Source organism: Bradyrhizobium australiense (genome assembly GCF_013114825.1).
Lineage (GTDB): Bacteria > Pseudomonadota > Alphaproteobacteria > Rhizobiales > Xanthobacteraceae > Bradyrhizobium > Bradyrhizobium australiense.
The window spans coordinates 623,539-1,014,921 of sequence record NZ_JAAVLX010000003.1; the positions used below are offsets into that span (position 1 = coordinate 623,539).

A 391,383-nucleotide genomic window follows, 5' to 3' on the forward strand; every position below is an offset into this window, starting at 1 on the left:
CTCGGCAAGCCCGGGATAGCGAAGATAGAGCTTTTGCAGCAGCTCGAAATGCAAGGCGGACGAAATCTCGTCGAGCGGCGTGGCAAGCAAGGCCCGCTCGTCGCTGTCGAGCGTGGATACGATCGCATTCGCCCGATCGATCGCGTCCGCCGCTTCCAGCAACAGCATCCGGATCTGGCTGGCGCGCGTCGCGTCCATGATTCACGATCCCTTCGGCTAACGGTCGTAAAAACAACCTTTGATAGGAGAAATTTCGTGGCGTCGCTAGAACAAATTAAGAACACTTTAGCAAGTCGTTGATATATCATTGTGATTCGGCGCAACGCCGACACAACATCTATGGCCATCCGAGTTTGCGAGGACTACATGTCCACCATCGCTTTTGATCAGTTCGCTCTCACCCGCATCGCCGATTTCGCGCGCTCATTGTCGCGCCTGCACCAAGCCTCGCGCCGCCAGCTCGTCGACGACGACGCGATCGACCGCGAATTCAACGCCGTCTGCATGTCGGTGTGGGGCTACACCACGGACGATTTCAGCGACGAACTGTTTTCGGTCGAGGACCACGCCTTTCTCGATTCGCTGGATGAGGCGCAGGCGCGGATTTTTGCCGCCGAGCAAGGCTACGACCTCATCGACGACCAGGGTATGCTGACCGACTGGTGGGGTTATTGCTGGATGATCCTCGCCGACAAGCGGGGCCTGCTGACGCCGGAAAACCGCGCCGCAGCGCGGGCCGCGATCGAGGAAAAATATCTGTCGGCGCCGAACGTGATCGGCGTCATCGTCGGGCGTTGAATTTCACAGACACGCGTAGCCCGGATGGAGCGAAGCGAAATCCGGGACTGATCTAGAAAGTGGCCCCGGATTTCGCTGCACTCCATCCGGGCTACAATACTGTCTAATTCACTTCGGCCCGCTTCGCCGTTTTCGGCGCGACCGTCTTCGGCACCGAAGCGGTCGGCAACTCTACGTCGCGGCTGGCTTCGGGCATCACGGCTTCACGCACCATTTCTGCACTGACTGGTGCGACCTTCATTTCGCCGAGCCGGGCACGGACATCTGCGGTGAGGCCGGGATAGGAGGCAACAGGCGTGAACTCCGCGGTCTGCTCGGCGCCGAGGCGTACGCCCGTGTAGGCGACCAGGCCGTCGGTGGTGGCGACGACGTCGCCGGAGCGCAGCGAGGTGTCGAGCGTGAGATCGACCGGCGCCAGCCCGGACGGGCTTCGGCCGTTGCAGGTGCAATCGGCACTTAGCGCCTTGCGATACGCGTAGGCGTTCTCGCTGTCGGCATAACGCTCGCCGTTACTGGCGGCCGCGCTGTCGATGCTGCTGCCATAAAACACCTTGGTCACGCTGGCCGGGCAGAAGGCCTGGCAGGTCTGCACCGGCGAGGCGTTGCCGCGCATGGTCAGCGGAAAATATTTGCCGTCGCAGCTTCGCACGCAGAAGGCGGGGCCGGAGCCCGCCACGCGCGGCGCCGGGGCGGGCGCTGATTGCTGCTGATTCATTCCGAACGGATCGGCGAAGAAATTGCCTTGCGGCGGCGCTTGCCGCGTCTGCTGCCTCTGCGCGCCGCCGAACAGGAAATCGAACAGGCCTTCGGCGGATACGCTGCCGGGCGCGAGCAGGAGAGAGCCCGACAAGATCGCTGCGGCAACAAACGTCGCGCGGCGCCGCACGCGCGAAAAAGCCAACTCTGTACGCAACGCCAACTCCACCCAACGCAACAAACGCGCTGAAGCGCGACAGGCTTCAGTTCGGGTAACCTTAACGATGGATGGTAAATGAGTGATGAGCGGGGTGGAGAAGGCCGAAAAGAAATGCGAGCTCTTCTCCCTCTCTCGCTTGCGGGCCGCTTGCGGGGGAGGGCCGGGGTGGGGGTGTCGCCGCATAAAGAATGTCAGAAGTCGGGGAGAGGTTTCCCCCACCCGACGCGCTGAACGAGCGCGTCGAGCTAAGAGCGAGCTTCGCTCGCCTCGACCCCGCAAACGGGAGAGGTAAACAAGCGGACAATCACCCCTTCAAAAATTCACCTGCCTTGTATAGCGAACGAAACTCAAGTCCTGCCTCGGCAAACGTTTCGGTCGCACCTTCCTCACGATCGACCATCGTGAGCACCAGCACGATCTCGCCGCCGGCATCGCGCACGGCTTCTACCGCCTTCAACGCCGATCCGCCGGTCGTGGTGACGTCCTCGACGATCACGATGCGCTTGCCTTGCAGGGTCTCGCCCTTGGCGAGCCCCTCGACCGCGAGCCGCGCGCCATGCTCCTTCGGCTTCTTGCGCACGAAAAAGGCGGCGATCGGGTGGCCCTTGATCCAGGAGAGCTGCGCGATCGCGCCCGCCAATGGCACCGCGCCCATCTCCAGTCCGCCGACGAAATCGAGCTTGTCATCCTTCAGCGCCTCATAGGTCAACTCGGCCAACAGCGCGGCGCCTTCGGGGTCGAGCATGGTCGGCTTGAGATTGAAGTAGAAGTCGCTCTTGCGGCCCGAGGCCAGCGTGATCTCACCGCGGCCGAACGAACGCTTGCGAATGATCTCGGCGAGGCGAGCGCGGGAGGCTGATTTGGACAAGGCGGTTTCCCCGGGGTTTTCAGGCGCGGCGCAATCTATCGGCGCTTTCAGCCAGATTCCAGCGCCGATCCGGCGCCGTCAACAGGGCACAATGTCTTCTCCGCCAAAGCGATGACCCAGTATTCCGCAGCGGCTGTTGTAACGCCCCGAAGTTCCGGGGTACTGGATACCGCGCTTTCGCGGGGTATGACAAAATGACGATCGAACTGCACACCTGGAACACGCCGAACGGCCGCAAGATCTCGGTTGCGCTGGAGGAAATGGGGCTGCCGTACAAGGTGATCCCGGTGAACATCACCAAGGGCGAGCAGATGGCGCCCGCCTTCCTCAGGCTCAGTCCGAACAACAAGATTCCTGCGATCGTCGATCCCGACGGCCCCGGCGGCAAGCCGGTCAGCATCTTCGAATCCGGCGCGATCCTGCTTTATCTCGGCGAGAAGACCGGCAAGTTCCTCCCCAAGCCGCTGGCCGAGCGCATTCCGGTCTATGAGTGGCTGATGTGGCAGATGGGCGGTTTTGGGCCGATGCCGGGCCAGGTGCACCATTTCATCGCACTGGAGAACGAAACCGACCGCGCCTACGGCCTTAGGCGCTACATGGCCGAAACCCGCCGGCTCTACAGCGTGCTGGACCGGCGGCTGGAGGGCCGCGATTTCGTCGCCGATGCCTTGTCGGTCGCCGACTTCGCCATCCTCGGCTGGGCCTGGCGCCACCCGCGCCACAAGGTGGAGCTGAAGGATTTTCCAAACGTCGAGCGTTGGTACAACGCGCTGATGGCCCGCCCCGCGACCAAGCGCGGCATGGAAGCGAAGTTGGATTAGGGGAGGCGCGGACTCTTTCTTCTCCCTCTCCCGCTTGCGGGGGAGGGCCGGGGTGGGGGTGCCGCCGCATAACGGATGTCAGAATTAGAGGAGAGATTTCCCCCCCCCCCCGCGTCGACCTCTCCCCGCTAGCGGGGCGAGGTCAAAAAGCTCACGCCCGTTTCGCCTCGAACGCCATCTTCACCGCAAGGCCGGCCAGGACCGTCCCCATCAGCCAGCGCTGCAGCAGCAGCCAGCACGGTCGCATGCCGAGAAAGCGCGCAATCGATCCGGCGGCGAGCGCGATCATCGCATTGACGCTGACGCTGATCACGATCTGGATCGCACCCAGTGCGAGCGACTGCGTCAGCACGCTGCCAACAGTGGGATCGATGAACTGCGGCAGCAGCGCCAGATACAGCATCGCGATCTTCGGATTCAGCAGATTGGTGACGAACCCCATCGCGAACAATTTGCGCGGGCCATCGACAGCGAGCTTTTTCACCTGAAACGGTGAGCGCCCGTTCGGCTTCAGCGCCTGCCACGCCAGCCACAACAAATAGGCCGCGCCGGCAAACCTCAGCGCGTCGTATGCATAGGGCACCGCGAGCAACAGCGCCGTGATGCCGAACGCCGCGCACAGCATGTAGAACACGAACCCGAGCGCGACGCCGCCGAGCGACACGATGCCGGCTGCCGGTCCTTGCGTGATCGAGCGCGAGATCAGGTAAATCATGTTCGGCCCTGGCGTCAGCACCATGCCGAGCGAGACCAGGGCGAAACCGAGCAGGGTTGTGATGTGAGGCATGGGAGACTCGCGGGAGGAATGCGCGCACGCTTCTAACGTGCGACACGCGGCGATTCCATTGCGCAATTGCACCGATGTGGAGCGGCCACCGTTCGGAGCAATGCAGATCGCGTGTCCCGGACGCGGCGCGGCATGAAAATGACGCGACGCAGAGCCGGGACCCAGTGGACCCCGGATCAGCAGCGCATCACCATAGCGCGTCGAGGACGCGCGTGAACGCGCTTTAGGTGCTGCGCAGCATCCGGGGAACGCATCGCCTCAATGCGCCTCGTCCCAATTATTCGCAGCCCTCGCATCGACCTGCAGCGGCACAGACAGCGCCACCGCCGGGAACGGCGCGTCCTGCATGACGTGCTGCACCACCGGCAGCGTCGCCGCCACTTCGTCGTCGGGCACTTCGAAGATCAGTTCGTCATGAACTTGTAGAAGCATCTGCGCCGACAGCTTCTTCTCCGCCAGCGCATCCTCCATCCGGATCATGGCCCGGCGAATGATGTCGGCGGCGGTGCCTTGCAGACGCGCGTTGATCGCGGCGCGCTCGTTGAAGGAGCGGACCGAGGCGTTTGAGGCCTTGATGTCGGGGTAGTGGCACTTCCGCCCGAACAGAGTCAGCACATAGCCGTTGGTGCGGCAGAAATCCCGCGTCTCGTCCATATAGGCGCGAATGCCGGGGAAGCGTTCGAAGTATTTTTTGATGTAGGCGGAGGCTTCTTCGCGGGCGATGCCGAGCTGGTTGGCGAGACCGAACGCCGAGATGCCGTAGATGATGCCGAAATTGATCGCTTTCGCGCGCCGCCGCACCTCGCCCGGCATGTCCTTGATCGGCACGCCGAACATTTCGGATGCCGTCATGGCGTGAATGTCGAGCCCGTCGCGGAACGCCTCCTTCAAAACGGGGATATCGGCGATCTCGGCCAACAGCCGCAATTCGATCTGCGAGTAATCCGCCGATACCAGCTTGTGGCCGGGTGTCGCGATAAAGGCGCGGCGGATCTTGCGGCCGTCCTCGGTGCGAACCGGAATGTTCTGCAGGTTCGGCTCGTTCGACGACAGCCGCCCCGTGGTGGTCGCGGCCAGCGCGTAGGTCGTGTGCACGCGGTGGGTCTGCGGGTGCACGTAATTCGGCAGCGCGTCGGTATAGGTCGATTTCAGTTTCGAGACCTGCCGCCATTCCAGAATCTTCTTCGGAAATTCGTGGCCCTGTTCGGCGAGTTCGTCGAGAATCTGCGCCGAGGTCGACCACGCGCCGGTCTTGGTCTTGCTGCCGCCGGGTATGCCCATCTTGCCGAAGATGATGTCGCCGATCTGCTTGGGGCTGCCGACATTGATCGGCTCGCCGGCGATCTCCTGCAATTCCGCCTCGACGCGTGCGGCAGTCTGGGCGAAATCGCCCGACAGCCGCGACAGCACCTGCCGATCGATCGAAATGCCGCGCCGCTCCATCCGCGCTAGCACACTGACCAGCGGCCGCTCCAGGGTCTCATAGACGGTCGTCATGCGCTCGGCGGCGAGCCGCGGCTTGAGCACGCGATGCAGCCGCAGGATCACGTCGGCGCTTTCGGCCGAATAGGCGGTCGCTCTGTCGATTGCGACCTGGTCGAACGTGAGCCTGCTCTTGCCGTTGCCGATTAGCTCGCTTTCGCCGATCACGGCATGGCCGAACCAGCGTTCGGCGAGCGACCCCAGCGCATGTGAATTGCGTCCGGCGTCGAGCGCGTACGACATCAACTGCGCGTCGTCGATGTTGCGCAAGGTTATGCCGTGCTGCGCCAGCATCACGGCGTTGAACTTGATGTCGAAGCCGATCTTGAGAATGCCTTGTGATTCCAACAGCGGCTGCAGCGCCGCTAGCGCCTCCGCGGCCGTGATCTGGTCCGGCGCGAGGCCAGCGTCGAACAGGCCTGCGCCGCCACCGGATTGCTTGTGGGTGAGCGGAATATAGCAGGCGTCGTTCGGCGCCAGCGCCAGCGCGATGCCGCAGATGTCCGCCTGCATTGGATCGTCGGAGCTCGCCTTGGCGTCGATCGCAAACGTGCCGGCGTCATAGGCGCGCGCGACCCAGGCCTTGAGTTCGTCGAGCTTGCGTATGGTCTGGTACTTGGTCCGATCGACCGGCAGCTTTCGCGCAGCTTCCGCCCGGACCGCCGCCAGCGATATCGGCGTACCCTTGTGGCTCGCAGCCTTGTCCTGCTTGTCGCCGCCCGCCTTGCCCGGTGCGGTGCCGGCTTTACCGGCAGGCGGGCTATCGAACAGCGTCGCGCCTTCAACATATCCCTCCGGCTTCTTGCCCGATGGCGGTACGGCGAACACGCTGGCGCCGCTCTTGTTACCCGCATCCGGCTCGATATCGGCAGGATCGATCTGCGAATATTCGGCGACACGGCGGGTGAGGGTGGAGAACTCCATCGCCTTGAGGAAGGCGATCAGCTTGCGCGCATCCGGCTCGTGCACCGCGAGGTCATCGAGCGGCACTTCGAGATCGACCTTGTCGTCGAGCAGCACCAGTTGCCGTGAGATCCGCGCCTTCTCGGCATTCTCGAGCAGCGCCTCGCGGCGCTTTGGCTGCTTGATTTCCCCGGCGCGCTGCAGCAGCGTTTCCAGATCGCCATATTCGACGATCAGTTGCGCCGCGGTCTTGACGCCGATGCCGGGCACGCCCGGCACGTTGTCGGTGGAGTCGCCGGCCAGCGCCTGCACCTCGACCACCTTTTCCGGCGGAACGCCGAATTTCTCGATCACCTCGGCGACCCCGAGGCGCCGGTCCTTCATGGTGTCGTACATGGTGACGCAATCGGTCACGAGCTGCATCAGGTCCTTGTCCGAGGACACGATGGTGGCGGTGGCGCCGCGCTCGCAGGCGATCCGCACATAGGTCGCGATCAGATCGTCGGCCTCGAAGCCGACTTGCTCCAGGCAGGGCAGGTCGAACGCGCGCACGGCTTCGCGGATCAACGCGAATTGCGGGATCAGATCATCCGGCGCCGGCGGCCGGTGCGCCTTGTAGTCGGGATATAGCTTGTTGCGGAACGTGATTTCCGACTTGTCGAATACGATAGCGAGGTGGGTCGGCCGGTTGTCCTCCGGCATTTCGCGGAGCAGCTTCCACAACATGTTGCAGAAGCCGAGCACGGCATTGACCTGCAACCCGTCGGACTTGCGGTTCAGCGGCGGCAACGCGTGATAGGCGCGGAAAATATAGGAGGAACCATCGACCAGAAAGACATGGTCGCCCCTGCCCGGATTTTTGGCGGGCCTGGCAGGGGGTTTGGCGGCGGGAACGGGTTTCGCGGCGGTTTTGGGGGCTGATTTCGGCATGGCCGAAATTTAGGGATTTTTGCGCGAATTGACAGCCTTGGGGGACGGTTTTTGAGCCCAATACACACCCCGTCGTCACCCGCGAAGGCGGGTGATCCAGTACGCCGCGGCCCTTCATTGGATCACCAGCGCCGCTGAATACTGGATCGCCCAGTCGAGCCGGGCGACGACAGCCGAATAGTTGGATACGAAACCTACTCCGCCGGCTGCAATGCCGGAGCCGCCTTCTTCGGCGCAATCCAGAACGCAGCCGGCCGCTCGAACAGGAAGTTCGCCCGCAGCGCCAGGGCCAGGCGCCAGATCACCACCGCCCCTGCGACGCCCGCAACCGTCACGATCAGGGAAATCATTCCGATATCGGCGATCAGGCCGGTCTTCAAGAGCAGCGTTCGCGTCACCGCCATCGGCAGGAAGAAGGCGAGATAGATGACGATGGAATGCTCGCCGGAATAGCGCAGGAAGTTCAGCCACTGCATGCGCGCCAGCAGCGTGCCCATGACGATGATGGCGCACGCGCCCGCAAAGCCGAGTGCCAGTGAAACGAGCGGCCATTCGCCAACGCCGGATATGACTAGCGCGCCGTTGACGAGCGCCCACAACGCGACGCCCAAGAGTGCGAGGGAGGGGTGTGCGCGCGCGCGGTCCGACAACGCGAACACGTAGTTGGCAAACAAGTAGCCGGAATAGAAATAGACGAAGCGCCCGCAGAATTCGTCGATCACGGTCCAGCCTGTCCCGATGTGTGCCATCTCGAGCGCGGCGGCTGCGAGCCAGATCGCAAGCGGCGGTACGCCGCGTAACAGTTTTGTGACAACGAAGAACACCGGCAGCAAATAAATGAACCACAGCGTGCCGAACGGCTCGACGAAAGATTCCAGATACATGAATCCGACATGCTGCCAACCCGATTCAGCGGCGAACGACGGTGCCTTGAAGCCGAACTGGATCGTTACCCACAGCACATAAAAATAGCCGAAGTGCAGGACCTTGCGGTCGAAATAGGTGCGCCAGTCACGGTCGATCACGACGGCAAGAAACAGGCCCGAAATCAGGAAGAAATCCGGCATCCGGAACGGCTTTGCGAACATCACGAACGCATGCATGAAGCCGCTCTGGCCGGCCGCCGCCTCCACCCCCAGCACGGAATGCATCATCACCACCATGACGATGCAGATGCCCTTGGCGTAGTCCACCCAATCGATGCGGGTGGAGCGTTCAGTGACGGCGGATGTACCGTTTGAAGTCATCGGTGTTCCTTTTCGGCGCGACGTGGCCGCATCTTCGGCCTGATCCGTTGCTTTCTCCTTTATTCATACAAAGCATATGCCGGGATCGGGCGCTTTTTCCGATTTCCCCTTTGATGAAAAATGCTCTAAGACGCCCACAAAATCGGATTGGCGTTAACCATCAAATACAGGTTGTTTTCATGCGAATCGCCATGATTGGCACGGGCTACGTGGGGCTGGTATCCGGCGCTTGCTTTGCCGATTTCGGCCACCAGGTCACTTGCGTTGACAAGGATGCCGGCAAGATCGAAGCTCTGCGCAGAGGCGAGATCCCGATATTCGAGCCCGGCCTTGACGCGCTGGTGGCCTCCAACGTCAAGGCCAGGCGGCTGGATTTCACCACCGACCTGACGGCGCCGGTTGCCGAAGCCGACGCCGTGTTCATCGCCGTCGGCACGCCGTCGCGGCGTGGCGATGGCCATGCCGACTTGAGTTACGTCTACAGCGCCGCGCGCGAGATCGCAGCCGCGCTGTCGGGCTTTACGGTGGTCGTCACCAAATCGACCGTGCCGGTCGGCACTGGCGATGAGGTCGAGCGGTTGATCCGCGAGGCCAATCCGTCGGCTGATGTGGTGGTCGCCTCCAATCCGGAATTTTTGCGCGAGGGCGCCGCGATCCGAGACTTCAAATTCCCTGACCGTATCGTGGTCGGGACTGAAGACGAACGCGGGCGCAAGGTGCTCGGCGACGTCTACCGGCCGCTGTCGCTCAACCAGGCGCCGTTGATGTTCACGGCGCGGCGCACCGCGGAGTTGATCAAGTACGCCGCCAACGCGTTCCTCGCCACCAAGATCACCTTCATCAACGAGATTGCCGATCTCTCGGAAAAGGTCGGCGCCGACGTGCAGCAAGTCGCGCGCGGCATCGGGCTCGACAACCGCATCGGCTCAAAATTCCTGCATGCCGGTCCGGGCTTCGGCGGCTCCTGCTTTCCGAAGGATACCCGCGCGCTGGTCAAGATCGCGCAGGATCATGACGTGCAGCTGCGCATCGTCGAAGCCGTGCTCGGCGTCAACGACATCAGAAAGCGGGCGATGGCGCGCAAGGTTTCCAACGCAACCGGCGGCTTGCGCGGCAAGACGGTGGCGGTGCTCGGCCTCACCTTCAAGCCCGACACCGACGACATGCGCGAGGCGCCGTCAATTCCGCTCGTCACCGGCTTGCTCGACATGGGAGCGAAGGTGCGGGCACATGATCCGGTCGGCATGGAGCAGGCGAAGAAGGAACTGCCCGAGATCGAATATTGCACTGATCCTTACGAATGCGCGCGCGGCGCGGATGCGCTGGTGATCGTCACCGAGTGGGTCCAGTTCCGGGCGCTTGATCTGGAGCGCCTGAAGAGCGAAATGGCGCAGCCCGTCGTTGTCGACCTGCGCAACATCTACCGTCCCGAGGACATGGCCGCGCAGGGCTTCACGTATGAGAGTGTCGGACGGGCACCTGAGCCGAAGGTGTAGCCGCAAGCATAGTTGTCATACCCCGCGCAGGCGGGGTATCCAGTACGCACGGTCTTCGTAATCTGTAGCGTCTGCGTTTACTGGATCACCCGCTTTCGCGGGTGATGACGGATGAGAGATATTGCCTCTTACTTTCGACGCCCCTCTCCCGATCGACGCGGTGCTCGACGAGCTCGGGCGCACGCTCGCGGCCAACAACAGCGCGGTGCTGGTGGCGCCTCCCGGGGCCGGCAAGACCACGCGGGTGCCGCTGGCGCTGCTCGATGCGCCCTGGCTGAAAAACAAGAAGATCATCATGCTGGAGCCGCGGCGGATCGCAGCGCGGGCCAGCGCCGAACGGATGGCGCGGACGCTCGGCGAGCGGGCAGGGGAAACCGTCGGTTACCGCGTCCGCTTCGGCTCCAAGATTTCGCGCGCGACCCGGATCGAGGTCGTCACCGAGGGAATCTTTTCGCGCCAGATTCTCGATGATCCCGAGTTGAACGGCGTTGCCGCCGTGCTGTTCGACGAATTTCACGAGCGTTCGCTCGATGCCGATTTGGGGCTCGCGCTCGCCCGCGATGCGCAGACCGGCCTGCGCGAGGACCTGCGTATCCTCGTGATGTCGGCGACACTGGACGGCGCGCGGGTCGGCAAATTGCTCGGCGACGCGCCGGTGGTCGCCAGCGAGGGCCGCGCCTTTCCGGTGGAGACGCGCTACCTCGGGCGCAAGGCGGACGCGCCGATCGAGCGGCAGATGGCGGATGCGATCGCGACCGCGCTGCGCGCCGATCCCGGCTCGGTGCTGGCGTTTCTGCCGGGCGCGGCCGAAATCCGCCGCACGCAGAATTTTCTCAGCGAACGGGTTCATGATGCGAGCGTCGAGATCGTGCCGCTGTTCGGTGCGCTCGAGGCGAGCGTGCAGGACCGTGCCATCGCGCCGGCACCGAAGGGCCAACGCAAGGTCGTGCTGGCGACCTCGATTGGCGAGACCTCGCTGACCATCGAGGGCGTTCGCATCGTCATCGATTCCGGCCTGGCACGCGTGCCGCGCTACGAGCCAGACATTGGTCTGACCCGGCTGGAGACTGTGCGCGCCTCGCGCGCCGCCGTCGATCAGCGCCGCGGCCGCGCCGGCCGCACCGAGCCCGGCGTGTGCTATCGGCTGTGGGATGAACCGCAAACGGGGTCGCTCGCGGCCTACACCCAGCCAGAAATTCTCTCCGCCGATCTTTCCTCGCTGGTGCTCGATCTCGCGCAATGGGGCGTGCGCGATCCGGCGACGCTGGCGTTTCTCGATGCTCCGCCGGCGCCGGCGTTGAAGGAAGCGGGCAGCCTGCTTCTCGAACTCGGCGCTCTCGATAGCGACGGCCGCATCACCGCAGAGGGCAAGAGCCTTCGGGCGCTGGCGCTGCCGCCACGGCTCGCGCGCATGATCGTGGATTCGCATCGGCTGGGGGCGGGCGAGGAGGCGGCCGAAATCGCCGCCATTCTTACCGAGCGCGGCCTGGGCGGCGACAGCGTCGATCTCTACCATCGGCTCGACCAGTTCCGCCGCGACCGCTCGCCGCGCGCCAGTAGCGCGCGCCGTCTCGCGCAGCGCTGGGTGCAGCAGGTGGCGGCGGAGGAACGAGCCAACGAATCGGCTCTCTCCTCTCCCTCCCCCCTTGCGGGGGAGGGCCGGGGAGAGGGGTCCACACGGGAAGTCCCTCCTGGGCTTACCCCCTTCCCCCACCCCTCCCCGCAAGGGGGAGGGGAGCCCTACCGTTCTCGTCCACCCAACGATGAACTTTCCAGCGGCGTCATGCTCGCACTCGCTTTCCCCGATCGCATCGCGCGCAATCGCGGTAACGGCAGTTTCGTGCTCGCCAACGGCCGCGGCGCCGCCGTCGAGCAAACCTCGTCGCTGGCGCGCGCGCCCTATATTGCCGTTGCCGAGCTGACCGGAACCGCGGCCCAGGGGCGCATTTTGCTGGCGGCGCCGATCGCACAATCCGATATCGAAGCGCGCTTCGCCGATCAGATCGAAAGCATGGAAGAGATTTCATTCGACCGCAGCGCGATGGCGTTGCGCGCGCGCCGCAAGCGGTCGCTGCATGCGATCACGCTGTCGGAAGCGCCGGTCGCGCTGTCGCCCTCTGCAGAGACCGCGCGCATCTTCGCTGCAGGCCTCATCGCGGCCGGGCTCGACAAATTGCCGTGGTCGAAATCCCTGAAGCAGTGGCGCGACCGTGTGATGTTTCTGCGCAAGGCGGAAGGTGATAGCTGGCCCGATCTGTCGGATGCGGCGCTGGCAGCCGAAGCCGAGAACTGGCTGGTGCCGGCGCTTTACCACAAGACTTCGCTGAAGGATTTTTCTCCCGGCGATCTCTCCGATGCGCTGATGACGCTGTTGCCATGGGAGTTGCGCGCACGGCTGGAGCGCGAGGCGCCGACGCATTTCGAAGCGCCGACCGGCACCATGCTCGCGATCGACTACGAAGCCGAGCAGGGCCCGACCATCGCGGTGCGCTTGCAGGAACTGTTCGGGCTCAAGTCCCATCCCTCGATCGCCAAAGGCAAAGTGCCGCTGGTGCTGGAATTGCTGTCGCCGGCGCAACGTCCGGTGCAGGTGACGCGTGACCTGCCAGGCTTCTGGCGCGGCAGCTACGCGGCCGTGCGCTCCGACTTGCGCGGCCGCTACCCCCGCCACCCCTGGCCGGAAGACCCGGCCACCGCGCTGCCGACCCGCCGCGTCAAGCCGCGCGGAACGTGAGGGCTTTAACTCCCTCGCCCCGCTCTTCGCGGGGAGAGGTTAAGCGGGGCGAGGTTCACGAGACGGCGTTAACACTTCACTCATCCTTTTCGTCGAAATGACACGCTCTGCCATCGCCGTTAAGTCGCGGCTTGGCGGCCGGCGTGGTGATATCGGTGGTCCGGCAATCGAGTGTGGCGCATGCGTAACCTGATGATCCTTGCCGCCGTCCTGGTCGGCCTCGGCACCTACATGGCGCAGATGGCGGCCAAGATGTCGCCGGCTTCGGCCTCCGCCAGCACATCGCCGAAAAATGCTCCCGTGCAAACCGTCGCGCAAGCTTCCGGCCGCAGCCTCGACATTGTCGGCGATGCGCGCGGCCATTTCCAGACCGACGGCCGCATCGACGGACAACGCATCAACTTCATGGTCGACACCGGCGCCTCGCTGGTGGCGCTGAACGAAAAGTCGGCGGCCCGCTTCGGCCTGCGCCCCTCACGCAGCGACTACAACGCCACCGTCTCCACCGCCAACGGCACCATCAAGGCCGCGCGGACGCGGCTTGCGGTGATCGAACTAGGCAGTCTCGTGGTGCGCGACGTCGACGCCGTGGTGCTGCCGGACGAGGCATTGTCGGAAAACCTGCTCGGCCTGTCGTTCCTGTCGAAGCTGAAGCGCTTCGAATACGCCAACGGCAGACTGGTGCTGGAACAGTAAGGTTACCTGGCTACCAAACCGCCGCAATTGATCGTCACAAGGCACCGACCCGCCTATCGCCCGGCCTGCGGTTTCGCTATGGCTGCGGTTCCCTCGCATTCACGATAAGGCCATTTCATGTTTCCGAAGCCCAAATCCGCGCTGGTCCCCAACACCCATGAGTTCGAATCCGGGCCTATGGTGAAGGCGACCGGCTTTCGCGAATATGACGCGCGCTGGCTGTTCGAGAAGGAAATCAATTTGATGGGCGTTCAGGCGCTGGGCATGGGGCTCGGTGCGCTGATTGGGGAACTCGGCGTCAAACAGGAAATCGTGACCGGCCACGATTTCCGCGGCTATTCGGCCTCGATCAAATACGCGCTGATTTCTGGCCTGATGGCGGCCGGCTGCAAGGTGCATGATATCGGGCTGGCGGTAACGCCGATGGCCTATTTCGCGCAGTTCGATCTCGACGTGCCCTGCGTCGCGATGGTGACGGCTTCGCATAACGACAATGGCTGGACCGGCGTGAAGATGGGCGCCAACCGCCCGCTCACCTTCGGCCCCGACGAGATGACGCGGCTGAAGGAAATCGTGCTCAATGCCGATTTCAAAAACCAAGCCGGCGGCTCCTATCAGTTCCACGAGAATTTCCCCGCGCGCTACATCGCTGATCTGACAAGCCGTCCCAAGCTGAAGCGCAAGCTGAAAGTCGTGGTCGCCTGCGGCAACGGCACGGCGGGCGCGTTCGCGCCGCAGGTGATGGAGGCGATCGGCTGCGAAGTCATCCCGCTCGACACCGAACTCGATCACACCTTTCCGAAATACAATCCGAACCCCGAAGACATGGAGATGCTGCACGCGATTCGCGATGCGGTGCTCAAGCACAAGGCCGATGTGGGCTTAGGTTTCGACGGCGATGGCGACCGCTGCGGCGTGGTCGACAACACCGGCGAGGAAATCTTCGCCGACAAGGTCGGCGTGATGCTGGCGCGCGACATGTCGGCGATCCACAAGGACGCGCAGTTCGTGGTTGATGTGAAATCGACGGGATTGTTCGTGACGGACCCGGTGCTGCAAAGGCAGGGCGCGAAGACCGCGTATTGGAAAACCGGCCATTCCTACATGAAGCGCCGCACCAACGAGATGGGCGCGCTGGCGGGATTCGAGAAATCTGGCCACTTCTTCTTCAACAAGCCGTTCGGCCGCGGCTACGACGATGGCTTGGTCTCCGCGATTGCGATCTGTGAGATGCTCGACCGCGCGCCGGATAAGTCGATGGCGGACCTGAAAGACGCGATTCCGAAAACCTGGTCGTCGCCGACGATGTCGCCGCATTGCGCCGACGAGGTGAAGTACGCCGTCGCCGACGCCGTGGTGAAGCATTTCGAGGACAAGCAGAAGAACGGCGAAAGGATCGCGGGCCAGAAGATCCGCGATCTCGTCACCGTCAACGGCGTGCGCGTCACGGTAGAAGACGGAAGCTGGGGCCTGGTGCGGGCTTCATCCAACAAGCCGGAGCTGGTGGTAGTGGTTGAAAGCCCGGTGAGCGAGGCGCGCATGCGCGACATGTTCGAGGCGATGGATTCCGTGCTGCGGACGCATTCGGAAGTCGGTGAGTATAATCAGAAGATTTGAAGCGGGCGGCGGCTCAGTCACCCCACCTGCGCTCGTCGTCCCCCGCGAAGGCGGGAGACCCAGCACGCCGCGGCTTCTCGGTTCTGTCGCTGTCGTCTCTGGAATACTGGGTCACCCGCTTTCGCGGGTGACGACAGCCGAGTGATGGTCGCGGGATCGGCCTTTACGCAGCCGGCACCGGCAGTGCGGTCACCGACTTGATCTTCTCCATCGCAAATCGCGAGGTGACGTTCTTCAGCGGCACGGCGCTGATCAGCTTTTTGTAAAACACGTCATAGCTCGCCATATCGGCGACCACGACGCGCAGCATGTAGTCGACGTCGCCGGCCATCCGATAAAACTCCATCACCTCGGGCATGGCGCTGACGGCATCGGCAAACTTTCGCAGCCAGGCTTCCGAGTGGTCGGCGCTCTCGACCGAGACGAATACCGAGATGCCAAGGCCGATCTTGTTCTGGTCGACCAGCGCCACCCGGCGCAGGATCACACCATCGGCTTCCAGCCGCTGGATTCGTTTCCAGCACGGCGTCGACGACAGCCCGACCCGGTCCCCAATCTCGGCGACGGACAGCGAAGCGTCCTCCTGCAGCACGGTCAGGATCTTGCGGTCGATGGCATCCAAGCGGCGGCTGGCTTCAGGGAGCTGAACAGCTAGGTCGGTCATGAGAAGAATGTTCCATATGAAAGGTCTGATCCCCTCATATATAGAAAATTCTTCTATAGCAAGCCCGCTAGTGATCGGTCGACGCCCGGTCCGAAACCTGCCCGTGGCTTAAAAGCTCTTCAACTTCAGCACGTTGCGGGGCTGCGAAGGCGCCGCCAAAGCGGGTGCATTTCAGCGCCGCGGCGGCGGAAGCGAATCGGAGCGCCTCTCGCAATTCCTGCTTCTCGGTGATGGCGAGCGCAAACGCACCGTGGAACACGTCCCCGGCGCCCAGGGTGTCTACCGTATGCACCGGGAAGGCCGGGGTTTCCTGGATGTCGCCGTTCTCGTCGAGCCAGATCGTGCCCCTCGGGCCTCGGGTTCCCGCCAGAAATGACGGGGTCAGTTTGGCGATTTTTCTCAGCGCCTGGGCGTCGTCGGTAACATCTGCGGTCTCCTGCAGCGGCTCGCTCGAGAACACCAGATGCGTGGAGGCGTTCAACAGGCCCTCGCGCAGCGACATCGCCCGATCGACGTCGACGACCACGGGAATGCCGCGCCGGACCGCCTCGGCGCAAAGCTCAGTGCAGAATTCCGCGCAGCGGCTCTCGGTGAGAATAGCGGCGCAGTCGTCCAGCAGCGTGTCGAAGTCTGGCAACTTCACATGCCACAGTTTCGGATCGCGGAAGGTCACGATAGTGCGCTCGCCGGAAGGATCGATCATCACCGCCGAGATCGGCGTCACCAGCCCCGGCATGTGGATGAGATGTTTTGTCTCGATGCCCTCATGCGCCATCTGCTCGAAGATGAAACGGCTCGACGTTTCCTTGGCATCGCCCATCGGCCCGCAAATCGAGGCGCGGCCACCGAGCCGAACGATGCCGATCGCGCCATTGAGCGCGTTGCCGCCGCAGATTTCATCGAACGCGGTGGCGTTCTCCTTGGAACCGCGCCCGGGAACACCCGGCGTATGAAAGGTGAGGTCGCGCACCGGCATGCCGATGCAGAGGACGCGCGGAGGTATTTTCGGCGCCTTGTCCTGAAAGTTCATGGATGGGTCCGTCATGTCCGTTCAAGTCCCCAGTCAATTGAGCAAGCAGGCGCCGGTTCCCTGTTATGCGCCGTTATTCTTTCCGTCATGCAACCATTGGCCGATCAAATGATGCGCGATGGCGAACGGATGCGCTGCAAACAGGCCGTCGGGGTGCTGGCGCTTGTGCATGAGAGCGACTTCCGCGCGTTCGAACCAGCGGGCATCCTCGAGCTCTGCGCGGTCCACCACAATATCCTCGTTAAGCGCGCGGGCGGAGCAACCGATCATCAGCGATGACGGATAGGGCCACGGCTGCGTCATGTAATAGCTCACGTCGGTGCAACGGATGCCGGATTCTTCGAAAATCTCCCGGCAGACCGCGTCCTCGATCGTCTCGGCCGCTTCGACGAAGCCGGCGAGGCACGACCACATCCCAGGCATGAACTGCTTCTGCCGGCCGAGTAGGCATCGATCACCGTGTGTCACCAGCATGATCACGACCGGATCGGTGCGCGGAAAATGCTCGGCCTTGCAGCTCGGGCATTCGCGTTTCCAGCCGCCTTCCTTCATCGCCGTGCGCGTTCCGCAATTGGCGCAATAACCGTGGCGCTGATGCCAGGTCACCATTGATTTCGCCATGGCGATGGCGGAGAGCTGTTCCGGCGGCACCGTGCCCTGCATCGCCATGCCGCGCAGCTCGGTCACGGCGACGTCGTCGCGCGTCATCAGCTTTTCCACAGCCGCGGCCGAAATGCCCATGCCGAAAACAGGCGCGCCGTCGCGCAAGCCCAAAAAGATGGTGCCGGGATTGGCGCCGAGTTTCACCGCCTCCTCGACGCCGAGCAGCACGCGCGGCCCATCCGCCTCCTGCTTCACGAGAAGCGAGTCGCGGTAGATCACATAGGCGCCAGCATTGCGCTGGTTCTCCAGCGCGAACAGCTTTTCGTCATTGGTGCGCCAATGCGCGGCGCGGTCGAGAATATGGGTAACGAAAGCGGGCTTCCCCAGCGGATACTTGTCGAATGCGGACATCTGTTCAACCCAACCAGATCTTGCGGCGAAGCGCGTTGATGAAATTCTGGACTTCCTCAGCGTCGTGCGCCAGCGGCGGCATCACGCCCCAGACCGGGCGCGGCCAGGCCGCATCGTTGGTGCGCCGCGCGATGACATGGACATGCAACTGCGGCACCACGTTACCCAGCGCCGCGACATTGAGCTTGTCGCATTTGGTGATCTCTTTCAGCGCCCGCGAAACCCGGGAGATCTCGGTCATCAATTGCGCCTGCTCGACCTCGTCGAGGTCGATGATTTCCACCGCACCTGCCCTGCGCGGCACCAATAGCAGCCAAGGGTAATGCGCATCCTTGATGACCAGCACCTTGCACAGCGGCAGGTCGCCGATATCGATGGTGTCCTTTTTGAGCTGGGAATGCAGCGACCAGGCGGAGGCGTCAGAGGGCATCAAGAGTTCCCATGCCCGCATGTCGGGCCGATAAAGTGCCTTCTGGGCACCCCCCGTTTCATACCAAGGTGTCATCATCCGCGAAAGCGGATGGTCCAGTACGCCGCGGCTCCGCCGTTTACCGATGGCCGCCGCGTACTGGATACCCCGCCTTCGCGGAGTATGACAGGGAAAGGTCCGCTTGCTTTCCGGCCCTTTTGGCCCCAAATAGGGGCCGGGAGATTGGCGGTGGACGAGCCACTCGCCAACCGGGTCAGGTCCGGAAGGAAGCAGCCCTAACGAGGTCCGGATCGGGTCGCTCGTCAGTCTCCTACCTGTTTTTCGAGCGAATCGCGCATGATAGCGGCCAGTCCGCTTCGTGCGCTCGATTTCGTTCCTTTCCGCAAGCCGGCCCCGAGAGACAATCAATTGCGGATCGACCGATGAGTGATGCTGGCGCTCCCCCCGATCACCCCGAAGGCGCCGGACCGGCCGGCCTCGATCTCGGCGCCAGGCCAGAGACCGCCAAGCCCTACCGGGTGCTGGCGCGGAAATACCGCCCCTCCAGTTTCGACGACCTGATCGGCCAGGAGGCTATGGTCCGCACCGTTTCGAACGCGTTCGAAACCGGGCGGATTCCGCAGGCCTGGATTCTCACCGGAGTCCGCGGCGTCGGCAAAACCACCACGGCGCGGATTCTCGCCCGCGCCCTCAACTACGAAAAGCCTGACGGTTCGGTGAAGGGGCCGACCATCCATATGCCGGATCTCGGCGTGCACTGCCGGGCGATCATGGAAAGCCGGCACATGGACGTGCTGGAAATGGACGCTGCCTCCCATACCGGCGTTGACGACGTCCGTCAGATCAACGACAGCGTGCGCTATGCGCCGGCCAGCGCCCGCTACAAGGTCTACATCATCGACGAAGTCCACATGTTGTCGACGGCGGCCTTCAACGCCTTCCTGAAGACGCTGGAGGAGCCGCCCGAGCACGCCAAATTCGTGTTCGCCACCACCGAAATCCGCAAAGTCCCGGTCACGGTGCTGTCGCGCTGCCAGCGCTTTGACCTGCGCCGGGTCGAGGCCGACGTGCTGATGGGGCATCTCTCCAACATCGCGAAAAAGGAAGGCGTCGAGGTGGAGCCCGAGGCGCTCGGCATCATCGCGCGCGCCGCGGAAGGCTCGGTGCGCGATTCGCTGTCGCTGTTCGATCAGGCAATCGCGCATGCGGCGGGCCTTGTCCGTGCCGACGCCGTGCGGCAGATGCTTGGGCTCGCCGACCGCACCCGGGTGATCGACCTTTTCGAGCACCTGGCGCGCGGCGACATCGCCAGCGCCTTTGGCGAATTCCGCTCGCAATATGACGTCGGCGCCGATCCGGTCGTGGTGCTGTCCGACCTCGCCGAATTCGTCAATTTCGTTACCCGGGTCAAGATCGTTCCCGCCACCGCCGACAATGTCGCGTTCGGCGAAACCGAGCGCGTCCGCGCCCGCGAGTTTGCCGCAAAACTGTCGATGCGGGTGCTGTCGCGGATGTGGCAGATGCTGCTGAAGGGCATCACCGAGGTGCAGACGGCGACGCGGCCGGCGGCCGCCGCGGAAATGGTGCTGGTGCGGATCGCCTATGTCGCCGATCTGCCGACGCCGGACGAAGCGATAAAAATGCTCGACCAGAACGGCGGCGGGTTGCAGGTTACCTCCGGCAGCGCGGCGCCGTCACGAGCCGCGCCAGCCCCGACCATGTCCTCGATGCCCGGTTCGTCTTCGATACCGGGTTCGTCATCGATATCAGCTTCGCCGATGCGGGCGCCTGCCTCGCCAAGATCCGGCGCGGAAGCATCCGCGCGCCCGCAAATGGCGGCGCCGTCGGCACAGACGGAGTCGGCGCCCGTGCTGCGGATCACCACTTTTCCGCAGCTTGTCGCGCTCGCCGGCGAGAAGCGCGATCTCCTGACCAAGGCGGCGCTGGAAGCCGATATGCGCCTGGTCCGGTTTGAGGACGGGCGGCTGGAAGTGGCGCTCGAGCGCAATGCGGCGCGGGGGTTGGTCAATGACCTCTCTCGCAAGCTCGAATTATGGACCGGGCGGCGCTGGACCGTGATCGTCTCCAACGAGCCTGGCCAGCCGACGCTGCGCTCACAGAACGAGCAGGCGAGGAACGAGCACGCCCGCGCCGCGGAGGCCGATCCGCGCGTGCAGGAGGTGCTGGCGCGGTTTCCCGGCGCCAAGGTCGTCGAGGTGCGAAGGCTTGCCGCCGAGCCGCCGGAATCCAATATTATCACTGACGAGTTGAACGAGACTTCCGACGCCGACGACGACTGATCGGACTCTCGAGAGGACGGATGAATGGCTGATTTTCTCGGCATGATGAAGCAGGCCGCGCAACTGCAATCCAAGATGCAGGCGATGCAGGAAGAACTCGGCAATCTCGAGGTCGAGGGCATTTCCGGCGGCGGGCTGGTTGCGGTGCGCATGACCGCAAAGATGGAAGTGAAGGGCGTCACGATCGATCCGTCGCTGATGAAGGCCGAAGAGCGCGAAGTGCTCGAGGATCTGCTGGTGACCGCGCACAACGACGCGCGGCGCAAGGCGGAGACCGCGGCGATGGAAAAGATGCAGGCATTGACCGGCGGGCTCGGCTTGCCGCCCGGACTTGGTCTCACCTAAATGGCCGCAAGCGTTGCCGGCCCTGAGATCGAACGTCTGATCCAGCTCCTGGCCCGCCTGCCGGGGCTCGGCCCGCGCTCGGCGCGGCGTGCGGCGCTGCACCTGATCAAGAAGCGCGAGGCGCTGATGACGCCGCTCGCCGGCGCGCTGCAGGTCGCAATCGACAGGATTCAGGTCTGCAAGAGCTGCGGCAATATCGACACCCAAAACCCCTGCACAGTGTGCACCGACCCGCGGCGCGACTCCTCGACCATCGTCGTCGTCGCCGACGTCGCCGATCTCTGGGCGCTGGAACGAGCGAATGCGACCAACGCCCGCTATCACGTGCTCGGTGCCACGTTGTCGCCACTCGATGGTGTCGGTCCGCAGGATCTCACCATCGACGCGCTGGTGGCACGCGCGCACGAGTCACACGTCAGCGAAATCGTTCTCGCGCTGAACGCAACGGTTGATGGCCAGACCACCGCCCATTACATCACCGATCTACTGCAGGACGCCAACGTCAAGGTGACGCGGCTCGCGCACGGCGTGCCGGTCGGCGGCGAGCTTGATTATCTCGATGAAGGTACGCTATCGGCTGCCATGCGGCAGCGAACGCTGTTCTAACCACATAAACGGAACTGATCGAAATGACGAAACCACGATTCGGCAGGCGCTACTGTTTTGCGGCCATCACGGCAGCGGCGCTGATCGGGCCTTCCGCATGGGCGCAGCAGGCCGAGCCCGCGCCGAAGCCCGGCAAGCCGATCAATGCCGGCGACGTCCTGTCCGGCGAACTCAACGCCATGAAGGGCGGCAAGAAAGGCAAGCGCGCCGCGACCTACCAGATCACCAGCGAGCCGCGCCGGCTGCCGCCGCCGAACGGGCTCTGCAATCTCGAAACCGGGCCCGAGACGTTCCAGCTCGTCACCAATAGCGACGCCCAGACTGCGCAGTTGAAGAATTTCATCGGCAAGGAAATTTCCGTCAAGGTTGACGAAGTCGCCTGCGCGCAGGATGCCGGGCAGATCAGCGAAGCCGTGATCACCAAGTGGAGCGTGGTGACCAAGCACTAGGTAGCGGAGTGCGTAGCCCGGATGCAGCGAAGGGCAGTCCGGAACGATCTCACCGCCTTCGTGCCGGCCCCGAATTTCGCTTCGCTCCATGCGGGCTACGGAGTGAGCTAAACCTTCACTGGCCCCAGCGCCTCGAAATGGCCGCGGCGCTGCAGCCAAGCGAGCAGGAGCAGGCTCGGGATGGCGACGAGCACACAGATCGCGAAGAACATCGGCCACCCCGTCGCCTTCGCGACATAGCCTGCGCCCGACGACAGATAAGTCCGCCCCACCGCTGCGAGGGCCGTCAGCAGCGCGTACTGGGTCGCCGTGTGCAGCGGATTGCGGCACAGGGCCGACAGATAGGCTACGAAGATCACGGTGCCGATGGCGCTGGTAAAATTCTCTGCAGTAATCGCGAATGCCAGCGCCCATTGATTGACGCCGACCAGCGCCAGCCAGGAGAACGACAGGTTGGCGATCGCCTGCAGCACGCCGCCGATCCACAGGCTCGCAGCAAGCGAATAGCGCCGCGCCACGAAGCCGCCGGCGAAGCCCCCGATCAGGGTCGCGGCGAGCCCGACGCCTTTGACGATGGCCGCATAGTCGTTGCGTGTAAATCCGAGGTCGATCACGAACGGCGCGGTCATGGTACCGGAAAACGCGTCGGTGAACTTGAACAATACGACGAAGGCGAGCGCCGCGAAGGCGTCGCGGCAGGTGACGAATTCCGAGAACGCGCCGATCGCCGCATGCAGCACGCGGGTAAAGGCGCTGTCGCTGCGGGTGGCGGCCTCCGCGCGGGCGGATTGTTCGGGCTCGGTCGCGACTAGCGCCGTCACGGTGCCGATCAGCACCAGCGCCGCCATCACCACATAGCCCCACATCCACGCCGCGCCGCGCGTGATGCCGGTGCCCTCGAAACCGGAGACGATGAACAATGCGCCCGCGGTCGAGACCAGCATGCCGATCCGATAGGCCGCAACATACGACGCCATGCCGGCGGCCTGTTCGCTCTCGGGCAGGCTCTCGACGCGAAACGCATCGACCACGATGTCCTGCGTCGATGACATGGTCGCGACCAGAAGCGCGCCCAGCGCCACGAACAGGGGCGAGCGCGCCGGGTCTGTCAGTGCCAATAGCAGGATCGCGCCGATCAACAGCAACTGCGAAAACACCAGCCAGCCACGGCGGCGGCCGAACGCGCGGGTGAAGAACGGCACGTGCAGCGCGTCGACCAGCGGCGCCCAGAGGAATTTCAGGGTGTAGGGCGTGCCGACCAGCGCGAACAATCCGATGGTGCCAAGATCGACGCCGGATTCGCGCATCCACACCAATAGGGTTGATCCCGACAGCGCCAGCGGCAGGCCAGAGGAAAAGCCGAGCAGCAGCACGATCAGCACGCGCGGCTGGAGGTAGACAGCGAGGCTGTCGCGCCAGGAGATGCGTGTAGTTGGGGTCTTGTCGGTCGCTTGGGTAGCGGCTTCAGGTGCGGTCATGGGAGGGTGTTAGCAGAGATTCGGCGCCACTTCCCCTCTCCCATTGTGGGAGAGGGTGGATCGAATGAGCGCCATCTCATTCGAGACGGGTGAGGGGTCTGTCTCCGCGGAAGGAACCCCCTCATCCGCCTTCGATATCGCTAAGGCACCTTCTCCCACAAGGGAAGAAGGGAAGAAACTACTCCCCCGCCTGCAGCTTGCGCGGGGCGGGGAACAGCTCGGGCGTGCTGTTCTTGACAAAGCGCGGTGTTTCCACCGGCGCGTCAGTCTTGCTGAAATCGAGTTCCTCGATCCGGCCGGCGCGCTTTTCGATCTTGTCGGCGGAGATCAGGATCTGCCGGACGTCCTCATTGACGTCGCCAAAATGCTTCTGCAGCTTTAGCACGCGCTCGCGCAGGCGTCCCAGATCGTCGCCGAGATTGAGCACTTCGGTGCGGATCTGGTCGGCGGCGTCGCGCATCCGCGCGTCTTTCAAAATCTGCTGCATCACCTGGATCGCCAGCATCAACAGCGAGGGCGACACCAATACGACGCGGGCGCGGTAGGCTTTTTGGATCACGTCGTCAAAGCCATCGTGGATTTCCGCATAGACCGATTCCGACGGCACAAACATCAGCGCGGTATCCTGCGTTTCGCCCGCGATCAGGTATTTCTCGGCGATATCGTTGACGTGCTTCATCACGTCGCTGCGCAGGCGCTGCGAGGCAAATTTGCGTTCTTCGTCGCTGCGCGCGTCGTGCAACGCGGTCATCGCTTCAAGCGGAAATTTCGCGTCGATGCAGAGCGGGCGCTGGTCGGGCAGGAACACCACGCAATCCGGCCGCTTGCCCGACGAGAGCGTGTACTGGAACTCATAGGAGCCCTGCGGCATGCCGTCCTGCACGATCGCTTCCATCCGCGCCTGGCCGAACGCACCGCGTGACTGCTTGTTAGCAAGTACGTCGCGCAAGGTCGTCACCTGCGAGGTCAGGTCGGTGAGGTTCTTGTGCGCGTTGTCGATGATGCCGAGACGCTCATGCAGCACACGTAGACTATCCATGGTGTGACGCGTGGTCGCTTCCATCGACTGGCCGACACGATGCGTCACCGAATCCAACCGCTCGTTGACGGCGCGCGCCATCTCCGCCTGCCTACCGGCCAGCGATTGCGCCATGGCGTCGACCCGGCCGGTCGATTCGCTCTGCGCCCGCAGCATCTCGCTCAGGCGCTCTTCCAGCTCGTCGGCGCGGATCGCCTGCGCCATCGCCAGTTCCGCGCCGCGGCGGCCAGAGCGGGCGATGACGACGGCAATCGCCAGCAGCAGCACCAATGCGAGTGCGCCGAAGCCCGTCAGCGCCTCGCCCACGTGAATCGGCAGGTCGCCGACGGTGAAGAGAATTTCGTTCATTCCCGACTTGTAGCCCGATTCGCCGGTTCGTGCGAACGAAGAGGGAACATTTATGGTAAATGCCGGGTTAATTTCGTGGTTAACGCCGCCTTAAAAATCATGGTTAAGGCCGCCTTAACGAACTCCCCGGCGCATTGACCCCGGCAGGTCAGCGGCTTAAATCCCGCGCCAGAGAAAAATCATGGCCATCAGAGAAATCATCATCCTGCCGGACAAGCAGTTGCGGCTTGTCTCCAAGCCTGTCGAGAAGGTGACGACGGAAATCCGCAAGCTCGCCGACGACATGTTGGAGACCATGTACGACGCGCCCGGCATCGGGCTTGCGGCGATCCAGGTCGCGCAGCCGTTGCGACTGATCACCATGGACCTCGCCAAGAAGGACGAGAATGGCGAGACCAAGCCGAAGCCGCGGGTGTTCATCAACCCGGAAATCCTCTCCTCGTCGGAGGAAATGTCGGTCTACGAGGAAGGCTGCCTGTCGATCCCCGAATATTACGAGGAGGTCGAGCGCCCGGCCCAGGTCCGCATCCGCTACACCGATCTCGACGGCAAAGTGCACGAGGAGGATGCCGACGGCCTGTTCGCCACCTGCATCCAGCACGAGATCGATCATCTCAACGGCGTGCTGTTCGTGGATTATCTGTCGAAGCTGAAGCGCGACCGGGTGTTGAAGAAGTTCACCAAAGCCGCCAAGCGCGCGGCAGGGTAAGGCTGCCACTCTCAGTCGCGATGCCCGGCCTTGTCCCGGGCGTCCACGCCCTTCTTTTTCGCTGCACCAAAAACGTGGATGGCCGGGACAAGCCCGGTCATGGCGGAGTAAATTGAAGCTCTCAGGGTTATTCAACCACCATGCCGCTTCGCCTGATTTTCATGGGCACGCCTGATTTCGCAGTGCCGACGCTGCTCGAACTCGTGGCCCACGGCCATGAGCTCGTGGCCGTCTACACCCGCGCGCCGAAGCCGGCCGGGCGCGGCATGAAAATGCAGCCCACGCCGATCGAAGAAGAAGCGCGGCGGCTCGGCATTCCGGTGCTGACGCCGAGCACGCTGAAAACGCCAGAAGCGCTTGGCGAATTCCGCGCGCAAAATGCCGATGCGGCGGTCGTCGTCGCCTACGGCATGATCCTGCCGCAGGCCATTCTCGACGCGCCGCGCTACGGCTGCTTCAATCTGCACGCTTCGCTGCTGCCGCGCTGGCGCGGCGCCGCTCCGATCAACCGCGCCATCATGGCGGGCGATGCCGAGACCGGCGTGATGGTGATGAAGATGGATATCGGCCTCGACACTGGCGACATCGCGATGGCGGAGCGGCTGGCGATCACGGACAGCATGACCGCCGCCGACCTGCACGACGCGCTGGCGTCGCTCGGGGCCGATCTGATGGTGCGCGCGATGGGCGGGCTCGAGCGCGGCGGGCTGCAACTCACCAAGCAGAGCGAAGACGGTGTGACCTACGCCGCCAAGATCGACAAGACTGAGGCGCGGATCGATTGGAAGCGGCCGGCGCGCGAGGTGCTGCGGCATATTCACGGGCTGTCGCCGTTTCCCGGCGCCTGGTGCGAGATCGCAACCGATGGCGAGCCGGCGCGTATCAAGATTTTGCGCTGTGAGTTGGCGAACGGTGCGGGTGCGCCCGGCGATGTGCTGGATGATAATCTTGCTATCGCCTGCGGCGATCGCGCCATTCGCATTGTCGAATTGCAGCGCGCCGGCAAGGCCCCGATGAAGGCCGCAGATTTCCTGCGCGGCACGTCGCTGAAGCCTCCTGCGCGGCTAGACTGATGCCCCGCTATAAGCTCATCATCGAATATGACGGCACGCCGTTTTCCGGCTGGCAGATCCAGGACAACGCGCCGACCGTGCAGGGTGCGATGGAAGCCGCGGTGAAGGCGATCTGCGGCGAGGACGTGCGCGTCCATGGCTCGGGCCGCACTGATGCCGGCGTGCACGCGCTGGGGCAGGTCGCTCATTGCGATATAAAAAAGCCGTTTCCGCCGGGCCGCCTGCGCGACGGCTTGAACGCGCATCTGCGGCCGCATCCAATCGGCGTGTTGTCGGCCGACATTGTGGCCGACGATTTCGAAGCGCGCTTCTCCGCCAAGCGGCGGCACTATCGCTACCGCATCACTAACCATCGGGCCAATCTTGCGCTCGACATCAAGCGGAGCTGGCGCGTGCCGCGCCATCTCAATACGGATGCGATGGACGCAGCGGCCAAAAGGCTGCTCGGCAAGCACGATTTCACCACCTTTCGCGACACCGAATGCCAGGCCAAATCGCCGGAGAAGACGCTCGACCAGCTCGACGTGATCAGGGACGGCGATAATGTTTCGATCCTGACCTCGGCGCGCTCGTTCCTGCACAGCCAGGTGCGCTCGATGGTGGGCTCGCTGGTCTGGGTCGGCGAAGGCCGCTGGAGCGCCGATGACATCGCCGCAGCCCTCGCCGCCCGTAACCGCGCCGCCTGCGGCCCCGTCGCGCCGCCGGAGGGGCTCTATCTGGTGCGGGTGGAGTACTAGGTTACGCAGCCTCCGCACACTCAAAGTCATACCCCGCGAAGGCGGGGTATCCAGTACGCCGCGGCTTCAGTGATTGAACCGGGATGTCACGGCGTACTGGATCGTCCGCCTTCGCGGACGATGACAGCTCGTTACCCAAAATACCGCTCCAGCACGCCGCGATAAATCTTCGTCAGCTTCTCCAAATCCGACACCGGCGTGCGCTCGTCGATCTGGTGCATGGTCTGGCCGACCAGACCGAATTCGATCACCGGGCAATAACCTGAGATGAAGCGCGCGTCCGACGTGCCGCCGGAGGTGGAGAGTTCCGGCTTGCGCCCGGTGACTTCCTCGATCGCGCTTACCGCAAGATCGGTGAACGCGCCGGGTTTGGTTACGAACACGTTGGAGTTGGAATATTCCCATACGATGCGGGCGCGTATGCGGTTGCCGCAGGCTTTTGCCAGCCGCTCCTCGACCAGGGCGCGCAAGCTTTCCTGTGTGTGGTTGTCGTTGTAGCGGATGTTGAACTTTGCGCGCGCCTGTCCGGGTATCACGTTGCTTGCGGTGTTACCGACATCTACCGAGGTGAACTCGAGGTTGGAGGCCTGGAATTGCGCGCTGCCGTGGTCGAGCGGCTCGTCGGAGAGCGCCACGATCAGCCGCGAAATGTCCGGCACCGGGTTCGAGGCGCGGTGCGGATAGGCGACATGGCCCTGCACACCGTCGACATAGAGCGTGCCGGATTGCGAGCCGCGGCGGCCGATCTTGATGCAGTCACCGAGCACTTCGACGTTCGAGGGCTCGCCGAGCACGCAATGGTCGAATTTCTCGCCGCGCTCGGCGCACCACTTTAGCAGCTTGATGGTGCCGTTAACGGAAATGTCCTCTTCGTCGCCGGTGATCAAAAACGAGATCGAGCCTTTAGGCTTGCCGCCGTTATCGGCGAGATATTGCAGCACGGCGGCGACGCTGCAGGCGATGCCGCCCTTCATGTCGACCGCGCCGCGGCCATAAAGGAAACCTTCCTTGACCTCACCGGAGAACGCGCCGTGCGTCCACGCGGCCTCGTCGCCGGGTGGCACCACGTCGGTATGGCCGGCAAAGGTGATATGCGGCGCCTCGGTGCCGATCCGGGCGTAGAGATTATCGATATCGGCGGTGCCTGGCTCGCCGAAGGTGACGCGATGCACCTCGAAGCCGGCGTCTTTCAGGAGGCGTTCGAGCACGCCGAGCGCACCGGCATCGGCGGGAGTGACAGAGGGGCAGCGCACGAGGTCGCGGGTGATGGAAACGGCGTCATTCATACCCCGGCTTAACACGCCAAACCGGCGGCGGGCTAGTGCTGCCGATTTGAACTCCTACAGCGCAAGCCGCGAGTTCGGTTGGGGACTTCAAATCGAAAAGCGGCACTAGAATCGTGAATCTGCTAATGCCCATTGCTTTCCGAAGTTCGCGAAAAGATAGTCGCCGCGAGTGAAGGCGAACTTCGGAAGTGGGCATTAGCCTTGTGCGGCACCATTTCGATCTCGCGCCGATGGTCCGAGCGCCGCCCGATGTCGCGCGGCGGCTCCGGCCTCCAGTTCGATCAGTCCCGCAGCAATTCGTTGATGCTGGTCTTGGCGCGGGTGCGCTCGTCGACGCGCTTGACGATCACGGCGCAGGCGGTGGACGGGCCGGGCTGGCCGTTTTTCATGGGCCTGCCGGGCAGTGCGCCGGGAACCACAACCGAATATTCCGGGACCTCGCCGATGAAGGTTTCGCCGGTTTCGCGGTCAACGATCTTGGTGGAGGCGCCGAGGAACACGCCCATCGCGAGCACGGCGCCCTTGCGCACGATCACGCCTTCGGCGACTTCCGAGCGCGCGCCGATGAAGCAATCGTCCTCGACGATGACGGGTTCGGCCTGCAGCGGCTCGAGTACGCCGCCGATGCCGACGCCGCCCGAAACATGCACGCGCTTGCCGATCTGCGCGCAGCTTCCGACCGTCGACCATGTGTCGATCATGGTCGCTTCATCGACATAGGCGCCGAGATTGACGAAGGACGGCATCAGCACGACGTTGCGGGCGATGAACGCGGAGCGGCGCACGATCGCGCCGGGCACTGCGCGAAAACCGGCATCGCGAAACCGGTTCTCGCCCCAGCCCTCGAACTTCGAGGGTACCTTGTCCCACCACGATGCCTTGCCGGGGCCGCCCGGAATCGCGCCCATGTCGTTAAGGCGGAACGACAGCAGCACGGCCTTCTTCAGCCACTGATTGACCTTCCACTTGCCGCTGGCCTCACGCTCGGCAACGCGGGCCTCGCCCTTGTCGAGCAGATCGAGCGCATGATCCACGGCCTCGCGAACCTCGCCCTTGGTTGCCGTCGAAATGCCGTCGCGGGCATGGAAGGCGGAATTGACGGTGGATTCGAGCGCGGACAGGGACATCGGGATTTCCTCGGGAGAGCGGGCAAGGGTGGGCTTTTTCGGGATTTGGCGGGGGAGAGTCAAGGCAAACTCTCCCGTCGTCACCCGCGAAGGCGGGTGACCCAGTACGCCGCGGCCGCTGTAACTGAACGGGACGGCGGTGATTACTGGATACCCCGCTTTCGCGGGGTATGACAGTTGGAGGTGGGGCTACTTCCTGCTCAACCTCTCCAAAAACCCGGTCAAATCATCCGTGACATGATCGACGTAGGCGGCATCGCGGCCTTCCAACTCCCAGTCCTCGCGCACGACTTCCTTGGCGCCGTCGGGCACCACAAGCACCGTGGTCATGCCGAGCTGGTGCGGCACCACGAGGTTGCGGGCGAGATCCTCGAACATCGCGGCTTTCGCGGGATCGACCCCGTGGACGCGCAGGAACCTGTCGTAGGTCTGTGGCGCCGGCTTCGGCTCCAGTTCGGCGGCGATGATGTCGAACACCGCCTCGAAATGCTCGCCGATGCCGAGCCGCGCCAGCACCGCGCCGGCATGGTCGGTCGAGCCGTTGGTCAGGATCAGCTTGCGTCCGGGAAGTCTTGCGATCGCAGCCCCCATCGCCGGATTCGGCTCCAGCGGTGAGTGATCGATCTGGTGAACATAGGCGAGGTAATCGTCGGCGCGCACGCCGTGCTCGGTCATCATGCCGCGCATGCTGGTGCCGTAGCGGCGATAATAGTCCTTCTGGATCACGCGGGCTTCTGCCGCGGAGATCTTTAAGTACGCGCTGATGAACTCACCGATCCGCGTATCGACCTGCTGCCACAGATTGACGTGGTGCGGGTAGAGCGTGTTGTCGAGATCGAACACCCAGGTGTCGATATGCGTGAAGGGGCGGGGGGAATTCATTTTTGTCACTGCCCTATCTACCCGTGGTCCCTGCGAACGCAGGGACCCATACGCCGCGGCGCATTGCCTTTGGTCGCGGGTGGCGTCGTAGCCAAAACTCGGTTCGGTGGTTATGGGTCCCTGCGTTCGCAGGGACGACGATGGAATTAAGAGCGTGCATCACGGCATCGCAAATCGCAGCGTCTTGCCGCCGCTACTCATGTCGACCGGCGCAAATCCGATTGCCGCCAGCCCGCGGGTGCCGCAGTCGCCCTGTTCGGATATCTCGAACTTGCTTTCGCGCGTGCAGAGCTCTTTCGGGCCGCCCCAGTTCAAGGGCTTGTCCCGGTATTTGATAGCGCGGTTTTCGCCGTCGACGGCCTCGGCAAAACTGTAGACCTGTTTGGGCTGGCCGATCACATCGGGATGCAGGCACTTGCCGGGATCGATGCGGTACCAACCGCGGCTGGTCAACGCCTTGCCGTCATCGGTTGCAACCGCCGCCATGACCTTGTGCGGCGTGTCGTTGCACCAGGTCAGCCCGCTGGAGGAGGGCTTTTGCACGGCGTCGATCATGGTGGTGAAGAAATTTTGCGACTGCACGATTTCGGCCGCCAGCCCGCGGCTTTTCAGGAATGCGCTCAAAGCTCCTTGCGTCTTCGGCCCGTCGACGCCGTCGATCGGGGCGGCGTCATAGCCTGCGATCACAAGCAGCCGCTGGATGCCGGCGAGCCGCGCCTGCTCGTCGTCATACTCGGAATCCTCGGCCAGATAGGCGACCAGATTGCCGTCGTCGGTTCGCGTCGGCGTGATCTGGGTGAACGGCGCCGGCGTCTGGTTGCCGCGGCACTGGCGGGCAGCGGCGATAACGAAATTATCCGGCGCGATGCACAGCGTGTCGCTGCCGTTCTGCGGGATAGGCGAGGCGCCGTAGACGCCGAGCGCACGCGCGTTCAACAAAATACGGTCGGCGGTCAGCGCGCCCTGCAGCACCACGCGGCAGGCGGCCGGATCGATCCGGAACCAGCCGCGCGTCGCGGTCGCCGATTTCTCGTCGATGCCGATCGCGGCCTCGACGACATAGCTCATGCGGTTGCAGAGTTTTAGGTCGGCGAAGGCGGGCAGGTAGGAGACGAACAGCGAGATCGCCGCGGCCGGCAGCGACATCAGGAAGCCTGCGAATGACGAGCGCGGTTGTTGCGATGCCCGCCGCTCGTCATGCCCGGCCATGACAGCCTTTCTGCGCTTCGCCGCTGTGCTCATCACTTATGGATCAGCGTGCCGGTGCCCTGATTGGTGAACAACTCCAGGAGCACCGCGTGCCGCATCTTGCCGTCGATGATGACGACGCCCTGCACGCCCTGTTCGAGCGCGTAGATGCAGGTCTCGACTTTCGGGATCATGCCGCCGGAAATCGTGCCGTCGGCGATCAGCTTTCGCGCGTCCTTCACCGACAATTCCGGAATCAGCTTCTTCGACTTGTCGAGCACGCCGGGAACGTCGGTCAACAGCAACAGCCGCTTCGCCTTGAGCGCACCGGCCACCGCGCCGGCAAAGGTGTCGGCGTTGATGTTGAGCGTATGCCCGTCATGTGAGGTCGCCAGCGGTGCCAGCACCGGGATCAGCTCATGGCCGATCAACTGGTTCAACAGCGTCAGGTCGACCTTATCGGGATCGCCGACGAAGCCGAGATCGATCGCCTTCTCGATGTTGGAATCCGGATCGATCATGGTGCGCGAGGTCTTGGTCGCCTTCACCATGTTGCCGTCCTTGCCGGATAGCCCCACAGCCTTGCCGCCGGCTTCATTGATATAGCCGACGAGCTGCTTGTTCACCGAGCCCGCCAGCACCATCTCGACGATCTCGATGGTGGCGGCATCCGTGATGCGAAGCCCGGCGGCAAATTCGGACTGGATGCCGAGCCGCTTGAGCATGGTCGCGATCTGCGGACCGCCCCCATGCACCACCACCGGATTGATCGCGGTCTGCTCCAGAAGAACGATGTCGCGCGCAAACGCCTTGGCGGTTTCCTCCGCGCCCATGGCGTGGCCGCCATATTTGATGACGATGGTTTCCTCGTCATATTGCTGCATATGCGGGAGCGCTTCCGACAGGATGCGGGCCTGATCGAGCGGGCTGATATCTTGCGCTGAGGTCATGAAGCGGATCTCGCCATTCCGGATGTCGGGCCGGGTTCTAACCGATTGGCGCGCAGGGCGCAAAGTGGGGAATTGCGGAGTCCGTCGTGCGTAGCCCGGATGGAGCGAAGCGAAATCCGGGGCCGTTCCGTCCATGGATGCAGCCTTTCCGGATTGCGCTTCGCTCCATCCGGGCTGCGGAATCTACCCCAGCCTCGGCCATGCCGCCGCGACGGCCAGCGCCAGCCAGCTTGCGATCAGCAGTGTCCCCCCGGTCGGCGCGGCCATCGGGAAGAGGCCGTGGTCGGCATAGTGCCGCAGTGTCAAATCGCCGGCGAACAGGACCGCTGCGAGAACAAAGCCGAAAGCGGCCGCGATGCCGATTTTTGCGTGAAGGATGCCGCGCTCGGCCAATGCGACGGCACTTAATACTGCGCTGGCGTGAAACAACAGCATCGACGACGCCGACACCAGCCGCGAGGCGTCAGCGCCATGGGCGGAGGCGGCCGCCAGCATGACGCCGTCGGCACCCATGATCGCAGCGAGGCCGATCAGGATGCGGCAGGCGCGGTTCATCAGCCGCGCTCTTTCAACAGGCGCACCATCGCGGCGCGCAATTCCGGCATGCCGGCACCGGAGCGCGAGGACGTCACCAATACATCCGGAAACGCCGCCGGATGCTTGGCGAGGGCTGCCGTTGTCTCGGTGATATTCTTCTGAAGCTCAGCGGCCTTCACCTGATCCGCTTTCGTCAGCACGACCTGATAGCTTACTGCTGATTTATCCAGCGTCTTCAGCACGTCCTGGTCGAGATCCTTGATGCCGTGGCGCGCGTCGATCAGCACATATACCCTCGCCAGCGTGGCACGTCCCTGCAGGAATTGGTGAATCAGCCTGGTCCACGACGCAACCTGGGTCTTGGGCGCCGAGGCGTAGCCATAGCCGGGCATGTCGACCAGCCGAAGCCCGGCATTGTCGGGGCCGTCGAAGAAGATCAGTTCCTGGGTGCGGCCCGGCGTGTGCGAGGTGCGCGCCAGCGCGTTGCGGCCGGTCAGCGCGTTGATGAGACTCGATTTGCCGACGTTGGAGCGTCCGGCAAATGCAACCTCCACACCTGCCATCGGCGGCAGCGTTTCGATCGAGGGCGATGCCCAGACGAACTTCCATTCGCCAGCGAAGAGTTTTCGGCCCTCTTCGATCAGCTTCGCATCGGTTTCGGCGGTCATGCGAAGGTTTCTCGGTTCTTCACGCCGTCATTGCGAGGGGCGGAGCGACGAAGCAATCCATCTTTCCCCGTGCAGAGGCATGGATTGCTTCGCTTCGCTCGCAATGACGAGGAGGGTGGCTATCACGTCTTCTCGGCGGCCTTCTTTGGCGCGAACGTCGCCTTGAGATTGTCGAACAGCTCCACCTTCACGCCGTTCTTGCGCATGATGTAGCTCTGCTGGATCACCGAGAGCAGGTTGTTCCAGGCCCAGTAGATCACCAGACCCGCGGGGAAGCCCGCCAGCATGAAGGTGAAAATCAGCGGCATCCAGTCGAAGATCATCTTCTGTGTCGGATCGGGCGGCGTCGGGTTCAGCTTCATCTGGAACCACATCGTGATGCCCATGATGATGGGCCAGACGCCGAGCGCGAGGTAGGCGCCGAGCAGCGGCACATGCGTCGGATCGAACGGCAACAGCCCGAACAGGTTGAAGATCGTGGTCGGGTCGGGCGCCGAAAGGTCCTTGATCCAGCCGTAGAACGGCGCGTGGCGCATTTCGATGGTGACGAACAGCACCTTGTAGAGCGAGAAGAATACCGGGATCTGCAACGCGACAGGAAGACAGCCCGCGATCGGGTTGATCTTCTCCTTGCGGTAGATCTCCATCATCTCCTGCTGCTGCTTCTGGCGGTCGTCGGGATAGCGCTCCTTCAGCGCGGCTAGTTGCGGCTGCACCGACTTCATCTTCGCCATCGAGGCATAGGACTTGTTGGCGAGCGGGTAGAACGCCAGCTTCACCAGCACCGTCACCAGCAGAATGGCGATGCCGAAATTGCCGAACAGGTGGAAGAAATAGTCGAGCGCCAGGAACATCGGCTTGGTGATGAAGTAGAACCAGCCCCAGTCGATCAACAGATCGAAATGGTTCAGCCCGAGCTGCTTGTTATAGCCGCCATGGCCGGCCAGCGGGAAATTGATGCCGACGACGCCGGCTTCCTTGGCTCCCGCAAACAGCCGCGCATTGGCGCTGCCGGTGCCGCCGATCGCAATGGTCTGCGGATCCTGCAGGTAATCGGTCTGATAGCGAACCTTGGGGCCCGGTTCTTCGGCGAGGAAGCGAGCCTTGAGGCGCGCTGACGTGTCGGGCAACAGCGCCGCGGCCCAATACTTGTCGGTAATCCCGAGCCAGCCGTTCGTCACATTAAATTCGAAGCCGCGCCCGCCATTGCCCAGAACGGGCGCCTCGGCGACGGCCTTGTAGCCGTGTTCCTGCAGGCCCTTCTCACCGAGATAGCCGATCAGGCCTTCGTGCAGGATGTAGTAGCCCGAGACCTCCGGTGTGCCGTGGCGAGAGATCAGGGCGAATGGATAGAGTGTGACCGGCGCACTGCCGACGTTGGTAACGTCGTCCTTGATGGTGAAGAGATAGCGATCGTCGACCGCAATGGTTCGGCGAAAGGTGAGGCCCTCGCCATTGTCGTATTTGAGCGTGATCGGGTGATCGGGCGTCAGGCTGCCGGAGCCCTCCTGCTGCCAGACTGTTTCGCGGTCGGGAAGCCGCGCTGCCGAGCCCGAGGCTGCGACCCAGCCGAACTCCGCGTAATAGGGGTGCGCGGTGTTCGAGGGCGAGAACAGCACGATCGCGGGCGATTTCGGATCGACGGTAGCGCGGAATTTCTCCAGCGACAGGTCGTCGATACGCGCGCCCTTCAGCGAGATGCTGCCGGAGACCCGCGGCGTCTCGATCTTGATGCGCGGATTGGCTGATATCGCGGTGTCGCGGCTGACGACCGGCTGGGCAGCGCCCGGCTGCTTGGCGGGTGTGCTGGCCGATGGCGTCGAGCCCGGCTGCGGGGCTGCGCCCGGGGTCGCCGGCGGCGACGACTTGTTGAGTTCAGCCTGGGTCTGGCTTTGCGCGCGCTGCCGCTCCATCTGCGGCATGTTGTAGAAATATTGCCAGGCGATCAGCACGAGGCCGGACAGAATGACGGCGAGGATGGTATTGCGGTTGTCGGTCATCGGGTTTGGGGTCTCGCCATTCAATTCGGATGTTTGGTCGGCTGCCGGTCGAGGCGATGCAGCGCCGAGTGGAGATCGTCGAGCATGGTTGCGAAGTCGCGGGTGAGCGCGGCGCGGCGGCCTACCAGCACATAATCATGGTGCGGCCGCATGGATATGACTTCCAGCCGCTTCACCAGTTCGCGAAGCCTGCGCCGGATGCGATTGCGCTCGGTAGCGGTACCGTTCTTTTTGGTAACGGTGAAACCGATCCGGATCGGGCCGTCATCGTCGCGGGCCCGGCCCTGCACCACAAAGGCAGCGCTGTTGGCCCGCGTGCCATTGGCAACGGCGAGAAAGTCCGCCCGCTGCCTCAGCCGATCCATGAATGAAATCTCCGGAACGGATCCGGCTCAGGCGCTCAGACGCTTGCGGCCGCGCGCGCGGCGGGCGGCGAGAACCTTGCGGCCGCCGGCGGTGGCGAGGCGGGCGCGGAAGCCGTGACGGCGCTTGCGCACCAGTTTGCTGGGTTGATAAGTCCGCTTCACGGGTAGTTCTCCGCTGACCGGGCAATTTGCCTGTTGGATTGAGGTTCGTCCGGTGATGCGGGCTGACCCAAAACGGGCCATTTACGGCCCCAATGAGCCGCCCCCGGGGTGAAACCGGGCCATCGCGGACAATTGGCGCGGCTTATACGGGAGCGACCTGTTTTCGTCAATGTCGGGGGTTGCCGCAGCAGCCGTTCTTTGAAACGTCGCAATTGGGGCGAATATATCTGTTTTCGCGGGGTTTTCAGGGGCGAGAAGGCGGCGCGCCCGGACCCTCGGAACCACGGGACATTAGCGATCGGTAATTTGACCGGTCCGGGACCGAACCGCATCCTTTGGAATCACTGTATGGGTCAGGACCAGCGCCGGTCCTGCGTCCGGCGGGGCTCCAAACACAGAGATATCAAGGCGGATATTCGTGTCAGCGACCGACAACCAGCCGACCCCTCAAGCACCGCGGCCCCGGGCCCAGCGGCGCCTCGGCCTGTCCGGCAAGCTGCTGCTGCTGACGATCCCGCTGGTGATGATCGCGCTCTTGATGATCTACGTGCCGTCGATCGCGAATTTCTGGACCAACCGGCTGAACGACCGCCTCGCGGCGGCCAATACCGCTGCGCTGGTGCTGGATGCGGCTCCGTTGGGAATGGTCCCGGATTCGCTGGCGCGGCAGATCCTGACCAGCGTCGGCGCGCGCGCGGTTGCCATCAAGATGGGACAGCAGCGCCGGCTGCTCGCCAGCGCCGATCTGCCGGCGGCGATCGACCGCGATATCGACCTGCGGACCCTGACGGTGTGGTCCGCGATCGTGGAATCTTTCGAGACGATGCTGGACACTGGCAACCAGACCATCCGCGTGGTGGGACCCGCGCCCGGCGGCGCGCAATTCATCGAGGTCGTGGTCGACGAAAAGCCGTTGCGCCTGGCGATGTACCGGTTCTCCCGCAACCTGCTGGTGGTCTCGCTGGGGATTGCGATGCTTGCCGCGGGGCTGGTTTACCTCGCGCTACATTATCTGTTTGTCCGCCCGATGCGGCGGCTGACCGCCAATCTCGTCGGTTTCCACGAGAATCCCGAAAGCGCGGCGCGCATTATCGTGCCGAGCCAGCGCGGTGACGAGATCGGCGTCGCCGAGCGCGAACTATCCGACATGCAGCGCGACCTCGTCTCGATGCTCTCCCAGAAGAGCCGGCTCGCCGCGCTCGGGCTTGCGGTGTCGAAGATCAACCATGATCTGCGCAATCTTCTGGCGTCCTCGCAATTGCTGTCGGATCAATTGGCCAGCGTGCCCGATCCACGGGTGCAGCGCTTTGCGCCGAAACTGATGCGCTCGCTGGAGCGCGCCATCGACTTCTGCCAGTCGACGCTGTCCTATGGCCGCGCCCAGGAAGCCGAGCCCGACCGCCGCATGATCCAGGTCGAACCCGTGGTGACCGAGGTGCGCGAATCCGCCGGACTCGCCGCCGATGCCTCGATCACCTGGATCAACGCCATCGAGCGCGGGCTCTCCATTGACGCCGACCCCGACCAGCTGTTTCGCGTGCTGCTCAACCTGGTGCGTAACGCGGTGCAGGCGCTCGACAGCCGACCCAAGGGCGATGCTGCGACCTTGCAGATCCGGATCACCGGCCGCCGCGAAGGCTCGGTCGCGATCATCGAGGTTTCCGACACCGGTCCGGGCGTGCCGGCAAAGGCGCGCGAGCACCTGTTCGAGGCGTTCCAGACCTCCGGCCGCCCCGGCGGCAGCGGGCTGGGCCTGGCGATCGCCGCCGAGCTGGTCCGCGCCCATGGCGGCGATATCCACCTGGTCGAAGGCACCATTGGCGCCACCTTCCGCGTCTCGATTCCCGACCGCCCGGTGGAACTGCAGAGCGTCCGCAACGAGCGGGCGCGGGCATAAGGTGCTTGCAAATCTGCACTTTTCGTCATTCCGGGGCGATGCATCGAACCCGGAATCCAGAAGTGAGGCGCGAGATTCTCCGATGTGCAGGGCACATCTGAGGTTCGCGCTAACGCGCGCCCCGGAACGACTGCATTTACCACCGCTTTATTAGCCCCCCGATCGCATTTCCCCACCTTGCAAAGCGAAGCCGGAGCGGGTAGCTAAAGCGCTCTTTCGCGACCGTCCGAAGCCTTTGTCGGACGCGCATCCGGGCCCCTTAAAGGCCAAATGCCAAGCGAAAACGCGCCCGTAGCTCAGCTGGATAGAGCACCAGACTACGAATCTGGGGGTCAGGAGTTCGAATCTCTTCGGGCGCGCCAACACTTAGCCACTACTTACCGTGCAAAAGGCTATGGCGTTTTACGGTATTTGCAAGGAAGCTTTCACACCTGGCGCCATCTCCATGGGGCGAAGTTAATCCGTCTGCCTTCCAATTGAGCTCGGGGTAGCCAGAAGCCGTCGACATCTCGCCGCTTGGACCGCCGGTCGTAATCATGGGGCAACGAAGTTCGAGTCCGGTTTCCCCTACTGATGGCTTACCCGGCTTCGGCCCCGATCAAATCTTGCAAGGTGGGCCGTCCGGACGGGCTCGCCGTTATCGAACTGATCCCCCGCCATCGTCGCGGCAAACCCACGAAGTTTGCGCTCAGACTCATCAGGTCTTAAACCCTCGGGTTGCATCATCGGCTTGCCTGACCACATCCGCACATCACCAGATGGGCCCCGATGATCATTGGCTACAAAAAGAAACCGGCTAGCTCTCTCTACTTTTCGGGCCTGATCGCCGTTTGCGCTTTTATCGGCTTCGCGGCCTTTCAAGTCTCGTTGAAGCTTTCCGGCGAACGGAGGGTGTCAATCCCAACCAAATCAGTCGTCCAGGCAGCTACTTCGATGTCGGTGCATGTTATCGATGGTGATACCATCAGCTTGAACGACGGGCGGGCAAACGTCCGTTTAGTGGGTTTCAATGCACCTGAGACGGGGCACCGAGCGCGCTGCGAAGCAGAACGCCGAAAGGGCGAGGCTGCAAAACGGCGACTTACCAAACTCGTCAGCGGCGGCCGTTCGGAGTTGCAACAGGTTGCATGTTCGTGTGCACCTGGAACAGAAGGCACGGAAGCGTGCAACTTCGGCCGCCGCTGCGGTACCCTATGGGTAAACGGCGTGGACGCCGGGTCAACGCTGATCGACGAGGGATTGGCGGTTCGATTTGTTTGCGGCGCAACCAGCTGTCCGTCGCTGCCTCGCCCTTGGTGCTTACCGGAGAGGGCGGGGCGCTTCCATTGAACGCCGGCCTCAAGCGCTTGAGGCGCTATCCGGCGTGACCGCGCACGTAGAGCGCAGCACGCGTGAGGACCGAAGCTCGCGCAGAGTTCTGTAGCTAACCATTCACGGAGGAAGCGCGCGATGATCCACCTTAGTGCAGTTACCGTCGCGTTGCCCGTCAGGCTCATAACCTGAAGGTCGCAAGTTCAAATCTTGCCCCCGCAACCAAACAACGCCGTGAGGTCAAAGACCTGACGGCTTTTCTTTTTCTTTTAGGCCTCTCATCATTGCTCAAGTCAACACTGTGTCAACAAATGTCGCTGGGCGCGATGTTGGCGTATGGCAGCTTATTGACAGCGAAGCGCCGATGATGAGTTCGGCAAGAGTTTGAGCGCGAGCGGCAGCACCAATTCATAAGCTCGTACTGCGAGTTCGAATCTTGCTCGCTCCGCCAGCCAAATTTGGGCGCCGTACTGTCCAGCCCGCGACCCCCCCCGATCCGCGCGGATTTTGCTGATCTTTTCGTGCCGGAGAATCTGGCGAGCGTCTTCAGTTGCTCTCGATAGGCCTGGAGAATGCATTTTCGACCTTCGTACCAGCTCAGGGAGTACGATTCCCTGTTTTCCGGGGATGAAGCGGCTTTGGATGGGGCCATTTTCAAATCCATCTCCCCCAAGCGATAAAATCTTAGACCAATTGGGGAGTCCGAAATTCGGGAATCTGCCGCCTCGACGTATGTGTACCGGGGCCGAGCAGCGACTGTTTCGATATTTGCCGAGATCTGGACGGGGGCCACTGCGATCCCGATCCGCCTTGCAGGTCGTCGGGATACCGGCCTGAAACAGGGTACCTGATTTACGAGAACGCCAACGATTTGGAGTTACAGCAAGCGAGCGCTTTCAAAATATTTCGAAAGCCAAAGCATTTTTGCCGCTCAGAACCACAATACGGATAGTTGCAGCGATTGAAAATTCTGAAAGCGGCTACTGAACCGGTGTGGTCGGCGTCCATTTTTGCGATGGTGGGCCAAAATTATCGTTGGAATAGCAGCTGATACATCATATTGGTTTGTCATCCGAAGGTTGTTGCGGGGACATGATGAAGACGAGGCACTTTCATCTTTGGCAGCGATGCTGGAAGCGGATTGGAGCGAAGTCCGAAGAACTTTCAAGTGATATCCCCGAAGGCGTTTTCCTTTCTGCCCTGCGCGATGTGCCGTGCCTAGTACTTCTGGGCGCTCCGGGGCTTGGCAAAACGAGTGAGATACACCTAGAGGCTCAAAGCAGCATCGCTAGGGGCGAAGCAGCCGACATAATCTCCTTGGGCCGACTTACGAGCATCGCGGAGCTTGAATCTCTCGTGATCTCCAAAGTTAAGCGCTTGGAGCTGCAAGGCAGGATTTGGAATCTCTTCCTTGACGGGTTGGATGAGTCGTTATCGCAAATTACTCAGTCGCACGATGCGCTTTCGTCGATCTTTCGCAAAGTATCTATCCATAAGGAGCTTGGCGAAGTGAAACTAAGGCTAACCTGCCGTTCGGCGGAGTGGCCTTCACTGCTAGAAGCGTCCTTGAAAGACATCTGGGGAGAGGTCGGCACGCAGACGTACGAGCTTCAAGAATTGAGTGAAGCCGACATCAAGGTTGCAGCATCTGAGTTGCCGCCGGAACGTACACAAGCATTTCTATCTCAGATCGAGCGGAGAGAGGTAGAGGCACTCGCAAAGCGTCCAGTCACGCTGAATATGTTGCTGGATGTCTTCGAGCAACATTCCGAATTGCCTGTAAAGCGTGCCCAACTCTATCGCGAAGCCCTGCTTTCATCCATCGATGCTTCCAACAAGAACAGAAGGGACGTTCGGCTAGACGCTCGCTCCCAGTTGATGGTCGCGGCCAGGATTGCCGCAGCCTCAATCTTTTCAAACAGCACCGAAATCGCAATCGACGTGCGATCCGTTCAGGAAGCTGGACGCATTGTCGCCATTTCAGAGATATCGGGTGGGTATGAACCAGCCGATAGCGGGAGCTTTCCGGTCGAGGAAGTTGAACTCCAGCAAGCTCTATTAACGCCCCTCTTCGCGCCGGTCGGAGAAACTCTCTTCGTTTGGAGCCATCAAACTTTCGCAGAGTTTCTTGCGGCATACTATTTGATTGAGCGAAAGCTCACCCCTCAAAGTATACTCGATTTTCTCCGCTCGGCGGAAGGCGATCGAATACCGCCGCAACTATCGGAAGTTTCCGCTTGGCTTGCCAGCATGGACGGAGCGCTCTTCAATGCGCTCACAGAATCTAACCCTGAGATACTTCTTAGTAGTGACGTAGCTTCAGCTTCGCCTGAGGCGCGAGAATCGTTGGTGCGTGGGCTCTTGGAGCGCTTTGACCGCGCAGAACTACATGATTTCAATTTGCTTGACCGATTGAGGTATGATCGGCTGGGGCACCCTCGGTTAGCTGAACAACTTCTCCCCTATATCGTCGGCCGAGGAAAAGACATTGTCGCTCGTCGAGCGGCTATCGACATCGCGGAGGCTAACGGTGGGCTTGGCATTTCGCACACGTTAGCAAGCATAGCGCTCGATCCGACTGAAAATCTTCACATCAGAACTCAGGCTGCCGCTGCTGTAGAAAAAGTCGGGGACGATGCATCCCGCCTACGATTGCGTGAGCTAATTCACGGTAGCCCCGCCGACGAAAATGATGAGCTAAAGGGATGGGCGCTGAAGGCGCTGTGGCCGAAACATCTGTCAGTTAAGGAGCTTGTTGCTTCCTTAACGCCTGAAAAAAACAGTAGCTGGATTGGTTCGTACGCTTCCTTCGTCTCAACACTTGAGCTTCCGGAGTTGAACGATGCCGATGCGCAAGAGGTCTTAGGTTGGATTGCAGTCGTCGCCTCTTACGAGGAGCGGGATTATACATTTGACCGGGCAATCCCGAGGATTTTGAACCGCGTCTGGGATTCTATTGACCGTCCAGCGGTACTCAGTTCGGTGGCGGAGCTATTCCTAGGTCTATTTTCAAGCGCCAAATACACGATTCTACAAAGGTCCGCAGACGACATTTTGTCTCGGATTTCTCGTGAGAGTGGAAGGCGATTGTCTCTTGTTCAAGAGATAGTCAAGCGCAGCACGTCGGAAAGCTGGTCATGGCTCGCATATGCATTTCCCTTTCCGCTGCTCACCCTGGACGATTTGCCGTGGCTGCTAGAACGTATTCGCTCGCCCAGTGAGCAGTTTCCTGAGGCGGCGGCTGCGCAGTTGATTCTTGCGGTCATGCCGAAGGATTCCATAGAAGAGTACGGCGCTGTTTGGGCCGCGGCAGAGGATTCCGAAGTACTTTCCAGCGGACTGCAATCTCTATTCAGCTGTCAAATCGACTCACCCACGTCCAATTGGCAGCGCGACGACTATAAGCGACGGCAGTCTGAGCAAGCGGACGTGAAGAAGAAGCGCTTCGATGCCTTGCAGGCGCTCGAGAACCGATTGCGAACGGTCGAAGCTGAAAATAGCTTTGGCTGGTGGGAGCTGAACTTAGCGTTTCTTGCGAATGAGCAAGGGATTCTCGAGGGAGAGTTCAAGTCGGACCTAACCGAGACGCCTCTCTGGGCAAATATTACGGATTTTCTCAGGGATCGTCTTTTCATAACAGCAGTCCGATATCTAACTGAGAATAAGCTCGTGAGTTCGTCTTGGGTAGGTACGAACACTTTTCATCGTCCGGCTGCGGCGGGTTACCGAGCATTGCGACTGTTGTTGAAACTCGACCGCGCTGCCTTTTTGGGGTTGACCGCAGCTGCTTGGCGAGATTGGTGTGCCAGCATTTTCGTATCATTCAACGAAGATTCCGAAGGAATAGAAGCGCGCAATATCATCGTGCGCAGGGCGTATGAGCTTGCGCCGGATCGTGTGCAGCGACTGTTGGTCAGGCTGTTTCGTAAGGGTTCTGAATTTGATGCAAGGAATGCGGTTCGGCTACTCGACCAGAGTTACGACGAAAGATTGGGAGCTTTCCTTTGGGCGATGTTTAGAAGGCTTGCTCCGGGCAAGGTCCGAGCAATCATTATCGGATGCTTAGCGAGGCAGTCGTACGCACCGGTCGTGAGCCAGCTGTTGCACGACTTAGATCGCAACTCGACTCTACCCAATGATGTGTACTCTATTGAGGAGTTTGTAGCGGGGGCATCGAGTGTCCTGCAGAGCGACCCCGCGACCGTGTGGCCGGTCTTTTCCCGGTACAAAGATAGGAACACGGAGTTAGCTCTACAGATAGTAAGATCGTTTGATTACGAGTCATCGTTCACTTCGAAGATGAGCGAGATGGACCTCGCTGATTTCTTCATCTGGACCTACAGAGAAATTCCACCCCCTTCGGACAAAGAGAGAGGTGGGGCAAGATGGGTCGGGCCGGACGAGGAAATAGATCAGCTACGGCATGGCGTCCTTCGTCGCTTAACAACTCTTGGCACGCCTCTCGCAGTTGCATCTGCTTTACGAATTGCTACCGAAGTTGCTGAAGCCCCTTGGCTGAAGTATCACGTTCTGGACGCCAGAAGAGCGCTTGATGCCACCACGTGGAGGCTCAGGGAGCCCTCTGAGGTGGTAGCGACGATTGCACTGCAAGGGTCCATAGAGCCGCCGCGAAGCACAAAGACGGTACTGGAGAGCAATGCTGCGGCTGGCTTGGATGCGCTTCAAGGTGTGGAGGAGGTTCTACAAGCGTTACCGTCAGAACGGATCGAAGCGGCGATCCAAGATTTCAGAGAACCATCCCGCATCAATCGACGAACAATTCTATCTGTAGCCACCGAATGGCGCTCTGGTCATGGCGGCGTGTCAACCCTAAACAGGGAACTTTGCATTGCGCTCGCCCGATTGGGACACGAGGTCACTTGCATCGTTTTGAATGCCGCCGCACACGAAATAAGCCAAGCAAGGGCCGCAGGCGTGCAAATTGTAACGCCTCGCCCGGACCCCTTCATAGCTGCTGACGATATCATCGCACGGCTTCTACTGTTTTCGAAACGAGGATTGGACGAATATGCGCCTGAGCTGGTGATAGGTCATGACCATATCACGGGCTCGGCGGCGCGACACATTGCTCAAGATGTTTACGGCGTCCCTTACATACATTTCGTTCACACGTTACCTGAGGAAATCGAGCGCCATAAGACGCGAGGATCGCAGTCGGTTCTTAAAGGAGCAATGAAAGCGCAGGTACAGATCGAGCAATGCAAGTCCGCGAACATGGTCGTTGCAATAGGCCCTAGGATCTTTCGTCAAATCAGCGGTCGTTTGAGCCGCGCGGATGTACCCGTTGTCCAAATGTGGCCGGGGCTTAATCCGGCATTAGTCAATCATGTAGTTGATGTTTCCAGTCCAAGAGGAGCCGATTGTCTGCTCATTGCGCGGTTCGAAGATCCGGTTCTAAAAGGCGCGCCAATCGCGTGTCACGCGATCAGCAAGATAAATTCGAATTGGCGCGGTGATCCTTGGACGCGTCCAAAGTTGATTATGCGCGGTTTCACTTTTGAAGGAGTAGACGATGAGATACGAGCAATCGACGGATATAAGGCCGCAGAACCGTACGTGACTTGTCGGCCTTATACGCAAATTGAAGACGAGATTGCGGAGGATATCTGTGGAGCTTCCGTTATTCTAATGCCGTCTGCTTCAGAGGGATTTGGTCTGTCGGCCTTGGAAGCAATCGCGGCAGGAATTCCTGCTCTGATCAGTGCAGAAAGCGGGTTAGCCCAACTGTTGATACAAGAAAAGTTAAGTCCAGCTGTCGCCAGCATCGCAAGGGAATGGGTGGTTGATGTCACTGGCAAGGACACTGACGTTATAACCGCCGATTGGGCTTTGCGAATAGAGCGGATTGTTGCGAATCCGGAGGCAGCATTTGATCAGGCCAGAAGGCTAAAGGCTGATCTATCTTCCGTCTTAAGCTGGGAAAACACCGCTCGAAGGTTTTCGATGCAAATCGAAGAATGTTTGTTTAAGAGCGCCGCGAAGGCAATCTGATCTTCAGTTGTTTTGTTCGAATCGGAAAGGGTGATGCAGAGCCTTAATATCGATCATAGCGTTGTCACGCACCCGCCGTCATGGCCTCCGGGAGCGGCAAGGTGCAGCTGGTCCTGTCATTGTGGAATCTGTTCGAAATCGGATCGGCAGAAGACAAAGCACAGCAGGTGCAGCGCTTAGGGTTTTTAGAGAAGTTCAACCCGCTTTGGATCGAGCGGGTTGAGATTGGGCGGCAAGAGGTCCGTGCGTTTATTTGGAAGAAAGCGCTGCGTATAGCACCGGAGCCGATTCAGGTATTCAACCGATACCTGTCTCAGGTCGATTCATATCTCTCCGGAACTGGAACAAGAATTGGCCTTACACCGCGCCAGTGGATCGACGGTGTCGATTTTGAAAGATTCAAGAGACCCAAAGAACTTGCTCCGACCGCTCTGCGTCAGCTTCAAACTTACGGCGCAAAGAAAATGGCCTTGCGTCAAGACGAAATGTTCCAGAAGTGGATATCGGGCTTGCTTCCAAAGACCGATCCGGAAGGCCGCGCTTTTTCGAGAACGGAATTGGCAGAACTATCGGCGTTCTGCGAAGGAAATAGGCGGCATTCTATGCGGCTTGTCCAGCTATGACCGTGGAAGATGCTTTGAGCGCGAACTAGCAGTGCTACTCGAAACGATGCGGCGGCGCTGGCGCGGGTACTGCAGGTTTTGGAACGTCGGAGATTTTTTCTGCGGGATTCAATCACTTCTGCGTCCGACTCCCACTGGAATCCCATTTCTTGCGAGCGGTTGCCGCCTTTCATCCCAGCCCGGCTACTCCGCAAGCAGCGTGGTTCGGAGTTCCTCCGCGTTCCGATGGAGCGCCGCCAACGTCATTTTCGGTAGCTCTCTGCGGACCTGTTCAGAAAAAAGAAGGGCGCGATCGGCATCACTTCGATTGCGCCTTAGCGTCCGACGAAGGAACCGCGGGTTCCATAACGTTCGATTGGCGGCTTTGAACGTCGGCCAGCTGGCTGAAAGCGGCGGCAGAGAGGCGACGCTCACCGACGGAACAGGTCCGACCTTCCTCTCGGGATAGGAGAGGAAAACGCCCTAAAGACAAGCCAAGCGACCGACGGACGTCTTCATTTTCAAGCCTACGACCACCCCCGTCGACAGGGATAAGCATCGGGATCAGCGGGACAATTAATCCTGTCTTAATGCGGCACGAGCGTCTTTAGATATAACGACGAGACGTTCTTCGTGTTCGTTGGCTATGCTTTTCATCGAGGAATCTATTCGTCCCACTAAAGAGATCTGTCCCCATTGAGGAGGTCAATTTGAATGCCTTGCTCTGCCGCGTCGGCGCGGATCAAACGGTCGCGGGCGGGTCTTGGAACGGGCTCGTTAACAGCGAGTCGGGCGAGTTTGTGTACGTCGCAATCCCGGAGTCGCGTCAAACTCACCCCGGAATGGAAATTCCGTACAGCTCATTGCAACCGTTTGTAGAAAAATTCGGCTGCAGCCTACCGGTACATTTGCACAGTAGACACATGCACCTGGATCCCGACTTCGATCACCTAACCTATGGTGACCGAGGCGAGCGAGCGAAACAGATCAAATCCTTTCTCTCGCGCGGTGACCTACTAGTCTTCTATTCGGGCCTGCGTGATGCCCATGCAGCACAGCTTGTTTACGCGATCATAGGCGTTTTTGTCGTCCAGGACATTAAGCCAGCTATCGATGTGCCGCCGTTTTTGCGCAACATCAATGCACATTCGCGCCGCGTCTTGGATGCTTCTGCTCAAGACGTTGTCGTTGTCGCGAAGCCGGGTGTTTCAGGTAGGCTGAAGCAGTGCTTGCCAATAGGAGAATGGCGAGATCGCGCATATCGCGTTCGTAACGACGTTTTGTCGGATTGGGGTGGATTGTCAGTAAAGGACGGTTATCTGCAGCGCAGCGCGCGACTGCCCAGATTTCGCGATCCGGCGCGCTTCTTAAAATGGCTCGACGCTCGGAAACCGATTTTGCTTCAGAGCAATAACTGAGAATACTCTCGATGCGAATGTTCCTTTATAAGCTGACGGTCGATGCTGGTGTAGCGCCTTGCGTTAGAAGAGGTCTACTCTCTCTCGCGATCTGCAAGCCTTCGATCCGAACAAGCGCCGAAGTCGACGACGTGATTTTTGGTTTTGCTGCAAATTCTCTCAATCCGCTCAATTCATTGATCTATATTGCCCGGGTCACGCAGAAATTGTTCGATGGCGAATACTATAGAGCGAAAAAGTATGCTGCGCGGGCTGATTGCATTTACGAGTACAAGGAAATTGGTCGGCACTTTCATCTTCGTGATGGCGTTACATTCCATACCAGCAAACGTGACTTGCTACGCGATCTCGGTAGGGCGCCCGGCTACTCTCGCGCAGAAGTGCTCCTGAGTGCGGACTTTCGCTATTTCGGGAGCAGAGGCACAGACGAGTACAAATTCCTGTTCCCTGAAATCGGACGCGCGATTGACTTTATCGGGCGAGGCCATCGCGTAAATCACACGGCAGGGCTCCGCGACCAACTTCTCGATATGAAAGACTGGGTTTGGCATTCTAGCAGCCACAAGACTGCGGCAGGTACTAAGTCATCAAAGCGCCAGACTTGTTATCAGCTATCAGCCGTCAGGCTGCCGCATCATCTAATCGAGGTGGCTTCTGAGCCTTCGGACTGACGGCCGAGGTTTGATTGATGGCCCGGTGCTGAACATCCTATTCCGCGAAGGCACGGACCGATTGAGGCACAATCCAAGCTAATTGAGCATCATGATCTTGATCGGGACGCTTGGTTTGGTGGAGAGTGATCGTAGAAACTGATTTGGGGGCAACTCGTGTCGCTGTCCGCACTAACCGAAAGGTCCGCTGTACTCAGCGCCATCGCTGAGTACGATGAACTTGGCCGTGAGGCGTTTCTCGCTCGTTATGGCTACGGCCCCACTCGAACATACTATTTGGAGCACGAGGGAAGGGAGTATGACAGCAAAGCCATTGTGGGAGTCGCTGTTGGTAAGCAGTTCCCAACAGAAGGTCCGCTCCGGTCTGATCAATTCAGTGGGGGCGACGCTACGGTGCGAACCAAGCTCGAGAGCTTGGGATTCAAAGTAAGAGGTCCCTCCGAGCTTCAACGCATTCAAATCCAATCTGGGGATGTCGAACTTCTGCGGTCGAGTCGTGATCGCGCCAGATACGCCGACCTGTCTTCAGAAGAGCGAGCTGCTTACGAGAGGGTACATGCTGCGTTGGGCCGGCTGGGGCGCGCGGTCCAGGAGGAGCTAGGAAGTGCCGATTATGACGTACGTCTCACCTCCGGGTTTCACCTGAAGAGCGGTGTTCGAGGCGCGAATCCCAAGGACCTTTGGTTTGGCGTTTATCGTCGAGAGAACGCTGCGGAGTTTTTGGGCAATCCTCAGCTATTCGCAATTGTATCCGGCAAAGGCGTTGAGCTAGGTTTCTACGTGTCAACGCATCCATCGGATTTCTCTGATGCAAAGCTTAAAGCTAGGCTTCGGGCAGCAGCACCTGCGATTTATCGGCAATTGCCGGATCCCGGCAGTGCAGCCGCGGTTGAACTCGAACGCTCGCTCGGCAACCAGTGGGATTTCCGGCGCAAGTCTCGGCTGGAACCAGGTCGACGTGAGTTCGACGATTTTTCAGCATGGCTCCGCTACTTCAAATCTCCTGCAGGCGCTCAGGAAGGTGGAGGGGGAATAACGCGGTGGTTCGTTGGAGAGGAGCTTGACGCAGCGGACCTCTCAGCTGTCGTGCGTGGCATGGCACACACCTTCCGGCCACTCATATCTTCCATACGAGCGGAGCCTGGTCGCCAGCCTATTCTGGAGCGCGGCGAGTCGGCTACGGTGGGACGGTCCTTCGCATCACTATTCGGCGAGATGGTCCAAAAGCTCGATGTCGCTCGACAGCAGCCCTTTTCCCAGGTCCCTGATCTCTGGAATCTTATGGAGGAAATCCAAACTAGATTAGATAATTTGGCCAGTGTTGCGAAACGTCCGCACGTCACCACACAGTGGAGTCTTGGGAAGGGCATATGGGCTAGCGTACCCTGGATCGCCCTTCTACATCGAGAGGTGACGACCAGTACACAGTCCGGAATCTATGTTGCACTTCTCGTATCTGAAGACCTCTCCATCATCTATGCAACCCTCATGCAGGGTATGACCTCCCTTGCCAATGAACTCGGTCGAAGCGCCGCCGTTCGGACGTTAAGCGAACGATCTGAAGGTTATCAAGCCCAGATCGGCTGGGTGACAGAAAGTGGCCTCAAGCTTGGCAGCGATATCGATCTAAAGTCGGATAAGTGGAGAGTTCGACAGTACAAGGCCGGCACTATAGCGAACGCGCGTTTTGATGTCCGCGACTTTCCGTCTGACGAGCAGTTCGAACACGCTCTGGAAGTGCTCTTGAAAGCGTATGATCAGATCGTCGGTACCCAGCTAGGATCTGCCGCGCAAGATCTCACGTCACCACCGGATCCGGCCCCGCTTCCCATTGAGGAGGAGGTCTATTCAATCCACGACGCCATGTCAGGCCTGTTTATGTCGCAAGAAGAGGTTGAGAGGATCCTTGCGGTCTGGCGATCCAAGAAAAATATCATTCTCCAAGGAGCTCCCGGTGTCGGGAAGTCCTTTGTTGCCAAGCGACTCGCGTTTGCTTTGATGGGGCACAACGCTCCAAGCCGAATAGAAGCTGTGCAGTTTCACCAGGCCTATGCTTATGAGGATTTCGTCCAAGGCTATCGGCCGACTACCGCGGGAGGCTTTGAAATCAGAGACGGCGTCTTCGTGCGGTTTTGCCAGGCAGCAATCGCCGATCCCAGTCGCGACTACGTACTCATCATCGATGAGATTAATCGTGGCAACCTCTCGAAAATTTTCGGAGAGTTGATGCTCCTGATCGAACAGGACAAGAGGGATTTGAGGTGGGCAACTCGGCTGACTTATGCCCGGCCCAACGACAAGAAATTCTATGTACCGGATAACCTCTTCATCATCGGCATGATGAACACGGCGGACCGATCCCTCTCCATGGTTGACTATGCGCTGCGTCGCCGATTTGCGTTCGTAACACTTGCGCCGCAGTTCTCATCACCGCGATTCAGAGAACATTTGTTAGCTATGGAGATTCCGGAGGCCGTTTTAATTCGTATTACGTCGCGGATGATTGAGTTGAACGAAGCGATTGCTAGCGACACCATCAATCTTGGACCTGGATTTCAAATTGGACATAGCTTCTTTGTACCTTACGACGAGAGCTCCTACTCCCAAGAGTGGTACGAACGCATCGTTGAAACCGAGATACGTCCTCTGCTCGAGGAGTATTGGTTTGATGAGCCCAAGAGAGCGGCCGATTGGCGAGAACGTCTGCTCAAGGCTGAGCCGTGACAATCCCCATTCGTAATATCTATTACCTTTTTTGCTACGCTTGGGAACGATTTCCGGAGGGTGGATCTACAGAAGCCGGGGTCGATGATTGCCCGGATCTTCCGAATCTTTTTGCTCGGGTATTAATCAATGGAGCTCGTCGCCTGCTCCGGAGAGGCCTAGACAGAGGTTATATCAGCTTCGAGGAAGAACTCAGATCGCCCCGAGGACGCCTCCTCATTGATCGGACAATCAAAGAGCAAACGCTTCAAAGAGGCGCAATCTCCTGCCAGGTCGATGAACTTAGTCAGGATGTCCTACACAACCAGATCATCAAGTCGACAGCTGTCGTATTGGCTAACCATCGTCTGATCGCACCTTCACTTGCGCACGAGCTGCGTTTGATTTGCGGGAGAATGGGAGCGGTTTCAGTGCTTAGGTTGAGGCCTGGCCTTTTCCGGAACGTCCAACTGTCGCGCAACAACGCTCAATATTCTGCGCTCATGAGACTTTGCGAGTTTGTTTGCCGCGCGATGCTGCCGGATGAGGTTGGTTCCGGCAGTCGCTTTTTCGATATCTTGCGTGATGAGGAGCGGATGTCGCGCGTATTTGAGGATTTCCTGAGGAATTTCTATTTCTATGAACAGAGCGCTTTCACGGTGCGCCGCGAGGACATGCGATGGCGGTTCGACTCGGGCCCAGGCGGCGATCCGACCCTAATGCCTATTATGCGCACCGACATAGTATTGCGATCTCCGCGCAGTACTGTGGTCATGGACGCGAAGTTCTACGCTGATCCGTTCCCGCGATCATCTGGGACACCGAAGATCAGATCTAGTCATCTATATCAGCTCTTCGCCTACATGAAGCATGCGTCAGATAGAGCCCCGCGCCTGCCTGTTCGCGGTGCTCTCGTATATGCCTCGCCAGGTGACGGATGTTTGCACAGGTATCGCCTGGACGGACACGAGATAGCTGTGGCCGCAATCGACTTAAGAAGGCCTTGGATGCAGGTGCATTCTGCGCTGATCGGTTTGCTTGAGGGTTTGGGTACCAAAATGCTTCCACATCACGATGGGGTTGAGCAAGCTTCGAATTAAAATGGGTGCTCATGGCCCTTAAGCGGGCGGAGTGGCTGCTTCTCAACGGTCCACAGCTGGCCGATTCTGTTGCAACAGTCAGTTGAGACAGATCGCGAAGCGCCGTGTGAGTTCTTGAGTCGGAGCTTGACCCTGCGCAGGTTGAGCTCCGAAGATCTGCTGCTTGAGGAGGGTGAACCGGAGCAAGGCCGGGCGAAGCCGCTCAGCAGGCCCCGGAGACCGCTATCATAAGAGGGTAAGCGGAGACGTTCGGCATAATCAACGACTGACACTCATGTAAGCAGCATTTCCACAACTGGAAGCTGTGGTGGATGGGTCGGCTCGTTGCTACCCTCGCCATGGCCGATGAGGTGATCGAATAAGCCGAGTGAATCTATGTCCCATGGCTCCGCAATTGGCCCCGTTTGAGACTTCGCCATGGGCATGGACCATGTCCGTTCGCCGGGGTGACCATAGTCACCACTGAGGCCTGAACCTGACCTCGCACCCGTAACCACAGGCAAACGACCACAGGTGAACGCGAACATCCGTGCTCCTGGCCTCCTTTCAGGCAGCTCGATCCATGGATGGCGCGTGGCCTAGCCGCTGCAGAGAGAATGCGGACACGATCGTTTCTCGGATGGTCAGCATCCGATACCCGTCGTGCTTCACCTCCTGGGACCAGACATTCTGACCCCAATACGGAGCCGAACCTTGTTCGCTTGGTCTGGATTTGGCGGCGCGGGGCATCCAGCCAACCTCGCCGCCCGCGCTTCGGCGGTGTGTTGGCTGGACGAGACAGGCGTCTCCGTGAACTGCATCACTCTCAGCGCCCGGCAGTACGTGCTATAGTAGCTTGCCGGGTCGGCATAAATCAGGCGCAGCAGGAACGCATGAACCCGTTTCGGACGAAACTCAAGATTGCGCCGGCAATCCGACCGCGGTCGGCTTGACCTACAAGCAAGTAGGGGAGTGAAAAAGGCGACGGGAAGCCAATGAGCGACGACGTTCATACGTGGTTGCGAGCGCTCGGCCTGGAGCAATATTCCGTTGCTTTCGCCGGCAGCGACATCGACCTGAAGGTGCTCCCGCACCTCACCGAGGCGGATCTCCGGGAGCTGGGCCTGTCCCTCGGACACCGCAAGACCCTCATGGCTGCGGTGGCAGAGTCCTTCGGGACAGGCTCGTCACTAACAAGTGCTGTTGCTACCAGTGCAAAGCAACAACCGGCCCCACCTTTCGCTTTCTCGGAGCGATCACCAGAGCGACGCGTTCTGAGCATCCTGTTCTGCGATCTGGTTGGCTCCACCGAATTATCTCGGCGGCTTGATCCTGAGGACCTTCGGGAGGTACTTCGTAGTTACCAAGATCGGGTCGCCGAAACTGTGATCCGTTATGGAGGCTACGTCGCCCGCTATATGGGCGATGGGATCATGGCGTATTTCGGGTGGCCCTGCGCCTATGAGGATCATGGCGAGCGTGCAGTTCGAGCCGGGCTCGAGGCTTTGGCTGCCGTGCAAATGTTAGAAGCCAAAGACGCCGAACTCAAGGCGCGTGTGGGCATAGCCACAGGACAAGTCGTTGTAGGGGACCTCTTCGCGGGCTCCGTTCGAGAGGAGGGCGCGGTCGCGGGTGAGACGCCTAATCTCGCGGCCAGGCTCCAGGCGATCGCCCAACCCAATCAACTCGTTGTCGCGGATTCGACCAGAAGATTGATCGGCGACAATTTCGTCACAGAGGATCTCGGCGAGATAACCCTCAAAGGATTCGGGACCGGCACGAGTGCGCATCACGTCAAGTCGGAGCGTGAGATCGAGAGCCGCTTCCACGCCGCTCATGCGGGAGAGCTGTCACCATTCGTTGGTCGCGTTCATGAACTCGCGCTTCTCTTCGAAAGATGGAATCTCGCGCGCAGGGCGAAGGGACAGGCGGTCCTGCTGTCGGGGGACGCCGGCATCGGCAAGTCGCGGCTCGTCCAGGTCTTTACAGAAAAACTCCGTTCAACACCTCACGAGGTCATCTGCCTTCAGTGCTCACCTTACCATAGCAACAGTGCACTGTTCCCAATCGTTCAGAACCTGTCGCGAACGGCCACCTTTCGGCCCGACGATCAAAACGAAAAGCGCCTCGACAAACTCGAGCGCATGCTCACCGATCTGGGCACCGACACCAGCACTGTGGGGTCAGTCTACGCCGAGCTCCTTTCACTTGACTACCATGATCGCTATGGCGAGCTCGAACTCGCGCCACAGCAAAGGAAGAGTCTCATCTTGCAGACTCTGGTCGAGCACTTGCTACACCGGGCGAGACGCGCCACCCTGCTGCTAATCGTTGAGGATGCCCACTGGATCGATCCAACCACGACCGAGTTACTCGACGCCCTGTTGGCGCCGATCAATCGAGCACCTGTCATGTTGCTCGTGACGCATCGGCCGAGCTGGAAATTCGAATGGTCCCGCGCATACGATCATGTGCTGCCGCTTTCCATCGGGGCCCTCGCCCAGCCACTCGTCGCCGACATGGTACGAAACATCGTAGGCCTTAGTGCCAGCGCTGGACTCGTCAATGAAATTGTTGATCGAACCGACGGAATCCCACTGTTCATCGAGGAGATGGCCCGCTTTCTTGCTGAAAGAGATGCGAGCGAGCGCGATATCAAGATGGCATTGCCAGCGACACTGCAGGGCTCTCTCTTAGCGCGCCTCGATCGATGCGAGCCGACCGCAAGGGAGATTGCGCAAATTGCCTCCGTCATCGGCCGTGAGTTTAGCCGAGATCTGCTTACTCGTGTTTGCGGGTTTCCGTCCGCAGATCTTGATGCGGCCGTCGCCGAGCTTATGGCGGCGCACCTCGTTCTGAGGTCGGGCTCGTCCGAAGATGCCCTCGTCTTCAGGCATACCCTAATTCAAGATGCGGCGTACCAATCCCTGCTGATGAGCAGGCGACAGCGATATCACGCCGCGATCGCCCGCGTCCTGGCCGAGTTCCGTGAAATAGCAGAGACGCAACCCGAGCTGATTGCGCGACACTTTTCCGAAGCCGCATTGCCAGAGTTGGCCCTTCCATTCTGGCGACGCGCAGGCGAGCGCGCAACCGCACGCTCGGCAAATTACGAAGCCATAGACCACTACGAGAAGGTCTTGGCTATTGCCCAGAAGTTACCCGACGCGCAAGGTCGCGAAGATGCTGTCCTGGAGACGAAGATTGCGTTGGGCTGGGCGCAAATAGCCGCCGGCGATCTGCGACAGGCGTCTGCTACCTTCGCCGACTCTGCCCGCGAAGCAAAAGCCCGTGGCAAACCTGATGCGCTCGCCAACTGCGCAATTGGATTTGGGCAGGCTCATTTCTACTATCATGATTCCCTCGATTCCTCCATCAAGCTTCTGCTCGAGGCATTGCCCGCGATCGAAACGAAAGACACTCGGCAGCGCTGCCAGATTTTGAGCGCACTCGGCAGAGCGTTTTACATGAACGGCGATCTTGAGCGTGCAGATGCATTCAATTCCAAGGCCATCGAGATTGCACGTCGCCTCGATGACGATCGCACTCTCTGTGAGGCTTTGTTCAATCCGCTCCTAGTCCCGGCTGCCCTTTCCGGGACACAGTCTCAGGACTTACTCAAGCGCCTCGGCGAGCTGCTAGCCATCGCGGAGCGGCTCAACGACGCAGACTTCCGGACCCGAGCCCTTGCCACGCGCATCTATTATTCTGCCGAATTCGGTGACCGCGAAGGAATGATAGGAGCTTTGGACACGTTCTGCTCACTGACTGAGGGTCGGCAAATGACGCACCAGCAGTGGGTTGGACAACATGGGCGTGCCATGCTGGCTTTATTGGTCGGCGACTTTGCCGCCGCGGAGGGGTTTGCTGAAAAAGCCCATGAGCTCGGTCGCCGGAGATATGGTGAGAGCGTCGAAGGTGTCTATGGCACGCAGATGTTCACAATTCGGCGCGAGCAGGGGCGCCTTTCGGAGATCGCTCCGATTGTCCGACATTTCATCGACAAAGGCGATCTAAGCACCTGGAAGCCCGGATTCGCGGTCGTCGCGGCAGAGCTCGGATTCAAGCCGCAGGCGCAAAAGCTGCTTGACGAGTTGAGGAGCACCGGCTTCGCGCTTCCAATGGATGCGATGCGCAGTACTACGCTGTCGTATTTGGCGGATGTCTGTGCAGCACTGGATGATGCAGTCAGCGCACGCGCCCTCTACGATCTGCTCGAGCCCTATCGACACATGACAATTACGGCGGGGGTCGTGACCGTGTGCTACGGGTCGGCCGGCCGCTTTCTCGGAGAGTTGGCCAACGTCCTAGCGGAGTGGAATCGGGCCGAACAGCATTTCGATGAAGCTCTCAGGATGGATCGGGACATGCAGGCATGCCCCTGGCTCGCACACACGCAGCACCGTTTCGCGCGCATGCTGCGCCGTCGTAGCCGGCGTGGCGACCTCGAACATGCCGAGATTCTGCTGAACGAATCATGGACGACTGCACGTCGCCTGAAGATGACAGCTTTGATGGATAAGATCCGGGAGCAACGGCACTGAGACCACATCACACATAGGAGAGGGCCATGCCACGTTTCATGATCGAGCGTAATTTCGCCGAAAGACTCGAGATCACAAAGGAGGGAACGGAAAGAGTTAACCTCGTCAACGACGAGGAGGGCGTGAAGTGGCTGTTGACTTTTCTCAGCGCCGACAAGCGCAAGACTTATTGTCTTTACGAAGCCGAGAGTGTTGAGGCGATTAGAAATGCGGCACGGCGCAATCAAATTCCAGCCGACGTGATCATCCAAGTGGATGAGATAACGCCCGCGATGTTCGCTTGAGAGGTTGCATAGCCAACGTTAGGGTCCACGCATAAACCACGTTGATCACCGGTCCGGATGGACCCGCTCCGGCCCGGCACCGTCGCCATGAATGCTTGCAGATCGCGGTCCTCTACTCATAGAGACGGCCATTCTGCTGTGCTGGAGGCACTCTGTTTCGACCTGATGTCTGTCAACTTCTTGAGCGGACCGACCTGCCAACCAACGTCACACGCAGCCGAGGAAATGGATACCCCGGGGCTCCCCCTCTGAAGGCCGGATACAGAAAACCTATGCTGTATGCGAGACTTTGCGAACTCGAGGCTAACCCTGCGGAGGTTAAGCTCCGTCCGCCAGGATGTCAGCTTTCGGGGGGTGAAGCGGAAGACATTTGCTCGCCGGGCGGCCTTCCGCTTTTGACCGATTGTGTTGAAAAAGTCGAAAATGCCGCGTTAGCAAAATTCGCGCAAAAGCGAGCTGATCGCCGACTTCGGCTGGCGATGCCCTCTCAGTGTATGTGAGAAGGCCGCTGAATGAATCCGCACAAGTCGAAGCGGCCCCCACGTCCCAAAAAGGCAAAGCGGACCAGCGGCCCTTAAGAAAATTGCCCCAACACCGGAGAGGACTTTTCAACACAATCGACCCGAAGCGGTCATTCCGGAATCTTAGTTAGTGCCTCCATGACATTGTCGGCGTCGGCTGGGGCCAGCGTATGGGCACCTCATTTCGCCAGCACGGCCCTGTAGGGCCCTCGGTACAACACATGATCGATATTCCTTTGAGGGTCATAGGGGACGGGTCAGGTGTCTTATCCGCGTTTTTTAGTCCAGTATCCCGCTCGACTGGGGGTCCTCCGCCCGGTTTGCGTTGAAATCTCCCGCAAAGATCACGGCGTCTCTCACAGAAGTGCCTGCACGAGAGCGGTCGCCCGTTGATGAGCGGAAATGTTCTCGCCTTCGTCCCAAGCACTGAAACGCATGCTGAAAAGATGGTACATGCGATTCTCAAAAAAGCGACGTCTGCACAAAGGCTAGCCGGTGGTAGTCCGTTGTGCCTGACCGGATGGGCCGGCACTTCTAGTAGATCGGGGACGTATTTCACGCGCCGGCGAGCGATGCGCGGAACTTATCGCCCGGAACTTCACAGACAATCAGGATCTCGCTGGGGCCATTCCCCCCATCTGGTGCTGGCGGCACTAGCGGCGCTCCTCGCCCTACCTTAACACCAGAGCCAGGAAGGGACTGAACACTTGGCCGCGATCCTAACGCCGCACGAGTGATAGATCGCCGGCCCCGCAAGACCCCGTTGGCACGCCTAACCAGATTCTCTATGATGTGCAGCAGATCGCGGCAGTTCGGCTCCTGGCGATGCGTAGCGACAGGTCGCCTGTGCGATCTGTGACAGGCCCTTTGGTGAAAGGGGCAGCACGTCTCGGGGATTCCTATGAGGCTGTTGCTGGTCGCGTTGACCTTCTTCGCACTTCTAGCTGCCGTAGCCCCGCACGCTAAGTCGCAGCCTGGAGAGCGCGGAGTTGGTGTTCCTGGGCGGCCGACTCCCACAACTGTTCTATCTGCCGCGACTGAACGACTATGGCGTCGCATTGAGGCATCTGACCGGACGGCCGTAATTGGACCCAAAGCACCGAGTCAGTCCAGGGGCCTTTTGAAGGGCAAAATCCACATCGGGCCCGAGTTACGAAAGGACGCCGAGAGGATGATCCTCTCTCGGCCAGGCGTGAGTCTCGTCTCTGCCGACAAGCTCCTTCCGGTTATTACCGTCAAGTTGGATGGCCCCACGGCTCTGGTGGCAATCCAAGGCTTGTCGGTGATCGACTACATCGAGCCGGTACGAAGCGAAGGCACGCTGCATCAAGCCGTTGGATGCCAATATAAGCTATGGGGGGAGCTGGCTGTCCCATTCTCGCTCGAAGAGATGACAATGCCAGGCAGTTTCCCAGACGTGCTGCCGTGGAATTTCGCTGAGCATCAGATCCCACAAGCGTGGGCCAGAGGGGCAACGGGTGCTGGTATCAAGATTGCCGTCATCGACACGGGCGTTTATCAGAAGCAAACCCAGCTCCAACGGCCAGTATTTTCATCACCCCAGGCGTTGGGTGTTGACCGGACCGTCTCGAATTTGTTTACGGCTGGAGGCGATCCCTGGGACGAGTGTGGTCACGGCACCCGTATGGCTGCCACCATAGCTGCCCCACACGATGGAAAGAACATTGTTGGGGTCGCCTGGAAGGCCGATCTTGTCACCATAAAGACTTTGCCCGGCGTCTGGGTAACGGCTTTCTCAGTAAACGATGTCGCGCGGGCGATCCGCACCGCTGTGTCCGACTATGGCGCCAAGATTGTTGCGATGGCCTTTGGGGATGCTTTCGCCTCCCGCCGCATCGCAGATGAGATAAGCTACCAATACCACCTCAAAGACGTGCTGTTTTTTGTTGCCGCAGGCACCATCATATGCCCTGAGGACTTTGTTGCTTTTCCCGCAAGGATGGAAGAAGTCATCGCGGTCGCGGGAATGGAAGCGAACGGCAATGTACATCCTATTTCATGTGCAGGACCGGAGGTAGATCTCGCCGCAGTTATCGGAGAGGCACCTACTGCTGGAGAGGTGCCGGAAGATATAATTCATTTTGGAGGGAGTTCGAACGCAACCGCGATTGCCGCTGGCGTGGCGGCGCTTGTTTGGTCTGATCACAAAGGATGGAGCCGCGACGAGGTGCGCGAACGCATGTTCCGAACGGCGGACCACGGCCGTGCGGGTCTGGGATGGGGACGCATCAACGCCTACCGAGCCGTCGGTGGCTTTCACGCCATAACCGTTATGGGTCCCCGCGCGGTGTCGCCCAATCAGTCGTACCGCCTGATTGCGAACCCCCTCGGCGACGGCCCCGATTGGACCTATCAATGGAAACAGGAAGGCGGGTCAGTGACGGCCACGACGCCTCATCTCGACGCAGTGTCAGGGGCGGAGGGCAGCTCGCAGTCATGGACGGTGGAAGTGACGGACAGGCGCGAGGGAAAGAGTCTATCGCAGTCCGTCGTAGTGACTGTGCCGACGGGTGCCTATGAGCAGTGCTTAGAACGATGTGACGCCAAATTCAAAGTGTGTAAGACGGAGCTCGAGAGAGAGTTGGGGCGCGTGTCGGCGAGATGTCCGAACCGACTTCATCTATGTAAGCAAGATTGTGGCTCTCCGACCATCAGCGCATTCCGCGCTGTGTCCATTATTGGCCCGAGCACAGTAGCGCCAAGCAAGTCTTACCGACTGACCGCCAAGCCAGAAGGCGGGGGACCCGATTTTACGTATGGGTGGAAAGAAAATGGTTCAACCGCCGCGACGACGGCATATCTTGACGCGGTGTCTGGTGCGGAGGGTAGCACACAATCCTGGACCGTGGAGGTGACCGACACACGTGCGGGAAAGACGTTATCGCAGTCCGTCGCAGTAAGGTCTCAGACGCCGCCCGCCCACCCTCCGGCTGCATGCGCAAGTGGCAAAAAATGCTGCGATTGGGACGGCGGTCGGTGTAGGCAATGTATCCCGCAAAATAATCATTGTCCCTGACGCACTCCAAGGGAGTATCGGCTCCTTTGAATGTCCTGGGCTCTGACTCTGGGGGCCGATCTGGCGGCCGCCGACCGTAACGCGGCGGTGCGCGGGCGTGCAATCTGCTTCGACCGGAAGTGAAGTCGCTCGATAGAAGGTGCAAGGCTAGGTAGCTGACGACCCTGCATAACACTGAGGGACAATTACATACAGAGAGGAGACGCTCATGCGTATGCTTGGAGGTCTTCTTGAACAGTTGCCGCAAAGCAGCGACGCATTCTGGTGCGCATTCTCGATGCGATCAATAAAGATGCGCCGCATTCATCTTGTACTTCTGCTTACATGTTTTTGTTACCCGGCAATGACTGCAGCTCCGTCGGCTTTCGCTGGCGAATTCTGGATCGGAACGGCTCCATTTTGTAGCGCATCTCCGCAAGATTGCACCCAGCGAGGATTTGACTTCGTGCGATCCGACAAGAAAGGTGATGGAAAGCGGTGCGTGACTGGAAAAAAGGTGTTGTGTGCATGCACGGCACCCGTGCTGCGGCAGTTCTATATCATTGCCCATCGTACGAACGCTCTGGACAAGGTACGGGCGGCTCTGCGGCAAGGCGCTAACGGTATAGAAATTGACGTTCGATACCGGCGGAGGGAGCAAGGATTTTGCGCGAACCATGATTCGTTTGATCCATCCTGTAACAGGTTGGTTCCCTTCTTGCGGGAACTGAATGCCATAGCTTCAAACAGCAAGCAGCTCGCACTAATAGTGCTCGATTTCAAAAATCATGATGGCAATCAGAACGCCTTTCGAGAGCTTCTGGACATTGTACGACGCGAGCTCACCTCAAACCTGGGTCTAAAAATGATCTTATCGACTGGCAGTTTGGCGCTTGCGCGTCGCGTGATGCCCAATGCCGGAGCCCTCAGACGCGGCGAAGCATTCTCAATTGACGAGGAAGACGACCCGGATGCGGTCGCAAACTTTCTTGCGGGCACGGTGAGCGGAGAAGGTAGCAAAGCGTACGGAAATGGAACGTTTGAGCCGGGCATTGAGGTGCATATACAAAATTCAATCCAAAGAGCGGTCTCCCTTCGAAGGCAGGGACAGTTTCAGTTCGTGTATGTTTGGACCCTCGCTCGCACCGCTTCTATGCGCGATTACCTCCGCATCGGGGTTGATGGAATTTTAGTCAACGATCCCCGGAAGCTGAGAGACGTGATCACTTTGGCCGAGCACGATCCATCCTCGTGTTTTAATGTTAGATTGGAAACTCGAGCTGATTCCGTTCCAGCGCCGGCGCCAGCAACAACACCAACGCCAATACCAACGCCAGAGCCACCTTCTTCTTGTGGTCCGGGTAGACCATGCGGGCAAGGTCGTGCTTGCTGTGAAGTTGGCGATCGCATGGTGTGTCAGCCTCCAGGAACGTCGTGTCGATAGCAGTTCGTCTGGCTGGCGGAATGGCGCACCAAGCTTCCCGCTGCACGGCAGGGCCAGCTGGTGAAGGCGGCCGGTAACGGGCGAGGACTCGTAGCACGATAACGGGCTGTCTGCGGTCAGGCCGTTGCAGATCCAGTGGGTCCCAGAGTCCTCTCACATTGGCCAAGTCGTCAGGAGTCGCGACCGGGTCGCTATATGATCGAGTAATTACACAAGGGAGCGCGAACATGTCGCCAAGTGAAGGTGTACTGCGTGACGAGATTCCGATGTCTCGAACCTTGCAGACGAACAATTGGGAGACACTCGACAGTATGTGGGGCATAAACATGCCCAAGCGGTACATATTCGTGCAGTCTTTTGGTTTCCGGGCTCGTAAGAAGACCGCCTTTCTCGGAGGAAACGGCACCCCAACCCCGGTCTGCATTGACTACGGCGGCTGGGGTGCTGTCGGCGTTCAGACAGTTCAAGTGAAGGGGCAAGCTGGAGAAACAGTGCACTTTGTACAAGGAGTGGGTGAGTGCCAACGGGTGCCGCCCGTGTAGGGGATCGTCCTTCTGTCGCCACTTATAACAGGAGCCTAGTCGCTAGAATGTTGCGGGATGCGCATCTATTAGTGCTGCGTCCCGGGGGATGGCAACGCCCGCGCCGGACACTATTTAAACGCTGAAGATCGTGCCAGAGACGACCCCATTCTTTCTGACAATTGAATCGATTGAAGATTGATTAGATCAGGTCGAAGCCATTCCAGATGTTTTTTGAGGTGCGTGTTCCCAAGACCGTCTTGAGCCGCGGTCCAACGGCGGCATGATTGTGCAGATCGCTTACGTGATCTACATCTGCTTCGCGGCTTCGGTTTCAACTTTCCTTTGGTTCAGCATCCTTGCAAATACTGTGGCTGTAGTTGTCGTCCGGCGCGCGCTGCGATCTCGATATCTCATATAGGTTTCGCTCATGGCACGTGATCTATTGGCCCCAAGCCGACCAACTTCGCTTGCGGATAGTCTGGTAGCGAGGGCAGTCCAGACTTCGCATCAGCGATCCTTCGGCCGCCGTTTTTGAGCAAAGCAGAAGAACGCGAGGCTAACCATAATGTCCTAATGTCCGCTGTTGGGAGTAGATCCGTCTACTGTAGGCGTGCTGCGACTTCAAAGGAGGAGCTGCGGCCGTCCGCGCCGGCCCGCCTTGGCGGCTCCCCCACTGCTCCCCGCCCCGGTGCATGATCAATCAATGTAAGCTGCTTGTGGCGATTGTTGCTTCGACCCTAACCTTCACAGGGTTGAGGCCCAGGCACGATGATTGCGATGACGCTGCGGGAGACGATGGCCGAGATTCTGGGTTATCCTGCATGGTTCAAGAAATTGGGCACCGCGCGCTTACATCTAGCCACAGGTCGCCGACGAGGTGATCTTAGGACAAGTTGTCGCGCGGTGCGTCAGTCCGCGGCAGTTTCGAAGGGCAACATTGGGCTTGTTGCCGATCGACGTCAAGGTTACGCTTGTAGCCTGTTCGGCTCGGGACTTGCTCACTATGAAATGTCCAAGCTGCGAACACGAGAACACTGTTGACGCGAAGTTCTGCGATCAGTGTGCAGCTCCGCTGGCGCGAGCTTGCGGCAGCTGTGGATGCGCGTTGCCAACAACCGCCAAGTTCTGTCCCGAATGTGGCGATCCGGTAAAGTCGTTTGGGGACGATCGCCGCTTTGTCTCGCCCAGGAGTTACACTCCTCAGCACCTGGCCGATCAGATCCTGGGCGCACGGGCCGCCATCGAGGGTGAACGCAAACAGGTCACCGTACTCTTCGCCGATATCAAGGACTCGATGAAGGTCTTTTCGGACCGCGACGCGGAGGCTGCACAGAAGTTCTTCGATCCTGTGCTCGACTGCATGATTGAGGCAGTTCACCGCTACGAAGGTACCGTTAACAGGGTCATGGGCGACGGCATCTTGGCCCTCTTCGGCGCGCCGATCGCCCATGAGGATCATGCCGTGCGCGCTTGTTACGCGGGGCTCAGGATGCAAGAGATGGTCGCGCGGTATGCGGGCCAGCTTCATCGGTCTCATGGGCCGGTAATAGAGATTCGGGTCGGGATCGACTCAGGGGAGATCGTCATCCGTGCAATAGGTAACGATCTGCACATGGATTATACCGTCGTCGGCCAGACAGCGCATTTAGCCTCTCGGATGCAGCAGATGGCAAAGGCCGGTTCGGTACTTACTACGGCTGCCACGTTCCAATTGGCGGAAGGCTATGTCGCGATGAAGCGACTTGGCCCCATGGAGGTGAAGGGCGTAACTGGGCCGGTGCAAGTCTACGAAGTGACTGGCGCGGGCGCGGCGCGGACTCGCCTCCAGGTCGCCGCTGGTCGGGGGCTGACGCGCTTCGTCGGGCGCGAGGTCGAACTGGAGCAACTCTACCGCGTGCAGAAACTTGCCGGCCGTGGTCGAGGCCAGGTGGTAGCGATCGTCGGCGAAGCCGGCGTGGGCAAGTCGCGCTTGGTGCGCGAATTCGTTCGTTCGCACCACACAGCCGAATGGCTTGTTTTGGAATCCAAGTCTGCTCCTTATGGTCGCGCATCTCCCTACCTGCCGGTCATCGAACTGCTTAGGGATTACTTCGAGATCAGCGCCGAGGACAGCACCCACTCCATCCGCGAGAAAGTAACAGGAAAGGTACTGGGGCTTGATCAAACGCTGCAGGACGCCATTCCGCCGCTGCTGGATCTTCTCGATTCGTTGGAAGAGAGTCATCCGTTCCGGTCTCTCGATTTGGTCCGGCATCGGCAATGCACGTGTCAGGCAGTCGTTCGCCTGTTGTTGAGCGAGAGCCGTGTGCGCCCGGTCGTTGCGGTCTTTGAAGAACTTCACTGGAACGACCCACTCTCCCTCAGTTTGTTGAATGAGGTGGTCGTCGCCGCGCAGGATAGTCGCTTGCTCCTGGTGGTTTGTTACCGACCCGAATACAGGGACCAGTGGAGGAACAGGCCAAATTATCACCAGTTACATTTGGAACCCCTTGCTAGCGAGAGCCTCGCGGAATTCCTTCAAGCCCTGTTAGGCTCCGATCCTGGTTTGGACAGCGTGAAGCGCTTCCTGGCGGAGCGCGCCAACGGAAATCCTTTTTTTGTCGAAGAGATGGTTCGATCGTTGATCGATACCAGTGCGATCGAGGGCAGCTACCGACTTGCAAGGCCGTTCTCGACCAATGAGGTTCCGCCGACCGTGCAGGCGGTCCTTGCTGCGCGCATCGACGCGTTGCCGGCCACTGAAAAGCACCTGCTGGAGGAGGCATCCGTAATTGGGCCCACTGTTCCGTTCGAGCTCCTGCGCGCAATCAGCGCGCTGAAGGAGAACGAGCTTCGCATTCGACTCGATAATCTCCAGGCAGCTGAATTCCTCTATTCGACGCGGCTATTTCCCGACCTGGAGTATACGTTCAAGCACGCCCTTACCCATGATGTCGCCTACAGCGGCGTGCTCCACGAACGTTGCCGCGAAATTCACGCGCGCGTCGCGGATGCCATGGAAAAGATTTACGGCGATCGACTGAGCGAGCAGGTCGAGCGGCTTGCGCATCATGCCGTCCGAGGCGAGCAGCGAGAAAGAGCCGTGCACTATCTCCGGCGGGCCGGAGCAAAGGCAATTGGAAAGTCAGCGCTTTTGGAAGCTCGGGCTTGCTTCGAGCAGGCGCTCGGCGTTCTCAAGACGCTGCCAGAGAGCGAGGCTACGCTGGAGAATGCCTTCGAGACCCGCCTTGAGCTGCGGCCAGTGCTGCGCCAACTTGGTGAAGTCCGGCCGATGCTTGAGCACCTCCGCGAGGCCGAGGCTCTCGCCGAACGGTTGAAGGACGATCGCCGGCGTTGTCAGGTCTGCAGTTTCATGACAACCGTCCTGTCAACGCTAGACGAGCTTGACGATGCCCTCGTGACCGGCACCCGCGCCGTGGAGATCGCAGGGCGCAGTGGCGACGTGAGGCTTGGCGCCGTAGCGACGAGCTGCCTGGAGGAGGCGTACTATTACCGCGGCGAGTATGAGCATGTCGTCGAGATCGCAACCGCCAGCCTCCCCGCGATGCCCGTCGAATGGGGCAACGAGTATTTGGGTTTGGCTGTGCCGGCATCAGTCTTCGGTCGCTCCTGGCTTATTATGGGCCTAGCCGAGCTCGGCAGATTCGCCGAGGCCGCCAAGTACGAGACGGAGGCGATACAACTCGCCGAGCAAACTCAGAACGCGCACACCATCGGTTGGGCTCATTTGGCCGCAAGCATGCTTCACCTTTTCGAAGCTGACTGGTCGAAGGCGCGCTCGCTACTCGACCATTGGATGAACGTACCTGGGACAGAAGTTGCCATGCTTTTCCCTTGGGCGGTCACTTCATCCGCTTGGGCGCTGGCGCAGGTCGGCGAGGTTGGCGAGGCGTTGAAGCGGGTTCGAGAGGGTGAGCGGCTCCTCGAGCTTCAGACGGCGAAGGGGATTGTTGGTCATCGTGCTTGGGGCTATCACGCGGCTAGTCGCGCCTGTCTGCTGCTCGGGCAGCTCGACGAGGCGCGGGACCTGGGCTGTCGCGCGGTTGAGTCCGCTCAACGTCAGCCCGGCTTCACAGCCCATGCGCTGCGACTTCTTGGTGATTTGGTAACCCATCCAGACGAGTTCGATGCTGAAAGCGGCGAAGCGCACTACCAGCAGGCCCTGGCACTCGCCCAGCTGCACGGTATGCGTCCGCTTGTTGCTCACTGTCGGCTCGGCTTGGGTAAGCTCTACGACCGCGTCGGCCAGCCGGAGCAGGCCCGGGAGAATATGACCGCCGCGACAAAGCTATACCGAGAAATGGACATGCATTTCTGGCTCGAGGCAGGAGAGGAGAGAGGATCTCTGGCGATATAGGCCCGCAGGCTTAACCTGCCGTCATAATCCTCAGTCCCAGCTTAGGTGTCATTCCAACGCGGATTGAGAAACATGCTAGCCGAACGTTCCAAACACCCACGGCTCTCTGCTCCGTTTTCGTGCGTGGCCCACCTTCTTGAGCATCAGGCCAGGCGTATTCCCGAGGCACCGGCGATTCTCGCTCCGGGCCGCGCTCCGCTGACCTACGGCCGTCTTTATCAGCACATCGACGAGGTGGGGCGTGCGCTAAGGGCTATGGGGATTGGCCATCGTGATCGAATCGTCGTGGTGCTGCCAAATGGTCCGGAGATGGCGGTGGCGGTATTCGCCGTCGCAATGATCGCGGCGTGCGCCCCGTTGAACCCGGTCTACGGAAGCGAGGAACTGGACAGGTATCTCGCCGATCTGCGGCCTCACGCGTTGATCGCGCTAGCTGGAATCGACTCGCCGGCCCGCAGAGCAGCGTTATCGCGCGGTATCCGTGTCATCGAGCTATCGACCGCATTCGATTCTGAGGCTGGTCTCTTCGCGCTCACGGGAGACCACGGGAGTGTGCAGTGCGACGAGCCCGTCAGCAGCGCCGGCGATGTGGCGCTCCTGCTGCCTACGTCAGGTACAACATCGCGCCCCAAGATTGTCCCGCTGACGCACGCCAACATCTGTGCGTCAGCGTACGCGTCCGGTGCGGCGTTGGCGCTAACAGAAACTGATCGATGCTTGAATATCGTGCCCCTGTTTCACAGTTATGGTTTGAATGCGACCGTGCTGAACTCGCTGGCGATCGGTGCGAGTGTCGTGTGTGTCCCCGGGTGCGACGTCAACAGTTTCTTTGCGTGGTTAACCAGGTTTCGGCCGACGTGGTACTCGGGGGTGCCAACCATGCATCAAGCCATTCTCGCCCACGCTCGGCACAACGGCCTGCGAGCGCCTGACAGTGGGCTACGGTTCATCCGTTCCGCGACAGCTCCTCTGCCACAGCGTATCCTTGACGAACTGGAGTGGACTTTCGGGACCTCAGTGATCGAGTTCTACGGCATGACAGAAACGGCTTCCTCGCCCATAGCATGCAGTAAGCCGCACCGGCGCAAGTCGGGGTCGGTGGGTGTAAAGGTGGCTTTAGACGTCGCTATCATGGACGAAGGAGGGGCCCTCATGCCGCCCAGTCGCACGGGTCAAGTCGTCGTCCGTGGAGAGAGCGTCATGTCAGGTTACGACGGCAACGAAATCGCGACCCAGGCCGCATTTGCGGGCGATTGGTTCAAGACAGGGGATATCGGTTTCTTTGATGACGACGGGTACCTGTTTCTCGCTGGCCGCATTAGCGAGATCATCAACCGCGGTGGGGAGAAAGTCGCCCCGCGGGAAGTTGACGAACTGCTTCTGAAACATCCAGCGGTGGAAGAGGCCGTGACCTTTCCCGTCCCACATGCCACGTTGGGGGAGGATGTCGCGTCGGCAGTCGTGCTGCGGCCCGACGCTGTGGCAACGGCGAAAGACATTCGTCAGTTTGCCATCGGGCGCATCGCCGAATTCAAGATTCCGCGCCAGATCCTCATCGTCAGGGAAATCCCAAAAGGCCCGACCGGCAAGGTGCAGCGCATCGGCTTGGCGGCAAAACTGGGTTTTGAGGCTAGCACTGACACATCGCGGGCCTTCGTTGCGCCGAGGACGGAGCTTGAGAAGGTGCTGGCCAAGCACTGGGCAGAGATCCTCCAGGTCGAGCAGATCGGTATTCACGATGACTTCTTCGCGGCGGGCGGAGACTCACTTTTGGCCACCGACGTTCTCAGCCACGTTTTCGACATCACGCAAGTCGAGCTCGAGGTTTCGCGATTTTTCGAGGCCCCGACTGTTGCGGAGGTAGCGCACCATCTAGAACAATTGATCGACGCCGGCCAAGCGTTCGAACCTTCCTCGGCCATTGTTCACGCGCCCCGAGAAAATGGAATGGTGACAACGTCCATAGGCCAGGAGCAGTTTTGTAAGCTGCAGCACGCTCTGCCTGACTTACCCTTTTTCAATATTCTCCATGCGCTCCGACTGACGTCGCCCTGCGACATTGCGGTCCTGGAGCGGAGCATCAACGAAATCGTACGACGCCACGAAATTCTGCGCACAACCTTCGCCCATATCGATGGTCAATACGTGCAGGTCATTGCGCCTCAGTCGGCTGTGCCGCTGGCGTTCGACGATTTGCGGGGGCTGCCGTCTTCGAAGAAGGAGACTATCGGACATCAACTAATTCAAGAAGAGGTTCTTCATTCCTTTGATCTCGCGAAGGGTCCCCTCATTCGGGCTCGCTTGGTGCACCTCGCGAAGCAGGAACACCTCTTCCTTATCTCCATGCACCAGGTCGTGTGCGATGGCTGGTCGCTCGGCGTGTTCGTCGAGGAACTCGTCGCTTTATACGACGCGTTCTTGGGCCAGGGGGAATCGCCGCTGGCACCGCTCTCTATCCAGTATGCGGACTTTGCGCACTGGCAGCGGCGCTGGCGGCTACATTCGGAGATCATTGCGCAGCTTGAATATTGGCAAGAGCAGCTGCGAGAGCCTTCGTCCGTGGTCCCGCTCGCTAGGTCCGGTCCGAGACGGGCAATCGATGATCTCCGCACAGCGCGGCGGGCGTGGACATTGCCGGCGAGCCTAGCGGAAGCCGCCAAACGCTTCAGCCGACAAGAAGGTGGCACGTTGTACATGGCGCTCGTCGCGGCCCTGAAGACGCTGTTGCATCGTTACCTGGGCGAGGACGACGTTCGGGTGGCCACGAATGTTGCTAATCGCAATCGTCCAGGGACCGAGGCCCTTATTGGCCCTCTGGTCAACACGGTGATTCTCCGCACGAATCTTGGTGGCGATCCCAGTGCTCGAGAGGTGATGCGTCGGGTTCGTTCGACCGTCCTTGCAGCCGTCGCCCGTCAGGATCTTCCCTTCGAAGAGCTCGTTCAGACGCTCGAGCGCGAGCGTCGACTCGCGCCGCTGGCTAACGCCATGATCATATTTCAGAACTCCGCATTGCGCCCGACTGTAAACTCAGGACACAAGCTCACTTTCGAGGAGGCCAATCCGAACGTGCTGGTACCTCTAGTGACGATAACATCATTTGATGTTATCTTGATGCTGAGGGAAAGTCCTCATGGCTTGGCAGGGACCTGCGTTTACAAGCCGCACCTCTTCCAAGCTGCGACGATCGATCGCCTGCTTCGCGATTTCCAGGAGGTGCTCGCACGCATGACAGCGCATCCTGAGCAGCCAATTTCGACCATCTGTGTTGCGCTGAATGAACAAACATCGAATGGTTGAGCGCGTCCTAGGCGTATCCTTTGATCTAACGGCCGTTAGGAAGCCAAGGAGGGGAGTTGCTATGGGAAACACTCAGGGAATGCCAATATTCAATGACGATGAACTTGCAGGTCTCAGCCAGGAAGAACGCGCGAAACTCAAGGCGGAGGCTTTACATGAGATAAAGACCAATAGAGACATCGCGGATTTATTGAAGACTAAGCCGGAAGTGTTCGCGAACCGTCGAGAAGTTAGAGAAATAGTGAGAAAGGTGTTGAAGCCAAAATTCAACATTCCTCGGTAGCCCGGCGTGTGGTGGAAGGTGAGGAGCCGTAGCGGCTGATGCGCGATCCAGAGAAGACTCTGGCATAGTACTGACGAAGCTGACGAATAAAGTCGGACGACCGGCGGCGGAGCCAAGGCCCGGGCGAGGGGTAACTTTCCGGGCGCAGGCGAGATGCGAGTTGGCATCTAGCGTGCCGATCCGCGCGGTAGCGAGCGTGCGCCGGTGTTTGGTTCGAGTTAACGGCGATGGAGATGGGAATGAAAATGATCATGGCCATCTTTTCTGCCGCTCTGTTGATGCTGGTGGACGAAGCGAGCGCGCAGACCACGTACTCAGTGAGCGTCAGTGTTCACGCTAGCGTTCGAGCACTGAGCAAAGAGCAGGTCCGTCAAATCCTGAAAAAGGCATCAAGGATTTTACGGAAAAATTCCGTAAGTAACGGCGACGCCGACGTTGCATGTGATGTGACCTTCACACTAAAAGGTCCAATTCGCACCTTCGGATCAGCCAATACGCCTCCAATAATTATGGATGAGCAGCAAAGAGACGCGGTACATGAGGTAGATTCCGATGTCGCTGACGTCGACTTTCACGTCAAGGTTGTCGACGAAATCCAGTTCTGCAGGCCGGAGCTAACTGATCCATCCTTCAATGGATGCGCATTTCCGATTGAATCTCGCTCGATAATTGTTGTTCGTCCCCGCAGGAATTTCCCCGACCATATCCTATGGGCTCACGAGTTTGGACACCTGACAGGTTTGGGACATCGAGATTCGCAGTGCGCGCTCATGACATCGTGTAGTGTTGCCGAACTTAAGTCCGTTACTCGCCCTCGGGTCAACAAGCAAGAATGCAGTTGCTTGCGCGGGGGACCAGGATTTTGTCAGTTACCAGCCGCAGTCCGTTGCCCGCCCCAGCCAGTCAGTTGCCAGTAAAAGCGCGTTGACTGACGGCTTGCGGACTTCCGCGATAGTGCGAAAGGGTGTAATTCCTTGCTCGATCTCCATCTAGACGCGCCGAAGCCACGATGGTGCAAGGCGTGGGTGCCATAGGCAGGCCGTCCAACGTCATTGCTCACATGTTGAGCTGAGTGAGCCTGTGGGCACTGCGCGGAGTGAAGTCAATGAAACTTCCTCGCAGAGAGTTTCTGCAGTTGGCAGCCAGCGCAGCTGCCTTAACGGCAACGTCGCGGACGGTATCGGCGTTCGCATATCCGACGCGTCCGGTTCGCATTTTCGTCGGCTTCCCTCCCGGTGGCACGTCGGACATCGCTGCCCGCCTCATTGCTCAGTGGCTTTCGGAACGCCTCGGCCAACAGTTTGTTGTCGAGAACCGGTCCGGCGCCGCCGGCAATATAGCGGCCGAGGCAGTCGTTCGCGCGCCTGCGGATGGCTATACGCTGCTTGCGGCTACCGCCAGCAACATCGTGAATGCCGCAGTGTACCAGAATCTTAGTTTCAATTTTGTTCGCGACATCACGATGATCGCCGGTATCATCAATCAGCCGTTTGTTCTTGAGGTCAATCCAGCCTTTGCAGTGAATTCCGTTACCGAACTCATCTCATATGCCAAGGCCAATCCTGGCAAGATCAGCCTAGCTTCTTTCGGGGCCGGCACACCCTCCCATGTCGTCGGCGCGATGTTCAAAATGAAGGCTGGCGTCAACATGATCCACGTTCCCTACCGCGGTTCGGCGCCGATGGTCACTGATCTCCTCGGCGGTCAGGTACAGGCTGCATTCGATTCCCTGCCTTCATCCATCGAGCATATCAGGGCAGGCAAGCTGCGTGCGCTCGCGGTCACCACAGTGACGCGCTTGCAAGCGCTGCCAGACATTCCGACCATGGACGAATTCCTGCCGGGCTTTGAAGCTACCGGGTGGGTTGGCATCGGCGCTCCGAGTGGCACACCGCGCGAAATAATCGACAAGCTTAACCAAGAGATCAATGCCGGTCTTGCCCATTCGATGATCAATGAGCGGCTTGCGGATCTAGGCGGCGAGGCGTTTGTAAGCTCGCCTGCCGGCCTCGCGAAGTTCGTCGCCGAAAAAGCCGAGGTATGGGGCAAGGTAGCGCGAGCAGCCAACATCAGGGCGGAATAAGCACCGATCCACGTGTCGTGCCGGAAGCGGACGTATCTGCGATGGTATGCTCACGCACACCAAGGCAAGCTGCGCGGGGCCAACCTGACCAGCACTAGAGCCGCCACCGCCCACGTCGAGTCCAAACCGCAAACGGCTCTGGTCTCCAAATCTCCCATGGCTCTTCTCTCCGATCCCCTGACACTCCCCCATACAAAATCAAATGGTAATTTGGACGTCGATCCAACAACCATCTGGGATCGCCCTGACCTTGAGAAGGTTAAGCTCTCAAGATCTTGCGTGTCCGCTTATTGAGATAGGCCAGACGTAAAGCAGGCAGGGTCAGAGCGTCCGCGTGGACCCACAGCGGACATGGAAGACATTGGACGATCAGGTAAGTCCTTCCGAAAACGTCTGGGCCGGCTGCCCCGTCAATGGGTCGCTGATCCAGTTTGTGCTCTCGCTCGCGCAATTCCAAACCGATGGCGAAGGCGCGGTGCTCTGTTCTCGCTTGATCGACCCGCGCAAGGTCCTGACCTTCGCGGGCTGAGAGAGGCGTTCTCTGGAACTGCGTTCTTACGGCCCGGCTGCAGAAACCAGCTGCACTTACCGCAATCTCTTGAAGAGTAGTAGGTGGGCGTCCCTTTGGCTCCAAAAGTCGAGCAACTTCTCGATACAGGCAGTCTTCGCGGGCGCTGGCTTCTGCCGTGTCAATCGTGGGCGTGGTGTTGATTGGACCAAGCCGCGAGTCAGTCCGACACGACGCACAAAGGGTGGCTACAATGATGAGCAACGACGCGCGGATCATCTCTCAATATCCGAGGGCTTTTCAACTTTCGTCGCGACACGTTTACCGAACTAGCCGGACTTGACTATGCAAATCCGGACCAGCGCCTTTCCACGATCGCGTGTCCGTTTTCGCATAGTCGGAAGATGCCTGGCCTGACTAGAATTGAACCCGAGCCAAATAGGACCCGTTCCTCGACAACGGGGCCAATGCCCGGAGGCTAAAAATGCCTATCTCAATCTCAATGATAGTCGTGAGTTCGCAGCTGGTTGTCGCTGTGGCCGATGGCGTGCCTAAGTTCGACATTGCTCGGAATTGCAAGCTCGATATGGCCGCTACGGCCCGACTCTCCGTCAGACAATCGACGAAAAGCTGTGTCAACGATGAACAGCAGGCGCGTCATCAGCTGGCCAGCCAATGGTCTAAATTCCCCGCGCCAAGCAGAGCAAGCTGCACGACCAACGAAAGCGTTGGTGCTACGCCGAGCTATGTCAGTCTATTGACATGCCTCCAGCTGGGTCAGTGGGCTCGGTAGCCGCCCTGCTAGTGTTCCGCCGATGGTTTGGCGGCGACTGCGACAACGCAAGCCTACATTGGGCGAACGGATTAATTGCGTCAGCCGTAGTGATCAAACTCGCTCAGCGCAATTCGGACCTCACGTGCAAAATCAATCAGCGACGTTGTGAAGGCCGCAAGCGAGAGAATAAAGAGAACGGCAACGCCCCTTTCATGCTGAATATGAAAGAACGCACTCACGAACGCGACGACGATCAGTAGGCTGATTGAAATGCTGGCGGCGATAGACCAGAAGATCGCTCTGTTCATCATGGCTGCGCGCCTGATGAGGCGAGGCAGATCAATTTTGAGCCGACACCTGGCCGCGTCGTCGTCGGGAATTCCGTTCAGGTAAATTGTTCGATCGATAATTCTGTTCAGGCGATTTATCAGCACTGCGATAAACGCGGCCAGTGCACCGAGGAGGAACGCCGGGGCGGCTGCCTGCGAGATCACGTGCGAGAGCTGACTGACTGTCGGAGTATCAGGTAACATTGGGCTTAACCGTACAAGATTCGCCGAGTTAAAATGCAGTTCACTAGCGATACCGTGATCGTACACACGGGACGGCGTCCTCGGATAAATTATCTCTGCAGGAGCCGGCGCGAGCAGGAGCAAAACTACCACGGCAGGAGTAGCTGCAGGTTTTATTTGATCGGTCTCCGATATTCCCGTCCGGGCATGGGATATTTGAGACGTCGTTTGGTCGATGTCATGGGATGTTTTTTCCCGCGCCAGATCTTTCAGCGCGACTGACAGTTCGCGCGATTGAACCCTAAGAAACGAGTTTGCGGTCGGCTATGCAAAAACGGCGCGACGGCAAAATGGCGATCAATAAAGAGAAGGACGCCGATATTGCATAGCGGCGACTATTTCGGTTTGCATTGATGCATTGAGCCAAGTCCTCAATGCCAATCGGACAACGTACATGTCGACGTCGCCTCGAACATCATCGATCAGCTTGGCACCCAATCAATGGCCTCGGTGGTTCAGGATTGCGCTTGTGGGCGTAGTCACATGCGCAGTGATAACGGGTGGTTGGCTTACCTACCGCTACCTGGCAAAGCCCGTTGTGTTGACGGTTGCCACCGGATCTGCCGATGGCGAGGCTCTCTCCCTGATATCGGCAATTTCAGCGCGTTTGGCGTCAACGAAGTCGCACATACGATTGAAGGTGGTTGATAGCGGCACGTCCTTGCGCGCTTCAGACATGTTAGCTTCCGGCAAGTCGCAGCTCGCCATTGTCCGGGGGGATACCGGCAATCTGTCCGACGCAAGAAGCGTGCTCTTGTTGACGCACGGCGTGGTGCTCATCCTGGCGCCGTCAAACGAAAGCGCCGATGGTCTCGGTGACCTGCGCAATTCGACGGTTGGGATCATTGGCGGAGAGGTCAACCGGCCGGTCGTGGCGGCTTTACAACAGGTCTATCCGTTCGACCGCGACAAGGTCCGCTTCCAGGACATTGCGCTCAGCGATAGCGCGGCGGCCCTGCGTTCGGGGCAGGTTAATGCAGTTCTTGTCGTTGCACCCCTTACCGAGAAATACCTTGCAAAGGTCAGGCAATATTTTCAGCAGGGAGCCAAGGGGAACGCGCCGAAGCTGATCGAAATCGGATCGGCAGGGGCGGTTGCAAACGTGGCCCAGTACTACGAGAGCTATGACATTCCGAAGGGCACCCTACGAGGTGCTCCGCCTGTTCCCTCGGATGATCTGACATCCTTGCGGGTCTCATTCATTCTGGCGGCTGACAAGTCTGTGGATGCCGGAACGATTACCGACCTGACACAGGCGCTGATCGACGTCCGGCGGGATCTGTTGTCAGAATATCCAATATTGGCGCAAGCCGGCGCGCCGAGCATGGATGCTGGCGCACTCATTCCCATTCACCCGGGAGCGGCCACCTATTACAACGGAAATCAGCAGAGCTTCCTCGATAAGTATGATGACAAGCTATACTACGCCTCGTTGCTACTGGGGTCGCTCGTGTCTATCATTCTTGCGGCATGGCGCTTTGCCGGCTCAAAGGGCGAACCTGCAAACATGCTCCAACCGCTCTACGAACTCGGAAGCGAAATAAGGAATGCCAAGACCGAAAGCGAACTAGAACTAACTGAAAAGAAAATCGACAGCATTCTGAAGAGCGAGCTTGCCAGGAATGCTGCTGGTGATGGCCCCGAAGGCGCTGATATCGCGGCGCTCACCCTTGCTGCGCACAGACTTCAGTATCTGATGAGCCATCACAGGGCACGGCTTGGCCAACCGCCGGCCGCTCCTACGTAAGACTATAGTTTTGCTCGCGAGGATCGCCCGGGCCTATTGAGCGGACTTCGTGCTTACCTTGGCACGAAGCGGTTCCGGGGTACTTATCGCCGGACTCGCGAAGTGTCTTGGCTCGCCGTCGCGGTGTCTATCATCCTGTTGAAGCAGACGCTCGAGTTCAGCGAAATAGCGCCGCCGCCAATCGGCCGATAGGCAAGCTAGGTATTCAAGGTCGCGCTCTGTCAGCATTGACATGACGGGAATTAGCCAGAATTACCTGTCGCATTTGCGTCATAAAAGAAGCACCCGCGAACGTGATTACCAGATCTTAATTATCAATAACGCCGCCCGTGATGCTGACCGCATCCGGGAAGCAGAAAAGCGCAGAGCATTGGTCCAGTTTACTTCGTGACCATGCGCCGAATGGGCGCACCGGCGCTGGGCGCCATTGGCGAGATCGAGAACGTCAGCCACGTGTTCCAGCCCGCCGGCCGGTTTTCGTTTGCAAATTCGCCATAGCCCTTCAGGTTTAGATACCCCTGCATATCGCCGACCGGGAACAGATATCCGATCTGCGGGCCGACGCCGAGGACACGTGAGCGGAACCCGCCCAGGATCGGGTGCTGGCCGAAATCGTCCGTGATTTGCTGATACGCATATCCGACAAGCCCGACGAATATCTGCTTGGACAGAAACTGCGAGGCACCCCAGTCGACGTGAAAGTCGATACCGTTCTGATACTGCGTGTCCTGATTTTTGAAATTGTAGGTAAATCCTCCAACCACTGAAAATTCGTGACCGGCCTGTGGATTGAAATAGGTGTAGCCGCCGCCTCCGTCGATAGCAGCGTGGCCGATGCCCAGATTGGCGAGGCGCGTGGGGCTGTAGGCACCTACCGGAATGTCTCCCGTCAGGTAGGTCATGAAATTGTGTACGCCCGCGTTCCACTTCAGCGTCGCTTGCGGATAGAGATCGCCCACCGAAGTAATGGAATCTCCGATACTTCCCATCCGCGTTACTGCAAAAGGACCGACCGCGGCCGTAAGCGTACCATCGATTGTGGCAGCCGACCGGCCGAATAAGCCGGTCACGCCGATAGCCAATTGCCCGCCCAACACCGGCGTCGCGAACGTATAGGTCGGATTCAGCAGAACGAGGTCAGCCTGCGCGTTCAAGCGCAGATTCAAATCGACATTGATATTGGCGGGGATTCTGCCGACCTGGATTTCCCTCGCCGCCGCTAGATTGCCAAAGGCACTTACGCTGGTGTGATAGTAAACTTCGGCCATGGACCACCCTGGCACCTGAGGAGTTGCTGCGAGGCTGCTGAACCTTCCAGGAAGCCAGTACGAAACACCGCTCTCATCGGCGTGGGAGATTTCAGGGAAAAGGCTAACCGCAAGTATCGCGATGCCGATACTCGATGGAAGCAATCGAATAAACGATTTTGGTTCTATGATACTTGATGCCATGGCAGCCCCCATGCTCGGATCAGCAATTGATTCCAACTAGATACCGGAAGCATGATTGCCGCTATGCGGAATCAGCCTGCGGCCAAAGTTTAGCGTCGCTCCGTTGTCGTATTGCCACAACTGAGGGTAGCGGACGGCCCGCCACGCCTGGTTCAGGACCCAAGCCGAGCATATCCTGTGGGCGAAAAGCTTCGGTCGTGATGGGCCGGGCCTCAGCCGCGAAGTCTCTATGCAATGTTTGCGAGGGGCTTTCGCCGAACACCTTTCGGTACTCGACGGAGAAGCGCCCTAGCTCCATGAAGCCAAAGCAAGTCGCGACATCTGTGACTGAGACAAGATTGCAGTCTGCCGATAAGAGTGTCCATCTTGCTAGGGAAAGCCGCATCATCCGTAGATGCCGGCATGGTGGAACGCCGCGTACTTTATGAAATGCCTTCCGTAGGGTTCGTTCGCTTACGCCGAGCGCACGGCAAAGGCCCGTGATATGGAGCGGCTCATCCAGATCGGCGAGAGCCAAATCCTCTGCCTTTTCGACCAACTCGCGGCTCGACCTGCCTTCGATCCTGGACGGGATTGCATCTGTGCTTTCCATGGTCTTGTGCCTCTGAAGACATCAATTCGGCACAACACAACATCGGGCGAGCTTCGTGGATATTGTCCTTTCGGGCAACCGAAGGCGCGTCTCGCGCACGCACCCCGTCCGACGCCGGTTTCTATCGATGAATAGCGGTCGACGCAGAAGGCGGGGCCAGCAATCCCAGCCGCTCGGCAATGGATACAGCTTCAGCAAGCGACTGAACCTGCAGCTTCTGCATCACCATACGACGATGGGCTTTGACGGTCCGTTCTGAGGTACCGAGCTGAAATGCGATTTGCTTGTTCAGCTTGCCGCGGACCATGAGCACAAAGACCTGGTCTTCCCGCGTAGTCAGGGTGCCAACCAGTGATCTAAACCAATTAAGTTCGTTCCGGCTCTGCTCCATAGCCGCATATCTAGCCAGCGCGCGTTCAATCGCTTCCAACAATATTTGTTTTGAAACTGGTTTGGAGAGGAAATCTTCAGCACCTGCCTTGATGGCGCGCACACTGGTGGGAATATCGCCGTGGCCTGTCATGAAGACGATTGGCCAACTGTGGGACACCTTCGCAAGCTGCTCTTGAAGCTGAATGCCTCCCAATGTTGGCATCTGGACGTCAAGCAAAATGCAGCCCGGCCTTGCTTCTTGGCTTGCTTGCAGAAAACCGGTCGCGGATTCGTAATCTGCAACCTGATAGCCAGACGCGATCAGCAGTCGCGACACTGACGTTCGAAACGCCGCGTCATCATCAACGACATGAACCATAGGAGCGCCGGTCATCTCGTCTACGCCCTTCGCAATATAAAGGAAAACGAGTAAGCAGTATTATCTACGTATGGAGGGAGAATAGCGCACGTATCCCAAAGGTCAACGCCTGGTTGTGGGCGGGCCGGCCACGCAGTATCCAATATACCAAATGGTTTTGCTTGGGGGTGTTTCCGCTGTCGCCGGCTACAGGTAAGCCGTATAGGAGCTGACCCACACGAGAATAGACGCCAAGACACCGATCACGCCCGCGTTAGCCGCAAATGCGGTTGCGCTCCCCGTCATTCCAAGCCGCAGCGATTCACGCGTGATATCGTCCGGAATGGAGATTTCTGCTGGAAAGACCGTGGCGCCGCCAAGCGAATTTGTACGAGCCAATGTCCCCGATACCGCGATCTGGCCCTGGCCGATGCCCTTGGGAATTGCCGTAATCCTGGCGTGGTAGATGCGGCCCGGGACGTTCTCGAAGATGATATCCACGCGGGTGCCTTCCTTGATCGTCTGAAATCCGTTCTGCGGAAATATTCCGACGAGCGTGACGTCATTCTCGACAATGAACGACATCGCGGAGCGCATCTGCACGGCGCGGTCGCCGACTGCCAGTGCGACGACTGTCACGTATCCATCGGCAGGTGCACGAATTGTGGTTTGCGAAAGCTCCCAGCTTGCGCTCTTCAGCTGTGCCTCAATCTGCGCGACGGCAGTGTTAACGCCTCCAATTTCGGAATCCATCGCGAGTTTGGCGCTCTGCTGCGCTGCTTTGGCGGCGACGAGCTGCGCCGATACGGTCTCGAACTGGACCTGCTTGTCCTGGCTCTGAAATTCCGTGTTCGCATTATCCAACACCAGGGTCTGAATGTCCGCGAGCCGCTTGGTGTTGTATTTGAGCTGAGCAGCCAGTCCCGCAACGTTGGCACTAGCCTGCTCGTAGTTCGATTTCAGGATCTCGGTCTGCTGGCGCGCCGCGGCCAGCGAAGCCTGCAGCTGAGCAACCTTGTACTGGAAAGGCGCAGGATCGATCTGAAACAAGACGTCGCCTATCTTCACCGGCACGTTCGGTTTGACGGGAATGGCAATGACCTCACCCGTCACATTCGGCGTCACTTCGACCACCCGGCCGGTTACCGTTACGTAGCCCGATGGCGTGAGATAGTTAAAGAGCCCGAGAAAAACCCCGAGAATGAGCGCGCCGACTAACACCGAGACGGTGCCCGACATCCAGCCCCAGCGCACCAGCTTGAACTTTGAAAAGACAACCCACAGCCCGACTATGTAGAGGCACAAGATAATAAGCATGGTCGGCCCCTCTATAGTCCGTTGAAATAGCTGGACTGTAGGGCGCCCACTGATCACCGCTATGCAAATTCGGTACGACGATATTGCCCGTCGCTCGCACCTCTGAATTTCGCGCTCCGTCCGATTTTGCATAGCGGACGTCTCCGAGCCCCTCATAGTCTCAAACAGTGAGCCATCCTCTGGATTGCTTCATGGAATCGAGATGCCTCGCAAAAGGAGCAGATGATGAGACCCACTCAGATTGCCATAACGCTCGCATTGACCGTTGCTCTACTCGACGCAGGGACGGCGCTTGCGCAGACGTCGTCTCCCGCGGCGCCGACGCCGATGAAAACGATTGGCGGCGCTAACAGTGCTGCGAAGCCGGAGCTTATTCAGTCGCTGATCGTGATGAATTCACGTGGCGCAACGCTTCAAGGCGACAAGCTGACGCTGATTGGCGTGGCGCCAAACTCTATCGTCTTTGCCGATCGACCTGTTCGACTCGCCGGCCACGAGCCGACGGCAATGCTGCTGGAGGATTGGGGCAAAGGAAACGACAATTTCACGAAGGATCCTCCCAATGCGACCATTTCGGCGTTCAGCAAGGACGGTTCCTCGGTGAAGGATGCCGTCGTGGTGCTGAAGACCCCCAAAATTGAAGGTGACAACCTGACCTTCACCGTGCAGCTGCTGGAAGGCGATATCACCGGCGCCGATGGTCCGGCCTCGCTGTTCATCGACATATTCGGTGTGTGGCGGCGCGCCGCGTTTCGCGGTGTCGTCTATGCCGGAGCAGTCGGCGCAGCCGCGTACGCCGCTGCGCCATACTACGGGCGCCCGGCCTGCGGCTATTACCCCTATCCGCCCTGCTACTGAGACGTAATCGAGAAAGTGCCGCTTGAACGTCAGCACTAAGCAATGGAGAATAAAATGGATATCACCAGACGCAACCTCACTGTTGGTGGCCTGAGCCTGCTTGCAAGCGCTTCGGCGAGCACCTTAAGCCGAGCCGAACTCGGCGAGCTACTCGGCATCGGCGGAGGACTCGAAGATTTTGTCCTGGCTACTGATGCCTACGTCTTCGGCTATCCGCTCGTCACCATGGAGATGACCCGCCGGGTCATCACCAACGTAGCCGAGGTTAAGGGCTCGCACGGTCCGATGGGCCAGCTCATCAAGCTCAGGCAATACCCGGATCCGTCGTTCAAGTCCGTGACCGCGCCGAATGCCGACACGTTGTACACGACGGCGTTCATCGATGTCGGCAAGGAGCCGTGGGTTATCAGCGTCCCCGATATGAAGGACCGCTATTACCTGCTGCCAATGCTGGATGGCTGGACCAACGTGTTCCAGGTGCCGGGCAAGCGCACCACCGGAACCGGCGCGCAAACTTATGCCATCACCGGGCCGGGCTGGAAGGGTACCCTCCCATCCGGCGTCGAGGAGTTGAAGGCACCGACGAGCATCGTCTGGATTTTGGGCCGCATCTATTGCACGGGTACTCCCGAGGATTACGCGGCCGTGCACAAGGCGCAAGATGAGTTCAAGCTCGTGCCCCTGAGTTCTTACGGCAAGTCCTATACGCCGCCGGCGGGGACGGTCGATCCGTCGATCGACATGAAGACTGCGGTGCGCGAGCAGGTCAACAAAATGGATGCGGTGGCGTACTTCACGCTGCTCTGCAAGCTCATGAAGGACAATCCGCCGACAGCGGCGGACGCGCCTCAAATTGCCAAGTTCGCCAAAATCGGGATCGTGCCCGGACAGGATTTCGATGCCAGCAAACTCAAGGCGGATTTCATCAAGCGCGTGCCGGAAATTGGCGTGGACCGCATCATGATCCAATACAAGATTAATAAAGACATGAAGGACGAGAATGGCTGGGGCTTTACAACCAAAACCGGGCTCTACGGCACCGACTACCTGATGCGGGCGCTGGTCACCGCGATCGGACTAGGCGCCAACCGTCCGCAGGACGCGGTCTATCCCGTATCGAAGGTGGATGGCGACGACAAGACCTACAATGGCGCCAACAAGTACGTCATGCGTTTCCCCAAGGGACATTTGCCGCCGGCCAAAGGGTTCTGGTCATTGACGATGTATGACAGCAGCTATTTCTTCGTCAGCAATCCGATCAACCGTTATTCGATCAGCGCACGGCAGGATCTGAAGTCGAATCCGGACGGGTCGACGGACCTCTACATTCAGACGGACTCGCCAGGCAAAGATAAGGAAGCGAATTGGCTTCCTGCGCCATCGGGCGATTTCATCCTGATGCTGCGGATGTACTGGCCGAGCGAGGCCGATCCATCGATCATTGATGGCTCCTGGAAAGTCCCGCCGGTGAAGAAGGTGGCGGTCTGATGCAAAGGCGGCGCCGACGCTTCTGTGCCGGTGCCGCTCAGCCATAGATGCCAAAACTCACTAAAGGAGAATAGCGGATGTATCGGCCCCTGACACTTGCAGTGATGCTTTTGACGCCGTTGATTCAACCCGCCCGGGCCCAGGTAGATCTCAGCGCCCTACGCCGACGTCAACGGTTTTCTCGACGTCCAAAAACTGACGTGCGCGCAACTCGCGGGGACGTGGCAGGGCGACGCCGACATGCTTACGACCTGGTATAGCGGCTGGTACAACGGTCTTGCTCGCAAGCACTATCTGGACCTCAGGAAAGGAAAAGAGGCGGAGCACGAGGTCATCGTTTATTGCAAGGCGCATCCGGAACAGTTGATCATCGAGGCCATTGCAGTCGTGTTCAAGGACATGCGGGCGAAGCTCGGAATCGAGATGAAGCCTTGAAGGGCTCACACGGGCAGCGCTTATCGAGGCGAGTTGTGTAGAATACCTGACACAAGAGCGCAAACTGCCGAGCGCAGCGAAGGTACTGTACGGGATTGTGGTTGGCGAAAGTGAGAAATGGTCCTAACCTCGACCCACAACACACTAATCAATAAAGGCTCAGAATACCCCGCCATTTTCAATGTCGGGAATTTCGATATCGTCCACGGTCGTTTACCGTTGCACGGGAGCTTGTCCGACGATTCTGTAGGGATGGATAATCGAATGCACACGATCGCGATCGTTGAGGACGATCCGCGCACGCTGCAAGGCCTAAGCCGGCTTCTGTCGGCGCACGGTTTCCATGTCCAAACGTTCGAATCGGCTGAATCGTTTCTTGAGGTGCTCGCAAAGTGCGAAGCCAAGTGCCTCCTTCTGGATATCCATCTCGGCGCCATGTCAGGTATCGATCTCAAGCGGCGCTTGAGTGCTTCGGGGAGCACCATGCCGGTCATTTTTATGAGCGCACTTGAAAACGAAGCAACCAGCAAGGAAGTGTCTGAACTTGGCTGCGTCGCTTATTTGAGAAAGCCCTTTTTGGCAAAATTGCTCATTGATGCAATCAACGGAATTCCGTGAGTGGACCCGGTCCAGCAGAAATCGACATCGCCTGCGCCTCGGCATTTGTTGCGAAATTTGCCTAAAATTTAATGGCCTTCGCGCTGCGATTGAAATTGAACGGAGGGACTCCCCTGCCGCGAGCTATTGGAGTAGGCTCGGCGCCGCTCATTGGCGGACCTGATCATTTCAAAGTATTGAGTGTTGCTCGGAGATGACGTACCGGACGATTCTTTGCGCGGTTTTCCTGTTTTTGGTGGCTGTTGACACGGCTTGCGCCGAACCGAAGCGCGTATTTCTCTTGCATTCCTTTGGCCGTGATTTCGCGCCCTGGAATGAGTACGCCAGGAGCATTCGTGAGGAGTTGGATCGGCAGTCGCCCGGTCCAATCGACATCTTCGAGGCTTCGCTGGCAACCGCACGTTTTGCCGGCGACGAAGAGGGGCCGTTTGTTGACTATTTGCGCACCCTCTTCGCTACGCGCAAGCTCGATTTGATCATAGCCGTCGGCGGGCCGGCAGTAAACTTCGTACAGCGGAACCGACAGCAACTTTTCCCGGCTATCCCGGCGCTGTTTACAGCTTTGGAACATCGGCGTGTTTCCCTCAGTAGATTAACGGCAAACGATGCTGTGGTTGCGGCGAATAATGATTTCCCAGTCATCATCGATAATATCTTGCAGGTGCTTCCCGAGACAACCGATGTCGTTGTGGTTCTCGGTAACTCTCCGCTGGAGAAGTACTGGGTGGAGCAGTTACGCCTCGATTTTAAGCGGTTCGAAGGACGGGTCGCGTTCACCTGGTTCAACGAATTGTCGCTTGAAGAGATGCTCAAGCGCGCTGCAACGTTGCCGCCACGGTCAGCCATCTTCTTTGGGTTGCTATCTGTTGACGCAGCAGGAGTTCCTCACGAAGAAGGTAAAGCGCTGAAGCGTATTCACGAGGTCGCCACCGCCCCAACATTTAGTCATTCAGATCACTTCTTTGGGCAAGGGATCGTTGGTGGACCGCTCATTTCAATTTCGTCGGTGGGTCGACAAGCCGCCAACGCGGCCGTTCGAATTCTTGGTGGAGAGGCTCCCGAAACTGTCAAGACGGCTGCGATCGGATATGCAAGTCCCAGGTTCGATTGGAGAGAGCTGCAGCGCTGGGATATCAGCGAAAGCCGGCTTCCCAAAGGAAGCGACGTCTACTTTCGCGTCCCCAGTATGTGGGAGCAGTATCAATCCCAGGTGACAGCTGGAGCTGCTGCTCTGCTGATCCAGGCTGCGATCATCTCCTGGTTGCTTCTCGAGCGCCGTCGTAGGTATTTCGCTGAAGCGGAGGCGAGCAGCCGCCGTCGGGAGGTCGTACGCTTGAATCGTGTCGCAACAGCGAGCGTGCTCTCGTCATCCATCGCTCACGAAATTAACCAGCCCCTCGGAGCCATTCTGAACAATACCGAGGCCGCGCAAATCATGATCAAGGCGAATCCGCCTGATCTCGCGCAGGTTGGGGAAATCCTATCCGATATCATCCGCGACGAGCAGCGCGTCGCCGAAATCATTCTTGGCTTGCGAAATCTTCTGAATAACACGAAGGACCAGAACCTTCAGACTTTCGATCTAAACGACACCGTCAGCGAAGTACTGGGAATTCTCGGACCCGAAGCAGCCAAGCGGGCGGTCACGGTGATCAACGAACGACCGACCGACGCATTGCCCGTGCGAGCTGATCCGATCCACATTCAGCAGGTGATACTCAACTTGATGATGAATGGTATGGATTCCATGGACGCTTGCGAACCGGAGTCCCGCAAACTGATGGTTCGAACTTTCCGAAACCTTCACTCCAAGATGGCCGAGGTCGCAATCGCGGACTCGGGAAAAGGCATTCCAGAGGAGAATCTGAAGACCGTTTTCAACGCATTCTTTACGACCAAGCCGCAGGGCACAGGATTGGGATTGCCGATCGCCCGCACGATCGTTCAGACGTACGGAGGCACCATCTGGGCCGAGAACCGTAACCGCGGGACGGTATTTCATTTCACCTTGCCCTTGTGCGCCGCGAGCCACGGTAAAGAAAAATATGGAGAATCGGCTAGCGGGCTTTTAAGAAGCTGAATCTGTCTGACGGCCGCCTATTGTCCTTAGCAGAAGTGCCCATTAGACGCGGCAACGTCGCCAGCTGGGGAATCAGCGGACATAACACACGATCGCCCCGCCCGGAATTGCATGGCGCCAACAGTATGCACCTCTGTTGGAGGCACGACTCCCTACCTAAGCGTTTTCATCCCCTAGCGCTCCCCCACCGAATGACTGTCGACGCGACTGCGTCGAGATTCAATCATAATCGGCGCCGGGCTTAACCTTGAGAGGATTGAGCTCTGGCGGGTGAAACAGAATAGGGCTCCAGGCGCCGCCGGACCGCACGTGAAAACGCCTTCAGGCGACATCAATCCGGGTCGCTTACCCATTTCCTAAAGAAAATAATTTTCTTACCCATCGGGAGAGTGCGCGCGCTCCGATATTGCCCTCATAGCGTTTGTGGCGCTGGAAGGACCCGCAAAAAATTCGGGCGACCGACTAAGAGAAATCTTTCTCGCGAGCGACTCGAAGATTCGGAATCGATTCGACTCGTCGCCGATGATTCGAGGCGCCCTCATTGGCCGCTGTGCCTAGCCTTCGAGTCAGGGCGCTCTATAGGGGCCCGCGCCATTGGCTCTTGCTCTTCGTGCGTCGCGTTTTTGTGCAGGCTTGCACAACCATAGATTCCGCCCCGTCGCGGATATTGTTTTAAGCTTCAAGCATTTGAGATTGTTTCTCTTAACGCAAAGGTGCGCCGCCGTGCGGCCGGGCCGTGATCGGGGCCGCCTAGCGGGGATAAAGAGCGCATCGACGCTGTGTGGTGCAGGCCATCCGAGCCGGGCCCAGGTTGGGGGTACCGGGTTTGAAGGCGGTACCGGGTAGGGCTTTTCCAGAATTCGGAGCCAAAAGTCAAAGGCGTGACGCTTCCCGCCACCTCAGAGTTCCAATGTGTCACGCACGAAACCCTATAACACAAGGGGCTTGTGACGCTTCTGTCGCTTCTGCCTGATTTGCGGACCACCTCTATAGGGAGAGTACAGAGCGTGCTGACCTGCCCGAACTACTCTGTACCCCCTTACACTTACCCCTTAGAAAGTGTCAGAAGCGTCACAAGCGTCACCCACACTGGAATTTGAGGCATTTCGTGAGTGACGCTTCAGGTGACGCTTTGACGCCTTCTACGTGACCTTTCGGCCTATCCGTGCGTTCATGACCCGCACCGCCTCCTTATGCGAGGGGGCGGACCACTTCCGCGCGTTGTTTGACCGGCCGCCGAGAGCCCATCCGAACTTCTTCAGCTCTTTCAGCAAGCCGCGATGGGTAACGACCAATTTCGAGTGCTGGCTTTTTAGCCAGTCGCGGCAGTCGCGCAGGACCACGGACGACTTGATTTCCACCTCGCCCGTCCACTCGGGGGAATCCTCGCCGGGCCCAACTGGCAAGCGCTGTTCCGTGACCAATTCATAGTACCAGAGTTGAACGCCCCTCAATCCCTGTTCGACTTGTGCGGCGAGGGCGGCGGTCTTCGGCACGTCCTGCCGTGGCGTCCAGCTTCCAAGGTCCATCGCGAGCATATCGGTCATGAAAGCGGCGAGTCCGCCGTTGTTGATTTCGTTGTGTACGTCCGCCCAGTACTTCACGCGGCGGGCCTTCTCTTCGTCGCTAATGCCGGGCTTGCTGACTTGATTGCGGTCGCTGACCTCCATCACCGCGAAACGCCGCTCTTCGAACGTCGCAGGAACGGCCCATTCTTCGTTGGTAGCCATTATCAAGCCGACGCGATTCACGCCGAACGCCTCTTCCTTGTACATCGCGCGGTAGAGGACATGCCGATCGGTGATTAGCTTTTTCAAAGTCCCTTCGTCGTCTTTGTTGCCGCCCCACACGGCTTCGTCGGCGAATACAAAGCAAGCCGTTACTAGATGGCCGCTGAATTGTCCCGCGAATTGATTGCGTCGACTCACCGGGAGTCCGTGCGAGCCAAATATCTTGACCATGGCTTCGCCTAGCGTGGTCTTGCCGACGCCCTTAGCCCCCTTGAACACTAGCGACGTTTCGCACGGCAGGGCCGGGTTCTGCATTTTGTAGGCAAGCCAGCGCAGAACGTAGGAGTTAAACTCTTTATCGCCGTTGCACAGATCATTGAGAATCATGTTGCGGAACTTCGTCCAGCCGCCGCTTCTGCCGCGCTCTTCAGCCGTTAGAGGCTTCACGCCAAACCCGGCCCATAGATTCAAGCGGCCGTTGACGATGCGGCCTTCAATGCCTTCGCCGGGGTCCACTGTCGAGTCGAACGTCAGGCCGATTGCTCCCGCTCGCCGGGGCCATGCTATCCACGCATCGCCAAGCGGTATTGTGCTGGCTGCGTTCTTCGACAGCCCGTCCATGTCACGTTCGATCCGGATGTTTGAGAAATGAGCGCAGAACGCTTTGAGTTCGATGCTTTTCCAGAAGCGACGGCCGGGGACCTCGTCGTTTTCATCCAGATACATCACACGCAAATTGCCATCTAGAACGGTGCAGTACTTTTCGTTGAGCGCCTCCAGCTTTGAAAGGGCCTCTTCGTCATAGCCTTCAGCGGCGACTCCGTCGTCGCCGTCGTCAATCGCGCCGCTGTTAAGCCATGCGTCGTCATCTTCCATTGCGTGGAATTCGGCCGCCGCGCCTTTCGTCATCGTCTTGGTCATGGTCTTGGCCCTCACAAATCCGCGAATTCTTCATCGGTGACAGCATTGGCAGGGACCAAGTCGTTTGCTCCATCGTCGCGAAGTATCTTGAAGAGCGTTCGAATCGTCACCATGCGGCCGTCGCGTTCGGCGTGCAGCGAATCCCATCGCTTGCCGATCTTCTCCGCGTCGTCTGAATAGGCGGGGTCTGACGTTGACCACTTGATGAACTCGCTACGGGCTTCGCCTGCGGACCCGTGGTGACATGCCTGCATCAGCGGAAGCCACTTATCGTTCGAATTGAACTTTCGCGGACTTAGGCGCGCGAGCGCTTCGGCGATTTGCGACGGCGTCCACTCGCCGCCGTCGCCCCCGCCGTCCTCGCGCGGAGTCCGCTTGATGGCGCGCAACAGCGCGGCCGGAATCTTTGGCAAACCGTCTTTGATGTCGGGATGGTCGGGCGACCAAAAGTAAGGCTTGCGGTTCGGATGCATTGAACCGGCGGCAACGACTTGACGGCCCCTCGATTTGAATTCAAGGCCTGGGTACGCGTCCAGCGTTTCACGGATCAGCACGTCGGCGGGCTTGCGCATGTAGCAGTGCCAGCCCCCGGACCCGGTGTAGACGCGTGGGAAGGCGTCGCCGTCGATTCCCAGATCGAAACACAAGGCGACAAAACTGGTGTCGCCGCCGTTGCGGGGGTCAACGTCGAGAACGACCAGTTCATCGGTCAAGCGCACGCCGACATTGTAGCCGCGTTCGATGCAGATCGCCCGGACCTTCCGACAATTGTAGTTTCGCACCGGCCAAGCCGTATGCAGAGGATGCTTGCCGATGGCTTCCTTGACCCATTTGCCCTTTTTCAAAACCCATCGGACTTGAAAAGGCCTGTACAGCGGAATCAGCGAAAAGACGTCCAAGTCATAGCGCATCAAGTCCTTGCGCCGCTCGCGCGGAATCGTTCCTTTGGCGCCAGCGATCTTTTGTTTCATAGTCTTAGCCCTCGAGTCCATCGTTGCCTGGCCCTGCCAGGAGTTGCCATCGTGCGGGGCCGTTCCTTTTGGCGACGGCGGGTCGCCAGTTGAAAAATCTACCTGGCGTTCCGCGCGCCGTCGCGCTTGCGCTTCCAAGCCGCGAGTTCACGCCGATTGTAGAAGCGAACGCCGCCGATCTTGATTGAAGATGGAAAGCCCGGTTCGCGCGCACGATGGCGGAAGTTGTCCAGCGTTTCGCCGACAAGCGCTGCTGCTTCGGGCGTCGGGGCGACGTCTGCAAGTTTTGGCGTCGTGTTCATCGTGGTAACCTTTCTGTCTGCTAGGAGGTTAGCGAGATGATCTTTCTGGAGTCAAAGGAACGATTGTCGCCGTCTCTGCAGGGCTTCCCGGCGCTTGGCATATTTAAGCGCTGCTTCGTTCTTCAGACCTTCTTCGACTATTCGCTTCAACGCGAGGGCTAGGACCGTGTGCGTCTCGGGCTTCATTGGCCCGGCACCCTCAACGAACTTTGAGAGATTTATATGCTGCCAGGCGGCCCGCTGCGATGGAGTCGCGTGCCACAGTTCATCGGAATAGAGTCGGTACGCTGCATGAAGAAGTTTCAGCAATTCAGCATTGCGTGGCAGAATGTGTTTGGGCATGACATTGGACTCCTTTCGGTGTTCCGGCGGGCTTCGCCGAAGAGGATGGACGTACAACTTCGTCGCCTTATGGCTGCCTGATATCGGCGCGATCAGCCTTTTGTCGGATGCTCTCGTCGCCGGCGATTGTCTTCAGCACTCGCTCTAACTGGCTAACAATCCCGCGGAGCCGTTCGGGATCAAACGCCTTTGCTGCAGCGATGAAGTTTTCAGGGTTCTGATCTAGTGCGTTCGCGAGCAGAGAAAGCGCAACTGAAAGTGGCTTGCCGGCGCCAGGCGGGAGGCCATCGTCGGCTTCTCGGCGGTCGTCACCGCTCAAAGTTGGTGCGGCTTCATCGTCTTCGGCCGCCGGCGCCGGCATTTGTTCGTCCTCCCCATAGTCGACCCCTTCCTCTTCATGTTGGGCCGCCATTTCCCTCGCCACATTTAAGGTGACACGGGTGTCGATCGCCTTCAGCGCAATCGATTTTGCAACGGCTTTATCCGTTGTGGCCACGAAGTACAGCGCGCTGAGCGAGATATCCATGTCGCCTAACGTGACGTCGGGTCCATAGGCGCCTCCATCACATGCTGTGCAGAATTCTGCGACCTTCCGGTAACGCAAGGCAGTCCGTACCGACCAAGAAAAGTTAGTCTTAAGCCAGTTGGCCCACGCGCCGTGCTCACATTCCGCCTCGGCTGCGATAAGCTCGCGACCAATCTCGACGACGCTTGCGAGCGTCCCTTTCTCGATAGATTTGATCCTCTCAACACGTCGAGCGAGCCGGCTCGCGTTGTTCTTGGTCATCATGACGCGCTCCTTGAAAACGACTTGAACAGCTCGCAAGCTACGGAGTTTAGCTTTCCGTTGGCGAGCAACAGAGAGATGTTGCGAGGACACACGGCGGCAAATTGCCGGCCGATCTCGTACTGAAGGACGTCTTCGATGACCGTGTCGAAGTCCGGCGGCAGCCCGGCTCGGTACTCGGCGAATCCGCGACGGAAAGCAGGGTGTCTCATGAACCGCACATGGCTGATCGCCCGCGTTACGAGTTGTTCCGCAACTCGCTGTCTCTGAGAGGATCTCTCACTCATGGTCACACCGTCGAATAGCCGGCAAATCGGTCACGCGTGACCGATTTCTCTGTGGCTCTACCGGTGAAACAGATGTCGAGTGACGTGGTAGATTGCGTAGCCATTCGTGGACGGCGGTCCGCTCATACCGCACCCATTTTCCTTCGCCGCACCAGGGCGGACCTTCTCCACGGGCCCTCATCGCGCAGAGATGCTCTGGCGTGATACCGAGGATCTGCGCGCATTCAGTGCTGCGAATGAACGGTGAGTTGACCGCGTCGACGCCGAGTTGATCGGCAACCGCTTGTGCTATTTTGCGAACGAAGGTCTCGACTTGCTCGTCGCTGGGTATGACTATCGGAGGTGGTCTTGAATCAAGAATCGACATGCGCAGTTCTTTCGGCGTTGACCGAATGAGATGCGCAAGTGTTGTCGAGGAAATTGTAGTCTGATGAAACAGCGACAGCGACGAGCGCTCCCATTCAAGATGGGTTGCATTCGTCGGATCGCTTGATGGCCTTTGCTTACCCGATGTTTCTCGGCGTACTAGGAGCCGCAGTTGGCTCCGTTAGCTTGTCACGTCACGGGGCAATCGCTTTCCGATATGATGACCACTGGCCATTGAGGTTTGGTCAGGTCCAGAAATAGTCGCCTCCACTGAGGCAATCAACTGCTCATTTAAGTTATCGTTAATTAGAAGCGAAGGTCGTCAGGGCCGAGGGGCGGTTGTGCATTCTCCCACTCACGCGCATCATCATTAGACCACTGGCCTATTCTGATCGTTCGCGCGACGTGAACGCCGAAATTGCCGTCGGGAAGTTTTTCGCCGTTTCGAAGCGCTTGGCGCATCAATGCGTGTAGTCTTCTGGTTTCGCCTTTCCAGGGTTGGCCGCGTGAGGCCGTCCATTCGTCCGCTTGTTGACGGTAGTCTAGAGACGGAGGTCCCGTGATCTCCTGAACGACCCAAACGTGTCTATGGTCATCCGCAACGATGTAGGCAGAGGAAAAGCGTGATGTGTCTGCATCCAAATGTTGTGCAAACTTGTGCGCCACGGCGGATCGAGTTCCACGCAATGTTTTCTTTGAAGCCTCCACGGTTTCGGCAGCAATTAGCTCATCTAGCTTGTCTATCATAGCGAGCAAGCGCATCGACTCGCGGTGGCGTTCAACGTCAAACGACGGAAGTTCTGAATCGTCGCATTTCGGCTTCGATTGCAGCTCATCGAACATTGTCTTTAAGTTAATCGATGTGCTCATCGTGTAACCGCCATGCTCTTAGTTATAAAGGCAGAGATCTGCTCCTGCGCATCTCGAAGAGACGCGAATAGGGCGGGTACGTTTGCATATGCGTCGGTGACGTCATCGTTGATCGCATGATTCATCAGGATCTTCAGACGTAGGCGATCGATGCCGGCAGCCGCAGCAAGCGTCCGGAACGAATGCCGAAGCGCATGGCCCGTGTGAGAAAGCTTCTGCCGGCCCTCTTCCTTCACTTCAGCGATGTGTCCGCCGGGCGCCGGGAAGATCCAGGTCTTGCTCTCCTCGGGGTAGTAGGTCTGGCCGGCTTCGTTGACCCGCTCCAAGCATTCCAGCATTGCTGTCGATAGCGGAAGCTCGAACGCTCGCTCCTCGCCCCCCTTTGGAGCCGGCAGGCGCAGCGAGGGGCGGGCGGGATCGAAGTTCGCCCAGCGGGCGGTTAAGACGTCCGTACGACGCAAGCCAGAGAGGAGCATGAATAGATGGAGCTCGCGGCGGATCGGGTTGGCGAGCGCCTGGAGCTGCGCCCACCAGGCCGGCAGCTCAGCAACGCCCATTCCGGTGCTGCGGGCTTTCTCCTTGTGGAACAGCTTTCCTGACCGGAATGGATTGCGCTCTGGAAGGCCCGGCGTCTCGAGTTCGTCCTTGACGTAGTTCCAGACAGCACGGGCAAAGCGGAGGGCGCCGTTGGCGGCATATTTGCCGCTTGCGTACTTCTGGCCCGCGCGTGCTTTTCGAGCCCGCTCGGTGATCGCGGCATGCTCCTGGACGACATCTTCGCGCTTGATGCTGGCGAGCGGCTTGTCGTGCCAGTCTTTGAGGTGGCGGTCGAACTTGTCCTGGTAATCGGCAATGGTGCGGATGCTCCGACCTTGCTTCTCGAGAGCAGCCTTATAAGCGTCCCAGGCGGCCTTGAAGGTGAGGGCTTGGGTAGCGTCCGGGACGGTGGCAAAACCGCGTGGGATTGGCTCGCCGCGGGCGCGGAGCGCCACGATCTCCAAGGCCTTGGCCCGCACCTCGTCGGCGCTGGCGTGCGGGTGTTCGCCCAGCCATTCCACCTTGGTGGAACCCCGCCGGCCATTAATCCGGGGGGTCTCGTACTGGAAGCGATAAGTCTTGGTGGACTTGCCGACCCAGAGATGAAAGCCGGCGATTTTGCTGTCGCGGACGATCTGCGGCTTGGCGGGGGCGAACGGCAGCCCCTTGACCGCCTTGTCGGTCAAAAGAATGCGCGGGGCTTGGGTTGACGGCATGGATCCTCCTGCACGGGTTTTGCACGTAAGAAGAGGCCAAGTGCCGCGCATCTTAGTCTGGAGGTCTAAGCCAGGTTTGACTAAGCGAGGTTAATTTACGCAGTCAAATCTTAGGCTTAGCTCCCACCCGCCGATTCTTGCTTAATGACCCTTAACCAGGATTTTGCGCATGGCCAAAACTACGAATCTGGGGGTCAGGAGTTCGAATCTCTTCGGGCGCGCCATTTCGGAATACGCTAGCGCAGCCAACTGCCGCCGATTTTTCAACCCCCGGGGGATGAGGGTATGGTCGTCGGGAACGATGTCGATCACCGCGTCGCTGGTATGCCCACGCAGCGCGTCCTTTCGCCTCCGGCTTCAGCGTGGCAGCACGCACGGAACGATCTGCCGACCGTGTCGCCGGTAGATGCGGAAGTCGGCATCCGTAGTCAGTAGCATGGGATTGTTCAGCGTCTCGGTCATTCGGACGAGACAGGCATCCGCGAAACTCATCGGCACGTCTGCATATTTCTCCAACAGCTTGAGCACGGCGTCCATGTCGTCGGCGAACCGGTAGCCGCAAACGAGGGCGCCCCGGCGAAGCAGTGACGCAAGGCTCCGGGTCCCGCGCCCGCCGAGCAGATGAGATGTCTCCGATAGCACTGCCTCGCAGGTCATCCAGGGGGGCGGAAAACGTGGCGCTTGAGCGGCGGCCCAGCCATGGTTGGCGTCGCGGCGACTGAGGAGCGCCACGAGAAAGCCGGCGTCAACGAGTGCGCTTGTCGCCATAGCCGGTCGACTTGAGGTACTTTTTCGTTCGCGCGCTCAAATCGCGCGGCAGTCGGTCGACCGAACCAACGATGTCCGCGATGGCGTCGATCAACGCAGGCTCGCGCCGGCCCGACTTCTCTGCCCCTGTCAGTCGCTCGCGCACCACGTCGGATTTCGACAGCTTGCGTCGCCGCGACTCGGCTTCAATTTCGGCGACCACGGCTTCAGGCAATCGAACTGTCAATGTCTTCATCCCGTTATCGTATTACATCACTGACACATGCGCAATACACCAATGCGTCGGCTTCGTGGCTTCTGCGAACGTGGGAGTGAGACCTTTCGAGCATCCAGCTGCGCCGCCCGACAGCTTTGACCATCGTCTTGGCGTAGTATCCCCGGCGAGTCGCCGGCAGCTTGGGATATCTTGGCGGGAGATCGCATGGTTCATCATAGCGCCACGACGAAACATCAGTGCCCGTCTTCATCGGCCGTGGCCACTTTACGGTTTTGCACGACACCGTGCGATTCGACCGTCGTGGTGCGCTTCGTTCGTTACCATTATTCCAGGAATGACTTACGTCGATAACTTCGCCGCCCACTTCTTCGCCCATGTGCCGAGAGGAACAAGAAGGGCATACAGCTCGTGTCCGGTAGAGGTGATGCGATAGCCCTCCTGGGCATGCTCGATCAAGCCTACCTCGCGCAGCTCTTTCAGGCGCGCGTTCAGGACCGTTGGCGAGATCGCTTCGCAACGTTCTTGAAGCTCCCGAAATGTGCAAGGTCCGCCCTTGCCGAGATTCCACAGGATCCCCATTGCCCACCTTCGCCCCAACAAGTCCAGCAGCGCCATGACGGGAACGCCAGATCGTGAGCCTCGGACAGGCTTTCCGGGTTTTGGAGTTTGGTTCATGTCGGCATCCCACTTGCTACTCAATAGGTAGCATTCCTCCCTATTGCATGCTATCGCTACTCTATCTGTAGCTTCGGCTCACGAGATACCCAAATGCCGAAGCTAGTGCGCCGCCGTAGATACCCGCTGCATCCTAGCCGCTAGTCGTCCTCTCGCGGCCTTTACCGTATTCTCCATCAGGCATGCGATGGTCATCGGACCAACCCCTCTAGGCACCGGCGTAATGGCGCCGGCAACCTGCACCGCTTCCTCGAAGATGATGTCGCCCTGAACGGCGTATCCGCCGTCCTGCTTGGCGACGCGCGGGGTACCGATGTCGATGACGATGGCGTGCGGCTTTATCCAGTTCCGGCGCACAAGTCCGGGCTTGCCGACCGCGCTGACCAGGATGTCCGCCTCACGGCAGATGCACGCGATGCCGCGTGTGGAGATGCGTTTGCGTCACCGTCGCGCGCTCTTACAGGAGCAGCGCTGCCATCGGTTTGCCCACGATGTTCGAGCTGCCGATGAGGACGGCGTGACAGCCGGTAACGGGCAATGGCCGTCGTAACACCACATGACAGGGATGCCGACGTGGCCGGATTGACCGTCATCGAGGGGATGCAGGGAACGCCTCTCGGACCTTGCTCATGGCGCCGCCGGTTTCTCAGAAATGATGTACCCCCAGCGCCGAGAATGCGCCGTCGTGCGGCTCGTGGCCGTCCATCGTCGGCTGGCCGAGAAAGCCGAGCTGCAGCGGGATCGGATGTAACAGCGACGTCGGTACCGCGCCTGCGGTGTCGAGCAGCGGTATGTCGTGCTGCGCGGCGCCGGAGAAATCCGTTGTGCTGGACGTCGGGCCGGAAGGGTTCGTCGTGAGCGGCTCGAGCAGGTTGGTGGCCGGTGCGTCATGGACCAGGCCGGTCAGCGTGCCGGTGACGCCGTCGAGGAGATGGCTCGCGGTGCCGGTCAGGGTCGTCGTCAGTTGCCCTACGGTAGTACTCACGTTTGCGATCGTGTTCGATACCGTTGCAAGCGCGGTGTCGACGATGCCGGTGAGGCTGTCTGCAAGATTGTGAATGGACGCGCCAAGATCGAATGACGGTGATGCGGCGTTGCCGGCAGGCGCGCTGCCCGCGCCAACCGATGGCGTGTGATCCAACGTTGCGCCGAAGCTTGGTAGCGCGGGCGTCGATGCAAAAGCCTGCGTCGCGAGCCCTTCGCCTGATGGAGCTTCGGCGAGCGTCGCGGTCGCATTGTGCGGCGTGTCCGTTGCCGCGGCGTCGGCGTGGACCGCAGGCGAAAGATCTGTTGGCGGAGCGTCACTCATGCCGGCATGCTGGTCCTCATGGCCGGGTGCGGGATCGGCCGGCTGCAGCGCTGCCGGGACAATCTCTGCCGGAGATGGGTGCAGGGCAGCCGGCTCCGCCGCGCGGGCTTCCCCCTCGTGCTCGAGGCGATGCAGCACGGTGTCGGCGTCGTTCAGAAGGCCGAGCAGCATGGTGGCGAAAGCAACCGATTCGGTTGCCGCGAGATGCCGGCTGCGTTCAGCCTCATCGGAGCGGCGGGCGTTCTTGACGGCTTCGGCCATGGCCATCTCCTCCTCAGCGTTCGCGGAACGCGCGGGTGATCTCGTCGCGCAGCGGACCGAGCAGATATTCGAACAGGGTGCGCGGACGCGTCGGCACGATCACCTCGGCCGGCATCCCGGCCTGCAGATCGATGCGCGACTTCTTGACATCGTTCGGATCGAGCGCGACCTCGACGGCGTAATAGCCTTGTCCGGACTTGTCGTCGGTCAGGCGGTCGGCCGACACCGTGTGCACGGTGCCGTAGAGCCGGGGGCGCTCGATATAGTTGACGCCGGTGAGCTGCACCTCGGCGCGATGGCCGACGGCGACGTCGTTGATGTCAGAGAGCTTCAGCTTCGCGGCGGCAATCAGCGGATTGTCGGTAGGCACGATATCCATCAGCCGCGCGCCGGGCTGGATCACGCCGCCCTCGGTGAAGATGTCGAGGCCGACCACCGAGCCGGTCACAGGCGCAGTAATCCGCGTGCGTACCATTACATCCGTGGCGGCGTCGATCTTGGGCGCCAGTTCGGCGAGCTTGTTTTCGGTCGCGCGCAACTGGTCGGTGATCTCGCTCATTCGCGCGCGGTCCACCCGGGCGATCTCGAGGTCGTTCTGCGCGATCTGCTGCTGCATGCCGGCAATGCTGGCCTGCTGCGCACCGATATCGGCCTGCAGCCGGGCATCCTCGCGCTGCAAAGCCAGAATGCGAGTCTTTGGCGTATAGCCCTGCGAGAACAGATGCTGCGCGCCGTTCATCTCGTCGGTCAGCAGTTCGCGCTGCTTCTCGGTGCCGGCGAGCTGCGCCTGCGTGCCCGCGATCTGCGCTTCGAGCTCCTTGATCTTGCCGCGCAGCACCGCCGTCTCGGCGGCGAACTGGTGCTTTCGCGCCGCCATCATCGCGGTCTCGTTGGCCATGGCCTGGCGTACCGCTGATAGCTCGCTGCGCGCGCGGAGATGTTCGTCGAACTCCGGCGCATCCTTTCGGTCGCGTTCGGCGACCAGCCGTGCGCGCGCGGCCAGCGCGGCGTCGCGATCGGCGGTGAGGACGTCGAGCTTGGCGCGCGGGTCGCTGTCGTCGAGCCGGATCAGGAGCTGGCCTTTTTCGACGCGCGCGCCGTCGCGCACGGTGAGCTGGCGCACGACGCCGCCATAGGGATGCTGCACGCTCTGCCGCCGTCCCTCGACCTGGAGGTTACCGCTCGCAATCGCTGCGCCGGAGATCGGCGCCAGTGTTCCCCACATCGTCATGGCGGCGGCGAACGCCGCGACCACGCCGGCACCTAGCAGCGCCGGCCGTCCGGGACGTGCGTAGCGCGCACGGTCGCGCAGCGGGGCGAAGCCGTCGCCGATCGCCGTCATGACGCGCGCCCCGCGGCGGCCTGCTGGAGGGCGTGGTAGACCTCGCCCGGGGGACCTAGCATATCGAGCATGCCGCCCCGCAGCACCATCATGACGTCGACAATATCGAGAATGGTGGTGCGGTGCGTGATCACGATGATGGTAGCGCCTTCGCTCTTGGCCTGCAGCAGCGCGATCTTGAGCGCCTCTTCGCCGGGGCCATCGAGATTGGCGTTGGGCTCGTCGAGCACGAGCAGCGGTGGGCGGCCGAGCAGCGCCCGCGCCAGCGCCAGACGCTGACGCTGTCCGCCTGACAGGCCAACGCCGCCGGGGCCAAGCCTCGTGTCGTATTGCTTCGGCAGGTCGAGCACCATCTCGTGAATGCCGGCACGTTTGGCAGCGTCGATGATCTCCTCCGTCGACGCGTCGCCGAAACGGGCGATGTTCTCGCGCACGGTGCCGGCGAACAGGCCCACGTCCTGCGGCAAATAGCCGACATGGCGGCCGAACTCGAGCGGATCCCAGTGGCTGTAGTCGAGGCCGCCAAAGCGCAACCGTCCATCGGCCGGTGCGATGGCGCCGACCAGAAGGCGCGCCAGCGTGCTCTTGCCGGAGCCGCTCGGGCCGACGATGCCGAGCGCCTGGCCGCCGCCGAGCTCGAACGTCAGGTCCCTGATGACGGGGTCCTTGCGCGCCGGCAGCAGGCAGCGCAGTTCGCGCACCTCGATCGTGTTGCGCGCCCGCGGCACGATGGTGTGCGGCGGCGTCAGGTCGATCTCGCCGAGCAGCTCGCGCACCTCCGCATAGGCCTCGCGCGCGCCGATGAACTGCTTCCAGGTGCCGACCGCCTGTTCCACCGGGACCAGCGCCCGGCCCATCACGATGCTGGCGGCAAAGATGGTGGCCGGCGTGATCGCATGGTCGATGGCGAGCCAGGCGCCGGTGCCGAGCATCAGCGATTGCAGGAGCAGGCGGAAGAAGCGAATGCAGGAGGTCATCACCGCGTTCTTGTCGCTGGCGAGCGCCTGCTGCACCAGCATCGACGAGCGCTGGCTCTGCCAGTTGCGCTCCACCGCCGGCTGCATGCCCATCGCGCGGATCACGTCGGCGTGGCGCAGGATGTTTTCGGTGAACACATAGGATTGGTTGCCGGCGGCCTCCGCTTCCTTCATCGGCTCTCGGGTCATCAACTCGTTGAGGCCGGCGAGGCCAAGCAGGAGAACCGCGCCGATGGTCGCGACGATGCCGAGCAGCGGATGGATGAAGAACAGCAGCATCAGATAGATCGGGATCCACGGCAGGTCGAACGCGAAATAGATGCCGGGGCCGGTCACGAAGGTGCGGAACTGATCGAGGTTGCGCAATTGCTGCGCGCCGCGGGATGCGCCGCGCTGCGCCGAGCGCACCACCAGCGCCTCGAACACGCGCGCCGACAGATCCATGTCGAGGCGGATGCCGCAGCGGATCAGGACGCAGGAGCGCACCGCGTCCAGCGCCGCCATGGTTAGCAGCGCGATCGCCAGGATCAGGGTGAGGAGAACCAGCGTGGAGACGTTCTCGTTGAGCAGCACACGGTTATAGACCTGCATCAAATAGAGCGGCGAACTGAGATAGAGCAGGTTGATGGCGCTGGAGAACAGCCCGGCCCAGAGGAATTGCGGCCACAACGCGATCAGCGCCTGGCGAAAGTCATCGTTCCGTCGCGCCGGCGCGGCGGAATCGTCAAGAGCGGTCAGCATGCCCGTAGGCATTCGGCGATCACCTTATGGCGCAAGTTGATATGGCGCTGCGCGATCTACTCGTGCAGTGCAGGCATTGGGGATGCGGCGTGGGGATGCGCTCCCCACGCCGCGCGCTTTTGAAATGTCTGAACTCAACTGGAGTTAGGCGAGGCCGTGGAGCAGGCCGCCGACATCGAGATGGCCGACATCGGCGCTGGCGCCGATCAGGGTCGGTGCGGAAACCGAGGCGTCAATACCGTCGAGTCCTGCCGAGAGGTCGATGCTCGGGTTCGTCTCAACCACTGCGCCGAGATCGAGCGTGTGCGACAGGTCCGCCGTGCCGCTGGCGCTGGCCGAAGCACTACCGCTAGCGCTTGCGCCGCCAAGCACGCCGGTGGCAGTTCCGAGCAGGCCATCGACGGTACCGAGCAGGTTTCCGAGTAGAGCAGCCATATAGTCAACTCCTATGATAGTTGGCTGGAATGCGACGAACGTCGCGCTGCACAAAGCCACGGGAGTCAGAAAGGTTGCGGACTCACATGCGGCGTTTTGGTGATCATTTGTTGGAAGGGAACCGGCGGCGCAGCCGACCCGCTCGCGAGCCGGTCAAGGAGCACAGAATTTCGCGGGGCCGCACCCGCACCAGCCGCGATCTGGCCGAGCCATTCTGAACGTCCGAAAATTCAGGCAGGGGTCATTCCGTTGCAGCGTCAGGGAAACGTACCGTCAACCGTTGCTCGGCCGCCACCCAGGCTTGGATGTGGTAGCGCCGCAGCAGAAGGATGCTCGCAGCAAAAGTCAGCAGTCCGACTATCACGCTCGGCGTGATCGCCGAGCCGATCGCCGATGTCGCAACCACGCCCGCGAAAACGCCAGCGATTGCACCATTGATCGTGCTCACCATTCCGGCGGTCGTCACGAAGAACTGCCAGGGCGACGATTTGAGACCCTTATCGACACGCACGGCCGAGCTATCGTCGTGAATGGAATGGATCAGATATCGCTGCATGACGGGCGACCGCTCGACGTAGTAGTGCCGTATTCGAGCCATGCCGCGCGCATGGATCATATCCTCGATAGCGACCTGCACGGTGCGCATGAAAGTGACCAGGCCTATGAAATAAAGACAGGGAAGCAGAATCAGGCTGAACAGCACGAACGGCCTGCCCATCTGGGTAACCTGCGCGACGAACGCGAGAGCGATGGTGGCGCTCGAGACCGAGGTCAGGAACAGGTTCGCGCGCTGGTTCGCCTCCTGTATCGTAGCCGACCGCGCGGTTTGAAGCACGAAATGTTCGGTGGCCATGATCTGCAGGATCTGGTTTCCGGTATCGCCTTCATTCGTCTCAACCATCGCGGTCTCCTTCGGACGGGCTCCTCGCAAACCTCGCATCGCTCGAGCGGGGCACGTGCCAGCGGGGCACTACGGTCGCGCCACCTGCAGGTTTCGAAATTGCACCGCGGATCCGGCGTGATGATTTTGCAGGCCAATGTGGCCGCGCGGCTGTCGCGATGCGCGCCCGAGCAGAGACACCTCTTCTCTGTTGAGAATGACTCTTATGGTTGATCCAGTGGCGTGCACATCGAATCTGTTCCATTGCCCAACGGCCCGCGAAGCCAACCGGACTGCCGGCGCAAGCTGATAGATCGCCCCGGTCAAATGCAGCGGACTGCCGAGCAGCTTCTTTTCGGGATCAAGCCCTCGGTCATCGATCTGGACTTCATACCCGCGCTCGATGGCCGGTTGCGGGCTGTCAGCCAGCGGCGGACAGCGGAGAAATACCCCAGAATTGTCCTCCAGCGAGCTCAAGCGCCACTCGACGCTCAGCACCAGATCATCGAAGGCCTCCTCGGCATACCAAAACAGGCCCGGTCCGCCGAAACTCTCGATCACCCCTTCGACATTTCGGAAGCCACCCGGACCGGCCATTCGCCAGTGCGTGAGACGACTTGCCGCAAGCAAATTCCGGGGTTTGGACATTCGGACTCGATCCGGCAATTCGCCCGAGATGATAATTCCGGCCACCATTCGACGCCTGCCAACCGCCAGAGTTCCTGATTTTGTGGACCGCGCGGCTTCACAGGTGGTCTACCGCGGTGGCGAATTGGTAATTCGATAACTTCGCGTTCCGGCGGGCCGGTCGGGTGGTTCCGCGCCGACCTGCGAAACAACCGCAAACTGGCGGCGTCAGCTCACAGGTCCGCCAGCTTCAGGAGACCAATCATGCAGGTCAAGGAAATGATGATGCCGACGGTGCGCATCGTCGATCCCAACATGACCATCCGTTACGCCGCAAACGCATGAGGGCAGACAACGTTGGCGCATTGCCGGTCGGCGAGAACGATCGTCTCATCGGTGTGGTCACCGACCGGGATATCGTGGTGCGGGCAGTCGCCGAAGAGCGGTCGGCCGGCAACACGACGGTTCGAGAGGTGATGTCCGAAGGCATCTCGTACTGCTTCAGCGATGACGATGCCGAAGCCGCCGCGCAAATCATGGCCAAGCATCAGGTGCGGAGTCTGCCTGTTCTCAACAGGGACAGGCGGCTCGTCGGGGTCATCGCGCTGGCCGATCTCGGCCGCTCGGATGACGAAGCGGCGCAGGGCGCGCTGAAGGCCATCTCGCAACCGTCTGCCAAGCAACGCCGTTAGAGAATCCGCAAAGTGTCCGCCCCTCGATTTGCAGTCGCGGCGTCGGACCGAGTGTCGGCTAAACGACTCTCGGCTCGGGCGGTCTCTTGAGCTGCATCAGCAGGTAACCAGCGACCCCGCCGCCGAAGCGTGGAACCGCTTGGAGGAGTTCAAAGCTCGGATCAACGCGAGCGGAGCAAATGGTAAATTTTAAATTCTTAGGAACGTAACCGCGTGCAGGGAGTTCTTGAGGCAAGGAGCAAATAACCTTGAAAAAAGGTGAATGCTCCGAAAGCCCCGTCATCTCGCTAAATGCAGATGGCGGGGTCTTTCTTTTCAGGCCGCGGCCACCAAAATCTCTGGAACGCTCGAAGGAAGTCCGGGCTATTTCGGGTGCAGCAGAGAAAGCCGGATACGCGCCTGCGACAAGGCCGAGCGGCGCCGGATGCGGGATTTTCTGCGTGGTCTGCGATCTCGAGCCATGACATTGATGCACTCTCTCGCCGGCTGCCGGAAGCGGGATTTGGGATTTTCGACGGCCGAGGGATCCTTGCTAGAGTCCTCTCTGCTCGCGGCACTCACCGGGCTGCTATACCCGAGTATGACGGAACGGACGCCGCGGCTGTTCATTGACCGTTCATGGAACGAATCTTCCTCGCCGTCATCGTCTCAGCCCTGATGGTGCTCATCGGCTCGGCGACGATGCTCGTCTACGGCACGAGGGAATCGGCAGCTCTGCTGCGTCCTCCGGCACAGGAGCAAACGCCGGTTAAGCCCTCGCCGCTCGCGGTGTTGCCGCTCGGCACCGCGGCGGCGGGCCATCGGTAGAGATTGGCTGGGTCCCGGGCTACTTCGACCGCTACGGTCTGGGAACCGGGAGCTACCCGGAGCGGCGACAAATGTCGCCCCGAAGTAGCTCCAGCCCACGAACTTTCCCCTAAGGCAGGGCGCGGTCGCGCGCCGATTCGACTGGCATGGATGTGCCAGAGCCTTATTATCCTCAGCTTACGTCCCATATGGATAGCGGGACAGGAGCGAATCCCCCAGCCGGCAACCAGGACAGGTAAAATGGGTGATCCAGAACAGGGCTCCGCGTCTGCCTCGCAGCAGGTCAATGATTTATTCGACGCGCTCGATATCACACAAGCAATCAACTCCCACGAATTCAGGCTGTTCCTCGATCGCTTACCGATCGCAGTCGTCATCTCCAAAATAATCAGTGGAGACCAGCGCATAATTTTTGCGAACAAGTCCTATGAGGCGCTGACGGGACAAGCCGCCTCAGAAATCCAGGGAAGAGGTTGGTCGGTCCTGGAGTCATTCACGCTCGAAGGACAGCCCGATGTCACCTTCACCAAATCGCTACTCAACTGCGATGACTTCATAGGGACATTTCAACGCGAGCAGCCGAAGCATTTATTGGTAGATGCCTTTGCTGGCGTGATCCAAAATGAGGACGGAACGGAGGACTATCGCATTGTCGCGCTGATTGACATTACCGAGCGCGCAAAATCGCAACGCGACGAATTTGAGCGACAATTGCGCGATAAGGATCTTTTGCTGAAGGAATTGCAGCATCGAGTAAAGAACAATCTGCAACTGATCGCCGCCCTCATTCGTCTTGATATTCGCAATCAAAACAGCGCTGACCGGGCGGCGATGGATCGTCTGGCTGGACGCATCGAGTCATTGGCCATTCTCTACCAAGAACTTTCCGGCGACGGCCTTGGTCAAACCATCGATCTTGGCCAGTATCTCACACAAATTGCGTCCGCGGTGACGCGTACTCACGGTCTTGACGGCGTTAGGCTGGACCTCAAAGCTGACCAAGCTCCGATTTCAATCAACGTGGCGATGCCCGTGGGGCTTATCGTCAATGAACTGCTGACGAATGCATTCAAGTACGCCTTTGATGGCCGTGAATCTGGCACATTGACGGTCAGATGCCTGCAGGAGCGCAACGACTATTATCGGGTCGTGGTGGCAGACGACGGAAACGGACTTGCTGAAGGCGCAATGTGGCCTGTGCCCGGGAAGCTCTCAGCGCTCATGCTCAGTACGTTGACGGAGAACGCCAAGGCGGATTTCGATGTCGACAGCGCCCCCGGCAAGGGAATGCGCGTGAGCATCGGAATATTCAAAGGCCTGGCGCGTTGAGCTGAAACCTCCCTCCTATGTGATTTGGATGCTGCTGGAAAGCAAGGATGAAATTGCGACTCAATGTGGCGAGGTCGTCCATCCGTTCTAAGCGGTCGGCGCGCACTACGCCGAGTTTGCCCAGACGGCTGACAGGGAGGCGATCCGGATGTTCAAGCAAGCGCAGCAGCCGATGAGCCATTCATAGCTCGCCCGCAAAACGGCTCGAAAATTGTGCGTGGCTTTCATGAAGCTGGGCAGATCGCCACAGCAACGAGGCGATTCAGGCGCGGAACTTCGCCCAGCTTGTCCGGAAGTAGCCGCCATCCCCACAGCAAAAGCATTAAACACCGCTTGATTTTCTTAAACGCGAAAGCATCATCCTGATCTCGCGCCAGAACAGCTCTGCGATGGCATATACATTGCATTCGCTCAATGGCGTGCGCGGGCGCAACGCACGGTTCACGTTCGCTCAACGCCCGGCCGGAATGGGGCAGCGAGTCGCGGCTCCGCGGGAGCCGACTAGAGTAGGTGAGGCCAACATTCCAAAACGTACGCACGCTGCACGAAATTTCGCCGCCTCTCTTGCAAGGGGCATCCGTTTGATGACACCGTTACGTTCGCTTCTTGTATGGCGGCTGATCTGAGAACACGCGTTCCGCGTTGGTCGTGGAGTCCTGATATATGTTGCGTCTGATTGCTCGGCGTATTGCTCTCGGCGTGCTGGTCGCGCTGACCGTCATGACGCTCGCATTCCTGCTGACGCGGCTGTCCGGCGACCTCGCGGTGTCGATCGCCGGTCCGCAGGCGACGCAGGCCGATGTCGAAATCGTGCGCAAGGCCTACGGCCTCGATCGCCCGCTCTATGTCCAGTTCTTCGCCTGGACCGGTCGTGCCATGGTCGGCGATTTCGGCCAGAGCTATTTCTTCAAGGACAGCGTGGCGAACCTGATCCAGAAGCGCCTGCCGATCACGGTCACGCTCGGCCTGGTCGGTCTGAGCCTCGCCTTGATCGTCTCGCTGCCGCTCGGCATCCTGGCGGCGCTCCGCGAGAACACCTGGATCGATCGCAGCGTCACCCTGTTCACGATGGTGGGGCAGGCGGTCCCGAGTTTCTGGCTGGCGCTGATCCTGATGATCGTGCTCGGCCTGCAGCTCGGCATCCTGCCGATCTCGGGCACCGGCACCTGGCAACATTTTGTGATGCCCGGCATCGTGCTGGCCTTTACGGCAATCCCGGCGCTGACGCGGCTGACGCGCTCCGGCATGATCGAGGCGATGGCATCCGACTATATCCGCACCGCGCGCGCCAAGGGCCTGTCGCGCGCGCGCATCATCTTCAAGCACGCGCTGCGCAACGCCGCCATACCCGTGGTGTCGATCGCCGCGGTCCAGCTCGGCTTCATGCTGGGCGGCTCGATCGTCATCGAGACCGTGTTCGCGCTGCATGGCGTCGGCTATCTCGGCTGGGAGAGCATCGCAAAGAATGATTTTCCCGTCGTGCAGGCGGTGGTGCTGGTGCTCGCCGTGTTCTATATCGGCCTCACGCTCCTGGCCGATATCCTCAATGCGCTGCTTGATCCGAGGCTCAGGACCGGATGAGCGAGCCGATTGCCATTCAGGCGCCGCAGCCTTCCAGCGTCGGTGCGTCGCGCATCGGTACCACCGGCTTTGCGATCGGGATTGCCATCGTCGCGCTGGTCCTCGCCGCTGCCCTCGTCGGCAATGCGCTGGTGCCGCAGGACCCGTTCGTTCAGGATCTCGGCAATCGCCTCAAGCCGCCGTTCTGGATGGAGGGCAGCCAGGCGGGGCACCTGCTCGGGACCGACCAGCTCGGCCGGGATTATCTCGCGCGGCTGGTCTACGGCGCGCGCATTTCGCTCCTGATCGGCACCATGACGGTGATCACCTCGGGCCTGATTGGCATCACCCTCGGCGTGCTCGGCGGATTCTTCGGCGGCCGCGTCGACGACTTCGTGCTGTTTGCCATCACGACGCGATTATCGATCCCCGTCGTGCTGGTCGCGCTGGCCGTGGTCGGGCTGATGGGATCGGGCCTCGGGCTCGTCGTCGCCACCCTCGGCCTTCTGCTGTGGGACCGCTTCGCGGTCGTCGCGCGCGCCACCACCATGCAGGTCCGCAACCACGACTACGTCAGCGCCGCCTGGTGCGCCGGTGCCTCGATGCCGCACATCTTGATTAGGGAGATCTTGCCGAACATCGCGAGCCATCTCGCCGTGGTGGCAACGCTGGAGATGGCGCTGGCGATCCTCCTCGAAGCCGCCCTGTCGTTCTTAGGGCTCGGCGTGCCGCCTCCGCTGCCGTCATGGGGGCTGATGATCGCCGAAGGCAAGGACTACATGTTCTTTTCGCCCTGGGTGATCATGATCCCCGGCGTCGCACTGCTTGTCCTGGTGCTCGGCATCAATCTGGTCGGCGACGGACTGCGCAATTTGCTCGGCGCGGAGCGGCTGCGATGAGCGCGCTATTGGAGGTCGAGGAGCTTCAGGTGAGTTTCGGCGGTCGCACCGCGGCGGTGCGCGGCGCCTCGTTCCGGGTCGAGAAGGGCGAGACCCATTGCCTGGTCGGCGAATCCGGCTGCGGCAAGTCGGTCACCGCGCTGGCGGTGATGAGCCTGCTCGCCCGCGGCGGCCAGCGTTCGGCGAAACGGATGCGTTTTGCCGGCACCGATCTCATGTCGCTGTCGGACCGCGAGATGGTGCGGCTGCGCGGCAATCGCATAGCGATGATCTTTCAGGAGCCGATGACCAGCCTCAATCCGGCCTTCACCATCGGTTCGCAGATGGCGGAGGTGATGACGCGCCACAAGGGCGGCACGCGCGCGGCGGCGCTCGATCGCGCGGCCGAACTGATGGGCCGCGTCGGCATCACCGCGCCCGGCATGCGGCTCGGCCAGTTTCCGCATCAGCTCTCTGGCGGACTGCGCCAGCGTGTCATGATCGCGATGGCGCTGATGTGCGATCCGGAACTGTTGATCGCCGACGAGCCGACCACCGCGCTCGACGTCACCGTGCAGGCACAGATCCTGCGGTTGCTTGCTGGCCTCAAGCGCGAGCTCGGCCTCTCGATCCTGCTGATCACCCATGATCTTGGTATCGTCGCGCGCGTCGCCGACCATGTGTCGGTGATGTATGCGGGCGAGGTGGTCGAACGCGCGCCGACCGCGGAACTGTTCCGCGCGCCGCAACACCCTTACACACGCGGTCTTCTATCCTGCGTGCCGGTGCCCGGCCGCGTGCAGCGCGACCGGCCGCTCGGCTCGATCCCCGGCGTCGTGCCGGCGATCGGGCCCGGCTTTGCCGGCTGCGCTTTTCGCTCGCGCTGCGCCCATGCCGACGAAACGTGCACGCGCACGATACCGCGGCGTCGGGCGGCCAATGCGCACGACTATCTCTGCCGGCTCGAGCCGGACTGGGCGGAGCTGCAACCCGCATGACCGCCGCGATCGAGGTCGAGAACCTGCGGTGCGAATTCCGCGTCCACACCGGGCTGATGTCGGCGGAAAAACGCGTGGTCGCGGTCGACGATGTCACCTTCAGTGTGCCGGCCGGCAGCGTGCTCGGCATTGTCGGCGAGTCCGGCTGCGGCAAATCCACGCTGGCGCGCCTGATCCTCGGGCTGCTCAAGCCGACGGGGGGAGGCGTGCTCGTCGACGGCAAGCGCCTGTTCGACCTCGACCGCAAGGCGCGCGCCCGGTTGATCCAGCCGGTGTTCCAGGATCCCTTCGCCTCGCTCAACCCGCGGCGCCGCATCAAGGACATTGTCGCGCTGCCGCTGGCCGCGCAAGGTACTTTCTCGCGCGCGGAGATCGAGCGCCGGGTCGGCAATATTCTCGAGCGCGTCGGGCTTTCGGCCGCCATGGGCGAACGCATGCCGGCGCAACTCTCCGGCGGGCAACGCCAGCGGGCGGCGATTGCCCGCGCATTGGTGCTGGAGCCGCGGATCGTGATCTGCGACGAGCCGACCAGCGCGCTCGACGTCTCGGTGCAGGCGCAAATTCTCAATCTGCTGGCCGACCTGCGCCGCGACCTCGGACTGACCTATCTCTTCATCAGCCACAATCTCGCGGTCGTCGAGCATGTCGCGAGCGAAGTCGCGGTGATGTATCTCGGCCGGTTCGTCGAGCGGAACGAAACCGACGCGCTGTTTCGCACACCCCGGCATCCCTATACGCAGGCGCTGCTGCAAAGCGTGCTGACGCCGGAGCCGGGCAAGGGCGTGCCGGATATCGGTCTCGGCGACGTCATGCCGGATCCGTCCAATATTCCGCCGGGCTGCCGGTTCAACCCGCGTTGCCGCATCGCGGTCGAGCGCTGCCGCCACGAGACACCAGCGCCCATGGTCCGCCAGCCCCGGGGAATGGTAGAATGTCATCTGGCATAGGGCGTGCTTCACGCCGCCTGTAAACGAAAATAATGGAGAGCGATATGCCCATGCAAAACAAGCTCGGCGTTGCAATTCTGGCGGCGGCTCTATTGGGTGTCACTGCGTTGCCGGCGGCGGCGCAGAAATCCGCCGACACGTTGCGCATCGTCATGCGCGACGCCCTGCCCAACATCGATCCCTTCTACAACAATCTGCGCACCGGCGTGGTGATGCACCACCAAGGCTGGGATGCGCTTGTCTATCGCAATCCGGATACCTTCAAGCTGGAGCCGCTGCTCGCAACCGAATGGAAGCTGCCGGACCCGACCACGATCGAGTTCACGCTGCGGCCAGGCGTCAAATTCCACGATGGCAGCGCATTCACCGCCGATGACGTGGTCTACACGGTCAATCTCGTCGCCGATCCGGCGAGCCGCGTCTCGACGCCATCGAACTACAACTGGATCGAAAAGGCGGAGAAGACCGGCGATCTCTCAGTGCGCGTCAAGCTGAAGCGGCCGAACCCCGCGGCGCTGGAATATTTCGCGCTGGTGCTGCCGATCTATCCCAAGGCCTATCGCGAGAAGGTCGGCGCGGAAGGCTACGCCAAGGCGCCGGTCGGCGCGGGTCCCTACAAGATCACCAAGGTCGAGCCCGGCGTTTCCATCGACTTCGAGCGGTTCGAGGATTACTGGGCCGGCAGCCCGAAGGGCAAGCCCGCGATCAGGAAGATGAGCGTGCGCTTCGTGCCGGATGCCGGCACCGAAATGACGGAATTGCTTGCCGGTCGCGCCGACTGGATCTGGAACATGAATCCGGACCAGCTCGAGCCCGTGAACCGGATGCCGCATCTGCAGGCTGTGCGCAAGGAATCGATGCGGATCGGCTATCTCTCGCTCGACGCCGCCGGCCGCACCGGCGCCGACAATCCATTGACCAAGCAGAAGGTGCGTCAGGCGATCTGGCATGCGATCGACCGCAAGGCGATCGCAGACAAGCTCGTCACCGGCGGCAGCCGCGTTCCCGCTGCGCCATGCTTCCCGTCGCAGTTCGGCTGCGATGCTGAGGCCGCGGTAGCCTACGACTACAATCCGGCGAAAGCCAAGCAGCTTCTCGCTGAGGCCGGCTATCCCGATGGCTTCGATGTAGAGCTGGCAAGCTACGTGCTGCCGCAATGGGGCTCTTCGGTCCAGAACTACCTGCATGCGGTGGGCATCCGCGCCAAGCTCAACCAGCTCCAGACCGCAGCGCTGATCCAGCGCTCGAAGGCCGGCGAGCTGCGGATGCATCTCGGTAGCTGGGGCAGCTATTCGATCAACGATGTCTCGGCCATCATGCCCAATTTCTTCGATGGCGGCGCCGACGACTACGCGCGCGATCCCGAGGTGCAGAATTGGTTGCTCCAGGGTGGATCATCCATTAACCCGGAGGTGCGCAAGGAGGCCTATTCGGCGGCGATCAAGAAGATCACCGAGCAGGCCTATTGGGCGCCGCTGCACACCTATGTGACGACCTACGGTCACTCCAAGCAACTCGACTTCACGCCGTATCCGGACGAGCTGCCGCGCTTCTATCTGGCGAAGTGGAAATAAAGCATGATGCGGACCCAACGGTCCGCATCAGCGGTTTTTCCTCGGGCTACACGAAGCCTTTGCCCGAGGGGCGCTGGTGGTCATCAATCGCCACGCCGCTGGCGGTCGCGATAGGCGCGGGTCTTCTCTCGGTTTCCACATCGGTCCGATGAACACCACCGGCGATTGCCAGGCTTGGAGCGGTCGTAAAAGACCCAGTGGCATTCGTCGGAATGGCATATTTTCATTCGCTCAAGCTTGCCGCTGTCGGATAGCCGCACGAGTTCCGCCAGAACGCCGCCAAGCCCGCTGATCGCGCGCCGTGCAACGGGCTGTAAGTCGAGCGAACGCTTCCTGGACGCTGTGACCGACAAGGGAAAGCGGGCCGCAGCGCGTTCAAGGTCAGTGGCTGCCGCGGTCTGTTGTGTCGGCGAGGAACTCAGGAATTGCCTGAGGGCCGTGCGCAGCTCCAGCGCTTCGCGATGCTCGGCGTGCGAAATCCGGCTGCCGGATTTCAACAGGCCGCGATTCTGCAGCCATTTTTCGAGCTGCGCCGGCGTCTCCAGCTCGTCACCGGGCTCGTGCGCGACGCCCTGCTCGACGTATCGGCGCAGATCGATCGAGTTCACGAAATCGTACAGCAGCGCGATATCGCCGGGAACCGAGAATTTTTCCGAATGCCTCATCACACCAGCATAATCTTTTTACTGGTTTCGGCAACAAACACCTGTTAATGACGTTAACTGGTGTCGACAGCGTGGAAGTTCCACACGCCCGAGCAGAGGAGAATTCCGAAATGACTCATCCCCCGATTTCGACCGAGGAGGTGTCCTACCGGAAGCGCGTGGCGGTGCTGGACACCAGCATGGCCTACGTGGATGCCGGCGAAGGCGATCCCATCGTGTTCCTGCACGGCAATCCGACCCCGTCGTATTTGTGGCGCAATATCATCCCGCATCTATTGCCCTACGGGCGCTGCCTTGCGCCGGACTATGTCGGTATGGGCAATTCCGGGCCTGCACCCGACGGAAATTATCGGTTCGTCGATCATCGCCGCTATCTCGACGCCTGGTTCGAGGCGATGGGCCTGACGAAGAACGTGATCCTTGTCGTCCACGACTGGGGCTCGGCGCTGGGCTTCGATTGGGCCCGACGCCATCCCGATCGCGTGAAAGCGATCGCCTATATGGAAGGGATTGTGCGGCCGTTCGCGTCCTGGGACGAATGGCCTGCGGCCACCCGGGCCTTCTTTCAAGGTCAACGGACCGACGGGGGCGAGGATCTGATCCTCCGGCAGAATCTCTTCATCGAATACCTGCTGCCGCTTCGCCACATCCCCGAGGAGGCGATCGAGGTCTACCGGCGCCACTACCGCAATCCCGGCCTCTCGCGCATGCCGATGTTGGCCTGGACGCGGGATCTGCCGATCGCCGGCGAACCGGCCGACGTGGTGACGATCGTTGATGACTACGCGCGATGGCTCTCCACCAGTCCGATACCAAAACTTTTCATCGACGCCGATCCGGCCGGTTTTCTGATTGGCGCGCAGCGTGAGTTCTGCCGTGCCTGGCCCAACCAGCAGACCGTCATGATCCGAGGCGCGCACTTCCTGCAGGAGGAAGCCCCCGACGAGGTCGGTAAGGCGCTTGCTCGCTTTGTCGCGAATGTCCGCGCCGGAGCCATAGGCTGAGTGCCATGGGGGACCTGCATTTCCTGGAATTGACTGTGCTGGCGGAGTTGATCCGGACGCGCAAGATATCGCCCGTCGCGGCGACCCGTCAGCAACTCAACCGGATCGCAGCGCTGGATGGCACGCTCGCCAGTTACGCCGTCGTCACCGCCGAGCGCGCGATGGCAGAGGCGCGGGCGGCAGAGGCTGATATTGTCGCCGGCCGTTATCGCGGGCCGCTGCATGGGGTGCCGCTCGCCGTAAAGGACCTGTTCTGGACCAGGGACATGCCAACCGCGGCGGGAACGACGATCCACAAGCGCTTCGAGCCGGCCGAGGACGCTACCGCCGTGCGGCGCCTTCGGGAAGCGGGTGCCGTGCTGCTGGGCAAGCTGCAGATGACTGAGGGCGCCTATTCCGACCATCATCCGCAGATCACGCCGCCCCGCAATCCCTGGAATGCCGATTATTGGCCGGGCATCTCTTCCAGCGGGCCGGGTGTGGCGGTTGCGGCCGGGCTTTGCTTCGGCGCACTCGCCTCCGATACGGGCGGCTCGATCCGCTGGCCGTCGGCCGCGAACGGCCTGACCGGCGTCAAGCCCACTTGGGGACGAGTGAGCCGCCACGGCGTGTTCGACCTCGCGCCGAGCCTCGATCACATTGGGCCGATGGCGCGCAGCGTCGCGGACGCCGCCGCGCTGTTCACCGCCGTCGCCGGTGCCGATCCCGCCGATCCCACCGCATTGCAGGAGCCGGTGGCGAGTATCGCGGCGATGCCGAACCAGAGCATTGGCGGTCTCAAAATTGGCGTCGATCGCGACTGGGGCCGCAAAGACGTCGATCCGCAGGTGCTTGCGATTCTCGATGACGCGGAGCGCGTGCTATCCGCGCTGGGCGCCGAATTTGTGGAAGTTCAGGTGCCGGACGTCACCCAGGCCGTGGCCGATTGGGCTCCCAATTGCGCCGTGGAAGCCGCGGTTGCCCATAGGGCGACTTATCCTGCGCGCCGGGCGGAGTACGGTCCGGTGTTGAGCATGGTTCTCGAGGCCGGACGCGCCTTGTCCGGCCTCGACTATCAGGAGGTGCTGTTGCGGCGCATGGCTTTCCGCGGCCGCATGCGAGCCTTGTTCGGAAACATCGACCTGCTCCTCGTGCCGGCGCATCCTTTTGCGCCGCTCTCTCTGAAGAGGATGGGGACAATGGGCTTGCAACCGAAGCTGATAGCCCGGCTGCAAGCTTACACCGCCCCCTTCAACATGACCGGCCAGCCGACACTCACCCTGCCGGGAGGGTTCAGCAGCGATGGCTTGCCGATCGCATTCCAGATGGTGGCCGCGGATCTCGGCGAAGCGACGCTGATCCGCGCCGGCATCGCGTTCCAGAGCGCGACGGACTGGCACCGTCGGCATCCGGCGCTGTAGTCGAGCTGGCCACAACAAGCAGCTCGATCTCACGCCATATCCGGACGAACTGCCGCAGTCTTATCTGGCGAAGTGGAAATGGAGGTTCTGCCGCGCCGGCGGTTCGACCATCCTTTCATCTGGACGCCGGGTGGCCGGCGTTCCACTTGGCGCGATCGAGCCACCCAGGATGCTGCTGTCAGCCGCCTTCGTGACCTCAGTCGCCGAACCGCTCGATAACATCCACGAGTGGGATATGGCCGACACAAGCGCCTGTTCCCGAACTGGTCTCTCCGCTCTCCAGCGCCATTGCATAGATGACGGCGGGGTCGGCCTCAATACGTCGGCGCACGGCGGCGAGTTTTGGCCAGCGTGCTGGATCGGCGACTTGATGGAAGTCGAGCCATCGCGCGACGCCGACCAGAATGCCATCGGCCAGCGTCGGGCGCTCACTCACGAGAAAAGGATGCTCCCCGATCATGGCTTCGAGCTTGTCATGCCGCTCTATCACCCGTGAGGCGCCGAACTCACGTAGCGATGCCTGCATTTGCGGGTTTGGTTTCGCCATCTCCATCGCGGCCCATAGCGGCGAGAAGGCGCCAGTGAATCCCGTGTTAACAAAGCCGATCAGTTGGTGCATCCGGTCTGCTTCCGGCGAAAGCGGTGCGAAGCTGATGCGCCGCTCGCTGTCCCTTGCCTCGAGCCAGGCGGCTATCGCCATTGTCTCGGTCAGCACCCGCCCTGCATCCGTGATCAGGGCAGGCGTTTCGTGCCGGGCATTGATGCGCGCATAGGACGGGTCGCGCATCTCTCCCAGCATATCGACACGGCAAAGCCGATAGGGTTTGCTAAGCCATTCGAGGGCGGCGACAAGCCCCATCGAGCTTCCGGCCGGGAAGCCATAAACAAGAATCGGTTCCATTGATACATTCTCCGTGATTTCTGCCGATCACGCTGCGCAGCGTGACTGGAATCTACGGATCGCCCTGCCCAAGTAAATTACGCACCTTTTTGTAACCACGAGCAATCAGATGAAAGATCTCGTCTCCCGCTGTCCCATCGAAGAAGTGATGCAGGTCATCAGCGGTCGCTGGCCCAGTCTGCTGATCTATTATCTGAAGCAGGGGACGAAACGCTTCAGCGACCTGCGCAGGGACAACCCCACAATCTCGCACAAGATGCTGACCCTGGAGCTTCGCAAGCTGGAGGACGCCGGCATTGTTGAGCGCAGCGAGTTCGAAGGGTATCCGTTGCGCGTAGAATATGATCTGACGCCGGCTGGTCTCAAGCTCGTGCCGTTGCTTGACGCCCTGGGCAGTTGGTGGGATGCGACGGCCGCTGGCCGCAGTCGGGGCAGCACGTTGCCGGTCGAGGTGACAGAATGACCTCCGGGGCTATACGTCAGCTCCGCGGCAGCCCCGCCGCGACCATCAACTGCCTGATCCGTGCGGATGCTTCGAGATAAACCGGGCTGGCTGCCGTCAGTGTCACCCGCAGCCACGTCGGAAGGCGTCGTTCGTGCACGATGTGTGGCGAGCTTCACAAACGGGCCAGCACCTTCATGCTAAAATCAGTTCGCCCCGCCCAAGACAAGGCCTTTGAAGAAGCCGATCAGCCCGCAGAGCAAGGACCGAACAGCATGGACGATGTCGTGAACCTCGCGCAGGTCAAGGCCGAACTGTCCTATCTCAATGATCTGGAGGAAAAACGTGCCGCCAATGTGGCGAGCCTGAAGCGCCTGAAGGAAGCCTGCGACGCTCTCCTGAGCAGGGAAACGAAGTCGCTGGGATCTCGACCTCGCGAAGTCTAAAGCAGCCGAAATGCCGCGCCAGCGTACGAGGCGCTTACCGTCTCAGCTCGGCGACGCCCAATTCCGCCCAAATCCAGTCGAAGCTGTAACTCGCCATCGCAGGATTGGAGTCGCCGGCCTTGGCGGTCCGATTTTCCATCATCTTGAGCCAGTCGGCGACCTTGGCGCGTCCGCTTTTAGTCTTGATCGCAGCACGCGGCGACTTGTTTCCGAGCACCGGGACGGGCTCATCGAGCGTCTCGCGGTAGTGCCGGTCCATGGCTTCGTGGATGATGGCGCGGTGCTCCTGCTTCGAGAGATCGAGTTCTGAGGTTCGTGGGCGTCGTCCGACGCGAGCATCTGGTCGACCATTGCGGTCTCGACCGAGGGTTGCCCGACCCGCTTGCCGAGCACCGCAGACAACAGCGGGCGTCCCCGTTCCGAGCGTTCCTGAGAATTGACCGACAGCACCAGCATTCGGCCATCCAGCTCCAAACTGCCGATCGAGAGCGCGCCATCATCGAGCGTCGTTTCGACGGTAGGGGCTTCGACGATTGCGCCCCGGGCGGCCGACGACCTGGCGCGCTTCTTCCCGCCAATCCAATTCCACCGCGCCGCGGTGATCGGCCGCAGCTCGGCACACGAATCCAGCATAGTGCGGATCTGATCCTTCGTCGTGCGCTCGGCAAGCGGATAGCAAATCGTGCACAGCAGTAGCTCATCACCATCGAAATTCCGCAAATCGGGAAGGTCGCGCTGAGCCTGATCGATTGCGTCAACCAGCCACATGCTCGTGAAGCTCGGGCTGGTCGCACGCAGCCTTTCAGTCTCGGAGAGCCTGGCGATCACAGCCGCGTCGAACTCCTCTCCGATCGTCCTAGCAAGCGCCTCCTTATCCTTCCTGGTGAGTTTTCCCAGTCTGCGAAGGCCATCGATGAGCTCTTCCGATGACCGATGCTCGTGCGGCAACACAGCTCCGCTGATCTGCGTCCGCTCTCCCACCTGTATGACGCGTCCGGCGAAGCGATCCCGTTGTTTTAGAAAACGCGTTGCCAACCGCTCGCTGATCAGGATCGGCTCGCCGCCGCGCACGAGGTCGCGCGCGCGGAACGATTTTTCGAGGACGACGTCGCTTACCTCATGGAGACTCATCGTCGAATTTCGCAAGCGGTGATGTAGGCGCGGACGGATGCTGTTTCCTTCCGTCCCTGGCGCTTCAGATAGTCATCGACGATGTTGCTGCCGTTCTCGAACTCCTGCGTCAGCGTCCTCGAAGGCGCAGCCCCAGACCGTGCTCATGAAATAATCCTCGCCGAGGATCGAGACGATCTCGTCCACCTCCAGGCCGGTGTCGTCGCAGGCCGGCAGTACATGGTCTTCGAGGACTTTTTCAAACCGGTTGAGCCACTCCTTGCGCGTCACCCATTCCATCAGGCCCTTCGAGCAAATGCTTGCGTGCCATGTTCCGGCTCCACCACCCGCAGCGTACTCTATCGTTCCGCAGGTGCGCTGCAATCGCTTGCAGTGAAATCAACAGATCAGATCAACGCTGGTCCAGCTCCGGCGCCGGGTTGCCTCCTTCCCGGATGGTTAGTTCATTGGCTTCGCACCATTCCCTCAGGGCTTTTTCCGTCGCCTTTTTCTCGAACTCAAACCATCGGTCGAGCGCCTTTTTTCGCTGCAGCAGACCCTTGAAACGCGCATAGGCGCCCCGCTTGTTGGAGATCCGCCGGATTTCATCGTATTCATCCGGGAGAAATTGCCTGATGAACTCGAATACCAGCGCCTTGCCGAGATCGAGTTCCTTCTTGTCGGGGATCACAAGAGATTTTTCCTGGCCGTCGACATCGTCGGGCCACTCGTCGGCGCCCTCGAACTCTTCAGTATGCCACAAAAACTTGCCGGTCTTCCGGCGCCTCCTTTCCAGTACTGACGAACTCGACCGTATTTTCCAGCTCGTTCCAGGCGATCAGCATCGATGCTCTCCTGCTTGCCTGAGCGACGCCGCTCCCATCTCGCGCCGCCCTAATCAAATCGCGTCCAAATGCTCATTGTTTGATTGGCGCGCTGTTCAAACCCTCGTCACATGCACGCCGGGCTTCTGTCCCGCGTTCCATTTGCCGTCGATCGCGCGCTCGATCTGCGCCGCGAGTTGCAACAGCAGCCCGTCGTTGGCCTGTTTCGCGATGGCCTGGATGCCGAGCGGCAGGCCGTGCTCGTGGGTGGCGAGCGGCAACGAGATCGCGGGGATGCCGCAGAGATTGGCGAGCGGGGTGAAGGCAAAATTGCGCCAGAGATTGCCGAACCAGTCCAGCACGTCAGGATTGTCGCTGATCGTGAGATACTCCGTGGTGCCGACCTTCGGCGTCGGCAGTGCCGTGATTGGAGTCACGATGACGTCCCAATCCTCGAAGAGCGCGCCGAAGCCGCGCGAGGTAGTGTTGAACACCGCCTGCATCCGCGCCCGGTCGGCATAGCTCGTGTGCCGGCCGTGCTCCCAAATCCGGATGTTGATCGGCTCGATCAGATCTTGCGGCGGCTGTTCGAGACCGCGCGCCGCCAGCATATTGGAGATGACGACGGCAAAATTGCTGATATAGCAGGTGGTCTGCGCCGCGAATGCTTCGCCATAGTCCAGATCGGGCAGCGCGTAATCGACATGATGGCCGAGGCCTTCGAGGAAGCGCCCAGCCTTCTGCAACTCGGCCGCGATATGCTGCGTCGCCCGGTATTCGCCCCACTGGTACGACAGCGCGATTTTCAGCCGCGCCGGATCGCGTGCAATCATCCGCGTGTAAGGCTCCGGCGGACTCCAGAACGGCATGAATTCGCCCGCCGCCGGACCGCGGCAGGCGTCGATGAAAGCCGCGGTATCGCGCACCGTGCGCGACTGGCAGCCTTGAATCGAGACCAGCCCGCTCAAATCAGAGAGGTGCGGCGACAGCGAGAACACGCCGCGCGAGACCTTCAGCCCGATATTGCCGTTGACGCCGGCTGGAATCCGGATCGAGCCGCCGCCGTCAGTTGCGTGCGCAATCGGTACCGCGCCGGCGGCCACCATCGCAGCACTGCCGGCCGACGATCCGCAGGTGGTGTAGTCGGTATTCCAGGGGTTGCGGGTAACGTAGACGGCGGGATTATCGGCCGAGCTGCAGACGCCGAATTCCGGCGTGGTGGTGCGCCCGATCAGATTGAGCCCGGCCGCGCGCATCTTCCTGGTCAGGAATGTGTCGGCGGTGGCGCGATTCCCGCGCATGAAAAGCGAGCCCATTTCCTGCAGCCGGCCCTTCAGCGTCGGACCGAGGTCCTTCATTAGGAACGGCAGTCCGGCAAACGGTCCGTCGAGATTGGTACCATCGGTGGTGGGATCGGCGACCGCATCCTCGAACACCTCGACGACGCCCGACAGCGCGGGATCGACCTTGGCGATGCCGGCGGCGGCCTGTGCCGCCAATTCTTTGGCCGTCAGCTCGCTCTTTGCGACACGCGCAGCAAGCGCGACGCCGTCGTGTGCGGCCCATTCATCCCAGCTCATCGGCAACGTCATTCGACTATCCTCTCGGCACAGCTTTGGCCCCGGGCGCATGGGACGCTGTCGCTCATGCGTTGCCGCGCTGTCAAACCTTGACCAGCCGCACTTTCGTGCCCCAGGGGTCGGCGGTCTCGATGCCGCTCGTGATGGTTTCGGCGGGCGCCCCGGCCCGCCGCAGGCGCTGTTCCTGTGTCTGCAGCATCTCTTCCGACGCGACCTCCAGCGAAAACGAGACAAGTCCCGTGGCGGCGTTGTCGCGTGGGCCGGCACCGGCGCTCTGCCAAACGTTGATGCCGAGATGGTGGTGATAGCGCCCCGATGACAGGAACGCGGCGCCGGTTCGCTTGCGCGTCGGGTCGAAGCCGATGGCGCCGCTATAGAAGCGGTCGGCCTGTTCGAGGTCGCCGACGCGCAGGTGCATGTGACCGATGCGAAGGCCGTCGGGCGCACCGGCATAGTTGGAGATGCGCGGATTCGTCAGCGTCAGCAGGCCGTCGATGTCAAGCGGGTCGGTCGCCATCGCGACCGTGCCGCCATCCCATTTCCAGCTATCGGGTGCGCGGTCGGCGTAGACCTCGATGCCGTTGCCTTCGGGATCGTCGAGATAGACCGACTCGCTGACGAGGTGATCGGCAAATCCGGAGAGCGGCACCTTGTTCGTCGCGGCATGCACCAGCCAGCGCGCGAGATCCTTGCGGGTCGGCATCAGGAAGGCGGTGTGATAGAGGCCTGCGGCATTCTGCGCCTCGGTAGCGGCGCCCGCGCGCAGCATGAGATCGAGCAGCGGCACGCCGCCCGCGCCGAGACGGGCGCCGGTAGCCGTGCGCTGCATGACGGCGAGCCCGATGGCGTCGCGATAGTAATCGGTGACGAGATCGAGATTACGCACGCGCAAGGTCACCATGCCGATCCGTATCGGCGTCCGGTTGGCGAAGGTCGGCCCGGCAGCGCCGTCGTCCGTTCCTTCCGCCAGCGCAGCCGCCGTAGCCGCCGCGCTCAACGACGAGGCGCCGGCGAGGTGAAGCAGCGTGCGGCGCGTAAGATCGATGGTCATGCAAATTTCCCTGTTCCGATCGCTCAGTGAAGCAAATCCTGCGCCGGTTTCAATCTCCGCGACGCCGCATCAGGGCCGGCCTCAACCATCGTTGCAGCAGAACGCTTTGCTCCGGGCAAGCAATTTTTCAGCCACGCACTTCATGATGGTGGGCACGCTTTCGCTTTGCCCAGGCTACGGACTGCGACAATCAATCCGACGATAGGCAATCACTTCTGATTTTCCGAAATCATGTCAAGTCCCGGAATCAAAAATATTTCGCTTCACGCGAGAGGCAAATCAGTCGCATAACTCCGCCCGTCTCACGGCAGATGAGGGGCGCTTCGCGATCGTCACGAACGTGCGGTGAGATGCGATGGACACGAGAGCCATGACTGACGTGCGTGGCAATCGTGTACGGCGAAGTCGTGTGGTTCTGGCGCCGCGGTGCTGGCGTTAAGTCCTTAAGAAGCGAAGCTTCTCGGGGGCGACGGTGGCAAGAAAGCCGTTCACCGGGAAGAGCACGAAATAAGCCGTAAAGCCATTGCGCAGGGAAGGCCGGGCTGCTCCCGCTGTACCTGTATGCTCGTGTGCGTTCTTTTTATGCGCAACGGCACACGAGACCGCGGGTGCAGCAAGCACCCGGTCTTCCCTGCGCCCTCTGAACAAGAGGGCGGGAAGTTGATGGCAAAACTCGCGTAGATGATGCGGCGAGATCGCGAAGTCACATCCGATGTCATCCCCGCGAAGGCGGTGATCCAGTATTCCAGAGGCATCAGTGATAGAACCGATAAGCCGCGGCGTACTGGATCCCTGCCTTCGCGGGGATGACGATGCTGTGTTGTATCGCTATCTCCACGTCATTGCGAGCGCAGCGAAGCAATCCATCTATCCCCGCGTTGAGGTATGGATTGCTTCGCGGAGTCTGTCATCGGGCTCGCCGAAGGCGCCCCGGCGGCGGGCGAAGACGGTCAGCGGGCTACGCCCCCGCCGGCACCTGATCGAGGAACCCGGTGATGCTGCGGATGCGGCCGTCCCTGAGGACTGCGAAATCCGTTCCCTTGATCGGGCTGTCACCGCCGTCGGGACCGAGGCCCCAGGAGAAGCGGACGTGTTCGCCAAAACCATTGGGCTCGCCGAGGAGCCTGAACTTGAAATCCGGAAACCGCGCCTGCACGCCAGCGATCAGCGCGTCAACGCCGTCATGGCCATCGCCCGACATCAGCGGGTCGACATAGCGGGCATCGCTGGTCCAGTTCTGGCTGAGAATTTCGCGGCGGCGGCTTGGCGTCCGCTCGTTCCACAGATCGATGTAGCTGCGGGCGATCTTGTTGATGTCGGTCATCATGCTCTCCTTCGTTTTGGCCGAATGGATCGGCCTGACCGACTATCGAAAAATCCTGCGCGCCAATCGATTACCTCGGAGGTCAAGGATTTCGATTTTGCGGAATCATGCACCCTCCACCCGGTCGCCGCGGGCGTGGACGTCCAGCGCATCGAGGAAACATCGCACCTTGGCGGGAACGAACTGGCGGGCCGGCAGCAGCGCGTGAATGTTAAGCGGCTCGCAGCGATGATCGGTGAGAATCCTGCGCAGCAATCCCGCCGCCACCGCCGCGTCGGTAAAGCTCGCCGTCACCCGCAACACGCCGAGCCCGGCGAGCGCCGCTTGCAACCGGATGTCGGCATTCGAGCTCACCAGCCGAGCCTTCTGAACCGTGAGATGCTCGGTGACGCCGGCCGGCGTGGTGAGCGCCCACGGCGCATCATGGGGCCCGATCAGCATCGGAAGACGGGCGAGCTCTTCCAGAGTCCGGGGCTCGCCGAGTTTTTCCAACAGCGCGGGCGCCGCATACAGACCGCGCTCGAGTGACGAAACCTTCCGGATCACAATCCCGGTCGACGGCAAGGGCTGTTCCAGCATCGCGAACACGATGTCATAGTTTTCGGCCACCGGGCTGACGATCTCGTGCTCGACGTCGATGCGGATGGCGAGGTCAGGGTAGTAGCGCATCAGTTCGATTGCGACCGGGCCGGCATGGTGCGCGCCTAATTCGTAGGGCGACTTGATGCGCAGCGTGCCCGAGATCGCGCTGCTCATCGCCAGCGCCTCGCCATGCGTATCGTGCAGAGCCGCGAACAGCGGCCTCACGCGCTGATAGATGGTCTGGCCGGCATCCGTCAGGCGCAGATGGCGCGTGGTGCGCTCGATCAACCGCAAGCCCAGGTTGGCTTCCAGCCGCTGCACTGCAGCACTGAGGCTCGACTTAGGATGGCCGAGCACGCGCGCGGCGGCGCTGAAGCCACCGTGCTGCACCACCTCGCAAAACAGCTCCCAATCGCGCCAGTCCATGAGGCGATCGTCCATGCGGCGGAACGGTGTGTCCAGGAAATCCGGATACAAGCGAGACCGCCGATGGGTGAAGATGACATAAAAGCAGCGCGGTTCGCAAAATACAGAGAGGGAGGGATGGCATGTCGGACGACGGAATCTTTTTGCGCAATTCCTGGTACGTCGCGGCCTGGAATCACGAACTGATCGATGGCCGGAAGCTCGCCCGCACCATCCTGGAAAAGCCCGTGGTGATCTATCGCGGCGCCAGCGGCAGGGTCGTCGCGCTCGACGACCGCTGTTGCCATCGCGCGGCGCCGCTCTCGATGGGACGGATCGAAGGCGATGATATCCGCTGCATGTATCACGGCATGAAGTTCGAGCCCGGCGGCAAATGCATCCAGATTCCCGGCCAGGACATTATTCCGGCAAAACTCGGCGTGCGCAGCTATCCCGTGGTCGAACGCTACAATCTGATCTGGATCTGGATGGGCGACGTCGAAAAGGCCGATCCGAACCTGATCGTGGATTATCCGCCACTCGCCGATCCCAAATGGCGCGGTTTGCCCGGCTACATGCATTACCAGGCCAACTGGCTCCTGATCGTCGATAACTTAAGCGACTTTGCCCATCTCGCCTTCGTCCATACCCATACGCTCGGCGGCTCCGAGGAATACGCCTACAAGACCAAGCCGGTCGCGATCGAAAAGCTCGACGATGGTTTCCGCGTCGAGCGCTGGCACATGAACGCCGATCCGCCACCCTATCATTGCAAGGTGATCCCGAACAGAGCCGACAAGATCGACCGCCGCAATATCGGCCGCATGCTGATCCCCGGCATCTTCCTGCTCGACACCATGTTCGCGCCAGCCGGCCAGGGCGCGGAGAAGGGCGTGCTGGTGCCCGGCACGCGGCAGTATCGCAACGCGCAGTTCATGACGCCGGAGACGCGCAGCACGACGCACTTCTTCTGGAACTACCTGCACGACTTCGACCTCGACAACCCGAACATTGCGTTGTCGCTGCGCAACAGCCTCGAAGAGGCGTTCCACGAGGATCTCGCGATCATCGAGGCACAGCAGAAGGTGTTCGACGCCGATCCGAAAACTCAGTTGCTCGCGATCGGTTCGGATGCGGCGCTGACCTATTTCCGCTGGTTGCTGGCGCGCCGGATCGAGGCGGAGGGCAGCGCGGTGCGGGCGGCGTAGGGGAACGGCGCGGCTGCGCCGCGTCGCGCGGCCGCGGGAGCGCCACTATCGATTGGGCTGGGGCCTGCGCCGGATTTGGCGTAAAAGCATGATCTCGATCTCGTTGGTTTGATCAGAGTCAAAGCTTGGCCCCTCCTGTCCCCATCATGTGGGACGATCAATCGGTGAACGGGTGTGGCAGAGAAACCCAAGACCCGGAAGCAACATGCGGGCGCCGACTGGGCGCAGGCCTGGCTGTGGCCACTGGAAGCCACGCGATTGGCGCTCGACAGTTACGCGCAATGGTTCGCTGATCAGAAACCTGCGCCTTCCCGCGCGCCGGAGCAGGCGCCGCTTGCCTGGACCACGCCGAACGCCATGGTGTTGCAACTTCAGTCAATGCGATTGCGGGACTTTTCGCGCGGGAATGCGGGGCAGCCGGTGCTCGTTTGCGCGCCCTATGCGCTGCACGGCGCGCTGGTTGCGGACTTCGCACCGGGCCACAGTCTGGTGGAGGCGCTGCAAAAGAGCGGCGTGAATCGTATCTACGTCACCGACTGGTGCTCAGCCACGCCGGACATGCGCCATCTGTCGATCGACAATTACCTTGCCGAGCTCAATGTAGCGATCGACGAAATCGGCGCGCCGGTCGATCTTGTCGGCCTGTGCCAGGGCGGGTGGCTGTCGCTGGTCTATGCCGCTCGTTTTCCCGGCAAGGTGCGGCGGCTGGTGTTGGCCGGCGCCCCGGTCGATGTCTCCACGCCGTCAGAGCTCTCGAAGATGGTAGCCGCACTTCCGCAGGCGGCGTTCGAGCAAATGGTGCGGCAGGGCGACGGCGTCGTCAGCGGCGAGCACATGCTGCGGTTCTGGAACATTCCGTTCAGCCAGCATGACGTGGAAGCCGTGCTGCAAAGGAATCTTCGCGATGGATCGGACGAGGCCCGCATGCTGCTGGACCGCTTCAAGCGCTGGGATCGCAAGGCGCTGGACCTGCCGGGAGCCTATTATCTCGAGGTAACCGACAAGGTCTTTCGCGAGAACCAGATTGCCAAAGGGCGTTTCGTCGCGCTTGGCCGCAGGATCGATCCCGCTGAGGTGCGCGTGCCGTTGTTCCTGCTGGCGGGAGAGAACGACATCGTCGTCCCGCGCGATCAGGCGCTCGCCACGGCGCGGCTGTTGGGCACGCAGCCGGCGTGGCTGGAGCGCGCCTCCGAGCCGTGCGGTCACCTCAGCCTCTTCATGGGGCGAAAAGTTCTGAGCCACTCCTGGCGCCGGATCGCCCGCTGGCTGCAAGCCGACATCGGCGATGTCACAGGCGCACGGATCAGCGCATGAGAGGCAGATGAAAATGCCCCGGATTGCGCGTGCAGTCCGGGGCAGTAAGACGGCCAAACTAGGTGACGTTACTTCGCCGCAACTACCATGATCTCGACATTGTACTGCGGCGCGGCCAGCTTGGCCTCGACGGTGGCGCGCGCGGGCGTGTTGCCCGCCGAGACCCAGCCGTCCCACACCGCGTTCATTTCGGGAAAGGTCTTCATATCGGTGATGTAGATCGTGGCCGACAGCAGCTTCGATTTATCGGTGCCAGCTTTCGCGAGATGGCCGTCGATGATCGAGAGAATGTCCTGCGTCTGCTCGGTCACGCTCTTGCCGGCCGCCTTGCCGGCGACGACGCCGGCGAGATAGACGGTGTTGCCGTGGACGACGACCTGGCTCATGCGAGGTCCGGTTTCGAAGCGCTGGATGGTCATATTGTTCTCCTGATAGGGGCGGCGGTTACTTAGCGCGCTGGTGCCCTGTGCGCCACTGCGTAATTTGCATTGAGATTGGAGCCGTCATGCCGGGACAAGCCCGGCCATCACGGCGAGAAATCAGGAAACTGCCTTCGCCGCCGCGCGTCCCGCATTCCTGCCTGAGAAAAGACAGCCGCCGAGGAAGGTGCCTTCCAGCGAACGGTAGCCGTGCATGCCGCCGCCGCCGAAACCGGCCGCTTCGCCCGCGGCGTAGAGTCCCCTGATGATCTGGCGGTCCATGCCGAAGACGCGCGAGTCGAGATCAGTTTCAAAACCGCCCAGCGTTTTGCGCGTCAGGATGTTGAGCTTAACCGCGACGAGCGGTCCGTGTTCGGGGTCGAGAATCCGATGCGGCTTTGCGGTGCGGATCAATTTGTCACCGATGTAGCGGCGCGCATTGTGCAGGTTCATCACCTGCGCGTCCTTGACGTAGGGATTGGTGATCTCGCGGTCGCGCGCCTCGATCTGCGCCTTGATGTAATCGAGCTTGAGCAGGTCGTTGCCCGCGAGCGCGTTCATCGCACTGACGAGGTTGGCCAGATTGTCGCGGACGATGAAGTCGGCGCCGTTCTGCTTGAACGCTTCCACCGGGGCCGGCGCCCCCTTGTTGGTGGCGCGCTTGATCGTCATGCGCCAGCTCTTGCCCGTGAGATCGGGATTCTGTTCGGAACCGGAGAGCGCAAACTCCTTCTTGATGATGCTCTGGGTCAGGATGAACCAGGAGTAATCGTAGCCGGTCGACATGATATACTGCAGTTGGCCGAGCGTGTCGGAGCCGGGGAAGAGCGGCGCGGGCAGGCGCTTGCCTGTGGCGTCGAACCACATCGAGGAAGGGCCGGGCAGGATGCGGATGCCATGGCGCGGCCAGATCGGGTTCCAGTTCCGGATGCCCTCGACGTAGTGCCACATCCGGTCGCGGTTGATCAGCCGCGCGCCGGCGGCCTCGGTGATGCCGATCATGCGACCGTCGACATGCTCGGGTACGCCGGAGATCATGAATTTCGGCGGCTCGCCCAAGTGCTTCGGCCAGTTCTGCCGGACCATGTCATGATTGCCGCCGATGCCGCCGGAAGCGACGATCACGCCCGGCGCGCGCAGCGTGAAATCGCCGATCACCTTGCGCGAGGAGCTCTTGCCACGCTCGACATTATCAGGTTCGAGCACCGACCCATCGATGCCCTCAACCGCGCCGTTCGTCATCACGAGTGTGTCGACGCGGTGGCGGAACTTGAACGTCAACCGGCCATTTTTTTGCGCTTCGCGCGCGCGGCGTGCGAACGGCTCGAGGATGCCGGGGCCGGTGCCCCAGGTGACGTGAAAGCGCGGCACCGAATTGCCGTGGCCCATCGCGTCATAGCCGCCGCGCTCGGCCCAGCCGACCACCGGAAAAATACGGTGGCCCATCGCGCGCAGCCAGTCGCGCTTCTCGCCGGCCGCGAACGCCACATAGGCTTCCGCCCATCGCTTGGGCCAATGGTCGTCGTCACGGTCGAAGCCCGCGGTGCCCATCCAATCCTGCCATGCGAGATCAAACGAGTCCTTAATGCCGAGCCGGCGCTGTTCGGGGCTATCAACCAGAAACAATCCGCCGAACGACCAAAAGGCTTGTCCACCAAGGCTTTGTTCGCCTTCCTGGTCGACGACGATGACGCGCTTGCCGGCGTCTGCGATCTCCGTCGCCGCGACCAGCCCTGCCAAGCCGCCGCCGACCACGATTACGTCTGCATCATCAGCCATCGTTTCCTCCCCCATGCCGTTTTTGATTCAAGCCCGCGTCCTCGCGCGCGGTCAACGGCAAACGGATTCTTGCCTGTGACCGCATCGCCACCTCGCCAATGGTTGCTTGTTCCAGTTTGGGACCTTTTTGCGGGAAGGGTGCAGCGGCGCAGCAACACTTAACTTGAATTTGTTTTGAGCGGCCTTCGCTGCCTAGACAAAAACGCGATCTCAAACGACGCTACGTCCCGTCTTGCATCACAGAGACGATCAGATTCGGTTTCGACATTTTTCGACTGGGGCTGGGATATGAAGCTGGTGACGGGGTTGCTTGCCGCGGTGCTGCTGTTGGCGGGGGTAGGGGCGAGCCAGGCGGTGGTGCGGATAGCCGACGATCGCGGCGGCCGGATCGGCACCTATGTCGACAGATACCAGGGCCTGCGCACTTCAGGCGAAACCGTGATCATCGACGGCCTGTGCGCCTCGGCCTGCACAATCGTCCTCGGCGCGGTTCCCCATGACCGGATCTGCGTCACCTCGCACGCCAATCTCGGCTTCCATGCCGCCTGGGATTTCGGCGCCAACGGCCGCGCGGTCACCAACGCTGAAGCAACCCAGATGCTCTATTCGATGTATCCGCCGCCGGTCCGCAAGTGGATCGCGGCGCGCGGCGGCCTGACCCAGCGCATGCTCTTCCTGCGCGGCAAGCAACTGCAGACGATGTACAAGCCCTGCTATCTCGACGCCCAGGCCTCCTCGAACAAGCCGGCCTCGCGCTGATCCGAATCGCTGCTCGCCCCATTTCGACCGCAGCGCCGAGGCGCCGTCGGGCTCAGTTCACACGATCAACCTGCCGATCCTAGGCCGTGCGCTTCGTGAGCGACGCGCTCGCGCGTGACGTTTCCGACGCTTGCATCGATCCAGGCGGCCATTTCCTGTTCTTCCTGCAGGGATGCCTGACGCGTGGCACGCGGATTCCACCCGGCCGCGCCACAAAGTTCCAGCAGAGACTTATGGCCGCGATCATCAGACATGCCGAGCGTTCCTCGGTGACGGACCTTTTTCGAGCGCTCGGTTCACTTTCGCTTCTCTCGATTTGTTGGCGGCACCTCGGCCTGCGCCTGCTGCGCCATCTCCGCGGCAATAGCCTGCGCCATCCGGAGGTGCCCCAACACGGTCGGCAGGAGGTCCGATGCGAAGTCCTTCAGTTCGGCGTTCTCGCCCGAGCCGATCTCGTATTCCAGAAGCTGTGCTGTCTTCTGGTGCTCGATAATCTGGCCCTGGATGTAGGAATGGTCGAACTGGGCGCCGTCAGATTGTTGCAGCCTGACCTGCATGGCTTTGTGTTCCTCGTCCAACCTCTCAGGCGGTGCGATGCCGACTGCCTTGACAATCGTCGAAAGCCTGTCGTTGGCAGCACTGTGATCGCGGCTCATTTGCTGGGCAAATTCCTTCACGGCCCGACCGGTTGCTTTTTGTGCCGCAAGCTTGCCCAACTCCACCTCCGCCAATCCGCCAACGGTCGCTGAGTGAATGAAGGCTTGGTCCGGTGGATTGGTTTGGCGCGGTGCGGGCACACTGGACGCTGATTGCTTGGTACCCGGTAGCATGCCGCCGGGATTGCCGGGTGCCGGGCTTGCCGGATCGGTCGTCTGACCAAAGGCAGGGGGCACAAGAAGCGCAATGGCAAGCGATGCGAAGGCAACGAAGCGAATCATTTCAACCTCCTTCGACGGGCCAGAGACGTTGACCTGTGCGAGCGCGGGTGGCGTCAGAGCGTGAGCATGTAGGCCACCAACGAATCCTTCTCCTCCTGTGTCAGCTTCAGGCTGAGCACCAGGTTGAAGAACTCGACCGTATCGGCGAGCGTCAGCAGCCGCCCATCATGCAAGTAAGGCGGCGAGTCCTTGATGCCGCGCAACGTCAAGGTCTTGATCGCTCCATCGGGCAACGCCACCTGGCCGTTGACGGTCTGGCCCATGTTGTAGAAGCGCTCGAGCTTCAGATCGTGCATATTGTTGTCCAGGAACGACGTCTGCGGCGCATGGCACTGTCCGCACTGGCCCTTGCCCAAAAAGACCTGCTCTCCTGCGAGTTCCTGCTGGGTCGCCTTGCTGGGGTCGAGGCGTCCCATTGGGTCGAGTTTCGGTGCAGGTGGGAAGTCGATGATGTTTTGCATCTGCGCCATCATCGGGACCTGATCAAAGCGATCCGGCAGATTGACGCCCTTGCGCTGCGCGCTGACGTGATCGCCGTTGAAATACGCCGTCCGCTGTTCGAATTGCGTGAAGTCCTCGACTGAGCGCAGCGATCGTTTCGAACCGTGAATCTGCTGGTTGAACATGCCGCGGAGGCTAACCGTATCGAGGCGGAAGCGCGCCGCCTGCGGACGAATGTCAGGCGTCAGATGGAACGCGGCATTGGTGTGAAAATTCGCATGGCAGTCGAGGCAGGTGACGCCAAGACTCTGGTCCGCGCTCTTGCGATCTTCTGTCTGGTTGAACTCTTCCTGCGGAAACGGTGTCAGCAGGAGACGCATTCCCTCCATCTGCACAGGGGTAAGCAGGCCCACCATCAGTTGATAGTAATTCTTTATTGTCAGGAGTTGGCCGTGCGAGACATCGCCCAACTCCGGATGGGTTGTGAGAAAGATCGGCGGCGGAAACTCGGGCGTGAACCGGTCCGAAAGGTCGAAATCGACATCGAAGCGCCTGAGATTGCGGAGCTCCTGCCGGCCCACCTCATCGATCTCCTGGTTCGGGAAAACCTGACCGCCAGTCGCCTGCTTGACGTGCGGCAGCGGCATGAACCCGGCCGGCAGCAGGCCGCGCTCGCGGATCTCGTTCGGACCCATCGCCGACAGGCTATCCCAGGTAACGCCCGCGGGGAGCTTGACACGCACACCGCCCTGCACCGGCTTTCGCCCGCCCGACATCATGAAATTGGCGATCGGCCGATTCGAGAGGTCATAGCGCCGCTCAAAAAGGGCCTGCTGACGCTGCATGACTTGCGGCTTCTGGGCCTCATCGAGCGCCTTCACCGCATCGAGAGGCAGCGTCGGAAGTGGCCGATAAGTCGCATCTGGAGGCAGCGGATCGGCTAGCGCGGCGACTGCAAGCAGGCCTGCCCCGGCCAACGGGAGAGCCACTCTCAGACGTTTTGACATCGAAAGGCCTCCGACTTCGGAGCGCGCAAAGCCGGAGCGACAATGCAGGCCACCAACGCAGATGCGTTGCCAAACGCGTGCGGCTCTTCCTTGTTCCTACTGACAAACATTCCCGCAGCGGTAGAGTTTTGGACAACGCCATCCGCAAGGTTCTGGCGGACATCACCTCGTCAGATTCGCAAGCACTCACGTTTCTAGAGGCAGCCCAATGCGCCAGCGCTTGCTGGCGCTCTCTAACGGCATCGTCCTCGCTTTGCAGCAGCTTGTCCCTCCGCATGACGTGATCCATCCAGCAGCCATTCCGCTTGCCTGCCCGGGGAACTCGCCCTATCTGAAACCCATGGTTCAGCGGATTTCCACCCACCACGGCATGATGGCGGCGACCCGGCCGCAGGGCAGGGTTGCGTCCATGATCGTTTCGGGCGCTGCCAGCCTCGGCATGCTGGCCATGCTTGGCGCGGCTGCATTGTGGTTCCATTACGGCACCACGGTGTTTTTTGAAATGATTGCCGCCGGCATCTCGGCCTGCTTCTGATCGGGCAAGAAGGATTCCTCCCATGGACCGGACCATTCGCCCGCTGGTGATTATCGCTGCCTTCGCCGCGAGCCTCGCGATCGGACTGGCTATCATGCTGTGGGCGCTCGGCGGCTTGCGCACCGTCACGGCGCCGGCTGCGATCGGCGGGCCGTTTCAACTGACCGATCAGGCCGGCCAGACCGTCACCGAGCAGAATCTGAAGGGCAAGCCGACGCTGATCTTCTTCGGCTTCACCCATTGTCCTGATGTCTGCCCGACCTCGCTGTTCGAGATTTCCGAGGTGCTGAAGGCGATGGGCAAGGACGCCGACCGCGTCAATGCCTGGTTCGTTTCCGTCGATCCCGAGCGCGACACGGCGGCCGCGATGAAGGACTATCTGTCCAGCTTCGACCCGCATTTGAAGGGGCTGACCGGTGAGCCGGCGGCGGTGGCCAAGGTGCTTTCGGCCTACCGGGTCTATGCCCGGAAAGTGCCGCTCAAGGATGGTGATTACACGATGGATCACACCGCGCTGATCTACCTGATGGATCGCGACGGCAATTTCGTCGCGCCCTTCAACCTGAAACGGACGCCCGAAGAAGCTGCCAAGGATCTGAAGCGCTATCTCTGAGCGGCGGCCCCGGCCAAAAGCCGAAAACGGCCTCGCATCGCGGGCCGGATGGTCTATAAGGCCGTGAAAATCCGCAAGCCCATTGCCGAAGATGCCATATCTTACCGTGCCGTTAACCAATGCAAGACTGCGTCGAACCATCAGCGCCTGGTTGGTCGGGGTGTCGATCGCGTCCGCATTGACGGCGGTCAGTGGTGCTGCGGCTCATGCCCAAACCCAGCCCCGTCCGGCCGTCGAGGCGGCCCCGCAGGCGGTGCCCGGCTTCTGGGACCCGCGGCGGCGTCCGGACCGGCCGGACATGTCGCGCCTGACCGTGATCCGGTTCCTGACCGAAACCGATTACCCGCCGTTCAACTTTACCGGCCCGGACGGCAATCCTGCCGGCTTCAATGTCGATCTGGCGCGCGCACTATGCGACGAGATCAAGATTTCCTGCACCATCCAGATGCGCCGGTTCGAGACGCTGGTCGATGCCATCACCAGCAATCGCGGCGACGCCATCATCGCCTCCATGGCGGTGACGCCAGCCCTGCGCGCCCGGGTTGATTTTACCGATCCCTATTACCGCGCGCCAGCGCGCTTCGTGTCGCGGCGCGATGCTGTGATGCCGGAAGTCCGCCCGGAATATCTCGAAGGCAAGAAGGTCGGCGTCATCGGCGGCACCTCGCACGAGGCCTATCTGAAGGCGATGTTCACCGACGCCGAGATCAAATCGTACCCGAACGACGACGCGCTGCGGCTGGCGCTTAGACGAAGCGAGGTCGACTTCATCTTTGGCGATGCGATCTCGCTGGCGTTCTGGATTAACGGCACCGATTCCGCCGAATGTTGCGCCTTTTCCGGCGGGCCCTTTGTCGAGAGCCGCTATTTCGGCGAGGGCATCGGGATTGCCGTCCGCAAGGGCAACGACTTGCTGCGGACGTCGCTGAACTGGGCGCTGTTCCGGATCTGGGAAAAAGGCCGCTTCACCGATCTGTGGCTGCGGTACTTTTCGATCAGTCCGTTTTGACGCGCCGTCATTTTGCATTTTGCCGCGGAAGCGCTAGTTTCCGCGGCTTCCGGAGAGAGCCTCAATTGATGTCCGTCATCGACCTTGCCGCCAGCCCGAGCGATTTGCGCGCGCTCGCCGAACAATCCAGCGCCTGGCCGTTCGAGCAGGCCAAAGCCATTGTCACGCGGCTGAAGAAGAACCCGAAGTACGAGGTGCTATTCTCGACCGGTTACGGGCCATCGGGGCTGCCGCATATCGGCACCTTCGGCGAGGTCGCGCGCACCACGATGGTTCGCCACGCCTTTCGCGTGCTGACGGAGGACAAGATCAAGACCCGCTTGATCGCGTTCTCCGACGATATGGACGGCCTGCGCAAGGTGCCGGACAATGTGCCGAACAAAGAGCTTCTCGAGCAGCATCTCGGTCGACCGCTGACGAAGGTGCCCGATCCGTTCGGCACCCATGACAGTTTCGGCGCGCACAACAATGCGCGGCTGCGCGCGTTTCTCGATACTTTCGGCTTCGACTATGAATTCGCCAGTTCGACCGACTACTACACGTCGGGCAGGTTCGACGCCGCGCTGCTGCGCATGCTGGAACGACTCGATGCGGTCATGAAGATCATGCTGCCGTCCTTGCGCGAAGAACGCGCCGCGACCTATTCGCCGTTCCTCCCGATCTGCCCGCGCACCGGCATGGTGCTGTACGTGCCGATCGTCGAGCATGATGTGAAGGCCGGCACGGTCTCCTATGACGATCCCGAGACCAAGGAGCGCGTCACCGTGCCGGTGACCGGGGGGCATTGCAAGCTGCAATGGAAGCCGGATTGGGCGATGCGCTGGTTCGCGCTCGGCGTCGATTACGAAATGGCCGGCAAGGATCTGATCGACTCGGTCAAACTGTCCGGCAAGATCTGTTCGGCGCTCGGCGGGACGCCGCCGGAGGGGTTCAACTACGAACTGTTCCTCGACGAAAAGGGCCAGAAGATTTCGAAGTCGAAGGGCAACGGGCTCACCATCGACGAATGGCTGCGCTATGCCTCGCCGGAATCGCTGTCGCTGTTTATGTACCGTGAGCCGAAGGCGGCGAAGCGGCTGTATTTCGACGTGATCCCGCGCAACGTCGACGACTACCAGCAGTTCCTTGACGGCTTTCCGCGGCAGGATGCCAAGCAGCAGCTGCAGAATCCGGTCTGGCACATCCATTCCGGCAGGCCGCCGAAGGCCGACATGCCCGTCACCTTCCAGCTTCTGCTGACCTTGGTGTCGTCGTCGAACGCGGAAAACGCCGAAACGCTCTGGGGCTTTATCGGCCGTTATCGTCCGGGCGTCACGCCGCAGACGCACCCGAAGCTGGACGCGATGGTCGGCTACGCCATCAATTACTACCGCGATTTCGTGGCGCCGACGAAGAAATTCCGCGAGCCGACCGACAGCGAACGCGCCGCGCTGCAGGATCTGCGCGACGCGCTCTCGCAGTTGCCGGCAGGATCGAGCGCCGAGGACATCCAGAACGTAGTCTACGAAATCGGCCGCCGCGAGCCGTTCCTCGATCCTGTCAAGAAGGGCAAGGACGGCAGGCCAGGCGTCTCGCTCGACTGGTTCAACATGCTCTATCAGGTGCTGCTCGGCCAGGAGAAGGGCCCGCGCTTCGGCTCATTCGTCGCGGTGTACGGCATGCAGAATGCGATCGCGATGATCGACGGCGCGCTGGCCAGGAGCGCGTAGCAAGAACCGACGATACGCCAGAGACCGTCTGCGCGGGCTTGACCCGCGCGTTCATCTTACTTGGCGAGACTCTTTCGTGATGGATTGCCGGGTCTTCGACGGTCCATTGATTCCGCCAAAGATCAGATGAAGGTTTGAATTATCCGATTCGGTGGAAGCTAAGCTTAAATATCGTCGCGAGGCTGCCATTACGTTGCCGTAGCCCGGATGGAGCGCAGCGAAATCCGGGGCCAGGCAAGCGGCGCACGCTGCTTCCGGATTGCGCTTCGCTCCATCCGGGCTACGCATCGGCGCGATGCAGGGCCACCAAACCGGGATGGCTGGCCCGCCGCAATTTCAGCCATGGCGGCGCCGGATTGCGCTACACTACCGCGCATAACAGCCGTCAGAGGCTTCCGCCGAGGCCGGAAAATAAGCGCATCAGGGAGAAAGTTCATGCAGTTCAGGGTTTTGCCGAAGTCGCTCAGCGAGTACGGCGCCGAGGAATGGCAGGCGCGGGTCGATCTCGCGGCCGCGCACCGGCTGGCCTTCATCCAGGGGTTTTCCGAAGGCATCTTCAACCATCTGACTTTCGTGGTGCCGGGCAAGAGCGACCGCTATTATCAGATCCCGTTCGGCACGCATTGGTCCGAGGTTACGGCTTCCTGCTTTATGGAAGTCGGTATCGACGACGGCGAGGTCAAAAGCGGCGAGGGCGAGGTGGAGCGCTCCTGCTATTGCATCCACGCGCCGATCCACAAGGCGCTGCCGCAGGCGAAGGCGGTGTTTCACACCCACATGCCCCATGCCAGCGCGCTGACGCGGCTCGAAGACCCCCGCATCAAGGAAATCGGCCAGACCGAGGTCGGACTGTCGGGGGCCATTGCCTATGATGACGAGTACGCCGGCCCGGCGCTCGATCCAGCCGAAGGCGCGCGGCTTGCAAGAGTGATCGGCGACAAGACGGTGCTGTTCATGGCCAATCACGGCATCTCCACCGTCGGCGCCACCGTCGCCGAAGCGTATGACAAGCTCTATTACGTCGAGCGCGCCGCGCAGGTGCAGATCTACGCGATGTGGACCGGCCAGAAGCTGAAGCAGTTGCCGGCGCCCGTGGTCGAAAAGACCCGCCGCGAGTACATGGACGATCATCTCTATAAGGGCCCGACCCCGGCGCAACGGCATTTCGATGCCTTGAAGCGGATGCTGGATAGGAAAGAGCCGGACTACGCGACGTAAGTTTCGCGTCGTAGTCTTCCCGTCGTCGCTGCGAACGCAGGACCCATATGCCGCGGCCCGCGGAAAGGGCAGGCGGGGAGGCGTTGTTCTTCGCCACGAGCATTTGTGATTATGGGCCCCTGCGTTCGCAGGGGCGACGCTGTGATGAAGTTAATGGCTCTCCCGCCCGGACTTGATCCGCAAACCGGTGCCAGATTTCCGGACGCCAGCTTCCGTTGGCCGCACCCGAGGTCGACGGCAGTATCCACACTCTGGTATTGCCGATCAGTTCACGTTGCTCGCCATAGTCGCGCTTGCCGCCGAAGAATCTCTGTCCGGCCGTCTTGCTGGTGAACGCGAGAAATTGCGGACGAAATGTTGCGATGGCGTTGCTAAGCCGGGTGCGATCCGCCGCTGTCAGTGTGGGAAGCGTCGCACGGTCCATCCCCGCGCTTGCTTTAACGAGATCGGTCAGTCCGATCCCATGCTGCAGCAGGTGGCGATATTGATGCGGCTGCAGCGGCTCCGGTATCAGCCCTGTCTCGTGCAGAACCTTCCAGAATTTGTTTTGCCGGTGCGCGTAGTAGGCCCGCTCGGCGGCGGACGTCGTACCCGCGGCGGTTCCGCACAACACGATGCGAAGTGAATGTTGCAGCAGGTCGCTCAGCACGTCGGTCACGGAACGGCGATCCTACTGGCTCGCCCACACGATCCTGGCGATCCAGGCGACGTCGTCGGCATTGATCGTGCGGTCGGCATGCGCCGGATTGAGCGACTGCAGCTCCAGGGTTTTGGTGGTTCGGCGCTTCAATTCTTTGATCATCACTTCGCCGTCTGACGTCTTGAGCACCACGCGGTCGCCGCGCCGGATCGGCGTGCCCGGCGACACCAGGATGATGTCGCCGTCGCGATAGGCCGGCTTCATCGCATCGCCCGAGATTTCCAGCGCATAGGCGTGCTCGTCGCTGGCAGACGGCAGCGCCACCTCGTCCCAGCCCTTGCCCGCGGGAAAGCCGGAACCGTCGAAATGGCCGCCGCCGGCTTGCGCAAGGGCGAGCAGCGGCACCGACTGCTGGCCGCGCGCGCCGTCGCCGATCAATTGCACGAAGGTCTCGATCGACGAATTGGTCGCGGCCAGCGCTTTGGAAACGGATTCAGTTGATGGCCAGCGTTCGCGGCCATCGGCGGTGATGCGCTTGGATTTGTTGAACGTGGTGGGATCGAGGCCGGCGCGCTTGGCAAGACCCGAGGGCGACATGCCGGCGCGTTCCGCCAGCCGGTCGAGCGCGGTCCAGACTTGGCTGTGGGTCAGAATGCGTTGCGGCTTGGCCTGTCGGGCCATCGAAAGTCCCCGAAGCAAACTAGGAATTATTGCCTCATTCGGCCGCGTTGCGCAAATCTTCCAGCCGAACTCGGTGACCGCAGCGCTTGAGTTAGCCGCGGGCCGCCTTTACGGTCGGTCGCCAGCCCGGCCATTTCCGGGAAAATCCCAAGAGACTCAACGACAAGCAGGAAGTCCGGAAAGCCGTGCCCACGATCTATAAAATCACTCCCGCCTCAGCCTGGCGCGAGGCCGAACGGCAGGGCGTCTACCGGGGTAGTAGCGACGATCTGCGCGACGGCTTCATTCATTTTTCCACCGCCTCCCAGGTCGCAGAGACCGCGCGCAAGCATTATTTCGGCCAGACCGGGCTGTTCCTGGTCGCGGTCGATGCCGACGCGCTGGGCGACGCGTTGCGCTGGGAGCGTTCGCGCAACGACGAACTGTTCCCGCATCTCTACGGCGAACTCGATCTCGGCGCGGTGACCGGCATCCTCGACATGCGCGCGCGATCCGATGGCACTCACGACATTCCGGAGCTTCTCCCGTGATCCGCGCCTTCGACGCCTTTTCGCTGCCGCTGTTGCGCTGGTTCGATCCGGAGGACGCGCATCGCATGGCGATCCACGGCCTGCGGCTGCTGCCGCCGGTCAAGCCGCGCGCCGACGACCACAAACTAGCGGTGCGCGCCTTCGGCCTGAATTTTCCCAATCCGATCGGCATGGCTGCGGGTTTCGACAAGAGCGCGGAGGTGCCCGACGCGCTGTTGCGGCTCGGTTTCGGCTTTGTCGAGATCGGCACGGTGACGCCGAAACCGCAGGGCGGCAATCCGCGGCCGCGGCTGTTTCGGCTCGAGCGGGATGAAGCCGTGATCAACCGCATGGGCTTCAACAATGACGGCGCCGAAGCCGCGCTACGCCGGCTGGCGGCGCGCGCCCATAATGGCGGCATTGTCGGAGTCAATGTCGGGGCGAACAAGGATTCATCCGATCGCGTCGCCGATTATGTCAAGCTGATCGAGACGTTTGCGCCGGTTGCAAGCTATTTCACTGTCAATGTTTCCTCGCCGAACACGCCGGGTCTGCGCAATTTGCAGCAATCGGCCGCGCTGGACGAACTGCTGGCCAAGGTGATTGATGCGCGCGAACGGGTGCGGAAGAATGCCGGCGATTCGCCGGTGCTGCTGAAGATCGCGCCCGATCTGAGCCTCGCCGAACTCGACGACGTCGTGCATATCGCGCGCTCGCGCCGCGTCGACGGCATGATCGTCGCCAACACCACGCTGGCGCGCCCTTCGACCTTGCGCGAACAGGCTCGCGCGAAAGAGCAGGGCGGCTTGTCCGGACGGCCGCTGTTTCGATTATCGACTCGGATCGTGGCGGAGACCTATGTCCGCACTGAAGGCGCGTTTCCGCTGATCGGCGTCGGCGGCATCGATAGCGGCGGCGCGGCGTTGACGAAAATCCGCGCCGGCGCGAGCCTGATCCAGATCTATTCGTCGCTGGTGTACAAGGGCCTTCGCCTCGTCGACGACATCAAGAACGATCTTGCCTCGACCTTGCTGCGCACGGGGCGTGATTCGCTGTCGGAGATCGTCGGCGCGGATTCCGCGACGATTACGGCAGAGGACTGGCCGGTGAGGTAGTGACTGCAGCGGAAGCCCGGATGGAGCGCAGCGCAATCCGGGAAAACTTTATCCGCTTGCACGAAAGTCCCGGATTTCGCTTCGCTGCATCCGGGCTACGAACTATCCGGGCTATGACCCAAACGACTTCTTCAACAGCGCCGGATACCGCAGCGCCTCCAGCCCACCGCGCGCGGCGTAATGAACCAGTAGCGCGCCCCACAATCCGGCATTGCCGAACGACCGCATCGCAAACCAGGCGGCGAGAAAGATCACCAGCGAAGCCACCATCAGATTGCGCATGTCGCGCGCCCAGGTGGCGCCGATATAGATGCCGTCAAACGCAAAGGCGAAGACGCCGAGCAACGGCGCAAAAATCACGAATGGCAAATAATCGCGCGCAATGCGCCGCACCTCCACGCTTGCGGTCATCATGTCGACAAATGCGGGCCCGAACAGCAGGAAGCAGGCGGCGACCGCGAGCGCGAAGCCAAAGCCCCACATGACGACCAGCTTGACCGCCCCGGCGAACGCCGCCTTGTCGCGGGCGCCATAGGCACGGCCGCAGAGCTGCTCGGCGGCGTTGGCCAGGCCATCGAGGAAAAAGGCGCCGAACAGCAGAAAATTGTTGAGCACGGCATTGGCGGCGAGCGTCACGTCGCCGGCACGTGCGCCCTGCGCAGTGAAGAACAGAAACGCCGCGATCAGTGACGCGGTGCGGATCATGATATCGCGGTTGACCGAAAGCATCCGCATCAGCTTGGCCCGATCGAACAGCATCGCGCGGGAAATCGCGAGTTGCGCTTTCGAAAGGCGAAGGGCAATCAGCAGGCCGAGCATCAGGCCCGCGGCTTCCGCGGTCAGCGCGCCGATTGCAGCGCCGGCAATTCCGAAGTCGAGCGCCAGCACCAGCACGGCGGTCGCCGCCACGTTGATGAGGTTGATGGTGATCTGCGTGCCGAGTGCCAGCTTGGCCCGCGCCTGCCCAACCAGCCATCCCAGCACGACATAATTGCCGAGCGCCAGCGGCGCCGACCAGATCCGGACCGCGAAATACGTCTTTGCCGCACGCGTAGCGCTCTCGCTGCCGCCCATCGCGCCCAGCAGAACCGTTGCCAGCGGCATCTGCAGCGCAATCAGGGCCGCGCCGATCACGACGGCGACGATCAGTCCGCGCACCAGGATCGCGCGCAGTTCCGAGGCTTCGCCGGAGCCGAGCGATTGTGCCGTAAAGGCGACCGTGCTCATGCGGAGGAAGCCGAATAGCCAGAACATGCAGTCGAACAGCACTGAGGCCAAGGCGACGCCGCCGAGCAGCGTGGCATCGCCAAGCCTGCCGACCGCGGTGGTCGAGACAATTCCGATCAACGGCGTGGTCAGGTTCGCGACCATCGCGGGACCGGCGATGGCAAAGACCTGTGCTGTCGCCACCTTGGATGGCTTTACAGGCGAATGCATACCTAGAGCTCGACGACCATGCCGTCTTCGGCAGCAGTGTAGGGCAACTCGCCCAGCCGCCCGAGCATGTCGTCGCTCATATGCGTCAGCACCAGCCGCTTGGCGTTGATCTCCGGCAGGTGCGCTTCCAGCGTTTTCAGACTGAGGTGGTTCTTGACGGTCTTGTCGTAGTAAAACGTTTCCGCAATGAACAGGTCAGCATTGCGAGCCGCCGGGATCAGTGTATCGGTCCATTCGGTGTCTGCGCTGTAGGTGATGATACGCCCCTCGGCTTCGACACGGTAAGCCAGAAAGGGCCCGCCGGATTCGCCGTGAACCACTGGATGCGGCGTGACCTTGACCTCGCCAAATGTGCGACTTTGCTCCGGTTCAAGCGCAACAACCGAGAAATCAAAACGCTGTTTTGTCTTGGAGGAATGCTCGAACAGCGCTTCCATCAGATTGGGCAGCTTCGTCTCGATGCCCTGCGGGCCGGCAATGACGAGCGGGCGCGAGCGGCGCGTGAACTGCGCATCCAGCAGCAGGAATGGCAGGCCGCCAAAATGGTCGCCGTGGAAATGCGTGATCAGGATCAGATCGATCGCGTCGCGCGCGATGCCGAGGCGCTTCAGCGCCGGCAGTGACGACGCGCCGCAATCGATCAGGAAATTGACGCTGCTACCTGTGACGTGGAAGCAGGTATTATACCTGCCACCGGAGCCGAGCGCATCGCCGCAGCCGACAAATCGCAATTGCATCGGCTGCCACCGCCCAACGAGTTACTATCGCCCGCGCGGGGCGCCGAACAGCCGCGACAGCAGCCAGATCGGGATCACGATGACGGCGCCGAGCAGGAAGTAGCGCCACAGCCAATTGACGGCGTCGAAGCCGAGATCCCACAGCCGCCGGAACAGGGTCTGGATGCTATGCAGGATATTCCAGGGATCGAAACCGATGGCGGCGAGCACCACGCCGACCAGGATCGACAACAGGATCAGCCGGAACGCCACCGACAGCGGCGAGCCGCCGAGAAAACGGTACAGGCCGTCATTGCTGGCCGGTAGGTCTCTGACGTCGTTGGGCATCGGCTTCTCCTCGCGGTGATGTGCATTATAGGCGCGGCGGGGCACATGGGAAACCCGTTCGTGTCAATCAATGGCCGCCATGCGCCGTCGGAATGTTAATTTGCTGTCACGTCCTTCAGCATCCGCTCCAGCGTTTCCAGCCGGTCGGCCTCGCGCGGCGGCTTGTCCCAGCGCAGCCGGCTGATGCGTGGAAACCTCATCGCAACGCCGGATTTGTGCCGCGGCGAGCGGGCCAGCCCCTCGAACGCGACTTCCAGCACCAGGCCCTGATCCGGCTCATGCACGACATGGCGCACGGGGCCGAATTTTTCCGTCGTGTTGCGGCGGACGAAACGGTCGATCTGCAACAGCTCTTCATCTGTGAAGCCGAAATAGGCTTTTCCGACCGGCACCAGCTGTTCGCCATCCTCGCCTGAGGTCCAGACGCCGAAGGTGTAGTCCGAATAATAGGATGAGCGTTTGCCATGGCCGCGCTGCGCATACATCAGCACGGCATCAATGATGTGCGGATCGCGCTTCCATTTCCACCACTGGCCCTTGGGCCGGCCCGGCAGATACGGCGCGTCGCGGCGCTTCAGCATCACGCCCTCGACGGCATCAGCGTCCTCACCCGCGCCGGCATTGGCGGGATTGGCGCGCGCCGCCATCAGCACATCCCAGCTATCGAAGGCGATCGTCGGCGACAAATCGATGCGCGGATCGCGCAGCTTTTTGACGAAGGCCTCGAGATGGGCGCGGCGCTCGACAAACGGCAGTTCGCGCAGATCGTTCTCGTCATCGCCGAGCAGGTCGTAGGCGCGCAGATGAATCGGAAAATCCTTCATCAGCTTCGGCGAGACGACTTTCCGGTTCAGCCGCTGCTGCAGCACGTTGAACGTCTGCACGCGGCCCTCGCGCAATACCAATAGCTCGCCGTCGATGGCGCCGGGCAGGTGCAGCGACGGCACGAGGTCGGGGAAGCTCTTGGTGATGTCCTCGCCGGTGCGCGAATAGAGCCGCGCCTGCATGTGGCCGCGTTCGTCGCGGCCCGCGACCGCCTGCACGCGAATGCCGTCCCATTTCCATTCCGCGATGAAATCGGCCGGATCGAGCGTCGCGAAATCCGCATCCTCGATCGCATGCGCCAGCATCACCGGGCGGAACGGCGCCGGATCGCGGTTGACCGGCTTGTCGCCACGGCCTTCCAGCCATGCGAATAGTTCCAGATAGGGCGGGGCAAGCCCCGGCCACATCAGTTCGATCTCGTGTGGGTCCTTATTCCCGAGCGCGGCCGCGGCGGTCTTCGCGAGCCGCGCCGATATCCCGATCCGCATCGCGCCGGTGACGAGCTTTAACAGCGCCCAGCGGCCGGTCTCGTCGAGTTCGTCGAGCCAGCGCGCGAGCTGTTTTGGGAGGTCGGTCTTGCCGAGCGTGCGAAGGGTGGTGACGACTTCGGAGAGGGTGGGGGGAGGCGGGTTGTTGTGAAGATTGCTGGTGCGGAGTCGATCATCACTAGCACTACCCGCAGGGTGGCCCTCTCCCTGACTCTCCCCCCCAAGAGGGGAGGGAACGGAGAGAGTCTTGCCTGTGGCTTTCGACTTGTCCGGCGATGACAGCGCAGCACTCAACTGCGCTCCCTCCCCCCTCGCGGTGGAGGGCTGGGGAGAGGGGTGGCCCAGCAAAGATTCGCAGTAATCTCCCCCGCCCTTCGACCACATCAGCGCGACCGTCTCGGATAAATCGCCGACATAATCATAGGACAGTCCGAACAACACTGGATCGGTACGATCCATGATCATATCGCGGATCAGCCCCGGCTTGGCATGCTTGAACGACAGCGCGCCGGTCAGCGCCGCCAGCGCGTAGCCGCGGTCGGGATCGGGCGTATCGCGGAAATAGGCCGTGATCAGCCGCAGCTTGTTGTTGCGGCCGGGCTCATAGGCGAGACGGTCCAACAGTTCGGCAAAGCGGTTCATGCCTCGGCCTCGTCAGCCGCGATCACCTCGTGCTCTTCCTCGTCGCCATAGCCGACGAGATCGAGCGGCCGCGCGGCAAGTCCGCGCGCCTTGCACCAATGCACCAGCGCGTCTTCCTGCCCATGCGTGACCCAGACCTCGCCCGCGCCGGTGGCCTCAATGGTCGCGGTCAACCCGTCCCAGTCGGCATGGTCCGAGATCACCAGCGGCAGTTCGACGCCGCGCTGGCGGGCGCGCGCCCGCACCCGCATCCAGCCCGAGGCAAATGCCGTGACCGGATCGGGGAAACGTCTGGTCCAGATATCCGATGTGGCCTGTGGCGGCGCCAGCGTGATGGTGCCGGCGAGATCGGCTTTCTTCATTCCCCTCACCAGCCGCAACTCGCCGAGCGCGACGCCGCGGCTCTCATAGTAGCGCGTGATCGCTTCCATCGCGCCATGCAGATAGACCGGCGCGTCATAACCTTGCTCGCGCAACAGCGCGATCACGCGCTGCGCCTTGCCGAGCGAATAGGCTCCGACCAAATGCGCGCGCTCCGGAAACAGCGCGACCGAGGCCAGCAATTTCTTCACCTCATCCGCCGCATTGCCATGGCGGAAAACTGGCAGGCCAAAGGTGGCCTCGGTGATGAAGACGTCGCAGGGCACGACTTCGAATGGCGTGCAGGTCGGATCGATGGCGTCCTTGTAGTCGCCGGAAGCGACGATGCAGAGGTCCTTGCAGGAAACCGCAATCTGAGCCGAGCCCAGTACGTGGCCCGCGGGGTGAAATTTTATGGTGACGTCGCCGAGCTGGATTTCTTCGCCATAGCGAATGGCTTGGGTGGTGCGCGCAAAATTGTCGCCGTAGCGCAAGCGCATCATGTCGAGCGTTTCCTGCGTCGCCAGGACCGCGCCATGGCCGGGCCGGGCATGATCGGAATGGCCGTGGGTAATCACGGCGCGCTCGACCGGGCGAACGGGATCGATATGGAAGCCGCCCGGCTTGCAGCACAGGCCGGCGGGAAGGGGGATCAGGATATCCTGCGGACGCATCCAACTTATATAGGAAGCCTTGCGACGAATTTTACCCGTCATGCGCAGGCTTGACCCGCGCATCCATCTGCCGGAAAAATCTTTGATGGATTGCCGGGGCGCAGACAAGTTTACGTAGTCTGCACAAGGCAAACTACTATGCCCGGCAATGACAAGTTTGGAACCCATGCCTGCCCGCCTGTTTCTGTCCTCCGGCGATCTGATGGCCGACCGCCGATTCGAGTTCGCGCGCGATCTGCAATTGAAGGGCGATCTTGCGGCCGCCGCCGATCTGCTGCTGCAGGCGATCGAACTGGCGCCGAATTTCACGTCCGCCTGGTTCACGCTTGCCGATATCCACGAACAACTCGGCGAGCATGATGCGGCGGTTGCAGCATTCCGCCAGGCGCAGGCCAGCGACCCCGGCGACCGTCACGGCTCGGGGCTTCGATTGATGCGGCTCGGCGCTGAACCATTAGGCGGCATGCCGCAGGCCTATGTGCAAACCCTGTTCGATCAATATGCGCCGCGGTTCGAAACCTCGCTGGTGGACGATCTTGGTTATCGCGGCCCGGCGCTGCTGTTCAAGGCGGTGCTGTCGGTGCGATCAGCGGCGCGCAAGCCGGCGTTCTTCAAGCGCGCGATCGACCTCGGCTGCGGCACCGGGCTCGCAGCATCGGCGTTTGCCAGGGCAGTCGACCATTTCATCGGCGTCGATCTGTCGCCGCGCATGATCGAGCGGGCGCGCGGCACGGGCCGCTATGCTGAGCTGGAAATCGCGGACATGTTGCAGGGGCTACGCGCGAGGCCGGACGCCAGCGCCGATCTCATTCTCGCGGCGGATGCGATGGTCTATGTCGCCGACATCGCGCCGGTGCTGGTGGAAGCAGCGCGTGTGCTTGCGCCGGGCGGTCTGCTTGCTTTTACCGCGGAGACCCATGACGGCGAAGGCGTCATCATCGGTCAAGGGCTGCGCTACGCCCATGCTGCCGCTTACGTGCGTGCTTCGGTCGAGGGCGCGGGCCTTAAATTATCCCTGATCGAGGATTGCTCCGCCCGCAATGAATACAACGCTCCCGTTCCGGGCCTGGTCGCCGTCGCCGCCCACACTTGAGTCTAGACGCTACGATTTCCGCCCTGCGAAATGAGGCGGACTTTCGCAAGCGGCATGGCCGTCAGTTGGCTATTGCCGACGTCTCCGGAATGTAGATCATTGCGCGCAACCAAGGGAGAACAACAATGAACAAGAAACAAACCCGCCGTGAATTCGGCGCTACCGCGCTCGCCACCGCTTTTGCATCAACCATGCCCGCGCCTTTCGTCTGGGCGGCGGAGAAAAAATACGACCCCGGCGCGAGCGACACCGAAATCAAGATCGGGCAGACCGTGCCGCATTCCGGCCCCGGCTCGCTCTACGGCGTGCTCGGCCGCGTCGGCGAAGCCTATTTTCAGATGCTGAACGAAAAGGGCGGCATCAACGGACGCAAGGTGAAATTCTTCACCATGGACGACGCCTACAGTGCGCCGAAATGCGTCGAGGCGACGAGGCGGCTGGTCGAGCAGGAGGAAGTGCTGGCGCTGTACGGCTCGCTCGGCACCGCGCCGCAGACCGCCGTGCACAAATATCTCAATTCGAAGGGCGTGCCGCAGCTCTTGCTCAATACCGGCGCGTCGAAATGGAACGATCCGAAGAATTTCAAATGGACCATGGCGGGCCTGCCGCTCTATCCGACCGAAGCACGCATCCTCGCCCGGCATGTCGTGAGCGTGAAGCCGAACGCGAAGATCGGCATTCTCTACCAGAACGACGATTTCGGCCGCGACTTCCTCGGCCCGTTCAAGAAGGTGCTGGCGGATGCCGGCGGCACCGCCAAGGTGATCATGGAGCAGACCTACGATCTGACCGAGCCGACGATCGATTCGCAGATCATCAATCTCTCGAAATCCGGCGCTGACGCCTTCTACAACATTTCGACCGGCAAAGCCTCGTCGCAGTCGATCCGCAAAGTGGCCGAACTCGGCTGGAAGCCGCTACACCTGTTGTCGGCAGGCTCGACCGGCCGCTCGATTCTTGCCGCCGCCGGCCTCGAGAACGCAACCGGCATCGTCGCCATCAGATATGCCAAGGAAGTCGGCGTGCCGCGCTTCGAGAAGGATCCGGACGTGATGGCGTTCGAGGAGCTGCGCAAGAAATATCTGCCGAATGTCGATCCCGACAACACCATCGCCTTTGCAGGCTATGGCCAGGTGGCGTCGATGGCGGAGATCCTGCGCCGCTGCGGCGATGAACTCACCCGCGCCAATGTGCTGAAGCAGGCGACGATGCTGGCGGGCTTCCACTCGCCGTATTTCCTCGACGGCGTCAATTTCAGCTACACGCCCGAGGACTACACGCCGATGAAGACGCTCTATATCTCGATCTTCAACGGCAAGGACTGGGATATCTCGGATAAGCCGGTGACGGAATAGGGCGACTTCTCCCTCTCCCCCGTTCTTCACGGGGGAAGGTCGGGGTGAGGGGCTCCCTCCGCGAAGACGGTGACAGACGAACTCGCGGAGAGAGCCCCTCACCCGGCGCTGCGCGCCGACCTCTCCCCGCGAAGCGCGTGGCGAGGTGATTTCCGAGGCCCTCGACGAACCCGCTCCGACGGCTTACCTCTCCTGGTGTGCCGTCGCCCGACCCCTTGTCCCTCACGCCGCTTGAAACGGCTGCGCTCTTGCCGGACCGTTTCCGCCGCTGGTTCGCCGCGCGCGGATGGTCGCCGCGCGAGCATCAATTGGCGCTGCTGGCAAAGGCCCGCGACAACCGGTCGGCGCTTTTGATCGCGCCGACCGGCGCCGGCAAGACGCTCGCGGGGTTTCTGCCGACGCTGGTCGAACTTTCTGAAAATCTCCCCCTGAAAGGGGGAGGTCGGCGCGCTCGGCAGCGCAATTGCGCGCCTGAGCGCGACGGGTGGGGGGCAGCCCCGCGTATGGAGCAAGCGGCTGACCCCCAACCCGACCCTTCCCCTTTCAGGGGGAGGGAGTCTGAGCAACTTGCCGCGCATACCGATCAAGGCGAGAAAAAAACCTTCGTCTCCACCGGCCGCAGCGTGAAACGCACCGGCGGTCTCCACACCCTCTACATCTCGCCGCTGAAGGCGCTCGCGGTCGATATCGCGCGCAATCTGGAGACACCGATTGCCGAGATGGGGCTGCCGATCAAGGTCGAGACTCGTACCGGCGACACGCCGGTATCGCGGCGGCAACGGCAGCGGCGCTATCCGCCGGATATCCTGCTCACCACGCCGGAGCAACTGGCGCTGTTGCTGTCGTCCGATGACGCGCCGTTTCTGTTTTCCTCGCTGAAACGCATCGTGCTCGACGAGTTGCATGCGCTGGTTACCTCCAAGCGCGGCGATCTGTTGTCGCTCGGCCTGGCGCGGTTGTGGCGCCTGGCGCCGGAGATGCGCGCGATTGGGCTATCCGCAACGGTGGCCGAGCCAGAATCGCTGGCGCGGTTTCTGATGCCACAGCGCGATGGCAGGGAGGTCTCTGCCGACATTGTCGTGGCCGGCGGCGCGGCGGCACCGATCGTCGAGATGCTCGACACCCAGGAACGGCTGCCCTGGGCCGGCCATACCGCCCGCCATGCGCTCGGCGAGATGTATGACCTGATCCGGCGCAACAAGACCACGCTGATTTTCGTCAACACCCGCAGCCAGGCCGAAATGCTGTTCCAGGAATTCTGGCGCATGAACGACGATGGCCTTGCCATTGCGCTCCATCACGGTTCGCTCGACGTCGCCCAGCGCCGCAAGGTTGAGGACGCGATGGCCGCAGGAAAGCTGCGCGGCGTGGTCTGCACGTCGTCGCTCGACCTCGGCGTCGACTGGGGCGACGTTGATCTCGTGATCAATGTCGGCGCGCCGAAAGGCTCGTCGCGGCTGATGCAGCGGATCGGCCGCGCCAATCACCGCATCGACGAGGCCTCGCGTGCGGTGCTGGTGCCCGCCAACCGCTTCGAGGTGCTGGAGTGCCGCGTCGCAATCGATGCCATTGCGGATAATGCGCAGGATACGCCGCCGCTCCGCACCGGTGCGCTCGACGTGCTGGCGCAGCACGTGCTCGGCTGCGCCTGCGGCGAGCCGTTTCTTGCCGACGAGCTCTATGCGGAGGTGCTGACCTCGGCGCCTTATTCCTCGTTGACGCGGACCGACTTCGACGACGTGGTCGATTTTGTCGCCACCGGCGGCTATGCGCTGAAGACCTACGAACGCTTTGCCCGCATCAAGCAGGACAAGCAGGGCCGCTGGCGCGTCGCCAATCCAAAAGTGCGGCAAAGCTATCGCCTCAACGTCGGCACCATCGTCGAAGAAACGATGCTGAAGGTTCGCCTGGTGCGCTCGCGCAGCGGCGGCTCCGGCTCGACCGGCGCGCTCGGCCGCGGCGGGCGGATGCTGGGCGAGATCGAGGAAGCCTTTATCGAAGGCCTCGTTATCGGCGATACGTTTGTGTTCGGCGGTGAGGTCGTGCGCTACGAGGCGCTTGCGGAGGACGTGGTCTATGTCTCGCGCGCCAACGACAGGGACGCGAAAGTGCCGTCCTATATGGGCGGCAAATTTCCGCTCTCCACATACCTTGCCGAACGCGTCCGCAAACTGCTCGACGACCGCCGCGCATGGAACGCGTTGCCGGACCAAGTCCGAGACTGGCTGTCGCTGCAGAAGGATTTTTCCCGTGTGCCGGCGGTGCGCGAACTGCTGATCGAAACCTTTCCCCGCGCCAACAAACATTACCTCGTCTGCTATCCGTTCGAGGGCCGGCTGGCGCACCAGACGCTCGGCATGCTGCTGACGCGGCGGATGGAGCGGGCGCGGGTGCGGCCGCTCGGTTTCGTCGCCAATGAATATGCGTTGGCCGTATGGGGCCTCGGCGATATGTCGTTCATGATCCGGCACGGCAAGCTCGACCTCAATGCGCTGTTCGATCCGGACATGCTCGGCGACGATCTCGAGGCGTGGCTCGCCGAATCGGCGTTGATGAAGCGCACCTTCCGCACCTGCGCCATCATCTCCGGCCTGATCGCGCGGCGTTTCACCGGCGAGGAAAAATCGCGCCGCCAGGTGCTGTTCTCGACCGACCTGATCTATGACGTCTTGCGCAAGCACCAGGCCGACCACGTGCTGCTGCGCGCTGCGCGCGCCGACGCCGCAACAGGTCTGCTCGATCTCAAGCGATTGGGTGATATGCTCTCGCGTATTCACGGGCGAATCACCCATCGGGAACTCGAACATGTTTCACCGCTCGCGGTCCCCGTGATGCTGGAAATCGGCCGCGAGTCAGTTTATGGCGAAGCAGGCGACGTGTTGCTGGCGGAAGCCGCCGACGAACTCGTCAAAGAGGCGATAGGATAAGCGGGAAGGCACGTGACGGCAGGGGCGCAGTCTTCGGGAGACGATCAACAGATGCGCGCCTCGAAAGTCATGGTTGCCGACGTGACGTTCCGCGCCGACCTCTCCGGCGCGCTGTTCTGGCAGGAGCAGCGCCTGCTCGTCGTTTCAGATTTGCATCTGGAAAAAGGCTCCAGCTTCGCCGCGCGCGGCGTGCTGCTGCCGCCTTATGACACCGTCGCGACACTGAGCCGTCTCGGCGCCGTCATTGCCCGGCACGACCCGCGCATGGTGATTGCGCTCGGCGACAGTTTTCACGATCGCGACGCGCATCAGCGGCTGTCGGCGCCGGATCGCGAAGCGCTGTCAGCGATGCAGGCGCACCGCGACTGGATCTGGATATCGGGCAATCACGATCCGGCGCTGCCGTCCGATCTCGGCGGCGTGGTGGCGAGCGAAGTCGCGATCGGATCGATCGTGTTCCGACATGAGCCGACAGGGGCGGCAGGTGAAATCGCCGGCCATCTGCATCCCAAGGCGCGCGTCGCCACCCGGGGACGATCGATGGAGCGGCGATGCTTTGCGAGCGACGGCGAGCGCGCGGTGATGCCGGCGTTCGGCGCCTATACCGGGGGCTTGAGCATCCGCGATCCGGCGTTTGCGAAGATATTCCCGACGCCGGCTTTGATGGCGCATGTGCTCGGCGACAACCGGCTGCACGCGATTGCGGCGTCACGGTGTTATTGAGCACTTGATGCGAAGCCTTTCTTACCTCTCCCGCTTGCGGGGGAGGTCGACGCGCTCGAAAGAGCGCGGCGGGTGGGGGAAATCTCTCCCGGAATTCGAACATCTGTTATGCGGTTCCACCCCAGCCCTCCCCGCAAGCGCGAGAGCACCTTTCGCTTGGAAAGATTACGCCGCCTTTGCGTCGACGCTGTCGCAGAACTCAGCGAGGCGGTCGGCGAGCCGCAGCGTTGCGGGGCTGGCATCGGGCGAGGCCACCAGCGCCAGTTCGGTCTTGTCGATCGAGGCAAAGCCGTCTTTCGCCGTGAGCACGCGATGGCCTGCCTGGATCGCGATGTCGGAGAGAATGCTCAATCCCAATCCCGCGGCGACCGCGGCCTGGATGCCAGCGAGGCCAGAAGAAGTATAGGCCATGTGCCAGGAGCGCCCGGCGCTTTCCAGCGCATGAATCGCGCGCGAACGATAGAGGCAGCCGGCAGGAAAGCCGATCAGCGGCACCGAGCCAGCGTCGATATCGACCGGATGGGTTTTGCTGGTGACCCAGTGCACCTGTTCGGGCCACACCGCGATCGCCCCTTTCTCGCCGGCGTCGCGCTTGAGCAGCGCCAGATCGAGCTCGCCGCGTTCGATGTCACGCCGAAGATACGTGCTCTGGTCGGCGCGCACATCGAGCCGCAGGCCCGGCCGTGACCGCGAAAAGGTCGCCAGCAATTTTGCGAGACGATAGGCGGCGAAGTCCTCGGGGATGCCGAGCTTGATCGCGCCTTCGCTTTCCGGCCGCGCCACCACGTCGCGGGCTTCCTCGGCGAGCGACAATAACCGCCGCGCATAGGAGAGCAGCCGCTCGCCGGCCTCCGTCGGCGTCACGTCCTTGCCGTTGCGGTTCAATAGCGGCTGGCCGAGATCGTCTTCCAGCCGCTTGATCTGCTGGCTGACGGTCGATTGGGTGCGGTGGACGCGCTCGCCGGCACGGGTAAAGCCGCCGGCGTCGACGACGGACACGAAACTGCGCAGCAGCTCCAGATCGAGCATGCCAATGCTCCATTTACAAATCCACTGGATATCAGTCTATCATTTAATTTCCAAATATCAAGCCGCGGCTCTAGATCATGGGTAAAGGAGACTACCCATGTCCCTCGCCCCTTCGATCACGGTTCCCCGCGCCGGCTTCAATCCGCTACCGTTTTATATCGGCCTGTTCTGCCTGCTCTGGAGCTTTGCCTTCGTCGCCGGCAAGGTCGGCGTCACCGACTGCCCGCCGCTGATCTTGCTCACGGCGCGATTTTCGCTGGCGGGAATCCTGATCCTCGGTGTCACGGCGCTGCGCGGCGAGGCATGGTCCTCGCTGACCTGGCGCGATGCCGGAATCTTCGCCATCCTCGGCGTCGCCAATAACGCGCTCTATCTCGGCCTCGGCTACACCGGGTTGCAGACGGTATCGGCCGGCCTTGGCGGCCTGATTGTCAGCGCCAATCCGGTGTTCACTGCTGTACTTGCGGCGTTGTTTCTCGGCGAGGCGCTCACCTGGCGCAAGATGGCGGGGCTTTTGCTCGGCATCTCCGGCGTCGCCTTCATCGTCTGGCACCGCATGTCGGTCGGCACCGATAGTTTTCACGGCATCCTGTTCACGCTTGCGTCATTGGTCTCGATCGTCGCCGGCACGATCCTGTTCAAGATGCTGGCGCCGAAAGGAAGTCTCTGGGTCGGCAACGGCGTGCAGAACCTTGCCGCGGGCATCGTGCTGCTGCCGTTTGCGTTCACGCTCTCCAGCGTCGGCGACATCGTGCCGAGCGCGCGGCTTGCCGGCGCGTTTGCTTTCCTTGTGCTCGGCGGATCGATTCTCGCTTACCTGCTCTGGTTTCACCTCTTGAAGGTCTGCGGCGCGACGGCCGCGAGCGCCTATCACTTCCTGATGCCGCCGCTCGGCATCCTGTTCGCCTTCCTCGTGCTCGGCGAACACGTCGAATTGCGCGACCTGCTCGGCATCGTTCCCGTAGCCCTCGGCATTTATCTGGTGACCCGTCCCGCTACGGCGGTCGCCCAATCTTCGTAGAAGGAGCAAGTCAATGACAGTTACCATCACCCTGGTCGGCGGCCCGACCGCGCTTATCGAGGTCGACGGCTTCCGGCTGCTGACCGATCCGACCTTCGACGAACCCGGCGCCTATCAACTGCCGCACGTGAAACTGGAGAAGCTGGTTGGTCCCGCCGTCAGCGCGCATGACATCGGCGAGGTCGATGCCGTGCTGCTCAGCCACGACCAGCATTCGGACAATCTCGACCATTCGGGGCGCGACTTTCTCAAGTCGGCCAAGCGCGTGTTGACGACGGAGGTTGGCGCAAAACGGCTCGGCGGTCACGCCGAAGGCTTTGCGCCATGGGCTTCGACCGAACTGACCGGCAAGAATGGTCATTCGCTGACCATCACCGCGACGCCGGCGCGCCATGGCCCGGCGGGCATCGAACCGCTGGCCGGTGACGTAATCGGCTTCGTGGTTTCGTCGGGCAAGCCGGGCAGCCGTCCGATCTACATCAGCGGCGACACCGTCTGGTACGACGGTGTTGCTGAAGTGGCGAGGCGGTTCAAGGCCGGCGTGGTGCTGCCGTTCGCGGGCGCGGCGCAAACCCGCGGTCCCTTCCACATCACGATGGACACTAACGACACGATCGAGACCGCACGCGCGTTTCCGGACGCGGTGATCGTCCCCGTGCATACCGAAGGATGGAAGCATTTCCGCCAGAGTGCGAACGATCTGCGCGCCACCTTCGATACACTGGGCTTTGGGTCGCGGTTGCGGATTCTGGAGCCGGGCGTGGCGACCATCATCGAGCCGTTGAGCGCCGCGTGATGCTTACAACGTGTCCGGCCAGCGTCACCGAACAGGTTCCTTGCCTGGAACCTGTTCCCGTCAGCTTCGTTGTTGCTGCGGTGGATCGCTGGCATGGCAAATCGTACCCGGTCGAACAGGAAGTATCCCAAGCGTACGAACTCTGGCGATGCGAAGGCGGCTGCAAAGGCCGGGGCCGCACGGCCGTTTCGCTTCCGTGACGCGCTGAAAGCGCTCGGGCCTGGCCTGATCACCGGGGCGTCCGACGACGATCCGTCCGGGATCGGTACCTACAGCGAGGCTGGGGCGCAGCTCGGTTACGGCATCGGCTGGACCATGCTGTTGACGTTTCCGCTGATGGCGGGGATCCAGGAAATCTCCGCGCGCGTCGGCCGCGTCACCGGGCATGGTATCGCGGGCAATGTGTGCCGGCATTATTCGCCATGGTTGCTCAATGTGGTGGTGGCAATGCTGTTCGCCGCCAACACCATCAACATCGGCGCCGACCTCGGCGCCATGGCGGATGCGACCAAGTTGCTGATCGGCGGCCACAGCATCGTTTATGTGGTGCTGTTCGGCGTGACCTCGGTCGCAGCGCAGATCTTCCTCGACTACAGACGCTACGTGTCGGTGCTGAAATGGCTGACGCTCAGCCTGTTCGCCTATGTCGCCGCGCTCGCCTTTGCCAAGATTTCGTGGGGCGACGCGCTCGCCGGCGTTCTCGTTCCGCGTCCGAGCTGGAGTGTCGATTATTTCACCACCATCGTCGCCATCTTCGGCACCACGATTTCGCCCTATCTGTTCTTCTGGCAGGCGTCGCAGGAAGCCGAGGACCAGCGCGTCGATTCGACCAAGCGGCCGCTGGTCGAAAAGCATTATGGCGCGCAGAAGGAATTCAACCGCATTCGCGCCGACACCATCGTCGGGATGGCGTTCTCCAATTTGATCGCATTGTCGATCATCGTAACCGCCGCGGCGACGCTGCATGCGGCCGGGAAGACCGATATCCGGAGCTCGGCGGACGCGGCTGAAGCCCTGCGTCCGATTGCCGGTGCCTTCGCTGAAACGATTTTTGCGCTCGGCATCATCGGCACAGGACTGCTGGCAATTCCGGTGCTCGCCGGCGCCGCGGCCTATGCCGTCGGGGAGGGACGGCGATGGCCGGTCGGGCTCGCGCGCAAGCCCAAGGCCGCCGCCGCCTTCTACGCGGTGCTGGCGCTCTCGGCTGGCATAGGCATCGCGTTGAACTTCACGCCGATCAACCCGATCTCGGCGCTGTACTGGAGCGCGGTTATCAACGGCGTGCTCGCCGTGCCCGTAATGGTTTTGCTGATGTTCACGGCGCGGCGCAGGGATGTGATGGACCGCTACGTCATCAAGGGGCCGCTCTATTGGCTAGGATGGCTGTCGACGGTGGCGATGACGCTGAGTGTCGTGGCGATGGGCGTGGGGTTTTTTGCCGGTAGCAAGTAATCGAGCCACACACTCCGACCTCATTCTGAGGAGCCGCGCAGCGGCGTCCCGAAGGATGGGCTACGGGCCTGATGGTTCGAGACGCGCGAACATGCGCTCCTCACCGTGAGGGGCTAGCCTCAATCCTTCCTAAACACGATCGAGGCCATCCATCCTGTCATCAGCGCCATGAACGCGGTGACGAGCCCGTAGACAAAACCGTTCTGGCGCGCCGTGGTCGCAACGAACTGTTCGAAGCCGACCTTGACGATCTCGAACGCGCTGTCCGTCTTGGCCACCAGTGCGCCGTCGGCGAACAGCTTGATCTCGACCGAATAGGTGCCGATCGGCACCTCTGCAGGCAGGGGAATGCCGGTGCGAAACAGTGTCGGCGTCAGGAACGTCACCGCCGAGGTCTCCTCGCGATAAAGACCATGCTGCTTGCGGAGCCGCACAAAGGCGCTGCGGAACGCATCGTCCGGCACGACGTCGGCGTAGTCGGGGCCGACGCGCTGGGTCAGCAGCACGTTGTTGAGCCCGAGCTGCTGCCGCCGCTGCACCTCGGGCGAGGCGATGGCGTCGAACGGGCGGTTGGAAAACAGCGCCAGGTAGGTCGGCACTTTGAGGAACTGCCGGGAGTCGGTGTTGATCCAGATCCCGAACCGGCGCTCCTTGCGGCGCGTCACCATGTCGGCGCGCGGGCCGGCAACCGTCACCACCAGGTCGTAATTGCGGCCGGGCGGCGTGGTGGCATCTTTTTCCACCGACCCGAACAACACCAGTTCCTCGCCGGAATAGTTCGGCGTCACGGTGACGCGATGGTTCGATACCGACACGATCAGCCGCTCCGCCTGCGCGGGCGGGGCCGCGAGCACCGCGCCAAGCGCAAGGACTGCGAGGATGAGGAGGCGCGCGGTCATCCGCCGCCTCCGGTTTCCCTGATCGTGAAGAGATCCTCAGGCCGGATCACCAGCTCGACGGCAAAACGGACGCCGACGGCGAGTACCAACAGACCGAGCAGCAGCCGCAAATGTTCGCCGCGGATTTTCTGCCCGGCGCGGGCGCCGAACTGGGCGCCGGTGACACCGCCGACCATCAGGATCAGCGCCAGCACGGCATCGACCAGATGATTGGTGACGGCATGCAGCATGGTGGCGAACACCATCGTGACGAGGGTGAGCACCATCGAGGTGCCGATCACGGTCGAGGTCGGCACCCGCAGAACGTAGATCAACAGCGGCACCAGGATGAAGCCGCCGCCGATGCCCATCACGGCGCCGATAAAGCCGATGACCAAACCGATCACGACGACCGGAATGATGGACAGATAGATTTTCGAACGCTTGAAGCGCATCTTCAACGGCAGGCCATGAATCCAGACATGGCTGCCCGGGCGGCGCGTGGTGACTGGACCGCCGCGGCGGGCCCTTAGCAGCGCCCGCAGGCCTTCCCAGAACATCAGGCCGCCGACGGTGGTCAGCAGGATCACGTAGGACATCGCGATCATGAGATCGAGCTGACCGAGCGAGCGTAGCAGCGTGAAGGTCCAGACCCCTAGCGCCGTACCCAAACTGCCGCCGCTCAGCAGCACCAACGCCAGGACCGGATCGATGGCGCGCCGCCGCCAGTAGGATATCGCGCCGGAGAACGACGACGCCGCTATGTGGCTGGCGACGGAAGCGACCGCGACCGCGGGCGCAATGCCGACGAAGATCAACAGCGGCGTCATCAGGAAGCCGCCGCCGATCCCGAACATGCCGGAGACGAACCCGACCGCCGCGCCCATCGCCAGGATGAGGAAAATATTGACCGGAATGTCGGCGATCGGGAGGTAGAGCTGCACGTGCGTCTGCTTTTTGTAGCTTTGCCGCAAGAGACGGCCGAGGGGCCGCTCGGGGCATGGTTTGTCTTGTATTTTGCCGGCAGTGGAATCCGGTTCGCCCATGCACCTTTGCGTGCGCAGGGCCGGTTCCCGCGCCTTTGCTTAACTGAATTCGGAAGGATGAGGGACTAAAAATGGCCGGCAAGGCAAATTTTTGCCGTACGCGACCCCACTCGGCGACCGCAGACTCAGGGCGTTCCGAGCGAGTCGGTGACGAGGTTCATCGCCAAGGCCTGCTTGGGACTGAGCCAGCGAATGTCCCGGGTCTCGGACATCGCTTCCACGATCGAGGATGAAACCCCCATTTTGGTCATATAGCCCAACACCGCGCCTGATATCCGCTGGGCCTCTGCGACGGGGTCGTTCACGGGCCTGGTTGTGACAAACCGATGAACGCCCAGTGCCGAGCCCAACACGCCGAAGCGAGTCTTGCCTCCGGCATAGGCCAGCACGCAGGCGCTGGCGCAGTAACCGGGCTTGATGCGGCCCGAAGCGTCGGCGCTGCCGACCGCGGTCGCTAGCCCCCGCGACCGGATGATCTCGCCCATGATCACGGCCTGGTTCAGATCACCGCCGGGAGAGGCCAACAGGACGATGTCACCGGGCGCGAGATTGGCCTGGTCCAGCCTGCTACGAAACCAACTCGCCGCGGCGGGGCCGATTGTCCCGCTGACCAATAGGGCGCGGCGCGCCCGGCTCGAACCGTCGAGGTGGAGCCTATCGATCACCTCCGATGTAAGGCTTGGCGATACGTACTGGTCCTTCCAGTAATGCCAGGCCTCCGGCTGCGACAGGTCCCGGTAGGCGCGAATGCAGACACCGGAAACCAGCAGGATGAAGATCGCGATCGACCAGAAATGCCGTCTACGGCGGGGCGCCCGGACCGGCGGCGCCGGCGTCTGACCGGGCGGTATGCGCGGCGGCGCGACCGCAGGGCCCGTCGGCGAGCTGCGGAAACGATTTTCCCCGTCCTGGCTGTCGTCGGCTGACAATCGATCCTCTTCGCAAGCCGGACCCGTTCAGGATCAGGCTGACCCGAACCATTATAGATATGGATGAGGATATGGCGGCGAGGCCGCGGCATCGCAACCAGTCTTAGTGAACGGCGGCGGTGCGCTTGGTCGCAGCCGGCTTGGCGGCGGGCTTGCCGGGGGCCGCTGCGGGCGCTGAATCCCAGCCGCCGGCGGGTAATGCCACGTTGACGGCCTCTTCGGGCTGCGGCTCCACGGTGAAGGTCTGGATCGCGAGCCTCGCTGCCGCCAGCGACTGAGCGTCGAGGCGCTTGGCGATATCGTCGCGCTTGCGGCCGGCATCGGCATCACCCTGCGCGGCTGCGAGGCTGAACCATTTGAAGGATTCGGCGAGGTTCTGTTCAACGCCGATGCCGCGGGCATAGAGAATGCCGAGGTTGAACTGGCTGTCGGCGACGCCGCGATCGGCGGCTTTGCGGAACCAGAGCGACGCGCTCTTGTAATTGGCGCCTTTGCCACCGCCATCGGCATCGAGCACGGCCAGATTATGCATCGCCTTGGCGCTGCCGCGTTCGGCCGCCTGCAGGTAATAACGCCGCGCGATATCGACGTCCTTTTTCACGCTCAGGCCCTTCTCGTAGAAGGTGCCGAGCCGGAACAGCGCTGGCACCACGCCGGCCTGCGCCGCGCGGTCGTACCATTTGGCAGCCTCGTCGAGATTGGGGGCGACGCCCTTGCCTTCGGCAAAGCGCACGCCGACCTCGTAAGCCGCGGTCGGATCGCCTTTCAGCGCGGCGGCACGCAGCACCGGGCCGCCGATACCGTCAGGCAACCGCTCGCTCGGCGGCACCGCGATCATCGCAAGCTTGCCGCCGCCGGCCGGCATCGCCTGAATCGCGCCGGTGATATCGCTGGCCGCAACCGGGGATGCCGCGGCCTGCGGCGGGACCACGATCCGCGCGCCGTCCAGCGTGTTCGGTGCGGAAGAATTGTTCGACTGCTTCTCAACCGGCGTCGGCGAGATCATCGAGGGCGCCGGTGCCGCGGGCATTGCGGGTGCGGGCCTCGAGCTGCTCTCCGCCGGTGCGGGGGCCTGCGCCGGTGGGGTCGGCTCGCTGGACTGCTCCATCATCGGCAGTTGCAGCACGCTGCCGCTATCGAGCAGCGTCATCGCCATCTTGAAGGTGCCGAGCACGATCACGACCACGCTCGCGCCGACCAGCAGCGAGCGGATCTTGGAGGAAATGTTCGAGGCGTTCTTGTCGTCGGCCTTGGCCTTGTCGCCGCCCTTGTCCTTGAGCACGGCCTTCGCAGCCGAACGTCCGGCTTTCTCGGGCGGGGGCGCCGCGGCTGCGGCCTGCGCGGCGCGTCGCGCGGCGGCAATGAAGCTCGACGAACTGACCGGCTCCTTCGGCCCGGACGCAATCTCGCTGATCGCGTTTTGGGAAGCAGCGATCCGTTCCGACGGCGAAGACATGCGCGCGGGCGGCCGCGTGCCCGGCTCGAGCGGATGATCCGGCGGCAATTCCGGCGCGATCGCCGCGCGCGGTGCTGATGCATGCGGCTCCAGGATTTCGCTGATCGCCCGCGGCGGCAATGGCGGCGCGACCGGCGCGGCCGGCTGCACGGCATGGAATTCGCGCGGGGCGGCGTCGAAATGTCCTTGAGGATATTCTTGCAGCGCAGCCGGATTCGGCAATTCCGGTTTCGGCGGCGCCAAAGGCTGCATCACAGACTGCGTCGAGGGCTGCGCCAGGGGCGGCGTAAAGGCCTGCGGCGGCGTCGCCGCGCGCGGGGCCTCGTCGCGAGCCTCTAGCGGCGCCCGGGCGGGCTGTGGCGCGGCCGGCGCGGCGCGAACCCCGCGCAGATCGCCTTCAATCGTCGACAGGCGATCGACCACATGGCCGAGCGTGTTGTGAACGGTCTCCAGCGAGTCCTGGGTGCGGCGGTCGGTTTCCGACTGGCTGAAGCGGATGTCGGACAGTTCGCGCTTGACCAGATCGACGATGCCGGCGTCCGTCGGTGCTGCCGCGCTGCCGGAATTGCGGTTGGAATCGGCGAGTGCGACCAGGCTGGCGTGCTGACGTTCGAGAGAACGCAGAATGTCGTGCAGGCCTTCCTCGACCCGTCCGAGGTCGATGCTGGGTGCGGCGGAACGATCGTTGGAGGCTTCCAGGCGCTCCAGCAGATACGAGACGCGCTGTTCGAGATGAGCAAATGCCGACGCATTGTCGTTGCCGACCGGCATGCGGTCGAGCCGCTCCGACAGCGAGCGCAGCGCGTTTTCGACATATTCCGAATTCTCGCTTGCGGCCGGCGGCTGCCGGGATTCCAGCGTCGAGGTCAGCGCGGCCAAGCGCTGTTCGAGAAGCCCGAAGGCATCGCTGTTGCCGTCGAAGCGGGAAAGCTGGTCGACCTTGGCCGACAGCGTATGCACGTCGTCGGCGAGCCGGGCCAGCGCGTCGTTGGAGGCGACGTTGGAGACGATTCCGCGCAGCGCTGCGATCGCGCTTTCGAGCTGCTGCACCGTCGACGGATCGTCGTTCGAGCGCAGGATCAGGTCGAGCTTGGCGCCGAGGTTGCGGATCGCCTCGTCATAGCCGGTGAGCTGCTCGGCCGGCGTTAGCGAGCGCAGCGCTTCGCGGATTTCGCCGAGGGCGCGCTCGATATTGGCCAGCATCTGGCCGTCGGTGCTGTTGTGTCTGTTATCGTCGATGCGGCGGGACAGCGAGCGGATTTCGTTCTCGAGCGATTCGATCTCCCGGCGCGGCACCGCCTCAGTGATGGCCTGACGGATTTCGGCAAGTTCGCTGCGGAATGCCGCGATCGACTGCTCGATATGGTCGGGACGCTGCAGCGCCTCGATCTGGCTCGTGATCTTGATCAGGTGCTGTTCGAGCGAAGAAAAGTCCGGCCCTGCAGGCGCGGGCTGCGCAGAATGAGGCTGGGCGGCCGAAGCCGTCGGCGCGGCATAGCGCGGCGGGACCTGGCGCGGCGGCGGGCTGTCGAGTTCGTTCTGGCGCGCGGCGATTTCGGCGATCGCAAAATCCATCGACGCCTGGCTGAGCGGCGGCGCGGGACGATAGACCTGGGCTGCTGCACGCTCGACCATCTCGGTCTGACGCTGCCTTTCCTGCATCTGGGCTTGACGCGCCGGCGCGGGATTCGAAATCTGAGACAGCCGCGCATCGAGACGCGAAATGGCTTCGTTGAGCTGGCGGGCCACCGTCGGCTCGCCGCGGACGGCTTCGCCGCGGGCTGCAGGCCGCGAAATCTGCTCGATCTGCTTTGTGATTGAGTCCAGCCGCTGGTGAATGTCGGCAACATCGGGGATCTGCCGGCTCGGCATCGCCGATGCCCTGTCGGAAGGCGCGCCGAAACTCGGCGGGGCCGGTTCGCCGATGGTGGAATTGAGCCAGTCGTTCAGTGACATGCCGGCGCGGCGCGCAGCCGCCTCAGCCCTGTCGCGGATGGATGGATCGATGCCGTCAACACTCCACGATACGCGCGAATTCATGCTCTCGTCCGGTTCCGCTACGGCGCCCCACCTGCGCCATCAACCTCCCCGCGCGTCCCACCGAAGAGACAATCGTATTTTCGCGCAGGTCGCCTGCCTCGGAACTGACTTTTTCCGGTTACGGTAAAGAACGGGTTAAGGAATGGGACCGACGGCCCCAAAAGTTACCAGGAGGCCAAATCGGCCGGCGTTAGACGTTGTTTTCGCGCTTGTTGTCCTCGATGGATACGATGTTGCTCCGCTCCGCTCCGGAGGACAGCGCGGACAATGCCTCGATCGCCTCTTCGCACCATTCCGCCACGGCGCGCTCGTGGCTCAGGCCGATGCGAAGTCCGAGCAATTTGCCGACGTCGGCCGGCGGCGCCGTGCCGTCCGGGAATCGCTTGTTGAGCAGGCGTTCGTAGCGGGCGAAACGGTCGCGGTGATGTTCCAGCCGCGCCATCAGGTCGGTGCGCAACGGTTCGACGTCGACATTGTCTAGCGCATAGAGCCGGACCAGCAGGTCGTCCTTGATCGAGGCCGGAACGCTCGGCCGCGCCGCCCAGTGCCGGAGCGCGGCGCGGCCCTCCGGCGTAAGCGTATAGACCAGCTTGTTGGGCTTGCCGGACTGCACCACCTCGCGGCCCTGGATGTGGCCGCGGTCGCGAAGCTTGGTGAGCTCGCGATAAATCTGCTGGTGGTCGGCCTTCCAGAAGAATCCAATGGAGTTGTCGAATGTCTTGGCGAGCTCGTAGCCCGTCATCGGACGTTCGGTCAGACAGGCAAGGATCGCGTCACCAAGCGCCAAGACGCCAGCCTCCCGCATTTATTGTGATTTGACATTATGCATAAAGTTGCATATGCGTCAACGCGCATAAGCCGGAGAGAGGTCCATTCCCCGGTGCCCAGCCCGTCATCGCCCGCACAGGAAACATGATGACCATGAGCGGCCTCGACAAGTGGTACGGCTACATGAAGTCCCATGACACCGCGGCGCTGTGGGATCTGTTGCATCCGGACGCGATCTTCGAAAGCCCCGTTGTCCACACGCCGCAGCGCGGACGCGACATCACCTTCAAATATCTGGCGAGCGCCGAGAAGGTGCTCGGCGGTCCCGGCTTCAAATACACAGGCGAATGGCGCAGCTCGAACGGCGCGGTCCTCGAATTCGAAAGCGAGATCGAGGGCATCAAGATCAACGGCGTCGACATCATCACCTTCAGCGATGACGGTAAGATCACGCACTTCAAGGTGATGGTCCGTCCGCTGAAGGGAATCAATCTGCTGCACCGCTTGATGGGGGAGCAACTCGCCAAGCAGTGAAGGCCCGCAACCTCCGGCGCCGTTATGGCGCAATGGCTGTCCGGATATTTGCTGGCCCCGCTCACTCCCTAGGACTGCCGGAACGCGATAAGGTCTCGTTCCGGGACCGCCACGATGAATTTCATTCAAACGCCTTCGCCACCTTTTTGCCCTTGCCGGGAGAACATCATGCCGATCTACAAAGCCCCTGTGGAAGACGTCACCTTCCTGCTCAACGACGTGTTCCAGATCGATCGCTACGACAATTTGCCCGGCTTCACCGACGCCTCCGTCGATGTGCGCGAGGCGATTTTGGGCGAAGCCGCAAAACTTTCCGAAGAGGTGCTGCAGCCGCTCAACCGTGTCGGCGATCTCGAAGGCTGCAAGCGGCATGACGACGGCTCGGTGACGACGCCGAAAGGGTTCAAGGAGGCATTCAAGCAGGTGGCCGAAGGCGGCTGGCTCGGTCTGTCGGCTCCGGCGGAATATGGCGGGCAGGGGCTGCCGGTGACGCTGAGTCAGGTGGTTACCGAATTCCAGAGCGCGGCCAACATGGCGTTCTCGATGTATGGCGGCCTGACCATGGGCGCGACCGCGGCGCTCTTGGTGCACGGCAAGCCCGAGCAGAAGAAGATGTTCGTGCCGAAGATGGTGGCGGGCGAGTGGACCGGCACCATGAATCTCACGGAGCCGCAATGCGGCACGGACCTCGGCCTGTTGCGCACCAAGGCGGTCAAGCAGGCAGACGGCAGCTACAAGATATCAGGCACCAAGATATTCATCTCGTCGGGCGAGCACGACCTCGCCGAGAACATCATCCATCTGGTGCTGGCGCGCATCGAAGGCGCTCCCGCCGGCATCAAGGGCGTGTCGCTGTTCGTGGTGCCGAAGGTGCTGGTCAATGCTGACGGCTCGCTGGGCGCGCGCAACGGCGTGTCCTGCGGCTCGATCGAGCACAAGATGGGCATTCACGGCAATTCCACCTGCGTTATGAACTACGACAACGCCACCGGCTGGCTGATCGGCGAAGAGAACAAGGGCATGCAGGGCATGTTCGTGATGATGAACGAGGCCCGCCTCGGCGTCGCCGTGCAGGGCCTCGCACAATCTGAGGTCGCCTATCAGAACGCCGTCGCCTACGCGCGCGAGCGCCTGCAGGGCCGCTCACTCACGGGTGCCAAGGAGCCTGAGAAGCCGGCCGATCCAATCATTGTGCATCCGGATGTTCGCCGCGTGCTGCTCACCATCCGCGCCTTCAACGAGGCGGCGCGCGCCATGGTGGTGTGGACCGCGCTGAAGAGCGACGTCGCCCATCGCTCCTCGGACCCGAAGGATCGAGAGGCCGCCGACGACCATATGGGCCTGATGACGCCGGTCATGAAGGGCGTGATGACCGACGTCGGATTCTCCAATGCGGTGCTGGCACAGCAGATGTATGGCGGCCACGGCTATATCGCCGAACACGGCATGGAGCAGTTCGTGCGCGATGCGCGCATCGCCATGCTCTATGAGGGCGCCAATGGCATCCAGGCGCTCGATCTGGTCGGCCGCAAGCTGCCGCGGAACGGCGGCCGCGCCGTGATGGCGTTCTTTGCCGAAGTGGGCTCCTTCGCCAAGGAGCACGGCGGCGACGAGGCGATGAAGCCGTTCGTTGCGCCGCTCTCGACCGCGCTCGGCCATTTGCAACAGGCCACCGGCTGGCTGATGCAGAACGCGCTGACAAAACCCGACAATGCCGGTGCCGCCGCCACCGATTACATGCAATTGTTCGGCCTCGTCGCCTTCGCCTACATGTGGGCGCGGATGGCAAAGGTGGCGCAGGACAAGATTGCGGCCAGTGGCGCAACCCCCTATCTCAGCACCAAGCTGGTGACCGGCCGCTTCTTCATGGAGCGGATGTTGCCGGAAACCTTGGTCCATCTTGCGCGGATCCAGACCGGATGCGCCACCACCATGGAATTGGCGGCGGAAGCGTTCTGATTTTTCGACGTTTCCCGTTCGATCTGCCTATAATATTATGATCCTCATACCAGGAGGGCGTCATGCCTGAGGCATATATCTACGATCACGTTCGCACCCCGCGCGGCCGCGGCAAGGCCGATGGCGCACTCCACGAGGTCACCGCGCTGGCGTTGGCGACCGTGCCGCTGCAGGCGCTGAAGGAGCGCAACAACCTGCCGGAAGATTCCGTCGACGACGTCATCCTCGGCGTGGTCGATCCCGTCGGCGAGGCCGGAAGCGACATCGCACGCTTTGCGGCGATCAAGGCGGGTCTCGGCGAAGCCGTCCCCGGGGTGCAGATCAGCCGTTTTTGTGCCTCCGGCCTCGACGCCGTGAATTTTGCTGCCGCCCAGATCATGGCCGGCCAGCATGAACTCGTGATCGGCGGCGGCGCCGAATCGATGAGCCGCGTCGGCATCGGCGCCTCCGGCGGCGCCTGGCCGATGGATCCTTCGATGGCGGTGCCGGCCTATTTCATGCCGCAGGGCGTCTCGGCCGATCTGATCGCCACCAAATACGGTTTTTCGCGCGACGACGTCGACGCTTATGCCGTGCAGAGCCAGCAACGCGCCGCAAAGGCCTGGGACGAAGGCCGCTTCAACAAGTCGGTGGTGCCGGTCAAGGACGTCAACGGCCTGACCATCCTCGCCAAGGATGAGCACATGCGCCCGACCACGACTATGCAGTCGCTGGCGCAATTGCAGCCGTCGTTCACCGTCGTCGGGCAGATGGGCGGCTTCGATGCGGTTGCGATCCAGTCGCACCCTGAAATCGAGCGCGTCAATTACGTCCACCACGCCGGCAATTCGTCCGGTATCGTCGATGGCGCCGGCGCGGTGCTGCTCGGCAGCAAGGAAGCGGGTGCCAAGCACGGCCTGAAGCCGCGCGCAAAAATCCGTGCCTTCGCCAATATCGGTTCGGAGCCCGCGATGATGCTGACTGGTCCGGTCGACGTCACCGAAAAGCTGTTCGAGCGTTCCGGCATGAAGAAGTCGGACATCGACCTGTTCGAGCTCAACGAAGCCTTTGCCTCCGTCGTACTGCGCTACATGCAGGCGTTCGAGATCGACAATTCGAAGATCAACGTCAATGGCGGCGCGATCGCGCTCGGCCATCCGCTCGGCGCGACGGGCGCCATGATCCTTGGAACTGTGCTCGACGAGTTGGAGCGCACCAACAAGTCGACCGCGCTGGTGACGCTGTGCATCGGCGGCGGCATGGGGACAGCTACGATTATCGAACGGGTGTAACTGCCGTAGGGTGGGCAAAGCGAAGCGTGCCCACCACAGAATTCTCCGCAAGCGATGGTGGGCATGGGGCAAGCGCGCCTTTGCCGACCTTACAAAATCCGAGACACAACTGCCGCGCCTGACGTCGGCCGCCGGCATCGAGGGAGCAACAAAATGGCATTCAAGAATTTCAAGCTAGAGACCGACGCCGACGGCATCGCGCTCGTCACCTGGGACATCCCCGGACGTTCGATGAACGTGCTGGATGAGACCTCGACCACCGAGCTCGAGGAGATCCTGAAGCAGACCACGGCCGACGCCGCTGTGAAGGGCGTCGTCATCACCTCAAGCAAGGAAGCGTTCTGCGCCGGTGCCGATCTTTCCATGCTCGAGGGCATGAACAACGAATACGCCAAAGTCTTCAAGGAAAAGGGTGAGGTCGCCGCCAACCAGATGCTGTTCGACCAGAGCCGGCGCTTTTCGCTGGTGCTGCGCGGTATCGAAACCTGCGGCAAACCATGGGCGGCCGCGATCAACGGGCTGGCGCTCGGGGGCGGTTTTGAGGTGACGCTGTCCTGCCACTACCGTGTCGCGGCCGAGAACCCCAAGATCCGGCTTGGCCTGCCTGAAGTGAAGGTCGGCCTGTTCCCCGGCGCGGGCGGCACCCAGCGCGTGCCGCGTTTGGTGCCGCCGCAGGACGCCATGACGATCCTGCTCAAGGGCGATCCGGTCACGGCCGAGAAGGCCAAGTCGCTCAATCTGATCCACGCCATCGTGCCGGCCGCCGATCTGATCAAGGCGGCCAAGGACTGGATCAAGGGCGGCGGCAAGGCCGTCGCGCCCTGGGACGAAAAGGGTTTCAAGTTGCCGGGCGGTCCGGTGTTCTCCAAGGCCGGCATGATGATGTTCCCGGCCGGTAACGCCATCTATCGCCGCGAGACCTACGATAATTATCCGGCGGCGCGCGCCATCATGAGCTGCGTCTATGAGGGCCTGCAATTGCCGATCGACGCGGCGCTTCGGGTCGAGTCGCGCTACTTCACGCAAGTGCTGCGCTCCAAGGAAGCCGCGGCCATGATCCGCAGCCTGTTCCTCTCGATGCAGGAACTGAATAAGGGCGCCCGGCGTCCGCAAAACGTTCCGCCGACCAAGGTGAAAAAGATCGCGGTGATCGGCGCCGGCTTCATGGGCGCGAGCGTCGGTTACGTCTCGGCCCGCGCCGGTCTCGACGTCGTGCTGATCGACCGGGACCAGGAAAGCGCCGACAAGGGCAAGGCGCACGCGCAGAAGGTGATCGACGAGCAGATCGCCAAGGGCCGCGCCAAGGCAGGCGACCGCGACGCGTTGCTGGTGCGCATCACCCCGACTGCGGACTACGCCGCGCTCAGGGATTGTGACCTTGTCATCGAGGCCGTGTTCGAGGACCGCAAGGTCAAGGCCGAGACTTTCGCCAAGGCGCAGCAGTACCTCAAGGCGGACGCGATCTTCGCTTCCAACACCTCGACGTTGCCGATCACTTCGCTTGCCGAATCCTTCAAGGAGCAGGGCAAGTTCATCGGCATCCATTTCTTCTCGCCGGTCGAGAAGATGATGCTGGTCGAGATCATCCTCGGCAAGAACACTGGCGACGTGGCGCTCGCCGCCGCACTCGATTATGTGCGCATCATCGGCAAGACCCCCATCGTCGTGAATGATTCCCGCGGCTTCTACGCCAACCGTTGCGTCGGCCGTTACATCGCCGAAGGCAACGAGATGTTCCTCGAAGGCGTGCCGCCGGCGATGATCGAGAATTGCGCCAAGATGGCCGGCATGCCGGTCGGTCCTCTGTCGCTGTCGGATGAGGTCGCGCTCGATCTCGGCCTGAAAGTCATCAAGGCAACTGAGGCCGATCTCGGTCCCAACGCCATCAACCCGGATCAGAAAAAGCTGATGGTGGAACTGGTCGAGAAGCAGGGCCGTCTGGGGCGCAAGAACAGCAAGGGCTTTTACGATTACCCCGAGAAGGGCAAGGGCCAGAAGAGCCTGTGGCCGGGCCTCTCGGCGCTGCAGCCCAAGCAGCTCGATCCTGACACAATCGACATCGAGGAATTGAAGCAGCGCTTTTTAGTGGTGCAGGCGGTGGAAGCCGCGCGCACGGTGGAGGATCACGTCATCACCGACCCGCGCGAGGCCGATGTCGGCTCAATCCTGGGCTTTGGCTTCGCGCCATTCACCGGCGGCACGCTGTCCTATATCGACTTCATGGGCACGCGGAAGTTCGTCGAGCTCTGCCACAAGCTGGAGGCCAAATATGGCTCCCGCTTCACCCCGCCGAAACTGCTGGAAGACATGGCCGCCAGCGGCGAGACCTTCTACGGCCGCTTCCCGCCGAAGAAGCAGGCGGCGTAAGCTGCCGCTCGCGCAAATCTATCGTGGTCCCTGCGAACGCAGGGATCCATACCGCGTGATCTATCGATAGGGCAGCTTGGCCGACACCTTCTGCAGCAACAGCTCCCTGTGGCTATGGGTCCCTGCGTTCGCAGGGACGACGATGTGAGATGTTCCGCAAACAATAAGGGCCGGATCATCTCCGGCCCTTTTTTATGTTCGTCATTCCAGGGCGATGCGAAGCATCGAACCATGGTGCGCTATTGCGCACCTGAGAATCTCGAGATTCCGGGTCTGGTCCTTCGGACATCCCGGAATGACGAAGGAGTACTCACTCACGCCGCCTTCAGCAGGCCTTCCTTGGTCATTGCCTCCTGCACCTTCGGGCGCGCGGCGATACGGGCTTTGTAGGCAAGGAGGGTCGGCAGGGCCGAAAGGTCGAACTTCAATCGATCGGTCGCCCACATTAGCATGGTGAACAGATAGCCGTCGGCCACGGTGAACTGCTTGCCCATCAGGTAGTCGCGGCCGGCAAGCGCCGTTTCCAGGTACTTGAACTTGCCCATGGCGCGGTCCTTGAAGAAGGTCTTGGCGTCGTCAGCCAGCAGCGGCGAGAACATCGGCCCGAGATTCTTGTGCAACTCGGTCGTGATGAAGTTCAGCCACTCCAGCAGCTTGTAGCGGTCGGTGCTGTCGCGGGCCGGCGCGAGGTTCTTGTCCGCCGCCTTGTCGGCGATCATCTGGACGATGACCGGCCCCTCGGTCACCAGTTCGCCGCTATCGAGCGCCAGCACCGGCACCTGGCCCTTCGGGTTGACCTTCAAGAAGTCGTCACCATTCTCCAGCTTCTTGGCGCGCAGGTCGACCTTGACCAGGTCATAGGCCAGACCGGCCTCGAGAAGCGCGATATGGGGGGATAGCGAGCAGGCCCCTGGGGAATAATACAATTTCATCGGGTTTTCCTTCCTCGACATTATTGGCGGGATGACTAAATGCATCTGCATGGAATAGTCAAGATTGATGCAGCTGCATTTAGTGCGGTACACTGGTCCCCGTTTCTGAGGTTCGCGAGCTTTCGCGGAGCCACCGGCGCGAACTTCGGAAGCAAGAGGGGCACCAGCAAAAAGGTGATTCTAGTGCCGCTTATAGATTTGAAGTTCCTGCACGATCTCGCGGCAGGCAGTATAGGAACTTCAAATCGGCGGCACTAGCCTGTGACAGATACGGACCGGACCATGAAACGCAAACCATCGACCGAGGCGACCGCCGCCTGGATCCGCCTGATGCGGGTGCAGAGCCGGGTGCTCGATGCCGTCGAGCAGGATTTGAAGAAAGCGGGCTTTCCGCCGCTGGCCTGGTATGACGCGCTATTGGAGCTGTCGCGGGCCCCGTCCGGCGAGATGCGCCCTGTGGAGCTGGAAAAGCAGATGCTGATCCCGCAATATTCCACCTCGCGGTTGATCGATCGCCTGGTCGACGAGGGCCTGGCGGCGCGGCGCGAATGCAAGATCGACAAGCGCGGCCAGTTCGTGGAGATCACCGAGGCCGGGCGCGAGTTGCAGAAGAAAATGTGGGGCGCCTATTCGGCGGCGATCGAAAAGCACGTCGGCTCCAAATTGTCCGATGCCGACGCCATGAAGCTTTGCGGTCTGCTCGACCGGCTGGGCTGCTCCTGCTCCGACGTCAAGGCGGCCGCTGCCCGCGACGGCGTGCCGGCGCGATGACGTCTCTGATACGTTTCGTTGGTGCGGGCGACACCGTCCGCACCCCTTCAGCCACACGGCGCGTTCGGTCGAATCGCCAGATATCCGGATTTCTTCATGGCGCGTGACCAGATCGATATGACGCCGCTGCAATCGCGTGACGAACTCGTCGCGTGGTTTGAGGCCGGCATCAAGCAGCCGTCCGAGTTTCGCATCGGCACCGAGCACGAGAAAACCCCGTTCACGCTGGAGGGCCGCCAGCCCGTGCCGTACGAGGGGGCGCGCGGCATCGGCGCGCTGCTCGAAGGCATGCAGCTTTTGCTCGGCTGGGAGCCGATCATGGAGAACGGCAACATCATCGGCCTCTATGACGTCACCGGGGGCGGCGCGATATCGCTGGAGCCGGGCGGGCAGTTCGAATTGTCGGGCGCCCCGGTCGAGACGGTGCACCAGACCCAGTCGGAGCTGATGGCGCATCTGGCGCAGGTTCGCGAGATCGCGACGCCCTTGGGAATCGGCTTTCTCGGGCTCGGCATGACACCCTCCTGGGCGCGTTCGCAGATCCCGGTGATGCCCAAGGGTCGCTACCAGATCATGACCAACTACATGCCGAAGGTCGGCCAATACGGCATCGACATGATGTACCGGACCTGCACCGTGCAGACCAATCTCGACTTCTCCTCCGAAGCCGACATGGTCAAGAAGCTGCGGGTGTCGCTGGCGCTGCAGCCAGTGGCGACCGCTTTGTTTGCTAATTCGCCGTTTACCGAAGGTAAGCCCAACGGCTTCCTGTCGTTCCGCTCCGAGATCTGGCGCGACACCGACAATGCACGCTCCGGCATGTTGCCATGGGTGTTCGAGGACGGCATGGGATTCGAGCGCTGGGTCGATTACGCGCTCGACGTTCCCATGTACTTCGTCAAGCGCGGTGACACCTATATCGACGTCGCCGGCTCCTCGTTCCGCGCCTTCTTCGAGGGCCGCAACAATTCGCTTCCCGGCGAACGTCCGACCTTGTCCGACTGGGCCAACCATCTGTCGACGATTTTCCCGGAAGTCCGCCTCAAGCGCTATCTGGAAATGCGCGGCGCCGACGGCGTGCCGTGGGGCCGGCTGCCGGCGCTGCCGGCATTCTGGGTCGGCCTGCTGTACGACAATATTAGTCTCGATGCGGCCTGGGATCTGGTCAGCCACTGGACCGCGCAGGAGCGTCAGGCGTTGCGCGACGACGTGCCGCGCTTCGGCTTCAAGGCCAGGATCAAGGACCGCTATCTGTTCGAGATCGCGAAGGAATGCCTGAAGCTGTCGCATGCCGGCTTGCGGCGGCGCAACCGCGTCGACCATTCCGGCCGCGACGAGAGCCGCCACCTCGAACCGCTGGAGCGCATCCTCGAAGCGGGCCGCACGCCGGCGGAAGAGATGCTGGATAAGTTCAACGGGGCCTGGGGCGGTTCCGTGGAGCCGGTCTACCAGGAATACGCGTTCTGATTAAGCGGGTTGCCTGGCCTTCGGGCCGTTCATCCGCTGTACAGGTTGATGGCGCTCAAATGACGGTTCGATGCAGCATGATCCGAACGACCGGCTGCCAGTCATTCGAAAAATCGTGCTAAATCAAAGGGCTGGGGGCGGGACGACTTTTCGACGAAAGTCATCCCTTGCTGGCAACGCGTACTCGAAAGCAACCGCAGATGAGGACTGGTCGCCTGCTCAGGGCGTGTGTGGTGACGCTCGCCTTTTTGGCGGCGGCCGTATGCGCATGCCCGGCGCTGGCGCAGGCCAATTTCGATCGTCCCGGCGGCGATTATCTCAGCGTGCCCGTGATCTCGGGCGATCCGGCGGAATGCGCGCTTGTCTGCGAGCGCGACCGGCGCTGCCGCGCCTGGAGCTTCAACTATCCGACCGGCCTGACCAGCCGCGCGGTTTGCTGGCTCAAGAGCAACGTGCCGCCGCGGGTGCAGGGCGAGTGCTGCGTCTCCGGCGTGCGCGGCGCCGGCGTGGTCGAACGGCGTAACGAGGCCATCGAGACCTCGATCGACCGATTTGGCGGCGACTACAAGAGCTTCGACCTCAAGAGCGACGATGGCGGCGACGACGCCTGCAAGGCCGCGTGCGCCGCCGACAACAAATGCCGCGCCTGGACCTATGCGCGGCCAGGCTATGCCGGCAAGGAGGCGCACTGCTTCCTGAAGAAGGACATTAAGCCGCCGCGCCGCAAGGCGGGGTTTACCTCGGGGGTGGTGAGGTAGCGCCGCATCCACCGCCGTCGTCCCCGCGCATGGGGACCGATAACCACGAATGCTTGTTGTGTGCTGGTTTGTGGCCTTAGGTTTCGTAAGCACAAAGATCAGTGGTTATGGGTCCCTCGTGCGCAGGGACGATGATTGTTACGGTGCATTCGCCGGCAGCACCGTGAGCTCCGGCCACAACGCCTTCCACCGCTTCGCCTTCGCTGCATAATTCGCCGCCGAAAAATTCGCACCCGGATTCGGACGCACGATCATCCCGGCGACATCGTCGTAGCCGTTCGGCGCATAGACCTCATAACCATCCCGCGTGCGCCGGATTCCAATCTGCGTGTTCTTGGTGAGGAATCGGTCGATACCCTCCGCCGAGCATCGCAGCTCCGGGTAGGGCAGCCCGTGCTTCTCGGGGTACCAGAGATGAACGCGCGCCTGGTTGCGCGCCTCGACCGCGATGCCGCGTCTTGCAAATCGCTCCGCCAGGGTCCGAATGACAGCATCCTCGGCTTCCCACGACGTATCGGGATCGAAATAGAACACGTCGTAATCGTTGATGCCGTAATCGACCGTGCGCTTGGTCAGCACGTTCCACACCGTCTGTACCAGACAGCCGGAGACCAGCCATGCGTCGGGGAGCGCCAGCTCGAACAATTGCTCGGTGATGATTTCGTTGATGGGGTTGCGCAGAGCGGCGGTGATGAATTGGTCTCTGTCCATAGGGCACGCCGCCGTAGGCTGGGCAAAGCGAAGCGCGCCCACCATGTTCAAGTTGCGAGCTGGATGGTGGGCACGGCGCAAGCTCGCACCTTTGCCCGCCTACAAATTCTACAAGTTAGCGTCGTACGCCTTCACCGCCTTCTTCGACGCCAGCATGCGCCAGTGCCGGCGCATCAGCGGCTCGACGGTGGCACGGCTGGCCTTCGAGAGGCGGATCAGCACGATTGGATAATCGCGGTAGTGATCGGTGAAGTAAAATGTCTTCGGCTGGCTTTCCACCAGCATCTCGCGCTCGTCCTGCGGCACGCTCGGCATCACCAGGCTGTCGCCGTCTTCCTTCAGCCGCACGAGCATCTTCTTGCGCACCTTCAAGGCCGGCGTGCCGTAGGAAGTGCCGTCCTCGACCTCCGGCCAGGCCAGTGCGATTTTTCTGACGTCGTCGAAGGTCATGGCGGCGAAGAATGTAGCCCGGATGCAGCGCAGCGAAATCCGGGGAAACTGCATCCGCCGGCGAGCATGTCCCGGATTGCGCTTCGCTCCATCCGGGCTACGTCCTCAACGCACGGACGTAAAAAACCGCGCCAGCCGGAATCCGGACAGCCAGGTCCATACCGGCTGGCTGCGCATGCCCAAATCCCAGGAGCCGACCACGGCGTCGGCGCGGCCGATCAGATTGTCGATCGGCAATAGTCCCACGCCGCCATCGCGCACCAAGACGCGGCTGTCGGCCGAATTGTCCCTGTTGTCGCCGAGCACGAACAGCTTGCCCGGCGGCACTGTCACCTCGGGCGTGTTGTCGAGCCTTCCATTGTCGCGCATCTTGAAGATCGCGTGGCTGACGCCGTTCGGCAGCGTCTCGACGAAGCGGTAGGCCCGTTCGGTGTTGCCGCGATCGTCCTCGGCCTGGTCTACACCGTCCGGCTTCAATGTCGCGGCATGGTCGTTGATGAAGAGCTGACCCTGCCGCAACTGAATGCGGTCGCCCGGCAATCCCACCACGCGCTTGACCCAGGCCTGCGAACGGTCACCCGGCCAACGGAACACGACGACGTCGCCGCGCTTGGGCGTTTCGCCGAAGAGACGGCCGGTTTCAGGCAGCGTGATCTGGATCGGCAGCGACGCCGCGCCGTAGCCGTAAGGATATTTCGAGGCGAGCAGCGCGTCGCCGATCAGAAGCGTCGGCTCCATCGAGCCTGACGGCACGTAGAACGGCTCGGCGATCGCGCCCTTGGCGATGAAGACGACAGCAACGATTGCCGCCAGTTGCACCGCCTGGGCGCGCCAGCTCGCTACCTTGCCGAGAGAGGTGTCCTTTTGATCACCCGCCAATTTCTCGTCGCTCACTAACCCGTTCCTCCGACCGTGATCTTTTCCATCCGCAGCGTCGGCTGACCAACGCCGACCGGCACACCCTGGCCGTTCTTGCCGCAGGTGCCGATGCCGGTATCGAGCGCGAGGTCGTTGCCGACCATGGTGATTCTGTGCAGGTCGGTAGGCCCGTTGCCGATCAGCATTGCGCCCTTCAGGGGCGCGCCGAGCTTGCCGTTCTCGATCTTGTAAGCCTCGGTGCACTGGAACACATATTTGCCCGAGGTGATGTCGACCTGGCCGCCACCGAAGTTGGCGGCATAGACGCCGTTCTTCACTGACGCGATGATCTCGGCCGGGTCGCGCTCGCCGGCCAGCATGTAGGTGTTGGTCATGCGCGGCATCGGTACATGGGCGTAGCTCTGGCGGCGGCCGTTGCCGGTCGGCTTCATGTTCATCAGCCGCGCGTTCTGGCGGTCCTGCATGTAGCCGACCAGAATGCCGTCCTCGATCAGCACGGTTCGGTTGGTCGGCGTGCCCTCGTCGTCGATCGAAAGAGAGCCGCGCCGCGACGCCATGGTGCCGTCGTCGACGACGGTGACACCCTTGGCCGCGACCTGCTTGCCCATCAGCCCGGCAAACGCCGAAGTCTGCTTGCGGTTGAAATCGCCCTCGAGGCCGTGACCAACGGCTTCATGCAGCATCACGCCGGGCCAGCCGGCGCCCAGCACCACGTCCATTTCGCCGGCCGGCGCGGGGACCGATTCCAGATTGACCAGCGCCTCGCGGATCGCGCCGTCGGCGGCCTCGCGCCAGGCCTTGGTCTCGATGAAGCGCGCATAGCCCTCGCGGCCGCCATAGCCCTTGCTGCCGCTCTCCTGGCGGTCGCCTTGTCCCGCCACCACAGAAATATTGACGCGCACCAGCGGGCGGATGTCGCGATAGCTTTCGCCATCCGGGCGAAGGATCTCGACCACCTGCCAAGTGGCTCCTAAGCTGATGGAAGCCTGCCGCACCCGCGCATCCTTGTCGCGGACATACGCGTCGATTTCGGCCAGCAGCTTTACCTTCGCCTCGAAGCCCGGCGCGTCCAGCGGATTCTCGTCGCCATAGAGCCGCACATTGGTATGCGCGGGCGCGGCGGCAAAATTGCCGCTGTACCCGCCGCGCACCGCCGCGACCGCATCCGCCGCGCGGATCAGCGCCGGCAAGGATACGTCCGACGAGTGCGCGTAACCAACCGCATCGTCCTTGACGGCGCGCAGGCCAAAACCCTGCGAGGTATCATAGGTCGCCTGCTTCAGCCGGCCGTTGTCAAAACCGAGCGCTTCGGTCTGGCCGTACTCCAGAAACAACTCGCCGTCATCGGCGCCCTGAAGGCCCCGCGTGATCTCGCGGCGGACAGCATCGCGGTCGAGATTGGCGCGGTCGAGCAGGGATGACCTGATGTCGTTGGACATATTCGATCCTTCTTGAAAGTCGAGCTTTGCTATCTAGGCAATCACCGCGCCGGAAGCGAGGGGTGGTCGGGTGGATGGGCGCGTCGGCCGTCGGCGTCCGCATCAGACGGATTGGGCTCCAGCCTGCCATGCGCATTGGCCCAGCGGGACAGCTCGTCGAACACGGGCTTCAGGTCCTTCGCCGCAGGCGTCATCTCGTATTCGACACGCGGCGGCACCTCGGGAAAGACGGTGCGCTTCACCAGGCCTTCGTTTTCGAGATCGCGCAATTGGGTGGTCAGCATGTGCTGCGTCACGTCGGGAATAGCGCGCCGCAATTCGCCGAACCGCCGCTTGCCTCCGACCAACTGCCAGAGGATTTCGCCCTTCCACTTGCCGGAGAGCACGCGAAGAGCGCGCTGAAGCTGCGGCGCTGCGGGGCATTCGGACGACGCCGGCTCATTAGTCTGCTTTTTCATACTACACCAGAAAAATCATCCTACTTGTCAATTTCATCTTAGTACCGAATTTTGATTTTGAAAGCCTTGGGCGCCTTAAGACTTGGACACCTTAAGGTGTTCGGCGCTTCGCGGCTGGGGGCCGTTTCTCAAACTTTCGGGAGTTGTCGATGTCGGACGTTGCTGTGCCTGCCGGGCGCCATTGGACCCATGTTGGCGTGTGGATTGTCAGGGGATTGCTGGCGCTGGTCTTTCTTGGGGCCGGGGGCGTCAAGCTCTTTGGCTTGCCGATGATGCTAGAAGAGTTCCACCACATTGGGCTCGGACAATGGTTTCGCTATTTGACCGGCAGTCTCGAGATCATCGGGGCAATCCTGCTGCTGCTTCCACGGAAGGCGGGCCTTGGTGCGCTGCTACTCATCTGCATCATGATCGGCGCGATGATCACTCACCTGTTCGTTATCGGTGGATCGCCGGTGCCGGCGATTGTCCTGCTCGCACTCAACGCGCTCGTCGCCTATTCGGAGCGCGAGGAGATTGCATCCCTCGCCAAGGCATTTTGAGCCACGGCGATGCGCCTGTCTCTCCGCCAAATAGCCAATTGGGTCGGGCTGGCGCTGACCTTCATCGTGCCTCTGGTCGTGAGGCTGCTGCTGACCGATCCAGGCTCCGCGGTCTCGAAACCGGTGGCGAAGCCCGCTTCGCCGCCGCTCTGATCTCGACCTCGCTCAACCTCCCGATATGTCGATCTGGTGCCGAGCGGGCCCGGACGCATCATCGAATTGCAGGAAGCCGGTTGGTCCTACATCCGGTCATGACAAACGGATACGCGCCATGATGCGACATCGCGGAGTAACGCGCCGTACTATGGTCACACGGCTGCTCGGGGCCGGCGCGTCGGTCGCGATGCCGGCTGCATCCAATCGCGCCCGGGCCCAAGGTCCGCCGCCATTCGCCACCGTCCGGCATCAGTTCATCCAGCTTCGTGGCGCGAGGCCTGTCCCGTCTGTGCCGATTCCGCGTCTCTCCGGAGGCACGATCGATTTGACTTCCCTCAGAGGGAAGGTGGTGCTCGTCAATTTCTGGGCGACCTGGTGTCCGGCCTGCCGGACCGAACTGCCGATGCTGGACAGGCTGGCGGCGAGCGACGTCAGGGATCTCGTAGTGATCGCCGTCGCGACGGATCGCGACCGCTCGGTTGTTGCGCCTTTCGTGAAAGGGTTGAAGCTTCGGCGCCTCGCGATCGGGCTTGATCCGGACGGGCTTGCCGCAAGAGCCGGCGCAAGCGGCCAGGCCGACACCCCGTTCGCGCTTTACGGCATGCCCATAACATTCTTGATCGGCATCACCGGGCAAGTCGAAGGCTACATCAGCGGTGAAGCAGACTGGCTTTCCATCGAGGCGCGCCGGCTGCTCGATTACTACGCCAGTGCCGGTTAATCTTACTGGGGCATGAGTCCCTCATGGTGAGGAGCGCGAAGCGCGTCTCGAACCATGAGGCCCTGTCTGTGGCCTACATCCTTCGAGACGCCCGCTCGGCGGGCTCCTCAGGGATGAAGGGTTTGAGCAGCTATGACGCAGTAGAATTAAGTCGATCAGCCGGATCTTGCGGAGTTATCGGCTCGCCTCACGGCAGCTTGTCATACCCCTCGCCGAGCCCGTTCAGGCTGAGCGGGAAGCCGATGCCTTCTTCGGGCGTCTCAAAAATAATAAACGTCGCGGTTTTGGCGCCCCGGAGCTGGCCCAGTAGTTTTTCGTCCATCACCACCTCGGCCACGCAGCCATTCGGCAGGCATCGCACGAACCCGGCGCGGCCGACGTCCTGGTTATCGAGCTTTAGCCCAAGCCCGGAGGGCAGCAGCACGCCGAGGGGGGCGACCACCCGCATCAGCTTGCTCTTCTGGTCGGCGGTTTTCAGCACGATGACGGTCAGGCCGGCATTCGACCGGTCCTCGGCGACCACGCTCTGGATTAGGGCGCATTGCTCGCCTTGCGCGCCTGGCGGCGTGTCGCAGCGGATCTGCCAGTCGCCATGGACCGAGCGCACCGCGCCTTGGGCGCTCGCCGCCTGGGTCAGGCCGAGCAGGAAGGCCACGGCGAGCAGGCCGCCGAGCCAGCGGGCCGGTTCCGAACCATATCCCGCCTGATGTTTCGAACGCCCCATCCGGGTCGATCCTCTCACGATTTCCGGCAGCGCCGGCAGCACATTTTGTAACTGGACTTACCCGGACTGATACGCAATGACGGCGCCTTGAAGGCGGTCCGAGAGCCAATCCGCGCCAACAAGGACCATCCGGGCCCAGGCGAATCAGGTCGCTCGGGTACGCCGTGACTGTGCCTACATCCGGCAATCGGGCTGTCAAGCGGCGCAGGCCTGCCAAACGGCAGGTTCTGCCTGATTTGTCGGGAAAATCCGATGTCCGGCGAATAGCAGGTGACGCATGGCTTTGCGCCCCACTACTGCATTGCGAGAGCCCTGGAATTATGGTTTGAGAGGCTGGATTTCGACGCGTTCTAACGATCTGGCCCAAGGTACTGTAGCAATGCTGTTGCAGGTACTTTCGAAGGTGTACTTCCAAAAGTACCTCCGGTAGGCCGTTTGTGAGGGCGGATCGTGCGGCATTTCCGGCCATCCGGCGGGAGTGCTTTGGGGATTATTTCTAAAGGAGCGCGAGCGGCATGAAGATGTCGAATGGCCTGATGGGCCGGCGGTTGCTGGGGTTGGCGGTAGCGGGCATGGCGCTCGTCTCCGGCGGGATGGCTTTTGGGCAGCAGCCAAAGCCGTGGGAAATCACGCTGCAGGAAGCCGCCACCCCGGTGATGGAAAACATCATCAGCTTCCATAATTTGCTGCTGGTGCTCATCACGCTGATCACCCTGTTCGTGCTGGCGCTGTTGGTCATCGTGGTGGTGAAGTTCAACGCCAAGGCCAATCCGGTCCCCTCCCGGACCACCCACAACACGCTGATCGAGGTGGCCTGGACGCTGATCCCGGTGCTGATCCTGGTCGGCATCGCAGTGCCGTCGTTCCGTCTCCTGTTCCAGCAGCTCGACGTTCCCAAGGCCGACCTGACCGTCAAGGTGACCGGCAAGCAGTGGTACTGGAGCTATGCCTACCCCGATAACGGCAAGTTCGAGTTCGATTCGCTGATGGCGCAGGACAAGCAGCCGCGCCTGCTCGGCGTCGACAACGAGATGGTGGTGCCGGTCAACAAGGTGATCCGGGTCCAGACCACCGGCGCGGACGTGATTCACGCTTTCGCGGTGCCGTCCTTCGGCATCAAGATCGACTCGATCCCCGGCCGTCTCAACGAGACCTGGTTCAAGGCCACCAAGGTCGGCATGTATTACGGCCAGTGCTCGGAACTGTGCGGCAAGGATCACGCCTTCATGCCGATCGCGGTGCGGGTCGTGAACGACCAGGAATTCGCGGCCTGGGTTGAGGCGGCGAAAAAGAAATATGCGACCAACCCGGCGAACACCTACGCTTCGGCTGGTGGCCAGGCCGCGCAGTAAGACGCGGGCCAAGGGACAAGCAAGGGACAAGGGCGACGGGACCTGAAAAGGTCCGAAAAGGGACTGCAAGGCAGGATTTCAAAATGGCAACGACCGCAGCGACACACCACGATCACGCCCATGATGACCATGCGCATGCCAATCCGACCGGATGGCGGCGCTGGCTCTATTCGACGAACCATAAGGACATCGGCACGATGTACCTTATCTTCGCGATCTGCGCGGGCATCATCGGGGCTGCGATGTCGATCGCGATCCGCATCGAGCTGATGTATCCCGGCGTCCAGTTCTTCCACGAATCCCACACCTACAATGTGTTCGTGACCTCGCACGGCCTGATCATGATCTTCTTCATGGTGATGCCGGCGATGATCGGCGGCTTCGGCAACTGGTTCGTGCCGCTGATGATCGGCGCGCCCGACATGGCGTTCCCGCGCATGAACAACATTTCGTTCTGGCTGCTGCCGGCTTCTTTCGCGCTGCTCTTGATGTCGACCTTCGTCGAAGGTGAGCCGGGCGCCAACGGCGTCGGCGCGGGTTGGACCATCTACGCGCCGCTGTCGACCTCGGGCCATCCGGGGCCAGCGGTCGATTTTGCGATTCTATCGCTGCATCTGGCCGGCGCCTCCTCGATCCTCGGCGCCATCAACTTCATCACCACGATCTTCAACATGCGCGCGCCGGGCATGACCCTGCACAAGATGCCGCTGTTCGTGTGGTCGATCCTGGTGACGGTGTTCCTGCTGTTGTTGTCGCTGCCGGTGCTCGCCGGCGCCATCACCATGCTGCTCACCGATCGCAATTTTGGCACCACCTTCTTCGCCGCCGACGGCGGCGGCGATCCGGTGCTGTTCCAGCATCTGTTCTGGTTCTTCGGCCACCCCGAAGTGTACATCCTGATCCTGCCCGGCTTCGGCATGATCAGCCAGATTGTCTCGACCTTCTCAAAGAAGCCCGTGTTCGGCTATCTCGGCATGGCCTACGCCATGGTCGCGATCGGCGGCATCGGTTTCGTGGTGTGGGCGCACCACATGTACACGGTCGGCATGTCGTCGGCGACGCAGGCCTATTTCGTCGCCGCCACCATGGTGATCGCGGTGCCGACCGGCGTGAAGATCTTCTCCTGGATCGCCACGATGTGGGGCGGCTCGATCGAATTCCGCACGCCGATGCTGTGGGCGATCGGCTTCATCTTCCTGTTCACGGTCGGCGGCGTCACCGGCGTGGTGCTGGCGAATGCCGGCGTCGACCGCGTGCTGCAGGATACCTATTACGTGGTCGCGCACTTCCACTACGTGCTGTCGCTCGGCGCGGTGTTCGCGATCTTCGCGGGCTGGTACTACTGGTTCCCGAAGATGTCCGGCTACATGTATTCGGAAACCATCGGCAAGCTGCACTTCTGGTTCACCTTCATCGGCGTCAACCTGGTGTTCTTCCCGCAGCACTTCCTCGGCCTGTCCGGGATGCCGCGCCGCTATGTCGACTATCCGGACGCGTTCGCGGGCTGGAACCTGGTGTCCTCGATCGGCTCCTACATTTCGGGCTTCGGCGTGCTGATCTTCATCTACGGCGTGGTCGATGCCTTCATGAAGAAACAGGCGGCTGCCAACAATCCGTGGGGCGCGGGCGCGACCACGCTGGAATGGACGCTGACGTCGCCGCCGCCCTTCCACCAGTTCGAAGTGCTGCCGCGCGTGCAGTAACGGTTCTTCGCGGCGCGCCATCGTTGCGCGCCGCGGCCTTAGTGAAGCGAGATCAACCTTGTCGGTAGTCGACCACAACGCCATCGATGTTCTGCCCCGGATTTCCGAGGCTGATGTCGGTGACTACCTCGCGCTGTTGAAGCCGCGGGTGATGTCGCTCGTGATCTTCACCGCGATGGTCGGCCTCTTCATCGCGCCCGGCTACGTCCATCCGGTCATCGCCTTCACCTCGATCCTCTGCATCGCGGTCGGGGCCGGCGCCTCCGGCGCGCTGAACATGGCCCTTGAAGGCGACATCGACGCCAAGATGACGCGCACGGCCAACCGGCCGATCCCGCGTGGACGCATTACGCCGTCCGAAGCAATGGCGTTCGGTCTGACGCTGGCGTTCTTCTCGGTGATGACGCTCGGAGTCCTCGTCAACTGGCTGGCCGGCGCGCTGCTGGCGTTCACGATCTTCTTCTATGTGGTGATCTACACCATGTGGCTGAAGCGCTGGACCGCGCAGAACATCGTGATCGGCGGCGCCGCCGGCGCGCTGCCGCCGGTCGTGGCGTGGGCTGCGGCCGCCGGTTCGCTGTCGATGGAGCCGGTGCTCCTGTTCCTCATCATTTTCTTCTGGACCCCGCCGCATTTCTGGGCGCTGGCGCTGTTTCGCAGCGACGATTATGCCCGCGCCGGGATTCCAATGCTGCCCGTGGTTGCCGGTCCCGACGCGACTCGGCTGCAGATCCTGCTCTATACCATCGTGCTGGTCGCGGTCGCGGCGGCGCCCTGGCCGCTGGGTTATTTCTCCGCGGTCTATGGCGTGATCTCGCTGGTGCTCGGCGCCGGCATGATGTGGCTTTCGATCGAGGTGTATCGCCACCGCGAGGGCAAGCGCGCGCTGCGCGCCACCCGCCGGCTGTTTGCCTTCTCGATCCTTTATCTGTTTGCGCTATTTGCGACGCTCCTGCTTGAGGTCGTCGTCCGCGCCGTCGTTCCCGCGATCGGCGCCATCGCATCTGTTGTCGGGTAGGGGGCGCATGGGACGCCAATGGACGACAAGCAGAAGCCAGATGGAATCGTCCTCACCGAGGCGCAGAAAAGAAGCCGCCGTCACCGCTCGATCGCCATTGCGCTCGCGCTCGGCGTGCTGGTCGTGCTGTTTTTTGCGGTCACCATGGTCAAGGGGCCGGGCGTCCTCGTCCGTCCGTTGTGATTGAGATGCAGAACGACCCGCAGACCAACGAGGACAGGGAAGGCGCGAAGGTCGCTTCGCGACGTACCCTGACGCGCGATGCGGCAGTGGCGTCGATCTGCGGCTTCGTCGTGGTGTTGATGGTTGGCGCGTCCTATGCCGCCGTGCCCTTCTACGACTGGTTCTGCCGCGCCACCGGTTTCAACGGCACCACCCAGGTCGCGACTTCGGCGCCGTCTGACGCGCCGCTGGAGCGCAAGATCGCGGTGCGGTTCGACGCCAATGTCGGCCCCGGCCTGCCCTGGAAATTTGAGCCCGAGCAGAACGAGATTGAGGTTCGGATCGGCGAGGTCGTTACCGTCTTCTACACCGTGACCAACCAGGCCGCGCGCACCACTGCCGGTCAGGCGGCCTACAATGTCGCGCCGCTGACGGTCGGCGCCTATTTCCAGAAGATCAACTGCTTCTGCTTCACCGAACAGACCATGGGACCCGGCGAGAAGCGCGAGATGCCCGTGGTGTTCTACGTCGATCCGGCGCTGGCGAAAGACAGCGAGAACGACGGACTGAAGACGATTACGCTGTCCTACACCTTCTATCCCGTGCGCGAACCGGCGCCGAAGCCGCTCGCGGCCGGCGAAGGCGACAAGCGCAAGGGCAACTTGTGACGAGAAACGCCGGCTTCCCTATCTGACGGGATCTCGGTTTTTGAAATTTGAGACGAATATGTGCCGAAGGGAACGGCACACCTAACGGAGAGACCGCAATGGCTACGGCGCACGCGAAGCACCACGACTACCACCTCGTCGATCCGAGCCCGTGGCCGGTCGTCGGCTCGATCTCGGCCTTCATCATGGCGGTGGGCGCGATCGCCTGGATGCATCACATGTTCGCCGCCGCGCCGATCATCTTCGGCGTCGGCACGATCGGCGTGCTCTACACCATGGCGAGCTGGTGGGGCGACGTGATCCGCGAAGCCCAATATAAGGGTGACCACACCCGGGTGGTGCAGATCAGCCACCGCTACGGCATGATCCTGTTCATCGCCTCCGAGGTGATGTTCTTCGTCGCCTGGTTCTGGGCGTTCTTCAATTCCGCGCTGTTCCCCGCCGACGCGGTCCACGCCACCCGCGACGCGGTGTTCGGCTGCGGTCCGGGCACGGCGATGGGCGCCTGCAGCGTGCCGGGCACCTGGCCGCCGAAGGGCATCGAGACCTTCGACCCCTGGCACCTGCCGCTGCTGAACACGCTTCTGCTGCTGACCTCGGGCACGACCGTCACCTGGGCCCACCACGCGCTGCTCGAGAACGACCGCCAGGGCCTGAAGTACGGCCTGATCCTCACCGTGCTGTTAGGGGCCACCTTCACCTGCGTACAGGCCTATGAATACGCGCATGCCACCTTCGCGTTCTCCGGCAACATCTACGGCGCGACCTTCTTCATGGCGACCGGCTTCCACGGCTTCCACGTGCTGGTCGGCACCGTGTTCCTGCTGGTCTGCCTGTTCCGCGCCTATGCCGGCCACTTCACGCCGAAGCAGCATCTCGGCTTCGAATTCGCCGCTTGGTACTGGCACTTCGTTGACGTGGTGTGGCTGTTTCTGTTCATCTGCATCTATGTCTGGTTCCGCGGCGCGGGGCCCGTGGCTGGCCACTGATGCAGGCTTGACGTGCTACAAGGGGGCGGTCGGAAGGACCGCCCTTTTTGTTTTCCGTGCCCCGGATGCTGCGCGGTGCCATCAGCGCGTTTCACGCGCGTCTTCGACGCGCTATGGTTTGCGGCGTGGTGTGCTGCTGATCCGGGGCCCATCAATGGTCCCGGCTCTGCGATGCGTCAGTTTGTGCCGCATCGCGTCCGGGACACGAATACTCGCCGCCCTTCCCGCAAGCGGAGAGGGGGGAGGAATGGATGATGGATCAGACGCAACCCACACTAACCGAGAGCGCGTTCCGTGGCCTCGTTTGCCGCTGCCCGCGTTGCGGCAAGGGCAAGCTCTATACGGGCTTCCTCAACCTGCGCCCGAATTGCGAAGCTTGCGGGCTCGACTACGCCTTCATCGATTCTGGTGACGGCCCCGCGATCTTCATCATCATGCTGGCGGGCGCCATCGTCGTCACCGCCGCCCTGATCGTCGAAATCAAATATCAGCCGCCGTTCTGGCTGCATGCGGCGCTCTGGCTGCCGCTGATCATCGCGACCACGCTGCTGCCGTTGCGCTCGATGAAGTCGCTGCTGATCGCGCTGCAATTCCATCACAAGGCGGCGCCCGGCCGGCTGATCGACCGCGATCCGAAATGACCGGCCTTTCGTCGCGGCGGCGGCCGGTCGCCGGCTTTGCCATCTTCACGCTCATCATGGTGGCGGTCTTCGCTGGCCTTGGCGTCTGGCAGTTGCAGCGCCGGGTCGAGAAGCACGCGCTGATCGCCAGGCTGAACGAGCGGCTCGCGGCAGCGCCCGAGGCGCTGCCGGCGCAAACGCAATGGCCTAGGCTGACGCCGGCCAAAGACGAATTCCGCCGCGTCAGCTTCACCGCGGCCTATGCGCGGCTGCCGGACGCGATGGTCTACAGTGCAGGCTCCGCAGTCCGCGACGTCTCCGGCCCCGGCACCTGGGCCTTTCTGCCGGCACAGCTCAGCGACGGCGGGACCGTCGTGGTTAACGCCGGGTTTGTGCAAAACACGATGCAGGACCGCAGCCAGCAGGATCGCGCCGTCAGCCGGTTGATCACCGGACAGCCCGTGAAGCTCACCGGCTACATCCGTTTTCCCGAGAGCGCCGGCAAGCTGACGCCGCCGGAGAGTATGGCTAAACGGCTTTGGTTCACCCGCGATCATCTCGCGATGGCGCGCGCGCTCGGCTGGGGCGAGGGCGGCAAGGCCGTCGCGCCGTTCTATGTCGACCTCGAGGAGCCCGTGCCCGAAAACGGCATCCCGAAGCCCGGGCCGCTGTCTGTGCATCTTAAGGATGATCACCTGCAATACGCGATCACCTGGTTCACGCTGGCATTTGCAGTCGTCATAGCATTCGGTGTGTGGTGGCGCGCGCAGCGTGAGCCTGAGCTCCGCCCCCGTATTCGTCCGGACTAGCCTACCGGAACCTTTGTTCCGCACAATCGTTCAGGTTCCAAGGTGAGTTCCGGACAACAGGCCGTTCAGTGTCCATTCACGACGATCGCCATACTCCGTCACCCGCGTCGGCAGTTAGAACAAGGCATGGCAACGTGGATGGGATCGCGGAATTGGCAGATGATTTCGATCAGGTAGCCTTGGTGGTCGACTGGCTGGACGCGTGCCGGAATCGCGACCTCGCGACATTGCTAGATCTCTATGCACATGACGCGACGGCCGAATGCCGGTGCGGCGAGGCCAAGCTCAGTGAGGGCCGCGCCGAACTTGAAGCCTACTGGCGGCCGCGTCTCGATGCCCTTGCGCCAACCGCATTCGGGCTCGAGGAAATCACGCCGACCGCTGAGGGTGTCGTGCTGGATTATCTCAGCCACGAAGGCCAGCCGGTGCGCATCGCCTTCAGTTTCACGCGCGACGGAAAAATTCAGGCGACACATTGCAGGCCGACGGCGGCGTTGCAGCCGCGCGCCGCCGGCATGCAGGACTACGCCGGTTAGATCTTCATTCTGCGCCTCTCGTTGCAACGCACTGGAAACCGCGCTGAGTGCATTGCACACATTCTGTCTTTCCTCCGCATGGCAATATTCGGGAACAAGTGGCAATGCGCCTCCGTTATTCCTCCGTTGGAATGGAGGAGAGGATCATGCCCGTATTATTGCTTTGGGCCGTGCCCGCCGTGATCGTGATCGGCGGCGCGAGCTACTGGTTCCTGCACATGCATTGAGGCCGGACTAAAGCAGGCCTGACGGGAAACTCCCGTCAGGCCTGCTTTGCGCCTTGCGCCTGTGAGGCCGATTCTCCCACCAGAAGTCGGCAACGGACGCAGGTGCGGCCCGCTTCGCGCAGCAATTCAAGCGTCCCGCTCAGCGCTCGAACGCGCTCCAGCATGCCCGTCAATCCACGGCCGAATACCCGATCCGCCGGAAAGCCAACGCCATCGTCGGATACTTCCACGATCACTTCGCGCTCGTTGATCCCTGCCGTGACATGCATCGAGTTTGCTTTGGCGTGGCGGAGCACGTTTGTCACCGCCTCCTGGATCACGCGATAGACCGTCTGCGACAGCAGCCCGTCGACCTCATTCAGATCAGCGTCGATCTCCGACGTCACTTTGAGATCGGGAGATTGTGCCTTGGCGTTCTGCAGCAACGTCTGGATGCTTTTCTCCAGGCCGAGCTCCTGAATGTAGAGCGGCCGCAGGCGGTCGAGGATGCGGCGGTTCGCCTGCTGCAATGTTTCAACCGACTGCAGAATGCCCTCGGCCGCGTTCCTCAACTCCGCGCTGCCGGACGGGATGGATTCCAGCAGCGCCACCGTGTTGGCGCGGATCCCGAACAGCAGCGGCCCGAGCTCGTCATGGAGCTCGCGCGCCATGTCCTGCCGTTCGTCATCCTGCAGCGACACGATCCTGCGCAGCAGGCTGCGATTGTCCTGGCTGAGGCGATTGAGGGTGCGGGCGAGTTCGTTGGCCTCCTGCGAACTCCTGCGGATCTCGGGTGGACCGGAAGGGGATATCAGCTCTTCGTAATTCCCCGTTCGCATGCGGGTCAGACCATCGCCCAGATTTTGCAGCGGTCGCAAGGCGGAACGCGCGGTGAAGTGGGCAATGGCCCCGGTCAACACCATCAGGACAATTCCGGAGAAGGCGATCGCCAGAAATCCGATCCACTTTTCGTAGATGTCGGCGGACATGTCCGGCGCAAATATGATGTCGCCGACCTGCTTCCCCTCCATCATCACGGGAAAGGCGGCCCCAAATTCGGGGGTGGCCAGCAGTCGGACGAACCAGTCGGGCACCGTTCCCAGTGGAGTCTGCACCTCGGATGGATGAACATCGAGGTCGGTCCCGAGGCGCCGAAAGCGGATGGTTTCGGAGGTGCCCAGCGATTGCACGAACGCATCAAGGGTTACTTGCGGATTGGTCGAGGCTCGAAGCGCGCCATTGAGTGCAGCCGCGACCGCTCTGGCCGAGCGAGAAGCCGGCTCGGTTTCCTGCATAAGTTGCGCCGAAGCAAAGATCTGGAGCGAAATGGCTCCGGCCAGCAGGGCGGCGCCGAACATCAGGCCGAGCGGCAGCAACAACCGCGTTCTAAGAGAAAGCCCTTCCCACATTTGCACTATTCTAGTTCCCGCAACCCAAGATTTCTCTTTTCAAATGCCGCCAACCGCTTATTTATCCCGAAAGGGGATGGATGATGCAAAATTCTGGCAAATCGGCAACGAAGGTCCTGATCGTCGACGACCACCCGGTGGTTCTGTCGGGTTGCCGGTCGCTGTTCGCCTCGGATAATTCCGTGAAGATCGACGAGGCCGCCGACGCCAAGTCTGGCCACCGCGCCTATGTTGCCAGGAAGCCCGACGTCACGGTCATCGACATCAAACTTCCCGACGTTTCCGGTTTCGAACTGATGCGGCGCATCCGCAAGGACGATCCGGACGCAAGGATCATCATGTTTAGCATGAATGACGATCCGGCGTTCGTCGTTCGCGCCATCGAGATGGGCGCGCAGGGTTATGTTTCGAAGGGCGACGATCCCCGGATGCTGGTGAGGGCCGTCCGCAAGGTGGCCGCGGGCGAGAATTTCATTTCACCGCAACTGGCGGAGGCGGTGACATTTTCAGGTGCGTCGATCAAGGCCAATCCGGCGTCGCTGATGACGCCGCGCGAGCTGGAAATCCTGCGGCTGCTCGGCCGTGGCGACAAGATCGTCGAAGTCGCTGACGCACTGGAGATTTCCTACAAGACGGTGGCCAACACCACCTCGCTGCTCAAACAGAAGCTCGGCGCCAAGAACCATTCGGACTTGATCCGGATTGCAGTCGAGATGGGGCTCGGCTGAGCGCCACTGGCATCGCGTGGGCTGAACCGGCCGCGCCGCGCGGGCGGGACCCGTTCGCGCCGCTGCAATTCGCGCGTCGCCCGGGCAATGGATTGGCGATAAGCGAATTCAGCGAAGGCTCACCAGTGATGGCGGCGATGGTGGCGCCACTTGTGATGCCCGCGGCCCCTGTACCATCCATAGTGATGACCGCGTCCGCGGTGTCCGCGGCCATGGTGGCCATGACCGTGCTTGACCTGGATTACCGCGCCTTCCTGCGCGGTCAGGGGCGCGATGCCCAATCTGGCGGAAGCGGACATGGTCATTACCAGCGAGGCAATCAAGGCCGCGCCAATCAGAACGGTACGTCTCATGCAGGGGGTCCTCCCGATCGCTTGATCGCGATACCGGACACAAGTTCCCGACCGTCGATTTTGTTCCGTGGCGATCACGCAAGGGACGAAGCGGATCGTCTGCCGCCGATTGCCAATTGTCCCGGTGCTAATCCGCTATCAGAACCAATGCGCAGGCAGTGATGCGGAAGCCGCTCGCTCGCCGCCCGTGCACCTGGCCGGTGCTTCTGAACGGATTTCCGCCAACCACTGCTTGCGTTTCGCAAAATCGGCGGCCCGGGGGCAATCGACATCTGTTTCTCGCTGAAAGCCGCAGTTGACGGGAAAAACTGGAAAAGTAACCTTGCAGAGCAATTGCAAGGAGAGCTGGATGAATAGCCCGGATATCGCAGAAGCCGCCTTTGCACGGGCCTGGAGCGTCTACCTGCTGATCCACAGCGGTATCGACGAGAACGACGCCCGCCGCGCCAGTCTGCTGCGTTTCATCCGACAGCGCTGCATGGCGGGCGAGACTGATACGGAGCTACTGGCGGTCGAGGGGCTCAAATATCTTAAAAGCCTGGAAGGGCTCCAGGAGGACTAGTTCGCCGCCGCCTTGTCCGAGGGCTCGTCGCTTCAAGCCGGGAAAAAGTGGAACAATCGATTAATTCGGGAGTTGCCGGTTGCATCATTCGGAAACCGGAGGAGGACACCTTGAGGAAGTTTCTGATGATCGGAACGCTGGCCATGGCCGCATCGGCGTTCGCCGGCATGGCGGTTGCTGCCGAATTCTACGTGGTTCGCGACGCCACGACCAAGAAATGCACGGTCGTCGATACCAAGCCGACGACGACGACCACCACCGTCGTTGACAACGGCGTGTTCAAGACCAAGGCGGAGGCCGAAACCAGCATGAAAACCATGAAGGTCTGCACAAGTCAGTGACGGACCCTTCCAGGAGAGAGGGCCGCAGGTTCGCCTGCGGCCCTTTTAGTTTGCCCGGCAATAAGCGTCAGCGCCGGTAGCGCAGCGCCTCGACCAGCACGGCAAAGGCCGGAGCCACCTGGCGGCGGCTCGGGTAATAGAGGCGATAGCGCGAGGCCGAGCCCGGCCAGCACCGCGTTCATCAGCGGCGCCACGTTGTTGAACACCAGCTGGCCACCGACCCGGACCCTCAGCCCGCGCCCGCGCTTCTCGAACTCCCACGCATAGATCCCGCCATAGGTCGGCAACTGGATATTGATGCAGCTATGCGCGGTCAGATCCTGAGGCTTGCCGGGCTTGGGATGTCCAGCAAAATAAGAGGGCGCTGCGACCACCGCCTTGCTGAAGTCCGGTCCGATGCCAACCGCGATCATATCCTTTGCCCACCTGCTCGCCGAGACGAATGCCCGCGTCCTAGCGCTCCGCAACGATGTCTCAGGCCGTAGTCGGTGATGAGCTCCATCTTGATGTCCGGATAGCGCGGCAGCAGCTTTGCCAACGCCGGCCAGAGGATTGCGCTCGCCGAATGTTCGGCCGCGGTGATGCGGATCGTGCCGGCCGGCTTGTCGCGCAGTTCAGTCAGGGCGGAAATTTCGGCATCGATTCTCCAGCCGCGGGCCGACCGTTCGCAACAGCCGCTCGCCGGCCTCCGTCGGCGCGACGCTGCAGGTGGTGCGGGTCAGCAGCCGCAAGCCGAGCCGCTCCTCGAGCCGCGCAGCGTATGACGGAGCGCGGACGGTGAAACACCGAGCTGCGCCGCCGCCCGGGTGAAGCTCCTTTCCCGCGCCAGCGCAAGGAACACGGTGAGATCGCTGATGTTCTGCCGCGCCATTCATGAATCCAATTCATAGGTGCAGGTCAATTTTACCATCTAATGGGACGCCCCTGCAGCCGCTAGATGTTGTGCTCGGCGCCGTTCGCAGGCGCCGCTCCCACCGGTCTTCACGCTCTTTCAAACGTGAACGCCGGCAAGGAACAGCCGAAACGCGGCGCAGTTACAGGAGCGCAGCCGGATATTTCACGCGGGCGACAGTGAAGACTGCGCCCCACATCGAGCGTGATTCCGGGCGAAAGCACAAACGGGAACACGACATGAAAAGTCCGAGCGACTTCGAATTATCGCGGCGTAAATTGCTGGCGGGAAGCGCCGCATCGGTGGCGCTGACGGCGGCGCCATCCATCGTCAATGCCCAGTCGCCTGCCGTGCCCAGTGAGGTTGCCATCGCGGAAATCTCCGCCCTGTCTAAAGTCTCCTTCACCGTGAACGGAACGGCGCGCGGTCTCACGCTCGACCCGCGAACCACGCTGCTCGACGCGTTGCGCGAACACCTGCGTCTCACCGGCACCAAGAAGGGCTGCGATCACGGCCAGTGCGGCGCCTGCACCGTCATCGTTGGCGGAAGGCGGATCAATTCCTGCATGACGCTCGCCGTGATGCACGAGGGCGAGCGGATCACGACCATCGAGGGGCTCGGCACGCCCGACAATATGCACCCGATGCAGGCCGCGTTCGTCAAGCATGACGGTTACCAATGCGGCTATTGCACGCCCGGACAAATTTGCTCGGCCGTCGCGGTGCTCGACGAGATCAAGGCCGGCATCCCGAGCCACGTCAGTGCCGACCTGAACGCGCCGCCGCAACTCAGCAATGCCGAGCTCCGCGAGCGCATGAGCGGCAACATCTGCCGTTGCGGCGCCTATTCCAACATCGCCGAGGCAATATCGGAAGTCGCCGGGAGGCCCGCATGAGATCCTTTACATATGAGCGCGCCCGCACCCCGGCCGAAGCCGCGGCCAGCGCCAGCCGCAGGCCCGACGCCAAATTCATCGCGGGCGGCACCAATCTGCTCGACCTGATGAAACTCGAGATTGAGACCCCGGCACACCTGATCGATGTCAACGGTCTCGCGCTCGACAAGATCGAAACCACGCAAGAGGGCGGCTTGCGCATCGGCGCGCTGGTGCGCAACACCGATCTCGCCGCGGACGGGCGCGTGCGGCGCGACTATGGCGTCTTGTCGCGCGCGCTGCTCGCCGGCGCCTCCGGGCAACTGCGCAACATGGCGACGACCGCGGGCAATCTCCTGCAGCGGACGCGCTGCCCCTATTTTTACGACACCAACCAGCCCTGCAACAAACGCCGGCCCGGCAGCGGTTGCGCGGCAATCGGCGGCTTCAGCCGCCAGCACGCCGTGGTGGGCGCCAGCGAATCCTGCATCGCGACCCACCCGAGCGATATGGCGGTGGCGATGCGCGCGCTCGATGCGGGAATCGAAACCGTGCGGCCCGATGGCGCGACGCGAACGATCCCGATCGCCGAACTGCACCGCCTGCCCGGCGACACGCCGCATATCGAGACGACGCTGATGCCGGGCGAATTGATCACGGCGGTGACCTTGCCGAAACCGGTCGGCGGCAAGCAGATTTACCGCAAGGTGCGCGACCGCGCCTCCTACGCTTTCGCGCTGGTGTCGGTGGCCGCGATCGTGCAGCGCGACGGAACGGGACGTGTTGCGCTCGGCGGCGTCGCGCACAAGCCGTGGCGCATTGAGGCGGCCGAGGCTCAGATGCCGCGCGGCGCCAAGGCGGTCGCCGCACAGTTGCTCGCCGACGCCAAACCGACGCGGCAGAATGCATTCAAGCTGGCGCTGGCCGAGCGCACATTGGGCGCCGTGCTGGCTGAAGCGAAAGGCTGACCCGAAAGGCTGATCCATGAGATTCGAGACCCCTGCCACGACCAACCCGATCGACCAGCTCACGGTGATCGGCAAGCCCATCGATCGCATCGATGGTCCGCTCAAGACCACCGGCACCGCGCGTTATGGCTATGAGCACCATGAAGCCGTTCCGAATCCGGCTTACGGTTACGTGGTCGGCTCGGCCATTGCCAAGGGCCGGATCGCCGACATGGATCTCGCCGCGGTCAAGGCGGCGCCCGGTGTGCGCGCCATCGTCACAGCAGACAATGCCGGCAAGCTCGGTAAAGGCGAGCGCAACACGGCCACGTTGCTCGGCGGTCCGGAGATTGAACATTATCATCAGGCGATCGCGCTCGTGGTTGCCGATACCTTCGAGCAGGCACGCGCAGCCGCGGGACTGGTCCATGTCGATTACGTCAAAGCGGAGGGAGCTTTTGACCTCGCGGCCGTGAAGGACACCGGCGAGCCCCGGCCCTTGTTTGGCGGTCCGGCCGATACCGCGCTCGGCGATTTTTCCGGCGCATTCGCGGCGGCGCCGGTTCAACTCGACGCCACCTACACGACGCCCGATCAGGCACATGCGATGATGGAACCGCATGCCTCGATCGCCGCCTGGACCGGTGACAAGCTCACGCTCTGGACCTCGAACCAGATGATCGCATGGGGAGTCGGGGACGTCGCAAAGACCCTCGGCATTCCCAAAGAGAACGTTCGCCTGATCTCGCCCTTTGTGGGCGGCGGCTTCGGCGGCAAACTGTTCGTGCGTTCAGATGCCTTGCTCGCGGCGCTCGGCGCGCGCGCGGCCGGACGGCCGGTGAAGGTAGCGCTGCAGCGCCCGCTGATGTTCAACAATACGACGCACCGTCCGGCGACGATCCAGCGCATTCGCATCGGCGCGACGCGGGACGGCAAGATCACGGCGATCGGCCATGAAGAGTGGTCCGGCAATCTGCCCGGCGGCAGACCCGAAGGTGCGGTCAGCCAGACGCGGCTGCTTTATGCCGGGGCCAACCGGATGACAGCCACCCGCCTCGCGGCGCTGAACCTCGCCGAAGGCAACGCCATGCGCGCGCCGGGCGAGGCCTCGGGCATGATGGCGCTGGAGATCGCGATCGACGAAATGGCCGAAAAGCTCGGGATCGATCCGATCGAGTTTCGTATCCTCAACGATACCCAGATCGATCCGGAGAAACCGGCGCGGCCGTTCTCGCAGCGTCAACTCACCGAGTGCTTCCGTGCCGGCGCCGACCGCTTCGGCTGGAGCAAGCGCAACCCGCAGCCGGGCAAGGTCCGTGACGGACGCTGGACGATCGGCATCGGCACAGCCGCTGCGTTCCGCAACAATTTGCTGGTCAAGTCGGCCGCGCGCGTGCGGCTCGACAACAACAGCACGGTGACGGTCGAGACCGACATGACCGACATCGGTACCGGCAGCTATACCATCATCGCGCAGACCGCGGCCGAGATGATGGGCGTGCCGCTGGAGAAGGTGGTGGTGCGGCTTGGCGATTCGACATTCCCGGTGTCTTCAGGCTCCGGCGGACAGTTTGGCGGCAACAATTCGACCGCGGGCGTCTATGCCGCATGTGTCAAGCTGCGCGAGGCGATAGCGCAGAAACTCGGCTTCAACTCCGCCGAAGCCGAGTTCGCCGATGGTGAGGTTCGCTCCGGCAATCGCAAGGTGCCGCTCGCGCAGGCTGCCGGCGAGGGCGGCCTTACGGCCGAAGACGGAATCGAATACGGGGATCTCGACAAGAAGTACCAGCAATCGACCTTCGGCGCGCATTTTGTCGAAGTCGGCGTCGATGTCGCGACCGCCGAGATTCGCGTGCGCCGGATGCTGGCGGTATGCGCCGCCGGCCGCATCCTCAATCCGAAGACGGCGCGCAGTCAGGTGATCGGCGCAATGACCATGGGTGTCGGTGCGGCGCTGATGGAGGAATTGGTGGTCGACAAGCGCGCCGGCTTTTTCGTCAACCATGACCTCGCCGCCTATGAAGTGCCTGTTCATGCCGACATCCCGCACCAGGACATGATCTTCCTCGACGAGACCGACCCGATGTCGTCGCCGATGAAGGCCAAGGGCGTCGCCGAGCTCGGCATCTGCGGTGTTGCGGCGGCGGTCGCCAACGCCGTCTACAACGCCACCGGCGTGCGCGTGCGCGACTATCCGATCACGCTCGACAAGCTCTTGGAGCAAATGCCGAACGTCGGTTGAGCCTGTGATTGCGCTGGCGCCTGCTGTTATTGAGCTCGGCGCAGGCACCTGTAGGGAAAGCATCATGATTTCACGAAGGCGTCTGCTCGCCACCACCGGCCTCGCGGTGCTGGCAGCAGGCGCCGCGCCGGCTGTGCCGGCCAATACAAGGAACAGAACGATGGAGATCAAGCGAAGCGGTTCCCAGCCGTCCGGCAAAGGGCCTGCGGAATATTTTACCGGCAGCGTGCGCGTCGATCCGCTATTCCAGGCCGCCGATCCCGCGCGTGTCGCCGGTGCCCACGTCACATTCGAGCCCGGTGCGCGCACGGCATGGCACACCCATCCGCTCGGCCAGACCCTGATCGTCACCTCGGGGCGCGGCTGGGTACAGGTCTGGGGCGGACGTGTCGAGGAAATTCACCCCGGCGACGTCGTCTGGTTTCCGCCCGGCGAAAAGCACTGGCACGGCGCGACGCCGACCACGGCGATGACGCACATTGCGATCCAGGAGCGGCTCGATGGCAAGGCCGTCGACTGGATGGAAAAGGTCAGTGACGAGCAATACCGGGCTTGATTGAGCTGATATCCTGAGAGCTTGACCGAAGTGCAGCCAGCATTTTCGGCTTTTTCTGACAGCTTCGAGGTGAGTAGCTTTTCGTCATGGCCGCTCGGCCTGGCCGCCGGCTGTTGCTCGTTTGTCGTTCGTCTGCCCGCAGTGCGCTGATCTGGCGTGGCAGGAATATTGCCGTGGACGAAGTCATTTCTTCAAAGCGGGCGCGCTAATCGTCCCGAAAAACGCGCTATGAATGGATCATGGAGATTCCGCGCCCGCTGCCGTTCTCGGCGTTCGAATGGCTGCTGTCCGGGCGGTACCTGCGGGCGCGTCGCAAGGAAGGCTTCATTTCCGTCATCGCCGGTTTTTCTTTCCTCGGCATCATGCTCGGCGTTGCGACGCTGATCATCGTGATGGCGGTCATGAACGGCTTCCGCAAGGAACTGGTGGACAAGATCGTCGGCCTGAACGGCCACCTTCTGGCGCAACCGCTGGAGCAGCCGTTGACGGACTGGAAGGACGTGACCGAGCGCATCAGTCAGGTTCCAGGCATACGGCTCGCCGTTCCCGTGGTGGACGGTCCAGCCCTCGCATCGTCGGCGCACAATGCCTCCGGCGTGCTCGTGCGCGGCATTCGCTCCGATGATCTCGACAAACTTGCCGCGATCGCCGGCAACATCCAGCAGGGCTCGCTGGATGAATTCGACCAGGGGCGAGGGGTCGCGATCGGACGCCGGCTTGCCGATCAATTGTCGCTGCGTGCCGGCGACAACATCATGTTGGTTGCGCCGGATGGCGCAGTGACGTCGAAGGGCACGACGGCGCGTATCAAGCCGTACAAGGTTGCGGCGGTGTTCAGCATCGACATGTCGGAATACGATTCCGTCATGGTCTTTCTGCAGCTCGCCGAGGCGCAGGCCTATTTCAACCGCGCCAATGACGTGAGCGCCATCGAAATTTTCATCGCCGGCAGCCCTGACAGGGTGGACAGCTTCCGAAAGCCGGTTGCTGACGCCGCCGGGCGGCCGGTGTTCCTCGTCGACTGGCGACGGCGTACCTCGGCCTTCTTCGCTGCACTTCAGGTCGAACGTAACGTCATGTTCCTGATCCTGGCCTTGATCGTGCTGGTTGCCGCGCTGAACATCGTGTCGGGCCTGATCATGCTGGTGAAGGACAAGGGCAGCGATATCGCCATTCTGCGCACCGTGGGCGCCTCGCGAGGGGCAATCATGCGGATATTCCTGATCGCAGGGGCTGCGATCGGCGTGCTCGGCACGGTAACAGGATTGTTCGTTGGCATGCTGGTTTGCCTGAATATCGAAACGATCCGGCAATTCCTGTCCTGGCTGACCAATACCGAGCTGTTTCCGCCAAAACTCTACTTTTTGTCGAAGCTACCGGCGGAGATCGATTTTGGCGAAACCGCCGCCGTCGTGGTCATGGCTTTGACGCTGTCTTTCCTCGCGACACTTTATCCATCCTGGCGCGCCGCGCGGCTCGATCCGGTCGATGTGCTTCGATACGGGTGAGGGCAGGCGTGCTCTCTGTCGTCACCCGCGAAAGCGGGTGACCCAGTATTCCAGAGGCAGCAGTGATCGATCGAGAAGCCGCGGCGTACTGGATCCCCCATCTGTGGGGAATGACGGTGGTGTGGGTGGCACATCTCGCCGTCATTGCGAGCGAAGCGAAGCAATCCATAGCGCCGCTTGCTGAAGCATGGATTGCTTCGTCGCTTTCGCTCCTCGCAATGACGTGGAAGCTGACGCCGCGCCTTAGCTCGGTGACCCTCTGTGAGGAGCGCGGCCACGCCGCGCGTCTCGAACCATGAGGCCGCTGGCCTCCAAAGCCACCGCTTCTGCTGTTTTTTCCGCCATGCCATTTCCCCTTCGCCGCAAAACGCTTTATGGTGCGCTCTCACTTCGCGCTTGGCGAAATCTAATTCACGACTGAAATCAAAGGCTTGTCATAGGGCTCGCCTTTGGAGGGTGGTTTGACGCGCTATATTTCGACGCGGGGGGAGGCCCCCGTCCTGGGTTTCTGCGATGTGATGCTGACCGGGCTCGCCCGCGACGGCGGTCTCTACGTGCCCGAGGTCTGGCCGCAATTATCGAGCGAGACAATCGCCTCCTTCTTCGGCCGGCCCTATTGGGAAGTTGCCGTTGACGTCATCAAGCCGTTTGCGGCGAGCGAAATTTCCGATGCCGATCTCGGCCGTATGGCGAATGAGGCTTACGCCACGTTCCGCCATCCGGCGGTGGTGCCGCTGAACCAGGTCAGTCCGCATCAATTCGTGCTGGAGCTGTTCCACGGCCCGACGCTGGCGTTCAAGGACGTCGCGATGCAGTTGATCTCGCGGCTGATGGATCACGTGCTGGCCAAGCGCAACCAGCGCACCACCATCGTGGTCGCTACCTCAGGCGACACCGGTGGCGCCGCGGTCGATGCGTTTGCGGGCCTCGACAATGTCGATCTGATCGTGCTGTTCCCGAACGGGCGCATCTCCGACGTGCAGCGGCGGATGATGACGACGACCGGCGCGTCGAACGTGCATGCGCTCGCGATCGAAGGCACCTTCGACGACTGCCAGGCGATCGTGAAGGCGATGTTCAACCATCACGGCTTTCGCGACGCGGTCTCGCTGTCGGGCGTCAATTCGATCAACTGGGCGCGGATCGTCGCGCAGGTGGTGTACTACTTCACGTCTGCCGTGGCGCTCGGCGCGCCGGCGCGCACGGTGGACTTCACCGTGCCGACCGGGAATTTCGGCGACATCTTCGCGGGCTACGTTGCCAAGAAGATGGGGCTGCCGGTCCGCTGGCTGCGCATCGCCTCGAACGTCAACGACATCCTGCCGCGCACGCTCAAGACCGGCATTTATGAAGTCCGTGAAGTTCACGCCTCCGCTTCACCCTCGATGGACATCCAGGTTTCCTCGAATTTCGAGCGGCTGTTGTTTGAGGCGAGCCGCCGCGATCCCGACAGCGTCCGCCGGCTGATGGCCTCGCTAAAACAGTCCGGGCGCTTCGTGCTGCCGGATGCCATGCTGGCTGCGATCCGCGAGGAGTTCGACGCCGGCCGCGCCGACGAGACCGAGACGGCCGCTGCGATTCGTGCCGCCTGGCGCGAGGTCGGCGATCTCGTCGATCCCCATACCGCGGTGGCGCTGGCGGTGGCCGATCGCGACACGTCGGATTCGAAGATCCCCAACATCGTGCTGTCGACCGCGCATCCGGCCAAGTTCCCGGATGCCGTGGAAGCCGCGTGCGGCGTGCGGCCGCAGCTGCCGGCCTGGCTCGACGGTCTCATGACCAAATCCGAACACATCACGGTGATGAAAAACGATTCAGCCGAGGTGGAGCGGTTCGTGCGTTCAGTTAGCCGCGCGGCGAAGCAGGGAGTTGGCGGATGAGCGTTGACGTCACCAAGCTGCCATCCGGCCTGACCGTCGTCACCGACACCATGCCGCATCTGGAAACTGCGGCGCTCGGCGTCTGGGCGGGTGTGGGCGGCCGCGACGAAAAGCCGAACGAACACGGCATCTCGCATCTCCTCGAACACATGGCCTTCAAGGGCACCGCGCGGCGCTCCTCGCGCGAGATCGTCGAAGAGATCGAGGCGGTCGGCGGCGATCTCAATGCCGGGACCTCGACCGAGACCACGGCCTACTACGCGCGGGTAATGAAGGCCGACGTGCCGCTCGCGCTCGACGTGCTCTCCGACATCCTCACCAATCCGTCGTTCGTGCCGGATGAGCTCGAGCGCGAGAAGAGCGTCATCGTGCAGGAGATCGGCGCGGCGCAGGATACACCTGACGATGTCGTGTTCGAGCATCTCAACGAGCTCTGCTTTCCGGACCAGCCGATGGGACGTTCGCTGCTCGGCACCGCAAAGACGCTGAAGAATTTCGATCGCGACATGTTGCGCGGCTATCTCGCGACACATTACCGCGGCCCCGACATGGTGGTGGCGGCTGCCGGCGCGGTCGACCACAAGCGCGTGGTGGAGGAAGTGGCGCAGAAATTTGCCAGCTTCGACGCGACGCCCGCGCCGAAGCCGCAGGCCGCGACGTTCGGCAAGGGCGGCTCGCGCGTGGTTCACCGCGACCTCGAACAGGCGCATCTGACGCTGGCGCTCGAAGGCGTGCCGCAGACCGACCTGTCGCTATTCTCGCTGCAGGTATTCACCAACACGCTCGGCGGCGGGATGTCGTCGCGGCTGTTCCAGGAAGTGCGCGAAAAGCGTGGTCTGTGCTACTCGATCTACACCTTCCACGCGCCCTATACCGACACCGGCTTTTTCGGCCTGTACACCGGCACGGATCCCGGCGACGCCCCGGAGATGATGGAGGTCATCGTCGACGTCATCAACGACGCGGTGGAAACCCTGACCGAAGCCGAGATCGCCCGTGCGAAAGCGCAGATGAAGGCGGGGCTGTTGATGGCGCTGGAAAGCTGTTCGTCCCGGGCCGAGCAGCTCGCGCGGCACGTGCTGGCCTATGGGCGGCCGCTGACGGTGGAGGAGCTGGTCGCCAGGATCGACGCAGTCTCCATCGAATCGACCCGCAACGCGGCGCATGCGCTTTTATCCCGCAGCCGGCCGGCAGTTGTCGCACTTGGCAGCGGAAGGGGTCTGGACACGGCGGTAGCTTTTGCGGAAGGATTGACGCGTTCGAAGGCGAAGACGCTTCTACATTGAGGTAGAGCGGGAGAGAGTGGGCATGGCCCTGTTTCGTTTGCCAACCAGCGGACCGGCTGCGCTCGTGCCGCGTGGCCACGGTCTCCTGCTGCGAGCGCCCCAGATGTCGGATTTCGTGCAATGGGCGCAATTGCGCGAACAAAGCCGGGCCTATCTCACGCCCTGGGAGCCGATCTGGCCGTCGGACGATCTGACCCGCGCCGGATTCCGTCGCCGGCTGCGCCGCTACGCCGAGGATATTGCCGCCGACCGCTCCTATCCGTTCATCATCTTCCGTGAGCGCGATGGCGCCATGATCGGCGGCATCACGCTCGCCAATGTCCGCCGCGGCATCGTGCAGGCCGGCACCATCGGATATTGGGTCGGCGAGCCCTATGCCGGCCGCGGCTACATGACCGTGGCGCTGCGGGTGCTGCTGCCGACGCTGTTCGGCGAGCTCAATCTGCACCGCATCGAGGCGGCCTGCATTCCCTCCAATACGCCGTCGATCCGGGTGCTGGAGAAATGCGGCTTCACCCGCGAGGGGCTGGCGCGGCGCTATCTCTGCATCAACGGCATCTGGCAGGACCATCTGCTGTTCGGCCTGCTGCATGAGGATTTCCGCGGCTGAACCGTTGATTTCTAAGCCTTTTGGGTGCCTTGGGTTCGCCGCCATTGGGCTGCTATAACGCCGCCGCGAACAATTGACGTGGGACGATGGGATTTCGGGGACGTCGCATGGGTAACACTCGTTTGGCCAGGGTGATGGCTGTGGCCGCGGTCGCGGGCGGTCTGGCCTGCCTGATGGCGGCGCCGGCAACGGCGCAATCGCTGACCGACCGTTTCAAGAGCCTGTTCGGCGGCAAGTCGGACGAGGAGCCGGCCACCGCTGCTCCGGCAGTTCCGCAGGACACCGGCGATCTGACCTGTCCGCCGGTCACAGTTCGGTCAGGCGCTTCCACCTACGCCGTCGCAGCGCCCGGCAAGCAGCCGGTCGGCAATGACCTGCGCTTCCAGGCGACGATCAGCAAGATGGCCCGCGAATGCAGCCTCAATGGCGGCGTGATCACGGCGCGGATCGGCATTCAGGGCCGCGTCATCGCAGGCCCCGCCGGCGCGCCGGCATCGGTCCAGGTTCCGATTCGCGTCGCGGTGGTGCAGGGCGGCGTGTCTGAGAAGACCATCGCCACCAAGGCCTACCAGACCACCGTCAACATGACAGAAAGCGGCAGCGAGCCGTTCACGCTGGTCGCCGAAGACCTCAGCTATCCGGTGCCCCCCGGCGCTGCCGGCGACAGCTACATCTTCTATATCGGCTTCGACCCGCAGGCCCTGAAGCCCGAACGCCCGGCGCCGAAAAGGAAAAAGCAATAAAAGAGCCGGCGCGATCGTCTCGCGCCGGCTCTTGATTGGTTGTGGAGAGCGCTCAGTTCAGCTTGGCGCGAACCTCGGCAATGCCCTTGGCGAGCAAATCGTCGGCGACCGTGCCCTTGACCGACCGCGACAGGATGGTCGAGGCGGCTTCGACAGCAGCGTTGGCGGCGGCGGCGCGGACGTCGGCGAGCGCCTGGGCTTCGGCAAGGGCGATCTTGCTCTCGGCGGTCTTGGTGCGGCGGGCGACGAAGTCTTCCATCTTGGCCTTGGCTTCGGTCGCGATGCGCTCGGCTTCAGTCCTGGCGTTGGCGACAATTTCCTCGGCCTCGCGTTCGGCGCTGGCGCGGCGGGTCTGGTACTCGCCGAGCAGCTTGGCGGCCTCCTCTTTCAGACGGCGGGCGTCGTCAAGTTCGGCCTTGATGCGTGCGCCGCGATGATCGAGCGCCGTCAGCACCGTCTTGTGGATGCCAAGATAGGCAAACAGCACCAGCAGGATGACGAAGGCGATCGCGACCCAGGTTTCCGGTTCGGTGAACATCCCTCTATCCCTTCAACGAAGCGTCGACGGCGCTGCTCACCGCCTTGCTGTCGGGCAGCACGCCGGTCAGACGCTGGACAATAGCACCGGCCGCATCCGCTGCGATGCCGCGGACGTTGCTCATCGCGGCTTCTCGCGTCGAAGCGATCTGCTTTTCGGCGGCAGCAAGCTTGGCGGCGAGTTGGTCTTCCAGCGTCTTGCGCTCGGCTTCCGCGGCCGCGTTCAGCTTCTCGCGGGTCTCGTTGCCGATGGCCTGGGCGCGGGTGCGGGCAGAAGCGAGTTCGGTCTCATACGCCTTCAGCGCCGCGTCGGACTCATCCTTGAACTTCTGCGCCGCCGCCAGATCGCCCTCGATCGCGTTCTGACGTGCATCGATCACGCTTTCGACGCGCGGCAGCGCAAAGCGGGAAACGATCACATAGAGCGCGACGAACGCGATGACGAGCGACACCAGCTGCGAGGCAAACGTGCTCGACTCAAACGGAGGAAATCCTCCGCCGTGTCCGCCGTCGGCTTCGGTGTGGGCGCCGGTGCCCTTTGCCGGGGTACCATGACTTTCAGCCACGGGGTTCTCCTGTTGCGGTCAGGCGCGCCGCCCGGAGGCGGCGCGAGTGGGTGCAGCTCAGAGCGGAACGAACAGCAAGAGCAGCGCGATCAGCAGCGAGAAAATGCCAAGCGCTTCGGTCACGGCGAAGCCGAAGATCAGGTTACCGAACTGGCCCTGGGCAGCCGAAGGATTGCGCACTGCCGCGGCAAGGTAGTTGCCGAAGATGATGCCCACGCCGACGCCCGCACCGCCCATGCCAATTGCTGCGATGCCCGCGCCGATAAGTTTAGCTGCTGCCGGTTCCATTTCTATAGCTCCTTGAGGGGTAAGACAAAGGTGTGGGTGGAAATTCCCCGGACCGCTTAGTGTCCCGGATGAATGGCGTCGTTGAGATAGATGCAGGTCAGGATCGCGAACACGTAGGCCTGCAGGAATGCGACCAAGAGTTCGAGCGCGGTCAGCGCCACCGTGAGCGCCAGCGGCAGCACGCCGCCCACCCAGCCGAGCGCGCCGAGCGACACGCCGAGCATGGCGACGAATCCCGCGAACACCTTCAGCGCGATGTGGCCGGCCAGCATGTTGGCGAACAGACGTACGCTGTGCGAGACCGGCCGCAGGAAAAACGACAGGATTTCGATGAACATCACCAGCGGCAGGATGTAGATAGGCACGCCGGAGGGCACGAAAATCTTGAAGAACTTGAAGCCGTTCTTGTAGAGCCCGTAGATCAGGACGGTGAAGAAAACCAGGAAGGCCAGCGCCGCGGTAACGATGATGTGGCTCGAAACCGTGAACGTGTAGGGGATGATGCCGATCAGGTTCGAGATGCAGATGAACATGAACAGCGAGAAGATCAGCGGGAAGAACTTCATGCCTTCCGAGCCGGCGGTAGAACGGATCGTCGAGGCGACGAACTCGTAGGAGATTTCCGCGATCGACTGCAGCCGCCCGGGAACCAGTTGCCGTCCCGCCATGCCGCCGATCATCAATAGCGAGATCACCGCTACCGAGAGGAACATGTAGAGCGAGGAGTTGGTGAAGGCGATCGTGTGCTTGCCGATTTGGCCGATCGTGAAGAGGGGTTCGATATTGAACTGGTGGATCGGGTCGATTTTCATCCGCGCGGCTCTTTATCCACCGGCCTGGCCGGCAATCGAATTTCAAATGTCGTGACTTCCCGTCGATGCTCAGCGTCTGCGGGAAGCTACGCCTGCAGATCTCACCACGTTGACCACACCGGCGACGAAGCCGAGCAGCAGAAACACGATGAAACCGAACGGCGATGTCGACAACAAACGGTCGAACCCCCAGCCAATCGCCGCCCCGACGACAACGCCCGCGACCAACTCCGAGGAAAGCCGGAAACCCAGCGCCATCGCAGATGCTCTGGCAGCCCTGTCTCCGCTTTCAGTTCCGGGTTGATCAGTCCTGAGTTTCCGGCTGTCGCGAATTTCGGACAACCGTTGATCCAGACTTCCGAGCCTTGCGGAAAGCGCAGCTTCGTCGGAAGACGACTGATCGCGATTTCCACTTGCGTTGTCGTTGTTGTCTTCGGCCATGCCCAAGACATTAAACGATGCCAACGGTTGATGGAAATTACGCCCGTCACCCTTGAAAGCCGCGCGGACCATACTTACCGCGTCTAATCAAGTCAAGATTAGGTCGTAACCAGCTAGTCAATTGATTTGATTGGAATTATTCGAGTGCTGGCTGCGACACTGTGGACTGTCATCGCAGTGCAGCAGCTATTCCCGCAAGGATCGATCTTGCGCCTGTTTGGGCGGTCTGTTGGGATGCTCCGAATGAAACGAAAATCCCGTCCCGGGAGGGTGTATGCCGCGCCAAGTCGATTACTATTTCTCGATCCAATCGCCTTGGGCCTATATCGGCCACGAGTCCTTTCGGGACCTGGTAAGTACTTACGATCTCAAGGTTAATCACAAGCCGGTAGTGCTGGTCGATCTGTTCTCGGAGACCGGCGGCTTGCCCTTGATGAAGCGCCATCCGGTGCGGCAGCGCTACCGGATGGTCGAACTGCAGCGCTGGCGCGACAAGCGCGGACTGAAATTCCACCTGCAGCCGGCGAACTGGCCATTCAATGCGCGTCTGGCCGATGGCGTCGTGATCGCGGCGCTGGAGGCCGGCCTCGATCCCGACCGATATCTGCGACGGGCCTTTGCCGGCGTCTGGGAAGATCAGCTCAATCTCGCCGATCCCGCAACGATTGCGAAACTCGCCGATGAATCGGGGCTGCCCGGCAGGCAATTGGTGGAGCGATCGGGGTCGGAAGAAATCAGCGCGGCGTATGAGCAGAACAGGCAGGATGCGCTGGCGGCCGACGTGTTCGGCTCGCCGGTCTATGTGCTGGACGGCGAGGTGTTCTGGGGGCAGGACCGCCTCGAATTGCTCGCAGACGCGTTGAAGTCCGGCCGCGCGCCCTATACCTCAAGGGTGTAGGAGCGCGCCTTGAAAGCGCCCCGCCGGTCGATGAAACCGGTACCGTCCTGAGGCGGGAGCAAGCCCATGCGCAGAGCGAAATCGTCCTCGAAATTCCCTGGCGTCATCACGCTGGTCATTTGTCTCGCCGGCGGCGGTCAGGCGCTTGCGGGCCCGATGCCGGAGACCGAGAACGGCCGCTACGCGCTATCGCCGGCGGGCGATGGCGTGCTGCGCCTGGATACCCGAACTGGCGCAGTCTCGACCTGCAGCAATTCGGGTGCGGGCTGGGCCTGCTATGCCGTACCTGACGAGCGCGCGGCGATGGACACGGAAATCGGCCGTCTGCAAGCCGACATTGTCCGGCTGCAGGCCGAGAATGAGCGGCTCAAGGCAGACCTCGCGTCGCGCGAGCCCACCGTCAGCGGCAAGATCGAGGAGCCGCTGCCGAAATCGGACTCCCTGAAACCAGGCGAGCCGAAGGCTGCCGAGGGCGAGCGCAAGATTGAAATCCCGCTGCCGAGCGACCGCGACATGGATCGCATGATGTCGTTCCTGGAGCGGGCCTGGCGGCGATTGATCGAGATGGCGAACCGGGTGCAGAAGGACGTCAGCGGCAAGATTTGACCGACCGCGCACTCCATCCATACGTCATCCCTGCGAATGCAGGGACCGATACGCCGCGGCTCTCGTTGTAAGCGGCGGTGGCTGAGATCTTCTGCAACAATGAATGTTGCTGGCTATGGGTCCCTTGCTTTCGCAGGGACGACGTGTGGAGAGATTTTCATGACAACACCCAAATCCCTTTCCCGCACCGCTCCCTCGACCGTCAGCGCCAACACCATCGTGTCATCGCTGCTGACGGTGCAGACGTCAGGTGTGGGCTTTACCGACCTCACTGCCGAGGTCAAAAAATTCGTGCGCGACGCGCGGGGAGGCGAGGGCGCGCTGACTCTGTTCATCCGCCACACCTCGGCGTCGCTGACCATCCAGGAAAATGCCGATCCGACCGTGCTGGTCGATTTGACGACGGCGCTGAACCGGCTCGCGCCCGAAAACGCCGGATGGCGCCATGACACCGAGGGGCCGGATGACATGCCGGCGCACATCAAGACCATGCTGACCTCGACCTCATTGCACGTGCCGGTACTTGAGGGCGCGCTCGCGCTGGGCACCTGGCAGGCGATCTATCTGGTCGAGCACCGCGCCCGGCCGCACCGGCGCGAGATCGTGCTGCAGTTCGCCGGCAGGACAGATTGAGGCGCCCGCAAAAGCAAACCGGCCGCGGATCGCTCCGCGGCCGGTTCGTGATCTGATGAACGTCCGGCTTGCCGCCGGACGAAGTCGGTCACTTCGTGATGTCGACGTCCTTGGTTTCCGGCAGGAAGAAGAAGCCGACAACCGCGGTGATCGAAGCGAAGATGATCGGATACCAGAGACCCGCGTAGATATCGCCGGTCGAGGCCACGATTGCGAATGCGGTTGCCGGCAACAATCCGCCGAACCAGCCGTTGCCGATGTGATAGGGCAGCGACATCGAGGTGTAGCGGATCCGGGTCGGGAACAATTCGACCAGCATTGCCGCGATCGGCCCGTACACCATGGTGACGAAGATCACCAGGATGAACAGCAGTCCGATGATCGCTGCGACCTGCGGACGGAAGATGTCGAAGGGATGAGACATCTTCACGATTCCTGCGTCGCCCGCCTTGGGATAGCCGGCCGCCTGAACCGCCGCCAGCACCGCCGGATTGGACGTCTTGGCGTCGGTGTAGGACACTTCCTTGCCGTTGACGACGACCTTCACGCCGGAGCCTGCCGCACCGTAGCTGGTCGAATACTTGACCGACGACTGCGACAGGAAGGCGCGGGCGGTGTCGCAAGGCGCCGAGAAGACGCGGGTGCCGACCGGGTTGAACAGATCGCCGCAACCTTTGGGATCGGCCACCACTTCGACCTTTGCGCTCTCGATCGCCTTTTCCAGCGCCGGGTTGGCGTTGGTGGTGATCATGCGGAAGATCGGGAAGAAGGTCAGCGCCGCAATCAGGCAGCCCGCCAGAATGATCGGCTTGCGGCCGATCTTGTCGGAGAGTGCGCCGAACACGATGAAGAAGCCGGTGCCGAACAGCAGCGACCAGGCAATCAGCAGGTTGGCGGTGTAGCCGTCGACCTTGAGGATCGATTGCAGGAAGAACAGCGCGTAGAACTGGCCGGTGTACCAGACCACGCCCTGGCCCATCACGCCGCCGATCAGCGCCAGGATGACGAGCTTGGCGTTGCTCCAGTTGGCGAAGGCTTCGGTCAGGGGGGCCTTGGAGCTCTTGCCCTCGTCCTTCATCTTCTGGAACACCGGCGACTCATTCAGTCGCAGCCGGATCCAGACGGAGATGCCAAGCAACAAGACCGAAACCAGGAACGGAATGCGCCAGCCCCATGCTGCGAACTCGGTTTCGCCCAATGCCGTGCGGGTGAACAGGATCACCAGCAGCGACAGGAACAGGCCGAGCGTTGCCGTGGTCTGGATGAACGAGGTGTAGTAGCCGCGTTTGCCCATCGGCGCGTGCTCGGCAACGTAGGTTGCCGCACCGCCGTACTCGCCGCCGAGCGCAAGGCCTTGCAACAGGCGCAAGGCGATCAGGATGATCGGTGCTGCGATGCCGATGGTCTTGGCGTTGGGCAGCAGGCCGACGATGAAGGTCGACAGGCCCATGATCAGGATGGTGACGAGGAAGGTATATTTACGTCCGACGATATCGCCGATGCGGCCGAACACGATGGCGCCGAACGGGCGAACCAGGAAGCCGGCGGCGAAGGCGAGCAGTGCAAAGATGTCGCGCGTGGCCGGCGGATAGTCCGAGAAAAACTGCGCGCCGATGATGCTGGCGAGCGATCCATAGAGGTAGAAGTCATACCATTCGAAGACGGTGCCGAGCGAGGAGGCTAGAATGACGAAACGTTCGTCCTTCGTCATCCCGGCGGCCTTGCCGGATGTGGCAGTCAAAGTGGACATTTTGGATCGCTCCCCTTCGTTTTTGACCCACAAAGATGTGTGTTGCGTCAGATCGACGCTTAATTATTTTTAGGTTTCCTACATGTTCGGGAAGCTTGGCCCAATAGTACTTTCGGCTGGCGTTGAGCAGCTGTGCCCGATCAGGATGGGGTCCCTGCTGCTGCCCTTGTGTGAATTCCACCTGCGTAATCAGTAGGCAGCGTCGATTTCCGGACACGGGGAAGGCCTTGCATTCAGGCCCGTTCTCAATGCTTTGGTAGCCGGTCCACAAACAACGAGCAGAGACCTCACCGTCTCCGGCAGCCCGGCCGGTTGCCGCTGTCTCGAACTAAAGTCCAATACCAAAAACAGAGAAAGAAAGCGCGTTATCCACAACGCGATGAAGATAATCGCGGTCCAGCGGGCGAACAGCAAATAGGTCTCGCGCATTACGCTTGCTGTCGTTCGGTGCGTAAAGGCCCCAGGCGGGCGACGCAAAGATAGAGCCACAGCTCGGCCTGGCGATGGTTTTGGGTTCTGGCTTTGTCGAGTAGCTGGCAAGCGATGTCGCTATGTCCACGGATACGCGTGAAGTACATCGTGCAAAGGCACACGCCGACTCTGCGATATCCGGCCAACCAAGCTGCGGATTTCAGCGCCTGGTTCAGTTCGATTGAGCCAAAAGTCTTATAAAGTGGCTGTCTCATTAAGGATTAGACTGTTTTCGCGCTTTCGTTCCCGACGGATGGGAAGGAGGCAGCGGTGGCTCGCGGCACCGAGGCCGTTGAAGCTCTTCTCGGGTGGTTCAAAGCTCCCCTGAGATCAGACGTTGCGGGTTTCGCATGTAAACGTCGCGAGAAATTAAAGCTCTGAGGAAATGCGAGGTAATGCCCTGAAATAATAGGAGCCGTACATGGCAATTCAAATTCCCAGCGATTTCCGCCGCGTGATTATCGCTGCGTCGGTAGGAAACATCATCGAATGGTACGATTTCTATATCTTCGGCAGCTTGGCCGCAGTTCTGTCAGTCAAGTTCTTTGAACAATCCCACCCGGTCGCAGCTCTGCTGAGCACGATTGCGCTGTTCACCGCCGGATTCCTGATCCGTCCATTGGGGGCGTTCCTTTTCGGATGGATGGGCGACCGGGTGGGCCGCAAGTATACGTTCCTTATTACGCTCAGCGGAATGGGACTGGGCACCGGAGCGATCGGTTTGATTCCGACCTACGAGTCGATTGGTCTGACCGCCGCATTCCTTCTCTTCGGCTTGCGGATGATCCAAGGCCTGTGCCTCGGCGGCGAGTATGGCGGCGCCATCACCTATGTTGCGGAGCATGTGCCAGACGAAAGCCGCGGCTACTACACCGGCTGGCTGCAGACCTCTCCGACCCTCGGGATCGTGGTATCGCTGGCCGTAATCATTGCGACCCGGACGTATTTCGGCAATCAAGCATTCGACGCATGGGCGTGGCGCGTTCCGTTCCTGGTTTCGTTCCTGCTGGTAGCTATCGCGATCTACATCCGGCTCCAGCTCCAGGAAACGCCGATCTTCCAGGAGATCAAGGCTAAGGGGCAGATGACCAGGAACCCCTGGAAGGAGGCCTTCCTTAGCGCGAACATGAAATACATCTTGATCGCCTGCGTAGTGCTGATCGGGCAAGGAGTTGTCTGGTACAGCGGTCAGTTCTGGGCGCTGTATTTTCTGCAGCAGGTTTCCAAGGTGGACCCGTTGACCTCGGCTTACATTGTGGGAGCTGCGTTGCTTATTGCTACGCCGAGCTTGATCTTTTTTGGCTGGCTGTCAGACCAGATCGGCCGCAAGCCGGTGATCCTGGGAGGCATGTTGCTCGCCGCGATCACATACTACCCGCTGTATTTGTGGCTGGGAACAGTCACGCAGCCTGGCAACATCAACTATCCGGTCGCAATCTTCATTATCTTCATCCTCGTTTGCTACGTCGGGATGGTGTATGGGCCGGTCGGGGCGTTTCTGGCGGAATTCTTCCCCGGCAGGATTCGGTACACGTCAGTGTCGGTGCCGTACCACATTGGCAACGGCTGGGGCGGCGGGTTGGTGCCGTTCGTCACTTCGGCAGCTTTCGCAGCCACCGGCAGCATCGGCTACGCGCTGATCTACCCGATCGTGGTGCCCGCGGTGTGCTTCGTGCTCGCCCTCTTCCTGATGCCGGAGACTCGTAAAATCAGCATCTGGCAACCGATAGAGCCTAGAACCGCATCGTAACAAAGTCCGCTCTCGTGCAGGGCCACCAAGCCCTGCACGTCTTTCTCACGCTTCAGCAGGAAGCGGTCAAACCTTCGCTCACCCTGAAGCGCGCTGGTTCAGCGAAACAAGTCCAAGCGCAATCATTGTCCGCGGCCCGCTAACTCGCCAGTTATCGCCGACGCACTGCATATGCCTGACGTGCCATGGCTGCGAACAGTGTTAACATGCTGGGCGCGCCGCTGACGGACCTGCCGCTCGCGCCCCTCAAGCCTGCATCAACCCGCGACCTCCTTTAGGGATTGAGCTGCCGAGAGTTCCCGGCTCGCGTGAACGCCGCGCTATCTATCTCTTTTTGCATTGCACCATTCACGATGAGCACGCCGTGGATTAACCGCTTTTGCGCGACGCGGGAAAGGTTGCCTTGCAAGTCGCTTCCTGAGAGTGGACAATCAAATTGCTGTCAATCAGCAACGACTTGCATGCTTTCCGACCTCCTGTCGGCGCCCGGAACAGATGACTGCTGCTGCCAATACACACCTCGTCATCGCCGATGACCATCCGCTCTTCCGCGACGCTCTGCGGCAGGCGGTTGCCAGTGTCGTTGCTTCGGCCGCCATCAGCGAAGCCGGCACGTTCGACGAACTCACCGCGCTGCTCGAGCGGGATTCCGACGTCGACCTGATCCTGCTCGACCTCACGATGCCGGGGATTTCGGGTTTCTCGGGGCTGATCTATCTGCGGGCGCAATACCCGGCGATCCCGGTGGTGATCGTATCGGCGAGCGATGATGCTGGCACGATCCGGCGATCGCTCGATTTCGGCGCTTCCGGCTTTATCCCCAAGCGCTTCGGCGTCGAGACGCTGCGCGACGCCATCATGAAGGTGATGGAGGGAGACGTTTGGGTGCCGCCGGACACCGATCTCTCCTCGGCGAGCGACCCCGACATGACGCGGCTGCGCGACCGCCTGGTGACGCTGACCCCGCAGCAGGTGCGGGTGCTGATGATGCTGTCGGAGGGGCTGCTCAACAAGCAGATCGCGTATGAGCTCGGCGTCTCCGAAGCAACCATCAAGGCGCATGTGTCGGCGATCCTGCAGAAGCTCGGCGTTGAAAGCCGCACGCAGGCGGTGATTGCGGCTGCGAAAATCTCCGGCGGCCAGTGGCGGCAGGGCACCCCGACGGGGTGATTGGCACGTCGTTCCGGGGCGCGAAGCGAACCCGGAACCTCGAGATTCTCAGGGGCGCAAAGGCGCCCCTGAGTTCGATGCTGACGCATCGCCCCGGAATGACGGTGTGTATTACTCCGCCGCCACCATCTGTTGCGCCCGCCACTGGCCGAGCAGGGCGCGGAGCGAGGCTGGCTTGACCGGTTTGTTGAGGATCGCGATGTTTTCCTCGCGCGCGGCGGCGCGGACTTTCGGGCTGCGATCGGCCGTGATCAGGATGGCCGGGATGTTCTCGCCGAAGCGGCGGCGAATCTCGCGGATCGCGGCCACGCCGTTGCCGCGATCGAGATGATAGTCGACCAGAAGGCCGGTCACGCTGTGGCCGGAAGATTCGATCGCAGCGATGGCGGCTTCGGGGTCCGCCACCGCAATCACTTCGGCGTTCCAGGCCGTCAGCAGCGTCTTCATGCCATCGAGGATCGCCGGATCGTTTTCGATACAGACGATCAGCGCGCCGCTCATCGGCGTCTTCGACAGCGGCGTTGCGCTGGTAACGGCGGCGGTATGGTTGATCGCCTTGGCGACCGGTACCGTCACCGAGAACACCGAACCGCCGCTGGCGTTGGCGTCGATCGCGATGCCGTGGTTGAGCACGCGCGCCAGCCGCTCGACGATCGATAGCCCAAGGCCAAGGCCGCGAGCGATCCGCGCGCCCTGTTCGAGGCGGTGGAACTCCTTGAAAATCTCGCCGCGCTTCATCACGGGGATGCCGACGCCGGTGTCGTAGACGGCAATCTGCAGCGACTGTCCGTGGCGGCGGCAGCCGACCAGCACGCGCCCGCGCGGGGTGTATTTGATCGCGTTGGAAATGAAATTCTGCAGCAGCCGGCGCAGCAGCGAACGGTCGGATTGCACCGGCAGTGAACAGGGCACGAAGGTCAGGTCCAGCCCTTTGGCGCGGGCAATCGGCGCAAATTCGATCTCCAGCGAGCGCATCAGGTCGGCCATCTTGAAGCTCGAGATCGAGGTCGTCATCGCCCCCGCATCGAGCCGCGAAATGTCCAGGAGCGCGCCGAGGATCTCCTCGATCGCCTCCAGCGAGTCATCGATGTTCTCGACCAGGCGGGAATCCTCGCCGCCGTTCTGCCGCTCGACGAGGCTCGTCACATACAGCCGCGCCGCGTTGAGCGGCTGCAGGATGTCGTGGCTGGCCGCCGCCAGGAACCGGGTCTTCGAGATGTTGGCGTCCTCGGCGGTGCTCTTGGCCTGCGCCAGTTCGGAATTCAGACGCGTCAGTTCCTCGGTGCGGTCGCGCACGCGCTTTTCCAGCGTTGCATTGGCGCGCTCCAGCGCCTCGGCGGCTTCGAAGCTCGGGGTCACGTCGGAGAAGGTGATGACGAGGCCGCCGCCCGGCATTCGGTTGGAACGGACCTCGACCACCATGTGGCCATCGGGCAGGCGCTCCAGATAGGGCTCACCCTCGGTGGTATAGGCCTCCAGCCGCCGCGCCAATAGCATATCGGGGTCGCCGGAGTCGGATGGGCTGACCGCGCCCATGAATTCGAGGATTTCCTGCAAGGGAATACCGAGTTGCACGAGGTGCGGCGGCAGCGCGAGGATTTCGCCGAAGTGGCGGTTCGAACAGATCAGTTGGAGATCGGCATCGAACACGGCGATGCCCTGACGCACATGGTTGAGCGCGGTCTGCAAGATCTCGCGGTTGAAATGCAGCGCCGCGTGGGAATCGTCGAGCAGTTTTAGCGCGGCTTTCGCGGAGACCGTGCGCTTGCGCAACAGGAGCGACATCACGAGGCGCGAGGAGGCCGCCCCGATTGAGGAAGCGATCAGGCGTTCGGCGTATCGCAGTAACTCGAAATCGGCCGGTGCCGCCGGATCGAGAGTGCCGGGATGACCGGCAGCAAAGCTCTCGAAGGCCTGGGCCGCGCGCTCCGGGCCGAGATATTGCGCCACGGTGCTCTGGATGTCCTGCACGGTCACCGTGGTGCGCCAGCGCCGGAAGTTCGGGGCAATCGGCGCCAGCGTGTTCGGCACGAAGAGGTCCGCCTGCAGCCGCTCGATCGAGGACGGCTGGCGCGCGATCGACATCAGCACGTAAGTAAGGATGTTGAGCGACAACGACCAGAACACGCCATGCATCAGGGGCGGCAGATCGGTGCCGAGCAGCGCTTGCGGACGCAGTGCTGCGATGCCGAACGGGCCTTGCTGCAACAGCAGAAGACCGGCGGGATTACCTTCCAGGAAGCTCGGCAGGAACAGCGTGTAGAGCCAAACCGCGATGCCGATCAGCATGCCACCCATGGCCCCGCGTGCGGTTCCGTGCCGCCATAACAGGCCGCCGAAGAAGGCCGGCGCCAGTTGCGCCAGCGCCGCGAACGACAATAGGCCGATCGCCGCCAACTGGGTGTTGCCAAGCGCGCGGTAGTAGAAATACGCCATCACCATGATAGCGAAGATCGCAAAGCGCCGGATCCCGAGCAGGAAGTCGCCGAACCCCTTGCTGCCGTCGCGCGCCCCGGGACTTCCCTGCAGCACCATCGGCAGCACGATGTCGTTGGAGACCATGATGGAGAGCGCGACGCATTCCACGATCACCATCGCGGTCGCGGCCGACAGGCCGCCGACGAACACGGCGATGCTGAGCAGCGCGGAATTCGCCTCGATCGGCAGCGCCAGCACATACATGTCGCTGTCGACCGCGCCGAACGGGAAAGTGATGAGGCCCGCGATCGCGATCGGGATCACGAACAGGTTGATGGCGACCAGATAGAGCGGAAACAGCCAGCGGGCGCGGCGAACCTCCTCGGGACTGGAGTTTTCGACTACGCTGACGTGGAACTGCCGCGGCAGCAGCATGATCGCGCAAAACGACAACAGGGTCATGGTCAGGAAATTGCCGATCGACGGCACGTAGCTGATGGCGCGTACCGCCTCCGGGGTCTTCATGGCACGTTCGATCAGTTCGACCGGCGTGAACATCCAGAACGTGACGAAAGCGCCGGCGGCGAGAAAGGCCACCAGCTTGACGATCGATTCAGTGGCGATCGCCAGCATCAGGCCGTGCTGGTGCTCGGTGGCGTCAGTCTGGCGGGTGCCGAACAAGACCGCGAATGCCGCCATCGCCAAGGTGACGACCAGTGCGATGTCGCCGATCAGCGGAATAGAGGAGAACAGCTTGTCCTCACTCAGGATGGTCTCCAGCGACGACGCCACCGCCTTGAGTTGCAGCGCGATGTAGGGCACCGAGCCCACGATCGCGATGACAGCCACGGTGGCGGCAACCGCCTGGCTCTTGCCGTAGCGCGCCGCGATGAAGTCGGCGATCGAGGTGATGTTCTGCGACTTGGCGAGATGGATCACGCGCCGCAGGAGCGGTGTGCAAAGGCCGATCATAAGGATCGGCCCGACATAGATCGCGAGGAAGTCGACACTGGTGCGGGTGGCGAAGCCGACCGAACCGAAGAAGGTCCAGGACGTGCAATAGATCGCCAGGGACAATGGATAAATCAGCATGCTGGCGCGGCCGCGCTGGCTCGGCGACAGGCGGTCGCCGTAGCTGGCGACGACGAATAGCAAGCCGATATAGGCGAACGCGGTGGCGATTACGCCCCAGTCGTGCAGCATCGCTGCGGGTCTCCCTCTCCCGGCGCTGGATGCGGTCGTGTTTTCTCCACGCCAGCCGGACGCTCGCAAACGCCATGGCCGGAAGAGGTGAATATAGACGCTTTGGGGCGGCAGCGCACGGCGCGACCGGCCCAATTCGAAGGGATTAGGACGGGTAGGGTTACTCGGCCGCCAGCGATTTCTGCTTCACGGGCAGGCCTAGGCGGTCCCAGACCTGCAGCAGCGCTTCGGCCAGCCGATCGATCAGGCCGTCATCGTGATAGGGCGAGGGCGTAATGCGCAGTCGCTCGGTGCCCTTGGCGACGGTCGGATAGTTGATCGGCTGGATGTAGATGCCGTGCTCTTCCAAGAGGATGTCGGAGGCCTGCTTGCACTTCTCGGGATCGCCAACAAACAGCGGCACGATGTGGGTGTCGCTCGACATCACAGGCAGCCCGGCGGCGGTGAGGATCGCCTTGACGCGGGCGGCGCGGTCCTGGTGGCGCTCGCGCTCCCAGTTCGAGGTCTTCAGATGCCGGATCGCAGCCGTCGCCGCCGAGCAGATCGCCGGCGGCAGTGCGGTGGTGAAGATGAAGCCCGGCGCATAGGAGCGGACCGCGTCGATGATGTCGGCATTGCCGGCGATATAGCCGCCGAGGCAGCCGAAGGCCTTGGCGAGCGTGCCTTCCAGCACGTCGATGCGATGCATGACGCCGTCGCGCTCGGCGATCCCACCGCCGCGCGGGCCGTACATGCCAACGGCATGGACCTCGTCGACATAGGTCATGGCGCCGTATTTCTCGGCGAGATCGCAGATTTTCGAAAGCGGGGCGACGTCGCCATCCATCGAATAGAGGCTCTCGCAGGCGATCAGCTTGGGCCGGTCGGGGCCCGCAGCGATCAAAAGTTCCTCGAGATGGGCGAGGTCGTTGTGGCGGAAGATCTGGCGCTCGCAGCCGGCCTGGCGGACGCCTTCGATCATCGAATTGTGGTTCAGCGCGTCGGATAGAATGAGGCAGTTCGGAATTAGCTTGGCGATGGTCGAAATGCCGGTCTGGTTCGAGACGTAGCCGGAGGTGAACAGCAGCGAGGCCTGCTTGCCATGCAGGTCGGCCAGTTCCTGTTCGAGTTGCACCAGCGGATGGTGGGTGCCGGCGATGTTCCGGGTGCCGCCGGCACCGGTGCCAACACGGGTCGCAGTTTCGACCATCGCGCCGACTACTTTGGGGTGCTGTCCCATGCCGAGATAGTCGTTGGAGCACCAGATGACGACGTCGCGCTTGCCCTTCGGCGAGTACCAGACCGCATGCGGGAACCGGCCTGCAATCCGCTCGAGATCGGCGAAAACGCGGTAGCGCCGCTCGTCATGAAGGCGATTGAGGGCGGCGTGGAAGAATTTGCTGTAGTCCATCACAAGACCTGGAACGGAACCGGCCGGATTGGCGTCAGGCCTTTTTAGAGCCTTTCCAGCTTTGATGTCTATGCGAATTCCTGCATTTCGGTGCGCTCGGGGATGCTGGTTAGCCGGAGCAAATGTTGATCGAGATCAACACTCTAGGTGCGATCTATAGGCCCGGTATTTTGGTCGTTGCGGAAATTTCGGGAGCGGCGCAATAGCGCGGCCGCCCACCCCGAAAAGTAACCCGCGCAAGCGCCCGAAACAGCGTGGCCGATGATCGCGACCGCGGCACGCGGCTCGAGTTTCATGGCGGTCGCGACCGCCACGCCGTATTGCAACAAGAACACCGTGATGTTGCGCACCAGCGGGCCGACGCTGCCCGGACGGGTCACGGCGCCCGTTTTGCGGTCGACGGCGAGCAGCCGGGGACCGGCAAAGAGCGCCAGCGCGAGAAACAGCATAGCCGCCACGAACCAGGCAAGCAGCGGCTCCAGTTCATTGTCGCGCGCCAGCACCAGCCGCGATAATCCCATTAGGAAGAAGGCCAGCGGGACGATCAACATGCGCCAGATCGGCTGCGTCCGCGGTCGCAGCGCCTGCAATCCCTGCCAAATCAGGAAAGCCAACAGCGCGAAAACCCAGATCGGGGTATTGCCCAGGATGCGAATAGCGATTTGCATCGGCCCTCCTGATCGGGGGTATCAGGTGGTCCGGAACCGCAGCACGCCATCGCTGATTTCGCAGGTCAGGCGGCCCTCGACCAGCATGTAATTGACGTGCGCGACCAATTCACCGGCGGCAAAGCCCATCTGGTGCTCGTCCAGCACGTGCTTGTGGAACACGACCGGGACCAGCTCCTTTGAGGTTTGCGGCACTTCCCGGCAGGCTTCCGCGATGAGACGGCAGCGGTCCTCATGATGGTCGGCGAGCTGCTTGATGCGGGTCTTCAGCCCGTAGAACGGCACGCCGTGGCCGGGCAGCACCATGACGTCGTAGGGCAGCGTCGTGGTGAGGCTGGCGAGTGAGGCCAGATATTCTCCGAGCGAGTTCTGGTTGGGCTCGACCGCCCAGACGCTGACATTGGGCGAAATCTTGCTCAGCACCTGGTCGGCCGAGAGGAACAGCTTGTCGGCGGCGCAATACAGCATCACCTGGTCGAGCGCATGGCCCCCGCCGGTGATCACCTTGAAGCGGCGCGTGCCGATCACGACCTCGTCGCCATGCGAGATGCGCCGATAGGACGGCGGCAGCACCGAAACCCGCTTCAAATAGTCCTGGCCGCGGCCGAGCAATTTGTCGGTCAGGCTCTCGTCCATGCCGTGGCGGCGAAAGAACAGCCGCTGCGCGTTGCGCCGCTCCTCGGTGCCGCGGTTCTGGTGATAGACCGATTGCAAATATTCGACCTGCGACATCTGCAGCGGGCAGTCGAAGCGCTCGACGATCCAGCCGGCGAGACCGACGTGGTCGGGATGCGAATGGGTGACGATCAGCCGTGTGATCTTCACATGCCGAAGCGGACCCTCGAACAGGGTGGTCCAGGCGGCGATGGATTCCTCATTGCCGAAGCCGGAATCGATCATCGCCCAGCCATCGCCATCGGCGAGCAGATAGATATTCACGTGGTTGAGCCGGAATGGCAGCTTGAGCCGGACCCAGAGCACGCCGGGCACCACCTCGACGACCTGATCGTGGCCGGGGTGGTTCTCGAAGGGGTATCGCAGTGCCTCGGCCGAGGACTGCACCGTATCGGTTTTCGAATGCATGTTACCGGCTTAGCGGTAGAGGCGCCGCCGCGCTAGCCGAAAAACGGGCTGGCTGTCATTCCGGGGCGCATCGAAGATGCGAACCCGGAATCCCGAGATTCCGGGTTCTATGCTTCGCATCGCCCGGAATGACAGAGCGAAATCACGCCGCCCTAATATTCATCAGGAACGCGTCGATCTCCTCGCGCAGCACATCGGCCTCGCGGCGCAGCGCGTCGGAGGCGGTCAGCACCTGGCCGGCCGCGGTTCCGGCCTGCGCCGATGCGCTGGAGACGCCGACGATGTTGCTGGAGACCTCGCTGGTGCCGCCCGCAGCATGCTGGATGTTGCGCGCGATCTCACGCGTCGCCGCACCCTGCTCCTCGACCGCGGCCGCGATCGCGGTGGTCACCTCGTTGATCTCGCTGATCGTTGTGCTGATGTTGCGGATCGCGGAGACCGCGGTCTCCGTCACCGTCTGCATGCTGACGATCTGCTGGCGGATCTCGTCGGTGGCCTTCGCGGTCTGGTTGGCGAGGCTCTTCACTTCGGAGGCGACCACGGCAAAGCCGCGGCCGGCATCGCCGGCGCGTGCCGCTTCGATGGTCGCGTTCAGCGCCAAAAGGTTGGTCTGCGAGGCGATGGTCTGGATCAGGTCGACGACCACGCTGATGCGTGCCGCATTATCCGCAAGCCCCTGCATGGTGGCGTCGGTTGCGCCGGCATCGTCGACCGCCTTGCGGGCGATTTCCGCTGAGGTGATGACCTGACGGCCGATTTCCTCGATCGAGGAGGACAATTCCTCGGTGCCCGACGACACGGTCTGCACGTTGGCTGAGGTTTGTTCGGCGGCGGTCGCCACCGCAGTGACCAGCGCGCTGGATTGATCGGCGGTCGCCGACATGCTTTGCGCGGTCGACTGCATCGAGCCTGCCGCGGTCTGCAGGCTGTCGAGCGCGGCGCGAACGGTGCTTTCGAACTCGACGATGCGCGCTTCCATGCGCGAGGCGCGCTCGGTCTTGGCGATGCGGTCCTTGTCCTGTTCGGCCGATAGCGCGCGGCTCTGGATCATGCTCTCGCGGAAGACCTGCAGCGAGTCCGCCATTGCGCCGATCTCGTCCTCCTGGTGGCTCTGATAGACCTCCGATTCGAGGTCGCCGCTGGACAGCAATTGCATCGAACGCTGCAGATTGCCGATCCGCCGCAGGATGTTGCGGCCGACATAGAGCCAGACGAACAGGATCGAACCGACCAGCGTCGCCACTCCGAGGGCGAGCATGACCATTGTCCCGAACGAAATCTCCTGACGCGCCTGCCAGGCCGCAGCGTCGGTTTCCTTCTGCACGCCATCGACGAGCTGCTGGACGCTGATGCCGAGGCCAACGTTGAGCTTGCGGGTTTCCTCCAGGATGGTCTGGCCGAAATCGTCGGCGTCCAGTTCCTGCTGGCGGACCTTGAAGACGCCGGTCTTGCCGTCGGCAAGCGCCAGCAAGTCCAAGGTCGCTGTTCGGACGACGTTCATCGCCGTGGTCTTGGGCAGCTGCTCGACATTGGCCTTCACGCGCGCCTGCGCGGTGCGGAATTCCTTGCCGATGGCCTCTAACGTATCGCCGTTGGTAGCCGACAACGCGGCGATCATGTCGAACGCCATGAGATTGCCGCTCGCGGCGATGTCGGCGAGCTGGTCGGCCGTCTTGTGGGCCTTGATGGCGTCGGCCTGCGAGAAGTTAGGAGCGGCGTAGATGCTGTAGAGTTCGGTCTGGGCATCGATCGCCGCGGGGCCGGCGGCGGCAATGAAGCGCCGTTGCGCCTTGCGCACCGCTTCGTACAGTCTCTCGTGCTGGGCGGCCAGTTCGAGCCGCTCTTGCGCGGCCGCGCCGAGGCTCTTGATCACCTCATCGATGTTTTTCATGTTCTCGGTGAGTGCGGCAACCACCGCCTTGTCGGCGCCGAGTTCGACGATCTCGCCGAGCTTCTGCAGCGCGACCGTCTGGGTCTCCTTCATTTTCCTGGTGCGATCGTTCAGCGCCTGTTCGCTGCGCGCAGCCAGCAGCGCCGGCCCCTGGCTGGCGAGGCTCGCGCTTTGTGCCGAAAGCTGCAGGCTGGCGGCGAGGCGGGGAATATCCCGTCCGCTCAAGTCGACCATGGTCTCGCCAAGCCGCCCGAGCATCAGTCCGGCACCGGCAGAGATGATGATCGCCATGCCGGCGATGACGGCGAACGCGGCAAACAGACTGCCCCTGACGCCGAAGCGAAAACCCTTGAGCCGTGATTTGAATAACGCCATCTGCCCGCTGCCCCGTCCACGCTACCTTGAGATGTTTCCTCGCGCAGCAGTATCGCGATACCCGGTTAACAAGTTTGGAAAAACGGAGCTTTTTCGCCATAATTTTAGCGGAAGACGTTTGCCGCGTTGGATTTTTCCGCAAACCGGAAAACGCAGGGCGAATGAACAAAAACAAAAAGGCCGGCGTGACAGCCGGCCTTCTGCAATTCTCAGTTGAAAGCGCTTAGTAGCGCTCCACCACGGGGCTCGCAAAGTTGAAGCGATAATTGACGCCGAGCTTCAGCGTGTGGTCGTCATTGTGGAAGCTTCCGAACGGCGCCAGTGCGGCAGGGCTCACGAAGCGGCTGCTGCCGAAGTCGTAATACATGTATTCGCCTTTGACCGCCCAGTTTGGGGCGAACATGTACTCGACGCCGGCACCGACGGTGTAGCCGTTGCTGTGGTTGCCATCGAGCAAGAACGGGATCGGTGCGCCGGCGAGCGCCAGCCTCTCGTAGTTGTCGGAATAGGCGTAACCGCCTTTGACGTAGAGGAGGCCCGGACCCCAAGTGTAGCCGATGCGGGCTGTGACCGAGCCGAGGCCGCGCTGATCATTGGTGTAGACGTAGCCGCCGGGGAAGGTGGCGGTGAGGTTATTCTTGCCGAGCCAGGAATACTGCCCCTCGGTGCCGAGCACCCAGTTCGGCGCGAACTGCCAATCGAGGCCGGCTTGAACGCCGCCGAGCAGTCGGGCGCTGGAATCGCTCAGCACAGCGCCGTTAAAGTCGTGGCTGCCGCTGAAGGCGCCGCCAATATGGCCGCCGATATAGAAGCCGGTCCAGTTGTAGATCGGCGCCGCATAGGCGGGCGCCTTGTTGTAATAGGGACGCGCGCCGAGATCGGCGCCAAGCGCGGGTGCTGCGGCGGTGAGAGCGGCGAAGGCCACGAGGGCGGCGAGGATCTTCTTCATTGTGTTGGTCTCCGAAAACCGTTCGGCGACACCCTCGTGCGGGGCGCCATCCATCGCCACGCAGATAGACAGCTTTTATCTAAAATGCTGTCACTCCCGGGTGACAGCGGGCCGTAACCCAACCCATTGGCAGACAAACGTTTTTTGTACTTAATGAAGGCCTAATCAAAGGTAAGGAAAGGCTTAATTTTCGCGTTTCGCGATAACCTTCGTTAAGCTTTGCTTAACCAATTCGGCGCCGCACGTCGCTGCGCATCTGTTCGCGGAAGGCTTGCCGGCGCGCCGGGCGATCTTTCGCCGGCACGTCGTGGCGGTCGAACACGTTGAACATTTCGAGGATCGGATAGTGGTCGCTCGCCATCGCCAGGATGCGCAAGAGCTCCGCCACCGGCCCGGTCGGGCCGGTCACCTCCCACTTACGGATGGTATCGGCGCCGTCGGAGGGCGGCAGCCCGCAGAGTTTGGCCATGTCGGCCACCGACAGCGGCTGACCGATGGCCTCACCGAGATGCCCGCGAAGTTTCTTCAGTTCGGCTCCGGTCACGGGTTCCCCATTACAAATCTACATCTGTGAAGTGCGTCACACACCGCAGCTGGCGTGGGGGCTATACGCAGCCCATTAGGTTTCCTGATGAGGAGGTAACCATGCGCCGATTGCTTGAAAGCCTTACACCCCAGGCCCGCCAGATCTATTGGAAATGGGTCGGCGGCATGTTCGCCCTTTATGTCGTGCTAATGCTCACTGCTGCAGGCCTATTCGTCAGTCACGAATCACCGCGCAAGCTGGCGCATGAACCCGCCACGACTGTGGCAATCGAGGGCAAGCAGCGCTCCGTCACCGAGACCCCGGCGTCAGTGCGGCAAGCCGCGAGGTATTGAAGCCGGCTGCCCGCCTTCAGACGCCGATCGCGTTCCGCGCGACCACGTCGCGATAGAAGGCGACGCTCAGTTTCGGCGTCCGGCGCTGGGTCTCGAAGTCGACGTGATAGAGCCCGAAGCGCTTCTCGTAGCCGTAGATCCATTCGAAATTGTCCATCAGGCTCCAGAGGAAGTAGCCGCGGACCGGCACGCCCTCCGACGTCGCGCGTTGCAGCTGCCTGAGATAGTTGCGCAGATACATGATGCGATCGAGGTCGTAGACCTGGCCGTCGGCGCGAAGCTTGTCTTCCGACGAGGTGCCGTTCTCGCTGATGTAGATCGTCTCGATGTTCCAAACCTTTGCCGCCAGTCGCGGCGCCCAATAGATCGTCTCAGGCCCCACGCGCAGCCATTCCGAATTCATGTGCGGGAAGGACGCGGGAAACGGCAGCACGCTCCAGCCCGGCGGCTTGTCGGAAGCGGCGATGTAGAACTGCGGCGCATAGATGTTGAGGCCAACGAAATCGTTCGGCTGCGAAATGATCTTCAATTCATCAGCGGTGAATTTCGGCGCGTTCTTGCCGGCGAACCGCAGAAATCCGTCGGTGTATTTGCCTTCGAGGATGACGCCGAGAAAGCCTGAATTCAATTCGCGCGTCGCCGTCTCGGCGGCGCGAACGTTTTCCGGCGTGTCGAACGCCGGCACGCAGGCCGCGATGTTCTCGGCTGGCCCCACTCTGGTGCCCGCGCGTCCATGTGCGCGGATCGCCTGCACGGCGAGGCCATGCGCCAGCGCCACATGGTGGCGGACCTGGTTGACATCAGCGTCCGGCAGTTTGAGCCCGGGAGCGTCGATGCCCCAGCCATAGCCGAAATTCACGAACCTTCCGGCTTCGTTGATCGTGAAGATCGACCGGACGCGATCGCTAAGACGCGCCGCCACATGGCCGGCATAATCGCCGAACGCTTTTGACGTTTCGCTGGATCGCCAGCCGCCGACCTTGTCCTCGAGCGTCTGCGGCAGGTCCCAGTGATAAAGCGTCCCGTACGGCTCGATGCCGTTCTTGAGCAGTTCGTCGACGAGCCGGTCGTAGAAGTCGAGGCCCTTGGGGTTCGGCTTGCCCGTTCCTTCCGGAAATACCCGCGGCCACGCGATCGAAAACCGGTAAGCCCTCGCGCCCAATCCTTTGATCAGGCCGATATCCTCCTTGTAGCGGTGGTAGTGTTCGTTGGCGCGGTCGCCGCTGGTGCCGTCCTCGATCTTGCCGAGCGTATGCGAGAACGTATCCCAGATCGAACGGCCTCGGCCGTCTTCATTCACGGCGCCCTCGATCTGGTAGGCCGAGGTGGCGGTGCCCCACACGAAGTCTTTCGGAAAGCTCGCCGGCGCAGGCCGGTCGGATGCCGGTTGCGCGGCGGCATCGGCTGGCGCTGCGGCGATGCCGAGGGCGGACAAGCCTGCAAGTTTTGCAAAATGCCGGCGCGAGAATTTTCCGAACATCGTCATCTCCGGTCAGCGTTCGTCGATTTGGTAGGCTGATATCCTGTCGATCTCGAATGCGACGGTTGCGGGGGATTCGCCGTCGACGAATCCGACGCCCTCGAAAAACTTCGAACCCATGGCGAGGTTGACGATCATGTACATCGGATCGCTGAATCCGACGGGGACCTTGATCTCGGAGACCGGCTGGCGGTCGATGAAATAGGTGATGCGCTCCGGTTGCCACAGGACGCCGTAATTGTGAAAGGCGGTCGCTGCGTCCGCGATCTTGAAATCGAATCCGCAGGATTCGATGCGTTGCGTGGACGGAATCCGCCAATGCGTCGTCATCGCGATATCGCCGGGCCGCTGTCCGCGACCCTCCATGATATCGACTTCCGGCGGCCAGCCGCCGTCATCGGCGAGCATCCAGAAGGCCGGCCACACGCCGGTGCCGACCGGCACCTTGGCGCGGATTTCGAAATATCCGTACTTCTGGGAAAACCGGCTCTGCGTCGTCAGGATGCCCGAGATATATTCGTTGTTGAACAGCACGGCTTTCAGCGCCGGCGGGGTGCGGCTGGCTGTGATCGAGAGAATACCGTCCTTGACCTTGAACGGATCGAGCCCGAGCGGCGTTGTTTCCCGTCCGCCATAGCGCGGATCGACATAGATCTGCTGCTCGCCGTTATAACTGGTCTTGCGCCTGAAATCGGAGCCGTCGCCGCCCCAATAGCGCGCTTCCGGCCAGGCGGCGCCGCCGGCGTAATGCGGCGCCCATCTTTCATTCAGCAGCGGATGCGCTTCGAAATCATCGTGAAAAGTCCGGTGCAGCGATACCGATGCGAACGATGCAGGGTTCGGCGCCTCGACGCGGCGGCAGCGTTCGCCGAGCATGGCGGTCGCGACCTGCAGCGTGAGTTTGGCTGTCGCGCCGGCGAGATCGGCCTGCGCGGACGCCGGGCCGGTGAACAGACAGCCGGTCAGGGCCAGAGCGCACAGCATTAATCTCTCGATCCGCCGTTCGCTTCGCGACGACAGGAGATCATTCACTGACGATGCCCTCGATCTGATGGTCTTCGGACGAACGGCGGGCGTACCTCATTTGAGGTACGTAGTTATACGAGGTGGACGCTTAACGGCAAGGTAGCCCTGATATCCCAAAATGAGGTGCGTTTGGAGCGTCCTGATGCCGATGGCGCCGGGTGCGGGGCTCGGCTTTCGAACCATCGATCGTTCAATTTGTTTTCAGTTCTTCAAGGTTGAGAGACGGTTTCTTCAAGATTGGCGCGTACGGACTTTTGCTAAAATGCTCGTCTATTTTGTCACAGACGAACCGACGAAGTTGCCTGCCATACGTGCGATGTTCGAGCCGCAGCACGCCGTGGTGCCCTGGTTGCTGGGCGGCGAAGGCACCCGGATCAGGCCACATGGCGTGCTGATGGTCGACGTCGACCTACGGCAGATGCCGCGCGTCGATCAGCTCAGGTTCATATTGCGGGATCTTGCCGGCATTCCCGAAAAACTGTTCGTCGTTCACAATCTCTCCCGTTCGATGGTTGCGCAGGCCTATGCACTCGGCGCGACTGCGGTCCTTTCACGCGCCAAGGAAGCCATTCCCAAAGTTGCGCAGATTGAAGCGGCGGAAGCGGCCGTGGAGGGCAAAGCCGCAGGTCCGGCATCGGAGATGGACGAGGGTGTGGCCGCCTTCGCCTCGATGTTTTCGAACGTGCGCCTTGGCAAGCCGGTGAAAGTTGCCGATGCAAGGCGTGCGACGTCGAAGATCGTCCAGCGCGTCGGTCAGGATGGCCTTTCGGCATGGCTCGACGAGGTGCGCCGCTATCACGAGGGCACGTTTCAGCATTGCCTGCTCGTCACCGGCGTTGCGGTCGGCTTCGCGCTCGATATCGGGTTCTCCGGCGCGGACGTATCCCGGCTCGGACTGGCGGCGACGCTTCACGACATCGGCAAGGCGCGCATTCCGCTGTCGATCCTGGACAAGCCGGGACGCCTCGACCCCGACGAGGAGGAGATCATCAAGCGTCACCCGGTGATCGGATATGATCTTTTGAAGGGCGTATCCGGCATCAGTCCGGAGATTCTGGACGGCGTGAGGCACCATCACGAACATCTTGATGGCTCCGGCTATCCCGATGGGCTGAAGGCCTCGCAGATTTCCGATCTGGTCCGACTGCTGACGATCTCGGATATCTTCGCCGCTCTCATCGAGTCGCGACCCTATCGGCCGCCGATGCCGCGGCCTGCCGCTTACCAGATCCTTTGCGGCATGGAGGGCAAGCTGGAAGGATCGCTGGTCAGGGCGTTCCGCAACGTCGCACTTGAAGCGTGATCCACGAGAAATAGTCGGGATCTCGAGTGATTCCCAAGCGAAGCTGGCGATTTTGTTGAACAGGATGGTGCCGCCAGACAGGATGGAACTGCCGGGACATGCACGCTTGCCACTGAAATTGTTGAGCTTTTAGCATCGCGGTGCAGCGTGTGTATCAGGGACGGGTGCACGCCGTTCCGTTAGATCGCGGACTAGTTCCCTATCGCGGTGGCTTGCCAGCAACAACGAACCGGTGGCTGCGGAACTCGATCAGCGGTCCTGAGGGCTGGTGTCGAGGCGGTTCCGCCCGATCACCGAAGGGGCGCCGTACCTTTACCGGCGCGGCGCGGTAGGATACTCAGCCAGTACCGTATCCAAGAAGGCAGCTCAAAGCCGGCACGATACACGATGAAAGTGGAGCTAGTGTCGGCGCAGCGCAGAAGACATTCCTGCCAAAGACATTCCAGGAGAGCTCCGTGTTCTTCTGAAGGAAGAAGTCTCTCGTGATGGGCCGTCCGGCGAGCGCCGGCAATCGTCTTCTCACCGCGTTGCCGCCGGCAGACCTCGCGTTGCTCGCCCCTCATCTCCAGAAGGTGTCGCTCGAACAGGACGCCGTGGTGATACGAGCGGGAGATCGACGCCACCATGTTTACTTTCCCCATAGTGGGGCCATCTCCTTCATGCTCGGCCTTCCGAACGGAGAAACGATCGCAACCGCGGTAATCGGGCGCGAGGGAGCGATCGGCGCATTATCGGTGCTGGGACCCTCTTTCTTGTCGTCCGTGACCGCGGTGGTGCGGGTGGGCGGCACCGCATCGCAAATCTCAGTGTCGCGGTTTCATGCAGCCTACATGCAGAGCGGCGCCGTCAGACATGTGGTCGAGGCGCACACGAGATCGATACTCATGCAGTTCCAGCACGTCTCAGCCTGCAACGGACTGCACTCGGTCGAGGCCCGCATGGCCCGATGGCTGCTTCACCTGCACGATCGAACTGAGGGCAAAAACATCCTATCACTAACGCAGGAGACACTTTCGCACTTGCTCGGGGTGCGACGAACGACCGTGACGCAGGTAATTGCCAAACTCCGCGCCTTAGGCGCCATCAGATCCGCTCGGCGGGGCTTGGTTGAAATCGACAGGGTGCGGCTCGAGGAAGCTACCTGTGAATGCTACGACATCATACGTTGTGCAACCGATCGGATCGTCCCGCATGGAGCCGTGGGGTCACACCCGCATTTTGCGTCGGCCGACAAACTCCACGGTCCATGATCGTTTCAAGTCATAACCTCCTACAGACGGCCTCGACGACGCTCAAGAAATCGCAAGGTCTTGGAGAAAGCGAATGATCGCCGCAACCCGACGCGCCGGGGCCTTGTGGCTGATGTTTCAGGGGAAAAGATGGTGCTGCCAGACAGGATTGAACTGTTCCGATACAGCCCCAGCTCACTGAAAAATCAAGGGTTTTTCGCGCCGCCCACGTTCATTGTGTATCAGTGCGAGGATCACTTGTGAAGATGAGCTGGGGAGGGTGCATCCTGCACCCTTGGATGCGCCGATCCCAAGTAGGATATGCACCCCGCCAGCGGACGCTCAACATCTGCCTCACTCCCGATACCCGACATCAATCTGGATAAAGCCCACTTCTGAAATGGGCCAACAGGCGACATTCCCGGCTCGGCCTGATATGAAAGAGGCCGCCAACTGAAGCGGCCACGGGGAATTAAATGACAGACGCACCGTTCAATGTAGGCGACCGAGTAAAGAAGCGATCAGGTTACGAATATCCGGGTTTCATCGTTTCTGTTTTTACGAATCGGGCGGGTGCTGTCCGCTATGTCGTTGAAGCAGATCATTCTGCCTTCTCGGGCATGTTGCACATTTTCAATGGCGATCAGCTAGAGCCTCGCTGAGCTGAAACAGGCCAGCACCAACGATTCATTCGCAATGGGAATGCGCACCATTGCTGTTCGCGCGATGTCCACACGCTTGATCTGAATTAAATTCGGCCACTTCGCTTTTCAAATCAGGCCACTGGGGGTCGAAACAGGCCAGCACCCCACCGCCCATAGGAACAGATCAGGAAAGACGAATATTTCCAGACCTATCGTTACGGCATCGTCTCTGGTCAGATGTCCGCTCAGGGTCATTTCCGGGCCTCAACTTGCCCAAGCGCAAAGTCCGCTTTGTCACATCAACGGACTGTCGTCAGCTTGGGGGCGTACGATCACAGACCGATCATTTTCGCTCGTGCTGGAAGTGCGAGTTTTCTCGCACTCCCAGCGGAGAATAGTGGTTAGGCTCGTGCGGACTGGCGAGCCAGGGTCAGCACATGCTTCCACGTAACGTTCTTCGTCTTGCCCTGCATCCTCGCTATTCCTTGCCAGCTTCTTCGCGGCTGGTGTGAGATCGCGGGCCAAAGCTTCGATCAGCTTCCACCGACTGTCGTCATCGGTGATGATGCCCTCTGCCAGCAGAGTAGCGTCTGCGAGCTTGCCAAAGCGCTCCTCCATGGCGATCACTTGCCGCTCCGAATCGTTCTTGGCGATGAGGAGAGGATTGCCTCGTTTCGCTGCTTCGTTTGCCTCGGCAACTCGGAGCCAGCCTTCGACTGTTAGGCCTGGGTTATTCTCCAGCCCTTGTGCAAAGGCGCGGTAGACAATGCCGGACAGAGCGGCGATCTGCTTGGCTGTGAGGGGCTTGGGGCTTCGCGAAGCGCCTTTAATTGTCGCTCCACCTGGGCTGCGACCTCAGTACACTTCGCCTTCGCGGCGGTCCGGTCAGCGATGCCGAGCGAGATGCTGATGTGTGTCTTGTACCACCCCCGAGGACGCTCCTTTGCGAGCTTCTGCAAGATCACTCGAACGTCTGTTGGGATTGTGCGGCGGTAGTACCAGTTGTCGGAACCTTTTCTTCTTGTTGGGGCAAGCCATTCTCAGAACCATAGATGCAGCACTCCCGTGTATCAGGAGCGACGCAAAAACCTCAAGCCCTTCAATAGGCTGTTGATCATTCAGGGGAAAAGGTGGTGCTGCCAGACAGGATTGAACTGTCGACCTCTCCATTACCAATGGAGTGCTCTACCACTGAGCTACGGCAGCATGCCCGGTGTTCAGGGAATCGGCCCTAAAGGCCCCTACAGGCGGCCGGTTCTTGCCACAAGGGCCCTTCTGGTGCAAGCGCGCGGACGGGCCGGGAAGGGGCCAAAATCGCCAAAAAATCGGCGCAGGCAGCTTCAACGGGGACAACTCCGGGCCGATCCGGTTCCCATCCACTCTTCTTGACCTCGAAATGCCTGGGATCGGAGTTCAGGTGAGCGATGCCAATCGGCCGGCGCTCCTGCTCCAATGGGCAGTGCACAGATGTCATCCTTTGGTTATTCTTCGCTATCACGGTTATTGGGTCCGGCATGAAGGGCGATCAAGACAAGGGCATGCGGAAAACCGGCGCGGGTGTGAAGGATTCACGATCGCACCGGCTCAGGCTGGCGCTGCGCGAAAATCTCAGGCGGCGGAAGTCGCAGGCTCGCGGGCGCAGTGACTCCGGCGCATCTTACGAAAGCCCCAGAGCTTCTCTAGATGATGCCAGCGGAGAAAAGCCGGACCGATAGCGTAGCGGGAAATCCCGATCGCTTGCCGGGTGGGTCCTGACGGCTCTCCGCGCAGTTCCTGTTTCTTTCCTTGGGCGGCATCATGAGTGCAGACATCACGGCCAGTCCGGCGATCGGCGCGCCTTCCACCGCGTTTCCTCGTTACGAACAGACATTCCCAGCGCTCAGCGATCACGAAATCGCGCGCATGCGCCGCTTCGGGGAGCTTCGGACCTACAGGGACGGCGAAACCCTGTTCGAGACCGGCAAGGTCGGCCCCGGCATGTTCGTGGTGCTGTCGGGCACGGTCGCGATCACCCAGCGCGACGGCCTCGGCCACATCTCGCCCGTCATCGACCAGGGCCCGGGACAATTTCTGGCCGAGATCGGGCAACTCTCCGGCCGCGTCGCGTTGGTCGACGGCCATGCCGAGGGCGATGTCGAAACGCTGCTGATCCCGCCGGAGCAATTGCGCGCGCTGCTGGTCGCGGAAGCTGAACTGGGCGAGCGCATCATGCGCGCGCTGATCCTGCGCCGGGTTAGCCTAATCCAGGGCGGTGTCGGCGGGCCGGTGCTGATCGGCTCGCTCTCCCTCGGCGACACGGCGCGGCTGCAGAATTTTTTGGCGCGCAACGGCCAGCCGCACCACGTCCTCGATCCCGCAACCGACAAGGATGCGGCCGATCTCGTCGCGCGCTATTCGGCCTCGCGCGCCGATCTGCCGCTGGTGGTGTGTCCTGACGGTAACGTGCTGCGCAATCCGTCAGAGACTTCGCTGGCGCTGGCGGTTGGCATGATCACCAATCATGCGCATGAGAAGCTCTATGATGTGGCGGTAGTCGGCGGCGGTCCCGCCGGTCTTGCCACCGCGGTCTATGCCGCCTCCGAAGGATTGTCGGTCGCGGTATTCGACGCGCGGGCGTTCGGCGGCCAGGCCGGCGCCAGCGCGCGCATCGAAAACTATCTGGGCTTTCCGACCGGCATTTCGGGGCAGGCGCTCGCGGGGCGCGCCTACAATCAGGCGCAGAAATTCGGCGCGGAGATGCTGATTCCGGTTTCAGTGAGGTCGCTGGATTGCTCGCAACGCGACGGCGCGTTTGCGCTGGCCACCGAATGCGGGCAGTCGCTGCGCGCCAAATCCATCGTGGTGGCGAGCGGGGCGCGTTACCGGCGGCCGGAGATCGAAAATCTCGACGCGTTCGAGGGCCGCGGCGTCTGGTACTGGGCCTCGCCGATCGAGGCCAAGCTGTGCATGGGCCAGGACGTCGTGTTGGTCGGCGGCGGCAATTCCGCCGGCCAGGCCGCGGTGTTTCTCTCCGGCCATGCGCGCAAGGTTTACATGATAATCCGCGGCGGCGGGCTCGGCGCCAGCATGTCGCGCTATCTGATCGAGCGCATCGAGGCGGCGCCCAATATCGAACTGATCTTCAACGCCGAGGTGATTGCGGTCGAAGGCGGCGAGGATGGATCGCTTGAGCGCGTGCGCTGGAAGAGCCGGCTGGCGCCCGAACAGCACAGTTTTGATGTCCGTAACCTGTTTTTGTTCGTCGGCGCCGATCCGGCGACCCATTGGCTGGACGGCTGCGGCGTCACGCTCGACCGCGCGGGCTTTGTGGTGACGGGGGCGCAGTCCGAGCAGAATCTCGGCCGCCCGGTGCCTCCGCTGGAAACCTCGGTGCCCGGCGTGTTTGCGGTCGGTGACGTGCGCTCCGGCTCGGTCAAGCGCGTCGGCGGCGCGATCGGCGAGGGCGCGCAGGTGGTGGCCGCGCTGCACGGCTATCTCGTCGATGCCATGAAGCCGGCGTTATGATCCGGCATGGTGTGAGGCGATGACGAAAAAGGGCTGCAGCCATGTCGCCGGCATTCAAACCGTGAGACCGAGTGCGCTCGGCTGCGAGGAATGCCTGAAAAGCGGAAGCCAATGGCTGCATTTGCGGATCTGCCGCACCTGCGGCCATGTCGCCTGCTGCGACGATTCACCGAACAAGCACGCCACCGCGCACTTCCATGCCACCGGTCATCCCGTGATCGAAGGTTACGATCCGCCGGAAGGCTGGGGCTGGTGCTATGTCGACCAGGTGTTGTTCGATCTGTCGCGCCGCAAGACGCCGCACAATGGTCCGATCCCGCGCTATTATTAGATTCAATTCTTCAGCATCGCCTTGCCGCGATTTGTGGCAGCCATGCAAAGATTTCGCGCATCAGACAACTTTTGTTGTGTTTCATTCACGCGCATGCCTGCCTTGCCGAAGCCCGCACGCGATGCGTGTGGATATTCTTCGCGCCGCGTCGTAACGTTTAGCCTTGCTGCGTCATAAGCCCCTCATGGTGAGGAGCGCGAAGCGCGTCTCGAACCACGAGGCCCCGTCTGTGGCCTACATCCTTCGAGACGCCCGCTCTGCGGGCTCCTCAGGATGAGAGCTTTGAGCACCTATGACGCAATGGAATTAGATGGTTTCCAGTGAAGGGGCGCGTCATGATTTTGGGTATGAGTTTGGCGACTTTTGTTCTCGTGCACGTCATCATCAGCCTGATCGGAATCGTCGCGGGCCTGGTCGTGATGTGCGGGATGCTCGGCTCGAAGCGGATGCCGGGCCAGACCGCGACCTTTCTGGTGTTCACGATCCTGACCAGCGCGTCAGGATTTCTGATTCCACCGCTGCTGTCGGAGAAGCTGTTGCCGTCGCACATGATCGGAATTCTGTCGCTGGTGCTGCTGGCAATCGCCTGTCTTGCGCTTTACGGAATGAAACTCGCCGGCGCCTGGCGCTGGATCTACGCGCTGACGGCGCTGCTCTCGCTCTATCTCAACGTATTCGTGCTGGTGATCCAGTCCTTCCTGAAGGTGCCGGTGCTTCATGCGCTGGCGCCGAGCGTGCCGCCGGCCGAGCCGCCGTTCGCCGTCGTCCAGGGCATCGTGCTGGTGTTCTTCGTCGTCGTGACCATCGGCGTGCTCAGGCGATACCGGCCGGTGCCGGCATAACCTCGATTCTGGTTCGCCTTCCGAGGCGAATCCGAAGATCGCAATCAGCCACATCCAGATTCCGCACTTCACGCGAAGATGCGTGCCCGGCACGGGGCCCTAACAAGAGGAGAATTCGTAATGCCCACCATCACGACCAAAGACGGCGTCGAGATCTTTTACAAGGATTGGGGCAAGGGTCAGCCCATCGTGTTCAGCCATGGCTGGCCGCTGTCGGCCGACGATTGGGACACGCAGATGCTGTTCTTCCTGAACAACGGTTTTCGGGTCATCGCCCATGACCGCCGCGGCCATGGCCGCTCCAGCCAGGTCGGCGACGGCCATGACATGGACCACTACGCCGACGACCTCGCAGCGCTGACCGCGCATCTCGATCTCAAAAACGCCATCCACATCGGCCATTCCACCGGCGGCGGCGAGGTGGTCCATTACATCGCCCGCCACGGCGAAAGCCGGGTCGCAAAGGCCGCGATCCTGAGCGCCGTGCCGCCGCTGATGGTACAGACGCCGGCCAATCCAGGCGGATTGCCCAAGGAAGTGTTCGACGGACTCCAGGCGCAGCTTATGGCCAGTCGCACGCAGTTCTATCGCGACCTCGCGTCGGGTCCGTTCTACGGCTACAACCGCCCAGGCGCCAAGCCGTCGGAGGCCGTGATCCAGAACTGGTGGCGGCAGGGCATGATGGGCGGCGCCAAGGCGCATTACGACGGCATTGTCGCGTTCTCGCAGACCGACTTCACCGAGGACCTCAAGAAGATCAATGTTCCGGTGCTGGTAATGCATGGCGACGACGACCAGATCGTTCCTTACGCAGACTCCGCGCCGTTATCGGCGAAGCTTCTGAAGAACGGCACGCTGAAGACCTACAAGGGTTTTCCGCACGGCATGCCGACCACCGAAGCCGCCATCATCAACGCCGATTTGCTCGCCTTCATCAGGTCGTAAGCGTCAGAGCATGAACGTTATTCCGGGTCGATGCGTTAGCATCAAACTATGGAGCGCCTTGCGCCCCTGAGAATCTCGAGACTCCGGGTTCGCGCTGCGCGCGCTCCCGGAATGACGGCGATTGATTGTGCATCCCATCAAATCGCCGCAAATGTCGCCGCTTCTGCTGCGGACGCACGCGCTCATAATTTATGCATAGCAGGGGGATGGCATGGACCGCATTCGTATTGTCGGCGGCAGCAAGCTCAGCGGCACCATCGCGATTTCGGGCGCGAAGAATGCCGCGCTCCCGCTGATGATCGCAGCCCTGCTGACCGAGGAAACCCTTATCCTCGACAACGTGCCGCGGCTTGCCGACGTCGCGCAGTTGCAGCGCATTCTCGGCAACCACGGCGTCGATATCATGTCCGCGGGCAAGCGGCCCGGCGACGGCCAATATCAGGGCCAGACCCTGCACATTTCCGCCGCCAACGTCATCGACACCACGGCGCCTTATGAGCTGGTATCGCGGATGCGCGCCAGTTTCTGGGTGATTGCGCCGCTGCTGGCGCGGATGCACGAGGCAAAGGTCTCGCTACCGGGCGGCTGTGCGATCGGCACGCGGCCGGTCGATCTCCTGATCATGGCGCTGGAAAAGCTCGGCGCCGAGTTGACCATCAACGGCGGCTATGTGGTGGCGAAGGCGCCCGGCGGCCTGCGCGGTGCTGCGATCGATTTTGCCAAGGTGACGGTGAGCGGCACCCATGTCGCGCTGATGGCGGCGACGCTCGCGAAAGGCACCACGATCATCACCAAAGCCGCCTGCGAGCCGGAGATAACAGACGTCGCCGATTGCCTGAACAAGATGGGCGCCCGCATCACCGGCGCCGGCACGCCGCGGATCGTGGTCGAAGGCGTCGAGAAGCTGCACGGTGCGCGGCACACCGTATTGCCTGACCGGATCGAGGCCGGCACCTATGCGATGGCTGTCGCCATGACCGGCGGCGACGTGCAGCTTTCCGGCGCCCGTCCCGAACTGCTGCAGTCGGCGCTCGACGTGCTGGCGCAAGCCGGCGCGGATATCACCGTCAACAATGACGGCATTCGCGTTGCCAGAAATGGTGCAGGCATTCGGCCGGTGACGGTGTCGACCGCGCCGTTCCCGGGTTTTCCGACCGACCTGCAGGCGCAATTGATGGCGCTGATGGCTTGCGCCGGCGGTTCCTCGCAGATCACCGAGACCATCTTCGAGAACCGCTTCATGCATGTGCAGGAACTGGCGCGATTCGGTGCGCGTATATCGCTGGACGGCGAAACTGCGACCATCGAGGGCACCGCAAAACTGCGCGGCGCGCCTGTCATGGCGACCGATTTGCGGGCCTCGGTCTCGCTCGTCATCGCCGGGCTTGCCGCCGAGGGCGAAACCATGGTCAACCGCGTCTATCACCTCGACCGCGGATTCGAGCGGCTGGAGGAAAAACTTTCGGCCTGCGGTGCGTTGATCCAGCGCATCAGCGACTAGAGCATGATCCGGAAAAGTGGAAACCGGTTTTCCGAAAAGATCATGCTCAAACAATGAGATGAGATCATGATGCAATTTTGCTTAATCGCATCATGATCTAGATCGAGGACCTTATGCCGGCGGATCCGCTCAAACTGATTGCGCTCGACGCCGACGATCTCGCCGTCATATCGGCCCATGTGCAGGACGCCCGCGTGCTGGCCTCTGACATCGTCTGGCGGCAGGGCGAAAAGCGGTTGGTGGTCGGCATGAGCCGGCTGGATTGGGAGCAGACGCTGTCAGGCGGAACCGAACCGCGCCGCTTGATCGCGGCTTTGCGTTTCGACCGGGTGCTGGCCTGCAAGTCGCGCAACATCGATCTGGAGCGGCGTGAATCCATGCTGGAACTGGTCGGGATCGAATTCCACCCGGGTGAAGCTCCCGGCGGCAGCGCGCTCATCCTCTTCAGCCATGGCGAAGCGCTGCGGCTGGATCTCGAGTGCCTGGAATGCGAGCTGACCGACCTCGGCACCGACGATCTCGGCGCCTGCGACCTCGCGATAGCGCCGTCGGGGCCGGAGGAATAGGGGGGCATCCCCTCCATCCGTCGTCCTCGCGAACGCGGGGACCCATAACCACAAATGCGCATCGTGAAAGGGGATTGTCGCCTCAGCGTCCCAAGCCGGAGATCGGTGGTTATGGGTCCCTGCGTTCGCAGGGATGACGTGGAGGGTTGACGGCCCTTGGCCGCCGCGCCATTGAGCAGGGGCCTCCGACGTCTCTCAGAAAGCCGCCATGCCCATTCGCCTGGATACCAGCAGCGCCGATTTCGGTTCGCGATTCAAGCAATTCCTCGCCGCCAAGCGCGAGGTTTCGGCCGATGTCGAGCGTGCCACAAGGGCGATTGTCGACGATGTGGCCGCGCGCGGCGACGCCGCCCTGATCGAGGCGACCAGGAAATTCGACCGGCTCGAGCTTGACGCCGGCGGCCTGCGCGTGACCGCGGCCGAGATCGACGCTGCCGTGAAGGCCTGCGATGCCGAGACCATCGACGCGCTGAAATTCGCCCGCGATCGGATCGAGGCCTTTCACCAGAGGCAACTGCCGAAAGATGAGCGCTTTACCGATGCGCTCGGCGTCGAGCTCGGCTGGCGCTGGAGCGCGGTCGATGCGGTCGGCCTCTACGTGCCCGGCGGCACTGCCGCCTATCCCTCTTCGGTCTTGATGAACGCGGTGCCGGCGAAAGTCGCCGGCGTGCCGCGCGTAGTGATGGTGGTGCCGTCGCCGGACGGCAAGCTCAACCCGCTGGTGCTGGCGGCCGCCGATCTCGGCGGCGTCTCCGAAATCTATCGCGTCGGCGGTGCGCAGGCGGTGGCGGCGTTGGCTTACGGCACGGCAACGATCACACCGGTTGCGAAAATCGTCGGCCCCGGCAACGCCTATGTCGCCGCCGCCAAGCGGCTGGTGTTCGGCAAAGTCGGCATCGACATGATCGCAGGTCCCTCGGAAGTGCTCGTCATCGCCGACGCGACCTCCAATGCCGGCTGGATCGCCGCTGATCTCCTGGCGCAGGCCGAGCATGACGCCTGCGCGCAGTCGATCCTGATCACCGACAGCGTGGCGTTGGCCGCCGACGTTGAGCGCGCGGTGGAATCCCAACTTGCCACGCTACCCCGCGCCGATATCGCGCGGGCCTCGTGGAACGATTTCGGTGCCATCATCATGGTCAAAAAGCTCGACGAGGCGGTCGAGCTGGCGAACGCGATCGCCGCCGAGCATCTGGAAATCATGACCGCGGACGCAGAAGCCTTGTCGACTAAAGTCCGCAACGCCGGTGCGATCTTCCTCGGCCCCCATACACCTGAGGCGATCGGCGATTACGTCGGCGGCTCGAATCACGTGCTGCCGACGGCGCGTTCGGCGCGGTTTTCGTCCGGACTGGGCGTGCTAGACTTCATGAAGCGCACTTCGATTCTCAAATGCGGGCCTGACCAGTTGCGCGCGCTGGGCCCCGCCGCGATGACCTTGGGCAAGGCCGAGGGTTTAGACGCCCATTCACGCTCCGTCGGATTGCGCCTCAATTTGCCATGAACAAGCCGCCACCAGACGATGACCAGCACAACCGCATCGTCGCGGTGACGCTTGACGAAGAATCGATCGGGCGTTCCGGTCCCGATATCGAGCACGAGCGGGCGATTGCGATCTACGATCTGATCGAGCAGAACCTGTTCGCGCCGGAAGGGACAGTGCAGGGGCCGTACACGCTGCACATTGCGATTACCGGCAACCGGCTGGTGTTCGACATCCGCCACGAGGACGGCACGCCCGTGGTGGCGCATTTGCTGTCGCTGACGCCGTTCCGGCGAATCGTGAAGGACTATTTCATGATCTGCGACAGCTATTATCAGGCGATCCGCACAGCTACGCCCGATAAGATCGAGGCGATCGACATGGGCCGCCGCGGCATCCATGACGAAGGCTCCCGCACGCTGCAGGAGCGGCTGAAAGGCAAGGTACGCGTCGATTTCGAAACCGCGCGCCGCTTGTTCACGCTGATCTGCGTGCTGCACTGGAAGGGGCAGGACGCATGACGCCGAAAAGTGCGAAGCGGTTTTCGGATCACGTCATGCGTAAAAGAAAAGGCATGATGCCGACCCAAAGGGCCGCGTTAGCGCAAGGTGCGAAGCGCAGCGAGGTCCCGCCTCAAACAAGAGAAGCCTGATCGCATGGACGCGCCGCCCCGCGCGCGCAATCCGCAGGCCGTGCTGTTCGCATGCGGGCTGAACAGCGTGCGCTCGCCAATGGCGGCGAGCCTGCTGCAGCGGATGTTTCCGCAAGGACTCTATGTGAGGTCCGCCGGCGTCAAGAAGGGCGAGCTCGATCCGTTCGCGGTCGCGGTGATGGCCGAACTCGGCCAGGATATTTCGGGCCACAAGCCGATCACGTTCGAGGAGCTCGAGGATTGGGAAGGGCTCAATTTCGATCTCATCATCACGCTGTCGCCGGAGGCCCACCACAAGGCGCTGGAGCTGACGCGCACCATGGCGGCCGATGTCGAATACTGGCCGACGCCCGACCCGACCGACGCGGAAGGTAGCCGCGAGCAGAAGCTCGCCGCCTATCGCGACCTCTGCGATGGCCTCTCGATGCGCATCCGCCGCCGCTTCGCCAGGGCGGGCGCCGCGAGCGGGTAGCCGTCATTATGCGAAGGGCGGGCTGGCGTTCCCCCGACGCTGCGCAGCGCGTAGCGATGCGCTGCAGAGCCGGGGCCCATCGCAGCCATAGGTCCCGGCTCTGCGCCGCGTCACTGCGTGCCGTGCCGTGCCGCGTCCGGGACGCGAGACGGCGAGTGGGTAAAGCTCTCACCGTCGTTCCTGCGAACGCAGGAACTCATACCCCCCGCGGCCGTGCGATTCGAGGCAGTGCCAGTCGCCACTGTCGTTTTCCATTACGATGACCCGTGGTTATGGGCCCGTGCGTTCGCAGGGGCGACGGAGATAATGAAGCTGCAACAAGCGCTTGTTCCCCGGTTGTGGAATGGAGTGCCTTCCGATAGGTTCCGCGCGCGATCCATCCGAATCCCAAATCCCGACAAAACCCAGCATGCTTGGCCGTCCCAAACTCGTTCTTGCTTCCGGTTCGCCGCGGCGGCTCAGCCTGCTCAACCAGGCCGGCATCGAGCCCGACGCGCTGCGCCCGGCCGACGTCGACGAGACCCCGAAGCGGGGCGAGCTGCCCCGCGCCTGCGCCAATCGTCTCGCCCGCGCCAAAGCCGACGCGGCGCTGAAATCCGTCCACCTCGACGACGAGCTGCGCGGCGCCTTCATCTTGGCCGCCGACACCGTGGTCGCGGTCGGCCGCCGCATCCTGCCGAAAGCCAATCTGGTCGATGAAGCCGCGCAGTGCCTGCGGCTGCTCTCGGGGCGCAATCACCGCGTCTACACCGCGATCTGCCTGGTGACGCCGAAGGAGGCGTTCCGCCAGCGCCTGATCGAAACCCGCGTGCGCTTCAAGCGTTTGAGCGAAGATGATATCCAGGCCTATATCGGCTCCGGCGAATGGCGCGGCAAAGCTGGCGGTTATGCCGTGCAGGGCATCGCCGGCTCGTTCGTGGTCAAGATGGTCGGCTCCTACAGCAACGTCGTGGGCCTCCCGCTCTACGAATCGGTCACGCTGCTCGGCGGGGAGGGCTTTCCGATCCGATTCGGCTGGCTCAATGCCAGTTGACGGCCCCAAGGATACCGGCGCGCCCAAGCCGCCGCCAAAACCCTGCCCGGTCTGCGGCAAGCCGGCTGACCCGGCCACGCTCCCGTTCTGTTCCAAACGCTGCCGCGACGTCGATTTGAACCGCTGGCTATCCGGCCGCTACGTCATCCCCGGCCGCCCCACCGACCCCGAAGACGCCGAATAACTGTGTCTCACCAAATATTTGGGGACGGGGCGCGAGGCGGGCCTGCCACGCCGAAGCCGCAGGCGAAGGCGGGTGGACACATCCCTCCGACCTCTCTATAAACCGCCCGCTCGCCCGGCCTTTGGGCCTTCGAGTATGCCCAGGTAGCTCAGTTGGTAGAGCATGCGACTGAAAATCGCAGTGTCGGTGGTTCGATCCCGCCCCTGGGCACCATTAGCCCGGCATCGCGATCCCTCGCTGATCGGCCATGGCCACGGGTAACGCTTGAGCAGCAACTAGCTCGCGGCGAAGTTCACAACTCCAGAAGTTCACAACTCCATGTACTATCTCGATAGGCTAACCGCCGAGTCCATGAGAGAAATGCCCCTGCCGATACTTCTAAAGCCATGCTTCCGGTAGAAGCCTTCGGCGTTGATCGTAGCATCGATATTTATTGACCGTTACGCCCCAGCCTTGCCTGGGCGATTCCGATATCGAGCAGCCTCCGGCCGAGTCCAGCCCCGGTAGCTTCGGGCAATATGAACAGCCGGGTTACTTCGCCGGCCTCGGCGTCGACAAATCCAACAACGACGCCGTCGTGCAGACACACGGTCATTCGGCCCTTGGCGATGAACTCTTCATAAGATGCCGGCGTACGCTCACCCATCCAATTATCGATTGATCCCGAGAGTAAGACGCCGCTGCAAGGCCGCCGATCGACGCCTCCGTGATGTTGAAGACTGTTTCCGCGTCTTCTCGACGAGCGGGCCTGAAGGAAAAGTCGACGTCGCGTGTCATGAGAAGCGCTCTTGTGCCTTCCCAAGTTTGGGAAGCAAGCGTAGCCCGGATGAGTGAAGCGATATCCGAGTTTTGGGTGGTGCCGATCCCGCATGTCGCTTCGCTCATGCGGGCTACCTGCTGTCACCGTAATTCGGTGGGGAATATTCATATCTGCAAAATGAGGAATCCGAAGTTGGGTGATTAGCTTCGAACTCCCAGGTTCCTAGCGGTTTGCCTTATTTGACGAACTCGGTCATTGGCTTGCCTTTATCAACGATATGTACGTTCAACATTTTTAGGGAGGTACCACCGCCGACCCTAAAACCGGCGTGGGGCACGTCACGCGCATTAATGATCGCAGCGCCCATGGGAAGTGGTCTTTGCGTGCCATCAGGCAGTTCAAGCGTTGCGCCTTGAAGCACGTAAACTACCTCTTCCGGGATGGATATCTCTGGCAAGTGCCTCACCGGGAGGTACTTCGACGGCCGTGACTACAACATCCATGTCCTTGCCGGTAAGATCGCCCCTTTTAAGTTCAGTCCTGATCGTGCTTTGAGCGTTCGCGGACCCGATCATCAGTATGAATATGAATAAGGAAATCAGCTTGCGCATTGTAACCTCCAAATATTATTATCAGTGGTCACAACGGATACACTACGCCCGTTTCAATCAGCACACTGGTTAAAGGGGGCGCCCCACCAAATCGGCTCCCGCATCCTCCCCGCGCGAGGGCGTACACGCGAAGCGGGTAGTTGGGCCGCACGACTATTGCAGGCGGGGGTACTCGGTGAATTGCGGTGACAGTGCACTAAACAATCTCGCTTGATTAAATGCGCCGTCGCTCTCACGCTGCCTTATAGGACGCGATCTTCTTGATCTGCGGCGCAAGCGTGTCTTCGGCTGTTTCGAGATCGTAGCCCGCCTGAATGTTCGTCCAGAAGGCGGCGCCGGCTTTAGAACTTGCCGAGCTGCAGCGCGGTGTCGGCCGTAACGGCTTTTCTTCGCGCGCGATGCGTTCGATTCGGGTGCGCGGCACGTCCACCGCGGCCGCGACGGCGTAGGATGTCAGTTTTAGCGGAACGAGAAATTCTTCCCGCAAGATTCCGCCGTGATGGATCGGCGGAATGGCGCATTTGGCGCGTAGCCGACACAGCTGCTGTTTCAGCCGACTTCGGCTTTTGACTTTTTGGGAGGTGGCTGATGCTGCCGCGATGTCAGCTTGACCCATAACGGACGCGGACCGTTGGCCGCAGACATCTCCGACGAGGAACGCCGCTGGTCTAGGCGCGTTGGAAAAGCGAAGTAAATCCATTCCGCCGGTCGTGCTTCTGACCTGGCTGGTATGTGTCGGCTCAAGCTTTTTCGCCGACAGTGAGCGAACGTCACGCCCAGAGGGCTGGTTTACGAACAGGTGTGACAATGAAGGCCTGCGGAGCGGTGCGGGTCGGTTTGTTGACAGCATTCATTGCAGTGGCTTGGCTCGGCCAACAGGTCCAGGTGGCCCTCGCCCAAACCCGACCATCTGTCTCTCCGAGTGAACCCGCCAAAGTGTCTGCGCCGAAGGAAAGCCCTCCCAGGAAGGAAGCGGGAGTAGCTGTGAGCCCGTACACCGCGGGATTGGTAACCGGTCCGCCGCAAAGCACCGAGTTCGCCATAGCTCAAGACATCGCGACCACGCTGGCAAGCGGCCAGGAGACCGGGCCTCGCGGCGAGGTCGCATTGCGGGTGCTGCCAATGGTGGGAAACGGTGGCATCCGCAACATCAGGGACGTGCTTACGCTGGCAGGTGCCGACATGGCGATCGCGCCATTCGTCCTGGTCGACCGGCTCCGGGAAACAAGAACGATCGCAGACATCCAGAACAAGCTCGTCTACATCACCCCACTTTTTGTCGAAGAGTTCCATCTCCTCGCGCCGTCTGAGATCAGGAGCCTGGCAGATCTTGAGGGAAAGAGGGTGAATCTCGGCGAAGAAGTCAGTGCTGCCGCTGTGCTTGGCCGTGAGGTGCTCAACCGTTTGGAAGTAAAGATAAGCGAATTGAACCTGGGGCTGGACGCCGCGCTGGATGGGATGAGGAAGGGGGAGATCTTCGCCAGCCTGCTGGTTTCGGGAAAACCGGTCAACCTCCTGGCCCGCTACGCGCAAGCTGATGGCATTCACTTGCTGCCGATTCCCTATTCCAAAGCACTGCAGCAAGATTATCTGCCATCGACCTTCCGCCGCGAGGATTACCCAAACATCGTTGGGAGCGGTGAAAGCGTCGACACGATCGCGATCAAATGCGCTCTTTTCGCCTACAACTGGCCGACCCGTAGCGAGCGGTTTCAGCTCCTTGAATTTTTTGTCGAGACGCTGTTCTCGCGGTTTCCTGAATTTCTCGGCGACGCTCACCATCCCAAATGGCGAGAGGTAAATTTGCATGAGGTGCTCCCCGGTTGGCGGCGATTTGGACCGGCAGAGCGCTGGCTCCAGCGGCAATCGGGCGGAGAGGCCGCGCTTCGCAAGGCGTTCGGCCGGTTCCTCGAGCAGAAGCGAACCAGCAATCCGCCGGACCGCGAAGAGTTGTTCCAGGACTTCATGCGGTGGCGAGAACGCAAGCAGGGCTGGTGAACAGAGGTCGGGAGATCACGATGCGCAATGCGCTGGCGACCGTTGCTCTGGTCGCGTTGCTCGGATTGATCGCCGACGTGAGGCAGTCTGCCGCCCAATTTGGCCAACCTCCGTTCGGCCAGCCGCAGTTTGGTCAACCCCAGTTTGGCCAGCCCCAGTTTGGTCAGCCCCAATTTGGTCCAGCCAACCCGCGGCGCCGCAGGTGCGCGCGCCGACCAGGGTGCAAAAGGCCGACAAGATCGGCAAGGCCAAAACAGCCGCTCGCAGAGGCGGCAAAGCGCACAGGGAGCACCACGTCGTTCGTCCGCGTCCAAATCAGCGGAAGATTGCCGAAAAGAACGGATACAAGCGCGTTAGCGACCTCGTGAACTTCCCAAAGTTCTTTCCCAGCCTGGGCATCCTCTTTGTCAAGCCCGAAACTTTGCCGCTCGGACCATTCCTGTGCTTCGACCGCAAGGATCGCTTGATGGCGACCGTGTATATGGTCCCGACAAGAGACGTCGACGAGCGCAAGCTATTGGAGGCGCCGGGCTTCGCTGGCGCAGCGCTCGACCACGTCAGCCTCTACTTTAACCCGGGTCACCCCGGAGTGGACGTGCCGCATTACCATGTCGTGATCTGGCATGTGACCAGGAAGGAGGAAGCGCGCGTTGCGAAATGACGCGCGCGCCTTTGGCGGCCGGACATCAGAATCGGCGTCGTGCCGCTTTACCGGTTTCCGAGTACGAGATCGACTGTGTGCCTGGCGATCTTCCGAAGCTGGGCTTCATCCCCAAACGCGCGTTCGAGCACGGCCAAACCGCGGGTCACGGTGACGATGTGCAATGCGGCGGTCTCGGGGTCTCCGTTGAACTCGCCTCGTTCGACGCCCTCCGAGAAGGCTTGCTGAACCAGGCCGGTGATGCGCGCCACCAGATCCGCGAACATTTTGCGCGCGGTCTCGTCCAGCCCTTCGCCTTCGACCGATGCGAGCTCCATCAGCCCCCGCGTGGTGGGACATCCGCGGGGCGGCGAGCCGGAACGAAGGTTTTTTATTGTCAGATCGAAAAACGCCGTCAGGCGCTTTCGCAAGGTCCCCGACCCGAGCGCCTTTTGGACAGAGCCGAGATAATCGCTCGCATAGCGCTCGTAGGCGGTTAGAAACAGCGCTTCCTTGCTGCCGAAGGCATTGTAGAGACTGCCGCGCTGGACGCCGGCGTCGCGCGCGATGTCCGAGAGCGACGTGCCGCGCACGCCCTTGCGCCAGAATTGATCGAACGCGATGCGTAGGACGTCGTCGTGGTCAAACTCGCGCGGCCTCACATTTCCCTCCGCTGCAGCCCATGAATTCCACTGCCTGACGCGCGCCTAATAGTATTTGACATGACGTCAAGAACGTGGTTTTCAACACTGTGTCAAAAATCCCTCGGGCTTGATAGCTCATTTCGTGGTGAACCACCAGCACGGGAGCCGCGATGGCTCGCCTCCGCGCGACGGTTCGGATAAGGATCCGCAATGCCGCTCATTCACATCTCATTGCGCGCCGGCAAGCCGGAAGCCTACCGGCAGGCGATCTTCGACAGCGTTTACCGCGCGATGCGCGAAACGCTCGACGTGCCCGAAGACGACCAGTTCATGACCATCGCGGAGCATGAGGCCGCGAACTTCCGCTACGGCGACGCCTATGGCATAGCGCGGAGCGACGATGTCGTGTTCATCCAGATCACTGTGTTCAACACCCGTACATCAGAACAGAAGAAAGCGCTGTTCCGCCCGACCGCGGAGCTGCTTGGCGAAAGCCCCGGCATTCGTCCGGAGGACGTGTTCGTGAATGTTTTGGAGTCCGCGAAAGAAAATTGGTCCGTAGGCCACGGCCTCGCGCAATTCGCTTGAAGCCGGCGACCTGGAACACAGTTCCATTTGCGTTGATGCGGAAAGCCGGCAGCAGCCGCAAGCGTGTGGCTGAAGGCTCTGAAGCGAAGAAAACGTAAGTTGTTGGGAACGGACACGCTCCAATCCGTTTGGTTCAGCGGAAGTTGGAGTTGGTGCATGCCGCAATCGTCAGAACGATCCAAGGTCGGCGCAGGACAAATCGTCCTGCTCATTGTACTTGCCGCGCTGCTTGTCGTTACCGGCGCGTGGGCCGCTTACGTCTGGAACGCAAGCAGCGATGTTCCGATGAGCACGCACGGCTGGATCGCGCTTGGCCTCGGTACGTTCTTCTCGCTTCTGATCGGGTGCGGCCTGATGGCGCTAATGTTCTTCAGCAGCCGAAGCGGTCATGACGAGGCTGCCACTCCCCATTTCAGAGAGCGTCGCGAGGGCGAAGACCGGACGTGAGTTTGTTTGACTAACCTTACTGCGTCATAAGCCCCTCATGGTGAGGAGCGCCAACGGTCGCGAAGCGCGGCCCCGATGACTGGCTCCGCGAGCCTCGAACCATAAGGCCCCCGTCTGTGGCCACATCCTTCGAGACGCCCGATCTGCCGGCTCCAACTACATCTGAATATCCGCCTGAACAGCGCCCGCACGTCCATTTCATCTGCGGCTGACCTTGCTGGATGCAAAAGCGTCCGTCGACAGCGGGCACCTTGATGATGGACGTACGCTTGTTGCCGCAGCAATGCTTGATGCTGTCGGGAAAACCCGGCTGGTAGATGTAGAATGCGCGTTCAGCCCGCGCGGAATCTTGTCGCGCAGATCAACCAGGCGGTCGCCGGGATTGCATGCCAAAGCCGCCGCTGTCAGGAGCCATTTCATCTCGACAGGGTAAACTATTTGGCGCCGACCTCGCAGTATCTCCGTCAGCTTAGGACAAGCGCATTTGCGCTTATTTCTGAGATGACTGAAAAACAGCGGGCCTAGATCCCGAACAGACTGAAAATCGCCCCGAAGATCGCCGCGATGACAGCCACGACGCCAAAGATCACGGACGCCACGGCATCAAGCAGTAGTTCGACCATATCCGACGCGGAGCTTGCTGCAACGATCACGACGCAGCAACCGGCTCCGATCAGCACCGATGTGACCATGCTGAACACCATGATCCACAGCACGGTAAAGACGAGCCCGCCGAGAATCAGCGCCACAGCGATGCGGCGGAAAGGACTGCTGTTCGATGCAGACCGTGCGGCTGGTTCTGGCGAATGCATGACGACAATCCTCTATGATCCGGATTGTCGTCGCCGGGCCGCAAAAGGTTCAAGCCGCAGCCGAACGTTGCGTGCTCAGCAGATACGGTCGCCGCGTGTCGCCGTCCCGACCGGCAGCGTCACATCCACGGAACGTTGCACCTGATGCTGGTGCAGTCTGGCGTTTCCCGAGCGCAAGCAGCCCCGAGTCACGCCGCCAGCGCGTCCGGATTGACCTCGCCCTTGGCGATATCGGTGAGCAGCGCATCGATCGCTTTCTCTTCCATCAGGCTGCTGTGCAGCGTCGCCTGGTCGTTGCGCAGTTCCAACTGACCGGCAAGGGCGGCGGCCGAACCGTAGGCAGCGATCTCATAGTGCTCGAGTTTCTGGGCGGATGCGATCAGGCCCGCATCGCGAAGATCGTCGCCTTCCAACATGCCGAGCATCTTTCGGGTCTCACGGATGAGAGCCTCCATGGCCTGGTCGACATGCGCTGCTGGGTCGGCGCCATGCTGGCGAAGGATGGCCACAAGGCGGTCCTTTTGCGTGACCGTCTCCGCGCGGTGGTCCACCAGCGCGTCCTTGAGCGCCGGGTGTGACGCGGCTGCCGCCATGCGCAGCAACGTTTCGGCAAGCTGCTCCTCGACGCTCACCAGTTCCTGCAGTTCGGCAAGGTACATGTCCTTGAAATTCCTGATCTCCATGGCGAAATCCCTCTCTCAGGATGTGGATGAGGCTTCCGGCAGCGCGCTACGTCGTTTTCGGAAGCAACCGGCGCGAGCCGAGCGGCCTGTTTCACTTTCGAGGCCTGCGATATCCTTCAACGAGGCCACGACGCATCGGGTTCCGGTCCAAAACCCAATCCAATACCCAAGAGGTGCTGCGATGACGGAATGGTACTTTGTCTGGGTCGAGGGCCTGCGCGGACCGGCGCCGCAGAAATGGTCGTCGGATGGGCTTTGGGGGCAAATCGGCCGCCAGGATGTCATCGTCCGCTTCGCGCTGAGCGACGAGGAAGCGCATCTGCCGCTCGATGAACTGGCAAGGCGGCATCCCATTCCCGACGCGAAATAGCCGATTATGGCCTCGCCATGTCGGCGAGCGTGCGGAACAATGGGTTTTAAAGGTGCCCTTCAGCGGAACATTGCGAATTTAATTTTGTTGCCGGCTTGAAGCGGCGCAAAGAGGCACCACTGTCCCGAATTCAATTCGGCTTGCTTGCGGAATTGAAAGCGAAGTTGCGAGCCGGCGCGCGGCGCTGGCGGGGACGAGCGATCAGGATCCGATGAGCTTGACGTCATTCCCTCCGCAGAAGAGGGCCGCGTGCGGTCAAGGCCGCCACGCGGTGCTCACCAACCAGAAGCCAAGTAAGGAGTCCTGCATGAAATTGAACTCGGCACAGGTGGAACGCGCTCTGACGCAATTCGAAGCCCAGGCGCTTCCCGACGATCATCCGGTGGTCCCGCAACTGGCCAGCATGTTTGGCGATCATACATTCTTCCTCGACAGCGGCGGCCTCAACGTGCTTGAGCCGACCGAGGCTTCCGAGCGGGAAACCACAATCGGCATGATTGTAAACCTTGCTTATTGGAGCGATGAGACGCTCACGAAACTGTCGCCGCACGAGCCCGAGCCGACAGGAGTCATCGTTAGTCTCGAATCCAGACACTGACTCTTCGAATCCGGAAACTCGGCGTGTGTTCAGTCGTGCGCGGTCGCGTGCCGCGCGCGACGACGCGTTGACGTTTCGAAATGAACCCCGATCCGCGTCTCTTTTCGCCACACGACGTGGCACGGCACATGGATGTCGTCGGCTTCGATCACCAGCGTGAAACGTTCGGGAATGCCGACGGGGGAGATCACCTCGAGCGCCGCGCCGGTTTCGGAAAGATTGCGCACTGTGCAATCGATGGCGGCGCCGCCGCCAAACGAAATCTTGCCCGACTTCAAGAGCCGACGCCGTGGTGCTATTCTGTGCTCGTCCACCACATGGACCTCCCACCTGAACCAGGAAGTTTCCACGGCCGAGGTTACTATCCCGTTACCGAGCGTTCTAGTATTGGTACAACGCAAGGTGGTGGGGCTTGCGGATCCGCCTTTCAGCTCATCGACCGCCGGTCGTCCGTTCGCGCCCGCCGCCCTTCGATCGGGTAGGCCGGGTCATTGAACCCTGGCGTCGAGGGATGGCCGCTCACCACCAGCCGGTCGATCAGCGCCTCGTCCTCCGCCGTGAAGCGATAGTCGAGCGCCTCGATGTAGTCATCCCATTGCTCTTCGGTCCGGGGGCCCGCGATCACCCCGCTCACGCATGATGAATTCAGCACCCAGGAAACCGCGAACTGCCCGGCGGTGATGCCGCGGGCCTCGGCGTGCCGCTTGATCTCCTGCGCGAGCTTGAGCGATTCCGGCCGCCATTCCGTCTGCATCATGCGCTTGTCGGCGCGGCCGGCGCGGGTGTCCTGGTCGGGCGCAGTGTCCGGCCGGTACTTGCCGGTCAGCACGCCGCGCGCCAAGGGGCTATAGGGCACGATGCCAAGACCGTAATACCCGCAGGCCGGGAAGTGTTCGACTTCCGGCATCCGGTTCATGGCGTTGTAGTAGGGCTGGCTGACGATCGGGCGGCCGATGCCGTTGTTGTCGCAGATGTTGCAGATCTCGGCGACGCGCCAGGCGCGGTAGTTCGACACACCGAAATAGCGGATCTTGCCCTGGCGCATCAGGTCGCCCATCGCGCGCACCGTCTCCTGCAGCGGCGTCGCATGGTCCTCCTTGTGCAGATAGTAGATGTCGATGAAATCGGTGCCGAGCCGCTCCAGGCTTTCGTCCGCGGCCTGTATCACCCAGCGCCGCGACAGCCCGCCGCGATTGGGGTCGTCGCCGATCTGGTTGGCGAGCTTCGTCGCCAGAATCCAGTTCGTGCGATTGCTTGAAATCGCACGGCCGACCACCTGCTCGGACTGGCCTCCATTATAGGCATCCGCGGTATCGATGAAGTTGATGCCCGCTTCGCGCGCTTTCGCAATGATGCGCGACGACGTCGCCTCGTCGGTCGGACCGCCGAACATCATGGTGCCGAGACAAATCGGCGAAATCTTCAGGCCGCTGCGGCCGAGTTGGCGGTATTGCATGGCTGTATCCTCACAATCGCTGCATCTGCTCCCCTCGCTCCGCTCTTGCGGGGAAAGGGTCGGGGTGAGAGGCTGTCTCCGCAGAGGGATTCGCGGAGAGAGCCCCTCACCCGGATTTCCGCTTCGCGCAATCCGACCTCTCCCCGCAAGCGCGGAGCGAGGTAAGACCGCGCCTAACCCTCGCTCTTCAATATCTTGAACACACCGCTCGCCATCGCGATACAGCGTTTGTCGACGGTCACTTCCGTTGTTATGAAAATGAGGCTGCGGGTCGAGCGCACGACGTGCGGCTTCGACACCAAAACCTCTCCGATCTTGCCGGCTTCGACAAAGTGCGTATCGAGTTGCACGGTCGCCAGCGTCGGCTTGCCGGAGACGAAGCGGGCGGTCATGCCGCAGGTGCGGTCGGCGAAGGTCATGATGACGCCGCCCTGCACCAAGCCGCGGCGGTTGTGGTGCTTGTCCTCGGTCAGAAGCGCATATTCGTGCGCGCCGTCGACGACGCGCTGCCACAAGGGGCCGATCAGGTGCAGGAAGCCGGTGGTTTCGACGATCTTCCAGCCGTCGGATTTGAGCTTGTCCGCGGCCTTGGCTGTCATGTCGCGCTTTCCGTTTCCTGCGGGCTGTCTTGCTGTCCGGGGTCATTTCATCTGATGCGCTGGTGTTGTAGTCAAGCGGGATGGTCAGGCCATTTGACGATACCACACGGCGGAATATTGCAGAGCTTTGCGCGGCATTTTCGCGGACGCCCTCCGACGGCGCCGTGCCTGAGCTGAAGCGCGCAGCGGTCGCTATCGCCTTGACGGAAGCCCGAAGCGATGATGGCACGGCGTTTCTGTTGACCCGCCGCGCCGCAAGCCTGCGCGCCCACGCCGCCCAATGGGCGCTGCCGGGCGGACGCTGCGACCATGGCGAGACGCCGGCGCAGGCCGCGCTGCGGGAACTTCACGAAGAACTCGGCGTTGGCCTCGGCGAGGGCGATGTGCTGGGCCTGCTCGACGATTACCCGACGCGCTCAGGCTATCTGATTACGCCAGTGGTGGTCTGGGTCAGTACCAGCGCTGATATCATCGCCAATCCGGCGGAGGTTGCCTCGGTGCATCGCGTCGCGCTCGGCGATATCGAGCGCGAAGACGTCTTCAGCTTCACCACCATTCCCGAAAGCACGCGGCGCGTGATCCGCTTCCGCCATGCCGGCCAGCACATCCACGCGCCGACGGCGGCGCTGATCTATCAATTTGCCGAAGTGCTGGCGGGCCGGGAGACCCGTGTAGCCGAGCTGGAACAGCCGGTGTTCGCCTGGAGGTAGTCCGTCATTGGAGCGGAGCGAAGTAATCCATTTCGTCACTTGCTTAGAAATGGATTGCTTGTCGCTTGCGCTCCTCGCAATGGCGGAACCGTGGCGCGCCGCGAGCCGGATTGCGCAGTCGGGTCATTTGGGCGACGATACGGGACCAACAAGAAAAATAGTCCCGGGAGTCCGCCCTTATGCTCATCTGCAAAAAATGGTTTGGCCTAGCAGCCGCTATTCTCGTCCTGGTCGCCGCCAATTCAGCGCGAGCGCAGACCTATCCGGCTCGCGCCATCACGCTGGTCATTCCGTTTGCGCCCGGCGGCAGCACCTCGATCGTCGGCCGCGCCATTGCCGACAAGATGAGCGAACTGCTCGGCGAGAAGGTGGTGGTCGACAATCGCCCCGGCGCCGGCGGCACGGTCGGCACCAAGGCGGTCGCCAAGAGCGATCCCGATGGCTACACGCTGCTCTTGGGCTACACCGGCACGCTGGCGATCGGTCCCTCGCTCTACAAGAACCCCGGCTACGATCCGCGCAAGGATTTTGCGCCGATCGGCATGATTGGCAACGCGCCGAATTCGCTCGTGGTTCATCCATCGTTCCCGCCCAAGAGCGTCGCCGAATTGATTGCCTATGCCAAAGCCAATCCGGACAAGGTCAATTTCGGCTCCGCCGGCGCCGGCACCGCCAGCCACATCACCGGCGAATATTTCGCCCGGGCCGCCGGCATCAAGCTCGTGCACATTCCATACAAAGGCACCGGTCCGGCGCTGACGGATCTGTTGGGCGGCCACATCCCGATGGCGTTCGCGCCGATCCCGGCCTCGCACGCCAATGTCTCTGCCGGCAAGCTGCGCGCGCTTGCCGTCACCAGCACCGTGCGATCGAGCCTGTTGCCAGATGTGCCGACGCTGATTGAGGCGGGGCTAGCCGGCTTCGACGCCTCACTCTACTACGGCCTTGCCGCGCCGGCCGGCACGCCGCGACCGATCGTCGACAAACTCAACAAGGCGCTGCGCGACGCGCTCGCTTCCGACGAGGTGAAGAAGCAGTTGGGCAATGACGGCACCGAAATCACCCCGGGAACGCCGGAAGACTATGCCGATTTCATCGACAAGGACGAGAAGAAGTGGTCGCAGCTCGTCAAGGCCAGCGGCGTCGAACAGGAGTAAGCGGCCACTCTTCCCACAAGGGGAGAAGGAAGAAAGAGCGCCACTTAATGTCGCTCCCTTTCGGGGCTGACATCGCGGCGCCGCTTGCTACAACGGTGCCATGCGCCTGCCATTGATTCGCATCGGTTCCGGATTAGCTGCGCTCGCGCTGCTCGCGAGTGCGCCGCCCGCCGTGGCGACGGAACTGCTCCCGCTCTCGACCGACGATGCGATGGCACAAGCCGCCTCGCCGCAGGCGATCGCCGAATACCGCCGCAAGCTGAAGGAGTATCAGGAAGCACGCGCCGCATTCGAAGAGGAGGCGGGCGCCTATTGGGCCTCAATTTCCGAGAAGCGAAAGGGCCGCAACGCCAAGCGCCGGGAGCGCCAGACCATCACGCTTGACGATTACGTGCTGACGCAGCCGCCGGTCTACACCGGTCCGAAGCGCCCCGTCAGCCCGGAGCCGGAAGAAGAGAAGCCGCCGCGCGAGCGCAAGCCGCTGCCGGTGGTTGCCGATTTTCTTAAAGCCGCCGCCGAGCATTTCCAGTTCACGCCGCAACGGCCGACAACCGAGGTCGAATTCAAGCGCGCCTATGTCCGCTACGCGTTGGCCGCGGGCCTGACGCGCGAGCAGGCAGTGCGGGTCTATTCGTTCGAGACCGGCGGCAACGGCAATTACGACATGCAGTCGGGGCTGAACCCCTCGAAGCCAGGCTCGCGCGCGATCTCGACCGCGATCGGCTACAATCAGCTGCTCACCACCAATAGCGTCGAGCTGCTCTCCGAACAGGGCCATGAATTCATCAAGGAACTGACGGCAAGGGCCGCGACGCTGTCGGGCGCGCCGCGCAAGGCGATGGACCACAAGCTGGCCGTCTTGAAAAGAATGGTGGCGTTTACGCGCACGGTGCCGGACACCTGGTCCGAGCATGAGAAGCTCGCCAATACCCCGCAGGGCTGGGCGGTGCACGCCATGGTGCTCGATGTCGACGTCGGACCGATGCTGCAGACCCACAAGCTCTTGACCTCGGTGATCTTCGCGCGCGCCAAGGGCTATGGCCGCCCGCTGACGGCAGCCGAACTCGAAATGATGAACCTGACCGGCGACGGCACCGGGCTCGACATGGTCACGATGCCGCAGGCGATGCGCGAGCAGGTGCCGACCTCGAATTTCTTCCAGCGCGGTGGCTATGAGCGCAACCCCGTCGCGACTCGCCATAGCACGGTGGCGAAACTATTGGCGGTCACCGACGAGCGGATGGATTTCAACTCCAGCAAGCCCGGCGCGAAGGAACTGGCGGCGGCGTTTTAGTTGCCTCTTCCTTCTCCCCCTTGGGGGAGAAGGAAGAAAGCTCACTCCGACCCGAACATGAACTTGCCGTCGCCCTCGAGATACGGGCCTGAGCGCATATAGAGCTGCCCGTTCTGCCCGATGAAGAACAAGGTGCCCTTCGGCACCTTCTTCGCGCCCTTGAGCAGCAGGCCCGCATTGTTGGTGCCCATCTTGTAGGCGAGTGTCTTGCCGTCCCTGCCGTAGGCATAGCCCATGTCGGGCTTCAGCTCCCACGCTGTCGGCGCGGCGCCTTGCGCAAATGCGGCGGACGAAAACCCGGCCAGGACGACCACCGTCAAAACCTTCGTCGTTGATATGCTCGTCATCATCCATCCTCCCGACCGCAATTCGGCTTCTTGCCTCGCGCTTTGAACAAATCACGAACGGCTTTGCGCCGTCAATTGCCACCTTTGACGCATCACAGCGCTCTTGAGACTTTGTGATTTCCCGCTTTCGCCTTCGCGACTATGTTCGCGTTTCCGGCTACAAGCATGCATTGCGAAAAACGTCATAGGGATGGTCAGGATGAATCACGTCATGAAGATCGGTATTGGTGTTGCGCTGTCGTTCATGACGCTGGCTCAAGCGGCAGTGGCCGACGATTTCAAGCTCTCCAACAACCAGCGGATTGCCTGCAGCCGCGGCCTGGCTCCGGGCAAGCTCAACACGGCGACCTGCAAATCCTATGCGTATGTGTTCAACACCAAGACGTCAGAGTATTTCCGCTGCCAGGTCTCGCTTGCGCTGACGCGGGACAACAAAGAAGTCATCAATGTGCAGGCCGACGGCGGCTGCGCCAAGAAGCCGCGTATCTTCGATACCGACGCGAACTATTCGTTCGATGCTACCGAAACCGAGCCGCCGAACACCAATTCGTTCTTCGGTCCCGGCGGCTATGCGGTGTGGGCCAGCGACAACAATAATCTGAAGGTGCGCGGCTGCATCATCATCTCGTCCGGTCTCGGCTCCGACATCTCCAAATGCATCGACATGAAGTTCGAGTGAGCCTCGCTCAGAGAGCCTTCTCGGAGCCGGCTGCAAGCTGAGGGCGTGACCGCGCGAATTTGCGCAACCCGACGGGCTTGCCGAACAGATGGCCCTGGACCAGGTCGAATCCCATCTCGTGAGCGGCAAGATAATCGGCGCGGGTCTCGATGCCCTGGGCAATGGCGCGAGCGCCGTTGTCCCGGGCCAATTCGACGATGCGTCGGCATACCGTCTGCTTCAGACGGTCGTCCGCGCAGCCCTTGACGTATTGCTGGTCGACCTTCAGCTCGACGAACGGGAAACTCCGAAGCTCCAGGAGGGACGGCCATTCCGCGCCGACATTGTCGATGGCGATCGCGATATTATGCAGGCGCAGCCGTCTTGCGACATCCACTGCGAGATCCGGATGGTCGACCACCTCGCTGCTGTTGATTTCGATCAAAAGTCCAGCGAATGCGGGGTGGGCAGGCATGGCGCGGCACAGATCGCGCACCGCCGCTGCGTTGCCGAAGAACGATATCGGCAGGTTGATCGAAAGGTCGACCGGACCCTGGCTCTCCAGCAGATAGCGCCAGTCCTCGATCGCGCGGCCGATCACGAATTCGGAGAGCTTGCGAAAATGCGGATCCCTATCGTCGGGAATGAAGTAGGCCGGCGGGACCACGCCCCAGGCTGGATGCCGCATCCGGACCAGCGCCTCCGCGCCGCTGGGGACCAGCGTACGGGTGTTGATCTTCTGCTGATACCATAATTCGAGCCAGCCGGCCTTCAACGCCTCGGCGACATCGACGGCAGGGCTTGGCGCCGGCTCGGCAGGCAGCAGCGTCGCGAGGCTGGCGCGCAGGCTCGCCGCGCCGAATGGCGTCGGCAACGAGGGCAGCATGGCAATGCCGTATTCTTCGCCAATTTGCCTGACGGCCTTAACCATGATCGCGTCGGGTTGGCCGATCACGAGAACCTTGCCGCCGAAGTTTTTCCGGACGATGGCCTCGAGAATTTCGCCGACATTGATCCCGTCGGCGCACACACTAAGCACGATCAGGTCGGGCTGCTCCGCGTGTAGTACGCCTGCCAAATCGCCGGCCTGGCCGCATTCGCAGGTCACGAAGCCGAGATCCTCGAGAGCGTCGGAAAGGAACGATCGGAGGTGCTTTTTGCTGTCCACGACGCAGGCTCTGGGCGTCAGTTTCCGATGCCCAAAGTGCGCCGCGCGTGAATACTCGTTGAAGTTGATGTGCTCCATGCCGCCCTCCCAACAGATACCCCACGCTAGTGGTACATCCGCGTTGCGGTCGCAATCATGGAATTTTGCGGGAGGTCACATGATTACTTCAGTAGGGTTAAAGCCGCCGACAAGAATAAAATTTTAGAGAAACTGCTGGTCGCGGAGCAGTAAGCCGGCGCCCGGGGCAAGTCCATCGGCTGATTTCATCGGCTTCAACGCGCTGATGCCCCGGTTGGGCAATATTTGATCAGTCTCGCATGTTAACGCCTGTGGTCGCTCGCCGGCGCCGCGATGTTCATAGCTTGCGAACATCGCCTGAACGCTCCTTCGCAGGAGCAGCAATGCCGCGACGCACCCCGCTTTCAGGTAAACAATGACCGCGGTCCTCGGCAGACCGCGGTCACTATGAAGCAAGCCGAATGAGCTAGAGCACGTTGCCTTAGCCGCCGATGCCCTTCTCCTTGAAGTACTTCAACGCGCCAGGATGAAACGGGATCGGCGAGCGCTCCTGCACCTGGTTGTCGAGCGAAAAACTCTCGGCTTCCTTGTGCACGGCGACGATGTCGGCCTTCTTCTCCACCAGCGTCTTGACGATGGTGTAGGCGTCTTCGTTGCTCATCTTGTCGCCGGTGACAATCAAATTCCAGACTTCGGTGATGGAGTTGTCCTTGTCGTAGCCGGGATAGGAGCCCGCCTTGATCTTGCTCGACGAATAGAGCTTGCCGTACTTGGCGTTCATCTTCTCGGCCAGATCGCCATGGTCGATCAGCTTCATCTTCAGGCCCGGCGTCGCCGCGAGATCGGTGATTGCGGCGGTCGGAATGCCGCCGACCCAGAAGAAGGCGTCGATCTTGCGGTCCTTGACCGCATTGACGGATTCGGCAACGCCGAGCCGCTCGCGCTTCATATCCTTATCCTTGTCGAGGCCGGCCGCCTCGATGACGCGGAATGCCATCACTTCAGTGGCGCTGCCGGGCGATCCGGTCGAGACGCGCTTGCCTTTCAGGTCCGCCATGGTCTGGATGCCGGTGCCTTCCACCGTCACCACATGCATGCGGTTCGGGTAGACCACGAGCAGCGCCTGCAGCGGCACCTTGCCGCTCTTGAACTTGTCCTGCCCTTGCAATGCATCGAGCGCGGCATCGGCCATGGTGAAGCCGAGTTCGCTTTTTCCTGCGCCGATCAGCTTCAGATTGTCGACCGAGCCCCCGGTGACCTCAGCGGTAGCCTGCACGTTGGGAAGATTCTTCGAGAGCACGTTGGCAACCGCACCGCCGAGCGGATAGTAGACGCCGCCGGTCCCGCCGGTGCCGATCGACATGGTTTTCTGCTGCGCATGGGCTGCGCCGGCAAAGGCAAGCCCCAAAGCCATCGCCAGTATTGCTGTGGTTTTTTTCATTTTTGTCTCCTCAATCGCTTCTTCTCTATGTTGTGAGCGCGGGTCGCTCTGGCGACCGCGTTCTGGCCTGCCACAGCAATACGCCGAAACCGATGATCAGGCCCGGCACGTAGGTGTAGCTGATATCGCGTCCGGTGATCCATTCGACGATTGCCTCAATCAGGCTTGGGAACACCAGCAGCAATCCCGATAGCAGAAGCAGGCCGCGCTCGACCGCTGTATTTTGTCGCAGCGCCCAGTTCTGAGCAAATGCAGCCAGCGCCAGCAGCCCCAGGCTTGTCTTGATCGTGATTTCCAGAATGTCGACCCACGATCCGCCCTTGGGGATCGTCATCAGCAGGCCGCCGCCTTGCGGGTCGAGCACGAACACGAAAGGCACCAGGAATGCCGGCAGCGTGTATTTCCAGGATTGCAGCGTGGTCTTGTAGGGATCTCCGCCGGTGATGGCCGCCGCTGCGAATGGCGACAGTGCTGTCGGCGGCGATACCTCCGACAGCACGGCATAATAGAAGATGAACATGTGCGCGGCGTAGTCGGGCACGCCGAGCTTGATCAGGGCAGGCGCCGCGATGACTGCACAGATGATGTAGGAGGCGGTCACGGGCACCGCGAGGCCGATGATCCAGACGATCAGCGAAGTATAGATCGCGGTCAACAATAGACTGCCGCCGGCATAGCTGATGACGATCGACGAGAATTTCAGGCCGAGGCCTGTCAGCGTCACGACGCCGACGACAATGCCGGCGCAGGCGCAGGTGGTCGCGGCATTGAGCGCGCCGATCGAGCCGTCGGCCAGTGCCTTCACTAACTTGCTCGGCATCAACGCAGTCTCCCGGCGCAGGAAGCTAAGCGCGAATGTAACGACGATGGCGTAAAACACCGACAGCGACGGCGAGTAGCCGATCACCATGAACACGACCACGGCAAGCAGCGAGACGAAGTGGAAGCCGTACCGCCTGGTCATCTGGCCAAGCGACATCTCGGGCGTGAAAGTCACGTTCTTGGCGTGGAATTTCTTGGCGTCCAGCTCGACCATGAACAAAAGCGACATGTAGTAGAGACAGGTCGGGATGGTCGCCATCCAGATCACGTCGAGATAGCTGATCTTGAGAAACTCGGCGATCAGGAACGCGGCGGCGCCGAGCACCGGCGGCGACAGGATCGCGCCCAACCCGCCGGCTGCGAGCAATCCACCCGCGGCGTTCCTCTCAAAGCCCGCCTTGGCCATCATCGGATAGGCCACGGTGCCGATCATCACGGTCGTGGCGACGCCCGATCCGGAGGGGCCGCCGAGCAGGAACGACGATAACACCACGGTGCGGCCGGCGCTGTTCGGCTTTCCGCCCATCAAGGCCAGCGAGAAATCGATGAAGAACTTGCCGGCGCCGGAATGCTGCAGGAATGCGCCATAGATCGTGAACAGAATGATCAGCGTCGCCGAGACATCGACTGCGACGCCAAAGATGCCTTCCAGCGTAATGAAGAGGTGGCCGACCAGGCGGGCCAGGTCGTAGCCGCGATGGGTCCAGGGCGCCGGCAAATACGGGCCGAGCATCGCATAGGCGATGAACAGGATCGACACCACCGGCATGATCGCACCCGTGGTCCGCCGCGTCGCCTCCAGCAGCAGCACGATGAAGACGATGCCGACGATCACGTCCCAGCGTTCGGGTACGGTGGCGCGATCGGTAAAATCCTCGCCGCCCCACAGCGCATAGATGATGGTCGCGACCGCGACGATCCCGGGAACGACGTCCCACCAGCGCACGCGGTTGCGGAAGCGCGCCGCCAGCGGAAACAGCAGAAAGCTCAGGACCAGCGTGAAGGCGACGTGGGTGTAGCGCAATTCCTGGGTTGGAACGATGGCGTAGGCGGCATAGAGATGAAACAGGCTCATGACCACGGCAATCGTGGTCGAGATTCTGCCTGGCCATCCCATCAGGCGGTTGGCCGCGCCTTCTTCCGCCTGGACGAAGGATTCTGCCTTCTGCAGCGCTTCGTCGGATACCGCAACGACCTCGTCATTGGCCGGCGTTGTCTTGTCTGCTGCCATGCTTTCCCCGGGGACCCCGTTAACTTCCAGACCCGGCTTCCGCGGGGCCTTTCGCGGGCGCATTCAGTCCAATTTGGGTAACCGTGGCAAGGGGCTTTTCGGTCTATGTCGAGGTCGCTGCTCTAGCTTTTCGGACAGGTTGACCGAGGGCCGCAGTCCGTCCTATTCCGGACCCTGAATATCTTCTGATGCGCGCATGCATGCGCGCCGCAATAAAACGAGAAACATCCCGGGAGAGAAAGTCGAATGGAACGGCTCAAGGACAAGGTGGCGATGGTGGTGGGCGCGGGATCGATCGGTCCCGGCTGGGGCAATGGCAAGGCGACCGCCGTCACCTTTGCGCGCGAGGGCGCGCATGTGTTCTGTGTCGATCGCAATGCGGCCGCTGCGCAGGAAACCGTCGATATCATCGCAAAGGAGGGTGGCAGGGCTGTCGCCTTCACCGCCGACGTCTCCCGCGAAGCCGAAGTCGAGGCGATGGTGGCGGCGTGCCTGAACGCCTATGGCCGCATCGACGTGCTCGACAATAATGTCGGCATCGCCGAAATGGGAAATGTCGTCGAGGTGAACGAGGCGAGCTGGGACCACGTCTTCGCCGTCAATCTCAAGAGCGCCTATTTTGCGATGAAGCACGTCATTCCCGTGATGCAGAAGCAGGGTGGCGGCTCGATCATCAACATCTCCTCGATCGCATCCATTCGCCATCTCGGCATCTCGTACGTCACCTATGGCGCCTCGAAGGCGGCGATGAACCAGATGACGCGCACGACTGCCGTGCAATTCGCGAAAGATCATGTCCGCGTGAATTGCATCCTGCCGGGCCTGATGAAGACACCGATGGTCGAGCACTCGGCCGGCCTTGCAGCAAGTTATTCGGCCGGCGACGTCGAAGCAATGTGGCGGGCGCGCGACGCGCAGGTGCCGATGGGGCACATGGGCGACGCGTGGGACGTCGCCAATGCCGCGCTGTTTCTCGCTTCCGACGAATCCCGTTACGTCACAGGTATCGAACTCGTGGTCGACGGCGGGATCACGGTGAAGTCGAGTTGATCTCTTCATCCCTGCGAACGCGGAATGGCGATGACGTATTCACCCTTGCGCGCTCAATTCCGCCCAGTCGAGTTCCTCCTCGAGTTGGTGAAATGCATCATCGCCGATTTCCTCGGATTGCCGCAGCTTGAGAATCGATTGCCGCGCGGCGCGAATGGCGCGGCGGCGCAACGGGTCGGCCGGTAGTTCGCCGCTGCGAACGCCGCCATCCTCCTCAGCGCGCAGCAATAGTGCGCGGTATTCCAGCCGGAGCATCTCGCCTGCTTCGGACGGGTCGCCGTCGATCTCATCCAGCGCCGCCCGATAGGCCACCGCGCGGGCGCGCGCCACTTCTGATGCCACCGGATTCTCGTCCTTCAACCGCAGCGCCGCGATCAATGGCCGCAGCGTCAAGCCCTGAAGCACAAGCGAGCCCAGCACGACCGCGAACGCCGTCAGCAGCATGAGATCGCGATAGGGAAAATTTTCGGGCAGCGCGAACGCCGCCGCCAGCGTGACGATCCCGCGCATCCCGCACCAGGAGACCACAATGCCGGCGCGGAGGGTGGGCGCGGCCATCGGTCGCCTCGGGTGAAAGACATGCTGCGGGGCCACGAACCGAAGCACCATGCCATACGACATGACCCAGGCGATGCGCGTTAAGATTACAATGCCGAGCACGGCGGCGGCGGCCAAACAATACTTCAATCGCACAGGGTCATCGAGCCGTTCCCAAATCGGCCGCAACTGCAGTCCGATCAGGACGAACGCCAGCACATTGAGAACAAAAACAACGGTTTCCCACACCGCATAGGTAGGCACACGCAGCCGCGCCGGCATTTGCGCCGGTGCGGTGCGCGCCAGCGTAATGGCGTAGGCGACGATTGTCAGGATGCCGGACAGGCCGACATGCTCGGCCACGATCCATACCGTGAACGTGCCGGCGAATTGCACGATGATCGCGCTCGGCGCTTCCTTGATCCGCTGCGTCAACGGCATCCAAAGCCGGGCGCACAGATAGCCGGCCAGCAGACTTCCGACCAACGCGAACGCGATCGAGGGTGCATACTCGCTCCATTTGAAATATTGGACTGCTGCGGCGCCGACCGCGACGCGATAGATCAACAGCGCGCTGGCGTCATTGAGCAGGCTTTCGCCTTCGAGGATTTTGAGGAGGCGGTAAGGCAGCTTGACCTGGCGCAGGATAGCGGTCGCTGCCGCTGCATCGGGCGGCGCGACGATGGCGCCGAGTGCAACCGCAGCGGCCCAGGGCATGTCCGGTAGAAGCCAGTGCACCAACACCGCGACCGACGCGGTCGTAAGGCCGACCGCGACAACGGCCAGCGTAGAGATAGGCAGCCAGTTTTCGCGGAGGTCACGCAGCGAGGTGTCGAAGGCGGCGTCCAGCAATACCGGCGCCACGAACAATGCCAGCGCCAGTTCCGGCTCCATCGTCCACGATGGGCCGGAAGGCAGGAATGCCAGCAACATGCCGCCGATGGCGAGAAATGTCGGATAGGGTACCTGGAGCCGCCGTGCCAGCGCGGAAAGCAGCACCGCGCCAAGCAGCAGCCCAATAATCCATTCGAACGTTAGCAAATCCGGGATTCCTGCCGGTCGAGATCGATGTCATCACCAATCTAGCACTAAACCCGGCAAGTCTTCCTGACAGGAAAGTCCTCCTGATTGGAAAAGCCTTCCTGACCGGAAAAAGCCAATCTTCGCCCGCAAAGCCGCGTTTGTCGGCTACTGCGCCATCGCCAAAATACCACCCGCGAAGGAGTGCCAGAGCGCCGTGACGCTGATCGGCCAGTTCAGGAGCTTTACCGCGATCAGCGCAATGCCGCCGTAGACGTAGACCGGATGCGGCCGGCCGCGCGTGCGCCAGTCGAAAACGATGGCGGCCACCAGCAGGAGATAGGCGACGAACGCGGGCGGAATGGTCACGGGGACCGGCGGCGGGCCGAGCGGGCCGGGAGGCGCGAGGAAGGTGAGAAACCAGCGCGCGACCGCGGCGTCCAGTATCGAAATGCCGGCCAGCAGCATCAGCCGCTTGTGAGTCTCCGGCCGCCGGATGGCGGCAATCGCGAGCGTGAACACCACGGCGAAGAACAGAATTCCGCTGAGCGGAACAATCGCGAACGCGATTCCTTCATCGGTCAATCCCGCCGCCGCGGAGCGCTTCATCGCGTTGACGGCGACCAGGAAGCCGAAAATCGTCATCGCAGTCGCCAGCGAGACGCCGATCAACCCGATCGTGCGATGCCGGGCGATTTTGCCGGACGCGGCGAGCCAGCTCTGGAATGCGAAATAGAGCGACCAGGCGAAAAACAGCAGCCCGTGAAAATGGACGACCGGCGAGGCCGAGAACGAGCGCTTGGCCAGCGGCAGCCAGTAGGTCGGTGCAAAGCCTAGAAAGGCGACGGCCGTGCAGGCCAGCGCCATGTAGAAATAGAAGTAACCGGTTTGGGATTGCGCCATGGCGCGCGGCGGACGCAAGTCGGTCAATGTGGTCATGGTTGTTGAGTCTGCGAGACCAGCGAAAGGTTCACGGCAAATTTCATCTCCGATTGCATTTTTTCTCGTGCAGGCTGTTGCGTCTTCCGGTAGGTCACGTTTCGGCCAAAATCCGCCCTCTGCCCAAAGAGGAAATTCGCCAGCGAGCGTTGTCGGAAAAGCGCAGCCCTTGCTAGGATCGGACGGCAATCGACAGCATATCCCAGGTCAATCGATGCGAGGCCATTTCGAAATCCGCAACATCGCAGCAGTGTCCCTGCTGTGGGTCGCGTTGACGCATGGTGCATCGGCGACAGTAGTCGAGCCGGCCAAGGATTTGCGGGTCGATCCTGCGCCCTGTCTTGCCGCTGGCCTTGCGCATGATAACGACAGGACGGTGCATCTCTGCAGTGTGCTGATCGACAACGCAAAGACCGAAAAGACCGATCGCATCAAGGCGCTCATCGCGCGCGCCACCGCCTATGAGCGCAAGGACATGATCGATCGCGCCATCGCCGACTATGACGGCGTGTTGCGGCTCGATCCGGCGCAGGCCGATGTTCACAACGCGCGCGGCGAACTCTGGCGCAAGAAAGGTGATCTGCCTAAGGCGGTGGCCGATTTTGCCGCGGCAATTAAGCTGAATCCGGACCACGTTGTCGCAAGAGCCAACCACCGGGCTCTGGCGCAGGAGGCGGAACGGCAGGGGGCGCTGAAGGCAGTCGCCGGCAAGCCGAGCTTCAACTGCGCCACTGCTCGCCGCAAGGTCGAAAAGGCGATCTGCGCCAATCCCGAACTTGCCGATCTCGATCGCGAGGTCCAGGGCTCGTATGTCAGGGCGGCCGCTGAGAAGATGACCCCACAGCAGGCGCGCAAGCTGCGGCGGGAGCAGGAGGAATACATCGCCCGCCGCAATGCCTCCTTCGGCCAGCCCGGCTACGATCTGAAAAAGGCCATGCGCGACCGCCTGCAGCAGATCAACGGAGTCGATGGATACTGACGAAAACGGGGTGTTTCATCCCGAAACAGCGTCTTTTGGCGGCAGATCGCACCGCCTTTCGAACCTTGGAAGGCGCTGTTGCGACAGACTGGCGGCAGCGGCGTTAGCCGCAAAACACGCCAACGTTTCAAGAGCCGATCATGAGATCATTCATTTCGCCATTTGCCGCGAGCGCGGCGTCGACCCTTGCCATGCCGACTTCCACCGGCGCCAGCGCCCAAACGACCGCCGAGCGGCCGGTTATCTGCGCGGCTCTGTATTCCTGTGGGTGATCGCTAACGCGGAAACCGCCAGCCATCGCGCCGCGCTGGCGCTGACCCGGCAACAGCGCGATTTCGTCGAGAAGCGCAACGCCTCATTCGGCCGCCGCGGCTATGATCTCCGCCAAGCCATGGAGGACCGGCTGGAGAAGCTCAATACCATCGCCCGGCAGTAGGGTTTTAGCCGAACGGACGAGCCATTCTTGGCTTGATCTGGCGCAACTTCCCGCGACAATGCCCTTGAATAATATCGCTCAGCCGTCATGGCCGGGCTCGTCCCGGCCATCCACGTCTTGCTTTCCTCTACTTGAAGCAAAGACGTGGATGCCCGGCACAAGGCCGGGCATGACGACATGGGCGAAGACCGGGAGTGCGCCATGAACATCCAGGACAACAGCCGCTACCACGAGGTCCACGCCCGCTCGCTGGTTGACCCGGAAGGGTTCTGGGCCGAGGCGGCGCGCGAGATCGACTGGATCGAGCCGGCCAAAAAGATATTCGATCCCTCGATGGGCGCCTATGGCCGCTGGTTCGCCGGAGGGGTGGTCAACACCTGCTACAACGCGCTTGACCGCCATGTCGCGGGCGGACGCGCCGATCAGGTGGCCCTGATCCACGATTCGCCGCTCACCAATTCCATCTCGAAATTCACCTATGCCGAGATGCTCAAGGAGGTGCAGGCGCTTGCCGCCGTGATGGCCGATTTCGGCGTCGCCAAGGGCGACCGCGTCATCCTCTATATGCCACTGGTGCCGGAAGCGGTGTTTGCGATGCTGGCCTGTGCTCGCATCGGCGCGGTGCACAGTGTGGTGTTCGGCGGCTTTGCGGCGAAGGAGCTTGCAACGCGGATCGAGGACGCCAAGCCGAAATTGATTTTTTCGGCGAGCTGCGGGATCGAGCCCGGCCGAATCGTGCAATACAAGCCGCTGCTCGACGAGGCAATCAAACTCTCCAGTGTCAAGCCCGAGAGCTGTGTCATCCTGCAACGGCCGCAGCAGACTTGCGAACTCACGGCCGGCCGCGATCACGATTGGGCGACGCTGCGCCGCGCGGCACTCGACGCCGGCAAGACCGCGCCGTGCACGCCGGTGCTGGCGACCGATCCGCTCTATATTCTCTACACGTCGGGCACCACGGGAATCCCGAAGGGCGTCGTGCGCGACAATGGCGGGCATCTGGTCGCGCTGAAATGGTCGATGTTCAATCTCTATGGCGTCAAGCCCGGGGAAGTCTGGTGGTGCGGTTCCGACATCGGCTGGGTGGTCGGCCACAGCTACATTGTCTATGGACCGCTGATTCACGGCGCGACCTCAATCATGTATGAGGGCAAGCCGATCGGCACGCCCGACGCCGGCGCGTTCTGGCGCGTCATTTCGGAACACAAGGCCGTCGCCTTGTTTACCGCGCCGACCGCCTTCCGCGCCATTCGCAAGGAAGATCCTGACGGCGCGTTCATCCGCAAACACGATCTGTCGAAATTCCGCACGCTGTTTTTGGCCGGCGAGCGCGCCGATCCGCCGACGGTGGAATGGGCGGAAGCGCAGTTGAAGGTGCCGGTGATCGATCACTGGTGGCAGACCGAAACCGGCTGGTGCATCGCCGGCGATCCGGTGGGCTTGGGAATGCTGCCGGTCAAGCACGGCTCGCCCACGGTGCCGATGCCGGGCTATCAGGTCGACGTGGTCGACGAGGCGTCCAAGCCGGTGCCTGCGGGCACCATGGGCTCGATCGTGATCAAGCTGCCGATGCCGCCCGGCTGCCTGCCGACGCTGTGGCGGCAGGATGAGCGGTTCAGGGAAGCCTACCTCACCGAATTCCCCGGCTACTACAAGACCTCGGACGCCGGCTACAAGGACGAGGATGGCTATATCTGGGTGATGGGCCGTACCGACGACATCATCAACGTCGCCGGCCACAGGCTCTCCACCGGCGGCATGGAAGAAATTCTGGCCTCCCACCCCGATGTCGCCGAATGCGCCGTGCTCGGCATCAAGGACGCGATCAAGGGCGAGGTGCCTTGCGGATTCCTGGTGCTGAAGGCCGGAGTGACGCGCAAGCCGGCCGAAATCGAACAGGAGATCGTGGCGCTGGTGCGCGACAAGCTCGGCCCGGTCGCGGCGTTCAAGCTCGCCATCACCGTCGGGCGATTGCCGAAAACGCGGTCGGGAAAAATCCTGCGCGGTACCATCAAGAAGATCGCCGACGGCGAAAGCTGGACCATGCCGGCCACCATCGAGGACCCCAAGGTGCTGGATGAAATCGGCGATGCACTGAAGGGCAGGGTATGATTGCTGTGACCGTCATTCCGGGATGGTGCGCAAGCACCAGACCTCAGGTGTGCAATTGCACACCGGGGAATCTCGAGATTCTCAGGCGCGCAAGTGCGCACCATAGTTCGATGCTTCGCATCGCCCCGGAATGACGGCAGTTCCTCGTCATGCCCGGGCTTGACCTGGGCATCCATCATCTTCAAAGCAGGCTGCCATCTTTTCGATGGATTGCCGGATCAAGCCCGGCAATGACGAGATCGAAAAACGGGAGCCTGCGCATGCAGTCTGGACTCGCAAGGCAATTCGCCGCCCTCATCATTGCTGCCCCGCTGCTCGCCGGCTGCCTCGAGCGCGGCCAGCCGACCATGGTCGACACCAGCGCCGACGACGACGCGTTCTGCCGCGCCAACAATGTCGCGGTGGGCTCGAATGACTACGTCAACTGCCGGAAGAACCGCGACGTGCAGCGCGGCAACGCCAACGCCCGCGCCGATCGCGCCCAGCGCAATCTCGCCGAGCAGATGCTGAACAATCCGACGAGGCCATAACGGGAGGCCACCATGAACGAAGACGTCTTCAACACCAGCCTGCGCAAGTTTCTGAAGCAAGTCGGCGTCACCTCGCAGCGCGAGATCGAAAAGGCGGTCCGCGACGCCATTGAGTCCGGCAAGCTCAAGGGCCACGAGAAGCTGCCGGCGAAGATGGTTCTGACCATCGGCGGCGTCGCGCTCACGCATGAAGTGAACGACGAGATCGAATTGGGCTAGCCCACACAACTGTCATCACCCGCGAAAGCGGGTGATCCAGTATTCCAGAGAAATCAGTTATTAAACGGATGGGCTGCGGCGTACTGGATACCCCGCCTTCGCGGGGTATGACGGCCGCTTTGCAAGGACAGCATCACATGGACATGAGGGTCAGGGATTCCAGCGGCGCGCTGCTCGCCGAAGGCGACAGCGTCACGCTGATCAAGGACCTGAAGCTGAAGGGCTCCTCCACCGTGCTCAAGCGCGGCACCGTGATCAAGAACATCCACCTCACCGACAATGGTGACGAAATCGAAGGCCGCACCGACAAGGTCAAGGGCCTAGTGCTGCGCACGGAGTTCTTGAAAAAGGCATGAGGGGCATCGGCTCACCCGGTCGTCCTTGGCAAACCATCTTCGAACGATGCTATAAGACCGGCATGGAACAGTTTGCAATCAAGCTGCTGGGGTTTGCCGCTGCAACGTGCACGACTCTCGCTTATGCCCCGCAGTTCGTAAAAGTCTGGAGAACCCGCTCCACGGACGACATTTCGCTGGGCATGTTTCTTGTCATGGTGCTCGGCATCCTGCTTTGGCTGTTGTACGGCCTGCTTTCCGGAGATGCGCCGCTGATCGTTGCGAATGCGATTACGATCGTCCTGGCCGGCGGAATTCTCTTGATGAAGCTGAAGTACGGTTGAAGCGCAACCAGCCGCCCGCAGTGTTCGCCGCAACAAAAACACGGCAGGTGACCCCGCCGCGTTTGAAATCTCGCAGCCCGAATATAGGAAGCGCTTACTCTTCCTCGTCCTGCTTCTTGCCGCCGATATTCTTCAGCTTGGCGAACACAGCATCGACGTTGAGGTCGTCTTCCGTCTTCTCGCTCGGCTCGAATTCCGGCTCCTTCTTCGTGGTCTCGGAGGCCGGGAGCAGGGTGGCGCCGCCGTAGGCCGCGGGCACCGGCTTTTCCTTCGCCGCGCGCTGCACCTCGAAATCGAGCTCGATCTGCGAGCACAGGCCGAGCGTCACCGGGTCCATGGGAGTCAGCGTCGAGGCATTCCAGTGGGTGCGGTCGCGGACGCTTGCGATGGTGGTCTTGGTGGTGCCGACCAGGCGCATGATCTGCGCGTCCTTCAGCTCGGGATGGTTGCGGACCAGCCAGAGGATCGCGCTCGGCCGCTCGTGGCGGCGCGACACCGGAGTGTAGCGCGGGCCCTTCTTCTTGGCCGCCGGCGGCAGCACCACCTTGCTCTCGCCGAGCTTGAGGCGGTAATTCGGGTCCTTTTCGCCCTTTTCGATCTCGTCGCGGGTCAATTGCCCGGTGGAAATCGGGTCCATGCCCTTGATCCCCTGGGCGGCGTCGCCGTCCGCGATAGCGCGGACTTCGAGAGGGTGCATTTTGGTGAAATCAGCCACCTGGTCGAAGGTCAGCGCGGTGTTATCAACCAGCCACACGGCCGTCGCCTTGGGCATCAGCGGTGCATTGCTCATGGCAAATCTCCTTTGTGCCTCGCCCACCTCTTTTTAGGAGGCGAAGCCTGTGGTCATCGGTGATGACGGGAATTAGGCGCTATATACGCCTTCCAGCCCCATTGGCGCAATGGTCTGCTAAAGTGCCTTGACACAGCCCAAAAGCAGTCCCAAGTCCTTATTCGAATTGGCCGTTCCCTGCCCGCCGGCAAGGGGTGATTCGGTCCCCGAGATAGCCCCAATGCCTTCTGTGTCAACGCCAGCCAAACCAGACCTCAGAATCGTGCTTTGTTCCCCCCGTGGTTTCTGCGCCGGGGTGGTGCGGGCCATCGATACAGTGGAGCGGGCGCTCGCCATCTATGGCGCCCCCGTTTATGTCCGGCACGAGATCGTGCATAACCGCTACGTGGTCGACAGCCTGAAGACCAAGGGCGCGATTTTCGTCGAGGAATTGGCCGAAATCCCCGATAATACCAACGCCCCGGTGGTATTTTCGGCCCACGGAGTTCCCAAATCTGTGCCGGCCGACGCTCGCGCCCGTAACTTCTTTTCACTGGACGCGACCTGCCCGCTGGTCACCAAGGTGCACCGCGAGGCTGCGATACACTTCAAGCGCGGCCGTGAAATCCTCCTGATCGGGCATTCCCATCACCCCGAGGTGGTCGGCACGCTCGGGCAGTTGCCGACAGGCGCGGTGACGCTGATCGAGACCGCTGACGATGCCAAGACGTTCGCGCCGAAGGATCCGGACAACCTCGCTTTCGTGACGCAGACGACGCTGTCGATCGACGACACCGCCGAGATCGTAGCTCTTCTCAAGGAGCGCTTCCCGAACATCAACGGCCCGCACAAGGAAGACATCTGCTACGCCACCACCAACCGCCAGCTTGCTGTGAAGAAGGTGGCGCCGGTGGTCGATGCGCTGATCGTGGTTGGTGCGCCGAACTCGTCGAACTCGCAGCGCCTGCGCGAAGTCGCCGAACGCGAGGGCTGCAAGATCGCGATCCTGGCGCAGCGCGCCTCGGATCTCGACTGGTCACGCTTCGAGGGCATCAGCAGCCTCGGCATCACGGCCGGAGCGTCGGCGCCGGAAGTGATCGTCGAAGAAATCATGGGCGCGTTCGCCGAGCGCTATGAGCTGCATGTGGAGACGGTCTCGGCCGCGGAAGAGAACGAATTCTTCCCGCTGCCGCGCTCATTGCGACCCGACGCCGCCTGAGGTTTACTCATTAAGGTATTGCCATGGCGGTTTACACCGACGTCGCCGCCGAAGATCTCGCGGAGTTTCTCAAGGGTTATGACATCGGCGAGGTGCTCTCCTACAAGGGCATCGCCGAGGGCGTCGAGAATTCCAACTTCCTGCTGCACACCACCAAGGGCGCTTTCATCCTCACGCTGTACGAAAAGCGGGTCGCGGTGGATGATTTGCCATATTTCCTGTCGTTGATGGCGCATCTGGCCGAGCGCGGCGTGCATTGCCCGCAGCCGGCCCGAAACCGCAAGGGTGAAGTCTACAGCGAACTGGCCGGCCGTCCCGCGGCGGTCATCAATTTCCTCGAGGGCATGTGGCCGCGACGGCCCAACGCCGCGCATTGCACCGGTGTCGGCGAGGCGCTCGCGAAAATGCATCTGGCGGGGCGGGACTTTCCGATGTTCCGCAAGAACCCGTTGTCGGTCGAGGGCTGGCGACCGTTGTTCGATCTCGCGGCACCGCGCGCCGACAGCGTCGCACCTGGCTTGCAGGACTTCATCGCGCGCGAACTCGATCACCTCGATGCGCACTGGCCGAAAGATCTGCCGCTCGGCGTCATCCATGCCGACCTGTTTCCCGACAACGTCTTCTTCCTCGGCGACAAATTGTCGGGGCTGATCGACTTCCCGTTTTCCTGCAACGACATCCTGGCCTACGACATCGCGATCTGCCTGAACGCGTGGTGCTTCGAGCCGGATCATTCCTTCAACGTCACCAAGGCGCGGGCGCTGCTCAACGCCTATAGCCGCGAGCGGCAACTGTCCGAAGCCGAACAGGAAGCGCTGCCGCTTTTGGCGCGCGGCTCGGCGCTGCGCTTCCTGCTGACGCGGCTGGTCGATTTTCTCAACGTGCCGCCGGGCGCGCTGGTGAAGCCGAAGGACCCGCTCGAATACGTCCGCAAGCTGCGCTTTCACCAAAGCGTTTCCAGCGTGCGCGATTACGGTTTGACGCAAGCGGGATGCGTCGCTTGAGCGAATTGCCTCACGTCACGGTTTTCACCGACGGCGCATGCTCGGGCAATCCCGGCCCCGGCGGCTGGGGCGCGATCCTGAAATTCGGCGAGACCGAGAAGGAGTTGAAGGGCGGCGAGCCGCATACCACCAATAACCGTATGGAGCTGATGGCGGCGATCTCGGCACTGGAAGCACTGAAGAAACCGTGCGTTGTCGATCTCACCACCGACAGCCAGTATGTCCGTCAGGGCATCAGCGGCTGGATCCATGGCTGGAAGCGGAACGGCTGGCGCACCGCGGACAAGAAGCCGGTCAAGAACGTCGATCTCTGGCAGCGCCTCGACGCCGCGCTGAAACCGCACGAGGTGCGCTGGCACTGGATCAGGGGCCACGCCGGCCACGCCGAAAACGAGCGCGCCGATCAATTGGCGCGCGAGGGCGTGGCGATGGCGAGGCTGCAGGAGAGAGTGGGGAAGTAGCTCTTCCCTCTCCCCTTGTGGGAAAGGGTAGATCGAATGAGCGAAGCTCATTCGAGACGGGTGAGGGGTTCTCTCCGCGGATATGTGTTCTCGTCTGAAGCGTCTGCGTCCGCGGATAGAACCCCTCATCCGGCGCTTCGCGCTACCTTCTCCCACAAGGGGAGAAGGGAAGAAGCGTCCATCCATCGTCATTGCGAGGAGCGAAGCGACGAAGCATCCAGCTTTCTGCGTTGCCGCGCTATGGATTGCTTCGCTTCGCTCGCGATGACGGAGAAAGTTACAACTGCCCCAGCAGCGTATCGCCGCCGGAAACCTCGACCTTGCCGGGCGCCGGCTCGAGGTTGAGCTTCTTCACCACGCCGTCTTCCACCAACATCGAGTAGCGCTTGGAGCGGATGCCCAGCCCATTGCCGGAGGCGTCGAGCTCCATGCCGATCGCCTTGGTGAAGTCGGCATTGCCGTCGGCGAGGAATACGGCTTCGTCGCGCTGGTCGGTGTCGCGCTTCCAGGCGTTCATGACGAAGGCGTCGTTGACGGAGACGATGGCAATGGTGTTCACGCCCTTGTCCTTGATGGCATAGGCGTTGAGAAAGATGCTCGGCAGGTGCATCTTGTGGCACGTGCCGGTATAGGCGCCGGGTACCGCGAACAGCGCGACCTTCTTGCCCTTGAAAATATCGTCGGTGGTTTTGACCTGCGGGCCTTCCGCGGTCATCACGCGAAACTTGGCTTCCGGCAGCTTGTCGCCAACTTGGATCGTCATCGTCAATTCTCCCTCAATGAGCGGATATCGTCTTAGACCGGGCAGGTGGCCGGCACAATATTCGGAGAAAGGGAAACGGCAACGGTTAAGGCCGTTCACGCTTGCGTCATCAGGGCGAAAAGCCGTCTTCATCGAGGAATGCCTGCTCCTCCGGTGTGGTGGCGCGGCCCAAAAGGCAGTTGCGATGGGGGAAGCGGCCGAACCGCCGGATGATGTCGGCGTGATGCTCGGCCCATTTCAGGCTTTCGGTGTGGCCGGCCGCGCGCGATAGCTCGATGCAGCGCAACTGGTCGGAGAGGTGCTCGGAATGCATGAAGGGCAGATAGAGGAATTCGCGCAAGGTAGGATCGATCCGTGTATCGACGCCGCGTTCGATGGCGCGGTGCGCCACCTCGCGCGCGAGGTGGTCGCTGACATAGGTCCGCGCGTCGCCGCGGAACATGTTACGGGGAAACTGGTCGAGCACGATGACGAGCGCCAGCGCGCCATCATCGCTCGTTTCCCATGACGATAATTCGCCGGCCGCCGCTGTCTGCCACAGGCCGAGAAAGCGCCGGCGCACCTCCGCATCGAAAGCGTCGTCGCGCGTGTACCAGCGATCAGGGCCGGCCTCGCGCCAGAACGCCAGAATGTCGGCTGGCGCGACGTTAGTCTCGGTCATATCGAGAGATCCCGGGGCCCCTCAGGCCGCGGCCTTCTTCTCGTCGCGAAGTTCGCGGCGCAGGATCTTGCCGACATTGGTCTTCGGCAGGTCGGTCCTGAACTCGATCTGCTTGGGGACTTTGTAGGCAGTGAGCTGCGTGGTGCAGTACTTGATGACGTCATCGGTCGAAAGGTTTTGGTCTTTCTTGACGATGAAGGCCTTAACCGCCTCACCGGATTTGGAGTCGGCCACGCCGATCACAGCGCATTCGAGCACGCCTGGATGCCCGGCGATCACTTCCTCGATCTCGTTCGGATAGACGTTGAAGCCCGAGACCAGGATCATGTCCTTCTTGCGATCGACGATCTTGGTGTAGCCGCGTTCGTCCATGACGCCGATGTCGCCGGTGCGGAAGAAGCCGTCCGCGGTCATCACGTTCGCGGTCTCTTCCGGCCGGTTCCAGTAGCCGGCCATCACCTGCGGTCCCTTGGCGCAGATCTCGCCGGGCTGGCCGAGCGGCACTTCCTTGCCGTCGTCGTCGCGGATCGAGATGTAAGTCGACGGCACGGGAATGCCGATCGAGCCGGAGAACTGGTCGGTGTCGGCGGGGTTGCAGGTCAGCACCGGCGAGGTCTCGGACAGGCCATAGCCTTCCGACAGCGCGCAGCCGGTGACCTTCAGCCACTTCTCCGCGACCGCCTTTTGCGTCGCCATGCCGCCGCCGAAGGAGGTCTTCAGCTTGGAGAAGTCGACCTTGTCGAAGCCGGGTGCGTTGAGCAGGGCGTTATAGAGCGTGTTGACCGCCGGGAAGCTGTTGACCTGGTATTTCTGCAGCTCCTTGATAAAGCCCGGTATGTCGCGCGGATTCGGGATCAGGAGGTTGACGCCGCCGGCCCGCACCGCCATCAGGAAGCAAGCCGTCAGTGCGAAGATGTGATAGAGCGGTAGCGCGCAGACGATGAAGAGCTGGTCGACATGCGGCGGCTTCTTCAGCGCCGGCTGCAGCCAGGCGTCGTTCTGCAGCACGTTGGCCAGGATGTTGCGGTGGAGCAGGGTGGCGCCCTTGGAGACGCCGGTGGTGCCGCCGGTGTATTGCAGGAAAGCGACGTCCTCACGCGTGAGCTGCGGCTTGTTGAGCTTCTTGCTGCGGCCGGCGGCCAGCGCCTCGTTGAACGAGACCGCACCCGGGATCGACCAGGCCGGCACCATCTTCTTCACCTTGCGTACCACCAGGTTGACGATGACGCCCTTGAAGCCAAGCAGATCGCCCATGCTGCCGACGATCACGTGCTTCACGGAGGTCTTCGCGATCACCTGCTGCAGGGTGGTAGCAAAATTCTCCAGAACGACGATCGCCTCGGCACCGGAATCCTTGAGCTGATGCTCGAGCTCGCGCGGCGTGTAGAGCGGGTTGACGTTTACTACGGCATAGCCGGCGCGCAGCACGGCGGCGGTCGAGACCGGATATTGCAGCACATTCGGCATCATCAGTGCGACGCGGGCGCCCTTCTGCAGCCCCTTGCTCTGCAGGTAAGCGCCGAGCGCGGCCGACATCTGGTCGAGCTCGCGGTAGCTGATCGACTTGTCCATGCAGATGAACGCCTTGCGTTCGGCGAACTTCGCAAAGCTTTCTTCCAACAGTTCGACCAGCGACGAGTACTGGGCGACGTCGATATCGGCTGGCACGCCGGCCGGATATTGCTTGAGCCAGATCCGCTCCATGGTATTTCCCCTCTGGTTTTGAGCACGGCTCTGATTGCATCAGATCCGTGCTCTCATTTTGTTTTGACGCGTTTTCTTGACGCGAACCGGCACCCACTTCGCTCGAAAACGCTATGGCTCCCTGTTTCTCGGCCAGCCATGCCTTGTTTTGGGCAGTATTGTGAATGCCGCCGCCGATGGCAAGCGGCTGCGCGCTATCGACGCATTTCAGAGATCTGGAATCGTTCAGCCGGCCGGCAGGAAAACTGCCTAATTACGTGCCTTCGTGGGCCGTTAACCAGCCGGCTTGTTTTCGCCTTTGGGTTTAGCGGCGGCCTTCGGCTTGGCCGGCTTCGGCGCGGGCTTGTCCCCGACGGCAGCGGGCTTGGCGGCCGGCTTTTTGTCGGCGGAAACTGTAGGCTTTCTCTCGGCCGCAGCGGCCGGCTTGGCGGCGGCCTCCGGCTTGGCGTTCGCATGCCGGACTGCAGCAGGCTTGGCTGCCGGTTTCGCGCTGGCTTCGGCCTTTGGTGCTGCGGCGTCGGGCTTCTTCGCTGCAATATTCGATTTCTTGCCGCGCTTGGCCGGCGTCTGCTTCTCGGCGTCCGCCGCAACAGCCGCGATCAACGCAGGTCCGGACTTGGTCGGACCGGTATAGACCGGAACGGGCTCGGACGGCTCCGCTGCGGCCGCCAGCAATTCCGAGGGCTTGCCCAACGGCGGCTGCAGCCCGGCGGTGAAGAACGTGACCGCACTCTCGCCGGTCGACGTGCTGCCATTGGAGGCCACGATGTCCGCATCCTCGTCGGTGGCCGGCCGCTTGCGCTTGCCGTTGCACATCTCGTCGCGCAGGTTCGGCGGCGATGCGTCGATCGGAACGAGATTCTCCACGGTGCCGAGCGCGGGCTTCAGCCAGCCCAGCCCGTTGCCGCCGAAGCCGCGCTCCAGCAATTGTGCCGCGCGAACCGCGCGCGCCTGGCCTGAGGATGCGCCGAGCACGACGGCGATCAGCCGTTTGCCGTTACGCGTTGCGGACGCAACCAGATTGTAGCCGGAAGCGCAGATGAAGCCGGTCTTGAAACCGTCGGCGCCGGGATAACGTCCGATCAGCTTGTTGAAATTCTGCGTCACCCTGCGCCCGTAGCGGATCGACGGGATGTGCATGAAGTATTCGTATTCCGGCAGGTCGCGAATGACGGCACGCGCCAGGATCGCGAGATCGCGCGCCGAGGTGATCTGTCCGTCAGCCGGCAGGCCGTTCGGATTGACGTAGCTCGTCTGCGTCATGCCGAGCTTTTGCGCGGTCTGGTTCATCATGGCCGAGAAACCGTCGACCGATCCGCCGACGCCTTCGGCGAGCACCACGGCCATGTCATTGGCCGACTTCACCATCATCATCTTCAGCGCGTTGTCGACGGTGACCTGAATGCCCGGACGAAAACCCATCTTGGACGGTGACTGCGAGGCGGCGACTGGTGATACCGTCAAGAGCGTGTCGAGCGACAGACGTCCTTCCTTCACCGCCTTCAGCGTGACGTAGGCGGTCATGATCTTGGTCACCGAGGCGGGATACCAGGGCATGGTGGCATTGTCGGCCTGCAGCACCTTGCCGGTATCGGCTTCAACGACCAGCAGCGCTTCGGCGTGCACCGCGCGCGGCGTTATGACGGCAAGCGCCGTCGCCAGGAAAATCAGGTTCAATGAGGAAGCGCGAAGCAACGGGCGAAGAAAATGCACTTTTCCGTTCCGGTCCTTGGAGACCCGCCTTCGAAAAGGAGGTCCTCTAGATCTATCGTTCGGGTTTCAAGCGTGTCCGGGCCGTCGCTTTGCGACAGGCGCAAACCTATACCGGCTTGCCGATCCAGAACAGAGGCTCGGCAACTAAATCGTGGATGAAATGGGCGCAATTTCGACGGTTTTTTGAACCGCAACGGCGGCTTTGCTGCGCTATTTGACGCCGATTCCAGCGCGTGCGCTCTCCTGCACCATGAACTGGGCCTTTGCGAGTTCCGCAAAGCGTCCGCCTTTGACCACCAGTTCATCGAAAGTTCCGCTTTCGATCACCCGCCCATTGTCGAACATGAGGATGCAGGTGGCGTTGCGGATCGTCGAAAGCCGGTGCGCGATCACAAAGGTGGTACGGCCCTTCATCACCTCGTCGAGGGCGGCGTTGACCTTGGCCTCGGTGACGGCGTCGAGTGCGCTGGTCGCCTCGTCGAGGATCAGGATGGGCGGGTCTTTCAGCAGCGCGCGGGCGATCGACAGGCGCTGGCGCTCGCCGCCCGACAGCATCCGGCCGCGCTCGCCGGCATGGGTCTCGAATTTCTTCTCACTGCGCTCGATGAATTCCAGCGCTTGCGCGCGGCTTGCGGCGATGCGCATTTCCTCGTCGCTAGCGTCGGGCTTGCCGACGCGCAGATTGTCCGCGATCGAGCGGTTGAACAGCAAGGCCTCCTGGAACACCACGCCGATGTTCCGCCGCAGCGCCGTCAGCTTCAACGCGCGAATGTCCATGCCGTCGATCTTGATGATGCCGGATTGCGGATCGAAGGCGCGATGCAAGAGCGCGATAGCCGTCGACTTGCCGGCGCCGGTCGGGCCGACCAGGGCGATGGTCTGGCCGGGCAGCGCGGTAAACGAAACGTCTTCGACCGCGGGCCGCTTGCCGTCATAGGAAAACGAGACGTCGTGGAATTCGACGAGGCCGGAGAGCCGCCCGGTATCGACCGCGCCGGGCCGGTCGCGCACTGCAGGCACAGCGTCCAGCACGTCGAAGAATTCCTGCAAGCGGGGCGCCTCCATGAACACGCTGTTGATGAAGCTCACCACTTGTTCGAGCTTCTGGATCAGCATGGTCGCGAAGCTCACGAACATCACGATCTCGCCGACCGTCGTCTGTCCCTGCGCGTGCAGGTAGATACCGACGGTAAAGATCGCGAGCACGGTGATAGTGGTGGAGGCGCGGGTGATGACGGTTATTAGAGCCCACCAGCCTAGCACCGGCATCTGCGCGGCGAGCAGCTTGTCGGCGACGAAACGCAGGCCCTGAACCTCCGCATCGATCCGCACGAAGCTCTGCACCAGTGCGACGTTGCCGAGCGCATCAGACGCGCGTGCCGAGAGATCGCTGTACTGCGCCTCGACTTCGCTCTGCATGCCATAGGTCTTGCGCACCACCATCGTGGTGAGCACGGTGAATATCACGCACAGCACGAACAAGAGGATCGCCAGCCGCCAGTTGATGTAAAGCGCCAGCGGCAGCAGCACCACCAGCGACAGGATGGCAGCAAAATGCTCGCGGAAGAAGGCAACCCAGAGCCGCCAGAGCGAGTCGGTACCGTTCAGCATCACCTTCATCAAGCGACCGGAATGTGTGCCGGTGTGGAAGGTCAGCGGCAGCTGCATGATATGCTCGAAATAGTTCGTCAGCACCGCCTGGCGCTGCCGGTGCGCCAGCTTGTCGGCGTGGAGCGCGACGACGGCGCTGCAGCCGATCGTGAACAGGCCGAACACAACCCAGGCCGCCAGCAGCGGCCAGGCCGAGTTCGAGGCCAGCATTCCGCTCTGCGGCTTGCCGGAGAGCACGTCGACAATTTTGCCGAACAGCACCGGTTCGGCGAACTGCGCCCCGGCCAGCAAGAGATTGGCGACGGCCAGAATCCAGCCCAGCCGCGCCTCCTTGCCGAGCAGCTCGAGGACGCGGATGTAAAGGCGCAGCATGGACATCAGATGAGGACTCGCAAGACGATTCAATCGCCCATTGTAAGCCGGGATCGCTTGGGACGACTAGTGAGGCAGGTGCATTCGTCAGGCGCTCGAGCAAGCGGTTTATCCCTCTCCCCACCCTTCCCCGCAAGGGGCCCGCAAGGGGGAGGGCGCCTAACGAGCGTACTCACCTCACTTCGCGCTACACCCACTGCTGGATCTGTTTGCATCGTGAGGGAGGCCCCGCTGGATGGGCTCCCTCCCCCTTGCGGGTGAGGATTGGGGAGAGGGATAAGCCGCGAGCACTGGCGGCGCGAAGAGAGCGCTCACTCAATTAATCAGCCGCCCGTTGAGCGGCGGCAGGAACTGGTCGTCGAAAATGTCGGAGGCCTGCGGCCGCCTCTGAAACTTGAAGTCCTCCCCGACCTGATCGATCGAGCGTTCAAAGCGTGCCGGATCGATGGCGCCGATGCCGTTGCGTTTCACTTCGCTGGTCAGGATGTAGTCACGGAGGATGCTTTGCAGCCGCTCGAGTTCGAGGTCCTTCGAGCCGCCGTCCATGCGATTTGCGACCTCGCCCGCTGCGCTTTCGGGGTCCTTGACCGTGAGATGCAACCCGCCGATGACGGCTCGCAGGAATCCTTTCACCGCCTCGGGCTTGGCGGCTATCAGCGCCGGGTTGGCGATAACAGCGAAGCCGTAGGCCTCGCAGCCATAGTCGCCGAATTTCAGCACCGCCAGGTCGTCGGCCGGCACGCCACGGTCTTTCAGATTGATCGCCGACAGATAGGAGAATCCGGTCACGGCATCGATTTGGCCCGCCGACAGCATCGGCTCGCGCACCGCGGCACTGATGCTGCTCTGCTTCACGCTCTTGATCTTGATGCCGTTCTGCTGCGCTACCGCCGGCCATAATCGGACCGACAGGTCACCTTCGGCGACGCCGAGAGTCTTGCCCTCGATGTCGGTCAGCGCGCGGACGCCACGGCTCTTGCGGGCGATAATGGCGTAGGGCGCCTTGTTGAACAGCACGAACACGGCCTTGATTCTGGGGCCACCCTGCTTGTCCTTGTCGCGAAACCGCATCAATGCGTTGATGTCGACCAGGGCGAAATCGCTGGTGCCTGCCGCGACGCGCGCAATCGCGTCCGACGATCCGCTGGCGATGTTGGTCGTGACCGCAAGAGCTTCCGCGCTGAACAGGCCGCCGGCGGCCGCCATCACGAACGGCGCCGCCGCGGCATCGATCGGACGATCCAGCGAAAACTGGATCGCGAGCGGAGGCCGAGGTTCGTCGGCGGCGAGGGCGCTATTCGCCGTGAAGCCCGCAATGGCGCACAGGCCGGCAAGGTAAGCCAGGAGAACGCGCAGGCGAGAGCGGATGGCGTTGGTCCTGATCGCACGCATCGAGACTACATCAGCAAGAGGTGGGACAAGTTGCCGCGCCGGTGATGTCGGTTTCGTGACATCGGCAACGGCAGACTTGGCCCTTGGGCGAGCTACTGTGCTGCATCTAACCTGAATGGTCGATGACTGCCACGATTTTGCCGGGGATCGTTCAGCCGCCGTTCGGATTCGGGAACCTAGTATCCGTTCGGTGGTTAGCTGTCGAAGGCCTGTCAGGCCAGCTCCCACGGAGGATGTCGAGATGTTTGCGCGAAAAGGTGTGTTTTCATCGATAGGCCGCGCCGGCGCGGTGGCGGCGGTTGTGGCCGTGGCGCTGACGGCAGTCGCGCCGACAACGACGTTCGCAGGCTCCGCGCCGTCGGGCAAGGGCCTCACGGCATCGGCCGGCACCAGCGACGCGACAGATATCAGCGCCCGTCGTCGGCATTATCGCGGCGGTGGCGGCGCGGCCGCGGCAGCGGCCTTCGCTGGCATCGTCGGCACTGGCCTTGCGATTGCGGCCACGCAGAATCGTCGTCACTACTACGACGACTACGGCTATTATGGCGGCGGCCCGGCCTATTACGGCGACCCGACCCCCTATTACTATCCGCGCAACTGCATCGGCTGCGGTCCCTATTATCGGCCGCGCTGGTAATCGCGGCTTTCGCCAACCGTTCAATATGAATCCACCGGCCGCTCCGGCCGGTGGTTTTTTTATGGTTGTAGCGGCGGCCGTTAACACGCCGGACACGGCTTTGCATTAGGTTCGGAGAATGAGTGATTCGCTCGAACGGCTTTATCAGGCTGTCCTCGCGGCCCGGGACCTCGATCCGGCCACGTCGCGCACGGCCCGGCTGTTTCAGCGCGGCCCCTCCAAGATGGCCAAGAAGCTCGCCGAGGAAGCCATCGAGGTCGTGATCGACGCCGTCAACGGGAAGGCCGACGCGGTGGTCCGCGAGAGCGCCGATCTGCTCTATAACTTGACCGTCCTGTGGGCTTCGGCCGGCGTGAAGCCCGCCGATGTCTGGCGCGAAATGGAGCGGCGCGAGGACCTGCTCGGCATCGCCGAGAAGCTGCCGAAGCCCGTCAAGTCGCCGAAAACGGCGCCAGCCAAGCCGCTGCCCAAGGCGACGGCAGGCCCCGCAGTCCGGCGGCGAATTGTCGCGCTGGAAGGCCGTTCCTTACGCAAGCGGTAGTAAATCCCATCAAATTCCGTCGTTTTCCGGCATGGACAAATCCGCTCCATGATGGTTCATGCGCCCATGCTCAAACGGACCTACGACTGGTGCATCGACGCCGCCGACAAGCCCTATGCGCTCTGGATCATGGCGGCGGTCTCCTTCGCGGAAAGCTCGTTTTTCCCGATCCCCCCCGACATCATGCTGCTGCCGATGTCGCTGGCGCAGCCGAAGAAGGCGTGGTGGTTTGCGGCCGTCTGTACCATCGCATCGGTTGCCGGCGGCGTGGTCGGGTACGCCATCGGCGCGTTGCTCTATGACTCGGTTGGGCACTGGCTGATCACGGTCTACGGTCTCAGTGACAAGGTCGAAACCTTCCGTGCCTCCTATGCCGAATGGGGCGCGGTGATCATCCTGCTGAAGGGCCTGACGCCGATCCCCTACAAGCTCGTCACCATCACTTCGGGGTTTGCTGGCTACAATATCTGGCTGTTTATCCTGTGCTCGATCGTGGCGCGCGGCGGGCGGTTCTTCGTGGTCGCGGTCCTGCTCAACCGCTATGGCGACCTGATCCGGGCCGAGCTGGAAAAGCGCCTCGGCACCTGGGTGGCCATCGGCGCCGTCGTCCTGGTGCTCGGCTTTTACGTCGCGTTCAAGTTGGTCTAGCGCTTTGCCGGTATCCCGGCTTCAGGCTACGTTTGGTCCCATGCCCGATCGAATCGGCCGTTTGATCAAGCTATTCGGAACGCAACGCGCGACCGTTGGCCTCGTTGCATCCATGCTTGCGATCGCTCCCGACGCTGGTTGGCCGCAGGCCGCACCGCAGCCGTCGCTCGGCCTGCAGTCGCCGGCCCAGCAGTCGGTGCCGGCGCAGCCCGAGCCGCAGCAGGTCGAGCCACAGCAAGCGCCGCGCGATGAAAATCCCGGCCTGATCAACGAAATCGGAAAACTGTTCGAGAAGTCCAAATCGCTGTTGCCGCCGCTGAAGAGCCCAAGCGAGACCTTCGAGGACTTCAACGCAGGCGCCAAGAGCGCCGGCGAGAGCCTGTCGGACATTGCCAGGCCATCACTGATGGTGAGTGGGCGCGCCGCGTGTCTCGTGGCCGCCAACGGCGCGCCCGATTGCAAGGCCGGCGCCGATCGGCTGTGCCAGAGCAAGGGCTACAAGGAAGGCAAGAGCCTCGACACCGATGCCGCCGAGAAATGCTCGCCGAAGGTGTACCTGCCGGGCCGTAAGCGCGAGCCGGGCGACTGCAAGACCGAAAATTACGTGACGAGGGCGCTGTGCCAGTAGCGCGGATCTCCAAGCGCCGGAGAGATGATGCGCAAACGCATCGCGGCCAGCGTGAAAACGCAATAATTGACACTGGAAAGATTGCCTTGTTGGTAGGTATGACGTCTGGCAGCTCTAGAGTCACGTCGCTTGCCTGAACAACCAAAGGATCGTTTCGAATGTCCATGCCCGCGCTGTTCAAGGGCCGTCTGTCGATACCCGTGATCGGGTCGCCGCTGTTCATCATCTCCGTGCCTGACCTCGTGATCGCCCAATGCAAGGCCGGCGTGGTCGGATCGTTTCCGGCGCTGAACGCGCGGCCGGCTGCGCTGCTCGACGAGTGGCTGGCGCGTATCACGGAAGAGCTCGCGGCCTACGACAAGGCGCATCCGGAGCGGCCGTCGGCGCCGTTCGCGGTGAACCAGATCGTTCACAAATCCAACAACCGGCTCGATCACGATCTCGCGGCCTGCGAGAAGTACAAGGTGCCGATGCTGATCACCTCGCTCGGCGCGCGCGAGGATCTCAACCAGGCGGCGCACAACTGGGGCGGCATCGTCTTCCACGACGTGATCAACCAGAAATTCGCGCACAAGGCGATCGAGAAGGGCGCCGACGGCTTAATCCTGGTTGCGGCCGGCGCCGGCGGCCATGCCGGCACGATCTCGCCGCTCGCCTTCGTTGAGGAAACGCGCGCCTGGTTCGACGGACCGATCGCGCTGTCGGGCGCGATTGCCAACGGCCGCGCCATCCGTGCGGCGCGCATCCTCGGCGCCGATTTTGCCTATATCGGCTCCGCCTTCATCGCGACCCAGGAAGCCAACGCGGTCGAAGCCTACAAGGAGATGATCACGTCGTCGTCGGCGGAAGACATCGTCTATTCGAACCTGTTCACCGGCGTGCACGGCAATTACCTCAAACCGTCGATCGTCAAGGCCGGGCTCAATCCCGACGACCTGCCGACCTCCGATCCCTCGAAGATGAGTTTTGGCACCGACGCCTCCGGCGAGCGCGCCAAGCCGAAGGCATGGAAGGAAATCTGGGGCTCTGGTCAAGGTATCGGCGGCATCGGCAAGGTGGTGCCGGCCGCTGAATTGATCGCGCGGTTCAAGAAGGAATATGACGAGGCGGTCGACCCCGCATTGTGAGGCGCCTTGCGGGTCGCGCGCCGCCGTGGAAGCGACGGAGGATCGATCATGGCCGGACAGGATCTGAGCGCGCGTGTCGCGCTGGTGACGGGTGCGTCCCGCGGTATCGGCGCGGCGGTGGCGCGTATGCTCGCGGAAGCGGGCGCCGCGGTTGCGGTCAATTACCGCGAGCGCGCTGATGATGCCAATGCGGTCGTCGCCAAGATCAATGCCAATGGCGGCCGCGCCATCGCGGTCGGAGCAGACGTTTCGCAGGCTGCGGCAGTCGCGCGCATGGTCGAGCAGGTCGCCTCCATGCTCGGTCCGATCGACATTCTCATCAACAATGCCGGCTTAGCTGTCGTGCGCGGCGTCGACGATCTCACCGAGGACGATTTCGACCGCACCATCGCGGTAAACCTGAAATCGGCGTTCCTGTGCACGCAGGCGGTGCTGCCGGCGATGCGTGCGCGCAAATGGGGCCGCATCGTCAATATCTCGTCGGGTGCGGCGCGCGGCGCCGGCGCGATCGGCGTGCACTACAACGCCTCCAAGGCCGGCATGGAAGGACTGACGCGCGGCTATGCGGCGCGTCTCGTCAAGGAAGGCATCACCGTCAATGCGGTGGCGCCGTCGCTGATCGCAACAGATATGATGGGCGGCCGCACGGATCTGGCGTGCAATATCCCGCTCGGCCGCATGGGCCAGGCCGAGGAAGTGGCGCAAGCCGTCGCGATGGTGCTCGGCAACAGCTACATGACCGGGCAGACCATCGTCCTTAATGGCGGCATGGCGTTCATTTGACGCGGTTGGCTTGCTCTCCCGCCAATGAGGCTCGGTGCTCCGTCCGCCGCGGGCTCGACTCGTTCCGCTGAAGCAGGCAAGAAGCTCGTCCCTTGATCGACAGGACCTCTCACTCAATGGATGGTATTTTTCGCGTTGACGGCAACGACGTCGTCACCAGCCCCCTTGCAGCGGGGCCATGGGACCCGAGCATGCAGCACGGTTCGCCGCCGGCGGCACTGGTGGTGTGGGCGGCGGAGCGGATTCGGACGCCGGTTGCGATGCGGGTTGCGCGCGTCACCGTCGACCTGATGCGTCCCGTGCCGGTGGCGCCGCTGACTATCGAGAGCGAGATTTTGCGCGAGGGGCGGAAGATCCAGCTCTGCGCGGTCAGGCTGCTGGCTAAAGGCGTTGTTGTGGTTAGCGCGACCGTGCTGAAGATCAAGGTGCAGGCCCTGCAATTGCCAGAAGAGGCCGCGATCCTGCCGGTCGGGCTTCCGGGGCCGGATCGATCGCGCGTCGAGCCGGCGGATTTTTCCTCCAGCCCATTCGTATCAGGCATGTCGCTGCGTGCAGCGCGCGGCCGGTTTGGCGCGCCCGGTCCCGGCGCGATCTGGTACCGCGTCGACCGGCCGATCGTAGAAGACGCGCCGGTATCGCAGGCGATGCGGGCGGTGGCGGCGGCCGATTTCTGCAACGGCACCTCGGCCGTGCTGGACTTTCGAGCGTGGACGTTTCTCAACGCCGACCTGACCGTGAATTTTTCGCGTGAGCCGGTCGGCGACTGGATCCTGCTCGATGCCGAGTCCTGGATCGGTCCCGAAGGCGCGGGGCTCGCTATGGCGCGGCTCGCCGATGAGCGCGGCTATTTCGGCCGCGCCATCCAGAGTCTTGTCATCGAGAAGCGCTGAGCGGCGTCAGACGACGTGATGAAGCCGCGATCACAGGGATCGCGGCCTCCCAATCATTCGAGATCGAGCGGCTGATAACGGCCGGTTTCATCGAGCGCGGTGCCCCAGATCTTGTGCGAGGCCTGGTGCTCGGAGCGGCCAAAGCCGAGCGAGGTCCCGAGACCGAGGTCGAGATTGCGCATGGTCTCCAGCGTGTCGATCAGCTTCTCGGTGTCGAGCTGGGGCCCGGCCCGCTTGATGCCCTGGATCAACACGTTGGCGGCGACGTAGCCCTCGAGCGACACATAGTCCGGCGCCTCGCCTGGGAAATACTTGGCGAGCGCGTTCTTGTATTCGAGTACCGCCGACGAATAGCCCGACACTGCCGGCACCACCTGGGTCACGATCACTCCGTTCGTATAACGCGGTCCCAACAGCTTGAGTTCTTCGGCCAGCGCGGTAGAGCCGACGAACGAGACGTTCGAGTAGATCATGCCGGGATAGAGGTCGCGCGTCTTCTCGATGAACCGCGCCGCGGCCCGGTAGGTCGCGACCATGACGACGGCCTTGATCGGCGGCTTCGCAAGCTTCAACTGGTTGATCGCATCGTCGACGTCGACGGTGTTTCGCGCATAGTTGAGCCGGACGATGGCGCCGTCGTTCACGCCCATGGAGCGAAACGCCTTGGCGACCCCTGCAAATCCGGCATCGCCGTAGGAATCCTGCTGCGCAAATACCGCGATCTGCCGGGGCTGCAGCCGGCGTATCTTGACGAGATAACGAACGACGGCGTCGGTTTCCTCGGCGTAGCTGGCGCGGTAGTTGAAGACGTAGCGATCGGGCGGATCGTTGCGCAGGATGTTGGCGCCGGTGAAGGCCCCGAAGAACAGCATCCGGCGTTCGAGCGCATACGGGATCGCCACCGCCGCGGTCGGCGTGCCGACATTGCCGACGATGCCGAACACCTGGTCCTTTTCGTAGAGCTGCTTCATCGCTTCCGGCGTGCGCGAAGGCTCGTAGCCGTCGTCGGCGGCGAACAATTTGAGTATCCGCCCGTCGACGCCGCCGGCATCGTTGATCCGGTTGAAGGCGGTTTCGATTCCGAGTTTCATCTGACGTCCCAGCTCGCGCGCCGAGCCGGAGAAGGGAGCCGCGATGCCGAAGCGGATTTCCTTCTCACCGATGCCGCGCGGCAGCGGCCCGGTTGGGACCGGGGCCGTCGGCGCCGTCGCCGCGTTCGCGGCCGTTGCCGCGGCGGCAGGAGACGGGCCGATGACGCTGGAGAGACTTGGCCCTGAGATCGATCGTTCGAGATCGGCAAGCTGACGGTCGGCCCGGATGCAATCGATCTTGCCTGAGGCAACGGCGGCGCGGCCGTCGGCCACGCTGCGATCGAACGCCTGGATGAGATCAGAACGCTCCGCCTCGTTCGACGAGGCCTCCCGGATCACCTGTGAAAATTTGTCGACAATGGTCTGGATGCGGGGACGCGCAATATCGCGGCAGGCTTGGGCCGAACCGAGTACAGGGCCGACGCGGCCAGCGAGGTCGCGCACGATCGCAATGTCGCCGGCAGCCTGGGCGCTGCCTGCGATTCCGAAAAGCACGGCCCCAACCAGCAAGGCAATCCGGTGCGAGGTCATGGCAAACTCCTTGAGAACAAGATGGCGGAAAGTCGGTTCTCAGGCATTGTCATTCCTTCATCTGGATTATGGGGTGGTGCGTTGTGGCGTCGCCGGATCCGGCTTTTCGCGCCACTGCATGAATTGCTGAAGCAATTGCGACTGCTCGGATGCCGCCGGAGCGCTCGGCGGCGTGGAGGCGAGAATGGCCTGGAATTCGCTGATCGCGGGCTTTGGCGAAGCCTCTCCGGATTGGAACAGGGCAGCCTTGATCGACTGCGCCACACCGGAGAACACCGACGGTTGCTCACCGTCGTTCTGGCGCGACCCCGGTACGACGACGACGAAGAACAGCGCCACGAGAGCCGAGACGCCGATCGCGGCGCCAAAGCGCGCCGCGACACTCCACAATGCCTTCTTCGATTCCAGTTCGGGTTCGCGCATGATCTCGGGATCGAGGGGATGACGCAGCGCATCGGATACGGCGCTCTCGAGCTGGGTATCGAACGACGCCGGAGAGAACGGCGTAGTCGCGGGACTGGCGTCGCGCTGGGAAGCCGAGCGCTCACGTAGCCAGCGCGGCGCGTAGTACAGGGGATCACGGGGATTGATATGGTCCTGTTCACTCACACTACTCATACGCTTACTCCTCATGACATCTGGCGGATTGCTTGGCGGCGAAATGGCTGCGGACGTATCGGACAGGAGCTCCAGGTGATGGAACAGGCGCGCGGGATCATCCACGTCCGCTTTCTGTCCGCTATCGAGCTTGATTGGAAGATTCGAATCTAGGTGTGAGGCGTCGTCCCTGCGTTCGACGACTCCTGTCTGCGAGATTGGATCTCGCGACCACACAACGCCCACGGCTTCCACTGCCTCGTCCCCTGCCGGCAAATGTCCGTCTGCCCGACGGATTGAGCTGCCAGACCACAAAGATCTGCCAGCACACATAAGTTTGTTGGAGCCGCGCGAGGACTAATTTAGGTCGGAAACGTGACGAAAGTAAGTTGAAGCCTTGTTGACTACAACTCACGTGACCCCTGTTTTTATAGGCTTTTGCGCGCCTTCGCCGCGATCAGCAGCAAGAATCGGCCATAAATGCGCCGGATTTGCCGCCCGTTGCGCTGTTTTCTGCGCGCAGCGCGGGTTTTCGCATTAATTACTCGTTAACCAAGTTCGTCGATTGTTAACTATTCAATAAGAAAGGCGAGTCGAACATCATGGACGTCCGAGCGGATCCCACGCGTCAACTGGTCCGGCTGCGCGGCCGTTCCTATGTCGCGTTCGTATTCAGCCCCGTCGTGCCGATCGTGGAATGGCTCGCCGAGATCGACGCCACGCTGGCGCGCTCGCCGGGCTATTTCGTCGGCAAGCCGATCGTGCTGGATCTCTCGGCCGTCGACCTCTCGGGCTCCGCCATCGCCCATCTCGTCGGCAGTCTCAACGAGCGCAACATCCGCGTCCTCGGCATCGAGGGTGTGGAGGAAGAGCGCCTTGGGGCGAACATGCCGCCCTTGCTGACCGGCGGCCGCGCCTGCGTGATTACGCGAAACGAGCCGGCGCAGAAGCCCGAGCCCGAAGCCAAGCCGAAGCCGACTTCGCTACTGCTCGAAAGCCCGGTGCGTTCGGGGCAGTCGATCGTCTTCATGGAAGGCGACGTAACGGTGTTGGGGTCGGTCGGGTCGGGCGCGGAGATCGTCGCCGGCGGATCGATCCACATCTACGGGACGCTGCGCGGCCGGGCGATGGCCGGCGTCAACGGCAATTCCAACGCACGGATCTACTGCCAGAAAATCGAGGCCGAACTGCTCGCCATCGACGGCTACTACCAGACCGCAGAAGAAATCGACGTCGCGCTCCGCAACCGTCCGGCGCAAGCCTGGCTGCAGGGCGACACCATGAAAATTACCCCGCTGAATTAACCGGCTAAGGAGATCACGTATGGCCAAGGTCCTGGTCGTTACCTCAGGCAAGGGAGGCGTTGGAAAAACCACCTCGACGGCCGCGCTCGGCGCGGCGCTTGCCCAGAGCGGACAAAACGTCGTGGTGGTCGATTTCGACGTCGGCCTGCGCAACCTCGATCTGGTGATGGGCGCCGAACGCCGCGTGGTGTTCGACCTCATCAACGTGGTGCAGGGTGTCGCCAAGCTGCCGCAGGCGTTGATCCGCGACAAGCGCCTCGAAAATCTCTGGCTGCTCCCGGCCTCGCAGACGCGAGACAAGGATGCACTGACGGATGAGGGCGTCGGCCGCGTTATCGCCGAGCTCAGGAGCCGGTTCGACTGGATCCTGTGCGACAGCCCGGCCGGCATCGAGCGTGGCGCGACGCTCGCCATGCGCTATGCCGACGAAGCCGTTATCGTCACCAATCCCGAAGTTTCCTCGGTGCGCGATTCCGACCGGATCATCGGAATGCTCGATTCAAAGACGGTGAAGGCGGAGCGCGGCGAACGCGTGGAAAAGCACGTGCTGATCACCCGCTACGATCCCGCGCGCGCGGCGCGCGGCGAGATGCTCAATATCGACGACATCCTGGAAATCCTCGCGACGCCCCTGCTCGGCATCATTCCGGAAAGCCAGGACGTTCTGAAGGCATCCAACGTCGGCACGCCGGTGACGCTCAACAACGCCGAGAGCGCGCCGGCCCGCGCCTATATCGATGCCGCGCGCCGCCTGATGGGCGAGGAAGTCGCGATGGTCGTGCCCGCCGAGCGCAAGGGCTTCATGAACCGGCTGCTGGGACGGAGGGCTGCATGAGCTTGAACTTGCTGCGGCTGTTCGGTGGCCGCAATGCAACCGCCCCGGTGGCGCGGGAACGGCTGCAGATTCTGCTGGCGCATGAGCGCGGCTTGCTCGGCCAGTCGGACCTTCTGGTCACGCTGCGGGAGGAAATTCTCGCTGTGGTATCGAAGCACGTTGCGCTCGATCCAGACAAGGTGATCGTCAAGCTGGAGCGCGGCAAGACGGTGTCGACGCTCGAAGTCGATATCGAAGTGCCCAACAATTTCGACAAGAAGGCTCTCGCCCAAAGGCGCATGGCCGGCTGACGCGGGGCATCGATCGGCACTCGATTTGCGGGTAGGATGCGACGATAACCTCGCTCGGGCCGGACCATGAAAACGCCGCGACCTTCGCTTCCGATGACCGGCGGCTGCCAGTGCGGTGCGATTCGTTACGAGATCATGTCATTTCCGTTGCTGCTCTACACCTGCAACTGCACTGATTGTCAGCGCCAGACCGGCAGTGCGTTCGCGTTGAACATGCCGATAAGGTACGGGGATTTTCGCATTCTGCAGGGTGAGCCGCATGGCTGGCATCATACCTCGCCCAACGGCACGCCAGTCATTTCGCAGTTTTGCGCCGGCTGCGGCACACGTATCTATGGCGAGCGTGCCGGGCGATCCGAAACCGTCAGCCTTCGTGCCGGAACGCTCGATGATACATCGTGGCTGATGCCGGCCGCGCATTTCTTTATGCGCAGCGCACAGCCATGGGTGCAAGCGGCGGCCGGCGCAGAGTGTTTCGAGACCCAGCCGAACGGCTGGGGAAGCCTGCTGCAGGCATGGCGGGCGATGTGGCCGGAATTCTTTGCGCAGACATAGCTCTCGTCTCCCGGATGCTGCGCAACGCGGCGTGGTGCGCTGCTGATCCGGGATCCAGCCAGCAGCTCGACACCACGCAGTTCCCGGCTCTGCGGAGCAGCGATATCGGACGATGTTTCGCATCGCCTAGGCCGCTCCGCGCGTCCGGGACATGATAGCTTCGCCGAGGAAAGCGCTAGCCCACCATCCGCTCCCGGCCGGTCCAGAATCCTGCTTTCAGCACCTTCTTGTCGACCTTGCCGACACCGGTCATCGGCAACTCGTTAACGAACTTGACGTGCTTGGGCGCGTGCGCCGAGCCCTTCTTCGCCTTGACGAGGTTGATCAGCTCGTCCGGATTCGGCTGTGCACCTTCGCGTGCCACGATCACGGCGGTGACGGCCTCGCCCCATTTGTCGTCGGGCACGCCGACCACGGCGACCATGGCAACGTCGGTGTGCTGCGACAAGACATCCTCGACCTCGCGCGGAAAGATGTTGAAGCCGCCGGAGACGATCATGTCCTTCTTGCGATCGAGGATGAACATGTAGCCGCGGTTGTCTGACCGCGCGATGTCGCCGGTGTGCAGCCAGCCATTTTTCAGCGTCTCCGCGGTGGTGTCCGGCCGTTTCCAGTACTCCGTCATCACATGCGTGCCGCGCACGCAGATCTCGCCGGCCTCGCCGGTTGCGACTTCCTGGTCGTCATTGTCAAGGATCTTCACCTGACAGGCGGCGATCGGGAATCCGCAGGACAGGAACAGCTCCGGCGTCCTGGGATCATGGTCTGCCTTGCGCAGCACGGATACTGGATAGCATTCGGTCTGGCCGTAGAGCTGCGAGAACACCGGCCCGATGCGCTCGATGCCTTCGATCAGCCGGCTCGGCGACATCGCAGACGCGCCATACAGCAGGAGTTCGAGCGAGGAGAGATCGGTCTTCTCGAGCGCGGGATGATCTAGCATGACGTAGATCATCGTCGGCACGAACAGGGTGAAGTTGATCCGTTCGCGCTCGATGGTCTTGAACACCGCCTCGGGATCAAAGCCCTTCAGCATGTGCACGGTGCCGCCGCGCATCAGCGTCGGCAGCACTTTTGTTCCCGCGACATGGCTGATCGGCGCGACCGCCAGGTAGCGCGGGGTATCCGGAATTTCGAAGTCAGCGAGGATCGCGCTGGCATACCCGCTATATTCGCGGTGATGGCGCAGCGCGCCTTTGGATTTGCCGGTCGTGCCGCCGGTGTAATTCAGCGTGGCGATATCATCAGGCGCGGCGAAATTGCGCGCCGTAACGCTGCCGGCCACTTCGATCGCCTGTAATAGATCGGCGCCGTAACTGGCTGGACCGAGCGTGAAGATAGTCTTCAGACCCGTGGCCCTCGCCGCGAGTTCGCCGCCGCGGTCGCGGAAGGTGTTCCCGTCGACCACCAGCATCTGCGCTTCGGAATCCTCGAGCTGAAACAGTTGATCGTCCAGCGAACCCAAAGGATGCAGCCAGGTAATCGCAAATCGCGACAATTGCGCGGCGACGCCGGCGCACCAGGTGTCGGCACGGTTGGCGGTGAGAAACGCGACGCGGGTGCCGGGTTGGAAGCCGAGCTGCATGAATACCGCCTGCATGCGCCCGATCATGTCGGTCGCGCCGCGATAGGTGATCGATCCGCCCGGCCAGGCGAACGCCGTGCGTTCGGAGTAGCGCGCCAGCGCCCGCAACGTCTGCTCGCATGCCGCCGGAAACGCGTAGAGCGGATTGCTCATGTTCTTCCTCCCGCCTGTTTTGGCTCTTGGTTTGTTTTGTCTTGGGCGTTCGCCCGTGCCAATGTTCGGGTAACGCTAGCACACCCGCTGCTCAAGTCAGGAAGAAACGCTTGCCGCTCGTCGATCCTCTCGCGCGCTTTCGCGACCGCCTCAGCCTGCCGCTGATTGCAGCGCCGATGTTTCTCGTCTCCGGCGTCGAATTGGTGGTAGCCGCCTGCCGCAACGGCGTGATCGGTTCGTTTCCCACCGTGAATTGCCGCAGCTCCGAACAGCTCGATCAATGGCTGACGGACATCGATGACCGGCTGAAGGAGCACTCGGATGCAAGCGGCAAGCCCGCAGCGCCTGTATGCGCCAACCTGATCGTGCATCGCTCCAATGCGCGGCTGGGGCAGGATCTGCAGGTGCTGCTGCGACATCGGCCGGAAATGGTCATCACCTCGGTCGGCTCGCCGGCGCCGGTGCTAAAGCCGTTGCGCGATGGCGGCGCGCTAGTATTTGCCGACGTCGCCTCAATCCGCCATGCCGAGCGCGCGGTTCAAGCCGGTGCCGACGGGCTGGTGCTGTTGACGGCAGGCGCGGGCGGCCAGACCGGCTGGCTCAATCCTTTCGTGTTCGTACGCGCGGTGCGCGCCTTCTTCGATGGACCGCTGGTGCTAGCGGGCGGCATCGCGGATGGCCACGCCCTGCGCGCCGCCGAGGCGCTCGGCTGCGAGCTTGCCTATATGGGCACCAAGTTCATCGCCACGCGCGAAAGCATGGTGGATGCCAGATACAAGGACATGCTGGTCGCCAGCAGCGCCGACGACGTCTTGCTGACCAAGGCATTTACGGGCCTGCAGACCAATATGCTGCGGCCGTCGATCGAGGCCGCCGGCCTTGATCCGGACGATCTTCCCGAGCGGGGCGCGATCGATATCGGCAAGGATATCGATGTCGGCGCACGCGAGAATCGCCCGAAACGCTGGAAGGATATCTGGAGCGCGGGGCACTCCGTTTCGGGCGTAACGGAGGTTCTTTCCGTCGACGAGATGATTGCGCGCACCGTCGCGGAATATCGCATGGCCGCCGCGCGCGTAAGACTGGGCTAGGGCGTTATTCTCACATCTCTTATTTTGCAGTGCTTGCCAAGTTGCCGTCCGCTTAAGCGTTGCGGCATCATTGTGATGCGGGCAAATGCCAAATTGTGATGCGGGCAAATGCCAAGAGAAATGCCAAGAGAAAGCCGCCGCACTGGCAAACTTCCGACACAGGATGACGGCGAAAACAGGCAATCCGACATGACGCACGCGCGAAGGCAAGACCGGTTCCGGTTCTGCCGTCGGGCGCGTTTTATTCAGCGAGGCCTTCGTGTCGCTCAAGCTGTTTCCCTCGATCCTGCTCATCTGCGCGCTGCTTGCCTTACCGGCTTTCGCGCAGCCCGGCGCTGCGCCGGCCGCCCCTGCCGATAAAGCTGACGTTCTCACGCCCGAGCAGGCGAAGCGGGCGCTCGATACGCTTTCCGACGACAAGAAGCGCGCGCAAGTCATCGAGACGCTACGCGCGATCGCCAATGCCTCACAGCCACCGCAAGCCGCGACAGTCGAGCCGAAATCCGCGATGCCGCTCACGGCGGACAGCCTTGGCGCGCAGCTTCTTCTGACGGTATCGGAGCAGGTCGGCGAGATCTCGCGCGAGGTCGCCGACGTCGCGCGCACACTGACGCACTATCGGGCGTTCTATTACTGGTTCCTGCGGACCGCCAATGATCCGTCCGCCTATCATCAGTTGCTCGATATCGCCTGGAAGCTGGCACTGGTATTCATCTGTGCACTTGCTGCCGAGTGGCTGGTTTTCCGCCTCATCAAGCGGCCGGTGGCGCTGCTGGAAGCGCGGCTTCCGCAAACGGCGCGTGCCCCGGTGCAGACGCTGGCCATGGCCGATCCGCCATCCTCCACGGCAGATCTTGCCGCCGCGCCCGCGCAGCAGCGGCGGCGGCTCAGCCTGGCGCGCACTTGGCAGTCGCTGGTCAGGCTGCCTTTCGTCCTCGGGAGGCTCGTGCTCGAACTGCTCCCGGTGCTCGTCTTTATCGGCATCGCCACGATGTTGCTGGGCACCGGGATCGGCGATCTCGCAACCACCCGGCTCGTGATCCTCGCGGTGGTCAACGCCTATGCGCTGACGCGCGGGCTGATCTGCGTGGTGCGGGCGCTGGCCGGGCCTTTCGGTCTGTTTCGCGTTCGCGCCGAGACCGCCGCCTATATCGAGATATGGGCGCGGCGCATCGTCACCGTCGCCGTCTCCGGCATCGCTTTCGCCAATGTGGCGCTGCTGCTGGGCCTGCATCGCGCCGGTTACGCAGCACTGCTGCGCCTTGTGATGCTGATCGTGCATCTTTTTGTCGTCGTCGTCATCCTGCAGTGTCGAAGGCCGGTCGCCGACGCCATTCGCGCACCGGCCGGCCGCGAGGGCACAGCCGCCAGAGTGCGCAATCGCGTCGCGGGTCTCTGGCACTATCTTGCGATCGCACTCGATCTCGCACTATGGGCGGTGTGGGCGCTCAATATCCGCAACGGCTACTCGCTGCTGCTGCAATATTTCGTCGGCACCATCGCGGTCGTGCTAATCATGCGTCTCGCCACCATCCTGGTGCTGAGCCTGATCGACCGCGGCTTTCGCATCAGCCCGGATCTCAAACGCCGCTTCCCGGGTCTGGAGACCCGCGCCAACCGCTATCTTCCGCTGTTGCGCAACATCGTCTCGGCCGCAATTGCCTTCATCGGCTTCGTTGCGCTGCTGGAAGTCTGGGGCATCGACGCTATTGTCTGGTTCTATGGCGGCCAGATCGGCAGCCGGCTGTTGTCGGCGGTAGTCACCGTCGGCATTGCAGCACTGGCTGCTGCGGCGATCTGGGAAATCAGCAACGCGCTGCTGGACCGCAAGATCAACGCGCTCTCGCGTGAGGGGCACTACGCGCGCGCGGCGCGGCTGCGCACCTTTCAGCCGATGCTGCGAACGGCGTTGCTGTGCCTGATCGTCACTGTGGTTGGCCTCACCGCGCTCAGCGAAATCGGCGTCAACGTCGCGCCATTGCTCGCCGGCGCCGGCATCGTCGGTATCGCGATCGGCTTCGGCTCGCAGAAACTGGTGCAAGATCTCATTACCGGGCTGTTTCTCCTGCTCGAGAACACAGTGCAAGTCGGCGACAACGTCACGCTATCGGGACTGTCGGGGGTAGTGGAGAACGTCTCGATCCGTACCCTTCGCCTGCGAGCCGGCGACGGCTCGGTGCACATCGTGCCGTTCAGCGCGGTGACGACGATCACCAACTCAAGTCGCGGCGCCGGCAATGCGGCGGTCAGCATCAACGTGTCCTACAAGGAAGACACCGACCGCGCCGGCCAGATACTGAAGGACATCGTCGCCGAAATGCGGCGCGAGCCCGAATTCCAGCACCTGATCCGCGGCGATCTCGAACTGTGGGGCGTCGACAAGGTGGACGGCTCGATGGCCTCGATCGTCGGCCAGATCCGCTGCACGGATGCCGGCCGCTGGCCGGTGCAGCGGGAATTCAACCGCCGCATGAAGCGGCGATTCCAGGAGTGCGGCGTGGAAATCGCGCCCACCGGTCAAACCATTCTGATGCAGGTTCCGGCGCCCGCCGACGTCGCCGCGAACGCAACGCCCCGGCGGGCGGCGGGCTAGCTCGCCACGAAGTACCAGTTCTCGTCGTAGCGCTCGAGCCGGCTCGGCGGCTTGTCCTCGAATTCGAAGAAATTTTTGGGATCGCCGCCCGGCGGCACGTGCAGGAAGCCGGTGAAATAATGCTTCAGGCCGCGTGAGGTCAAAAACAGCACATAGGTGCCTTCTTCGGTCTCGTCGACGACGATGTCGTTGCCGACGGAAACATGGGGCTCGCGGTCGCCGACCGCGATCAGGTTCTTGTTGTAGGAGACGTTGGGTTTCAGCTCGCCGGCTTCGACCCGCGCCAATATCCGTTCGCGGTCGGCGCGGTGCCAGCGGAAATTCTGCTGTAGCGCAATCTGGTGCAGCGGGGCGCAGGCGAGAACGGCGAGCGTCAGCGCGCAGATCAGGAAGGGAAGAGCGAACTTCGCGCCACTGGTTCGGATCTTCAGAAGCAGCGAGGCCGACCACACGATGCAGCCGAAGAACACGAGCGCGACCAGCGGCACGACGACAAGCAGGACGAAGCCGGACGGCCAGTCCGCCATCGACAGCTCGAACGTCGCAATCGACAGCGTGAAGGCTGAAATCGCGATCGCCGCCGCCAGTGCGGCGCGTACCGACGGCCCGGCCGCGACTGACGTCGTCTGGGATGTCGCTTCAGCCATGCCGGGCTGTTCCGCTCCGCCGTTTGCTCGGGCCCCAGCGCTTGCCATTCCGAGGGCTTAACGCGCCGTTAACCATATCAGCCCCAACAATAACCCCGACGATGGTCCGCCGTCACGGTCGTACGGACGGCAAATTGAAAGGGGTATGGAATGGATTTCGATCGGTATTTTGCCAAAACCCCGGCGACACTCGAGGAGCTCCGGCGGCGGGTGATGTTTGCGCTCGATCGGCATCCGCTGTGCCGCGGCATCGAATTCGACGTCGTCAGCATGCCCCGCAGCCGCACGAGCAACTGGACCGTCACCCTGCAGCAGGTCGCTCCCGGCGCCCTGTGGGAAGCCTCCGATATCGTTGCCGATATCCAGGAGGCCTATGAACTGGCCGCAGCGGCCTGATTCCGGGGCAATTTCGGGAAGTTTTCCCCATTTTTTCGGCCGCGTCAGCGCTGCGATTGGCATCGTATAGCCTCAATTATCATCCAGTTTTCGGCAAAAGGACCAAACGTCGGCGGGAATGGAGACCTTTTTGACCAAAACCATGACAATTGTCGCGCTGATCTGTTTTCTCGTGGCCGGCGCCGCCGTCACCGCCATTCTCGGCCGCGACAGCGTGCCTGCCGCCCGGTTCGAATTGGCGTCGGCTCCCTCCGTTCAGGGCCCGGTCTCCAACAAGGAAAGCAAGAAGGATCGCCTTGCGGTCATCAGCTACGCCACTGCCGCGGTTGAACCCCAGCCCAGGGATCCAGAGCTGAACGAATCCCTGCGCCGGGCCTATGCCTCCACTTCGCCCGCCGATATCGGGATGCCGAAGGAGATCGCGGCTCCCACCGTTACGCCCACCGCCGCGCCGAGCACGGCGCCGGTGCCTGCGCCCGTCAAGCCCAAGGCTGCAGCCAAGCCCCAGCCGCAGAAAAACTACGCGCTGCTGAGCGACGTCCAGATCGCCGGAATCAAGGACCGCCTGAAACTGTCGGCGTCGCAGGAGTCCTATTGGCCGCCCGTGGAGACTGCGTTGCGTGCTGTCGCCCGGAAGATTCATGCGGGCCGGCAGGCCAACCCGAATGCGACGGGCGTGCCGATCGATCCCGACTCCGCGGAAGTCCAGCAATTGAAATCGGCGGCGATGCCGCTGCTGTTCCAGTTGCGTGAGGATCAGAAGAGCGAGGTCCGCTCGCTCGCCCGCATCATCGGGCTGGAAAAAGTCGCCGCGATGATCTAAGCGCGATTCTCATCGGCCCCTGGTTCCGACTGTCCACACACCCACATCGCACCGGAACATCGTCCTACCCTACGCGTTGCCCGCGTGGATGAGGGAGTTTGGCCGATGCGCACATCAACCGCTTATTTTGCGGGGGTAGGAACCGTGGTCGTGGCGGTCGGCGCCGGTCTTGGCGGTGGCTATTTGGCTGCCAACATCGTCAGCCCGCCGACGCAGATGATTTCCAAGCTGGAACGCAGGATGTCAGCGGAGCCGATACCCGTCTCGACGGCGCCATCGGAGCCGGTGCCCTATGCCGCCGCGACGGCAGCCGCGGCCAATCCCGCTCCCGCGCCCGCCCAAGAGCAGCAGCAAACGCATCCCGAGCAGACGCAGCAACAGCCCCAAACGCAAGCACAGCCGCAAACGGCGGCGGCAGCGCCGTCCGTCAATAATGCTCCCGCCGAAGAGAAGAAACCCAACAACGTAGCGGCCGCGCAACCGGCACAGTCATCATCGCAAGCCTCGAAGCCCGCCGAACAGGCCAGCGAAAAGAGTGCTGCCCCCGAGAAGACTGCTGCGTCGCAGGAGGCGTTTGCCAAGGCGCGCGACGCCGATCTCAAGCGGGCCTCCGCCGACAAGCGCCGCGCCGAGCGGCGTCAGCGCTGGGCCGACAAGCGCCGCTTCCAGCAGCCCCGCGAGCAGGAACTCGAGGCGGTCGAAGAGCGGGTACGGGAAGTGACCGAGCCGCGGCGCATTAGAATCCGCGAAGAAGCCGAGCCGAGAGACCTGTTCGCCGCCGAGCCGGCGAGAATCGAAATGCCCCGGATCAGGTTGTTCGATCAGGATTGATCCAGCCGGAACGATCACAGCAGCATAGCTATCCGTGCCCCGGAGGCGGTGCAGCGTGAAACGCTGCACCGCAGAGGCGGAACCCAGTTGTGGATCCCGGATCAGCAGCGCACCACGCCGCAAGCGGCGCGCTGCGCAGCATCCGGGGCACGCTGACCGATCGCGCCGCTCCAATCAAATCAATCGTTACATCTTAGCCGTCTTTAGCCGCCGTGCGATTCCACCACCTTGCGGCAGCCATCCGACAGCTTCGTCTTGTTCGCTTTCAGGCAGGCATTCATCTGCGGCGGCTTGCCGATATGTCCGGCGCAGAATTTTCCGGCATCCGAACGGCAGGCCATCTGCTCCTGGGGGGTGGGTCCGGATTGCGCCTGAGCCAGCGAGCCGGCGGCGAGCGACAGGATCAGCGCGGTGGCTGCGGCCGCGACGGGAGTGGATTTCATTATTGGATCACCTTTCGAGGAGAACGTGGAGGTTGAATGCGCGCGAAAACTCGTCGAGGTTGCGGCCCCGGTCCATGCCATGTTCATGGCGTCGGAAATCGGCTGCAAATCGCCTCGCGCGCGCCCACACCATTTTCATGGGATGTTGCCGGGCACCTCGATGGACCATGTACATCTCGCGTCGGCTGCGGTGACCGATCGGCACATCGCAAAGAGCTGCACGCCCAATTCGGGAGAGATGACACATGTTGAAGAAGACAGGTTGGCTGAGCGCAGCTGTGACGCTCGCGGCATTTTCGGCCGTGGCCTCCTTTGCAGTCGGCGGCGCAAGCTCTGCCCAGGCTGCAGTGGTTTACTGCAAGACGGTTGGCGTGCCAAAGGGCTGCGTTGCGCGCCCGACCGCACCGGTCGCCGTGGTGGCGACGCCGGTCGTTGGCGTCGGCGCTGTCGGCGTCGGAGCTCCGGGCGTCGGCGTTCGGCCTGGCACGCCGATGAATCGCGGCGGTCCGGTGAATCGCGTTGGCCGCCGCTGAGGCGAAACGTGCTGATTCTACTGCGTCACAGCTTCTCAGAACGCTCATCATGAGGAGCCCGCAGAGCGGGCGTGTCGAAGGATGTCGGCCACAGACGGAGCCTCATGGTTCGAGACGCGCTTCGCGCTCATCACCATGAGGCTCGATGACTTGGTAAGGCTAACCGACAGCGCCGTCGCTGTCGGGAAAGCGGTGGGGCAATGTCAGCCTGACGCGTGTGCCTTTATGGGTCCCTTGTGCGCAGGAGCTCAATTGCAGCTCCGCGCCACAGCGAGCGGCGCGGTTTCGCATGTTGCGCAGGCCGCGCGCCGCTTTCGTCGCCCCGGCAGCCCCGCCGTCGGGCGCGATCTCAAACCCCTTGCCATCGTCCTCGACGGTGATGCGGCCGCGCTTGAGGCCGTTGGCGCCGGCCAGCGTTTCAATTCTCACCGTGATGCACCGCGCGTCGGCATGCTTGGCCGCATTGGTTACTGCCTCATCCAATAACCGCACGATCTGGATGACGTGCCACGGCCGCAGTTCGGGATAAACCGGCAGGCCCTGCGCCGTGACCGCGCGCCAGTCGAGCGCGATGTCATGCGGACGCAATTGCGCCATGGCGCGTTCGCGCCATGAGCCTAGCGCCAGCATTAGGTCGCCGCCGATGTCGTCCATGGAATCGATGACGAGGCGAAGATCCTTCAGCGCCGCGCGCGCCGCGTCGCTGATTTCCGCGCTGCCATTGCCGCGCTCACTGAGCGCCACGATGCTGACGAGCTGGCCGCCGAGCCCGTCATGCAGGTCGCGCATCAGGCGCGTGCGCTCCCGCGCCAGTGCCGCGGCGCGAGCGCGCTCCTCCTCGCGGGCGAAACTGGCCTTGAGCTTTTCCTCCGCCTCGCGCACCTGGGTGACGAGGCGGCCGGCAAAGCCGTCGACCTGATTGAGCGCTCGGGCAAACCGCCAGGTGAGCCCGGCGCCGATCGCGACCAGCATCGCCGAATAGGACAGCCGCGCGGTGAAGATGCGGTTCGGCATCATCTGAAATACCGAGAGCAGGTCGACGATCCAGCAGGTCAGCATGATCGTGACTGCGCAGCCGAGCAGGAAGCTCGCGACGTTCTGCCGTTGCAGCGCCGATCGCGCGGTAACGACGGCCATGATGAGAAGGGAGACGCCGACCATCGGCACGGCGAGAATCAGGAAGAGGGCGCGCACCAGCGCCTGGCTTCCGAACAGGCCAGCCAGCGCCAATACGATTCCCGGAATAAAGATGATCCAGGCATAGCGCTGCCACTTCCAGCCCGAGAACAATAGCGCGAATGTCAGCACCAGTCCGCTTTCGATCGGTGCGGAGGAAATCAGGATCACGTTGAGCTTGGAGAACGGCGTCTCGCCCATCGGCGTTTGCAGGAAAGCCTGACCGACACCCACAGCCATCGCCGCTGCCAGAACGCCGTAGGCCGGCTCATGGCGTCGCATTACCCACATGATGCCGAGGATGACGGCGAGGATCGCCTGCCAGGACGAGAACACCACCGGCAGGGTGACGAATATCAGCGTTCTCAGATCATAAGTCGGGCGCAACAATTCGTCCGGGCCGACCCAGATGCGATCGAGAAAGCCGGTGATGGGGCCCCAGATAAACAGCCGGATCGAGATGGCGTTGTCGCCATCGCGCAGCACCGATGCCGGGATCACCGCAATCACCGGCGTGTTGCGGTCGGGCCGGTTGGCGGCAGGATCGCGCCGGCTATCGAGGATCACAACATCGTTGACGGTAACCTCGACGCCGTTGGTGAAGCGCGGCAGGAATACCGACCAGGCGCGCGAGGCCTCGCCGGCCGGGCGGACGAATTTCCCGCTGAAGCGGGGCGGATCGTTCATCGCATTTCGCAACGGGGAGAAGTACGGCAGCGCCACCGCCCGCTCGATTCCGGCTTCGGTGAGCTGAAATGCCGTCAGCTGATACTGCGCGGGAGGTCCCGGCAGCGACTGCAGAAGCGCCAGGACGCCGGCGGCGGCGATCACCGCCTGCAGCAGCAGATACTGGATGAGACCGGACCATCGCAGCCGACGCCGCTCGCGGCCGGGCAGCTCCGGTTGCACGTCGTCGCCGTGATCGTTCACAACTTGATCAAACCCTGCTGGACCGCCTCGAACACCGCCTCGCCCCGGGTATGGACCTCGAGCTTGCGATAGATACTCTTGATATGCCCCGGCACGGTCTGGCGCGACAGGCCGAGATGGCTGGCGATCTCGGCGTAGCTGAAACCCTTGGCGATGCCCCAGAGAATGTCGATCTCGCGTGGCGTCAGTTTTGCGGTGTTGAGCGCAGGGCCGGGCGGCGGCTCCGGCGTGCTCTGGGTTCGGCGCACGATGAAGCGCGCGATCGACGCCGAGATCGGCGAATGTCCGGCGACGAGGTCGCGCACAGTGGCGGCGATGTCGGTCGGGAAGGCGTCCTTGAGCAGATAGCCGGTCGCGCCGACGGTGATCGCCGAAATCACGCTTTCCTCGTCGCCGAGGATCGAGATCACCATGATCTCGGTATCGGGAAAGCGCTGCCGGGTCTCGCGGATCAGATCGACGCCATGGCCATCCGGCAACTGAAGATCGGTCAGCAACACTTTTGGCGCGCCTTGCGCGAGACAGGCGCGGGCTTCCGTGAGCGTGCCGGCGGCCCTGACCTGGTACCCGGCCTTGGCGAGCGCGTCCTGCAGCCGCCAAAGCGTCGGCGCGTCGTCCTCGACCAGCACGACCGTGATGGCCTCCGCCTTGGGTCCATCACTCAATGAATTCATCTGAAAACTCCGGCTGCCTGTCCTGCAGCCCGCGCAAGTGTAACCACACGGCAGCTTTTTGCGACACCCATGTTCATGGGGCGGGAGTTTTGCGAGATTCGAGGGAGGCGCAAGAAGCGGAAAAGGCCTATACGATTGCCTGTTAACGAGGCCACCGAAATGCCAAATCCCTCCAAAAATGTACCGCCGAAAAATGCTTCGGAACCGAGCCGCCTTGCGGTCACGCCCGAGGACATCACGGCCGCGGCCGCTTCCATTGCTGGCTCGGTCGTCGTCACCGAATGCGACCAGAGCCGGACGCTGAGCGAGATCTGTGGCTGCAGCCTCTGGCTCAAATTCGAGAACCTGCAGTTCACCTCGACCTTCAAGGAGCGCGGCGCGCTCAACCGGCTGCTGGCGCTGTCGCCGAAGGAGCGGCGACGCGGCGTGATCGCGATGTCGGCCGGCAATCACGCGCAGGGCGTAGCTTATCATGCCAGCCGACTCGGGATACCCGCAACCATCGTGATGCCGATCGGCACGCCGATGGTGAAGATCGAGAACACCCGGCGTCACGGCGCGAATACGATCATCTCCGGCAAGACGCTGGAAGAGGCCGGCGAGTTCGCGCGCACGCATGGCGAGGCGCACGGCATGATCATGATCCATCCTTACGACGATCCGCTGATCATCGCGGGACAGGGCACCATCGCGCTGGAAATGCTACGGGCCGCGCCGCAGCTCGATACGCTGGTGGTGCCGATCGGCGGCGGCGGGCTGATTTCCGGGGTCGCGATCGCGGCCAGATCGCTGAAGCCGGATCTGCTGATCGTCGGCGTGCAGGCGCAGCTCTATCCGTCGATGTACAACGCCATCCAGGGCCACCATCTGCCGATGCGTGGTGACACGCTCGCCGAAGGCATTGCGGTGAAGGTGCCGGGCCGGATCACTACCGAGATCATCCGCCATCTCGTCGACGAGATCGTTCTCGTCACCGAAGATCAGATCGAGCGGGCGGTGGCGATGCTGATCGCGATCGAAAAGACCGTGGTCGAGGGCGCCGGCGCCGCGGGCCTTGCCGCGGTGCTGGCCACCCCGGAGCGTTTTGCCGGGCGCAATGTCGGCCTCGTGCTAACCGGCGGCAACATCGATACGCGGCTGATCGCTTCCGTGCTGACCCGCGAGCTCGCGCGCGAGGGACGGCTGACGCAGATCGCCATCGACATCGTCGACCGGCCCGGCCAGCTCGCTGCCGTCTCGGCGCTGCTCGCCGAAGCCGGCGCCAACATCATCGAGGTCTCGCACCAGCGGACGTTCTCCGATTTGCCCGCCAAGGGCACGTTGCTGGAAGTCGTCATCGAAACGCGCGACCGCGTGCATCTTGACGATGTCATGAAGCGGCTCGGCGAAGCAGGTTTTGTCGCGTGGCTACCGGGGCGGAGGTAAGCGTGGCGGTTTCGAGCGATGCATGTCCCCCGGATTGTGGCAGCCTTACTCACTGGAAAATGGGCGGTTCGGGGCGCATATTCTGAGAATGACAATCGTCAAATGCGATTGTGGCGCTGAGTACCAGCGCACCGAGGAAAAGTTCTTGGTGCCGCACACTGGCTACGCATCCTGTAAAATCTGCGGGGCTACGCTGGAGTCATGGTCCGAAACCACCCATGTTCCCACATTCGATCTGGTCAAACGTCCAGACGGGAAGCCGGTTTGACCGTCATTTTCCCGAACCAACGTACTACCCCCCGAGTGCCTGCGATCACGATAGGACGCTTTCATCCTATAGGTGAACAGACGCTTCCAGATCTGTTGCAGGTTGTTCCCTGTCCTATTCACATGGGGAGTGTGCTGACTAGAACAACACCTCACCGTCCGAGCCCCCGTTTCACCCGCTCGCGGCTTGCCGACCTCCCACAGGTCATTGGGAACGATCTGCGCTCAATGGCGTAGGAATCGGGTGGCGTCGCCTGAACAGACGCCACGAGCGGCTCCAGTTCTTTGCGCCGTCGGTCCGACTCCCGGGGCTGGAGCTACCTTGGAGCTTCGAGCCCTGGAAATGACGGCCTCGGCGATCCCACGCTGGGGCTGCCTTATGTCCCACATTCGGCCGAGGATCCACACCCGAGGAGTAACACCATGACCCCACACATCCCCGAGGATTTTTCCACCAGGTTGATCAACTGGAGTCCCTTCGTGATCATGGGCAACACGATGCCGCCCCGGGATCCTGAAGACGGAGAGGACGAAGAGGAAGAGGAAGAGGACGAGGACGAAGACGAAGAGGAGAGCGTCGCCGAACCGGCGGTCGTGCGCGAGCCGGACGAAGACTAGAGCATGATGCCTTCAAGATGGGGCATAGCCTGAGTTTGACACCTTCTGGCTCCATCACCTCGTCGATATGGCGAGGGCTTCGCGGTTAGCCCGTGTTCCTGACCGCTTCAGCGAGCATGAAGTGAAGCTGGCCTTCAGTCCAACAGCGAAGGAGTGTTCGATGAAATCGCATTTGCTGCTCACGGCGAGCGGTCCGTTGCTCATTCTCACGTCGCACGAGTCGTTGCGCGATCCGAATCTCCTCGGCAAGCTCAAGCACAAAGGGATTGGCAAGTTCGTCGCATTTGAGGTTCCAGTGTCGCTCGCCAGGGAGCGCTACGGCGGGCATTTCCAAGCGGTCGAGAGTGATCTGCACGAGACCGATGATTTGAGAGTGCTCGATTTCAACGGCCAGCGGGTCTTTCAGCTCTTTCGTTTCGATGAACTCGGCGCACCGACCCTTCAAGAACAGCCGTGATCTGGTTTTGTCATAAAGGCATGACCCGAAAGCATGCTGGGAAATTTTCTATTCAATCGCCACAATCGGGTTGCGAGCCCGGGATTTGGTCGCGCGCGCCCTCGTCCGCGCCCTAATTCACCAGGCGCACCGCGCCGATGTCAGCGACGTCATAGCCGCCGAGTTCAGTGGCGCGATCGCGCAGCACGGAACAGCGCATGAAGCCAAACAGCGCCTGCGGCCCCGGCAGAAAATAATCGCGCTGCCGCAGCACGAGGTCAAACCGCTCCCAGGCGATCGGCAGGAAATCGAGCCCGGCTGAGCGCGCCACGCTTCGCGTGGCTATGCCGCAATCGATGCGGCCGGCGCGCACGGCTTGCGCGATGTCCGGCCCGGTCGGAAACGCCGGCTTCGCCAGTTTCAGTTCGTCCATCGCAATCCCGGCGCGCGCTAACAGCGCGAGCAGCAGCAATTGCGCGCCGGCGCCGGCCGGGCGCTGCGCCGTCCGCGCGCCAGATTTTGCAATCGAAGCCATATCACTTAGTCCGAGCGGATTGCCGGGCGCGACCAGAATGCCTTGCTCGCGCCGCGCAAACGCAATGACCACCGCGTCGTGCAACCCCGGTGTATCGGCGACCGCTTCGACATTAGCCCTCTCGTCGTCGCCGTCGAGGCGGTGCAGGTGGATCGCCGCAACTATCACCTCGCCCCGCGTCAGCCGCCGCAGGCCTTCCTCGCTGCCTTCGGGCAGGCTGGCGAGGCCGCAATTGCTTTCGCGCAAAGCCCATTCCAGCAGCGGATCATGGCTGCCGCCGACGATCGGCGGCGCCGCCACCTGCGCCAGCGCGGCGGGCGCGATGAGGCCGGCCGACACCCAGCGGTCCAGCGCCGTGCGCGGAAACAGCCAGCGCCCGGTCACCTTGCTGCAGGGCACTTCGCGGTTCGCCACCAGCTCGTAGAGCTTGCGCTCGGAGAGGCGGAGATAGTCGGCCGCTTCGTCGGTCGTGAGGAGCTCCGGCATCAAGAACCAATATGCATTTGAGTGCAAATATTACAGAAATTGACCATACCGCTGCTATCTGCGCAAGATGTCCCGCCGTTAGTGGAATTACAAATGCCACATCAGTCAGCCCTTCAACTTGTCCTCAGCGGCGATCCCGCGCTGTTCGCTATTGTGCGGCTGTCGCTCCATGTGAGCCTGTCAGCGGTGGTGCTGGCCGCGCTGATCGGCATTCCCCTGGGCGCCTGGATCGCGCTGACGAGATTCCCCGGCCGCCAGGGCGTCATCGTCCTGCTCAATGCGTTGATGGGCCTGCCGCCGGTCGTCGTCGGTCTCGCGGTGTATCTCGCGCTGTCGCGCTCCGGGCCACTCGGCGCGTTCGGCCTGTTGTTCACGCCAGGCGCGATGATCATCGCGCAGACCGTGCTGGTCACGCCGATCATCGCCGCGCTGACGCGCCAGACTGTCGAGGATCTCTGGCTCGAATACCACGACGAACTCACCGCGATGAACCTCGGCCCGATCGGCCGTGTGGTGGCGCTGATCTGGGATGCGCGCTTCAGTCTGGTCACCGCGCTGCTCGCCGGCTTCGGCCGCGCCGCGGCGGAGGTCGGCGCCATCATCATCGTCGGCGGCAACATCGAGGGTTTTACCCGCACGATGACGACCGCGATTGCGCTGGAAACCTCCAAGGGCGACCTGCCGCTCGCCGTCGGCCTCGGCCTCGTGCTGATTTCGATCGTGATCGCCGTCAACGCGCTGGCCTGGAGCGTGCGCCGCGCCGGCGAGCGATTGGCGGGATGACCATGCGCGCGCCTTCGAGCGAACTGCCGATCGAACTCGATGGCGTGACGGTTGCGGCTCGCGGCGTCACTATCCTCGACGACATCGCGCTCGCGCTGGCGCCAGGCCCGCCGACGGTTTTGATCGGCCCCAACGGCTCGGGCAAATCGACGCTGCTGCGCCTGGCAATGGGGCTGCTGGCGCCGTCGCGCGGGCGCATCACCTGGGGCGGCCTCGAACATGTCCCGCCGCTCAAGCGCGCGATCGTGTTTCAGCGCCCGGCGATGCTGAGGCGCAGCGCCGCCGCCAACCTCCGCTTCGCGTTGCGCGCCGCCGGCATCCCGCGCGCGGAACATGCGCGCCGCATCGCTGAACTGCTCGAACTGGTTGGTTTGGAGGCGCTCGCCGACCGCGCAGCGCGCCGGCTCTCCGGCGGCGAGCAGCAGCGGCTGGCGCTTGCACGCGCGCTGGCGCGCGATCCCGCCGTGCTGTTTCTGGACGAGCCGACCGCGAGCCTCGACCCCGTCGCCACCAAGGCAGTGGAAGACATCATCCGTGCCGTCAGCGAACGCAACATCAAGGTCGTGATGGCGACCCATGATCTCGGCGAAGCGCGCAGGCTCGCCGGCGAACTCGTCATGCTTCACCGCGGCCGCGTTGTCGAAACCGGTGCAGCCGCGTCATTTTTCGACGCGCCGCAAACCGTCGAGGCGAGGGCGTTCCTCGCCGGCGAACTATTGATTTAGCGCATGATCCGGAAAAAATGGTTACCGGTTTTCCGAAGCGATCATGCGCAAACTAAAGATGGGAGAAAACAAATGAATATGCTCACGCGCCGTCTTCTGATTGCGGCGACCGCCAGCCTGGTGTTCGCAAGTGGCGCAGTCGCGCAGGACAAATCGCAAGAGAGATCTATTCTGGTGGCCTCGACCACCTCGACGCAGGATTCCGGCCTGTTCGGCCACATCCTGCCGATGTTCAAGGCCAAGACCGGCATCGATGTAAAGGTGGTGGCGCAGGGCACGGGGCAGGCGCTCGATACCGGGCGCCGCGGCGATGCCGATGTCGTGTTCGTTCACGCCAAGTCGGTGGAAGAAAAATTCGTCGCCGAAGGCTTTGGCGTCAAGCGCTATCCCGTGATGTACAACGACTTCATCCTGATCGGGCCGAAGAGCGATCCCGCCGGCATCAAGGGCTCGAAGGACATCGTTGCAGCGCTCGGCGCGATCAAGGCCAAGGGCGCCGATTTCATCTCGCGCGGCGACAAGTCCGGCACCCATCAGGCCGAACTCAACCTCTGGAAGGTCGCCGGCATCGACATCGCAAAGGACAAGGGCACCTGGTACAAGGAGATCGGCCAGGGCATGGGTGCGGCGCTAAACACCGCGTCCGCCTCCGACGCTTATGTGCTCGCCGATCGCGGCACCTGGTTGTCGTTCAGGAACTGCGGCGACCTCGTCATCGCCGTCGAAGGCGACAAGCGTTTGTTCAACCAGTACGGCGTCATGCTGGTGAATCCGGACAAGCATCCGAGCGTCAAGAAGGACCTCGGCCAGCAATTCATCGACTGGCTGGTGTCGTCGGAAGGGCAGAAGGCGATCGCCGATTACAAGATCAACGGTGAGCAGTTGTTTTATCCTAACGCCAGCGATTCCGGCGCGTGATGCGCAGTTGCGATCAGTCCAGCGCAATGATCACGGTTCGCTCGCAGTCGGCGGCTTCTCGCCAGGCTTGATCGCCGGATCTGTGATCAGGCGATAGGTCGGCACCCATGCGGTGTCCCACTTTTCGAGCGTCGCGCCGCAAGCCGTGCACTCAAAACTGTCGATCTCGCGCGAGGTCGCCATCGCCTCGGTGCGATGGTAGAGCGCGCCACATCTGCAATGTCGCTGTGTTCCGATCACCAACGATGTGTAAGCCCCGGCGCGAAGCCGTACAACGCTACTCTTGTCGCAGGAACTGCCGTTCACATTCATGAATATTTGTTCAAGCAGCTATCGCGGTCTTAATGTCGCAGATCGGAACGTGGCAGAGGTGCGGTGATTAGATTGGGTAGCGTTCGACACATTCACTGGAGTTCAATGATGAAGAAACTAGCCATCGTATTTGCCGTTGGTGCTGCTGCGCTGATCGGCGGTTCCGCCGCCAACGCCGCCGACAATGCGGTGAAGGCGAAACCTTCGACGGATGTCGCACAGTCCTCCACTGACTTCAGCGCCCATCGCCGCCACTGGCGCCACCATCGGCACTGGAGCTATGGTCACTACCGCCCGTATTACAATAGCTACGGCTACTATGCGCCGCGGCGCTACGGGTACTACGGTCCCCGCTATTACGGCGGTGGTCCCCGCTATTACGGCGGCGGTCCCGGCGTAACCTTCAGCTTCGGCACCGGCTGGTAAGACAGGCCGCTAAAGCAAAAAGCCCGCAGCAATGCGGGCTTTTTTCGTGCAGGACCGACTGGTGAAGAGTCTACAGTTCCCGCGATGCTCTCGATGACTTTGTCCGGCCGGCGGCGCCAGAGGCCGACGCAAGACGGGTGACGGATTGCTTCCCGAGCTTCCGCGTCGGAGCCTTTCCTGCCAGCCGGGTTGCCTTTGCATTTGCATTTCGGAACGCCGCGCGTACGGTCGCCGCAGTTCGGCTTGCAACAAGCCGCCGCTTGTTGGGAGCCGCGTGGCTCTCTTCGGCAATATCCGCCTTTTGCAACATTGCGCTGACGGAAGGCGCCAAATTGACCGGCATTTCGGCGATCTGATCATCCTTCGACAGGCCACCGACTCCTTCACATGGCGCCTTGTCCGGCAGGTCCGTCGGCATGTGGACGGTGTTGTTTGCGGCCGTCCAGGCCTCCGCCTTGTGGCCGGTGATGATCTTGACGTAAGCGCGCGTTTCCTTCGGTAACGCGCCGCGCCGCGATAGCCACTTCTCGATCCTGCCGCCGCCCGCATTATACGCTGCCGCGGCAAGCCCGATATTTCCGAACTGATCATGAAGCTTGCGAAGAAACCTTGCCGACGCAGGAATCGCCTGCAGCGGATCGAACGGGTCTCTCAAGCCCATTTCGACGGCCGTTTGCGGCATGAATTGCGCGATGCCCTGCGCGCCTGCCGAACTGACCTCCGCCGTTCGAAACCGGCTTTCCTGCCAGAGCAGGCGCGCGAGAAACCCGATCGGAATATCGTTTTCCTCAGCAGCCGTCTTCACCGCTTCACAGATCGGATTCGGTGACGCAGCCTCGTTGTTGAACGAGGCGGCTGCATGCGCATCGGCATCGGCTGCGGTCTCGTATGACGCGGCAGCGATGCTTGTTGCGTCCGACTCTTGCGAATACTCGACCGACGCGGTCACGGTTCCTCTATGAGAATTCGATGTCGTGGCGGGTTCCGATTGCGCTTCGGCAACTACGAAAGATAGTTCCGTCCTGATGTCGGAACTTTCAACATCCACCGCGACGACGAACACAGCAATCACGGCGGCGAAAAGATATCGCATCAACTTCCATCCATATGTGAGAAGGCCGGTCGGATAGAAGTTGGATGTGGAGATTTCGCGGATGAACTACGGCAGAGCCGTGTTCTTCTCGCCCGTAATTCTACCGAGGGGAACTTGAAAAATGCGCGTTCCTGCGCCGGTCGCCTACATCGCTCTTTACGCCGCGTTGTACGCTGCGTTCGGCGTGGCATCGCCTTTCTGGCCGAAATTTTTTGAAACCAGAGCGCTGACGCCCGAGCAGATCGGCGTGATACTGGCGGCTGCGTTGCTGGTGCGTCTTGTCGCCGGTCCTTTTGTTGGGACGCTCGCCGACTTCCTGCAATCGTTGCGCCTCATACTCGCATTCTGCGCCGCCTTCGCGGCCGCAGCGGCCGCGGCGCTGCTGTGGGCGAATGGTTTCTGGTTGTTACTTCTTGTGACGCTGGTCCAAGCCGCGGCACTGGCCCCCACGACATCGATCGCCGATGCGTTGGCGGTCAACGCAGCCAGACCTCAGCTAGCGGGGCGGCCTTTTGAATACGGCTGGATTCGCGGTGCGGCGTCGGCCGCTTTCATCTGCGGCACGCTGATCATCGGGCAACTCATAACTTCCACCGACCTGACACGCGTGATCTGGCTGAACGCAGCTCTGCTTGTCGCTGCCGCTGGGGCAACCGCGCTGGTACCCAGGGTTTCGCCGTCATCGACGCCGTCCACCGGGATGCCAAAGCTTGCGAGCGAGATTTATGGCCTCGTTGGGATCGCACGATTTCGAATCCTGATCCTCGTCTCGGCTCTGATCTATGGCAGCCACGCCATGCATGACGCCTTTGCCGTGATCCGGTGGAGCAATGCCGGAATAGACACATCGGCCATAAGCGTCCTGTGGTCGGAAGCCGTCGCCGCAGAAGTCATCGTGTTCTTTTTGATCGGACCGGCATTGCTCAACCGGCTCGGCGCGCGGGGTGCGGCAGCGTTGGCGGCGACAGCAGGAATCATCCGCTGGTCGGTCGCGGGGACAATGACGTCCGTCGTTGCGCTCGCGATTGTGCAGCCGCTGCACGGATTGACGTTCGCGCTGCTGCATCTCGCATGCATGCGGTTGATGGCGGCTCTTGTCCCCGCCAGAATGGCCGCAACGGCCCAGTCCCTTTATGCGTTTGGGGCAGGCGCGGTGACAGCCGCATTGACACTGTTTTCAGGGTTTTTCTATGCCAGGTATGGCGGAGGGGCGTTTGCTGCGATGGCGGTTCTCTGCGGCCTCGCGTTGCCGCTCGCCTGGTTTGGCTTTGGCGACGCGCAGGACAGATCTGCCCGCGCACGCTGAGTTGGAGTAGAATCCGCTTCGCGAAAGCAGCTCGATCTATCTCGAAGGTTTGCCCATTGGTCTCGGAAAGCGATTTAGACGCTACTCTCGATGTTATCAGGGCCGGCGCCGCCGGGCCGGCTGAGGGCATTTTCGGACCGGCGTCGATGACGTGGCGGATCGACCGGGAAGCCGTAATCTTTCTGGGAGCCGGGCGCGCATTGCTGCTTCAATTGGCGCATCCCTGGGTCGCGGCCGCGGTCGCCGAGCACTCGCGCACCTTTGCCGATCCGATCGGTCGCTTTCATCGAACTTTCGAGCTTATGTTTACAATGGTGTTCGGTTCGCTCGACGGCGCAACCGCCGCGGCCCGCCGCTTGCACCGGCGGCACGCGATGATCTCCGGCGTGTTGCCCGAGACGATCGGCCCGTTCGCCAAAGGCTCGTCCTACAATGCCAACGACGTGGCCGCGCTGCGCTGGGTTCACGCCACCCTCGTCGAAACTGCCGCCATCGCACACGACCTCGTCTTGCCTCCGCTCTCGCCCGAAGAGCGCGAGCGATATTGGGTCGAAAGCCGGTTGTTCGGCGCACTGTTCGGGCTGAAGCCCGAGGATCTGCCGGCGAATTGGTCAGCATTCGCCGACTACAACGCCGCGATGGCTCGATCGGATACCTTGTCCGTCAGCACCGCGGCGCGTGACGTGGCCCACAACATCTTAACCGGCGCACGTCCGTGGTTGCGGCCACCGCGCTGGTATGTGGCCCTGAGCGCACAGATGTTGCCCGAGCGGCTGCGCACAGGCTTTGGCTTCGATCTCGACGAACGCGATCAAAGAGCCGCGGACCGCGCGCTCAAATGGACCCGCCGCGTGTATCCCTATCTGCCGACCGGCCTTCGCTACGTCGGCCCCTATCACGAAGCCCAGGCGCGGCTGCAGGGAAAGCCGCGGCTCGAGCTGGCCACCCGGTGGCTCAATCGGGCGTGGACTGGACGACCGCGGCTGGATGATCGTCGGGAGAGGTGAGGCCGATGGGCATCGGCGTGTCATTTGCGTAAGAGATCTGCCTGCCGACGATCCCTGAAAACGAACCTTGAGAACTGGATTTTAAGACCGATGGACCAGGACGACCCGAGTGACGAGATTTCGCGGATCGAAGCGCGGCTCGAGGAGCTAGCCGAGGTCGCCGAGCGCTGCCGCAAGATCACGCTGGTCTCGAAGGCGTCGATCGCCGCCGGAGCCGGACTGATGCTCGTCACGATGCTCGGCCTGCTCGGGTCCAATCAGGTCGCCGCCCTCGGCTCGATTGCCGCGGTGCTGGGCGGCATCGTGTCGCTCGGCTCCAACGCCAGCACCTTGCGGCAGACCATGGCCGCCATCAGCGACGCTGAAGCGCTTCGTTCCGATCTGATCGGCAGGATCGACCTTCGCGTGGTCGGTGATGAAACGATGAGGCAGATTTGAGTGGCTCGCCCGCGCGGCGTCTTTCGATATACCGGTGACGACCACTTGCTCCAGCGCGGCACGTCGTGACCTCGGCGCTCCATGTTGAACCTGGCTTTGCCGAGCCGACGCTGCGAAAGCAGCGAAGGCTGTCCCTCTTCGCTTTCGCAGGCTCAAGCTTCGCCGGACACGATTTGGCCTGGCAGTTCTGCGTGGCAGCGCCACGCGTAGCCCGCGAAGGCGAAGCGTGGTGCCCCTGGCCGGAATCGAACCAGCACTCCTTGCGGAACTCGATTTTGAGTCGAGCGCGTCTACCAGTTCCGCCACAGGGGCCTTCGGTCGCGTGCCGGAGGGCCGGTGCGGCGAAGCCGGCGGAATATAGCGGGCGGCGCTTCGGGGTCAACCCGCGCGGAAGTGATTGTGGTGTGTCTCGACACCTAGGCGGTGGCGGGATAGGAGGCTGATGCCTATTTTGAGCATGGACCCATGCTCCGGAGAACATCCGTGACATCAGATGCCCTCCATTCGTCGCCGACGCGCCATGCCGCCGATCCGGTGGTCGTTGCAGCACTGGCGATCGCGGTCGTCGCCGCGGCGACGCTGGCGGGCGCCTGGTTTTTCCAGCTCGTGCTGGATATCCGCCCCTGTCCGCTCTGCCTCGAACAGCGCTACGCCTACTATCTGGCGGTCCCGCTCGGGCTGCTGGTCGCCTTTGCCGCTTCGCGCGGGGCGCCGCGGCAGGTCGCGCTGGCGGGGTTTGCGGTGCTTCTGCTTGCCGCGCTCGCCAATGCCTGGCTCGGTGGTTACCATGCCGGCGTCGAATGGCAATTCTGGCCGGGCCCGACCGATTGCTCCGGCCCCGTGGCCGATCTCGGCAGCGCCGGCACGCTGCTGCAGCGTCTCGACACGGTGAAAGTGATCCGCTGCGACGAGGTGCAGTGGCGTTTCCTTGGGCTCTCGCTTGCCGGCTACAACGTGCTGATCTCGCTGTTGATGGCGCTGATCGCCGTGTGGGGTGTGGTGTCCGCGAAACGGGCCGCGTAGATCGGCCAGGCGGTCATCACCAAGCGCTGGCGTTGATGGGTTTCGCTTCGCTCTCCCATCCTACGAAATCCGCCCAGCCGCACTTCCTCCTAATCATCCACGTCCTCCTGGGGGCGGCCGAACAGATGCACGATGCCGGGTGTCGTGATCGAGACGAACACGAAACGCGACAGATGATGGGCGCCGACGAAGATCGGATCGATATGCAATGTGAGCGCCAGCGCCAGCATCGCGTCCATCGCGCCCGGTGCAAACGCCACGACGACGTCGGCGAAGCGCACAGGGGTGGCCAGCACGATCACCGTGACGAAAATGCCGGAGATGAGAATCGCGACTGCAAACGAGCCCAGCCCGGCATTGATGTGGCTGAGCAGCGTCGACTTCTTGATCCGCGCAAAGCGCGTGCCGATCACGGCGCCGATGCCGACCAGCGCCACACCGCGCATCCAGGGCGGCAGGCCGCCCTCGATCAGCCCGGTGCCGTGCAGCACGGCGGAGGCGATCATCGCGCCGAACATCCAGCTCGCCGGAAAGTTTGCGAGTCGCAGTAGTAACGCGACGGCAACGGCAGCCGCCGCCAGCACGGTGAGTTCGAGCGGCGAGGCGACGGAGCTGGCGATCTCCGCCGGCGCCGTCGGCGCGATGCCGGTCAGCGCGAGCAGCAGCGGCAGGGCGGCGGTCAGGATGATCACGCGCATGGTCTGCACCACTGCGATCGCGGCGACATCGGCGCCCTTCTCGGCGGCCAGCATGGTGATCTGCGACAGCGCACCGGGGCTGCCGGCGAGTAACGCCGAGGTCTGGTCCCAGCCGTGCACACGCTGCAGATAGAAACTCGAGCCGAAGGTCGAGCAGAATGTCGCGAGCGCCAAGAGGCCGATGGTCAGGGGATAGGCGCTCATGTGCTGGATCAGTTGCCGCGACACCAGCGACCCCAGCGTGATGCCGAGCAGCACCAGTACGCTCTGCGTCAGGATTGCCGGCATGGCGACTGGCCGCCCCGCCAGCGCGGCGATGCCCACCGCGGCCATCGCGCCGGAAATCAACCCGCCCGGCAGGTTAAGCCACAGAAACAGCAGGCCGCCGGCGGCGCCGATGGCGAGGGTTTCGAGCGTGCCCAAAACTTTGGCGCGGTCGGTAATGGCGGAAGAAATCGAGGCGGGGATCAGGCTCACGCCGCCTTATGGCAAATCTGCTTTCGCAGGACAAATGCATCACGCGATTGCAGCAATGCGCGGGGCAGCTTCCCGGCGAGCGGGCTGCCGATGGCCCGCCGGCATCATGAACAAAAATCGGAAAGTCCCGATATGGCCTCTCCGACAGCAGAGGCGATGCTGCTACTTCGCCTTTTCGGCCGCGGACTTCTTGCACTCGGAGCGGAATTTCCTGCGTTCCTTGCCGTGAAGTCCCTTTGCGTCGGCTTCCTTCGAACATTCGAGCGAGGCGGCGGTCCGCGGTTTCTCGGCTTTCTTTTCCGCCGGCGCCTTGGCTTCGGTCTTGGTCGTATCGGTCTTGGCCGGCGCCGTGGTTTGCGATGACGCGGCGCCCATCAGCAGAAGGGAAGCCACGGCGGTTGCCGTGGCAAGGGAGGAGATCTTCGTCATGGGGCACCCTCGGATTGAAAACAAGTGTGCAACCGTGGCGCTGCGATGCTGAACCACAGGTGAATGAAGCTGAACGGGCCGCCACAATATTTTTATCGGACGAACGCCCCGCGCGTTGTCGCAAGCTGTGGTTGCGCTAGGATGGCTCCCGCAGATGACTTCGCCAAGGAGACCAGGGATGACTATTCAAGCAAAAATACTGGGCGTGATTGCGGTGTCGGGTTTGGCTGCGTTTGCGATGACGTCGCAGGCGAATGCCCTGACTGCGCAGGAATGCAGCGCCAAATACCAGGCTGCGAAAGCCGCCGGCACGCTCGGCGGCCAGAAGTGGAACGACTTCCGAAAAGCCCAGTGCGGCGCCGACGCCGCACCCGCTCCGGCGGCAGCGGCAGCACCTGCTGCGGAGCCAAAGGAAGCCGCCAAGAAAGCATCCAAGAAGGAAGCCAAGGAAGCTGCGGCGCCTGCCGCGCCGGCAGGTCCTGCGGTCTATCCGAACGCGGTCGATTCGAAATATTCCAACGAGACCGCCGGCAAGGCCCGCATGCACACCTGCCTGGATCAATACAACGCCAACAAGGCCACCAACGGCAATGGCGGCTTGAAGTGGATCCAGAAGGGCGGCGGCTATTACAGCGAATGCTCCAAGAAGCTGAAGGGCTCGGCCTGAGCAGCAGCCGATTCGGGCGCGGCCGGATGTCTCGGCCGCGCCTACAATTCGCGGAGCAATGTTTCGGCCGACTTCGCCACCAGTTGCGCGCGCTTGCGCTGGCCGCGTTCGAGAAACAGCAAGCTCTGGCCGAACACGAAGCAGTAGAACAGAAACGCCTGCGCGTCGGCTTCCTCGGCCGCCAGCCCCGTGGCGCGATAGAGATGCCCGACGTTCTTCAGTCGTGCGGCGTCGACGCTCGCCACCGCGTTGGCGGCGAGCTCGTCGGATCGGGCCCATTGCCGGATCGCCAGTTCGACCGCCATGCCCTCGGTGTTCATGCGCTCGGAATAAAGCGCGATCAGCGCCTTCAGCCGCTCGCGGGCGGTCGCGCCGTCGAGGCTGGTCTGTTTTTCGATCGCGGCGATGCGGCCAGCGCTCCAGTGCTGCAGCATGGCGTCCAGCAGGGCGGCGCGGTCGCGGAAGCGGCGGTAAAAGCCGCCCTTGGTGACGCAGAGGTTCTTGGCCAGCACCTCGACCCGTACGCCCTCGATGCCGGTCCGGGCGATTTCCTTCAAGCCGGCCTCGATCCAGCTCTCGTGGCGAACCCCGCCAGCTCGCGCTTCTTCGGTTCGCGCCTCTCCTTTGGCATCGCTCATGGTCCGGTCTCACCGACTGTTGATACGGTACCGTATTGCTAACCCGGAGGCGGTCTGATACGCTACCGTATCAAACGACAAAGGAGCGGGAGCAAACGATGGAGACGGACGCGACCTATCGCGGCACGGTCTATCCCTGGCAATGCGATCATGTCGGGCACATGAACATCATGTGGTATGTCGGCAAGTTCGACGAGGCGAACTGGAATCTGTTCGCCCGGCTCGGGCTGACGCCGTCGTACCTGCGCACTTCCGGCCGCGGCATGGCCGCCGTGCAACAGAACATCACCTACAAACGCGAACTCGTGGCCGGCGACATCATCGAGGTCAGGAGCCGGGTGCTCGAGATTCGCGACAAGTCGATCCGCTTCGTCCACGAGATGCATAACGCCGAAACCGGTGAGATCGCCGCCACTTGCGAATCCATCGGCGTCCACCTGGACCGGCAGGCGCGCAAGTCGATCCCCTTCGCGCCCGTGATCCGCGACGCCGCGACGCGGCATCTCGAACCGGCGATGGCGTGACCGATGCCGCGCTACCAGCCGAAGAACCCGGAATTTCGCGCGGTCGCGACCGACATGTTCGAGCAGCAGCGCGCGATGAAGACGCTCGGCATCTCGATCGCGCGGATGGAGCCGGGCGAGGTCGATCTTACGATGGACTATTCGGTTGAGCTGACCCAGCAGCACGGCTTCATCCATGCCGGCATCATCACGGCAGGTCTCGACAACGCCTGCGGCGTCGCCGCCTTCACACTGATGCCGCCGGGCGCGGGGATTCTTACCGTGGAATTCAAGACCAACTTGCTGGCGCCGGCGCGCGGCGAGCGGTTCGCCTTCCGCGCTAGCGTCGTCAAGCCCGGCCGCACGCTAACCGTGTGCGAGGCCCGCGCCTATGCGGCGCATGACGGCAAGGAGACCCTGATCGCGACCATGACCGGCACACTGATGGCGTTGACCGGACGCGAGCGCGCATCGCCAGAGAGGGGGTACGTCGCAGCCTGATCGGCTGATGTGTATTGCAGTGCAGCCTTGTGCTGCGGCCATGGCGATCTGCAGAAAATCCTTCTATGGTCGCGCCGTGCAACTGAGTCTTTCAACTTGATCATCTCCACCGCGCAAGGCGTGCTGGGACTGGCGTCGGGGATGCTGGTCGGATTTTCGCTCGGCCTGGTCGGCGGCGGCGGCTCGATCCTCGCCGTGCCGCTGATGGTCTATGTGGTCGGCGTGGCGGAGCCCCATGTCGCGATCGGCACCAGCGCGATTGCGGTGGCGGCGAACGCCGCGATGAACCTGTCCAACCATGCACGCGGCGGCACCGTGATCTGGTCCTGCGCACTGATCTTCGCCGCCGCCGGCATGGCCGGCGCCTTCGGCGGATCGATCCTCGGCAAAATGGTCGACGGCCAGAAACTGCTGGCGCTGTTTGCGCTGGTCATGATCGTCATCGCGCTGTTGATGCTGAAGACGCGCTCGCGGATCGGCCTGCCTGACGTCAAGGTCTCGATGGCGAACATGCCGGCCATTGTCGCCCTTGGCCTCGCCACCGGGACGGTGTCGGGATTCTTCGGCATCGGCGGCGGATTCCTGATCGTGCCGGCCCTGATGCTGGCGACGGGCATGCCGATCATGAACGCGGTCTCCTCCTCGCTGGTCGCGGTCACCGCATTCGGCCTTACCACGGCCGCCAGCTATGCCTGGTCCGGCCTCATCTCATGGGCATTGGCAGGGCTGTTCGTGGCGGGCGGCATCGCCGGCGGATTGGCCGGCACGCGGTCGGCACGGCACTTGGCCGAACGTCGTGGCGCGCTCAATATCGTGTTCGCCGTGGTCATTATTGCCGTGGCGCTCTATATGCTGGCGCGTAACATGTCCCTATCTCAGCCGTAGACAGGAAATGCAGCCCTTCGCGAGACCCAGATGAAGCGATCGAATAATCCGGCCGGGACGATCCCGGGGCCCACGCGGCGCCAAGCGCTTGGCTTGCTCGGCGCAGGCGCGGCCCTGCTCGGCGCCAGCGTCGCGTCACGTCCGGTGTTCGCGCAAGGCGACGACGTCCTGACCGAAGCGCTGGTGCTGCGCGATCCTGATGTGCCCGCGACCGGCAATCCGAACGGCGATATCAACATCGTCGAATGGTTCGACTACAATTGCCCGTATTGCCGCAAGATCGCGCCCGAGATCCAGCAGGTGGTGGCCGACGACGGCAAGGTTCGCCTGGTGCTGAAGGACTGGCCTATCCTCGGCGACGTCTCGAAATACGCCGCGCGGGTGGCGCTCGCCGCCAAGTATCAGGACAAATACATCGCCGCGCACGAGGCGATGATCGGCGTCAGTTCGAGATTGACCGAACCGCGCATCCGCGAACTGGTGGCCGGCGCCGGCGTCGATATGAATCGCCTCAACCGCGACCTCACGACGAATGCGAAGTCGATCGACGCCATTCTGGCCCGCAACCACGATCAGGCGGTGGCCTTCGGATTCAGGGGAACGCCGTCCTTCATCGTCGGCAAGTTCCGCGTGCCGGGAATTCTGACTATGGCAGAATTCGAGATGGTGATCGCCGACGCGCGCAAGGCGAAGAAGAGCAATTAGCGCGCATCAAAACGCCGTCGTCCGGGACGACGGCGCTTGAATGCTGTGATGATCTCACCCGAAATTGTCAAGAATTATCGCGAGGAGATCTTGACCCAATCGTCGTGGGCACGCGTTTTCAGCGCCTTCCAATCCTCCGCTGCGACATCCCAGTTGACGAGAGTGCGATTGGCTTGCGCGACCTGGCCGCTGGCGACGCTCGACGTCCGGATGGAATCGTAGAGATAGACGCCGAAAACCAGCAGCAGCGCACCCAAAATCATTCCGACAAACGTCTGCATGCGATACCTCCGTGACCCGCTCACTAACGCGAAGGTCGGGGTATGGTTCCGGGACCTACGATCGCGCCTTCGGCGGTGCCGGGCGGGGCGCCGACGCGGAAGGTGCAGCTCCTGTGGCCGTTGCCAGGTTGAGCGACTTCAATTCATCGGGGGTGAATACGAAAAGCTTGTCGTGCGGCGTCTCCATCGCATGCACCCAGACCTGGAGGTTCACACCCATGTCGCCGAGGTAGCGCTGGCAGCGCGCGGAGATATTTTGCGCTACGTTCATCTCGTCGTGCGGCAGGCCGGTTGTGGTGCCCAGCGCCGCCACCTGATGCACGCCGACGATGGCCTTGTCGCCGACCCGGCGCTCGACGCCGCCGGCGAACACCAGCGGGCAGGATGAGGCGCAGTATTTGCCTGCCTCGATCTCAGTCGCGAAATTGCGCTCTCGAATGAGCCGCCCCATCGCCAATGCATCGCTGACCGAACCGCCCGGCGAATTCAGCACCACTGTCTTGATGTAATCGCCGCGCTTGCCGATCTCGGCTGCGAATGTGTCAAAAATTCCGGGCGTGATGGTGCCGGTCGCCATCAGCCTGCCGCCGCCCACCAGCTCGAAGATCATCGGCTTGGCCATCACGCCAACTGCTTGTGGCCGCGACGTCACGCGCTTGTCGTCGTCAGGCGCGAGCGGCGCCAGAATGGATGGCACCGCATCGGGATGGTTCAGCGAAGGCGTGTCCTGCCTTAGCTCGGCTGCCGGATCGGCTGCGCCGATCCATCCGTTCATGCCGGCGAGATCGGCCGCCAGTACGGCGATCGTGATCGTGACGATACTGCGGAAGAGCCAGCGCAGGATCGCCTCGTCGGGATTCCCCGCAAGGAAAGCCTGAACGCGCTTTTGAAGTGTTGCGGATGGCGGCATGGCAACACCTACTTGGTATGCCGCGCCGACGATAGCGAGGTAACGTTTTCGTCGGCTGCCGTCGCCGGATCGGCCACAGGTTGGTCCGCGGGGGCCTCGCGCCCGGCCTCGCGTGGCGCCACGCGGCGCGCGTCCTCGACTTCGCGGGCTATCTGCAGGGCCGCGACCAACTCGCTCGCGGTCATATCGGAGGCGTTGAACGCGGGAAGCCCCTCGCGCCGGATCGCGGCGTGCACGACGCACAGGATCAACACCAGCACCGCCGGCATCAAATCGATCGAGATCGCGCCGGCCCAGCTTGGGATGAAATCGCCGGCGTAGCGAAGCACGGCTTCGGCCGGCGACATGGTCTGGAATCGCGCCGGCTCGATCCGTGGCAAAGCCAGGATCTTGTCGGCGGCCTCGGCGAGCGAAGCCGCTTGCGCCGCGATCGAGCTCTCGACCTTGCCGACCACGGCGGTCTGCCGGTCGGCGAGATCGGCCGTGCGGCCGCCTGCAGCCGGTGCGATGAAACCTGACGACAGCGACGCCGCGGCGCGCTTGACGGCGGGCGCGACCGAGGTCTGCTGCAGGTTGGCGATCACGCCGGAGAGCGCCAAGGATTCCGTCGCAAATGCGTCGCTGCGCGTCGAGATCGGCCCGCGGTCGGAAATCAGCTCGCGCATCTTCGCGAGATGTTTGCCGCCCTGCTCGAACAGTGCCGAGACGCGCTTGGCCGACGCCTGCACTTCCTGTCCGAGACTGTCGAGCTGCCCGGACATTTGCGTCAGAAGCTGCACGACGGTGCCGGATCCGGCGGTGCCGGTCAGCGAACCCGCGCGTTCGGCGTCGGCCAGCTTCGCGAATCGCGATGAGGCGAGCTGGATATCCGGCAACAGCCCTTGCGCGGCAATGGCGTTGCTGTTGGCGGTATCGAGATCGCGGGTGTAGTTCTGCACGGTGATGGCGAGATGCTGCTGGATCGCGGCGGCACCCGCGAGCGCCGAAGCGTTGAGCCAGGACGACATCGCCACGATCATCAGCGATCCCAAGAGCATGCAGCCGAACATCAGGCCGCGGCCGGTGCGGTCCACCACGTGCGGCATGAACTGCATCAGGAACACCCAGAAGGCGTAGATGCCGACCGATACGGCAACCGAATAGATCACGGCGGCAAAGAACACCGTGGTCGGGCTGCCGTTGAGCAGTTCACGGACGCCGAGATAGGTGTAGACGCCGGCGGCCAGCGCGAGAATCGCGGTCGTCAGCTTCAGCGTGACTTCGAGGCGGCTGACGCCTTTCGAAAGCAGCAGCGAATTGGAGCCAGGCGTGGTGGCCGCAGGAGCGGCGAAGCCGGTGTTCGAGGGCATGACGTATCCTGTCGCGGTTGCAATGAACCGGTCTGATCAACGCCCCCACGTTGTTGGCTAAGTTGTTCTACGCATAGAGATAAATTCAGACTAGATTGTGTCGGCGGCGTCGTCGATGGTCAAGTCTGGCCGTTCAGCCATTGCAGTATCTCTGCATTCATCTCGCGCGGATAAGTGTGGCTGAGATCGTCGAGCTCGCGATAGATGACGTTGGCACCTGCGGCAGATAGCGCTTGGGCAGTCTGCCGCGCCACCTGCACCGGGAACATCCAGTCGAGCCGGCCATGCACGATATGGATGGGCAGGCCGCGCAATCTGTCGGCATCGGCCATTTCCGCTATCAGCGGATGAAACGTCGCCGATGCCGGCGCGAGGTGGGTAAAGGGCGAAGCGCCATCGAAGCCGGTCACGTAACAGAATGTGCCGCCATCGCTCATTCCGGTCAGCAGCATCCTGTCCGCATCGATATTCCACCTTGAGCGCACCGATTCCAGGATGCGCATCAGGTTTGGCGTATCGATATCGTCGCCCATCAACGCCCAGGTCGAGCCGGTCGCCGTCGGAGCGACCAGGATCGCACCGCGGCTGCGGGCGTCGCGCAGCCAGCTCCAGAGAAAGCCGCGTCCATTGCCGCTGCCGCCATGCAGCGCCATCACCAGCGGCCATGCGCGCTCGGGCGTATAATATTCCGGCACGTAGAGCGAGAAGCCGCCGCGGCTGCCGGGCTCATTGTGATTGTGAAAGATGCCGGTGTTTTCATTGGCTGGCGCCGCCAGCCGTGCCGCGAGATCCGCGTCTTTCCGCAGCGAAGGATCGATGAAGAACTCGCTCACCGGCGGCAATTTCGCTGACACCGCATATAGCGCCTCCTGTGCACGCGGGGCGTATCGAAGCGCGCGAAACAGGCTGACGAAATCGCCGTTGCCACTTTGGACGATGCGGAGACCGGCGAACGCCGCCAGTGCCGCATCGCTCGCCGCCTCAAGCGAGGCTTTGATGTCGGCGAACCCGGTGGGCCACTGCTCAAGTCGCGGCCGAACCGCGCGCAAGGCGTCGTCAGGCCGGCCTGCGGCCTCCATTACGCGGTCGAAATCCGGCGGGTTGAGGTAGCGCGCGATAAAACCGAGCGCCTCCAGCGATTGCAGCAGCGGCGGCAGCACGGCCACGATGTCGTCCACCACGGCCTCGCTCATCACGCATTCCTTACTTCAATGCAGCCTCAATCTAATGAAGTCTTGGCGCCTTCAACAGCCTGGCGCGGTCGGTCGAGCTCAGCACCACGTCGAAGGTGACGCCCTCATGATAGACCGTGAGGGGCACGTCGACGCCGGCGGGTCCGAGCGACCATAACTTCCGATAGAAGCCGGTCTGGCTGGTGATCTTATCGCCGTTGACCGCAAGGATGACGTCGCCGGTCTTGAGCTCGGCGAGTGCCGCCGGTCCCTTGCCGGCAATGCCGACCACCACGACGCGGTTGTCGATTTCGGTGGTGTACATGCCAAGCCATGGCCGCGCAGGCTTGTTGACGCGGCCGAACTTCCTGATGTCGTCGAGCACGGGCTTCAGGAGATCGATCGGCACGATCATGTTGACGTGCTCGGCCTTGCCCTCGCGCTCGCGTTCGAGCTGCAGCGACCCGACGCCGATCAGTTCGCCGCGACTCGAGATCAGCCCGGTGCCGCCCCAATTAGGATGCGCGGGATGGGTGAAGATCGCTTCATCCAGCAGATATTCCCAATAGCCCGCGAATTCCTGCTTGGCGGCGATCTGGCTGGCGACCGAGCGCGTGCGCCCGCCGGCGCCGCCGACCACGACGCGGTCGCCGATCTCGGCGGCGGCGGAAGAACCGAGCGGCAGCGGTTCGAGGTCGAGGTCGCCGAGCGCCTGCACCAGGCCGAAGCCGGACTCGAAATCGAAGCCGAGCGCATGCCCTTCCACCACGCGGCCGTCGCCGCGGTGCAGCCAGACGGCCTCCGCCTCGGTGATGAGATAGCCGATCGTCAGCACCAGCCCGTCGTCGATCACGACGCCATTGCCGGCGCGTTCGGTGCCGAGCGTCTCGGCGCTGAAGGCATCGGGCGGAATGATCGAATGCAGCCCGACCACCGATGACAAGGTTTTGTCGAGGTCGAAAGCATAATCGCCCGGACGCGGCTGGTTTGCGGGCGGCACTCTCCATTCGGTCAAAGAGGGCATGGATGGTCTCCTGGCGAACCGGCGCGCGTTTCGTAAGGGCGAGAGCGCGGGAAATTCATCACAATCTATGCTGCAAACGGCCGTCTTGAAAGTGTTCCCCAAAATGAGCCGGCATGCGACTCATACGGGGCAGATTCACAATTGTTCCAGGGCCTTTCAGGATCATTCCACCTTTGCCCGCGCCCGGGCCGGCATGATCCGGAAATCGCGGCTCTCCTTCAGCCAGGCGGCACGTTCGTCGCACAGCAATCTGCGGCGAACCTTGCCGGAATCGTCGCGCAGGCAAATATGGATGGCCTCGAAACTTTCCGGGTGTTTGTAGCGGCTGAGCCGGTCGGCCAGGAACGCTGCCATGCCGTCGGCGACGGCCTGCGCGTCTGTGCCCCGGTCGAGTTCGAGGATAGCGTGCACCCGCTGCCCGAATTCGGGATCGGGCAAGCCGACCACGACGCAGGAACGCACATCGGGATGTGCCGATACCGCAGCCTCGACTTCGGCCGGATAAATATTGGCGCCGCCGCGCAGGATCATGTCGGCGAGCCGGTCGCCGAGATAGAGGTAACCTTCCGCGTCGAGCCGGCCGATATCGCCGAGCGATTCCCAGCCGTCGGCGCGGCGTTTCGGTTCCGCGCCGAGATAGTGGTAAGTGGAGCCGGGTCCGTCATTGGGCAGGAAATAGATCTCGCCGGTTTCGCCGGGGGCGACGTCATTGCCGTCCTCGCCGATGATCCTTAAGCGGCAAGTGTCGCCGATCTTGCCGACGGAGCCCTTGTGCGTCAGCCATTCGGTGCCGGAGATGATCGTCGCGCCCTGTCGCTCGGTGCCGCCATAGAGCTCGTAGATGCGCTCCGGCCCGAGCCACTCGATCCATTTCTCTTTCAGCCATGGCGGCATGGGAGCAGCCATGTGAAACACGATCTGCAGGCTGGACAGGTCGTAGGCGTTACGCACCTCGTCCGGCAGCGCCCAGATCCGGTGCATCATGGTGGGCACGAAATTGACCCATTGTACGCGGTTCTTCTCGATCAGGCGCAGCGTCTCCTCAGCGTCGAACTTGACGAGGCCGGTGACGCGGCCGCCATTGAACAGCGCGGTATGCGACACGATGAACGGCGCGTTGTGATAGAGCGGGCCGGGATTGAGCAGCGAGGCGTTCTGCGGAATGCCCAGCGGCGATGGGGTTGTTGTCTCCACCACCGCCGGCATGTGATCGAGGATCACTTTGGGCTGTCCGGTCGAGCCGCCGCTGGTCATCGCCTTCCAGTAACGCGCCACCGGATTGATCACCGGCTCGTCCGAAAAATCTTCGGGGAGGAAATCGGCGGGCAGCGAGTTCGGCGCGTTCCAGTCCGGCTGGCCACCGACCACGAGAGATGGCTTGAGAATGTCGAGCACCGCGGCGGCCTCGCCACGCGGCAGCCGCCAGGTCAGCGACGTCGGCGTCGCGCCACACTTCCACACCGCAAAGGTGGTTTCGAAAAACACGTTGCAGTTGGGAAGGCCGATGGCGACGAAATCGCCGGGCTTCACGCCTTTGGCGGCAAAGGCCCGCGCGCGGGCGTTGGCGTTGCGCTCGAGTTGCTGCCAGGTGAGCGTATCGTTGCCGTGGCTGATCGCGATCGTGTCCGCCGGTTTGCGTTCGGTATACCAGCGCGGCACATCGGCAATGGGGATGAGCATTGGAGTCCTCCAGTCGGTCGGCTTTCCCTAAGCCCTTTTTTTGCACTGCGAACGAGGGGTGTCACCGTCCAAGCCTAATCCGCTGACAGGAAGGTTCTGACCGAAGTCGAGGGCGGCGTCCAGATTGCTGCGACCGCCAGCCCAAGGACCATGCTTGCTGGCAAGAACAATCGACGTTCTCGAACCCGGCTCGCCAATGAACCGTAGCCTGCTTGGGAGCACGCGCCGGCATTTCCGCGCCCACGGGCCCGGCAAACATCCATTTTTTTCAGAAGGCCTTGAAGCGCAATACTGACCCACCTAGGTCGCATACTGCAGCCGAACACCACATCCAGCGTGGGAGGAGGACAATGAAAATCCGTCCGCTTCACGATCGGGTAGTCGTTAAGCGCATCGAGGCCGAGGAGAAGACCGCCGGAGGCATCATCATCCCTGATACCGCCAGGGAGAAGCCGCAGCAGGGCGAGGTCATGGCGGTGGGGCCTGGAGGGCGTGACGAGGGCGGTAGGCTCGTTCCGATCGACCTTCAGACTGGCGACCGCGTGTTGTTCGGCAAGTGGTCAGGCACGGAAGTCAAGATCGATGGCACCGAATACCTGATCATGAAGGAAAGCGACATCATGGGCGTGCTGGTCGAAGCCGGCACCAGTCGAAAAGCCGCTTGAACCCCCGCCCGACGTCATCAGCGAGAGGAATGGTATCGTAGGGAGCAAGACCATGGCAGCCAAGGAAGTGAAGTTCTCGGTCGATGCCCGCGAGAAGATGCTGCGCGGCGTCGACATTCTCGCGAATGCGGTGAAAGTAACGCTCGGCCCGAAAGGTCGGAACGTCGTTCTCGAAAAGTCGTTCGGCGCGCCGCGCATCACCAAGGACGGCGTCACTGTCGCCAAGGAAATCGAGCTCGAGGACAAGTTCGAGAACATGGGCGCCCAGATGGTGCGCGAGGTCGCGTCCAAGACGTCCGATCGGGTTGGCGACGGCACCACCACTGCCACTGTGCTCGCGCAGGCGATCGTCAGGGAGGGAGCCAAGGCGGTCGCGGCAGGAGTGAACCCGATGGGCCTCAAGCGCGGTATAGATGTCGCGATCGAGGCTTTGGTCGCAGATATCGAGAAGAACTCCAAGAAAATCACCTCGAACGACGAGATCGCGCAGGTTGCAACCATTTCGGCCAACGGCGACGCCGAGATCGGCCGCTTTCTCGCCAACGCCATGAAGAAGGTCGGTAATGACGGCGTAATAACCGTTGAGGAGGCGAAGTCGCTGCAGACCGAGCTTGAAGTGGTGGAGGGCATGCAGTTCGACCGCGGCTACATCTCGCCCTACTTCATCACCAATGCCGAAAAGATGCGGGTCGAGCTCGAAGATGCTTACATTCTGATCCACGAAAAGAAGCTGTCGGGACTGCAGCCAATGCTGCCGCTGCTCGAATCCATCGTGCAGTCAGGCAAGCCGCTGCTCATCATCGCCGAGGACGTGGAGGGGGAGGCGCTCGCCACCCTCGTCGTGAACAGGCTGCGTGGCGGATTGAAAGTTGCGGCGGTGAAAGCGCCCGGCTTCGGCGATCGTCGCAAGGCGATGCTCCAGGATATCGCCATCCTTACCGGCGGTACTATGATTTCGGAGGATCTCGGCATCAAGCTGGAGAGCGTGACCATCAAGATGCTGGGCCACGCCAAGCATGTGAGGATAGAAAAGGAGAATACCACGATCGTAAGCGGCGGCGGCAAGAAGGCTGATATTGACGCTCGCATTGCCCAGATCAAGGCTGAGATCGAGGAGACCACCTCCGACTACGATCGTGAGAAACTCCAGGAGCGGCTCGCCAAGCTCGCGGGTGGTGTCGCGGTGATCCGTGTCGGTGGGGCGACCGAGGTCGAGGTGAAGGAGCGCAAGGATCGCGTCGACGACGCGCTGCATGCGACCCGCGCGGCAGTCGAGGAAGGCATTTTGCCCGGCGGCGGTGTTCCCCTGCTCCGTGCCGTCAAGGCGCTCGACAGATTGAAAGCCGCCAACGAGGATGAGCGCTTTGGCGTCGAGATCGTCAAGAAAGCGCTTTCGTGGCCGACCCGCCAGATCGCGATCAACGCGGGCGAGGATGGCTCGCTCGTGGTCGGACAGATCCTGGACAAAGATACCTACGCCTTCGGATTTGATGCCCAGACCGGCGAGTTCGGCAACCTGATCTCAAGGGGCATTATTGATCCCACCAAAGTGGTGCGCACTGCGCTTGAGGACGCCGCTTCGGTAGCTGGCCTGCTCGTCACCACCGAGGCAATGGTCGCTGAGCTCCCGAAGAAGAAGGCCCCGCCGATGGCTGCGGGCGCGGGTGCGGGTATGGCCGACATGGACTATCAGATCTGAGCAAGTCGCGAGGTGATTGGTGGGTCTGCCAGGACGCGCCAATCACCGTCTCGATGGCGAATGAGTATCTCGCTCTACGGTCGCTGAACCGCTCCTTACGGATCGAGCTCGGTATCCCAATACAAATAATCCAGCCAGCTATCGTGCAGATAGTTCGGCGGAAATAATCGGCCATTGCGATGCAGTTGATGCACCGTCGGCGCGAACGGCGCTTGCCGCGGAAACATCCTCGCCTGCTGCGGCGTCAGATTGCCCTTGCGCAGGTTACATGGCGAGCACGCCGCGACGACGTTCTCCCAGGTGGTCTGGCCGCCCTTGCTGCGCGGAATGATGTGATCGAAGGTCAGGTCGTCATGCGCGTTGCAATACTGGCAGACGAAGCGGTCGCGCAGGAAGACGTTGAAGCGGGTGAATGCGGGATGCGTGGTCGGCTTGACGAAGGATTTGAGCGATACCACGCTCGGAAGCTGAATCTCGAAGCTCGGGCTGTGCACCGCGCGGTCGTAATGCTCGACGATGTTGACGCGATCGAGAAACACCGCCTTGATCGCGTCCTGCCACGACCAGAGAGACAGCGGGTAGTAACTCAGCGGCCGGAAATCCGCGTTCAGCACCAGTACCGGCCAACCGCCCTGCGAGACATGTGCGTTCAAGTAACGCTCCTGACCCCCATGTTAGCTGCGAAGCAGCGTGTGCCCTGCATACTACAGGCAGCGTGACGGGATTGTGAAGAGCGCTCCGGGGCTTATCCAGCAGGGGGAATGCGTGATTCTCCGCCCTGGCGCCGGAAAAGCCTCGGTTCCTGAGCCCGCCAATGGCGGACGTTCACGGTCAATCCATCGTGATAGGAGGCCCGCGCCGGGCGATCCGACGGGAAGACACGCATTTCCGATAACTCCATACGGGAACGACGAAGAGGTCTATCGTCGCGCTCGCGTCTACGGTTTGGCGGCACTGGTAACGAGCCTCACGCCCAGACCGAACATAACGGCGCCGGCCGCGTGCCAAGTGCTGTGGCAAGCGCCCGAATCCTGCTTGATGCGACCGCGACGCGCGCCACCATCACGAAGCTGGGGCCGGGGCTGATCACCCCGACACTGAGCGCGGCGACGATGCTGGCGAGCCCGGCAAGTTTCTTGCATTGGCAATCCTCCGGGGCAGGTTATGCGGGCCGACTATTCGGTGTGCGGCGGAGCTTCGACCGCCCAGCCCGGATCGGCGCCGAACGGGTGATCCATGAAGAACACCCAGGTGCCGTCGGGCATCCGGCGGTGAACTTCCATACCGTGGTGATGCACCTCGGTGCGCTTGCCGTGTTCGTCGGTGCCCTTGATCAGCCACTGCGAGCGCGTCATCGCGAAGTCGCCGGAAACCGTCGTATGATGAGTAACGACATCCATGTGCGGCTTCAATCCGACGTAGGCCGCCATCGTCTTGCGGATGCCGTCGGCGCCGCGCGCGACACTGCGGCCGCCATGGACCTCGTCGACCTGAACGATCGCGGCTTCGGGGTGGTACATCGCTGCAGCGGCGTCAACGTCCTGTACGTTGAACGCGCGTGCCAGCCAGAGATTGCAAAGTTCGGGGGACGGAGCACCCATTTTCAACTCCCATATTTTGAAGATTGATCGATGCGATGAGATAGCGGCGTCACCCTCCGGTGCAGGGCCGGATTGAAGTCATCCTAAGTTCCTCATCTCGTTTCCCGTTGCGGTAGGTAACGTCTGGCGGAGCGGAAAGCACGTTGAAATACCGCCAGCCTCACTTGCGAAACTGCAAGCGGCGCCTACGTCTGCGCCATGGAGGACTGAAACGAGCCCCAACTCGTGTTGGCGGTGCATCGGGCAAGCAGCCTCACCGGCGCCGCTAAGCGCTAGACAGCCTGTTTGACGGACGGGGCCGGTCCTGCGCTGCCGTAGCAAGGCTTTGCCGTTAGCAACAGTCTAGATCTTTTCCAGCTTCTGCAGGCATCGCGTGACCCCGACCTCCGGCGGCATCGGCGTATCCGGAAAGCTGGTCTTCCAGTCGGTGACGCCGACCTCGCCAATATAGATGTCGCCCCTGGAATCCAGCGCGATGCCGTGGGGCGCGAGGAATTTGCCGGCCTCCAGCCCCGGGCCGCTCTCGCCGCCGAGCCGAGCAATGCGCTTGCCCTTCGAATCCACGATCGAAAGCCGCGGGCCGAGATTGGGCACCTTGCGGTTCACGGCCATGCCGGGACCGAGCTCGCCGACGATGAACGTCGGCTGCTTGCCGCCGCAACAACACAGCGCGCACGGCCGGTGCAGAAAATTCCACTGCGTCTCGTATTTGCCGTTGCCGTCGAACACCTGCACGCGATGGTTCTCGCGGTCCGCGACATAGACCCAGCCGTCGGAATCGGTTGCGATGTTGTGGACGATGTTGAACTGGCCGGGATCGGTGCCGGGCTCGCCCCAGGTCATGAGCAGCTTCCCGTCAGGCGAATATTTGTGGACGCAGGCATTGCCGTAGCCGTCGGAGACGTAGATCTCCCCCTTTGGCGACAGCGCGGTATGAGTGCAGCGGTGAAACGGCTCGCCGCTCATGAACGGCGCCGGCTTGTTCGGGATACCGATCGTAAGCCACACCTTGCCGTCAGTCGTGCACTTGCGCACGGTGTGATCGCCGTCATCGGTGCAATACAGATTGTCGTCGGCATCGATGTGCAAACCGTGGGCGCGGTTGAACAGGCCTTCGCCCCAGCTCTTGATGAAATTGCCCTCGCGGTCGAGCACCACCATCGGATGGTCGCCGCGGTTGAAGAGGTAGATGCGGTCCTTGCTGTCGACCGCGACGGAGGCGACGTCGGTCAGGCTCCACCCGTCCGGAAGCTTCGCCCAGTTCTCCACCACGCGATAACGGTGTTCGCCCGAACCGAGAATGGTCGACATGCGCTTCTCCCCATCTGATATTTAATGGCCGGCAGTGTTGCAGAGAGCTGCCCTAAGCACGAGAGGGATTTGAGCATGGCACGTTTCTTATGGACTATCCTCCCATATCCTCCGCCGCGATGATGCGCTGGCGAAGCGCCAGGCGTACCAGTTCGATGTCGGAGGCGACGCCGAGCTTGGTGCGGATCTGATAGCGCGTGTTGGCCGCGGTCTTGACGCTGATATGCAGCGTGTTTGCGATCTCATCCACGGACTTCTCGGCCAGCAGCATGCGCAGGATTTCGAATTCCCGCGGGCTAAGCGCGTCGATCGCTGAAGGCTCGTCGGCGAGGCGGTTGATGGCGAGTTCGTGGTCGATATCGGGGCTGAGTGCGATGCGTCCGGCCATGACTTCAGTGATCGCGCGCAGCAGCGCGTCGGGCGGATTGCTTTTGGTGACAAAGCCGCGTGCTCCCGCCTTGATCGCCTGGACCGCATAGGCAGCGCTTTGGTGCATCGTGAATACGAGGACGCGCGCCGACTTGTCCCATTGCCGGATGCGCCTGATGGCCTCGACCCCGCCAATCCCTGGCATCGACAGGTCCATGATGACGAGGTCGGGCCTGGCTTCCTTGTAGACGCGATAGGCGTCGGCCCCGTTGCCCGCTTCGGCGACGACTCGCAGGCGATCCTGCTTCTGCAACAGCGAGCGATAGCCCTCGCGCACGATGGCATGATCGTCCACCAGCATCACGCGCGTTCGGCCGCCGGTATCCGCCATCTCTAAAGCTCCACCCGCATGCTGGGAATGCGGGCGACAAGCCGGGCGCCGCCCATTTCTCTCCGCTCGAATTGCAAGGTCCCTCCGAGCGAAACCACGCGCTCTTGCATGCCGAGCAGTCCCATGCTGGCTTTCGGCGTGAGGCTAGCCGGCGCCGCTTCGCCGTCGTCCTCGACGGTCAGGACGACGTCGGCGTCTCCAGCTTCGAGACGCAATTGCACGCGCCGGGCCTGCGCATGTTTTGCTGCATTGGTAATCGCCTCTTGCGCGATGCGATAAAGGCTGGCGCTGACACCAGGCGACAAATCGTCGGCGTTGCCAGTGACGGCAATCTCAAATTGGGTGCGGCCTTTCTCAAAACGATTCCAGCTCGCAACCAGACTCTCGAGACTGCCGGTAAGACCAAGTTCCTCGACATCGGGTGGACGCAGGCGCACCAGCGCGCCACGCAGGGTCTCCATCATATGTGCCGTCGTGCGCGAGATGCCGCGGCATTCCTCGTACAATGGCGGGCATTCGCGCTCCGCGGTGTGGCCGGCGGCGGCAGCCTGCGCCGCGATCGCGGAAAGCGATTGACCGAATTCGTCGTGCAACTCGCGCGCAAGATGGCGCCGCTCCTCGTCCTGCACTTCGATCAGCTTTAGCGTCAAGGCGTTGCGCTCGGCAAGCGTTGCCTGCAGCCGCTCCGCAAGGGCGTTGAAGACGCCGGAGATGGCCGACAATTCCGCGAGATCGAAGCGGGGCAGGCGGGCGGAGAGATCGTTCGCCGCCAGTTGCTGCAGCCCCGTGGCAATGGCCTGGGTTGGCCGCAGCGCGCGCGCCAGCGCGGCGTAGACCGCAACACAAAGCCCTGCCAGCGCGCAAGCCATGATCGAGAGCAGCCGGCTTGCGTCGCGCCAGCTCTGGCCGATCTGCGTGGCGGGGTCGAAGGTCGCGACCGCCATGCCCCGTGCACTGCCGGCAACGAGGACCGGCAGCGAGACCGGTTCACCCGGACGAAAGATGACGCGATAGAGGGAGGCGAAGATTTCGGGCGCGGCCATTTCGTGGGCGGGCGCCCCGCTGCAGACGCCCTGGCGAAACGCGCCGGCGTTGTCCCGGTAGGCAATGCAGAGTCCCGGCTCCATCAGCGACGCGATTCTCTGCAAATCCGGCGTTACGTTGATGGACACCGAGAGCCACTGCGCCTGCGATTGCTGCAACGAGAGATCGCGGGCCACGATCTCGGCGATACGGCTCGCTTTGGCCCTGGCGACACGGTCGCTGTCGAACAAGGCGTAGGCCGCGACGGCGATGAAGCAAACTGCCGCGAGCGCCGCGACGCGTAACGCCAGCCGCAGCTTCAGATCGATGGCGGGCGCAGGCCTCGCCACGGAGTTGGATGCCTGTCGCAAGCTCCCTCCCATCGGCTTCGAATATAGAAGCAAATTTCGCCGGGAAGAAAGCGGGGCACGCCAAGATCGGGTATTTCACCCGGCCGTTCCAGGGAAAGCTGCCGTTTCGGCAGGGCCACAGATCGGTCGATATCGTGACGAAGGCAGCTCCGCATTATCAGTTCCAGGTGCTCCATGCGCTACATCGCCGCTATCCTCGCTCCGGCCATTGTGCTGGCGTCGCTCGCAACGGCTGGGGCCGCCGAAACGGCCGCGCCGTCTCCGATCAAAATTGCGGTGTTTCCGTTCGAACTGGAGGATTTCAGCGCCGGGGCGGCCTACGTCCCTCCTGATGACGTCGACCGCGAGCAATTGCGGCTTTCGACGGAGGAAGCCCGTCGGCTAATCGCGGCGTCCGGACGCTATCAACTGGTCGACGTCAGCGCTGCGAACGACCGGGCGGCGAAAGCCAGCAAGCTGCGGGATTGCGAGGGCTGCGAAGCCAAGATCGCCGCCGGCCTTGGCGCAGATCAGTCGATGGTCGGGATCGTCTCGCGCATCACCCGAACGGAATACGCGGTCACCTACAAGATACGCGACGCCAAGTCCGGTTCGATCGTTGCGGTCGAGCAGACGGACTTGCGCATGGGCGCCAATGTGGCCTGGAGCCGCGGGGCGCGGTGGCTGATCCAGAACCGTCTGCTAGCGCGGGCGCAGGACAAGCCGCTCATTTTCGCGGTCGCCGAAATCGAATATGTCGACACCTCGGGCGAGGTCATCGATCAAAGCGCCGACCATGTGCGTCGCCTGCGCGAATTCGAAGCTTCGCTGCGCAACGATCTGGCGGCGAGCGGAAAGCTGCGAAACGCCGGCCTCGATTGTCCGCCAAACGGCTGTTCGGTCGGCGACCTCGATGCCGGTCAGTTGCTCGGCAAGGCGCAGGCGGCCGGCGCCGACCTTCTCGTCATCGGCAGCGTTCACAAGATGAGCACGCTCGTGCAATGGGCGAAATTCGACATCATCGACGTGAAGGCTCGGAAGGTGGTGTTCGAGCGCCTCGTCAGCTTCCGCGGCGATAATGACGAGGCCTGGCGCCGCGCGGCATCCTTTATCGTCAGGCAAATCAGGGAGGCGGAACTCATGCGCCTCGCGGCAACAGCCCTTCCTCAATCGCCTTAATCTGCAGCGCCAGATACTTTGAGCCGATGCGGCATTGTGCAAGGCCGCCGGCGATCAGCCACAGGCCGGGCTGGCCGGTCCGCTTATACATGTTGCGCAGTTCCTGCTCCTCGCCAAATCCCCAGATCGTCCCGACGCGCTTCTCGACCGCCTCGCCGAACAGTTTTCGCACCAGCTCTTCCTGGCGCTTGTAGCCGGTTGCGAGAACGACGAGGTCGGCGGCAATGGTCTCACCGTCCTTCATCTTGGCGCCTGCCGCCGTGAACGTATCGAGCTCGGCGAATTGCTTGAGCGCGATGTCGCCCTTGATGATGAGATCGGAGCAGCCGACATTGAAATAATAGCCACCGCCGCGGGTGAGGTATTTGAACTGCCAGCCGGTGTTGTCCTCGCCGAAATCGAGCTTGAAGCCGACGCGCGACAGACCTTCGAGCAATTCCGTGTCGAGCGCCTTGGATTTCTCAGCGGTCAACGCATGGCTCTTGCGTGCCAGCTTGAGCGGCATCGAGGTCACGATCAGGTCGTTATCCTCCAGCGTGCCTTCGTTGTAGGGCGCGTAGACCAGTTGTGCCGAAGGCTCGATGCTGACGACCAATGTGGAGGAGCGCTGGAACAGCGTGACATGAGCGCCGCTCGAATGCAGGTCCTGCGCGATATCGTGGCCGCTATTGCCAGTACCGATCACGATGGCGCGCTTGCCCTTCCAGTTCTCGCCGTCATCATACTGGCTGGAGTGCATCACCTTGCCGGCAAAATCCTTTAGTCCCGGGATATTAGGCACGCTCGGGATGCCGCTAACGCCGGTCGCCAGCACGACATGGCGCGGATGCATGATGCGCCCAGCGCCGGCGCGACGTAGCGTCACTGTCCAGCGGCCTTCCTGCTCGTCATAGCTGCCGCCCTCGAACTCGGTCTCGGTCCAGAAGTTGAGCTCCATCGCCTCCACGTAAGCCTCGAACCAGTTGGCGAGCTTGTCCTTCGGAATATAGGTCGGCCAGTTCGGCGGGAAGTGCAGATAGGGCAGATGGTTGACCTGCACCTGGTTATGCAGCGTCAGCGCGTGATAGCGCTTGCGCCAATTGTCGCCGATGCGTTTTTCCCGATCGACGATCAGCGTATCGACGTTCAACTGCTTCAGCCGCGCGGCAATGGAGAGCCCGGATTGCCCGCCGCCGATGACGAGGACGGTCGGGTCGCGGTCGGCATAGCCGGCGGAAGCCTTGCGCAGGTCGAGCCAGTTCGGCCCACGAAAATCCCGCGAATAGGCGTTGCCGCGCGGCCGATCGACCCCGAGTTGTTCCTCAAAACCCTTGAGTTCGCCAAGTTCGGTCAGCAGCGTCCAGGCTTTCAGCCGGTTGCCGTCGTCCGCATCCGGGATCAGGCGGATGATGCCGTTGCCTCGCCCGACCCTGGTTTCGAATTTGAAGATCGCCTCGATGGCGTTGGTGCCGGCCCGCATCACCTTGCGCGGCGCAGCGCGATCGGGAGCGATCGCGAAGCGCGTGGGAGCCATGCGGCAGGCCAGCGGCGGAAGGGCTTCCAGAATCGCGTCGGCGCCATTCAGCGTCTGAATATTCCAGCTCAGCGCCAGCACGTCGCGCCAGTAGCTGTCGGGATGGAACAGCGTCTTCAGCAGCTCGTCGTCAGGTTTTCCGAGCGCTTCCTCAAACTGCCCAAGCCAAGTGTCGGCGGCTACCGAGCTGTCGTCCGTCCTGTCGAGCATGGGCGTTTCCCATCACCGGCCGTCTTCGCGGCGTTTTCCCTGTACCGGAGCCTATACCCATTACGGACGGCGCTGGAAGAGAGGCATCCAACCACGCTGGCCGATCTAGCTTCGCCGGTTGCGGCGTTCCGATCGTCCAGGCCTCGCATTCTGCTGAAGTTTTTGAGGTTTCGGTGTTTCGAGGTGCTGGAGAGGCAATGGTGCTCCAGCTTTGAGGGTCTGGATTGCAATATTGCTGCGTACCTCGCGCACGATTGGCAGGTTGAGGAGCTTGCCCACCAGAAAGCGCTGATAGTCGGCTAGATCAGGCACGACGACTTCGAGGAAATAGTCGGCTTCGCCGGAGACGAGGTGGCACGCGATAATCTCGGGCATCGCCACGACGGCCTTCTCGAACTGCAGCGCGCGTTCGTTGGCATGCCCTTCGATTTTCACTCCGAGAAACACCGAAAAGCCAAGCCCGATGCGGTCGCGCCGCAACGCTGCCCGGTAACCTTCAATATACCCGCTACGCTCCAGTCGCTTGACGCGACGCAAACACGGTGAAGGCGACAAGCCGATCTTGTCGGCCAGCTCGACATTGGTCAGACGGCCGTTGGCCTGCAGCTCGGCCACGATGCGGCGGTCAATTGGATCCAGGTCTGCATTTGGCATATCGACGCAAACATATAGCTGAGAAGAGCACAGAATTGCGCAACTTTCCTCGAAATTGGCACAGTTAGCAAGGACCTGCCTCGGCATCTTATGGCACGGTGACGGCTCAACCCCACGAATCGAGCGAGCCAGATGTCCGACCATGCCAATTACCAGTCTCTCTTTGAGGCGGTGGAGCGCTACTTCGATCTGATGTTTGATGGTGACGTATCTCGCTTCGACGCGGTATTTGCGCCAAGTGCCCAATTGCACGGATTGCGAGATGGAAATTTGCGTCGCTTGTCGGCGCAGGAATTCAAGAACGCGCTGGCTGCCGGGCCATCGCCCAAATCGAAGGAGGCGCCGCGTCTGCAGCAACTGTTGCTGGTGGATTTTGCATCCCCCACGCAGGCGTTAGTCAAGGTTCGCGTCCGGATCGATACGCTTCTCTATCTCGATTACCTGCTATTTCATCGCATCGACGACGCCTGGCTGATCACGGCCAAGTCGTTCCATGTTGAGCAAACATACGCGCCGGACGAACCGATGCTTCGAGCATGATTGGCCAAGCTAGCCGCCTTCACGCCGCGCTGTCATGCCAGCGACAGGATCAGCCCCTGATCCGGTGGCACGCGGCCGTTGAGGGTATTGAGATAGGCGCGTTGAACTGCCGCAGGTCCATGGTTCTCGATCACCTTCATCCAGCGTTCCAGGTTCGGAACGAAGCCGGACCACGCGGCACCAAAACGCATGTCGACGCCGCCCCTGGCGCGCTTGCGGATATGATCCGGCGCGAAGAAAAATTGCGGTTTGGCGCCCGGCAGTGCCTGCGCCGGTTCATCGGGCGATGACTTGCGATGCGTGAGCCCGATGATTCCGCTATACTTCATTTGCTCGCCGAAGTGCCCGTGCAGCGTCGCACGTAATGGGCTGTTGCCGGCCATGTCGACATACACGACCGCGGAATTTGTCGGCAGCGAGCCTATATCTTCATAGGTCACGACCTCGTCGTAGCAGCCAAGCGATTTGACGAAGGATGTGTTGCCCGCCGAGGTCAAGCCGATCGTCTTGATGCCGTTGCTCCTCGCATGCAGAAGGTGCGCTAGCCCGTAAGCGGTCTTGCTGGAAGCCGAGGACAGCATCACGCTTTTCGCGCCATAAAATTCGTTCTCGGCGAGAAAGTCATCAACCAGGAACGACAGCATGAACAAGGGGCGCAGCAGCGCCTGATAGTCGCCCTGTCTGCCTGCGAACGCCGGATCGCCGCTGACCCGCGCATACGCATTATAGACCGGCGCCACGCCTTGGCGGTGCGCGGCAGCATCGCGCAGGCCGCGCTTGCTGATATCGGCGGCCTCGATGACGAGATGCGTCGCCATCGGAAAGTAGCCGAACAGGGTTTCGCCCTCGGCAATCCCGGGATGCTTTGAGGCAATCACCTTGCCAAATCCCCATACCGGAACGTTGCCGAAACCTTCAGGCGCCGGAAACAGCTGCCAATACTTCAGATGATCGCCGAGCACGGCATAGGTAATATTGTTGGCGGTGAAGGCGAAGCGCGTCACCTTCACCAGCAGCGCCTCGTCAGGCAGCGCGGCCGCGTCGGGCAGTGGCCTTTCGATCACCTTGCATTGCTGCAGATCGTTGCGGGCGACGACAAAGTCGGTGGCTTGCATGGTCTCGATCCCTGCGCTTTACGTGCAGCAATCTTTGCGCCGTCCGATGACCGTTTTGCAACAGCGATGATGTTTAAAACACTGTTCGATTTCATGTCGGAATGCCTCGCCGTCATTGCGAGCGAAGCGAAGCAATCCATCTCGCCATGTAAGGGAGAGAATGATTGCTTCGTCGCTACGCTTCTCGCAATGACGTGGAGGGTGCAGAGGGCGAACCCTCACCCAATCGCGCGCAGTCTACCCTCGGCATACATATCGCGCAGCTTACGCTTGAAGATCTTGCCGGTGGCTTCGCGCGGCATCGCGTCCATGAACTGGATGTCCTTCGGCACCTTGAAATTGGCGAGGCGTCCGCGCAAGAATTCCTGCACCGCGGCGGGCGACAGCGCCGCATTCGCCTCCGGCTCGATGCAGGCGAACAACCGCTCGCCGAATTCGTCGTCGGGGACACCGAATACCGCGCAGTCGCGCACGCCGTCCATGCCGATCAGGGCATTCTCGATCTCTGCCGGATAGATGTTGACCCCGCCGGAGATCACCATGTCGCGCTTGCGGTCGCACAGGAACAGATAGCCGTCTTCGTCGAGGTAGCCGACGTCGCCGACGCTGACGAGGCCCTCGCGCCCGGCCTCGGCCCGCGCCTCGGCTTTGCCGTGATAGTCGAAATCCGGCACGGAAGTTTGCCGCATGAAGATCTCGCCGGGTTCGCCAACGCCGCAAAGCGAACCGTCGGGGCGGAATATCTTGACGATCCCGCCCTCGATGGCGCGGCCGACGGTGCCGGGTTTTGCGAGTGCCTCTTCGGCGGAATGCCACACCGGAATGCCGGTTTCGGTCGAGCCGAAATATTCGTTGATGACAGGCCCCCACCACTCGATCATGGCGCGCTTGACCTGCGGCGGGCAGGGCGCAGCACCGTGCACGACGAAGCGCAGCGACGACAGATCATAACGGCGCTTCACTTCATCCGGCAGCCGCAGCAGGCGGACAAACATCGTGGGCACCATGTGCATGTGGGTCACACGGTGACGCTCGATCAATTGCAGCATGTCTTCGGGATCGAAGCGCGGTTCGAGCACGATTTTGCAGCCGCTGCGGAACGCCAGCATGCCGTAGGAGTTCGGCGCCGAATGGTACATCGGGCCGTTCATGAGAATGACCTGGTCCCGGTTCGGCTTGACGCCATAGGCGATGCCGACGCGCGCGGAAGCCGCGGCCTGTTCCGGCGTCATCGGCTTGCGCCGCACGCCCTTGGGCAGGCCGGTGGTGCCCGAGGTATAGAACATCGGCGCGCTGCCGATCGGCGCTTCCTGCGACGGTGCGTGCGTGTCGCGCCAGCGGTCCCAATCCGTCATAGCGTCGGGAACTTGCGTCAGCGACGGCGCAACGTGGAAGGCTGCGGCGATTTCCGGCGGCGTTGCCATCACCAATAGCCTGATATCGGCGGGCAGGCCGTCCGTGATCTGCGGCAGCAGGTCGGCATGGCAGACCAGGATTTTGGCGCCGCTGTCGGCCAGGATGTAGGCGACCTCCTCGGCCTTGAGATGCCAGTTGATCGGCACCACGGGGCTGCCCAGTGCGGCTGCGCCGCCCGAGACTTCGAAGAACGCAAAATCGTTGCGCAGCATCATGCCGACGGGCGTGCCGCCGCTCACGCCGAGCGCCTTGAAGCCTGTCGCCGCCCGCGCGATACGAGCGCGGGTGTCGGAGTAGCTGATTTGGCGTTCGCCGCTGATGATCGACGTCAATTCTTCCTCCTCGGTCGCGGCCGCAAGCCCTAGCGGTCGTCCAGAATTTCGCCGAAGCCGACCCAACTCTTGCCGTCGAAGCGCCGCAGCCGCAATTGCTGGAACGGCAAGTAGTCCTCGGCACCGGTCGACACGGTCATGCCCGGCAGCAGCAGCGGTAACTGCACGTCGCGCAGCGACGCCGCCTGTTTCATGATGTTGGCGCGGCTGAAATCGCCCTTGCAAGCGATCAGGACCTTCACCATGAGGCTCGCATAGTGATAGCCGGCAGCGTAGTTCGAATTGCTCAGATCTGCATTGGGCAGATACTGCTTCATAAAGGCGAAATACTCCTTGGCGCCCTCGTCCTTGGCCCATTGCACGTCGAGCGTGTCCTTCGTGTTGCTGGACGAGATCAGGCCGACTGCATTTTCCAGGCCGGCCGGCTCCAGGAACGAGATTGACGAAGCCGAGGTCGGCACGAAGAACAGGTCCGGCTTCCAGTTGATCTCGGCGACGCCCTTGATCATCTGCGAGGTGAACTTGCCGAGCACCACGCCGAACAGCACATTGGCGCCGGAAGCCTTCAGCGTCGCAAGCTGCGAACTGATGGTCGGCGCGCTGGTCTCGTAGCTGGCTTCCGATACGATCATGCTTGCGGCCTTGTCGCCCAGCCCGCGCTTGAATCCGGCGACATAGTCGCGGCCGAAATCGTCGTTTTGCGCGAGAATGGCGATCTTTGCGTCAGGCTTGGCCTCCAGGACATGCTTGGCATAGACCACGCCTTCGGACTGATAGGCGGCCATTCCCGGCATGGTCCAGGGAAAATTCTTCGGATCGGCCCATTTGGTCGCGCCGCTGAGCACGAAGAGCTGCGGCACCTTCTTGCTGTTGAGATAGCGATGCACCGCGTTGTTGGTGGCGGTCCCGAGCGAGCCGAACATCAACAGCACCTCTTCCTGCTCGACCAGCTTGCGCGTCTGCTCCACTGTTTTCGGCGGGGAGTACGCATCGTCGAGGCTGATGAACTTGATCTTGTGACCGTTGATGCCGCCTTCGGCATTGATCTTCTCGAAATAGGCTTCCTGGGCCCGGCCGATGATGCCGAATCCGGAGGCCGGGCCGCTGTAGGGCAACGTCTGGCCGATGCGGATTTCGCCCTTATCGTCGGCGAGTGCCGCGGCGCTCCCCAGCAGCGCCAGCGCGATCGTCAATACAGGTCGTGATAACCTCATGTTTCCGTCCCTCCATTGTTTCTTGTTGGCTTGATTTCGTGCGTCTTCAGGAAGCGCGCGCCCGCCTGAGAAATTCGCCGCTTGCGTCGGCGAATTCGCACCTAAGCCGCTCCACCAGCTCTGCGACCGGCGGTGTATCCGCGATCTGGCCGATGCCTTGGCCGGAGCCCCAGATGTCGCGCCATGCCTTGGACTTCATGTTGCCGCCGGAGCCGAAGTTCATCTTCGATTTGTCGGCAACAGGCAGATTGTTCGGATCGAGTCCGGCGGCAGCGATGGAAGGGCCGAGATAGTTGCCGTGTACGCCGGTGAACAGGTTGGAATAGACGATGTCATGCGCGGCGTGTTCGATCAGCGCGGCTTTATAGGCCGGATCGGCATTGGCTTCGGCGGTGGCGATAAAGCGGGTGCCCATGTACGCCATGTCGGCCCCGAGCGCGAGCGCGGATGCAATGCCCCAGCCGTCGGAGATCGCGCCTGACAAGAGGACGGTGCCCTTGAACCACTGCTTCACCTCGCGCAGCAGCGCGAACGGCGACAGCGTGCCGGCATGGCCGCCGGCGCCGGCGCAAACCAGGATCAGGCCGTCCACGCCATGCTCGGCCGCTTTTCGCGCATGCTTGACGTTGATCACGTCGTGGAACACCACGCCACCATAGGAATGCGCGGCGTCGACGATTTCGATCGGTGGGCGCAGGGAGGTGATGATGACCGGCACCTTGTGCTTCACGCAAGTTTCCATGTCCTTCATCAGCCGGTCGTTGGACGAATGGCAGATCTGGTTGACCGCGTAGGGCGCGACCTTCTTGTCCGGATGCAGCGCCTTGTATTCGCCGAGCTCGTTCTCGATTCGGCTCAGCCATTCGTCGAGTTTTTCGACGGGACGCGCGTTCAGCGCCGGGAACGAGCCGACGATGCCGGCTTTGCATTGCGCGATCACGAGCTCGGGCCCGGAAACGATGAACAGCGGCGAACCGACCACGGGCAGTTCGAGCGAATTGGCAAGCGAAGCAGGCAACGGCATTCGGTCTCTCCCTTGCAACGCAAAGCCGGCGGTGCCGGGAACGCGTCGATTAATGTTGATTTGAAAGCGCCGGGCCGGGCGGAGCTGCGGGCCGAGCGCTATTATATTGGGGTCCATTATAGGGCTGGACGGCACGCCCCGGCTGTTCAATATTGAACAGGTAATCAGTCAGAAATAAACAGCACGCCGCGAGATTGGGGGCGAGGAGCTGATGGATTGGGAGCTATGCAAGACCTTCGTCGCGGTGGCTGAGACCCGCAGCTTCGCGGCGGCCGCGCGCCGCTTGCGCTCCAGCCATCCGACGGTTGGGCGCAAGATCGCCGAACTGGAAGGCCAGCTCGGCATTCCCTTGTTCGCCCGATCCAACGAAGGTCTTTCACTGACCTCGCACGGACAGAAATTTCGCGAGCATGTCGATGCGATGGCGGCGGCGGCGTTGCGCGCCGAGGCCGCGGTCTCGGCGGCGGGCGTGCAGGCCCGCGGCGTGGTCAAGCTGTCGATTGGGGCGACACTGGCCTCGCACTGGCTGATGCCCAGGCTCGGGCCGTTCCTGCGCAAGCACGACCACATCCAGCTCGAGATCATCACCCATCCGTATCCGGCGAGCGTCCGCCGCCGCGAGGCCGATGTCGTGCTGCGCCCCGTCGATAGTGGCGAGGAGAACCTGATCGGCCGCAAGATCGGCCGCCTCGGCACCGGCTTTTACGCCTCGCGCGACTACGCCGCGCGGCGGCGCCTGCCTGAGCGGCGCGACGAATGGAAGGGTCACAGCGTCATCGGCTTTGCCGACCGGCTGTCGAACGAGCGGCTGGCGCGCTGGAGCGACGCGATTACGCGGCAGGGCTCGATGGTGATGCGCTGCTCGTCGCAAGGCGACATGCTCGCCGCCGCACGCGCCGGTCTCGGAATTTCAACGCTGTCCTGCTTCGTGGCCGCCGCCTATCCGGAACTGGTTCGCGTCGCCCCGCAAAAACTCGTCAGCGTGGCCGATCTCTGGCTGCTGGCGCATCCGGATCTCGTCGACCTGCCTGCCGTGCGCGCCGTGATCGATTTCGTCAGGGGCTCCGCGCGGGAAGACCGGATGCGGCTGAGGGGGTAGAACAACGAAAGATGGGGCTGCACGACCGGTCTCCGTTCCCCGGACGCAGCGCAGCACGCAATGATGCGCTGCTGAGCCGGGATCCATGAGGCATGGCACGCAATGAGATAGGTTCCGGCTCTGCGGAGCAGCGCTATGCGCTGCACCGCGTCCGGGACACGATTCAAGGCTTGCTCGCCAGCACGCCTTCGCGTTTCTTCAGCACGCGATAGTAGCTCCACCACAGATGCGCTGCCGCGCCGCGCAGCGGGCGCCACGGCTCTGCCAGCGGCGCCATCTGCTTGGCGGTCGGGCGCGTCTTCAGGCCAAGCCCGATCTTGATCGCCTCCTGCACCGCGAGGTCGCCGGATGGCCAGGCGTCGCCATGGCCGAGACAGAACAGCAAATAGACGTCGGCCGTCCACGGGCCGATGCCGGGCAGCGCGGTCAGCGTATGGTGGGCGGCATCCGCATCCTCTTCCGCCAGCACGTCGAGATTGAGCCGCTCGGCTGCCAGTTCGCGCGCGATATTCTTCAGCGTCTTGATCTTGGCGGCCGAAAGCCCAAGCCGGCCGAGCCGGTCGGCGCGGGCCTTGCGGATGACCTCGTGATCGAACGGATCGAACGCGGCTGTAAGCCGCGCCCAGATCGCGCCGGCGCTTGCGGTGGAAAGCTGCTGGCCGCATACGATCGCCGCCAGCCCGGCGAATCCCGGCTCGCGCTGCCGCAGCGCCGGCATGCCTGTGAGCTCAAAAATCGGCTTGAGCCTTGGGTCTTGCTTGACCAATGCGTGGACGGCGTCTTCGAGGTCGGACTGGCTGTTGAGGTGGATGGTCATTGCCCCTTAAAACCACCATGTCCCGCGAAAGAGATCAATGCCGCCACCCGTTTTCCGATTTGCTCCCAGCCCGAACGGCTATCTCCATCTCGGCCACGCCTATTCGGCGCTGCTGAATTTCGACCTCGCGCGCCGCGCCGGCGGAAGATTTCTGCTGCGGATCGAGGATATCGACGCGACCAGGTGCCGGCCGGAATTCGAGGCGGCGATTTACGAAGACCTCGCCTGGCTCGGGATTTCCTGGGAAACGCCGGTGCGGCGGCAATCGGAGCATTTTTCGCGCTATCGCGAGGCGGTCGAAAAATTGGCAGGCTTAGGCCTCATTTATCCGAGCTTCGAGAGCCGCGCCGAGATCGCCCGCCTCGTCGCGCAGCGGGAAACCGAAGCGTCCTGGCCGCGCGATCCCGACGGGGCGCCGCTTTATCCGGGCGCCGCGAAATCGCTGCCGCCAGACCGGCGCCGCGAGTTGATCGCGCAGGGCGCACCTTACGCGCTGCGGCTCGACATGCAGAAAGCGCTCGCGCGCACGAAGGAACTGGCCTGGCGGGAAGACGGTGCAGGGCCCGGCGGCGAGACCGGCGTCGTCGCCGCGCGCCCCGAAGCGTGGGGCGACGTCATCCTGGCCCGCAAGGAGACGCCGACCAGCTATCATCTCTCCGTGGTGATCGACGACGCCCTGCAGAGGGTTACCGACGTGGTGCGGGGCAGGGACCTGTTCTGGTCGACGAGCGTCCACCTGGTGTTGCAGCAGTTGCTTGGTATCCGGCAACCGGTGTATCGGCATCACCGGCTCATCGAAGATGCGTCGGGACACAAGCTCTCGAAATCGACGCAAGCCACGGCCTTGCGCGAATTGCGTGGGCAGGGTGCCACGCCAGCGGAAATTCGCAGCCGCGTCGGTTTGCCTGCCGTTCCCCGATGACACCACTGGGGGTTGTTGAAAACGTCTCCGTGACACCAGCCGCCATCGCGTGTCATGCTGGTCGCGGCAGAGGAAGGGGGACCATGGCGGCAAAGCGGCGCTCAACAGGCACCACGGGAACAGCAAAGAAGCGGCGAGCGAAAAAGCGTGTATCCCGCGCCGTTAAAAAACCCGGCACGCGCAAGTCCGCCATCGCTGCGCCCGGCATGGTCGAGACCGCGCTGGCGGCCTTTGCGCACGAGGTGCGCACGCCGCTCACCGGCATTCTCGCGATCAGCAACCTGCTCGCGACCTCGGACCTCGACGAACGCGAACGGCGCTGGGTCGACACTATCAAGGCGGGCGCGGAACACTTGGCCAGCCTTGCGACCCTGTTCGTCGATGCCGCACGGAGCGGCGGTCCCGGGCTCGAGGTACGGCAGGATTTTTTCGACCTGCATACGCTCGCCCGCAATGCCGGCGATTCGCTGACCGGACGGGCGGCGGCCAGGGGCCTGAAATCGTCGGTCGAGATTTCCGAAAAGCTCCCGGGATTTGCGATCGGCGATCCCGTTCGCCTGCGCGCCGCGCTGGAGAACCTGATCGATAACGCGGTGAAATTCACCGAACAGGGCAGCGTCGCGCTGCAAGTTACGCCTGCGCGCGGCCCGAAGGGCAAGGTCGCCGTCGCGTTCGCGGTTTCCGACAGCGGGATCGGCCTCACGCTCGGCGAAATCAGGCGCCTTTTCCGCCCGTTCTCGCAGGCCAATGTCTCCATTGCATCGCGCTTCGGCGGGGCCGGGCTCGGATTGTCGTCAGTCAAGCAACTGGCGCGTGCCATGGGCGGCGACGTCACCGTGACGCAACGGCGCGGCGGCGGCACCACCTTTACCCTCAATGTCATGATGTCGCCCGCAAAGGACGCCGTGACGGTGGCGTCCGGCGCGGATGGCGAGGTATCGATTAGTTCGCCGCGACCGCTGCGCTTGCTCAGTGTCGAAGACAACCCGTTCGGCCGCGTCGTGCTCAACGCGATCCTGACCGAACTCGGTCACCAGACCGAGTTCATCGGCCAGGGCGAGGTGGCGCCCGAGCGCCTCGCCCTGGGCTCATTCGATGCGGTGTTGATGGACATGGTCCTGCCGGGCATCGACGGCGTTGAGGCAATCAGGCGCATTCGCGCGCTGGAGCCGCCGCTCGGACACATTCCGATCATCGGCATATCCGGACGTAGCGAGGATGAGGCGGCGTCGCGCTCCGCCGGCGCCGAGATCTTTCTGGTCAAGCCTGTGAGCCCGCGCGCCCTGGCGACTGCGCTGCATGCAGCGACATGCCCTTCGGCAATTGCGACTTCATGATGGCTGCGTTCAATTCGCCGCCGAAGACGAAAATCGCCGAAATGAAGTACAGAAACACCAGCGCGATGATGACCGAGGCAAGCCCCGCATACATCGTCACATAGTTGCTGGCGAAGCGCGCCAGATACTGGCCGAACACGATGCCCGAGATCAGCGACCCCACCATCGTGAAGACGATACCGGGAAGGATCTGCAGAAAGCTCCGCCGGCCGCAAGGCAGCCAGGCATGCAGCACGAACAGCGCCACGGTCATCGCAGTGATCGTGATGCCGTAGCGGGCGAAAGTGAGAAGGCTTTCGTTGCTCTCGACGAAGAACGGAATGTGGCGGCGGGCCGTCTCCAGGATCAGCGGACCGAGCACGATCAGGAACGCCATCGCCAGCGAGGTGAAAGCGGCGACCAGCGTATAGCCGATCGATTCCAGCCGCAGCCAGTACCACGGCCTCGGCTCGACCACCGAATAGGCGCGGTTCAGCGCGACCCGCAGCGCCTCGACGCCGTTGGAGGCGAAATAGACCGCCAGCACCGCGCCGACAGTAAGGACGCCGCCGCGCGTCGTGGTCAGCACGTCGTGGATTTCTCCTGACAACGCGTCCGCGACCTGTTGCGGCCAGGTTTGCAGCAGCAGTGCCACGGCACCGTCAGCGAGTTCCTTGGAGCCGAAAAAGCCGGCGAGCGACGTCAGCACGATCAGGAATGGAAATAGCGCCATCAAAGTCGACAGCGCGATATGGCTTGCAATCGCCCAGCCATCATCGGCGAGGAAGGTATAAAACGCCTCCATCACGACGAGGTAGACAAAGCGAATGAGCCTCACATCTCACCTCGATCGGGTATCGCGGTCCCGTTCTAAAACCAGGACTAGCATCTGATATTATTGGATTAAAAGCCAGATCGTCGAGCGGTTGTGCGAAGGTTGTGAACGTGTTGGAAGTCGGCGCCTCGCGGTGTTATGTACCGCCGATGATATCCTTTCTAAGTTCGATCGTCCTTCCCATCGCGGTTGCGGCCGTGGCAATCGTGCTGCTGCTCGGCCTCGTCAACATGATGCGGGGCGGTTCGCCGAGCCGCTCGCAGAACCTGATGCGGCTTCGGGTGCTGCTGCAGTTCATCGCCATCGTCATTACCATGGTCGTGGTGTGGGCGTTGGGCAGATAAGAGCAGGAAAGGGAAGCGCCAATGGTCGTACTCAACCGCATCTATACGAAGACCGGCGATGACGGCACCACGGCGCTCGGCAGCGGCGAGCGCCGCCCGAAACACGATCTGCGCATTAGCGCCTACGGCACCGTAGATGAAACCAACGCCGCCATCGGCGTGGTGCGGCTGCACCTCGGCGATGCCCGCGAACTCGATGCGATGCTGGGCCGGATCCAGAACGATTTGTTCGATCTCGGCGCCGATCTTGCGGTGCCCCAGCGCGACGGCGGGGCCGAGCGGCTCCGGATGTTGTCGAGCCAGGTCGAACGGCTTGAGCGCGACATCGATGCGCTGAACGAGCATCTCGCGCCGCTGACCTCGTTCGTGCTGCCCGGCGGCACCCCCGCTGCCGCATACCTGCATCTCGCCCGTACCATATGCCGCAGGGCGGAACGGATCATGGTGGAACTCGCCGCGCGACCGGAGGAGCCGGTCAGCGCGGCTGCCATTCAGTATGTGAATCGCCTGTCGGATTTCCTGTTCGTCGCCAGCCGCGCCATGAACGACAATGGTGCCGGAGACGTGTTGTGGGTGCCTGGCCAGAACCGTTAAGGTAGAGCCTGAAGGTAGGCCTTGTCCGGGCCGATTTTTGGCTTTCGCGCGTTGACCGCCGATAGCGGGACCTTTAGGTTCCGCGCCAAGCTAATAACAAGCTGATCAAACCCCAGAATTCAAGCGAAAGAGGATCGATGAAGGTTCTTGTGCCGGTAAAGCGGGTGGTCGATTTCAACGTCAAGGTCCGCGTCAAGAGCGACGGAACGGGCGTGGAACTCGCCAACGTGAAGATGTCGATGAATCCGTTCGACGAAATCGCCGTCGAGGAAGCGCTGCGGCTGAAGGAAGCCGGCAAGGCGACCGAGGTCGTGGTGGTTTCGATTGGCCCCGCGCAGGCCTCCGAAACGATCCGGACCGGTCTCGCCATGGGCGCCGACCGCGGCATCCTCGTCAAGGCCGAAGGCAATGTCGAGCCGCTGGCGGTCGCGAAGATTCTGAAAGCCGTGGCCGACGCAGAGAAGCCCGGCCTCATCATTCTCGGCAAACAGGCAATCGACGACGATTCGAACCAGACCGGTCAGATGCTGGCGGCGCTGCTGGGCTGGTCGCAGGCGACGTTTGCCTCCAAGCTCGAAGTTGAAGGCTCGGACTTCAAGGTCACGCGCGAAGTCGACGGCGGCCTGCAGACCGTGAAGCTGAAGGGACCGGCGATCGTCACCACCGACCTGCGGCTGAACGAGCCGCGCTACGCGTCGCTGCCCAACATCATGAAGGCGAAGAAGAAGCCGATCGACGACAAGAACGCGTCCGATTACGGCATCGATCTCACGCCGCACCTCGAAGTGCTCAAGACCGCGGAACCGCCCGGCCGCAAGGGCGGCGTCAAGGTCAAGGACGTCGCTGAGCTCGTTTCCAAACTCAAGACCGAAGCCGGGGTTCTCTGATGACGACGCTATTGATTGCCGAACACGACAACGCGTCGATCAAGGATGCGACCAACAAGACGCTGACCGCAGCCGCCGCGCTTGGCGCCGACGTGCACGTGCTGGTCGCCGGCGAGAACGCCAAGGCGGCGGCCGATGCCGCAGCCAAGCTTGCCGGCGTCAAGAAGGTGCTGCTCGCCGACAATGCTGCCTATGCCCACGATCTTGCCGAGCCGCTGGCCGCGCTGATCGTGTCGCTGGCGCCTGGCTATGACGCCTTCGTCGCGCCCGCAACTTCGCGCTTCAAGAACGTGATGCCGCGTGTTGCCGCTCTGCTCGACGTGATGCAGGTATCCGAGATCATCAAGGTGGTTTCCCCCGATACGTTCGAGCGGCCGATCTACGCCGGCAATGCGATCCAGACCGTGAAGTCCAAGGACGCCAAGAAGGTCATCACGGTGCGGACCTCGACCTTTGCCGCGGCTGGCGAGGGCGGCAGCGCGCCGATAGAGAATGCCGCTGCTGCGGCCGATCCGGGCCTCTCCAGCTTCCTGGGCGAAGAGGTTGCGAAGAGCGACCGTCCGGAACTGACCTCGGCAAAGATCATCGTCTCCGGCGGCCGCGCCATGCAGAGCCGCGAGAACTTTGCCAAATATATCGAGCCACTCGCCGACAAGCTCGGCGCGGGCGTCGGCGCCTCGCGCGCCGCGGTCGATGCCGGCTATGCCCCGAACGACTGGCAGGTCGGCCAGACCGGCAAAGTGGTGGCACCGGAACTTTATGTCGCAATCGGCATCTCCGGCGCGATCCAGCATCTTGCCGGCATGAAGGATTCCAAGGTGATCGTTGCGATCAACAAGGATGAAGATGCGCCGATTTTCCAGGTTGCCGATTACGGCCTGGTCGCGGACCTCTATCAGGCGGTTCCCGAACTGACCGACGCGCTCGGCAAGCTCGGAAAGTAACCACAGCGATAAACACCGGCCGGATGCGTAACATCCGGCCGGTGTTTTATGCTAAAGCGAAGTAGATTTGCGGCTTCGCGTGAACATAGCGTGCCAAAACGGGACCAGGACGAACAGGCGCGATGTGCGCGCCGTTCCGGTGGATGACAAGATGGCGGTGACAATCAAGAAGGTCGGCGTGATCGGCTCGGGCCAGATGGGCAACGGGATTGCGCATGTGGCGGCGCTCGCCGGCTTCGACGTGGTGCTCAACGACGTCTCCGACGAACGGCTGAAATCGGCGATGGCAACCATCAACGGCCATTTGTCGCGCCAGGTTGCCAAGCAGATCATCACCGAGGACGCGCGTAAAAAGGCGCTGGACCGAATCACCTCCGCCGAGACGCTCGACGGGCTTTCGGATTGCGACCTCGTGATCGAGACCGCCGTCGAAAAGGAAGAGGTCAAGCGCAAGATCTTTCACGAGCTCTGCGCGGTATTGAAGCCGGACGCTATCGTCGCCACCAACTCCTCCTCGATCTCGATCACGCGGCTCGCCGCCTCGACCGACCGCCCCGAGCGCTTCATCGGCATTCACTTCATGAATCCGGTGCCGGCGATGGAACTGGTCGAGCTGATCCGCGGCATCGCGACCGACGATATGACCTTTGATACCGCCAAGGAATTTGTCGGCAAGCTCGGCAAGCAGGTCGCGGTATCGGAGGATTTCCCGGCCTTCATCGTCAACCGCATCCTGCTGCCGATGATCAACGAGGCGATCTACACGCTCTATGAGGGCGTCGGCAACGTCGAGGCGATCGACGCCGCCATGAAGCTCGGCGCGCATCACCCGATGGGGCCGCTGGAATTGGCCGATTTCATCGGGCTTGATACCTGTCTGTCGATCATGCAGGTGCTGCATGAGGGGCTGGCGGATTCAAAATACCGGCCGTGCCCGCTGCTCGTGAAATATGTCGAGGCCGGCTGGCTCGGCCGTAAGACCCAGCGCGGCTTCTACGATTACCGCGGCGACAAGCCGGTCCCGACGCGGTAGACGTCATCGCGATCCTCCGGATTTTGTCAGTTCCTCATGGTGAGGAGGCGCGTAAGCGCCGTCTCGAACCGTGCGCCCCGCTCGTGCCATTCATCCTTCGAGACGCGCGAAGGATGAGGTCTTACAGAACGCTTGGCGCCCGATCCTCAATCTCCAGACTTCATTAACCGGTGCCAGGGTAGGGTGCCTCACGTCCGAGGAGTGTTGCGCATGGATATGATGGCTATGGTTTCGAGCATGCTCGCGATGCAGGCGGCGGGCACGCAGCAGCAAATCCAGACCTCGATCATCAAACAGAATGCGGATGCCGAGAAAGCCGCGGTCCAGACGCTTCTGGGCACGCCCTCGACCGCCAATCTCGCCCCCGGCGTTGGCGGCAATCTCAATATTGCGGCCTGATAACGATCCCCGAAGCAGCCGTTGAACCCTCATGGTGAGGAGCACGTCTTCGCGCGTCTCGAACCATGTGGCCCCGCTGGTGCCATTCATCTTCAAGACGCCGCTGACGCGGCTCCACAGAATGAAGTTTGACAGGTGAAATGGCGGACTCAGCGCGCCAGCTTGTCCTGCTGCTCCGCAGCCCTAAGACCCCGCCTTCACCGGCTGCATCGCGGCCTTGATCAGCTTGATCGCATCCTCGCTGGCCCATTCGGCGGGGCCGGCAAGGTTGGCGATCTCGCAGCCTTGGGCGTCCACCAGCACCGAAGTGGGCATCCCCAGCGCTTTGCCTATGCTCTTAAGCTCCTGAAAAACCTTGGCTTTTGAGTCGGCGAAATAGCCGAGCCGGGTCAGATTGGCCTCTTTGAGGAAGTTTTTCGGCTTCTCGGGGTCGCGGGTGTCGATATTGATGGCGACCACCTCAAAATCCTTGCCGCCGAGTTTGGTCTGCAGGCCCTCCAGCGCCGGCATTTCTTTACGACAAGGCACGCACCAGGTGGCCCACAGGTTCACCAGCACGGTCTTGCCGCGCCATTCCGACAGCTTCCTCGGCTTCCCCTCGGCATCCTCGAAGGCGAGGTCCGGGAGCCGCAGCGGGGTCGTCGCCATGGTCAGAGCCGCCACCTCGCCATGCGCCAGCGGCGATATCTTGCGGGCCAGTTCGACGGCCCCCGTACAGGACGGATCGCCGCCGCTGCCGCGCTTGAAGCCGCCGAGCCCGTAAAACGCGCCCAATCCGACCACACCCGCAGCCACCACCGCGCCGATGGCGATCGGGATCCGGCGCCTCGTGGCCGGGCGGGGCGGGACCATTTCGGGCATATCGTTTGTCATCCTGTGTCAGATACGGCTATGCAGGGCTCAAGACTAGGATCGAGTTACGGCCGAAACCGGCGCGGCGTTTGGTATGGGCTCGACGATATAGATGGCAGGGCTTGAGAAGTCATGAGCAACAAGATGTGGGGCGGCCGGTTCACCGAGCGTCCCGATGCAATCATGGAGGAAATCAACGTCTCGATCGACGTCGACCGTCACCTCTATGCCCAGGACATCGCCGCGTCCAAGGCCCACGCCGCGATGCTGGCCGCGCAAGGTATTATTACCGCGAGTGATGCGAAAAATATCGGCAAGGGTCTAGACACGATTTTGTCAGAGATCGGCGAGGGCGCGTTCGATTTCAAGCGCGCGCTCGAAGACATCCATATGAATGTCGAGAGCCGGCTTTCCGAACTGATCGGGCCGGCGGCGGGACGGCTGCATACCGCCCGCTCGCGCAACGATCAGGTCGCGACCGATTTCCGGCTCTATGTGCGCGACACGATCGACCAGACGGATGCCGCGCTGGCCGCCTTCCAGCACGCTTTGGCTGCCCGCGCGCTGGAGCATGCCGCGACCGTGATGCCGGGCTTCACCCATCTGCAGACCGCGCAGCCCGTCACCTTCGGGCATCATCTCTTGGCCTATGTCGAGATGGCCGCGCGCGACCGCGGCCGTTTTGCCGATGCGCGCAAGCGGCTGAACGAATCGCCGCTCGGCGCCGCGGCGCTCGCCGGAACCTCGTTTCCGATCGATCGCGCCGCCACCGCCAAGGCGCTCGGCTTCGACCGCCCGATGGCCAATTCGCTGGACGCAGTGTCGGACCGCGACTTCGTGCTTGAAACCTTGTCGGCGGCGTCGATTGCGGCCGTGCACATGTCGCGTTTTGCCGAGGAAATCGTGATCTGGACCTCGCCGCTGGTCGGGCTGGTGCGGCTTTCCGACAAGTTCACCACCGGCTCCTCGATCATGCCGCAGAAGCGCAATCCCGATGCGGCCGAACTGGTGCGCGCCAAGACCGGCCGGGTGATCGGCGCGCTCAACGGTCTCCTGATCGTGATGAAGGGCCTGCCGCTCGCCTATCAAAAGGACATGCAGGAGGACAAGCAGGGCGCGATGGAAGCGTTTTCGGCGCTCTCGCTCGCGATTCGCGCCATGACCGGCATGGTCCTCGATCTCGTCCCCGACGAGGCGCGGATGAAGGCCGCGGCCGGCGAGGGCTATGCTACCGCCACCGATTTGGCCGACTGGCTGGTGCGGACGCTGAAGATGCCATTCCGCGACGCCCATCATGTCACCGGGCGAATCGTCGCCCTCGCGTCGAAGCAGGACGTGGCGCTGCACGAATTGACGCTGAAGGCGATGCAGGAGGTCGAGCCGAGAATCACGGGCGACGCGCTGCGGGTGCTGTCGGTGGAGGCGTCCGTCAAGAGCCGGACCAGCTATGGCGGCACCGCGCCGAAGAACGTGTTTTCGCAGGCCAAAGCCTGGCTGAAGCGGCTGGAAAAAGAGCGAAAATTGGGCTGAAGAAAAAACTTCGCTGCAATTTCTTGGGTTTTTCTTGGGTTTCCGTGGCTGATCGGCACTCGCCAGGCTGTAGCAATCTTTGTATGGTGCGGCGCGCATTGGGGATTTCGTCGTGATCAGTAACTACCGCCCGTCATCTTCGGGATGGGCCATTATCCTGCTGAGCGTGACTGCGCTCGCGCTTGGGGGCTGCGGACGCAAGGGCGGGCTCGATCTGCCACCGAATGCGCCGCCGCAGGCGCAGGTCACGTCGGATACCGAGGCCGAGCGGGCGGCGCAGCCCGGCGTCTTCAATTCGACCTACGGGTCCGAGGCGGCGCCAGCGGCACCTAAGGGTCGCAAGAAGCCGTTCGTTCTCGATCCGCTGCTGGACTGAGCGCGCCATGAATCATTTTGATTACCGCAACGGCGTGCTTCACGCCGAGGCCGTGAGCTTGTCCGATCTGGCGGATGCCGTCGGCACGCCGTTCTATTGCTATTCGACCGCGACGCTGGAGCGCCACTACCGCGTCTTTACCGAGGCTTTTGCCGGCGAGAAGACACTGGTCTGCTACGCCATGAAGGCGAATTCCAACCAGTCGGTGCTGCGCACGCTGGCGAAGCTCGGGGCGGGCGCCGACGTTGTCTCGGGCGGCGAGTTGAAGCGGGCGCTGGCGGCGGGGATTCCGCCGAACAAGATTCTGTTTTCCGGCGTCGGCAAGACCGAGATAGAACTGCGCGCGGCGCTCGCGGCCGATATCCTCTGCATTAACGTCGAGTCCGAACCCGAACTGGAATTACTATCTAAGCTCGCGGTCGAGACCGGCAGGACCGCGCGGATTTCGCTGCGGGTCAATCCTGATGTCGACGCCGGGACGCATGCCAAGATCGCCACCGGCAAGTCCGAGAACAAGTTCGGCATTCCCATTGCACGCGCCCGCGCGGTCTATGCCCGCGCGGCGAAGCTGCCGGGGATCGAAGTGACCGGCACCGACATGCATATCGGCAGCCAGATCACCGATCTCTCCAGGATGGAAACCGCGTTCCGGATTCTTTCCGAATTCGTGCAGGTGTTGCGCGCCGACGGCCACACTATCTCCCATATCGATTTCGGCGGCGGGCTGGGCATTCCCTATCACGCCGACCGCGAGGCGCCGCCATTGCCGTCGGCCTATGCCGCGATGGTCAAGCGGGTGACGCACAATCTCGGCTGCACGCTGATGTTCGAGCCCGGGCGGATGATCGTCGGCAATGCCGGCATCCTCGTCTCCCGCGTGATCTACGTAAAGCCGGGCGAGGCCAAGAATTTCGTCATCATCGACGCGGCGATGAACGATCTGATCCGCCCGACGCTCTACGAAGCCCACCACGACATCCTCCCTGTTCGCGAGCCGGCCAAGGATGTGCGAACGATTGCCGCCGACGTGGTTGGACCCGTCTGCGAAACCGGCGACTATCTTGCGCTCGACCGTAATTTGCCCGAGCCCAGGGCCGGCGACCTTCTGGCCATCATGACCGCCGGCGCCTACGGCGCGGTGCAGTCCGGCTTCTACAATACGCGGCCTTTGGTGGCCGAAGTCCTGGTCAAGGACGACCAGTACGCCGTGGTCCGCCCCCGCATCGAGGTCGAGGAATTGATCGCGATGGACCGCCCGGCGCCGTGGTTGTGATGCCACTGATTGCGCAACGATAGCGCTGTCGTCCCTGCGAACGCAGGGACCCATAACCACCGCTTTATTTGTTGCGCCAAGCTGGGGGCTCCAGCTCCAACTACAAATACCTGTGGTTATGAGTCCCGGGTCGCACTTCGCTTGCCCGGACGACGGCGTTTAGTTGGCCGCGTGGCGAAGAACGGGTTCACCAGTTAGAAAAGGGACTTCCGAAAGGCGAGCGCCAGAATTGAAGGCTGCGTGGGTACGCGTCGCGGAATTCGGTCCCCGGACTGCGTCGCCGCCTCTTGATACCGCCTTGCGGCTCGCCGCTCAACAGCACCACGAATTCCGTTCCCTTCCCGGTTTCCGAGCTCAATGGCTCGTCCGTGACGATCAGCGAGGATCGCGGCGCAATGGCGACGATGCGATCCAATGCGTCCTGCGGAATGGCAATGCGGTCGAGCGCGGCCCTTGCATTGTCCAAGTCGGTCAGCGCCGGCTCAATGTCGCGTCCGCTGCTTCCGCGCGCCGGGTCATGTGACTGAACTGTGCCGTCAGGCGCATGCTTGCTGCCCAACAACGACGCGACGCTCCATCGCAACTTGGCATCGTCGGAGGTCCGCTCCGCGGCGGTGAAGACATGCGTGCCGATTGGACGATCAGGATCTGCGATCGTGACCGGACTTTCAAAGACGGGCTCGAATGCTTGCCTGACATAAAGCCGCTGGGTCTTGCGGCTGATCAACACGGACACCGGTTGGAGTTCGCGCGCGATCTGGCGGGCCGCCTCGGCTGCCTTGGCCCGCGCCGTCTCCGCCGCGACGGCGGCTTCTCGCGTCGAGGTGACGGCATCGCGCTTCTGTTGCAGATCCGCTTTGGCGGCTTCCCATTGCGCCTGCAACTCCGCGAGCCTGGCGACTGCCTGCGCCCTGGCGCCCTCGGCCTGCTGCCTTTCCTCCGCCGACTTGGCGGAGGAAAGTGCCGTCTCCGCGGCCGCCAATTCCGCCTCGGCTTTGAGCTTCAGATTTTCCGCTGTGCGCACCGGCACCATCGCCAGTGAAGCCTCCCGGAAGGCCGTCCCCGCGGCGAGCCTCACCGTGGCCGCTGCCCGCGCCGCCTCTTCCACCTCTGCGGCACGGAATGCGGCCAAGGCAGTGGCACCTGGCTTGGGTTGGAACAGAAGCGGATGAGTGATCTCGATGGGCGCCACATCGCTTGGCGCCACGATTACTCGCATGCCCATCGTGGTCACGTCGAACAGGCGTTCGGCGAAGTCGAATGGCAGCCGGATACAGCCATGAGACGCCGGACGCCCTGGCAGCACACCGCCATGAAGTGCGATGCCTGACCAGGTGATGCGTTGCATGTGGGGCATGTAGGCATCGTCATAAAGGTTCGAGTAATGGTCCTCCACTTTCTGGATAATGCTGAAGATGCCGGCGGGCGTCTCGCGGCCCTTCGTCCCGCTCGATACAGGCGCCCGCAGGATCCACCCCTTGGCATCATAAACAGTGATCCGCTGGTTGCGCAGCGAGACGATGGCCATGATCGGCTCGCCCGCGCTGCGCGACTGAACGGTCTCGATCGGACGTTCGCTCCGGCCGCTTCTGGCGCCCGCATCGTCTCCCGCAGCGATCAGTGCGGCCAAAGCGGTAACGCCAAGATAGGCGGACCGCAGCCGCCTTTGCCTGCACTTCGAATCTAAGCAACGAGACGTCATGCGCGTCCCACTAATGGATCGGATCAACGCCAGTTTGTACTCAAGTACATTCAGAACGTAACCCCACTCGATCGCACTTGCCAACTTGGAACTGCGCAAATGCTCATGGGCCTGCGTAGCCGGCCGCACCGCGCCGCCGGCTGATAATCCGCCGTCTGTGCTACTTCCCCGTTGCGCCGCCCTTCCCCCCGCCAACCACGACACCTGCCGCTTTCTCGATCGGCTTGATCGCCGCGGTAAAATCCGACTCCGCGCCCTCGTCCCGGATGATAACTTCCCACAAGCGCCCAACCGCTTCGGCGACTTCCATCGACAGCCCGAGCGATTTCATCTCTTCCAGCGCGAGCCGCACGTCCTTCACCATTAGTCCCGTTGCAAAGCCGAAATCGAAGCTGCGCGGCAGCACCGAGCGCGGAAACTTGTCGCGGCTGGCCGTATTGAGGCCGGACCCTGCGTTGATGACGTCGATCATCACGGCCGGATCGAGTCCTGCCTTGACGCCCATCACGACCGCTTCCGATGTCGCCACCATCGCGGTCGCCGAGAGGAAGTTGTTGGCGAGCTTCATGGTCTGCGCCGAGCCAGGCTTTTCGCCGATGAAGAACACTTTTCCGATCGCCCCGAGCGCGGGTTTTATCAGCTCGCAATCGGCGCGCGGTCCGGAGACCATCACGGCCAGCGTGCCCTTCTCGGCACCGCCGACGCCGCCGCTAACGGGGCTGTCGATCTGCACGATGTTCTTCTTGGCCAGCCGGCCGTGAATCCGTGCCGCCATCTGCGAGCCGACGGTAGAGAGATCGACGAAGCGCTTCACACGCTTGCCCTCGATCACGCCGCCGCTGCCGGTCGCGACTTCAAGCGATGCCTGCAGCGAAGGCAGGCTCGCCAGGACGGTCTCGCAGCGGTCGGCGATGTCTTTGGACGAGGATGCTGCCTGCGCGCCGAGCGCGACGAGCTTGTCGACGGCTTGCTGCCGCGTATCGAACACGGTGAGTTGATGCTTGGCCTCGATCAGGCGGCGCGCCATCGGGAAGCCCATCTTCCCGAGGCCGATGAATCCGATTTCCATGGTGTTTCCTTGAATTCGTTATTGCGAGCGAAGCGAAGCAATCCACGCCGCAGCACGCGGAGAGATGGATTGCTTCGTCGCTTCGCTCCTCGCAATGACGGCTGAACGGTGTCGTTGCATTCGCATTCGACCGGCTCTCAGCCCTTATCCAATTCCGCGAACACCTCGCGCGCGATGCGAAAACTATCGACGCCGGCTGGGATGCCGGCATAGATCGAAACCTGCATGAAGATCTCGCGGATTTCGTCGCGGCTGACGCCGTTGGTCAGCGCGCCCTTGATGTGCGCCTTCAGTTCGTGCGGCCGGTTGAGGATCGGGATCATGGCGAGGTTGAGCATGCTGCGGGTCTTGCGCGGCAGTTCCTCGCGGCCCCACACTGCGCCCCAGCAATATTCGGTGACGAGTTCCTGGAACGGCTTGTTAAAGCTGTCGGCACTCTTCAGCGCGTTATTGACATAGGCCTCGCCGAGCACCGCTTTGCGAATTTCCAATCCCTTGTCGTGCGTCTTCTGGTCCATGTCATTTCCTCGTATTTTTACGGTTCGGCGCGAAGGTTACGGGGTGGCCAGCCCGCAGTCACGCCTTCGTGTTATGCGTATTTCCGGGTGTGGGTTACCCCGGGAACAGGTGCCTCATTGCCGCCGTTGTGCTAGGCTGAATTGTCGACGACCCGGAGAGATTGTTGAACGGCGCTCCCCCCGACCCCACAAAGCCCGCACGCGAGCCGGCTGCTGTCGCGCGGCTTCAACTGACGCGCGCCCTGCAGCGGGCGCACTACGCGATTGCGTGGGAACGTACCTGGCCGGGCCTCGTCCGGTTTCTGAGCGTCGTCGGACTGTTTCTGGTGGCGTCCTGGGCCGGATTGTGGCTGGCGCTGCCGTTCCTTGCACGCGCGGTCGGCATTGGCCTGTTCGCCCTCGCGGCGCTGGCCGCATTGTTGCCGCTCGTGCGGTTTCGCTGGCCGAGCCGCGAAGAGGCGTTGAGCAGGCTCGACCGCGGCACCGGCATTCGCCATCGGCCGGCGACCGCGCTGACCGACACGCTCTCGACCAGGGATCCGATCGCGCAGGCGCTGTGGCGGGAGCAGCGCGAGCGCACACTGGCCTCGATCAAGCGGATCCGCGCCGGACTGCCTTCGCCGCGGCTGGCGATCCACGACCCCTGGGCGCTGCGCGCGCTGATCGTGGTGATGCTGGCGGCCGCCTATGTCGCCGCCGGCGACGAGCGCGCGCTGCGAATTGCCGCGGCGTTCGACTGGAACGGCGTGCTGGCGCCGGCCAACGTGCGGGTCGATGCCTGGGTGACCCCGCCGCTCTATACCGGCAAGCCGCCGGTCATCCTGTCTGCCGCCAACCGCGATGCGGCGTCTTCCGATAGCGGGGCACCATTGCCGGTGCCTGCAGGCAGCACGCTGCTGGTGCGCTCCAGCGGCGGCAATATCGACGTCGTGGTCGGCGGCGGCGTCACCGAGGTAGCGCCGAGCGAGCAGGCCCCGAAGGGCACCAACGAACGGCATTTCAAGATCACGGGCGACGGCACGGCGCATGTCCGCGCGCCGTCCGGCCAGCCGCTGTGGCGGTTCGCGGCGACGCCCGACCGTGCCCCGACCATCTCGCTGGCAAAAGATCCGGAGCGCCAGGCCCGCGGCTCGCTGCAGATGTCCTACAAGCTCGAGGATGATTACGGCGTCACCGAAGCGCGCGCGCAATTCGCCGCCCGCGTTCCCGATGCCGCCAAAGAAGGCAACAAGGACGGCAAGAGCAAGGACGCCGACAAGTCCGAGCCACGGCCGCTGTTCGAGCCGCCGCAGTTTGCGCTGGTGCTGCCCAATGCGCGCACCCGCAATGGCGTCGGCCAGACGGTGAAGGATCTCAGCGAGGATCCTTATGCCGGCGCGGATGTCACACTGACGCTCACGGCCAAGGACGAGGCCGGCAATGAGGGCAAGAGCGAGCCCTTCAACATGCGGCTGCCGGAGCGGCTGTTCACCAAGCCCCTGGCGCGCGCGCTGATCGAGCAGCGCCGAATCCTGGCGCTCGACGCCAATCAGAATTCGCAAGTTTACACCGCCCTCGACGCGCTGATGATCGAGCCGGAGTTGTTCACGCCGGAAGCCGGGCATTATCTCGGGCTCTTCAGCGTTAAGCACCAACTCGAGGAGGCGCGCACCGACGCCGCGCTGCGCGATGTCGTCGCCAGCCTGTGGGCGCTGGCCGTCACCATCGAGGACGGCAACATCACCGATGTCGATAAGGCGCTGCGCGCGGCGCAGGAGGCGCTCAAGCAGGCGCTGGAGCGCGGCGCCAGCGACGAGGAGATCAAGAAGCTGACGGACAATCTGCGCGCTGCGCTGGACAATTTCTTGCGCCAGCTCGCCGAGCAGTTCCGCAACAACCCGCAGCAACAGGCGCGCCCGCTCGATCCCAACACGAAAATGCTGAGCCAGCAGGATCTCAAGAACATGCTCGACCGGCTGGAGCGGATGTCACGTTCCGGCGACAAGGATGCCGCCAAGCAGCTGCTCGAACAGCTACAGCAGATGCTGGAAAACCTGCAGATGGCGCAGCCCGGCCAGGGCGGCGACAACGAGATGGAGCAGGCGCTGAACGAGCTCGGCGACATGATCCGCAAGCAGCAGCAATTGCGCGACAAGACCTACAAGCAGGGCCAGGATTCGCGGCGCGACCGCATGCGCGGCAAGCAGGGCGAGCAGAGCATGGGCGACCTGCAGCAGGACCAGCAGGGCCTGCGCGACCGTCTCAAGAAGCTGCAGGAAGAGCTCGCCAAGCGCGGCATGGGCCCGGGCCAGCGCGGGCAGCAGGGTCAGCGCGGCGACCAGCAGGGACAGGGCCAGCAGGGTCAAGGCGGCGAGCAAGGCGACGGCGAGGACGGGCTCGATCAGGCCGATTCGGCCATGGGCGATGCCACCGGCCGGCTTGGCGAGGGCAATGCGGAGGGCGCGGTGGACTCGCAGGGCCGCGCGCTGGACGCGCTGCGCAAGGGGGCCCAGAGCCTTGCGGAAGCCATGCAGCAGGGTGACGGCGACCAGCCGGGCGACGGCCCGGGCAACCCCAGAGGCCGGCAGCAGGGCGCTGCCAACTCGACCGATCCGCTCGGACGGCCGATGCGCCACAACGAATTCACCGACGATTATTCGGTGAAGATCCCTGGCGAGATCGACGTGCAGCGCGTGCGCCGGATCCTGGAAGAACTGCGCCGCCGTCTCGCCGATCCGGCCCGCCCGCAGATCGAACTCGATTACATCGAGCGGTTGTTGAAGGATTATTGAGGGGCTTGGCCCCACCGGCCGACTACCCAGATTGTCGTCCCCCGCGAAGGCGGGTGACACAGTATATCCAGAGACGTCAGCGATTGAATCGAAAAGCCGCGGCGTACTGGGTCCCCGCCTTAGCGGGGGACGACGAGTAGGGAGCGCCTGCAACGCCTCTTGCGGCTTCAGCTACCCGCCTTCCTTGCCGCCAGCGCATCCGCCACCGCGGTACGGATATCGTGCACCGAGAACGGTTTCGTCACCACGTCGTGCACGATGGCGTTGAGCCCGGAGGCGCGTTCGCGCTGGTCGGCAAATCCCGTCATCAACAGGATCTTCAGGTTGGGAAAATCACGTGCCGCGGTCAGCGCCAGCGCGATGCCGTCCATGACCGGCATCTGGATGTCGGTCAAGAGCAGGTCGAACAAGCCTTGCTCGCGGCTCAGGATATCGAGCGCATCGGCGCCATCCTCGGCGGTGACGGTCTCGTGGCCGTCCATGGCGATGGCGCGCGCCACCAGCGAGCGCATGGAGTCTTCGTCGTCGGCAATCAGCACGCGTGGCATGAAGTCGTCTCTTGCATTGCAGGGCAGACGGCCCGGTTCAGGCATGGCCGGCCAGATCCCGCTTGTTGAAAAAGCGTACGTCAATATTGCGGCCTTCGGGCGGCGGCGAGGCCAGCCGCGACTTGAAATAGGCGCGTTCGCCGGGCTTGAGCACCGGCTGCTCGAGCACCGCGTTCCAGGCGTAGATCTCGGTGCCCTGCGCGTCGCGGACGGAAAAGCGCAGCCGCGGCAGTTCGACAGCCATTTTGGTCTCGCCGACGATCACGCCTTCGATGACCAGGACCGGCTTGCCGTCCACGGTTTCGTTGGTGATTTTGATATCCTTGAACGCCAGCCCGCGCAGGTTCACGTCCAGCCCGACCATTTTGTAGAACGTCGCGGTCTGCGGCAGCAGCCGCACGACGTCGGTGCGCCAGATCACCAGCGCCAGGATCAGCGCGCCCATCGCGGCACAGGCGGTCGGCAGGCCGACGGACGGCATGAACTGAATACGGGGCAGGGAGCGCAGCCGGAAAAGACGGGCCAGCCGCTCGCGGTGCGTCGTGATCGGGACGTCCTCATGGTCCTCCGCATCGCTGCGGGCAACCGATGGCCAGTCGCTGTCGCCGCCACTGTCGCCACCTTGGCGCGACCCTTCGCCCTCGGCCGGCCAACGGGGCGAAATCGAGGGGCTGTCGACCATCGGGGTGTCCTGTCCTTCGTCCTCGCGCGCCATCGCCTCCCATTCGGCTGCCGCATCGTTTGCGGCGGGCTGGATCGATTGCGCCGGAGCTGGCGGAGGACTTGGCATGGCTGCCGGCACGGCGGCCGCCAGTTCGATCGCGTCTTCGGGCCGCGCCAGCCAGGTTTCCTTGCAGCGGGAGCAGCGGACGGTCCGCCCGGCGGTGCCCAGGGTGGCCGGATTGATGGCGTAAGATGTTGTACAATGGGGACAAACGATATGCATGGAGCCCAGCTCACCAGTGTCTTCGCCCGGATGCTACATACCGACCGTTAACGAATCGGAAACCATAACGGCCGCAAAACCGTTTTATCCGGTTAGCGCCCAGACCAGCGGGCCACGAGCTCAAACTTTGGGTTTGGGTCCAGGTTCAAGTCCGCGGCTTCTGGCCACGGCCCATATCGAGCGGAGCTGAGCTTGGTTCGGTTCGAAAATGTCGGCTTGCGGTACGGGCTCGGCCCGGAGATTTTGCGCGACCTCTCCTTCGTCATTCCCGCCCATTCGTTCCAGTTCCTCACCGGTCCCTCGGGCGCGGGCAAGACCTCGCTGCTGCGGCTGTTGTTTCTGTCGCTCAAGCCGACGCGCGGCCTCGTCAACCTGTTCGGCCAGGACGTCTCACTGCTCGGCAAGGATCAGATTGCGGGTCTGCGCACGCGCATCGGTATCGTGCTGCAGGATTTTCGTCTACTCGACCATATGACGACCTATGAGAACGTGGCGCTGCCGTTCCGCGTGATGGGCCGTGACGAATCCAGCTATCGCCGGGAGGTGATCGATCTCCTGAAGTGGGTCGGTCTCGGCGAGCGCATGGACGCGCTGCCGCCGATCCTGTCGGGTGGTGAGAAGCAGCGCGCCGCGATCGCGCGCGCGGTGATCTCGCGGCCGCAATTGCTGCTGGCGGACGAGCCGACCGGCAGCGTCGATCCGACGCTCGGCCGGCGCCTGTTGCGGCTGTTCATCGAATTGAACAGGCTGGGCACCGCTGTCATCATCGCGACCCACGACATCACGCTAATGGACCAATACGAGGCGCGGCGGATGGTGCTGCACCAGGGACGACTGCACATCTATGAGTAGGGCCGGTGACGAGCATGGGCCGCTGGTGGACCTCGGCAACGAACGTCCGCAGGTACCGGCGCGGGCGCGCAACATGTCGCCGATCGTGCCGCGGGCATCGATCTCCGGCCGCGCGCTGGTCGCCGTCGTCGCGATCATGACGTTCCTCGCTTCCATCACCACCGGCACTGTGCTGCTCGTCAGCGCGTCGGCGGCGGAATGGCAGTCCGAAGTCGCCAGCGAGATCACCGTTCAGGTGCGCCCGCAGGCAGGACGCGATCTCGAGCGCGACGTGACCGCGGCGGTGGAGGCGATGCGGACGCAGCCCGGCATCGTCCAGGTCACACCATTCAGCAAGGATGAATCGGCCAGATTGCTGGAGCCGTGGCTCGGCAGCGGGCTGTCGATCGAGCAGTTGCCGGTGCCGCGCGTCGTCGTCGCGCGCGTCCAGCCCGGCACCACGCTTGACCTCGCGACATTGCGCGGCCGGGTGACGCAAGTGGCGCCGTCGGCGAGCGTCGACGATCACCGCGCCTGGATCGAGCGCATGCGCTCGATGACCGGAGCGACCGTATTCGCCGGCATCGGCATTCTCGCGCTGGTGATCGTGGCGACGATCATTTCGGTGTCGTTCGCGACCCGCGGCGCGATGGCGGCGAATCGCCCGATCGTCGAGGTGCTGCACTTCGTCGGCGCTGGCGACCGCTATATCGCCAACCATTTCCTACGGCATTTTCTCAGGCTCGGACTGGAGGGCGGGCTGATCGGCGGCGGCGCCGCGATGCTGAGCTTCGGCTTTTCCGAATCGATCGCCAGCTGGTTCTCGGGCACCCCTGTCGGCGATCAATTCGCCGCGCTGCTCGGGACATTTTCGCTGCCGCCGTCGGGCTATCTGGCGCTGGCGGTTCAGGCCGTGGCGATTGCCGCCATTACCGCCTGGGCATCGCGGCGGACGCTGTTCGCGACGCTGGACGATATCGATTGATGGAGCCAATGGCGCTTTGCAGTGAAGCAAGTCACGGGCTTGACCGGGGACCGGGACTCCACTTCGCCTGAAAACGTTCTAGAATTATCCGTGGGACGAGGGTTGCCGGACGATATGGATTTGCAGCACGACGATAGCACGCCGAAGACGGCGGCCGCGCGGCCGCGCGGATGGCTGCGCGCCGTCATCGTCGGCTCCCTGGCGATCCTGTTCGTCGGCGCGGCGGTCGGCTTCATCGCCTTTCTCTCGCAATTGCGCGGCGTCGAAATCAAGCCGGCGCGCAACGCCGACGGCATCGTGGTCTTCACCGGCGGCTCGTCGCGGGTGTCGGATGCGATGGAATTGCTGGCCGGCGGCTATGGCAAACGGCTGTTGATTTCGGGTGTGCACCGGACCAACGCCGTGAGCGACATTTCGCGCTCGCTGCCCGACAACCACTCGCTGCTCGGTTGTTGCGTCGATCTCGATCGCTCGGCGGTCAACACGCGCAGCAACGCCGCAGAGACGCGGCGCTGGGCCCGCGAGCGCGGCTTCAAATCGCTGATCGTGGTGACGTCGAATTACCACATGCCGCGGGCCATCCTGGAATTGTCGCATGCGATGCCTGATGTCACGCTGATTCCGTTCGCGGTGATCGGCGACAAATGGCGCGACGAGCCGTGGTGGACCAGCGGCGCGACGCTGCGTCTGTTGCTGTCGGAATATGCGAAATATGTCGCGGCCGAAGTGCGCGTGCGGCTGGCCGATGCGGGTATCGAGGTGATGCCGGAAGTTTCCGATCAGCCTGCGCCGGCGCCGCGCCGGCCAGCGACCGCGCAGGCCAACTAGGGTACGTACATAAATCCCGAATGGCGTATCCGGCATCCCGTCGGGCGGGTCAACATGTCCGTTAAGGGGCCGATACGGACATGAGGATAACGCGCTACCGCTCGCTCATTCGCACCTGACAAGGCACGAACGCGATACATCCGCCAAGAATAGCGGCGAGGCCACGACTCCGTAGGAAATCCCGTGTGACATTCCCGCCATGGGAGCGCAAGGCACGTGGTGAGCCCGTGCTGAACAGGATTGTCAAAAGCTATATTCCGACGATGCGATGTCGCCGTTGCATTCTTGGCAGCCATGGCTGCAGGCTTCCGCGACGCCGCGATGACATCCGCCTTGAGCCGGACCGATTCGTCTGCGAGGCCGGGCACCCGGTCGGATTGCCCCTGCGCAAACCGGCAATCGATGACGAGGTTCTGGCGACCGGCCCGTCCGAACTCGCGCAGCCCTCGGCGAAACGCCTCCAGGAGGCGCCAGGCGGCGGCGCCCCAGCCTTCCCGCGGGGCGCGCACACCCATATACAGTGCGACGGTCGACTGCTGCCTGGGTTTGATGTTGATCAAGTTCAGCAGCTTCGCCGCCACGATCATCATCAGGACGCCACTAACGCTGAGCACGATCTGCATCGCCACCCCCTCCGAGATATCGAGGAGCGCCAGGACGCTGGCGAGCGTAAGCAGAACGCCGAGGCAGTAGATCGGTAACGAGTTCTTGCCACAGAGAATGGCGCCGCGCATCACCGCCGTCGTCAGCCCTCGTTGATTGGGAGGCACGAGCCATACCGCCAAAACCGCAAGGGCCAAAAAATGCAGCAGTCGCAATGGATCGAGATTTGATTTGTCCATCGGGTAAGGCAGCCTCAGCAGCGCCTGCGGGATGAGTTCGTCCAGCGGTTTGATCCTCCAGCTCAATGCGATGAGGAGACTGAACACCAGATAGAGAACGGCAGGCACAAGCGCCGTGCGTGACGTCACCCATGGCCGCACTCTCTCTCCCTCGATCATCCACCATGCGCCAAGTACGACGAGCAGCTGCCAGGCCAGCGGATTGAAGGCCCAGTGGCCGTTCGGCCACGCCGGCATAGTCCAGCCGAACACATGTACCAGGGCATAAAGCGCCAGCGAGGCGCCAAGCGTCACGTTCGGCAGTCGCAGCAGCAGCCACAGCAACGGCGCGAACAAGAGATGAAGAAGCACGAAGATCGGCAACACGTCGGTATTGACCGGACAGTATTGTAAGATCGCCGCGTGCGCGAGCGTCGCGCCCGGCTGGTCCAACAGAATGCGCGTATTGCTCTGGTCAGCAAGGCGGTCCCCGCCTGCGAGGTAAACCAAGATGGCGCAGGCGAGCGTGAGCAGCAGAAATGCGACATAAATGTCCCAGCTTCGCCGCAGTGTCCGGCTGATCACGCCGGTCCAGCCCTCGCAGCGCCATATCTTGCCGTAGGCCAGTGCGCAGGTCACACCCGAGACGAACATGAACACCTCCGCGGCATCGCTGAAGCCGTAGTTCCGCAGCGTCAGCCAACTTCCGATGTTGTTGGGGACATGGTCCAGAAAGATGCACCAGAGCGCGATGCCGCGGCAGGCATCAATGCGCAGATCGCGGCCGTAGTCTTTCAACTCCGGCAGCGCGCTTACCAATGGCGTCGGGGTGGCAGTTCGATCATGCATCTGGTTGCCCCGTCCGGCGTGCAAGTACGCTTCAAGAGGAACGATCACGAGGGACAGAATTTGACAAAAACTCGCCGTCAGAAACTGCGGGATTGTAACAACGCCGCAGTCTAGATCTGCTTCACGCCGAACGCAGCCACGACAGCTATTGCGACGATAGTCATATGGCCTCCTGGCGGTGAGGCTGTCCGTCGACGACCATCGTTCAACCGGCGCAGCATGTAAATCAGCCGGAGGTCCACACAGAGAGGTTCCTTGGTCCTATGATCAAGGTACCGTACAGGTCTCGGTATCAATTTGACATCGGTCAGACACATCATGGGCATTTTACCGTTGCGCATAGGCGATGGAGACTCTGAATCCCGCGTAGTTCGCGCTCGCTTTTTCGGTGTCTTACTGTGTGAGGCGATTGCAACTATAGCATACAGCGCCATTCGGCTCCTACCTTGAGTGCCTAGCATCGAACCGCTGGTTGGGTCAGGGATGGAGGACCGACGGTTTCGGGCAGCCAGTCTTCCGCCAGCTTCTTCGTCGCCAAAGACCCGAAGGTGGGTGTATGATTTTCCAATTGGATCTCCGTGCGATGAGATGACGGAGAGCTTTTTATGAAGGTTCTTGTTGTCGACGATCACGCATTGATTCGCGAGGCGTTGCGCGCTTTGTTGAACGAACTGAAGCGGGACGCCGTCATATTTGAAGCTTCGAGCAGCCGTCAGGCAATGCACATCGTCGAGGAACATCCCGATATCAGCCTCATTTTGCTTGATATCAATTTGCCTGATCGAGATGGCTTCTCTGTCCTCCGCGAACTGCGTGAACGCTATGCGACCATTGCTATCATCATTCTCTCGTCCTCGGATGATCAAGACACGGTCAAGCGCGCTTTCAAACTTGGCGCTCTCGGTTTCATCCCGAAAACTACGGACCGTGAGGTCATGCTCAACGCTATCAAGTTAGTGTTCTCGGGCGGTGTTTACATTCCTTCGGAAATTCTGGAGGAAACGACGTGTCCTCGGCTTACAAATAACCCAGCGACGCGCGATTCTCTTAAGGATCTCGGGTTGACCGAGCGGCAGATTGAAGTGCTTGCGCTCCTGATGAAGGGAAGGAGCAACAAGGTCATTGCCAAGACCCTCAATATGGCAGTGCCGACAGTGAAGAACCACATCACGGTCGTTCTCAAGGCGCTCAGCGTAACGAGCCGCACCGAGGCAGTAATAAAATTAGGAAAAATGGGCTGGGAATTGCCGCCGAAATCTGAATCATAAACCCGCCCCGGCGTTTCTCCTATCGTCATGATCCTTAAAGAGTTCGTGCATGACAGCCCGGAGCCGCATTGGGTCGACAGGCTTGTGCAGCAAAATGTATCCTCTATCCTTAGCCTCACGCAATGGTTCAGGTGCCGTATCGCCGCTGATGAGAATAGCTGGAATTGATGAACCAAACGCCGCATTAACTTGTTCAATTGCTCGGATCCCGGTCTTTCCGTTCGCAAGATGATAATCCGAGATTATAAGATCGGGGCGTTGTCGACTATCAGCGAGTCGGATAAGCGCAGCTTCGTCAGATCCGGCGGTAAGGACGGAGTATCCCCATTTGCCAAGCAATCCGCCCGTTCCCTCCTGCACAATTGGAGCATCGGCAATAACAAGGATTACCTTGCCTTCGACCGCAAAGGCTGCGGGATTAGGTGACTCTGCGGGCGCTGTAGACGTGACGCATTCATTGGCCATTGGAACCAGGATCGCGAATCGCGAACCTCGGCCCACAGTCGAAGCTAAGTCGATTTGATGGTTGAGAAGCAGGCGAAGCTTGTCGACAATAGCCAGGCCGAGCCCCAGGCCCCCGTAGCGGTTCCGTTCTAAAGCAGGAAGTTGAAAAAAATCGCCAAAGATATTCTGCTTCTGATCCTCAGGAATGCCGGGACCGCTATCCCATACTTCGATACGCAACATTTCACCGCGCGGACGACATCCGACGATGATCCCGCCCTGCAACGTATAGCGCACAGCATTGGATACCAGATTGAGCAGTATGCGTTCGAGCAGCATGGCGTCGCTCCGCACCCAGGCGTCACTTCGTCTAACCCGAAGGCGCAAACCTTTTTCTCGCGTTGCCTGGTCAAACGTCGCCTGAATTTTTTGCAACAGGCGCGCGATCGGGAATTCGGTAATTTTTGGTGTAAGAACCCCAGCATCGAGCCTGGAAATATCCAGGAGCGAATTGAACATTTCATCCAATTCTTTGCGCGTTGCATCGACCCGCTCGATCGTCTTTGTCCTTTCCCCCGATTTGAGCGGCGTGCGCAGCTGTGCAACGAACAGGCCCAGTGCATGTAATGGCTGCCGCAAATCATGGCTTGCCATGGCAAAAAAGCGGGATTTTGCTGCGTTGGCGAGCTCCAGCTGTTGCGTACGCTCTGCAACCTTCCGCTCGAGTTCGATCTGCGCGCGGCGCAGACTTTCCTCCGCTTTCTTGCGCACCTCGACATCGGCGCTCAGTAACAAGCTTGGAACGGTAATACTGATCAAGAACATCAACACCGGCAGGAATGAAGCGTTGAGATCTGCGGTCGTGAAGGGGCCGCCGCCGGTGAGCGTCCCCCAAATCGTGATGCCCGCAAGCACCAGCGCGACCGTTGCGGTGTCGCGTGGACCGCGGCGCAACGCCGCCCACAACATTGGCAAGATCGCAAGAAAACCCAGTGGATCTCGGCCCGGCGTTTGCTCGATCAGGGGGCTGAAAGCAATGAGTCCAACAGCCGCCGCTGTCGCGAGGACGCCGATCGTCTCCAAAAATTCATTGCGGTTGAAAGCGTGATAATGGCTTGATGCCCAAAGCACAATAACGGGGGCAACGACCAGCGCGCCGGTCACATCTCCCAGCCACCATGTGACCCAGGCGTCCGCGAAATCCCTCCATTCAATGTACCCGACTGTTGCCAGGCTGGTCAGTCCAATGCTGGCGCTGATCGGTGTCGCGATCAGGAAGCAAATCAGAGCAAACTTCACGACAGAATTTGGCGTCGAAAACGTATTACATCCGCTCGACCATCGATTGATCAGATAAGCGCCAACAACCGCTTCAAGAGAGTTGCCGGTTGCAATCGCAATTGCGGTGGCAACCGAGCCGGCGGTCGTCGCATTGGCGATCACCGCCGCCGCGAAAATTGCAGGCCAGGTCCGATACCCCCACAACAGCACCGCCGCCAGCGCGACACCCGTCGGTGGCCAAATTGGCGTTGCGCTGGGATGAATAGAGGCGAGAGCAAGACCGCCTTTTGCCAATGCGAAATAGATCGCTCCAATTGCGACCAGATCGCCGGCATAGCTAATGCCTCGGCGGAAATTTATCTCCGGCGTTAGTGATCGTGGATCGGACATTGTCGACGCCTGGACTAGGCAATTGGATCCTCCACCATGACTGACCTTCTGATCTCCTTGATAAAGATCAAAGATCGATACTTTCCCGTTTACCAAGCGGTTGATATGTCCGACCGGGTGCGACAATGCAACACTCCGCAAGATGCGCTCAGATCGGATTGATCACCGCAGTCTGCTGACGACGAAGAGATGGCGCGGGCGATGGAGAATCAGGCAGACTTGCTGTTCAGGCGTCTTCATCTCCACGAACCGCTTGTTTGGCCGGACAACGGCCCTGCAGATCGCGTCAGCATCAGTGGTACGGAACACACCGCAATTGCGCCCCGAGGAATTCGCGCCGTGTGCACCCCGGGCTTTCGAAAAGAAGCATTGTACGACGAAGACAGGCCCTCCGAAAGGACCGATTTGGATTCCCGGACAAGGTCGCTGTGTGCGACATTAAGCCCCATCTCTCGTTGCGGTCACAGATCGGGATAGGGGGAGCCTCGGGGCTCCGCCCACCGCAAGCGGGCGGCAGCCGAAGCCCGCGAAAGCGAGCGGCCTTACCGCGAAGCCCTGATGGAGCTCGCGCACGCCGATCGCGTTGCTACAACGGGGCAGATGACTTCTCGATTGCCCATGAAATCAGTCAGCCGATTGCGGCGACGATGACCAACGCACAGGCCGGGTTGAACTGGCTAGACGCTCAGTCTCCAAATCTGGAGGTGGCACAAGACTACACGTCGAGAAGGATCGTTCTCGAAAGGCAGAAGTTGCCACTGTATCGCCTTGCTCAGAACGTCGGCTTCGGGTCCATAAGCGGACCAAATCTAGCTGCGAGCGTCCCTCCCGTTTTTGGCGGCGAGTTCTTTCGCGATCATGGCCCCGGTTTATTTCGGAACCGCCCCAAGCCTCTTGGGGTATGTTGCGAAGCTATCTCAACCCGAAACTCCCGCAAAACTCCCGCCACCTAAACCCGTCAATTCGTTGTCGCGTGCAAAGCCGATGCGCGGCCTCGAGAGCCGTACGGTGGCTTCGCAACGTTACCTTAGCCTCGTCGAGTCGCAGACTCCATTGGCAGACTTGGCGCATCGCAGAAGCGTTGCTCGATCACGACGGATTTCATGAATCTCCTTTCGATTCGGTCAAAGGTCGCGTCTGACCTGCAGCACGATTCGCCCCATCGCGCTCCGGTTCGCAACCAAGCTCATCGCCTCACCGGCACGCTGAAGCGGAAGCACCCGGTCAACCTGCGGGCGGAGCTTACTCTCGCCGACCCATGCCATGATGGCCTCCGTCGCGCGGGCAGCTTCGTCTGGATAGCGCTCCATCCAGGCACCGACGAAGACCCCGACGACCGAATAGTTCTTGAGCAGGGGCAGATTCATGGCGAGCGACGGAATCTCGCCGCTTGTGAAGCCGATTGGGAGCAGCCGGCCGTTCCAGCCCATAAGCCTTGCAAGGACGGCGAAGGGCGCGCCGCCAACATTGTCAACGCAGACATCGAGGCCTTTGCCGTCCGCAAGAACCTTCACACGTTCACGCACCTCTTCGCATGAATGGTCGACGACCTCGGCGGCGCCATGCGTGCGGACCATGGCCGCCTTCGCAGCACTGCCCACGACGGCAATGACCCGCGCGCCGATCAAATGCGCAATCTCGACGCAGGCGAGGCCAACCCCGCCGGCGGCCCCCGTCACAAGCACCGTCTCACCGGCCTGCAGCCGCGCCCGCTCGACCAGCGCGTACCAGGCCGTGAGATAGGTGTTCATGACTGTTGACCCCACTATGAAATCAACGTCGACCGGCAGCAATGCGACGCTGCTCTCCTTGGCAACCATGCGCTCCGCAAATGCACCGAACCAGTTTGCGCAACTGACCCGATCGCCGGGCCGGAAGCGCGTGACCCGGTCGCCACAGGCCAGCACGATTCCGGCGGCGTCCGTTCCCGGCACATAGGGAAGGGCCGGCCGCATCTGATAGCCGCCACAGCTCATCAGATAATCCATGTAGCTGACGGACGCGGCATGGACGTCGACGAGAACCTCGTTTGCTGCCGGGCGCGGTTCGGCGATCTCGGTGAAGCTCAGGGCTTCGATGCCTTTGAAGGCCTTGCAAAGAATGGCGCGCATCTCAGCCTCCGCGGCGTGTCTTTGAAGCGATGGAGCCGCCGCCGAAGAGACGCGGCATCAGCATCGGAACGCGTCGGCGATAATGCTCGTAGCTCGCGCCGAACTCCGCAACCAGGTCTCTTTCCTCGAGCCTAACGCCGACAAGAATGTAGGCGGTATTCATGAGGGCAAACAGCAAATGGCCGGCCGTCATATGCGGCGTCGCCCAGAAGGCGAGCAAAAGACCCAGCATCAGCGGGTGACGCACCAGGCGGTACAGGAGCGGCGTCTTGAACGCTTGCATACGACCGGCGGCTCCGCGCAGCGCGTCGACAACCTGGCGCAATCCGAACAGCTCGAAATGGTCGATCTGGAATGTCGAAACCAGCGCGACTAGCCAGCCCATCCAGAAGATCGCCGTGAGCATTGCTGCCGGCCAGCCCTCGACGCGCCAGATTGTCGCGACGATCGGGCGCCACTGCCAGAAGATCAGGATCAACAGAAAGCTCGCGATCAGTACATAGGTGCTACGCTCGCAGGAACTCGGCATGATTCGCGTCCACCAGCGCTTGAAGGCTGGACGCGCCATGACGCTGTGCTGGATCGCGAATACGCAGAGCAAAACCGCATCGATCAGGACCGCTTGCGCGAGCCCGCTGTCCGGTCCGACGTCGATCGTCTTCGGGACAAGAAAATTGCCAATGAAGGCCGGCGTGTAGGCAAATGAAAGAGAGAAGATGAGATAGCTCGCGAGGCCATAGATGAGGGCGGCGGCGCGTCCGGTCATGACGTTTCTCCAGAAGGTGACGGTGCAATGCCGCCGGTGCTATCATCGCAGCGTCCCTTGAGCGTCCCCGGACGCCATCATTGAAGATCGCATCGCCATGGCTTCGTTCAGTGTCCGGACGCTCGGATTCCCGGAAGTTCGTTGTGATGGCCGCCTGTGCCCGTTGGCGCTGCGCAAGGGCCTTGCGCTGCTGGTCTATCTGGCTGAAGCGAAGGGCCCGGTCGGGCGCGATGCGATTGCGACCATGTTGTGGCCGGAAAGCCCTACGGAGGTGGTAAGGGCACGGCTGCGTCGGTTGTTGCATCGCCTTCAGCTCACGCTCGGCGATGTCCTCGCATCCGACAGATCCACGGTTCGGTTGTCGGCGGCGATCAACCTGGACATCGATTCACGCCTGTTCGAAGAGGCTTGCGACCGTGGCGAGTTCGAGCGCGCCTGCGGTCTCTATCAAGCCGACTTCCTCGACGGCTTCTCGCCCGGCGACTGTCCGCAATTCGACGAGTGGGCGTTCTTTCGCAGGGAGGCCTTGCGTGGCCGCGCGATCCAGGCGCTCGAGCGGGTGGTGCAGGAGAAGCGCGCAGCGGGCGACTACGCGTCCGCCGCCGCGCATGCCGGCCGTCTGGTTGCGCTCGATCCGCTGAGCGAAATCTATGCCCGCCACCTCATCCGCAATCTCATTCTGGGCGGCGATCGGGCCGCGGCCGAGCGCCAGCTCAAGGCGCTGACACAGCGTTTGCGCGACGAACTCGACGTGGCGCCCGAAGCCGAGACGAGCGCGCTGCTCGAGGCCGGCGCCGCGGAGCTGCCGCCGACGCAATATGTCAGCGGCGGAAGTGTGCATCTCGCGTTCCAGACCTATGGCAGAGGGCGCACCGACATTCTGATGCTGACCGGCTTCGTGTCCCACGTCGAACGGGTCTGGGAGGACGCAAGGTGCCGGGCCTTCCTTTCCGCGCTTGCGGCGATGGGCCGCCTCGTCCTGCTCGATCGCCGTGGCGTCGGCCTGTCCGACCGGGTCGGGTTCAGCCCCAGCGCGGAGGCAACTGCGCAGGACATCCGCACCGTGCTTGATGCCGCAGGCTCGCGCCGGGTCGTGCTGTTCGGCGCATCCGAAGGCGGACCGGCCTGCATCAGATTCGCGGCTGATCATCCCGACCGCGTCGCCGGGCTGATCCTGTTCGCTTCGCTCGCGAAGGGAAGTTCTGCACCCGACTATCCGCATGCGTTGCACGCCGATCAGTATGACGCGTGGCTGCAGCAGCTCGTTTCGGCCTGGGGTGGGCCTGCCGGAATCGAGACGTTCGCGCCGAGTCTAGCCGGCGATGCCAAAGCGAGAGCTTGGTGGGCCGGCCTGCTTCGTGCGGCTTCAAGCCCGGGCGCCATCAGGGGCGTGCTGGAGGCCTTGCGCGATACGGATGTGCGGCATCTTCTGGGGCGGGTTGCCGTTCCGACGCTGGTGCTCCACCGCCGCGGCGACCGCGCCGTCCGCATCGGCGCCGGGAGACATCTCGCCGATCACATCCCGCGGGCACGATTCATCGAGCTCGACGGCGCCGACCACTGGGCCTTCGCCGGCGATGGGCAAGCGGTGCTTGATACCATCAGGCAGTTCGTCGGCGATCTCACGGAGTAATGTTGTCAGGTTTGTTGATCAGGCGCCTTTGTGGCGCTGACTTTTTGCCGCATGGCTTCAACGCGGCTAACCGGACAAAGATGGCTATCGCGGCCACGGGTTCAGTCGGCTTTATGAGTACACACCTCAGCTCAGCGGTCGCTGTCCTCTGCGGGAAGAGGCGGCGGATGTTGGTCATGCAGCATCGCCCCCGCGAGCCGGTGCAGTTGCGAATGGCGAAAGCCTTCCGCCTCGATCGCCTTCACGGCTTTGGGGCACCAGCCGATAACGTTGCTTTACAACACCACGAGCTGCTTCACGGTACCAGGGCGAAAAACATGAATGCCGCAGGTTACCCACGACAATAGAGGACACGCCCATGTAACGTTCGAGTTCCAGTTCCAGGATTTCGTCGATACACCGCTCAGCCTCCATCAATTCCAACTCGGTGCCAGCCGCCTGCACTCGACCTGCCAGTTCATTCAGCCCCATCAAAAGATGGTCCCTGGATGGATCCGCATCCCTCGTCATGAATTTCCAGGTCGCCGCAAGCATCGACGCCATCAATCCGAGCAGCATCACCAGATAGAACAGCTTGTCGGCGTATCTATCGAGGAACGTTTGTTGCTCACCATTGAAGTACAGGGCGGCGCCGGGGTGAATCGGAATATGGGCGTCCTTTTCGAGGCTGGGGGCGCCGATCTGGGCGAAAATGGGATATTCGCCGAGCAGGTCGCGCCGAAGCTCCATCATCGCCTTCGCGAGCGAAGCCACAATGTTGTCGCCCAGCTTCTTATTGGCGACGAGATAGAACGGCACACGAAGGGTAGTCATATCCTCGTCCGGAATTGCCGGCGAACCGCGAATGTACCCCGCGGAAGATCGTAGCTCTCATAGGCCCGAGCGGTCGCCGCAATGGCACCGGCGGACTCGATCGGTATGAGTTTGGGCCTCAGCTTTGTGTTGCGCGGAAAGACTCGCCAAGCATCGCGAGATACTTTTCCGAGATCGGCATCACGACTAACAGCGCTTGCGCCTGCTTGGCCTGCAGCGCCTGTGAGGCTTCACTCGGCGAGAGATCCTTGAGGGTGAGTTTCATCCGATCAAGGTCATAGGCCTTCAAGATCGCCGCAACGAGTTGTTGGTTTATGCCGGCGGCGATCACGCGACCGTTTTTGCCTTCAAACCCTCTGCGCTTTCGATGGAGCTTCCCGGCGGTACGGCGATCAGCACCACTGCATAGGTCATGATCACGACACTGCGTGCCGCAGACAGATCGCCGATATCGCCCCTCACAACGGCCAAGTCGGTTTCACCGGCCGCAAACGCATTGGCAGTGTCGAGTGCAGTGCCTTTGTCGATGATCCTGAGCTGTACAGGTGCATTGGTGGCGGCCATGCGGGTTGCGACCAGCGACATCAACCGCGTGACGTCGCCATCAACTGAGCCGGTGGCCACGGTAAGCACGGCCGGTCTACTAATGTAGCGATAGCCGAGAAGCCCGGCTGCGCATGCCAGAACGACGAGGCTGAATACGACAGTTACGCGCAACCACCGTGGCAAGCGTCCCGCTGCGACGGCCGCAAACATCGCACCCGCGCCCGCGCTGACGGCGGTCCGCGAAGCCTCGCGCAGCTTTGTCACTGCGGTCACCTCCTTTCCCCGACGCCTCAGCCGGAGAACTCGACCGCGCCCGTTTCGAGATGGTACATTGCGCCAGCAATCTTGATGCTGCCCTTCGATTCCAATTCCGCCAGGACAGGGCTATCTTTCCGAATGTTCGCGACCGTCAGCTCGACGTTCTTCCGTGCGACAGCATCGACGAATGCATAGTTCTTCGCCGATCGTTCGCCGGAATAGGTCGTTGCTTCGACGGCCGGTTTGATCCTCGCGAGCAATCCCGTCAAATTGCCGAGTTCAGCATTGTCGATCGCACCCTTGATCGCCCCGCAGGCGGTATGGCCCATCACGAGCACGACCTTCGCTCCAGCAAGCTTGCAGGCGAATTCTAGGCTCCCGAGAATATCTGGATTTTCGATATTGCCTGCCACCCGGCTATTGAAGATGTCACCGATGCCAAGGTCCATGATAACTTCGGCCGGCGCGCGCGAGTCGATGCAGCTGAGCAACGCTGCCGCCGGATACTGCCCTGCTGCGCTTGCTCGTTGTTCTCGCAGGTAGTTGCGATCTTTCCTTTCGCCCTTTCGAAAGCGCTCGTTTCCCTTTTTCATCGCCTGGATGATCTGTTCCGGCGTGAACTTGTCGCGTTGCTCCCGGGTGAGAGCGTCTGCGCGGGCATCGTCCGGAAAAAGGAGACCGCCACCGCCCATTCCGACCACAGTCGCAGAAGCCATTATCCCTAGAATTTGCCGGCGGTCGAAACAATTGCAAGCCCGAGAGTGTCGGATTTTCTGACGCATTGGTACCTCCAGTCCACAGGTCCCGCTGCACAAGCTGCTCGTCCCAAATCGCTCGGAGCCGCTTCGTGTAAGCTAGAATGCTAATGGTGACTTAAGGTCGGTGTACGCAATATCCCATTCTTCCGCTGACTGAAGCCTGGCATTGTTCTTGGGTGTAATAGCTGCAGTGCAATTTTCCCTCGATTTTGGAGCACCAATGAGCTTTTCGGCTTTTGGCTTCTCCGGGTGTAGCAAGGGTCATCGTGACTGCCGCAAGTACGATCAAAATAATTCCAAAAATCGACCTCTGCATGGGAAACTCCTAGTATGGCTCGTGTGGATTACCGGGCGCCTTCTCCTGCATGCCGCAACGCGGAAAGAAATTATTTGAGATAAATCAAGGCACCGAGCCTCAGCGCGATACCCAAGCTCCTTTCAGCGGAAAAGGCCAAGCTCATCTGGACGGCATATAGGATCGCGCTTGTGCTGCAGTTCGTCAACCACAACTTGCAACCAATGAGCAGATAGGAGGAGTAATGTCAGTCAGATCATGCATGATCTTTTTCATAACATTACTTGCAATGGTGTTGCCGTCTGAAGGGCATGCGCTCTGCTACTGCAACTGCACAGCAGCGAGCGGCAACACTTGCACTGTAAGTGTTCCAGACTTTGCTTGCAATAACGTCGGGAATTCGCGTTGCACGAAACCGACGGAGCCATGTCGGTATGACTGCAGTCGCAAGCTTCCCCGCCCTTCTGCCTGCTTCGCGCTGAAGCGCTGTAGCGTTCGCACACACAACTAAGTCGGTTGGATCAATAGTCCTGGAGATTTCAGCACTTAACGGCGATTGACGAGGGCAATAGCGCCGAGGCGATACCATGATTGCGGCGCAGACTCCCTTATGGACAAGGCATGGCCCGCAACGGCCTGAGCATTTATTAAATAATCACACCGTTTTTAGACGCGCGGTCCACTCCGTCCGCTTTGGTCATTAACAGACATGCCAGTCTCGGTCTTCGAGGTGTCCGCTTTGCCCCAACGGCGGATACTGGCGATCGCCATTTCAGTCGGTTTTATGAGTACACACCCCAGCTCAACGGTCGCTGTTCTCTGCGGGAAGCGGCGGCTGATGCTGGTCGTGCAGCATCGCCGCGAGCCGGTGCAGTTGAGAATCGCGAAAGCCTTCCGCCTCGATCGCTTTAACGGTTGAGAGAACGTAATCGCGGTTGACGCCGGACTGGCCGTGGCCCTGCAGCACATGGCGCAGTTGCTCGGCGAGCGACAGCCGCCCGGCATATTGCACATGGCCGCGGTCGACCACGTAGACGAGGGCGCTGACGCGCTGGCGCGCCTCGTTCTCCAGCCACACCGACCGCATCACCTCCCGGTAGACCGAGGTGACCTGCTCGCGCTCGCGCAAATAGGCGATTATGGCGGCGCGGTTCTTCTCCGCGACGCGGAACGCGATGCCGCGGCAGGCGCCGCCGCGGTCGAGTCCGAGGACGAGGCCGGGCTTTTCCGGCGTGCCGCGATGGACGAAGGAATAGACGCAGAGCGCGCGGTGTTCACCGATCAGCCGCGCCGGAACCCGTTCAAGAAATTCGAAGCCCGGGCGCCACATCAGGGAGCCGTAGCCGAACACCCAGAGGTCGCCTTTGGAGAATTCCGTATCGTTGAGCGTAATTGCGGACATACCGGGTGCACCGCTACCAGAACGGCGCGACAAAGCGAAGTGGATTCAAAGCCTTTTGTTGCGGCAAGCGGATGCTTACATTCGCCCAAATCGCCAGCCAAAGGACGCCGCATGCCTGACATGACCCCTGCGCCGCACCGGCGCCCGCTGTGGCGCCTCTTCATCATGCCCGCTTTGCTCGTTGTTGCCGCTGCGGCATGGAGCGCATTCTGGTTCTATGCCGCGTCCGAAGTCGGCGTGCGCGCCGACGCATGGGCCGCACAGGAGGCGAAGTCCGGCCGCGTCTATGCGTGCGGCAAGCGCTCGGTCGCCGGCTATCCGTTCCGTCTCGAAGTCCGCTGCGACGACGCCAGCGTTTCGCTGGTTTCGCAGACCGCGGGCGCGCAGGCGCCGTTCACCGCGCGGCTCGGCGAGATCATGGTGATCGCGCAGATCTACCAGCCGAAGCTCTTGATCGCCGAATTCAAGGCGCCGGCGACGCTCGCCGATCGCGGCCAGCCGCCGTCGATGAAGGTGAACTGGACCTTGGGCCGCAGCAGCGTGAACGGACTGCCCGATATCCCGCAGCGCGCCTCGATCGTGTTCGACCATCCCTCGATCGATCGTGTCAACGGACCGGTCGAGACGCCGCTCGCGCGCGCCAATCACATCGAGCTGCACGGCCGTCTTGCCGAAGGCTCGACGAAGGATCACCCCGTGATCGAAACCGTGCTGCAGATAACGGGCGGCAATGTGCAGGAGGTGCACCCGTTGCTGGCCCAGCCGTTCGATGCCGACGTCCAGACCAAGCTGACTGGCCTGCAGGATTTATCGCCAAAACCGTGGCCCGAGCGGTTCAGGGAGCTGCAGGCGGCGGGCGGCCATGTCGAGATCGTGCGGTCGCGGATTCAACAGGGCGATCTGATCTCGGTTGCCGCCGGTACGTTGGGTCTCAATGCGCAGGGCCGGATCGACGGCGAATTGCAGATGACGGTGGCGGGAATCGAGAAGGTGATTCCGGCGCTTGGCCTCGAGAAGATGTTGGAGGAGGGCGTGCCGCAGGCAACGCTTGATCGCGTCGCGCCCGGCGTCAAGAGCCAGGATCTCAACAATCTATTCGGCGCGCTTGACAAGGCGATCCCGGGGCTCGGCAAGGTCGTCAAGCAGAACGCCAATGCCGGCGTCACCGCCGGCATCAATTCGCTCGGCAAGGAAGTGGAGCTGGAGGGCCGGAAAGCGCGTGCTTTCCCGCTGCGCTTTGTCGATGGCGCGGTGTTTCTGGGGCCGCTGAAGGTCGGGCAGGTGCCGCCGCTGTTTTGAGTGATCGTCGTCGATCTTGCCTCGCGGTCATCGTCCGCGAAGGCGGACGATCCAGTATTCCAGAGGCTTTGGTGATTAGTCGATCGGCCGCGGCGTACTGGATACCCCGCCTTCGCGGGGTATGACGACTTTGTGCGATCTCAATATTGCTGCGCTCGCAACCACGGCAATGAGATCTGCGCCCCTCACTCCGCCTTCTTTTCCAGCGGCGGATGCGGGCGGCCGAAATCCGGCGCGGCCGAATCCTGGCCGATCTCGACGATGCCGCGGCGGATGGCGCGGGTACGGGTGAAGTGCTCGAACAGCGCCTCGCCGTCGTTGCGCCGGATCGCGCGGGTGAGCTTTGACAGGTCCTCGTTGAAGGTGCCGAGCATTTCCAGCACGGCCTCCTTGTTGTTCAAAAACACGTCGCGCCACATCGTCGGATCGGAGGCTGCGATGCGGGTGAAGTCGCGAAAGCCGCCGGCGGAGAACTTTATCACCTCAGAAGACGTCACCTGCGCCAGCTCGTCCGCCGTGCCGACGATGGTGTAGGCGATCAGATGCGGCAAATGGCTCGTGATCGCCAGCACCAGGTCGTGATGGTCCGGCGTCATGGTCTCGACCTTGGCGCCCATGCCGGCCCAGAACGCGCGGAGCGTTTCGACCGCCATGGGGTCGGTGGCCTCGGGCGGCGTGAGAATGCACCAGCGATTGATGAAGAGTTCGGCGAAGCCGGAGTCGGGCCCGGAATGCTCGGTGCCGGCAACCGGATGCGCTGGCACGAAATGAACGTTCAGCGGCAGATGCGGCGCCATTTCGCGGACGATAGCGCCCTTGACCGACCCGACGTCGGAAACGATCGCGCCCGCTTTCAGGAACGGTGCGATCTCCTGCGCGACCGGGCCGCAGGCGCCGACGGGGATGCAGAGAATCACGAGGTCGGCGTCATTAACGGCTTCCGCGTTGGTCTCCAGCACGCGATCGACGATGCCGAGCTCGGTGACCCGCGCGCGGGTTTTTTCCGAGCGCGCGGTGGTGACGATTTCGCTCGCAAGCCCCTCGGCCCGCACCGCGCGCGCGATCGAGCCGCCGATCAGGCCGAAGCCGATCAGCGCGACGCGTCGGAAGATCGGTGCCGCGCTCACTTGGCTGCCATGAAGTCGCGCAAGGCATCGACGACGAGGCGGTTGGCCTCCTCGGTGCCGATGGTCATACGCAGCGCATGCGGCAGGCCGTAATTCTTGAGCGCCCGCAGCACCAGGCCGCGTTTGGTCAGGAACGCGTCCGCATCCGCCGAGGTCTTGCCCTTCTCGGTCGGGAAGTGAATCAGAACGAAATTGGCGACGCTCGGCGTCACCTTCAGCCCAACCTTGCCGATCTCTTGGGTCAGCCAGTTACGCCACTGTTCTGTGAACGCCTTCGACTTCTGGACATGCGCGGTGTCCTCGATTGCGGCCACCGCCGCCAGCATCGCCGGCGTCGAGACGTTGAAGGGACCGCGGATCCGGTTGACGGCGTCGACGATGTGGGCCGGGCCAAACATCCAGCCGATCCGCAACGCCGCCAGTCCGTGAATCTTGGAGAAGGTGTGCGTCATCACCGTGTTTTCGGTGGTCGCCACCAGCTCGAGGCCGAGCTCGTAATCGTTGCGCGACACGTAGTCGGAGTACGCAGCGTCCAGCACCAGCAGCACATGTGGCGGCAATCCGGCGCGCAGCCGCTTGACCTCATCGAACGGCACGTAGGTGCCGGTCGGGTTGTTCGGGTTGGCGAGCCAGATCAGTTTCGTGCGCGGCGTTACCCGCGCGAGAATGGCGTCGACATCAGCGGTAAAATTGGTCTCGGGCGCGACGACGTTCTTGGCGCCGTTTGCCATCGTCGCGATCGGATAGACTAGGAAGCCATGCGTGGTCGAAATCGCCTCATCGCCCTGGCTGAGATAGGTGTGCGCCAAAAGATTGAGGATCTCGTCCGAGCCGGCGCCACAGATGATGCGGTTGGGATCGAGCCCGTAGGCGCGGCCGATCGCTTCGCGCAGCACCCGCGAGGTCCCTTCCGGATAGTCCTCCAGATGCGCCGCCGCGTCCTTGTAGACTTCGATTGCCCTCGGCGACGGCCCGAACGGGGTCTCGTTGGCCGACAGTTTGAACACCTTGCGGCCCGGCTCCGGCACCGGCGTCTTGCCGGGCGTGTAGGGCGCAATGTCGAGAATGCCGGGATTCGGCACGGGGCGGTTCATCTTCAACTCCGGAATTTCGGGCGGCGCCTAAGGCTTCGCCGACCCGTTCGGGGGCACCGTATAGCGTGTTGCGTGGCTGCCGACGAGAGCCGACGAGCGCACCGAGGCGCCGGCCCGGATCAGGGCGGTCTTGATTTTTTCAAAGCCGGTACCGGCATCCGACACCAGAAGCGCCGCGCCGTCGAAAGCGGTATCGGGCACGGCGACGATTTCGGCGAGCGGCGCCAGGGCGCGGGCGATATCGGCATTCCAGCCGGCGACGCGCACGCTCCACATCTGCACCTCCGTCACCATGGCATCGTCGGCGACGCGCGAGATCACGAACACCGGCAGCGCGGCCGGATGATCGGCGCGTTCGAGGAACGGCAGCCGGGCAATTATTTTTGGCGCGCCTTCGGTTTCCAGCGCACTCCACCACGGCGTACGGCTAGAGACCGCCGAGACCAGCGCCAGATCGCCCTTCGATTTCGCCACCGCTTCCACCGCGGCCTGCGCGCTGAAATGGCCGACATAGGGCACCACAAAGCCGAAATGAAACCGCGCCGAATCCCGCATCGCGGGCTCGCCGACCGAGACATCCGCATGCACCGAGAACGGCGCCTGGACGTAAGTGAAGGTCGAGATGATGACGCGCCAGATGCTCTCGATGGTATCGAGCGGCAGGATGCCGCGATGGCGCTCGACCAGGCCGCGCATCATGCTGGCCTCGCGCGCGGGCCGGAACGCCGAGCCCACTTCCTGGGTCTGCTTCACCTGGATCAGCCGATCGATGATGTCGCCGCGCGCCATCAGGAGGCGATGGACCTGCTCGTCGATCGCGTCGATCTCCTTGCGCAATTCCTGCAGCGAGGGCGGAGCCGGGGGAGCCTTGGACATCTCAGAGTTGGACATCTCAGAGTTGGGCATGTCAAAACCTTCAGCGCCGGATCGGTCTGAAATCACCACCCGGCAAGGGCATTGATTAGAAAAGACGGCCGCCGAAAGCAAAGAGAAACGTCAGACCCGCCATCGTCCCTGCAGGGTTAACCTTGCGGCTGCCTTGACGAGGGACCTGCTTCGGACTAGCTTTGTTCCATTCCGTGGTCATTTGAGCCGGCCGGCTTGCAGCCACGTTAAACAACTCGCTAAACAGGCCGGGGACAGATTTGATCCCGGCCGGACCTTTCGTTCAGGCCGGGTTTTTTGCGGCCGATTTCTGTCTGTAAGGACCTCCGCGAGGAGGAAGGTCGGGATGACACAATTGCAGTCGGTACCCAGTCCGTCGATTCACAGCGAGGATCGCGCCCACGAGGCTGATCATCCGACTTCGCCGGTGGCAAAGTTCGGCATCGAGCAGCCCTTGAAACTCGATTGCGGCATCGATCTCGCGCCATTCCAGATCGCGTACCAGACCTATGGCGATTTGAACGCCGATCGCTCCAATGCGATCCTGATCTGCCACGCACTGACGCTGGATCAGCATGTCGCCAACGTGCATCCTCTCACCGGCAAGGCCGGCTGGTGGGAAATCATGGTCGGTCCCGGCCGTCCGCTCGACACCGACAAATATTTCATCATCTGTTCGAACGTGATCGGCGGTTGCATGGGATCGACCGGTCCGGCCTCGACCAATCCGGCGACCGGCAAGGCGTGGGGGCTGGATTTTCCGATCATCACCATCCCCGACATGGTCCGCGCGCAGGCGATGTTGCTCGATCGGCTGGGCATCGAAACGTTGTTGTGCGTCATCGGCGGCTCGATGGGCGGCATGCAGGTGCTGCAATGGACGGCCGCCTATCCAGAGCGGGTGTTTTCCGCGCTGCCGGTCGCGTGCAGTACACGCCATTCGGCGCAAAACATCGCGTTTCACGAACTTGGCCGGCAGGCCGTGATGGCCGATCCGGACTGGCATCACGGGCGCTATTTCGAACGCAGCACGCATCCGCACCGCGGACTGGCGGTCGCGCGGATGGCAGGGCACATCACCTATCTCTCCGACGCCGCGCTGCATCGCAAGTTCGGGCGGCGGATGCAGGACCGCGAGCTGCCGACGTTTTCGTTCGATGCGGATTTCCAGGTCGAAAGCTATCTGCGCTATCAGGGCTCGTCCTTTGTCGAGCGCTTCGACGCCAACAGCTATCTTTATCTGACACGCGCGATGGATTATTTCGATATCGCCGCCGACCACGACGGCGTGCTGGCTGAAGCATTTCGCGGCATCAAGACCCGCTTCTGCGTGGTGTCGTTCACCTCCGACTGGCTGTTTCCGACCTCGGAATCGCGGGCGCTGGTGCATGCACTGAACGCTTCCAGTGCGCGGGTGTCGTTTGCCGAGATCGAGACCGACCGCGGCCACGACGCCTTCCTGCTCGACGTGCCCGAGTTCTTCGACATTTCTCGCGCCTTCCTGGAATCCGCAGGCAAGGCGCGTGGCCTCGACGGTGCAGGTGGCTGATATGGCCGTTCAGGAACAAGTATTGCCGCTCGGCGGCATAGCGCCCGATCGCACCGGCAAGTATCGCACCGACCATCTCCTCGTGGCCGAAATGATTCCGGCCGGCTCAAAAGTGCTCGACGTCGGCTGCGGCGATGGCGAACTGCTGCAACTCCTGGAGAGCCGCGGCATCGATGGCCGCGGCATCGAATTGTCGCGCGAGGGCGTCAACCGCTGCGTCGCCAAGGGCCTCGCGGTGGTGCAGGGCGACGCCGACACCGACCTCGTTAACTATCCGGACGATGCTTTCGATTATGTCATCCTGTCGCAGACGCTGCAGGCGACGCGACAACCGAAGCCGGTCCTGGAAAACCTGCTGCGCATCGGCCGGCGCGCAATCGTGTCGTTCCCGAATTTCGGCTTCTGGAAGATGCGGCTGCAATTGCTCGTCGGCGGCCACATGCCGCGCACGGAGAACCTCCCGGCGACCTGGTACGACACGCCAAATATCCATTTCTGCACGATCAAGGACTTCGTGCAGCTCTGCGACGAGATCAATGTCAAGATGGAGCGCGCGGTGGCGCTCGACCTCTACGGCCGCCCGGTGCCGCTGAACCTGCCCTGGTGGGTCTGGAACATGTTCGGCGAGCAGGGCGTGTTTTTGCTGAGCAGGGGTGAGAAGGGGAGGTAGAGAAAGCGTGCCGCAACGGCGGTCCACTCCCTCTCCCGCCTGCGGGGGGAGGGCCGGGGTGCGGGTGCTTCCGCATAACCTGCGCGTCGAGTGGATAGACCTTCCCCCACCCGCCGCGCTCTAACGAGCGCGTCGACCTAAGAGCGAGCTTCGCTCGTCTCGACCCCGAAAGCGGGAGAGGTGCACTGCCGTTGCGGCGCGTTATCCGGCCACCATCGACCTCGGATCCCGCACCGGCCATCGGCCGGCTTCCACCAGCGCGATGAACCGCTCGACCATTTCGTTGAACAGTGCCGGCTCTTCCAGATTGAGCACGTGGCCCGACTTCGGAAAGAACGAAAGCCCCGCCGCCGGCAGATGCTGCTTCAGGAACAGGCTCGGCCCGACGCAATTGTCGTCCTCGTCGCCGCACAGGATCAGCGCCGGCGTCGGCACGCGTCGGATCGCATCCGTCATGGTGTAGATCGAGGGCCGCTTGCCTTGAAAGCTTCGCATGGTATTGGCCGAGCCCCTGGCGTCGTGCCGCGCCAGCGCGGCGTAGAAATCGGCGTGGCCGCGCGGGTCCTTCAGCAAAAATGGAATCCGGCTCGGCGCCTCGCGCGTCACCTTGGCGACTTCAACCGATCCGATCGTTTCATACTGCTCGGCATTGGCGACGCATTGCGCGCGGAAGGCGTCGAGATGTTCGAGTGACGAGCCAGCGCCGATGGCGGCGAGGGTCATCGACAGCGCGCGATCCGGCGCGTTGAGGCCGACTTGCAGCGAGGAATAGGAGCCCATCGACAGACCGACGAAATGCGCTTTGGCGATGCTGAGGTGGTCGAGCACGGCGAGCGCGTCGGTGTAGAAATATTCGTAAGTGTAGACGCCAGCCGAGGGCGGCACGTCGCTTGGCGTATAGCCGCGCCCCGAATAGGCGATGCAGCGGTGGCCGCGCGAGAAGTAGCGCATCTGCGGCTCCCAATTGGTGTGGTCGGCCGCGAACTCGTGCAGGAAGATGATCGGCGTCCCGCTTCCCGCCTCTTCGAAGTAGAGACGGACGTTGTCCTTGGCGGCGGCGTAAGGCATTTCGTTTCCTCTCGATTTTCTTGCTTTTGCGCAACATCATTACGCGATCATCGCTGAAAATTGCAGTTAATTCTCTGGGCTGCAATGCGGCGAAACGGATTCATTTTCGCCGCGGAATCATCGCGGAATCAGCCCGAAATTGTTTCCGTGCCGCCACATGAAATCTTCCTCTCGTCACATCCCGCAACGCAAAACGCCGCCCGCGTTCGTTCGTAGACGAACGCAAGGGGAAGTGGAGTAGGTACAGAGGTTCAAGTATGCGTCAGTTGTTTGTGTTTCGCCGGTCGCTTCGTTTCGTTGCGCTGGCACTGTGTTCGGCTTCCATCTTCGTATTTGTCTCTCCGGCTTCAGCAAGACCACATCACGGCGCAGGGCGACACGCTCGCGCTTATTACGCCGGTCATCACGTCAAGCATTATGCATATCGCCACCATCGCCATTCAGCCCGGATGTCGCGCTGGGAGCGCAGGGCTGCACAAATGCAGGCCGGCGACACCAATCCGAGCTTCATGGAAAGCACGTCCAACACAGCGGCAGCGCGCGCCGATCGAGCCGGCCGTCGTGCCCGGCTCCGGCACGCCGCGCATGAATCGCGCTGGGAGCGCGCGGTCACGCAGATGCACGCGCGCGGTCTTGCCGACGCCAACGCAAGCGTCACGCCGGGAGCGGGCTTCGAATCCAATTCAACGGTAACGCCAACCGGCGGCGCGATGGCCTCCAGCTACACTTCATCGAATGTCGTCGCCGAAGCGCGGAAATATCTCGGCGGCAATCCCACGGGACGCGGCAGCCTGTGGTGCGCGCGCTTCATGAACATGGTGCTGCAGCATTCCGGCTATCGCGGCACCGGTTCCGACATGGCGAGCTCGTTCGCAAAATACGGCCAGCGCATTTCCGGCCCGCAGGTCGGCGCGATTGCGGTAATGTCGCGCGGCCGCCGGGGCGGCCATGTCGGCATCATCACCGGCGTCGACGCCAAGGGCAATCCGATCATGATCTCGGGCAACAACGGCAACCGCGTCCGCGAAGCCCCGGTCTCGCGCGGCCGGATCTACGCCTACGTCATGCCGACGAGCTGATCCACGTCGTTGCGAGTCATCGGGTCGCGTAAATGCGCGCCCGATGAGGGCTCCACCAGCGCTAAGCCGTTCGGATCATTCAGTCAGTCCTGGATTGACCGTTCGGCGATGATTCATCGCCGACGAGGTGCAGCGCGAACGGTTTAGGCGCGGACCCATATCCGCTGTCGGCTGGGGCCAATATCCTTCGCCTTGTCCGCTTTGCTCGCGGCATAGCTTCGCTCTCGGAGGAACGAAACAGTACGTAGTCGCGACGAAACAGCCAGCACGAAATCTGAAAGATGCCGTGGGTGATGAACAATGCGGCGAGCACATCGATCGAATAGTGATAGTGGCCGAGCAGCACGATTGAACCGAAGAAGCAGGTCAGCGTGAGGTAGAATATCCGACATTGCGGGATGTGCCAGAAGGCAAGCGCTGCGAGAAGCGGCAGGCCGGTGTGGCCGGAAAAGAACAGGTCGCTGCCGTAGAAGATGGAGTTGAAGAACGGTGCCGGCTGCTGCGGATCGATCGGCGATGGCGCCACGTGGGTGAGGGCTACGAACACGGAGCGGACCAACAGGAACAGCGCTGCGGTTTTCAGTGCGAATGGCAGCCGGTTCGGCCGCCAGGCCAGCAGTCCTGCGGTGATCACGAACGCTGTGAACGTCCCGTAAATGAACAGAAAACGCACGTTGAACGGCCCGACGCGGCTCAGCACGAAGTCGGTGACATAGTTGCTGGCGTGAACGGTCGCGTAGGTGACGGCAGCGTAGATAGCAATGGAGCTGGCGGCGAGGAAAAATGCGCCTTCGGATAGCGAGCGCAAATACGCACGATTGCCCAACAGCGTTCGGTAGAGCCGTATGGTGTCTTCCATTGCGACTATCCCTCCGTTCGCAAATGTGTAATGCAGGGCGCGGCAGCGGCGTATGAACTACGCCACATCTCGGAAATGTGGCGCTTGTTGCGTGGAATTAAATCGGCGCTGCGTATCCCTTTGCCGCACTGGCCTCTCAGTTTTGTGAAGATGTTTCGTGGGGACACTCCGGGACGAAACAGCAGGACCGCCCAACGAAGTCGTTTTCTCAGTATGACGAAGACACCCTGAAACAAACTAGTGGTTTGATGGCTCTCCCCAAACAACCGGAGGCTATATGAGCCTCCCTGGGACGAGGTTCAGGCTCACGAGAGATTTGCCTGAGGCGGAAGGTGTCATCATGCGCGAAGATTTTGCTTCATCCAGTTTTCTGGCTGTTATCGTCGTAAGTTTGATTGTTATTTGTACTGGCCTTCTCGCGCTTGGAATCTGAAAATCCAGTCCAAGGCGGCCATGCGTCTCGCGGCTGGATCTCCGCCTACGTTTTGCCGACGAGTTGAAGCGGGCTCAAATCGTAAGGTGGGCAAAGGCGCGCAAGCGCCGTGCCCACATCAATGGTTTGCGTGCAAAGCAAAGGTGGGCACGTCGTGCATCCCGACCTCGCAATCGACGTTGTGGCGATTGCGCCGGTATGCCGCATTAGCACTTGCTACTTCATAAGCTGCTCATGGCGAGGAGCGCCAACGGGTCCGCGCGTAGCGCGGCCCGATGACAGGCTCCGCCCGTCTCCCGACGATGCTTCGCATCGCCGGAGAACCATGAGGCCCGTCTGTGGTTACATCCTTCGAGACGCCCGCTCCGGGGGCTCCTCAGGGATGAGGGTTTGAGCAGTTGTGACGCAATAGAATTAGAATGTTGCTACCTAGGCGGTTCGTGCCGAAGCGGATTTGCCGCGAAGGCCCCAAAGTATCAGCGCAAATGCAACGATCCCGGTTGGGGCGGCCGGATACATGACGGCTTGGATCACTGCTTCCTGAAAGTCGCTGCCGCGCGCTCCCTGCGCTGCTATTGGAATGATCGTGCCGCCCGCGCCCCACAGGGCGGCAAGAACAGATCCGGCAATCGTCGCAAGAGCCGAATAGACAAGGAACCAGAATGCGATTTTTGCTGCTGTAGTTCCGCACCGGAGCATCGGCCACATGAGTCCCACTGCCAGGAACAAGACTCCGGTAAAACCACTCAGAGTATAGACCGAGCGGCCGAGATTGGGCACCGCAAACGCAGGAATAGCGAAGCCCTCAAATGAAGTGAAGAGAAATAGCGCAATGCCGAGTTGCAACAGACGACGTCCCTGGCGTGATAGCAGTTCTGACGGGCCCATGACACGCTCCTTGTTTTTGCGCCACGCAATAGTTGGCAGGACCGAAGCAAGCCCGGCAGCGTTGATCGCTGCGACGCCAGAGATGGCCATGAACATGCTTACGCCGCGCCGTATTGTGGCCCCTTCGCCCCGTATCAGCCGCGAAAATCGAGGACCGTCGGCTCGACGACGGCGGGCAGAAAGTTGTCATTCGTCATCAGGAGCTTTCAGGCGTTACGCCCAGCAAGCGTAGCCCGGGTGAGCGCAGGGACCGCGCCGCGAGAATGCCGGCGCGTTGCGGTTCGTGCCGCTTGTTGGGGTCGACGGCGTTTGCCTAAACTGCCCCAGTTCCCGCAGGCGGCAACCTGCGTACACTTTTTACATAACCCCCGGTGCCATTTAGGCGTAGGCTGTCTCCCATCACCGCTCTGTCTTTGGCTTCCATCGGTGACTGAGAGTGTTGTGCTCCCGCCGGACAAGGGAGGGCCTAAATGCCCGACGCGCAACTCACCAACAAGCTGTCGCTTCGTCACACCGTGCGATTCCGCTGTCCAATGTGTCGAGCCGACATGGAGGTGTTACGTGTCGTATCGGGAAGGCCCGGCTTCGAGCAGCGGACCTTACGATGCGGGAAATGCGGGCTGATCCAGGAAGTGCAGGCGGCTGCGGATCCGATTAACACCGAAGGGCTGGCGCGGCTGGGCAGTTCGCTGAGGCCGCCCCAATAAAGGCGCCCGATCTGATACGGTCGATTTATCTCGCTATTGGCGACGATTGGGCGCAGCGTTCGCGGGGCTGTCAAACAAGGAGGCCGGTCATGAACGGCAACATATTCAACAGTAAGGGAACCCGCGTCGCTGTGGTGGTCGGTCCAGAAATTTTCGATCTTAGCGGCAAGAAGCTCTTTGACCTCAAGGGCAAGAACATCTACCGGCTATCCGGTGAATTGGTTGGTCATCTAAATGACGCGAGCGGTACGGAGAAGCGGCTCGACAAGGCGACCGATCGATTGTTCTTGTAATTTCCGACGCCAGCCCCGACTGGACAAATACCGCTTTGTTCGAGAAATCGATAGCTATTTGCGGAGAAAGGGCGCACGGTTGATAGATGACCACGCGCTCGCGACGGGAAATGATTCATTTCAAGCGTCCGTTCCATCTCAAGGGGGTCGGCCGGCTGTTGCCGCCGGGTGCTTATGAGGTCGGAAATGATCGAAGGTCTTTCATTTCGGAGCTTCCGCCGCGTCGCCACCATGATCATGGTCCCGGGCGCGGCACCGCACCAAACCTCGACGGAAATGATCTCGATCAGCTCGGTCGATCTTTCCGATGCGCAGCGCGACGACGCGATCGCATCTCGTGAGTGAAACCCCGGTCGATCTCGACAAGCACCGGGGCATGGCGGCGCAGAAAGCGACCGACATCCGCCGCGTGCTCGCCGACGTCGAGGCCAACGCAAAGCTGCAGCGGGACCGTCAGGCCGCCCTTGAGCTGCAGCTCTTGACCGTCCCGGCTGAGTCGTGGCCGGAGGCGGTCGCAAAGGCGCGGTACGTCCTGAATCTCTATGCGGCGGATTTAGCGCCGACCGACACGCATCACCGAGACCTGGTGGCCACCGTACTGGCCGACCTCACCCGCCTCGCTGGTGAAAGCTGACGAAGCGAATATTCCGGCTCGGCAGTCGAGATTCTTGCTATCCAACTTCGAACGCGCAACTGAAAGCATCACATGCAAAATCTCTCGCCGCGTCACGTCAAGACTGAAGAATCGCTCCGCCTCGGTGTCATCTCCGGATGGTACTCCACCAAAGTCAGCGGAACATTCGTCTCTGGCCCGCACGATTCCGAAGCCGAGTGCCTGCGCAGGATTGCGGAGATCGATCATCAGCCCGTCAGGAAAAGATGATTGGCATGGGAAATTTGTGGTGCGGCCCTCATCAGCCGGAGAGATCAAATGACACTCGTGCGCGGCGACATCGGTGGTTATGAATTCAATCGCATGGTGGTCCTGTTCTCGATGATCGACGGCGCCAGGGTGATACCGGTCGCCATTAGCGCCGCGGCGATGGACGATCTCGAACATGTCTCCCGCACAGCGGCGGACCAGCGCGAACAACAGTTCGTGCGGCTGCGGGATCGGATCGAACAATGCGCATCACGAAAATTTCTCGCCGGAGAGTTCGAAGGCAATCCTCCTGGCATTATTCTGCGCGGCATCGATTTTCGCAAATAGTTCGAGCAGGTTTGGTTCGAAGTAAATGCGGCGGCATATCCCCGCCTGAACTGAACAGGTGGTCATAGAGGTAGAAACAAGATGAACGAACGCCATGAGATTTTGAAAAAGGCGCGGGACCGCATGATTGAGGATCGCGATACGCATGCAAAGGTGCTCGCCGCGCCGTTCGATCGTGACAAGGCGGAGCGCGCGCGGCTAAAATTCATCGAGATACAGAGCTTGATAGACGCGATCGATCGTGCGATGGCCGCCGAACGGGCGGCGTTTTAGGGAAGCCGGCAGCAAGCGTAGCCCGGGTGAGGCAGCGACACCCGGGACCTTTTCGCGAGATGCCCGCTCATCGCGGAGCCTGCCATCGGACTCGCGTTCGCGCGACCCCTTGGTTCATGCGGGCTCCTGACTGATTTGCCGCGCGCAAGCGAAAATTCAACGCGCGGCTGCGGCAATCCAACATGACGGGCAAATCACTTCGGATTTTCAGAAATCGTGTCAAGCCCGGAATCAAAAAATATTCCGCTTAACATGATGGCCAAATCAGCCGCATAACTCCGCCCGTCTCACGGCAGATGAGGGGCGCTTCGCGATCGTCACGAACGTGCGGTGAGATGCGATGGACGCTGATGACGCGAAAGATGTACGCGCCGAAAGCGTACGGTGAAATCGTGTGGTTCTGGCGCCGCGGTGCTGGCGTTAAGTCCGAGAGAAGCGAAGCTTCTCGGAGGCGACGGTGGCAAGAAAGCCGTTCACCGGGAAGAGCACGAAGTAAGCCGTAAAGCCATTGCGCAGGGAAGGCCGGGATGCT

At 62.1% G+C, this 391,383-nt stretch carries 376 protein-coding genes, 4 tRNA genes, 1 other RNA gene, 5 pseudogenes and 1 riboswitch (1 of these 387 only partly in view); of the genes and pseudogenes, 207 read left to right on the top strand and 179 right to left on the bottom strand.

The window, feature by feature from the left end:
• Positions 1-198, bottom strand: the 5' portion of a protein-coding gene (locus HCN58_RS10045) for a hypothetical protein (RefSeq protein ID WP_171579188.1). The gene continues 33 nt to the left of window position 1, outside the view; only the first 198 of its 231 coding nucleotides appear in the window; its start codon is at positions 196-198; its stop codon lies off the left edge, out of view.
• Positions 199-366: 168 nt separating this feature from the next.
• Between HCN58_RS10045 and HCN58_RS10050 the strand changes: the two genes are divergently transcribed.
• Positions 367-798: a hypothetical protein gene (locus HCN58_RS10050; RefSeq protein WP_171579189.1), complete on the top strand. Its 432-nt coding sequence runs from the start codon at positions 367-369 to the stop codon at positions 796-798.
• Between the two features lie 103 nt (positions 799-901).
• On the opposite strand, the gene HCN58_RS10055 is transcribed toward HCN58_RS10050, so the two are convergent.
• Positions 902-1,711, bottom strand: coding sequence for a DUF2865 domain-containing protein (locus HCN58_RS10055; RefSeq protein WP_235983520.1), 810 nt, complete (start codon positions 1,709-1,711; stop codon positions 902-904).
• Between the two features lie 307 nt (positions 1,712-2,018).
• Entirely contained in the window at positions 2,019-2,582 is a 564-nt protein-coding gene (gene pyrE, locus HCN58_RS10060) for an orotate phosphoribosyltransferase (protein ID WP_171579190.1), read from the bottom strand.
• A gap of 194 nt (positions 2,583-2,776) precedes the next feature.
• On the opposite strand from pyrE, the gene HCN58_RS10065 reads away from it, so the two are divergent.
• On the top strand, positions 2,777-3,403 hold the full coding sequence (locus HCN58_RS10065; protein ID WP_171579191.1) for a glutathione S-transferase family protein: 627 nt from the start codon (positions 2,777-2,779) through the stop codon (positions 3,401-3,403).
• Positions 3,404-3,554: 151 nt separating this feature from the next.
• Here HCN58_RS10065 and HCN58_RS10070 read toward each other — a convergent pair whose 3' ends face one another.
• The 3 genes from HCN58_RS10070 to HCN58_RS10080 form a co-directional block, all read right to left on the bottom strand.
• Complete coding sequence (locus HCN58_RS10070; protein WP_171579192.1) at positions 3,555-4,190, bottom strand: LysE family translocator; 636 nt, start codon at positions 4,188-4,190, stop codon at positions 3,555-3,557.
• A gap of 258 nt (positions 4,191-4,448) precedes the next feature.
• On the bottom strand, positions 4,449-7,505 hold the full coding sequence (polA, locus tag HCN58_RS10075; RefSeq protein ID WP_171579193.1) for a DNA polymerase I: 3,057 nt from the start codon (positions 7,503-7,505) through the stop codon (positions 4,449-4,451).
• Between the two features lie 194 nt (positions 7,506-7,699).
• Positions 7,700-8,752 carry an acyltransferase family protein gene (locus HCN58_RS10080; RefSeq protein ID WP_171579194.1) on the bottom strand — a complete coding sequence of 351 codons (1,053 nt, stop codon included), beginning with the start codon at positions 8,750-8,752 and terminating at the stop codon, positions 7,700-7,702.
• Between the two features lie 179 nt (positions 8,753-8,931).
• On the opposite strand from HCN58_RS10080, the gene HCN58_RS10085 reads away from it, so the two are divergent.
• The 4 genes from HCN58_RS10085 (at position 8,932) to HCN58_RS10100 (ending at position 15,295) form a co-directional block, all read left to right on the top strand.
• Positions 8,932-10,248 (top strand): UDP-glucose dehydrogenase family protein, encoded by a 1,317-nt coding sequence (locus HCN58_RS10085; protein WP_171579195.1) that lies wholly within the window; start codon positions 8,932-8,934, stop codon positions 10,246-10,248.
• 121 nt (positions 10,249-10,369) lie between these two features.
• Positions 10,370-12,982, top strand: a complete 2,613-nt coding sequence (hrpB, locus tag HCN58_RS10090; protein WP_171579196.1) for an ATP-dependent helicase HrpB — start codon at positions 10,370-10,372, stop codon at positions 12,980-12,982.
• 192 nt (positions 12,983-13,174) lie between these two features.
• Positions 13,175-13,678 (top strand): TIGR02281 family clan AA aspartic protease, encoded by a 504-nt coding sequence (locus HCN58_RS10095; protein ID WP_171579540.1) that lies wholly within the window; start codon positions 13,175-13,177, stop codon positions 13,676-13,678.
• Positions 13,679-13,795: 117 nt separating this feature from the next.
• Positions 13,796-15,295: a phosphomannomutase/phosphoglucomutase gene (locus HCN58_RS10100; RefSeq protein WP_171579197.1), complete on the top strand. Its 1,500-nt coding sequence runs from the start codon at positions 13,796-13,798 to the stop codon at positions 15,293-15,295.
• Positions 15,296-15,458: 163 nt separating this feature from the next.
• Here the strand turns inward: HCN58_RS10100 and HCN58_RS10105 are convergent, their stop codons facing one another.
• From HCN58_RS10105 to HCN58_RS10120, 4 genes are all read right to left on the bottom strand, one after another.
• Positions 15,459-15,959, bottom strand: coding sequence for an Lrp/AsnC family transcriptional regulator (locus tag HCN58_RS10105; RefSeq protein WP_028351627.1), 501 nt, complete (start codon positions 15,957-15,959; stop codon positions 15,459-15,461).
• Between the two features lie 67 nt (positions 15,960-16,026).
• Positions 16,027-16,989 carry a sugar kinase gene (locus tag HCN58_RS10110; protein ID WP_171579541.1) on the bottom strand — a complete coding sequence of 321 codons (963 nt, stop codon included), beginning with the start codon at positions 16,987-16,989 and terminating at the stop codon, positions 16,027-16,029.
• Between the two features lie 63 nt (positions 16,990-17,052).
• A complete protein-coding gene (nudC, locus tag HCN58_RS10115) occupies positions 17,053-18,003 on the bottom strand; it encodes an NAD(+) diphosphatase (RefSeq protein WP_171579198.1) in 951 nt (316 codons plus the stop codon).
• Positions 18,004-18,007: 4 nt separating this feature from the next.
• Positions 18,008-18,433, bottom strand: a complete 426-nt coding sequence (locus tag HCN58_RS10120; protein ID WP_171579199.1) for an HIT domain-containing protein — start codon at positions 18,431-18,433, stop codon at positions 18,008-18,010.
• Between the two features lie 217 nt (positions 18,434-18,650).
• Here HCN58_RS10120 and ffs point away from each other — a divergent pair.
• The 5 genes from ffs (at position 18,651) to HCN58_RS10145 (ending at position 22,133) form a co-directional block, all read left to right on the top strand.
• An RNA gene (ffs, locus tag HCN58_RS10125) (signal recognition particle sRNA small type) lies at positions 18,651-18,747 on the top strand.
• Between the two features lie 108 nt (positions 18,748-18,855).
• Positions 18,856-20,733 carry a DNA polymerase III subunit gamma/tau gene (locus HCN58_RS10130; protein ID WP_171579200.1) on the top strand — a complete coding sequence of 626 codons (1,878 nt, stop codon included), beginning with the start codon at positions 18,856-18,858 and terminating at the stop codon, positions 20,731-20,733.
• 24 nt (positions 20,734-20,757) lie between these two features.
• The gene (locus HCN58_RS10135; RefSeq protein ID WP_171579201.1) at positions 20,758-21,078 is read left to right on the top strand and encodes a YbaB/EbfC family nucleoid-associated protein; all 321 of its coding nucleotides are present in this window, start codon (positions 20,758-20,760) and stop codon (positions 21,076-21,078) included.
• Positions 21,079-21,684, top strand: a complete 606-nt coding sequence (gene recR / locus HCN58_RS10140) for a recombination mediator RecR (protein WP_171579202.1) — start codon at positions 21,079-21,081, stop codon at positions 21,682-21,684.
• Between the two features lie 23 nt (positions 21,685-21,707).
• Positions 21,708-22,133 carry a hypothetical protein gene (locus HCN58_RS10145; protein WP_171579203.1) on the top strand — a complete coding sequence of 142 codons (426 nt, stop codon included), beginning with the start codon at positions 21,708-21,710 and terminating at the stop codon, positions 22,131-22,133.
• A gap of 107 nt (positions 22,134-22,240) precedes the next feature.
• On the opposite strand, the gene HCN58_RS10150 is transcribed toward HCN58_RS10145, so the two are convergent.
• Together HCN58_RS10150 and HCN58_RS10155 are read right to left on the bottom strand one after the other, a co-directional pair.
• Positions 22,241-23,611, bottom strand: a complete 1,371-nt coding sequence (locus HCN58_RS10150; RefSeq protein WP_171579204.1) for an AmpG family muropeptide MFS transporter — start codon at positions 23,609-23,611, stop codon at positions 22,241-22,243.
• A 178-nt stretch (positions 23,612-23,789) separates the two neighbouring features.
• Positions 23,790-24,998 carry a DNA recombination protein RmuC gene (locus HCN58_RS10155; protein ID WP_171579205.1) on the bottom strand — a complete coding sequence of 403 codons (1,209 nt, stop codon included), beginning with the start codon at positions 24,996-24,998 and terminating at the stop codon, positions 23,790-23,792.
• Positions 24,999-25,179: 181 nt separating this feature from the next.
• On the opposite strand from HCN58_RS10155, the gene def reads away from it, so the two are divergent.
• From def to truA, 3 genes are all read left to right on the top strand, one after another.
• Positions 25,180-25,707, top strand: coding sequence for a peptide deformylase (gene def, locus HCN58_RS10160; RefSeq protein WP_171579206.1), 528 nt, complete (start codon positions 25,180-25,182; stop codon positions 25,705-25,707).
• A gap of 140 nt (positions 25,708-25,847) precedes the next feature.
• Positions 25,848-26,780, top strand: coding sequence for a methionyl-tRNA formyltransferase (fmt, locus tag HCN58_RS10165; protein ID WP_171579207.1), 933 nt, complete (start codon positions 25,848-25,850; stop codon positions 26,778-26,780).
• The gene (gene truA / locus HCN58_RS10170; protein ID WP_171579208.1) at positions 26,780-27,517 is read left to right on the top strand and encodes a tRNA pseudouridine(38-40) synthase TruA; all 738 of its coding nucleotides are present in this window, start codon (positions 26,780-26,782) and stop codon (positions 27,515-27,517) included. The genes fmt and truA overlap by 1 nt, the downstream gene beginning before the upstream one ends.
• A gap of 131 nt (positions 27,518-27,648) precedes the next feature.
• Here the strand turns inward: truA and dapE are convergent, their stop codons facing one another.
• The 10 genes from dapE to rpmH all read right to left on the bottom strand — a co-directional run bounded on the left by dapE (position 27,649) and on the right by rpmH (position 36,682).
• Positions 27,649-28,803: a succinyl-diaminopimelate desuccinylase gene (gene dapE, locus HCN58_RS10175; protein ID WP_171579209.1), complete on the bottom strand. Its 1,155-nt coding sequence runs from the start codon at positions 28,801-28,803 to the stop codon at positions 27,649-27,651.
• 281 nt (positions 28,804-29,084) lie between these two features.
• A complete protein-coding gene (dapD, locus tag HCN58_RS10180; protein ID WP_171579210.1) occupies positions 29,085-29,930 on the bottom strand; it encodes a 2,3,4,5-tetrahydropyridine-2,6-dicarboxylate N-succinyltransferase in 846 nt (281 codons plus the stop codon).
• A gap of 189 nt (positions 29,931-30,119) precedes the next feature.
• The gene (locus tag HCN58_RS10185; protein WP_210265926.1) at positions 30,120-30,812 is read right to left on the bottom strand and encodes a pyrimidine 5'-nucleotidase; all 693 of its coding nucleotides are present in this window, start codon (positions 30,810-30,812) and stop codon (positions 30,120-30,122) included.
• Between the two features lie 159 nt (positions 30,813-30,971).
• Positions 30,972-31,958, bottom strand: a complete 987-nt coding sequence (locus HCN58_RS10190) for a DUF1036 domain-containing protein (protein WP_171579542.1) — start codon at positions 31,956-31,958, stop codon at positions 30,972-30,974.
• A 95-nt stretch (positions 31,959-32,053) separates the two neighbouring features.
• Complete coding sequence (gene argB / locus HCN58_RS10195; RefSeq protein ID WP_171579212.1) at positions 32,054-32,950, bottom strand: acetylglutamate kinase; 897 nt, start codon at positions 32,948-32,950, stop codon at positions 32,054-32,056.
• Between the two features lie 183 nt (positions 32,951-33,133).
• Positions 33,134-33,505 (bottom strand): DUF423 domain-containing protein, encoded by a 372-nt coding sequence (locus HCN58_RS10200; protein ID WP_171579213.1) that lies wholly within the window; start codon positions 33,503-33,505, stop codon positions 33,134-33,136.
• The gene (gene yihA / locus HCN58_RS10205; protein WP_171579214.1) at positions 33,505-34,155 is read right to left on the bottom strand and encodes a ribosome biogenesis GTP-binding protein YihA/YsxC; all 651 of its coding nucleotides are present in this window, start codon (positions 34,153-34,155) and stop codon (positions 33,505-33,507) included. Before yihA ends, HCN58_RS10200 begins: the two co-directional genes overlap by 1 nt.
• 122 nt (positions 34,156-34,277) lie before the next feature.
• Entirely contained in the window at positions 34,278-36,155 is a 1,878-nt protein-coding gene (gene yidC, locus HCN58_RS10210; protein ID WP_171579215.1) for a membrane protein insertase YidC, read from the bottom strand.
• A gap of 20 nt (positions 36,156-36,175) precedes the next feature.
• Complete coding sequence (gene rnpA / locus HCN58_RS10215) at positions 36,176-36,520, bottom strand: ribonuclease P protein component (RefSeq protein WP_171579216.1); 345 nt, start codon at positions 36,518-36,520, stop codon at positions 36,176-36,178.
• 27 nt (positions 36,521-36,547) lie between these two features.
• On the bottom strand, positions 36,548-36,682 hold the full coding sequence (rpmH, locus tag HCN58_RS10220) for a 50S ribosomal protein L34 (RefSeq protein WP_008542748.1): 135 nt from the start codon (positions 36,680-36,682) through the stop codon (positions 36,548-36,550).
• Positions 36,683-37,100: 418 nt separating this feature from the next.
• Between rpmH and HCN58_RS10225 the strand changes: the two genes are divergently transcribed.
• From HCN58_RS10225 to HCN58_RS10310, 18 genes are all read left to right on the top strand, one after another.
• Positions 37,101-38,579 carry a sensor histidine kinase gene (locus HCN58_RS10225; protein WP_171579217.1) on the top strand — a complete coding sequence of 493 codons (1,479 nt, stop codon included), beginning with the start codon at positions 37,101-37,103 and terminating at the stop codon, positions 38,577-38,579.
• A gap of 285 nt (positions 38,580-38,864) precedes the next feature.
• Positions 38,865-38,941: transfer RNA gene (locus HCN58_RS10230), tRNA-Arg, on the top strand.
• 406 nt (positions 38,942-39,347) lie between these two features.
• Entirely contained in the window at positions 39,348-39,908 is a 561-nt protein-coding gene (locus tag HCN58_RS10235; RefSeq protein WP_171579218.1) for a thermonuclease family protein, read from the top strand.
• 1,077 nt (positions 39,909-40,985) lie between these two features.
• A complete protein-coding gene (locus tag HCN58_RS10240; RefSeq protein ID WP_171579219.1) occupies positions 40,986-45,902 on the top strand; it encodes a glycosyltransferase family 4 protein in 4,917 nt (1,638 codons plus the stop codon).
• 101 nt (positions 45,903-46,003) lie between these two features.
• The gene (locus HCN58_RS10245) at positions 46,004-46,525 is read left to right on the top strand and encodes a hypothetical protein (protein ID WP_171579220.1); all 522 of its coding nucleotides are present in this window, start codon (positions 46,004-46,006) and stop codon (positions 46,523-46,525) included.
• A gap of 689 nt (positions 46,526-47,214) precedes the next feature.
• Positions 47,215-47,922 (top strand): Nmad3 family putative nucleotide modification protein, encoded by a 708-nt coding sequence (locus tag HCN58_RS10250; protein WP_171579221.1) that lies wholly within the window; start codon positions 47,215-47,217, stop codon positions 47,920-47,922.
• Between the two features lie 11 nt (positions 47,923-47,933).
• The gene (locus HCN58_RS10255) at positions 47,934-48,593 is read left to right on the top strand and encodes an Nmad2 family putative nucleotide modification protein (RefSeq protein WP_171579222.1); all 660 of its coding nucleotides are present in this window, start codon (positions 47,934-47,936) and stop codon (positions 48,591-48,593) included.
• 156 nt (positions 48,594-48,749) lie between these two features.
• Positions 48,750-51,317, top strand: coding sequence for an MrcB family domain-containing protein (locus HCN58_RS37045; RefSeq protein WP_512698830.1), 2,568 nt, complete (start codon positions 48,750-48,752; stop codon positions 51,315-51,317).
• Positions 51,314-52,396, top strand: a complete 1,083-nt coding sequence (locus tag HCN58_RS10265; RefSeq protein WP_171579224.1) for a 5-methylcytosine restriction system specificity protein McrC — start codon at positions 51,314-51,316, stop codon at positions 52,394-52,396. The genes HCN58_RS37045 and HCN58_RS10265 overlap by 4 nt, the downstream gene beginning before the upstream one ends.
• Before the next feature lie 974 nt (positions 52,397-53,370).
• Positions 53,371-56,919 (top strand): AAA family ATPase, encoded by a 3,549-nt coding sequence (locus tag HCN58_RS10270; protein ID WP_171579225.1) that lies wholly within the window; start codon positions 53,371-53,373, stop codon positions 56,917-56,919.
• A 26-nt stretch (positions 56,920-56,945) separates the two neighbouring features.
• A complete protein-coding gene (locus tag HCN58_RS10275) occupies positions 56,946-57,203 on the top strand; it encodes a DUF4242 domain-containing protein (RefSeq protein WP_171579226.1) in 258 nt (85 codons plus the stop codon).
• Between the two features lie 1,692 nt (positions 57,204-58,895).
• On the top strand, positions 58,896-60,761 hold the full coding sequence (locus HCN58_RS10280) for a S8 family peptidase (RefSeq protein ID WP_171579227.1): 1,866 nt from the start codon (positions 58,896-58,898) through the stop codon (positions 60,759-60,761).
• A 208-nt stretch (positions 60,762-60,969) separates the two neighbouring features.
• Entirely contained in the window at positions 60,970-62,184 is a 1,215-nt protein-coding gene (locus tag HCN58_RS10285; RefSeq protein ID WP_171579228.1) for a PI-PLC domain-containing protein, read from the top strand.
• Between the two features lie 1,527 nt (positions 62,185-63,711).
• Complete coding sequence (locus HCN58_RS10290; protein WP_283814564.1) at positions 63,712-67,065, top strand: ATP-binding protein; 3,354 nt, start codon at positions 63,712-63,714, stop codon at positions 67,063-67,065.
• 72 nt (positions 67,066-67,137) lie between these two features.
• The gene (locus HCN58_RS10295) at positions 67,138-70,365 is read left to right on the top strand and encodes a condensation domain-containing protein (RefSeq protein ID WP_171579230.1); all 3,228 of its coding nucleotides are present in this window, start codon (positions 67,138-67,140) and stop codon (positions 70,363-70,365) included.
• On the top strand, positions 70,358-70,648 hold the full coding sequence (locus HCN58_RS10300; protein ID WP_171579231.1) for a hypothetical protein: 291 nt from the start codon (positions 70,358-70,360) through the stop codon (positions 70,646-70,648). Before HCN58_RS10295 ends, HCN58_RS10300 begins: the two co-directional genes overlap by 8 nt.
• 1,105 nt (positions 70,649-71,753) lie before the next feature.
• Entirely contained in the window at positions 71,754-72,731 is a 978-nt protein-coding gene (locus HCN58_RS10305; RefSeq protein WP_171579232.1) for a Bug family tripartite tricarboxylate transporter substrate binding protein, read from the top strand.
• 361 nt (positions 72,732-73,092) lie between these two features.
• Entirely contained in the window at positions 73,093-73,260 is a 168-nt protein-coding gene (locus tag HCN58_RS10310) for a hypothetical protein (RefSeq protein ID WP_171579233.1), read from the top strand.
• Positions 73,261-74,112: 852 nt separating this feature from the next.
• Here HCN58_RS10310 and HCN58_RS10315 read toward each other — a convergent pair.
• A complete protein-coding gene (locus HCN58_RS10315; protein ID WP_171579543.1) occupies positions 74,113-74,547 on the bottom strand; it encodes a DUF2721 domain-containing protein in 435 nt (144 codons plus the stop codon).
• Positions 74,548-75,105: 558 nt separating this feature from the next.
• Positions 75,106-75,264, bottom strand: coding sequence for a hypothetical protein (locus tag HCN58_RS35675; protein WP_235983583.1), 159 nt, complete (start codon positions 75,262-75,264; stop codon positions 75,106-75,108).
• Here HCN58_RS35675 and HCN58_RS10320 point away from each other — a divergent pair.
• Positions 75,194-76,333 carry a TAXI family TRAP transporter solute-binding subunit gene (locus HCN58_RS10320; protein ID WP_235983561.1) on the top strand — a complete coding sequence of 380 codons (1,140 nt, stop codon included), beginning with the start codon at positions 75,194-75,196 and terminating at the stop codon, positions 76,331-76,333. The genes HCN58_RS35675 and HCN58_RS10320 overlap by 71 nt on opposite strands.
• A 380-nt stretch (positions 76,334-76,713) precedes the next feature.
• Here HCN58_RS10320 and HCN58_RS10325 read toward each other — a convergent pair whose 3' ends face one another.
• From HCN58_RS10325 to HCN58_RS10340, 4 genes are all read right to left on the bottom strand, one after another.
• Positions 76,714-77,784: a SphA family protein gene (locus tag HCN58_RS10325; protein ID WP_171579235.1), complete on the bottom strand. Its 1,071-nt coding sequence runs from the start codon at positions 77,782-77,784 to the stop codon at positions 76,714-76,716.
• A 61-nt stretch (positions 77,785-77,845) separates the two neighbouring features.
• Complete coding sequence (locus HCN58_RS37390) at positions 77,846-78,376, bottom strand: helix-turn-helix domain-containing protein (RefSeq protein WP_171579236.1); 531 nt, start codon at positions 78,374-78,376, stop codon at positions 77,846-77,848.
• A 121-nt stretch (positions 78,377-78,497) separates the two neighbouring features.
• Positions 78,498-79,142: a response regulator transcription factor gene (locus HCN58_RS10335; RefSeq protein ID WP_171579237.1), complete on the bottom strand. Its 645-nt coding sequence runs from the start codon at positions 79,140-79,142 to the stop codon at positions 78,498-78,500.
• A gap of 171 nt (positions 79,143-79,313) precedes the next feature.
• On the bottom strand, positions 79,314-80,555 hold the full coding sequence (locus HCN58_RS10340) for an HlyD family secretion protein (protein ID WP_235983523.1): 1,242 nt from the start codon (positions 80,553-80,555) through the stop codon (positions 79,314-79,316).
• 90 nt (positions 80,556-80,645) lie between these two features.
• Here HCN58_RS10340 and HCN58_RS10345 point away from each other — a divergent pair, with 90 nt between their 5' ends.
• The 5 genes and pseudogenes from HCN58_RS10345 (at position 80,646) to HCN58_RS10365 (ending at position 85,902) form a co-directional block, all read left to right on the top strand.
• Positions 80,646-81,281, top strand: coding sequence for a hypothetical protein (locus HCN58_RS10345; RefSeq protein ID WP_171579238.1), 636 nt, complete (start codon positions 80,646-80,648; stop codon positions 81,279-81,281).
• Between the two features lie 54 nt (positions 81,282-81,335).
• A complete protein-coding gene (locus HCN58_RS10350; RefSeq protein WP_171579239.1) occupies positions 81,336-82,769 on the top strand; it encodes a DUF1254 domain-containing protein in 1,434 nt (477 codons plus the stop codon).
• Between the two features lie 77 nt (positions 82,770-82,846).
• Positions 82,847-83,204, top strand: a pseudogene (locus HCN58_RS10355) (HdeA/HdeB family chaperone).
• Between the two features lie 264 nt (positions 83,205-83,468).
• Positions 83,469-83,822, top strand: coding sequence for a response regulator transcription factor (locus HCN58_RS10360; RefSeq protein WP_235983524.1), 354 nt, complete (start codon positions 83,469-83,471; stop codon positions 83,820-83,822).
• 193 nt (positions 83,823-84,015) lie between these two features.
• Positions 84,016-85,902, top strand: a complete 1,887-nt coding sequence (locus tag HCN58_RS10365) for a sensor histidine kinase (RefSeq protein ID WP_171579240.1) — start codon at positions 84,016-84,018, stop codon at positions 85,900-85,902.
• Positions 85,903-87,044: 1,142 nt separating this feature from the next.
• Here HCN58_RS10365 and HCN58_RS10370 read toward each other — a convergent pair.
• From HCN58_RS10370 to HCN58_RS10450, 17 genes are all read right to left on the bottom strand, one after another.
• Positions 87,045-88,553: a primase-helicase family protein gene (locus tag HCN58_RS10370; RefSeq protein ID WP_171579241.1), complete on the bottom strand. Its 1,509-nt coding sequence runs from the start codon at positions 88,551-88,553 to the stop codon at positions 87,045-87,047.
• Positions 88,554-88,564: 11 nt separating this feature from the next.
• Positions 88,565-89,662: a bifunctional DNA primase/polymerase gene (locus HCN58_RS10375; protein WP_171579242.1), complete on the bottom strand. Its 1,098-nt coding sequence runs from the start codon at positions 89,660-89,662 to the stop codon at positions 88,565-88,567.
• A complete protein-coding gene (locus tag HCN58_RS10380; protein ID WP_171579243.1) occupies positions 89,623-89,826 on the bottom strand; it encodes a hypothetical protein in 204 nt (67 codons plus the stop codon). The genes HCN58_RS10375 and HCN58_RS10380 overlap by 40 nt, the downstream gene beginning before the upstream one ends.
• A gap of 51 nt (positions 89,827-89,877) precedes the next feature.
• Entirely contained in the window at positions 89,878-90,168 is a 291-nt protein-coding gene (locus HCN58_RS10385; protein WP_171579244.1) for a hypothetical protein, read from the bottom strand.
• 67 nt (positions 90,169-90,235) lie between these two features.
• A complete protein-coding gene (locus tag HCN58_RS10390; protein WP_171579245.1) occupies positions 90,236-90,958 on the bottom strand; it encodes a DUF3102 domain-containing protein in 723 nt (240 codons plus the stop codon).
• A gap of 956 nt (positions 90,959-91,914) precedes the next feature.
• On the bottom strand, positions 91,915-92,478 hold the full coding sequence (locus HCN58_RS10395) for a hypothetical protein (protein WP_171579246.1): 564 nt from the start codon (positions 92,476-92,478) through the stop codon (positions 91,915-91,917).
• Positions 92,475-93,731 (bottom strand): tyrosine-type recombinase/integrase, encoded by a 1,257-nt coding sequence (locus HCN58_RS10400; RefSeq protein WP_171579247.1) that lies wholly within the window; start codon positions 93,729-93,731, stop codon positions 92,475-92,477. Before HCN58_RS10400 ends, HCN58_RS10395 begins: the two co-directional genes overlap by 4 nt.
• Before the next feature lie 357 nt (positions 93,732-94,088).
• Positions 94,089-94,499: a type II toxin-antitoxin system VapC family toxin gene (locus HCN58_RS37395; RefSeq protein WP_376701166.1), complete on the bottom strand. Its 411-nt coding sequence runs from the start codon at positions 94,497-94,499 to the stop codon at positions 94,089-94,091.
• Complete coding sequence (locus tag HCN58_RS10410) at positions 94,477-94,734, bottom strand: ribbon-helix-helix protein, CopG family (protein ID WP_171579249.1); 258 nt, start codon at positions 94,732-94,734, stop codon at positions 94,477-94,479. Before HCN58_RS10410 ends, HCN58_RS37395 begins: the two co-directional genes overlap by 23 nt.
• A 321-nt stretch (positions 94,735-95,055) precedes the next feature.
• Positions 95,056-95,331, bottom strand: a complete 276-nt coding sequence (locus HCN58_RS10415) for a winged helix-turn-helix transcriptional regulator (protein WP_311966792.1) — start codon at positions 95,329-95,331, stop codon at positions 95,056-95,058.
• A gap of 162 nt (positions 95,332-95,493) precedes the next feature.
• Positions 95,494-95,823, bottom strand: coding sequence for a hypothetical protein (locus HCN58_RS10420; protein WP_311966802.1), 330 nt, complete (start codon positions 95,821-95,823; stop codon positions 95,494-95,496).
• Positions 95,824-96,037: 214 nt separating this feature from the next.
• Complete coding sequence (locus HCN58_RS10425) at positions 96,038-96,961, bottom strand: hypothetical protein (RefSeq protein ID WP_171579251.1); 924 nt, start codon at positions 96,959-96,961, stop codon at positions 96,038-96,040.
• A 13-nt stretch (positions 96,962-96,974) separates the two neighbouring features.
• Positions 96,975-98,303, bottom strand: a complete 1,329-nt coding sequence (locus HCN58_RS10430; RefSeq protein WP_171579252.1) for an HlyD family type I secretion periplasmic adaptor subunit — start codon at positions 98,301-98,303, stop codon at positions 96,975-96,977.
• A complete protein-coding gene (locus HCN58_RS10435; protein WP_235983525.1) occupies positions 98,300-100,033 on the bottom strand; it encodes a type I secretion system permease/ATPase in 1,734 nt (577 codons plus the stop codon). Before HCN58_RS10435 ends, HCN58_RS10430 begins: the two co-directional genes overlap by 4 nt.
• Positions 100,034-100,165: 132 nt before the next feature.
• Positions 100,166-100,456, bottom strand: coding sequence for a hypothetical protein (locus HCN58_RS10440; RefSeq protein ID WP_171579253.1), 291 nt, complete (start codon positions 100,454-100,456; stop codon positions 100,166-100,168).
• Positions 100,457-100,697: 241 nt separating this feature from the next.
• Positions 100,698-101,357 (bottom strand): hypothetical protein, encoded by a 660-nt coding sequence (locus HCN58_RS10445; protein WP_171579254.1) that lies wholly within the window; start codon positions 101,355-101,357, stop codon positions 100,698-100,700.
• Between the two features lie 69 nt (positions 101,358-101,426).
• Positions 101,427-101,984 carry a 3-keto-disaccharide hydrolase gene (locus tag HCN58_RS10450; protein ID WP_171579255.1) on the bottom strand — a complete coding sequence of 186 codons (558 nt, stop codon included), beginning with the start codon at positions 101,982-101,984 and terminating at the stop codon, positions 101,427-101,429.
• A 320-nt stretch (positions 101,985-102,304) separates the two neighbouring features.
• Here HCN58_RS10450 and HCN58_RS10455 point away from each other — a divergent pair, with 320 nt between their 5' ends.
• The 3 genes from HCN58_RS10455 to HCN58_RS10465 all read left to right on the top strand — a co-directional run bounded on the left by HCN58_RS10455 (position 102,305) and on the right by HCN58_RS10465 (position 104,791).
• Entirely contained in the window at positions 102,305-102,655 is a 351-nt protein-coding gene (locus tag HCN58_RS10455) for a CBS domain-containing protein (RefSeq protein WP_235983526.1), read from the top strand.
• A gap of 618 nt (positions 102,656-103,273) precedes the next feature.
• A complete protein-coding gene (locus tag HCN58_RS10460) occupies positions 103,274-103,462 on the top strand; it encodes a hypothetical protein (protein WP_171579256.1) in 189 nt (62 codons plus the stop codon).
• Between the two features lie 240 nt (positions 103,463-103,702).
• Positions 103,703-104,791 carry a sensor histidine kinase gene (locus HCN58_RS10465; protein WP_171579257.1) on the top strand — a complete coding sequence of 363 codons (1,089 nt, stop codon included), beginning with the start codon at positions 103,703-103,705 and terminating at the stop codon, positions 104,789-104,791.
• On the opposite strand, the gene HCN58_RS10470 is transcribed toward HCN58_RS10465, so the two are convergent.
• Positions 104,772-104,972, bottom strand: coding sequence for a hypothetical protein (locus HCN58_RS10470; RefSeq protein ID WP_171579258.1), 201 nt, complete (start codon positions 104,970-104,972; stop codon positions 104,772-104,774). The two genes, HCN58_RS10465 and HCN58_RS10470, sit on opposite strands and share 20 nt — an antisense overlap.
• Positions 104,973-105,454: 482 nt before the next feature.
• On the opposite strand from HCN58_RS10470, the gene HCN58_RS10475 reads away from it, so the two are divergent.
• From HCN58_RS10475 to HCN58_RS10495, 5 genes are read left to right on the top strand one after another with little or no spacing between them, the layout of a single operon-like run.
• Positions 105,455-106,372 carry an ABC transporter permease gene (locus HCN58_RS10475; RefSeq protein ID WP_171579259.1) on the top strand — a complete coding sequence of 306 codons (918 nt, stop codon included), beginning with the start codon at positions 105,455-105,457 and terminating at the stop codon, positions 106,370-106,372.
• Entirely contained in the window at positions 106,369-107,250 is an 882-nt protein-coding gene (locus HCN58_RS10480; protein WP_171579260.1) for an ABC transporter permease, read from the top strand. The genes HCN58_RS10475 and HCN58_RS10480 overlap by 4 nt, the downstream gene beginning before the upstream one ends.
• Positions 107,247-108,227: an ABC transporter ATP-binding protein gene (locus HCN58_RS10485; protein WP_171579261.1), complete on the top strand. Its 981-nt coding sequence runs from the start codon at positions 107,247-107,249 to the stop codon at positions 108,225-108,227. Before HCN58_RS10480 ends, HCN58_RS10485 begins: the two co-directional genes overlap by 4 nt.
• The gene (locus HCN58_RS10490; protein ID WP_171579262.1) at positions 108,224-109,174 is read left to right on the top strand and encodes an ABC transporter ATP-binding protein; all 951 of its coding nucleotides are present in this window, start codon (positions 108,224-108,226) and stop codon (positions 109,172-109,174) included. The genes HCN58_RS10485 and HCN58_RS10490 overlap by 4 nt, the downstream gene beginning before the upstream one ends.
• A 44-nt stretch (positions 109,175-109,218) precedes the next feature.
• Entirely contained in the window at positions 109,219-110,748 is a 1,530-nt protein-coding gene (locus HCN58_RS10495) for an ABC transporter substrate-binding protein (protein WP_171579263.1), read from the top strand.
• Positions 110,749-110,831: 83 nt separating this feature from the next.
• Here HCN58_RS10495 and HCN58_RS10500 read toward each other — a convergent pair whose 3' ends face one another.
• Positions 110,832-111,413, bottom strand: coding sequence for a CGNR zinc finger domain-containing protein (locus HCN58_RS10500; protein WP_171579264.1), 582 nt, complete (start codon positions 111,411-111,413; stop codon positions 110,832-110,834).
• A 110-nt stretch (positions 111,414-111,523) separates the two neighbouring features.
• Between HCN58_RS10500 and HCN58_RS10505 the strand changes: the two genes are divergently transcribed.
• Together HCN58_RS10505 and HCN58_RS10510 are read left to right on the top strand one after the other, a co-directional pair.
• Positions 111,524-112,417 (top strand): haloalkane dehalogenase, encoded by an 894-nt coding sequence (locus tag HCN58_RS10505; RefSeq protein ID WP_171579265.1) that lies wholly within the window; start codon positions 111,524-111,526, stop codon positions 112,415-112,417.
• A gap of 5 nt (positions 112,418-112,422) precedes the next feature.
• The gene (locus HCN58_RS10510; protein WP_171579266.1) at positions 112,423-113,817 is read left to right on the top strand and encodes an amidase; all 1,395 of its coding nucleotides are present in this window, start codon (positions 112,423-112,425) and stop codon (positions 113,815-113,817) included.
• 196 nt (positions 113,818-114,013) lie between these two features.
• Here HCN58_RS10510 and HCN58_RS10515 read toward each other — a convergent pair whose 3' ends face one another.
• Positions 114,014-114,718 carry a glutathione S-transferase family protein gene (locus HCN58_RS10515; RefSeq protein ID WP_171579267.1) on the bottom strand — a complete coding sequence of 235 codons (705 nt, stop codon included), beginning with the start codon at positions 114,716-114,718 and terminating at the stop codon, positions 114,014-114,016.
• A gap of 109 nt (positions 114,719-114,827) precedes the next feature.
• Here HCN58_RS10515 and HCN58_RS10520 point away from each other — a divergent pair, with 109 nt between their 5' ends.
• Both HCN58_RS10520 and HCN58_RS10525 read left to right on the top strand, forming a co-directional pair.
• Positions 114,828-115,181, top strand: a complete 354-nt coding sequence (locus tag HCN58_RS10520; protein WP_171579268.1) for a winged helix-turn-helix transcriptional regulator — start codon at positions 114,828-114,830, stop codon at positions 115,179-115,181.
• 254 nt (positions 115,182-115,435) lie between these two features.
• Positions 115,436-115,606, top strand: a complete 171-nt coding sequence (locus HCN58_RS10525) for a hypothetical protein (RefSeq protein ID WP_171579269.1) — start codon at positions 115,436-115,438, stop codon at positions 115,604-115,606.
• A 138-nt stretch (positions 115,607-115,744) separates the two neighbouring features.
• On the opposite strand, the gene HCN58_RS10530 is transcribed toward HCN58_RS10525, so the two are convergent.
• The 7 genes from HCN58_RS10530 to HCN58_RS10555 form a co-directional block, all read right to left on the bottom strand.
• On the bottom strand, positions 115,745-116,737 hold the full coding sequence (locus tag HCN58_RS10530; protein ID WP_235983527.1) for a hypothetical protein: 993 nt from the start codon (positions 116,735-116,737) through the stop codon (positions 115,745-115,747).
• 72 nt (positions 116,738-116,809) lie between these two features.
• Complete coding sequence (locus HCN58_RS35680) at positions 116,810-117,016, bottom strand: hypothetical protein (protein WP_235983528.1); 207 nt, start codon at positions 117,014-117,016, stop codon at positions 116,810-116,812.
• A gap of 112 nt (positions 117,017-117,128) precedes the next feature.
• Positions 117,129-117,407 carry a hypothetical protein gene (locus HCN58_RS10535; RefSeq protein WP_171579270.1) on the bottom strand — a complete coding sequence of 93 codons (279 nt, stop codon included), beginning with the start codon at positions 117,405-117,407 and terminating at the stop codon, positions 117,129-117,131.
• Between the two features lie 249 nt (positions 117,408-117,656).
• Positions 117,657-119,132 (bottom strand): amidase, encoded by a 1,476-nt coding sequence (locus HCN58_RS10540; RefSeq protein WP_171579271.1) that lies wholly within the window; start codon positions 119,130-119,132, stop codon positions 117,657-117,659.
• Positions 119,133-119,202: 70 nt separating this feature from the next.
• Positions 119,203-120,171, bottom strand: a complete 969-nt coding sequence (locus HCN58_RS10545) for a VOC family protein (protein ID WP_171579272.1) — start codon at positions 120,169-120,171, stop codon at positions 119,203-119,205.
• A 958-nt stretch (positions 120,172-121,129) separates the two neighbouring features.
• Positions 121,130-121,495 carry a nuclear transport factor 2 family protein gene (locus HCN58_RS10550; protein ID WP_171579273.1) on the bottom strand — a complete coding sequence of 122 codons (366 nt, stop codon included), beginning with the start codon at positions 121,493-121,495 and terminating at the stop codon, positions 121,130-121,132.
• A gap of 105 nt (positions 121,496-121,600) precedes the next feature.
• Complete coding sequence (locus HCN58_RS10555) at positions 121,601-122,518, bottom strand: LysR substrate-binding domain-containing protein (RefSeq protein WP_235983529.1); 918 nt, start codon at positions 122,516-122,518, stop codon at positions 121,601-121,603.
• Between the two features lie 107 nt (positions 122,519-122,625).
• Between HCN58_RS10555 and HCN58_RS10560 the strand changes: the two genes are divergently transcribed.
• On the top strand, positions 122,626-123,690 hold the full coding sequence (locus HCN58_RS10560; protein WP_171579274.1) for an aromatic ring-hydroxylating dioxygenase subunit alpha: 1,065 nt from the start codon (positions 122,626-122,628) through the stop codon (positions 123,688-123,690).
• A 174-nt stretch (positions 123,691-123,864) separates the two neighbouring features.
• The gene (locus HCN58_RS10565; protein WP_311966793.1) at positions 123,865-125,004 is read left to right on the top strand and encodes an alpha/beta fold hydrolase; all 1,140 of its coding nucleotides are present in this window, start codon (positions 123,865-123,867) and stop codon (positions 125,002-125,004) included.
• Between the two features lie 68 nt (positions 125,005-125,072).
• Here HCN58_RS10565 and HCN58_RS10570 read toward each other — a convergent pair whose 3' ends face one another.
• A complete protein-coding gene (locus tag HCN58_RS10570; RefSeq protein WP_171579275.1) occupies positions 125,073-125,423 on the bottom strand; it encodes a RidA family protein in 351 nt (116 codons plus the stop codon).
• A 120-nt stretch (positions 125,424-125,543) separates the two neighbouring features.
• Positions 125,544-127,202 carry an FAD-binding dehydrogenase gene (locus HCN58_RS10575; protein ID WP_171579276.1) on the bottom strand — a complete coding sequence of 553 codons (1,659 nt, stop codon included), beginning with the start codon at positions 127,200-127,202 and terminating at the stop codon, positions 125,544-125,546.
• A gap of 288 nt (positions 127,203-127,490) precedes the next feature.
• On the opposite strand from HCN58_RS10575, the gene HCN58_RS10580 reads away from it, so the two are divergent.
• On the top strand, positions 127,491-127,961 hold the full coding sequence (locus tag HCN58_RS10580; protein WP_171579277.1) for a hypothetical protein: 471 nt from the start codon (positions 127,491-127,493) through the stop codon (positions 127,959-127,961).
• Between the two features lie 65 nt (positions 127,962-128,026).
• On the opposite strand, the gene HCN58_RS10585 is transcribed toward HCN58_RS10580, so the two are convergent.
• From HCN58_RS10585 to HCN58_RS10595, 3 genes are read right to left on the bottom strand one after another with little or no spacing between them, the layout of a single operon-like run.
• Positions 128,027-128,215 carry a hypothetical protein gene (locus tag HCN58_RS10585; RefSeq protein ID WP_171579278.1) on the bottom strand — a complete coding sequence of 63 codons (189 nt, stop codon included), beginning with the start codon at positions 128,213-128,215 and terminating at the stop codon, positions 128,027-128,029.
• 42 nt (positions 128,216-128,257) lie between these two features.
• A complete protein-coding gene (locus HCN58_RS10590) occupies positions 128,258-128,899 on the bottom strand; it encodes a DUF4142 domain-containing protein (RefSeq protein ID WP_171579279.1) in 642 nt (213 codons plus the stop codon).
• Between the two features lie 53 nt (positions 128,900-128,952).
• Positions 128,953-130,347: a cytochrome B6 gene (locus HCN58_RS10595; protein ID WP_171579280.1), complete on the bottom strand. Its 1,395-nt coding sequence runs from the start codon at positions 130,345-130,347 to the stop codon at positions 128,953-128,955.
• A gap of 208 nt (positions 130,348-130,555) precedes the next feature.
• Between HCN58_RS10595 and HCN58_RS35685 the strand changes: the two genes are divergently transcribed.
• The 5 genes from HCN58_RS35685 to HCN58_RS10620 all read left to right on the top strand — a co-directional run bounded on the left by HCN58_RS35685 (position 130,556) and on the right by HCN58_RS10620 (position 135,431).
• Positions 130,556-130,882 carry a hypothetical protein gene (locus HCN58_RS35685; protein WP_235983585.1) on the top strand — a complete coding sequence of 109 codons (327 nt, stop codon included), beginning with the start codon at positions 130,556-130,558 and terminating at the stop codon, positions 130,880-130,882.
• A 22-nt stretch (positions 130,883-130,904) separates the two neighbouring features.
• On the top strand, positions 130,905-131,495 hold the full coding sequence (locus HCN58_RS10605; RefSeq protein WP_171579281.1) for an SCO family protein: 591 nt from the start codon (positions 130,905-130,907) through the stop codon (positions 131,493-131,495).
• A 91-nt stretch (positions 131,496-131,586) separates the two neighbouring features.
• A complete protein-coding gene (locus tag HCN58_RS10610; protein ID WP_171579550.1) occupies positions 131,587-132,504 on the top strand; it encodes a transporter substrate-binding domain-containing protein in 918 nt (305 codons plus the stop codon).
• 68 nt (positions 132,505-132,572) lie between these two features.
• Positions 132,573-134,213, top strand: a complete 1,641-nt coding sequence (locus HCN58_RS10615; protein WP_171579282.1) for a lysine--tRNA ligase — start codon at positions 132,573-132,575, stop codon at positions 134,211-134,213.
• Positions 134,214-134,648: 435 nt separating this feature from the next.
• Positions 134,649-135,431 carry a class II aldolase/adducin family protein gene (locus tag HCN58_RS10620; protein WP_171579283.1) on the top strand — a complete coding sequence of 261 codons (783 nt, stop codon included), beginning with the start codon at positions 134,649-134,651 and terminating at the stop codon, positions 135,429-135,431.
• A gap of 109 nt (positions 135,432-135,540) precedes the next feature.
• Here HCN58_RS10620 and HCN58_RS10625 read toward each other — a convergent pair whose 3' ends face one another.
• Together HCN58_RS10625 and HCN58_RS10630 are read right to left on the bottom strand one after the other, a co-directional pair.
• Positions 135,541-136,089 (bottom strand): mismatch-specific DNA-glycosylase, encoded by a 549-nt coding sequence (locus HCN58_RS10625; protein WP_171579284.1) that lies wholly within the window; start codon positions 136,087-136,089, stop codon positions 135,541-135,543.
• Positions 136,090-136,101: 12 nt separating this feature from the next.
• Positions 136,102-136,752, bottom strand: coding sequence for a S24 family peptidase (locus tag HCN58_RS10630; RefSeq protein WP_210265928.1), 651 nt, complete (start codon positions 136,750-136,752; stop codon positions 136,102-136,104).
• Between the two features lie 185 nt (positions 136,753-136,937).
• Between HCN58_RS10630 and HCN58_RS10635 the strand changes: the two genes are divergently transcribed.
• Entirely contained in the window at positions 136,938-137,282 is a 345-nt protein-coding gene (locus tag HCN58_RS10635) for a DUF952 domain-containing protein (protein ID WP_028347984.1), read from the top strand.
• The gene (locus HCN58_RS10640; RefSeq protein ID WP_171579285.1) at positions 137,279-138,376 is read left to right on the top strand and encodes a quinone-dependent dihydroorotate dehydrogenase; all 1,098 of its coding nucleotides are present in this window, start codon (positions 137,279-137,281) and stop codon (positions 138,374-138,376) included. The genes HCN58_RS10635 and HCN58_RS10640 overlap by 4 nt, the downstream gene beginning before the upstream one ends.
• Before the next feature lie 111 nt (positions 138,377-138,487).
• On the opposite strand, the gene HCN58_RS10645 is transcribed toward HCN58_RS10640, so the two are convergent.
• The 5 genes from HCN58_RS10645 to HCN58_RS10665 form a co-directional block, all read right to left on the bottom strand.
• On the bottom strand, positions 138,488-139,813 hold the full coding sequence (locus tag HCN58_RS10645) for an MATE family efflux transporter (protein ID WP_171579286.1): 1,326 nt from the start codon (positions 139,811-139,813) through the stop codon (positions 138,488-138,490).
• A gap of 2 nt (positions 139,814-139,815) precedes the next feature.
• The gene (locus tag HCN58_RS10650; protein WP_171579287.1) at positions 139,816-140,550 is read right to left on the bottom strand and encodes an MBL fold metallo-hydrolase; all 735 of its coding nucleotides are present in this window, start codon (positions 140,548-140,550) and stop codon (positions 139,816-139,818) included.
• A gap of 24 nt (positions 140,551-140,574) precedes the next feature.
• Entirely contained in the window at positions 140,575-140,877 is a 303-nt protein-coding gene (locus HCN58_RS10655; RefSeq protein ID WP_171579288.1) for a DUF6460 domain-containing protein, read from the bottom strand.
• Positions 140,878-140,972: 95 nt separating this feature from the next.
• Positions 140,973-142,832, bottom strand: a complete 1,860-nt coding sequence (locus HCN58_RS10660; protein ID WP_171579289.1) for a cisplatin damage response ATP-dependent DNA ligase — start codon at positions 142,830-142,832, stop codon at positions 140,973-140,975.
• Positions 142,829-143,866 carry a ligase-associated DNA damage response exonuclease gene (locus HCN58_RS10665; protein WP_171579552.1) on the bottom strand — a complete coding sequence of 346 codons (1,038 nt, stop codon included), beginning with the start codon at positions 143,864-143,866 and terminating at the stop codon, positions 142,829-142,831. Before HCN58_RS10665 ends, HCN58_RS10660 begins: the two co-directional genes overlap by 4 nt.
• Positions 143,867-144,032: 166 nt before the next feature.
• On the opposite strand from HCN58_RS10665, the gene HCN58_RS10670 reads away from it, so the two are divergent.
• From HCN58_RS10670 to pdeM, 4 genes are all read left to right on the top strand, one after another.
• Entirely contained in the window at positions 144,033-144,959 is a 927-nt protein-coding gene (locus HCN58_RS10670) for a class I SAM-dependent DNA methyltransferase (protein ID WP_171579290.1), read from the top strand.
• A 125-nt stretch (positions 144,960-145,084) separates the two neighbouring features.
• The gene (locus tag HCN58_RS10675; protein ID WP_171579291.1) at positions 145,085-146,314 is read left to right on the top strand and encodes an ABC transporter substrate-binding protein; all 1,230 of its coding nucleotides are present in this window, start codon (positions 145,085-145,087) and stop codon (positions 146,312-146,314) included.
• 248 nt (positions 146,315-146,562) lie between these two features.
• On the top strand, positions 146,563-149,241 hold the full coding sequence (locus tag HCN58_RS10680) for a ligase-associated DNA damage response DEXH box helicase (protein WP_171579292.1): 2,679 nt from the start codon (positions 146,563-146,565) through the stop codon (positions 149,239-149,241).
• Positions 149,242-149,292: 51 nt separating this feature from the next.
• Positions 149,293-149,964 (top strand): ligase-associated DNA damage response endonuclease PdeM, encoded by a 672-nt coding sequence (pdeM, locus tag HCN58_RS10685; protein ID WP_171579293.1) that lies wholly within the window; start codon positions 149,293-149,295, stop codon positions 149,962-149,964.
• Between the two features lie 165 nt (positions 149,965-150,129).
• Here the strand turns inward: pdeM and HCN58_RS10690 are convergent, their stop codons facing one another.
• Positions 150,130-150,993 carry a LysR family transcriptional regulator gene (locus HCN58_RS10690; RefSeq protein ID WP_171579294.1) on the bottom strand — a complete coding sequence of 288 codons (864 nt, stop codon included), beginning with the start codon at positions 150,991-150,993 and terminating at the stop codon, positions 150,130-150,132.
• Positions 150,994-151,090: 97 nt separating this feature from the next.
• Between HCN58_RS10690 and HCN58_RS10695 the strand changes: the two genes are divergently transcribed.
• The 3 genes from HCN58_RS10695 (at position 151,091) to HCN58_RS10705 (ending at position 154,262) form a co-directional block, all read left to right on the top strand.
• Positions 151,091-152,014 carry a DMT family transporter gene (locus HCN58_RS10695; RefSeq protein WP_171579295.1) on the top strand — a complete coding sequence of 308 codons (924 nt, stop codon included), beginning with the start codon at positions 151,091-151,093 and terminating at the stop codon, positions 152,012-152,014.
• A gap of 13 nt (positions 152,015-152,027) precedes the next feature.
• The gene (locus HCN58_RS10700; RefSeq protein ID WP_171579296.1) at positions 152,028-152,810 is read left to right on the top strand and encodes an MBL fold metallo-hydrolase; all 783 of its coding nucleotides are present in this window, start codon (positions 152,028-152,030) and stop codon (positions 152,808-152,810) included.
• 93 nt (positions 152,811-152,903) lie between these two features.
• Positions 152,904-154,262 carry an NRAMP family divalent metal transporter gene (locus HCN58_RS10705; protein WP_171579297.1) on the top strand — a complete coding sequence of 453 codons (1,359 nt, stop codon included), beginning with the start codon at positions 152,904-152,906 and terminating at the stop codon, positions 154,260-154,262.
• Positions 154,263-154,381: 119 nt separating this feature from the next.
• Here HCN58_RS10705 and HCN58_RS10710 read toward each other — a convergent pair whose 3' ends face one another.
• From HCN58_RS10710 to HCN58_RS10730, 5 genes are all read right to left on the bottom strand, one after another.
• Positions 154,382-155,161, bottom strand: a complete 780-nt coding sequence (locus tag HCN58_RS10710) for a TIGR02186 family protein (protein WP_171579298.1) — start codon at positions 155,159-155,161, stop codon at positions 154,382-154,384.
• Positions 155,158-156,084 carry a sulfite exporter TauE/SafE family protein gene (locus HCN58_RS10715; protein ID WP_171579299.1) on the bottom strand — a complete coding sequence of 309 codons (927 nt, stop codon included), beginning with the start codon at positions 156,082-156,084 and terminating at the stop codon, positions 155,158-155,160. Before HCN58_RS10715 ends, HCN58_RS10710 begins: the two co-directional genes overlap by 4 nt.
• Before the next feature lie 227 nt (positions 156,085-156,311).
• A complete protein-coding gene (locus tag HCN58_RS10720) occupies positions 156,312-157,115 on the bottom strand; it encodes a COG3904 family protein (protein WP_171579300.1) in 804 nt (267 codons plus the stop codon).
• A 103-nt stretch (positions 157,116-157,218) separates the two neighbouring features.
• Positions 157,219-160,611 (bottom strand): tetratricopeptide repeat protein, encoded by a 3,393-nt coding sequence (locus HCN58_RS10725; protein WP_171579301.1) that lies wholly within the window; start codon positions 160,609-160,611, stop codon positions 157,219-157,221.
• Between the two features lie 190 nt (positions 160,612-160,801).
• Positions 160,802-161,398: a PadR family transcriptional regulator gene (locus tag HCN58_RS10730; RefSeq protein ID WP_171579302.1), complete on the bottom strand. Its 597-nt coding sequence runs from the start codon at positions 161,396-161,398 to the stop codon at positions 160,802-160,804.
• Between the two features lie 128 nt (positions 161,399-161,526).
• On the opposite strand from HCN58_RS10730, the gene HCN58_RS10735 reads away from it, so the two are divergent.
• The 4 genes from HCN58_RS10735 to HCN58_RS10750 all read left to right on the top strand — a co-directional run bounded on the left by HCN58_RS10735 (position 161,527) and on the right by HCN58_RS10750 (position 167,510).
• Positions 161,527-161,913 carry a nuclear transport factor 2 family protein gene (locus tag HCN58_RS10735; RefSeq protein WP_171579303.1) on the top strand — a complete coding sequence of 129 codons (387 nt, stop codon included), beginning with the start codon at positions 161,527-161,529 and terminating at the stop codon, positions 161,911-161,913.
• Between the two features lie 168 nt (positions 161,914-162,081).
• The gene (locus HCN58_RS10740; protein WP_171579304.1) at positions 162,082-163,872 is read left to right on the top strand and encodes an acyl-CoA dehydrogenase C-terminal domain-containing protein; all 1,791 of its coding nucleotides are present in this window, start codon (positions 162,082-162,084) and stop codon (positions 163,870-163,872) included.
• A gap of 62 nt (positions 163,873-163,934) precedes the next feature.
• Entirely contained in the window at positions 163,935-165,143 is a 1,209-nt protein-coding gene (locus tag HCN58_RS10745; RefSeq protein ID WP_171579305.1) for an acetyl-CoA C-acetyltransferase, read from the top strand.
• A gap of 153 nt (positions 165,144-165,296) precedes the next feature.
• Positions 165,297-167,510 (top strand): FAD-dependent oxidoreductase, encoded by a 2,214-nt coding sequence (locus HCN58_RS10750; RefSeq protein WP_171579306.1) that lies wholly within the window; start codon positions 165,297-165,299, stop codon positions 167,508-167,510.
• Positions 167,511-167,824: 314 nt separating this feature from the next.
• Here HCN58_RS10750 and gstA read toward each other — a convergent pair whose 3' ends face one another.
• On the bottom strand, positions 167,825-168,442 hold the full coding sequence (gene gstA / locus HCN58_RS10755; RefSeq protein ID WP_171579307.1) for a glutathione transferase GstA: 618 nt from the start codon (positions 168,440-168,442) through the stop codon (positions 167,825-167,827).
• Between the two features lie 282 nt (positions 168,443-168,724).
• Between gstA and HCN58_RS10760 the strand changes: the two genes are divergently transcribed.
• The 3 genes from HCN58_RS10760 to HCN58_RS10770 all read left to right on the top strand — a co-directional run bounded on the left by HCN58_RS10760 (position 168,725) and on the right by HCN58_RS10770 (position 171,438).
• Positions 168,725-169,213: a MarR family winged helix-turn-helix transcriptional regulator gene (locus tag HCN58_RS10760; protein ID WP_028348008.1), complete on the top strand. Its 489-nt coding sequence runs from the start codon at positions 168,725-168,727 to the stop codon at positions 169,211-169,213.
• 96 nt (positions 169,214-169,309) lie between these two features.
• Positions 169,310-170,680, top strand: coding sequence for a glutamate--cysteine ligase (locus HCN58_RS10765; protein WP_171579308.1), 1,371 nt, complete (start codon positions 169,310-169,312; stop codon positions 170,678-170,680).
• 200 nt (positions 170,681-170,880) lie between these two features.
• Positions 170,881-171,438, top strand: a complete 558-nt coding sequence (locus HCN58_RS10770; RefSeq protein WP_171579309.1) for a PAN domain-containing protein — start codon at positions 170,881-170,883, stop codon at positions 171,436-171,438.
• A gap of 138 nt (positions 171,439-171,576) precedes the next feature.
• Here HCN58_RS10770 and HCN58_RS10775 read toward each other — a convergent pair whose 3' ends face one another.
• The 5 genes from HCN58_RS10775 to HCN58_RS10795 form a co-directional block, all read right to left on the bottom strand.
• Positions 171,577-172,149 (bottom strand): nucleotidyltransferase family protein, encoded by a 573-nt coding sequence (locus HCN58_RS10775; protein ID WP_171579310.1) that lies wholly within the window; start codon positions 172,147-172,149, stop codon positions 171,577-171,579.
• Between the two features lie 108 nt (positions 172,150-172,257).
• The gene (locus HCN58_RS10780; RefSeq protein WP_171579553.1) at positions 172,258-172,599 is read right to left on the bottom strand and encodes an MmcQ/YjbR family DNA-binding protein; all 342 of its coding nucleotides are present in this window, start codon (positions 172,597-172,599) and stop codon (positions 172,258-172,260) included.
• 105 nt (positions 172,600-172,704) lie between these two features.
• Positions 172,705-173,478 (bottom strand): signal peptidase I, encoded by a 774-nt coding sequence (lepB, locus tag HCN58_RS10785; protein WP_210265967.1) that lies wholly within the window; start codon positions 173,476-173,478, stop codon positions 172,705-172,707.
• Between the two features lie 14 nt (positions 173,479-173,492).
• Entirely contained in the window at positions 173,493-174,917 is a 1,425-nt protein-coding gene (gene tldD, locus HCN58_RS10790; RefSeq protein WP_171579311.1) for a metalloprotease TldD, read from the bottom strand.
• A gap of 41 nt (positions 174,918-174,958) precedes the next feature.
• The gene (locus HCN58_RS10795; protein WP_171579312.1) at positions 174,959-175,375 is read right to left on the bottom strand and encodes a winged helix-turn-helix transcriptional regulator; all 417 of its coding nucleotides are present in this window, start codon (positions 175,373-175,375) and stop codon (positions 174,959-174,961) included.
• A 149-nt stretch (positions 175,376-175,524) separates the two neighbouring features.
• On the opposite strand from HCN58_RS10795, the gene HCN58_RS10800 reads away from it, so the two are divergent.
• The 3 genes from HCN58_RS10800 (at position 175,525) to HCN58_RS10810 (ending at position 176,794) form a co-directional block, all read left to right on the top strand.
• The gene (locus HCN58_RS10800; RefSeq protein ID WP_171579313.1) at positions 175,525-175,917 is read left to right on the top strand and encodes a DoxX family protein; all 393 of its coding nucleotides are present in this window, start codon (positions 175,525-175,527) and stop codon (positions 175,915-175,917) included.
• A gap of 9 nt (positions 175,918-175,926) precedes the next feature.
• On the top strand, positions 175,927-176,070 hold the full coding sequence (locus HCN58_RS10805) for a hypothetical protein (protein WP_171579314.1): 144 nt from the start codon (positions 175,927-175,929) through the stop codon (positions 176,068-176,070).
• Between the two features lie 118 nt (positions 176,071-176,188).
• Positions 176,189-176,794, top strand: coding sequence for a TlpA family protein disulfide reductase (locus HCN58_RS10810; protein WP_171579315.1), 606 nt, complete (start codon positions 176,189-176,191; stop codon positions 176,792-176,794).
• Positions 176,795-176,981: 187 nt separating this feature from the next.
• Here HCN58_RS10810 and HCN58_RS10815 read toward each other — a convergent pair whose 3' ends face one another.
• Complete coding sequence (locus HCN58_RS10815) at positions 176,982-177,518, bottom strand: invasion associated locus B family protein (protein WP_235983565.1); 537 nt, start codon at positions 177,516-177,518, stop codon at positions 176,982-176,984.
• Positions 177,519-178,033: 515 nt separating this feature from the next.
• On the opposite strand from HCN58_RS10815, the gene coxB reads away from it, so the two are divergent.
• The 9 genes from coxB to HCN58_RS10860 all read left to right on the top strand — a co-directional run bounded on the left by coxB (position 178,034) and on the right by HCN58_RS10860 (position 185,375).
• Positions 178,034-178,870, top strand: a complete 837-nt coding sequence (coxB, locus tag HCN58_RS10820; protein ID WP_171579316.1) for a cytochrome c oxidase subunit II — start codon at positions 178,034-178,036, stop codon at positions 178,868-178,870.
• Positions 178,871-178,953: 83 nt separating this feature from the next.
• Positions 178,954-180,573, top strand: a complete 1,620-nt coding sequence (gene ctaD / locus HCN58_RS10825) for a cytochrome c oxidase subunit I (RefSeq protein ID WP_171579317.1) — start codon at positions 178,954-178,956, stop codon at positions 180,571-180,573.
• Between the two features lie 58 nt (positions 180,574-180,631).
• Complete coding sequence (locus HCN58_RS10830; protein WP_171579318.1) at positions 180,632-181,591, top strand: heme o synthase; 960 nt, start codon at positions 180,632-180,634, stop codon at positions 181,589-181,591.
• Positions 181,592-181,609: 18 nt separating this feature from the next.
• Entirely contained in the window at positions 181,610-181,774 is a 165-nt protein-coding gene (locus tag HCN58_RS10835) for a cytochrome c oxidase system small membrane protein (RefSeq protein WP_171579319.1), read from the top strand.
• Positions 181,775-181,779: 5 nt separating this feature from the next.
• Complete coding sequence (locus tag HCN58_RS10840; RefSeq protein WP_171579320.1) at positions 181,780-182,421, top strand: cytochrome c oxidase assembly protein; 642 nt, start codon at positions 181,780-181,782, stop codon at positions 182,419-182,421.
• Positions 182,422-182,519: 98 nt separating this feature from the next.
• On the top strand, positions 182,520-183,410 hold the full coding sequence (locus HCN58_RS10845; protein ID WP_171579321.1) for a cytochrome c oxidase subunit 3: 891 nt from the start codon (positions 182,520-182,522) through the stop codon (positions 183,408-183,410).
• 251 nt (positions 183,411-183,661) lie between these two features.
• The gene (locus HCN58_RS10850) at positions 183,662-184,051 is read left to right on the top strand and encodes a DUF983 domain-containing protein (RefSeq protein WP_171579322.1); all 390 of its coding nucleotides are present in this window, start codon (positions 183,662-183,664) and stop codon (positions 184,049-184,051) included.
• The gene (locus tag HCN58_RS10855) at positions 184,048-184,839 is read left to right on the top strand and encodes an SURF1 family protein (RefSeq protein WP_171579323.1); all 792 of its coding nucleotides are present in this window, start codon (positions 184,048-184,050) and stop codon (positions 184,837-184,839) included. The genes HCN58_RS10850 and HCN58_RS10855 overlap by 4 nt, the downstream gene beginning before the upstream one ends.
• A gap of 152 nt (positions 184,840-184,991) precedes the next feature.
• Positions 184,992-185,375, top strand: a complete 384-nt coding sequence (locus tag HCN58_RS10860) for a nuclear transport factor 2 family protein (protein ID WP_210265929.1) — start codon at positions 184,992-184,994, stop codon at positions 185,373-185,375.
• A 262-nt stretch (positions 185,376-185,637) separates the two neighbouring features.
• Here the strand turns inward: HCN58_RS10860 and HCN58_RS10865 are convergent, their stop codons facing one another.
• Entirely contained in the window at positions 185,638-186,960 is a 1,323-nt protein-coding gene (locus tag HCN58_RS10865) for a histidine kinase (protein ID WP_311966794.1), read from the bottom strand.
• Between the two features lie 113 nt (positions 186,961-187,073).
• Here HCN58_RS10865 and HCN58_RS10870 point away from each other — a divergent pair, with 113 nt between their 5' ends.
• Complete coding sequence (locus HCN58_RS10870; protein WP_171579325.1) at positions 187,074-187,718, top strand: response regulator transcription factor; 645 nt, start codon at positions 187,074-187,076, stop codon at positions 187,716-187,718.
• 119 nt (positions 187,719-187,837) lie between these two features.
• Here HCN58_RS10870 and HCN58_RS10875 read toward each other — a convergent pair whose 3' ends face one another.
• Positions 187,838-188,071: a hypothetical protein gene (locus HCN58_RS10875; RefSeq protein ID WP_171579326.1), complete on the bottom strand. Its 234-nt coding sequence runs from the start codon at positions 188,069-188,071 to the stop codon at positions 187,838-187,840.
• Positions 188,072-188,420: 349 nt separating this feature from the next.
• Between HCN58_RS10875 and HCN58_RS10880 the strand changes: the two genes are divergently transcribed.
• Complete coding sequence (locus HCN58_RS10880; RefSeq protein ID WP_171579327.1) at positions 188,421-188,633, top strand: hypothetical protein; 213 nt, start codon at positions 188,421-188,423, stop codon at positions 188,631-188,633.
• 125 nt (positions 188,634-188,758) lie between these two features.
• Complete coding sequence (locus HCN58_RS10885) at positions 188,759-188,974, top strand: hypothetical protein (protein WP_235983566.1); 216 nt, start codon at positions 188,759-188,761, stop codon at positions 188,972-188,974.
• Positions 188,975-189,041: 67 nt separating this feature from the next.
• Here the strand turns inward: HCN58_RS10885 and HCN58_RS10890 are convergent.
• A pseudogene (locus HCN58_RS10890) lies at positions 189,042-189,845 on the bottom strand (LysR substrate-binding domain-containing protein).
• A 260-nt stretch (positions 189,846-190,105) separates the two neighbouring features.
• On the opposite strand from HCN58_RS10890, the gene paoA reads away from it, so the two are divergent.
• The 10 genes from paoA to HCN58_RS10940 all read left to right on the top strand — a co-directional run bounded on the left by paoA (position 190,106) and on the right by HCN58_RS10940 (position 200,513).
• Positions 190,106-190,762, top strand: a complete 657-nt coding sequence (gene paoA / locus HCN58_RS10895; protein ID WP_171579329.1) for an aldehyde dehydrogenase iron-sulfur subunit PaoA — start codon at positions 190,106-190,108, stop codon at positions 190,760-190,762.
• Positions 190,759-191,709, top strand: coding sequence for an FAD binding domain-containing protein (locus HCN58_RS10900; RefSeq protein WP_171579330.1), 951 nt, complete (start codon positions 190,759-190,761; stop codon positions 191,707-191,709). The genes paoA and HCN58_RS10900 overlap by 4 nt, the downstream gene beginning before the upstream one ends.
• 16 nt (positions 191,710-191,725) lie before the next feature.
• On the top strand, positions 191,726-193,930 hold the full coding sequence (paoC, locus tag HCN58_RS10905; RefSeq protein ID WP_171579331.1) for an aldehyde oxidoreductase molybdenum-binding subunit PaoC: 2,205 nt from the start codon (positions 191,726-191,728) through the stop codon (positions 193,928-193,930).
• A gap of 160 nt (positions 193,931-194,090) precedes the next feature.
• Complete coding sequence (locus tag HCN58_RS10910; RefSeq protein WP_171579557.1) at positions 194,091-194,486, top strand: (R)-mandelonitrile lyase; 396 nt, start codon at positions 194,091-194,093, stop codon at positions 194,484-194,486.
• Positions 194,487-194,725: 239 nt separating this feature from the next.
• Entirely contained in the window at positions 194,726-195,994 is a 1,269-nt protein-coding gene (locus HCN58_RS10915) for a lipoprotein-releasing ABC transporter permease subunit (RefSeq protein ID WP_171579332.1), read from the top strand.
• Positions 195,995-196,056: 62 nt separating this feature from the next.
• A complete protein-coding gene (locus tag HCN58_RS10920; protein ID WP_171579333.1) occupies positions 196,057-196,293 on the top strand; it encodes a hypothetical protein in 237 nt (78 codons plus the stop codon).
• A 162-nt stretch (positions 196,294-196,455) separates the two neighbouring features.
• The gene (gene thrC, locus HCN58_RS10925) at positions 196,456-197,874 is read left to right on the top strand and encodes a threonine synthase (protein ID WP_171579334.1); all 1,419 of its coding nucleotides are present in this window, start codon (positions 196,456-196,458) and stop codon (positions 197,872-197,874) included.
• Positions 197,871-199,160, top strand: coding sequence for a M16 family metallopeptidase (locus HCN58_RS10930; protein WP_171579335.1), 1,290 nt, complete (start codon positions 197,871-197,873; stop codon positions 199,158-199,160). Before thrC ends, HCN58_RS10930 begins: the two co-directional genes overlap by 4 nt.
• A 22-nt stretch (positions 199,161-199,182) precedes the next feature.
• Positions 199,183-199,770, top strand: a complete 588-nt coding sequence (locus HCN58_RS10935) for a GNAT family N-acetyltransferase (RefSeq protein WP_171579336.1) — start codon at positions 199,183-199,185, stop codon at positions 199,768-199,770.
• Between the two features lie 134 nt (positions 199,771-199,904).
• Complete coding sequence (locus tag HCN58_RS10940; protein WP_171579558.1) at positions 199,905-200,513, top strand: hypothetical protein; 609 nt, start codon at positions 199,905-199,907, stop codon at positions 200,511-200,513.
• 52 nt (positions 200,514-200,565) lie between these two features.
• Here the strand turns inward: HCN58_RS10940 and HCN58_RS10945 are convergent, their stop codons facing one another.
• The 5 genes from HCN58_RS10945 to HCN58_RS10965 form a co-directional block, all read right to left on the bottom strand.
• A complete protein-coding gene (locus HCN58_RS10945) occupies positions 200,566-201,051 on the bottom strand; it encodes a F0F1 ATP synthase subunit B family protein (protein ID WP_171579337.1) in 486 nt (161 codons plus the stop codon).
• A gap of 4 nt (positions 201,052-201,055) precedes the next feature.
• Entirely contained in the window at positions 201,056-201,616 is a 561-nt protein-coding gene (locus HCN58_RS10950; RefSeq protein ID WP_171579338.1) for a F0F1 ATP synthase subunit B family protein, read from the bottom strand.
• Positions 201,617-201,673: 57 nt separating this feature from the next.
• Complete coding sequence (locus HCN58_RS10955; protein ID WP_028348038.1) at positions 201,674-201,904, bottom strand: F0F1 ATP synthase subunit C; 231 nt, start codon at positions 201,902-201,904, stop codon at positions 201,674-201,676.
• 56 nt (positions 201,905-201,960) lie between these two features.
• Entirely contained in the window at positions 201,961-202,716 is a 756-nt protein-coding gene (locus HCN58_RS10960) for a F0F1 ATP synthase subunit A (RefSeq protein ID WP_171579339.1), read from the bottom strand.
• Positions 202,717-202,785: 69 nt separating this feature from the next.
• Complete coding sequence (locus HCN58_RS10965; RefSeq protein ID WP_171579559.1) at positions 202,786-203,157, bottom strand: AtpZ/AtpI family protein; 372 nt, start codon at positions 203,155-203,157, stop codon at positions 202,786-202,788.
• Between the two features lie 274 nt (positions 203,158-203,431).
• Between HCN58_RS10965 and HCN58_RS10970 the strand changes: the two genes are divergently transcribed.
• The 3 genes from HCN58_RS10970 (at position 203,432) to HCN58_RS10980 (ending at position 205,294) form a co-directional block, all read left to right on the top strand.
• Positions 203,432-204,055 carry a 2-hydroxychromene-2-carboxylate isomerase gene (locus HCN58_RS10970; protein ID WP_171579340.1) on the top strand — a complete coding sequence of 208 codons (624 nt, stop codon included), beginning with the start codon at positions 203,432-203,434 and terminating at the stop codon, positions 204,053-204,055.
• Positions 204,056-204,121: 66 nt separating this feature from the next.
• Entirely contained in the window at positions 204,122-204,661 is a 540-nt protein-coding gene (locus HCN58_RS10975) for a hypothetical protein (RefSeq protein ID WP_171579341.1), read from the top strand.
• A 159-nt stretch (positions 204,662-204,820) separates the two neighbouring features.
• The gene (locus tag HCN58_RS10980) at positions 204,821-205,294 is read left to right on the top strand and encodes a secondary thiamine-phosphate synthase enzyme YjbQ (protein WP_171579342.1); all 474 of its coding nucleotides are present in this window, start codon (positions 204,821-204,823) and stop codon (positions 205,292-205,294) included.
• A gap of 88 nt (positions 205,295-205,382) precedes the next feature.
• On the opposite strand, the gene HCN58_RS10985 is transcribed toward HCN58_RS10980, so the two are convergent.
• Positions 205,383-207,005 (bottom strand): MFS transporter, encoded by a 1,623-nt coding sequence (locus tag HCN58_RS10985; RefSeq protein WP_171579560.1) that lies wholly within the window; start codon positions 207,003-207,005, stop codon positions 205,383-205,385.
• Between the two features lie 931 nt (positions 207,006-207,936).
• Here HCN58_RS10985 and HCN58_RS10990 point away from each other — a divergent pair.
• Positions 207,937-209,265, top strand: a complete 1,329-nt coding sequence (locus tag HCN58_RS10990; protein ID WP_171579343.1) for an MFS transporter — start codon at positions 207,937-207,939, stop codon at positions 209,263-209,265.
• 495 nt (positions 209,266-209,760) lie between these two features.
• Positions 209,761-210,435 carry a response regulator gene (locus tag HCN58_RS10995; protein ID WP_171579344.1) on the top strand — a complete coding sequence of 225 codons (675 nt, stop codon included), beginning with the start codon at positions 209,761-209,763 and terminating at the stop codon, positions 210,433-210,435.
• A gap of 111 nt (positions 210,436-210,546) precedes the next feature.
• Here the strand turns inward: HCN58_RS10995 and HCN58_RS11000 are convergent, their stop codons facing one another.
• From HCN58_RS11000 to HCN58_RS11030, 7 genes are all read right to left on the bottom strand, one after another.
• Positions 210,547-214,056 carry a PAS domain-containing hybrid sensor histidine kinase/response regulator gene (locus tag HCN58_RS11000; RefSeq protein ID WP_171579345.1) on the bottom strand — a complete coding sequence of 1,170 codons (3,510 nt, stop codon included), beginning with the start codon at positions 214,054-214,056 and terminating at the stop codon, positions 210,547-210,549.
• A 160-nt stretch (positions 214,057-214,216) separates the two neighbouring features.
• A complete protein-coding gene (gene hemA, locus HCN58_RS11005) occupies positions 214,217-215,446 on the bottom strand; it encodes a 5-aminolevulinate synthase (RefSeq protein WP_171579346.1) in 1,230 nt (409 codons plus the stop codon).
• Between the two features lie 143 nt (positions 215,447-215,589).
• A complete protein-coding gene (locus HCN58_RS11010) occupies positions 215,590-216,114 on the bottom strand; it encodes a DUF6622 family protein (protein ID WP_171579347.1) in 525 nt (174 codons plus the stop codon).
• A gap of 21 nt (positions 216,115-216,135) precedes the next feature.
• The gene (locus HCN58_RS11015) at positions 216,136-217,197 is read right to left on the bottom strand and encodes an MBL fold metallo-hydrolase (RefSeq protein WP_171579348.1); all 1,062 of its coding nucleotides are present in this window, start codon (positions 217,195-217,197) and stop codon (positions 216,136-216,138) included.
• Positions 217,198-217,339: 142 nt separating this feature from the next.
• Positions 217,340-219,463 (bottom strand): methyl-accepting chemotaxis protein, encoded by a 2,124-nt coding sequence (locus HCN58_RS11020; protein ID WP_171579349.1) that lies wholly within the window; start codon positions 219,461-219,463, stop codon positions 217,340-217,342.
• A 223-nt stretch (positions 219,464-219,686) separates the two neighbouring features.
• The gene (locus HCN58_RS11025) at positions 219,687-220,412 is read right to left on the bottom strand and encodes an outer membrane protein (protein WP_171579350.1); all 726 of its coding nucleotides are present in this window, start codon (positions 220,410-220,412) and stop codon (positions 219,687-219,689) included.
• 223 nt (positions 220,413-220,635) lie between these two features.
• Entirely contained in the window at positions 220,636-220,956 is a 321-nt protein-coding gene (locus HCN58_RS11030; RefSeq protein WP_171579351.1) for a helix-turn-helix domain-containing protein, read from the bottom strand.
• Between the two features lie 101 nt (positions 220,957-221,057).
• Here HCN58_RS11030 and HCN58_RS11035 point away from each other — a divergent pair, with 101 nt between their 5' ends.
• On the top strand, positions 221,058-221,291 hold the full coding sequence (locus tag HCN58_RS11035) for a hypothetical protein (protein ID WP_171579352.1): 234 nt from the start codon (positions 221,058-221,060) through the stop codon (positions 221,289-221,291).
• Between the two features lie 16 nt (positions 221,292-221,307).
• On the opposite strand, the gene HCN58_RS11040 is transcribed toward HCN58_RS11035, so the two are convergent.
• Positions 221,308-222,771: a GH1 family beta-glucosidase gene (locus tag HCN58_RS11040; RefSeq protein WP_171579353.1), complete on the bottom strand. Its 1,464-nt coding sequence runs from the start codon at positions 222,769-222,771 to the stop codon at positions 221,308-221,310.
• Between the two features lie 12 nt (positions 222,772-222,783).
• Positions 222,784-223,755, bottom strand: coding sequence for a glycoside hydrolase family 16 protein (locus HCN58_RS11045; RefSeq protein ID WP_171579354.1), 972 nt, complete (start codon positions 223,753-223,755; stop codon positions 222,784-222,786).
• A gap of 304 nt (positions 223,756-224,059) precedes the next feature.
• On the opposite strand from HCN58_RS11045, the gene HCN58_RS11050 reads away from it, so the two are divergent.
• From HCN58_RS11050 to HCN58_RS11060, 3 genes are all read left to right on the top strand, one after another.
• On the top strand, positions 224,060-225,100 hold the full coding sequence (locus tag HCN58_RS11050) for an HD-GYP domain-containing protein (protein ID WP_171579355.1): 1,041 nt from the start codon (positions 224,060-224,062) through the stop codon (positions 225,098-225,100).
• 485 nt (positions 225,101-225,585) lie between these two features.
• Positions 225,586-226,350 carry a Crp/Fnr family transcriptional regulator gene (locus tag HCN58_RS11055; RefSeq protein ID WP_171579561.1) on the top strand — a complete coding sequence of 255 codons (765 nt, stop codon included), beginning with the start codon at positions 225,586-225,588 and terminating at the stop codon, positions 226,348-226,350.
• A gap of 455 nt (positions 226,351-226,805) precedes the next feature.
• Positions 226,806-226,991, top strand: coding sequence for a hypothetical protein (locus HCN58_RS11060; protein ID WP_171579356.1), 186 nt, complete (start codon positions 226,806-226,808; stop codon positions 226,989-226,991).
• A gap of 276 nt (positions 226,992-227,267) precedes the next feature.
• On the opposite strand, the gene HCN58_RS11065 is transcribed toward HCN58_RS11060, so the two are convergent.
• The 3 genes and pseudogenes from HCN58_RS11065 to HCN58_RS11070 form a co-directional block, all read right to left on the bottom strand.
• Positions 227,268-227,600: a hypothetical protein gene (locus HCN58_RS11065; RefSeq protein WP_171579357.1), complete on the bottom strand. Its 333-nt coding sequence runs from the start codon at positions 227,598-227,600 to the stop codon at positions 227,268-227,270.
• 92 nt (positions 227,601-227,692) lie between these two features.
• A pseudogene (locus tag HCN58_RS37400) lies at positions 227,693-227,980 on the bottom strand (DUF6538 domain-containing protein); the annotation flags it as partial.
• A gap of 124 nt (positions 227,981-228,104) precedes the next feature.
• Positions 228,105-228,179, bottom strand: a tRNA-Thr gene (locus HCN58_RS11070).
• Between the two features lie 591 nt (positions 228,180-228,770).
• Between HCN58_RS11070 and HCN58_RS11075 the strand changes: the two genes are divergently transcribed.
• The 12 genes from HCN58_RS11075 to HCN58_RS11130 all read left to right on the top strand — a co-directional run bounded on the left by HCN58_RS11075 (position 228,771) and on the right by HCN58_RS11130 (position 238,699).
• The gene (locus tag HCN58_RS11075) at positions 228,771-230,477 is read left to right on the top strand and encodes an FAD-dependent oxidoreductase (RefSeq protein WP_171579358.1); all 1,707 of its coding nucleotides are present in this window, start codon (positions 228,771-228,773) and stop codon (positions 230,475-230,477) included.
• 19 nt (positions 230,478-230,496) lie between these two features.
• A complete protein-coding gene (locus HCN58_RS11080; RefSeq protein WP_171579359.1) occupies positions 230,497-230,808 on the top strand; it encodes a UBP-type zinc finger domain-containing protein in 312 nt (103 codons plus the stop codon).
• A gap of 335 nt (positions 230,809-231,143) precedes the next feature.
• A complete protein-coding gene (locus HCN58_RS11085; protein ID WP_171579360.1) occupies positions 231,144-231,650 on the top strand; it encodes a hypothetical protein in 507 nt (168 codons plus the stop codon).
• Positions 231,651-231,770: 120 nt separating this feature from the next.
• Entirely contained in the window at positions 231,771-232,595 is an 825-nt protein-coding gene (locus HCN58_RS11090; RefSeq protein WP_171579361.1) for an alpha/beta fold hydrolase, read from the top strand.
• 211 nt (positions 232,596-232,806) lie between these two features.
• A complete protein-coding gene (murA, locus tag HCN58_RS11095; protein WP_171579362.1) occupies positions 232,807-234,096 on the top strand; it encodes a UDP-N-acetylglucosamine 1-carboxyvinyltransferase in 1,290 nt (429 codons plus the stop codon).
• Positions 234,097-234,209: 113 nt separating this feature from the next.
• Positions 234,210-234,662, top strand: a complete 453-nt coding sequence (locus tag HCN58_RS11100) for a DUF2948 family protein (protein WP_171579363.1) — start codon at positions 234,210-234,212, stop codon at positions 234,660-234,662.
• A 208-nt stretch (positions 234,663-234,870) separates the two neighbouring features.
• Positions 234,871-236,166, top strand: a complete 1,296-nt coding sequence (gene hisD, locus HCN58_RS11105; protein WP_171579364.1) for a histidinol dehydrogenase — start codon at positions 234,871-234,873, stop codon at positions 236,164-236,166.
• Positions 236,163-236,666: a UPF0262 family protein gene (locus HCN58_RS11110; protein WP_171579365.1), complete on the top strand. Its 504-nt coding sequence runs from the start codon at positions 236,163-236,165 to the stop codon at positions 236,664-236,666. Before hisD ends, HCN58_RS11110 begins: the two co-directional genes overlap by 4 nt.
• 135 nt (positions 236,667-236,801) lie before the next feature.
• Complete coding sequence (locus HCN58_RS11115; RefSeq protein ID WP_171579366.1) at positions 236,802-237,269, top strand: arsenate-mycothiol transferase ArsC; 468 nt, start codon at positions 236,802-236,804, stop codon at positions 237,267-237,269.
• Between the two features lie 409 nt (positions 237,270-237,678).
• Entirely contained in the window at positions 237,679-238,302 is a 624-nt protein-coding gene (locus HCN58_RS11120; RefSeq protein ID WP_057845441.1) for a Maf-like protein, read from the top strand.
• Positions 238,292-238,486: a DNA gyrase inhibitor YacG gene (gene yacG / locus HCN58_RS11125; protein ID WP_171579367.1), complete on the top strand. Its 195-nt coding sequence runs from the start codon at positions 238,292-238,294 to the stop codon at positions 238,484-238,486. The genes HCN58_RS11120 and yacG overlap by 11 nt, the downstream gene beginning before the upstream one ends.
• A 137-nt stretch (positions 238,487-238,623) precedes the next feature.
• Positions 238,624-238,699, top strand: a tRNA-Phe gene (locus HCN58_RS11130).
• Positions 238,700-238,916: 217 nt separating this feature from the next.
• On the opposite strand, the gene HCN58_RS35690 is transcribed toward HCN58_RS11130, so the two are convergent.
• From HCN58_RS35690 to HCN58_RS37405, 3 genes are all read right to left on the bottom strand, one after another.
• Positions 238,917-239,132: a GNAT family N-acetyltransferase gene (locus HCN58_RS35690; protein ID WP_235983530.1), complete on the bottom strand. Its 216-nt coding sequence runs from the start codon at positions 239,130-239,132 to the stop codon at positions 238,917-238,919.
• Between the two features lie 349 nt (positions 239,133-239,481).
• Positions 239,482-239,703 carry a cupin domain-containing protein gene (locus tag HCN58_RS35695; RefSeq protein WP_235983531.1) on the bottom strand — a complete coding sequence of 74 codons (222 nt, stop codon included), beginning with the start codon at positions 239,701-239,703 and terminating at the stop codon, positions 239,482-239,484.
• A 386-nt stretch (positions 239,704-240,089) separates the two neighbouring features.
• Complete coding sequence (locus HCN58_RS37405) at positions 240,090-240,707, bottom strand: HigA family addiction module antitoxin (RefSeq protein WP_376701167.1); 618 nt, start codon at positions 240,705-240,707, stop codon at positions 240,090-240,092.
• A gap of 134 nt (positions 240,708-240,841) precedes the next feature.
• Here HCN58_RS37405 and HCN58_RS11150 point away from each other — a divergent pair, with 134 nt between their 5' ends.
• Positions 240,842-241,855, top strand: coding sequence for a TAXI family TRAP transporter solute-binding subunit (locus HCN58_RS11150; RefSeq protein ID WP_311966795.1), 1,014 nt, complete (start codon positions 240,842-240,844; stop codon positions 241,853-241,855).
• A gap of 202 nt (positions 241,856-242,057) precedes the next feature.
• Positions 242,058-242,516 carry a hypothetical protein gene (locus HCN58_RS11155; RefSeq protein ID WP_210265931.1) on the top strand — a complete coding sequence of 153 codons (459 nt, stop codon included), beginning with the start codon at positions 242,058-242,060 and terminating at the stop codon, positions 242,514-242,516.
• A 47-nt stretch (positions 242,517-242,563) separates the two neighbouring features.
• Here HCN58_RS11155 and HCN58_RS11160 read toward each other — a convergent pair whose 3' ends face one another.
• Positions 242,564-243,157 (bottom strand): TetR/AcrR family transcriptional regulator, encoded by a 594-nt coding sequence (locus tag HCN58_RS11160; RefSeq protein WP_171579368.1) that lies wholly within the window; start codon positions 243,155-243,157, stop codon positions 242,564-242,566.
• Positions 243,158-243,349: 192 nt separating this feature from the next.
• Here HCN58_RS11160 and HCN58_RS11165 point away from each other — a divergent pair, with 192 nt between their 5' ends.
• Together HCN58_RS11165 and HCN58_RS11170 are read left to right on the top strand one after the other, a co-directional pair.
• The gene (locus tag HCN58_RS11165; protein ID WP_171579369.1) at positions 243,350-243,727 is read left to right on the top strand and encodes a tautomerase family protein; all 378 of its coding nucleotides are present in this window, start codon (positions 243,350-243,352) and stop codon (positions 243,725-243,727) included.
• A gap of 156 nt (positions 243,728-243,883) precedes the next feature.
• A complete protein-coding gene (locus tag HCN58_RS11170; protein WP_171579370.1) occupies positions 243,884-244,174 on the top strand; it encodes a hypothetical protein in 291 nt (96 codons plus the stop codon).
• 521 nt (positions 244,175-244,695) lie between these two features.
• Here HCN58_RS11170 and HCN58_RS11175 read toward each other — a convergent pair.
• Entirely contained in the window at positions 244,696-244,986 is a 291-nt protein-coding gene (locus HCN58_RS11175; RefSeq protein ID WP_171579371.1) for a hypothetical protein, read from the bottom strand.
• Between the two features lie 188 nt (positions 244,987-245,174).
• Entirely contained in the window at positions 245,175-245,645 is a 471-nt protein-coding gene (locus HCN58_RS11180) for a YciE/YciF ferroxidase family protein (RefSeq protein ID WP_235983533.1), read from the bottom strand.
• Between the two features lie 4 nt (positions 245,646-245,649).
• Here HCN58_RS11180 and HCN58_RS37050 point away from each other — a divergent pair, with 4 nt between their 5' ends.
• Entirely contained in the window at positions 245,650-246,039 is a 390-nt protein-coding gene (locus HCN58_RS37050) for a hypothetical protein (protein ID WP_311966796.1), read from the top strand.
• Between the two features lie 307 nt (positions 246,040-246,346).
• Positions 246,347-246,637, top strand: coding sequence for a hypothetical protein (locus HCN58_RS11190; RefSeq protein ID WP_028348084.1), 291 nt, complete (start codon positions 246,347-246,349; stop codon positions 246,635-246,637).
• A 29-nt stretch (positions 246,638-246,666) separates the two neighbouring features.
• On the opposite strand, the gene HCN58_RS11195 is transcribed toward HCN58_RS11190, so the two are convergent.
• The 3 genes from HCN58_RS11195 to HCN58_RS11205 all read right to left on the bottom strand — a co-directional run bounded on the left by HCN58_RS11195 (position 246,667) and on the right by HCN58_RS11205 (position 248,692).
• Positions 246,667-246,951: a PilZ domain-containing protein gene (locus HCN58_RS11195; RefSeq protein WP_171579373.1), complete on the bottom strand. Its 285-nt coding sequence runs from the start codon at positions 246,949-246,951 to the stop codon at positions 246,667-246,669.
• Positions 246,952-247,064: 113 nt separating this feature from the next.
• Entirely contained in the window at positions 247,065-248,093 is a 1,029-nt protein-coding gene (locus HCN58_RS11200; RefSeq protein ID WP_171579374.1) for an aldo/keto reductase, read from the bottom strand.
• Positions 248,094-248,266: 173 nt separating this feature from the next.
• Entirely contained in the window at positions 248,267-248,692 is a 426-nt protein-coding gene (locus tag HCN58_RS11205; RefSeq protein WP_171579375.1) for a PaaI family thioesterase, read from the bottom strand.
• An 80-nt stretch (positions 248,693-248,772) separates the two neighbouring features.
• On the opposite strand from HCN58_RS11205, the gene HCN58_RS11210 reads away from it, so the two are divergent.
• From HCN58_RS11210 to HCN58_RS11220, 3 genes are all read left to right on the top strand, one after another.
• Positions 248,773-249,402 carry an NUDIX hydrolase gene (locus HCN58_RS11210; protein ID WP_171579376.1) on the top strand — a complete coding sequence of 210 codons (630 nt, stop codon included), beginning with the start codon at positions 248,773-248,775 and terminating at the stop codon, positions 249,400-249,402.
• 179 nt (positions 249,403-249,581) lie between these two features.
• The gene (locus tag HCN58_RS11215; RefSeq protein ID WP_171579377.1) at positions 249,582-250,559 is read left to right on the top strand and encodes a Bug family tripartite tricarboxylate transporter substrate binding protein; all 978 of its coding nucleotides are present in this window, start codon (positions 249,582-249,584) and stop codon (positions 250,557-250,559) included.
• A 100-nt stretch (positions 250,560-250,659) separates the two neighbouring features.
• Positions 250,660-251,853, top strand: coding sequence for a hypothetical protein (locus tag HCN58_RS11220; RefSeq protein WP_171579378.1), 1,194 nt, complete (start codon positions 250,660-250,662; stop codon positions 251,851-251,853).
• A 41-nt stretch (positions 251,854-251,894) separates the two neighbouring features.
• On the opposite strand, the gene HCN58_RS11225 is transcribed toward HCN58_RS11220, so the two are convergent.
• Entirely contained in the window at positions 251,895-252,200 is a 306-nt protein-coding gene (locus HCN58_RS11225; RefSeq protein ID WP_171579379.1) for a hypothetical protein, read from the bottom strand.
• Between the two features lie 199 nt (positions 252,201-252,399).
• On the opposite strand from HCN58_RS11225, the gene HCN58_RS11230 reads away from it, so the two are divergent.
• Positions 252,400-252,879, top strand: a complete 480-nt coding sequence (locus tag HCN58_RS11230; protein WP_171579380.1) for a hypothetical protein — start codon at positions 252,400-252,402, stop codon at positions 252,877-252,879.
• Between the two features lie 7 nt (positions 252,880-252,886).
• Here the strand turns inward: HCN58_RS11230 and HCN58_RS11235 are convergent, their stop codons facing one another.
• The 3 genes from HCN58_RS11235 to HCN58_RS11245 form a co-directional block, all read right to left on the bottom strand.
• Complete coding sequence (locus HCN58_RS11235; protein WP_171579381.1) at positions 252,887-254,104, bottom strand: EAL domain-containing response regulator; 1,218 nt, start codon at positions 254,102-254,104, stop codon at positions 252,887-252,889.
• A gap of 421 nt (positions 254,105-254,525) precedes the next feature.
• Positions 254,526-255,485, bottom strand: coding sequence for a TAXI family TRAP transporter solute-binding subunit (locus HCN58_RS11240; protein ID WP_171579382.1), 960 nt, complete (start codon positions 255,483-255,485; stop codon positions 254,526-254,528).
• A 25-nt stretch (positions 255,486-255,510) separates the two neighbouring features.
• Complete coding sequence (locus tag HCN58_RS11245) at positions 255,511-257,538, bottom strand: TRAP transporter permease (protein WP_171579383.1); 2,028 nt, start codon at positions 257,536-257,538, stop codon at positions 255,511-255,513.
• Positions 257,539-257,784: 246 nt separating this feature from the next.
• Between HCN58_RS11245 and HCN58_RS11250 the strand changes: the two genes are divergently transcribed.
• Positions 257,785-258,588 (top strand): SDR family NAD(P)-dependent oxidoreductase, encoded by an 804-nt coding sequence (locus HCN58_RS11250; protein WP_171579384.1) that lies wholly within the window; start codon positions 257,785-257,787, stop codon positions 258,586-258,588.
• 39 nt (positions 258,589-258,627) lie between these two features.
• Here HCN58_RS11250 and HCN58_RS11255 read toward each other — a convergent pair whose 3' ends face one another.
• Both HCN58_RS11255 and HCN58_RS11260 read right to left on the bottom strand, forming a co-directional pair.
• Entirely contained in the window at positions 258,628-260,166 is a 1,539-nt protein-coding gene (locus HCN58_RS11255; RefSeq protein ID WP_171579385.1) for a cation:proton antiporter, read from the bottom strand.
• A 147-nt stretch (positions 260,167-260,313) separates the two neighbouring features.
• On the bottom strand, positions 260,314-261,084 hold the full coding sequence (locus HCN58_RS11260; RefSeq protein WP_171579386.1) for a hypothetical protein: 771 nt from the start codon (positions 261,082-261,084) through the stop codon (positions 260,314-260,316).
• 214 nt (positions 261,085-261,298) lie between these two features.
• Here HCN58_RS11260 and HCN58_RS11265 point away from each other — a divergent pair, with 214 nt between their 5' ends.
• The 7 genes from HCN58_RS11265 to HCN58_RS11295 all read left to right on the top strand — a co-directional run bounded on the left by HCN58_RS11265 (position 261,299) and on the right by HCN58_RS11295 (position 266,039).
• Positions 261,299-262,063 (top strand): tetratricopeptide repeat protein, encoded by a 765-nt coding sequence (locus HCN58_RS11265; protein ID WP_171579387.1) that lies wholly within the window; start codon positions 261,299-261,301, stop codon positions 262,061-262,063.
• Complete coding sequence (locus HCN58_RS11270) at positions 262,053-262,499, top strand: hypothetical protein (RefSeq protein WP_171579388.1); 447 nt, start codon at positions 262,053-262,055, stop codon at positions 262,497-262,499. The genes HCN58_RS11265 and HCN58_RS11270 overlap by 11 nt, the downstream gene beginning before the upstream one ends.
• A 201-nt stretch (positions 262,500-262,700) precedes the next feature.
• Positions 262,701-264,611, top strand: a complete 1,911-nt coding sequence (locus HCN58_RS11275) for a propionyl-CoA synthetase (protein ID WP_171579565.1) — start codon at positions 262,701-262,703, stop codon at positions 264,609-264,611.
• Between the two features lie 260 nt (positions 264,612-264,871).
• Positions 264,872-265,141, top strand: a complete 270-nt coding sequence (locus HCN58_RS11280) for a hypothetical protein (protein ID WP_171579389.1) — start codon at positions 264,872-264,874, stop codon at positions 265,139-265,141.
• Positions 265,142-265,153: 12 nt separating this feature from the next.
• Positions 265,154-265,360 carry a DUF6494 family protein gene (locus HCN58_RS11285; RefSeq protein WP_171579390.1) on the top strand — a complete coding sequence of 69 codons (207 nt, stop codon included), beginning with the start codon at positions 265,154-265,156 and terminating at the stop codon, positions 265,358-265,360.
• 137 nt (positions 265,361-265,497) lie between these two features.
• Positions 265,498-265,716: an alkylphosphonate utilization protein gene (locus HCN58_RS11290; protein ID WP_171579391.1), complete on the top strand. Its 219-nt coding sequence runs from the start codon at positions 265,498-265,500 to the stop codon at positions 265,714-265,716.
• Between the two features lie 62 nt (positions 265,717-265,778).
• Positions 265,779-266,039 carry a SemiSWEET transporter gene (locus HCN58_RS11295; protein WP_171579566.1) on the top strand — a complete coding sequence of 87 codons (261 nt, stop codon included), beginning with the start codon at positions 265,779-265,781 and terminating at the stop codon, positions 266,037-266,039.
• A gap of 94 nt (positions 266,040-266,133) precedes the next feature.
• Here HCN58_RS11295 and HCN58_RS11300 read toward each other — a convergent pair whose 3' ends face one another.
• The gene (locus HCN58_RS11300) at positions 266,134-266,829 is read right to left on the bottom strand and encodes a DUF1013 domain-containing protein (protein ID WP_065726691.1); all 696 of its coding nucleotides are present in this window, start codon (positions 266,827-266,829) and stop codon (positions 266,134-266,136) included.
• Positions 266,830-267,049: 220 nt separating this feature from the next.
• Here HCN58_RS11300 and ispH point away from each other — a divergent pair, with 220 nt between their 5' ends.
• The 3 genes from ispH to rnhA are packed head-to-tail and all read left to right on the top strand — an operon-like array spanning position 267,050 to position 269,492.
• A complete protein-coding gene (ispH, locus tag HCN58_RS11305) occupies positions 267,050-268,027 on the top strand; it encodes a 4-hydroxy-3-methylbut-2-enyl diphosphate reductase (RefSeq protein ID WP_171579392.1) in 978 nt (325 codons plus the stop codon).
• A 23-nt stretch (positions 268,028-268,050) separates the two neighbouring features.
• Positions 268,051-269,031, top strand: coding sequence for a homoserine kinase (locus HCN58_RS11310; protein ID WP_171579393.1), 981 nt, complete (start codon positions 268,051-268,053; stop codon positions 269,029-269,031).
• Positions 269,019-269,492: a ribonuclease HI gene (rnhA, locus tag HCN58_RS11315; RefSeq protein ID WP_171579394.1), complete on the top strand. Its 474-nt coding sequence runs from the start codon at positions 269,019-269,021 to the stop codon at positions 269,490-269,492. The genes HCN58_RS11310 and rnhA overlap by 13 nt, the downstream gene beginning before the upstream one ends.
• Before the next feature lie 277 nt (positions 269,493-269,769).
• Here the strand turns inward: rnhA and HCN58_RS11320 are convergent, their stop codons facing one another.
• The 6 genes from HCN58_RS11320 to HCN58_RS11345 all read right to left on the bottom strand — a co-directional run bounded on the left by HCN58_RS11320 (position 269,770) and on the right by HCN58_RS11345 (position 277,708).
• Positions 269,770-270,255 (bottom strand): peroxiredoxin, encoded by a 486-nt coding sequence (locus tag HCN58_RS11320; protein ID WP_028348108.1) that lies wholly within the window; start codon positions 270,253-270,255, stop codon positions 269,770-269,772.
• A gap of 109 nt (positions 270,256-270,364) precedes the next feature.
• Complete coding sequence (locus HCN58_RS11325) at positions 270,365-270,916, bottom strand: DUF924 family protein (protein WP_171579395.1); 552 nt, start codon at positions 270,914-270,916, stop codon at positions 270,365-270,367.
• Between the two features lie 21 nt (positions 270,917-270,937).
• Positions 270,938-272,620 (bottom strand): long-chain fatty acid--CoA ligase, encoded by a 1,683-nt coding sequence (locus HCN58_RS11330; protein WP_171579396.1) that lies wholly within the window; start codon positions 272,618-272,620, stop codon positions 270,938-270,940.
• Positions 272,621-272,893: 273 nt separating this feature from the next.
• On the bottom strand, positions 272,894-274,333 hold the full coding sequence (locus HCN58_RS11335) for a D-alanyl-D-alanine carboxypeptidase family protein (RefSeq protein ID WP_171579397.1): 1,440 nt from the start codon (positions 274,331-274,333) through the stop codon (positions 272,894-272,896).
• 210 nt (positions 274,334-274,543) lie between these two features.
• The gene (locus HCN58_RS11340) at positions 274,544-276,322 is read right to left on the bottom strand and encodes a glucan ABC transporter ATP-binding protein/ permease (RefSeq protein WP_171579398.1); all 1,779 of its coding nucleotides are present in this window, start codon (positions 276,320-276,322) and stop codon (positions 274,544-274,546) included.
• 309 nt (positions 276,323-276,631) lie between these two features.
• A complete protein-coding gene (locus HCN58_RS11345) occupies positions 276,632-277,708 on the bottom strand; it encodes an ABC transporter substrate-binding protein (protein ID WP_171579399.1) in 1,077 nt (358 codons plus the stop codon).
• A gap of 241 nt (positions 277,709-277,949) precedes the next feature.
• Here HCN58_RS11345 and HCN58_RS11350 point away from each other — a divergent pair, with 241 nt between their 5' ends.
• From HCN58_RS11350 to HCN58_RS11380, 7 genes are all read left to right on the top strand, one after another.
• Positions 277,950-278,345 (top strand): hypothetical protein, encoded by a 396-nt coding sequence (locus HCN58_RS11350; protein ID WP_210265933.1) that lies wholly within the window; start codon positions 277,950-277,952, stop codon positions 278,343-278,345.
• Between the two features lie 118 nt (positions 278,346-278,463).
• Positions 278,464-278,886: a phosphoribosyl-ATP diphosphatase gene (gene hisE, locus HCN58_RS11355; RefSeq protein ID WP_171579400.1), complete on the top strand. Its 423-nt coding sequence runs from the start codon at positions 278,464-278,466 to the stop codon at positions 278,884-278,886.
• Between the two features lie 66 nt (positions 278,887-278,952).
• Positions 278,953-279,534, top strand: coding sequence for a YqaA family protein (locus HCN58_RS11360; RefSeq protein WP_171579401.1), 582 nt, complete (start codon positions 278,953-278,955; stop codon positions 279,532-279,534).
• Between the two features lie 112 nt (positions 279,535-279,646).
• On the top strand, positions 279,647-280,162 hold the full coding sequence (locus HCN58_RS11365) for a hypothetical protein (RefSeq protein ID WP_235983574.1): 516 nt from the start codon (positions 279,647-279,649) through the stop codon (positions 280,160-280,162).
• A gap of 158 nt (positions 280,163-280,320) precedes the next feature.
• Entirely contained in the window at positions 280,321-281,289 is a 969-nt protein-coding gene (locus HCN58_RS11370; protein WP_171579402.1) for an NAD(P)H-dependent flavin oxidoreductase, read from the top strand.
• Positions 281,290-281,337: 48 nt separating this feature from the next.
• Positions 281,338-282,072, top strand: a complete 735-nt coding sequence (locus HCN58_RS11375; RefSeq protein ID WP_171579403.1) for an SDR family NAD(P)-dependent oxidoreductase — start codon at positions 281,338-281,340, stop codon at positions 282,070-282,072.
• Positions 282,073-282,188: 116 nt separating this feature from the next.
• Positions 282,189-282,962: a thioesterase family protein gene (locus HCN58_RS11380; protein WP_171579404.1), complete on the top strand. Its 774-nt coding sequence runs from the start codon at positions 282,189-282,191 to the stop codon at positions 282,960-282,962.
• Positions 282,963-283,015: 53 nt separating this feature from the next.
• Here the strand turns inward: HCN58_RS11380 and HCN58_RS11385 are convergent, their stop codons facing one another.
• Together HCN58_RS11385 and HCN58_RS11390 are read right to left on the bottom strand one after the other, a co-directional pair.
• Positions 283,016-284,584 (bottom strand): ABC transporter substrate-binding protein, encoded by a 1,569-nt coding sequence (locus tag HCN58_RS11385; RefSeq protein WP_171579405.1) that lies wholly within the window; start codon positions 284,582-284,584, stop codon positions 283,016-283,018.
• A 66-nt stretch (positions 284,585-284,650) separates the two neighbouring features.
• Entirely contained in the window at positions 284,651-285,307 is a 657-nt protein-coding gene (locus tag HCN58_RS11390; RefSeq protein ID WP_311966797.1) for a hypothetical protein, read from the bottom strand.
• A gap of 476 nt (positions 285,308-285,783) precedes the next feature.
• On the opposite strand from HCN58_RS11390, the gene minC reads away from it, so the two are divergent.
• The 4 genes from minC (at position 285,784) to HCN58_RS11410 (ending at position 288,165) form a co-directional block, all read left to right on the top strand.
• The gene (minC, locus tag HCN58_RS11395; protein ID WP_171579406.1) at positions 285,784-286,485 is read left to right on the top strand and encodes a septum site-determining protein MinC; all 702 of its coding nucleotides are present in this window, start codon (positions 285,784-285,786) and stop codon (positions 286,483-286,485) included.
• Between the two features lie 19 nt (positions 286,486-286,504).
• The gene (gene minD, locus HCN58_RS11400; RefSeq protein ID WP_171579407.1) at positions 286,505-287,320 is read left to right on the top strand and encodes a septum site-determining protein MinD; all 816 of its coding nucleotides are present in this window, start codon (positions 286,505-286,507) and stop codon (positions 287,318-287,320) included.
• Positions 287,317-287,610: a cell division topological specificity factor MinE gene (gene minE / locus HCN58_RS11405; protein WP_171579408.1), complete on the top strand. Its 294-nt coding sequence runs from the start codon at positions 287,317-287,319 to the stop codon at positions 287,608-287,610. Before minD ends, minE begins: the two co-directional genes overlap by 4 nt.
• 93 nt (positions 287,611-287,703) lie before the next feature.
• Entirely contained in the window at positions 287,704-288,165 is a 462-nt protein-coding gene (locus tag HCN58_RS11410) for a GFA family protein (RefSeq protein ID WP_171579409.1), read from the top strand.
• Between the two features lie 175 nt (positions 288,166-288,340).
• On the opposite strand, the gene HCN58_RS11415 is transcribed toward HCN58_RS11410, so the two are convergent.
• Positions 288,341-289,903 (bottom strand): AMP-binding protein, encoded by a 1,563-nt coding sequence (locus tag HCN58_RS11415; protein ID WP_171579410.1) that lies wholly within the window; start codon positions 289,901-289,903, stop codon positions 288,341-288,343.
• A gap of 110 nt (positions 289,904-290,013) precedes the next feature.
• On the opposite strand from HCN58_RS11415, the gene HCN58_RS11420 reads away from it, so the two are divergent.
• Positions 290,014-290,994, top strand: a complete 981-nt coding sequence (locus HCN58_RS11420) for an NAD(P)H-dependent flavin oxidoreductase (protein ID WP_235983534.1) — start codon at positions 290,014-290,016, stop codon at positions 290,992-290,994.
• A 259-nt stretch (positions 290,995-291,253) separates the two neighbouring features.
• Complete coding sequence (locus tag HCN58_RS11425; RefSeq protein WP_171579412.1) at positions 291,254-293,587, top strand: mechanosensitive ion channel domain-containing protein; 2,334 nt, start codon at positions 291,254-291,256, stop codon at positions 293,585-293,587.
• Here HCN58_RS11425 and HCN58_RS11430 read toward each other — a convergent pair.
• Entirely contained in the window at positions 293,584-294,234 is a 651-nt protein-coding gene (locus tag HCN58_RS11430) for a hypothetical protein (protein WP_171579413.1), read from the bottom strand. The genes HCN58_RS11425 and HCN58_RS11430 overlap by 4 nt on opposite strands.
• 150 nt (positions 294,235-294,384) lie before the next feature.
• Here HCN58_RS11430 and HCN58_RS11435 point away from each other — a divergent pair, with 150 nt between their 5' ends.
• The 3 genes from HCN58_RS11435 (at position 294,385) to HCN58_RS11445 (ending at position 296,284) form a co-directional block, all read left to right on the top strand.
• The gene (locus tag HCN58_RS11435) at positions 294,385-294,630 is read left to right on the top strand and encodes a hypothetical protein (protein ID WP_171579414.1); all 246 of its coding nucleotides are present in this window, start codon (positions 294,385-294,387) and stop codon (positions 294,628-294,630) included.
• Positions 294,631-294,760: 130 nt separating this feature from the next.
• Positions 294,761-295,453 (top strand): hypothetical protein, encoded by a 693-nt coding sequence (locus HCN58_RS11440; protein ID WP_171579415.1) that lies wholly within the window; start codon positions 294,761-294,763, stop codon positions 295,451-295,453.
• A gap of 105 nt (positions 295,454-295,558) precedes the next feature.
• Positions 295,559-296,284, top strand: a complete 726-nt coding sequence (locus tag HCN58_RS11445) for a hypothetical protein (RefSeq protein ID WP_171579416.1) — start codon at positions 295,559-295,561, stop codon at positions 296,282-296,284.
• A gap of 203 nt (positions 296,285-296,487) precedes the next feature.
• On the opposite strand, the gene HCN58_RS11450 is transcribed toward HCN58_RS11445, so the two are convergent.
• Positions 296,488-296,727, bottom strand: a complete 240-nt coding sequence (locus HCN58_RS11450) for a cysteine rich repeat-containing protein (protein WP_235983535.1) — start codon at positions 296,725-296,727, stop codon at positions 296,488-296,490.
• 245 nt (positions 296,728-296,972) lie between these two features.
• On the opposite strand from HCN58_RS11450, the gene HCN58_RS11455 reads away from it, so the two are divergent.
• Positions 296,973-297,260 (top strand): hypothetical protein, encoded by a 288-nt coding sequence (locus HCN58_RS11455; RefSeq protein ID WP_171579417.1) that lies wholly within the window; start codon positions 296,973-296,975, stop codon positions 297,258-297,260.
• A gap of 159 nt (positions 297,261-297,419) precedes the next feature.
• Here HCN58_RS11455 and HCN58_RS11460 read toward each other — a convergent pair whose 3' ends face one another.
• Together HCN58_RS11460 and HCN58_RS11465 are read right to left on the bottom strand one after the other, a co-directional pair.
• Positions 297,420-299,366, bottom strand: coding sequence for a sensor histidine kinase (locus tag HCN58_RS11460; protein ID WP_171579418.1), 1,947 nt, complete (start codon positions 299,364-299,366; stop codon positions 297,420-297,422).
• Complete coding sequence (locus HCN58_RS11465) at positions 299,363-300,040, bottom strand: response regulator (protein ID WP_171579419.1); 678 nt, start codon at positions 300,038-300,040, stop codon at positions 299,363-299,365. Before HCN58_RS11465 ends, HCN58_RS11460 begins: the two co-directional genes overlap by 4 nt.
• Positions 300,041-300,199: 159 nt before the next feature.
• On the opposite strand from HCN58_RS11465, the gene HCN58_RS11470 reads away from it, so the two are divergent.
• The 3 genes from HCN58_RS11470 (at position 300,200) to HCN58_RS11480 (ending at position 302,807) form a co-directional block, all read left to right on the top strand.
• On the top strand, positions 300,200-301,465 hold the full coding sequence (locus HCN58_RS11470; protein ID WP_171579420.1) for a threonine ammonia-lyase: 1,266 nt from the start codon (positions 300,200-300,202) through the stop codon (positions 301,463-301,465).
• 690 nt (positions 301,466-302,155) lie between these two features.
• Entirely contained in the window at positions 302,156-302,350 is a 195-nt protein-coding gene (locus tag HCN58_RS11475) for a hypothetical protein (protein WP_171579421.1), read from the top strand.
• 160 nt (positions 302,351-302,510) lie between these two features.
• On the top strand, positions 302,511-302,807 hold the full coding sequence (locus HCN58_RS11480; RefSeq protein WP_171579422.1) for a cytosolic protein: 297 nt from the start codon (positions 302,511-302,513) through the stop codon (positions 302,805-302,807).
• 112 nt (positions 302,808-302,919) lie between these two features.
• On the opposite strand, the gene HCN58_RS11485 is transcribed toward HCN58_RS11480, so the two are convergent.
• Complete coding sequence (locus HCN58_RS11485; protein ID WP_171579423.1) at positions 302,920-303,807, bottom strand: substrate-binding domain-containing protein; 888 nt, start codon at positions 303,805-303,807, stop codon at positions 302,920-302,922.
• 93 nt (positions 303,808-303,900) lie between these two features.
• Here HCN58_RS11485 and HCN58_RS11490 point away from each other — a divergent pair, with 93 nt between their 5' ends.
• The 3 genes from HCN58_RS11490 to HCN58_RS11500 all read left to right on the top strand — a co-directional run bounded on the left by HCN58_RS11490 (position 303,901) and on the right by HCN58_RS11500 (position 306,233).
• Positions 303,901-304,590, top strand: coding sequence for an ABC transporter permease (locus HCN58_RS11490; RefSeq protein ID WP_171579424.1), 690 nt, complete (start codon positions 303,901-303,903; stop codon positions 304,588-304,590).
• A gap of 2 nt (positions 304,591-304,592) precedes the next feature.
• Positions 304,593-305,315: an energy-coupling factor ABC transporter ATP-binding protein gene (locus tag HCN58_RS11495; protein ID WP_171579425.1), complete on the top strand. Its 723-nt coding sequence runs from the start codon at positions 304,593-304,595 to the stop codon at positions 305,313-305,315.
• 78 nt (positions 305,316-305,393) lie between these two features.
• Positions 305,394-306,233 carry an ABC transporter substrate-binding protein gene (locus tag HCN58_RS11500; RefSeq protein ID WP_210265974.1) on the top strand — a complete coding sequence of 280 codons (840 nt, stop codon included), beginning with the start codon at positions 305,394-305,396 and terminating at the stop codon, positions 306,231-306,233.
• A gap of 30 nt (positions 306,234-306,263) precedes the next feature.
• On the opposite strand, the gene HCN58_RS11505 is transcribed toward HCN58_RS11500, so the two are convergent.
• Positions 306,264-306,473 carry a hypothetical protein gene (locus HCN58_RS11505; RefSeq protein WP_210265934.1) on the bottom strand — a complete coding sequence of 70 codons (210 nt, stop codon included), beginning with the start codon at positions 306,471-306,473 and terminating at the stop codon, positions 306,264-306,266.
• 180 nt (positions 306,474-306,653) lie between these two features.
• On the opposite strand from HCN58_RS11505, the gene HCN58_RS11510 reads away from it, so the two are divergent.
• A complete protein-coding gene (locus HCN58_RS11510) occupies positions 306,654-306,971 on the top strand; it encodes a hypothetical protein (RefSeq protein ID WP_171579428.1) in 318 nt (105 codons plus the stop codon).
• 70 nt (positions 306,972-307,041) lie between these two features.
• On the opposite strand, the gene HCN58_RS11515 is transcribed toward HCN58_RS11510, so the two are convergent.
• Positions 307,042-308,064 carry a lytic transglycosylase domain-containing protein gene (locus HCN58_RS11515; RefSeq protein ID WP_171579429.1) on the bottom strand — a complete coding sequence of 341 codons (1,023 nt, stop codon included), beginning with the start codon at positions 308,062-308,064 and terminating at the stop codon, positions 307,042-307,044.
• 121 nt (positions 308,065-308,185) lie between these two features.
• Here HCN58_RS11515 and HCN58_RS11520 point away from each other — a divergent pair, with 121 nt between their 5' ends.
• Positions 308,186-309,370, top strand: a complete 1,185-nt coding sequence (locus HCN58_RS11520; RefSeq protein ID WP_171579430.1) for an MFS transporter — start codon at positions 308,186-308,188, stop codon at positions 309,368-309,370.
• A 74-nt stretch (positions 309,371-309,444) separates the two neighbouring features.
• Here the strand turns inward: HCN58_RS11520 and HCN58_RS35700 are convergent, their stop codons facing one another.
• Positions 309,445-309,657 carry a hypothetical protein gene (locus tag HCN58_RS35700; RefSeq protein ID WP_235983587.1) on the bottom strand — a complete coding sequence of 71 codons (213 nt, stop codon included), beginning with the start codon at positions 309,655-309,657 and terminating at the stop codon, positions 309,445-309,447.
• Between HCN58_RS35700 and HCN58_RS11525 the strand changes: the two genes are divergently transcribed.
• Positions 309,571-310,377, top strand: a complete 807-nt coding sequence (locus HCN58_RS11525) for an oxygenase MpaB family protein (RefSeq protein WP_235983580.1) — start codon at positions 309,571-309,573, stop codon at positions 310,375-310,377. The genes HCN58_RS35700 and HCN58_RS11525 overlap by 87 nt on opposite strands.
• Positions 310,378-310,467: 90 nt before the next feature.
• Positions 310,468-310,815, top strand: coding sequence for a hypothetical protein (locus tag HCN58_RS11530; RefSeq protein WP_171579432.1), 348 nt, complete (start codon positions 310,468-310,470; stop codon positions 310,813-310,815).
• A gap of 227 nt (positions 310,816-311,042) precedes the next feature.
• On the opposite strand, the gene HCN58_RS11535 is transcribed toward HCN58_RS11530, so the two are convergent.
• A tRNA-Leu gene (locus HCN58_RS11535) sits at positions 311,043-311,127 on the bottom strand.
• 153 nt (positions 311,128-311,280) lie between these two features.
• Here HCN58_RS11535 and HCN58_RS11540 point away from each other — a divergent pair.
• Positions 311,281-311,838, top strand: a complete 558-nt coding sequence (locus HCN58_RS11540; protein ID WP_171579433.1) for a disulfide bond formation protein B — start codon at positions 311,281-311,283, stop codon at positions 311,836-311,838.
• 89 nt (positions 311,839-311,927) lie between these two features.
• Here the strand turns inward: HCN58_RS11540 and HCN58_RS11545 are convergent, their stop codons facing one another.
• Together HCN58_RS11545 and HCN58_RS11550 are read right to left on the bottom strand one after the other, a co-directional pair.
• A complete protein-coding gene (locus HCN58_RS11545) occupies positions 311,928-313,013 on the bottom strand; it encodes an AbrB family protein (RefSeq protein WP_171579434.1) in 1,086 nt (361 codons plus the stop codon).
• 162 nt (positions 313,014-313,175) lie between these two features.
• Complete coding sequence (locus tag HCN58_RS11550; RefSeq protein WP_171579435.1) at positions 313,176-313,442, bottom strand: PsiF family protein; 267 nt, start codon at positions 313,440-313,442, stop codon at positions 313,176-313,178.
• A gap of 178 nt (positions 313,443-313,620) precedes the next feature.
• On the opposite strand from HCN58_RS11550, the gene HCN58_RS11555 reads away from it, so the two are divergent.
• Entirely contained in the window at positions 313,621-314,109 is a 489-nt protein-coding gene (locus HCN58_RS11555; RefSeq protein ID WP_171579436.1) for a hypothetical protein, read from the top strand.
• 41 nt (positions 314,110-314,150) lie between these two features.
• Here the strand turns inward: HCN58_RS11555 and HCN58_RS11560 are convergent, their stop codons facing one another.
• Positions 314,151-314,747: a TetR/AcrR family transcriptional regulator gene (locus HCN58_RS11560; protein WP_171579437.1), complete on the bottom strand. Its 597-nt coding sequence runs from the start codon at positions 314,745-314,747 to the stop codon at positions 314,151-314,153.
• A gap of 98 nt (positions 314,748-314,845) precedes the next feature.
• On the opposite strand from HCN58_RS11560, the gene HCN58_RS11565 reads away from it, so the two are divergent.
• The 4 genes from HCN58_RS11565 (at position 314,846) to HCN58_RS11580 (ending at position 317,341) form a co-directional block, all read left to right on the top strand.
• Entirely contained in the window at positions 314,846-315,271 is a 426-nt protein-coding gene (locus HCN58_RS11565; protein WP_171579438.1) for an acyl-CoA thioesterase, read from the top strand.
• Between the two features lie 3 nt (positions 315,272-315,274).
• Positions 315,275-315,751 (top strand): PaaI family thioesterase, encoded by a 477-nt coding sequence (locus HCN58_RS11570; protein WP_171579439.1) that lies wholly within the window; start codon positions 315,275-315,277, stop codon positions 315,749-315,751.
• A gap of 99 nt (positions 315,752-315,850) precedes the next feature.
• Complete coding sequence (locus tag HCN58_RS11575; protein ID WP_171579571.1) at positions 315,851-316,636, top strand: sulfite exporter TauE/SafE family protein; 786 nt, start codon at positions 315,851-315,853, stop codon at positions 316,634-316,636.
• A gap of 30 nt (positions 316,637-316,666) precedes the next feature.
• Positions 316,667-317,341 (top strand): DsbA family protein, encoded by a 675-nt coding sequence (locus HCN58_RS11580; protein WP_171579440.1) that lies wholly within the window; start codon positions 316,667-316,669, stop codon positions 317,339-317,341.
• A 74-nt stretch (positions 317,342-317,415) separates the two neighbouring features.
• Here HCN58_RS11580 and HCN58_RS11585 read toward each other — a convergent pair whose 3' ends face one another.
• The 6 genes from HCN58_RS11585 to HCN58_RS11610 all read right to left on the bottom strand — a co-directional run bounded on the left by HCN58_RS11585 (position 317,416) and on the right by HCN58_RS11610 (position 323,757).
• The gene (locus HCN58_RS11585) at positions 317,416-317,622 is read right to left on the bottom strand and encodes a hypothetical protein (RefSeq protein ID WP_171579441.1); all 207 of its coding nucleotides are present in this window, start codon (positions 317,620-317,622) and stop codon (positions 317,416-317,418) included.
• Between the two features lie 55 nt (positions 317,623-317,677).
• A complete protein-coding gene (locus tag HCN58_RS11590; RefSeq protein WP_171579442.1) occupies positions 317,678-318,532 on the bottom strand; it encodes a COG3904 family protein in 855 nt (284 codons plus the stop codon).
• A gap of 8 nt (positions 318,533-318,540) precedes the next feature.
• Positions 318,541-319,881 carry a hypothetical protein gene (locus HCN58_RS11595; protein WP_171579443.1) on the bottom strand — a complete coding sequence of 447 codons (1,341 nt, stop codon included), beginning with the start codon at positions 319,879-319,881 and terminating at the stop codon, positions 318,541-318,543.
• A gap of 119 nt (positions 319,882-320,000) precedes the next feature.
• Positions 320,001-321,074 (bottom strand): carboxylesterase family protein, encoded by a 1,074-nt coding sequence (locus HCN58_RS11600; protein ID WP_171579444.1) that lies wholly within the window; start codon positions 321,072-321,074, stop codon positions 320,001-320,003.
• 31 nt (positions 321,075-321,105) lie between these two features.
• On the bottom strand, positions 321,106-322,077 hold the full coding sequence (locus HCN58_RS11605; protein ID WP_171579445.1) for a S1C family serine protease: 972 nt from the start codon (positions 322,075-322,077) through the stop codon (positions 321,106-321,108).
• 162 nt (positions 322,078-322,239) lie between these two features.
• Entirely contained in the window at positions 322,240-323,757 is a 1,518-nt protein-coding gene (locus tag HCN58_RS11610; RefSeq protein WP_171579446.1) for an AMP-binding protein, read from the bottom strand.
• A 350-nt stretch (positions 323,758-324,107) separates the two neighbouring features.
• Here HCN58_RS11610 and groES point away from each other — a divergent pair, with 350 nt between their 5' ends.
• Both groES and groL read left to right on the top strand, forming a co-directional pair.
• Complete coding sequence (gene groES, locus HCN58_RS11615) at positions 324,108-324,422, top strand: co-chaperone GroES (protein ID WP_171579447.1); 315 nt, start codon at positions 324,108-324,110, stop codon at positions 324,420-324,422.
• A 52-nt stretch (positions 324,423-324,474) separates the two neighbouring features.
• Positions 324,475-326,121: a chaperonin GroEL gene (gene groL / locus HCN58_RS11620; protein WP_171579448.1), complete on the top strand. Its 1,647-nt coding sequence runs from the start codon at positions 324,475-324,477 to the stop codon at positions 326,119-326,121.
• 95 nt (positions 326,122-326,216) lie between these two features.
• Here the strand turns inward: groL and HCN58_RS11625 are convergent, their stop codons facing one another.
• The 5 genes from HCN58_RS11625 to HCN58_RS11645 all read right to left on the bottom strand — a co-directional run bounded on the left by HCN58_RS11625 (position 326,217) and on the right by HCN58_RS11645 (position 331,187).
• Entirely contained in the window at positions 326,217-326,774 is a 558-nt protein-coding gene (locus tag HCN58_RS11625) for an HNH endonuclease (RefSeq protein ID WP_171579449.1), read from the bottom strand.
• Between the two features lie 522 nt (positions 326,775-327,296).
• The gene (locus HCN58_RS11630) at positions 327,297-327,722 is read right to left on the bottom strand and encodes a YybH family protein (protein WP_171579450.1); all 426 of its coding nucleotides are present in this window, start codon (positions 327,720-327,722) and stop codon (positions 327,297-327,299) included.
• Between the two features lie 342 nt (positions 327,723-328,064).
• Positions 328,065-329,033 (bottom strand): peptidyl-alpha-hydroxyglycine alpha-amidating lyase family protein, encoded by a 969-nt coding sequence (locus tag HCN58_RS11635; protein WP_171579451.1) that lies wholly within the window; start codon positions 329,031-329,033, stop codon positions 328,065-328,067.
• Between the two features lie 94 nt (positions 329,034-329,127).
• A complete protein-coding gene (locus HCN58_RS11640) occupies positions 329,128-329,793 on the bottom strand; it encodes a response regulator (RefSeq protein WP_235983536.1) in 666 nt (221 codons plus the stop codon).
• Positions 329,794-329,795: 2 nt separating this feature from the next.
• Positions 329,796-331,187 (bottom strand): sensor histidine kinase, encoded by a 1,392-nt coding sequence (locus HCN58_RS11645; RefSeq protein ID WP_235983538.1) that lies wholly within the window; start codon positions 331,185-331,187, stop codon positions 329,796-329,798.
• 174 nt (positions 331,188-331,361) lie between these two features.
• On the opposite strand from HCN58_RS11645, the gene HCN58_RS11650 reads away from it, so the two are divergent.
• The gene (locus HCN58_RS11650; RefSeq protein ID WP_171579453.1) at positions 331,362-332,345 is read left to right on the top strand and encodes a DUF2380 domain-containing protein; all 984 of its coding nucleotides are present in this window, start codon (positions 331,362-331,364) and stop codon (positions 332,343-332,345) included.
• Here the strand turns inward: HCN58_RS11650 and HCN58_RS11655 are convergent.
• Both HCN58_RS11655 and HCN58_RS11660 read right to left on the bottom strand, forming a co-directional pair.
• Positions 332,305-334,068, bottom strand: coding sequence for a flavin-containing monooxygenase (locus HCN58_RS11655; RefSeq protein WP_171579454.1), 1,764 nt, complete (start codon positions 334,066-334,068; stop codon positions 332,305-332,307). The two genes, HCN58_RS11650 and HCN58_RS11655, sit on opposite strands and share 41 nt — an antisense overlap.
• Before the next feature lie 105 nt (positions 334,069-334,173).
• The gene (locus tag HCN58_RS11660; RefSeq protein WP_171579455.1) at positions 334,174-334,722 is read right to left on the bottom strand and encodes an Lrp/AsnC family transcriptional regulator; all 549 of its coding nucleotides are present in this window, start codon (positions 334,720-334,722) and stop codon (positions 334,174-334,176) included.
• A 132-nt stretch (positions 334,723-334,854) separates the two neighbouring features.
• On the opposite strand from HCN58_RS11660, the gene HCN58_RS11665 reads away from it, so the two are divergent.
• A complete protein-coding gene (locus HCN58_RS11665) occupies positions 334,855-335,262 on the top strand; it encodes a nuclear transport factor 2 family protein (RefSeq protein ID WP_171579456.1) in 408 nt (135 codons plus the stop codon).
• A gap of 32 nt (positions 335,263-335,294) precedes the next feature.
• Here the strand turns inward: HCN58_RS11665 and HCN58_RS11670 are convergent, their stop codons facing one another.
• The 4 genes from HCN58_RS11670 to HCN58_RS11685 form a co-directional block, all read right to left on the bottom strand.
• Positions 335,295-336,377, bottom strand: coding sequence for a DUF2855 family protein (locus HCN58_RS11670; protein ID WP_171579457.1), 1,083 nt, complete (start codon positions 336,375-336,377; stop codon positions 335,295-335,297).
• A gap of 218 nt (positions 336,378-336,595) precedes the next feature.
• Complete coding sequence (locus tag HCN58_RS11675; RefSeq protein WP_283814559.1) at positions 336,596-338,191, bottom strand: acyl-CoA synthetase; 1,596 nt, start codon at positions 338,189-338,191, stop codon at positions 336,596-336,598.
• Positions 338,155-339,339: an ABC transporter substrate-binding protein gene (locus HCN58_RS11680; RefSeq protein ID WP_171579459.1), complete on the bottom strand. Its 1,185-nt coding sequence runs from the start codon at positions 339,337-339,339 to the stop codon at positions 338,155-338,157. The genes HCN58_RS11675 and HCN58_RS11680 overlap by 37 nt, the downstream gene beginning before the upstream one ends.
• Positions 339,340-339,385: 46 nt before the next feature.
• Positions 339,386-340,363, bottom strand: coding sequence for an NAD(P)H-dependent flavin oxidoreductase (locus HCN58_RS11685; RefSeq protein WP_171579460.1), 978 nt, complete (start codon positions 340,361-340,363; stop codon positions 339,386-339,388).
• A gap of 211 nt (positions 340,364-340,574) precedes the next feature.
• On the opposite strand from HCN58_RS11685, the gene HCN58_RS11690 reads away from it, so the two are divergent.
• A complete protein-coding gene (locus HCN58_RS11690) occupies positions 340,575-341,462 on the top strand; it encodes a LysR family transcriptional regulator (protein WP_171579461.1) in 888 nt (295 codons plus the stop codon).
• 163 nt (positions 341,463-341,625) lie between these two features.
• Here the strand turns inward: HCN58_RS11690 and HCN58_RS11695 are convergent, their stop codons facing one another.
• On the bottom strand, positions 341,626-342,279 hold the full coding sequence (locus HCN58_RS11695) for a DNA-3-methyladenine glycosylase family protein (RefSeq protein WP_171579462.1): 654 nt from the start codon (positions 342,277-342,279) through the stop codon (positions 341,626-341,628).
• A 37-nt stretch (positions 342,280-342,316) separates the two neighbouring features.
• Here HCN58_RS11695 and gluQRS point away from each other — a divergent pair, with 37 nt between their 5' ends.
• Both gluQRS and HCN58_RS11705 read left to right on the top strand, forming a co-directional pair.
• A complete protein-coding gene (gene gluQRS / locus HCN58_RS11700; RefSeq protein ID WP_171579463.1) occupies positions 342,317-343,201 on the top strand; it encodes a tRNA glutamyl-Q(34) synthetase GluQRS in 885 nt (294 codons plus the stop codon).
• Between the two features lie 83 nt (positions 343,202-343,284).
• Positions 343,285-344,538, top strand: a complete 1,254-nt coding sequence (locus HCN58_RS11705) for an ATP-binding protein (RefSeq protein ID WP_171579464.1) — start codon at positions 343,285-343,287, stop codon at positions 344,536-344,538.
• On the opposite strand, the gene HCN58_RS11710 is transcribed toward HCN58_RS11705, so the two are convergent.
• Positions 344,462-345,355: a YihY/virulence factor BrkB family protein gene (locus HCN58_RS11710; protein ID WP_171579465.1), complete on the bottom strand. Its 894-nt coding sequence runs from the start codon at positions 345,353-345,355 to the stop codon at positions 344,462-344,464. The genes HCN58_RS11705 and HCN58_RS11710 overlap by 77 nt on opposite strands.
• Positions 345,356-345,501: 146 nt before the next feature.
• On the opposite strand from HCN58_RS11710, the gene HCN58_RS11715 reads away from it, so the two are divergent.
• The 6 genes from HCN58_RS11715 to HCN58_RS11740 all read left to right on the top strand — a co-directional run bounded on the left by HCN58_RS11715 (position 345,502) and on the right by HCN58_RS11740 (position 349,553).
• Positions 345,502-345,696, top strand: coding sequence for a twin transmembrane helix small protein (locus tag HCN58_RS11715; protein ID WP_171579466.1), 195 nt, complete (start codon positions 345,502-345,504; stop codon positions 345,694-345,696).
• 21 nt (positions 345,697-345,717) lie between these two features.
• Positions 345,718-346,290: a cob(I)yrinic acid a,c-diamide adenosyltransferase gene (locus HCN58_RS11720; protein WP_171579467.1), complete on the top strand. Its 573-nt coding sequence runs from the start codon at positions 345,718-345,720 to the stop codon at positions 346,288-346,290.
• Between the two features lie 137 nt (positions 346,291-346,427).
• The gene (locus tag HCN58_RS11725; RefSeq protein WP_171579468.1) at positions 346,428-347,177 is read left to right on the top strand and encodes an electron transfer flavoprotein subunit beta/FixA family protein; all 750 of its coding nucleotides are present in this window, start codon (positions 346,428-346,430) and stop codon (positions 347,175-347,177) included.
• The gene (locus HCN58_RS11730; RefSeq protein ID WP_171579469.1) at positions 347,177-348,121 is read left to right on the top strand and encodes an electron transfer flavoprotein subunit alpha/FixB family protein; all 945 of its coding nucleotides are present in this window, start codon (positions 347,177-347,179) and stop codon (positions 348,119-348,121) included. The genes HCN58_RS11725 and HCN58_RS11730 overlap by 1 nt, the downstream gene beginning before the upstream one ends.
• 151 nt (positions 348,122-348,272) lie before the next feature.
• Positions 348,273-349,154, top strand: a complete 882-nt coding sequence (locus tag HCN58_RS11735; RefSeq protein ID WP_171579470.1) for a 3-hydroxybutyryl-CoA dehydrogenase — start codon at positions 348,273-348,275, stop codon at positions 349,152-349,154.
• A gap of 210 nt (positions 349,155-349,364) precedes the next feature.
• Positions 349,365-349,553, top strand: a complete 189-nt coding sequence (locus HCN58_RS11740; protein ID WP_028348190.1) for a putative motility protein — start codon at positions 349,365-349,367, stop codon at positions 349,551-349,553.
• 183 nt (positions 349,554-349,736) lie between these two features.
• Here HCN58_RS11740 and tlpA read toward each other — a convergent pair whose 3' ends face one another.
• Positions 349,737-350,414: a thiol:disulfide interchange protein TlpA gene (gene tlpA, locus HCN58_RS11745; RefSeq protein WP_376701169.1), complete on the bottom strand. Its 678-nt coding sequence runs from the start codon at positions 350,412-350,414 to the stop codon at positions 349,737-349,739.
• A gap of 123 nt (positions 350,415-350,537) precedes the next feature.
• Between tlpA and argH the strand changes: the two genes are divergently transcribed.
• The 3 genes from argH (at position 350,538) to lysA (ending at position 353,584) form a co-directional block, all read left to right on the top strand.
• Entirely contained in the window at positions 350,538-351,935 is a 1,398-nt protein-coding gene (gene argH, locus HCN58_RS11750; protein WP_171579471.1) for an argininosuccinate lyase, read from the top strand.
• 112 nt (positions 351,936-352,047) lie between these two features.
• The gene (gene lptM / locus HCN58_RS11755; protein ID WP_171579472.1) at positions 352,048-352,311 is read left to right on the top strand and encodes an LPS translocon maturation chaperone LptM; all 264 of its coding nucleotides are present in this window, start codon (positions 352,048-352,050) and stop codon (positions 352,309-352,311) included.
• Between the two features lie 7 nt (positions 352,312-352,318).
• Entirely contained in the window at positions 352,319-353,584 is a 1,266-nt protein-coding gene (lysA, locus tag HCN58_RS11760) for a diaminopimelate decarboxylase (protein ID WP_171579473.1), read from the top strand.
• Positions 353,585-353,771: 187 nt separating this feature from the next.
• On the opposite strand, the gene HCN58_RS11765 is transcribed toward lysA, so the two are convergent.
• The 3 genes from HCN58_RS11765 to HCN58_RS11775 all read right to left on the bottom strand — a co-directional run bounded on the left by HCN58_RS11765 (position 353,772) and on the right by HCN58_RS11775 (position 356,873).
• Positions 353,772-355,286 carry a L,D-transpeptidase family protein gene (locus HCN58_RS11765; RefSeq protein WP_283814560.1) on the bottom strand — a complete coding sequence of 505 codons (1,515 nt, stop codon included), beginning with the start codon at positions 355,284-355,286 and terminating at the stop codon, positions 353,772-353,774.
• Between the two features lie 160 nt (positions 355,287-355,446).
• Positions 355,447-356,355, bottom strand: coding sequence for an NAD(P)-dependent oxidoreductase (locus tag HCN58_RS11770; protein ID WP_171579475.1), 909 nt, complete (start codon positions 356,353-356,355; stop codon positions 355,447-355,449).
• Between the two features lie 137 nt (positions 356,356-356,492).
• Positions 356,493-356,873: a carboxymuconolactone decarboxylase family protein gene (locus HCN58_RS11775; RefSeq protein ID WP_171579476.1), complete on the bottom strand. Its 381-nt coding sequence runs from the start codon at positions 356,871-356,873 to the stop codon at positions 356,493-356,495.
• 164 nt (positions 356,874-357,037) lie between these two features.
• On the opposite strand from HCN58_RS11775, the gene HCN58_RS11780 reads away from it, so the two are divergent.
• Positions 357,038-359,644, top strand: coding sequence for a TIGR02302 family protein (locus tag HCN58_RS11780; RefSeq protein WP_171579477.1), 2,607 nt, complete (start codon positions 357,038-357,040; stop codon positions 359,642-359,644).
• A gap of 167 nt (positions 359,645-359,811) precedes the next feature.
• Here the strand turns inward: HCN58_RS11780 and HCN58_RS11785 are convergent, their stop codons facing one another.
• A complete protein-coding gene (locus HCN58_RS11785; protein WP_171579478.1) occupies positions 359,812-360,192 on the bottom strand; it encodes a response regulator in 381 nt (126 codons plus the stop codon).
• Positions 360,193-360,229: 37 nt separating this feature from the next.
• Entirely contained in the window at positions 360,230-361,138 is a 909-nt protein-coding gene (locus HCN58_RS11790) for an MJ0042-type zinc finger domain-containing protein (protein ID WP_171579479.1), read from the bottom strand.
• A 192-nt stretch (positions 361,139-361,330) separates the two neighbouring features.
• Here HCN58_RS11790 and ftsE point away from each other — a divergent pair, with 192 nt between their 5' ends.
• From ftsE to HCN58_RS11805, 3 genes are all read left to right on the top strand, one after another.
• Positions 361,331-361,990, top strand: a complete 660-nt coding sequence (gene ftsE / locus HCN58_RS11795; RefSeq protein ID WP_171579480.1) for a cell division ATP-binding protein FtsE — start codon at positions 361,331-361,333, stop codon at positions 361,988-361,990.
• Entirely contained in the window at positions 361,983-362,954 is a 972-nt protein-coding gene (locus tag HCN58_RS11800) for a cell division protein FtsX (protein WP_171579481.1), read from the top strand. The genes ftsE and HCN58_RS11800 overlap by 8 nt, the downstream gene beginning before the upstream one ends.
• A gap of 114 nt (positions 362,955-363,068) precedes the next feature.
• Complete coding sequence (locus tag HCN58_RS11805) at positions 363,069-363,782, top strand: YdcF family protein (protein WP_171579574.1); 714 nt, start codon at positions 363,069-363,071, stop codon at positions 363,780-363,782.
• On the opposite strand, the gene HCN58_RS11810 is transcribed toward HCN58_RS11805, so the two are convergent.
• Positions 363,779-365,452, bottom strand: coding sequence for an OpgC domain-containing protein (locus tag HCN58_RS11810; protein ID WP_235983540.1), 1,674 nt, complete (start codon positions 365,450-365,452; stop codon positions 363,779-363,781). The genes HCN58_RS11805 and HCN58_RS11810 overlap by 4 nt on opposite strands.
• 605 nt (positions 365,453-366,057) lie before the next feature.
• Here HCN58_RS11810 and HCN58_RS11815 point away from each other — a divergent pair.
• Positions 366,058-366,720 carry a response regulator transcription factor gene (locus HCN58_RS11815; RefSeq protein ID WP_171579482.1) on the top strand — a complete coding sequence of 221 codons (663 nt, stop codon included), beginning with the start codon at positions 366,058-366,060 and terminating at the stop codon, positions 366,718-366,720.
• On the opposite strand, the gene HCN58_RS11820 is transcribed toward HCN58_RS11815, so the two are convergent.
• Positions 366,715-368,961, bottom strand: coding sequence for an MASE1 domain-containing protein (locus HCN58_RS11820; protein ID WP_210265936.1), 2,247 nt, complete (start codon positions 368,959-368,961; stop codon positions 366,715-366,717). The two genes, HCN58_RS11815 and HCN58_RS11820, sit on opposite strands and share 6 nt — an antisense overlap.
• Before the next feature lie 378 nt (positions 368,962-369,339).
• On the opposite strand from HCN58_RS11820, the pseudogene HCN58_RS37410 reads away from it, so the two are divergent.
• Positions 369,340-369,539 (top strand): annotated as a pseudogene (locus HCN58_RS37410) (ATP-binding protein); the annotation flags it as partial.
• A gap of 420 nt (positions 369,540-369,959) precedes the next feature.
• Here HCN58_RS37410 and HCN58_RS11830 read toward each other — a convergent pair.
• Positions 369,960-370,946: an NADPH:quinone oxidoreductase family protein gene (locus tag HCN58_RS11830; protein WP_171579483.1), complete on the bottom strand. Its 987-nt coding sequence runs from the start codon at positions 370,944-370,946 to the stop codon at positions 369,960-369,962.
• A gap of 1 nt (position 370,947) precedes the next feature.
• The gene (gene mddA / locus HCN58_RS11835; protein WP_171579484.1) at positions 370,948-371,712 is read right to left on the bottom strand and encodes a methanethiol S-methyltransferase; all 765 of its coding nucleotides are present in this window, start codon (positions 371,710-371,712) and stop codon (positions 370,948-370,950) included.
• Between the two features lie 97 nt (positions 371,713-371,809).
• Here mddA and HCN58_RS11840 point away from each other — a divergent pair, with 97 nt between their 5' ends.
• A complete protein-coding gene (locus tag HCN58_RS11840) occupies positions 371,810-373,345 on the top strand; it encodes a bifunctional AfsR/SARP family transcriptional regulator/alpha/beta hydrolase (protein ID WP_171579485.1) in 1,536 nt (511 codons plus the stop codon).
• Between the two features lie 174 nt (positions 373,346-373,519).
• Here HCN58_RS11840 and HCN58_RS11845 read toward each other — a convergent pair whose 3' ends face one another.
• From HCN58_RS11845 to HCN58_RS11870, 6 genes are all read right to left on the bottom strand, one after another.
• Entirely contained in the window at positions 373,520-374,158 is a 639-nt protein-coding gene (locus HCN58_RS11845) for a TAXI family TRAP transporter solute-binding subunit (RefSeq protein ID WP_171579486.1), read from the bottom strand.
• A gap of 118 nt (positions 374,159-374,276) precedes the next feature.
• The gene (locus HCN58_RS11850) at positions 374,277-374,489 is read right to left on the bottom strand and encodes a hypothetical protein (RefSeq protein WP_171579487.1); all 213 of its coding nucleotides are present in this window, start codon (positions 374,487-374,489) and stop codon (positions 374,277-374,279) included.
• Positions 374,486-374,977: a TAXI family TRAP transporter solute-binding subunit gene (locus HCN58_RS11855; RefSeq protein ID WP_171579488.1), complete on the bottom strand. Its 492-nt coding sequence runs from the start codon at positions 374,975-374,977 to the stop codon at positions 374,486-374,488. Before HCN58_RS11855 ends, HCN58_RS11850 begins: the two co-directional genes overlap by 4 nt.
• A 17-nt stretch (positions 374,978-374,994) precedes the next feature.
• The gene (locus tag HCN58_RS11860) at positions 374,995-375,744 is read right to left on the bottom strand and encodes a carbonic anhydrase family protein (protein WP_171579489.1); all 750 of its coding nucleotides are present in this window, start codon (positions 375,742-375,744) and stop codon (positions 374,995-374,997) included.
• Between the two features lie 91 nt (positions 375,745-375,835).
• Positions 375,836-376,036 carry a DUF3551 domain-containing protein gene (locus HCN58_RS37415; RefSeq protein WP_171579490.1) on the bottom strand — a complete coding sequence of 67 codons (201 nt, stop codon included), beginning with the start codon at positions 376,034-376,036 and terminating at the stop codon, positions 375,836-375,838.
• A 781-nt stretch (positions 376,037-376,817) separates the two neighbouring features.
• Positions 376,818-377,417, bottom strand: a complete 600-nt coding sequence (locus HCN58_RS11870) for a gamma-glutamylcyclotransferase (RefSeq protein ID WP_171579491.1) — start codon at positions 377,415-377,417, stop codon at positions 376,818-376,820.
• A gap of 111 nt (positions 377,418-377,528) precedes the next feature.
• On the opposite strand from HCN58_RS11870, the gene HCN58_RS11875 reads away from it, so the two are divergent.
• Positions 377,529-378,716, top strand: coding sequence for a DUF2125 domain-containing protein (locus HCN58_RS11875; protein WP_171579492.1), 1,188 nt, complete (start codon positions 377,529-377,531; stop codon positions 378,714-378,716).
• Positions 378,717-378,901: 185 nt separating this feature from the next.
• Here the strand turns inward: HCN58_RS11875 and HCN58_RS11880 are convergent, their stop codons facing one another.
• Genes HCN58_RS11880 through HCN58_RS11890 form a run of 3 tightly spaced genes read right to left on the bottom strand, consistent with a single transcriptional unit; the run spans position 378,902 to position 381,813 of the window.
• A complete protein-coding gene (locus HCN58_RS11880) occupies positions 378,902-379,843 on the bottom strand; it encodes a prephenate/arogenate dehydrogenase family protein (protein ID WP_171579493.1) in 942 nt (313 codons plus the stop codon).
• Positions 379,840-380,937 (bottom strand): histidinol-phosphate transaminase, encoded by a 1,098-nt coding sequence (gene hisC / locus HCN58_RS11885; protein WP_171579494.1) that lies wholly within the window; start codon positions 380,935-380,937, stop codon positions 379,840-379,842. Before hisC ends, HCN58_RS11880 begins: the two co-directional genes overlap by 4 nt.
• Positions 380,938-380,964: 27 nt before the next feature.
• Positions 380,965-381,813 (bottom strand): chorismate mutase, encoded by an 849-nt coding sequence (locus HCN58_RS11890; RefSeq protein ID WP_171579495.1) that lies wholly within the window; start codon positions 381,811-381,813, stop codon positions 380,965-380,967.
• A 193-nt stretch (positions 381,814-382,006) separates the two neighbouring features.
• A riboswitch (SAM riboswitch) is annotated at positions 382,007-382,086 on the top strand.
• Between the two features lie 82 nt (positions 382,087-382,168).
• Here HCN58_RS11890 and metX point away from each other — a divergent pair.
• Together metX and metW are read left to right on the top strand one after the other, a co-directional pair.
• Positions 382,169-383,371: a homoserine O-acetyltransferase MetX gene (gene metX, locus HCN58_RS11895; protein ID WP_171579496.1), complete on the top strand. Its 1,203-nt coding sequence runs from the start codon at positions 382,169-382,171 to the stop codon at positions 383,369-383,371.
• A 1-nt stretch (position 383,372) separates the two neighbouring features.
• Complete coding sequence (gene metW / locus HCN58_RS11900) at positions 383,373-384,041, top strand: methionine biosynthesis protein MetW (RefSeq protein ID WP_171579497.1); 669 nt, start codon at positions 383,373-383,375, stop codon at positions 384,039-384,041.
• Between the two features lie 201 nt (positions 384,042-384,242).
• Here metW and HCN58_RS11905 read toward each other — a convergent pair whose 3' ends face one another.
• A complete protein-coding gene (locus HCN58_RS11905) occupies positions 384,243-385,109 on the bottom strand; it encodes an alpha/beta fold hydrolase (RefSeq protein WP_171579498.1) in 867 nt (288 codons plus the stop codon).
• Positions 385,110-385,366: 257 nt separating this feature from the next.
• Between HCN58_RS11905 and HCN58_RS11910 the strand changes: the two genes are divergently transcribed.
• Positions 385,367-386,188, top strand: coding sequence for a TIGR02594 family protein (locus HCN58_RS11910; RefSeq protein WP_171579499.1), 822 nt, complete (start codon positions 385,367-385,369; stop codon positions 386,186-386,188).
• Between the two features lie 79 nt (positions 386,189-386,267).
• Here HCN58_RS11910 and HCN58_RS11915 read toward each other — a convergent pair whose 3' ends face one another.
• Positions 386,268-387,047: a phosphatase PAP2-related protein gene (locus HCN58_RS11915; protein ID WP_171579500.1), complete on the bottom strand. Its 780-nt coding sequence runs from the start codon at positions 387,045-387,047 to the stop codon at positions 386,268-386,270.
• An 862-nt stretch (positions 387,048-387,909) separates the two neighbouring features.
• Complete coding sequence (locus HCN58_RS11920) at positions 387,910-388,464, bottom strand: styrene oxide isomerase (protein WP_171579501.1); 555 nt, start codon at positions 388,462-388,464, stop codon at positions 387,910-387,912.
• A gap of 374 nt (positions 388,465-388,838) precedes the next feature.
• On the opposite strand from HCN58_RS11920, the gene HCN58_RS11925 reads away from it, so the two are divergent.
• The 6 genes and pseudogenes from HCN58_RS11925 (at position 388,839) to HCN58_RS11950 (ending at position 390,851) form a co-directional block, all read left to right on the top strand.
• Positions 388,839-389,075, top strand: coding sequence for a hypothetical protein (locus HCN58_RS11925; protein ID WP_171579502.1), 237 nt, complete (start codon positions 388,839-388,841; stop codon positions 389,073-389,075).
• A gap of 89 nt (positions 389,076-389,164) precedes the next feature.
• Positions 389,165-389,368, top strand: a complete 204-nt coding sequence (locus HCN58_RS11930) for a hypothetical protein (RefSeq protein WP_171579503.1) — start codon at positions 389,165-389,167, stop codon at positions 389,366-389,368.
• Between the two features lie 86 nt (positions 389,369-389,454).
• A pseudogene (locus HCN58_RS11935) lies at positions 389,455-389,713 on the top strand (hypothetical protein).
• On the top strand, positions 389,706-390,002 hold the full coding sequence (locus tag HCN58_RS11940; RefSeq protein WP_171579576.1) for a hypothetical protein: 297 nt from the start codon (positions 389,706-389,708) through the stop codon (positions 390,000-390,002). The pseudogene HCN58_RS11935 and the gene HCN58_RS11940 overlap by 8 nt, the downstream one beginning before the upstream one ends.
• A 297-nt stretch (positions 390,003-390,299) precedes the next feature.
• Positions 390,300-390,578 (top strand): DUF1488 family protein, encoded by a 279-nt coding sequence (locus HCN58_RS11945; protein ID WP_171579577.1) that lies wholly within the window; start codon positions 390,300-390,302, stop codon positions 390,576-390,578.
• Between the two features lie 81 nt (positions 390,579-390,659).
• The gene (locus HCN58_RS11950; protein ID WP_171579504.1) at positions 390,660-390,851 is read left to right on the top strand and encodes a hypothetical protein; all 192 of its coding nucleotides are present in this window, start codon (positions 390,660-390,662) and stop codon (positions 390,849-390,851) included.
• Positions 390,852-391,383: the final 532 nt, after the last annotated feature.

Excerpts from the sequence above, each read along its gene's own strand:
- HCN58_RS10050 (WP_171579189.1), top strand. The coding sequence starts at position 367 with ATGTCCACCATCGCTTTTGATCAGTTCGCTCTCACCCGCATCGCCGAT.
- HCN58_RS10065 (WP_171579191.1), top strand. The coding sequence starts at position 2,777 with ATGACGATCGAACTGCACACCTGGAACACGCCGAACGGCCGCAAGATC.
- HCN58_RS10070 (WP_171579192.1), bottom strand. The coding sequence starts at position 4,190 with ATGCCTCACATCACAACCCTGCTCGGTTTCGCCCTGGTCTCGCTCGGC.
- polA (WP_171579193.1), bottom strand. The coding sequence starts at position 7,505 with ATGCCGAAATCAGCCCCCAAAACCGCCGCGAAACCCGTTCCCGCCGCC.
- HCN58_RS10080 (WP_171579194.1), bottom strand. The coding sequence starts at position 8,752 with ATGACTTCAAACGGTACATCCGCCGTCACTGAACGCTCCACCCGCATC.
- HCN58_RS10085 (WP_171579195.1), top strand. The coding sequence starts at position 8,932 with ATGCGAATCGCCATGATTGGCACGGGCTACGTGGGGCTGGTATCCGGC.
- HCN58_RS10095 (WP_171579540.1), top strand. The coding sequence starts at position 13,175 with ATGATCCTTGCCGCCGTCCTGGTCGGCCTCGGCACCTACATGGCGCAG.
- HCN58_RS10100 (WP_171579197.1), top strand. The coding sequence starts at position 13,796 with ATGTTTCCGAAGCCCAAATCCGCGCTGGTCCCCAACACCCATGAGTTC.
- HCN58_RS10105 (WP_028351627.1), bottom strand. The coding sequence starts at position 15,959 with ATGACCGACCTAGCTGTTCAGCTCCCTGAAGCCAGCCGCCGCTTGGAT.
- HCN58_RS10110 (WP_171579541.1), bottom strand. The coding sequence starts at position 16,989 with ATGAACTTTCAGGACAAGGCGCCGAAAATACCTCCGCGCGTCCTCTGC.
- nudC (WP_171579198.1), bottom strand. The coding sequence starts at position 18,003 with ATGTCCGCATTCGACAAGTATCCGCTGGGGAAGCCCGCTTTCGTTACC.
- HCN58_RS10120 (WP_171579199.1), bottom strand. The coding sequence starts at position 18,433 with ATGCCCTCTGACGCCTCCGCCTGGTCGCTGCATTCCCAGCTCAAAAAG.
- HCN58_RS10130 (WP_171579200.1), top strand. The coding sequence starts at position 18,856 with ATGAGTGATGCTGGCGCTCCCCCCGATCACCCCGAAGGCGCCGGACCG.
- HCN58_RS10135 (WP_171579201.1), top strand. The coding sequence starts at position 20,758 with ATGGCTGATTTTCTCGGCATGATGAAGCAGGCCGCGCAACTGCAATCC.
- recR (WP_171579202.1), top strand. The coding sequence starts at position 21,079 with ATGGCCGCAAGCGTTGCCGGCCCTGAGATCGAACGTCTGATCCAGCTC.
- HCN58_RS10145 (WP_171579203.1), top strand. The coding sequence starts at position 21,708 with ATGACGAAACCACGATTCGGCAGGCGCTACTGTTTTGCGGCCATCACG.
- HCN58_RS10150 (WP_171579204.1), bottom strand. The coding sequence starts at position 23,611 with ATGACCGCACCTGAAGCCGCTACCCAAGCGACCGACAAGACCCCAACT.
- HCN58_RS10155 (WP_171579205.1), bottom strand. The coding sequence starts at position 24,998 with ATGAACGAAATTCTCTTCACCGTCGGCGACCTGCCGATTCACGTGGGC.
- def (WP_171579206.1), top strand. The coding sequence starts at position 25,180 with ATGGCCATCAGAGAAATCATCATCCTGCCGGACAAGCAGTTGCGGCTT.
- fmt (WP_171579207.1), top strand. The coding sequence starts at position 25,848 with ATGCCGCTTCGCCTGATTTTCATGGGCACGCCTGATTTCGCAGTGCCG.
- truA (WP_171579208.1), top strand. The coding sequence starts at position 26,780 with ATGCCCCGCTATAAGCTCATCATCGAATATGACGGCACGCCGTTTTCC.
- dapE (WP_171579209.1), bottom strand. The coding sequence starts at position 28,803 with ATGAATGACGCCGTTTCCATCACCCGCGACCTCGTGCGCTGCCCCTCT.
- dapD (WP_171579210.1), bottom strand. The coding sequence starts at position 29,930 with ATGTCCCTGTCCGCGCTCGAATCCACCGTCAATTCCGCCTTCCATGCC.
- HCN58_RS10185 (WP_210265926.1), bottom strand. The coding sequence starts at position 30,812 with ATGAATTCCCCCCGCCCCTTCACGCATATCGACACCTGGGTGTTCGAT.
- HCN58_RS10190 (WP_171579542.1), bottom strand. The coding sequence starts at position 31,958 with ATGTCGCTGCCGGCCGCGGCGATCTCGCTGTTCGTCTCCTACCTGCCC.
- argB (WP_171579212.1), bottom strand. The coding sequence starts at position 32,950 with ATGACCTCAGCGCAAGATATCAGCCCGCTCGATCAGGCCCGCATCCTG.
- HCN58_RS10200 (WP_171579213.1), bottom strand. The coding sequence starts at position 33,505 with ATGAACCGCGCCTGCCGCATCCTGATCGGCCTCGCTGCGATCATGGGT.
- yihA (WP_171579214.1), bottom strand. The coding sequence starts at position 34,155 with ATGACCGCCGAAACCGATGCGAAGCTGATCGAAGAGGGCCGAAAACTC.
- yidC (WP_171579215.1), bottom strand. The coding sequence starts at position 36,155 with ATGACCGACAACCGCAATACCATCCTCGCCGTCATTCTGTCCGGCCTC.
- rnpA (WP_171579216.1), bottom strand. The coding sequence starts at position 36,520 with ATGGATCGGCTGAGGCAGCGGGCGGACTTTCTCGCCGTTGCCAATGGC.
- HCN58_RS10235 (WP_171579218.1), top strand. The coding sequence starts at position 39,348 with ATGATCATTGGCTACAAAAAGAAACCGGCTAGCTCTCTCTACTTTTCG.
- HCN58_RS10240 (WP_171579219.1), top strand. The coding sequence starts at position 40,986 with ATGAAGACGAGGCACTTTCATCTTTGGCAGCGATGCTGGAAGCGGATT.
- HCN58_RS10255 (WP_171579222.1), top strand. The coding sequence starts at position 47,934 with ATGCGAATGTTCCTTTATAAGCTGACGGTCGATGCTGGTGTAGCGCCT.
- HCN58_RS10270 (WP_171579225.1), top strand. The coding sequence starts at position 53,371 with ATGAGCGACGACGTTCATACGTGGTTGCGAGCGCTCGGCCTGGAGCAA.
- HCN58_RS10275 (WP_171579226.1), top strand. The coding sequence starts at position 56,946 with ATGCCACGTTTCATGATCGAGCGTAATTTCGCCGAAAGACTCGAGATC.
- HCN58_RS10280 (WP_171579227.1), top strand. The coding sequence starts at position 58,896 with ATGATCCTCTCTCGGCCAGGCGTGAGTCTCGTCTCTGCCGACAAGCTC.
- HCN58_RS10285 (WP_171579228.1), top strand. The coding sequence starts at position 60,970 with ATGCGTATGCTTGGAGGTCTTCTTGAACAGTTGCCGCAAAGCAGCGAC.
- HCN58_RS10290 (WP_283814564.1), top strand. The coding sequence starts at position 63,712 with ATGAAATGTCCAAGCTGCGAACACGAGAACACTGTTGACGCGAAGTTC.
- HCN58_RS10295 (WP_171579230.1), top strand. The coding sequence starts at position 67,138 with ATGCTAGCCGAACGTTCCAAACACCCACGGCTCTCTGCTCCGTTTTCG.
- HCN58_RS10300 (WP_171579231.1), top strand. The coding sequence starts at position 70,358 with ATGGTTGAGCGCGTCCTAGGCGTATCCTTTGATCTAACGGCCGTTAGG.
- HCN58_RS10305 (WP_171579232.1), top strand. The coding sequence starts at position 71,754 with ATGAAACTTCCTCGCAGAGAGTTTCTGCAGTTGGCAGCCAGCGCAGCT.
- HCN58_RS10315 (WP_171579543.1), bottom strand. The coding sequence starts at position 74,547 with ATGTTACCTGATACTCCGACAGTCAGTCAGCTCTCGCACGTGATCTCG.
- HCN58_RS35675 (WP_235983583.1), bottom strand. The coding sequence starts at position 75,264 with ATGTCTGAAGCGCGCAAGGACGTGCCGCTATCAACCACCTTCAATCGT.
- HCN58_RS10325 (WP_171579235.1), bottom strand. The coding sequence starts at position 77,784 with ATGGCATCAAGTATCATAGAACCAAAATCGTTTATTCGATTGCTTCCA.
- HCN58_RS37390 (WP_171579236.1), bottom strand. The coding sequence starts at position 78,376 with ATGGAAAGCACAGATGCAATCCCGTCCAGGATCGAAGGCAGGTCGAGC.
- HCN58_RS10335 (WP_171579237.1), bottom strand. The coding sequence starts at position 79,142 with ATGACCGGCGCTCCTATGGTTCATGTCGTTGATGATGACGCGGCGTTT.
- HCN58_RS10340 (WP_235983523.1), bottom strand. The coding sequence starts at position 80,555 with ATGCAAAATCGGACGGAGCGCGAAATTCAGAGGTGCGAGCGACGGGCA.
- HCN58_RS10345 (WP_171579238.1), top strand. The coding sequence starts at position 80,646 with ATGATGAGACCCACTCAGATTGCCATAACGCTCGCATTGACCGTTGCT.
- HCN58_RS10350 (WP_171579239.1), top strand. The coding sequence starts at position 81,336 with ATGGATATCACCAGACGCAACCTCACTGTTGGTGGCCTGAGCCTGCTT.
- HCN58_RS10360 (WP_235983524.1), top strand. The coding sequence starts at position 83,469 with ATGCACACGATCGCGATCGTTGAGGACGATCCGCGCACGCTGCAAGGC.
- HCN58_RS10365 (WP_171579240.1), top strand. The coding sequence starts at position 84,016 with ATGACGTACCGGACGATTCTTTGCGCGGTTTTCCTGTTTTTGGTGGCT.
- HCN58_RS10370 (WP_171579241.1), bottom strand. The coding sequence starts at position 88,553 with ATGACCAAGACGATGACGAAAGGCGCGGCGGCCGAATTCCACGCAATG.
- HCN58_RS10380 (WP_171579243.1), bottom strand. The coding sequence starts at position 89,826 with ATGAACACGACGCCAAAACTTGCAGACGTCGCCCCGACGCCCGAAGCA.
- HCN58_RS10385 (WP_171579244.1), bottom strand. The coding sequence starts at position 90,168 with ATGCCCAAACACATTCTGCCACGCAATGCTGAATTGCTGAAACTTCTT.
- HCN58_RS10390 (WP_171579245.1), bottom strand. The coding sequence starts at position 90,958 with ATGATGACCAAGAACAACGCGAGCCGGCTCGCTCGACGTGTTGAGAGG.
- HCN58_RS10395 (WP_171579246.1), bottom strand. The coding sequence starts at position 92,478 with ATGAGCACATCGATTAACTTAAAGACAATGTTCGATGAGCTGCAATCG.
- HCN58_RS10400 (WP_171579247.1), bottom strand. The coding sequence starts at position 93,731 with ATGCCGTCAACCCAAGCCCCGCGCATTCTTTTGACCGACAAGGCGGTC.
- HCN58_RS37395 (WP_376701166.1), bottom strand. The coding sequence starts at position 94,499 with ATGGCGACAAGCGCACTCGTTGACGCCGGCTTTCTCGTGGCGCTCCTC.
- HCN58_RS10410 (WP_171579249.1), bottom strand. The coding sequence starts at position 94,734 with ATGAAGACATTGACAGTTCGATTGCCTGAAGCCGTGGTCGCCGAAATT.
- HCN58_RS10415 (WP_311966792.1), bottom strand. The coding sequence starts at position 95,331 with ATGGCGCTGCTGGACTTGTTGGGGCGAAGGTGGGCAATGGGGATCCTG.
- HCN58_RS10425 (WP_171579251.1), bottom strand. The coding sequence starts at position 96,961 with ATGGCCGAAGCCGTCAAGAACGCCCGCCGCTCCGATGAGGCTGAACGC.
- HCN58_RS10430 (WP_171579252.1), bottom strand. The coding sequence starts at position 98,303 with ATGACGGCGATCGGCGACGGCTTCGCCCCGCTGCGCGACCGTGCGCGC.
- HCN58_RS10435 (WP_235983525.1), bottom strand. The coding sequence starts at position 100,033 with ATGCCTACGGGCATGCTGACCGCTCTTGACGATTCCGCCGCGCCGGCG.
- HCN58_RS10440 (WP_171579253.1), bottom strand. The coding sequence starts at position 100,456 with ATGGCTGCTCTACTCGGAAACCTGCTCGGTACCGTCGATGGCCTGCTC.
- HCN58_RS10445 (WP_171579254.1), bottom strand. The coding sequence starts at position 101,357 with ATGGTTGAGACGAATGAAGGCGATACCGGAAACCAGATCCTGCAGATC.
- HCN58_RS10450 (WP_171579255.1), bottom strand. The coding sequence starts at position 101,984 with ATGTCCAAACCCCGGAATTTGCTTGCGGCAAGTCGTCTCACGCACTGG.
- HCN58_RS10455 (WP_235983526.1), top strand. The coding sequence starts at position 102,305 with ATGAGGGCAGACAACGTTGGCGCATTGCCGGTCGGCGAGAACGATCGT.
- HCN58_RS10460 (WP_171579256.1), top strand. The coding sequence starts at position 103,274 with ATGGAACGAATCTTCCTCGCCGTCATCGTCTCAGCCCTGATGGTGCTC.
- HCN58_RS10465 (WP_171579257.1), top strand. The coding sequence starts at position 103,703 with ATGGGTGATCCAGAACAGGGCTCCGCGTCTGCCTCGCAGCAGGTCAAT.
- HCN58_RS10470 (WP_171579258.1), bottom strand. The coding sequence starts at position 104,972 with ATGGCTCATCGGCTGCTGCGCTTGCTTGAACATCCGGATCGCCTCCCT.
- HCN58_RS10475 (WP_171579259.1), top strand. The coding sequence starts at position 105,455 with ATGTTGCGTCTGATTGCTCGGCGTATTGCTCTCGGCGTGCTGGTCGCG.
- HCN58_RS10480 (WP_171579260.1), top strand. The coding sequence starts at position 106,369 with ATGAGCGAGCCGATTGCCATTCAGGCGCCGCAGCCTTCCAGCGTCGGT.
- HCN58_RS10485 (WP_171579261.1), top strand. The coding sequence starts at position 107,247 with ATGAGCGCGCTATTGGAGGTCGAGGAGCTTCAGGTGAGTTTCGGCGGT.
- HCN58_RS10490 (WP_171579262.1), top strand. The coding sequence starts at position 108,224 with ATGACCGCCGCGATCGAGGTCGAGAACCTGCGGTGCGAATTCCGCGTC.
- HCN58_RS10495 (WP_171579263.1), top strand. The coding sequence starts at position 109,219 with ATGCCCATGCAAAACAAGCTCGGCGTTGCAATTCTGGCGGCGGCTCTA.
- HCN58_RS10500 (WP_171579264.1), bottom strand. The coding sequence starts at position 111,413 with ATGAGGCATTCGGAAAAATTCTCGGTTCCCGGCGATATCGCGCTGCTG.
- HCN58_RS10505 (WP_171579265.1), top strand. The coding sequence starts at position 111,524 with ATGACTCATCCCCCGATTTCGACCGAGGAGGTGTCCTACCGGAAGCGC.
- HCN58_RS10510 (WP_171579266.1), top strand. The coding sequence starts at position 112,423 with ATGGGGGACCTGCATTTCCTGGAATTGACTGTGCTGGCGGAGTTGATC.
- HCN58_RS10515 (WP_171579267.1), bottom strand. The coding sequence starts at position 114,718 with ATGGAACCGATTCTTGTTTATGGCTTCCCGGCCGGAAGCTCGATGGGG.
- HCN58_RS10520 (WP_171579268.1), top strand. The coding sequence starts at position 114,828 with ATGAAAGATCTCGTCTCCCGCTGTCCCATCGAAGAAGTGATGCAGGTC.
- HCN58_RS10525 (WP_171579269.1), top strand. The coding sequence starts at position 115,436 with ATGGACGATGTCGTGAACCTCGCGCAGGTCAAGGCCGAACTGTCCTAT.
- HCN58_RS10530 (WP_235983527.1), bottom strand. The coding sequence starts at position 116,737 with ATGAGTCTCCATGAGGTAAGCGACGTCGTCCTCGAAAAATCGTTCCGC.
- HCN58_RS35680 (WP_235983528.1), bottom strand. The coding sequence starts at position 117,016 with ATGGAATGGGTGACGCGCAAGGAGTGGCTCAACCGGTTTGAAAAAGTC.
- HCN58_RS10540 (WP_171579271.1), bottom strand. The coding sequence starts at position 119,132 with ATGACGTTGCCGATGAGCTGGGATGAATGGGCCGCACACGACGGCGTC.
- HCN58_RS10545 (WP_171579272.1), bottom strand. The coding sequence starts at position 120,171 with ATGACCATCGATCTTACGCGCCGCACGCTGCTTCACCTCGCCGGCGCC.
- HCN58_RS10550 (WP_171579273.1), bottom strand. The coding sequence starts at position 121,495 with ATGACCGACATCAACAAGATCGCCCGCAGCTACATCGATCTGTGGAAC.
- HCN58_RS10555 (WP_235983529.1), bottom strand. The coding sequence starts at position 122,518 with ATGGACGATCGCCTCATGGACTGGCGCGATTGGGAGCTGTTTTGCGAG.
- HCN58_RS10560 (WP_171579274.1), top strand. The coding sequence starts at position 122,626 with ATGTCGGACGACGGAATCTTTTTGCGCAATTCCTGGTACGTCGCGGCC.
- HCN58_RS10570 (WP_171579275.1), bottom strand. The coding sequence starts at position 125,423 with ATGACCATCCAGCGCTTCGAAACCGGACCTCGCATGAGCCAGGTCGTC.
- HCN58_RS10575 (WP_171579276.1), bottom strand. The coding sequence starts at position 127,202 with ATGGCTGATGATGCAGACGTAATCGTGGTCGGCGGCGGCTTGGCAGGG.
- HCN58_RS10580 (WP_171579277.1), top strand. The coding sequence starts at position 127,491 with ATGAAGCTGGTGACGGGGTTGCTTGCCGCGGTGCTGCTGTTGGCGGGG.
- HCN58_RS10585 (WP_171579278.1), bottom strand. The coding sequence starts at position 128,215 with ATGTCTGATGATCGCGGCCATAAGTCTCTGCTGGAACTTTGTGGCGCG.
- HCN58_RS10590 (WP_171579279.1), bottom strand. The coding sequence starts at position 128,899 with ATGATTCGCTTCGTTGCCTTCGCATCGCTTGCCATTGCGCTTCTTGTG.
- HCN58_RS10595 (WP_171579280.1), bottom strand. The coding sequence starts at position 130,347 with ATGTCAAAACGTCTGAGAGTGGCTCTCCCGTTGGCCGGGGCAGGCCTG.
- HCN58_RS35685 (WP_235983585.1), top strand. The coding sequence starts at position 130,556 with ATGCGCCAGCGCTTGCTGGCGCTCTCTAACGGCATCGTCCTCGCTTTG.
- HCN58_RS10605 (WP_171579281.1), top strand. The coding sequence starts at position 130,905 with ATGGACCGGACCATTCGCCCGCTGGTGATTATCGCTGCCTTCGCCGCG.
- HCN58_RS10610 (WP_171579550.1), top strand. The coding sequence starts at position 131,587 with ATGCCATATCTTACCGTGCCGTTAACCAATGCAAGACTGCGTCGAACC.
- HCN58_RS10615 (WP_171579282.1), top strand. The coding sequence starts at position 132,573 with ATGTCCGTCATCGACCTTGCCGCCAGCCCGAGCGATTTGCGCGCGCTC.
- HCN58_RS10620 (WP_171579283.1), top strand. The coding sequence starts at position 134,649 with ATGCAGTTCAGGGTTTTGCCGAAGTCGCTCAGCGAGTACGGCGCCGAG.
- HCN58_RS10630 (WP_210265928.1), bottom strand. The coding sequence starts at position 136,752 with ATGGCCCGACAGGCCAAGCCGCAACGCATTCTGACCCACAGCCAAGTC.
- HCN58_RS10645 (WP_171579286.1), bottom strand. The coding sequence starts at position 139,813 with ATGCATTCGCCTGTAAAGCCATCCAAGGTGGCGACAGCACAGGTCTTT.
- HCN58_RS10650 (WP_171579287.1), bottom strand. The coding sequence starts at position 140,550 with ATGCAATTGCGATTTGTCGGCTGCGGCGATGCGCTCGGCTCCGGTGGC.
- HCN58_RS10655 (WP_171579288.1), bottom strand. The coding sequence starts at position 140,877 with ATGCCCAACGACGTCAGAGACCTACCGGCCAGCAATGACGGCCTGTAC.
- HCN58_RS10660 (WP_171579289.1), bottom strand. The coding sequence starts at position 142,832 with ATGAACCGCTTTGCCGAACTGTTGGACCGTCTCGCCTATGAGCCCGGC.
- HCN58_RS10665 (WP_171579552.1), bottom strand. The coding sequence starts at position 143,866 with ATGCGTCCGCAGGATATCCTGATCCCCCTTCCCGCCGGCCTGTGCTGC.
- HCN58_RS10670 (WP_171579290.1), top strand. The coding sequence starts at position 144,033 with ATGCCTGCCCGCCTGTTTCTGTCCTCCGGCGATCTGATGGCCGACCGC.
- HCN58_RS10675 (WP_171579291.1), top strand. The coding sequence starts at position 145,085 with ATGAACAAGAAACAAACCCGCCGTGAATTCGGCGCTACCGCGCTCGCC.
- pdeM (WP_171579293.1), top strand. The coding sequence starts at position 149,293 with ATGCGCGCCTCGAAAGTCATGGTTGCCGACGTGACGTTCCGCGCCGAC.
- HCN58_RS10690 (WP_171579294.1), bottom strand. The coding sequence starts at position 150,993 with ATGCTCGATCTGGAGCTGCTGCGCAGTTTCGTGTCCGTCGTCGACGCC.
- HCN58_RS10695 (WP_171579295.1), top strand. The coding sequence starts at position 151,091 with ATGTCCCTCGCCCCTTCGATCACGGTTCCCCGCGCCGGCTTCAATCCG.
- HCN58_RS10700 (WP_171579296.1), top strand. The coding sequence starts at position 152,028 with ATGACAGTTACCATCACCCTGGTCGGCGGCCCGACCGCGCTTATCGAG.
- HCN58_RS10705 (WP_171579297.1), top strand. The coding sequence starts at position 152,904 with ATGGCAAATCGTACCCGGTCGAACAGGAAGTATCCCAAGCGTACGAAC.
- HCN58_RS10710 (WP_171579298.1), bottom strand. The coding sequence starts at position 155,161 with ATGACCGCGCGCCTCCTCATCCTCGCAGTCCTTGCGCTTGGCGCGGTG.
- HCN58_RS10725 (WP_171579301.1), bottom strand. The coding sequence starts at position 160,611 with ATGAATTCGCGCGTATCGTGGAGTGTTGACGGCATCGATCCATCCATC.
- HCN58_RS10735 (WP_171579303.1), top strand. The coding sequence starts at position 161,527 with ATGACCATGAGCGGCCTCGACAAGTGGTACGGCTACATGAAGTCCCAT.
- HCN58_RS10740 (WP_171579304.1), top strand. The coding sequence starts at position 162,082 with ATGCCGATCTACAAAGCCCCTGTGGAAGACGTCACCTTCCTGCTCAAC.
- HCN58_RS10745 (WP_171579305.1), top strand. The coding sequence starts at position 163,935 with ATGCCTGAGGCATATATCTACGATCACGTTCGCACCCCGCGCGGCCGC.
- HCN58_RS10750 (WP_171579306.1), top strand. The coding sequence starts at position 165,297 with ATGGCATTCAAGAATTTCAAGCTAGAGACCGACGCCGACGGCATCGCG.
- gstA (WP_171579307.1), bottom strand. The coding sequence starts at position 168,442 with ATGAAATTGTATTATTCCCCAGGGGCCTGCTCGCTATCCCCCCATATC.
- HCN58_RS10760 (WP_028348008.1), top strand. The coding sequence starts at position 168,725 with ATGAAACGCAAACCATCGACCGAGGCGACCGCCGCCTGGATCCGCCTG.
- HCN58_RS10765 (WP_171579308.1), top strand. The coding sequence starts at position 169,310 with ATGGCGCGTGACCAGATCGATATGACGCCGCTGCAATCGCGTGACGAA.
- HCN58_RS10770 (WP_171579309.1), top strand. The coding sequence starts at position 170,881 with ATGAGGACTGGTCGCCTGCTCAGGGCGTGTGTGGTGACGCTCGCCTTT.
- HCN58_RS10775 (WP_171579310.1), bottom strand. The coding sequence starts at position 172,149 with ATGGACAGAGACCAATTCATCACCGCCGCTCTGCGCAACCCCATCAAC.
- HCN58_RS10780 (WP_171579553.1), bottom strand. The coding sequence starts at position 172,599 with ATGACCTTCGACGACGTCAGAAAAATCGCACTGGCCTGGCCGGAGGTC.
- tldD (WP_171579311.1), bottom strand. The coding sequence starts at position 174,917 with ATGTCCAACGACATCAGGTCATCCCTGCTCGACCGCGCCAATCTCGAC.
- HCN58_RS10795 (WP_171579312.1), bottom strand. The coding sequence starts at position 175,375 with ATGAAAAAGCAGACTAATGAGCCGGCGTCGTCCGAATGCCCCGCAGCG.
- HCN58_RS10800 (WP_171579313.1), top strand. The coding sequence starts at position 175,525 with ATGTCGGACGTTGCTGTGCCTGCCGGGCGCCATTGGACCCATGTTGGC.
- HCN58_RS10805 (WP_171579314.1), top strand. The coding sequence starts at position 175,927 with ATGCGCCTGTCTCTCCGCCAAATAGCCAATTGGGTCGGGCTGGCGCTG.
- HCN58_RS10810 (WP_171579315.1), top strand. The coding sequence starts at position 176,189 with ATGATGCGACATCGCGGAGTAACGCGCCGTACTATGGTCACACGGCTG.
- HCN58_RS10815 (WP_235983565.1), bottom strand. The coding sequence starts at position 177,518 with ATGGGGCGTTCGAAACATCAGGCGGGATATGGTTCGGAACCGGCCCGC.
- coxB (WP_171579316.1), top strand. The coding sequence starts at position 178,034 with ATGAAGATGTCGAATGGCCTGATGGGCCGGCGGTTGCTGGGGTTGGCG.
- ctaD (WP_171579317.1), top strand. The coding sequence starts at position 178,954 with ATGGCAACGACCGCAGCGACACACCACGATCACGCCCATGATGACCAT.
- HCN58_RS10835 (WP_171579319.1), top strand. The coding sequence starts at position 181,610 with ATGGACGACAAGCAGAAGCCAGATGGAATCGTCCTCACCGAGGCGCAG.
- HCN58_RS10840 (WP_171579320.1), top strand. The coding sequence starts at position 181,780 with ATGCAGAACGACCCGCAGACCAACGAGGACAGGGAAGGCGCGAAGGTC.
- HCN58_RS10845 (WP_171579321.1), top strand. The coding sequence starts at position 182,520 with ATGGCTACGGCGCACGCGAAGCACCACGACTACCACCTCGTCGATCCG.
- HCN58_RS10850 (WP_171579322.1), top strand. The coding sequence starts at position 183,662 with ATGATGGATCAGACGCAACCCACACTAACCGAGAGCGCGTTCCGTGGC.
- HCN58_RS10855 (WP_171579323.1), top strand. The coding sequence starts at position 184,048 with ATGACCGGCCTTTCGTCGCGGCGGCGGCCGGTCGCCGGCTTTGCCATC.
- HCN58_RS10870 (WP_171579325.1), top strand. The coding sequence starts at position 187,074 with ATGCAAAATTCTGGCAAATCGGCAACGAAGGTCCTGATCGTCGACGAC.
- HCN58_RS10875 (WP_171579326.1), bottom strand. The coding sequence starts at position 188,071 with ATGAGACGTACCGTTCTGATTGGCGCGGCCTTGATTGCCTCGCTGGTA.
- HCN58_RS10880 (WP_171579327.1), top strand. The coding sequence starts at position 188,421 with ATGAATAGCCCGGATATCGCAGAAGCCGCCTTTGCACGGGCCTGGAGC.
- HCN58_RS10885 (WP_235983566.1), top strand. The coding sequence starts at position 188,759 with ATGATCGGAACGCTGGCCATGGCCGCATCGGCGTTCGCCGGCATGGCG.
- paoA (WP_171579329.1), top strand. The coding sequence starts at position 190,106 with ATGAAAAGTCCGAGCGACTTCGAATTATCGCGGCGTAAATTGCTGGCG.
- HCN58_RS10900 (WP_171579330.1), top strand. The coding sequence starts at position 190,759 with ATGAGATCCTTTACATATGAGCGCGCCCGCACCCCGGCCGAAGCCGCG.
- paoC (WP_171579331.1), top strand. The coding sequence starts at position 191,726 with ATGAGATTCGAGACCCCTGCCACGACCAACCCGATCGACCAGCTCACG.
- HCN58_RS10910 (WP_171579557.1), top strand. The coding sequence starts at position 194,091 with ATGGAGATCAAGCGAAGCGGTTCCCAGCCGTCCGGCAAAGGGCCTGCG.
- HCN58_RS10915 (WP_171579332.1), top strand. The coding sequence starts at position 194,726 with ATGGAGATTCCGCGCCCGCTGCCGTTCTCGGCGTTCGAATGGCTGCTG.
- HCN58_RS10930 (WP_171579335.1), top strand. The coding sequence starts at position 197,871 with ATGAGCGTTGACGTCACCAAGCTGCCATCCGGCCTGACCGTCGTCACC.
- HCN58_RS10935 (WP_171579336.1), top strand. The coding sequence starts at position 199,183 with ATGGCCCTGTTTCGTTTGCCAACCAGCGGACCGGCTGCGCTCGTGCCG.
- HCN58_RS10940 (WP_171579558.1), top strand. The coding sequence starts at position 199,905 with ATGGCTGTGGCCGCGGTCGCGGGCGGTCTGGCCTGCCTGATGGCGGCG.
- HCN58_RS10945 (WP_171579337.1), bottom strand. The coding sequence starts at position 201,051 with ATGTTCACCGAACCGGAAACCTGGGTCGCGATCGCCTTCGTCATCCTG.
- HCN58_RS10955 (WP_028348038.1), bottom strand. The coding sequence starts at position 201,904 with ATGGAACCGGCAGCAGCTAAACTTATCGGCGCGGGCATCGCAGCAATT.
- HCN58_RS10960 (WP_171579339.1), bottom strand. The coding sequence starts at position 202,716 with ATGAAAATCGACCCGATCCACCAGTTCAATATCGAACCCCTCTTCACG.
- HCN58_RS10965 (WP_171579559.1), bottom strand. The coding sequence starts at position 203,157 with ATGGCCGAAGACAACAACGACAACGCAAGTGGAAATCGCGATCAGTCG.
- HCN58_RS10970 (WP_171579340.1), top strand. The coding sequence starts at position 203,432 with ATGCCGCGCCAAGTCGATTACTATTTCTCGATCCAATCGCCTTGGGCC.
- HCN58_RS10975 (WP_171579341.1), top strand. The coding sequence starts at position 204,122 with ATGCGCAGAGCGAAATCGTCCTCGAAATTCCCTGGCGTCATCACGCTG.
- HCN58_RS10980 (WP_171579342.1), top strand. The coding sequence starts at position 204,821 with ATGACAACACCCAAATCCCTTTCCCGCACCGCTCCCTCGACCGTCAGC.
- HCN58_RS10985 (WP_171579560.1), bottom strand. The coding sequence starts at position 207,005 with ATGACGAAGGACGAACGTTTCGTCATTCTAGCCTCCTCGCTCGGCACC.
- HCN58_RS10990 (WP_171579343.1), top strand. The coding sequence starts at position 207,937 with ATGGCAATTCAAATTCCCAGCGATTTCCGCCGCGTGATTATCGCTGCG.
- HCN58_RS10995 (WP_171579344.1), top strand. The coding sequence starts at position 209,761 with ATGACTGCTGCTGCCAATACACACCTCGTCATCGCCGATGACCATCCG.
- HCN58_RS11000 (WP_171579345.1), bottom strand. The coding sequence starts at position 214,056 with ATGCTGCACGACTGGGGCGTAATCGCCACCGCGTTCGCCTATATCGGC.
- hemA (WP_171579346.1), bottom strand. The coding sequence starts at position 215,446 with ATGGACTACAGCAAATTCTTCCACGCCGCCCTCAATCGCCTTCATGAC.
- HCN58_RS11010 (WP_171579347.1), bottom strand. The coding sequence starts at position 216,114 with ATGCAAATCGCTATTCGCATCCTGGGCAATACCCCGATCTGGGTTTTC.
- HCN58_RS11015 (WP_171579348.1), bottom strand. The coding sequence starts at position 217,197 with ATGCATTCGAAAACCGATACGGTGCAGTCCTCGGCCGAGGCACTGCGA.
- HCN58_RS11020 (WP_171579349.1), bottom strand. The coding sequence starts at position 219,463 with ATGGCGTTATTCAAATCACGGCTCAAGGGTTTTCGCTTCGGCGTCAGG.
- HCN58_RS11025 (WP_171579350.1), bottom strand. The coding sequence starts at position 220,412 with ATGAAGAAGATCCTCGCCGCCCTCGTGGCCTTCGCCGCTCTCACCGCC.
- HCN58_RS11035 (WP_171579352.1), top strand. The coding sequence starts at position 221,058 with ATGCGCCGATTGCTTGAAAGCCTTACACCCCAGGCCCGCCAGATCTAT.
- HCN58_RS11040 (WP_171579353.1), bottom strand. The coding sequence starts at position 222,771 with ATGTTCGGAAAATTCTCGCGCCGGCATTTTGCAAAACTTGCAGGCTTG.
- HCN58_RS11045 (WP_171579354.1), bottom strand. The coding sequence starts at position 223,755 with ATGCTGTGCGCTCTGGCCCTGACCGGCTGTCTGTTCACCGGCCCGGCG.
- HCN58_RS11050 (WP_171579355.1), top strand. The coding sequence starts at position 224,060 with ATGCTCGTCTATTTTGTCACAGACGAACCGACGAAGTTGCCTGCCATA.
- HCN58_RS11055 (WP_171579561.1), top strand. The coding sequence starts at position 225,586 with ATGGGCCGTCCGGCGAGCGCCGGCAATCGTCTTCTCACCGCGTTGCCG.
- HCN58_RS11060 (WP_171579356.1), top strand. The coding sequence starts at position 226,806 with ATGACAGACGCACCGTTCAATGTAGGCGACCGAGTAAAGAAGCGATCA.
- HCN58_RS11075 (WP_171579358.1), top strand. The coding sequence starts at position 228,771 with ATGAGTGCAGACATCACGGCCAGTCCGGCGATCGGCGCGCCTTCCACC.
- HCN58_RS11080 (WP_171579359.1), top strand. The coding sequence starts at position 230,497 with ATGACGAAAAAGGGCTGCAGCCATGTCGCCGGCATTCAAACCGTGAGA.
- HCN58_RS11085 (WP_171579360.1), top strand. The coding sequence starts at position 231,144 with ATGATTTTGGGTATGAGTTTGGCGACTTTTGTTCTCGTGCACGTCATC.
- HCN58_RS11090 (WP_171579361.1), top strand. The coding sequence starts at position 231,771 with ATGCCCACCATCACGACCAAAGACGGCGTCGAGATCTTTTACAAGGAT.
- murA (WP_171579362.1), top strand. The coding sequence starts at position 232,807 with ATGGACCGCATTCGTATTGTCGGCGGCAGCAAGCTCAGCGGCACCATC.
- HCN58_RS11100 (WP_171579363.1), top strand. The coding sequence starts at position 234,210 with ATGCCGGCGGATCCGCTCAAACTGATTGCGCTCGACGCCGACGATCTC.
- hisD (WP_171579364.1), top strand. The coding sequence starts at position 234,871 with ATGCCCATTCGCCTGGATACCAGCAGCGCCGATTTCGGTTCGCGATTC.
- HCN58_RS11110 (WP_171579365.1), top strand. The coding sequence starts at position 236,163 with ATGAACAAGCCGCCACCAGACGATGACCAGCACAACCGCATCGTCGCG.
- HCN58_RS11115 (WP_171579366.1), top strand. The coding sequence starts at position 236,802 with ATGGACGCGCCGCCCCGCGCGCGCAATCCGCAGGCCGTGCTGTTCGCA.
- HCN58_RS11120 (WP_057845441.1), top strand. The coding sequence starts at position 237,679 with ATGCTTGGCCGTCCCAAACTCGTTCTTGCTTCCGGTTCGCCGCGGCGG.
- yacG (WP_171579367.1), top strand. The coding sequence starts at position 238,292 with ATGCCAGTTGACGGCCCCAAGGATACCGGCGCGCCCAAGCCGCCGCCA.
- HCN58_RS35690 (WP_235983530.1), bottom strand. The coding sequence starts at position 239,132 with ATGGGTGAGCGTACGCCGGCATCTTATGAAGAGTTCATCGCCAAGGGC.
- HCN58_RS37405 (WP_376701167.1), bottom strand. The coding sequence starts at position 240,707 with ATGCTGTCAACAAACCGACCCGCACCGCTCCGCAGGCCTTCATTGTCA.
- HCN58_RS11165 (WP_171579369.1), top strand. The coding sequence starts at position 243,350 with ATGCCGCTCATTCACATCTCATTGCGCGCCGGCAAGCCGGAAGCCTAC.
- HCN58_RS11170 (WP_171579370.1), top strand. The coding sequence starts at position 243,884 with ATGCCGCAATCGTCAGAACGATCCAAGGTCGGCGCAGGACAAATCGTC.
- HCN58_RS11175 (WP_171579371.1), bottom strand. The coding sequence starts at position 244,986 with ATGCATTCGCCAGAACCAGCCGCACGGTCTGCATCGAACAGCAGTCCT.
- HCN58_RS11180 (WP_235983533.1), bottom strand. The coding sequence starts at position 245,645 with ATGTACCTTGCCGAACTGCAGGAACTGGTGAGCGTCGAGGAGCAGCTT.
- HCN58_RS11190 (WP_028348084.1), top strand. The coding sequence starts at position 246,347 with ATGAAATTGAACTCGGCACAGGTGGAACGCGCTCTGACGCAATTCGAA.
- HCN58_RS11200 (WP_171579374.1), bottom strand. The coding sequence starts at position 248,093 with ATGCAATACCGCCAACTCGGCCGCAGCGGCCTGAAGATTTCGCCGATT.
- HCN58_RS11205 (WP_171579375.1), bottom strand. The coding sequence starts at position 248,692 with ATGACAGCCAAGGCCGCGGACAAGCTCAAATCCGACGGCTGGAAGATC.
- HCN58_RS11210 (WP_171579376.1), top strand. The coding sequence starts at position 248,773 with ATGGTCAGGCCATTTGACGATACCACACGGCGGAATATTGCAGAGCTT.
- HCN58_RS11215 (WP_171579377.1), top strand. The coding sequence starts at position 249,582 with ATGCTCATCTGCAAAAAATGGTTTGGCCTAGCAGCCGCTATTCTCGTC.
- HCN58_RS11220 (WP_171579378.1), top strand. The coding sequence starts at position 250,660 with ATGCGCCTGCCATTGATTCGCATCGGTTCCGGATTAGCTGCGCTCGCG.
- HCN58_RS11225 (WP_171579379.1), bottom strand. The coding sequence starts at position 252,200 with ATGACGAGCATATCAACGACGAAGGTTTTGACGGTGGTCGTCCTGGCC.
- HCN58_RS11230 (WP_171579380.1), top strand. The coding sequence starts at position 252,400 with ATGAATCACGTCATGAAGATCGGTATTGGTGTTGCGCTGTCGTTCATG.
- HCN58_RS11235 (WP_171579381.1), bottom strand. The coding sequence starts at position 254,104 with ATGGAGCACATCAACTTCAACGAGTATTCACGCGCGGCGCACTTTGGG.
- HCN58_RS11240 (WP_171579382.1), bottom strand. The coding sequence starts at position 255,485 with ATGAAAAAAACCACAGCAATACTGGCGATGGCTTTGGGGCTTGCCTTT.
- HCN58_RS11245 (WP_171579383.1), bottom strand. The coding sequence starts at position 257,538 with ATGGCAGCAGACAAGACAACGCCGGCCAATGACGAGGTCGTTGCGGTA.
- HCN58_RS11250 (WP_171579384.1), top strand. The coding sequence starts at position 257,785 with ATGGAACGGCTCAAGGACAAGGTGGCGATGGTGGTGGGCGCGGGATCG.
- HCN58_RS11260 (WP_171579386.1), bottom strand. The coding sequence starts at position 261,084 with ATGACCACATTGACCGACTTGCGTCCGCCGCGCGCCATGGCGCAATCC.
- HCN58_RS11265 (WP_171579387.1), top strand. The coding sequence starts at position 261,299 with ATGCGAGGCCATTTCGAAATCCGCAACATCGCAGCAGTGTCCCTGCTG.
- HCN58_RS11270 (WP_171579388.1), top strand. The coding sequence starts at position 262,053 with ATGGATACTGACGAAAACGGGGTGTTTCATCCCGAAACAGCGTCTTTT.
- HCN58_RS11275 (WP_171579565.1), top strand. The coding sequence starts at position 262,701 with ATGAACATCCAGGACAACAGCCGCTACCACGAGGTCCACGCCCGCTCG.
- HCN58_RS11280 (WP_171579389.1), top strand. The coding sequence starts at position 264,872 with ATGCAGTCTGGACTCGCAAGGCAATTCGCCGCCCTCATCATTGCTGCC.
- HCN58_RS11285 (WP_171579390.1), top strand. The coding sequence starts at position 265,154 with ATGAACGAAGACGTCTTCAACACCAGCCTGCGCAAGTTTCTGAAGCAA.
- HCN58_RS11290 (WP_171579391.1), top strand. The coding sequence starts at position 265,498 with ATGGACATGAGGGTCAGGGATTCCAGCGGCGCGCTGCTCGCCGAAGGC.
- HCN58_RS11295 (WP_171579566.1), top strand. The coding sequence starts at position 265,779 with ATGGAACAGTTTGCAATCAAGCTGCTGGGGTTTGCCGCTGCAACGTGC.
- HCN58_RS11300 (WP_065726691.1), bottom strand. The coding sequence starts at position 266,829 with ATGAGCAATGCACCGCTGATGCCCAAGGCGACGGCCGTGTGGCTGGTT.
- ispH (WP_171579392.1), top strand. The coding sequence starts at position 267,050 with ATGCCTTCTGTGTCAACGCCAGCCAAACCAGACCTCAGAATCGTGCTT.
- HCN58_RS11310 (WP_171579393.1), top strand. The coding sequence starts at position 268,051 with ATGGCGGTTTACACCGACGTCGCCGCCGAAGATCTCGCGGAGTTTCTC.
- rnhA (WP_171579394.1), top strand. The coding sequence starts at position 269,019 with ATGCGTCGCTTGAGCGAATTGCCTCACGTCACGGTTTTCACCGACGGC.
- HCN58_RS11320 (WP_028348108.1), bottom strand. The coding sequence starts at position 270,255 with ATGACGATCCAAGTTGGCGACAAGCTGCCGGAAGCCAAGTTTCGCGTG.
- HCN58_RS11325 (WP_171579395.1), bottom strand. The coding sequence starts at position 270,916 with ATGACCGAGACTAACGTCGCGCCAGCCGACATTCTGGCGTTCTGGCGC.
- HCN58_RS11330 (WP_171579396.1), bottom strand. The coding sequence starts at position 272,620 with ATGGAGCGGATCTGGCTCAAGCAATATCCGGCCGGCGTGCCAGCCGAT.
- HCN58_RS11340 (WP_171579398.1), bottom strand. The coding sequence starts at position 276,322 with ATGTCCATGCTGCGCCTTTACATCCGCGTCCTCGAGCTGCTCGGCAAG.
- HCN58_RS11345 (WP_171579399.1), bottom strand. The coding sequence starts at position 277,708 with ATGCGTGCGATCAGGACCAACGCCATCCGCTCTCGCCTGCGCGTTCTC.
- HCN58_RS11350 (WP_210265933.1), top strand. The coding sequence starts at position 277,950 with ATGTTTGCGCGAAAAGGTGTGTTTTCATCGATAGGCCGCGCCGGCGCG.
- hisE (WP_171579400.1), top strand. The coding sequence starts at position 278,464 with ATGAGTGATTCGCTCGAACGGCTTTATCAGGCTGTCCTCGCGGCCCGG.
- HCN58_RS11360 (WP_171579401.1), top strand. The coding sequence starts at position 278,953 with ATGCTCAAACGGACCTACGACTGGTGCATCGACGCCGCCGACAAGCCC.
- HCN58_RS11365 (WP_235983574.1), top strand. The coding sequence starts at position 279,647 with ATGCTTGCGATCGCTCCCGACGCTGGTTGGCCGCAGGCCGCACCGCAG.
- HCN58_RS11370 (WP_171579402.1), top strand. The coding sequence starts at position 280,321 with ATGTCCATGCCCGCGCTGTTCAAGGGCCGTCTGTCGATACCCGTGATC.
- HCN58_RS11375 (WP_171579403.1), top strand. The coding sequence starts at position 281,338 with ATGGCCGGACAGGATCTGAGCGCGCGTGTCGCGCTGGTGACGGGTGCG.
- HCN58_RS11380 (WP_171579404.1), top strand. The coding sequence starts at position 282,189 with ATGGATGGTATTTTTCGCGTTGACGGCAACGACGTCGTCACCAGCCCC.
- HCN58_RS11385 (WP_171579405.1), bottom strand. The coding sequence starts at position 284,584 with ATGACCTCGCACCGGATTGCCTTGCTGGTTGGGGCCGTGCTTTTCGGA.
- minC (WP_171579406.1), top strand. The coding sequence starts at position 285,784 with ATGGACGTCCGAGCGGATCCCACGCGTCAACTGGTCCGGCTGCGCGGC.
- minD (WP_171579407.1), top strand. The coding sequence starts at position 286,505 with ATGGCCAAGGTCCTGGTCGTTACCTCAGGCAAGGGAGGCGTTGGAAAA.
- minE (WP_171579408.1), top strand. The coding sequence starts at position 287,317 with ATGAGCTTGAACTTGCTGCGGCTGTTCGGTGGCCGCAATGCAACCGCC.
- HCN58_RS11410 (WP_171579409.1), top strand. The coding sequence starts at position 287,704 with ATGACCGGCGGCTGCCAGTGCGGTGCGATTCGTTACGAGATCATGTCA.
- HCN58_RS11415 (WP_171579410.1), bottom strand. The coding sequence starts at position 289,903 with ATGAGCAATCCGCTCTACGCGTTTCCGGCGGCATGCGAGCAGACGTTG.
- HCN58_RS11430 (WP_171579413.1), bottom strand. The coding sequence starts at position 294,234 with ATGGCTGAAGCGACATCCCAGACGACGTCAGTCGCGGCCGGGCCGTCG.
- HCN58_RS11435 (WP_171579414.1), top strand. The coding sequence starts at position 294,385 with ATGGATTTCGATCGGTATTTTGCCAAAACCCCGGCGACACTCGAGGAG.
- HCN58_RS11445 (WP_171579416.1), top strand. The coding sequence starts at position 295,559 with ATGCGCACATCAACCGCTTATTTTGCGGGGGTAGGAACCGTGGTCGTG.
- HCN58_RS11450 (WP_235983535.1), bottom strand. The coding sequence starts at position 296,727 with ATGAAATCCACTCCCGTCGCGGCCGCAGCCACCGCGCTGATCCTGTCG.
- HCN58_RS11455 (WP_171579417.1), top strand. The coding sequence starts at position 296,973 with ATGTTGAAGAAGACAGGTTGGCTGAGCGCAGCTGTGACGCTCGCGGCA.
- HCN58_RS11465 (WP_171579419.1), bottom strand. The coding sequence starts at position 300,040 with ATGAATTCATTGAGTGATGGACCCAAGGCGGAGGCCATCACGGTCGTG.
- HCN58_RS11470 (WP_171579420.1), top strand. The coding sequence starts at position 300,200 with ATGCCAAATCCCTCCAAAAATGTACCGCCGAAAAATGCTTCGGAACCG.
- HCN58_RS11475 (WP_171579421.1), top strand. The coding sequence starts at position 302,156 with ATGACCCCACACATCCCCGAGGATTTTTCCACCAGGTTGATCAACTGG.
- HCN58_RS11480 (WP_171579422.1), top strand. The coding sequence starts at position 302,511 with ATGAAATCGCATTTGCTGCTCACGGCGAGCGGTCCGTTGCTCATTCTC.
- HCN58_RS11485 (WP_171579423.1), bottom strand. The coding sequence starts at position 303,807 with ATGCCGGAGCTCCTCACGACCGACGAAGCGGCCGACTATCTCCGCCTC.
- HCN58_RS11490 (WP_171579424.1), top strand. The coding sequence starts at position 303,901 with ATGCCACATCAGTCAGCCCTTCAACTTGTCCTCAGCGGCGATCCCGCG.
- HCN58_RS11495 (WP_171579425.1), top strand. The coding sequence starts at position 304,593 with ATGCGCGCGCCTTCGAGCGAACTGCCGATCGAACTCGATGGCGTGACG.
- HCN58_RS11500 (WP_210265974.1), top strand. The coding sequence starts at position 305,394 with ATGCTCACGCGCCGTCTTCTGATTGCGGCGACCGCCAGCCTGGTGTTC.
- HCN58_RS11510 (WP_171579428.1), top strand. The coding sequence starts at position 306,654 with ATGAAGAAACTAGCCATCGTATTTGCCGTTGGTGCTGCTGCGCTGATC.
- HCN58_RS11515 (WP_171579429.1), bottom strand. The coding sequence starts at position 308,064 with ATGCGATATCTTTTCGCCGCCGTGATTGCTGTGTTCGTCGTCGCGGTG.
- HCN58_RS11520 (WP_171579430.1), top strand. The coding sequence starts at position 308,186 with ATGCGCGTTCCTGCGCCGGTCGCCTACATCGCTCTTTACGCCGCGTTG.
- HCN58_RS35700 (WP_235983587.1), bottom strand. The coding sequence starts at position 309,657 with ATGAAAGCGACCGATCGGATCGGCAAAGGTGCGCGAGTGCTCGGCGAC.
- HCN58_RS11530 (WP_171579432.1), top strand. The coding sequence starts at position 310,468 with ATGGACCAGGACGACCCGAGTGACGAGATTTCGCGGATCGAAGCGCGG.
- HCN58_RS11540 (WP_171579433.1), top strand. The coding sequence starts at position 311,281 with ATGCTCCGGAGAACATCCGTGACATCAGATGCCCTCCATTCGTCGCCG.
- HCN58_RS11550 (WP_171579435.1), bottom strand. The coding sequence starts at position 313,442 with ATGACGAAGATCTCCTCCCTTGCCACGGCAACCGCCGTGGCTTCCCTT.
- HCN58_RS11555 (WP_171579436.1), top strand. The coding sequence starts at position 313,621 with ATGACTATTCAAGCAAAAATACTGGGCGTGATTGCGGTGTCGGGTTTG.
- HCN58_RS11560 (WP_171579437.1), bottom strand. The coding sequence starts at position 314,747 with ATGAGCGATGCCAAAGGAGAGGCGCGAACCGAAGAAGCGCGAGCTGGC.
- HCN58_RS11565 (WP_171579438.1), top strand. The coding sequence starts at position 314,846 with ATGGAGACGGACGCGACCTATCGCGGCACGGTCTATCCCTGGCAATGC.
- HCN58_RS11570 (WP_171579439.1), top strand. The coding sequence starts at position 315,275 with ATGCCGCGCTACCAGCCGAAGAACCCGGAATTTCGCGCGGTCGCGACC.
- HCN58_RS11580 (WP_171579440.1), top strand. The coding sequence starts at position 316,667 with ATGAAGCGATCGAATAATCCGGCCGGGACGATCCCGGGGCCCACGCGG.
- HCN58_RS11585 (WP_171579441.1), bottom strand. The coding sequence starts at position 317,622 with ATGCAGACGTTTGTCGGAATGATTTTGGGTGCGCTGCTGCTGGTTTTC.
- HCN58_RS11590 (WP_171579442.1), bottom strand. The coding sequence starts at position 318,532 with ATGCCGCCATCCGCAACACTTCAAAAGCGCGTTCAGGCTTTCCTTGCG.
- HCN58_RS11595 (WP_171579443.1), bottom strand. The coding sequence starts at position 319,881 with ATGCCCTCGAACACCGGCTTCGCCGCTCCTGCGGCCACCACGCCTGGC.
- HCN58_RS11600 (WP_171579444.1), bottom strand. The coding sequence starts at position 321,074 with ATGAGCGAGGCCGTGGTGGACGACATCGTGGCCGTGCTGCCGCCGCTG.
- HCN58_RS11605 (WP_171579445.1), bottom strand. The coding sequence starts at position 322,077 with ATGCCCTCTTTGACCGAATGGAGAGTGCCGCCCGCAAACCAGCCGCGT.
- HCN58_RS11610 (WP_171579446.1), bottom strand. The coding sequence starts at position 323,757 with ATGCTCATCCCCATTGCCGATGTGCCGCGCTGGTATACCGAACGCAAA.
- groES (WP_171579447.1), top strand. The coding sequence starts at position 324,108 with ATGAAAATCCGTCCGCTTCACGATCGGGTAGTCGTTAAGCGCATCGAG.
- groL (WP_171579448.1), top strand. The coding sequence starts at position 324,475 with ATGGCAGCCAAGGAAGTGAAGTTCTCGGTCGATGCCCGCGAGAAGATG.
- HCN58_RS11630 (WP_171579450.1), bottom strand. The coding sequence starts at position 327,722 with ATGGGTGCTCCGTCCCCCGAACTTTGCAATCTCTGGCTGGCACGCGCG.
- HCN58_RS11635 (WP_171579451.1), bottom strand. The coding sequence starts at position 329,033 with ATGTCGACCATTCTCGGTTCGGGCGAACACCGTTATCGCGTGGTGGAG.
- HCN58_RS11640 (WP_235983536.1), bottom strand. The coding sequence starts at position 329,793 with ATGGCGGATACCGGCGGCCGAACGCGCGTGATGCTGGTGGACGATCAT.
- HCN58_RS11650 (WP_171579453.1), top strand. The coding sequence starts at position 331,362 with ATGCGCTACATCGCCGCTATCCTCGCTCCGGCCATTGTGCTGGCGTCG.
- HCN58_RS11655 (WP_171579454.1), bottom strand. The coding sequence starts at position 334,068 with ATGCTCGACAGGACGGACGACAGCTCGGTAGCCGCCGACACTTGGCTT.
- HCN58_RS11660 (WP_171579455.1), bottom strand. The coding sequence starts at position 334,722 with ATGCCAAATGCAGACCTGGATCCAATTGACCGCCGCATCGTGGCCGAG.
- HCN58_RS11665 (WP_171579456.1), top strand. The coding sequence starts at position 334,855 with ATGTCCGACCATGCCAATTACCAGTCTCTCTTTGAGGCGGTGGAGCGC.
- HCN58_RS11670 (WP_171579457.1), bottom strand. The coding sequence starts at position 336,377 with ATGCAAGCCACCGACTTTGTCGTCGCCCGCAACGATCTGCAGCAATGC.
- HCN58_RS11680 (WP_171579459.1), bottom strand. The coding sequence starts at position 339,339 with ATGAGGTTATCACGACCTGTATTGACGATCGCGCTGGCGCTGCTGGGG.
- HCN58_RS11685 (WP_171579460.1), bottom strand. The coding sequence starts at position 340,363 with ATGCCGTTGCCTGCTTCGCTTGCCAATTCGCTCGAACTGCCCGTGGTC.
- HCN58_RS11690 (WP_171579461.1), top strand. The coding sequence starts at position 340,575 with ATGGATTGGGAGCTATGCAAGACCTTCGTCGCGGTGGCTGAGACCCGC.
- HCN58_RS11695 (WP_171579462.1), bottom strand. The coding sequence starts at position 342,279 with ATGACCATCCACCTCAACAGCCAGTCCGACCTCGAAGACGCCGTCCAC.
- gluQRS (WP_171579463.1), top strand. The coding sequence starts at position 342,317 with ATGCCGCCACCCGTTTTCCGATTTGCTCCCAGCCCGAACGGCTATCTC.
- HCN58_RS11705 (WP_171579464.1), top strand. The coding sequence starts at position 343,285 with ATGGCGGCAAAGCGGCGCTCAACAGGCACCACGGGAACAGCAAAGAAG.
- HCN58_RS11715 (WP_171579466.1), top strand. The coding sequence starts at position 345,502 with ATGATATCCTTTCTAAGTTCGATCGTCCTTCCCATCGCGGTTGCGGCC.
- HCN58_RS11720 (WP_171579467.1), top strand. The coding sequence starts at position 345,718 with ATGGTCGTACTCAACCGCATCTATACGAAGACCGGCGATGACGGCACC.
- HCN58_RS11725 (WP_171579468.1), top strand. The coding sequence starts at position 346,428 with ATGAAGGTTCTTGTGCCGGTAAAGCGGGTGGTCGATTTCAACGTCAAG.
- HCN58_RS11730 (WP_171579469.1), top strand. The coding sequence starts at position 347,177 with ATGACGACGCTATTGATTGCCGAACACGACAACGCGTCGATCAAGGAT.
- HCN58_RS11735 (WP_171579470.1), top strand. The coding sequence starts at position 348,273 with ATGGCGGTGACAATCAAGAAGGTCGGCGTGATCGGCTCGGGCCAGATG.
- HCN58_RS11740 (WP_028348190.1), top strand. The coding sequence starts at position 349,365 with ATGGATATGATGGCTATGGTTTCGAGCATGCTCGCGATGCAGGCGGCG.
- tlpA (WP_376701169.1), bottom strand. The coding sequence starts at position 350,414 with ATGCCCGAAATGGTCCCGCCCCGCCCGGCCACGAGGCGCCGGATCCCG.
- argH (WP_171579471.1), top strand. The coding sequence starts at position 350,538 with ATGAGCAACAAGATGTGGGGCGGCCGGTTCACCGAGCGTCCCGATGCA.
- lysA (WP_171579473.1), top strand. The coding sequence starts at position 352,319 with ATGAATCATTTTGATTACCGCAACGGCGTGCTTCACGCCGAGGCCGTG.
- HCN58_RS11765 (WP_283814560.1), bottom strand. The coding sequence starts at position 355,286 with ATGACGTCTCGTTGCTTAGATTCGAAGTGCAGGCAAAGGCGGCTGCGG.
- HCN58_RS11770 (WP_171579475.1), bottom strand. The coding sequence starts at position 356,355 with ATGGAAATCGGATTCATCGGCCTCGGGAAGATGGGCTTCCCGATGGCG.
- HCN58_RS11775 (WP_171579476.1), bottom strand. The coding sequence starts at position 356,873 with ATGGACCAGAAGACGCACGACAAGGGATTGGAAATTCGCAAAGCGGTG.
- HCN58_RS11785 (WP_171579478.1), bottom strand. The coding sequence starts at position 360,192 with ATGCCACGCGTGCTGATTGCCGACGACGAAGACTCCATGCGCTCGCTG.
- HCN58_RS11790 (WP_171579479.1), bottom strand. The coding sequence starts at position 361,138 with ATGCATATCGTTTGTCCCCATTGTACAACATCTTACGCCATCAATCCG.
- HCN58_RS11800 (WP_171579481.1), top strand. The coding sequence starts at position 361,983 with ATGAGTAGGGCCGGTGACGAGCATGGGCCGCTGGTGGACCTCGGCAAC.
- HCN58_RS11805 (WP_171579574.1), top strand. The coding sequence starts at position 363,069 with ATGGATTTGCAGCACGACGATAGCACGCCGAAGACGGCGGCCGCGCGG.
- HCN58_RS11810 (WP_235983540.1), bottom strand. The coding sequence starts at position 365,452 with ATGCATGATCGAACTGCCACCCCGACGCCATTGGTAAGCGCGCTGCCG.
- HCN58_RS11815 (WP_171579482.1), top strand. The coding sequence starts at position 366,058 with ATGAAGGTTCTTGTTGTCGACGATCACGCATTGATTCGCGAGGCGTTG.
- HCN58_RS11830 (WP_171579483.1), bottom strand. The coding sequence starts at position 370,946 with ATGCGCGCCATTCTTTGCAAGGCCTTCAAAGGCATCGAAGCCCTGAGC.
- mddA (WP_171579484.1), bottom strand. The coding sequence starts at position 371,712 with ATGACCGGACGCGCCGCCGCCCTCATCTATGGCCTCGCGAGCTATCTC.
- HCN58_RS11840 (WP_171579485.1), top strand. The coding sequence starts at position 371,810 with ATGGCTTCGTTCAGTGTCCGGACGCTCGGATTCCCGGAAGTTCGTTGT.
- HCN58_RS11845 (WP_171579486.1), bottom strand. The coding sequence starts at position 374,158 with ATGACTACCCTTCGTGTGCCGTTCTATCTCGTCGCCAATAAGAAGCTG.
- HCN58_RS11860 (WP_171579489.1), bottom strand. The coding sequence starts at position 375,744 with ATGCGTCAGAAAATCCGACACTCTCGGGCTTGCAATTGTTTCGACCGC.
- HCN58_RS37415 (WP_171579490.1), bottom strand. The coding sequence starts at position 376,036 with ATGCAGAGGTCGATTTTTGGAATTATTTTGATCGTACTTGCGGCAGTC.
- HCN58_RS11870 (WP_171579491.1), bottom strand. The coding sequence starts at position 377,417 with ATGTCCGCAATTACGCTCAACGATACGGAATTCTCCAAAGGCGACCTC.
- HCN58_RS11875 (WP_171579492.1), top strand. The coding sequence starts at position 377,529 with ATGCCTGACATGACCCCTGCGCCGCACCGGCGCCCGCTGTGGCGCCTC.
- hisC (WP_171579494.1), bottom strand. The coding sequence starts at position 380,937 with ATGAACCGCCCCGTGCCGAATCCCGGCATTCTCGACATTGCGCCCTAC.
- HCN58_RS11890 (WP_171579495.1), bottom strand. The coding sequence starts at position 381,813 with ATGTCCAAGGCTCCCCCGGCTCCGCCCTCGCTGCAGGAATTGCGCAAG.
- metX (WP_171579496.1), top strand. The coding sequence starts at position 382,169 with ATGACACAATTGCAGTCGGTACCCAGTCCGTCGATTCACAGCGAGGAT.
- metW (WP_171579497.1), top strand. The coding sequence starts at position 383,373 with ATGGCCGTTCAGGAACAAGTATTGCCGCTCGGCGGCATAGCGCCCGAT.
- HCN58_RS11905 (WP_171579498.1), bottom strand. The coding sequence starts at position 385,109 with ATGCCTTACGCCGCCGCCAAGGACAACGTCCGTCTCTACTTCGAAGAG.
- HCN58_RS11910 (WP_171579499.1), top strand. The coding sequence starts at position 385,367 with ATGCGTCAGTTGTTTGTGTTTCGCCGGTCGCTTCGTTTCGTTGCGCTG.
- HCN58_RS11915 (WP_171579500.1), bottom strand. The coding sequence starts at position 387,047 with ATGGAAGACACCATACGGCTCTACCGAACGCTGTTGGGCAATCGTGCG.
- HCN58_RS11920 (WP_171579501.1), bottom strand. The coding sequence starts at position 388,464 with ATGTTCATGGCCATCTCTGGCGTCGCAGCGATCAACGCTGCCGGGCTT.
- HCN58_RS11925 (WP_171579502.1), top strand. The coding sequence starts at position 388,839 with ATGCCCGACGCGCAACTCACCAACAAGCTGTCGCTTCGTCACACCGTG.
- HCN58_RS11930 (WP_171579503.1), top strand. The coding sequence starts at position 389,165 with ATGAACGGCAACATATTCAACAGTAAGGGAACCCGCGTCGCTGTGGTG.
- HCN58_RS11945 (WP_171579577.1), top strand. The coding sequence starts at position 390,300 with ATGACACTCGTGCGCGGCGACATCGGTGGTTATGAATTCAATCGCATG.
- HCN58_RS11950 (WP_171579504.1), top strand. The coding sequence starts at position 390,660 with ATGAACGAACGCCATGAGATTTTGAAAAAGGCGCGGGACCGCATGATT.